Here is a 448,251-nt window from a genome sequence, read left to right as displayed (position 1 = left end):
CTCCTTCGAACGTTCTGGTCGGCTCGGTCAGTATGCGAGGGCGCGGTCGACGGCCTCGAGGACACGGTCCGCGTCCGGCAGGTGGAGGTGTTCGAGCTTCGACACCGGGAAGGGGACGTCGAACCCGGAGACCCGGATCGGCGGCGCCTGCATCGTGTAGAAGCACTGCTCCGCGACGGTCGCGGCGATCTCGCTGCCGACGCTGACGAAGCCGGAGGCCTCCTGCGCGATGACCACCCGGCCGGTCTTGCGGACCGAGGTCAGCAGCGGCTCCCAGTCGATCGGCGAGATGGAGCGGAGGTCGATGACCTCGCAGCTGGTGCCCTCGGCCTCGGCGATGTCCGCAGCCTGCATGAGGGTCGCCACCATCGCGCCGTGGCCGACGAGGGTGACCTCGGTGCCGGTCCGGGCGACGCGCGTGGTGTGCATCGGGACGTGGCCGTCGACGAGGTCGACCTCGCCCTTCGGCCAGTAGCGGGACTTCGGCTCAAGGAACACGACCGGGTCCTTCGACGCAATCGCCTCCTGGATCATCCAGTACGCGTCGTTCGGCGTGCTCGGGCTCACCACGCGCAGGCCCGGGGTGTGCGCGAAGTACGCCTCCGGGGACTCCTGGTGGTGCTCCACGGCGCCGATGTGCCCGCCGTAGGGGATGCGGATGACGACCGGCAGCGACATGTGCTGCGGCAGGCGGTTCTGCATCTTGGCGAGCTGCGAGGTGATCTGGTCGAAGCCCGGCCAGACGAAGCCGTCGAACTGGATCTCGACCACCGGACGGTAGCCGCGCAGTGCCAGGCCGATCGCGGTGCCGATGATGCCGGCCTCGGCGAGCGGGGTGTCACGGACGCGCTCGGCACCGAACCGCTCCTGCAGGCCCTCGGTGATGCGGAAGACGCCGCCCAGCTGGCCGATGTCCTCGCCCATGAGCAGGACCTTGTCGTCCGCGGCCATCGCGGCGGCGAGGCCGGCGTTGAGCGCCTTGGCCATCGGCAGGGTCTGCACGGGCTCGCTGGGGACCTCGCCCGCACCGGGGTGGGCGCGGAGCGTGTAGTCGAAGAGCTGCTCGGTCGTGCTCATCAGTGGGAGCCCCCTTCGTACCCGGCCTCGTACTGCTCGAGCCAGGCCTTCTGCGCGGTGGTGACCGGGTGCGGCTCGCGGTACACGTTGTCGAACATGACGTCCACCGACGGCGGGGTCAGGGCCACGGTCGCCCGTCGGACGTCGGCGGCGATGTCCTCGCCCTCCTCGTCGAAGCGCGCGAGCTGCTCGTCGGTGACGCCGCGGCTGCGCAGGTACGCGGCCGAACGGGCGATCGGGTCGCGCTCCACCCACGAAGTGAGCTCGTCGTCGAGGCGGTAGCGGGTCGGGTCGTCGGAGCTCGTGTGCGCACCGATGCGGTAGGTCTCGGCCTCGACGAACGCCGGCCCCTGCCCGGAGCGGGCGTGGTCGGTCGCGACGAGGGACGCCGTGTACGACGCCAGGACGTCGTTGCCGTCGACGCGGACGCTCGGGATCCCGAAGCCGCGCGGGCGGTCGACGAGCGGGGTCGGCGACTGCACCGACACCGGCACCGAGATCGCCCAGTGGTTGTTCTGCAGGAAGAAGACGACGGGGGCCTTCGTCGACGCGGCGAAGACGTACGCCTCGTTCACGTCGCCCTGGCTGGTCGCGCCGTCACCGAAGTAGACGATGGTGCAGGCGTCGCGGTCGGGGTCACCGGTGCCCACGTCGCCGTCGAGCTGCTGACCGAGCGCGTAGCCCGTCGCGTGCAGCGTCTGCGACCCGATCACCAGCGTCGAGATGTGCGTGTTGCCGCGCTCGTCCGGGTCCCAGCCGCCGTGCGTCTGGCCGCGGTACATCGCGATGATCTCCATCGGCTCGACACCGCGGTGCATCGTGACGGCGTGCTCGCGGTACGACGGGAAGACGTGGTCCTGTGCGCGGAGGGCGAAGACGGAGCCGACCTGCGCGGCCTCCTGTCCGTGGCTCGGGACCCAGAGGCCGAGCTGACCGGTGCGCTGGAGGTTGTGGCCCGCGTGGTCGAACCGACGCGTGAGCACCATGCGGCGGTGCATCGCCAGCAGGGTCTCGTCCGGGATCGTCCGCGCGACGGCGGCGTACTCGGCGTTCTCGTCGGTCTCCACGAACCGGCCCTCGGGGTCGAGGATCCGGACGGTGGCCGTCGCGGGGGCCGCGGCGTGGAATGACATGTCGGTCAGCGTAACGCCAGGGCCTACCGGGCCGCCTGGAGGTCCCCCACAAGCGACCCCGCCGTTTCGAGGAGCGTTTCCACAGCCTCGTGCTCCCCGATCGACACCCGGATGCCCTCGTTCCCGAAGGCCCGCACGATGATGCCGGCGGCCTCGAAGCGCTCGGCCGCGTGGGCCGTCAGCTCCCCGGTCGGCAGCCAGACGAAGTTGCCCTGGGCGTCCGGGACGTCCCAGCCCTGGCCGCGCAGCGCGGCGACGATGCGGTCACGGCTCGCCGCGAGCTCGGCGACGCGGTCGAGCAGCTCGGTCTCGCGCTCCAGGCTCGCGAGCGCCGCCGCCTGGCCCTGTGCCGTCACCGACAACGGGATCGCGCAGGCACGGACGGCGTCGAGCACGTACGCCGGACCGAACGCGTACCCGACGCGCAGGCCCGCGAGCCCGTACGCCTTGGAGAACGTGCGGAGGACGACGAGGTTCGGGTACCGCTCGAGCAGCGGCGTGCCACGGACCGCGGTGGGCTCGGTGACGAACTCGGCGTAGGCCTCGTCGAGCACGACGAGCACGGTCGACGGCACGCGCGCCATGAACGTCTCGAACTCAGCGCCCGTGACGACGGGACCGGTCGGGTTGTTGGGCGAGCAGACGATGACCATGCGGGTGCGGTCGGTCACGGCGTCGGCCATGGCGTCGAGGTCGTGGCCGCCGTCCGGGCGGTTCGGCACCTGCACGCTCGTGGCACCGGCGACCGTCACGACACCCGGGTAGGCCTCGAAGGAGCGCCACGCGTAGACGACCTCGTCGCCGGGGCCGCTCGTCGCCCGGGCCAGCTCGTGCAGGATCGCGACGCTGCCGGGCGCGACGTGGACCTCGTCGACGGTGAGTCCGGCGCGGTTCGCGAGCACGGCGCGGACGGCCAGGGCGGTGGCGTCCGGGTAGCGGTTGTAGGCCGTCTGCGCCTGCACGGCCTCGACGACGCCCGGCAGCGGCGGGAACGGGTTCTCGTTGCTCGACAGCTTGAAGGCGTCGGGCGCTGCCTGACGCCCCTGCTTGTACGCGGGGAGGACGGCCACCTCGGGCCGGATGTGCACGCGCTCGTCAGTCACGCGCTCAGGCTACCGGGGACCGTCCGGGGCGCGACGGGCATCATGAGGGCATGCGATTCCTCGTCCGCCTCGTCGTCAACGCCGTCGCGCTCTGGCTCACCACGCTCATCGTGAGCGGCGTCACCGTCACCCCGTTCGGCGACGGGGACACCACCGCCGTGGTGCTCACGTTCCTGCTCGTGGCGTTCGTGTTCGGGCTCGTGAACGCGGTCATCGGCACGATCATCCGGATCGTCGCGTTCCCGCTCTACGTCCTGACGCTCGGCCTGATCTCACTGATCGTGAACGCCGTGCTGCTGCTCATCGTCGCCGGGATCTCGGACGCGATCGGCTTCGGGCTCGAGGTCGAGTCCTTCGGCTGGGGCATCGTCGGTGCCTTCGTGCTCGCGGTGTTCTCGTGGCTGATCGGGCTGTTCGTGCGGCCGGTGCTGAACCGCCCGCGTCCGTGACCGCGGGCGGTACCGGGCCGGCCACCGGCGCGACGGACGCCGGCGACGACGTGCCGGCCGCACGCGCGACGGATGCGGGCCGCACCGAGCCGGCCGCCCGCGCGACGCGTGCCGACGGCGAGGGCCGCGCCGTGCCTCCCGGTCGGACCGCCGTCGCGGACGTCACGTCCGTGCGCCATGATGTGCACATGAGCCCGGACGCCGACGCCCCGTTCCGCGTCTCGTTCGTCTGCAGCGGCAACATCTGCCGCTCCCCCATGGCCGGCATCGTCTTCGCACAGGTCGCCGCCGACGCCGGCATGGCCGACCGCTTCGTCGTCGAGTCGGCGGGCACCGGTGACTGGCACGTCGGCGAGCCCGCGGACGAGCGCACGATCGCGGCACTCGCAGCGCGCGGATACGATGGCAGCAGGCATCGCGCCCGCCAGTTCGACCCGGACCGGTTCCCGGACCTCGACCTGGTGGTCGCACTCGACCGCTCCCACGAACGCGTCCTGCGCTCGTGGGCACCGACCATGGACGACGCCGCCAAGGTGACGCTCCTGCTGCGGTACGACGACGCCTGGCCCCAGCAGGCCGACGTGCCGGACCCGTACTACGCGGACCGGCACGAGTTCGACCGAGTGCTCTCGACCGTCGAGCGTGCCTGCCGGGCGCTCTTCCGCCAACTCGAACCGGCAGTCCGTCAGGGAGCCCCATGACCCCCCTTCCCCCGCAGCCGATCAGCCCGCTCGACGGGCGGTACTACCCGGTCGTGCACACGGTGGGCGAGCACCTCTCCGAGGCCGGCCTCAACCGCGCACGCATCGTGGTCGAGGTCGAGTGGCTCATCTTCCTGACCGACCACGCGATGTTCACCACCTCGCCGCTGAGCATCGACGACAAGGCAGCGCTGCGCCGGGTCGTCGAGACCTTCGGCCACGACCAGATCGCGGAGCTCGCCGAGATCGAGGCCACGACGCGGCACGACGTCAAGGCCGTCGAGTACTTCGTCCGTCGCCGCCTGTCCGAGCTCGGGCTCGACGCCATCGCCGAGCTGACGCACTTCGCCTGCACCAGCGAGGACGTCAACAACCTGTCGTACGCACTGACGGTGCGGGACACCGTCGACCAGGTGTGGCTGCCCGCCTACCGCTCGGTCCTGGCGACGCTCCGCACCACGGCGGAGCAGCTCCGCGCCGTGCCGATGCTCTCGCACACGCACGGGCAGCCCGCGACGCCGACGACCCTCGGCAAGGAGCTCGCGGTGGTCGTCTACCGCCTCGAGCGCGTCCTGACGCAGATCGAGCACGGCGAGTACCTCGGTAAGTTCTCCGGCGCCACCGGGACCTTCTCGGCGCACCTCGCCGCCGACCCCGAGGCCGACTGGCCCGCGCTGTCGAAGGAGTTCGTCGAGGGCCTCGGCCTGACGTGGAACCCGCTGACGACGCAGATCGAGTCGCACGACTGGCAGGCCGAGCTGTACGACCGGGTGCGCCACGCGAACCGGATCCTGCACAACCTGGCGACCGACGTGTGGACCTACATCTCGATGGGCTACTTCACGCAGATCCCGGTGGCCGGTGCCACGGGGTCGTCGACGATGCCGCACAAGATCAACCCGATCCGGTTCGAGAACGCCGAGGCGAACCTCGAGATCTCGTCGGCGCTGTTCTCGACGCTGTCTGAGACCCTCGTGACGAGCCGCCTGCAGCGCGACCTGACCGACTCGACCACGCAGCGGAACATCGGCGTCGCGTTCGGGCACTCGCTGCTCGCGCTCGACAACCTGCGTCGCGGGCTCGGCGAGATCGCGGTGAACGAGACCCGGCTGGCCGAGGACCTCGACCACAACTGGGAGGTGCTCGGCGAGGCGATCCAGACGGTCATCCGCGCCGAGGTCACCGCCGGGCAGTCGAACATCGAGGACCCCTACGCGATGCTCAAGGAGCTCACGCGGGGCAAGCGCATCGGCCAGGACGAGCTCGTCGCGTTCGTGAACGGCCTCGACATCTCGTCGGGTGCCAAGGCACGACTGACGAACCTCACGCCCGGCACCTACACGGGCCTGGCCGACGAGCTCGTCGACCGCCTGGACGTCTAGTCCGACCCCTTCCGCAACACGCAACGACGGCGGCTCCTCGCAGCGGTACACCCCTGCGAGCGGCCGCCGTCGTTGCGTTCCGCGAGACCGCGAGCGGGCGCAGCGGACGGGAGGCGCGGGGCGGCCCCGCCGCGCACGTCACCACCTCAGGTGGTGACGGCCCGTGCCTCGGCGACCAACGCCTCCAGGACGGTGCGGACCGCGGGACGGACCGCGCGGTCCGGACGGGTGAGCGCCTCGATCCTCCGGCCCGCCCGCACGTCGGCGAGCGTCGCCAACCGGAACCGTCCCGCCGCACGCGTGCCCGACGTGTACCGGGGCACGAGCGCGATGCCGTGCCCCGCGGCCACCAGGTTCTCGATGACGGGCAGGTGGATCGTGCGGAACGCCACCGACGGCGGGGTGTCGGACGCCGCGGCCATCGCGATCAGCACGCGGTCGATCGGGTAGTCCTCGGGCACGCCGATCCAGGTCTCGTCGACGACGTCCTCGATGCCGACGCGCTCCCGGTCGGCGAGCGGGTGGTCGAGCGGCAGGGCGACGTCGAGCGGTTCCCGGAGCAGCGCGACCGTCTCGACGGCGCCGTCGAGGCGGCGGGCACCGTCCGGGCGGTGCCCGATGACGACGTCGTGGTCGGCGGTGAGCGGCGCGAACTCCCCCTCGCTGACGTCGACGTCCGAGAGCTCGAGGACGATGCCCGGGTGCTCGCGCATGCGCGTGAGGAGCCCCGGCAGCAGCAGCTCGGCCGCCGAGGGGAACACCGCGAGGTCGACCGTCCCGCTCACCCCCGCGAGGTGCTCCGACCACGCCGACTCCACCGTGGCGAGCGCGGTCGCGACACCGGTGGCCATGTCGGCGAGTGCCCGGCCGTCCGCGGTGAGGCGCACGCCGCGTCCGACGCGCTCGACCAGGGGTACGCCGGCCTGGCGCTGCAGCGTGCGGAGCTGTTGCGACACCGCGCTCGGGGTGCGGTGCGTGGCTGCTGCGACCGCGGTGACGCTCCCCCGTTCCGCGAGCTCGCGGAGGACCGGCAGCAGGGCGATGTCGAAGCCGACCATGCAGGGACCCTACAACGATGCTGTCACACCGTGCGCTGGTGCTACCGCTTCTCGTGCGGGACGATCGATCCGTGCTCTTCCGCGACCGCATCCTGGCCCTCGTCGTCGCCGTGGCGTGGGGTCTGAACTTCCCGGCGACCGCGATCGCCCTCGACCACTGGCCCCCGTTCCTGCTCGCCGCCGTCCGGTTCAGCCTGCTGGCCGTCCCGACGATCCTGTTCGTCCCGCGGCCGAGGGTCCCGTTCCGGTGGATCGTGCTCGTCGGTGCGACGCTCGGCGTCCTGCAGTTCGCGTTCCTGTACCTCGGCATGGCGGCCGGGATGCCGACCGGGCTCGCGTCGCTGGTGATCCAGGCATCCGCGCCGTTCACGGTCGTGCTCGCCGGGGTCCTGCTGCGTGAGAAGCTCACCGCCCGTCAGGTCGTCGGGGTGTCCGTCGCGGTCGCGGCCCTCGGCGTCATCGCGGTGCACCGGGCGCAGACCGCGGCGCTGCTGCCGGTCGTGCTGGTGCTGTGCGGGGCGCTGGGCTGGGCGCTCGGCAACGTCGCGACGCGGCGGACCGGTCCGGTGAACCCGCTGCACCTGACCCTGTGGTGGGCCGTCGTGCCGCCGGTGCCGATGTTCGCACTGTCGCTGCTCGTCGAGGGGCCGGAGCGGGTCGGTCGGGCGTTCGGCACGGCGTTCACCGCGTCGGCGTTGCCGGCCGGCCTCGGCCTGCTCTACATCGTCGTCGCGGGGAGCCTGGTCGGGTACGGGATCTGGTCGCGCCTGATGGGGAAGTACCCGTCGAGCACCGTCGCACCGTTCTCGATGCTCGTCCCCGTGATCGGGGTGCTCGCCTCGTGGGCGGCGTTCGGCGAGGTGCCGGACGTGGTCGAGGTCCTGGCCGGTGCCGTGGTGGTGGTCGCCGTGCTGTGGTCGTCGCGCACCGCGAGGGTGGTGCCGGCCGCGGCGGTGCCGGCGGTGGCGGTGCCGGTCAGCCCCGGTGCTGCCGGCGCTCGGCGATGATGCCGGCGAGCGCGCCGCGCAGGTGCGGGTACCGGAACTCGTAGCCCGCCTCGAGCAGTCGCGTCGGCACGACCCACCGACTCTTCAGCACGAGCTCGGTCTCCGTGCGGATCGCGAACGATCCGATCTCGAGCATCCACCGCCAGGTCGGCAGCCCGAAGCGCCGTCCGACCGCGTCGCGGATGGTGGCCATCACGGTCCGGTTGTCCGACGGCTCCGGGCTCGAGACGTTGACCGGGCCGTCGATGTCCTCGTGGTCGCGCACGAACCGGATCACCCCGAGGACGTCGTCGATGTGCACCCAGCTGAACCGCTGCCGCCCGTGCGTGTGCCGGTCGTGGTGGTACGTGCCCGCTCGGAGCCGGGCACGCGTCGGGAACCACGCCCCGTCGAACTGCGGCCCGCCGAGACCGGCCCGGGCCAGTCGGAGCAGCGGGACGAGGGCGCTCCCGTCGCCGAACACGATCGCCATCCGGAGCGCGACCCGGCGGGTGTGCGGCAGGTCCGCGCTGAACAGGGCGTCCTCCCACGCCTTCGCGACCGAGACCGAGAAGCCCTCGCCGAGCTCACCCGTGGCCTCGTCCTGGGGTCGGTCGTCCGCGTGCCGGTAGATCGTCGCGGTGGAGGCGTTCACCCACAGCGGCGGCGGGTGCTCGGCGGTCCGGATCGCCTCGGCCAGCTCGAGCGTCGTGTCCACGCGGGAGCGCATGATCTCCGCTCGGTTCCGACGGCCGTAGCGGCAGTTCACGCTCTTGCCCGCCATGTTCACCACGATCGCGGCACCGTCGACGAGCTCACGGATCCGGAGCGTGTTGCCCCACACCGCGTCGCCCGTGCGACCGACCGTGACGACCTCGTACCCCTCGTCGCGGAAGGCACGCTGCAGGTACCGTCCGACGAAGCCGCCCGCTCCCGCGATCACGGCGCGGCCCCTCGGCGCGCGGGTGGTGTCGTCGCTCATGGTGTCCCCTGTCCGGTGTCGGGCTCGATCCGGTAGCGGAAGGCGCCCTCGTACCGGTACAGCGTGCCGATCAGCGGCGCCGAGAGCCGCAGGGACACGCGCTGCACGTCGGCATCGTCATCGAATCGTTCCACGAGCGTGACACGCGGAGCGGCGACGGCCGGGAGGCTCCGGGCACGTCCCAGCACACGGACCGTCACCCGGGTGGAGACCAGGCGCAGGGCGCCCGCGTCCGGCCCGTCCGCGTCGACCTCCGCCCGGAGCAGGGCGCTGACGCGCCCACCGCGACCGAGGTGGTCGACGAGCCCGTGCGGCTCGGCGGTGATCGCGTCCACCATCGTGCGGGGTCCGGTCCGGAAGCGGAAGGTGCGGTGCGCGCGGACGGCGACCCGTGCCTCCCGACCGTCCACGGCGCCGCGGCCGACGTGAGCCGGACGGTTCTCGACCGTGAAGGGGACGTCCCGCTCCCACACGGGGAACACCACGGCGTCCCGGGCCAGGACGGCCAGGAGCGGCCAGATCCAGCGCCGCGGCGTCCCGACGACCGCGAACACGCCCTCGCCGCGGCCGACGTGACCCACCGGGACCGCACCGAAGTACGTGCGCAGTCGTGGGTGCAACCGTGCGAGCACGGCCGACGGTGTCGTCAGCTCGTAGGGCGACCGGGTCACGACGCCGATCCTGGCACGGTGTCGGCCTCGTTCCCTACGATCGAGGCATGGGACACGACCACGCGCACGGGCACGCCGGCGCCTCGGAGCGCGCGCTGCTCGTCGCGTTCTGCATCTCGGCGGGCATCCTGCTCGCCGAGGTCGTCGGGGCGGTCGTCACCGGCTCCCTCGCACTGCTCGTCGACGCCGGGCACATGGTCGTCGACACCGGTGGCCTCGGCATCGGCCTGGTCGCCACCCGGCTCGCGCGCCGCTCGCCCACGGCCCAGCGGACGTGGGGCTACCAGCGTGCTGAGGTGCTGGGCGCCACGGCGCAGGCGGCGATCCTGCTCGCCGTGGGGGTCTTCGTCGTCGTCTCGGCGGTCCAACGACTGTTCGTGCCCGCCGAGATCCACGCCGGCCCGCTGCTCGTGTTCGGTGTGGTCGGGCTCGTCGGCAACCTCGTCGCCTACACGGTGCTCGCGCGGGCCTCGGGCGGCGGCTTCACCTCACGGGCGGCCCGGCTCGAGGTGCTGAACGACACCCTCGGGTCCGTCGCGGTGATCGCCGCCGCCGTCGTCCTCGCGCTCACCGGGTGGGAGCGGGCCGACTCGATCGCCGCGATCCTGATCGGGCTGCTCATCCTGCCGCGGGCCGTCCGGCTGCTCCGCGAGACCGCGAACGTGCTGCTCGAGTCCACACCGCCCGGGCTCGACCTCGACGACGTGCGCGCGCACATCCTCGAGCTCGACCACGTGATCGAGGTGCACGACCTGCACGCGACGCTCGTCGCCACCGGCGTGCCGAACCTGACGGCGCACGTCGTCGTCGACGACCACTGCTTCTCGACCGCGCACGCGCCCCGGATCCTCGACGCGCTGCAGCAGTGCGTCGCGGAGCACTTCGACGTCCCCGTCGAGCACTCGACCTTCCAGCTCGAACCGGTCTCGCACCGGCGGCACGAGCACGAGGTGCACGCGTAGGCACGAGGAGCACGCGTAGGCACGAGGTGCACGCGTCGGGACGGGTCGGCCGGGCCTGCGCACCGGTCCGGTGCGGTCAGCAGCCGCCGTCGTCGGTGGGGAACGCCGTGATCACCCGGTCGGTCGTCTCCGACACGATCACCCGCACGTTCGGCTCCGCCGACGGACGCGAGCCGTCGTCGAAGCGGACCGGCGCGGCGTAGCAGACCTTGCCGTCCCCGGCGTCCTGCGGGTAGCCGGCGGGCGGTGCCTCGAGCACGGACCGGACGGCGGTGAGCATCGCGTCGTCCCAGTCCCGTGAGCCGTGGCCCCGGACGACGTCCTGCCAGTCGGCGGTGTGCCGGACGCGGATGTGCTCGTAGCCCTGGCCGGACGTGCCGCACTGCAGTTCGACCCGTCCGAGCGCGGCGGTCTCGTACCGGGCGACCACGGCCCGGCGGTCGGCGTCGCAGCGGTCGAGCACGTCGCCGCCGGGCAGGTCGGGGCCCGACCGCTCGATGGTGACGGTGCCGTCGCGCGTCGTCCCGTCGGCCGCGGTCGCGCCGGGCGTGACGGTGGACGCTCCGCCGCCGATCACCGGGTCCTCGCCGCTGCGCTGCGCCGTCAGCGCGAAGCCGCCGGCGACCAGGCCGGCCGCGATGACCGCGGCGACGACGGTGACGGCCGGACGTCGGCGCTGCTGGGGCATGCGCTCCAGTATGCCGGGAGACGACCTGCCGAACGGCTGGCCGGGTGGTCGGCTGGTCGCGGCGGACTACGCCGCGCGGGCGGCCAGGCGCAGGCCGGCGACCAGTGCGAGTGCGACGACGAAGGCCACGTACGCGAGCAGCACCGGGAGCGTCGGCACGACGAGGAGCGCGGCGCCGACCGCCACGACGGGCACGGTCAGTCCCGCGTACGCGACGAGGAACGTCGCCGCGAGCACCCCGCCGCGCTGCTCCGGCCCGACGAGCGACCCCGCGCGGGCGATCGCGGCCCGGAAGAGCAGCCCGACACCGGCACCCGCCACGACCCCGCCGCCGATGAAGCCCGCGACCTGCAGGAGCACGGCGGCGACCGCGAGCACGACGAGACCACCGACGAGCAGCACCAGACCGAGCCGGATCTGCCGACGCTGGGACAGCCTGGCGAAGACGATCTGCGACACCGCACTCGCGGCGAAGACCCCGAACGTCGTGGCGCCCGCGGCGAGCCGGTCGGTGACGTGGAACGTGGTGCCGAGGAAGGTCGGGGCCACCGAGGTGAAGAGTCCCTGCACGGCCAGGGCGGCGAAGGCCGCGGCACCGGCAGCCCAGAACACGCCGGCCTGCCCCTCGGGGGCGGCCATCCGCTGCGGTCGGTACGGCACCGGCTGCTCGGGACGGTCGACGGTCTCCGGCGCGGCGAGGACGACGACGAACGCGACCGCCAGGGCGACGACGAAGACGACGTACGGCACGACGAGCGGCTGCCCGACGAACTCCGCGAGCGCGCCCCCGACGAGGGCGCCGAGCGACAGACCGCCGAGGTTCACGGCGCCGGCCGCGACGCTCGCACCCTGGGCGGACGCGGACGAGCCGGTCGCCCGGACCCGCAGTTCACCGAGGTGCGCGGTCGCCGTCGCGGTGAGGAGCCCGACGCCGAGGCCGGTGACGAACCGTGCCACGACGAGGCCTGCGACGTCGGACCACAGCAGGAACAGCACGGCCGCGACGAGCTCGAGGGCGATCGACACCAGGATCAACGGGCGTCGTCCGTGCACGTCGCTGAGGTGTCCCGCCAGGAAGAGCGAGGCGACGACGCCGACACCGTAGGCGGCGAAGACGACCGTGGTCGTGAACGTCGGGAAGCCGTCACGCGCCTGGTAGATCACGTAGAGGGGTGCCGGGACGGTCGCGAACGCCATCACCGCCAGGAACGCGAAGGCCACGGCCCAGAAGCCGAAGCCGTGCCGGCGACGGGAGTGCGTGCGCCGCCCACGCGGAGCGGGGACGGGACGGGAGCCGGTCGTCGGGGCCGGAGCCGCGTCGGTGGTCGAGGTCATGGTCCGATGGTGCCCCGGCGGCGTCATCGAGTCCAACGGGTGGTCTTGATGGACGTCATCGACCTGGTCGATACTCGGACGATGGAGACCCGCCTGCTCGAACAGTTCGTGGCGGTCGCCGCCGAGGGGACCGTGACACGCGCCGCGGAACGCCTGTGGGCCGCCCAGTCGACCGTCTCCGCCGGGATCGCCTCCCTCGAACGCTCGCTCGGGGTGCGGTTGTTCGACCGCACCGGTCGGCGACTCGTGCTGACCGCGGCGGGCGAGGACCTCCTCCCGCACGCCCGCGCGGTGCTCGGTTCCCTCGAGCGGATGCGGGACCTGGCGACCGTCGACGACGCCGACCTCCGCGGCCGGGTACGGCTGGGCATCTTCACGAGCATGGACGTCGTCGACCTGACGGGGGTGCTGCGGCGGTTCCGGCGGCGGCACCCGCTCGTGGCCGTCGAGCTGATGACCTCACCCTCGGGCACCACCGGCCTGGTGCAGGACCTGGTCGCCGGGCGGCTCGACCTGGCGTACACGGGCCTGCCGTCCGTCCCGCCCGGGGTCGTCGTCGAACCGCTGCGTGAGCTGCCCTTCCGCGTCTACACCGCCGCGGACCACCCGCTCGCTGCTCGCCCGTCGGTGTCCCTGGCCGAACTCGCCGGGGAGCCCTTCGTCGACACCGCGCACGGCTTCGGCAACCGCCTGATCCTCGACGCCGCGTTCGAGCGCCTCGGCCTCCGACGCCGGGTCGTGGCGGAGATGAACGACATGCCGGCGGTGATCCGGTTCGCCTCGGCCGGGCTCGGCGTCGGTGTCGTCCCGGACCCGGGCGTCCGGTACGACGGCGCCGTGCTCGAGCTCGAGGACGAGGTCGAGCCGCTCCGCATCGGGCTCGCGATGCGGTCGGACACCGAACCGAACCGCGCCACGCGCACGCTCGCTCGCGACGTCGTGGCCGCACGGGTGGGGTGAGGTCCGGGGGCCGTGTGGGACGTGTCCCACCGGCGGACGGGAGGCGCGGGACGGTCCCGCACCGCGCCTCCCGGCCGTCAGTCCCCCCAGATCTCCCCGACGACGGCGTCCAGCAGGCCGTCGGTCGGGAAGTCGGCCTGGTCGATCTCGACCCAGGTGTCACCGCGCGAGTACCAGGTCCGTGCCTGAGCGGCACCGGTCTCGACGTCCGTCGACGACGCTCGGCAGACGCGGGCGGGGCCCTCGACCGAGCAGACGGTGTCCTGGTCGCCGAAGAAGCTCGACTCCCGGGAAGCGAGCTGCTCGCCGTTCGCGGTCCCGACGGTGAGTGCCAGGCCCGGGCCGGGTCCGTCGCTGCCACCCCAGAGGCAGTACAGCTCGGTGACGACCCCGGATTCGGACACCGACGGAACCACTCCCCCCGGCGACGGGAAGACCTGGATGGCCTCACGCCCGCCGAACAGGCGGTCGTACGCACCCGCCGGAACAGCGCCCCGGCACGACGTGGGGATCGACGCGACAGCCGTCGGGTCCGCTCGGTCGGGCGGCGCGGCACCCGTCGTCGGGACCGGCGTCGGCGTCGCCGTGATCGGCGCGGAGGTCGGGGTGGTGACGGACGGCGCCGGCGCCGGCTCCTGCGTCTGCACCGGGGCCGCCACGGGACGGTCCTGCTGCGACAGCGTGAGCGCCACCGCCCCCGACGCGGTGCCCAGCGCGAGCAGGGCGACCACACCGACGACGATGCCGGTGTGCCCGCGACGCCGCTTCGGACGCGGGGTGGCGCGCTCGAGCACGCCCTGCTTCATCGTGACGAGCATGCGCTGCAGCTCGTCGCCCACGGGAGGTTCAGTGTCCATCGTGCATCACCACCTTCTTGAGTCGTCGACGGTTGCGGGAGACCCGTTGGGTCACGGCGCCCACCGTCAGCCCGAGCGCCTCGGCTGCCTCGGTGTAGGAGCGCCCCTCGAGCAGGCAGAGCTCGCAGATGCGCCGGTCGAGTTCGGGCAGGGCCGCGATCTCGGCACGGACCCAGCGCAGCGTCTCGGCGGCCTCGGTGTGGTCGACCGGTGCCGTGAGCGTCTCCGGCAGCTCGTCGGCACGGTGCCGCGTGCGCTTCCGCCCGGCGTTGCGCGCCAGGTTCCGGCACACGACGAGCAGCCAGGGCAGCAGGCTCTCCGCCGGCAGCTCCAGCGTCTCCGCCCGCTGCCACAGCACCAGGAACGCGTCCTGGACGACCTCCTCGACGTCGTGTCGATCGTCGACGATCGCCCACACGTACCGGGTCATCGTCGCGGCGTAGCGGTCGAAGACCTGCGCCAACGCGGCCTGGTCACCGGCCGCCAGTGCGCGGACGATCGTCTCGTCCGTCGTCGTGGTCGCGTCCATCGCTCACCCCCTTCACCCAGCGGTGTCGGACGGGGTGCCGATCCTGACGACGCGGCCGCGGACCGCTCCGCCCGGGCGTGTCGCCGGGCACGACGGTCGCCGGAGCGGGGTCAGTGGAAGTCGTCGCCCTCGGACCGCTCGCCCGGCGTCCTGTGGCCGCCGAGCATGTCGTTGTCGTCCTGGTCGCTCGACGCCGCGAGCTGGAGCATCGCGAGGACCACCACGACGACGATGAACGCGACACCGAGGAACACCAGGGCGAGTTCGAACTCACGCGTCGAGAAGAGCACGACCGCTCCGGTGAACACCGCGACGACCGCCGAGATCACGAGGAGCTCGGCGGGGCGCAGACGGTCGCGACGGCTGGGGGTGCTCATGCGTGTGGTGCTCCGTCCGGGGCTGCGGCAGGCGCCGTGGTGCCCCACTTGTGCGAGAGTCCGGCGATCACGTGGAAGACCGCCGCGATGGCGAGGTAGGCGCCGAGCAGTCCGACCAGGACGACGGCGGCGTCCAGGGTGCCGGTGACCTGCTCCACGCCCCCGAGCTGCTGGGAGTAGTCCGGCGGTGTCAGCAGGAACGCGACGGCGAGCAGCAGGGTGAGTCCACCGATCGTGGTCCAGTCACGGGCGAACGGCGACCGGCCGCGCGCTCGGAGTCCCTGTGCGAGTTCGAGGGCTCCCGTCAGCACGGCCCACCCGACGACCACCGTGATGAACGCGCCGAGCCCGACGCCGTTGGTCGCCAGGGCGGCGACACCGGCGACGAGGGAGACGACCGCCTGCACGAACGTGGTCGGACGCGAGCGCTCGTCGGAGGGCATGCGGCGCAGGGCGGCCCACCCGAGCACGAGGGCGTCGACGATCACGAACCCGCCGAAGAGCAGCAGGCCGTAGCCGGCGGCGTGGTTGGACGAGAAGGTGATGACGAGGGCCACGACCGCGGCTGGGACGGCCCGGAGGACGGGGATCGGCCAGTACCGCGCGCGCTGGCCGGCGTCGTCCACGGAGTCGGACACGGGACCTCTTTCGGGCATGCGGATCGTGGTCCGAGTCTACCGCCGGCGCCCCGGGCGTCGGACCGGAGCCCGTGCCGACGGGAGCCACCACCGCCGACCGGGGTCCGAGCGCCCCGACCGGCGGTGGCGCGCTCCCCGTCAGTCGGGGTCGTCGGCCGCGCGCCGGCGTCGTGCGACCCACCAGCCGCCGGCCCCGAGCCCGACGGCGGCAGCAGCCAGGGCGGCGAGGAGCCCGAGCCCCTCGGCGCCGGTGTACGCGAGGGCCCCGGCGCCGGCCCCTCCGCCGCCCGTCCGCCCGCCGCGCGCAGCCATCGGAGCGTCCGGCGTCGGCGAAGCGCTCGCGGAGCCGGCCGGCGTCGGGCCGCCCGTGTCGCCGTCGCCCTCGTCACCGCCGTCACCCTCACCGTCGCCGTCGCCGTCGCCGTCGCCGTCGCCGTCGCCGGGCACCGTGACGCCGATCGTGACCTCCGGGGACGGGTCGCCCCCGTCCGGATCGGTGGGCGACGTCGCGGTCGCCACGTTGACGACGTCGGACCCGTCGCCGGTGTAGCCGGGGTCGAGCACCGCCCTGATGCGGAAGGAGCGCGTCCCACCCACCGCCAGGTCCCCCTCGGACCGGCACGTCACGTGCTGTCCCTCGGCCGAACAGTCGTCCTCGGACCCCGTGAAGCGCATCGCCGCCGGCAGGTCGTCGACCACGCCCACGTCGTGCGCGGGGTCCGGACCGCGGTTCTTCGCCGTCACCAGGTACTCGACCTCGTCCCCCGGTGCCACGTCGACGGACGGGGACACCGACTTGTCGGTCTCGAGCTGCGCCTCGAGCGCCGGCGCCGCCTCGATCGGACTCGTCTCGACGGACCGGTTGTCGGACTCGTCGACGTCGGACAGCGACGCCGGAGGCGCGATGGTGGCGGTGCTCTCGAGCGCCCCCGAGGCGTCGTCCGCGACGGTCCCGGACACGGTGACCGTCGCGGCGCCGCCCGGGATCAGGTCGAGCCCGGCGTCCACGTCGCCGGTCCCGCTGGCCGTTCCGCAGGAGGATCCGTCGGTCGCGGTGCAGGTCCACGTCACGTCCCGCAGACCGTCGGGGACGTCGACGTGCAGCGCGCTGGGGTCGGACCGGTTCGGGCCGGCGTCGGACGCGGTCACGGTGTACGAGAACGGCTGCCCGGGCCGACCGGACGCGGGGAGCTCCTGGGTGACGCCGAGGTCGACGGGCTGGGAGACCCGGAGGTCGTCGACCTCGTGGACGTCGGCGAAACTGCCGGTCGCGGCGGAGAAGCCGAGCCGGAGCGTGTCCGGGAGCGGAGCCTGGGCGTCGCCGTGCAGCGGCACGCGGTCGAGGACGGTGCGGAGCAGCCCCCCGTCCTCGAGGCGCACGGTCATGAAGAGTTCCCCCGACGCCCCCGGCACGAGACTGACCCGGACCTTCCGCTTCGTCGGCCCGTCGGTCAGGGTGCCGCCGGGAGCCTGGACCCCGTCGACGTACCGGTAGCCGGTGGTGCCGTCACCCGATCCCCGGACCACGACCGAGTCCGGTCGGCGCCCGAGCCCGGACAGGTTGATCTCCTGCGAGAAGTTGCCGTAGTGGTCGACCGCCACCGCCGCGAAGCCACCCGGCACGCCGGGCAGGTCGCAGGGCCGCCCGCCGCCCTGGGTCTCGCTCGACCGGCAGGCGTACCCGAGCGCTGCGCCGTACGCTCCGACGCCCTGTGGTGCGCTGCCGTCCGCCAGGAAGAGCAGCAGCCCGTCGGCACCCTGGTCGCCCACCGTGTTGTACATGGCGTACGAGAACTCGATGTCGAGTCCGAGGTCCGAGCGGAACGTGTCGTCCGTCGACCACGCTCCGGCCTGGTCCTTCGTCTGGTCCGTGAGCCGCAGCCGCCCGTCGACGACCTGCGCGTCGCCGCTCAGGGTGCCGCCCGCGGCGGAGTCGAAGCCGTTGCGGTAGGGGAACGCGAGGTCGTCCGCCGAGGAGCTGGAGGGCAGGAGCGCCGGCGCCGCCAGGACGGCAAGGGCCACGAGTCCGGCCGTGATCGCACCCCGCGGGCGTCGACACCGTCGGGGGTGTGCGACGCGGTGGGTGGTTGTCGGGATCGAGGTGTCTGTCATGCCCCGATCGTCGCGAGCGGGACCACCCCGTCAGCGGCCGTCGAGCCCTTCTGGGGAGAACAGTCCCGAGACCAGCCGCTGTGCAGGGATGTGCGCAGCCACCCCGGCCGTACCGAACTCACCCGAGCCACACCGTGGTCTCGCCCGGGAGCATCCCCTCGCCCGCGTCGAGCGGCCCGGACGCCAGCACCACCGTGCCCGACGGCATCGGCACCGGGGACGTCCCGAGGTTCGTCACGGACCGCCAGCCCTCGTGCCGGGCGAACGCCACGACGTCGTCACCGGCGTCGAGCCACGTCAGTTCCTCGCCCTGCTGCAGCCGTCGTCGGGCCGCCGTCGCCTGCCGGTAGAGCGACAGCGTCGAAGCTGGGTCGCCGTCCTCGGCCTCGACCGACGAGTCGCCGAAGTCCTCCGGCTGCGGCAGGTGCGGTGCGACGTCGCCGAAGCCGAACGACGGCCCCGTCCGGGTCCAGGGGATCGGGACCCGGCAGCCGTCCCGCCCCTTCACCGTGTGCCCGCTGCGGATCCACTTCGGGTCCTGCAGGCGCTCGTGGGGGATCGCGGGCGCCTCGTGCAGGCCGAGCTCCTCGCCCTGGTACAGGTAGGTGGACCCGGGCAACGCCAGGATCAGCAGCGTCGCCGCACGCGCCCGACGTCCACCGCGCGCACGGTAGAGCTCGGGCTCGGTGCCGTCGGTGAGCAGCCAGGCATCCGTGTCGGTGCCGTCGGGCAGGCCGTAGCGGGTGGCGTGCCGCACGACGTCGTGGTTCGACAGGACCCAGGTCGAGGAAGCGCCGGACTCGGCCGACATGGCGAGGTTCCGCTCGATGATCTCGTGGAAGGCCCGTGCGTCGTACGGCGCCTCGAGCAGGTCGAAGTTGAACGCCTGCCCGAGCTCGGTCGGCCGGGCGTAGAGCACGCGACGCGGTGCCGGCGCCCAGGCCTCGGCGATCGCGGCACGGGGCGGGTCGTACTCGTCGAGCACGGAGCGCCACGTCGCGAAGATCTCGTGCACCTCGTCGCGGTCGTACAGCGGGTCGGAGCCGTCCAGCGGCAGCGCCTTCTCGTTCGAAGGACGGTACGGCGTCGACAGGTCCTTCGCGAGCCCGTGCGCGACGTCGACCCGGAAGCCGTCCACGCCGCGGTCGGACCAGAACCGCAGGGTGTGCTCGAAGTCGGCGCGCACCTCGGGGTTCGACCAGTCGAGGTCGGGCTGTTCGGGCGCGAACAGGTGCAGGTACCACTGGCCGTCCGGCACCCGCGTCCACGCGCTGCCGCCGAAGTTCGACACCCAGTCGCTCGGCGGGAGTTCGCCCGACTCCCCCGCTCCGTCACGGAACACGTAGCGCGCCCGCTCGGGTGACCCCGGCTCTGCGGCGAGCGCCTGGCGGAACCACTCGTGCTGGTCGGAGGTGTGGTTCGGCACGACGTCGACGATGACGCGCACGTCGTGCTCGTGTGCGGCGCGGACGAACGCGTCGAGGTCGTCGAGCGTGCCGAGGCGCGGGTCGACGTCGCGGTAGTCCGCCACGTCGTACCCGCCGTCGGCGAGCGGCGAGGGGGTGAAGGGCGACAACCACACCGCGTCGACGCCGAGCGACGCCAGGTACGGCACACGGCTCGTGATGCCCGCGATGTCCCCCAGGCCGTCCGCGTCGGTGTCGGCGAAGCTCCGCGGGTACACCTGGTAGACGACGGCCTGACGCCACCAGTCCGGGTCGGTGGTGCGCGGGCTGCTGGCGGGCGTCCGGTGGCTGCTCACCCGGCCACCGTACCCAGCGGGACCCGAGTGGTGGTCCGATCGGGAATGGCGCACTCAGCGAGCACATTGGTTGTCCCTGACACCATTCCGTGACCGAACGGTCACGGACAGAAGGGATCCACCATGACGAACGTCCTCGCCCTCGTCGGCAGCCTGCGCGCCGGCTCGATCAACCGGAAGCTCGCCGAGGCTGCCGAGCAGCACGCCCCCGAGGGGATCACCCTCACGACGTTCGACGGCATCGTCGACCTGCCCTTCTACAACGAGGACATCGACGGCGACACCCCGCCGGCCGCCGCCGTCGCCTTCCGCGACGCCGTCGCCGCAGCGGACGCGGTCCTGCTCGTCACCCCCGAGTACAACGGCACGATGCCGGCCGTGCTGAAGAACGCGCTCGACTGGGGCTCGCGGCCCTTCGGCTCGTCGCCGCTGTCCGGCAAGCCGCTCGCGGTGATCGGCTCGGCGTTCGGCCAGTACGGCGGTGTGTGGGCACACGACGACGCCCGCAAGTCGGCGGGGATCGCGGGTGCGAAGGTCCTGGAGGACGTCAAGGTCGCCATCCCGCAGTCGGTGGTCCGGTTCGCGGAGACCCACCCGCGCGAGGACGCCGAGGTCGTCGAGCTCGTGCAGGGCGCGCTCCGCGCCCTGGCCGGTGCGGCGGACGAGCGCGTCGCCGCCTGATCCGCCCGGTCGCCGTCGGGCGACCAGGAGACGGTCTGGAGGCGCGGTGCCGGCTGGCACCGCGCCTCCCCTCCGTCCGGGGCAGCGCCGAGGACTCGTCCACAGCACGCGGATCCGCTAGGCAGGCGAGATACCAGACGGGTTACCCTGAACGGCATGTCGACGCAGGAGATCACGGAGGCGTCGGGGTACTGGTTCCCCGACGACGACGCCACACAGCGCGGCGTCGCCGTGCTGAACGCCCTGCGTCGCTACCGCGCCGCCGAGACCGCGATGCGGCGACGGACCCGCGACTCGATGGGCATGGGCGAGACCGACCTGCTCGCCGTCCGCTACCTGCTGCAGGCACAGCGTGCGGGTCGGATGGTCAAGCCGAAGGACCTGGCCGCCTACCTGAAGATCTCGTCGGCCTCGACGACGATCCTGATCGACCGCCTGGTGAAGTCGGACCACGTCCGCCGCGAGCCGCACCCCACCGACCGTCGCGCACTGGTGATCACCCCCACGACCGAGACCGACGACGAGGTCCGCGCCACCCTCGGGACCATGCACCGGCGGATGATGTCGATCGCCGAGGGGCTGTCCGCCTCCGACGCGCGTGTCGTCGCGACGTTCCTCGAGCGGATGCGCGACGCCGTCGACCAGGTGGACCCCGCGCTCGAGCACTGACCCCGGTGCCGTCCGCGCGTCCGACCACCCCGCGGGGGACGCCAGGGTGCACGCGCACTGGGAACGCCGAGCACGCGACCGCGTAGACCAGAAGGGTCACCGACCGCGAAAGGAGCCGATCATGCACGCATCGGACAAGCTCGCCGCCAACCTCCAGGCCGTCCTGGTGGACCTCGTCGACCTGCACCTGCAGGGCAAGCAGGCCCACTGGAACATCCTCGGACACAACTTCCGCGACCTGCACCTGCAGCTCGACGAGATCGTCGACGCCGCGCGTGAGTTCGCCGACGACACCGCGGAGCGCATGCGCGCCCTCTACGCGATCCCGGACGGCCGCTCGGCCACGGTCGCCGCGGGGACGCACCTCGACGCCTTCCCGGACGGGGAGATCGACACGCACGACGCCATCGACGCGATCACGCTCCGGCTCTACCAGGCCACCGGCACCATGCGCGACGTGCACGACGAGGTCGACGACGAGGACCCGACGACCGCGGACCTGCTCCACGGCTTCATCGAGCGCCTCGAGCAGCTCGCCTGGATGGTCTCGGCCGAGAACCGCGAGCCGCGCACGCCGCTCGCCGCCGCCACGACCCCGGCCGTCGCCGAGGCCTCCGAGCACGAGTAGGGGACGCGACGTGGACCTCGGCATCACCGGCAAGGTCGCGCTCGTCTTCGGTGGCGACTCCGGCATCGGCTGGAACACGGCTCGCATCCTCCTGGCGGAGGGTGCGACCGTGGTCGTCACCGACCTCGACCAGGGACGACTCGACACGAGCGCCGACCAGCTCGAGGCGCCGCACGGCAAGCTCTTCGCCTTCGCCGCGGACGTGACGGAGGCCGAGTCCCTCGCCGCGCTGCACGGCAAGGTGCGCGACGCCGTCGGCGAGATCGACATCCTGGTGCAGTCCTCGGGCATCACCGGTGCGCAGGGCATGTTCCACGAGATCGACGAGCAGGGCTGGCTCGACACCATCGACGTCGACCTGATGGGCCCGGTGCGGATCACGCGGGAGTTCATCGGCGACCTGCGCAAGGGCGGCTGGGGTCGCATCGTCTACCTCGTGTCCGAGGACGCCTCGCAGCCCTACGACGACGAGCTCCCCTACTGTGCCGCGAAGGCCGGCGTCCTGTCGTTCGCGAAGGGCCTGTCGCGGTCCTACGCGTCCGAGGGCCTGCTCGTGAACACCGTGAGCCCGGCCTTCATCCACACCCCGATGACCGACGCCATGATGGACAAGCGCGCGAAGGAGCAGGGGACCTCGTTCGACGAGGCGATCTCCAGCTTCCTCGACGAGCAGCGTCCGTACATGGAGCTCGGCCGCCGCGGGGAGCCCGAGGAGGTCGCGAACGTCGTCGCCTTCCTCTGCTCCGACCTGGCGAGCTTCGTCAACGGGTCGAACTACCGGGTCGACTCCGGCTCGGTCGCCACCATCTAGGAGGACCATGAGCGACTTCCGCTACCTGATCGTCGGAGGCGGGATGGTCGCCGACGCTGCCGCACGCGGGATCCGCGAGATCGACGCCGACGGCTCGATCGGCATCGTCAGCGAGGAGACCGACCGTCCGTACGCCCGTCCGGCCCTGTCGAAGAAGCTCTGGACCGACCCGGACTTCAGCTGGGACGAGAAGGTCGACCTGCACACCGAGGAGACCGGGGCGACGTTCGTGCTCGGGACCGTCGTGACGGCGATCGACCGTGCGGCGGGGACCGTCACGACGGACGACGGCCAGACCCACGGCTACGAGCGCCTGCTGCTCGCGACCGGTGGGAAACCGCGCAGCCTGCCCGGCCTGTCGCCCTCGTCGCGGGTCCTCGACTTCCGCAGCGCGGACGACTACCGCCGACTCCGCGCCCTCGCGGACGCCGGAGCGCACGTCGCCGTCGTCGGCGGCAGCTACATCGGCACCGAGATCGCCGCGGGCATCGTGCAGAACGGCGCCCGGGTGACCCTGGTGACGCCCGACGAGGTCCTCGGCGGGCACATGTTCCCCGACGACCTCGCCCGGGCCTTCCAGCAGCGCTTCGTCGACCACGGCGTCGAGCTCCGCACCGGACGACGGGTCGACCAGGGCACGGAGTCGGAGGGCGGCGTCAGCCTCACGCTCGACGACGGGTCGGTCCTCGAGGCCGACGCGGTCGTGGCCGGACTCGGCATCGAGCCGCAGACGCAGCTCGCCGCCGACGCGGGTCTGACCGTGCGCGACGGCATCGTGGTGTCGTCGACGCTGGTGACGGACGACGAGTCGGTGTTCGCCGCCGGCGACGTCGCCGAGTACCCGGACCGCATCCTGGGCACGCGCCGGGTCGAGCACGTCGACAACGCCAAGCAGCAGGGCCGGCAGGCAGGCCGGAACCTCGCGGACGCGGACGAGACGTACGACCACACGCCGATGTTCTACTCGAACGTCTTCGACACGGGGTACGAGGCCGTCGGCCAGGTGTCCACCGAGCTGCAGATCGTCGAGGACTGGCAGGAGCCGCTCACCACCGGCGTCGTCTACTACCTGGACGACGACGACACGGTCCGCGGGGTCCTGCTCTGGAACGTCTCCGACAAGACGGACGAGGCCCGCGGGGTGCTCGCCGACGCCAACGGGCTCACCCGGGACATGCTGCCGGGCCGCATCACGCCGTGACCCGCGGATCCTGACGCCGACGGCCTGGAGGCGCGGCCCGACCTGACGGGGTCGGGTTGCGCCTCCAGGCCGTCGCCGTGTGCGCGGTGCCCGGGTCAGGACCGGTCGCGCACCTCGGGTGCGACGTCGTCGACCACCTCGCGGCGGTCGTCCGGGTCCACGGGGATGCCGTCGCCGTCGGCCATCGCGACCGCGTGCGCGGACTTCGCCCGCTCCAGCTGCTCGTCGTCGCCCTTCGCCATGCCGAAGAGCTCGATGAAGCGCGACTTCACGACCAGCCAGGCGTCCTTCGGGCCCAGCCGGGCCAGGTCGGACGAGGTCGTGTCGTCGCGCACCCGCTGCAGCGAGCCGACGCCACGGTCGGTGATCCGCCCGTCGACGAGGGCCACCGCGAGGCGGGCCACCGCGTCCGCCTGCGCGTGCATGACGGAGTGGGCGCCGCCGACCACCTCGCGCAGGACCGCGTGCGGGAACACCCGGGCGAGGGACCGCACCCAGTCACGGGGCACCATCGCGTCGTGCTCACCGCGGACGATCAGGGTGCGCGCCCGCACCTCGGCGGCGCGGTCCTCGATCGGGAACGCGATCATCTCCGGCAGCACCTTCCGGAACCAGTGCCAGCCGCAGAGCGCGTAGGCGGTGACCCCGTGCCAGCGGACGGCCGCGGGCTCGTGCAGCGCCGACCGCAGGAAGCGGAGCGCCGAGATCGGGATGCTCCGGGCTCGGCTGTCGACGACCGGACTGATGAGCACGAGGTCGCGGATGTGCGGGTTGCGCGCGGCGACCTCGGTGACGACCTGGGTGCCCATCGAGTGCCCGACGAGCACCGGGTCCTCGAGCCGCAGCTCGCGGATGACCTGCTCGACCGCGTCGGCGTAGCGCTCGATCGACACGGCGCCACGGAAGCGCGGGACCCCGGCGAAGCCGGGCAGGTCGAGGGCGTGCACCGGGCCGTTCTCGTTGAGGTGCGGCGCGAGCCGCTCGTAGTAGGTGGCGGCGATGCCCAGACCGGCGACGAGGACGAACGCACGGTCACCCGGCTGCCCGATCGAGCTCACCCGGACGTAGGTGCCGTCGACGGCGATCCGGTCGACCTCGACCTGCACGTCGGCGTCCTCGGCACGCGCGAGCGCACCGGCCGGGTCGGGTGCGGGCGGCGGCGTCCGGTCGTCCTGGTCGTCCTGTTCGGTCACGGGGCCTCCTGGGATCGGCGACCTCCCACGGTACCCGCCGTTCAGCCGCCGAACGCGGAAGCGGGCGCGCCGTGCACCCGGGTGGGGACCGCGAACACCGCCCCGGAGTGCGGGTACTGCTCGAGCTGTTCCTCGGTGCTGTTCTCGCGCGCCGTGGCGACGAAGAGCATCGACGCGTCCGGTCCGCCGAAGGCCACGGAGGTCACGTTCGGCGCGGGCACCTCGACGGTCTCGAGGTGTCGGCCCTCGGCGTCCCAGCGCTCCACCCGGCCGGCGCCGTAGACCGCCGTCCAGAAGCAGCCCTCGTCGTCGCGGACCAGCCCGTCGTGTGCGGCGCCGCTGACGAAGGGCTCGAGTTCGCCGAGCACGCCGTCGGGGCCGTACGAGCCGCGGTAGATCGTCGAGGTGCTCGTGTCCGTGACGTACATCACGCTGCCGTCCGCCGACCACTCGATGCCGTTGGTCACGCCGAAGCCCCCGCGGAGCACGCGCGTCGTACCGTCGGGCTCGACCGAGTACAGCGCTCCGGCCGGGTCCTGGTCGGAGAGGTCCATGCTGCCGACGAGGAACCGACCGAAGGGGTCGCACTTGCCCTCGTTGAACCGCATCTCGGCGGTCGCGTGCTGCACCCGCACCAGCTCGCGCTCGACGACGCCGCGCTCGTCGGTGAGCACGACCGTGTCGCCCAGGGCCGCGACGAACCCGCCGGCGGCGCGTGGCTGGAAGCTCGCCAGGGGCGGCGGCAGTGCGACGCTCGACTCCACCGTGCCGTCCGCGCGGGCGGTGGTGAGCAGGCCCAGGGTGATGTCGGTCCAGCGGAGCCGCTCGGCGGTCGGGTCCCAGACGATGCTCTCGGCGAGGACCGCCTGCTCGTCGCAGAAGACGGTCACGGGCCCGGTCACGGCGTCGGTGTGCATGCGTCCCGTCTACCGGGGCCGGCGTGCACGACCTGCCAGCGAGATTCGGCGGACTCGGTCGGACCGCGCGGACCGGAGACCGCCCGAGACACCGGCGTCGGACGGAGACGCCTTCATCCCGGCGAGACGCCGTCGGATCCGGCGGCGCCTCGACGACTCGGGTGCGTCCGGTACCGACGCCGGCGTCTCACAGCGGTCCACACGGACCGACGCCGGCGTCTCGCGCGAACCGCACCGACCGACGCGGGCTCGGGTCAGAGGCGCGCGAACCGGGCGCGGAAGAAGCTGTAGACGCCGTACGCCAGGAACCCGATGCCGACCGCGACGAGCACCACCGATCCGGCGGGGAGGTCGCGCAGCGCGTCGAACGCCCCGTCGAGCCCCGTCGCCTGGTCCGGGTCGCTCCGGACGCCGGCGACGACGATCAGCACCCCGACGACCGCGACGGCGATCCCCTTGCCGACGTACCCGACGGTCCCGAGCACGGTCACGGCACGGTCGAGGGGCTGCCGCGGCCGGACGAGCTGCTTCCAGAAGGAGCGACGGCACCCCTGCACGACCAGGGCCGCACCGATCGCGATCGCCACCGCACCGACGGCGATCAGCAGGAACACCCCGCCGGGCGTCGCGAGGGCCTCTGCCGCCGCGCTCCGGGTCGACCCGCTGGAGCTCGTGCCGGCCCCGAGCGCGAACGACCCGGCCGAGTACGAGACGACGCCGTAGACGACCGCCTTGCCGAGGTCCTTCGCCCGTGCCGCCCACCCGCGGGCGCTGTCGGACCGACCGCCGACGACCGCCTCGAGCAGGAGCCGCAGGGCCAGCGCCGCGGTGCCGACGGCGACGACCCAGAGCAGGGCCACGCCTCCGGGGACCTCGGCGAGCTGCCGCAGCGCTCCGGACTGGTCCGTCTCGCTGCCCCCGGACGCGTTCCCGAACCCGAGGAGCACGACGAGGTACCCGATCAGCAGGTGCACCACACCGCTGCCGACGTACCCGGCCCGCGCCGTCAGCTCGAACCACCTGCTGTCGGCGACACGCTTCGCCTGTCGTCCGGTCTCGCGTGCTGCTCGTTCCGCCTGGTCGCTCATCCCTTCGAGCGTGCCCGACGCACGGACCGCTGTCCGCAGCGGGGCGCACCGCGTGTCGGGACGAGCGCCGGACGGGAGGCACGTGGCGGACGGCCACGCGCCTCCCGTCCGGTGTCAGTCGCCCTTGACGTTGACGACCTGCCGCAGCGTGTGCCGGACCGTCACCAGGTCGACGGCATCCGCCATGACCTGGTCGATGGGCTTGTAGGCCGCGGGGATCTCGTCGAGGAACGCGTCCGTGTCGCGGTACTCGATCCCCGCCATCGCCTCGCGCAGCTGCTCGTGGGTGAAGGTCCGCCGGGCAGCGGACCGCGAGAACAGCCGACCGGCGCCGTGCGGCGAGGACTCGAGCGACGGCTTGTCACCGAGCCCCTCGACGACGTAGGAAGCGGTCCCCATCGATCCCGGGATGAGGCCGGGCTGCCCCGCCTTCGCCTGGATGGCACCCTTCCGGGACACCCACACGCTCTTGCCCCAGTGCGTCTCACGCTGGGTGAAGTTGTGGTGGCAGTTGATCCGCTCCTGCTCCTCCACCGGCTGACCGAGCACCTCGGACAGCTGCCGGACGACCCGGTCCATCATCTCCTCGCGGTTGAGGAGCGCGAAGTGCTGCGCCCACCGGAGCTCGGCGATGTAGCGGTCGAACTCCGGGGTGCCCTCGACGAGGTAGGCCAGGTCCGGGTCCGGCAGCTCGATCCACCAGCGCTGCATCATCCGCTTGGCGACGGCGACGTGCCGCTGGGCGATCTTGTTGCCGACGCCGCGCGACCCGGAGTGCAGGAAGAGCCAGACCCGGTCCTGCTCGTCGAGCGAGACCTCGATGAAGTGGTTGCCCGAGCCGAGCGTGCCGAGCTGGTTCCGCCAGCCGCCGTGTGCTCCGGCCGGGTCGAAGCCGGCGGCCTCGGCCATCGCCTCGAGCTCCGCGATCCGCGGCTCGGCGGTGGCGACGACCTTCCGGTTCGACGCCCCGGCGGACAGCGGGACCGCCCGCTCGATCTGCTCGCGGAGGGGCTGCAGGTCGGCGGGCAGGTCCGCGGCAGCGAACTGCGTGCGCACCGCGATCATGCCGCAGCCGATGTCGACGCCGACGGCCGCCGGCATGACGGCGCCGAGGGTCGGGATCACGGAGCCGACGGTGGCACCGAGACCGAGGTGCGCGTCGGGCATCAGCGCGAGGTGCGGGAACACGAACGGCATCCGGGCCGTCGTGCGGGCCTGCTGCTCGGTGTTCTCCTCGAGCATCGAGGCCCAGCTGAGCAATCGGTCGTTGATCTTCTCCACGGTGTTCGTCCTTCGTCGTGACGGTCATCGACGGCCGGGCGGCCGTCGTGGTGACGGCCGGGCGGCCGTCGTGGTGACGGCCGGGCGGCCGTCGTGGTGACGGCCGGGTGGCCGTCGTGGTGACGGTCCGGGGCGGACGGATCCTGCGCCTCCGGCTCGGTGCAGTGCACCTGTGGAGGAACGACGGGAGGGACGCCCCGGGCCGGGTGGGCACGGGACGTCGGGGACGGCGCGTGCCTACGCGGGTTCGCGGAGGGACGGGTTCGCGTACTGCACCGCGGGCAGCACGACGAGCGCATCGAGCTGGCGCTCGAGGCGGCTGCTGTGCTGCTGGGCGTGCATCGCGGTCCCTCCGTGGGTGCCCGGGGCGGGCGGTCCTGCCCGACGGGCAGGAGGACCGACAGTAGTGCGACACGCCCGGGCCGCACAACTCACCCGGGCGTGTCGCGGTTCTCTCGGCCGTTCCTGCACGGTCGGGAGGCACACCACGACCGTCCACAGCGGGGTACGCCCGGCTGATGGTCGCCCCGCCGGGCCGGGCAGGCTGGTGGTATGACCGAACGGACCCGCGACACCCCCGACGCGAACGACAACGAGGAGCGCACCGACGGCTACGTGCCGCTCCGCTCCTACGGAGCCATCGGTGACGGCCGCACGGTCGCGCTCGTCGCACGCGACGGCCGGATCGACTGGCTGCCGATCCCCTCGATGGACTCCCCACCGGTCTTCGCGAGCATCCTCGACGCCGAGCACGGGGGGCACATCGCACTCCGTCCCACCGGCGACGCCAGCGTCGAGCGCGAGTACCTGCCGGGCACGAACGTGCTCGTCACGACGTGGACGACCGACAGCGGGTCCTGCACGGTCACGGACGCGATGGTCACCGGCGTCGCCGGTCGGCTGCCGTGGGCCGAGATCGGCCGCTGCGTACAGGGTGTCTCCGGCACCGTCGAGATGGAGTGGGCGGTCGTCCCCGGCACCCTGCTGAACACGGCGGAGCCGCGACGCATCGACACGGCCAACGGCACGGTGATCGGCATCGACGGCGTGACCATCGGCATCGTGCAGCACGGCTTCGAGCCCGTGCACGACGACGGGCCTCGGTTCTCCGGACGCTTCACCACGAACGAGGGGTCGAAGTCGATCCTGACGATCGTCGGTACCGAGAACGAGCCGATCTTCATGCCCGAGCCGGAGCGCACGCTCGACGCGGTCGACCGGACGATCGAGAACTGGTCGACCTGGTCGGAGACCTTCTCGTACGACGGCCCGTGGGCCGACGCCGTGCAGCGCAGTGCGCTCGCGCTGAAGCTGCTCATCTACTCGCCCACGGGTGCGATCGCGGCGGCGCCGACGACGAGCCTGCCCGAGGACCGCACGGGCGGCAAGAACTGGGACTACCGGTTCGCCTGGGTCCGCGACCTGTCGTACACCGTGCACGCCCTCACCCGCTTCGGGCTCCGCGAGGAGACGCACGCGGCGGTGTCCTGGGTGATGCGGACCATCGCCGAGCACGACGAGACCATGCCGATCTTCTACGACCTGAACGGCGAGAAGACCGACGGCGTCGAGGAGCGCGACGTCCCCGGGTGGAACGGCATCGGTCCGGTGACGATCGGCAACCGTGCGGGCGACCAGCTGCAGCTCGGTGTCTGGGGTGACGTCTTCGAGATCCTCCGTCAGTACGTCAAGGCGGGCAACGTGCTCGACCGCCAGACCGCGAGCGTGCTCGAGCGGCTCGCGGACGACGCCTGCCACCGATGGCCCGAGCAGGACTCCGGTATGTGGGAGCTCCAGGAGGCGCAGCACTACGTGTCGAGCAAGGTCGGGTGCTGGCAGGCGCTCGACGCTGCGGTGGAGCTCCACGACGCCGGCATGATCGACGGACCGCGCGAGAAGTGGATCGAGAACCGCGAGCTCATCGAGCAGTGGGTCGCCGAACACGGGTGGGACGAGGAGCGCGGGTACTACGTGATGTACCCGGGGTCCGACGCGATCGACACCTCGATCCTGCTGCACGCGATGTCGTCGTTCGACCGCGGCCCGCGCATGGCGTCGACCATCCGCGCGATCGAGGAACAGCTGCAGCACGGCCCCCTGGTCTACCGGTACTCCGGCATGGACCAGGAGGAGTCGCCCTTCGTCGCGTGCTCGTTCTGGCTCGCGGCCGCCATGGCGTGCACCGGTCGGGTGGACGATGCCCGTTCCCTGATGGACGACATGGTGGCGCAGGCGAACGACGTCGGCCTGTTCAGCGAGATGCTCAGCGCCGAGGACGGGGCGTTCATGGGCAACATCCCGCAGGGGCTGTCCCACCTCGCGCTCATCCAGGCGGCGCTGACGATCGAGGAGGTCGCCGCCGAGTCGTGAACCGGGCGCGGACCCGGTCGGGCGGGTCGGTGGTGCCCGCCCGACCGCGACGGTCGTACGCTGCTCAGCCCAGGGTGATCGCCACGAGGCCGGCGACCCCGACCAGGTAGAGCACGACCACGACGAACGAGTCGACGCCCATGCCGATGATCCGCCGCCCCGGCCGGAACACCAGGCCGACCGCGTAGACCAGCGTCAGCAGCGCGGCGAGGGCCGTCAGGTACACGTCACTCGCGTTCGCCTGCGGCAGCACCGCCTTGCCGGACAGCACCGTGGCGACCAGGAACAGCACCGGCAGGAACGCGTTGCCGCCGAAGATGTCCGACATCGCGAGGTTGTCGTCGCCTTGCCGGACGGCCTGGATGCCGGTGGAGATCTCCGGCAGGCTCGTGGCGAGGGCCAGCACCGTGGCGCCGAAGAGCACCCCGGACAACCCGATCTGCTCCGACGCCGCATCACCCGCACGTTCGAGGACGACACCGGCGACCAGCGTCGCGAGGGCCGACACCGTGAAGACGACCGCCGCCTTCCGTGTGCTCATCCGCGGTGGGTCCTGCTTCCGTGTCCGGTGTCCCGACGCGTGCGGTGACGCGTCGGGCGCCCGGCCGTCCTGGTGCCACGGCAACCCCTTGCCGGCGCGCTGCACGAGCAGGAGCCCGACGACCCAGATGGCTGCGATGAGCACCACGTCCGGTGTGAGTCGTGCGACCACGAGGTCGGGCGGGAGCTGACTGCCGGCCACGACGACGGCGAGCACCGCGACGACGACGACCGCCTCGAGCACGAGGGTCAGCGACGCAGCACGGTGGGTGAGCGGCCGCACCCCCTTGCCCCGTCGGCCGAAGGCGTCGAGGATCGCGATCACGACGGTCTGCAGGGCGATGCCACCGAGGATGTTGCCGGCAGCGACCTCGATGTTGCCGGACAGGCCCGCGCTGACCGTGATGGCGATCTCGGGCAGGTTCGTCGCGACGGCCAGGACTATGAGCCCGCCGAGCGCGCTCCCGAGGTGCAGTCGGTCGTCGAGGACGTCGGTGGTCTTCGAGAGCTGGATGCCTGCGACCCAGATCACCGCGGCACCGGCCACGAAGATCACGACGAGCATCCAGAGCGGCAGGGATCCCATGCCCTCACCGTGGCCCCCGACGGCCGCGACCGCTCCGAGGTGTGCGCCGAACGGCTCGACGGCGACCGGCCGGACCCGGACGGCCGCTGAGCACACCGTCGGCGGTGCGGCGCATGATGGACGGGCGATGAACGACGTCGATGCACGGATGGACCGGCTGCGGCGAGCCGCCCGGTACCGGTACCAGCAGCTCGTGGACAGCGAGATCGAACGCGGCTCCCTCGACCCGGACGAGGTCCGCGAGGAACGACGCCTGCTCCGGCTGCAGGACGTCGAACGGCACGCTCGTGCCCGCATCGAGGAGGCCGAGCGCCGCGGGGTCTTCGAGGGGAACCCGTACCACGGCAAACCGCTGCCGGGGAACGACGGACGGCACGACCCCGACTGGTGGATCAAGGCGAAGATCGAGCGTGAGGACATCCGCGGCATCGCCCCGCCGGCGCTGGCGCTGCGGACCGAGGACGCCGAGCTCGACGACCACCTCGACGCGCTCACGACCGAGGACGACGTCCGCGCGGTCCTCGTCGACTTCAACGCCCGCGTCAAGGAGGCCCGACGGCAGCTGCTCGGCGGACCGCCGGTCGTCACGCCGATGCGCGACGTCGACGTCGAGGTGGAGCGGTGGCGCGAGCGGCGGGACGCCCGCCGCGCCGCGGACGAGCGGGCGGCCGCCGACCGTGCGGCTGCGGAGCAGGCGGCACGGCCGCGTCGGTGGTGGCGTCGGGCGTGACCTGGGCTGCACGAGGCGCGCACCGTGTCCTCGTCCGCCGTGCCGGACCGCGGCCGGTGTCGCGGCGCTGGGCCGTGCCTCCAGGCCGACCCGATCGACCGCACCCGCCTGCGCTGCCGGCCCGGACGTGCAGAAGGCGCCGCTCCCGTGGTGGGGAGCGGCGCCTTCTCGTGGTGGTGCGGGTGCGGCGGGTGTGCCGCGGGGTGTTACTTGATCTGCGCGGTGATGGTCGCGGTGCCGACGAGCAGCCCGCCCTTGACGGCGTCGGTCTTGAAGGTGCTGTTGAGCAGCTTCGCGGCGTCGTCGGAGACGTGGACGGTGGTGCCGGTCAGGATGGCGTTGTCACCCTCGAGCTGCAGCGGCTTGAGCGTGCCACCGTGCAGCGAGAACAGGTAGGCGTTCGAAGCGGCGACCTCGCCGTTGACGAGGACGTCACCGTAGAGCTTCGACGAGCCCGGGTTCACGACGAAGTTCTCGAGCGTGACCGTGGTGTCGCCGGCCTTGAGGGTCAGACCGGAACCGTTGTGGTCCAGCAGGCCCTGCACGTAGGGGCGGTAGTTGCCGTCCGGGCTCCAGTAGGTGACCGAGCCGGCGGTGATCGGGAACGACACGGAGCCGTCCTCGAGCTTCGCGTCGCCGGAGACGCCCGGGGTCAGCCCGAGGGAGGTGAGGGCGTCGGTGAAGCCCTTGTCGAGTGCGACGGCGGTGTTGCCACCCTTGACCTCGGGGACCGATGCGACCGGGGCCGGGATCTTCGAGGCCTCGGACGAGGACGAGACCGTCTGCACGTTCGGGGTCGCGGCGTTCGCCGTGCTGATGCCGAACGCGGCACCACCGAGGACGAGGGCGCCGGTGGTGGCGAGGGTGATCGAGGTCTTCATGGACTTGCGCATGAGTGGGTTCCTTCCGTTGTCGCGCTCGGCGCGATTCCCTGTGTGCGCGCCGAACACACCCCGAAGAGGGGTGGAGAACCAGCTACTTGCGGCTGGTGAGCGCTCCGGGTGTTTCCCGGCTGATGCAAGGGATTCGGGGCCCTCGCCCGATCGGATTGGACGAAGTTCCTGGGGAACTCCGGCCCCCTGCTCCGTAGCGTGGAGACATGGCCCCCGTACACATCCCGAGCACCGACCGGATCCGGGCGATCGACGCCTGGTGGCGCGCCGCGAACTACCTCACCGTCGGGCAGATCTACCTCCTCGACAACCCGCTGCTCACCCGTCCCATCGACCCGGACGACGTGAAGCCGCGCCTGCTCGGGCACTGGGGCACCTCCCCCGCGCTGAACCTCGTCTACGCGCACTGCAACGCGCTCATCGCCGAGACCGACCGCGACCTCCTCTACGTGTGCGGGCCCGGGCACGGTGGCCCCGCGATGAACGCGAACGCCTGGCTCGAGGGGACCTGGGGCGAGCTGTACCCGGACATCACGCCGGACCCCGAGGGGCTCCGGAAGTTCTTCAAGCAGTTCTCGTTCCCGGGCGGCATCCCGTCCCACGCCGCCCCGGAGACGCCCGGATCCATCCACGAGGGCGGCGAGCTCGGCTACTCGCTCGCGCACGCGTACGGCGCGGCGCTCGACAACCCGGACCTCGTCGTGGCGTGCGTCGTCGGTGACGGCGAGGCCGAGACCGGTCCCCTGTCCGGCTCCTGGCAGGCGCACACCTTCCTCGACCCGGTGTCCGACGGAGCCGTGCTGCCGATCCTCAACCTCAACGGCTGGAAGATCGCGAACCCGACCGTCCTCGCGCGCATCCCCGACGAGGACCTCACCGCGTACTTCCGTGGCCTCGGGTACGAGCCGATCGTCGTCGACTCCGCACGCGTGGACCACGACCCGTTCGCGGTGCACGCGCTGTTCGACGGTGCCCTCCGCCGCGCGCTCGCGAGCATCGACGACATCCAGGCCGCCGCTCGGGCCCAGGCCGAACGGGCCGCAGCCGGACAGCCGGCAGGCGCAGCCGACCTGCGTCCGCGCTGGCCGATGATCGTGCTCCGTACCCCGAAGGGCTGGACCGGCCCGCAGGAGGTCGACGGCGAGCGCGTCGAGGGCACCTTCCGCGCCCACCAGGTCCCGCTGCCGGCCGTGCGCGAGGACGCCGGACACCGCGAGCAGCTCGAGGAGTGGATGCGGAGCTACCGCCCGGACGAGCTGTTCGACGCCGACGGCCAGCCGACCGGGATCCTCACGACCATCCGGCCGCAGGGCGACCTCCGCATGAGCGCCACGCCGCACGCCAACGGCGGGCGCATCCGCACCGCGCTCGACCGTCCGCCGCTCGAGCCGTACGCGGTCCCCGTCGGCGAGGACGCCAGCTCGACCGCGACCCTCGGGCCGTGGCTCGCTGAGCTGACCTCGCGGAACGGGTCGTCCTTCCGCCTGTTCGGTCCCGACGAGACGGTGTCGAACAAGCTCGACGCCGTGTTCGACGTGACCTCCCGGGTGTGGCGTGCCCGTCGCGCGGCCGGTGACGAGCACCTCGGCGCTCGTGGCCGGGTCATCGAGGTCCTGTCGGAGCACCTGCTCGAGGGGATGCTCGAGGGCTACGTGCTCACCGGCCGCCACGGACTGCTCAACACCTACGAGGCGTTCGCGCACATCATCGACTCGATGGTCGGGCAGTACGCGAAGTGGCTCGAGTCGTCGACCGACATCGACTGGCGCGCGCCCGTGTCGAACCTGTCGATCCTGCTGTCGTCGCACGTGTGGCGGCAGGACCACAACGGCTTCTCGCACCAGGACCCGGGCTTCCTCGACGTCGTCGCCTCGAAGCAGCAGGACCTCGTGCGCATCAAGCTCCCGGCGGACGCGAACACCCTGCTCGCCGTGGCAGCGCACGCGTTCGAGACCACGGACCGCATCGAGGTGATCGTCGCCGGGAAGCACCCCGAGCCGGTCTTCCTGTCCCTCGAGGACGCCGTCGCGCACGCGGCTGCCGGGCTCGGCGTCTGGGACTGGGCCGGCACCGAGCAGACGGTCGGACGCGCCGACGTGCTCCTCGCGAGCGCCGGTGACGTGCCGACGGTCGAGGCCGTCGCCGCCGCGGACATCATCCGGAAGCACGCGCCCGAGGTCGGGGTCCGCTTCGTGAACGTCGTGGACCTGTTGTCCCTCGGCGACCCGCGGAAGCACGAGCACCCGGTCAGCGACGAGCGCTACGACGAGGTCTTCTTGCCCGGCACGCCGACGGTGTTCGCCTTCCACGGCTACCCGTCGCTCGTGCACCAGCTGACGTACCGCCGGAACGGCCACGACGACCTGCACGTGCACGGCTTCCTCGAGCAGGGCACCACCACGTCGCCGTTCGACATGCTCATGCTGAACGAGATGGACCGCTTCTCGCTGGCGCACGACGCACTGTCGCGGGTCGACGCCGACGCGCACGCTGACCTGCTCGCGAAGCTCACCGAGGCGCGGGACGCCGCGCGGACCTTCGCCTACTCGAAGGGCGAGGACCACCCGTCGCTGTCGGGCTGGGAGTTCCGAGGGTGGCCGCAGGACGAGCCGACCGACGGCGGGACCGGGGGCGACCCGGGCGCCGGCGAGACGGAGGGCGCGGCACCCGGCAACTGACGTCCCGCGTCTCCTGCACGCTCCTCCTGCACAGCCTGGAGGCGCTGCGAACCGTCCACAGGACCGGTCACGCCCGTCGCGTGGCCGGTCCTGTGCCGTGAGGCTCGGGGCACGGACGTCGGATGGGTGAGCGCGGTGTCACCGACGAACCCGACGACCTGGTCAAGCGACGGCTCGCCAGGGTCGAGCGCGCTGTCGAGATCCTGCTCGCGGACCCGCACTACGGCCCCCTCGTGGAGCCGGAGGGGCGGCTGGAGTTGCTCGAGGACCTCCGGCAGGAGTCGCGGGAGCGCCAGGAGCGGGCACGCGCGCGGGAGCGGCACGATCTCCACGAGGACGCCTCGCTCGCCGGGAGTCGACGTGCCAGGCTGGGCACGTGCAGGACCTCGTCATCTCCGCTCCGGACCAGCCCACGCTGCCGACCACGGCCGGCGGTCGGTTCCCCGTCCGTCGGGTGTACTGCGTCGGTCGCAACTACGCAGCCCACGCCCGGGAGATGGGCCACGACCCTGACCGCGAGCCGCCGTTCTTCTTCACGAAGCCGGCCAGCGCCCTGGTCACAGACGGCGCCGACACCCCCTACCCGCCGGGTACGGACCGTCTCGAGCACGAGGTCGAACTCGTCGTCGCGCTCGGTCGTGGCGGGTCGGACGTCGCCGTGACGGACGCCCTCGACCTGGTGTGGGGCTACGGCGTGGGCATCGACCTGACGCGTCGCGACGTGCAGGCCGAGGCCAAGCGGCTCGGTCGGCCGTGGGACCTGGCGAAGGGCTTCGACGCCTCGGCCCCGGTCGGGACGCTCGTCCCGGCCGCCGGGGTCGACCCGACCACCGGTGCGATCGGCCTCCGCGTGGACGAAGCACTGCGACAGTCGGGCGACCTGGCCGACCAGGTCTGGTCGGTGGCCGAGACGATCGCCGAGCTCTCGCGGTGGGTGACCCTCGCCCCGGGTGACCTGCTGTTCACCGGGACCCCGGACGGCGTCGGGCCGCTGCAGCGCGGCCAGGTCGTCACCGGCTTCGTCGCCGAGGTCGGAACGGTGACGACCCGTATCGTCTGACCTCCGGGCGCGGTCGGACGGTGCGCGACCACGCACCGCTGGGAACGTCCGCAGGCCCGAGGCGTACACCGGTCGGTGACGCCGGGGGATCATCGGCGCCAGACCACGGGACACCGCGAGCGTGCTCGACGCCGAGCGCGCCGGGGACGGGTGCGTGTCCCGACCGAGGAGGTGCGCCGTGCAGGAACACGACCTGCTCGCGACGTCCTGGACCTGGGCGGGCGACGAGCCGATCGCCGACCGGGTCCGAGCCGTCGGGGATGCCGGGTTCTCCGGCCTGTCACTGTCGCTCGACGACCTCCACGAGGTGCGGGCGACGACCGGGTTCACGGCACTGCGACGTGCCCTCGACCGAGCCGGGATCGTCTGGGTGCAGCTCGGCCCCCTCGACCGCTGGTGGAGCCACGGCGGACGCTCGACGGACGACGAGGCCGACCGTGGGGTCGTGCTCGAAGCGGCAGCGACCCTCGGCGCCTGGCAGGTCGTCGTCCGTGCCGACACCGGTGTCCACCCGGTCACGCCAGCGGCGATGACCGCGGACTTCGTCGACCTCGCCGCGCAGGCCGAGAAGGTCGGTGCCCGCCTGGTCCTCGAACCGGAGCCCTGGTCGAACCTGCCCACCGTCGAGCGGGCATCGCGCTTCGTCGCCGCGGCCGGCCACCCGAACGCCGGGCTGCTCCTGGACGCCATGCACACGCTGCGCGGCGGCTCCACACTCGCCTCGATCGCCCAGGGCGTCGCGCCGGAGGTGCTCGCCGCGGTGGAGCTCAGCGACGGCCTGCTGCACACCCCGTCCGGACTCACCCTCGCCGAGGAGTCCCGCAGTGCCCGACACCTGCCGGGATCGGGCGCATGGGACCTGCCCGGGCTCGTCCGCGTGCTCCGGGGGCTCGGACACGAGGAGCCCTGGGGTGTCGAGGTCCGGACGGCCGCGCACCGGGCGATGCCCCTGGCCGACGCGCTCCGGACCGCAGTGGCCGCGACCCGGGCCGTGCTCGACGCCGCGGACGCCGCGGACGAGCCCGCTGCCCCGGCGATGCCGACCACGCCTGCCCCGACCTCCGCCGTCGACTTCGACGCCGCCGCACCTCCGCTCGATCGACCGGCACCCCGGACCGACGCGGGTACAGGCGCACCCGCGTAGCGTCTTGCGCATGACGGATCACGCAGCAGACGACGACCTCCTCCGGCGCTCGCAGGAGTCCATCGACGAGGCCAAGGCGGCAGCCGCCGAGGTCGACCTGCCCGAGCAGGAGGACCTGATCGACGAGGACCTGCCCGCCGCGGACACCGCGAAGCCCGCCGACGGTCCCGCGCCGGCCGCCTGAACGGGCCCGCCGAGGACCACAGGAGACCGTCCGGGAGCCGAGCTCCCGGACGGTCTCCTCGTGTCCGCAGCGGCTCTGCAGGAAGAAATCCGACGAACGGCGTGACGAACCCCGGAGTCGACCCGTCACACCAGTGGGCCCCGGAACCGTGGGGGTTCCGGACGCCCGGGTTCTGGTGATCCCGGGCCGCGGACGCGCCGTGGTCGGCCACCCCTGATCGCCGACCGCGGTGCACCGGCGGCGGTCCGTGCGTCCCCTGATCCGGCGCACGGACCGCCTTCGCCCGCGATCGCCGAGGCCGACCGGTCAGGACTCGCGGACGACGTCCTCGGGCCCCTTGTCCGGCCGCCACCCGCGCCACGACGGCTGTCGGAGCCGACCGTCCGCCGTCCACTCGGCGAACTCGACCTCACCGACCCGACGAGGTGTGACCCAGTGGGCGTCGCGGGCATCCGGGCGAGGGACCTCGACGAACGGCGAGGTCTTCCGCTCCGTCTTCCCGAGGGCCTCCCCGATCTCGTCCAGGTCGCGGTCGCTGAACCCCGTCCCGACCCTGCCGACGTACTCGAGTCCGTCCGGGCCGGGTACGCCCAACAGCAGCGATCCGACGCCACCGGCCCGGCGCCCCCTGCCGGGTCGCCACCCACCGACGACGACCTCCTGCGTGGCGTGGTGCTTGATCTTCACCCAGGCCTCGGAGCGGCGGCCCTCGGCGTACCGCGACGACCGTTTCTTCGCGACGACGCCCTCGAGCCCCCGCTCACGCGACGCCGCCACGGCGTGGTCCAGGTCACCGTCGACCGCCTGGGGCACCTCGATCACACCGCCCGGTTCGACGACGGTCAGGAGCGCCTCGCGCCGGGCGTCGTAGCCGAGCCGGGTCAGGTCGTGTCCGTCGGCCTCGAGCACGTCGAAGAGCAGCAGGCGCACGGGTGTCCGGCGCCGAGCAGCCTCGACGTCACGAGCCCCGGTCAGTCCCATGCGGTCCTGCAGCAGACCGAACGACGGACGCCCGCGCTCGTCCAGCGCCACGACCTCGCCGTCGAAGACCCCGTCGACCCCGGCCCGCTCGCCCAGCTCCTGCAGCTCCGGGTACTGCGCGGTCAGGTCGTTGTCGTTGCGGCTGCGCAGGGTGACCCGTCCGTCGCGCACGGTCGCCAGGGCACGGACGCCGTCCCACTTCATCTCGAAGGCCCAGGCCGCCGGGTCGAGACGCGGCTCCCCCTGCACGGGGCTCGCGAGCATGGCCCGACGCTCGGCGGGCGGCGTCGTCGCGGGCGCGGCACGGCCGATCCGCTGCCGTTCCGCAGTGCTCGGCGTCGGTGTCGGTGTCCGGGAGGCTCGAGCCGCATCCGCCTCGCCACCCCCGTCGGCGAGACGGTCCGGTTGGTCCTTCGTGCGGTGGATGAGCCAGTTCTGCTCGTCGCCGTCCTTCCCGCGGCCCCGCCCTCGGGTGTGCAGGAGCGCCAGCCGACGGACGCCGTTCGTGCGGCCGTGCAGCGTGACGATCACCTCTTCGCCGTCGCGCCACTTCTCGAGCTCGTAGGTGCCGTCGTCCCAGATCGTGACGGTCCCCCCGCCGTACTCGGCCTGCGGGATCGTCCCCTCGAACGAGCCGTACTCGAGCGGGTGGTCCTCGGTCTGCACCGCCAGGTGGTTCTTCCCGGGGTCGGTCGGCTCGCCCTTCGGCAGCGCCCAGCTCACGAGCACACCCTCGTGCTCGAGCCGGAAGTCGTAGTGGTCCCGGGTCGCGTGGTGCTCCTGGATGACGAACGTCGGCGTGCCGTCCTTCCGCACGGTCGGTGCGCCCTCGGGCACCGGCTCCGGCGTCCGCGACGCATCGCGCTTCGCGCGGTAGGCCGCGAGGCGGTCGCGAGCCGGTTGCTCTGCCTCGTTCGCACGCTGGGTCCGGTCGCCGTCCCAGTGGCCGTGGTCGGTCCTGCCCACCGCCAGCGAGGCGGAGGCGACCGGGTGCAGGAGGTCGCCGTGGGCCTCCAGGCGGTCGAGGACCTCCTCGAACTCCAGCTGGGCGAACCCGCGCTCCTCGAGCTCCCGCCAGGTCCGCGGCGCGGCGACGGTCGGCCGGTCACGGCCGCGCAGGGAGTACGGCGCGATCGTCGTCTTGTTGCCGTTGTTCTGCGACCAGTCGACGAAGACCTTGCCCCGTCGCTCGGCGCGGCTCATCGAGGACAGCACCAGGTCGGGCAGGTCCTGCTCCAACGCCCGGGCGAGCTCGTGCGCGACGTCGGACACCTGTGCGGTCGTGGCACGCCCGTCGAGCGCCGCGTACAGATGGATGCCCTTCGAGCCGCTCGTCACCGGGTACGGGTCGAGCCCCATGCCGTGCAGGATCTCGCGTGCGGCGAGCGCCACCTCGACGCACTCCGGCAGCCCGACACCCTCGCCGGGGTCGAGGTCGAGCACGAGCCGGTCCGGACGTTGCTGCGCGCCGCGGGGACCGAACCGCCACTGCGGGACGTGCAGTTCGAGCGCCGCCTGCTGCGCCGTCCAGACGAGCGTCGGCAGGTCGTCGACGATCGGGTACTCGGTGTCGTGCTCCTTGTGCGCGATCGTGTGGCGACGGACCCAGTCGGGCGCCGAGTCGGGCAGGTTCTTCTCGAAGAAGACCCCGCCGTCCACGCCGTTCGCCCAGCGCTTCCGCGTCACGGGGCGGTCCTTGACGTGCGGGATCATCCACGGCGCCACCCGCTCGTAGTAGGCGATGACCTGGCCCTTGGTCGTCCCGGTCGCCGGGTAGAGCACCTTGTCGGTGTTCGTCAGGGCGATCCGACGGTCGCCGACCGTGACGGTGGTCTTCCGGGCGACGGGGCTCACAGCGCGACCCCGGTCGCTCCCGCCACGGTCAGGGTGCTGCCGGACGTGTACGAGGACTCCGGGCCGGCGAGGTGGACGTAGGCGCTGCCGAGCTCGACGGGCTGCGCCGGACGGCCGAAGGGGGTGTCCTGACCGTAGGCGGCGATCTCGTCACCGGGGTAGCTGATCGGCTGCAGCGGCGTCCACACCGGCCCCGGCACGACGCAGTTCGCCCGGATGCCCTTCGCCGCGAGCTGGCGGGCGAGACCGTTCGTGTAGGTGATGATGGCGGACTTCGTGGCGGCGTAGTCGATCATCCGGTCCTGCGGTTGGTACGCCGAGACGGAGCTCGTGGTGACGATCGCGCTGCCGGGCGCCATGTGCGGGACGGCCGCTCGCACCAGCCAGAACATCGAGTAGAGGTTGACCTTGATGGTGCGGTCGAAGTCCTCGGTCGACTGCTCGGTCACGTCCTCGTGCACCTGCTGGTGTCCGGCGACGAGCACGAGCGCGTCGAGGCCGCCGAGCTCGCTGACGGCGTCGCGCACGAGGGTGTCGCAGAACGCCTCGTCGGTCAGGTCGCCCGGCAGCAGCACGGCCCTGCGCCCGAGGTCGCCGACGACGTCGCGCACCTGTTCCAGGTCCTCGCGTTCCTCGGGCAGGGCGTTCAACGCGACGTCGGCCCCTTCCTTCGCCATCGCGATCGCGGCAGCTCGCCCGATGCCGGAGTCCGCCCCGGTCACGAGCACCCGGTACCCGGGCATCCGCCCCGTCCCGAGGTAGGTCGTCTCGCCGTGGTCGGGCGCCGGGTCCATCGCGCTGGCCAGCCCGGACCCCTGCTGGGTCTGCGGCGGGAACGGCGGCCGGGCGTACTGCGAACGCGGGTCCTGCTTGTCGAGCTGGCTCATGGGCCCATGGTGCTCGCCGTGGCGGCACGACGGTTCAGGACCGGGCTGTTCCGTGGACGGGTCGTCCTGACACAGGAGCTGTGCAGGGACCGGCGGCCGTCAGGCCGTCGTCCGCACCGGGGCGGCGAGCAGCTGCTCCGCGCCGACCCGGTCGCCGCGTCCCTGCACGAGGGTGCCGACCCCGAGTACGGCCCAGACGACCGCGACACCCCAGTCGCCTGCGGTCCCCGACGCCGCGAGGATCGCCCACAGCGCGGCCAGCCCGACGAACACGCACCCGCTGGTGCGTCGCTGCCGGGCGTCCGCCAGCCACCGTTGCACCCGCGGACGCCAGACCGCGTCCGGGACCTCGGCGGGGACGCGTCCGTCGTCCACCCACCGTCGCGTCGCGACGACGGCGGCACGACCGCCCCGTCGCGCCCAGGACCAGACCTGCAGCGCGGGGAGCACGACCGCCAGCGCGAGGCCGAGCACGACGACCGCGACCCAGGGGACCGGTCGCGGTTGCAGCGCGAAGAACACCGCCGGTGCGACCGCCCCGCCGACCGTCAGGGCGACGAGCTGCCACCACCCCGACGCGCCGATCCGATCGTCGTCCGTCGTCGCCGTCGCCGCCGCCTCGCTGGCCGTCGTCGTCTCGTGGTCCCCCGTCACGTGCGGCACGATACGCCCTCCGGTGTCATGCGCGGCTGGCGATCCGCCCGGAACTGAGGGCCCGTCGCCGCACTCGCGGGCATCATGTGCCCATGAGGTCGATCTGGAAGGGCTCCATCGCGTTCGGGCTCGTCAACGTGCCCATCAAGGTGTACGCGGCGACCGAGACCCACGACGTCTCCCTGCACCAGGTGCACGACGAGGACAAGGGCCGCATCCGGTACAAGCGCGTGTGCGAGTTCGGCCACGAGGTCGAGTACGCAGACATCCAGCGCGCATACGACGACGGCGACAAGACCGTCGTGCTGACGTCCGACGACTTCAAGCAGCTCCCCGAGGAGCAGTCGCACGAGATCGAGGTGCTCGAGTTCGTGCCCGTCGACCAGGTCGACCCGATGATGTTCGAGAAGTCGTACTACCTCGAGCCGGACTCCCGCTCGCCGAAGGCCTACGTGCTGCTCCGCGAGACGCTGTCGAAGACCGACCGGCTCGCGATCGTGCAGTTCACCCTGCGGCAGAAGACCCGGCTCGGCGTGCTGCGGGTGAACGAGGACGTCATCCTGCTGCAGGGGCTGCTCTGGGGCGACGAGGTCCGGGCTGCTGACTTCGCGGCCCTCGACGCGTCGGTGAAGGTCAGCGCGAACGAGCTGAAGATGTCGTCCTCGCTCGTCGAGAGCATGTCCGCCGACTTCGACCCGGACCGCTACACGGACTCCTACCAGGAGGAACTGCAGCAGCTCATCGACGCGAAGCTCGAGGCCGGCGACGACGTCGACACCGCGGAGACGTTCGGCGAGCGCTCCGAGGACGAGGAGGACGGCGACGGCGGGGACGTCATCGACCTGATGGCGGCCCTGCGGGCCTCGGTGGACAAGAAGCGGTCCGGCCCGTCGGGGTCGTCGCGGTCCTCGTCACGGTCATCATCACGGTCCGGAGGCTCTGGGTCGCGCTCGTCGTCCGGCGCACGGTCGTCGTCCGGTTCCGCTGGTGCGGACCGGGACGCGCAGGCGGAGAAGGCCCCCACGGAGAAGGCACCGGCCGGGAAGGCACCGGCGAAGAAGACCCCCGCGAAGAAGGCCTCCGCAAAGGAGACCTCCACGAAGAAGGCCCCCGCGAAGGAGACCTCCACGAAGAAGGCCCCCGCGAAGAAGGCCCCCGCGAGGAAGCAGGCCAGCTAGCCGTCGCGTCGGGTCCGGCGGAGCGCGAGCGGGATCGAGACCCAGAGCGCAGCCGTGCCGAGGAACACGACCACCCCGCCGATGATCCCGCCGACGTCCCCGATCACGACGTCGAACACGAACAGCACGGTGCCCGAGAAGAGCAGCGCGCTCGCCGCGAGCGCCGCGATGAGCAGCGCGTTGCCGGCACGCACCAGATCGTGCTTCTGGCGCTGCCGGAACACCAGACGGTGCGCGGAGACAGCGGACAGCGCGACGACCGTGATCACCACGGCGAGCGCGACGAGCACGAGGTAGACGACCTCCTCGCTGGTGCTGAGCATCGTGAACCGCTGCTGGAACGGCAACGTCAGCAGGAACCCGGCCAGGATCTGCGTCCCGGTCTGCACGATCCGGAGCTCCTGCTGGATGTCCGACCAGTTCCGGTCCCAGCGCTCGATCGGGGTCTCGTGCCGCCCGCGTTCGGTGTCCTGTGCTGCACCGCTGACGTCGCTCATGCGCCGAACCTACTGCGCCGGACCCACGGTGCCGTCACGAGCCGGAAACACGACTCCGCGAGACTGTCCGCATGACTCCACAAGAGCCAGGGAGCCTGCAGTCGTCATCCGTGACCGCAGGCCCGCCCGTCACCGTGTCCATCACCCGCCTGGTCGAACCCGACCGCATCCCCGACGCCACCGCGTGGGTGCAGTCCGGCGTCAACCTCGCGAACCGCTACCCGGGCTTCCTCGGCTCCGGGTGGGTCCGGTCGCACGCCACCAGTCGGGAGTGGCACATGCTCTACCGGTTCGCCGACCACGAGCAGCTCGCCACGTGGGAGAACTCCGACGACCGGCTCCGCTGGCTCGACCAGGGGCGTGACCTCGTTGTGGAGTCCCGGGTGGAGAAGCGCACCGGCATCGAGGGCTGGTTCGACGCGCCGCAGGACGCCCCCGCGTCGAGCGCCCCGCCCCGGTGGAAGCAGGCCGTGAGCATCTGGCTCGGGTTCTTCCCGGTCAACCTCGCCTTCACCTACCTGGTCGGCTGGCTCGTCCCGGCGTTCGGGCACCTGGCCGTGCTGCCCCGCGTGCTCGTCACGACGCTCGTGCTCACGCCGATCATGACGTTCTGGGTGCTGCCCGTCGTCACGGGACTGATCCGCCCGTGGCTGCTCGCTCCCCCGCGACCCGCCCGGCAGCGCTAGGCCCCGTCCGAGCCCGACCACCTGGCTGGGCCGGGTCTCATCCGAGCACGGAGAGCTGGTCGAGCCGCTCGAGGATCACGCCCTCGCGCAGCGCCCACGGGCAGATCTCGAGCGCCGGCAGGTCGAAGATGTCCAGGCAGGCCTCGGCGACGAGCGCTCCCGGGACGACCTGGTGCGCCCGGCTCGGCGAGACGCCCGGCAGCTCGGCCAGCTGGTCGAGCGACATCGTCAGGAGTGACGGCAGCCGCTCGCGGAGCACCGTACCGTCGAGGGACCGCGGCACGAGCGGTCCCGCGGCCGAGGGCGCGGCGCCGCAGATCCGGGCGATCGACCGGAAGGTCTTCGAGGTCGCCACCGCCCGGTCGGGCCGCCCGGCGCGCAGCAGCAGTCCGGCGTCGCGGGCGATCGCGACGCGGATCTCGTGGCGGATGCGGCGGACGTCGTCCTCCGAGGGCGTGCCCGCGGCGAAGTACCGGCGCGCGAGTCGGGCTGCTCCGATCGGCATCGACCACGCGACGTCGGGGGCCTCGTCGGCACCACCGGCGATCTCCAGGGAGCCACCGCCGATGTCGAACACCGCGAGGCGTCCGGCGGACCACCCGAACCAGCGTCGGACGGCCAGGAAGGTCAGCCGCGCCTCGTCCTCGCCGGACAGCACCGCGAGCTCGACACCGGTCTCCCGCTCGACGTGCGCGAGCACCTCGTCGGAGTTCACGGCGTCGCGGACGGCCGAGGTCGCGAAGCCGAGCATGTCCTCGCAGCCGCGCTCCTCGGCGACGCGGACGGCGTCGGCGACGAAGGTCGTCAGCGCGTCGACCCCGACCGCGGTCACCGCGCCCGACTCGTCGAGGTGCTCGGCGAGCCGGAGGGCCTGCTTGAACGACGACGCCGGCAGGGGCGCGGCTCCGCCGTGGGCGTCCACCACGAGCAGGTGGCCGGTGTTGGACCCGATGTCGAGGACTCCGACGCGCATGCACCAACGCTAGCGGCCGATGTCCCCCGCAGGACGCAACCCCGGCGACACCTCGCAACGGTACAGCGCTGCGAGCAGCCGCCAGGGTTGCGTTTCGCGGAACGGTCGGGACGGGACGGGCGGACGGGAGGCCCGGGCTACGGCCGCAGGAACGACTCCATGTCCGACGTGGTCGGGTAGGAGGCCTGCGCGCCCGGCTTCGTCGCGGCGTACGCGCCGACGCCGACGGCGAAGCGCGCGGCCTCGAGCAGGGTGTCCCCGGCGTCGAGTCGGAGCGCCACCGCCCCCATGAACGCGTCGCCGCAGCCCGTGGTGTCGACGGGCTCGACCCGGACGGCGTCGACGTCGATTGGCGCGGCATCCCCGTCGTGCACCGTGCAGCCCGCGCCGCCCCGGGTCACGATCGAGCGTGCGACGCCGTGGTCCCCGAGCTCGGCGGCCTCGTGCTCGTTGACCAGCAGCACGTCGGTCAGGTCGAGGAGCTCCTGCGGCACGGCGCCGAACGGCGACAGGTTCGTGAGCACCGTCGCTCCGGCGGCACGACCGGCCCGCGCGGCGGCGAGCACGACGTCGATCGAGACCTCGAGGCAGAGACCGAGCACCCCGGCGCCGTCGAGGGCGTCGGCGGGTACGTCGTCCGGGGTCAGCGTGGCGTTCGCGCCGCCCGAGATCACGATGGTGTTCTCCCCCGCGGCGTCGACCGTGATGACGGCCGTCCCGGTGGCGACGCCCTGCCGGACCGCCACGTGCGTGGTGTCCACGCCGGCCGATGCGACGGACTCGCGCAGCAGTGTGCCGTTCCCGTCGTCGCCGACCGCACCGATCATGCGGACGGTGCCCCCGAGCCTCCCGGCTGCCACCGCCTGGTTGGCGGACTTGCCACCGGGCAGGATCGCGAGGTCGGACCCCTGCAGGGTCTCCCCGGGCTTCGGGAAGCGCTCGGTGCGGACCACCAGGTCCGCGTTGAGGCTGCCCACGACGACGATGCCGCTCATGCGGTGGCTCCTGTCTCGGCCGAGGCCGGGCGCGGGATGAGGAAGGACGTGGCGAGTGCCGCGCAGGTGATCGCGGCACCGAGGAGCATGCCACCGGAGTAGCCGGCGGTGCCCGCTGACCCGCCGGTGCCGAGTGCGATCTGCAGCGCCGGGAGGACCGCGAAGCTGATGCCCGCACCGAGGTTGAACGCGCCCGCGTTGAGGCCCGGCAGGAAGCCGGGGTTCGAGTCCGGCGAGAGCACGATGCCGAGCCCGTTCAGCACGATGTTCGCGATGCCCGCGTAGGTGATGCCGATGAGCACGGTGGCGGCGACGAGCACGGGCAGCGAGTGGACGCCGACGAACGCCATGACGAGCGTCGCGACGATGCTGCCGACGAGGCCGACGCGGAGCACGGCGCGGTAGCCGAGCGTCGGTGCGAGGCGGCCGGAGAAGGGTCCGACGACCCAGCCCACCAGCGCGTACGGCACGAGGAACGCGAGCGATGCGACGTCCGCCTCCATGCCGAAGCCGACCTCGTCGTTCTGGGCCAGGCTCGTGACCAGCCCGTTCACGACGGCGAAGACCCCCGTCATGGTGAGCAGCGTCGTCACGAGGAGCGCCCAGGTCCCGCGACGCCGCAGGTACCGGGTCTCGACGAGCGGCTCGCGGACCCGCGACTCGACCGCCCAGAAGACCGCGAACGCGACCAGGGCGACGACGATCCCGCCGACGACGAGCGCCCGGTCGGCCTGGGCGAGCTTGCCGGCCTCGTTGAAGGCCGTGAGCAGTGCGCCGACGCTGACGACGAGCGGGAGCACGCCCCACCAGTCCATCCGGGTGCCGGCGGACGGCTTCGACTCGACGCCCCACACCGCCACCATGAGCGCGGCGAGGACCGTGACGACCGCGATCACCCAGAAGATGCCGCGGAAGCCGAAGGGGGTGGCGATCCAGCCGCCGGCCAGCGCGTCGACACCGGCGATGCCACCGTTCACGGCGGTGAGCAGGCCGAGGGCTGCGCCGTAGCGCTTGGGGTCGGCGATCTCGTTGCGCAGGATGAGCAGGCCGATCGGGACGACCGGCCCGGTGACGCCCTGGATCATGCGGCCGGCGAAGAGCATCGGCACGTTCACGGCGAGGGCGGCGACCACGCTGCCGACGAGCATCACGAGGAGCATGCCGAGCAGGACCCGCTTGCGGCCGACGATGTCGGACAGCCGGGGCAGGAACAGTGAGAACAGGGCGGCGATCGTGAAGAACAGCGTCTGCGAGAGCCCGATGGTCGCGTCGTCGGTGCGGAGTTCGTCCGCCATCGTCGCGAGCGCCGGGCTGAGCATGCTCGCGTTGAGCTGGAACGCGACGCACGCGGCGAGCAGGGCGGCGGTGAGGGCGCCGATCGACTTCGTCGTCGAGGTGGTGGTCACGGTGCTCAGGCCTCCGGGGTGACGGTGGTGTCGGCGGACTCGACGGCCCGGGCTGCGGCGCGCGGGGACCACCCGGTGTCGGGCGTCTCGCCGATCCGCTCGAGGGCGTCGACGACCAGGTCCCAGAAGCGCCCGTGGTCGAGCTCCATCGCCGCGGACGTGCGGCAGTCCTCGGGCGCGGGACCGCGGAGGTCGGCGACGGTCATGCCGAGCGTGTGGGTGCCCGTCGTCTCGATCGCGATCGGCATCCGCACCGCGCGGACGATCGTCGGGTCGATGACGTACGCGACGGCGCAGGGGTCGTGCACGGGCGGGGCGTCGAACCCCTGGGCGTCCTCGTAGGCCTTGCCGAAGAACTCGAGCAGCTCGCCGACGAACGCTGCGGGCCCGGTGCCGACGGCGGCGATGCGCGCGGCCACCTCGGGGGTGGCGAGTGCCTGGTGGGTCAGGTCGAGCCCGACCATGACGACGTCCCACCCGGCGCGGAACACGATGTCCGCTGCCTCGGGGTCGATGACGATGTTGAACTCGGCGACCGGGCTCCAGTTGCCGACGTGCACGCCGCCGCCCATCAGGACGACCTGCTTGACGCGCTCGACGATGCGCGGTTCCTTGCGGACGGCGAGGGCGATGTTCGTCAGGCCGGCGGTCGGGACGATCGTCACGGTGCCGGGCTCGTGCGCCATCACGGTGTCGATGATGAGGTCGACCGCGTGCCGCTCGTCCAGGCCGAACGACGGCTCGGGGAGCATCGGCCCGTCCAGGCCGCTCTCGCCGTGGATCTCCGGGGCGACCTCGATCTCGCGCAGCAGCGGCCGGTCGGCGCCCGCAGCGAACGGCACGCCCGTGATGCCGGCGATGCGCGCCACGGCGAGGGCGTTGCGGGTGACCTTCGGCAGGGTCTGGTTGCCGACGACGGTGGTGACGGCGAGGAGCTCGATCGTCGGGTTGCCGTGTGCCAGCAGGATGGCGACGGCGTCGTCGTGGCCGGGGTCGCAGTCGAGGATGATCTTCTGCGTCGTTGCATCGGGCACCTTGGGCGCTCCACTTCGTCGGGGATCGGCGTCGGCGGGCCGCTCGCAGCCCGTCGTGTCCGGCAGCGCCGGACGGAGGTGTGTGCTCGACGCGGTGGGGTCCGCACTGTGGAGGAACCAACTCCAGCGCGGCGCGTCAAGCGTTTGACATTCGAACACGTCAAACGCTTGACGTCAACTCCGAGCGATCCTCGTCCGACCGCCTGCCCTCGTCGGTCGGTAGGCTCGTCGGGTGCCCTCCCCCGCCGCTCACGGCCGTCGCGTGACCGCGGCGATGGTGGCCGAACGCGCGGGGACGAGCATCGCGACGGTCTCCCTGGTCGTCAACGGCAAGGAGCGCGGGCGGGTGTCCCCGCCGATCGCGGAGCGGGTGCGCGACGCGGTGGATGCCCTCGGGTACGTCGTCGACCACGCGGCGAGCACCCTCGCCCGCGGCACCGGCGACCTGGTCGTGCTCATCGCACCCGACCTGTCGAACCCGTTCTTCGCCGAGGTGATCCGCGGCGTGCGCGACACGCTCGGCGACCGGTACCAGCTCGTGCTCTCGGTCACCGAGCGCGGCGCACAGCCCACCGCCGCCGACCTCCGGCGCTTCGAGCGGCTGCGGCCGGCGGGGATCCTGGTCGACGCCCCGGCAGCCGGCGAGTCGATGGACGCGAGCGTGCCCGTCGTGCTGCTCGACGCCCCCGACGCCGCCGAGGGCACCACCGCCGTCGACTACGACCTCGCTCCGGGCATCGACGCGCTCGTCGCCCACCTGCGGGACCGCGGACACGACCACGTGGCGTACCTCGACGGCACCGCCCGGGTCGCCACGTTCGGCATCCGCCACCGGATGTTCGACGAGGCCTGCGCCGCCGCCGGGATCACGGTCTCGGAGACCGGTGCCCGCGCGGACCTGACGGTGGACGCCGCCGCGCTGGCGACCGAGCACGTGGTCGAGGCGTGGCACGAGGACGGCGTCACCGCGGTCGTGGCGGCGGCGGACACCCTGGCGTACGGCGTGCTCCGGGTGGCGGGCGCGATGGGGCTCCGGGTCCCCGAGGACCTGGCGGTCGCGGGCTTCGACGACCTGCCCTCGTCGTCGGTCACGGCGCCGGCCCTGACGAGCGTCGCCCTGCCGGGAGCCGAGCTCGGCCGCACCGCCGCCCTGCGCCTGCTCGCGACGATCGACGGCACCGCGGTGGAGCCCGTCGACCTGCCGGCCCGCCTGGTCCCCCGCGCCAGCACCGGCGCCTGACGGCGCCTCCGCACGATCCACCGGACGGGAGGCGCGGGGACCGGCCGGCACCGCGCCTCCCGTCCGACACAGCGCACGTCCGGCGACGCGGCCCCGTTCCGGCGACACGGCCCCGTTCCGGCGGCGAGACGCGGTGTCGGACCGCGAGACGCCGGCGTCTGTCCGGGACGCACCGGAACACGCGAGACGCCCCCGGTTCCGGAGGCGTCTCGCACGCGCGGGGGCGTCTCAGACCGACGCCGGCGTCTCGGCGCACGGAACCCCTGTCACGGACGAGGCGTCTCGCACCGACGCCGGCGTCTCAGCGCACGGAGCGCCCGCGTCAGGCGGAGGCGTCCCGCCCCGACACCGGCGCCTCGCCGCGCTCCGACGCCTGGCCGGGCGACGGAGCCGCGGCCGACCCGGCCGTCCCGGCCCGCTGCGCACGCTCGAGCTCGTCCGCCTCGGCGCCGCCGACCGCCTCGCCACGGGCGACCATGCCGGCCGTGTCCGACAGGCGGATCTGCGGCAGGAACAGTGCGAGCAGGAACGCGATCGCGATGAACGGCAGCAGGTACCAGAACACCGGCGCGAGGGAGTCGGCGTACGCGTTCACGATGCCGTCCTGCACCGCCTCGGGCAGCTTCGCGACGGTGGCCGGGTCGATGCTGCCCGCCGAGGACGCCGCGTCGGTGGCGGACCCGCCGGCCGAGGTGAAGACGTCGGTCAGCGCGCTCGTCAGCCGTGCCGTGAACAGCGCGCCGAAGACGGCGGTGCCCAGTGATGCGCCGACTTCGCGGAAGTAGTTGTTCGTCGACGTGGCGGTCCCCACCTGCTCCGCGGGCACGGCGTTCTGGGCGACGAGGACGACCACCTGCATGATGAGCCCGAGCCCCGCGCCGAACACGAACAGGTAGGCGCAGATGAGCCAGATCGGGGTGTCCGCGGCGAGCTGCGTCATGGCGAGCATGGCCAGTGCGACGAGCACCGTGCCGACGATCGGGAACGCCCGGTAGCGGCCGGTCTTGGTGATGAGGTTGCCGGACGCGATCGACGTGCCGATGAGGCCGACCATCATCGGCAGCATGAGCAGGCCGGACACCGCGGCCGAGGTGCCCGACGCCATCTGCAGGAACGTCGGGACGAACCCGATCGCGGCGAACATGCCGATGCCGAGCACGAGGCCGATGCCCGTCGCGAGCAGGAAGGTGCGGTTGCGGAAGAAGGACATCGGCAGCACCGGGTCCTCGACGCGCGACTCGACGAGCACGAGCAGCGCGGCCGAGACGACGAGTCCGGCGAACCAGGCCCACGTCTCGGGAGCGTCCCAGCCGTGGTCCCTGCTGCCGCCGAACTCGGAGAAGAACACGAGGCAGGTGGTCGCGGCGGACATGAGCACGACGCCGAGCACGTCGATCCGCTTCTCGGCCTTCTTCGTCGGCAGGGTCAGCGCGAACCAGGCGACGAAGAACGCCGCGATGCCGACCGGGATGTTGATGTAGAACGCCCAGTTCCAGGTGAGGTGGTCGACGAAGAACCCGCCGAGCAGCGGGCCGCCGATCGCCGACAGGCCGAAGATCGCGCCGAGCGGGCCGAGGTACTTGCCGCGCTCCGAGGCGGGGACGATGTCCGCGATGATCGCCTGCGACAGGATCATCAGGCCACCGCCGCCCAGGCCCTGCATCGCGCGGAAGACGACGAGCTGCGTGAAGTCGCCCGCGAAGGCGCAGCCGGCGGACGCGATCGTGAACAGGGCGATCGCGACGAGGAACAGGTTGCGACGCCCGAGGACGTCGCCGAACTTGCCGTAGATCGGCATCACGATGGTCGATGCGAGCAGGTAGCCGGTGGTGAGCCAGGCCTGGTGCGCGACGCCGCCGAGTTCACCCACGATGGTGGGCATCGCCGTCGACACGATCGTCTGGTCGAGGCTCGACAGGAGCATGCCGGCGATGAGGGCGGAGAAGATGATCCAGATGCGTCGCTGCGTCAGCAGCAGCGGTCCGTCGGATCCGGGTCGGGCACGCTTCGTGCCCTGCGCGGTGGCGCTCATGCGGTGTGGTCCTGTCCGGTGGTGGTGATGGCCGCCCTGAGCTGGCGGAGGTTGTCGGTGAGCAGCGCGTCGAACGACGGCCCGGTCGACTCGTCGAAGGCGTCGTCGAAGTAGGTGCCGGCGGTGACCTTGAGCAGGCCCGCGGCCGCCTCGGCGACCAGCTGGGCCCGTCGATCGTCCGGGTCGGTCCACCCGAAGCGCTCCCGCACGGCCTGTCCGACCGCGGCGAGCTGGACGTCCGCGGCCGCCAGGAACTTCGCGACCATCAGCGGCTCGGCGTCGAACACCCGACGGACCAGGGCCTCGTCGGCGCGGTCGAGCCCGACGACGTGCATCTGCTCGATCGCGAGCGCGACGATCGACCCGAGCGGGTCGAGGTCCGTCGGCACGAGCGAGCCGTCGGCGTACGCCGCGAGCAGTTCCGACATGGCGCCCTGCTCGATGCCGAGCACGGCGTCGTCCTTCGACGCGAAGTGGTTGAAGAACGTGCGCCGGGAGACGCCGACCGTCTCGCAGAGCTGCTCGATGGTGAAGCCGTGCAGACCGTGCTCGATCGTGGCCCGGCGTGCCTCGACGACCATGCGTCGGCGCAGCGTGCGGGTGCGTTCGGTGGGGCTCACCGAGCAAGAATTGCACTCTGATGCTGAGAGTGCAACAGGAGGACGAGTTACAGCGCCTTCGCGAAGCAGAACGACCAGGGCATGGTCGCGGCGTACGGCTCGTAGACGTCGATCTGCTGCCACCCCGTCTTGCGGTACAGCGCGACGGCCTCGGGCTGCTTGTCGCCGGTCTGCAGGATCACGCGGGACACGCCCTGCTCGCGTGCGACCTGCTCGCCCTCGGTGAGCAGCGCGGTGGCGGCGCCCTTGCCGCGGGCGGCGGCGAGGACGATCAGGCGCTTCAGCTCGACCTCGTCGCCGAGGTGCCGGACGGCGATGTGCCCGAGGGCGGAACCGTCCTCGTCGATCGCGAGCAACGAGGTGATCACGGTCGCCGGGTCGACGGCCAGCACACGGTTCCGCTCGGCGGTGACGGCCGGGTCCTCGTCCGCGTGCCCGTCACCGTAGCGCTCGTGCATCTCGTCGTCCATGGTGGCGCGGAGGGCAACTCCACGAGGGTCGTCCCAGGCAACGCGCTCGATCGTGATCACGATCGTCCATCCTCGCACGCACCGGGGCGGGACTCAGGCCAGCGCGGCGATCGGCCCCTCGCCCGCCCGGAACGCGGCGAGCACGGCGGCTGCGTCGTCGTACACGGCCGCGGCACCGGCCCCGCGGAGTTCGTCGCCGCCGATCCCGCCGGTCATCACACCGACGCAGGGCAGCCCGACCTTCCCCGACGACTCGACGTCCCACATGGCGTCACCGACCATCACCGCGCGATCCGCAGCGACGCCGACCTTGTCGAGCGCGACCTGGATGATCCCGGGGTCCGGCTTCGCCTGCTCCACGTCCTCCGAGCTCGTCTCGGCCGTCACCCACGCGGACGCGTCGAGCAGCTCGCGCAGCACCGACAGCTCCGACTCGGGCGCACTCGTCGCCAGCACGACCGCGTGGCCGGCGTCGGCGACCGCCTCGAGCAGTTCACGCGCCCCGGGCAGCAGCCGCAGCTGCGGCATGTGCTCCGAGTAGTAGGCGGTGTGGAACTGCTTGGCGGTGTCGCGGACCTCGTCGGAGGCGTCGGGCAGCAGCTCCTCGAGCAGGCGCCGGGAGTCCATGCCGATCGCCCGGTGGATCCGCCACGCGTCGACGGACTCGCCGGCGGCTCGGAACGCTCGCCACCATGCGTCGACGTGCGCGTAGTTCGAGTCGGCGAGGGTGCCGTCGATGTCGAAGAGGACGGCGGTCGAGGGAGCATCAGGCATCCGCCCAGCCTGCTCCCACGACCACCGGTTCGACCCAGGGTCGCGCGATCAGACCTCGATCGACGAACCGACGGGCAGGATCGACGCCGGGACGCCACCGAGGCCCTCGGTGCCGAACATCCGGACGTTCATCTCCTGACCGCCCTCGCTGAGGAGCAGCTCGTGGATCTGCACCACGCGCTCCGGTGCGACCGCGCGGACGTAGTCGACACCCTCGCCGGTCTTCGCCCACGGCCCGCTCGTCGGGACGAGCAGGGTCCGGACCGGGACGTCCGGCACGAGGTAGGCGTCGCCCGGGTGGAAGACGGCGTCGTTCACCAGGTAGCCCACGTTCGCGATGGTGGGGATGTCGCGGTGGATGACCGCGTGCTCCTCCCCGAAGACCCGGGCACGGAAGGGCCCGACCTCGACCGTGTCGCCCGCGGCGACCGCGCGGACGCGGCCGTCGTGGTCGCCGAGCTGCTCGACGACCGACGCCGGACCGTGGACGACGACGTCGGCGCTGCGCTCCAGACCCGCACGGATCGCGTCGACGGCGAAGTGGTCGGCGTGCTCGTGCGTGACGAGGACGACCGTGGCCCCGGCGACGAGGTCGGCGGACTCGGGCGTGAACGAGCCCGGGTCGATGACGAGCGAGGCGCCGTCCTGCTCGAGGACGACGGTGGCGTGGTTGTACTTCGTCAGCTGCATGTCGCCAACTGTACAACACTGTTGTACAAATGGGACCGGTTGTCGGAGGGACCCTCAGCCAGCCCGGCGCGCCAGACGCTCGAGGATGTCGGGCAACCGGGCGAGGAGCGCGCGCTCGTCGTCGTCGAGCTCCGCACGCACGGCCGTCGCGAGCCAGTCCGCGCGCCCGTCCATGTCCCGCTGCAGCGCGGCGCGGCCGGCATCGGTGATGCGGATCACCGACGCCCGTCGGTCCGTCTCGGACACGGTCCGCTCGACGTACTCCTGGCTCGTCAGCTCCGCAACGGTCCGGGACTGCCCCTGGTGCTTCACGCCGCGTCGCCGGGCGAGCTCCGCGATCGTCATCGGCCCCTCGCGTCCGAGGAACCCCAGCGTCGTCGAGTGCGCCGGCGGCAGGCTGTCGCCCTCGCGCCGGGCCGCCCGCACGACGCGGCTGATCGACTGGCGCAACTCGGCGGCGAGTTCGTCGATCGGGTCCATGGGCCCCGACGCTACCGCGGAACGGACGGGAGGCCCGTGGCGGCGTCGCCACGGGCCTCCCGTCCGTCACGGGGTGACGTCAGCTGCTGCGCACGTCGTCCGCAGCACCCTTCGCGTGCTCCTGGACGTCGGACGCGGCGCCCTGCGCCTCGTCCTTGACGGTCTGCGCGGCATCCTGCGCGGTCCCCTTGAGGTCCTGCGCGTGCTCCTTCGCCACGTCGCCCAGCTGCGAACTGACGTCCTTCGCCTGGGACTTGACGTCCTCGACGAGGGGCGCCGCCTTGTCCTTGAGCTCACCGGCGAGCTGCTCCTCCTTGTCGGACGTCGGGATGAGCGACGAGGCGAGCCACCCGGCGCCGAACGCGATGAGCCCGACCGCGAGCGGGTTGCCCTTGGCCTTCTCGACACCCTTGTGCGCAACGTCCTTCGCCTGGTCGGCCGTCCCGGACGCCGACCCCGAGACGCTCGAGCCGGCGGAGTGCGCCGAGCCCATCACCGAGTCGCGGACGCCCTGGAAACGGTTCTTCACCCGGTCGGTCTGGCGGTGCGCGATCGACGACGGGTTGACCTTGTCGGCCATGGCGTCGACGTCGGACCCGAGGGCACCGCGGGTGCGCTCGATGTCGGCACGGATCTCTTCTGGGGTGCTCATGGCTTCCTCCCGGTGTTCGGCTTCAGTGCTTCGGGGACTTCCTTGACGGTCTCGACCGTCTGCGGGGCGCCCTGGATCTCCTTGATCTCCTTGCGCCCCCGGACGGCGAGGATCGCGGCGACGATCGCGTAGACCACGGCGATCACGACGGCGGACCACGCGTTGCCGATGAGGTACCCGAGACCCCACCACGCGGCGATCGACAGGAACAACAGGGCGAACAGGGCGGTGAGCCCGGCGCCGCCGAACATGCCGCCGGCCTTGCCCGCCTTCTTGGCGGACTCGGTGAGCTCCGCCTTGGCGAGGGCGACCTCCTGGCGGAACAGCGACGACAGGTCCTTCGACACGTCGGTCAGCAGTTCGCCCAGGGGCGTCGTGGCGGCGCGTTCCTCGGGCGTCGGCTCACCGAGCGGGGTCGCGCCCGGGACCGTGTGGCTCATACGCCGCTCCCCGTGCCGGTCGAGGTCTCGCCGGCCTCCTTCTCGTGCTTGACCTCGGTGGCGAGGGCCTTCGTCAGGCGTCCGGCGAGGATGCCGGCGCCCGCGGCGAGCGCGATGAACGTGCCGGGACGCTTCGCGGCGAAGGACTTCGCCTCGTCGAGGAGCGAGCCGGGGTCGCGGTTCTCGAGGTACCCGGCTGCGGAGCCCGCGCGGTTCGACAGGTCGCGGACGACCTTCGCGGCGATGCCCTGCTCGTCGTCCTTGTCGGCCATGCGGCCGAGCTGCTCGCCGAGGCTGCGGAGCCCTCCGGCGGCGCGCTCCTGCTGCCCGGCCGCCTGCTCCTTGAGCGTGTCGGAGGCCTGGGAGTAGAGCTGCTTGGCGTGGTCGGTCGCCTCGGAGGCGACGTTCGACGCCTGCTCCTTCGCGGTGCCGGCCACGTCCGCGGCCTTGTCCTTCGCGTCGCCGGCGACGTCCTGCGCGGCACCCTTGGCCGCGTCGGCCTTGCCGCCGTCACTGCTGCCGCCGCCGGCACCGGCACCGGTGCTCGAAGCGGCGGCCCCGCCGACGGGCGGGACGAAGCCGGTGGAGGTGCCGGTGCCCGCGCCCGTGCTCGTCGTCGTGGAGTCGTGCAGCGGTGCCGACGCGCCGGCGGCGGACGGCGTCGCCGGGAGCTGCTCGTCGGCGGGCAGCGCGTCGAGCGGCTCGACGTCGTCGAAGCCGTCGGGCCGGAGGACGTCGTCGAAGTCGCGGTCGGTGTCGCGCGGCGCGGGGACGCCGGTGCCGAAGGAGGGCACCGTCACGCCCGGGTGCACCTCGTGTCCCTCGGCAGCCGCGGTGCGGTCGTGGATGGGCGTCCCGGAGTCGTTCCCGGGTGGGTTCGTGGTCATGGTCGGCCTTCCGGTTCGGTCGCGGCGGGTACGGCACCCGTCGCGCTGGCCCCGACCGTGCGCGACCGGCGCTGCGTTGCAGCACAGGAACGTCGATCTGCGCGGTCGGTCCGTCCACGGAACGCGGAGGGGCTGCCGTGGTCGACCGCGGCAGCGGGGCCGACGGTCCGCCCAGCGCGCCTCCGGCAGGATCGGCAGGGTGCAGCAGGTCTCCGTCGTCGTCCCCGTGCTCGACGATGCCGAGCACCTCGCACGCTGCCTGGACGCACTTGCCGCGCAGACGCACCCCGTGCACGAGGTCCTCGTCGTCGACAACGGCAGCACCGACGACAGCGTCGAGGTCGCCCGGGCCGCGGGCGCGACCGTGTTGCACGAACCCGTACGAGGCATCGCCTCGGCCTCGGCCCGTGGGTACGACCGCGCCTCGGGGGACGTCATCGCGCGGCTCGACGCCGACTCGGTGCCGCCGCCGGGATGGATTGCCGAGTCGGTGCGCCTGCTCGAACGGCCGGGCGTCGTGGCGGTCACCGGCCCCGGTCGACCGCGCGAGGGCGGCCGGGTCCTGCGCCGCCTGTGGGACGGGCTCTACATGGGTCCGTACTTCGTGCTGATGTGGTCGGCGCTCGGACGTCCTCCGCTGTTCGGCTCGGCGATGGCGATGCATCGTGCCACGTGGCTCGCGGCTCGTTGCCGGGCACACCGTGACGACCCGGAGGTGCACGACGACGTCGACCTCTCGATGCAGCTCGACCCCGCCTGGCGCGTCCTGGTCGATCGTGCGCTGACCGTCGAGGTGTCCGCGAGGCCGTTGTCCGGTGCGGCCTCCGTCGCGCGGCGGACCCGGCGCGCGTTCCACACCTTCCGGGTCAACGGCCGGCGGGCGAACCCGGTGCGGCGGTGGGCGCGACGGGGCCGCGTGGCGCTCCGGGCACGCGTCCCCGCTCGCTGGACCCTCCGGCGCTGACCGGCGCACCGAGCGGCGTCGACGACTACCGTCGGCAGCACGAGGTCGGGTGGACACCTGACGACGCACCCGGGGGCGGAACGATGCGGCACACACGCACCACGACGCTGCTCGCCACGATCGGACTCGGGGTGGGCCTCGCGCTCACCCTGTCGGGGTGCACCGGCGACGGCGGTGACGGCGCCACCCCGACCGCGAGCACGTCCTCGTCGTCGACGACGTCGGGTGCGCCGACCCCGACCGACGGCGCCACCCCGGCACGGACGCCCGGCACCGGGGCGACGCACACGTCGTCACCGCCGTCGAGCACCGCACCGGCCTCCGCGACGGGCACGGTGCCGGAGACGTGCGACGACCTCGTGACACCGGGCGCGTTCGAGTACACCGACGAGGCAGCCCTGAACGACCCCGCCGTCGTCGGTGACCTCGAGGTCCCCCGCACCGCACTGACCCCGGCACGGCAGTCGAGCGGGCAACGGTTGTACTGCGTCTGGCGTGACCCCGAGGCCGACCTCACGAACCTCACCATCCAGGTCGAGAACGTCGTCCCGTCGCGTGCCACGGAGGCGCTCCGCGGACTGTCCGGCTTCGACTGCGCGTCCGTCGACGACGGGCTCCGGTGCCAGAAGGTCACGCAGAACCCGCAGTACCCCGTGACCGACGGCGACACCTACTTCACCCGCGGCGACATCGGCATCCGCATCGCCCAGTCGAACGTGCCGACGGACGGGCTCCTCGAGGACGTCGTCGGGCACGTGTTCGGCTGCGCCTCAGCCCGCCGGCCGTGACCGCACGTGGGCCCGCTCCCCCTGCGGCCCGTACAGGCAGAGCACCTCGGTGACCTCGTCCGTGGTGTTGCCGACCCAGTGCGGGGTGTGCGTGTCGAACTCGACGACCTCGCCCGGCCCGAGGTCGAAGTCGCGGTCGCCGAGCAGCAGGCGCAGGCGTCCCGACAGCACGTAGAGCCACTCGTAGCCCTCGTGCGTCTTCAGGCTCCGGTCGCCGTTCGCCGGCATCGGCGGGATGAGCTGCTTGAACGACCGCACGCCCCCGGTGCGCTTCGTCAGCGGGATCACCACGCGACCGCCGTGCCGCTCGGGCTGCAGGTGGACGCGTGGGTCGCCGGTCTGCGGTGCGCCGACGAGGTCGTCGAGCGGCACCTGGTACGCCCGGGCGAGGGGCAGCAGCAGCTCGAGGGTCGGTCGACGCTGCCCCGACTCGAGCCGCGAGAGCGTCGACACCGAGATGCCGGTCTCCGCGGCGAGCGCCGCGAGCGTGACCTGTCGTCGCTCCCGCAGCGACCGCAGCCGCGGGCCGACCGCGTCGACGACCTGCGCCGTCGTCGGTGGGGTGATCCGTTCCTCCCGGCCGTGCACCATGCGGCCATGTTGCCACACCGGCAAGATTCGTTGCCGTTGTCGCCGACCACTGTCCATGATGCGGTCATGCGTGATCACTACGACGTCATCGTCATCGGCGGCTCGGCCGCCGGCCTGTCCGCCGCACTCATCACGGGGCGGTCGCGCCGTTCCGTCCTCGTCGTCGACGCGGGTGAGCCCCGGAACGCGCCCGCCGAGGGCGCCCACAACTACCTCGGGCGCGAGGGCGTCGCACCCGCGGAGCTGACCCGGATCGGCCGTGAGGAGGTCGCCGCGTACGGCGTCGAGGTCGCGGCCGGGAGGGTCGTGGCCACGTCCGCCACCGAGGGCACCGGTGTCGACCCCGTCGGCTTCTCGGTCACCCTCGACTCCGGAGCGGTCGTCACGTCGCGCCGGCTGGTCGTCGCCTCCGGCGCCGTCGACGTGCTGCCGGACGTCCCCGGCCTCGCCGAGCAGTGGGGACGCGGCGTCGTGCACTGCCCGTTCTGCCACGGGTGGGAGGTCCGCGACGGCCGCATCGGTGTCCTCGTCACCACACCGAACGGTGCGCACCACGCCCAGATGTTCCGCGCGCTGAGCGACCGGGTCACGGCGTTCGTCACGGACCCCGCACTGGTCGACGACACCGCGCTCGCCGGTCTCCGGGCCCGCGGCGTCGAGGTGGTCGAGGCGTCGATCACGCGGGTCCGCTCCTCGGACGGCGTCCTGACCGGTGTCGAGCTCGACTCCGGGGAGGTCGTCGCGCTCGACGCGCTCGCGGCGTCGAGTACGGCGGAGCCACGCGTCGGGTTCCTCGAGGGGCTCGGGCTGCACGCGGATGACGTCGTCGTGAACGGCTTCCGGTTCGGCGGTGGGCTCACCGTCGACGCGGTCGGCCAGACGGGCGTCCGCGGGGTGTACGCCGCGGGCAACGTCACGTCACCGATGGCCACCGTCATCGCGGCGGCGGCTGCGGGGACCCAGGCCGGTGCCGCGGTGCACGGCGACCTCGTCCAGGCCGACATCGCGGCGGCGCTGGCCGCCGACGCGGAGCCCGCCGGTCACTCCACGCGGTAGCCGGCCTGCGCTGCCAGGAGCGGCGCGAGGGCGAACAGCTGGTCGGTGCCGATCGTCGCCCCGCGGAGGCCCTCGAGCCGCTCCACCCGGTCGAGGTCGGCGTCGCGCAGGTCCACGTGCTCGATGCGGGTGCCCGAGCCCTCCACGGAGCGGATCCGGGTGCCGGGGAAGGCCACGCGCAGCAGCCGGGCGTCGGCGACGTCGAGCTCGTCGACCACGCAGTCGCGGAACACGACGTCGGTGAGCGTCGAGCCGCGCAGGTTGACGAACCCGAGCTTCATGCCGACGAACTCGACCCCGTTCAGCGTCGCGTCGTACAGCTCGGCGGAGCCGACCCGGCCACCGGCGACCCGGACCTCGCGCCAGGCGCTGCTCGAGGCGCGGAACACCGGCGCGTCGAGCGTCTCGACCACCGAGTCGCGGATGCGCAGTCCGCGCAGGTCGGTGCCGTCCGCCCGGAGCGTGTCGACCACGCACTCCTCGAGCTCGAGGTCGGGCAGGCGCTCGCCCGCGAGGTCGAGCACGTCGATGCGCCTGCCGTCGATCCGGTCCCCGGTCAGGACGTCACCGGGCGCCGGTGCCCAGTCGTCGAGGTCCCGCGGGTCGATCGGGGTGATCCGTGGGGCGGCGGTACCGGTCGAGGAGCGTGCCATGCGCTCAGTCTGCCGTGGTGGACCGACGCTGCAGGACGCTGTCGAGCCGGTGGTCCTTCGCCGGGCCGCGTGCCCGCCACCGGACGGTCCAGCGCTCGGCGTCCCCGTCGAGCACGCCCGTGTAGTCGTCGGGCGCGCACGCGTGCTCGACCGTGGTGCCCCACACCCAGTCGTGGAAGACCCGGCCGTCGGCGAAGTGCACCGTCCACCGGCCGTCAGGGCCACGGCGCACGACGAGGGTCCGGGACACCGGCACCACGCGGCCGTCGAACGTCATGGTGCCGGACTCGTCCCAGCGCACCTCGTCCGGGGTCGTCAGCGTCAGGGTCGTCGACCCGGTGACGGTGCCGGTCACACCCGCGAGGCGGTCGTCGACCGTCCGGCGGAGCGTCCAGTCGCCCAGCAGGTCCGTCGGCAGCAGCGGGCTCGTCGGCGACACCCGGCCAGGTTACGCGCGGAGCGCCTCGGCCCGGGCGTCCCGGCGCTCGTCGTCGGTGATGAGGCCCCTGCGGTGCAGGTCGTCGAGCTCGGCGAGCCGGTGCTCTCGGGAGACCGCCGGAGCGAACGCTGCGCTCTGCGCCGCGCGGTACGCCAGGTCCTCCTGCAGGGTCAGGGGGTCCTGTCCACGAGCGGCCATCCGTCGGGACCGGTGCACGACGAGGACGATCACCGCGACGACGCCGAGGAGCGTGACGATGCCGCCGACGGCCACGAGGGTCCAGACCAGGTCGTACACGGGCGGGATCAGCGGGTTGTGGGTCTCCCCGCCCGGGACCCCGAAGTCGTCGATCGCCATGTCAGCCCCTCCCCCGCCGGGCACGGTCGCGCCCTGGGCTGGAGCGTAGCGCGCCCGGTGCTCCCCGGAACAGGTGCCATGGCAGGGTTTTCCGGGCGTACCTGGTGGAACCGTCCCACCAGGTACGCCCGATTCCACCAGGGACGCCCGGTCCCACCAGGTACCCCGGGTCCCGCCACGGGCCGGGCCCGCGTCCCTCAGCCGCGCAGGGGCCCGGACGCCTCGACGTTCGCCCCGTCCGCGAACCCGCCGACGAGCTCGCGCAGCGCGTCCTCCGCCGTGTGCTGCGGCACCCACCCGAGCTCGCGCCGAGCCCGGTCGGTCCGCATGATCGGCACGCCGGCGGCGATGTCGAGCCACCCGGCGTCCGTCGGTTGGAGCCGGAGCCGCCAGGTCAGCGTGACGATCCCGCGCAGCAGCCGGAGCGGTACCCGCACCGCCCCGAGCATCCCCGCTGCCCGGGCCATGCGTGGCGGGGTGAGCACCGGCGTCGCCGCGATGTTGAACGCCCCGGCCGCACGTCGGTCGATCGTCCGCCAGAACGCGTCCGCCAGGTCGTCGGCGTGCACGGCCTGGAACACGAACGGCAGCGGCAGCGGCAGCACCGCGAACCGAGCCGCCCGGACGATCGACATCGGCACGAGGTGCCCGAGGAACAGCCCCCGGAGCTCGGCCGCGACCCCGCGCTGGAACACCAGTCCGGGTCGGAGCCGCGTGACGACGGCCCCGCGGTGCTGCGACGCGAACACGTCGAGAGCGGCTTCGTTCTCGGCCTTGTGGATCGAGTAGGTGGCGGTCTGGATGCCGGTGGCGGGGAACGACTCGTCCACCGGGGTCCGCTTGCCCTCGACGTCGACGCCGCGGTAAGCGCCGACCGACGAGGACACGACGACCTGCCCGACGCCGGCCCGGGCGACCGCCGCGAGCACGTTCGCCGTCCCGGTGACGTTCGTCCGGTGCTGCGCCGGGATGTCGTGCGTCGGCTGCAGTGCCCACGCCAGGTGCACCACGGCGTCGGCACCCTGGAACACCGCCGTCAGCTCGTCCACGGCGCGCGGACCACCGACGTCGACCGCGTGCCACACGGCGACGTCGTACGGCGCGACCCGGGCATCCGGCACCCGGCGGGCGACGCCGACGACCTGCAGGCCGTCCTCGTCGCCCGCGCGGCCGTCACCGGTGAGCCGCGCAGCCGCGAGCCGTCGGAGCACCGCGGTCCCGACGTTGCCGGTCGCCCCGACCACGACGACGCGCATCAGCGCACCCGCAGCGGACGGGCGGTCATCAGGCCGCGGCCATCGACGGGTCGAGCACGACCTTGATGCAGCCGTCCTCCTTCTTCTGGAAGACCGAGTACATCTCCGGGGCGTCCTCGAGCGAGACCCGGTGCGTGGTGAGGTCGAGCGTGCCGAGCGGGTCCGAGGGGTCGGACACGAGCGGCATGAGGTCGTCGACCCAGCGGCGGACGTTGCACTGTCCCTCGCGGATCGTGATCTGCTTGTCGAAGAGGGTCATCATCGGCATCGGGTCGGCCATGCCGCCGTAGACACCGGACAGCGACACCGTGCCACCGCGGCGGACGAGGTCGATCGCCGCGTGCACCGCCGCCAGACGATCGACGCCCGCGGTCTCGATGGCCTTCTGCGCGAGCTTGTCGGGCAGCAGCCCGGCCGCGCGCTGGGCGAACCCGGCGACGGGGTTGCCGTGCGCCTCCATGCCGACCGCGTCGACGACGCCGTCCGGGCCGCGCCCGTCGGTGAGGTCGATCAGCTTCGACACCATGTCGTCGTCGAGGTCGAACACCTCGATGCCGTGCTTCGCCCCGAGGTCGCGGCGGACCTGCTCGGGGTCGACGGCGAGGACCCGGTACCCGAGGTGCTTGCCGATGCGTGCGGCGAACTGGCCGACCGGACCGAGACCGAGCACCGCGAGCGTGCCGCCCTCGGGGACCTCGGCGTACTGCACGGCCTGCCACGCGGTCGGGATGATGTCGCTCATGAAGAGCCACTGGTCGTCGGCGCCGGTGTCCGGCACCTTGATGGGCCCGTAGTCGGCGTGCGGCACGCGGAGGTACTCGGCCTGGCCGCCGGGGACCTGGCCGTACATCTTCGTGTACCCGAAGAGCGAGGCGCCGGTGCCGTACTCCTTGACCTGGGTGGTCTCGCACTGCGACTGGAAGCCGTGCTGGCACATCCAGCAGTGGCCGCAGGAGATGTTGAACGGCACGACGACGCGGTCGCCGACCTTGAGGTTCGTGACGGCGGAGCCGACCTCCTCGACGATGCCCATGGGCTCGTGGCCGAGGACGTCGCCCTTGTCGATGTACGGGCCGAGGACCCGGTACAGGTGCAGGTCGGAGCCGCAGATCGCCGTCGAGGTGATCCGCACGATCGCGTCGGTCGGCTCCTGGATCGTCGGGTCGGGGACGGTCTCGACGGACACCTTCTCGGTGCCCTGCCAGGTGAGTGCGCGCACGTCGCGTTCCTCTCGTCGTTGCTTCGGGCCGGCCGGGAGGCACGGCTCACGTGACCTCCTCGGTACGCGCCCGCCCCGTGGTGCCCTCCCAGCCCCGTCCTCCACGCGCGCTGCGGGCGGCGGTGGGCGGGCCTGTCGTCCGCACCGGTGGCCGGTCGGCCACCGCGACTCCTCCGGCGTGCGGATGCGCCGGCGCCCGCCCGGTCGGCAGGCTGGAGCCGATGGACCACAGCACCACCCGCCGGACGATCCTCGCCGGGGCGACCGGCACCCTGGCGGCCGCGGTCCTCGCTGCCTGTTCCGGTGGTGACCGGCCCGCGGCGCCGACGCTCTCCGCCCCCACGCGCTCGACGGCAACGCCGACACCCACGCCGACCCCGATCCCGACCCCGACCCCGACGAGGCCGGCACTGACGCGGGTCCCCCTGCCCGGCGGCACGGTCACGGGCCTGCCGGAGGGCACGCCGGGGATCGCGTGGACCGTGGACGACGGGGCATCACCCGAGGTCGTCGAGGCCTACGCCCGCTTCGCCGCCGAGACCGGGACGCGCCTGACGTTCTTCGTGAACGGGGACCGACCGTCGTGGACCGAGCACGCCGACCTGCTGCGGCCGCTCGTCGACTCCGGGCAGGTGCAGCTCGGCAACCACACGTGGAGCCACCCCGCGCTGACGAAGCTCGGCGACCAGGCGATCCAGGACGAACTGATGCGGAACCACGCGTTCCTCGAGCGGACGTTCGGGGTCGACGCCCGCCCGTACTTCCGACCGCCCTTCGGCTACCACGACGCCCGGGTGGACCGTGCCGCGGCGGCCGTCGGCTACTCGACCCCGCTGCTCTGGTACGGGACGCTCGCGGACTCGGGCGACATCACGGCGGAGCAGATCGTCGGCTTCGCGGAGCAGTGGTTCCAGCCGGCACACATCGTCATCGGACACGCGAACTTCCCCGGCACGATCGGGGCGCTCCCGAGGCTGCACGCCCTGCTCGAGGAGCGCGGTCTGGCGACCTGGACGCTGGACGACGTCTTCTCGCACTGACGCCCGGCGACCCGGCCGTCCGGCCGGGTTCCGCCGGTTCCGCAAGACGCAACGTCGGCGGCTGCTCGCAACGGTACAGCGCTGCGAGCAGTCGCCGTCGTTGCGTCTCGCGAGGGTGCGTCGTCAGCCGCGCAGGCGGTCCCGTTCGGCCGGCGGCAGGTGCTCGGTCGCGGTCGCCCGGGCCGCCGTCGACAGGAAGCGGCCGTTCCGCTCGAGGAAGGCCACGAGCGCCGACTCCGAGGCGCGCTTCCCCGTCTCGCGGAGGACCCACCCGAGCGCGGACTGCACGGTGTCGCTGCGCTCCCGGACCAGCCGACCGGCGATCGCGAGCGGCACCTCGGCGTCCCCCTGCTTGACGAAGGCGAGCGTCGCGACGACGGCGATCCGGCGGACCGTCGCCACGTCGGACTTCGCGAGCGCGAACAGCGGGCCGGTCGAGGTGCCGACGAGCGGGACGCCGACGAGCTCCTCGGCCGCGACGTCCACCAGGACCGTGTCCTCGAACCGCTCGGCCTTCGCCGCGGCGAGGTACTCGTCGGTCAGCTCGGGGTCGGGGCGCGCGCGCATCGCCTGCACCAGCAGCAGCACGGCGACCAGCCGCGCTCCCGCGTCCTCGCTCCACAGCAGCGCCGAGCGCTCCCCGGCGTCGACGTCGGCGAACCGTCGGGCGACGCGCCGGGCACCCGCGACGTCGCCCGGGGTCCTGGCGAGGGCGGCGAGGACCGACTCGGCGTCGTGGCGCTGCATCCGCCCAGCCTAGGTCCGCGCAGAGCGGGGATCAGCGGAACGACAGCAACGACAGCGGGTCCTTCAGCGTGCCGTTCACGCGGGTCTCGACGTGCACGTGCGGACCGGTGGACTGCCCGGTGTTGCCCGACTTGCCGAGCTGCTTGCCGATGCCCACCACCTGGCCCTTGGTCACACCGATCTCGCTCAGGTGCGCGGTCAGGACGGTGGTCAGGCCGTAGGAGACGACGACGTAGTTGCCGTAGCTCGGGTTGTCGCGGACCACCGTCGTCACCGTGCCCCGACCTGACGAGTACACCGGGGTGCCGACCCGCACGGGGGCATCCGTGCCCTGGTGGTACCGGGGGACGTGCCCCGCCCCGCGGTCGTCACCGTACCGGCCGGAGATGGTCGTCCCGTTCACCGGCCAGAGCAGACCGGTCACGGGCTTCGTCGACCAGGTCCGCGTGTCGGAACCGCCGTACAGGACGACGTTCGAGTCGACCTGGACGAGCAACTGCCCGGCACCGCGCCCGTACGTGCGGGACGACCAGAGCGCTCGCCGCCCGCCCGCTGCGTAGACGACGAGGTTGCCGTCCGCCTGCACGGCGGCCCTCGCCCCGGGGTTCCCGAAGGTCTGCGACGACCAGACCGGCTTGCCGCTGACGTACTGCACCAGGTTGCCGTCCGTCTGCATCGTGAACGTCCGCGCGGCGCCCGCGTTCGATCGGAGCACGGTGCCGGGCAGGATCTCGTTGCCGGACCGGACGCTGCTCTGCGCGACCGTGATGCGCCAGAGCATGCCGTTGTCGGTCTTGCGCATCCGCAGCTCGCCGTCCGCGCGGACACCGAAGTCCTTCGACGCCCCGGCGGACCCCCACTGCGCCACGAGTCGACCGCTCCGGACGAGCGACAGGCGGCCGTCCTTCTGCACGACGGCTGCTGCGCCGTACTGCTCCGGGGTGTTCGACGCCCAGAGCACGACGTTGCCGATGCCGTACTCGACGAGGTTGCCGTCGCCCTGCATCACGAGTCGGAACTGCCCGTTGGTCGAGGTGATGGTGTCGCCCGGCTGCAAGGTCGTGCCGGCCTTCACCGAGCCCTTGTAGGTGGTCGCGGCCTGCGCCGGCGACGCGGTGGCGACGAGTCCCGCGGCCGCGATGACGACGGCGGTGACGGCCGCGGCGAACTTCGCCCGTGCCCTGATCATGTGGTGGAACCCCTGCTCGTGGTGCCGCGGGCGTCGGATGCCGGCGCGGTGCGTGTCTCGGAACGGCGGGCCCCTGAAACCCACCGAGGGTCGATGTTCGCAGGAGGCCTCCGGTCGGGACAGCCCCCGGACCGGGGGCATGACACCGGGCGGGAATCGTGCAGACGAGCGCCGACGATCGACGGAACTGTTACACACCGGAAACACACTGTGTACAAACGAGCGCTGTCAGTCGTGATTGTATGCAATCACCGCACTCCTGAGCGTGACTCCACAAGAGTCACCACGCACACCAGCAGCTCCAGGAACACGATGTCCCAGACCCCCGCTCGACGCCGCCGGACACTCCTCACCGTGCCCGCCGTCGCCCTGGCCGCCTCGCTCGCGCTCACCGCGTGCGTGCCGGTCCAACGCTCGAAGGCCGGTGGCGCCACCGCCGGTACCGTCACCACCGTCGCGATCGGCGACCAGCAGGTCCGCGAGGGCGGTGACCTCGTCATGGCACTCTCCGCCGAACCGGACCGGCTCGACCCGACCACCTCGTCGTCGCTGTACACGCGGTACGTCATGGAGACGATGTGCCAGAAGCTCTTCGACATCGACGCCGAGGGTGCGATCGTCCCGATGCTCGCGACCGAGCTGCCGACGGTGTCCGACGGCGGGAAGACCGTCACGTTCCCGGTGCACACCGGCTACCGCTTCGCCGACGGCACCCCGTTCGACGCGGACGCCGTCGTGACGACGCTCCAGCGGAACCTGACGAAGGACGACTCGAGCCGGAAGAGCGAGATGGGTCCGGTCTCCAGCATCGACGCGGTGGACGACCACACCGTCCGCATCCGCTACTCGACCCCGTTCGCCCCGATCACCGCGGCGCTCGCCGACCGTGCGGGCATGGTCATGTCGCCGACGGCACTGGAGCAGGAGGGCGACGGGTTCGGGGACGCCCCGGTCTGCATCGGCCCCTACAAGTTCGTCGAGCGCGTGCCGCAGACCTCGATCACCGTCGAGCGCGACCCGATGTACCACGACCCGGCGAGCGCCCACTTCGACCGGATCACCTACCGCATCATCACCGACGCCAGCATCCGCGCACAGAACCTGAAGTCCGGGGACGTCCAGGTCGCCGACACGATCTCCACGCAGGACGTCGACGACCTGATGGAGCGGAAGGACCTGGAGGTCCTCCGCACCGGCTCCCTCGGCTACCAGGGCATCACGATCAACCTCGCCAACCAGGACGGCGTCGGCACCGACCCGGAGCCGCTCGACACCCCGCTCGCCACCGAGCGGAAGGTCCGGCAGGCCCTGTCCATGTCGATCAACCGCGGCGAACTCGTGCAGAGCGTGTTCCGCGGGTGGGCGGACGTCGCGTGCTCCCCGGTCCCCGACACGAGCGCCTTCGCGACCGACGCGAGCAAGGCGTGCCCCGAGTACGACCCCGACCGCGCGAAGGAGCTCCTCGAGGAAGCGGGAGTCGAGCAGCCGTTCCCGATCGAGATGGAGGTGACGAACACCCCCGACACCGTCCGGTTCGCCCAGGCGCTCCAGGCCCAGGCCCGCGCCGGCGGCTTCGCGATCACGATCACCCCGGTCGAGTACACGACGCTGCTCGACGACCAGACCCGCGGCGACTTCCAGGCGCTGCAGCTGGGCTGGTCGGGCCGTGTCGACCCGCACGGCAACATCGGCTCGTTCCTCGGCACCGGCGGCGGCAACAACTACCCGGGCTACAGCGACCCCGAGGTCGACGACCTCATCGCCCGGGCGGCGCAGGCCACCGACCAGCAGGAACGCGCCGACCTGTACGGCCAGCTGGTCACGAAGGTCCAGCAGGACGACCCGATCATCTACCTCTACCGGACCCGCAGCATCACCGGCGTCAGCTCCGACGTCGCCGGGGTGTCCACCTACGCCGACGGCGTGGTCCGGCTCAGTCAGGCGGCGTTCGTGGAAGGCAGCGACAAGTGACCCGGTACGTCCTGACACGGCTCTGGCAGGCGGCGCTCACGCTCGTCCTCGCCTCGATCGTGGTCTTCTTCGGGGTCCGGCAGCTGCCGGGCGACCCGGCCCTGGCCCTGGCCGGCGAGGAGGCGAGCCCCGAGCGGCTCGCCGCCGTCCGCGCCGACCTCGGCCTCGACGACTCCCTGCTCGTGCAGTACTGGCGCTTCGTCGTCAACGCACTGCAGGGCGACCTCGGACAGTCCACCCGCACCGGCACCCCGGTCACGGACCTGCTCGGCTCGACGCTCCCCGTCACGCTGTGGCTCGCGCTCTACGCGATCGTGGTCGCGGTCGTCGTGGGGTTCGCCCTCGGCACCCTCGCCGAGCGCTACCGCGGCCGGTGGCCCGAGTGGATGGCGAACGCCGCCGCGCTCGTCGGCCTGAGCGTGCCGAACTTCTGGCTCGGCATCCTCGCGATCGTCTGGCTCGCGGCGGGCCTCGGCTGGTTCCCCGCCTCGGGCTACGTCCCGGTGACGCGGGACCCGCTCGGCGCGCTGCACCACCTGACGCTCCCGGCGCTCATCCTCGGCACGTCGCTCGCGGCCGTCATCATGCGCCAGACCCGCGCGTCGATGATCGAGACGATGAAGACCGACTTCGTCCGGACCGCCCGCGCGAAGGGGCTCAGCCGCCCGCGGGTGCTCTTCCGCTACGGCCTGCGCAACTCGATGATCGTCGTCGTCACGATCGTCGGCCTGCAGCTCGGTGGCCTCATCTCGGGCGCGGTCGTCACGGAGCGCATCTTCGCCCTGCCCGGGTTCGGCAAGCTCACGCTCGACGCCGTGTTCACCCGCGACTACCCGGTCATCCAGGCCGTCGTGCTCGTGATCACCCTGGGCTACGTCCTCATCAACTTCGCCGTGGACGTCCTGTACTCCGTCATCAACCCGAAGATCCGCGTCGGAGGCACCGCATGACCACCATCACCGCTCCCTTCGACCTGGGCTCGAGCCGCGGTCGCATCTGGAAGCAGGTCCGGACGAACCGGCTCGGCATGACGGGCGGCATCATGCTCGCCGTCGTCGTGCTCGCCGGGATCACCGCACCGCTCGTCGCACCGCACGACCCGACCGCGACGCACTTCGACCTGCCGTTCCAGGTGCCCTTCACCGTGGGCTTCGGGTTCGGCACCGACGACCTCGGCCGAGACATCCTGTCCCGCACGCTGTACGGGATCCAGGTCTCGCTCGTCGTCGGCGTGCTGTCGGTGCTGCTCGCCGTCGTGGTCGGCACCCCGCTCGGTCTGCTCGCCGGGTACTGGCGCTGGCTCGACGCGATCATCTCCCGCCTGACCGACGTCGCCCTCGCGTTCCCGTTCCTCATCATCGCGGTCGGGCTCGCGGCGATCAGCGGGCCGAGCCTGTCGAACGCCGTGATCGCGATCGGCATCTCGCACGTGCCGGCGATGATCCGCATCGTCCGCGGTGAGACCCTGCGGATCACGAGCGCCGACTTCGTGACGAGCGCGAGGACGCTGGACGCCGGCGGCGCGCGCATCATCGCGCAGCACGTCCTGCCGAACTGCGTCTCGGCGATCATCGTGCAGGCCACCGTGATCATGCCGGTCGCGGTGATCGGCGAGGCACTGCTGTCCTTCCTCGGGCTCGGCATCCAGCCGCCCACGCCGAGCCTCGGCATCATGCTCTCGGACGCGCAGCAGTACCTCGGCCAGGCGCCGTGGGCCGCCGTCGTGCCGGGGGTCGCGATCGCCGTCATCTGCCTCGGCTTCAACCTGTTCGGGGACGCCCTGCGCGACGCCCTCGACCCCACCGCCTCGGACCGGAAGTAGCACCAGCACCATGAGCACCAACCCCGCCTTCACCACCCCGCCGACGGAGACCACCCGTCCGGACCTGCAGGGCACCTTCGGGATGGCCGCGTCGACGCACTGGATCGCGACCGCGACGGCGCAGTCGGTCCTCGAGCGCGGCGGCAACGCCTTCGACGCCGCCGTCGCCGGCGCCTTCGTCCTGCACGTCGTCGAACCGCACCTGAACGGACCCGGTGGCGACGTGACCGCGATCTTCGCGACGGCGTCCGACAGGGCACCGACCGTCCTCGTGGGCCAGGGACCGGCCCCGGCCGGCGCGACGCCGGAGCACTTCCGGTCCGAGGGCCTGGACCTGGTCCCGGGGGCGGGCGCGCTGGCGGCCGCCGTCCCCGGTGCCGTCGACGCGTGGCTGCTGCTCCTCGCCGAGCACGGCACGTGGGAGCTCGCCGACGTCCTCGCCCCCGCGATCGGGTACGCCCGTGACGGCCACCCGGTCGCGCCCCGCGTGGTCGCAACCATCGCGACCGTGCAGGACCTGTTCCGCGACCACTGGCCGTCCTCCGCCGAGCGGTGGCTGCCGGGAGGCTCGGTGCCGGCCGCCGGGTCGATGGTGCGCAACGAGACCTGGGCCTCGGTCCTGGAACGGCTCGTGCAGGCAGGGTCCGGCACCGTGGAGGGCGAGGGCGCGCGCGTCGCGCGCATCGAGGCCGCCCGCACCGAGTGGGCCGAGGGCTTCGTCGCGCAGGCAGTCGACGCCTTCGTCCGCGCCCCGCACCGCCACGCGTCCGGCACCGACCACGCCGGGGTGGTCCGCGCGAGCGACCTCGCGGCGTTCCGCGCGTCGACCGAGCCCGCGACGACCGCGGAGTTCCGGGGCCACACGATCGCGAAGACCGGGCCGTGGGGCCAGGGTCCGGCGCTCCTGCAGACCCTCCGCCTGCTCGACCCACTGGACGACGAGCGGCTCGACCCGTCGACCGTCCTCGGCGCGCACACGATCGCCGAGGCGCAGAAGCTCGCGCTCGCCGACCGCGAGGCGTACTACGGCGACGGCGACGTCCCGATGGCCGAGCTGCTCTCCGACGCGTACTCCGACGCGCGTCGCGCCCTGATCGGTGACCGTGCGTCGCACGAGCTGCGACCGGGGTCGGTCTCGGTGCCCGCGGGTGCGATGCCCCCGCTGCGTGAGACGTACACACCGCGCGGCGAGTCGATCGCCGGTGTCGGCGAGCCCACCGTCCCCGGCGCCCGCGGCAACGCGGTGGCCGCACCGGCCGAGGATGCCCCCGTGCACGAGGACCGCGGTGAGCCGATCGTGATGGAGACGGGCGAGACCCGCGGCGACACGTGCCACATCGACGTCGTCGACCGCTGGGGCAACATCGTCAGCGCGACGCCCTCCGGCGGGTGGCTGCAGTCGTCGCCGACGATCCCGGAGCTCGGGTTCTGCCTCGGCACCCGCATGCAGATGACCTGGCTCGAGGAGGGCACGGCGTCCACGCTCACCCCGGGCGCCCGACCCCGCACGACGCTCACCCCGACGCTCGTGCTCCGGGACGGCGAGCCGGTGGTCGCGATGGGCAGCCCGGGCGGCGACCAGCAGGACCAGTGGCAGCTGCTCTTCCTGCTCCGCACGATCGTCGGCGGGTGGTCCCCGCAGCAGGCGATCGACGCACCCGCACTGCACACGACGTCGTTCCCGGGGTCGTTCTGGCCCCGCACCTGGACCCCGGGCGGCCTCGTCGTCGAGGACCGCCTCGGTGACGACGTCATCGCCGGGCTCGAGGAGCTCGGCCACGTCGTCACCCGCGCCGGCGACTGGTCGCTCGGCCGTCTGTCGTGCGTGACGCGCGACCCCGACACCGGCGTCATGGGCGCCGCCGCCAACCCGCGAGGAGCACAGGGCTATGCCGCAGGACGCTGAGGACCGGACCATGCACGACGGCGACACGACCACCGGGGCCGCACCGCGCCTCCAGACCGACCAGACCGACCGGACCGACACCCTGCTGTCCGTCCGCGACCTGCGGGTCGCCTTCGGTGACCGCGAGGTCCTGCACGGCGTCGACCTCGACGTCCGCCGCGGCGAGCGCGTCGCGATCGTCGGCCAGTCCGGCTCGGGCAAGTCGACGCTCATCGCGGCCCTGCTCCGGCTCCTGCCGGGGGCCGGGCACATCACCGGTGGTGGGATCCGCCTCGGCGACGACGACATCGCCCACGCCGACGAGGCGCTCATGCGACGCGTCCGTGGCGCACGGATCGGGCTCGTGCCGCAGGACCCGTCGACGAACCTCAACCCGTCGATGCGGGTCGGCGCGCAGATCGCCGACGCGCTGCGGGCCGGCGGGCTGCGGGGACGCGCGGCGATCCGGCAGCGGGTGGTGGCGCTGATGACCGAGGCCGGGATCCCCGAGGCGTCGCGGCGGGCGGACCAGTTCCCGCACGAGTTCTCCGGCGGGATGCGGCAGCGCATCCTCATCGCCGTCGCACTCGCCCGCCAGCCCGAGCTGCTCATCGCCGACGAGCCGACCAGCGCGCTCGACGTGACCGTGCAGCGGCAGATCCTCGACCACCTGCAGACCCTCGTCGACCAGCACGGCACGACGCTGCTGTTCGTGACGCACGACCTCGGGGTCGCGGCGGACCGGACCGACCGCGTCGTCGTGATGCTCGACGGCGAGATCGTCGAGCAGGGTGCGCCCGAGGCGATCCTCCGCGACCCGCAGCACGAGTACACGAAGCGGCTCATCGCGGCGGCGCCCGCGCTGTCCGGGGTCGCGCCGGAGCCCGTGGCCGCGGGCGAGCCGATCCTCGTCGTGTCCGACCTGGTGAAGGAGTACCGGCTCCGCGGTCGTGGTGCCGGAACGCTGAAGGCTGCCGACGGGGTGTCGTTCGCGGTGCGTCGCGGCACGACCACCGCGGTCGTCGGTGAGTCCGGCTCGGGCAAGACGACGGTCGCGCGGATCGTGCTCGGACTCGAGACGCCGACGTCGGGCACCGCCCTGGTCGACGGGAAGTCCATCGGGACCGCCCGTGGCGCCGAGCGGCGGGAGATCCGACGCCGCGTGCAACCGGTGTTCCAGGACCCGTACGGGTCGCTCGACCCGACCTCGACGATCGAGCGGATCATCGACGAGCCCCTGCGCGTCTTCGGCATCGGTGACCGGGCGTCGCGCACCGAGCGGGTCGCGACGCTCCTCGACCAGGTGGCGCTCCCCCGCGAGGTCGCGCAGCTCCGGCCGAACGAGCTGTCCGGCGGGCAGCGGCAGCGCGTCGCGATCGCCCGGGCGCTGGCGCTCGAACCCGAGCTGATCATCCTCGACGAGGCGGTCTCGGCGCTCGACGTCCTGGTGCAGGAGCAGATCCTGGCGCTGCTCGAGGAGCTCCAGGACCGGCTCGGGCTGAGCTACCTCTTCATCACGCACGACCTCGGGGTGGTCCGGCGGATCGCCGACGACGTCGTGGTGATGCGCCGGGGTGAGGTCGTCGAGCGGGGCAGCGTCGCAGCGGTGTTCGACGACCCGCAGGAGCAGTACACGAAGGACCTGCTCGACGCCATCCCGGGGAGAGCCCTCGCCGAGGCGGCTGCGTGACGGCGTCCCGGGTGGGCGACCGGCGCGGTGTGGCACGATCGGCACCGTGCTGAACGGGACGAGCGTCATCGACGCCATCCGCCACGACATCGTGACCGGCGCCCTGCAACCGGGCACCCGGGTGACCGAGGCGTTCCTCGCGGAGCGGCACGGGGTCTCCCGGGTGCCGGTCCGCGAGGCACTCCGCGGGCTCGAGGGCGAGGGCTTCGTGGTGTCGCGCCCGAACGTGGGCTCGCGCATCGCCGACATCCCGTTCGACGAGGCCGACGACCTGTTCGCGGTCCGCGAGTCGCTCGAGACCGCCACCGCCCGCCGCGCCGCGACCCGGGCGCGCACGCTCTTCGACGCGGAGGCCCCGCCGGAGGACTGGTGGCGCGTGCGCCGCGAACTCGGGGCCGTCCTCGACGAGGGTGACGCGGCCGTCGAGCGGGGCGAGCTCGACCTGCTCGTCGACCTGAACGAGCGCTTCCACCTGCTGGTCGCCGAGCTCTCCGGCAGCACGACGCTCGCGACCCTGCTCCGGCAGCTCTCGCGGAAGATCGAGTGGCTCTACGCGCTCGACACCTCGTCGCGCGGCAAGCGGCTGTGGCCCGACCACCGGCGCATCCTGGCCGCGATCGACGCGGGGGACGTCGAGCAGGCCGCCGAGCGGATGGCCTGGCACGTCCGCGAGAGCCGCATCGGGTACGCGGCGCGCTCCTCCCCGGAGCAGGCCGACGCCCTGCGGACCGCGGGCCCCGCGGTCTGACCGGTCGGGCCGGCCCGGCCGGCGCGGCCCGCGCGGCCCGCGCGGCCGAGGCTCGCGCATGCGGACACGTTCGCGGCCCAGTGGCCGCGGAACCGTCCGCCCAGCCGAGCCTCGGGCAGCCGCGGCCGCCGCGGCGGCCGCGGCCGCGCCGCGGCCGCCGCTACAGCGTCGGGACGACCACCGCGCGGCCGGACAGCTCGCCGGCCTCGAGCTTGCGGTAGGCCTCGAGCGCGTCGGACAACGCGAACCGCTCGACGTCGGGCTCGATCTGCCCCGCTCGGTACATCGCGACGACCTCGTGCAGGTCCTCGATCGTGCCCCAGTAGGTGTTCGTGATCGTCGACTCGTACGGCGTCGTGAAGAAGTTCCACTCGACGGCCCCGCCGGCGATCCCGACGACGGTCAGCCGTCCGCCGATCGCCATCGAGGCCTTCGCGGTCGCGATCGTCGGCGTCGCACCGACGAAGTCGAACGCCGCATCGACGCCCTTGCCGCCGGTGAGCTCCCGGATCGCGGTGGCCTGGTCCGGCCCGGCGGGAACGGTGACCGCACCGCGGGCCGCGGCACGGTCCATCGCGTCCTGCTTCGTGTCGGTCGCGATGACCGTGGCGCCGGTGAGCGCCGTGAGGATCTGCACGGCGATCTGCCCGAGACCGCCGAGCCCCACCACGAGCGCGTACCTGCCGCCACCGGCCAGGTTCGGCATCGCTGCCTTGATCGCGTGGTACGGCGTGAGCGCGGCGTCGCTGAGCGGTGCCGCCGCGATCGGGTCGGCGTCACCGAGCGAGACGAGGTAGCGCGCCGGGACGGTCACGTACTCCGCCATGCCGCCGTCCCGACCGAGACCGATGGCCGCGTACGGGTTCGTGGCAGCGTTCTCGCAGTAGGTGTCCTGGCCCTTCGAACAGGACGAGCAGTGCCCGCAGCCGACCGGCCCGTAGACGAGGTAGGCGTCGCCCTCGGTGAAGCCGCTCACCCCGTCACCGACGGCCTCGACCCACCCGGAGGTCTCGTGCCCGAGGACGAACCCGGGGGCCTGCGCGCCCGGCTGCCCCTCCTGGAACTCGCGGTAGACGGCGACGTCGGAGTGGCACGCCCCGGCACCGGCGACCTTGAGGAGCACCTCCCCGGGTCCCGGGACGGGCTTCTCGACCTCGGTCAGGACGGGGAACGTCCGGAACTGCTCGAACACGACGGCGTGCACGGGTTCTCCTTCGATCTCCGTCAAAACTACACCTGTCGCGCATCTCGGTCGCCGGGCATCCTGCGTCTTCCCCGAGAGCCGGTTGCGAGAACGGTCGTTCTCCGATTGACTGGCGTCGGCCCTGAACGGGGCCTCCCCCAACGAAAGGAGCGGCTATGCCCACGCGCACCGCACGCACCGCCTGGCAGGGCGGCCTCAACGACGGTTCCGGCCAGGTCGAGCTGTCGAGCTCGAAGGTCGGCACCTACGACGTCTCCTTCCCGAAGCGCGCCGCGGACGAGGCCGGTGGCACCACCAGCCCCGAGGAGCTCATCGCCGCGGCCCACTCGGCCTGCTACGCGATGCAGTTCTCCGCGATCCTCGGCGAGGCCGGCGGCACCGTCGAGGCCCTCGACGTCAAGGCCGACGTCTCGCTCGGCCCGGACAGCGCCGGCGGCTTCAAGCTCACCGGCATCACCCTCACCGTCAACGGTGAGGTCTCCGGCATCGACGAGGCCGCCTTCCTGAAGGCGGCCGACGAGGCCAAGGCGACCTGCCCGGTCTCCAAGGCGCTCACGGGCGTCGAGATCGAGCTCAAGGCGACCTTCGAGCAGTAGTCGTCACCGACGGACGGGCGCATGCGCCGCCTCTTCCGCACCCGCACGCACGTCGTCACGTGGGTGGGCGCACTCGTCGCCCTCGTCGGCGTGGTGTTCCTGGCGGTGCGGCGACTCGACTCGTCCGGCTGGATCGCGGGTGCATCGGGCGGTGACTTCGCGTTCGTCAGCGGGGACCGACCCGGACAGCTCGTCGTGGGGGCGGTCCTCGCCCTGCTCGGTGGGATCGTCGCGGCCGTGTGCGCCGCTCGCCTCGCCCGCACCTGGACGCTCCGGGGGCTGCTGGTCGGGATCATCCTGCTCGTCGCCGGCGTGGTCCTCCTCCTCGCAGCACCGAACCCGTCGTTCGGGTGGTTCGCCCACGCGCCCCTCGCCGGCGAGACGATGCTGCCGATCCGGACCACGCGACTGCAGCTGACCGGGCAGGTCGTCGTGCTGGTCGGCGCGGCCGTCACCGCCTTCGCAGCCGGACGACTCAGCACGCAGGCCCGTCACTGACCCGTCATCGGCAACGTCCAGCGGACGTCCGGACTCGGGCACGAGCGGCTGGCACCATGGTCTGATGGCCGAGCAGTTCCTCCCCGGCGTCCCGCGGCCCGGGCGCCCACCCCGGCCGCGCGTCCGCAACCTCGCACAGCACGACATCCGCGACGCCCGTGCCCGCCTGCGCGGCACGATCTACGAGGACGTCACCCCGGACACCCGCCCGCGCGAGCAGTACTCGCCGGTGCAGATCGTCGACTTCTGCCTCGACCTGGCCGAGGTCATGCTCGCCTCCGGTGCGGACACCCGCAGTGTCGAGACCGCCGTCGTCGCGGTGTCCACGAAGTGGAACCTCGCGCCCCTCGACCTCGACTTCTCCGGCAGCTCGGTCACGCTCCAGTACGCCCCGGCCGACCACCCGCCGCTCGTCAAGGTCCGCACGGTGCAGTCCGACGGCTCCGACCTCGACCGGCTCGCGCGCGCGAACCAGATCGTCGACGACCTGGTGCACGGCGAGCGCGACATGACGAGCGCGGTGAGCGCCCTGGTCGCCGTCCTGCGGCTGCCGACCCGGTGGCCGACCTGGCTCGCCGACGTGGGCCTCTCGGTGCTCGGTACCTCGATCGCGATGCAGGCCGGTGGTGGCTGGCGTGCCGGTGTCGGCGCGTTCGTGCTCATGTTCGGGATCATCCTGTCCGGCCGCTGGCTGACCGGGAGGGGCTTCCCGCAGTTCTTCGTCTCCGGTGCGCAGGCAGCCGTCGCCTCGGCCATCGGCACCCTGGCGATCTGGGCCGACGTCCTGACCGCGACGGGTGCGGCCACGATGGTCGCCGCACTCGTCGTCCTGCTGCTGCCCCACGTGTCGCTCGTCACCTGGGCCCAGGACGCGATCTCCGGCTTCCGGGCCATGGCCGTCGCCCGGGCGTTCTACATCGTGCTCGTGATCGCCGCGATCGTCGTGGGGGTCCCGGCCGGCATCGCGGTCCTGCAGTGGCTCAGCATCGAGGTCGACCCGTCCGGCATCGTGCTGCAACCGCTGCCGCTCTGGGCCTCGTTGTCGCTGACGGTCGTGTCCGCGGCGGCGAACTGCTTCGTGCAGCAGGCCAGTGCCCGGGTCATCCCCGTCGCGGTGGTGTTCTCGGTCACCGCCGGCGCGTTCCTCTGGGAGCTCCGGCACCTCGGCATGCCGCTGCTGGGAGCGACGTTCATCGCGTCGGTGCTGCTCGGCGTGCTGTCGACCATCGCAGCAGCCCGGATGCGCACGGCCGTGGCGGCGATCGCGGTGCCGGCGTTCTGCGGTGCACTGCTGCCCGGTGTCGCGGTGTCCGATGCCCTGCTGCACTTCATGTCGGGGGCGTCCGGCGCCGCGCTCGACTTCGTGGCGGCCGTCTCGGTGGCACTCGGCATCGGCGCGGGGCTCGTGCTCGGTGGTCTCGTGGCGACCCCGGGCGCGCGACGGGCCCTGCGGCGGGCGCGTCGGGTGACGGTGCACTCGGTCCACAACGACACGACGGCGATCCCCGTGCTGCGGGACACCGGGTACGACCCGGGCAACGGCTCCGTGCCGCGGGGCCACCGCCCGCGCTGAGGGACCACCCGACACGAGACCCGGGCTGGGCGACCGCTCTCGTGCCCGGGAGCACGAGGAACGTCGCCCAGCCCGGGTCTCGGGTGGTGCGAGCGCCTCAGCCCTTGTCGGAGACGGCCTTCGTCACCGCGGTGGGGGCGTCGTAGTCGCCGTCCGGGATCCCCTTCAGGGCGTCCAGGACGTCACCGGGGGCGTCCTCCTTCTCGGCGGTCGCGACGATGTCCTCCTTCGAGGCGGGGTAGTCGATGCCGCTGAGGTACTTCTGGACCTGGATCGGGTTCGGTGCTGCCATGTCGGTTCCTTCCGTCGGAGCCTCCACGACTACGCCCGTGCGGCTCCGGGTCGACCCGGGTGACGCGCCTCGCGGCCAGGGATCAGATCTCCCAGCTCCCGCTGTCGCTCCACGTCGAGAAGCGCTGCGCGGCCTGCGGCTCGTACCGCTCCATCCAGCCGCGCTCGAGTCGGGCGACCGCGCGGTCGAACGCCGGCACCAGGTCGAGCTCCGCGCGGAGCATCGCCTGCAGCTGGAGCCCCTCGTACAGCGCGATGAGCTGCTCGGCACCGCGACGGGGGTCCATCGTGTGGGGCGCGCGGCCGACGGCGATGTCGTGCTCCAGGCCGCGCCGGACCTGCGAGAAGAAGAGCTGGTAGCGCGACCGCAGGTACGTGGCCATGGGGTGCGCAGGGTTGCCGGCGACGGAGAGCAGTGCGACGAGCAGCCGCATGAGCGCGGGGTCCTCGGCGTTCGAGGCGACGATCGCACGCAGCAGGTCGACCGTGGGGCCGTCCCCGACCTCGTGTGCCACCGCCTCCAGTCGCGCGCCGTTCCAGCGGTCGACGGCGGCGAGCACGAGGCCGTCCCAGGACGGGAAGTGCTGGCGGAGCTCCTCCGTCGTGATGCCCATCCGCTCGGCGACCATGCCGACGTGGGCCTCGTGGAAGGGTACGTCACGGAGGACGTCGACCGTGGCGCCGACGATCGTGATGCGCAGGTGCAGGGTGGCGGCCGCGGCGGCTGCCGCCTGCGTGTCGGCGCTGGTGTGTTCGAGCATCGTGCCCTCCGTCGTGCGGCGGACGTCCTGTCCGCACCTCCATCCAAGCGCAGTGGCGGGGGACACAGCATCCCCGGTACGGGTGTCAGCATGTCGGGGGACAGGCGACGACCCCGGAGCACGCACGCGGGCTGCCGTGCGACCATGCCGGGATGACCCCCGAAGACCCCGTCGCACAGGGCCTGGCCACCATGGCCTCCGCAGGCTACGAGTTCGGCGGCGACGACGAGCAGGTCGCGCACGACGTGCGGACCATGTGGGAGCAGCTCGGCTCCCCGGAGGGCGCGTTCGGCGCCGCAGCACGCGCGATCGCCCGGCTGCCGCAACGCCCCGAGGTCCCGATCGCCGACCAGGCCCGCCGCCGCGCGTTCGAGCGCGCGATCGGGATCAACCCGGTCGAGGTCGAACTGACCGCGGCGATGTCCGCACGGGAGCTGCTGGAGCGGATGGCGCGCTCCGTCGCCTGCTGAGACGACGGACGGGCGCGCCCCGCTGAACGGCAACGCGAAGCGTTGCGGGGCGCCCTGACCGAGCCTGTGAGGGAGGCGCGGTGCCAGCCGGCATCGAGCCTGTGAGGGAGGCGCGGTGCCAGCCGGCACCGAGCCTGCGAGGGAGGCGCGGTGCCAGCTGGCACCGTGCCTCCCGTCCGTCTGCGGTGTGCGCGCGTCAGGCGACCCGTCTCACGGGGTCGGCATGCCGCCGTCGACGTGGAGCGTCTCGCCGACCACGTAGGACGACTCGCCGCTCGCCAGGAACACGAACGCCGGCGCGAGCTCGGCGGGCTGGCCCCAGCGGCCCAGGTAGGTCTGCTCACCGGCGGACGGGAGCGCCTCCGGCGGCTGGCCACCGGCCGGCTGCAGCGGGGTCCAGATCGGGCCGGGAGCGACGGCGTTGACCCGGATGCCCTTCGGCGCGAGCTGTGCCGCGAGCCCCTTGGCCATGTTGTTCACGGTCGCCTTCGTGGCTGCGTAGTGCACGAGGTGCGGTGACGGCGCGTACGCCTGGATCGACGTCGTGTTGATGATCGTCGAACCGGGCTGCATGTGCGGCACGGCCGCCTTCGTGATGCGGAAGGTCGCGTAGGCGTTCGTCTTGAAGGTCTCGTCGAACTCCTCGTCCGAGATCTTCGTGATGTCGTCGACGTTCTGCTGCTTGCCGGCGTTGTTCACGAGGATGTCGAGCCCACCGAGGCCGTCGACGGTCTTCTGGACGAGCTCCTCGCAGAACGCCAGGTCCTTGATGTCACCGGGGATCGCGACGGCCTTGCGGCCCGCGTCCTCGATGAGGCCGACGATGCGGTCGGCGTCCTCCTGCTCCTCGGGCAGGTACACGATGGCGACGTCGGCACCCTCGCGGGCGTAGGCGATGGCGACGGCGGCGCCGATGCCCGAGTCGCCGCCCGTGACGAGCGCCTTGCGGCCCTGCAGGCGGCCCGAGCCGCGGTAGGTGTCCTCACCGTGGTCGGCGGGCACGTTCTGCGCCATCTCCTCGTCGGTACCGGCACCCTGCAGGTACTGCTCGTCCGGCTTCTTGTCGGCGTACATCTTCGTGGGGTCCTGCATCGCGTACTGGTCGAGACCCGCCTGGTCGTTCTGCTGCTCCGTCATGGCCTGGACGGTACGCACCGGGGTACCGCTGTCCGTCCAGCCGGGTGTCCCCCGCGACGCGTCCGTGACACATCCCCAAGATCACGAACACGTGACGACCGGGCTGCGATTCGGTAACACCTGTCGTCCTGTCCGGCTCCGGGCCGTACGGTCGACTGGTGACTTCCCGCACTCTGCTCGCGCTCGGCGCTGCCGTGCTCGCCTTCGCGGCCGGCACGGTCGGGTCCGATGCCCTCGCGGCGGGGGGCGTGGCACCGGCTGCGGCAGCGGAGGACCGCAGCGACGTCGCGGACCCGGTCCAGCCGCTGATCCGGGTCACCGACCGCGAACTGCGCCGGGTGGACACGGTCGAGCTCGACGCCGAGTCCCTGGTCCTCCGGCACGCGGACGACACCGTCGCGGACGTCCCCATGCGCGACGCGAGGTCGACCGTCTCGCTGCTCAACCGGCTGCTCGGGACCCCGTCGCGCACGCAGACCGCGGTCGGCGACGGCGGCGCGTGCTTCCCGGCGGGGACGACCTACACCTGGGGCGGGGCGGTCCGCGTCGCGGCGCTCCGCACACCGTCCGCCGTCGGCAACGCGGTCGAGATCCGTGTCCTCAAGGACTCGGTACGGGGCCGGACCGGCGACCGGATCGAGCTGACCGGTCCTGACGGGGTCCAGGTCGGCGACGACGTCGCGGACGAGATCGCGACGGCTCCACGCTCCGACAAGGTGTCGTTCGGGTCCGGCGACTCCCGGGCGTGGCAGCTGCTGCTCGAAGCCGGTTGGGCTCCCGACGAGCGTTCGACCGGCGACGACCCGACCGGTGCCGACCCCCGCGCGGAACACGACGACGCGACCGACGGTCCGACCCACGACACGGGCGAGGACGCGCAGGGCACGAACGGCGTCTCGGCGCTGACGAACGACACCGAGGTGACGGTCATCGGCTCCCCGATGCCGGTGCACGCGCGCCGGTCCTGCTGACGCGTCCTGCACTGCACGACGGCCGCACGGTCACGACCCGCGCGGCTCAGGCCACGCGGCTCAGGCCACGCGCAGGGACGCCACCACCGGGAAGTGATCACTCGCGGCCCACGTCTCCGGGCCGTCGTGGTCCATCACGACGCGCTCGGCGGTGACGTCGCCGCGGGTCAGCACCCAGTCGATCCGCTCGCCGGAGTCGACCGGTGCCTGCCACCCGTTGAAGGACGCGGTGCGGTCACCGGGGTCACCGGCGTCGGACCAGGCGTCCCGGTACCCGGCATCGGTGAAGACCCGGGACGCCGGACCCGCGCCCCACGGTTCGTTGCAGTCACCGGCGAAGACGACGGGGCCGTCGACCGGGGCGAGCCGCTCGACGACGAGGGCGGCGCTGCGCCGACGGACCTCGTCCCCGTGGTCGTTCTCCTCGTGGTCGAAGTGCGCGGTGAGGAGCGTGAAGGCGGCCCCCTCGGCGTCGAGGAAGCGCGCGTGGTTGGCGACCCGTGGGTACAGGCTCCCCCAGGTGTTCGACACCGGCTCGTCCGGGGTGTCGGAGAACCAGAAGGTCCCGACGTCGACGGGGCGCAGGCGGTCGCGGCGGAAGAACACCGCGGCGTGCTCCCCCGCGGTGCCCCCCTCGCGGCCCTGCCCGACGGCGTCGTGGTCGGGCAGCCCCTGTCGGAGGGCGTCCATCTGGTGGTCGAACGCCTCCTGCACGCAGAGCACGTCGGGGTCGTGCCGTCGGATGACCTCGAGCACCAGCGGCAGTCGCGCTGGCCAGTCGTGCCGCGGATCCGGGTTCTTCACGTTGTAGGTCATCAGGGTGATCGGACGCGCGACGTGGCTCACCGGTCGACCCTACCGACGCGCTCCCACGGGCGGCCCCAGGGTGGTGAAGGGTGCGTCAGTTGATGCAGACGCCTTCCTCGCCGTAGGTCTTCACGTCGGTGGAGCTCGGCGTCGGCTCGGACTCCGCCGGCTTCGACGCCTCGGCCTCGGGCGCCTCGTCCGCCGGGGTGGAGGAGGCGTCGCCGGGGGCGGCCGGGGCGGTGACGGTGATGCCGTCGGACCCGAGGACGAGCGTGACGCCCGACACCGTCGTCGACCGCACGGCGACCGCACCGGGCACCACCGCGGCGACGGCCTTGGCCTGCGCCTCCTGCCCGGCGGGGTACTGCACCTGGGTCTTCTGCGTCGTGTCCGAGGACCCCGGCGTCCCGACCTGGAAGCCGCGGGCCGTCAGGTTCGCGGTCGCCGTCGCGGCGGCGCCGGTCGTCCCGCTGCCGTTCAGCACGGTGACCGTCGTCGCGGCGGGCTCGGCGGCCGTGGCCTTCGTGTACTCCTCCGGCTCGCCGACGAGTCCCTGCACGAACGCGGGCAACCCGACGGTGTCGACCTCGACGATGGACAGCGGCCGGCCACCCACCGTGATGGTCGGGGTGCCGAGCGTCGGGATCGTGGCGGACTGGATGTTGCCCGGGCGCAGGTTCCGCATCTGGCTCGCCAGCGACACCAGGTCGGTGTCCGTCTGGATGGAGCTCCCGACGGCGCTGAGGATGTTGTTCATCTTGATGGGGTTGAGCAGGGTGCCCGCGGAGAGCACCTTGCGGGCCTCCTGCGACAGGAAGTACTGCTGGCGCACGTTCCGGTCGAGGTCACCGTTCGGCAGCCCGTGCCGCTGGCGGACGAACGACAGCGCCTGCTTGGCGTCGAGCTCCGAGGTGCCGGCCGGCAGGTCGACACCCGAGTACGGGTCGTTCACCGCGTTGTTCAGGCACACCTCGACCGGCCCGAGCTCCTTGACCACCTGGTAGAAGCCGAGCAACGACACCCGGACGTAGTGGTCGATCGTCAGGCCGCTGAGGTCCTGGATCGTCTGGATGAGCAGCTTCGCACCACCGGTGTCGCCGCCGCCGTTGAGCGTGCCGTAGTAGAACGCGCTGTTGAGCTTGCCCTTGCCGACGCCGGGGATCGGGACGTACGAGTCGCGCGGGAACGAGATCATCGTCGCCTGGGACCCGTCGGCGTTGATGTGCAGCACGATCATCGTGTCGGTGTTCGTCGCACCGCCGTCGTCCTCGGTGCTCAGCTCGGCCATCTGCTCGGGCGTCGCGTTGTCCGGACGGTGGTCGTCACCGACGAGCAGGATGTTCTGCGCCTGACCGTCCACGTCGTCGTCGTCGTCCGACCGCGGACTGATCGCGTCGATCTTCGTGACGCCGCTGTTGAGGCTCGTGAAGGCGAACGCGGCGTAGCCGCCGGTCAGCACGAGGCCCATCGCCAGGACGCCGGCGACCGCGGGGAGGACCACGCCGCTCCCACGCTTCTGGCGCCCGTGGCGCGGCGGCACGTGGCCGCGGCGGGCACGGCGCGTCGTCTGCTCGGGTTCGATGCTCACCCGGAAACCATAACGGCACAGCGTGGAACGGACAGGGAGATCCCTGAGGGTCCGTGCCCGACGCTGTACGCCCGGCGCTCGGTCAGTCGCGCGTGGGCAGGAGGTGGATCGCCTCCATCGCGAGTTCCGCGTCGATCGGCTCGCCCGCGGCGACGGCGTCACGGAGCTTCACGATCTCGGGTCGGATGACGTCGGTCGGGACGAGCTCGGTGAGTTCGGGCACGCGGAGCCGGAAGGCCAGACCGTCGGTGGTCGAGCGGCACAGCTGCGCGAGCGAGGCGTTGCCGCAGGCCTCCGCCCACATCGAGTAGATGTCCGCCCCCTCGCGCGCGACCTCGGCCTGCTGGTCGGCGTCGAGCCGCGCCAGGACGTCGTCGAGCACGGCGGTGACCCGCTCCCGCTCGGCGTCCGAGAACCGCGGGACGGCCAGGCGGACGACCCCGCCGTAGATGACGCCGAGCGTGCGGTAGGCGTCGAGCAGCTCGGCCTCGGTCGGTGCGGCGACGCGGGTGTAGCGGTTCGGCGCCATCTCGATGAGTCCGGCCCGTGCGAGTTCCGCCAGTGCTTCACGGATCGGGGTCCTGGAGACGCCGAGCCACGCGATGAGGTCGTCGTCGTTCAGTCGTTCGCCCGGTTCGAGCGTGCCGTCCATGATCGCGTCGCGGATCTTGTCCTGCACGGTGTCACGGAGCAGCTTGCGCTCTGCGGCCGGCTGCGTGGAGGGAACTGGCATGCCACCAGCGTGTCACATGTGACGCGCTGCGCGCGAGAGGCGCGACGGCCACCACGCCCGGCGCCCCAGGTCGATCACGAGCGCGGGGACGAGCAGCGACCGGACCACGACGGTGTCGAGCAGGACGCCGAACGCCACCACGAAGGCGATCTGCGCCAGGAACAGGATCGGGATGACGCCGAGCGCCGCGAAGGTCGCGGCCAGCACGATGCCCGCCGAGGTGATCACTCCCCCGGTGGCCGCGAGCCCGCGCAGGACACCCTCACGCGGGCCGTGCCGCAGGGACTCCTCGCGCACCCGGGTCATGAGGAAGATGTTGTAGTCGACGCCGAGCGCCACGAGGAACACGAACGCGTACAGCGGGACGGACGGGTCGGCCCCGGGGAAGTGGAACACGTGGTCGAACACCAGTGCGCCGACGCCGAGTGCGGCCGCGAAGGACACCACGACACTGCCGACGAGGACCAGCGGGGCGACCACGCTGCGGAGCAGCAGCACGAGGATCAGCAGGATGACCGCGAGCACCACGGGGATGATGACCGAGCGGTCGCGGATGCCGGTGTCGTTCGTGTCGACGGCGGTCGCCGTGACGCCACCCACGACCGCGTCGGGGTCCACCCGCTCGACGGCGACGCGGAGGTCGCGGACGGTCCGTTCGGCGGCGCTCGAGTCGGCGGGGTCGGCGAGCGTGGCCTCGAGCAGGACGTCCCCGCGCGACACCGTCGGCTCCGCCGTGCCCGGGGCGGTCCGGGCGGCGGCGTCCGACCCCACGGGGACGGTCCCCGAGGGCGAGTCGGTGGAGGCGGCCACCACCCCGTCGACCCCGCGGACCGAGCGGACGGCGTCGACGAGGGCGTCCAGGTCACGCTCGGCGCCGATGACCTGGGCCGGGCTGCCGGAACCCCCGGGGAAGTGGTCGGCGAGGACCCGCTGGCCGTCCCGCGCCTGGGACGACCCGATCACCAGGTCGCTCTGCGGGACGCCGTCGGCACGGAGCCCGACGAGGCCGCTGCCCATCGCCAGGAGCGCCACGGTGCAGACGATCCAGACCGTGCGGGACCGACGCGCGACGAGGCGCCCCACCCGCGCCCACAGTCCGGTCGCGTCCGGACCGGTGGTCGGGCGGCCACCGGAGCCGAAGGCCGGGCGCAGGGGCCAGAACGCCGCCCGACGGAACGCCAGCAGCAGGGCGGGCAGCAGGGTGAGGGCGGCGAGCAGGCTGAAGGCGATCCCGATCGCGGCGACCGGCCCGAGCGCCTTGTTCGAGTTGAGGCCCGACAGGAGCAGGCAGAGCACCCCGACGATGACGGTCCCGCCCGAGGCGACGATCGGCTCGAACGCGCCGCGGAGAGCGGCCCGGGTCGCCTCCCAGCCGGTGCGGTGCTCGCGCAGTGCCTCGCGGTAGCGCGCCGTGTAGAGGAGCGCGTAGTCCGTCGCCGCGCCGATCACGAGGATCGACAGGATGCCCTGCACCTGCCCGTTGACCGTCACGACCCCCGCCTTCGCCAGGGCGTACACCACGAGGATCGAGGCGCACAGGGCGAAGGTCGCCGTCCCGAGCACCAGGAACGGCAGCAGCGGCGACCGGTAGACCACGATCAGGATGACGAACACGGCGGCGAGTGCCACCCCGAGCAGCAGGCCGTCGATGCCCGCGAACGCCTCGGTCAGGTCGGCCGTGAAGCCCGCCGGACCGGTGACGTACCCGGAGACGCCGGCGGGCAGCGCCTCGTCCACCGTGGTCCGGATGGCCGAGACGGCGTCTCCGGTCTCCGCGTCCTCGGTCAGTGTCGCGACGATCTCGGCGGCGTCGCCGTCCTCGCTCGTGATCACGGGGCTCGTGCCCTGCACGTCGTCGCGCTCGCCGATGGTGTCGGCGATCCGACGGGCCGCAGCGAGGTCGTCGGGCGTCAGGCCGCCGTCGCGGTCGAGGACGACGATGGCGGGTGCCCCCGAGGCCTGTCGGAAGTCGGCGGCACGCTCCTGCACCTTCGTCGCGTCGGCCGAGGCCGGCAGGAACGACGTCTGGTCGTTCGTGGCGACCTCGGAGATCTTCCCGAAGACGGGACCGCCGACGCCGGCCACGACGAGCCAGACGAGGATGACGAGCGCGGGCAGGACGATGCGGAGGAACCGGGACACGTCGGTGAGCGTACACCGATCGTCAGCATGCTGACTATCTCCGCGCCGACGCCGCCGGGAGGACCCGCCCGTAGACTCCGATCATGCACGAACCCGCGGAGCAGTGGCCGCTCGGACGCCTGCTCTCCGCCGCGGCACGTGCCGTCGAGCGGGAGTGGGACGAGCGACTCCGGGCGATCGGGCTGACCCACGCCGCCCTCGTCGCGATCGACATCCTGCTGCGGACCGGCCCGACGGGCGCGGACACCATCGCCAGGACCGCTCGCGTGCAGCCCCAGACCATGTCGCGGACCCTCGAGCGGGCCGAACGGGACGGCCTGGTCGAGCGGACCGCCCACCCGGAGGACCGCCGGCGTCGCGTGGTGTCCGTCACCGACGAGGGTCGCCGCGCATGGGAGACCGCACAGCACATCGAGCGGGAGGTCCTCCCCGAGGACGCGGAGCTCCGCCGGCGGCTGACCGGCGTGCTGCACCGCTCGTGACACTGAAATACCACATGCTGTAGACTCTCCGGGTCGGCGCAGGGCCGACCCGACCCGAGGAGTCCCGATGTCCGAGCGTCGCGCCGCCCGAGCCGCGGCAGCAGCAACAGCAAGAACGGCCCGGAGGCGGCGCAGGCACCCCGCGCTCGTCGCGCTGGTCGCCACCACCGGCACCCTGGTCGGCATCGCCACCCTGCTCGCGGTCGTCGCAGCGGTCTTCGTCGGCAGTCTGACCCGGAGCTTCGACGACCACACCGAGGCGATCGCGGACCCCTTCCCCGCCGGCGACCGGCCCGCACCTTCCGGCGGCGCCGAGGACATCCTGCTCATCGGCTCCGACTCGCGGGCCGGACTGGCCGACGGCGACCAGACCGCCGGCGGGCGGTCGGACACGCTGATGCTCGCCCACGTGCCCGCCGACCGCCGCCACGTGTACCTCATGTCGATCATGCGCGACTCGTGGGTCGAGGTCCCCGGCCACGGCCGGGCCAAGATCAACGCCGCGTACTCCTGGGGCGGCATCCCGCTCACGGTGCAGACGGTCGAGCAGCTGCTCGACGTCCGGATCGACCACGTCGCCGAGGTCGACCTCGCCGGGTTCGCCGACATGACGGACGCACTGGGCGGCGTGACGGTGCAGTCGCCGCGGGACTTCACGGCGCGGGGCCACCACTTCGGCAGCGGCGCGAACCGGCTCGACGGCGAACAGGCCCTGGCCTTCGTGCGGGAGCGGTACGCGTTCGCCGACGCCGACCACACACGCGTCCGGAACCAGCAGGCGTTCCTGCGCGGGGTGTTCGACCAGGCCCTGTCGCGCGGCACCCTGACGCACCCGGGACGACTGCAGGAGTTCGTCACCGCGACGAGCGAGCACCTGGCGGTGGACCCCGGGCTCGACGCGGCGACGATCGTCCGTCTCGGGTGGTCCCTGCGCGGGGTCCGACCGGACGACCTGGTCACGTTCACGATGCCGACCGCGGGCAGCGGGACGACCCCCGACGGCCAGTCGTTCGTCCGGTTGGACGACCACGACCGCGCCGCGATCTCGAGCGCCCTGCGGTCCGACGACCTGCAGCGGTGGCTCGAGGATCGCCCGAGCTGACGGTCGCGCCGGCGAATCCCGGACAGCACGAGACCCCCGCGGCAGGTGCCACGGGGGTCTCGTGTCGGATCGGGCGGTCGATCAGGCGGGGAGCTGGAGCTCCTGGCCGGCGTAGATCAGGTTCGCGTCGTCGATCGTCGACGTGTTCGCGGCCCACAGCTTCATGTAGCCACCGTCGATGTTCAGCTTCGTCGCGATCTTGTCGAGCGTGTCGCCCGACTCGATCGTGTACGTCTTGCCGCTCGTCGCGACCGCGGCCGGCTTGCTCGACACGGCCGCCTTCGGAGCGGCCTGCGTGGTCGCCTTCGGTGCGGCCGGCGTGGTCGCCTTCGGTGCAGCCTGCTGCGGCGCGGCCTGCTGCGGTGCAGCCTGCTGCGGCGCGGCGGGGGCCGGAGCGGCGGCCTGCGGAGCGGCACCCGTGGTCCCGCTCAGGCCGAGCTTCGCGGAGCAGGCCGGCCATGCACCCCAGCCCTGGGACGCGAGGACGCGCTCGGCGACGGCGATCTGGGCCTCGCGGCTCGCGGAGGCCGGGTTGCCGGCGCCGCCGTTCGCCTGCCAGGTGCCGAGGTTGAACTGCAGGCCACCGTAGTAGCCGTTGCCGGTGTTGATGGCCCAGTTGCCACCGGACTCGCACTGTGCGAGGGCGTCCCAGGTCGAACCGGATGCGGCGTTCGCGGGCGCTGCCGCCAGGCCGACACCGGTCGCGGCGATGCCGGCGAAGGCCAGGCCACCGACGATGGTGCGGGTACGGGAAAGCTTCTTCATGGTTGATCGCTCCACCGGGACCACGGACCTGGCGCCCGCCTGAGCGGACCCGGTCGCCACTGCCCGTCCCGACCGATCGCGGTCATGTTGTGGGGTGCGCCGCCGGGGGCAGTGGTCTCGTGCCGGTGGCGCTGGTCGGCAACCATAGGAAATTCGTGACTGTTATCAAACCGAGACAATGAGTTCTACCCGTGAGTGCTATGTCCCCCACCGGTCTTCCTGAGTGCCCCGATCACCATGGGCATGCAGATCGGTCTGTACCCGGGTACGTGACCTTGGCAGTTTCCTGGCAATGCTGCGGACGGGAGGCCCGTGGCGGCCTGGCAGCGAGCCTCCCGACCGCTGGCTGGTCGCGTCCTGGTCAGCGCCTGGACAGCAGCGTCACGGCCTCGAGGTGGCCGGTCTGCGGGAACATGTCGAGCACGCGCGCCCGTCGCAGGCGGAGCGACGGCATGCGCGCGAGGTCCTTCGCGAGGGTGACCGGGTTGCAGCTCGAGTAGACGACGTGCTCGACCTCGGACTCCTCGAGCCAGGTCGCGAGCGTCTCGCCGATGCCCCGGCGCGGCGGGTTCACCACCACCAGCTCGGGCAGCGCGTCCGGTCGGGCCCGGAGGGCGTGCTCCGTCGCGTCGTCGGCGGCGAAGCGGACGTCGGTCAGCCCCGCCTCGCGCGCGGACTGCTTCGCGGAGCGGATCGCCTCCCGGCTCGTCTCGATCCCCGTGACGGCACGACCCGGGCGCGCTGCGTGCAGGGCGAACCCGCCGACACCGCAGTACAGGTCCCACATCGAGGCCGGCCCGACCTCGTCGATCCACGCCGACGCCTGGTCGTACAGCTGGCTCGCGACGCTCGTGTTCGTCTGGAAGAAGCTCTGCGGTCGCAGGTGCATCGTGATCGAGCCGAACCGCATCGGCAGCGTCTCCTGCTCGGTCAGTACGACCTCGCGCTCCCCCTCGGTGACGGCCTTGTGCTCCGGGAGCAGGTTCGCGGTGACCACGACCGCCTCGGGCAGGACCCGCCGCAGGTCGTCGAGGCGCTCACGCAGTCGTGGCAGCTGCCCTTCGGAGCGCAGCACGAAGCGCACCATGAGCTCGCCGTCCGGGGACTCGGTCACGAGCACGAACTTGAGCTCGCCCCGACGTGCGGCCACGTCGTACGGGATCAGCCCCGTGTCGGCGACGAAGTCCGCCAGGACCGGGAGCGCCCGTCGGATGCCCGGCGTGCAGATGCCGCAGTGCCGCAGGTCCACGCCGCGCTGCCGGTGGTCCAGGATCCCCACCGTGGGGCGCTGGACCGTGCCGCCGACGACCATCTTCGCCTTGTTGCGGTACCCGGACTCCGGGCTCGTGATCGCGGGCAACCACTCGACCGCCCCCGGGCCCCCTGCGGCCTCGACGGCGTCCCGCAGGAGTTCCCGCGTGCGGATCTCCTTGTCGAGCACCTGGTCGCCGTAGGGCTGTCCCATGAGTGTGCACGAGCGGCACACCCCCCGGTCGAAGTAGTCGCACTGCATGGCCGGGTCAGGATACGGCAGCGGCGTCCCGCGTCGTCGTCGCGATGCGGTACAGCGAGGTCGTCGCGGTCACGAAGAGCGTCGTGCCGTCGTCGCCTCCGAAGCACAGGTTCGACACGACCTCGGGCACGGCGACGTCGCCGATGCGGGCGCCGTCGGGTGCGAAGACCGTCACGCCCCGGTGGGTCGAGGACCACACGTTGCCGTGGACGTCGACCCGGATGCCGTCCGGCACGCCCTCGCCCTCGCCGAGCCGGGCGAACACCCGGCCGTTCTTCACGCGGTGGCCGTCGACGTCGTAGGCACGGATGACCGGCTCGTGGGCGGACGAGCTGGCGACGTGGAGCACGCGCTCGTCGGGCGAGAACGCGAGACCGTTCGGTTCGTCGACGTCGAGCACCACGGGGCGCAGGTCCTCGCCGTCCGGTCCGCACCGGAACACCCAGTGGTCGCCGTACTCCCGCTCGCCCAGGTGTCCCTCACGCGGCTGGGTGATGCCGTAGGCCGGGTCGGTGAACCAGACCGAGCCGTCCCGCGTGACGACGACGTCGTTCGGCGAGTTCAACCGACCGTCCGCCCAGCCGTCGACGACCGCGGTGACGACGCCGCCCCGGTCGCGCTCGACGCGTCGCCGCCCGTGCGAGCACTGCACGACGGAGCCATCGCGGTCCAGCGTGCGGCCGTTCGTGAACTCGACGTCCGACGCGTACACGGTCGTACCGCCGGTCTCCTGGTGCCACTCGAGGATCCGGTCGCCCGGGATGTCCGACCAGCGGACCGTCCGGTCGGACGGGATCCAGCACGGTCCCTCGGCCCAGGTGCTGCCGGTCGCGAGGCGCTCGACGGCGTCGGGGTCGGGGACGAGTTCGGTGAGGCTCGACACGGGTCCTCCTTCGGACGGTGCCCTCCACGCTACGGCGTCAGGCGGTCGCAGCGGCCTCGGCGCGGCGCCGCACGGCCTTCTCGACCGCGGAGATCGCGAGGCCGAGCAGGATCGACGCGACCACCGCGAGGGTCGTCACGAGGAACGGCTGCTCCCGGCTCCAGTGCCCGGTGGCCGCCGCGATCCCCACGCAGTAGGCCGCCCACACCACGTCGGCGACGAGGCAGCTGACCAGGAAGCGCCGGAGGTCGAGCCCGCTGTCCGCACCGACCAGGTTCGTCGTGAGGCGCCCCATCGGGATGAAGCGGCCGAGGACGGCGATGCGTCCGGGGGCCTTCCGGTACCTGGCGTCGATCGACTCCCGCGCCTTCCTGACCTTCGGCCGGCTGAACCACGACCGCGAGCCGAGGTCGACCGTCCGCGCCAGGTGCCAGAGCGCGACGTCGCCGAGCACCATCCCGATCGTCGCCGCGACCACCAGGACGAGCACGGGCAGGAACCCACCGTCACCACCGACGAGCAGCGTGCCGATCGCGACGACGAGCGCCTGGCTCGGCAGGAACACCGCAACGCTGCCGGCGGCCAGCACGAGCCCGACCACGAGGAAGGCCCAGGGCGTCCCGACGAGCTGGAGCACCATCTCCTGCGCTGCGTCCACCGTTCACCTCCGTCGACGCCGGGTGCGCCGACCACGATCATCCCAGGTCCGGGCCCGGCCGGTGCTCGGTGCGCCGCACGATCTCGCGCATCACGTCGGCGGCCTCGTCCGACCGACCCCCGACGACCGCCTGCACGAGCGCGACGTGCAGCCCGACGTCGTGGCGGTCCGGCCGGATGCTCCCGCGCTCACGGAGCGCCTCCCCCACGACGCGGTGCAGCCGTCGGTACAGCGCGTTGCCGGACAGCTCCAGCACGAGGGAGTGCAGCCGGACGTCCGCGATCGTGAAGTCGACCCGGCGGTCCTCGGCCGCGGCGGACGCGAGCTCGTCCGCGGTGGCGAGGAGCGCCTCCCGTCCGGCCGCGCAGTCCTCGAGCGGTGCTCGTCGGGCCGCCGCGGCAGCCGCTGCCGGTTCCACGGCGACCCGCAGCTCGCGGAGCTCGACGGAGACCTGCGCCGCGTCGGGCCCCCGGAGCCGCCAGCGGACGACCAGCGGATCGAGGACGTCCCAGTCCGTGGGGTGGGCGACGACCACGCCGACGCGGGGGCGCGCACTGAGCATGCCGAGCGCGACGAGGACGCGGACCGCCTCACGGACGATGCTGCGGCTCGCGCCCGACCAGGCCACCAGGTCGTCGGTGCTCCGACGGCTCCCCGGCGCGAAGGTGCCGGTGACGACGGCGGTCCCGATCCCGTCGAGCACCCGGTCGAAGGCGCTCGTCACCGCTGCGCGACGGGCGACAGGACGAGCTCGTCGATGCGGACGTGGGCCGGCGCCGCGAGCACGAAGGCCACCGTGCGGCCGACGTCGTCGGGCTGCAGCATCCGAGCGCGCGCCGCCGCGTCGGGGACCTCGGGACGCTGGTCCAGGAAGTCCGTCGCGACGTCGCCCGGGCACAGGTGGGTGGCCCGCACGCCGTGCTCGGCCTCCTGCTGGTTGAGCGTCCGGACGATCGAGCCGAGGGCGGTCTTGCTCGCCGAGTACGCGACACCGGCACCGGGTTGGAAGGACCAGCCCGCGTAGGACGACACCACCACGACGACACCGCCCGCGTCCCGGAGCGCCGGCAGTGCAGCGTCGACCACCGCCACCACGGCGGTCGTGTTCGTGTCGATGACGGCGCGGACGTCGGCGAGCGACTGGTCGTCCCACCGTCGCGCCGGCGAGTTCAGCCCGGCTGCCAGCACCAGGCCGTCGATCCGGCCGTGCCGTCCGAGCACGGCGTCGCGTGCTGCGGGCACCGCGTCGCCGTCCGTCACGTCGAGCGGCACGACGTCCGCCGTCCCGCCGACCGCGCGGACCTCGTCCGCGACCTGCTCGAGTCGGTCCCGGCGACGCCCGCTGAGCACCACCGTCCACCCGTCACGGGCTGCGGCCACCGCGCTCGCCGCCCCCATCCCGCTGCCGCCACCCGTGATCCAGAGCACCTTCGCCGTCATGCTCGAATAGTATGACGATTCAAGGCACGGGCGCCCACCGTTGCCGGGACAGACCGACGACGGGAGCGACGATGCACCTCGACCTGACCGACCGCGTGGTGGTCGTCACCGGAGCCGGCCGGGGGATCGGCCGGACACTCGCGGCGCGGTTCCTCACCGAGGGGTGCCGCGTCGTCGCGTTCGACCTCGCCTTCGACGACGCCGGTGACGACGGCGTCGACCGTGTCGTCTGCGACGTCGCCGACCCGGCCTCCGTGCGTGCGGCCGTCGACGAGGTCGTCCGCCGGCACGGCACCGTCGACGTGCTCGTCAACAACGCGGGCATCAACGTCACCGGGACCGTCGCCGAGCTCGGCTGGGACGAGTGGCGACGGTGCATGGACGTGAACCTCGGGGGCACCTTCCTGGTCAGCCAGGCGGTCACGCCGGTGATGCAGGCGGCCGGGCGCGGGCGGATCGTCAACGCCGCGTCGTTCGCGGCGATCGTGCCGAGCGTCGGCAGCGCGGCCTACGCGGCGTCGAAGGCCGCGGTGGTCTCGTTCACCCGCGTGCTGGCGTCGGAGCTCGGCCCGTGGGGCATCACCGTGAACGCCTACGCGCCCGGCATGGTGCCGACCGCGATGAACGGGTTCGCCGAGATGCCGCAGGCCGAGCAGGACCGGCTGCTCGACACCCTGTCGCTCCGGCGGTGGGAGACGCCCGACGACGTCGCCGACCTCCTGGTCTTCCTGGCGAGCGACGCGTCCGCCTACGTCACGGGCACACTGCTGGACGTCTCCGGCGGCAAGCTCGCGACGCAGATCCCGGCACGGGCGCACGGTCGCTGAGGCCGGACGCGGAGCAGAGTGGAGGGAACGCTCGCTCCGGCTGTCCGGTCGCTCAGGAAGTTGCCATCCGCCTCTCCGTAGGCTGTGAGGGCCCAGTGAGCCGGACTGCAGCCCGACCCCGAGGAGGTGCCCGATGGTCTCCGTCCTCGTCGCGTTCGCGATCGTCGCCCTGATCGTCCCCGCCCTGATCCCGCTGATGGGGCGCCGCGTGTTCTACGTCGCCGCCCTCGCCCCCGCCGCCGCCGCGGTGCTGACGATCGCCCAGAGCGACGCCGCACTCCACGGCGGGGTCACGAGCCGGTGGCAGTGGATCCCGGAGCTCGACCTGGCGCTGTCGTTGCGGATGGACGCCCTGTCGTGGGTCCTCGCCCTGGTGGTCTCCGTCGTCGGTGCGCTCGTGCTCGTCTACTGCGCGTCGTACTTCGAGCGGGACGAGCCCGGACTGGGCCGGTTCGCGTCCGTCCTGACCGCCTTCGCCGGGTCGATGTACGGCCTCGTCGTCGCCGACGACGTGATCGTGCTCTTCGTGCTCTGGGAGGCCACGACGGTCTTCTCGTACCTGCTCATCGGGCAGGACGCCGACAAGCGCGCGAGCCGTGCCGCCGCGATGCAGGCCCTCGTCGTCACGACCGCCGGCGGGCTGGCGATGCTCGCCGGACTCGTCGCCCTGTCCGTGACCGCGGGGACCACGAGCCTGTCGGGCATCATCGCGCAGGCACCGGAGCTCGTCGGGCGTCCGGGGCCGCTCGTGCCGGTCGCGGTGGTCCTCGTGCTCCTGGGCGCCCTGACGAAGTCGGCGATCGTCCCCTTCCACTTCTGGCTCCCGGCAGCGATGGCGGCGCCGACCCCGGTCAGCGCGTACCTGCACGCCGCGGCGATGGTGAAGGCCGGCATCTACCTGGTCGCCCGCCTGGCCCCGGCGTTCGCGCTGCTGACCGGCTGGCGCGAGACGATCACCGTGCTCGGTGTGCTCGGCATGCTCATCGGCGGCTACCGCGCGCTGCGCCAGACCGACGTGAAGCTGCTGCTCGCCTACGGGACGGTCGCGCAGCTCGGCTTCCTCGTGCTCGCCGCCGGGTGGGGCGCTCCGGCCGTCGCCCTGGGCGGGATCGCACTGCTCGTCGCGCACGCCACGTTCAAGTCGACGCTGTTCCTGGTCGTCGGAGCCGTCGACCACGCGACCGGCACCCGCGACCTCCGGAAGCTCAGCGGTCTCGGGCGGAAGCTGCCGTGGCTCGTCGTGGTCAGCGTCCTCGCGCTCGCGTCGATGGCGGGCATCCCGCCGACGATCGGCTTCGTCGCGAAGGAGGCCGTCCTGACCGGCTTCGTCGAGGAGCTCCACGGACCGCAGGCGGCCTGGGCGTGGATCGCGCTCGTCGGGGTGACCCTCGGCTCGCTCCTCACCGTCGCGTACTCGCTCCGCTTCCTCTGGGGCACGTTCGCCCGGAAGCCCGGCGTGGCCGACACCGAGCCGCACGGCCTGCACGGACTCGGTGTCGTGCCGTCCGTCCTCGCCGTCGCCGGACTCGCGCTCGGCCTGCTCACGCCCGTCGTCGCGCACGGCGTCGAACCCGCTGCCACCGCCGCGGCCCTGCCCGAGGGCGAGGTCCCGCACCTGGCGCTCTGGCACGGCCTGGAGCCCGCGCTCGGCCTCTCCGCGATCACGCTCGTCGGCGGCGTCCTCCTGTTCCTGGCACGACGCCGGGTCGAGGCCCTGCAGCACCGGCTCTCCGGGTCCCCGAGCGCGGCCGACACCTACCGGAAGACCATGCGTGGGCTCGACCGCCTGGCGACCGGGCTCACGGCCGGCGTCCAGCGCGGTTCGCTCCCCTACTACCTGACCGTGATCCTGTCGGTGTTCGTCGCCGGCGCCCTGGCGAACCTGGTGCTCGGCGGCCCGTGGGCGTTCCGCGTGCGCTTCGCCGACTCGTGGGGCCAGGTACCGGTCGTCGCCGTGATGGCCGTCGCCGCGATCGCGGTGCTGACCGCGAAGACCCGGTTCGCCGCCGCCGTGCTCGTCGGCGTCACCGGCTACGGGATGTCCGTGCTCTTCGTCCTGCACGGTGCGGTCGACCTCGCGCTCACCCAGCTCGTGGTCGAGACCGTCACGCTCATCGCGTTCGTGCTGGTGCTCCGCCGGCTCCCCCCGCGGATCGCCACGGCCAACCCGTCGCGCTTCCGGATCGTGCGGGCCCTGTTCGCCGGCCTCGCGGGAGCCACCCTGGCCGTCGTCGTGGTCGTCGCGGCCTCGGCACGGAACAGCACCCCGATCTGGCCGGACATCCCGGCGCTCACGAAGTCCTTCGGTCACGGCCTGAACGTCGTGAACGTCGCCCTCGTCGACCTGCGCGGCTGGGACACGCTCGGTGAGCTGACCGTCGTCGTCGCCGCGGCCACGGGTGTCGCGAGCCTGATCTTCCTCGATTCGCGCGAGGACACCCTGCCGCGGCTGCGCGACCTGCCGGCGACCGTGACGAGCGACAAGCACCGCCCGGACGGCGAGCCCCGCGCCTGGCTGCCGACGAGCGCGGCGATCCCGACCGGTCGCTCGGCCCTGCTCGACGTGGTCGTCCGCCTGCTCTTCCACGGCCTCGTCGTGCTCTCGCTCTACCTGCTCTTCGCCGGGCACAACACGGCCGGCGGCGGCTTCGCCGGCGGACTCGTCGCCGGCATCGCGCTGGCCGGTCGGTACCTGGCGGGCGGTCCCGCGGAGCTCGGCGCCGCCGCGCCCGTCCGCGCCGGTCGCCTGCTCGGCCTCGGCGTCGCCACCGCGGCCACGACCGCGATCGTCCCGCTGTTCTTCGGGAAGGAGGCCCTGTACTCCGCGTTCTTCGAGGCGACCGTCCCCGTGCTCGGGCACGTCGAGTTCGTCACCGCGACGTTCTTCGACATCGGGGTCTACCTGGTGGTCGTCGGGCTCGTCCTCGACGTGCTCCGGAGCCTCGGTGCCGAGGTCGACCGGCAACGGCTCGAGGACTCCCGGGCGCGCATCACCGACACCACGGAGGGCGACGTCGACGACAACGCCGCCGCAGCGACCCCGGAGGGGAGTGCCGTATGACCATCACCCTGGTCCTCGTCATCGCGATGGCGGTGTTGTTCTCGTGCGGCGTGTACCTGCTGCTCGAGCGGTCGCTGACCCGGATGCTGCTCGGGTTCCTGCTGCTCGGCAACTCCCTGAACCTGCTGTTGCTCATCATGTCCGGCGCGGCGGGCAAGCCCCCGATCGGCGGCTCGTCCGAGGGCATCACCGACCCGCTCCCCCAGGCGTTCGCCCTGACCGCGATCGTCATCACCTTCGCGGTGAGCGCGTTCCTGCTCGCCCTCATCCACCGCTCGTGGAAGCTGTCCCGCGCCGACGAGGTCGAGGTCGACGAGGCCGACGTCGCGATCGGCAAGGACCGCGACGACGATCCCGCGGACGACGACCCCGAGATCGACACCGACCCCGAAGCGGTCCAGAACGAGGAGGCCTCGCGATGACCTGGCTCGTCCCCCTGCTCGTCCTCGTCCCGCTGCTCGGCGCCGCCATCGCGCTCGGCCTCCTGCGGCACCAGAAGCTCCAGCGGGCCATCACGGTCGCGGTGCTCGCGGTGGCCGTGGTCGTTGCCGCCACGCTCATGGTGCTCGTCGACCAGCACGGCACCATCGTCGTGCAGGTCGGCGGGTGGCAGGCACCGTACGGCATCTCGCTCGTCGTGGACCGGCTGAGCGCCCTGCTCCTCACGGTGAGCGCGAGCGTGCTCCTGCTCGTGCTGCTCTTCTCGATCGGCCAGGGACTCGCGGCCGACGACGAGGACGCCCCCGTCACGATCTACTACCCGACCTACCTGGTGCTGGCGGCCGGTGTGCTCGACGCGTTCCTGGCGGGCGACCTGTTCAACCTCTACGTCGCGTTCGAGATGCTCCTGGTGGCGAGCTACGTGCTCATCACCCTGGGCGGCAGCGAGCAGCGTGTCCGCGCCGGCACGACGTACATCATCACGAGCCTCATCGCCTCGGCGCTGTTCCTCGCGTCCATCGGCCTGGTCTACGGCGCGACCGGCACCGTGAACATCGCGCAGATCTCGGAGCGCGTCGCCGGGCTCCCCGAGCACGTGCAGCTCCTGCTCCACACGATGCTGCTCATCGCCTTCGGCATCAAGGCCGCGGTGTTCCCGCTCGCCTTCTGGCTGCCGGACTCGTACCCGACCGCACCGGCCCCGGTCACCGCGGTGTTCGCCGGACTCCTCACGAAGGTCGGCATCTACGCGATCATCCGGCTCGAGACGATCATCTTCCCGAGACCACAGCTCAACACGGTGCTGCTCGTGGTCGCGGTGCTCACGATGATCGTCGGCGTGCTGGGGGCCGTGTCGCAGACCGACGTGAAACGACTGCTGTCCTTCACGCTCATCAGCCACATCGGCTTCATGGTGATGGGCGTCGGGCTCGGTTCCGTCGTCGGCACCGCCGCGGCCGTGTTCTACACGGTGCACCACATCGTCGTGCAGACCACGCTGTTCCTGGTGTCGGGGGTGATGGAACGCGTGGGCGGCACGACCTCGACCCGGTCGCTCGGCGGGCTGCTCAAGGCCGCACCGCTCCTCGCCGCGCTCTACCTGGTCCCGGCGTTCAACCTCGGGGGCATCCCGCCGTTCTCCGGGTTCATCGGCAAGCTCGGCCTGTTCCGCGCCGCGGCCGAGGACGGCTCCCCGATGGCCTGGGTGACGGTCGGCGCCGGCGTGGTGACGAGCCTCCTCACCCTGTACGCGCTGATGCGCGTCTGGGACGCCGCCTTCTGGCGGCCCAAGCCGGCCGCCGAGGCGGCGGCACCGCACGCCAGCACGGCCGAGCCGCACGCGCACCTGCGGTCGCCGGAACCGGCGCCGCTGACCGTCTCCGAGGAGACGGGCGAGGCGTACCACCCGGGAGGCTCGACCACCGTCACCGACGCGGCGCACGCGAGCAGTGCCTCCGGTCCGGCCACCGGCCAGACCCCCGCGGTCGAGCCGTCGGTGCACACGCCGCTGCCCCGGATGCTCGTCGCCGTCACGACGGTGGCGGTCCTCGGGTCGGTCGCGCTCACCGTCGTCGCCGGTCCGCTCTACGGCTACGCGACCCGCGCAGCGGAGTCACTCGAGTCGCCGGACCGCTACGTGCAGGCCGTCCTGGGCAGCACGGACGGAGGCGCTGATGAGTGACACCCGCCGCATCTCGAACGCCCGACGGATCGCCCTCGCCTGGCGCTACGACGTGCCGCTCGTCGCCGGACTGACCGTGCTCTGGGCGCTGCTGTGGGGATCCTGGAGCGTCCTGACGCTGCTGTGCGGCGTGGTCGTCGCGCTCCTCGTCACGCAGCTGCTCCCGCTGCCGCCCGTCCCCCTGTCGAAGCGGTTCTCGCTGCCGCGCGCACTGTGGTTCCTCGTGGTGTGGGCCGGGCACGTCGTCGTCGCCTCGTTCCGGGTGGCCTGGGCGGCCGTCCGACCGCGCGGCGTCCGGCAGAGCTCGATCGTGCTCGTGCAGCTGCACACCACGTCGGAGATGACCTTCACGCTCGCCACCTTGGCGATCTCCCTCGTGCCCGGGTCGTACGTCGCCGACGTCGACCTCCCCCGCCGTCGCCTGCTCATCCACGTGCTCGACACCGAGCGCCGTGAGCAGGTCGACCAGGAGCGGCGGACCGTCGCACGCATCGAGGAGCTCGTCATCCGCGCCATCGGGTCGAAGCAGGACGTCTCCGAACTCGCCGAGCCGCTGCCGGAGGTGACCCGGTGAGCGCCGCGGTCGTCGTCATGGCCGTCGGGATCGCGCTCGTGCTCGTCCTGCTCGGCGCCACGCTCGCGCTGGCCGTCGGGCGGATCGTCCGCGGACCGACGATCCTCGACCGGATGATCGGCTCCGACATGGTGCTCACCACCGCGCTCGTGGTGATCGCCGCGGCGATGGTGGTCCGGCGCGACCTGACCGGCGTCCCGGTGCTGGTCGTCATCGCGGCGACGAGCGTCTTCGCGACCATCGCCGTCGCACGGATCGTCACGCCCTCGTCGGACCCGTCCGACGAGGGGATCGACGTGACCACGCCGGAGCACGCCGCCGAGGAGGAGTCGAAGTGATCGAGATCCTGCAGTCCTTCGTCGACGGGGCCGGCGTCCGTGCGTGGATCGCCCTCGTGCTGATGCTCCTCGCCGCGGGGCTGTCGTTCGGCGCCGCCGTGGGCATCGTCCGGTTCCGGGACCCCCTCGTCCGGCTGCACGCGATGGCGAAGCCGCAGGTGCTCGGGTTGGCGCTCGCCCTGGCCGCGATCGTCGTGGCGGTGTGGACCTGGACGGCGTTCTGGGTCGTGCTGCCGGTGCTCGTGTTCCAGCTCTTCCTCGTGCCGGTGTCGACGCACATGATCGCGCGTGCCGGGCTGCGGTCGAACGACTACCGGCACGAGGACCTGCTGGTCGACGACACCGAGGACTGACTCACCCGGCGGCGCGGACCGCATCCTCGTCGTCGTCCGAGAGGCCGGCGCCGTGCGGGTGGACCGGTTGCAGCTGCTCCCACGCGAGCACGTCCGCCAGCGTCTCGGCGAGTGGCCTCCGTGTCAGGCCGGCCGCACGCGCGCGGTCTGCCGGTCGGTCGTTCATGCCCTGGTGGTCGTCGTCGGGGATCCACAGCGGCAGGGACCGCTCCCCCGCCCAGGGCGCCACCCCGCGCGCGAGGAGCACCTCGTCCGCGAGCGCCACGACCGGGACGTCCACGGCCGCTGCGGCCCGTGCTTCCTTGAGGTGCTGCCCCAGCGTGACGACCTCGCCGGGGACGTCGTGGACACCCGCTCGTCGGCCCTCGGCCGCTCCGACGAGCCATCCCGCCAGGTCGCGGACGTCGATCACCGAGGTGGGTCGATCCGTGCGCGCCGGGACCACCACCGCGCGGCCGCTCTCGGCTGCACGGGCGAACCGCCACGGCCAGTAGCCGGAACGTCCGGTGTGGTCACCTGGTCCACCGACGAGCCCGGCCCGCGCGATCGAGGCGCGCTCGGGGCCGAAGGCGTCGAGGACCGCACGTTCGCACGCCACCTTCGCGGCGCCGTACTCGGCGGGGTCGTCCGACGGCTCGAGCACGGCGGCGTGCTCGTCGGCACCGCGCTCGGCCTGGGACGCGTAGACGCTCACGGTCGACACGAGGACGTACCGGTCGGCGACGGGCTCGAGGTCACGGGCTGCGCGACGGACGTGCTCCGGGGTGCGGGAGACGTCGACGACCGCGTCCCATCGCTCGCTGGCGACCCCGGTCAGGGCGTCGTCGCGGTCCCGGTCGGCCCGCACGAGTCGGGCGCCGGTGGGGACGTCCGAGCCGCGCGCGACGCACGTGACGTCGTGGCCGGTGTCGAGAGCGTGCTGCACGACGGTCCGGCCGAGCCAGGCGGTGCCGCCGAGGACGAGGATGCGCATGCAGTCCAGCCTGCACCGAGCGGCGACCGACGGCGCGCGGCGACCGGTTCAGGCGGTCGCGGCCGCCGGAGCGTCCTCGCGGCGGGCGAGCAGCAGGTCCGCCACGGCGGCGACGACGACCAGCGCGGCAGCGTACGCGGGGAACGCCATCGCGGCACCGGTGCCCGCACCCTCGGCGACCTCGCCGACCACGGCCGACGCGACCGACTGTCCGACGATGACCGCCGAGCCGAGGATCGTCATCGTGGTCGCCGAACGGCCGACGGGCGACCGGTCCGATCCCAGGCTGTACTGCGCGACGAGCGTCGGGCCGATGCCGATGCCCATGATCCCGAGCACGAGGACGACCGCCACGACGGAGTCCGCCCGGCTGAAGGCGATCGCGCCGCCCAGCAGCACGACCCCGAACACGAGCCAGCGCCAGGTGACACCGAACCGCTGCGGGAACGCCGCCGATCCGAGTGCGAGTGCTGCGGACCCGATCCCCATCACGCCGTACAGCAGGCCGGCCTGGGACGCCTCGCCGTGCTGTTCCGTGAAGGCCGTCAGCGAGGTCAGCGTCGACCCGAAGAAGAGTCCGATGCCGAGGATCCCGACGACGACCACGAGGAGTCGCGGACGGAGCAGCTGCCGGGCCGGTGCGCGCGTCTCCTGTGCCGGCCCACCGACGACGAGGGCGCCGGTCGGGTGCAGCGCGAAGGCGGTGACGAAGACGAAGGTCAGTGCCGACGCACCGGCGACGGCCACCCACGGCGCGATCGTGCTCGCGAGCAGGCCGACCAGGAACGGTCCGACGATGAAGACGGTCTCGTCCGCGGCCGACTCGTACGCCATCGTGCCGCTGAAGACCTTGTCGCGGCGTGCCGGGGACATGCGCTGGCGGATGATCGCCACGAGTCGCGTGCGGGACATCGGGGCGACCTGCGGTGCGGTCGCGCCGATCAGGAACGACATCGCCAGGACCGCGAGGTCGGGCGCGGTGCTCGCGACCACGATCGGCAGGACGCCGAGCAGGACGGCGTTCGCGAGTCCGACCGGGACGAGGACGGCCCGCTGGCCGAAGCGGTCGGCGGCCGCACCGACGAGGGGTCCGAAGATCGCCGAGCCGATCCCGACGAAGGCGGAGTTGATGCCACCGAGGGCGACGGAGTCACGGGACGCGACGACGAGGGTGAGGACACCGACGACCATCATCGCGAAGGGCAGACGGGCGATGAACGCGATCGGGAAGTACCACCGACCGGCGAAGGAGACGAGGGACGCGTCGGAGCGTCGGGCTTGGAGCATGAGGGGGTGTGCCTTCTGGGGCCCGGCCTGGTCCGGCGGCGGGCCCATCGGGTGCCGCCGCTGTCCGTCGGTGGGGCCGACGGCCGGTAGATACACACTGCTTGCTGTTGTGTCCCCCCAGGGTACCAAGCCCGTCCGGACGGCACGCGGGACCCGTCGGGACGCAGCTGGTGACGGTCTGGAGGCGCGTGGCGGGCCCGCCACGCGCCTCCAGACCGACGTCAGCCGCGGCGCAGGCCGTCGTCGATGCGCGCCAGCAGGTCGGCGGCGACGTCGATGCCGTCCTCGTCGCCGCCGAGGGCGGCTCGGAGCCGCTCGGCCCAGTGCGCGTGCAACCGCGCGATGCTGTCGTGGGCGAGGGCGGTGGGGTGCAGCTGCACGGTCCGGGCGTCGCCCGGGTCGGTGCGGCGCTCGACCATGCCCTTCGCGACGAGCGAGCGGAGCGCGACGCTGCAGTTGCTGCGCTGCAGCGCCGTGGCGTCGGCCACGGCACTCGGGGACGCACCCGGGTTCCGGTGCACCCAGCGCATCACGAGCGCCTCGGTGCCGGTCAGCGGGACGATGTCGAGCGCGTGCGGGCCGTGCGGGTCGACCTCGCGACCGATGCGCAGGACGACGTCGGCGAACTCGGCGAGGGCGTCGTCGGAGACCGCTGGTGCCATGGCGTCACTGTACCGTCCAGCGACGATGAGTTATGGTTTCATAACCATGACGACGGACACCGGATCCATCCGCGCCACCACGGCGACGCCCTCCACCCGCCCCACGGGCATCACGACTCCCCTGCTGCTCGTGCTCGGCCTGCTCAGCGCGGTCGCGCCCTTCGCGACCGACCTCTACCTGCCGGCGTTCCCGCGGATGACCACGGAGCTGTCCGCCTCGGCGACGACCGTGCAGCTCACCCTGACGGCGTTCCTGGTCGGCGTGACCGCGGGGCAGCTCGTGTTCGGGCCGCTGTCGGACCGTTTCGGCCGCGTGCCCCCGCTCCTCGCCGGCGCCGCGCTCTGCGTCCTCGCGAGCGCCGCAGCGGTGCTCGCGCCGAACGTGGCGGTGCTCGTCGTCGCCCGGCTGCTGCAGGGCCTCGGCGGGGCGGCCGGCATGGTGATCGGCCGCGCCGTGATCTCCGACCTGGCGACCGGCAAGCCCGCCGCCCGCGCCTTCTCGCTCATGATGATCGTCGGCGGGGTCGCGCCCGTGGTGGCACCGCTCCTCGGCGGTCTGCTCACCGGACCGATCGGGTGGCGCGGACTGCTGACGATCGTGCTCGGCCTGTCGGTGCTGATGCTCGTCGCCGTGCTCGCCGTCGTTCGGGAGACGCACCTGCGCTCGCGGCGTGACGCGCTCCGGGCCGAGCGCGTGGCGTCCGGTTCCCCGCTGCGGGCCCTGAGGTCGCGGACCTTCGTCGGCTACACCGCGGTCTTCGGCTTCGCGTTCGCGGTGATGATGGCGTACATCTCGGCGTCACCGTTCCTGTACCAGGGCATGCTCGGGCTCGACACCGTCGGCTACGGGCTCGCCTTCGGTCTGAACGCACTCGCGCTGATGGGCGTGAGCATCCTGTCGGCGAAGCTCACCGCGACCCGCTCGGTCGAGGGCGTCCTGACGCTCGGCATCGCCCTCGTGGTGGCGTCCACCGTGGCGTTCGCGCTGCTCGTCGTGACCGGGGCGCCCGTCCTCTGGCTCGCGGTGCCGCTCTTCACGGCGGTCGGATCGCTCGGCCTCGTGCTCGGGAACGCGACGGCGCTGGCGCTCGGCGCGGTCCCCGGGGTCGCCGGCAGCGCCTCGGCCGTGCTCGGCGCCCTGCAGTTCGGGCTCGCGGCGCTCGTGTCGCCGCTCGTGAGCATCGGGGGCGAGGACACGGCGGCGCCGCTCGCGGTCGTCATGCTCGCGGCCGCCGTGGTCGCCGTCGTCGCGCGCGTGGCGGCGCGGCGCAGCCGGGCGTAGCGGCGCAGCCGGGCGTAGCGGCGTGGGGCCGCGGGGCCGTGCGCCGCTCAGTGGCGGCGCCCGAGCGGTACCGCGGCGCCCTCACGCGGGCGGAGGAACGGGATGCGGGGCATCGCCCAGTCGACCCACACCACCCGGGCCGCCGGCGCGACCGCGAGCGCCCAGAGGATCGAGGCCGCCGCGTCCGTCGGGTAGTGCACGGCGTCGATCGAGACCGACAGGAACACGACCACGATCGCCACGACACCGGCGGCCCGGGCGACCTGGTGCCACCGCGTCTCGCGGACGACCCACACGAGCGCGATCACGAACGCCGTGATGTAGACCGTGTGCCCGCTCGGGTACCCGGGGTCGGGCTGGACGGGGAACGGGTGCGGCAGCAGTGCCACGTCGGGCCGGGCGCGGTGGACGATCTCCTTGACGACGGCGGACGGCAGCCACGTGATCGCGATCGTCATGCCGAAGCCCAGGGCCGGTCGGAGGTCCCGTGCCCGCCACCAGATGACACCAGCGACGACGAACGTGATCGCGATCGCCGGCACCGGGCTGATGACGTGGTAGACCGCCGTCGTGAACGCACCGACTGCGCCGGTGTGCAGCGTGTTGAACGCCTTCGCGAGCCCCGCGTCCACCGATCCGAGGAAGAACCCGATCACCGTCAGCACGACCACGGCCCCGATGCCGATCGTGACGGTCGCCAGCGGGTGGGGGTTCGGCTCGAGGATGCCGACGACGTCGGCCCTCCTCCGGCGGCGCTCGGGCTCGGTGCTCATCCGCCCATCGTCCCAGGGAGAGCCGCCCGTGCCCGGCACACGCGGCCCCCGCAGATCAGAGACCGCTCAGCCTGACGCTCGTGGCCCGGCGGAGGACGTCCCCGGCTCAGTCCTCGACGTCGAACACGACGACGCGGCTGCTGCCGGCGCCGATGTGGTCGGCGACCGGACGGTGCTCCGGGTGCGGCAGGTACCCGGCGAGCGCCTCGCGGTCACGGAAGCGCACGGTGAGCATCCAGTCGAACCCACCCTCGAGGCCCTCGGTGCTGATGCTCGGCCCGGAGCGCACCGACTCCACCCCGTCGATGCGGGGCAGGTGGTCACGGCAGAGCGCATCCGCCTGCACGGCGTGCTCGCCGACCCCGTCCCGCGCTGCGTCCCACTGCACCAGCACCACGTGCGTCACACCAGCCATGCCCTGCTCCCGTCGTCACAGCCCACACTGCCACCCGAGCACTGGGACACCACCCCGCCTGTGTCCGCACGCAACCACGCGACCTACCGTCGGCCGAGTACGAGACGGCATGACGAGAGGAACACCATGGCAAGCGGAGTGGCAGCGGTCTGGGTACCGGTCAGTGACATGCAGCGCGCGGTCGCGTTCTACCGTGACGCGCTCGGCCTGACGGTCGCGAGCGAGGACGACGACTGGAGCGAGATCGACGCGAACGGCCTGCGCATCGGCCTGAACGGCCGGGAGTCGGCGAGCCCGTCGAGCGGGGGCGGCGCGGTCGTGTCGTTCCAGCCGGACGGCAGCATCGAGGACGAGGTCGCCGACCTGCGGTCGAAGGGCGTCGAGTTCGCGGGTGACGTCAGCGAGCACCCGTGGGGCAAGATCGTGCCCTTCAAGGACAGCGAGGGCAACGACCTGCAGCTGTACTCGCCGCCGCAGGGCTGAGGCGAGCGGGTCGCTGAGGCGATCCTCCGGATGACGGGAGGCGCGGTGCCAGCGGGCCCCGCGCCTCCCGTCCTCCTGCAGCACCGTCTAGAACGCGGGCGTCCCGCCGGCGATCGTGATGGTCGAGCCGGACTGGTAGCTCGACTCCGGGCTGACCAGGTGCACGTACGCGGCTCCGAGCTCGGCCGGCTGGCCGGGGCGGCCGAACGGCGACTGCTCGCCGAAGTGCGACACCGTCTCGGCGTCGTCGGACCCGGGCTGCAGCGGCGTCCACACCGGACCCGGCGCGACCGAGTTGACACGGATGCCCTTCGGGGCGAGCTGCTGCGCGACGGCCTCGGTGAAGGTCTTGACGGCGCTCTTCGAGATCGCGTAGTCGATCTTGTCGGGCGACGGGGTCGCTGCCTGGATCGATCCGGTCGTGACGATCGTCGAGCCGGGCTCGAGGTGCGGGACCGCGGCCTGCGTCAGCCAGAACAGCGAGTAGATGTTCGTCTTGAACGTCGAGTCGAAGTGCTCGGTGGTCAGCGACAGGATGTCGTCGTTGCTGTCCATGCGACCGGCGACCATGACGAGGGTGTCGAGCCCGCCGAGTTCGTCGACCGCCTTCTGGACGAGGTCCTTGCAGTACTGCTCGTCGGAGATGTCCCCGGGGACGAGGACGGCCTTGCGCCCCTCGGACTCGAGGAGGTCGCGGACCTGCTCGGCGTCCTCCTGCTCGTCGGGCAGGTAGGAGAGGACGAGGTCGGCACCCTCACGGGACATCGCGATGGCGGCGGCGCGGCCGATGCCGGAGTCGGCACCGGTCACGATGCCGCGGAAGCCGGTCAGCCGTTCCTTGCCGACGTAGCTCTGCTCGCCGTGGTCGGGCTCCGGGTCCATCTTCCACGCGGCACCCGGCAGGGACTGCTCCTGCTTCGGGAACGGCGGCTTCGGGTAGAGGGAGTTCGGGTCGCGCTTCTCGTACTGGCTCATGGGGCCATGGTGCTCGCGAGCTGCTCCGTGCCGGTCCAGTCGGCCACGTGTCACCCGGGCACACAGGTCGCGCCCGGGCGACGGGCGTTGCCTGCTCGCGGTCACCCGATCAGCAACTGGAGGCAGCGAATGGCCAAGACCTGGTTCATCACCGGAGCATCGAAGGGCTTCGGCCGCGAGTGGGCGGAGGCCGCCCTGGAGCGCGGGGACTCCGTCGCGGGCACTGCCCGGGACACCGACGACGTGCAGGTACTCGTCGAGCAGTACCCGGACACCTTCCTGGCGATCCGGCTCGACGTCACCGACAAGGCCGCCGACACCGCTGCGGTGCAGCAGGCCGCGGAGCACTTCGGACGGCTCGACGTCGTCGTGAACAACGCGGGCTTCGGCCACTTCGGCATGGTCGAGGAGCTCACCGAGGACGAGGTCCGCGCGCAGCTCGAGACGAACTTCTTCGGCGCGCTCTGGGTCACGCAGGCGGCGCTGCCGATCATGCGCGAGCAGGGCTCGGGCCACATCGTGCAGGTATCGAGCATCGGCGGCATCAGCGCCTTCCCGACGGTCGGCGCGTACCACGCGTCGAAGTGGGCGCTCGAGGGCCTGTCCCAGTCCCTGTCGCAGGAGGTCTCGGGGTTCGGCATCTCCGTCACCCTCGTCGAGCCGGGCGGCTTCTCGACCGACTGGTCCGGTCCGTCCTCGAAGCACAGCGAGGAGCTCGACGCCTACGCGGACGTCCGCGAGGCCGCCTCGAAGCGTCCGTCCGCATCGGACCCGGGCAAGCCCGAGGCGACCCGCTCGGCGATCCTCAAGGTCGTCGACGCCGAGCAGCCGCCGCTGCGGGTCTTCTTCGGCAAGGCGCCGCTCGGCATCGCCGAGCAGGACTACGAGTCGCGGCTCGCGACGTGGCGCGAGTGGCAGCCGGTCGCCGAGGAGGCGCACGGCGCCTGAGCGCCCACGTCGCCGACGTCGCCGACGTCACCACGTGTCGGACGGGAGGCTCCCCACCAGCTGGTGGGGAGCCTCCCGTCCGTCGGTGGGTCGCGTCGGTCAGACGCCCGCCGTCGACCGGATCCACGAGGACGACTGCGACAGCAGTGCGTAGTTCGACCCGGCCGTCGTGTCCGCACCGGGGTCGGCGCTGTCGCCGGTGGAGCACACCGCGACGACCTTGCCGTTGACCAGGAGCGGGCCGCCGGAGTCGCCGTGGTTCGATGCGCCGGTGACGCCGGTGACGTGCTGCGCCTTGCCGCTGTAGGCGTCGCGCGTCGCACCCGTGAGCGACACGGTCGCCTGGTACAGCGCGTCCGACTGCTGCGCGTTCGCCCGCAGGCCGTAGCCCTGGATCACGCCGGTCCCGCTCGACTTCGCCGCGGCGGTCAGGTCGAGGGGGGCGTAGGTCGACAGCGCGTAGGTGCTGCGCAGGTGCACGAGCGCGATGTCCCCGGCCGGCGCGGCGCTGACGCGGTCGATCGCGACGGCGGTGCCGCGGTTCGTGGTGGAGTTCGAGTGGTAGACGTTCATCGCGCCGATGCCGTCGATGCAGTGGCGGGCGGTGACGATCCACGAGGCGTTGATCTGCTCGCCGGTGCAGTTGCTGACGTACCCGGACGGGATGGTGCCGCCGGACGCCTCGAGCTGGACGGCCCAGGTGGTGGTGGTGGGTGCCTTCTCGCCGCCGACGACCTCGGTGCCCGCGGGCAGCGCGGAGGCGGGGGTGGCGGCGAACACGCCGCCGGCGACGACGGCCACGGCGGCGAACGCCGCTGCGAGGGTGTGCTTCACGGGGACTCCTCTGTTCCTGGCTCCTGCACCGTTGCAGGATGCAACTGCGGTCATCCTGACCCTCGTCCGGGGGCCGCGCCAGTCCGCACTTCCACCGACACCGGGTCTCCGCGGCCGCTGCCTATGCTGATCCCGTGCCCGACCCCGCCGTCACCGCCGCCGCTCCGGACGCACGTCGCCCGGTGATCGCGATCGCGGGACTCGCGATCGAGACCTCGACCTTCACGCCCACCCGGACGCTCGCGCCCGCCTTCCACCCGGACCGCGGTGACGAGGTCGTGGCGCGGTACCCATTCCTGGCGTCGTACGCCGACGCGGCCGAGTTCCGCGGAGCGCTCATCGGTCACGCGCTGCCCGGCGGGGTCGTCGCCCGGCCGGCCTACGAGGAACTCGCCGACGAGATCGTCGCGCGCCTGACGGAGATCGGGCCGGTCGACGGCCTCTGGTACGACATCCACGGCGCGATGGTGGTCGAGGGACTCGACGACGCCGAGACCGACCTGCTCGGCCGCATCCGCGCGGTCGTCGGGCCGGACGTCATCGTGTCGGCATCGATGGACCTGCACGGCAACGTCACACGGGAGCTCGCGCACCAGGTGGACCTCGTCACCTGCTACCGGACGGCCCCGCACGAGGACACCCTCGAGACGAAGGAGCGCGCGGTCCGGAACCTGGTCGACGTGCTCACCACCAGGCCGGTCGGAGGACGGCGCCCGGTGAAGGCGTGGATCCCGATCCCGGTGCTGCTGCCCGGCGAGCAGACGTCGACCCGCATCGAACCCGCGGCGTCGATCTACGCGCAGGTACCGGAGGTCGAGCAGGAGGACGGCGTGCTCGACGCTGCGATCTGGGTCGGGTACGCCTGGGCGGACCAGCCCCGCGACCGAGCGGTCACCGTCGTCACCGGGTGGGACCGCGACGTCGTGGCCGCCGGCGCCGAGCGCCTGGCCCGGGCGTTCTGGGACGCACGCGAGGACTTCGCGTTCGTGGCACCGACCGGCACGTTCGACGAGTGCCTCGCCACCGCGCTCGCGCCCGGTGCCGCGCGCCCGTTCTTCGTCTCGGACTCCGGCGACAACCCGACCGCCGGTGGTTCCGGCGACGTGACGTGGGGGCTCACGCAGGTGCTCGCGCACCCGGCGTTCGCCGCGCCGGACGGCCCCACCGTCATCTACGCGAGCGTCCCCGGTCCGGCGGCGGTCGCCGAGGCCGTGGCCGCCGGGGTCGGGGCGACCGTCACGGTGACGGCGGGCGCCGAGGTCGACGACGTCCACGCGGGGCCGATCACGATGACCGGCCGGGTGCACGCGATCGAGCACGGCGATCGGGACGCCGAGACCGAGGTCGTGCTGCAGGTCGGCAGCGTCTTCGCGATCCTGACGACGCTCCGCAAGCCGTACCACCACGAGCACGACTTCACCGATCTCGACCTCGACCCGCGTCGGGCCGACGTCGTCGTCGTGAAGATCGGCTACCTCGAGCCGGAACTCTTCGACATGGCGGCCGACTGGATGCTGGCGCTCACTCCGGGAGGGGTCGACCAGGACCTGCTCCGCCTCGGGCACCACCGGATCGAGCGGCCGCTGTTCCCCTACGATCGGGAGTTCGCGACGCCGCCGGACCTGTCCGCGCGCATCGTGCCGCCGTCGAACGAACCCCTCGGAGCCGCCTGATGACCGTCGCCCTCGAGATCGCCGTGACGTCGCCCGCCGGGGCCCTGGTCGCCCGTGACGGGGGCGCCGACCGGGTCGAGCTCTGCGTCGGCCTGGAGCTGGGCGGCCTGACGCCCTCGCAGGCCCTGGTCGAGGCCACGCACGAGACCGGGATCCCGGCGCACGCCCTGGTGCGCTGCCGCCCCGGGGGCTTCACGTACGACGACGACGAGCTCGCGCTCATGGAGCGGGAGGTCCGCACGGTCCTGCGCTCGGGAGCGGCCGGGGTGGTGGTCGGTGCCCTGCGCCCGGACCGGACCCTCGACGAGGACGCCCTCCGCCGCTTCGTGGCCGCCACCCGCTCGGTCTCCGCGCACGCCGAGGTCACCCTGCACCGCGCGGTCGACCACGCCGCCGACCCGGTCGCGACGGTCGCGCGGCTCGCCGACCTCGGCGTCACGCGGGTGCTGACCTCCGGCGGCGCCGCGAGCGCCCCGGCGGGAGCGACGACGATCGCGCGCATGGTCGACGCCGCCGGGCCCGTGCAGGTGATGGCGGGGGCCGGGGTCCACGCGCGGGACATCGGAGCACTGGTCGCGACCGGGGTCGCCGCGGTGCACCTCTCCGCCAAGCGGTCGGTCGCGGGCGGTCACGACGGCGTCCCGATGGGCAGCGGCGACGACGGTTCCGGCCACACCGTCACGGACGCGGCGGTGGTGGCAGCAGCGCGGACTGCCCTCGATCAGTCGGCCTGACCCGATCGGACCCGCCGTGCGGCGTCAGCCTCGCTTCCCCGCTCGCGCTGCGAAGGCGTCCAGTGCCTGCAGGACCTCGTCGTTCCGGTAGAGCACGCCGTGGCGGTACTCGTTCTTCGACACCAGGACGCCGGCCTCCACCAGCTTCTGGATGTGCGGGTAGGCGTTCCGCGGCTCGACACCCATCTCCGCGGCCAGCACCGTGGCGTTGAGCACCGGCTGTCGCACGACGATGTCCATCGCGGTCCAGACGCCCGAGTCACGACGCGCCGTGACCCGCTCGGTCCAACCGCGCCTGATCCTCTCGATGTCGCCGACCAGTCGGCGCGCGTTGGCCACAGCGACGAAGACCGCGTCGCAGACCGCACGCACGATCGGCGCGATGTCTCCGCTCCGGTACGCCGTGAGCGCTGCGACGTAGCCGTCCGTGTCGGTGAGCAAGCCCGCGGACACCGGGACGGTCACGTTCTGCGTGAGCTCGTTGGAACGGAGCATCGCCTGCAGCAGCGCCCGCCCGGTCCGGCCGTTCCCGTCCGTGAAGGGGTGGATCGTCTCGAACTGCGCGTGGGCAACGGCGACCTGCGCCAGTCTCGGGACATCGACTCGTCGCGCGAACCCCATCACGTCGTCGACCAGCGCCGGCACACGCTGCCACGCCGGAGCCACGAAGTCCGCGCCCACCGGGCTCCTGCCGCTCGTTCCGACCCAGACAGCCTCCTGCCGGAAGCGGCCCGCCTCGTGGTGCGGATCGTCTGCCATGAGGACACGGTGCATCGCGAGGACGGTGTCCGTGGTCAGCGCGTCCGACAACTCGACCGCGGTGCGCATCGCACGGGTGTTCGAGACGATCTCCTGAGCGTTGCGTTTCCCCGGTGCGCCGAGCTCTGCAGTGAACACCTGGCGCGCACTGGCCGTCAGGTGCTCGATCTGCGACGACGCTGCAGCCTCGGAGCGCAGGAGCAGCGAGGAGAACGGCGCCACGCGAGCACCCAGCTCACCGTCGAACCGGGCGAGCGCTGTGGCTGCTTCATCGACCAGGACTGCAAGTGCATCGTCCAGGACGAGCGGGAGTGCCGCGATCATCGGCGGGACGGCCGCTCGGTACCGTTCAGAGAGCGCAGCACGGCGCGCCGCGCGGACGCCGACCTCGGCGTACCGGCTCGTCCACTCCAGCTCCTCGTGACCGAGTGCAGGCCAGGTCGTCATGCGCAGCCCTCCGTACGGACGTCAGAACACCACGGGCAATTCTTCTGAGATCGCCCATCATCTCAGAAGATCCGGCGGGGATCTTCTGAGATCACGCCAGGGCCACGACCCGGCCCGCAGCGGCGATCGCGACCGGGTCGTGCGCCGCGTGGACGACGACGACACCCGCGGCGGCCTCCGCGGCGAGCGCCGCCGTCACAAGGGCCGCGGACGCCGCGTCGACGCCCGCCGTCGGCTCGTCGACGAGCAGGACCGGCGCGCGCTGCGCGAGACCGAGGGCGACGAGCGTGCGCTGCCGCTGCCCGCCGGACAGCTCGTCGAGCGGCCGGTCGGCGAGGTCGGCGATGCCCATCCGGTCCAGCTGCGCGTCGACCACCGCGTGGTCCGCCCGTCCGGGCGGTCGCCACCAGGGCCGTGCCCGCCACCGCCCCATCGCGACGGTCGACCGCACGGTCAGCGGGAGCGCGGACGGCGGGACCGCCTGGGTCACGTACGCGACACCGCCGGACGGGAGGCCCGACACGCCTCCGCCGACGGGCGTCACCATTCCGGCGAGCGCGTCGAGCAGCGTCGACTTGCCGGATCCGTTGGGTCCGGTGAGCGCCGTGACGGCTCCGGCGGGGAACGTCGCGTCGAGACCGTCGAGCACCGTCCGGTCACCGCGTCGGACGACGAGGTGCGTGACCTCGAGGGCAGGGGGAAGCGCGGTGGTGAGCACCTGAGCACGCTATCAGTATCGATAGTCGTTTTCATGTAGCGTTTCCCAGCGTGACCTGGCTGACCGACCCGTTCTCCGTCGACTTCATGCTGCGCGCCCTCGTCGGCGGCACCCTGGCGGCGGTCCTCTGCGCGGTCGTCGGCACGTGGGTGCTCGTACGGGGCATGGCGTTCCTCGGCGAGGCACTCGCACACGGCATGCTCCCGGGCGTCGCGGTCGCCACCCTCACCGGGATCCCCGCCGTGCTCGGAGCCGCCGTGAGCGCGGGCGTGATGGTGGTCGGCGTCGGCGCACTCCGTCGTCGCGCCCGGCTGTCGTACGACACCTCGATCGGGCTGCTGTTCGTCGGCATGCTCGCCCTCGGGGTCATCATCGTGTCCTCGTCTCGGTCCTTCGCCACCGACGTCACCGCGATCCTGTTCGGGGACGTCCTCGCCGTGACCCGGACCGACCTCGGCGGGCTCGCCGTCGCGGTCGCCGTCGCACTCGTCCTCGCCGCGGCGTTCCACCGGCCCTTCACCGCGGCCGCCTTCGACGTCCGGAAGGCGGCGACGCTCGGCCTCCGCCCCCGACTGGCCGAGGTCGTGCTCGTCGGGCTCGTCACGCTCGCGGTCGTCGCGTCCTACCGCGCGGTCGGGACGCTCCTGGTCGTCGGGCTCCTGCTCGCGCCCGCCGCCGCGGCCCGGGCCTGGACCCGGCAGGTCGGGTCGACCATGCTCCTCGCCGCGGTGATCGGCAGCGCCGCCGTCACCACCGGCCTGCTCGTCTCCTGGCACGCGGGGACCGCCGCCGGCGCGAGCATCGCAGCGGTCGCCGTCGCGGGCGTCGCCGTCTCCCGCGGCCTCGCCGCCCTGCTGCCGCACCGGGGGCGGCGGACGACCACGACCACACCAGCACCAGCACCACGAGAGGGAGCATGACGAACCCCACCACCACCACGACCCGCCGCGTCGCGGCGCGACGCATGACCACCGCAGCGGTGGCCGCCGGACTCGCGCTCGGCCTGACCGCCTGCTCGACCGGAGGCACCGCCGGACCGGCCGCCGACGACGCGACCGGCACGGCGAAGCCCCACGGCTACGTCGAGGGCGCGAGCGAGGCGCAGGAGCCGCAGGTGCGCCTCCTGGCCGTGTCCGCCGCCGGCGAGACGGCGGTGCACGACCTGCTGAGCGGCGAGACCACGGCGCTCGACGACGTCGAGGCGCCTGAGCACTCCGCGACCGACGGACGGTTCCTCGTCAGCAGCACCGAGGACCGCACCACGATCGTCGACGGCGGTTCGTGGACCGTCGACCACGGCGACCACACGCACTACTACGCGGCCGAACCGCGCGTGGTGGGCTCGATCGACGGCGGCGGGCCCGTCGAGGTGCACTCGTCGGAGACGATGACGACCATCACCTGGCCGGAGCGCGGCGAGGGCGTCGTCCTCGACCGGGCCGCACTCGGACAGGGTGACGTCGAGGAGACGGTCCGGATCGACGCGACCGTCCTGCTGCCGTTCGGCGAGCAGCTGGTCGCGGGCACCGACGACGGCGTCCGGGTGCTCGACGCCGACGGCGAGCCGAGCGGCGCCGAGGCCGCGTGCACCGACCCCGCGGGCGGCATCGTCACCCGGGCCGGCGCCGTGGTCGGCTGCTCGGACGGGGCGGTCGTCCTCGGCGAGGACGGCGAGACCACCACCGTCGCGCTGCCCGACGGGGCCGCACGCCCGACGGAGTTCTCCGCCCGCGCGGGTCGACCGACGGTCGCCGGGCTCGCCGGCGACCGGGGCGCGTGGCTGCTCGACAGCCGCGAGGGCACCTGGCGACTCGTCGAGACCGAACGGCCCCTCCGCGCCGTGACGGCCGTCGACGACGAGGACGAGCACGTCGTCGGCGTGGACGACCAGGGTCGAGTCGTGGTGATCGCGGCGACGACGGGCACGGTCGCCACCACCGAACCGCTGCTCGACCCGGGCGAGCAGCCGCTCCTGCAGCTCGACGCCCAGCGCGCCTACGTCGCCGACGCCTCCGGGCAGCAGGTGCACGAGATCGACTTCGCGGACGGTGCACGCCTCGCGCGGTCGATCGACCTGGCCGCGGCGCCCGTCGCGTTCGCCGAGGTCGGACTGTGACCCGCCGGTTCCGCGCCAGCGCCGCGCTGGCCGTGGCCGCCGGACTGGTCGCGGTGACGGCGGGGTGCTCGTCCGCCGGGTCGGACCGCCCGGTCGTCGCGGTGACGACGAACATCCTCGGCGACGTCGTCACCGAGGTGGTCGGGGACGCGGCCGTCGTGATGGTCCTCATGCCGGCGGGTGCCGACCCGCACTCGTTCGAGGTCTCCGCGCAGGAGGCCGCCCGGCTCCGGAGCGCCGACCTCGTCGTCGAGAACGGGCTCGGGCTCGAGGAGGGCGTCGCCCGGCACGTGGAGGCCGCCGCCTCCGACGGTGTCCCGGTGTTCACGGCCGGCGAGCACGTCGACGCGCTCGAGTGGACGACGGAGGACGACAGCGGCCCCGATCCGCACCTCTGGACCGACCCCGCACGCATGGTCGACGTCGTCGAGGCCCTCGACGACGCCCTGCGGGACGCGGGCGTCGAGCCGAGCGGGACCGACGCGTACCTCGACGAGCTGGCCACGCTCGACACGGACATGTCCGACGCGTTCGCGGGCATCCCGGAGGACCGACGGGCACTCGTGACGAACCACCACGTGTTCGGGTACCTGGCGGACCGGTACGACTTCCGGGTCGTCGGCGCCGTCATCCCGAGCGGGACCACCCTGGCGTCGCCGAGCGCGGCGGACCTGCGCGACCTCGCGTCGGCGATCGACGAGGCGGGCGTCCCGACGATCTTCGCCGACCTCTCGCAGCCCGCACGGCTGGCCGAGGTGCTGGCGGACGAGGTGGACGTGCACGTGGAGATCCGTCCGCTCGCCACCGAGTCGCTGACCGAGGACGGTGTCGCCTCGACCTACCTCGGGATGATGCGGTCGAACACGGCGGCGATCGTCGACGGCCTGTCGATTTCTAATTGAGAATGAGAATCAGTACAGTGAACGGCATGACAACTCTGCGCACCACGCTCGCGCCCGCAGCCCTGCTCGGCGCCGCGGCCCTCGTCCTCACCGGCTGCTCGACGGGCCCCGCCGACGCGGAGGCCGAGGGCACCCGCACCACGGAGGCCGCATCCGCCGAGGGCGACCGCATCGTCCTCACGTACGACGGCGGCCTGCTCACCCTCGACCAGGACCTGCGGGTCGTCGCCGACGACAGCATCGACGGCTTCACCCGCGTGAACCCCGCCGGGGACGGCCGCCACGTGCTCGTCACGGTGCCCGAGGGCTTCCGGGTCCTCGACACCGCCGCGGACCCGGCCCTGACCGACGCCGTCTTCCCGGCCGACACCGGCGGTCACGCGGTCGTGCACGGCGAGAAGACCGCGCTCTTCGCGGACGGCAGCGGTGACGTCACGGTGTTCGAGCACGACGACCTCGACGGCGCCACGCTGCCCGAGGTGGAGACCACGGAGTCCGAGGCGGCACACCACGGCGTCGCGATCGTGCTCGAGGACGGCACGCTCCTCAGCACGATCGGCACCGAGGAGGAGCGCACCGGCGTCCGCGCCCTCGACGAGGACGGCACCGAGCTCGCCCGCTCGGAGGAGTGCCCGAACGTGCACGGCGAGGGAGCGGTGCAGGGCGAGGTCGCGGTCTTCGGCTGCACCGACGGCGCCCTCGTCTACCAGGACGGCGCCTTCGCGAAGATCGACGCCCCGACCGAGTACGGCCGCACCGGCAACCTGTTCACCACCGAGGACTCGTCCGTGGCCGTCGGTGACTACAACGACGACCCGGACAGCGAGGGCTACCTGCTCGACCAGGTCGCACTCATCGACGCCGCGTCGGGCGAGTACCGCGTCGCCGACATGCCCGAGGGTGTGGGCTTCACCTTCCGCGACATCGCGCGTGGTCCCGGTGACGAAGCCGTGATCCTCGGCTCCGACGGCGCCCTGCACACCTTCGACGAGCAGACGGGCGAGCCGATCGACACGTTCGACGTCCTCGACGCCTGGGAGGGTCCGACCGAGTGGCAGGACGCCCACCCCGCACTGAAGGTCGCGGGTGACGTCGCGTACGTGACCGACCCGACCGAGCGGAAGATCCACGCGGTGGACCTCACCACCGGGGAGGTCGTCGCGTCGAGCGACGAGCTGCCGGGCGTCCCCAACGAGATCGCGGTCGCCTGACGGCCGACGTCACCACCCGACGGACGGGAGGCGCGGTACCGGCTGGCACCGCGCCTCCCGTCCGTCCGTCGGTCGCGGCTCAACCGACCGCGGGTCGCCACATCGAGACCGGAGCGGCCGCCCGGAAGCCGGTGATCGGCGCACCGTCCCCGAAGCCGTGGCGACGGTAGAGCCGGCGGTTCTGCGGCGTCGAGGACTCGAGGTACGCGTGCTGCGCGAGGGCGTCGACCCGGCGCAGCGCGTGGTCGAGCAGGAGCCCGCCGACCCCCTGACCTCGGGCCGCGGCAGCGACACCGATCTCGGCGAGGTACCAGTGCGGCGCATCGGGGCGGGCGCGGTCCATCCGTCGGAGGTGCCGCAGCGCGCGGAGGGCACCGCCGGTCCCGAGGACCCGGAGGAGTGCCGGGACCTGCCGGACGAACGCCAGCGTGCCGCCGACGTGCGGCCGAGGCGCCTGCCAGAACGCGGCGCCGAGCAGCCGGCCCTCGTCGACCGCGACGTCGAGCGCCCGGGCGCGTTCGGGGACGGCCCGGACGAGCGCGGCGAAGAGGGCGCCGAGCACGACGACCCGGTCCTCGCCCGGACGCGGCGGTCGGACCTCACCGAGGACGGGGTCGGCAGCGAAGGCCTCGGCGAGCACGGCCGCGGCGGCGGGCACCTCGGACGGGGATGCGGGACGGACGGTGATCGACACGGGGACTCCTCCACTTTCGGCCGTTTGGCCAGATCAGCTTGCCGACCACTCCTGCGGACGCCCCGTACGCTTCCTGTGATGACGCAGGACCAGCAGACGCGGTCGTACCGCCCCCGAGGGGAACGGCGTGACGAGCTCCTCGACGCGGCTGCCCTCGTCGTGCGCGACCACGGGGTGACCGGCCTCACCACGCGGGCGGTCGCCGAGCGTGCCGGCGTGGCGCACGGAGTGGTGCACTACGTCTTCGGCGCGCGGTGGAACCTGGTGGTCGCGCTCCTCGAACGCCAGGCACGGGACGTCCTCCCCCGCGTGCTCGCCGCTGCCGATGCGCGGCACGACCTCGCCGACGCGATCGATGCCGGAGTGGCCGCGTACCTGGACCTGGTGCGCCGGGAACCCGAACGCTTCCGCCTCCTCGAGGCCGTCAGCGGCACCGCTCTCGACGGTGACGACGCGCTCGTCGCCGCCGAGCGAGCCCTCTGGCGCGACGGGGTGGCGGCCGGCATCACCCGCTGGACCGCGCGGCACGGAGTCGAGCTCGCCGAGCCGACCGCGGTGGCGGCGGACGCGGTGCTCGCCCTGGTCGACGGCCTCGGGCGCGCGGCGTGGGGCGACCCGGACGGCACGTCGACCGATCGCGCACGCGCGGTGCTCGTCCGCGGCCTGGCGCACGCGCTCATCCGCTGAGCACCGGCGGGCCGGGTGGACGAACTCGCTCGTGATCAGCGCCAGGTCCGCGCGACCACCCAGCCGTCGCCCTCGGGGACGATGTCGACGACGACGGCGTCCCCCTCGGCGCTGACCTGGAAGCGCCACCCCACCGTGCGCTCCGGCGCGTGGGTCATCGCCGACGGCAGGAACTCCGCCGTCGCGGTCAGTCGCGTCGGACTGTCGCTCACCCGCCAGCGTCGATCCCGCCACACCATCCGGTCCGGCACCCCGCGCTCCCACCACACCGTGGCGACCTCGTGCGTCAACATCATCCCGACCTCCCGATTCGAACGTGTGTTCGAATGGTAGGCGATCGCAGGACGACACGCACGTGCGGGGTCGACGGGTGCGCACCGCGTCCACCGACGTCGTCACCGCCGGCCCGTCGTGGCTCAGCCGCGCTCGGCAGTCTGCGTGGCGAGCATCCCGAGGAGCGCGAGGGCATCGGCGTCGGGGGATCCCGGCGCCGCGGTGTAGAGCACGAGGAACTGGTCGCCGTCGACGAGCGCGAGGCTGTCGCAGTCGACCGTGACCGGTCCGACCGACGGGTGGTGGAAGGTCTTCGTGAGCACCGGAGCCGGCTGCACGTCGTGTCGTGACCAGAGCCGCGCGAACTCCGCGTTCCCCGTCCGGAGCTCGTCGACGAGCGCGACCACCTCCACGTCCGTCGGGTGCTGCGCGAGCGTCGTCCGCAGCTGCATCACCACCTGGTGCCGGAACTCGGCGCCGTCGGAGATGCCGTACGGCGGCTCGGACGCCCCGCCCGTCCCGCCGACGGGGAAGGCCTGCCGGGCGAGGTTGCGGCCCCGACGGTCCCGCAGGGCGAAGTCCTCCAGGAGCGCGGCGGCCAGGGGGTTCCACGCGAGGACCTCGAAGTCGGCGGCGAGCACGATCGCAGCGGTCAGCGGCAGACGGTCGACGACCGCCAGGATGCTCGGCCGCACCTGACGCCGGATGCTCGCGGTCCGTGTCCGGGCGGTCCCGGCGAGCAGGTGGAGGTGGTCGGACTCGGCGTCGGTGAGGCGCAGCGTCCCCGCGATGCCGGCCAGCACCTCGGCGGAGGGCCGAGGGGCTCGTGCCTGCTCGAGCCGGACGTAGTACTCGGTGGAGATGTGAGCGAGGACCGCGACCTCCTCGCGGCGCAGCCCGGGTGTGCGCCGGCGGGTCCCCGACGGGAGCCCGACGTCCTCCGGCCGCAACCGCTCGCGCCGTGCGCGGAGGAACGCGGCCAGCTCCTGCTTGTCCATGTCCCGATCCTCCCCCCGCGGGCACGTCGCCGTCCTGGTACCGGGTGTACCTGGCTACGCGGCCACCGCGGGACGGACGCTGACGGCATGAACGATCACACCACCACCCGTCCGAACGGCCTGCTCACCGGCAAGGTCGTGTTCGTCTCCGGCGCCAGCCGCGGCATCGGTGCCGCCGCCGCCCGGCTCTTCGCCGACGAGGGCGCCGCAGTCGTCCTCGCCGCGCGGAGCACCGGGTCCCTCGAGACCGTCGTCTCCGGGATCCGCGACGCCGGCGGCACCGCGGACGCCGTCGCGCTCGACCTCGCCGACCCGGCGAGCATCCGGGCCGCCGTCGACCGGGTCGACGAGCTGCACGGGCGACTCGACGGCGCCTTCAACAACGGGGCCGCGATCCAGCAGCCCGGCCCGCTGGACGCCACGAGCGACGAGGACATCGACACCCAGTTCGCGGTCAACTTCCGGGGCCACTGGGTCGCGATGACCGCCGAGGCCGCCCTGATGCGCCGCTCCGGCGGCGGGGCGATCGTGAACACGTCGAGCATCGGCAGCCGCCGGGCCAACCCCGCACTGCCGGCCTACGGGGCGATGAAGCGCGCCCTGAACAGCATCACCGAGACGGCAGCCGTGACGTGGGCGCCCGAGGGCATCCGGGTCAACGGCATCACCCCGGGTGGCACCGCGACGGACATGATCGCCGCGTGGGAGGCGGCGACCCCGGGGATCACGGAGCAGATCGACGCCTCGGTACCGCTCGGCAGGATGGCCCGCCCCGAGGAGGTCGCCGAGGTGGCGGCCTGGCTGCTCAGCGACCGGGCCTCGATGGTGACCGGAGCGAGCATCCCGGTGGACGGCGGCGCCGGGGCCTGACGCACCCGCGGTGGCGCCCGGCTGGACGTGGGCCGTCCGTGCACCGACGACCGGGGCGCACGATGGACCACGACCCGGGAACACGCGCCCGGGGTCGCCGGTTGCACCCGGTGATGCCGCAGCCAGCGGCAACGACGACGACCAGGAGGCCAGCATGACCACGACCGAGACCGCCATCCTCGCCGGCGGGTGTTTCTGGGGAGCGCAGCAGCTCCTCCGCCGCCGACCCGGCGTCATCAGCACGCGCGTCGGCTACTCCGGCGGCGACACCCCGAACGCCACGTACCGGAACCACGGCGACCACGCCGAGGCCGTCGAGATCGTCTTCGACCCGTCGCAGATCTCGTACCGCGACCTGCTCGAGTTCTTCTTCCAGATCCACGACCCGTCCACGAAGGACCGGCAGGGCAACGACGTCGGTCGCAGCTACCGCTCGGCGATCTACTTCACGAACGACGAGCAGCGCCAGGTCGCACTCGACACCATCGCGGACGTCGACGCCTCCGGCATCTGGCCGGGCAAGGTCGTCACCGAGGTCGAGCCCGCTGGCGACTTCTGGGAGGCCGAGGAGGAGCACCAGGACTACCTCGAGAAGTACCCCGCCGGGTACACCTGCCACTTCGTGCGCCCGGGCTGGAAGCTCCCGCACCGCGACGAGGCGACCGCGACGGTCTGACGTCGCGACGTGACGACGTGACGACGTGACGACGTGACGACGTGACGGTCTGGAGGCGCGGTGCCAGCCGGCACCGCGCCTCCCGTCCGTCGTCGGTCCGGCATGTCCGGGGTACGTCACCGACCCGAGGACACAGTCGCCGACCACTACAAGTGGGAGCATGACCACTTCCTCCCGCACCCCGCTCGGCGTCACGCTCGTCGACGGGGGCGCCAACGTCGCGCTCTTCTCCAGCACCGCCGAGCGGGTCGAGTTCTGCCGCTTCGACGAGGACGGCACCGAGCACCGCACCGAGCTCCGCAACCGCACCGGCTACACGTTCCACGACGTCGTGCCGGACGTGACCGTCGGCACCCGCTACGGCTTCCGCGTGCACGGCGCCTGGGACCCGGCGAACGGCCTGCGCCACAACGCCGCGAAGCTCCTGCTCGACCCCTACGCGACCGCCGTCGACGGCTCGTACGAGTGGGGCCAGGCCCTGTTCGGCCACGACATGGAGGACCCCGAGCAGATCGACGAGACCGACTCGGCGAGCGCCATGCCGAAGTCCGTCGTCGCGGACCGCGAGTTCGACTGGGACGGCGACACGCTGCTCCACACCCCGTACCGCGACACCGTCGTCTACGAGGTGCACGTCAAGGGCTTCACGAAGCAGCACCCGGACGTGCCCGAGGAGATCCGCGGCACGTACGCGGGCCTGGCGCACCCGGCCGCGATCAAGCACCTGACCGACCTGGGCGTCACGGCCGTCGAACTGCTGCCGACGCACCAGTTCGTTCAGGACTCGACCCTGGCCGACAAGGGCCTCCGCAACTACTGGGGCTACAACAGCATCGGCTTCTTCGCCCCGCACGACGAGTACTCGTCCTCGGGCACGGCGGGCCAGCAGGTCACCGAGTTCAAGGAGATGGTCAAGGCCCTGCACGCCGCGGGGCTCGAGGTCATCATGGACGTCGTCTACAACCACACCGCCGAGGGCAACCACATGGGCCCGACGCTGTCCTTCAAGGGCATCGACAACCAGTCGTACTACCGCCTGGTCGAGGGTGACGAGGCGAACTACTTCGACACGACCGGCACGGGGAACTCGCTCAACGTGTCGCACCCGTCCGCGCTCGGGCTCATCACGGACTCGCTCCGCTACTGGGTCGAGGAGATGCACGTCGACGGCTTCCGCTTCGACCTCGCGACGACGCTCACCCGCCAGGACGGCGAGGCCGAGAAGCACTCCGCGTTCCTCGACATCATCCACCAGGACCCGGTGCTCCGCGAGGTGAAGATGATCGCCGAGCCGTGGGACACCGCCGGCTACCAGGTGGGCGGGTTCCCGGCCGACTGGTCGGAGTGGAACGGCAAGTACCGCGACGACCTCCGCGCGTTCTGGCGGGGCGACGAGGGCACGCTCGGCGACGCCGTGCAGCGCACGCTCGGCTCCCCCGACGTGTACGAGGGCTCCCGTCGCTCCCCGCTCTGCTCGGTGAACTTCGTCACCGCGCACGACGGCTTCACGCTGGCCGACCTGACGATGTACGCCGAGAAGCACAACGAGGCCAACGGCGAGGACAACAACGACGGCGAGAGCAACAACACGTCCTTCAACGGCGGCATCGAGGGCCCGACCGACGACGGCGCGGTGAACGACTACCGCGACCGCCAGCGTCGGAACTTCCTCGGCACGCTCATGCTCTCCGCGGGCATCCCGATGATGCTCGGCGGCGACGAGATCGCCCGCTCGCAGGGCGGCAACAACAACGCGTACTGCCAGGACGACGAGATCTCGTGGTTCGACTGGGAGGCCGCCGACCAGGACCTGCTCGCCTTCACGACCGCGGCGATCGCGTTCCGCAAGCAGCACGAGGCGCTCCGCCCGCTCTGGTACCGCACGGCCCCCGGTGACTCGGAGTCGACGGTGCAGGTGCTCCGCGCGGACGCGCAGGGCTTCGAGGACGGCGACTGGGCCGACGCGGGCAACCGCGCGGTGATCCTGGTGCTGCAGCAGGGCGACGACACCGTCGCGGTGCTGCTGAACGCCTCGGGGACGACCGTCGAGTTCACGCTGCCCGAGAAGCCGGGCGGCGGCACGTGGTCGCTCGGCCTGTCGAGCGACCACGACCAGGCCGTCGAGGGCGACGCGACGACGCTGCTCGTGCGCGACGCGTCGTTCACCGCACTGGTCTAGTCCCCGGACGCACGGACACGAGGACGGGAGGCGCGGTGCCAGCTGGCACCGTGCCTCCCGTCCGTCGTGTGATCGCCTCGGTGACTGGACAGGCGTTGTACATGTACACTCCTGTCCATGCCCGTCTCATCGAAGCGACGCCTCGTCGCCGACGCCCTCCGCGACGCGATCGCGACGGGCCGGTACCGCGCCGGTGAGCGCCTGCCCGGCGAGCACGACCTCGCCGCCCGCTTCGCGGTGAGCCGCGGCACCGTCCGCGCCGCCCTCGCCGACCTGGCCGACGACGAGTACATCTCGACCCACGGGGGCGTCGGCTCGGTCGTCACGTTCGACGGCGCCGCCCTCGACCCGCGGGGTGGCTGGGCGCGGTCGATCGCCGCCTCGGGCACCGAGGTGACCACCCGCATCCTGCGACTCGCCCGCGTGGACGACCCGGGCCTCCAGGTCGAGGTCGACGCGGCGGACGCGGCGTTCGTCGCGGTCGACCGGCTGCGCACCGTCGTGGGCGGGCGGCCGGTGTCGCTCGAGCGGAGCATCCTGCCCGCCGTCGGCCGCCTGGCCGCTGCACCGACCGACGGACTGGTCGAGGACTCGCTCACGGCGACCATCGCCGAGGCCGGCCTCGTGCCGGCGAGCGCCGAGCAGTGGGTCGACGTCGTGCCCCTCGACGCCGAGGACGCCCGCCTGCTCGACCGCGCCGAGGGAACCCCGTTCCTCCGGAGCCGACGTGACTCGCGCACCGCCCAGGGCGCGTTCGTCGAGCGCGTCGACAGCCTCCTCGACCCGGACCGCTTCCGCCTGCACATGCGCTTCGGGACCGCACGATGACGACTCGACAGGACACCGTGAACGACCAGACCCACGCCCTCGCCGCCCTGACCGGCCTCGCGATCGGCGACGCCCTCGGCATGCCCACGCAGTCGATGTCCCTCGCGCAGATCCGAGCCGACCACGGCACGATCTCCGGGTTCGTCGACGCCGGACCGCACCAGCGGATCGCCGCCGGCATGCCCGCGGGCACGATCACCGACGACACCGAGCAGGCGGTCATGGTCGCCGAGCTCCTCGTCGAGGGTGACGGGCACATCGACCCCAGCCGCTTCGCCGAGGCGCTCATCGCCTGGGAACGCGCGATGGAGGCCAAGGGCTCGCTCGACCTGCTCGGCCCCAGCACGAAGACGGCCGTGCAGCGCATCCTCGACGGCGTCCCGGCGTCCGAGGCCGGGTCGACGGGGACGACGAACGGCGCCGCGATGCGGATCGCGCCGGTCGGGATCGCCGTGCCCTCCGGTGACCTCGTCCGTCTGGTCGACGCCGTGCAGGACGCGTCGCGCGTCACCCACGACACGGGGATCGGCATCGCCGGGGCGAGCGCCGTCGCCGCCGCCGTGAGCGCGGGCGTCGGCGGCGCCTCCCGGACCGAGGCGCTCGACGCCGCGGTCGCGGCCGCCACGATCGGTGCGGCCCGCGGCCACTGGGTCGCGGGCGCGGACATCGCTGCGAGGACGACCTGGGCGCGCGGCTTCCTGCCGACCGTCCCCGCCGAAGACCGGATCGACACCGTGTCGCAGCTCGTCGGCACGAGCGTCGCCAGCCAGGAGTCGGTCGTCGCAGCGCTCGCCCTCGTGGCGCTCGACCTCGACCCCTGGGAGACGCTCTGCACGGCCGCGTCGATCGGCGGCGACACGGACACCATCGCCGCGATGGCCGGTGCCGTGCTCGGTGCCGTGCACGGTCCGGATGCCTGGCCCGTCGACGCGGTCACCACCGTGACGGCCGTGAACCACCTCGAGCTCGGCCCGCTGGTCGACGGACTGCTCGCACTCCGTCACCGGGCCTGACCCGACGCCGGACGGCGGCGGTCCCCCCTCCGCCGCCGCCCGGTCACCACCCCTCCCCGCAGCACCCCGCTCTCCCGCAGCACCCGCTCCCCGCAGCACCCTCACCTCCCCCGCAGCACCCTTCCGATGACGTAAGAGGACCCCATGGCCCAGGACACCACCACGCGCTCCGGCGGCACGCTCTCCAGCGGCACGCTGACGAGCGTCGAACAGCGCGGCATCGAGCCCGTGCCCCACGACGAGCGGAACGGCGCCCCCGGGGCCCTCTTCTGGGTCTGGTTCGCCGCGAACATCTCGATCCTCGGACTCCCCCTCGGTGCGACCCTCGTGGCGTTCCAGGGGCTGACGATCTGGCAGGCGCTCGTCGTCGCGGTGATCGGCGCCGCCGGGTCCTTCGCGGTCGTCGGGGTGATCTCCATCGCCGGACGCCGCGGCGGGGCTCCCGGTCTGACCCTGAGCCGCGCGGTGTTCGGCGTGCGCGGGAACATCGGACCGACCGCGGTGTCACTGCTCTCCCGCCTCGGCTGGGAAACCGTGAACACGACGACCGCGGCCTTCGTGCTGTTGTCGCTCTTCACGATCCTGTTCGGCACCGACGGCGACGCGAAGGCGAACCCGGTGCTGACGATCGTCGCCATCCTCGTGTTCGTCGTCGCGACCGTGCTCGTCTCCGGGCTCGGCCACGCGTTCATCGTCGCCGTGCAGAAGTGGGCGACGTGGGTGTTCGGCGCCCTCAACGTCTTCGTCGCCGTGTTCCTGGTGCTCCGTGTCGACTGGGACGTCGTCGGGTCGCAGCCCGCGGGTCCGGTCGCCGCGATGGTCATCGGCATCGGCACCATCGCCGCGGGCACCGGCATCGGGTGGGCGACCGCCGGTGCGGACATCGCCCGGTACACGCGCACCTCGGTGAAGGCGGGCGCCCTGATCAGCGCCAGCGCCGCCGGCGCGGGCATCCCCCTCGTGGTCCTGGTCGGTCTCGGCGCCCTCGTCTCCGCCGGCGACCCCACCCTCGCGCAGGCCGGTGACCCGGTCGCGGCGATCCGCGACCTGCTGCCGAGCTGGATGGCGATCCCGTACCTGGTCGCGGCCTTCGGCGGACTGCTGCTGTCGAACCACCTGTCGGTGTACTCGGCGAGCCTCACCACGCTGACCCTCGGCATCAAGGTGCCCCGCGTGTGGGCGGTCGGCGTCGACGTGGTCGTCACGACCCTCGGCGCGATGTACTTCATGCTCGTCGCCGACGGCTTCTACGCGCCCTTCATCACGTTCATCTCGGTGCTCGCGGTGCCGATCACCGCCTGGCTCGGGGTGTTCATCGCCGACATGGCGAAGCGACGCTGGTACGACCCGGCCGCGCTGCTCGACCTCCGCGCCGGAGGCCGCTACTGGTACCGCGGCGGCGTCGCCTGGGGCGCCCTCGCCGCCTGGGTCGTCGCGATCGTCGTCGGCTTCCTCTTCACCTCGGTGCAGGTCGGCGACGCGGACCCCGTGTTCGTCGGAGCACTCTCGGACAGCTGGATCGGCGCGAACGGCCTCGGGTGGATCGTGACGTTCGTCGTCGCCGCCCTCGTGTACCTGCTCACCGGCGGTGCCCGCGGCCAGCTGCACGCTCCCGAGGAGCGCGCGTGAGCCGCCTCGTCTCGGTCGGCAACGTCGTCGTCGACATCGTCCTGCGCGTGGACGCGATCCCCGAGCCCGGCGGTGACGTCATCGCCTCGGCGTCGGAGATCACCGCGGGCGGCGGGCTCAACACGATGGTCGCCGCCGTCCGCGACGGCCTGCCCGTGGTGTTCGCCGGGCAGTACGGCACCGGGCCGTTCGGCGACGTCGTCCGTGCGGCGCTCGTCGACTCGGGCGTCGAGGTCCTGCAGCCCGGGCTCGACGACGTCGACAGCGGGTACTGCGTCGCACTCGTCGACGCCTCCACCGAGCGCACCTTCGTGACGAGCGTCGGTGCCGAGGGCCGGCTCGGTCGCGCGGACCTCGACCGTGTCGCGCTCCGGCCGGACGACACGGTCGTCGTCTCCGGCTACGGCCTCGCGCACGCCGTCAATGGTCCGGCCATCGCCGACTGGCTGACGACGGTGCCGGACTCCGTCCGTGTCGTGCTCGACCCGTCACCGCTGGTCGACACGCTGCCCCCGGCGGTGCTCGGCCCCGTCACGGCGCGAGCGGACGTGGTCAGCGCCAACGGCCGGGAGGCACGGCTCATGGCACCGACCGCCGCGGGACTCCCCGAGGCGGTCGCGGCGATCGCCGCATCCGCCCGCGGCACCGCGCTGGCCCGTGACGGCGCAGCGGGCTGCTGGGTCGCCGAGCCGGGGCGCGCCCCGGTCCTGGTGCCCGGGTTCCCCGTCGACGCGGTGGACTCGAACGGCGCGGGTGACGCCCACGGCGGCGTGCTCGTCGCTGCCCTGGCGCGCGGGCACTCGCTGGTCGACGCGGTCCGGCGTGCCAATGCCGCGGCGGCACTCGCGGTGACACGGCGGGGGCCGGCGACGGCTCCTACGGCCGCGGAGACCGACGCGTTCCTCGCCGCGCACGCCTGACGGCGGGGGGCCCGGCCGGTGCGCGGCCGTGCGCCCGCGCGGGCCGCAGCGGTCGCGCGGTCAGCGGTCGCGCGGTCGGTGGTCGGGCGGTCAGCGGTCGCGCGGTCGGTGGTCGGGCGGTCAGCGGTCACGCGGTCGGTGGTCGATCGGTCAGCGGTCGCGCGGTCGGCCGCCGGTGCGATGTGCTCGCGCACAACCGGGAGCACCTCGCGCCACGTCGATCCGCGGCGCCACGTGCTCCCCGTTGTGCGGGCGACGCGATCCTCACCCGTGGCGAGCACCCGTCGCTGCCCCGTACGTCCGGTCCGGGCGTGCGGCCGGGCGACGAGCGGTCAGGCGCCCAGGACCCCGGCGGCGTCCGTGTCGAGCTCGGCCCGGACGGGCGGGTCCGCGCCCGGGCGGGACACCGTGACGGCGGCACAGGCCAGCGCGAGCGACGCCAGGCGTCCGAGCTCGTCGGTGTCGAGGCCGGTGGGTGCCGAGCCCCGCGCGAGCACGCCGGCGAGCAGCCCCGCCATGAACGAGTCACCCGCGCCGATCGTGTCCGCGACCTCGACGCGCGGCGCCGGCACGGTGGTCCGCGCGCGGGCGGACGCCATCGCGCAGCCCGAGCCGCCGAGCGTCACCGCGGCGAGCGCCGCCCCGTGCGCCAGCAGCCCGTCGAGGACCTGGTCGACGCTGCGGTCCGGCCAGAGCCACGCGGCGTCCTCGTCGCTGAGCTTGATCACGTCGGCCTCGGCGAACAGCGGTTCGAGGGTGGCGAGCACGGCATCCCGGTCGGGCGTGATCGACGGACGGACGTTCGGGTCGAGGGAGACGAGGGCGTCCGTCGGGCGGGTACGGAGCGCCTCGAGCACGGTCCGTGCGCCCGGCTCCAGCACAGCACCGATGGAGCCGACGTGCACGAGCGGCGTACCGACCGGCACCCGCACCGGGTCGAGGCGCCAGTCGAGGTCGAACTCGTAGGACGCACCGCCGTCGTCGCCGATCGTCGCGACGGCGGTGGAGGTGCGCTCGATCGCGGTCGCGTCGACCTCGACGTCGCTCGCGCCGACGTGCGCCCGGATCGAACCGCCGTGGTCGTCGTCGCCGAGCGCGCACACGAGCCGTGCGGCCCGGCCGAGGCGAGCGAGGCCGACGGCGACGTTCATCGGGCTCCCGCCCGGGTGCTCGACGCGCCCATCGGGGCGGTCGACCACGTCGACCAGGGCTTCTCCGATGACGATGACGGGGTCCATGGCACCAGCCTCCCAGAGCCGACGGCCGTGCGACGTCGGCCTGTCCGCTCGTCCCCCGGTGGTCCGCGGACGCACGGGTGCCGCGGAGTTGACTGACGGACCCGGCACGACCGCCACCAAGGAGCCCCGATGCTGTCCCTCATCTACTCGAGTGTCGCCACCCGATCCCTCGACGACGACGACCTCGCCGGCCTGCTCGCGCAGAGTCGGCGGGCGAACGCGGAGAACGACATCACCGGCGTCCTGCTCTTCCGGAACGGCTACTTCCTGCAGCTGCTCGAGGGTCCGGATCAGGCGGTCCGCGCGAAGATGGCGACGATCAAGCACGACGACCGGCACACCAAGGTCACGGTGCTCACCGAGGAGCTCATCGAGGAGCGGCAGTTCCCGGAGTGGACGATGGGCTACCCGGCCGAGGACACCGACGTCGAGCAGGCCCCGGGCTACCGGACGACCTTCGACGACCTCGACGCCGCGGACGGCACGCAGATCAGCTCGCTGCCGGCGCTCCGCGAGCTGATCCGCTGGTTCCGACCCTCGCCCCGCTGACGACCCGGCCCGACCGCCACGGCACGCGGCGTGCGAGGATCGGCTCGGTCGGACAGGGGGTCCGACGGACGGGGGCACAGCGTGGGCGACACGACCGGCGAGCGGACCAGGACGCACCCCTGGGTGCACGTGCTCGGCGCGACGGCGATCGGCGTCGGCGCCGCACACCTCGCGCGCGCGGCCGCCCTCCTCACGTTCTTCGTCGGCGTACCCGGCCTCGTGGCGCTGCTGGTCCACACGGTCGTGGCGTGCGGAGCACTCGGCGGTCTGGCGGTCCTCGCCACCCGGCGTCGCCGGACGGCGTGGCTCGGTGCTGCGGGCCTCGTCCTCGTCCCCGCGGTCCTCGTCGCGGCGCTGCTGCCCGCTGCCCTCGCCGGGCCCGAGCCGACGTTCCCGCTCCTCGCGTCCACGCCCACGCCGTACCTGGTGGGCGCGGTCGTCGCCGCGGTCCCGGCGATGCTCGTGCACCGCGGGGTCCTGCGGAAGCTCGGCGTCGTCCTGGGGACGGGCGCCGCGGTCGCGGTCGTCGCGGTGGTCGTCGCGGTCGGCGTCCGCGTCCACCGGAGCGACGTGCACCGGGACGAGCAGGCCATCGCGCGGGCGCAGGTCGCCATCGGCGCGGACTTCCGGCCCGTCACGATCTCCCCCGACGGGTACGGCTCCGTGTACGAGGCGAACATCGAGCAGCGGCTGCCGGGGTTCCTGCAGGTGTTCTCCTCGCCTGCCGAGGAGGCGCACGCGCCCGGCGACGCGTCGGGATCGGACCTGACGGTCGTCACGCTCGCCGCGACGACCCCGCCGTGCGGCCGACCGATCGAGGGCGTCGCCCCCGGCGGCGGTTCCGAGGCGGAGACGTCGTGCGACGAGGACGGCGGGGTCGTGCGGCGGACGAGCGAACACGGCCACGAGGTCGCCGCGGTCGTGGGCGACACGCTCGTGGCCGTCAGCGCCCTGCCGGAGGTCGACGACAGCCTGCTCGAGGCTGCCGTGCGCTCCGCGGAACCGATCGACGACGAGGCGTACCGGCACGTGCTGCTCGGTGACGGCGACGAGTACACCGACGAGCTCGACGGCAACCGGTGTCCGGTCGTCGGCGCGGCGTGCGGCCCGCCGGCGCGTCGCTGATCCGGACGGGAGGCACGTGGCGGGCCGGCACCGCGCCTCCCGTCCGACGGCGCCGGCTCCGTGACACGGGCCGCCCGGGCGGGCGGCCGCGCTCGGTCAGGCGGCCGGTCCGAGCGGCAGCGGGTGGATCCGCCCGTCGGGTCCGATCACCACGAGGTCGGCGGCGGATCCGACGCTGAGCGGCGGACGCAGACCGAGCACCGACACCGCCCGTGCGGAGGACGCGTGCACCGCCGCCGGCAGCCGGTCCGGGCGACCGTCGACGAAGCGAGCGACGGCGTCCGCCACCGTGATCGTGCTCCCCGCCAGTGACGAGCCGTCCGCGAGCCGAGCGACTCCGTCGGAGACGACGACCTCCGAGCCGGCGATCCGGTAGCTGCCGTCGGCGCAGCCGGTCGCGGCCATGGCGTCCGAGACGAGCACGAGGCGGTCACCCGCGGCTCCGCGCACGAGGTCGACGGTGACCGGGTCGAGGTGGTGGCCGTCCACGATGCACTCCACGGTGAGACGCTCGTCCGACAGCGCGACGCCGACCGGGCCGGGCGCACGGTGGTGCAGCGGCGGCATCCCGTTGAACAGGTGCGTGACGAGGGTCGCACCGGCGTCCACCGCCGCCCGGACCTGGTCACCGTCGGCGTCGGTGTGCCCGATCGCGACGACGGTACCCGACGCCACCAGTCGCCGGACCGCGTCGAGCGCACCCGGGAGCTCGGGCGCGAGGGTGACGATCCGGAGCGCCGCACCGCCGGCGTCCACGAACAGGTCGACCTCGTCGGGGGTCGGCGGGTGCAGCAGTTGCGCGGCGTGCGCACCCCGGCGGGCGGGTGCGAGCCAGGGCCCCTCGAGGTGCAGTCCGGCGAGCGTGCCGTCGTCGACGAGCGGTCGCAGGCGGTGCAGGGCAGCGACCGTGTCCGGCACCGTGCCCGTCGCGATCGACGCCACCAGGCGGGTGGTCCCCCGCGCGGCGTGGTGTTCGGCGGCCGCCCGGGCCTCGGCGACCGAGCACGAGGCGAAGTCGTGCCCGAGGGCTCCGTGCGCGTGCAGGTCGACGAAGGCCGGCAGGACGGTGCCCGGCGCATCGACCACACGGTCGTGCACCGGTGCCGCACCGGTGCCGACCGCGGCGACCCGGCCGTCCTCGACGGCGAGCCACGCCTCCGACAGGTCGACCGCGGCGGTGACGATCCGTGGGGCGCGGACGAGGACGGTCACGCGGTCACCGCCACGTCCGGCACCGACCCGGCACGCACCGACGCGGCACGCGCGGAGCCGGCCTGCGCCGAGCCGGCTCGGGCCTGGCGGGCGAGCAGCACCGCACCGATGGCGCCGGCCGCATCGCCGTGGCGTGCCCCCACGAGTTCGGGCAGTCGGACCCCGGCGAGGCGGTCCGCGACGGCGGCGCGCAGCGGGTCGAACAGCAGCGGCCCGGACTGCGCCAGGCCGCCGCCGACGATCAGGGTGTGGCACCCCGCGACGGCCGTCAGCCAGGCCAGGGTGTCGGCGAGCACGTCGACGCAGTCGTCCCACGCCCGTCGGGCCACCGGGTCCCCGTCGAGGACCCGGAGCATCGCGTCGTGGGCGCTCGGAGCACCGCTGCGGCGTGCGACGGCGCCGGCCGAGGCGACCTCCTCGACCCGGAGGCCCGCGTGCGCGCCGTCCCGGATCCGGACCTGGCCGACCTCCCCGGCCCACCCGCCGCCCGGCACGACCCGGCCGTCGACGACCAGGGCACTCGCCAGGCCGGTCCCCACCGGGACGAAGGCGACGGTGCCACGGCCGAGCGCGGCGATCGTGTCGGTGTCGGTGTCGGTGTCGGTGTCGGTGTCGGTGTCGGTGGCGAGCGGACCGCCCGGGGCCGCTCCCGGACCGGCGGCCCGGACCTCGGCGAGCGCTCCGGCACGGACGTCGTGGCCGAAGGCGAGCGGGACGGCGTCCACGCCTGCCGCGCGCAGGGCGTCGTCGACCCGTGCCCGGACCGGAACGTCCCGCCAGCCGAGGTTCACGGAGAGCACCGATCGGCCGGCGTCCTCGTCGACGACCCCGGGGACGACCAGACCGATCGCCCCGAGTTCCGTCCCCCGTCGCCGGGCGACCGTCCGGGCCCGCTGTCCCAGCGTCGCGACGAGCTCGGCCAGCGCGGTGGCCTGCGGGTCCTCCCGGGGCGTCGGGACACGCTGCTCCTCGAGCACCCGCCCGTCGTCGGCAACCAGGCGCACCTTGATGCTCGTGCCCCCGACGTCGATGCCGAGCGCTGCACCGTTCGCGGTCATCGCGAGCCCTCCGGTCGTGCCGATCGGGACTGATCGGACGCCGACAGCCTGCCGACCGATCGTGATCGGTGCAAACAACGCGCATCATTTCCGCTCACATCGCGCAGCGAACACGCCCGTAGGATGACGCCATGACCCCGCAGCAGAGGCTCAACGCGCTCCTCGAGCTCGTGAGCGACCGCGGGAACGTCTCCATCGCCGAGATCGGCGAGGCGCTCGGCATCTCCGCGGCGACCGCCCGGCGTGACCTCACGACCCTGGCGGACCAGCGGCTCGTCACGCGCACCCACGGTGGGGCCGCAGCGCTGGGCGCGGGGTACGAGCTGCCGCTGCAGTACAAGATCGCCCGGCAGGCCGAGGCGAAGACCGCCATCGCCCGGGCGACCGCCGCGCTCGTCTCCCCGGGGGACACCGTCGGCCTGAACGGCGGGACGACGACGACCGAGGTCGCGCGGGAGCTCGGCAAGTCCGAGCGCTTCATCCGCGCCGACGGCGAGTGCGGCATCACCATCGTCACCAACGCCCTGAACATCGGCTACGAGCTGTCGATCCGCGCCAACGTCAAGATCGTCGTGACGGGCGGTGTGGCACGGCGGCAGTCGTACGAGCTCATCGGCCCGACGGTCCGCGACACCCTCGACGGGTTCGCGCTCGACGTCGTCGTGCTGGGGGTCGACGGGCTGTCCGGCCAGTACGGCGCCACGACCATGCACGAGGGCGAGGCCGAGGTGAGCCGGCACTTCGCGTCGGTCGGACGGCGGATCATCGTGGTCGCCGACTCGACGAAGATCGAGCGCTCCACCTTCGCGCGCATCTGCCCGCTCGACCGCATCGACGTGCTCGTCACGGACCAGGCGGTGCCGGCGTCGTTCGCCGCAGACCTGGCGTCCGCCGGCGTGGAACTCGTCGTCGCGAGCTGACGCCCCGCGGCTGCGGTCACCTCGGATCCGCCCGTCGTCGGCTGCGCAGCCGCAGTCGACCGGCGCCGTCCCGTGCCGTCGTCGTGACGTTGCCGACATGTAACAACCTCGGATGCACGCTTCCGTGATCGAGCCGTGCCTGCTTATTGTGCACTCATGATCGATTTGGCATCATTGCCGTCACAATCACGCAAGGGAGCGAGATGACCACCACGAGCACACGCCTGCTCCGGGTCGGCGTCGTCGGCATCGGCCAGCGGTCGGCCATCGCCGACCACGTGGCCGCTGCGGGGCTGGACGCCGACGGCGTGGACGCCCGGATCACGGCCGCCGCCGACACCACGGAGAGCGGCCGGACACGTGCCGCCGCACACTGGCCGGAGGCCGAGGTGGTCGCCGACCACCGGGCACTGATCGGCTCGGACGGCGTGCCGAACCTCGTGGACGCGGCGATCGTCACCACCCCGGACTGGACCCACGCCGAGATCGCGATCGACCTGCTCCGTGCCGGCATCGCCGTCTACCTCGAGAAGCCCCTGGCGATCACGGTCGAGGACGCCGACGCCGTCCTGAACACCGCCGCCGAGACCGGGACGCCCCTGTACGTCGGCCACAACTTCCGGCACGCCGCCGTCGTCCGACTCATGCGCGAGGTGATCGCCCGCGGTGAGATCGGCGAGGTCAAGGCGGTGTGGGTCCGCCACTTCGTCGGCAACGGCGGCGACTACTACTTCAAGGACTGGCACGCCGACCGCAGCCGCGTGAACTCCCTCCTGCTGCAGAAGGCGAGCCACGACCTCGACGTCGTGCACGCCCTCGCCGGTGCGTACACGAGCCGGGTCGTCGGGATGGGGTCGCTCTCCGTGTACGGCGACGTCACCGACCGGCGGGACCGCAGCGACGAGCTCATGACCGACTGGTTCTCGTTCGACAACTGGCCGCCCGCCGAGCAGACCGGCCTGAACCCCGTCGTCGACGTGGAGGACGTCTCGATGGTGATGATGACGCTCGACAACGGCGTGCAGGCGAGCTACGAGCAGTGCCACTTCACGCCCGACTACTGGCGCAACTACACGGTGATCGGCACCCACGGACGGCTCGAGAACGTCGGCGACACCGGCGGTGGTGTCGTCAAGGTGTGGACCCACCGCCGCAACTGGGACGTCACCGGTGACGTCGAGTACCCGGTCGACGGCGTCGAGGACGGTCACGCCGACGCCGACCTCCTCACGATGACCGAGTTCCTCCGCTCGGTGGCCCTCGGCGAGCCGACGACGCTGTCCCCGATCGCGGCGCGCATGGCGGTCGCCGCCGGCGCACTCGCCACCCGCTCGCTCCGCAACGGCTCCGTCCCGCTCGACGTGCCGCCCCTCCCCGATGCCACGATCCGTCACTTCTCGGCCGCCGGCCGCGACGACCTCTCCGGAAGGAACACCCGATGACCCTCCCCTCCCCCCGTCACGGCCGCGGTCGCCGCCGCGCCCTGCTCGGTCTCGCTGCCGCGGTCAGCGCCGTCGCCCTCCTCGCCGGGTGCAGCAGCGCCTCGTCCGCCGGCTCCGACTCCGGGACGGGCACGGTCGCGAAGGACACGAAGGCCGACCTGACGTACGCCGTGTGGGACCAGAACCAGGTCGACGCGATCAAGGCGAACATCAAGGGCTTCAACGAGGAGTACCCGGACATCACGGTCAACGTCGACGTCACGCCGTACGCCAACTACTTCACGAAGCTGCAGACGCAGGGCTCCAGCAACACGCTGCCCGACCTGTTCTGGATGAACGGCCCGAACTTCCAGCTCTACGCGGGCAACGGCAAGCTCGCACCGATCACCGGCGCGGTGGAGTCGGGCGCGATCGACCCGTCGAAGTACTCGAAGGCGCTCGACGACCTGTACACCTACGACGGCAAGCAGTACGGCGTGCCGAAGGACTTCGACACGATCGGCGTCTGGGTGAACAAGGCCCTGTTCGAGCAGGCCGGCGTCGCGATGCCGTCGAAGGACTGGACGTGGCAGGACTTCCAGGACACCGCCGCCGAACTGTCGCAGAAGCTGCAGGGCGACGGCGCGTACGGCGCCGCCGGCGGCATGGACGGACAGACCACCTACTACGACACGATCTTCCAGGCCGGCGGGTCCGTCATCGACGACGGGAAGTCGGAGTACGACACGAAGGCCGCGCAGGAGGGCATCCGCTTCTGGACCGACCTGATCGACTCGGGCGCTTCGCCGACGATCAAGCAGCTCACCGACACCACGGCGGACCAGTGGTTCACCTCCGGCAAGCTCGCGATGTACCAGGGCGGCAGCTGGTTCCGGTCGGCGCTGATCGGCACCGACATGGAGCAGGACGTCGTCGTCTACCCGCTGCCGAAGGGCAAGGAGCAGGCGACCGTCATCCACGGCGTCTCGAACGTCGTCGCCGAGGGGTCGAAGAACAGGGCCGCAGCCCAGGCACTGCAGGCGTACCTGGCGAGCAAGCCGGCACAGCAGCAGCAGGGCGACATGGGTGCGGTGATCCCGGCCTACGAGGGCACGCAGGACGCCTTCGCGAAGACGATGCCCGACGCGGACCTGCAGGTCTTCCTCGACGCGGTCGACTACGCGAAGCCGCTGCCGGTGTCGAAGAACACCGCCGCGTGGAACACCCTCGAGACGAACCTGCTGCCGAGCGCCTTCGACGGCTCCGAGCCGGTCGACCATGTGACGGAGAAGCTCGCCCAGGAGATGGACGCAGCACTCGCGAAGGAGTGACGACGAGCCGGTCGGTCGGGCCCGCGCCCGGCCGGCCGGCTCCGTCCCGTCCGCCCATCCGCACCGCACGGACCACCTGATCCGACCGCCCTGGCCGAGGAGCGACCTGATGACGATCAACACCCAGCAACCGGACGCCACACAGGTGTCCGCACCGCCCGACACCATTCCCGACGGCCCCTCGCGACCGTCGCGGGCCCCACGCACCGACGGCATCTGGCCGTGGCTGTTCGTGCTGCCGCTGCTCATCGGCGTCGGCACGTTCTTCATCTGGCCGATCCTGCAGACGTTCTGGTACTCGTTCACGAGCTGGGGCGTGTTCGGCGGCGCCACCTTCACGGGCCTGGCGAACTACGGGCGCCTGCTGACCGACCCGCAGCTGTACCAGTCGCTGGTCAACACGATCGTCTACACGGTGATCGTCCTGCTCGGCATCCCGATCGCGGTCTGGCTCGCGAGCCTCCTGAACACGCCGGGCCTGCGCTTCGCACAGTTCTACCGCGTGCTGTTCTTCCTGCCCTACGTCGCGATGCCCGCCGCGATCGCCCTGGTGTGGCGCATCATGTACAACGGCGACTTCGGCATCGTGAACTGGTTCCTCGGGCTGGTCGGCATCGACGGCCCGTACTGGATCTCCACCCCGGGCTTCGCGCTCGTCGCGGTGTCCCTCGTCGGCCTGTGGTCGTCGCTCGGCTTCTCGATGATCATCCTCGGTGCCGGGCTCAAGGACATCCCACCCGAGCTGTACGAGGCCGCAGAGCTCGACGGTGCGAGTCGCTGGCGCCAGTTCCACGCGCTCACCGTGCCGCTGCTGACCCCGAGCATCTTCTTCGTGCTCGTCGTCACCACGATCTCGAGCTTCCAGCTGTTCGACCTGCTCTACGCGATCCTCGGCTCCACCAACCCGGTCATCCCGAAGACGATGTCCCTCGTCTTCTACTTCTACAACGCCGGGTTCATCGACAACGACAAGGGCTTCGCGGCTGCCATCGCGATGGTGATCTTCGTGCTCATCGGCATCATCACCGTCGTGCAGTTCCGGGTCCAGCGGAAGTGGGTCCAGTCATGACCGGCATCATCGAAGCGCGCGGCAGCAAGGTCGCGGCGGTCACGAGGGCGGCGAGCCGCAGCCGGGCGCAGACGACGACGCGTCCGGGGCGCCGCGGGGGCAGCCACTGGTGGATCCACGTGGTGCTCGGCATCGGTGGGTTCGTCATGGCGTTCCCGTTCCTGTGGCAGATCGTCATGGCGCTGTCCACGAACGCGCAGGTGACCTCGCCGACGCCGACCTTCTGGCCCGGTGAGCTGCAGTGGAGCAACTTCGCCCGGGTCTTCGAACGGCTCCCCTTCCTCGACCAACTCGCGACCTCGATCTGGGTGACCCTGATCCGCACCCTGGCACAGATCGTGCTGTGCACCCTGGCCGGGTACGCGTTCGCCCGCATGCGGTTCCGCGGCCGCGCGGTCATCCTCGGGATCGTGCTGTCGATCCTGCTGGTGCCGTCGCAGGTCTACCTGATCTCGCAGTACCAGATCGTCCAGGGCCTCGGGTGGCTGGACAGCCTGGCCGGCATCGTCGCACCGGGCCTGTTCAGCGCCTTCGGCACCTTCCTGATGCGGACCGCGTTCCTCAACATGCCCGCGGAGCTCGAGGAGGCGGCACGCATGGACGGGGCCAACCCGTTCCAGACCTTCTGGCGGATCATGCTGCCGCTCGCGCGCCCGTCGATCAGCGTGCTCGCGATCACGACCGTGCTCTGGTCGTGGAACGAGCTGCTCTGGCCGCTGGTGGTCTCCACCCGCGCCGAGGACATGCCGCTCGCCGCCGGGCTCGCGACCCTGTCCAGCGACCGGACCATCGACTACCCCCTGCTCATGGCGGCGAGCCTGATGGCGATGGCCCCGGTGCTGATCCTGTTCATCGTGCTGCAGCGGCGGGTGATCGACGGACTCGCGTCCTCCGGCCTGAAGTGAGCGGTGGCCGTCACGGCCACCGGACGGAGCGCCCCTCGGGATCCGAGGGGCGCTCCGTCGTGCTCGCTGCGGCCGCGTGGACGGCCGATGCACCCGGACGGGAGGCACGGTGCCGGCCCGCCCCGCGGCCCCGGTCCGTCCGTGCGCACGACGGGAGGCGTGGTACCGAGCCGACCCGTGCCTCCCGGCCGGCAGTCCGCGCCCACCCGGCGGCACGGTTCCGAGCGGACTCGCGCCTCCCGGCCGGCAGCCGTGCCTGCGGACCGCCCGCACGGACGACGGGAGGCACGGTGCCCGTGAGCACCGTGCCTCCCGTCGTCCGTGCTGCTCAGCCCTTCAGACCGGCCGAGGCCATCGTCGCGACGAACTGCTTCTGCGCCACCAGGAAGAGCAGGATCAGCGGCAGCGTGGCGACCACGTTCCCCGCCATCAGCAGCGACCAGTCGGTCCGCCGCGCCCCCTGGAAGTTCGTCAGACCGAGCTGCAGCGTGAACGAGTCGGCGTCGTTGATCGCCACGAGCGGCCAGACCAGGTCGTTCCACGACCCGAGCAGCGTGAAGATCGCGAGCGTCGCCAACGCGGGACGGGCGAGCGGCAGCACGATCCGGAAGAACACCTGCAGGCGGGTGCACCCGTCGATCTGGCCGGCCTCCTCGAGCTCGGCGGGCAGGGACAGGAAGAACTGCCGCATCAGGAAGATGCCGAACGCCGAGGCGAGCCAAGGCACGATCGCGGCACCGAGGCTGTCCACGAGGTGCAACCGGGCGAACATCACGTACGTCGGGATCATGAGCAGCTGCGACGGGATCATGATCGTCGCGAGGATCGCCAGGAACCCGAACGTCCGCCCCGGGAACCGCAGGCGCGCGAACCCGTACCCGGCCAGCGAGCACAGGACGAGGTGCGAGACGATCGCCGACGCCGACACGATGACCGTGTTGAGGAGCCAGTGCAGGATGTCCGACTCGGCGAACAGGCGCGTGTAGCCCGACAGCGTGAACTGCGTCGGGAGGAACGACGGCGGGAACTTGTTGATCTCCGAGGCCGGTTCGAGCGACGTCATGAACATCTCGACGAACGGCAGCAGGAAGAGGAGCGCCACCGGTGCGAGCAGGAGGTGCCACGGGCTGAACGGCAGGCGACGTCGACGACGGGGTGTGGTGCGCTCCGCCGGTGTCGCGACGGCGTCCGGCCGGTTCGGGGTCTCGAGTACTCGGGTCTCGACGGTCATCGTGACGCGTTCCTTCCGGCTCGGCGCTGCACGAGCGTGACGATCACGGTCGCGGTGAGGGTGACGAAGAACATGCCGTAGGCGATGGCGGACCCGTAGCCGAACTGCAGGTTCTGGAAGGCCGTCTTCCACAGGTAGTAGACGATCGTCTGGGTCGCGTCGAGCGGTCCGCCTCGGGTGGTTGCGTAGACGAGGTCGAAGAGCTGCACGGCCTGCAGGGTCTGGTAGATCCCGACGAAGGCGGTGACGGGCGCCAGCTGCGGCCACACCACGCGCCAGAACGTCTGCCAGTTGTTCGCGCCGTCGATCCGGGCCGCCTCGAGCACGTCGCCGGGGACGTCCTGCAGGGCGGCGAGGTAGATGACGGTCGTGAACGCCGCCTGCCCCCACAGGGACATGATCACGATCACGACCATCGCCTCGGCGCGGTCCTCGAGCCAGCCCTGCGGCGGGACGTGCAGCACGCGGAGCACGTTGTTGACGATGCCGAACTGCGGGCTGAACAGGTAGGTGGTCAGGATGCCCGTCGCCGCGGCCGAGGCCACGAACGGCACGAAGATCGCCGTGCGGTACAGCCCGATGAACCGGATGCGCCGGTTCAGCGCGACGGCCAGGGCGAGTCCGAGCAGCAGGGACGCGGGGACGAACAGGACCGTGTACAGCAGGGTGTGCACGGCGGCCGCGAGCGCGCTCGCGTCGGTGGCCAGGTCCTGGTAGTTCTCGATGCCGGCGAAGGACGGCGGGCTGAAGCCGTCCCAGCGCTGGAAGGAGAGGACGAGCGCCCAGACCCCGGGGAAGATCGTGAGGCCGAGGACGACCGCCAGGGCCGGGGCGACGAAGCCCCAGCCGGCGAGGCCCTCGCGGGCGGCGGCCGATCGACGTCGGCGCGGTGGCCGCGGCGGCGCGGTGTCGGTGGTCGGACGGGTGCGGAGTGCGGGAGTGGTCACGGGGGCCTCCTAGCCCTGACGGAGTGCCTTGTCGGCGGCGACGGTCGCCTGCCGGAGTGCCTCGGCCGGTTCGCCCTCGCCCTGCAGCACGCGGGACACCGCGTTGCCGAACGCCTCGGACAGGCCGTTGTAGCCGGGCAGGGTCGGGCGGACCTGCTTCGCGTTGGCGGAGTTCGCCTGGATCACGTCGAGTCCGGGCAGGGCGTCGACCTGCTTGCGGAACGCCTCGCTGTCGGCCTCGCTCGACCGCAGCGGCAGGTTGCCGACGGCGACGTTGAACCGCTCGTCCTGCTCGGGTGAGGTCAGCCACTTCGTGAAGTCCTTCGCCCAGTACGCGCGGTTCACGTCGTGGTTGTCGAAGAGGGTCCAGAGGTCCGGCCCGGACACCGTCTGGTGGTCACCGTCGGTGCCGGGGAGCCGCACCACGCCGTACGAGGTGCCGGCCGTCTGCAGGGCGGAGAGCTCCCACGGACCGGAGGTGATCATGCCGACGCGGTCGCTCTCGAACAGCTGGGCGAACTTCGTGTCCGTCTGGTCGAGGTACACGCTGCGGTCGGTCACGGCCATGGACCGCATGAACTCCAGGGCCTCGACGCCGGCCTCCGAGTCGAACGCGGCGTGCTCGCCGTCCTCGGACAGGATCGAACCGCCGTTCTGCCAGAGGTGCGGCCACATCTGCCAGGTGGTCTCCTCGCTGCCCGAGACCGAGTAGCCGTAGCCGAAGGTCTGGCTGTCCCGGTCCGTCAACGCCTTCGCGGCGCGACGGAAGTCCGACCAGTCCCAGTCCGCCGTCGGGTACGGCTCGCCGGCGGCGTCGAAGACCGTCTTGTTGTAGAAGAGCGAGATGTTGTCGACGACCGCGGGGAAGCCGATCACCTTCCGCCCGGTCGGCTGCGCGGTGCCGCGAGCCGCCGGGGAGAACTCGTCCCAGTGCGTGTCCGGGTCCTCCGCCTCGGCGCGCAGGTCGAGCGTCCGCCCGGATCGCTCGAGCTGGCTCGCCCACGACCCGAAGGTGTACGAGATGTCGGGTGAGTCGTTCCCGGCGAACGACGCCGCGAGCTTCTGGAGCAGTTCGTCGGTCGACGAGGCCCCGGAGGACATGTCGATCGTCACGTTCGGGTGCTCGTCCTCGTACTCGTCGACGAGCACCTGCAGGAGCTTCGCCGCCTCGTCGCTCTGGCCCGACCACATGGTCAGGTGGACCGGTGCCGTGGTGTCGAGCTCGGTGGCACCCTGCGGTGCGCAGCCGGTGAGGACCGTCGCGGCGACCGCGATCGCGACGGCGAGCGCGCCGCGTCCGGTGCGGCGGCGGGCGGTGCGTGTGCTGCTGCTGGTGCGTGTGCTGCTGCTGGTGGTGCGTGTCACTGCGGACTCCTTCGTCGTCAGTGGTGCGTCGGCCGGCGAGCTCAGATCCCGCGTGCGGGGATCGTCGCGCGCAGCGGTTCCGGCAGCAGGTCCCCGTGGGCGACGACGAGGTCGTTGCACAGCTCCCAGATCTGCTCGGGCGTGAGCGTCGAGGACGCGTTCGGGTCCATGAGCACCGCCTGCCGGATCGCGACGGGGTCGCCCGTCCGCGCTGCGTGCACGGTGAGCTCGTTCACGGAGACGTACGGCCGGTTCAGCGCCGCTGCCTGCACGGGGAGCGCCCCCATCGGGATCGGTGCGATGCCGCCGGCTCCGACCGTGGTCGGGACCTCGACGACGCACCCGTCCGGCAGGTTGTCGATCAGGCCCCTGTTCGGCACGTTCGCGTGGATCTCGCGCTCGGTGCCGGTGACCAGCGAGTGGATGACCTGCGGGGCGTACTCCGAGGCGCCCTCCTCGAGCTGCACGGGTCGGCCGGCCGCCAGGTCGCGCTCGGCGGCCTCGAACTCGGCGACGTTGTCCTCGGAGATGCCGACGTACTCGAGCGGACGCAGCCGGAACCGGTCGACCTGCTCCGGCGAGCGGAGGAACCACGACAGGTACTCGGAGGAGTGCTCGCTCGTCTCGGTCGGGTAGGAGCCGATCCGCTTGAACACCTCGACCCGCACCCGGCGCTCGAGCTCCGGGTCCTGCCGGATGCGCTCGCGGAGCCGCGGGTACAGGTCCTCGCCCTCGTGCGTCCACTCGAGCAGCCACGACTGGTGGTTGACGCCTGCTGCGCGGAACCGGGTCTGCTCGACGTCGAGGCCGAGGAGTCCGGCGAGGTCGTGCGCGGTCCAGTAGACGCTGTGGCAGAGCCCGAGCGCCGTGATGTCCGGCGCGACGGTGTCCGCCCACCAGATGTTCATCGCCATCGGGTTCGTGTAGTTGAGCAGGACCGCGTCCGGGGCGACCTCGCGCATGTCCGCGGTCAGCTCGGTGAGGAACGGGAAGGTGCGGAGGGCACGGAAGACGCCGCCGACCCCCGTCGTGTCACCGATGGTCTGGTGCAGGCCGTACCGCTCCGGGATCTCGAGGTCGGTCCGGGTCGCGGCGATCCCGCCGATCTGCACCATGTCGACGACGAAGTCCGCGTCGGCGAGGGCGCGACGTCGGTCGGTCGTCGCCGTGAGGGTGACCGGCCGGCCGAGGCGCTCGCTCACCTGGCGGGCGGTGGCCTCGGCGACGGCGAGGCGACGCTCGTCGACGTCGAACAGCCGGAGGTCCAGCTCGGGGAGGTCGTCGTACCGGAGGAGGTCGGCGAGCAGCTGTCGCGTGAAGACGACGCTCCCGGCGCCGACGAACACGATGCGGGTCATGGGAAGCCCTTCGTTCGGGGTACCGCCGAGGGACGGCGGTCGGGGCCACCCGGCGGGTGGCAGAGGGCACGGAGGGGTGGGAGGTCACGCGTCCCGACGCGGGCTCCTGCGGCGTCCGGGTGCGCGGCCTCGACGGGGTTCGCCGGCCGGGCCCCACGGTAGGGCGCGGTGGGCACGACCACCACGCAGCCTCGCGAAACGCGCAGGACGAGTGCGCGTTCGGGCGTGGAGCGCTCAGGCGATGAGGACCTCGACCCCGGCCGCGGCGATCTGCTCGAGCGCCTCCGCCGGGGCGTGCTCGTCGGTCACCAGGACCGACACGTCGCCGATGTCGGCCATCCGCGCCATCGTCTGCCGCCCGACCTTCGAGCCGTCGCACACCACGACCACGCGGTCGGCGTGCGTCACCATCACGCCGTTCGTCCGCGCCTCGGTGTCGTCGTGCGTGGTGACGCCGCCGGCCGCGCTGATGCCGTCCGTGCCGAGGAACGCCGTCGTCACCTTGAACGCCGCGAACGCGGCCTCGGCCAGGGGACCGACGGCCTCGAGCGAGGTGGCGCGGAGCGTGCCGCCGGTCAGGATCGTCTTCACCCGCGGGCTGCGCGAGACCTCGAGCGCGATGGTCACGGCGTTCGTGATCACCGTCAGACCGTTCCGGTCGCCGAGCGCCCGCACGACCTCCTTCGTGGTGGTCCCCCCGCTGACCGCGACGGCCTGTCGCCCCGGGGGCAGGAGCCGTGCGGCGAGCCGACCGACCGCGCGCTTGGCGGCGTCGGCTTCCGAGGCCCGCATCACGACGGGCAGCTCCGGGAGCGCGCCGACCGACTCGACCCGGCCGTAGCTGCGCACGACGAGACCGCGCGCCTCGAGCTCGCCGAGGTCGCGTCGGACCGTGGCCGCCGAGACGCCGCAGGCCCGGATCAGCTCGTCGGTGCTCGTCGAGCCCTGCTCGCGCACCCGCTCGAGGATGTCCCGCATCCGGTCCCGCCGCTTGCGGCCGACGTCCGGCGAGTCGTTGTCCATGGACCCATCATGCGCCAGAACGATCACTGCGAATGACCGGAGTGATCGTTCTGGCAGCGGAACTGATCGGTCGTTGCCGACACTGGGTCCGGACGCGGCGCCGGACGGTGCCGCGTCGGCAGCGCCGCCGACCGCGGCGCACGCACCAGGAGAACCACGTGAACCCCATCACTGCGCTCGTCGCTCGCCACCGTGCCGGATCCGGTGAGGGCATGTACTCGGTCTGCTCGGCGAACCCCTACGTCCTGCGGGCCTCGATGCGCCAGGCGCTCGAGGACGACGCGCCCCTGCTCGTCGAGGCGACCTCCAACCAGGTCGACCAGTTCGGCGGGTACACCGGCATGACCCCCGCGGACTTCCGGGCCGCGGTGCTCGACCTCGCCGAGGCCGAGGGCTTCCCGGCCGACCGGCTCGTCCTCGGCGGCGACCACCTCGGCCCGAACACGTGGCAGGACCGCCCGGCCGCCGAGGCGATGCCGCTCGCCGTCGACCTCGTCCGTGCCTACGTCACCGCCGGCTACACGAAGATCCACCTCGACTGCAGCATGCCGCTGCAGGGCGAGGTCGCCCCGCTGACCGACGCGGTCGTCGCCGAGCGGGCCGCCGTGCTGCTCGCCGCCGCGGAGTCCGCCGCCACCGACGCCGGGATCGACCGCGACGGCATCGTCTACGTCATCGGCACCGAGGTCCCGACCCCCGGCGGGGCGAAGGAGACGCTGCGCGACCTCGAGCCGACCCCGGCGACGGCCGCGGTCGGGACGCTCGACGTGCACCGTGCGGCGTTCGAGCGCGCCGGCCTCGCCGACGTGTGGCCGCGCGTCGTCGCGCTCGTCGTGCAGCCCGCGGTGGAGTTCGACCACCTGCAGGTCATCGACTACGTGCCCGAGGCCACGACCGCGCTGCAGGAGGTCATCGAGGCGACGCCCGGACTCGTGTACGAGGCCCACTCGACCGACTACCAGACGCCCGAGGCGCTCCGTGCCCTGGTCGACGACCACTGGGCGGTGCTCAAGGTCGGCCCCGGCCTGACCTTCGGGCTCCGCGAGGCGCTGTTCGCCCTCGACGCCGTCGAGGCGGAACTCGTCCCGGACGGCAGCGCGGTCGACCTGCGCAGCGTCGTCGAGCGTCGGATGCTCGCGGAGCCGGACCGCTGGGAGCGCTACTACGAGGGCGACGCGCACGAGCAGCGCATCGCCCGCACCTACAGCTACAGCGACCGCATGCGCTACTACTGGCCGGACCCGGAGATCACCGCCGCGACCGAGGCGCTCGTCCGCAGCCTCGACGCGGTCGGCATCCCGCTCCCGCTGCTGAGCCAGTACCTGCCCGTGCAGTACGAGCGGGTCCGTGAGGGCCTGCTGCCGAACCGTGCCGAGGACATCGTGCTCGACCGCGTCCGCGACGTCCTGCGTCCGTACGCCGCCGCCGTCGCCCCGCGCGCGCAGGCCACCGGTACGGTCACCACCACCACCAGCAAGGAGTCCCTGTGACCACCACCGCCCCCGTCCGCGCCGACGAGACCGCGACCCACCGCGAGATCCTGCAGCAGCCCGACAGCTGGCAGCGCCTCGTCGCGTCGCTCGACGACCGCCGTGCCGCGCTCGACGCCTTCCTGCAGCCGCTGCTCGCCGACGAGGACCTGCGCATCGTGCTCACCGGGGCCGGCACCTCGGCCTTCGTCGGGGACATCGCGAGCGTCGACCTGCGCCGCCACCTCGGCCGTCGCGTCGAGTCGATCGCCACGACCGACATCGTCGCCGACCCGCACGGCTCGCTCGGCGACCCGGGCCGGGTGCTCCTGGTCTCGTTCGCCCGCTCGGGCAACAGTCCGGAGAGCGTCGCAGCGACCCGCGTCGTCGACGACGTCACACCGGGTGCGCACCACCTGGTCGTCACCTGCGACCCCACGGGCGCCCTCGCCCGCGAGCACCGCGGGCAGGACCGGTCCTTCGTCCTCGACATGCCGGCCGAGACGAACGACACCGGCTTCGCGATGACGTCCAGCTTCTCCACGATGCTCCTCGCCGTCCTCCTGGCCTTCCGGCCGGAGCTCGTGGCCGGTACCGGCGCGCTGGTCGCGGCGGCACGGACGATCGCCGGCCTGGAGGCACGGATCGCCTCGCTCGCGGAGGGCACCGAACGCGTCGTGTACCTGGGCAGCGGAGCGCTGCAGGGCCTGGCACGCGAATCGGCGCTGAAGCTGCTCGAGCTCACCGCCGGCGGGGTCGTGTCGTTCTTCGACACCCCGCTCGGCTTCCGGCACGGCCCGAAGGCCGTCGCGGGCGCGCACACCCTGGTGGTCGTCTACGGCTCGTCGGACCCGTACACGGCGCGGTACGACGCGGACATCCTCCGCGAGCTCCGCGCGGACGGAGCCGTCCGGGTCGTCTCGGTCGGCGGGGACGCGGACGACGAGCGTTCCTTCCCGCTCGACGACCTGGCGGGCCTCGACGACGCGTTCCGCAGCGTCGCCCTGGTCGGCTTCGCCCAGCTCCTCGCCCTCGCCACGTCCGTCGCGCACGGATGCACGCCGGACAACCCGTTCCCGGGCGGCACGGTCAACCGCGTCGTCCAGGGCGTGACCATCCACGACCACCGCGCGGGAGCTGCACGGGCATGACCGTCTTCCTCGGCATGGACGGCGGCGGCACCAAGACCGCGTTCCTGCTCACCGACGGCGAGGGCACCACGCTCGCCGAGTCGCGGCAGCCGGCCTCCTCCTGGTTCGACGCGGGGACCGGTCTCGTCGGCGACGTCGTCCGTGCGGGCGTCGACGCGGTGACGTCGGCGGCCGGCATCGCCCCGGCGGACATCACGTTCGCGCACTTCGGCATCCCCGGTCACGGGGAGTCGAGTCGTGACACCCCCGTGCTCGACGCCCTCCCCGCCGACGTGCTCGGACACGACCGGTACTCCTGCGGCAACGACATGGTCGGCGGCTGGGCCGGATCGCTGGCCGGCCGCGACGGCGTCAACGTGATCGCCGGCACCGGGTCGATGGCCTACGGCGAGCGCGGCGGCACCGCGCACCGCGTCGGCGGCTGGAGCGAGGTGTTCGGCGACGAGGGGTCCGCGTACTGGGTCGCCGTCCAGGGGCTCAACGCCTTCTCGCGGATGGCGGACGGCCGACTCCCCCGGGGTCCGCTGCACGCACTCGTGCGCGAGCGGGTCGGGGTGACCGAGGACCTCGACCTGATCGGCGTCGTCATGGACGAGTGGGGCGCGGACCGCGGCACCGTCGCCGACCTGGCGAAGGTGGTCGTCGCAGCCGCCGACGCCGGCGACGACGCTGCTGCCGACGTCCTGCGCCGCGCCGCCGCGGAGCTCACGACCCTGGTCGGCACGACGGTCCGCGCGCTCGGCTTCCCCGCCGACGAGCCGGTCCCCGTGTCGTACTCCGGCGGGCTCTTCCGAGCGCCGCGGTTCCGCGAGGCGTTCGCCACCGCACTGCTCGCCGAGGACACGACCCTCGAGCTCGTCGAACCCCGACACGATCCGACCGTCGGCAGCGTCCTGGTCGCGATGCGCCGGGCCGGGGCACCGATCCCCGAGCGGTTCACCGCGGAGACGGTCCCGGCCACCTCCAGCGCCGCCCGCTGACACCACGCACCGACACCACGAGGAGACCACCCGTGCAGTACACGTTCGAGTTCGACGGCCTCCGGGTGCCCGCGAACGTCTCCGGACCACCCCGCCGGACGGCGGACGGGTGGCTCGTCCCGGCGGGCCCCGTCGCGCTGCTCCACCCCTTCGGGCACCGCGCCGAGTTCTACCGGCACGGCTGGAACTCGTGGAGCCCGAGCGGGTGGACGCGGGTCGACGGCGACACCATCGGGATCAAGGACAGCCCCGAACGCCTGCTGACCGCCGACGACGCCGCGAACGAGACACCGCACGCGCACTCCGGCAGCGCGGTGGGTGCGGTGACCGGTCCGGACGGCGGCACCCTCCTCGTCGGGGCGCTCGGGCTCGGTACCCCGCGGGTCGGCGCCGACGGCAACGTCCTGTGGGCGTCGAGCGAGCAGGACGACGCGGAGTGGTTCGTCGCGTACGGCGCCGAGCAGGACGTCTTCGCCGCGTACGCCGACCGGGTCACCGAGCGGCTCGGTCGCCGGACGGCCCGCGCCGGCACCGTGTGGAGCAGCTGGTACTCGTACTACGAGGACATCACCGAGGACCGGATCGCGCGGGCGGCCGCCGACCTCGAGGGCTACCCGGTCGACGTCTTCCAGATGGACGACGGGTGGGAGCCCATCGTCGGCGACTGGACGGCGGGGCCCGACTTCCCGAGCGGGATGGCGGCGACCGCACGGACCATCGCGCGCCACGGCTTCCGTCCGGGCATCTGGCTCGCGCCGCTGATCGCCCTGCCCGGCTCGACGATCGCCACCGAGCGCCCCGACCTGCTCGTCGCGGGTGACGACGGCCGTCCGCTCGTCACCGGGCACAACTGGGGGTCGCACTACCACTCGCTCGACACGACGAACCCGGAGGTGACCGACCACCTCCGCGGGGTGTTCGACCGGATCACCGCGGACGGCTACAGCTACCTGAAGCTCGACTTCATGTACGCCGGGGCGATCGCCGGGCACCGACACGTCGACCTGCCCCGCGAACAGGCCTACCGGCAGGCGATCGAGCACATCCGAGCCACCGTCGGCGACGACGTCTACCTGCTCGGGTGCGGGGTCCCGATGATCCCCTCGGTCGGGGTGTTCGACGGAGCCCGTGTCGGACCGGACGTCGCGCCGTTCTGGGACAACGCCGAGCGGGTGGGCGACCCCTCCGGCGAGGGCGCCCGCAACGCGCTGGTGTCCTCGGTCAACCGGGTGTGGATGCGGCGGCTGTACGAGGTGGACCCCGACTCGGTCTACTTCCGCAGTGCGCGGAACCTGCTCGGTCCGGACGAGCGTCGAGCGCTGCAGGACACCGCGGCGGTCCTCGGGTTCCGGTCGACGTCCGACCCCGTCGACTGGCTCCGACCGGAGGAGCGTTCCGAGGCCGCGGACTGGCTCGGCGGGAGCGCCGTGGTCGAGCAGGTCGGCCGGTACGTCTTCCGCCTCGACGACCGGGTGGTCGACCTCACCCCGTACGTCACGGGCGAGCACGCGGTCGACGCGGCGTCCTTCATCGGCTGACCGGCCGGCGGTCGTCGTCCCTCAGACGGTGACGACGACCTTGCCGGCGATCCGCCCGGCCGCGCCCTCGGCGTGCAGCGCCGGGAGGTCCTCGAGCCGGATGCGCCGGGTGACCTCGACCGTCAGCTGCCCGGCGTCGACGAGCGCGACGAGCTCGGCCAGGCGCCCGCGGTCCGGCAGGACGAACACCGTCGCGGCGCGGACGCCCCGGGACTCGTCGTCCGGCGTCGCCATGAACGCCGTGGTGCTCACCACGACCCCGCCGTCACGCACGGCGGCGACGAGCGCCCGGAACTGCTCCGGCTCGATCGGCGCGAGGTTCAGCAGCACGTCGACCGGCTCGTCCACCGCCGCCAGGACGTCGGTCGTGGTGTGGTCGATCACCTGCTGGGCCCCCGCGGCGCGGACCGCGTCGGCGCTCCGCGGGCTCGCGGTGGCGACCACGTGCACGCCGGCACGGACGGCGAGCTGGATCGCGTACTTCCCGACCACGCCACCGGCGCCGTTGATCAGCACGCGCTGGCCCGCCTCGAGGCGACCCTCGTCGAACAGTGCCTGCCACGCCGTCAGCGCCACCGACGGGAGTGCCGCGGCGTCCACCAGCGGGACGCTCGTCGGGGCGGCGACCAGTGCCTCCGCGGGTGTGACGACGTACTCGGCGGCACCGCCGTCGCGTTCCATCGGCAGGAACCCGACCACCGCCTCGCCCACGGCGAGGCCGTCGACGCCCTCGCCCAGCGCGGCGACCGTGCCGGACACGTCGTAGCCGGGCACGTGCGGCAGCTGGACCGGGATCGGCAGGAACCCGCCGCGCATGCCGTTGTCGGCGGCGTTGTAGGCGGAGGCGGTGACCTGCACCAGCACCTCGCCCGCACCCGGTGCCGGACGCTCGACGTCCTCGATCCGCAGGACCTCCGGACCGCCGACCTCGTGGAACCGCACTGCCCGCATGGTGTCCTCGTTCATGATGTTCCCCTTCATTGTGTGCTTCGAATTCGAAGCGATGGGTCGACCGTACACCTGCTTCGAGTTCGAAGCAACAGGTAGGATCGGGGCATGGACTCTCCCCCGTCGGCGCTCACCCCGACCCAGCTCGGCGCGTACCTGTCGTTCACCGAGGTCGCGGCCCTGCTGCGCCCGGCCGTCGAGCAGCAGCTCCGCGACGCCGGCGAACTCAGCTACGTGCAGTTCCAGCTGCTCGCCCGGCTGGGCGATGCGCCGGACGGGCGGCTGCGGATGACCGACCTGGCGGACGGGGTCGTCTACAGCCGGAGCGGGCTCACCTACCAGGCACAGGTGCTCGAGCAGCGCGGGCTCGTCACGCGGGGACCGTCACCCGACGACGAGCGGAGCACCGTGGTCTCCCTCACCGACGCCGGGCGCGACGCGCTCGCCACCGTGCTGCCCGGGCACATCGCGACGGTGCACGGACTGCTGTTCGCGCACATCAGCGACGACGACGCCGCGCAGCTGGGGGACGTCCTCGGGCGGATCAGCGGGCACCTGCGGCAGCACCCGCCGCGGTCGGCGGGGCGGGTGCGGCGGAAGACGGCGGGCGACTCGACGTGACGACGGCCGGACGGGAGGCGCGGGGCGGGCTGCCCCCGCGCCTCCCGTCCGCCAGTGGCGAGCCGACAGGCGTCCGGTCCGGCCCGAACAGGGGCCCGCGGTGGTCCGGGCCGCCTCAGCAGCCTCGCCGCGTGGAGCACCTGCCGATGAGGACGTCCGTGCACGTCGTGCGGGCGCAGATGCGGACAGGCGGGTCGCTCGAGGCGGCGCGTCCGCTGGTGGGACCTCGCCGTCGACACGGCACTGGCGATCGGTGCGCAGGACGACCGCTCCTCGGACACCGGGGTGGCGCCCGACCGTCTCCGTCGCCGACGTGCGCAGCGCCAGACGGGGCGCTGTGGCTCGGTGCGAGCCTCTCGATCCTGGCGCTCGTGGCCGGGGTCGGCAGCTGGGTGACCCCGACGCCCGAGCCGGACCGGCCTCAGGCGGTCCTCCTGGACGCGGCCGCCGAACCCCTGCCGACGCCCACACCGACCACGACGTCGACACCGACCGGTGGCGCACCCCGCGGCGCGCGCGGTCTCCCCGTCGCACCGTTCACCGTCGAGGGCGGGGCCGTGCGCATCGCGCAGTTCGACGAGGAGGACGCGTGGGCGGCGATCTGCGAAGCGGCCATGGGCGACTCCGACTGCCTGGCGTGGGGCATCGTCGCCTCGATCGAGTGCGACCTGCTCGTGAGGAAGCTGGGGAGAAGGCGCGCATCGCGGCATACGGTGCAATCTCTTGTGACCGACCAGCTGGCAGCATGGACAGCTGGACGGGGAACAGCATCGCATTCGGTGCCATCCCGCTCGTTCGCTCCTGTTGCTCCTCGAACGACTTCGTCTGCCAGGTCGGGAGTACGGCGAGCTTCGGACCCTCCGACTCCTACAACGAGGACACCAAGATCCGCTCGGATGCGTCGAGCTTCCTCCGGAACGTCATCACGGATCCCCAGCGGCGATTCGCTGACGAGTCGGAGCTCGGTCAGGATCGAGCAAGCGAAGGGATGAAATGACCACCTCACTCGGGCGGGACGTGACCTTCATTCTCCTGAACGTCGTAGCGGTGGTCACGGCGACGTTCGTCTGGTTCATCTACCAGTTCGCCCTCATGGTCTACACGCCCTGCGGGGGAACGGAAACGTGCTCAGAGGGCGCGCAGCAAGGAATCTACATCGGCTTCCTCATCGCAGAGCTCCTGAGCATCGTGCTCCCGCTCTGGGGAGGTCTTTCTCGTCGCAGGAAGGGCGTGAGCTTCTGGTGGCTCCCGCTCATCTCGATCGTCTGCGTCATTGCGGCGCTGGTGCTGTCCTGGCCACTCAACCTGTGGGCGGCGTCCTGAACCGAGGTTCGACGCCTGCGGCGTCCCGCGGCCCGCGTCGACGCTCGCGTCGAGCCCCGCCATCCGCCGGCGGTCCTGGTGTCTGCGTCGTCGCCCCTCCTCGTGCACGATCATCGCGCCACACCAGTGTCGGCGCATGGGCTTCTGGGGCAGACGCAGCGCGCTCCACTGAACGTCCGAGCGCTCGTCGCCATCGCGCTGATCGTCGTGACGGGAGGCGTGGTCTGGCCCCCGCGGCGTTCGATCTTGCCGCCCGCACACCGCCCTCCCAGTTCGACCACGACGCAGAGGACACGCCGCCCACCTCGGAGGATCGCGCCATCGCTACTGTGCAGGCTGTCGCGCTGATCGGGACCCCGCCCGCGGCCGTGGTCGCCCTGGTCATCGCGACGAGTTCACTCCGGCTCTGGAAGGAACAGGCGTCCGCGATCATCGCGACCAGTCTCGTGAGCCTTGCAGCGCTGACCGGCGTCGCCTTCGTCTGGATCGGCATCGGCACACTGGTGTTCTTGACCTAGCACGCGCGGCGGTCGGGCCTGCACCCCGAAGCGGTCCGTCATGAGCTCAGGATCTCCAGGACGGCGAGCACTGCGAGAACGACACCCGCGACGGAAGTGGTGACCCCAGCTACTGTGACCGTCTGCGCGAAGGTGTGGACCGCACCCTGGGCGCAGAAGCGGTCGATGGCCGATACGGCCAGCATCGTCGCGGCCATCGCCACGGGGACAGTCGCCATCCAGATCAGGGCGAGAGCCCGCCGCGCCGCCCAGACACCCGCCGGATGAGCGTGCAGGACGCCGCGGAGACGCTCAGGGTCGGCCTCCCATGCCGCGTCGATCGGAGCCACGTACCGGTAGGCGGTAGGCGAGGACGCAGGCCATGATCTGCGCGATGAGGACGACGAGGGCTGCACTCGGCAGGATCCATGTCAGCCTCGAGGCACCGCGCACGCTCGGGCTCCGCGAGGCGCTCACTTGTCGAGGAAGTGGCCGAGGTAGACGTACGAGCCGCCCGAGCAGGCCCCTCCGAGCTGGAGCCACTGGTCGGCTCCGAGTGCCGCCGCTCGATGCACCTCGAGGTCCGTGGGCTGCTTGTCGGACCAGTCGCGGCGTTCGGGGTGGTCGGAGGGTGTGCGCGGGACGAAGCCGTCGGCCTCGGCCGCGTCGAACACCCGCTGCGCCTCCGGTACGCACGCCACCGCCCACGATTCGTCCGCCTTGAACATGTCCCGGCTCCCGGAGGAGACGAGTCGTGTTCCTGCCGGGAGGCTGATCCCGACCATCTGCTCGACGGCAGAACGCGAGAGCTGGCTGCACTCACCGCCGAGCGGGCTGCAGGTGCTGCCGTCCGCGGTGTGCGAGGGCCCGAGCGTGCGCTGAGCTGCGGTGCCGACGGCGGCGAGCACGCCGATGACGAGCGCTCCGGCCAGGACCAGCAGGCCCGCGAGCGTGACGAGCAGTCGCGTCAGGCTCGGACCGCGTACGTCTTCCACGCGGCCACCCTAAGCGGCAGGGTCACCGCCGACCACGAGGGTCCTCGTGGATGTGTCCCAGGGGCCACGACCGGGACCATCAGCTCAGGCCGGCCTGATCGCGACCCCCTCGGTACCCGTCGACGTCGCCGGTCTGGATCGCGCCGGTCACGCCAGCGTCGAGCTCGTCCTGGAGCACGCCCGACCGCGGCGCCAACGAGCTGGCGCGTTGCCGGGAAGCCCGACGAGCTCGAACTCGCCCTCACCGGTCTGGATCGTGAGCGTGCCGGTGGCCGGATCAGCGTCTGCGTGCAGGAGCCCGCCGGGGCGCCCACCCAGATGTGCGCCGGCAGCGCCGGTGGCAACGGGAACGGCACCGCACGGGCGGGCTCCTCAGCTGCGCGGTCGGGGATCTCGCTCGACGTCCCACTGCGCCGGGTCACGAGCACGAACGCGGCCGTCCGCGCCGCGGGCCCGTTCTGCACCGCGGAGACGATCGCCGGCACAGGGTGCGGCAGGTCCTCGAAGCCGACCTCCACCTCGAGGCGGTCGATGATCAGCAGGTCGTCGCGATCGAGGACCTCGGCGGCTCGACCGATTCCACGTGAGAAACAAGAAGACCCCCGCGTGAACGGGGGTCTTCTGTGGCGGTACCGGTGGGATTTGAACCCACGGTGGAGTTGCCCCCACACATGTTTTCGAGACATGATCCTTCGGCCGCTCGGACACGGTACCGGGGAAGAGTTTACACGACTCCGGCGGTGCTCACGACCACCACGGGGCACTCCCCTGCACAGCCGGCGCTGTCCCGCCGTCCATCCACGGGCCAGCCTCGGCAGAGCCCAGGGTGAGCGAGCCCGCGTACGGTCTCCGGCATGAAGACCCGCACCCTCGTCGCCCTGCTCACCTCCGTCATCGGCGGGCTCGCCGTCGTGGGTGGTGGCGCGTTCGGCGCCCGAGCGGGGATCCGCGGGCAGCGAGCCGCATCCCAGCGCGTGGTCGACATGCTGCCCGTGCACGCCGACTGGTGGCGGGAGCGCCTGCAGCACGAGGGCCAGCTGACGTACCTCGCGATCGGCGACTCCGCCGCACAGGGCGTCGGCGCGACCGCTCCGGGGCGCGGGTACGTCGGCCTCCTGGCACGCCGCATCCGGCACCGATCGCGCATGTCGGTGCGGGTGGTGAACCTCAGCGTCTCGGGCGCGACGACGTGGGGTGCGAAGCACGACCAGCTCCCGAAACTGCGTCAGTACTCGCCGGACATCTGCACGGTGTCGATCGGGGCGAACGACATCGCCGACTTCCACCCGGACAAGTTCGAGCGGAACATCCGCGCGATCTACAGCGCCGTGCCGTCGCACGCGATCGTCGCCGAGCTCCCGTGCATGTTCGTGCCCGACCGCGAGCGCAAGGTCGCCGTGGCGAACGAGATCGTGCACCGTGTCGCCGCCGAACTCGGGTTGACCGTGGCGCCGCTCCACGTCATCACGAAGCGCGTCGGGCTCCGTCGGACGTTCTTCAACAGCTACGGCGACCTGTTCCACCCGAACGACCGCGGGTACGAGATCTGGGCGAGCGCCTTCGAGCCCGCGGTCGATGCCCGCGTGGACACCGTCGCCGCGATCCGGCACTACCTGTCCGCACGTGAGGCCGAGGACCTCGGGCGCGAGGCCGGCGCCGTCGCGAGCGCCCGGGCCGAGCAGGACGTCGAGCGCGCGGCGGAACTCGACCGCGGCGACCGACCCGGTCGTGTGGAGCGGCTGCGGCAGCGGATGACGGGCGGTATCCCCCTGCCCGAGCAGGCAGGCGGCCACGACCGGACGCCCGCGCACGACGAGGACGACGAGCGCGGCGCCGTCGACGAGCACGACGAGGACACCGATCACGGCCGGCACGCTCCGCGGCACCGCGGTGTCGGCGGGGCGCTCTAGCCTCGAGCCATGGCGCGCACCCAGTCCCTCTACCGCTGCACCGAGTGCGGGTGGACCAGCATCAAGTGGGTCGGCCGCTGCGGTGAGTGCCAGGCGTGGGGCACGGTCGAGGACACGACGGCGGCCGCGGCGAGCTCGCGCGGGCCCGCTGCCGTCTCCGTCGCTGGAGCGCGCGTGGCCCGACCGATCACCGAGGCCCGCGGAACGGGGGTCCAGCGGTGGACGTCCGGGATCGGCGAGTTCGACCGCGTGCTCGGCGGCGGCATCGTGCCCGGGGCCGCCGTACTGCTGTCCGGCGAGCCGGGCGTGGGCAAGTCGACACTGCTGCTCGAGGTCGCCTCCCGTGCGGCAGCGACCGGCAAGCGGGTCCTCTACGTCAGCGCCGAGGAGTCAGTGGACCAGGTCCGACTCCGCGCCGAGCGCACGAACGCCATGCACGACCAGCTCTACCTGGCGAGCGAGGTCGACCTCGGCGTCATCCTCGGCCAGATCGACCAGGTGCAACCGGACCTGGTCATCGCCGACTCCGTGCAGACGATCTCGTCGAGCACCGTGGACGGCATCGCCGGCGGCACCTCCCAGGTGCGCGAGGTCGCCTCGACCCTGATCCGGGTGGCGAAGGAGCGGTCGCTGCCCGTCCTCATCGTCGGCCACGTCACGAAGGACGGCACGATCGCGGGTCCGCGACTGCTCGAGCACCTGGTCGACGTCGTCTGCCACTTCGAGGGCGACCGGCAGACCGCGCTCCGGTTCGTCCGGGCGCTCAAGAACCGCTTCGGCCCGACGGACGAGGTCGGCTGCTTCGACATGGCCGGCGACGGCATCCACGAGGTCCCGGACCCGAGCGGACTCTTCATGTCGCGGAACGGCACCCCGGTGTCGGGCACGTGCGTGACCGTGGCACTCGAAGGACGCCGTGCGCTCCCGGTCGAGGTGCAGGCGCTCGTCGTGCCGAGCTCGGCACCGCAGCCGCGCCGGGTCGTGAACGGCGTCGACGCGTCACGCGTGGCGATGCTCCTCGCGGTACTCGAACGACGCGCCGGCCTCAAGCTGTCCGATGCGGACGTCTACGTCTCGACGGTCGGCGGGATGAAGCTCACCGAGCCGGGCGCCGACCTGGCGATCGCGCTGGCCCTGGCGAGCGCGGCGCGGGACCGTCCGTACCCGCACACGCTCGCGGCGGTGGGCGAGATCAGCCTGGCGGGCGAGATCCGTCCCGCGACGGGCGCGAAGCAGCGCGCGAACGAGGCCTCGCGGCTCGGGTTCACCACCGTGCTCGGCGCGGACGCCGAGCACCTGCGCGAGGCGCTGCGCGTCGCGTTCTCGCTGACGCAGTCGGTCCGCGAACGCGAGCTCGACCGCGCGTTCTGACCGGAACCGGACCGATCGCCCGTGGCGAGCCGCAGGACGGGCGCGCGTCGCGCCTCCAGAGCGAACCGACGCCGCCCAGGCCCGCGCCTACGCGCGGAGCGCCGCCAGCAGGTCCGCCGGTGCCGCCTGCATCGTGTGTGGCCCGGCGATGTCGAAGAACACGCCCTCGAGCGAGTCGAGGTGCGCCGCCAGGAACTCGTCGAGCCGCGGCCCGTCGTAGACCATGACCTGGCGGACCTTCTCGTCCGGCACCATCGCGGTGTACGCATCGGCGGACGAGAAGAGCAGCAGGATGCGCTTGTCCGAGCCCTCGCGGCCGAAGACGCGGACCTGCATGTCCTTCTTGCCGGTGACGAGCCGGGGGACGATCACGATGTCGTTCCGCAGGGCGAACGCGACCGCGGCGACGTCCTGCTTCGCGAGGGCCTCCTCGAGCTGCTCGCTCCGGAAGCGCTGTTCCTTGTCTGCCATCACCCCTAGTCCACCAGATCTGCACGCCGACGGCGAACAGGAACGGCTGCGAGGCGGAGATCCTGCACAGAAGTGGGCGCTGCCTCTTCCATTGCGGCCACAGCACGGTAGGTTGGTCTCAACCGCTTCGGCGGGAGTCCATCGTTCTTTCGGTGCTCTGCACCTTCGAGCGCCATCGGTCACTGATCTTCCCAGGTCGCCTGGCCCCGAACCCGTCCCACCGGCCCATGCCCGCGGGACGCACTGATCTGACGACAACCGTCGGTGGATCGGCGGCAGCAAGAGCCGTCTCGCAAGACAGGCAACGAACGTGGCCTGGCAAGAAAGTTAAGGAAACGCCATCATGGCAACTGGCACCGTCAAGTGGTTCAACAACGAAAAGGGCTTCGGCTTCATCGCTCCGGACGACGGCAGCGCCGACGTCTTCGCGCACTTCTCCGCGATCGCTGGCAACGGCTACAAGTCGCTCGAGGAGAACCAGAAGGTCGAATTCGAGATCACCGAGGGCCGCAAGGGCCCGCAGGCCGAGAACATCTCGGTCATCGGCTGACCTCAGCTGCTCGGAACGGGCTCGTCGTCTTCGGACGGCGGGCCCGTTCGCATGTCCAGGCGGCGTCGCTTCCGGGCAGCGCCGCCTCGGGTCAGCGCCACCTCCGGACAGCCTCGCCCCCAACAGGCGCTGCTTCCGCGCAGCGCCGCTTCCGGACAAATCGCTAGGCGCCCTAGCAATGTGACGTAGCGTGGTGGCATGACTTCCACGCACCACGGACCGGAAGACAGCGCGCAGCCGTTCGACATGCAGACGTTCCTCGACGACTTCATGACCGGACTCGAGCCGGGTTCAGTCGAGGAGCAGCTCTAGGAGGAGGTGCGGGAGCAGCCCCTCGGCAGCAGCGCCGCTACTCGCTCCGGACGCCGTCCGACCAGATCGTGTCGTCCGCGGGCTCGAACAGACCGCGCTTCGCGCGCTTCCGGAGCCCCTTGAGTGTCGCGATCTTCACCGGCTCGACGCCGTGATCGCGCTCGTAGGCCGAGGCTGACTCCCGCACGATTCCTTGATCCGACACTCTGTCAGCATGACGCATGCGTGGACAGCTCCCGGCACGGAGTGCGTCACTCGGATGACGTGCCGGGCGCGCCGCAGCCCCTTGAGACGCAGACCATCGGCGCACGAGCGCAAGGGACGCCTGCTGATATGCTGCCGTTTCATGGGGAGCGGCTTCGTGGTCTACGTCGACGAGAGCGGGGATCACAGTCTCACCAGCATCAACCCGGACTACCCGATGTTCGTGCTCGCCTTCTCGATCTTCCCCATCGACCTCTACGTCGACCGGATCGTACCGCTGGTGCAACGCCTGAAGTTCGACTTCTTCAACCACGACATGGTCGTGTTGCACGAACGCGAGATTCGCCAGTCAAAGCCGCCTTTCGACATCCTGCTCAACGCCGAGACGAGGGCGGCCTTCATGAGCCGCATCGATCAACTCTTCGAAGAACGGTTCGGCGTCGTGGCCACGGCGATCAGGAAGACCGAGTTCCGGGATCGCGTCGGGTTGGACACGAGCCCGTACCACGTCGCACTCGAGTACGGTCTCGAGCGGGTCTTCCTCCAGCTGCAGGCTCGGGGCGTCTCCCGCCGCGAGACAACGGTCGTGTTCGAGAGCCGCGGACGGTTGGAGGATCGAGAGCTCGAGGACGAGTTCGACCGCATCATGCGACGAACCAAGATGCGCGGCATGCCCGAGACCTTCCGCTTCTGCATCGCCCACAAACAAGCGAACAGCACCGGTCTGCAGCTGGCTGATCTCGTAGCCAGGCCGATCGGCACCCACCTTCTGCACCCGGACAGGACGAACCGGGCTTGGGAACGAATCCTGCAACGGATGCCGAAGTCTCCGAGCGGCTCCGTCGCTGGGTGGGGACTGAAGGTCTACCCCTGAGCAGCGGGACCCCGCTCCGGACAAGCGAAAACCCCCGGCAGAGCCGGGGGTCGGACGCCGATCGGGCATTCCCAATCCACTTGCGTTCAGGCTAGCACGCGCGGCGTATCAGCTCAGTTCAGCACGAACTGCGCCGACTCCTTCGACTCCAGGTCCCCCACCGACACCTGCAGGTGGTAGCTCGCCCCGCCACCGGGCACCGACGGCCGAGCACCGTCGCACGTGGTCGTCGACGAGCGCGTGCGGTCCCAGGCGATCGCCGGCGTGGTGAGTTCCTGCCCCGCCTTGATCGTGACGTCCTGGTTCGTCCCGCCCGTCTGGCAGTCCTTCGACGACCAGTACTGCTCCTGCCCGGAGCTGATCGTCAGGACCTGCTGCGCCGAGCCGAGGTCCATGTGGCACGAGTCCGAGCCGGTGTTCGTGATCGACATTGCGATCTGCGGGTCCTCGGTCGGCCCGTAGGTGCCCTTGTCGACGACCGGCGTGAGCTCGATCTGGTCCTCGGAGCACGTCGTGGCGTCACCGGAGGCCGAAGCGGGTGCCGTGGCGGACGCCGACGGGGCGGGTGACGCCCCGGCGCCGGCCGGAGCAGTCGGATCCCCGGACGCGGACGGGGCGAGCGAGGCCCCACCGCCAGCCGACGGCGAGGCCCCCGGCGCCGACGCGGACGAGGCCCCACTCCCCCGCCCGACCACGATCAGCACGACCACCACGACGACGAGCAGCAGCACGCCGGCGACGAGCGCGCGACGACGCCAGTAGACACCGGACGACTCGGGTCCGACAGGGTGACGGAACGACGACATGCGCACAGGGTAGGGCGAACGGGTCTCTCCGCAGCGACGCGACGCCGATGCGTCACCGAACGCGTCAGCAATCCACAGGCAGCGGATCGCCGGTCAGTGGCCCCCGACCGAAGGATCCCGGTCAGCGGATCCCGGTCAGAGGATCTTCAACATGCGGGTGTTGCCGAGCGTGTTCGGCTTCACCCGGGCGAGGTCGAGGAACTCCGCGACCCCCTCGTCCGACGAGCGCACGAGCTCGGCGTACACGTCCGGTGACACGACCTGCTCGCCGATCTCCAGGTACCCGTGCTTCGCGAAGAACTCGACCTCGAAGGTCAGGCAGAAGATGCGGGCGACGCCGAGCTCCCGGGCGTCGTGCTCGAGCGCCTCGAGCATCCGGTGGCCGACCCGCTTGTGGATCCAGTCGGCGTCGAGCGCGAGCGTGCGGACCTCGGCGATGTCGTCCCAGAACACCGCGAGGGCACCGCAGCCGATCGGCGTGCCGTCCGGCCCCTCGGCGATCCGGAACTGCTGGATCGAGCCGTAGAGCGCGACGTTCTCCTTGCCGAGCAGGATGCGCCGGTCGACGTACGGAGCGATGAGCCGCTGGATGTGCGGCACGTCCGAGGCCAGGGCCGGGCGCACCCGGATGCCGTGCTCGTCCCGTTCGTCGAACGCGTGCTTCCCGTTGCCACTCATCCCGTCGAGCATACGGCGCAGCAGGGGGACACTGCCCTGGGGACCCTCCAGCCGGACCGGCATAGCGTCGGTCACGAACCCGAAGAGCACGACGAAACGAAGGAGCGACCATGCCCCAGATCATCGAGACCGTCGACGTCAACGTCCCCGTTCGCCAGGCCTACGACCAGTGGACCCGGTTCGAGGAGTTCCCCCACTTCCTCGACGAGGTCGAGAAGATCGTCCAGGTCGACGACAAGACCACCGACTGGACCGTCAAGGTCGCCGGTCAGGAGCGCGAGTTCCGCGCCGTCATCACCGAGCAGCACCCGGACGAGCGCGTCGCGTGGACCGTCAAGGACGGCGACACCGACCACGCGGGCGTCGTCACGTTCCACAAGCTGTCCGACAACGAGACCCGCGTCACCGCGCAGATCGACTGGGAGCCGTCGGGCTTCCTCGAGAAGCTCGGCTCCGCCGTCGGTGTCGGCGGCCACGCGGTCAAGAAGGACCTGCAGAACTACAAGGAGCGCGTCGAGAACGCCCCGACCGAGCCGGGCTGGCGCGGCGACGTGCAGGCCTAGGACCCGCAGCACGACGGACGGGAGGCGCGGTGCCGGCTGGCACCGCGCCTCCCGTTCCGCTGTGGGCGGGACCGCACGCACACGTCACCCTGGCAGGGTGGACACCATGCAGCTCGTCCGCACCGCCGTCACCGGCACCGTGATCGCCACCGCCGGCAGCGTCGCCCTCGGGGCCGCCGCCGCTCGCCGGCTCCTCCGCCCCGCACCGTTCGTGCCGCCGGAGTCCGAGCTGGTGTACGCCGACGAGCGGTCCGTCCCGGGCGCCGAACCGGACGGCGTCGTCGGGCGGACCCACGTCGTCCACGTGCACGGGCAGTCGCTCGGCCCGCAGCAGGTCCTGCGTGGCCTGCGCGTCTGGCGGGAGCTCGGCGCCTCGAACCAGGTGGTCGACACGTCCGACCTGCCGCTGCGCTCCCTCGATCCCGCCGCGGTCGACCGCGTCGCCGCAGCCGCGCACGCCGCGCGTGCCCGCGGAGCCGAACGGGTGGTGCTGCAGGGTTGGTCCGCCGGCGCCCTCGCTGCCTCCGCCGCGGCGGCACGCACGCCGGTCGACGGCATCGTCGGGGTCGCACCGCTCCTCGACGTCCGGTCGGCCCTGCGCGGCGCCGTGACGACCGCGCGCTTCCCGGCGGCCGTCGGTGTGGTCGCGGGACGGATCGCGACGACACCGGGTCTCAGCCGCCTCGCCGGGGTGCCCTACCCCCTGACCGTCACCCGCTGGCAGGACGACCGCACGCCGACCCTCCTGCTGCACTCGACGGCCGACGCCCTGGTGGCAGCGGCCGACGTCGAGACGCACCGAGCCCGTGGCGCCCGGGTCGAGACCTTCGCGCACGCCCGGCACACGCTCGAGTGGAACGAGGACCCGGAGCGCTGGGAGCGCGCCGTCACGGAGTTCGCCGCGACGCTCGGCTGACGGACACTCACCGGAACGAGAAGTGGCCCCGGTCGGGGGGAGACCGGGGCCACTGACGTCCGACCTGTTGGGGGAACCAGCCGGACGTCGGTCGCGAGGTGTTGGGGGGAACCCTCGCACGAACAACGGTACCCCCCGCCCGGGGGTCGCGTCCGCAGCGCACGCCGGAACCCGCACACGCATCCGCGACCGCGAACGGACGGGCGCACCCCGCTTGGTGCAACGCGAAGCGTTGCGCGGGGTGCGCCGACCGAGCTTGCGAGGGAGGACGGTGCCAGCCGGCACCGCGCCTCCCGTCCGAGTGGAACCGGTCCTAGGACTCGATCTCGCCCTGCGGGGTCTCCGCGGACTCGACCGCGGGAGCCCCGGCGAGGACCTCCTCGCGACCCGGCTGACGCCCGGTCTCGAAGTCGAACTTCCCGTCCACGAAGTCGACCTTCACGTGGTCGCCCGCGTTCAGCTCACCCTGCAGGATGTGCTCGGACAGCTGGTCCTCGACCTCGTGCTGCATCGCGCGACGCAGCGGACGAGCACCGAGTGCCGGGTCGAAGCCGACCTTGATGAGCTGCTCCTTGGCGGCGAGCGTCAGCTCCACCGTCATGTCGCGGTCCAGCAGGCGGTCCGCCAGGCGCTTCACGAAGAGGTCCACGATCTGCAGCAGCTCGGACTGCGAGAGCTGCGGGAACACGATCGTGTCGTCGACACGGTTCAGGAACTCGGGCTTGAAGTGCTTCTTGAGCTCCTCGTTCACCTTCGAGCGCATGCGGTCGTAGCCGACGGCCGAGTCACCCTCGACCTGGAAGCCCACCGGGCCACCAGCGATGCCCTGCGAACCGAGGTTCGTGGTCATGATGATGACGGTGTTCTTGAAGTCGACCACGCGGCCCTGACCATCGGTCAGACGACCCTCTTCGAGGACCTGCAGCAGCGAGTTGAAGATGTCCGGGTGGGCCTTCTCGATCTCGTCGAACAGGACCACGGAGAACGGCTTGCGGCGCACCTTCTCGGTGAGCTGGCCGCCCTCCTCGAAGCCGACGAACCCGGGAGGGGCACCGAACAGTCGCGAGACCGTGTGCTTCTCACCGAACTCCGACATGTCGAGGGAGATCAGCGCGCCCTCGTCGTCGAACAGGAACTCGGCGAGCGCCTTGGCGAGCTCGGTCTTCCCGACGCCCGTGGGGCCGGCGAAGATGAACGAGCCCGAGGGGCGGTTCGGGTCCTTCAGACCGGCACGGGTGCGGCGGATCGTCTTCGAGAGGGCCGAGATGGCTTCCTCTTGACCGATGACGCGCTCGTGCAGGGCCTTCTCCATGAAGACGAGACGCGAGGTCTCCTCCTCCGTGAGCTTGAACACCGGGATGCCCGTGGCCTGCGCCAGGACCTCGGCGATGATGCCCTCGTCGACGGTGCCGGACGCGGCGACGTCACCCGCACGCCACTGCTTCTCGAGGCGGAGACGCTCGCCGAGGAGCTTCTTCTCCTCGTCGCGCAGGCTCGCGGCCTTCTCGAAGTCCTGCTCCTCGATCGCGGCTTCCTTCTGTCCGCGGACCGTCGAGATCTTCTCGTCGAACTCGCGGAGCTCCGGCGGCGCCGACAGGATCGACAGGCGGAGGCGTGCGCCGGCCTCGTCGATCAGGTCGATGGCCTTGTCCGGCAGGAAGCGGTCCTGCACGTAGCGGTCCGCCAGGTTCGCCGCGGCGACGATCGCGCCGTCGGTGATGGACACCTTGTGGAACGCCTCGTACTTGTCGCGGAGGCCCTTGAGGATGTTGATCGCGTGCGGCAGCGACGGCTCGTTGACCTGCACCGGCTGGAAGCGACGCTCGAGTGCGGCGTCTTTCTCGAAGTGCTTGCGGTACTCGTCGAGCGTGGTCGCACCGACCGTCTGCAGCTCACCGCGGGCGAGGAGCGGCTTGAGGATCGACGCGGCGTCGATCGCGCCCTCGGCAGCACCGGCACCGACGAGCGTGTGGATCTCGTCGATGAAGACGATGATGTCGCCGCGGGTACGGATCTCCTTCGTGACCTTCTTGAGGCGCTCCTCGAAGTCACCGCGGTAGCGGGACCCGGCGATGAGCGACCCGAGGTCGAGCGAGTAGAGCTGCTTGTCCTTCAGCGTCTCCGGGACGTCACCCTTGACGATCGCCTGGGCGAGGCCCTCGACGACCGCGGTCTTGCCGACGCCCGGCTCACCGATCAGGACGGGGTTGTTCTTGGAGCGGCGGGAGAGGATCTGCATGACCCGCTCCATCTCCTTCTCGCGCCCGATGACGGGGTCGAGCTTGCCGTCGCGCGCCGCCTGGGTGAGGTTCCGACCGAACTGGTCGAGGACCTGCGAACCCTGCTGGGCGTTCTGCTGCTGCTCGCCGCCGACGGCGACCGCTTCCTTGCCCTGGTACCCGGACAGGAGCTGGATGACCTGCTGACGGACGCGGTTCAGGTCCGCACCGAGCTTGACGAGGACCTGGGCGGCGACGCCCTCGCCCTCGCGGATGAGGCCGAGCAGGATGTGCTCGGTCCCGATGTAGTTGTGGCCGAGCTGCAGCGCCTCGCGCAGGGACAGCTCGAGCACCTTCTTGGCGCGCGGCGTGAACGGGATGTGCCCGGTCGGCTGCTGCTGGCCCTGCCCGATGATGTCCTGGACCTGCTCGCGGACGGCATCGAGCGAGATGCCGAGCGACTCCAGCGCCTTGGCGGCGACGCCCTCGCCCTCGTGGATGAGGCCGAGGAGGATGTGCTCGGTGCCGATGTAGTTGTGGTTGAGCATCTTCGCTTCTTCTTGAGCGAGGACGACAACACGACGGGCTCGGTCGGTGAATCTCTCGAACATGTGCTCTCCCTTGCCGGGCTCGTGGGAGCTCGGTGACGTACATCGAGACTAACCAGCGGACCCCCGCAGGGCTGCCCCTGTTCGCCGTGGGCGTGACCTCTCTTCACCCGGTGGCCCGCGACCTCCGCACCTGCCGTCGACCAGGCCCGGACGGTTACGATCTGGGCATGGAGCAGCCCGTCGTCGGACTCGTCGTCCACCCCACCAAGAACGTGCAGGAGTCGATCGCGACCCTGCAGGGGTGGAACGCCTCCGGACTGGGTCGGCTCGTCGCCCGGCGGGCGGACGCCCAGCGCATCGGCGGCGACGTCGAGGTGATCGGCGACGACGACTTCACCGACCAGGTCGACCTCGTCGTCGCGCTCGGTGGGGACGGCACGATGCTCGGTGCGATGCGGCTCGTGGCGAAGCGTCCGGTGCCCGTGCTCGGCGTGAACTACGGCAACGTCGGCTTCCTGGTCGAGATCGAGCCGCCCGAGCTCGAGGCCGCCCTCGACCGGTTGTCCGCCGGCGAGTACCAGCTCGAACCGCACCACGCACTCGAGGCCCGGCTGTCGTGGGGTGGCGCGCGGACGGACTACCTGGCGTTCAACGACCTGACGATCGTGCGACGGCCGGGAGCCGGGCAGGTGTCCGCCGACCTCAGCGTGAACGGGCTCGGCTACGGGTACTACCGTGCGGACGCCATCGTCGCCGCGACCCCCGCTGGGTCCACCGCGTACAACTACGCGGCCGGCGGCCCCGTGCTCTCCCCGGCGCTCTCCGGCTCCGTGGTGACGCCGGTCGCCCCGATGGCGGGCATCGACCGCGCCGTCGTCCTGGCGGCACGGGAGCGCTACCGCTTCGACATCGCCGAGGGGACCCGGAGCGCGGCCCTCGAGGTCGACGGCCTCGTCGTGGGCGAGGTCGCCACCGGCGCGCAGATCGACATCCGGCTGCGGAAGGACGCCGGCAGCGTGGTGCGCCTGGACGCCGAGCGGCACGGACGCACCGGCCGGGTGAAGCTCAGCCTGCTCGACCTGCCGGTCCGCCCGGACCAGCTCATCGAGCTCATCCCGCAGGACCTGCGCCAGAAGCTCGGCCGCGAGATCGAGGACTAGCGGCCCAGACAACGACAGGGCGGGACCGCAGCGCCCCGGACAGTGGGGCCCCGAACAGCGGGACCGCGAGGCCCTGGACAGCGGTACCCCGGACAGCGAAGTGGCCCGCCCAGGCAGTGCCTGGACGGGCCGTCCCATCACCCCACCGGCCCGCCTTCCCACAGGACGACCCGGTTCCCCGTGCCGACGCTCACGCGCCGGCCGAAGCCTGCTGACCTCAGTCGGTCAGGTACAGCTGCATGTCCTGGCTCACGGCCTTCGCGAACAGGCGCAGCTTGGCACGCGACTCGACGCGGCTGACCGCCTGGCGCGTGGTGTGCACGATCTTCGAGATCTCGTCGAGCGTCATCGGCTTGTCGTCGTCCAGGCCGTAGCGCATGCGGATGACGTTGGCCTCGTCGGTCGGCAGCTCGGAGACGATCGACCGGATGTCGCGGTGCAGGAGCGTCGTCTCGGTCAGCTCGTTCGGGCTCGCGGCGTCCTCGTCCTCGATGAAGTCGCCGAGCTCGCTGTCGTCGGAGTCACCGACGACGGTGTGGATCGACACCGGCTCGTGCGAGCGGCCCTTGAGGTCGAGGAGCTCCTCGGTGGTCATGCTGAGCTCGGCGGCGACCTCGTCGGGCATCGGCGCACGGCCGAGGTCGACGGTCAGGTCACGCTCGGTGCGCGAGATCTTGTTGATGAGCTCGACGGTGTGCACCGGGATGCGGATGGTGCGCGCCTTGTCGGCGAGACCACGCGAGATCGCCTGGCGGATCCACCAGGTGGCGTAGGTCGAGAACTTGTAGCCCTGCGTGAAGTCGAACTTCTCGACCGCGCGGACCAGACCGAGGTTGCCCTCCTGGATGACGTCCATGAACGGCAGACCGCGCTGCGAGTACCGCTTCGCGATGCTCACGACGAGTCGGAGGTTCGAGGTGATCATGCGCTCCTTGGCGCGCTCACCGTCGCGGACGAGCCAGCGCAGCTCGCGCTGCAGCGTCTTGTCGATGCCGGCCTCGGTGGCGAGCTTCTCCTCGGCGAACAGACCGACCTCGATGCGGCGGGCGATGTCCGCCTCTTCCTCGGCGGTCAGGAGCGAGAGGCGCCCGATGTGGCGCAGGTAGTCGCCGACCTGGTCGACCGAGGCACCGCGGACACCCGCGAGCTGCTCGTCGGCCTCGACCTCGACGGCGTCGAGCGTGGTGGTCTCCACCGCGGTGACGGCGGTCTTCGCGGCTGCTGCCTTCTTGCTGCGGCGCGCGGTGGTGCCAGTGGTCGTCGTCTTCGGTGCTGCGGTCGCGATCGTCATGGTGACTCTCCCTGCGGTTCGACGGTGATGGCCTCGGTGGGGGGTGTTGACGAGTAAAGCGGTCCCGAGGTGTACCCCACAAACCGATCGGATCGATTCCCAGGGAACGTCGTGCTTCACCCGCAGAACTGTCCCCCGCGGGGTACAGGCCTGATGTCAGCATGGCCCCGCCGGATGCCCGTGCACAAGGGGATGCCGCCGTGTTTCCGGTGTTGCAGGGATGTTTCATCGACGATCGCAAGCGTGTACCCCGGACCGCTGCGCCGAGCGGACACGGAAAAGGGGTACGGCGTTCCGGATCATCGTGATCCGGCTGCCGTACCCCGAAGAGCGCAGGGGCTCGGTGTCACCAGGAGGGTTCGAGCCACCCGTCCCGTCGCTCGGCGACCTCGAGGTCGGCGTCGAGGTCGAACTCGTCGTACTCGCTCTCGATGTCGCCGACGAGGCTGCGGCCGGTGAAGACGTGCGTGATGGACATGCGGACGATGCTCACCCGCGCGGACGACCGCCCGGCGACGACCGGGTGAACGGTCGGTGACCGACGCCGGGCGCTCAGACGTCGATGTCGTCGTCGTCATCGTCCTGCCAGACCGCGTCACGTGCGGCGTCGGGCAGGACGGAGTGCCCGAAGGCGTCCTCGGGGTCGAGGTCAGCCGGGTCCGAGGGGGTCGACGACGGCGAGGGACGTGCGGTCACCACGTCACTGCAGCACCCGTCGGTGAACGGGTGGTGACGGACTGCCGGGGAGGGCTACTCCGCCGAGCTCGGCGCGGGGGCCGGACGGCCGTGCTCGCGCTCGAAGCGCGCTCGCTCCTCGGCCTCGACCTTGGCGTACGCGGACCGCTCGGTGCGGTCGGCCCGCATGATCGCGCGCATCACGAACCAGAAGATCAGGCCGACGACGACGGTCGGCGTCACGGCGAAGATGATCCCGGTCACGACTCCATCTGGCACCGGAGCATCGTACCTCGCCACGGTGACCGCCACCTGCCCGCGACGAGGGCCGCACGGACGGGAGGCGCGGTGCCAGCCGGCACCGCGCCTCCCGTCCGTCTCCGGTCGCGTCCCTACTTCACCAGCGGGAACAGGATCGTCTCGCGGATGCCGAGGCCGGTGATCGCCATGAGCAGGCGGTCGATCCCCATGCCCATGCCACCCGACGGCGGCATGGCGTGCTCGAGTGCGCGCAGGAAGTCCTCGTCGACGCGCATCGCCTCGGGGTCACCACCGGCGGCGAGCTTCGCCTGCTCGACGAAGCGCTCGCGCTGCACGACGGGGTCGACGAGCTCGGAGTACGCCGTCGCGAGCTCGAAGCCGCGGACGTAGAGGTCCCACTTCTCGACCACGCCGGGACGGGTGCGGTGCTCGCGGGTGAGCGGCGAGGTGTCGACCGGGAAGTTCATCACGAAGGTCGGCGCGTGCAGGTCGTCCCCGTGGAAGTGCTCCCACAGCTCCTCGACGTACTTGCCGTGCGTGGCGTGCGCGACCTCGACGCCCTCGGCCTCGGCGAGCGCCACCAGCTCGGACAGCGGGGTCTCCGGGGTGATCTCCCGCCCGGCGGCCTCGGACAGCGAGCCGTACATGTCCATGCGGGCCCACTCGCCGCCGAGGTCGTACTCGGAGCCGTCGGCGAGCGTGACGACGAGGGAGCCGCCGGTGACGGCCTTCGCCGCGTTCTGCACGAGCTCCTGGGTCAGGTCGGCCATCTGCTCGTAGTTGCCGTACGCCTGGTACGCCTCGACCATCGCGAACTCGGGCGAGTGCGACGAGTCGGCGCCCTCGTTCCGGAAGTTCCGGTTGATCTCGAAGACCCGGTCGATCCCGCCGACGACGGCGCGCTTCAGGAAGAGCTCCGGTGCAATGCGCAGGAACAGCTCGGTGTCGAAGGCGTTCGAGTGCGTGACGAAGGGTCGGGCCGAGGCGCCGCCGTGCTGGGTCTGCAGCATCGGGGTCTCGACCTCGAGGTAGTCGTGTCCAGTGAACGTGTGTCGCAGCGAGGACATCACGGCAGCACGGGCGCGGACGGTCTCGCGGGCCTGGTCGCGGACGATCAGGTCGAGGTACCGCTGGCGGACCCGGGTCTCCTCGTTCAGTTCGTTGTGCAGGTTCGGCAGCGGCAGGATCGCCTTCGCCGCGATCGCCCACTCGTCGACCATGATGCTCAGCTCGCCACGACGCGAGGAGATCACACGGCCGTGCACGAAGACGTGGTCGCCGAGGTCGACGAACTCCTTCCAGCGGGCCAGGGCCTCGTCGCCGACCTCGGCCAGCGAGACCATCGCCTGCACGCGGGCGCCGTCACCGGACTGCAGCGTCGCGAAGCAGAGCTTGCCGGTGTTGCGGGAGAACACGATGCGCCCGGCGAGCCCGACGACGTCCTGCGTCTCCTCGCCCGTCTCGAGGTGCTCGTACTGCTCGCGGACGGCGGGGATCGTCGTGGTGATCGGCAGCTCGGCCGGGTACGCCTCGATGCCGGCGTCCAGCAGCTTCGCCCGCTTGTCGAGCCGCACCTGTCGCTGTTCGCTGGTCTCGGCGGCGGCGAGCTCCTCAGCGGAGGGGCCGTCGCCCGAGGGCTCGGTGGCGGATGCGGTCTCGTCGGTCATGCTGTGCGGCTCCGATGGGGTCGTGGGGATGCACCGATGGTACCGGCCGCTCCGCTCCCGCCGGTCCCCGCGCTGACCCGCGGCGTGCAGGGCCCGCCCGGTGTCGGCGGGGAGCGGGCGCTAGTGGTCCGCCCGACCGTCGGCCGCGGCCAGCGCGTTGTCGACGGCCGAGCGCACGAGGGCGCCGAGCACGCGTCCGGGGCGCTCGACGCCGATGCCGGACAGCGTCCCGGCGGACTGGTCCACGATGGCGGTCGAGAACGACACCGCGGCGCGCACGGCATCCGCGTACGCCGGCCGGTCCTGCTCGGACACGACGAACGGCTCCGCACCCATCTCGACCACGAGCGCCTGGGCGATCGGCAGCACGGGCGCCGGGGCGGTCACCGCGCAGTGGGCGTCCCGGAGCCGGGCGAGGTCGACACTCGTGCCGGTGAACGCCATCGCCGGGTGGATCGCGAGCGGGATCGCGCCGGCCGACAGGGCGGGCCGCAGGACGTCGACACCGTGGTCCGGACTGGTGTGCACGACGAGCTGGCCCGGCTGCCAGATCCCGGCGTCCGCCAGGCCCTGCACGAGTCCGGCGAGCTGGTCGTCCGGGACGGCGAGCAGCACGAGCTCGCTGCGCTCGACCAGGTCGGGGGTCGCGAGGACGGGGGCACCGGGGAGCATCGCCTCGGCGCGGTCGCGACCCGCGTCGGAGACGGCCGTCACACCGACGACGGCGTGCTCGGCGTTCGCCAGGGCCGCCCCGAGCACCGGTCCGACCCGCCCCGCGCCGACGATGCCGACGCCGAGTCGTCCGGCCCTCACCGGAGCGCTCCGGGCGGCGGCACGTCGGACCAGCGGCCGGGAGGCACGGCCTGCGTCCCCCCGTCGGCCCGCCACGTTCCCGTGGGAGCTGCGTCGGCGGCGGTCGCCACCACCTGTCCGTCCGGGGCGTGCGTGGCAGGGGTGCGGCGGGCCTCCCGGGCGCGCCAGCGGTGCGTGGTGTCGACCGCCGCGGCCTCGACGGCGCGGTGCGCGCTCTCCGACCAGAGGCGCTGGGCGTCGAGCGCGTCCAGCGCGCCGATCCGCGCCGAGACGGGACCGGACACGGTGTGGACGTGTGCGGTCGCGAGCCGGAGCACCCGCTCGAGCGGCCCCTGCTCGACCTTGACGCTCTGCACGCGCGGCAGCGGCACGATCACGAGCGAGCGCCAGACGGCTCCGAGACGGAGCAGCACCGCGCCCTGCACGAAGCGGTAGCCGTTGCGGCGGAACGAGAACGGGCGGAGCCAGGCGCCGCGACGCGGGGAGTGCACGAACCCGCCGCGGTCCCCCGTCGTCGTGAGGCTGTCGTCGACGACGTTGACCGCCTCGGACGAGCCCTCGCGGAGCTCCTCGCGCGACGCCGTCGGACCGACGACCGCGGTGCCGACGAGCCCCGGCAGGATGATGTCGAGGACCTCGCGGACGTCCTCGGCGCGACCGACCGGCAGCACGATCGAGGACACCTGCTGGTTGTTCGACGCCCCGTTGCCGGCGTTCGTCGCACGGTTGATGCGGACGTCCCACCAGCCGAACGGACGCCAGAGCAGCGGCTGCGCGACGCTCACCGCGTGGATGCGCCCGGGCGGCAGCGTCTCGTTCGACGTCGAGACGAGACCGAAGCCGATCCGGATGCCGTCGCGGGTCTCGGCGATCGTGTACTGCAGCGAGCGCGAGAACTTCCGGACGGTGTAGCCGCCGGCACCGATCACCACCGGGAACAGACCGATCAGGATGCCGTACTCACCCGTGATCGCGATGCTGACGATCATCGCGACGATCACCACGACGAAGAACACCGTCGTCCCGGAGAGCAGCATCGACGCGATCAGGCGTCCGGGGTGCACCTTGACGATGCGCGTCGCGTGCACGGCGGCGGGGTCGAGCTCCGGCGAGAAGAGCTCGCCGACACGGTCCTGCAGCACGCCGTTCGAGTCGCGACGGGCCGTCTCCTCGTCGTCCTGCGCGCCGGAGGCGAGCACGAGGATGCGCTGCCGGAGGTCGTCGGCTGCCCGCGCACCCAGGTACGCGAGCTGCACGTTGGCGTCGTTGCCGGCCTGGGCGATCTCGAGCTTCGCCGTCCCGAAGATCCGCGGGACCACCGGCCGCGAGATGTTGATGCCCTGGATCCGGTCGAGCCGCGCCTTGCGGTGGCTGCGGAACAGCACGCCCGAGCGGACCTCGACCACGTCGCCGGTCACGCGGAACTCGTGCATCCGCCAGGACACGGTGAAGAGCCCCAAGAGCACCAGCAGGAGCACGACCACCCCGAGCAGCACCCAGCCGACGGCGCCGTGCTCCCAGACGTAGCGGACCGGGTCGCCGTCGTCCTGCGGTGCGCCGCCCGGGACGAAGAACTCGAGGAGCTGGTCCCGCAGGTTGTTGAGCACGTACCCGAGGATCACGATGAGGAAGATGCCGCCCTTGAGCAGCGGCGTCAGCGGGTGCAGGCGGTGCCACTCGCCGTCGGTCAGCGGAGCGGCAGCGGCAGCATCGCCACGCCGCGGGGGCGCGGGCGGCGGCGGTCCGGGTCGGAACGTCACGACGACTCCCTAGAGCCCGGCGCGGCGGGACTCGGCGAGCTCGACGAGCCGGTCGCGCAGCTCGTCGGCGTCGGCGGCGGGGATGCCCGGGATCCGCACGTTGGTCGCGGCGGCCGCGGTGACGAACTTCAGCTCGCTGAGCCCGAGGATCCGGTCGAGCGGTCCGCGGTTCACGTCGACGAGCTGCATGCGGCCGTACGGCACCGCGGTGAAGCGCTGCCACATGAGCCCGCGGCGCAGCACGAGGTCGTCGTCGCGCAGGGCGTAGCCGATCGCTCGGACCCGACGGGGCGTCAGGACGGCGGTGACCAGCGCGACGAGGGCGACCACGATCGCGACGCAGCTCCACACCGTGCCGGCGGCGCCCCCGAACCCGCCGAAGAGCACCGCGAAGAGCACGCACCCGGCGGTCACGACGACCCCGACCACGATCGTGCTGACGAGCTCCGTCCAGACGAGCTTCGGCGACACCCGCGTCCACGTGGTCCCGGTCAGGCCGAGGCCCGGCTCGTCGAGTCGTTCCAGCGGCATCACGGCCTCCTGCGGTCGTCGGTCAGTTCGCCGTCGTCCCGCCCCGCGGCAGGTCGTCGTCGTCGTCGTCGCCCGGTGGCGGCGCCATGCACATCCGCTCGGCGACGAGCGCACACACCACGAGCACGAGACCGCCCCCGACCGCGACGGCGTTCGGCAGGACCGAGCCTAGCGGCGGCAGGGCCGACCTGGTCAGGAGGTACAGCAACAGTCCGGCCGCGAACGCCCCGAAGAGCGCACCGGCCAGGCTCGAGGCCTTCGCCAGGACGACCACGCGCGTGGCGTAGAGCGGGTCGACGGGGTGCTGCCGGGTCGCGCCGTCGCGGGCGTGGCGGCGCACGGGTCGGGCCATCGCGACGACCGCGACGCCGATCAGCGCGAGCGTCACCCCGAGGGGCGTCGAGAGCAGCAGGGTGGGCGCCTGGCGCGAGGCCAGGACGGCGTCGAGCGCGAACCCGGCGACGACGGCGACGACCGCGACGCTGATCAGGGTGGAGGCGCGGGTGGGGTTCACGCGGCGGACCCCGACCCGGGAACGGCGTCGAAGAGCCGGGGCTCGTCGACGCGCTCGGTGTCGTCGCCGAGTCCGTCGAGCAGATCCGCGACGCGTCCGGCGCCGGGCAGGACCGCGTCCGGGTCGGCGTCGAGCCACGGTGCGAGCACGAACGCCCGCTCCCCCGCTCGCGGGTGCGGGACGGTCAGCGTCCCGGTGTCGATCAGCAGGTCGTCGACGGCGATCACGTCGAGGTCGAGGGTGCGGTCGCCCCAGCGGACCTCGCGGGTGCGTCCGTGGTCGTCCTCGATGCGGTGCAGGGCGTCGAGCAGGTCGTGCGGCGCCAGGTCGGTGTCGACCACGACGACGGCGTTGCGGTACCGGGGCTTGCTGTCGTCGAGCCCGTCGAGCGTCAGGGCGACGGACTCGACCTCGTGGCTCGACGCCACCGGCCGGATGCCCGGCACGGCCGCGATCGCCTGCGCCGCGGCCCGCAGGGTGCTCCCGCGGTCCCCGAGGTTCGCACCGAGGGCGATGACCGCCCGGCTCACTCTTCTTCCTCGTGGGACACCGATCCCCCGCGGGTGCGGCGGATCGTGATCGAGACGTCGGAGAACGGCACCGTGATCGGCGCCTGGGGCTTGTGCACGGTGACCTCGACCGCGAGCGCCGCCCGGTGGGTGAGGACCGCGGACGCGATGCGCTCGGCGAGGGTCTCGATGAGGTCGACGGGCCCGCCCTCGATCTCGGCCACGACCTGCTCGGCGACGACCCCGTAGTGCACGGTGTCGGCCAGGTCGTCGGACCCCGACGACACCCGGGCGTCGACCTCGACCGCGACGTCGACGACGAAGTCCTGGCCGTCGGCGCGCTCGTGGTCGAACACGCCGTGGTTCCCCCGGGCACGGACCCCGGTCAGTCGGATGGTGTCCCTCACGATCGTGCTGCCCTCCAGGCATCCCAGACGTCGAGCACCGCACGGGTCGGTGCGGGGTCGTGCACGCGCACACCCCACGCGCCGCGTTCGGCGGCGAGCAGGCTGATGGCGGCGGTGGCGAGGTCGCGGTCGCGCGGCGGTGCGCCGGCAGCGCTGCCGACACCGTCGAGGAACCGCTTGCGGGAGGCGGCGACGAGCACCGGCAGACCGCTCGAGGCGAAGCGCTCGTACCCGGCCAGGATCTCCCAGTTCTGGGCGCCGTACTTGGCGAAGCCGAGGCCGGGGTCGATGACCACCTGCTCCTCGCGGACCCCGAGGACGATCAGTTCGGCGACGCGGAGCTCGACCTCGCGCCGGACCTCCTCGACCGCGTGCGCGTACTCGGCGTTCCGGTGCATCCGGTCGTTGTGCCCACGCCAGTGCATCACGACGAAGCCGGCACCGGTGTCGCGCACGACCCTCGCCATGTCGTCATCGGCGAGGCCGCCCGAGACGTCGTTGACGATCGCGGCGCCGGCCTCGACCGCGCGCTCGGCGGTCGACGCGTTCATGGTGTCGACGCTCACCGCGATGCCCTCGGACACGAGCTGCCGGACGACCGGCAGGACGCGCTGCTGCTCGACCGCCACGGGCACCCGGTCGGCACCGGGTCGGGTCGACTCGCCGCCGACGTCGACCAGGTCCGCTCCGGCGCCCACGAGGTCGCGGGCGTGCGCGATCGCGGCGTCGACCGCCAGGTGAAGACCGCCGTCGCTGAACGAGTCCGGCGTGACGTTGAGGATGCCCATCACCCGCGTGCGGTCGTCCGGTCCGCCGGCGCTGCCGTTCGACGCGCGGTCACGCCGACGGCCGGTCACGATCTCGGGCACCGGTGCCGGTGCACGGAGGTCGATCGCGACCGTCGGCGGTTCCGCCGCGGCGGTCCGCGCCTCGTGCTCGGCGGCACGGGCGCGGTCCGCCTCGGCGAGGCGACGGGAGCGTCTCGTCGGCAGGTCGGTCATGCCGGCCTACGCGGGGGCGATACCGGGGTTGCCGAACGGGCGACGACGGGGCTTCGACGACGACTCGGTGTCGCCCTGCTCCGCCGCGGTCGACGCAGCCTTGCCCGGGAACTCGATCGCAGGCAGGTTCGAGACCGGACGACGGTCGCTCGAGAGCCACTGCGGGCGCTCCGGGAGCTTGCGGACGTCCTTGAAGATCTCGACGAGCTCCGGCGCGTCCAGCGTCTCCTTGTCGAGGAGCTCGCCGGCCAGGCGGTCGAGGATGTCGCGGTTGTCGTTGAGCACCTGGTAGGCCTCGTCGTGCGCCGCCTCGAGCAGGGCACGGGTCTCGGCGTCGACCGTCTCGGCGATGTTCTCCGAGTAGTCGCGTCCGCTGCTGCCGCCCATCTCGCGGCCGACGAACGGCTCGCTCGAGCCCGACCCGAGCTTGACGGAACCGACGGCACGGCTCATGCCGTACTCGGTGACCATCTTGCGTGCGGTCGACGTGGCCTTCTCGATGTCGTTCGACGCACCCGTGGTCGGGTCGTGGAACACGATCTCCTCGGCGACGCGGCCACCCATGGCGTAGGTGAGCTGGTCGAGGAGCTCGTTGCGGGTCACGGAGTACTTGTCCTCGAGCGGGAGCACCATCGTGTAGCCGAGGGCGCGACCACGCGGCAGGATCGTGATCTTCGTCACCGGGTCGGTGTGGCGCATCGCGGCGGCGGCCAGGGCGTGACCACCCTCGTGGTACGCCGTGATCAGCTTCTCCTGGTCGGACATGATGCGCGTGCGGCGCTGCGGACCCGCCATGACGCGGTCGACGGCCTCGTCCAGGGCGCGGTTGTCGATGAGCTGCGCGTTCGACCGGGCGGTGAGCAGGGCGGCCTCGTTGAGGACGTTCGCCAGGTCGGCACCGGTGAAGCCCGGCGTCTTGCGGGCGAGGAGCTCGAGGTCGACGCTCGCAGCGAGCGGCTTGCCCTTCGCGTGCACCTCGAGGATCTGCTTGCGGCCCTGCAGGCTCGGGGCGTCGACGCCGATCTGGCGGTCGAAGCGGCCCGGACGCAGGAGCGCGGGGTCGAGGACGTCGGGGCGGTTCGTCGCCGCGATGAGGATGACGTTCGTCTTGCCGTCGAAGCCGTCCATCTCGACGAGGAGCTGGTTCAGCGTCTGCTCGCGCTCGTCGTTGCCACCGCCGATGCCGGCGCCACGGTGGCGGCCCACGGCGTCGATCTCGTCGATGAAGACGATCGCGGGGGCGTTCTGCTTGGCCTGCTCGAACAGGTCACGGACGCGGCTCGCACCGACACCGACGAACATCTCGACGAAGTCCGAACCGGAGATCGAGTAGAACGGCACGCCGGCCTCGCCCGCGACGGCGCGTGCGAGCAGGGTCTTGCCGGTGCCGGGAGGGCCGTACAGCAGCACGCCCTTCGGGATCTTCGCGCCGACCGCCTGGAACTTCGCGGGCTCCTGCAGGAACTCCTTGATCTCGTGGAGCTCCTCGATCGCCTCGTCCGAACCGGCGACGTCGGCGAAGGTGACCTGCGGGTTCTCCTTGTTGTTCATCTTCGCGCGCGACTTGCCGAACTGCATGACCTTCGAGCCGCCGCCCTGGGCACTCGAGAGCAGGAACCAGAACAGGGCGCCGATGATGAGGAACGGCAGGATGATCCCGAGGAGCGACAGGAACCAGTTGCCCTGGTTCACCACGTCGTTGTACCCGTCGGGCAGGTTCGCGTCGTTGACGGCCGAGACGACCTCTTCGCCACGCGGCGTGGAGTAGTAGAACTGCTCCTTCGCGTTGCCGTCCTTGAGGGTCAGGTCGACGCGCTGCTCGGTCGAGTTGACGACCACGGACGAGACCTTGCCGTCGGCGAGCTGCTCGAGACCCTTCTGGGTGTCGATCTGCTGCGTGCCGGACTGTGCGATCACGCTCCAGCCGATGAAGATGCCGACCAGCGCGATGAGCACGTAGAGGTACGGGCCGCGGAAGATGCGCTTGAAGTTCATGTGATCCGGGCGCGGTGGCCCGACACCTTTCTCTGCCGGAGTTGCGTGGAGGTCAGCATACGGCGGTGACTCTGTGGCGAGAATGGGTGTCCTCTGCGGGCGAACTCCACCCGTGCCCGGAGGGAGCCGTACGGGCCGCCCGTGGTCCGGACGGCCCGGCGGGCCTCAGGAGTAGACGTGCGGCGCGAGGACGCCGATGCCGCGCAGGTTGCGGTAGCGCTCGTCGAAGTCCAGGCCGTAGCCGACCACGAACGCGTCGGGGATCTCGAAGCCGGCGTACTTCACGTCGACCTCGACCTTGGCGGCCTCGGGCTTGCGGAGCAGCGCGACGATCTCGACGCTCGCGGCCCCGCGGGACTCGAGGTTCTGCTTCAGCCAGGACAGCGTCAGGCCGGAGTCGATGATGTCCTCGACGATGATGACGTCGCGGCCGTGCAGGTCGGTGTCGAGGTCCTTGAGGATCCGCACGACGCCGGACGACTTCGTGCCGGAGCCGTACGACGAGACCGCCATCCAGTCCATGCGCGCCTGCATCTTGAGGTGCCGCGAGAAGTCCGCCATGACCATGACGGCGCCCTTCAGCACGCCGACGAGCAGCGGGTCCTTCCCCGCGTAGTCACGGTCGACCACCGCGGCGAGTTCGGCGAGCTTCTCGTCGATCTGCTCGGGGGTGAAGAGCACTTCGGACAGGTCTGCCTGGACGTCGGAGAGTTCCACCAGAGCACTCTAACGGGCGGCGAACGCGATGCGCTCGCCCTCGCGCGACGCCCGGACCCCCGGCAGGTCGACCGGGCCCTGCCCGCGCCAGTCGGTCACGAGCCGGCAGACCTCGAGCGTCTGCGTGCGGGACAGCGTCACACCGAACTCTCCCTCGACGGCCAGGCGGACGAGTCGCTGCCGGAGCGCCGGCGGGTTCGCCAGCAGCTCCGGCACGGAGAGCGAGATGCCTGCCTCGGAGTGCTCGGCGAGGTCCTCCGCCATCTCCTCGGCGAAGTGGTCGAGTGCCGCGGCGTCCTCGCGGAGCTGCTCGGCGGTGCGGGCGAGCGCCTCGGGCACCCCCGCACCGAGCTCCCGCTCGAGCGCCGGCATCAGCGTGTTCCGGACGCGCACCCGTGCGTACGCGGGGTCGTCGTTCTGCGGGTCGTCCCACGGCACGAGGCCCGCGGCGACCGCCGCCTGCCGGGTCGTGTGCCGGCGGACACCGAGGAGCGGCCGGCCGTACGCCGGCCCGGTCGCGCGTCGCGCGAGCGGCGGCATGCCGGACAGCGCGTCCGGGCCGCTGCCCCGCAGCAGGCCGAGCAGCACGGTCTCGGCCTGGTCGTCGAGCGTGTGGCCGAACAGCACCAGGGGTGACCCGGTGTCGGCGGCGACCTCCGCGACGGCGGCGTGCCGTGCCTCCCGGGCGGCGCCCTCCGGACCACCGTCCGTGCCGACCGCGACCCTGCGGACCGTCACCGGGTCGAGACCCACCGACGCGGCCGTCCGGGAGGCACGGCTCGCCACCGCCTCGCTGCCCGCCTGGAGCGCGTGGTCGACCACGACCGCGCCGGCCCGCAGGTCCTGCTTCGGTGCCTCGAACGCGGTGGCCGCGGCGAGCGCGAGCGAGTCCGCTCCCCCGCTCAGCGCGACCGTGACCAGGTCGCCGCGGTGCAGCAGCCCCTCGTCACGAGCCTGGGCGAGGAGCGTCCGGACCGCCAGCCGGGTCGCGGCGACGGCCGGGTCCAACCGGGGACGCGGAGTGTTCACCCGGTAACGTTAGCCGCGCTTTCTTCCCGCACATGAGACCAGGAGCGCACCATGACCGCGTACGACGTCGTCGTCGAGATCCCCAAGGGCAGCCGCAACAAGTACGAGGTCGACCACGAGACCGGTCGTGTGTACCTCGACCGCGTGCTGTTCACGTCCTTCGTCTACCCGACCGACTACGGGTTCTTCGAGAACACGCTGGCCGACGACGGCGACCCCGTGGACGCGCTCCTGCTGCTCGAGTACCCGGTGTTCCCGGGCGTCGGCGTGAAGGTCCGCCCCGTCGGTGTCTTCAAGATGAGCGACGAGGCCGGCAACGACGCGAAGGTCCTCGTGGTCCCCGCGAAGGACCCGCGCTGGCAGCACATCCAGGACATCTCGGACGTCGACGAGCAGACCAAGGCCGAGATCGCGCACTTCTTCGAGCGCTACAAGGACCTCGAGCCGAACAAGTGGGTCAAGGCCGACGGCTGGGGCGACGCCGCCGAGGCCGAGGCGATCGTGCAGGCCGGCCAGGCCGCGTACGTGCCCGCCGGTCACTGACGCTCGCACGCACGACGGCGCCCGCGCTCCCCTCGGGGAGCGCGGGCGCTGTCGTTCGTGCTGGTCGCCGGTCGCTCGGACTCCGATCGCCGGTGCCGGTCGCCGGCCGGTCGCTCGGGCTAGAGCGAGCCGCTCGGGCGGGCGACGTACGGCAGGAGCTGGTTCGGCAACCAGATGCCGCGCTCGACCACGCCGACACCGGGGCGGGCGGCCTCGACCATCGTGCCGTAGCTCGTGACGATGCTGTCGTGGTAGGCGCCGGAGACGCTGCCGTTCGACGAGTAGAAGAGGATGTCGCCCGGCTGGCGCTGCGACAGCGGGACGAGCCGGCCGATCGACGCGAAGTGGTTGTACTGCCAGACGACGTTGTGCCCGCCGGTCGCGATGCCCTGCGAGTTGTACGCCATCATCACCAGGCCGGAGCAGTCCCAGGTGCTCGGGCCCGCCCCGCCCATCAGGTACGGCTTGCCGAGCTGGGCGCGGGCGTACGCGATGGCACCGGCGGCCTTCGACGGGCTCGAGACCGGTGCCGGTGCGGGGGCCGGAGCGGGGGCCGGCGCCGGCGCGGGGGCCGGAGCAGGCGCGGGCGCGGGCGCCGGACGTGACGGGGTCGTGTTCGGCTGCGTCGTGCTCGGGCGCGACGGGCTCGTGCTCGGGCGCGAGGGGCTCGTGTTCGGGCGCGAGGGGCTCGTGTTCGGCTGCGTCGTGCTCGGCTGGTTCGAGCTCGGGCGCGACGGCACGGACGGCGACGCGGGGTCGCTGCTGCCACCGGAGTCGCCGGCGCTGGGTGCCGTGTCACGGGAGGCGGCGGCGGTCCTCGCAGCGAGCTGCTGCTCGGCCCGCTTCGCCTGCTGCTCGTTCCAGTACGCCGTCTCGGTCGCCTTGCTCGTCCCCTTGAGGAACGCCAGCTGGTCGAGCACCTCGGACTGCTCGTCCTGCTGCTGCTGCACCCGGGCACGAGCCGAGGCGGACGCGTCGTTGGCGTCGTCGAGGGCACGCTCGGACTTCGTGGTGGCTGCGGCGAGGGCCTTCGTCGCCGCCGACTGCTGCGCGGCGATCGACTCGACGGTGTTCTGGTCGGTCTGTGCCTGCGCGAGCACACGGGCCGAACGCTCGGACAGGTGCGAGACCGTTCCCACGCGGTAGAGCAGGTCCTTCGCGTCCGAGGCGTCGACGAGCATCGAGGTCGACAGGTCACCGCCGCCCGTGCGGGAGAGCTCGACCACGAGCCCGGCGACCTGGGCCGCCGACTCGTCCGCCCGCCGCTCGGCACGCTTCGCCTGCGCCGTCAGGTCGTCGAGGGACGCCTGCGCCTCCTGCTGCTGCGACACCGCCATCGCGTAGTCCTGCGCCGCCTGGAGCTCGGAGACCTCGGCGCTGTCCGCGGCGTCCTGCAGCGTCTGCAGCCGGGCACTCAGCTCGTCCGCCGTCGTCTGGGCCTGCGCCGTGTCGGCCTTCGCCTGGCGCACGTCGTCCCAGCTCGGGGCCGAGGGAGCTGCCTGGGCGGGACCGGCGAGGACGACCGACAGACCGATGCCGAGGACGGCGACGACCGCGGTGCAGCCGGACAGGGTGGAGGGCTTCATGTCTCGCTCAGGGCCTCTCGACGGCGCTGTTGCTCATACCGAGATCCCCCGCGCTGCCATGAAGGGGACCGGGTCGACGGCGGAGCCGTTCACCCGGGTCTCGAAGTGGAGGTGGCATCCGGTCGACCAACCGGTCGAGCCGATCTTCGCGATCTGCTGTCCGGCCTCGACGTGCTGCCCGACGGAGACGAGGATGCCGCCGTCGACGATGTGCCCGTAGGCGGTGGAGATGCCGCCGCCGTTGTCGAGGACGACCTCGTTGCCGTAGCCGCCGCCGTTGGCCGCGAACGTCACCGTGCCGGCGTGGGCGGCGTAGATCGGGGCGTAGCAGGCGGGCGCGAGGTCGACGCCGGCGTGCAGTGCCCGGTAGTGGGTGTACGGGTCGACGCGGTAGCCGTACGGGCTCGTCTGGTACCCGCCGGCGGGACGGACCCACCCGGAGGAGTTCGGGGCCCCGCCGCCGGAGCCGCCCTGGCCCGTCGCGGCCGCCTGCTCGGCAGCCTTCGCGGCCGCCGCAGCCCGGGCCGCCTCACGGGCCTTCTCGGCAGCGACGCCCTTGTCGTACTCGGCCTCGACGTCCTTCGCGTTCGTGGTCAGCAGGGTGAGCTGCGCCTCGAGGCGGGCCTTGTTGTCCGCCTGCGCGTCGACCGCGGTCTGTGCCCGGTCGGCGGCGTCCTGGGCCGCCTGCATCTTCGCCTGGGCCGCGTCGGCGAGGGTGCCGAGGGCCTCCTTCGCCTGCTCGGCGCGGTCGGCGAGGCCCTGGGCGACACCGCGGTCCTGCGAGGCCTGCGAGTAGATGCCGTCGGCCTGCTCCGTGAGCTTCGACATCGCGCCGAGCTCGTAGAGCAGGTCACCCGAGTCGGACGGGTGCGTGAGGATGTCGGTCGTCACGTCGTTCGCACTCGCGCGACCGAGCTGCGCGGCGAGCTGGCCGGCCTGCTCCTCGGAACGCTTCGCGGTGCGGTCGGCGTCGTCCGCCTGGTGCTGCAGCGTCTGCTGCTCGAGCGTCGCCGCGTCGTACTTCGTCTGCGCCGTCTGGTAGGCCGTGCCGGCTGCCTCGGACTCCTGCTGCGCGGCCGATGCCTTCGCGGTCAGGTCCTGCAGGAGCGCCTTGATCTCGGTGACCTTGGCCTGCTGGGCGTCCTTCGATGCCTTGGCCTGCTCGACGTCCGACCAGCTGGGGTACCCGGCAGCCGATGCCGCGGAGACCGGGCCGACCGCGGCGAGTGCCCCGGCGGAGAGCACGACGGCGACCGCGGCGGCGATCACGCGGCGGCGGGAGCGGGGGCGGGGGATGCGGTGGGGTGCAGGCGACATGGTCTCGGTTTCGTAACGGTGCGGCGAGGCTCGGGCACGCCACACTGTCAACAGACGCAACAGTAACAACACGGGTCACGGCAGGGACACCCCCGAGCGAGGGCCTCGGCCGCCCATGATGGTCGCACCGAGCGCCCGACCGATGCCCACGGGGACGGCGCGACACGCCGGGGATGCAGGCTCGGGGGCACTCGATTTGTGCATCACGCAGAGCGTCCGTATGCTTGACTCCCGGTAGCGCACGGCGCAGCTTGCGGCCCTATCGTTTAGTGGCCTAGGACACCGCCCTTTCACGGCGGCAGCACGGGTTCGAATCCCGTTGGGGTCACTCCACGTGAGTGAGCAAGCAGCAGTACGACACCGAACACAACACAATATGGCCCTGTAGCGCAGTTGGTTAGCGTGCCGCCCTGTCACGGCGGAGGTCGCGGGTTCAAGTCCCGTCAGGGTCGCCACGGCTGGATAGCTCAGTTGGTAGAGCGTTCGACTGAAAATCGAAAGGTCCACGGATCGATGCCGTGTCCAGCCACGGTGAAGAGCCCCTCACGAGAGTGAGGGGCTCTTCTGCGTTCCCGGCCGTCGCTCGTCGCACTTCGGGGGCTCGACCTGCTCGCGCACAACGAGAAGCACGTCGCGCCACGGACTTCCCTGGCGCGACGTGCTTCCGGTTGTGCAGCCGGACCGCTGCGGCTTCGCAGCCTCAGGCCTCGCGGGTCTTCGGGCTGCTGTCGTTCGTCTTCGCCGGGTCGCGCTCGACGACCGACCCGAGGGCGTCGTCGATGCGGGACATCAGCTCCGCGGGGATCTGCACCCCGGCAGCGCCGGCGTTGTCGTGCACCTGCTCCGGACGCGAGGCACCGATGATCGCCGACGCCACGTTCTCGTTCTGCAGCACCCAGGCCACCGCGAGCTGCGCCATCGACAGGCTCAGCTCGTCCGCGATCGGCTTGAGCTCCTGCACCGCCGAGAGCGTCTCGTCGTTCATGAAGCGCTCGATCATCTTCGCGCCGCCCTTGTCGTCGGTGGCGCGCGAGCCCCCGGGCAGCGGCTGACCGGGCTGGTACTTGCCCGTCAGGACGCCCTGCGCGATCGGGGACCAGACGATCTGCGAGATCCCGAGCTCCTTCGACGCGGGGACGACCTCGCCCTCGATGACCCGCCAGAGCGCCGAGTACTGCGGCTGGTTCGAGATGAGCTGGAACCCGAGGTCCTTCGCGAGCTCGGCCCCGGCCCGGAGCTGGTCCGCGGTCCACTCCGAGACGCCGACGTACAGGACCTTTCCCTGCCGCACGACGTCGGCGAAGGCCTGCATCGTCTCCTCGAGCGGCGTCTCGTGGTCGAAGCGGTGCGCCTGGTACAGGTCGACGTAGTCGGTCTGCAGCCGCTCGAGCGAGCCGTCGATCGACTCGAGGATGTGCTTCCGGCTCAGCCCGGTGTCGTTGTGCCCCTTCGGGCCGGTCGGACCGAAGACCTTCGTGGCGATCTCGAGGGACTGGCGCCGCTCCCCCTTGAGCGCCTCGCCGAGGACGGTCTCGGCCCCGGTGTTGGCGTAGACGTCGGCGGTGTCGAACGTCGAGATGCCGACGTCGAGCGCGGCCCGGACGCAGGCGATCGCCGCGTCGTTCTCGACCTGGGATGCGTGGGTGAGCCAGTTGCCGTAGGTGATCTCGGAGACCTTGAGGCCCGAGTTGCCGAGGTAGCGGTACTCCATGTGCGTGTCACTCCTGTCGTGGAGCGCGTCGGTGCGCCCCGACCCGTGACGGTAGTCCGTGGATGTCGTGCTGCGTCCCACTCGCCGTACGCCGACCGGTACGGTGATGTATCAGGAGCAGGCCGCACAAGACGAAACCCCGGCGATGTGGCACGGGCCAGGGATCGTTCCGGGGTCTTCACGAACGAGTGTACAGGGAGGTGGAGGTCTGGTGGGAGCAGCGACCGAGCGCGACGATGCCGTGATCGCACTGCTGACCGACGCGAGGCTGACCTCGTACGTGCGCTCGACCCGCACGCGGTCGGGAGCGATGCGGTTGTACGAGTGGAACCTCCGCGCCGCGTCCGCGGTGATGGAGTTGACGGGTGCCGTCGAGGTCATCGCCCGGAACGCGTTGGACCGCGAGCTCACCTCGTGGGCCGATCGGAGGAACGTCGGCGACCGGCTCGACGAGGCTCCGCTCGACCCACGAGGCAGGCAGGACGTCGTCAAGGCTGCCGAGCGGGCGGCACGCGGCGGGTCCCGTGATCGGCACGACCGCCTCGTGGCCGAGTTGAGCTTCGGGTTCTGGCGGTACCTGCTCAGCTCCAGGTACCACGCATCGCTCTGGGTCCCCGACCTCCATCGAGCGTTCCCGCGCGGCCCGGTCGAGCTCCGATTCCGGCGGCGCGAGGTCGAAGGACGGATGCATCGATTGCACCTGGCTCGGAACCGCGCCGTGCACCACGAACCGATCCACCAGCGGGACCTCCACCGTGACCTCGACGATGCGCTCGAGCTGCTCGGCTGGATCCACCCCGCCGCCGCCGAGTGGGCGGCGGACGTGACGTCGCTCAGCGCGGTCCTCGACGCCCGACCCAGCGGATGAGGGGCAGGATCGCAGGGGCGCGGTGCACAGCGGCACCGCCGGGAGCAAGGGAGCATCCATGTCGGGACCGAGCGTGCTGTTCATCGGCGGCAGCGGCATCATCAGCGCCGCGTGCGTCCGCGAAGCCGTCGAGCAGGGGTACGACGTCACCGTGCTCAACCGGGGCACGACCGACAAGCGGCCGATCCCGGATGCCGTGGCGCGCCTCCAGGCCGACGTATCGGACCGCACCGCGCTGGAAGCCGCGATCGGTGACCAGCACTGGGACGTCGTCATCGACTTCGTGGCGTTCACGCCCGACCAGGTGCAGCGGGACATCGAGGTGTTCACGGGTCGCACGAACCAGTACGTCTTCATCTCGTCGGCCTCGGCGTACCAGACGCCCGCGACGCACCTGCCGATCACCGAGTCGACGCCGCTGAAGAACCCGTTCTGGCAGTACTCCCGCGACAAGATCGCGTGCGAGGACCTGCTCACGAAGGCGTACCGCGAGGACGACTTCCCGATGACGATCATCCGGCCGTCGCACACCTACGACGAGACCCTCGTGCCGTTCTCCGGCGGGTGGACGGTGCTCGGACGGATGCGTGCAGGCAAGCCGATCGTCGTGACCGGCGACGGCAGCTCGCTGTGGACGATCACGCACGCGCGGGACTTCGCGGTCGGGTTCGTCGGGCTGCTCGACCGTGCCGAGGCGATCGGCGAGGCGTTCCACATCACCGGCGACGAGGCCCCGACCTGGGACCGCATCGCCCACGAGCTGGCGGCGGCCGCGGGGGTCGAGGACCTCCAGCTCGTGCACGTCCCGGCCGACGCGATCGACGCGCTCGACGCCGACTGGGGCGCGAGCCTGCTCGGGGACAAGGCGAACACCTCGGTGTTCGACAACACGAAGGTGCAGACGCTCGTGCCCGAGTTCGCGCAGACGACGTCGATCCGGCAGGGCGCGCGGGAGATCGTCGCGTGGTTCGACGCCGACCCGTCGCGCCAGGTGACGGACGAGCGGCTCGACGGACTGATGGACCAGCTCGTCGAGCGGTGGCAGGTGCGCTGACGCGGGGCGGTGCGGCGCGCGCGGCCCGCACGGCGCGACGTGCGCGGCGCACGGCGCGAGGCGCCGGTGCACAACCGGCGGCACGTCGCGCCACGGAATCGCGTGGCGCGACGTGCCTCCGGTTGTGCCGACGGGTGCAGACGCGCGCGGTGAGCGGCGCGGGCGCGGTGGGCGACGCGGGCGCGGCCGAGCGCGACGGACGGGAGGCGCGGCACCCGCTGGCACCGCGCCTCCCGTCCGTCGGGTGGTCGCGTCTATCGCGCGGCCAGCACCTCGCCGAGGGTCCCGATCGCCAGACGCACCTCGTCGTCGGTGACGACGAGCGGCGGCGCGAAGCGGATCGTCGCCCCGTGCGTGTCCTTCACGAGCACGCCGCGGTCGGCCAGGTCGTGCGCGATCTCCTTGCCGGTGCCGAGCGCGGGGTCGATGTCGATCCCCGCCCAGAGTCCGGCGACCCGGTGCGAGACGACCCCGTGCCCGACGAGCTCGTCGAGCAGCCCACGGAGCAGCGGTTCGCCGTCGAGCGCGCGATGCTGGAACGTGCCCTCGCCGAGCATCGCGACGACCTCGGACCCGACGGCGGCCGCGAGCGGGTTGCCGCCGAACGTCGATCCGTGTTCGCCGGGACGCAGGACGCCGAGCACCTCGCGGGAGCCGACGACGGCCGACACCGGGACGATGCCGCCGCCCAGGGCCTTGCCGAGCGTGATCAGGTCGGGTCGGACACCGACACGCGAGACGGCCAGGGTGTGCCCGGTGCGCCCGAGCCCGGACTGGATCTCGTCGGCGACGAACAGCGCACCGAACTCGTCGCAGACCGCGCGGACCTCGGGCAGGTAGGACTCGGGCGGGATGACCACGCCGCCCTCGCCCTGGATCGGCTCGAGCAGGACGGCGACGACGGTCTCGTCCATCGCCTCCCGCAGGGCCGCTGCATCGCCGTACGGCACCGTGCGGAAGCCCGGCGTGTACGGGCCGAAGTCCTCGCGGGCCGAGGGGTCGTCCGAGAACGACACGATCGTGGTGGTGCGCCCGTGGAAGTTCCCGGACGCGACGATGATCGTGGCCTGCCCGGCCGGCACGCCCTTGACGCGGTAGCCCCAGGCGCGCGACACCTTGATCGCGGACTCGACGGCCTCGGCCCCGGTGTTCATCGGGAGCACGAGTTCGGTGTCGGTCAGCGATGCCAGAGCGGCGGCGAAGGGTCCGAGCCGGTCGTTCACGAACGCGCGGCTCGTCAGGGTCACCCGGTCGAGCTGGGCCCGGGCGGCGTCGAGCAGCCGGGGGTTGCCGTGGCCGAAGTTCACCGCGGAGTACGCGGCGAGTCCGTCCAGGTAGCGCTTGCCGTCGACGTCGGTCACCCACGCACCCTGGCCGGACGCGATGACGACCGGCAGCGGGCTGTAGTTGTGGGCGAGGGAGCGGTCCTCGACGGCGAGCGCGGCGGCGGTGGCACCACCGGCTGCGGTGGCGTCGCCGGACGCGCCGGCACCCGCGTGGGTGCCGGCTCCGGTCGCGGTGCTCACGGTTACCGCGCGACCGAGGTGCCGGTGCCGACGGGGTGCAGGTCGAGCGTGCAGCACTTCACGCCGCCGCCGCCGAGCAGCAGCTCGGACAGGTCGACGCCGATCGGGTTGTAGCCCTTCTCACGCAGCTGCTCGGCGAAGGTCGTCGCACGCGATGCGATCACGACGTTGTAGCCGTCGGAGTACGAGTTGAGGCCGAGGATCGCGGCGTCCTCCTCGGTCGCGATGACCGCGTCGGGGAAGCGCTCGCGCAGGATCGCCAGCGAGGGCTCGTCGAAGGCGCTCTCCAGGTAGGCGATGTTCGAACGGCCGGTCGCGTCGGGCTCCGGGTCGAGCACGGCGATGGCGGTGTCGAGGTGGTAGAAGCTCGGGTTGATGAGCTTGAGGGTGACGACCTCGCGGCCGTAGATGCGGGCGAGCTCCTCGTGCGAGGTGCTGTCGGAGCGGAACCCCGTGCCGGCGAAGATCGTGTCGCCGATGAGCAGGAAGTCGCCCTCGCCCTCGTTGGTCTCCTCGGGCTCCGCGACGGTGAGGCCGGCGCTGCGGAACCAGTCCATGTACGCGGGTCCCTCGGGCTGGCGCTCGGGGTACTGGAACTTCGCGCCGTACGCGACGCCGTCGAGCACGAAGCCGCCGTTGGCCGCGTAGACCATGTCCGGCAGGCCCTCGATCGGCTCGATGTACGAGATGTCGAAGCCGAGCTGCTCGTAGACGTCGACGAGCGACTGCCACTGCTCGACGGCCTTCGACGTGTCGGTCGGCTCCTCGGGGTGCATCCACGGGTTGATCCGGTAGCTCACCGTGTAGTGCGTCGGCTTGCACATCAGGATCGTGCGCTTCGTGGCGACACGGGCCGGTGCGGCCTGCGGTTCGGTTGCGGTGTTCGACATCAGTCCTCCTGGGACCGGGGCCCGAGCCTGCCAGGAACCACCACGGGTGAAGCACTCCGATGAGATGCAGGCTCACTCACCGCAGCGGACCAGGTCGACGCCAGCAGCAGTCTGACACGAACGGTCCGATCGGTGCAGTACCCCCTCCACGAGCGCATGGCACCCGTTCGGGTGACGCACGATTCCTGCGTCGGACGCACCTGGCTCGCAAGAACCCCGCGTACGATCGACGAACATGGACACGCTCGACCACCGCATCCTGGACCAGCTCCGGGAGAACGCCCGAGCCGGCTACGGCGACATCGGGTCGGTGGTCGGCCTCTCCGCGTCGGCGGTCAAGCGTCGGGTCGATCGCCTGGTCGCCGACGGGGTCATCCAGGGCTTCACGATCAAGGTCGACCCCGCGGTCGAGGACCGCGGGACCGAGGCCTGGGTCGAGCTGTACTGCCGCGGCACCGTCTCCCCCGACGAGCTCCGCACGCTGCTCGACACCGTGCCCGAGGTCGTGGACGCCGGGACCGTCACCGGCAGCGCCGACGCCGTCGTGCACATGCGCTCCCGTGACCTGCCGGCGCTCGAGCTCGCACTCGACCGGGTGCGCCTGGCCCCGCAGGTCGACCACACCCGCAGCGCCATCGTCCTGTCGAAGCTCGTCTCCCGCGAGTCCGCGTAGCCCCCGTCTCCTCCGCGGAACGCAACGTCGGCGACGGTGCGCAGCGGCACAGCGGTCCGAGGGAGCGCCCTCGTTGCGTCTTGCGAGCGTCCCGCGCGTAGGGTCGCGGTCGTGGGGATCGGGAGGACGGCCGGGAGGCGCGGCGCCACGCCCACGCGTCCGCCGGCGGCCCGCCGCCTGGTCGCCGCAGCCGCCGCCGCGTACGTCGCGAACTGCCTCTGGGGCACCGCGGTCGCGGTCCGGGTCATCCGCACGGAGAAGCTCCGCGTCGTGCACCACGGCCTCTTCGTCGTGACCGCGACGCTGACCGGGGTCGCCGCGACCACCCCGGCCTGGACACGGGACCGCTCCGCACTGTTCCTGCTGCCGGCGCTCGTCCCCCTCGCCCTCGCTCCACGCACGAACCCCCGCTCCGGAGCACACTGGAGAGTCGCGGTCGCCGCCGCACCGTCCTACCTGGGGGCGTTGCTCGCACGGCGCTGACCGCGACGACGAGACACGAGGGATGCAGTGGAGCTCTTCGAGGCCATCCGACGCCGGCGCACGACCAACGGGGCGTTCCTGCCCGACCCGGTGTCCGAGGAGCACCAGCGGCTGCTGATGGAGCTCGCAGGACGTGCACCCTCGCAGTTGAACAGCCAACCGTGGCGCTTCGTCATCGTCGAGGAGCGCGACACCATCGACCGCATCGCCGACATCAGCGGTCGGTCGATGACGCAGACGATGGCCGAGGGGTCCTTCTTCACGCGCTACCGTCCGTACTTCCGGTTCTCGCAGGCCGAGATGGACGAACGTCGGGACGGGATGCTGTTCGACAAGCTGCCGGGACCGCTCAAGCCCTTCACGAAGCAGGTGTTCACCAAGCGCGGGCAGCTCCTCATGAACACGCTCCGGGTACCGCAGACCCTCGGCGAGGAGAACCGGAAGCTCGTCGCCGGGTCGCCGCTCCTGCTCGGGGTGATGCTCGACCGCGACGAGTACCGGAAGGAGGCGCGCAACGCCTTCTACTCCGTGTTCAGCATGGGCGCGGCGATGGAGAACGTCTGGCTCGCGACGACCGAGCTCGGCCTCGGGATCCAGTTCGTGTCCTTCCCGATGGAGGTCGAGGAGGCCTGGGCCGAGGTCGAGCGGCTCCTCGCGGTGCCGCCGGAACTCGAGCTGATGGCCGTCTACCGGATCGGCTACCTGCCGCCGGAGCGTCGACGTCCCGCCATCGACTGGGTGTCGAACGAGCGGAAGCGCCCGTCGCAGTACGTGTTCCGCGGGACCTGCGCCACCCCGCAGCAGGGGTGGGACGACGCGCCGGACGCTGCCCGCGCGACCGACGGGACCGTCTCGTGACCGCCGGACAGCGGGGCGGGGGCGAGCCGGGCCTCCCGGCCGTCTCGCCGGAGGCACCGCCCCTGCGCGGGACGCCGTGGATCTCGCAGGACTGGCTCGACGTGGTCTTCGTGCACTGGCGCGTCGACGTGTCGGCGGTGGCACCGCTGCTGCCCGCCGGAGCGCACCCGGACACGATGGCGCCGGACGGGACGGACGACGGCGCGACCACCTGGGTGGGCCTCATCGGGTTCCGCTTCACGGACACGCGCTTCCCGCCGCTCGGCGGGCTCGGACGGGCCGGCAGTGTCGGCGACTTCGTCGAGGTCAACGTGCGCGTCTACACGTGCGACGACCAGGGCCGTCGGGGCGTCGCGTTCCTGTCGCTGGACGCCGGGAAGCTCCTGCCGACGATCGGCGCACGGGTCGCGACGGGCCTGCCGTACTGGTGGGCGCACGCGGCGATCCGGAAGACCGACGGCCGGGTGGGCTACGCGATGCGTCGGCACGGGACGCACCTGCGGTCGACCTTCGACGTCCGGGTGGGCGACGCGGTCGACGAGCCGACGCCCCTCGAGACGTTCCTGACGGCACGGTGGGGCATGCACGTGCGCCGGGTCGGCGCGACGCGCTACTGGCCGAACGAGCACGAGTCGTGGCCGCTGTACCGGGCGTCCCTCGTGTCGCTGCGGGACGACCTGGTGGCGGCTGCGGGGCTGCCCTTCGGACTGTCCGGACTGGAGCCGGACTCGGTGCTGTACTCGCCGGGGGTGACCACGCGGTTCGGGCGAGGACGCTGAGCATCACACTCGGCATGATGACAGCATCCCGTATTCCACATACATAGCCTTTCGGAGTCCGTTGAGTCTCCGAAAGGGAACAGCATGAACCTCCGCCCACTCACCGTCGGATCCGCCGTGGTCCTCGCGAGCTGCATCGCCGTCGGCGCTGCGAGCTCCGGCGCGTTCGCCGCGCCCGAGCAGCACGCTCGGTCGGCGGCATCGTCCGCGACGACGGCCCGATCCGCCATCACCGACGTCCAGCAGACCCCGCAGCGGGTCGGCGACCAGCAGTGGGTCGAGGTGCGCGTCACCGTCGACGCACCGACGGTCGTGCGCCTCCTCGACCCGTCGGGTGAGCCCGTCGCCGCGAAGAGCGGCGATCCTCGGAAGCAGGTCGTGTTCCAGGTGAAGCCCACCGGTCAGGACACTGCGCGCTACGCGGTGGACACCGGGCAGTCCTCGGCCGTCCGCGTCGTCGACCTCGACTTCCGCGGCCTCCCCCTGTCCGCGCCGCTCGACCTCAGCTCGGAGCGCCGCCTGGAGGAGATCGCCCGTGCGGTCGCACACGGCCAGTTCGTCCACGAGATGCGGTACGACGCGCTCCCGGGCGCCGAGGTGACGGTCGTGGCCAACGGCCGCTCGGAGGTCGTCACGGCCTCGGGTGACGGTGTCGCGACGGTCCGCGTCGAGTTCCGCGCGGGTGACAACCAGGTGCGGGCGAAGCAGGCGCTCGGGGAGAAGGAGTCGCTCGAGTCCGACGACCACTACACGTTCGGCGGCGGGTCGAGCGGCGGCGGCGAGACGCCCGGTGACGGCAACGGCGGCGGCTCCGGCGGTGGTGAGCAGCCCGGCGACGGCAACGGCGGCGGCAACGGCGGCGAACAGCCCGGCGACGGCAACGGCGGCGGCGAGCAGGTCGACCCCCGGTCGCTGCGTCTCGACCAGCAGCAGGGCGCCGAGCTCACCCCGAAGGACGGCAAGATCACCCTCTCCGGCCGCGCCTCCGCCGGCTGGATCACCGTCTACGGCAGCGGCGAACAGGTCCTCGCCACCACCCAGGTCAAGGACGGCCGCTGGTCCGCCGACATCCCCGCGACCACCGGCCCCCAGATCGCGATCGTCGCGCTCTCCGCCACCGAACACGGCGCACCCGTCACCAACGAACGACTGAGCTACCTCGTCCGCGAGACCGGCGAACAGCCCGGCGACGGCAACGGCGGCGGCGAGACGCCCGGTGACGGCAACGGCGGCGGCGAGCAGTCGCCCGCCGAGCTCGCGGTCGACCAGTCGGGGGCGGTGCAGCTCGACTCGGAGGGCTTCGTCACCTACACGGGCACAGCTCCGGGCAAGACGGTCCTGGTCCTCGCCAACGGGAAGCCGGTCGGTGAGTACACCGTCCGCGACGGCCGCTTCGCGGCGAAGGTCTACCAGGCGCCCGGCCGGTACAAGCTGACCTTCCTCGCCAAGACGAACCCGGAAGCCAGCATGTGGGACCGGCTCACGACCACCGAGGTCACCGTCGAACGCTGACCAGGTCGCGGCCTGACGGACCCCGCCGATCCACGGATCGGCGGGGTCCGTCGTCCTCGGAACTGCGACCGCTCCCTCCGCGCGTGAGTACCGTCGGGGTCGTGACCGGTGGAGCGCAGCAGCAGGACGTCCGACGCCGCGCGGGATGGCTCCCGCAGGACCAGAGCGGGCTCGAGGCCTGGCTCCGCGGGCGTCGCGAACGCCACCAGGAGCGCGACCCCGACCGGGCCCTGCACCCGGCGGTCTCGGCCCTCCGCGACCTCGTCGAGGGCGACCCCGTGCTGCGGATGCACGCGCACCAGATGATCGAGCAGGTCCCCGCTGGTCGCGAGTACCAGGACCGGCACCTCGAGTCGTTCGGGGAGCTGCTCGAGCTCGTCGACGAGGTCATCACGACCGCGCCCGAGTACAGCGACGAGCAGATGGTGATGACGCCGCTCGACGGGGTGCTCGACTGGACGAAGGCGACCCCGGCGGGCTTCGCCTTCTACCGGGACCCGCGCGTGAACGACGCGCTCCGGACGATCCTGCAGGGGTGGTGCGACTTCCTGTCGAGCGACAAGTCCCTCGAGGTGCTCGTGGACGCACCCTCGGGGTGGTGCAGCGATGCCGCTCGACGGGCGGTCGGCATGGACCGGTTCGAGCACGATGCCGACGCCGAGCACTGGGGCTTCGGGTCGTGGAACGACTTCTTCACGCGGCGCTTCCGGGACGGCGAGCGCCCGGTCGCCGCGCCCGACGACGACGCGGTCGTGGTGAGCCCCTGCGAAGCCACCCCGTACCGGATCGCCAGCCGCGTCCACCGGCTCGACGCGTTCTGGGCGAAGGCGGAGCCGTACTCGGTCGAGGAGCTGCTCGCCGGCGACGAGACCGCCGACCTGTTCGTCGACGGCACCGTGTGGCAGGCGTTCCTCAGCGCGCTCGAGTACCACCGCTGGCACAGCCCGGTCGCCGGGACGGTCCTGCGCGCCTGGGTCGAACCGGGAACCTACTACTCCGAGGCCTCGTCGCAGGGCACCGACGCCGCCGAGCCGCAGCTGTCACAGGGCTACCTGGCACACGTCGCCACCCGCGCGATCGTGCTCATCGACGCCGACGACCCCGCGATCGGGACGATCGCGGTCGTGTTCATCGGGATGTCCGACGTATCCTCGTGCGTGATCGGCGAGGGGATCTCGGACGGTGCGCACGTCGGCAAGGGCGACGAGCTCGGGTACTTCCAGTTCGGCGGGTCGTCGGTGTGCGTGCTGTTCGGGCCGGACGTCGTCGAGTCGTTCTCGCTGGGAGCGCTGCCGCAGGCGCCGGAGGAGGAATCGGCGGTCCTGCCGGTGCGGTCGCACCTGGCGACGGCGCTGCGGCGGTCGTCCGACCGACGGAAGCGGTCGACGTCGGCTCCGCGAACGGTCGGCTACCGCCTCCCGTCACCGCGACGGGGCTCGGCCTGCCCGCTGTGCGTGCACGAGGGCGAGCACCGCGGCGAACACGGCTGCCGCGATGCCGCCACCGACCCAGACCGCCGCGCGCCAGGCGGGGAGCACCGGGCCCTCGGGGAGCACGAGTCCCAGGACGACGAGGACCGCGCAGCTCAGGACCACGCCGAGGAACGCCCAGGCCACGGCCGAGAGGTCGAAGCGTGGCACGGATCGGGCGTACCGACTGAGCTGCGAGAAGCCACCGACGACCCCGATCGTCGCCGCGATCGGGAACCCGACGACGAGACTCGCGACCATCACCGCCGCTCCGGCGGTGACACCGACCACGACGCGCACGCGGTGCAGGTCCCACGACGCGCCACGCGTCTGCTCCCGGTACGCCCGCAGCGCCGCGACGAGGAGCACCACCGCGCACGCGATCCCGAGCACACCGGCGACGGCCCCGGTGACGAGGGCGAGCGCATCGCCGAACGTCCTCCCGACCAGGACGGCGACGACCGCCAGCACGAGCGCGAGGACCGGTGACCCGAGGACCTCCCGGTACCGGGTCGGGGTCCGCAACACCCAGCCGGGAGGTGCCTCCTCGGCCTGCTCCTGGTCGTCCGTCTCCACCGCGCCATCCTGCCCCACGCCGTCCGGCGGCCGGGGGACAGCGGCTGGACCGGTGCGGACACGAGCCCGCGTACAACGGACAGCATGACGCGCGTGGCAGTGGTGACCGGTGGTTCGGCAGGGCTCGGACGGGCGACCGTCCGCGAACTCGCGGCCCGGGGGTGGGACGTCGCCGTCCTGGCCCGTGGACGCGACGGTGTCGACGCCGCGGTCGCCGAGGTCGAGGCCGCGGGACGCCGTGGCCTCGCGCTGATCGCCGACGTGGCCGACCGACAGGCCGTCGAGGCCGCCGCCGAGCGCACCGAGCAGGAGCTCGGACCGATCGACCTCTGGGTGAACTGCGTGATGGTCGGGGTCTTCGGGCGCTTCACGGACACCGGCCCCGACGACTTCGAGCGCGCTGTCGACGTCAACTTCCTCGGCTTCGTCAACGGCACCCGCGCGGCGCTGGCCCGGATGGTCCCCCGTGACCGTGGGCACGTCATCCAGGTCGGTTCCGCACTGGGCTTCCGGGGCATCCCCCTGCAGGCCGCCTACTGCAGCGCCAAGCACGCCATCGTCGGCTTCACCGAGTCGGTGGTGTCCGAGCTCACGGAACAGGGCAGCAGGGTGGCCGTGAGCCGCGTCGACATGCCCGCGCTCAACACGGTGCAGTTCAACTGGGTGAAGTCGCTCCTGCCGCACCACCCGCAGCCCGTCGCACCGATCTACCAGCCCGAGGTCGGCGCCCGCGCGATCGCCGTCACCGCGGAGCGGCCGCGCCGCCGCACGTGGGTGGGCGAGTCGACCGTCTACACGATCCTGGGCAACCGGATCAGTGGACGCTTCGCCGACTGGTACGCCGCGAAGACCCTGGTCAGCGGACAGCAGGCCGAGCAGAAGGACGGACAGTCGCTGCCGACGAACCTGCACGAGCCCGTCCCGGGCGACCACGGTGCACACGGGGTCTTCGACGACTCCGCGCACGCCTGGTCACCGCAGACGTGGTGGGTGGAGCACCGCAGGCTCGGCAACGGGATCATCGGAGCCGCCGTCGGCGTCGCGGGCGCGATCGCCCTGGCCGCGGGGAAGCGCCGATGAGCCGCCGCTCCCGCAGGGACCGCCGGCAGCGTGCTCGGTGGGTCGAGGGGCTCCGCGCCGGCATCGGCGTCGCACACCTGCTCGCCTCGCGTGGGTCGACGGGCCGGGTGGCCGTGTTCGGTCGGGTGCTCGGCGCCCGGCAACTCGTGCAGGCCGCACTGCTCACCCGCGCAGCGTCACCGGAAGCGCACGTCCTCGGCGCCGCGGTCGACGCCACGCACGGCGTCTCGATGCTGCCGCTCATCATCCTCGACCGGCAGACACGGGGGTTCGCGGCACGGCAGCTCGTCGTCGCCGTGGTCCTCACCGTGCTCGAGGTCGGCCTCGTCGGCACGGGACACGGTCGCCCCGGCCGACGCTGACCGCCGCTGCCTACTCGACCTCGTCGTTCGGCTGCTCCTCCTCGACACCCGTCTCGTCCATCCGGTCGCGCAGGTGGTCGGCCATGGCGCCGGCACCCTCGTGTCCGTGGTCGTGATCGACCTGCTCGACCAGCCCGGCGAGCTTCTCCTCGTTGGTCGCCTCGGTGGCACCGTCCATCACGGGGGCGGTCTGGACCTCGTCGTCGTTCGCTCGTGCGTTCATGCACGGGACGCTACGCCGCTCGGCCCGCGCGTCGGCGGCGGACGGTCAGGCATCGCCGCACAGCGGAGCGCGCAGACCCCGCTGCTAGCCTGGCGGGATGTCCGACCTCGGGATCGAGTCGCGGACCGGATCCGTTCCCGCGCCGGTCACGCGCCGTCGCGCCAGGGGGCCCCGTCGCTCCCTGCTTGCCGCTGTCCTGGTGGGTCTGATCGCTGCAGCCGTGTCCTTCGCCGGCGCCTGGAGCACCCCGTCCGCGCTGGACGAGGCGGCCACGATGAGTGCCGCGAACCGGTCCCTGGGACAGCTGTGGCAGATGGCACAGCACGTGGACGGCGTGCACAGCCTGTACTACGCCCTGGTGCACGTGTGGCTCGACGTCGTGCCGTTCGAGTTCTGGACACTGCGACTGCCGGGTGCCGTGGGCATCGGGGTCGCCGCCGGGCTGCTGGTGGAGCTCGCGCGCCGTCTGGTCGACCTGCGGACCGGGATCGTCGCCGGGCTGGTGTTCGCGGTCCTCCCCCGGGTGACGTCGGCCGGCATCCAAGGGCGCTCGTACGCGTTGACGACCACCACGGCGGCCGCCCTCACGCTCGTCCTCGTCATCGCCGCGGACCGCTCTCTCGCCCGGCGGCGCAGCGCCTGGGCCTGGTGGTCCGCGTACGTCGTCGTCGGCGGACTGAGCACCTACCTCTTCCTCTACTCGGCGCTGCTCGTCGTCGCGCACGCCGTCGCGGTGGTCGTGTGGTTGCTCGTGCGGCGTCGGCGCTCCGACTGGATCGAGGTGGCCCTGCCCTTCGCGGCCGCGACGGCCCTGGTCGCTGCATCCACCGTGCCGCTCGCCCTCCTCACCTCCGGGCAGGCATCCGAACAGCTCTACTGGATGAGTTCGCGCCTCGCCCTCGACGGACGGCTCGCGGACTCGGTCTTCGTCCAGCAGTACTTCGCCCGGTCGCTGCCGCTCGCGCTGGTCGGATGGGCCCTCGCGGTCCTCGGGGTCGTCGCCGCGTTCGTCGACCGCCGGTCGCGCTCGCGACGGCCCGCAGTGTGGCTCGCCCTCTGTACCGTCGTCGTCCCGACCGCAGCCGTCATCGTCGTGTCGGTGGTCGTGCAGCCGTACTACAACTCCCGGTACCTGACCTTCGCCGCACCCTTCGTCGCCCTGCTCGTCGCCCTCGGCGCGACGTCCTTCCGCGCGCGGCTCGTGGCGCCCTTGGCGGTCCTCGCCGTCGTGGCACTCGCCACGCCCGCGATCGTCGGGCAACGGGCCGGCGAGGGATCGCCGGGGGGCGAGTGGGAACGGGTCGCGGCGTACGTCGCCGCGGACCGGGCCGCCCACGACGACGGGGACGGCCTCGACGCCGTCTACTACGGACCGTTGCCCGGGCACCCGAAGCGGACGACGGAGTACGTGTCGTCCTCCTACCCGGCCGCCTTCGCCGGCATGCGCGACCTGACGGTGGTCCGCAGCGCTGCGAGCATCGGCCAGCTGTGGGCCGACCGACTCGCTCCGCTGGACGACCTGCCGCTCGAGGGTGTCGAGCGTGTCTGGTACGTCGGCGGACGGACGAGCGTCCAGCCCGCTGCTGCACGCGAGGCGCTCGCACGGGCCGGCTGGTCGGAGGACGACCGGGAGCGCATCGGCGACTTCTACGTCATCGCCTACACCCGGTGAGGCCCGGACGAGACGGTGGGTCGTCGACCGGACGGTAGGCTCGGCTCCGTGCGCCGATCCCTGACGACCAGGGACGCGGGATCGGACGACGTGTCCGACGTGCCCGCGTCCGACACCACCCGACCGGCCTGGCGTCACCCCGCGGTGCCGGCCTCGCTCGTCGGCATCGTGGCGTTCCTGGTCTCCTTCGCGGGGACGTGGGCTGCGCCGGCAGGGATCGACGAGGCCGCGACCATGTCGTCCGCGCGCCGCTCCCTGCCGGAGCTGTGGCACATGGCGCACAACGTCGACGGGGTGCACAGCACCTACTACGCGCTGATGCACCTTTGGTTCTCGGTCGTGCCCTACGACATGCTCACCCTGCGGCTGCCGAGCGTGATCGCCTCCGCCGTCGCGGCAGCGCTCCTCGTCGAGCTCGGCCGACGGGTCGCCGACGCTCCGACGGGGGTCGTGGCGGGACTCGTGTTCGCCGTCCTGCCGCGCGTCACCTCCGCGAGCGGCCAGGGGCGCTCGTACGCGTTCAGCTTCACGTTCGCGGTCCTGCTCACCCTCGTTCTGGTCGTCGCCGTGCAACGCACCCGCGACCGTGTGCCGCGCGCCTGGGTGTGGTGGCTGGGCTACGCGCTCGTCGCCGCAGTCGGCTCGTACTTCTTCCTGTACTCGGCGCTGCTGGTCGTGGCGCACGGTGTGACGGTCCTGGTCTGGCAGCTGACCCGCCGTCAGCCCGCCGGGATCCTGCGTGCCGGGCTCTGGTGGCTCGGCGCTGCGGCGGTCGCGGGGCTCCTGGTGCTGCCCCTCGTCCGGATGACCTCGGGGCAGGCGGACAAGCAGCTCTACTGGATCGGCACCACGTTCGACTTCAACCGCAAGGTGGTGCAGTCGATCCTGGTCGAGCAGTACTTCGGCGACTCGGAACGTCTCGCGCTGGTGGGGATCGTGCTCGCCGTCGTGGGCGTCCTCGTGACGGTCGCGGTCCCGCGTCTCCGCCGACGGGTCCGCGCCGTGGAGCTCGCGGTCCCCGCCGTCGTCGTGCCGCTCGTCGCGGTCCTCGCCGTGTCGATCCTGGTGAAGCCGCTGTACAACGCGCGGTACCTGACCTTCACGACCCCCTTCGTCGCCCTCGCGATCGCGCTCGCCCTCACCGCGTTCGGTGCACTCCTGCGCTGGCGTCTGACCCTCGCCCTCGCGACCGCGGGAGTGGTGGTCATCGCCCTGCTCGCGTACCCCGTCATCGCCGCACAGCGCGCACCGATCGGCAAGACGGGCACGCACTGGAAGATGGCGACGGACCACCTGGCCGCCGAGCGCGCGCAGGAGCCCGCCGGCAGCCGCGACGGCGTCTACTACGGTCCGCTGCCGCGGCACGAGATCCGGACGACCGAGTACGTCTCCTCGGCCTACCCCGACGCGTTCGCGGGCATGCGCGACCTGACGCTCGTGCGCCCGGCCTCGGAGATCGGCGAGCTGTGGGCAGAACGCGAGCCACGCGACCGCGAGCCCGACGTGTCGGGGCTCGACCGAGTCTGGTACCTCGGTGCCGAGACGAGCAGCCAGCCCGCGACGCTGACCGCGCAGCTCGAGGCCGACGGGTGGCGTGTCGAGTCGCGGAAGTCCGTGCAGACGCTGGAGATCATCAGCTACGTCCGCTGACGGCCGACGGAGGACCGCAGCCGTCCGCCTCAGAGCCGCAGTCGGCTGAACGACCGGGAGACGTCACCGTGACGGTGCGCGGTGACGGACACCGTCTGCTCCCGCAGGAAGTGCAGCATCTCGACGATGCCGGACTCCACCACGGGGTCGTCGTGGATGGTCGTCTCGGTGCCGGCGCCCAGGGCCTCCTCGAGGGCACGGGCGTCACCGCCGAGCAGCCGGACGCGTGACCCGGGGCCGCCGAAGGCCGCGTGCCGTCGGGGCTCCGCTCCCTGCGCGAGCACCAGGTCGATCGGGTCGACCTCCGGCTCAGCGCCGTCCGACCACCCGTCCTTCAGCAGGGTGCCCGCCGCAGCCCGTCCCAGGAACGTGGCGTCGTCCTCGACGACCTGGTCGACCACGTCGAGGGGCGAGCGCGCCGTCGAGAACAGCGGCAGGAGCTCGGCGGGCAGCGGACGGGCGGTGCTGAGGAGCACGTGCGCGCGCGCTGCGGTCGCGGCGACGAGCACGCGGACGAGGTCGCCGGCGCCGACCCCCGAGGACTGCCGGACCACGACCGACTGCGGGCGGAACCGGATGACGTTCCGCTCGACGACCAGGTCGGCCGTGTCCCGCGATCGTCCGTACAACGATGCCCGGGCAGCGGCATCGCTCTCGGCCCCGGCACGGACGCGGTCGAACTCCTCGAAGGACAGTCCGGCCCGGGCCGCCTCGATGACGGCGGTGACGCGGTTGCCCAGTCCCTGCAGCTGGATGTTCCGGTGCGGCTGACGTCGGGTCGGGTCCCACCGGTCCGCCCCGATCACGGCCAGCGGCCCGCCGCGGTGCACGGTCGGACCGACCGCGGTCCCGCGCCACCCGCCGACGGGCTGGCGTCCCGGCCGGGCCCCGGTGGTCGGGCGGTCGACCACGAGCACGCCGGCCCGTGTCCGGTCGGACCAGGTCGCGACCTCGTCGGGGTCGAGGGTGTGGAGCGCCGCGACGGAGCCGCCGTCGACGGAGTGCTGCAGGGCGATCGCCTCGTCGAGGGTCTCCACGCGGACGACGTCGAGGACGGGTGCCGGCACGGCCGTCCGCGCGAGGTCGCCCGTGGCGCGGACGCCCTCGCGCACACCCGGCGACCAGAGCCGGCCGGTGTCGTCCAGCGCGACCGGTTCGACGAGCCAGGTCTCCCCCGGGCGCAGCTCGGTGAGTGCGGTCCGGACGGCGCCGGTCGGCTCGGCGACGAGCGGCCCGACCTGGGCGGTCGCGTCCGTCGGCCACGCGGTGCGAAGGCCACGGACGGCATCGGCGAGCTGCTCGCGGAAGCGCGGGCTCTCCCCCACGGACCCGACGAGCACGAGCAGCGACACCGCCGACGACGCCTGTCCGGAGCGGGCGAAGGCGGAGGCGACGACGTCGCGCACCGCCTGGTCGAGGTCGGCCGAGGGGGTGACGACCGCGGTGACGACCCCGGTGAGCTCCGCCACGAGGGGCAGGTCCGCGCGCCACCAGCGGTAGGACCGAGCGGTCTCCGGGGTGCCGGTCAGGACGACGCGGTCGACGGCGGGGTGCGCCACGAGGTCGCGTGCGAGGTCGCTGCCGTCGAGGTCGACGAGCTGGAGCAGGGAGTGCGGGACCCCGGCGTCCCAGAGCACGTCGGCGAAGACGGCACCGGTGCGTCGGGCGGCGGTGGCGGGCTGGAGCACGACCCCGCTGCCCGCGGCGAGCGCGGTGAGCACACCGTCGGCGGCATCGAGGAGCGGGGCGTTCCACGAGGGCACGACGACCGTCAGGCGTGGCGGGACCGGGACCGCCCCGTTGATGTCCTCGAGGTGTCGCGTGCGGTCCGCGGCGTGCGTGGCGGCGTCGACGGCCCGGCTGACCTCGCCGTCGGCGTCGGTCAGGGTGAGCCCGAGCTCGGCGATCATCGTCTCGACGAGTGCCCCGCGGTGGGTCTCGAGCGCGTGGCCGATCAGGTCGAACAGCTCGGCACGGTCCTCCGGGTCCTGGCGGCCCCAGTTCACACCGGCCTGGGCGGTGCGGGCGACGAGACGCTCGAGGCGTCCGCGGTCGGTGATGCGGGCGGCACGGATCGTCCTGGTGCCGCGCTGCGACTCCGGTACCCGGGCGAGCACCTCGGCGGCCCACGCGCGGTTGCCCGGCGTGGAGGGGTCGGTGTCCTGCGTGTTCTCGGCAGCCGAGCGCAGCACCGGGTCACCCGGCGGCCGTCGGCGGTCCTGGGTGCGGCGCGTGGGCGGCGCGGGACGGAGGAGCGCGGCCACGGCGTCGACGTGCTCGGCGGTGGCACGCTCGACGGCAGCGGTGTCGTCGGTCGAGCCGGTCGTGTCCGCCGCCGTCGACCCGGCCGTGGTCGAGCCGCCCACCGGGCGGTGGCCGGCGACCTCGCGCAGTCGACGAGCGAGGTACGGGACGGCAGCGTCGAACTCGTCGGGCCGCACCAGTGGCACACCGAGGACCACGTGGCCGAACGCCGTGCGCAGCACCTCGGCGTACCGCGTCGTGCCGAGGAGCAGCTCGGGTCCGACGACGTCGAGCACGCCGCGGCGCTCGGCGAGCACGTGCGCGGTCGCGAGGGCGAACGGGTCGTCGGTGGCGACACCGACGTGCACGGCGTCGGTCCGCTCGGGGTCGATCGCCGTGTCGAGCAGGCGCAGGAACGCGGTGTCCGTCGTGCGGGTGTCCGCGGTCACGGCGAGCGGCCGGCTCTCGAGCACGGCGTCGACCCCTTCGGTGGCGAGGAGCGTGCCCTTGGTGAAGCGGACGCGCACGGGTGCCCCGCCGGATGCCCGACGCTCCCGTGCTGCGGTCGTCACCCGGTCGAGCAGGTCGAGCGACTCGGGGAGTTCGGCGGGCAGGGTCACCCCGAGGGTGAGCTCCCGCGTGCCGTCGTGCTCGAGCAGCGCGCTCAGGACCGCGACGGCCCGTTCGACACCTCGGGCGCGGCCGGACTGCAGGGTGACCACGGGCGGTGTCGGCCGGCTCGCCGCGGTGTGCAGGAGCGGTGTGAGGTGCCGGACCGCGTCGGCGATGGCGGCGTCGAGGTCCCACGGGGACACCGGCGGCAGCACGGCGTCGAGGTCGACGGTGACGGCGGCGACGTCCTGGTGCAGCAGGTCGTCGAGTGCCGCGAGCCGTCGGTCGCGGCCGGCCGGTCCGAGCACGGCTGGACCGAGCAGGTCGACGTCGAGTCGGGTGTCCGGTCCGCCGACCTTCGCGAGTGCCGCGGGGGTCCGGGCGGGCGTGGCGTCGACGACGAGGTGTCCTGCGAGTCGCCGGAGCACCTTCCGCGCGGAGGGGACGACCGCCCACGGCGCCATGGTCGCGAAGCCACCGCCCACCGTCACCGCGCCGCGGAGGTACCAGGCGAGGTCGTCCGGTACCGCCCGGCTCGCACGCTCGAGGTTCCGGGCGACGACCTTCGGGTCCTCCGGCCGGACCACGACGTCGACGAACGCGCGGGCGAACTCGGCGCCACGGGGGTCGGCGAGCAGCTCGGCCAGACGTGCGGCCGCGGGCTCCGGCTTCACCCCGCGGGCGGCCTCGATCCACCCCTGTGCCCGCGTGACCGCGTCGTCGGTGCAGTCTCGGAGGTGCGGGGTCGGCATGGAGTGATCGTATTCCGGGCGTCCGACGTGACCTCTGAGCGCGCCGAGTGCTGCCCCGGAGTCAGCCGAACGGATGATCCTCGGTCCCGCGGCACGCCCGCTGGTTACGCTGGCGGTCATGGCGGAGCAGGGCGGCGAGGGGCACGACTGGGCGACCTGGGACGCGTTCCACGACGTCTGGCGTCGGCTCGACCGGGCGCTCGACCAGGCCGTCCAGCAGGGTGCCGGCATCTCGATCCCCGAGTTCGAGATCCTGATCGGCCTGCACCGCGCTCCCGACCACCGGTTGCGGGTCCGTGACGTCGCCGCGGGTATCGGGTGGGAGAAGTCGCGCGTGAGCCACCAGGTCACGCGGATGGTCGGGCGCGGGCTCGTCGCCCGCGCGGACTGCCCGGCGGACGGGCGTGGCAGCTGGGTGACGATGACGACCGAGGGTCGGCGCGCGGTGCTCGCCGGCATCCGCGCGCACACCGCGGCACTCGAGGAGCTGTTCTGGAGGCCCGTGGCTGCGGATGCGGACACCCTGCGGTCCGTCTCCCACCGCGTCCTCGACGCACTCGGTCCGGTCGAGCCGGAGGCCTGAGGAGAGCCCGCTCGGCGGGACCGGCTCAGCTGGAGCCTGCGAGCACCTCCGCGACGGCCGCGGCCGTCACGTCGGCACGCTCGTGGTCGTCCGCGGTGAGGGTGACGACGGCGTCGGCGACCGGGTCCAGGAGCACGAGCTGCCCGTACGCCCCGTGCAGTCGCCAGGTCCGTCCCAGGCCGCCCCAGCCCGCGAGGGCGTAGCGGTCGTACGACGGTGACGACCCCGCCGCGACCCAGTCGGTGTGCATCGCGTCGACGACCGCCGCGGGCACGAGCTGACGCCCGTCCGCCGCGCCGCGGTCCCGCAGCAACCGGCCGATGCGCGCGACCTCGGCGGTGCGGAGCCACAGGCCGCCGCCCGCGACGACGTGACCGAGCGGGCAGCGGTCCCAGCGGACGTCGTCGATGCCGAGCGGGGTGAAGATGCGGTCCTGCGCGTACGCGCCGACGTCGCCGACCCGTGCGGCCAGGGCCCTCGCGGCCGTGTAGGTGCTGGCGTTCGCGTACCGGAACGACCGTCCGGCGGTCGGGCGTCCGAGGAACTCCCGTGCCAGGTCCGGCCAGTCGGTGGTCTGCGTCGGCGACCACGGCATGTCGATGCCGCTCGTCATGGTCAGCAGGTGTCGGAGCGTGACGTCCTGCACACCCGGTCCGAGCACGACGTCGGGCAGCAGCGTGCCGACGGACTCGTCGAGCGCGAGCAGCCCGTCGTCCGCGGCGGTCCCGACGGCCAGGACGACCACGCCCTTCGCGACGGAGTGCACGTCACGGCGGACGTCGGCGGACCAGTGGTGCTCGGCGGTGTCGTCGCCGACCAGCACGTGCAGGCCGTGGGCGCGGAAGCCCGTCCGCGCGACCGCGCGGACGACGTCGTCGAGCACTGGTGCGGCGCGGTCCACCCCGCCATCATCCCGTGTGTCGAGCGAGGTCGGTGCTCACCAGGGACCCGCGTTCGCCGCGCAGTCGGACCTGCACCTCGGCGATGTCGTCGCGCGGGACGTCCGTCGACGCCGACAGCCCGCGGGCCTCGGCCCCGGCTGCCGACCACGAGGCCACGGTCTGCACGGAGCCGTCCTTCCGGACCACCACGAGGTCGTACATCACCGAGCCGTCCGCCGACCACTCCCTGCCGCCGTACGAGCACCCCCAGTCGAAGCGCGTGCCCCACTGCTCGCCGCTCACGGCCAGGTCGACGTCGAGACCCTGCGACCCGGTCATCGTGTAGCGGTCGCCCGCGGTCGTCGGTGCGGACGTCGTGGGCGCGCCACCGGCCTGCACCGTCGCACCTCGTCCACCGGCCGTGCCGACGGCGAGCCCGCCGAGCACGGCGGCGACGACCGCCAGCCCCGCGGTCACGGCCACCCATGCCCGACGGCGGCGACGACGGTGTCGGACGCGGTGCGCGACGGCGGCGAGGGTGCTCTCGGGACGCGTGTCGGGCCTCCCGTCCGGTGCCGCGATCTCGACCGCCTGGTCGGCCGGGAGCTTCGCGAGCAGACCGGGCAGGCCGACGAGCTCGGCGACGGCCGCCGTGCAGCGGTCGCACGTCTCGAGGTGCCGCTCGTACTCGAGCCGCTCGTCGGGCGTGAGCGAGCCGAGGACGTACGCCGCGTCCCACTCCGCGTACCGGTCCTCGCTCATCGGGTCACTCCTCGTTCCTGCAGTGCGAGCCGGAGGGCCCGGAGCCCGTAGTGCAACCGCGACTTCGCGGTGCCCTCGGGGATGTCGTGTCGTCGTGCGATCTCCGGCACGGTGTGGCCGAGCCAGTAGGCGTCGACCACCACGCGGCGGTGGTCCGGGCTGAGCGACGCGAGTGCGTCCGCCACGACGATGCGGTCGAGCACCGCGTCCGTCCGGTCGGCCTCGGCACGGTCGACCGGGTGCTCGGAGCCCTGCTCACGCCGGTTGCGTGCGGAGCGGGCGTCGTCGACGACCAGGTTCCGGGCGACCGTGAACAGCCAGGCCCGTGCGCTGTCGGGCGCCCGCTCGAGCACCGCCGGACGCTGCCAGGCGCGGACCATGGTCTCCTGCACGACGTCCTCGACGGTCGAGCCGTCCCGCGTCAGGTGCCGGACGTACCGGGTGAGCGCGTCGCCGTGCTCGCGGTACAGCGTCGCCAGCAGCTCGTCGGCGGAACGGCTCGTCACGGTCACTTCGCCAGGTCGAGGGAGAACTCGACCGAGCCCTTCCCGTCCACGGTGACGAAGCCGAGCGACGGGGCCTCGACCCCGTAGTCGGCGAAGGTGATCGGGACCGAGCCGACGACCTGGACGGCCCCGTTCTTCGTCACGGCGACCTGCGCATCGGCCGTGACCGGCTTCTCGACGCCGTGCAGGTCCATCGTGCCGGTGAGCGTGACGTCCTGGGTGCTGCCGTCGAGCGCCTTCGAGACGTCGACGGGCTCGGTGAGCGCGAACGTCGCCGTCGGGTACCGGTCGGTCTGCAGGGCCTTGCTCCGGAAGTACTCGTCGCGCGCGGCCTCGGGTGTGGAGATCGTCGCGACCTGCACCGTGACGGTCGCCTTCGTGAGCGAGCCGCCGTCGACCGTCGCGGTGCCCTCCACGTCCTTCGTCCGACCGACCACGTCCACATCATTCCCCTGCAGGACCTCGTGCACGCGGTACCCGGCGTACGAACTGCTCGTGCTCGTCCAGGTGCCGTCGGCCTGCTGGGCATCGAGCGTCGCACCGGAGCCGGACGGAGCGGCGCTCAGCGAGGGGGCGGCGGCGGCCTGGCCGTTGACGGTGTTCGCGTAGATGACCGGGCCGGCGATGACGGCTGCGGCGCCGATGACGACGACACCGGTGGCGATGCCGATGACGACCTTCGTACGTGTGCGGAGTCCCATGCCCTGACGACGAGACAGGGGACCGGATCGTTCACCCGGACGTGCGGAAGGCGCCGCTCCCGTGGTCGGGAGCGGCGCCTTCTCGTGGTGGTGCGGATGCGGCGGTTGTGCCGCGGGGTGTTACTTGATCTGTGCGGTGATCGTGGCGGTGCCGACGAGCATGCCGCGCTTGACGGCGTCGGTGCTGAAGGTCTTGTTCAGCAGGCCAGCAGCGTCCTCGGAGATGTGGACGGTGGTGCCGGTCAGGACCGCGTTGTCACCCTCGAGCTGCAGCGGCTTGAGCGAACCACCCCAGAGCTCGAACAGGTAGGCGTTCGACGCGGCGACCTCGCCGTTGACGAGGACGTCACCGTAGAGCTTGGACGAGCCCGGGTTCACGACGAAGTTCTCGAGCGTGACCGTGGTGTCGCCGGCCTTCAGGGTCAGACCCGAACCGTTGTGGTTCAGCAGGCCCTGCACGTAGGGGCGGTAGTTGCCGTCCGGGCTCCAGTAGGTGACCGAGCCGGCGGTGATCGGGAACGACACGGCGCCGTTCTCGAGCTTCGCGTCGCCCGAGACGCCCGGGGTCAGACCCAGCGAGGTCAGCGCGTCGGTGAAGCTGCTGTCGAGCGCGACGGAGGTGTCGCCGCCGAGGACGTCCGGCACGGATGCGACCGGGGCGGGGATCTTCGACGCCTCGGACGAGGAGGAGACCGTCTGCACGTTCGGGGTCGCGGCGTTCGCCGAGCTGATGCCGAACGCGGCACCACCGAGGACGAGGGCGCCGGTGGTGGCGAGGGTGATCGAGGTCTTGAGGGACTTGCGCATGAGATGCGTTCCTTTCGTCGTCGCGCTCGGCGCGGACACTGTGTGTGCGCCGAACACACCCCGGAAAGGGGTGGAGAACCAGCTACCTGCGGCTGGTGAGCGCTCCGGGTGTTTCCCGGTTGATGCAGGTGATTCGGGACCCTCCGCCGAAGGGTTTGGACGAGTTCTGAGTCGTTATCTCTCCGTTACAAACCCGGGGGACGCAGCGCCCGTACGGGTCGCACGAGCACCGCGCCCGAGTCGCCTCCCGGGGGACACTCCTGCCCGGACAGCGGTGGAGGCGCTCCCGCGTAGCGTGCGCCGCATGAGCGACCAGCAGCACGAGAACACCCCGACCGACGGCTCCACGGACGCCCCCGAGAGCGAGTTCCAGCGCACCGAGGACCTGCCCGACGGTTCATCCACCGGCAACGCGACCGAGGACCCGCAGCAGGACAGCGACGTCGACTCGGGCGGCGAGCCCGAGTCGCCGGACAACGAGCAGGTCTGACGACCGATGGCCCGGGCCCTCGCGCTCGGGCCGCTCCGACGCGCACCTGACAAGCTCAGGGCATGCAGCACCGCTCCCCCGTCGTCATCGCCGGCTGCGGTGACCTCGGTACCGAGGCCGCCCTGCGCTTCGCGGCGCTCGGCCACCCGGTCACCGGGCTCCGCCGTCGCGCCGAGCGCATCCCCGCGCCGATCGCCGGCCGCAGCGTCGACCTCCGACACGAGGTCCCGACGATCGCCCCGGAGACGGGCGTGGTCGTCGTCGCCTTCGCCGCCGGCTCCCGTGCCGTGGACGAGTACCGCGCGACCTATGTCGACGGCCTGCGCAACGTGCTCGACGGCATCGACGCGTCCGGCGCCTCGCCCCGGCTGCTCGTCGTGTCCTCGACCGCGGTGTACGACGCCGACGACGGCAGCGAGGTGACCGAGGAGACCCCGGCGCGGGCGAGCACCCCGACCGCCGGCGTCCTGCTCGAGGCCGAGGCGCTGCTGCGGGAGCGGGCACCCGAGGCCGTGCTCGTCCGGCTGTCGGGCATCTACGGGCCCGGCCGCGAGCGACTGATCGACCAGGTGCGGTCCGGGCAGGCCCGGCTGTCGCTCGGCACGTCGCCCCACACGAACCGCATCCACCGGGACGACGCCGCCGCGGCACTCGTCCACCTGGCGGGGGTGGACGACCCCGCACCGACGTACCTCGGTACCGACGACGAACCGGTCCGACTCGACGACGTCCTGACGTTCCTGGCGCACGAGCTCGGCGTCGAGCAGCTGCCGAGCGCCGAGCCCGAGGGGCGGCAGGCAGGCGGCGACAAGCGGCTCGCGAACGCCCTGCTGCGCTCGACCGGCTGGGAGCCGCGGTACCCGACGTTCCGCGAGGGCTACCGGGCCGTGCTCGCCGGCGAGGGCACCCGGCACCCGTAGGCCCGCCGACGCCGACACCGCTCCTACGGACGTGGGTCTCCGAGGGGCGCGCTCATCTGCACCCGTCGCCCGTACCGATCGAGACCGTGCTGCGCCTCGACCTCGAGCAGCGACCCGTGGAAGGACGTGGTGGGCTCCTCCTCGAGGAAGCCGACCGTCGCGTAGAAGGGAGCGTTCCACGGCACGTCCGCGTAGGTGCGGAGGGAGATGCGTGCGTACCCACGCTCGCGGGCTCCGTCCTTCGCGGCCTCCACGAGCGCTCGGCCGAGGCCCCGCCGCGACAGCAGCGGGTGGACCGACAGCTGTTCGAGATGGCAGACACCGTCCACCTCGAGGACGTGCGCGAAGCCGGCGACCTCGCCGTCGACCTCGGCGACGAGCAGGAAGCCGGGCTCTGCGAGCCGCGCTTCGCCGTGTGGAGCCGGAGCCCAGACGTCGGCGCGGAGGCGGTCGACCAACAGCAGGTCGGCGTCGTTCTCGATCCGCTCGACGGCGTCCGCGTCACTCGGCCGAGCGGAGCGGATGGAGGTCGTCATCGGGCCAGCGTAGGAGGCCCGAGGCCGCACCGACGACGGCCGGGAGGCACGTGGCGGCTCCGCCATGCCCCTCCCGGCCGCCGCCGGTCACGTCAGTGCCGCTCAGTGCTCGTCGTAGTGGTCCTCGTGACGGGCGTGCCGGTGGCCGTCGTGCACGAAGTCGACGTGGTCGCCGTGCTCGACGGTCTCGTGCTCGCCGCCGTCCTGCTCGTGGTCGTGGTCGGCGACGTCGTGCTCGGCGACGCGGTGCTCCTCGGCCTCGGCGGCGGGGGTGGTGTTCGGGTCCGACATGGTTCCTCCTTCGTGAGATCGGTTCTCACAAGGAGCCTACGTCGCAGCTCCGGTCCTGTCCGGGCTCAGTGCCAGCGGTGGTCCTGGATCGTCATCCGCGGGCCGAACGTCGGCTTCCGGAAGCCCGAGCCCCCGATCAGTCGCACGATGCGCTCGCGGTGCCCGCGCCAGGGCTCGAGGAGCTCGAGCATCCCGTCGTCGTCGACGGGGCCGCCCGTCAGTGCCCACCCGACGAGGGCCGGCACGTGGTAGTCGCCCACGCTCGGCGAGTCCGGGTCCCCGTGCGCCCGCTGCGCCGTCTCGGCAGCGGTCCACTGCCCGATGCCCGGGACCGACTGCAGCCGCTGCGACACGACCGCGCCACCACGACCGAGCCCCAGCGTCCGCTCGAGCGCGGGCGCGACCTTGACCGCCCGCATCACCGTCGCCGAGCGACCGGGCTCGATGCCCGCCCTGTGCCACTCCCAGCTCGGGATCCGCGCCCACTGCTCGGGGGCCGGCGGGACGAACATCTCCGCGGGCGCCGGACCGGGTGCCGGCTCGCCGAAGCGCCGGAGCAGGTACCGCCACGCGCGCCAGGCCTGTCGCGAGGTCACCTTCTGCTCCATGATCGCCGGCACCAGCATCGCCACGACTGTGTTCGTCCGGAGCAGCCGTAACCCCGGCTGACGGTGTCGCGCCTCGGCCAGGAAGGCGTGCGCGCTGACGTCGAGGTCGGACCAGTCGTCCCCGCGCCCGAGCAGGTCAGGTGCGTGCTCGACCGCCCAGGCGGCACCGGCACCCCACGCGGAGACCGCGACGGCATCGCTGCCCGCACGGCGCACGAGCACCGAGGCAGCCCCCGCCGGCGTGCGCAGCGCGAGCCACGTGTCGGACCCGACCACCTGGAAGGCGGGGTCACCGGAACCGCGCTGCAGGGGCCGGAGGGTCGCGCGGACGTCCACCGCGCCTCCAGGCCGGTACACGGTGTCGACCCGGACGGCCGCAGCGGAGGTCTGGCCGGACCCGACGCCCCGGCCGGACCCACCCGGCCGCCGACCGGGCGCTCCGGACGGACCGGAGGCGACGGAGGACGGCAGGGACACACGGGGATGGTAATGCCACACCACCGTCAGACATGATGGGGAGGTCCCCGCAACCCGACGACGTTGGAGTCTCCGTGCGCATCGGCATCCTCACCTCCGGAGGCGACTGCCCCGGCCTCAACGCGGTCATCCGCGCCATCGTGCTCAAGGGCATCGCGATCCACGGCCACGAGTTCGTCGGGTTCCGCGACGGCTGGCGGGGCGTCGTCGACGGGGACATCGTGCCCCTCGGCCGCAAGGACATCCAGGGCATCGCCAAGCAGGGCGGCACGATCCTCGGAACCAGCCGCACGAACCCCTTCGAGGGGCCGAACGGCGGCGTCGAGAACATCACGAAGACCCTCGAACGGCACGGCATCGACGCCATCGTGGCGATCGGCGGCGAGGGCACCCTGGCCGCGGCGAAGCGCCTCACCGACGCCGGCCTGCGGATCGTCGGCGTCCCGAAGACCGTCGACAACGACCTCGGTGCCACCGACTACACGTTCGGCTTCGACACCGCCGTCGCGATCGCGACCGAGGCCATGGACCGCCTCCGCACCACGGGTGAGTCCCACTCGCGCTGCATGGTCGCCGAGGTCATGGGCCGGCACGTGGGCTGGATCGCGCTGCACTCCGGCATGGCCGCGGGCGCGCACGCGATCCTCATCCCGGAGCAGAAGACGAGCATGGAGCAGATCGCGGCGTGGGTGCGTGCCGCCTACGACCGGGGACGGGCGCCGCTCGTGGTCGTCGCCGAGGGCTTCGTGCCGGACCACGAGGACAACGCGCACACGGAGCGCGGCCTCGACGCGTTCGGGCGGCCGCGGCTGGGCGGGATCGGCGAGCGTCTCGCGCCGATGATCGAGGAGATGACGGGCATCGAGACCCGCGCCACGACGCTCGGGCACATCCAGCGCGGTGGGACCCCGACCGCGTACGACCGGGTGCTGTCGACACGGCTCGGGCTCGCGGCGATCGACTCCGTGGTCGAGGGGCGGTGGGGCCGGATGGTCGCGCTCCAGGGCACGGAGATCGTGCACGTGTCGTTCGAGGACGCCCTGGGTGAGCTCAAGACGGTCCCGCAGGCGCGGTACGACGAGGCCGCCATCATGTTCGGCTGAGCGGCGCGGCGCCGTTCCGCGCGGAGGAGGCCGTTCCGCGCGGAGGAGACCGTTCCTTCCTGCTCACCATGCGCGGATCGTCCTTCCATCCTCCGTGCGATGGGTCGGAACGACGGCCGGGAGGCACGGGGTAGCGTCCGGTCCATGACGCGCGCAGTCCTCGTCTCCCGTTCCACCCCACCCGCGATCACGCAGGTCGACCGCCCCGACCCCACCGAGGGCGAGGCGTGCGTCGACGTCACGTACTCGAGCGTGAACTACAAGGACGGGCTCGCCCTGGCGGGCAACCCCGGCGTCGCCCGGATCGACCCGCTGGTCCCGGGCATCGACGTCGTCGGCACCGTGTCGGCGCTCGGCCCCGGGGTCCACGACGTCGCGATCGGTGACCGCGTGGTGTGCAACGGCGCCGGCCTGGGCGAGACGCGGTACGGCGGGTGGGCGGAGCACGCCATCGTGCCCAGCGGGTCCCTCGTCGTGCTGCCGGACACGGTCGAGGACTCGTTCGCGGCGGCGATCGGCACCGCCGGCTTCACCGCGATGCTCTCCGTCCTCGCCCTCGAGCGGACAGTCTCCCCCGAGGACGGGCCGGTCCTCGTGACGGGGGCGTCCGGCGGCGTCGGCACGGTGGCGATCGCCCTGCTCGCCGCCCGCGGGTACCGCGTGACCGCCTCGACCGGGCGGCGGGCGAACGAGGCCTCGCTCCGTGCCCTCGGCGCGTCGGACGTGGTCGACCGCGCGGCGATCGCTGAGCTCGGCAAGCCGCTGCAGCGCGCGACCTGGGCCGGCGCCGTGGACAGCGTCGGCGGCGCCACGCTCGCGAACGTGCTCGCCGCGACGAAGTGGGGTGGCGCGGTGACGGCGTGCGGCCTGGCGCAGGACGCCGCGCTGCCGACGTCGGTGATGCCGTTCATCCTGCGCGCGGTGTCGTTGCTCGGCATCAACTCGGTCGAGGCGCCCCTGCCCCTGCGACAGCGGGCGTGGGAGCGGCTCGCGACCGACCTCGACCCGGCACTGCTCGCCGACGTCACCCGCACGGTCGACCTCGAGCACGCCGTGGCGATCGGCGCCGAGGTGGTCGCCGGACGGGTGCACGGCCGGACGGTGGTCGACCTGCGACGCTGATGCTTTTCCCTCTCAGGTGATTTCCCGAACGCTTGCCAACTGACACGCTAGGTTTGGCACACGGAACACCCGAACCTGTGAGGAGCAGCCATGCCGGTACCCAAGTCGTCGGTGGAGTCGTCCCCCCGGAAGCTCCTGCGGGACGTCGTGCTCGAGAAGATGCTCGCCGCGATCCAGGACGGCACGCTGCAGGCCGGTGAACGCCTCAACGACGACGAGCTCGTCGCGTGGCTCGGCGTCAGTCGGACCCCGATCCGCGAGGCCATCGCGAAGCTCGTCGACTTCGGGCTCGTCGAGATGGAGGCGAACCGGTACACGCGCGTCGCGTCCCCGACCCGCGAGCAGTACGACGACGCGTTCCAGCTGCTCTTCGGGTTCGCCGAGCTCGCCGCCCGCTGGGCCGTGCCGAAGCTCGACGACGCCGCCGTGAAGCAGCTCGGCAAGCTCCTCGACCAGGCCCGCAAGCACGCCGACGCCGAGGACCGCGCCCTGAACGACGACGTCGATGCACTCATCGCGTTCCTCGTCGCGCACTCGGGCAACGAGCTGCTCGTCAAGATCGCCGAGGGCATCGTCAACCGCGCGAAGTTCGTGCGCATCGGGCAGCCGGAGTTCGTGTTCTGGGACGTCAAGCACGGGCTCGACTCGTTCCGTGCAGCGGCGAAGGCCCGCGACGGCGAGGCCGCCGGTGCCGTCATCCGCAGCATGTCCCGCGCGATGGCCGAGCACATGGCGGAGATCCGCGCCGCGAACGCGAACGCCGACGCGACCGCCTGAGACGGGCGGGGCGGGGCACCCGACCGGGCAGACTGGCCGGGTGACCGACGTCCTGCTCAGAACCGAAGCCCTCCGTGTCACCCGCTCCGGGCGGGACCTGCTGCACGACGTGGCGCTGACCGTCCGCAGCGGCGAGCACTGGGCGCTGCTCGGTCCGAACGGCGCGGGCAAGTCGACCCTGCTCGCCGTCCTCGGCGCGAACGGGCACCCGACCGCGGGCACCGTCGAGCTGCTCGGGCGTCGGCTCGGCCGCGTCGACGTGCGGGAGCTCCGCGAGCACATCGGGCACGTCGACCCGCGACACCGCATGCTGTCGCCGCTGACGGTCACCGAGACCGTCCTGACCGGGCTGACCGGCACGACGGACCTCATGATGCGGTGGGAGCCGACGCCGGACCAGCTCGAGACCGCCCGACGGCACGTCGCGGACGTCGGCCTCGCGGCACGGGCCGACGCCCGGTGGCCGGTGCTGTCGCAGGGCGAACGCGGGCGGACCCTCATCGCCCGGGCGTTGATGAGCGAACCGCGCCTGCTGCTGCTCGACGAGCCGGCCACCGGACTCGACGTCGCCGCGCGCGAGCACCTGCTCGAGACGGTCGACGCCCTGCGCCAGCGCCAGCCGGACCTCGGCAGCGTGATGGTGACCCACCACCTCGAGGACCTGCCCGCGTCGACCTCGCACGCGATGCTGCTGCGCGACGGCGCCGTGGTGGCCCAGGGCCCGGCCGACGAGGTCGTCACGTCCGAGGCGGTGTCGCACGCCTTCGCATTCCCGCTGGCCATCGAGCGGACCGCTGGCCGCTGGCACGCGCGCCGCGCGGAGTAGCCGCACCGCGCCTCCCGTCCGCCCCGTGACCCGGAGCCCGCGAAAACGCAACGTCGGCGGTCCCGCGCAGCGGGATGTCGCTGCGCGGAACCGCCGACGTGGCGTCTTGCGAGGGGACTCCTACGCGGTCGCGGCAGCAGCCGCGCGAGCGGCCGCGGGGAGCGCGTCGAGCACGCGACCGACGGCCGCGTCGTCGTGCGCAGCCGTGACGAACCACGCCTCGAACACGCTCGGCGGCAGGGTCACGCCCTGGTCGAGCATGCTGTGGAAGAACGGTGCGTAGCGGAAGGCCTCCTGCGCGCGGACGTCGTCGTAGTTCCGCGGCGCGGTCTCGGTGAAGGCGAACGAGAACAGGTTCCCGGCGTGCTGCACGGTGTGCGCGACCCCCTCGGCCGAGAGCGCGGCGCTCGTGGCGTCGGCGATCGTCGCCGCGGTGCGGTCCAGGTGCGCGTACACGTCGGGCGTCGCGGCCCGGAGCGTGGCGGTGCCGGCGGCCACGGCGAGCGGGTTCCCGGAGAGCGTGCCGGCCTGGTACACGGGTCCGAGCGGTGCGAGGAAGTCCATGACCTCCCGACGGCCGCCCAGCGCGGCGAGGGGCATGCCGCCGCCGATGACCTTGCCGAACGTGATGATGTCGGGCTTCCAGCCGGTGCCCTCGGGGACGGTGCCGTCGGCCTCCAGGCCCCACCACCCGGCGGGGCCGACGCGGAAGCCGGTCAGGACCTCGTCGACGATGAGCAGCGCACCCTGCGCGTGCGTGATCTCCGCGAGCGCCCGGTTGAAGCCGGGCTCCGGCGCGAGCACGCCCATGTTCGCGGCGGCGGACTCGACGATCACGGCGGCGATGCGCTCGGAGTGCTCGTCGAAGGCGGCCCGCACGGCGTCCAGGTCGTTGTACGGCAGCACCAGGGTCTGCGCGGCGGTCTCGGCGGTGATGCCCGCACTGCCCGGGAGCGCGAGCGTCGCGACACCCGAGCCGGCCTCGGCCAGCAGCGAGTCGGAGTGGCCGTGGTAGTGCCCGGCGAACTTCACGAGGAGGTCACGGCCGGTGTAGCCGCGGGCGAGCCGGATCGCGGTCATCGTCGCCTCGGTACCGGTCGACACCATGCGGAGCTTCTCGATCGGACCGTCGCCGTCGACCTGCACGCGCTGCTTCACGAGCTCGGCGAGCTCGGTCTCGCCCGGGGTCGACGCCCCGAAGGACAGGCCGCGGGATGCCGCCTGCTGCACGGCCTCGACCGTGCCGGGGTGCGCGTGCCCGAGGATCGCGGGGCCCCAGGACGCGACGAGGTCGACGTACTGCCGCCCCTCGGCGTCGGTGACGTAGGGGCCGTTCGCCGCGGTCAGGAACCGGGGCGTGCCGCCGACCGAGCCGTACGCGCGGACGGGCGAGTTCACCCCGCCGGGGATGCTGTCCTTCGCGCGGCCGAACAGCTCGTCGTTCGACACCGGAGCGGTGCCGGTGGAAGCGGTGGTGGTGGTCATTCGGGGGCCTTCCCGGTCGAGGCGACGCCGGACACCGCCGCGGTGCTGCCGGACGTGCGCAGGCCGGCCTCCTGGTTGAGCTTCCGTGCGATGTCCACGGCGAAGTACGTCAGGATCGCGTCCGCACCGGCGCGCTTGATGCCGACGAGGGCCTCCATCGCGGCGGCGTCACGGTCGATCCACCCGTTCTGGGCGGCGGCCGTGATCATCGCGTACTCGCCGGAGATCTGGTACGCCCAGACGGGGACCTCGGAGACGTCGGCGGTGCGGGCGAGGACGTCGAGGTAGCTCATCGCGGGCTTCACCATGACGATGTCGGCGCCCTCCTCGATGTCGAGCAGGACCTCGCGCAGGCCCTGGCGGCCGTCGGCGGCGTCGATCTGGTACGTCCGGCGGTCCCCGACGAGCGTCGAGGCGACGGCCTCGCGGAAGGGCCCGTAGAACGCCGAGGCGTACTTCGCCGAGTACGCCAGGAGCGCGGTGCCGCTGTGGCCGGCGGTGTCGAGGGCGTCGCGGGCGGCGGCGATCTGTCCGTCCATCATGCCGCTCATGCAGACGAGCTCGGCGCCGGCCTCGGCCTGGGCGACCGCCATGTCGCGGTAGCGCAGGAGCGTCGCGTCGTTGTCGACCGAGCCGTCCGCCGCCAGCACGCCGCAGTGGCCGTGGTCGGTGAACTCGTCGAGGCACAGGTCGGACTGCACGACGAGTGCGTCACCGACCTCCTCCTTCGCCACGCGGACCGCGACGTTCAGGATGCCGTCGGGGTCGGTCGCACCGGAGCCCTCGGCGTCCTTCGACGTCGGCACGCCGAACAGGTTCACACCGCCGACGCCCTGCGCCGCGGCCTCGTTCAGCGCCCGGCGGAACGAGTCGAGCGAGTGCTGCTGCACGCCCGGCATGCTCGAGATGTCGATCGCATCGGTGGCGCCCTCGCGGATGAACATCGGCAGCACGAGCTCGGCGGGGTGGATCCGCGTCTCGGCGACGAGTCGTCGCATGGCGGGGGTGGCCCGCAGTCGACGGGGGCGGACCTGGGGGAAGCGTCCGGTCACGATGACCTTCCTGTTCTGGGGTTCGGGTGGAGGGTCTCGACGACGGCGTCGAGCAGGGCTTCGGCGGACCGAGCGGCGGCGACCACGTGCACGGGGAGTCCCGCGGCACGGGCGGCGTCGGCGGTGGACGGTCCGATGCACGCGACGTGCGTGCTCGGGTCGAGCGGGGTCATCCGCGCTGCGACCTGTCGGGCGACGCTCCCGCTCGTCACGAGCACGGCGTCCGGTGGGGGGTCGAGGACGATCGGATCGTGGCCCGTCCCCACGGTACGGTACGCCACCACCTCCGACACGGCGATGCCGCGGGCGCGCAGTGCGTCGACCAGGGTGGTCGCGGCGATCTCGGATCGGGGGAACAGCACGGGTCCGGCGTCCGTCGGCAGGGCCGCGGCGAGCCCGGCGGCGGACTCCTCGTCCGGCACCAGGTCGACCGGCCACCCCGCCTGCCGGGCAGCACGCGCGGTCGCGTCGCCGACGCAGGCCACGCGGACGCCGGCCGGGAGGCGCGGCACGCGCCCGGCGACCACGCGCACGGCCGTCGCACTGGTCACGACGAGCCAGGGGGCTCCGGAGCCGGCTCCCCCGGGACGCGTGCCGACCGCGGGTGGTGTGTCGTGCCTCCCGGCCGGGGCGTCGACGACGGACGGTCCCGACGCGCGGTCGACGGACGGGGCGAGCGCGGCGTCTGCGAACCGGACGAGCGCCGCGTCGAGGTCCGCCGGGTCGGCGGGCGGAGCGTCCGTGATGAGCGGGACGACGACGGGCACGAGCCCGCGCTCCCGGGCCGCGGCGGCGACCGCGTCCCCCCACGCACCGCCGCGCGGGACGAGGACGACCGGGGGCCGTGCCTCGTCCGCGACGCGAGCGGTGTCGTCCGTGGTGACCGCCTAGGCCGTCGACGTGGAGCTGTCGTCCGCCGGCTGCTCGGCGGCGGGGGTGGCGAGACCGGGCCCGGCGGAGTGGTCGCCCTCGGCAGGGGCACCGGACACCGTCGACGCCAGGTCCGCCAGCTCGGCGGCACCGTTCTCGAGGAGCTCGGCGGCCACGCGACCGGCGACCTCGAGCGCCTCGTCGAGACGGTCCTGCGCGGACCCGTCGAGGTGTGCCGCGTGCGACGCCATGCGGTACTCGGAACCGTCCGGGCGGTAGACCGTCGCGGACACGAGCAGCAGCTCGGCATCGACGACCGCCGTGGCACCGATCGGGGCGGAGCATCCGGCCTCGAGCTTCGCGAGGACCTCGCGCTCGGCCGTCACCGTGAGGCGCGTCGGGGCGTGGTCGAGCTTGCGGAGCGCAGCGAGCAGGCCCTTGTCGGTCTCGTCCGCCCGGACCTCGACCGCGAGTGCTCCCTGGCCGGGAGCGCTCGGCCAGAAGCCGAGGTCGAGGAGCTCGGTCGCCGCGTCCAGTCGGTCGATCCGGCCGAGGCCGGCGGCGGCCAGCACCACGGCGTCGAGGTCGTCGTCCACGCGGCCGAGCCGGGTGTCGATGTTCCCGCGGATGTCGACGACGTCGAGGTCGGGACGCTTCGCCCTGAGCTGCGCGACGCGGCGGGGTGAGCCCGTGCCGACCTTCGCGCCCTCGGGCAGGGTCTCCACCGTTGCGCCGTTCCGGGCGACCAGGACGTCACGGGCGTCCGCGCGTTTCGGGACCGACGCGATCGTGAGCCCCTCGTACGGAGCGGTCGGCAGGTCCTTCAGTGAGTGCACGAGCACGTCGACCTCGCCCGCGACCAGGGCCTCGCGCAGGGCGCTGGCGAAGACGCCCGTGCCGCCGAGGCTCGCCAGCGAGGCGCGGTTCGTGTCGCCCTCGCTCGTCACCGTGACGAGCTCGACCGGACGCCCCGCCGCCGTGGCGAGACGGTCGGCGACGTCCTGCGACTGCGCGACCGCGAGTCGGCTGGCACGGGTGCCGAGCCGGATCGGGGCCGGGCCGTCGGAAGGCGTCGCGCTGTCGGCGTCCGTCACGGGGCGACCCCGGCCGCGGCCGGCTTGAACCCGGCGCGCACGTTCTCGCAGCAGCCCGGACGGCACACGTCGTACCAGGGGCCGATGTCGGTCAGGTGCGGACGCTCGGTCGTCGGCGTGCCGTTGACGCGCTCGAGCACCAGGTCGACGAGGCCGGCGACGTACGCCGGGTCCACGCCGGGCGTCTGCGTGCGGAGCGACCAGAAGCCGAGCTCACCCGCGGTCTCGGTGGCCTCTTCGTCGAGGTCCCACATGACCTCCATGTGGTCGCTCACGAAGCCGAGCGGGACGATGAGCACCGCGCGGGTCTGGCCGCCCTTCAGCTCCTCGTTCATGTAGTCGTTGATGTCGGGCTCGAGCCACGGCTGCGTCGGGGGGCCCGACCGCGACTGGTAGACGAGCTTCCACGCGGGCTTCGACGTGCCCTGCAGGTGCGCGAACTCCGGCTGCTCGAGCAGCTCGTTCCAGGCCTGCTCGAGGACGACCTCGCCGACGGCGAGGTGCTGGGCCTCGTACGCGCCGTGCTCGTCGAAGCCCCGGTAATCGGGGCCGGACTTCGCCGCGTCGGTGGACGGGATCGAGTGCGTCGAGAAGAGGATGTGCAGCTCGGTCGCGACGTCGAGGCCCTCGTTCTCGCGGATCGCGCGGGCCATGCCGTCGCGCACGCCGTCGACGAACGGGCGCACGAAGCCCGGGTGGTCGAAGAACTGGCGGACCTTGTCGACCTGGATCGTGTCGATCAGGCCGGTCTCGGTGAGCACGCGGGCGTAGTCCTCGCGGTACTGGCGGCAGCTCGAGAACGACGAGTAGGCGCTCGTCGCGATGGCGATGAGCTTGGTGTAGCCCTTGTCGGCGGCCTCGGTGAAGGCCTCCTCGAGGTAGGGCGCCCAGTTCCGGTTGCCCCAGAGCACGGGCATGTCGATGCCGCGCTTCGCGAGTTCGCCCTCGAGCGCCGCCTTGAGCGCGCGGTTCTGCGCGTTGATCGGACTCACGCCGCCGAAGTGGCGGTAGTGGTGCGCCACCTCCTCCAGACGCTCGTCCGGGATCCCGCGGCCGCGAGTGACGTTGCGGAGGAAGGGGATGACGTCGTCCTGGCCCTCGGGGCCGCCGAAGCCGGCGAGCAGGATCGCGTCGTACGCGGTCGGGACCTCGACGTGCTCGGGGCCGTCCGCCGCGGCGGGGGTCGCGGCGAGGACCTTCCCGTTGGTGATCTGGCTGGTGTCGGTCACGACAGCACCTCCGGCAGTTCGGCGGTCGTCACCCGACGACCGGTGAAGAAGGGGACCTCCTCGCGCACGTGCAGGCGCGCCTCGGTGTAGCGCAGGTCGCGCATGAGGTCGACGAGGTCGACCAGCTCGGGGCTCTCGAGCGGCAGGATCCACTCGTAGTCGCTGAGGGCGAAGGTCGCGATCGTGTTGGTGAGCACGCGGCGGTACTTCGCGCCGGCGATGCCGTGGTCGCGGAGCATCTTCGAGCGCTCCTCCTCCGGCAGCAGGTACCACTCGAAGGACCGGACGAACGGGTACACCGTGATCCAGGCCTCGGGGTCCTTGCCGCGCAGGAACGCCGGGGTGTGGCGCTTGTTGAACTCGGCCTCGCGGTGCATGGCCATCGCGTGCCAGACCGGCTCGGCGTCCTGGAACAACGCCGTGCGACGGAGGTCGCGGAGCGCGGCCTGGATCGCCTGTGCGTCGTCGCCGTGCAGCCAGATCATGACGTCGGCGTCGGCCCGGAAGCCGGAGACGTCGTAGAAACCGCGGATCGTCACGCCCTGGTCGGCGGCGCGGGCGACCGCGGCGTCGAGCTCGGCGACGGCGTCGTCACCGACGCGGTGGATCGGCCCGAGCGGACGCCGGAACACGGCCCACAGCGCGTACGCCGTGAGGAGGTTCGGGTCGATCCCGCTCGCCGGGTCGGTCTCGTGCGCCGGGCTGCCGCCGTGCGCGGCGGCGTTGTCGGGGACGTTCTCGTGCGTGGCTGCGTGCACGTCGGAGCTCATGGTTCCTCGTCTTGTCGGTTGCCTGGGTCGTGGCTGCGCGCCGCGTCCGGGAGACCACCGATCAGAGGCGGTCTACCGCCGTCGGAGCACCGCTACGACGATACTCCCGACCACCGCCACACCGGCTGCGAGGCCGGCCAGGTACGGCACCGGCTTCTCGTCGATCCCCTGCTTGACCCTGGACGCCGCGATGCCGAGCTGCTTCGGGACGTTGAGCTTGTCCTCGATGGCGTCGAGGGTCTCGAACAGCTGCGTGCGGGTCGCCGCGACGCGGTTCGCCAGGTCGTCGTGCTGATCGGTCACAGGGGTCCTCCGGTGGGGGTGTCGGTCGTCCCGCTCAGGAGCGGGTGATCCGGTCGTGCTGGCCGGGCTTGTTGCCCATGCCCTTCACGGCGTTGATGTCGTCCTTGACGCTGTCGATCGTGCGCTTCGGGGTGAGGGGCAGGCCCTTCTTGAAGCGCTTCCAGCCGACGAAGCCGAGGATGCCGGCCACGATGAGCATGACGACGGCGAGCAGCAGGGCTGCGAGCCACGCCGGCATCACGGTCGCGAGGCCCATCACGGCAGCGGTCAGCAGCACGCCGATCGCGTACAGCACGATGACGAGCGCGCCGATGAGGAGCCCGGCGGCGAGGCCGAACACCTTCGCCTTGGCGATCATCTCGGCCTTCAGCAGGTCGATCTCGCCCTTGACGAGGTTCTTGACCAGCTTCGGGATGTCCCCGACCAGACCGAACAACGATCGCGACTTGCGGTCGCGGGTGTCGGTCATGAGGTGGTCGAGTCCTTCTTCTGGCTGACCTTGCGGACGACCTTCTTGGTCTGCTCACCGACGAACTCGGCGACGTCCGGGCCCTTGTCCTGGATGAACTCCTCGGCCTGGTGCACGCCCTTCTGGACGTTGCCGTTGTTCCAGATCTTGCCGCTGACGGTCTTGATCTGCTCGTACCGCGCCCGTCCGGCTCGCGATCCCAGGACGTACCCGAGTGCGGCGCCGGCGACGAACAGGAGCTTGCCTCGCATGTGCGATCCTCCGTTGTTGAGGGTGTGCGGTGGTCATGCGCCGAACGGAATACGTCCGGCGTTGGTCCACAGTAGCCCTCGGGTGCTCCTCGGTCCGCTCAGGATCCCAGGATGCGTGCAGCGGACGCCCGGGCCGCGGCGACGATGCCCGCCAGACCGCGGCCGGAGGAGGTCTCGCCGATGCCGACGACCCCCTCGGCCAAGCCGGCTGCGGTCAGGTCCGGCCCGTACCAGCGGACGCGGGCGGCGCCCTGCACACGGTCCGCGGTCACGGGGACGCCCAGGAGCGCGGTCGCGTCCCGGACGGCGCGGGCGCCGACGGTGTCCTCCGGGTCGACCGGGAGGCTCGTCCCCACCCCGTCGTCACCGGTCACCGGATCGTGGGGTGCGGTCGCGTAGCTGAGCCGCAGGACGTGGCGGCCCGCGGCCGCCTCGGCCAGCCAGGGCCACTTCACCGTCGCGTGCGTCAGGGCCTTCGCCCCGACCCCGGCGGCCTCCGGGTGCACGAGCATCCCGGTCCCGCGCGGCCCGGCGTCGAGCTCGGGCTGGTCGACGACCAGGGTGACGAGCTCGATGCCGGTGCGGTCGGCCGCCGCGGTCCGGCCCGGGTCGGCCGTCGACGCGAGGACGTGCTGTGCGGGCAGGCGCTCGCGGGTGCCGTCCGCTGCCACGGTCTCGACGGCGAAGCGCTCGACCGCGGTGGCGCGGGTGCCGGTCCGGACGTCGACGCGGTAGGTCTCGAGGTCGGCCACGAGCTCGTCCACGAGCCGGGCGATGCCACCGCGGATGCCCTGCACCGCCGAGCCCGCGGCGGATCGGGAGCGCAGGGCGAGCACGGCGCGGGCGAGGGAGCCCTCACGCTGCAGGGCCGCACGGAGCCCCGGGGCCACGCGGTCGGGGTCGAGCTGGTCGGGGTGCGTGGAGTACACGCCGCCCGCGACCGGGACGACCAGGTCGTCGAGCACGCGCTCCCCCATGCGCTTCCGCACGAGGGCACCGAGCGACTGTGCCCGGGCACCGACGGGCGAGGGCAGCAGCGAGTCCATCTGTGCGCGGAGGCCACCGCCCTGGCCGACCACCGCGAGGACGTCGGCGGCCATCGGGCTGCCCGGGATCCCGAGGAAGCCGGTCTGCGGGATCGGGGCCGTCCGGCCGTCGCGGGTCATCAGCCACGCACCGCGGGGGTCGGGCGACACGACGTCGTTCCCGAGGCCGAGCTCGGTCGCGAGCCGCTCGACGGCGTCGGTGCGGGTCGCGAAGGACTCCGCGCCCATGTCGAGGTCGAGCCCGGCGACGGTGTGCCGGCGGATCATCCCGCCCAGGCGCTCCCCGGCCTCGACGAGCACGACGTGCGCGCCGCCCTCGGCCAGGTCACGGGCGGCGACCAGGCCGGCGACCCCGCCGCCGACCACGACGACGTCGGTCACGCCGCGGCTCCGGTCCCGTCGCCCCGGCCGTCGCCCAGCCCGTGGACCAGTTCGACCACGCGGGTGAGCACGGTCGGGTCCGTCTCCGGCGGGACACCGTGGCCCAGGTTGACCACGTGCGCCCGGGCCGCGCCACCGCGGCGGACGACGTCGCGCACGTGGGCCTCGAGCACCTCCCACGGGGCGGCGAGCATCGCGGGGTCGATGTTGCCCTGCACGGTGACGCCGGTGCCGACGCGGCGGACGGCATCGTCGAGCGGGACACGCCAGTCGACGCCCACGGCGTCGACGGCGACGCCGTCCGACGGGTCGCCGAGCGTCGTCATCTCGTGCAGGACCTCGCCGCTGCCGACACCGAAGTGGATGCGCGGGACACCGAGGTTCGCCACGTGCGACAGCGCCGTCGCCGAGTGCGGCGCCACCGAGGCGACGTAGTCCCGGCGGGAGAGCGAGCCGACCCACGAGTCGAAGAGCTGCGCGGCCGAGGCACCGGCCGTCACCTGCGCACGGAGGAAGGCCCCCGAGACGCCGGCGGCCCAGTCGAGCAGCCGTGCCCAGGTCTCCGGGTCGCTGTGCATGAGGGTGCGCGCACGGATGTGGTCCTTCGAGGGGCCGCCCTCGACCAGGTATGCGGCGAGCGTGAACGGTGCGCCCGCGAAGCCGATGAGCGGGGTGTCCCCGAGTTCGGCGACGGTGCGCTGCACGGCCTCGGTGATCGGCGCGAGGGCACCCGGGTCGAGCGGGGCGAGCGCGTCCACGTCGGCCGCCGTGCGGATCGGGGACCCGAGCACCGGGCCACGACCGGGGACGATCTCGACGTCCACGCCCGCGAGCTTGATCGGCACGACGATGTCGCTGAAGAAGATGCCGGCGTCGACCCGGTGCCGACGGACCGGCTGCAGGGTGATCTCGGACGCCAGCGCCGGGTCGAGGCAGGCGTCGAGCATCGCGGTGCCGACCCGCAGCTCCCGGTACTCCGGCAGCGATCGGCCGGCCTGCCGCATGAACCACACCGGCAGCGTCTCCGGACGGTCCCCGCGGAGCGCCCGGACGAGCGGCGACCCCGAGGTCCTGCCGGTCACGAGCGGGTGGCTGTCGGGCAGGGCGGCGGGTGCGGCGGAGGTCACCCACCGATTGTCCCATCCGCGGCCGAGCACGACCCGCCCCGGACACGGGCGCCACCGCACAGTCTGCTGTGCACGCGGAGGGCGAACAGCCGGTGGCCCGAGCGCGAGTTACGATGGAAGACGTGCTCATCTGTCTCACGGCGTCGCACCGCAACGCCAGCTTCGACCTCCTGGAGCGACTGAGCATCGGCGCACCGACCGCCGCGAGCCGTCTGGTGACGGACTCCGACGTGCTCGACGGAGCCGTCGTCCTCGCCACCTGCAACCGCTTCGAGGCCTACCTCGACATCGCGGGCGACGATCGTGACTCCGCCGTGTCGGCCACCGTCGACGCCGTCGCCACCGCCAGCGACCTCGTGCCCGCCGAGGTCCTCGACTCCGTCAGCGTGCTCGGCGGCGGGGACGTCGTGCAGCACCTGTTCGCCGTGTCCAGCGGGCTCGAGTCCGTCGTCGTCGGCGAGACCGAGATCTCCGGCCAGGTCCGCCGGGCACTCGAGGACGCCCGCGCCAACGGCACCACGACGTCCGACCTCGAGCGCCTGTTCCAGGAGGCAGCGCACACCTCCCGCGGCGTCAAGACCCGCACCCGCATCGGTGCCGCCGGCCGGTCGCTGGTCCGTCTCGGGCTCGAGCTCGCCTCGTCGCGCATCACCGACTGGGCCCGGACCCGCGTGCTGCTCGTCGGCACCGGCAGCTACGCGGCCACCACCATCGCCGCGCTGCGCGACCGCGGCGCCGCCAACATCCAGGTCTTCTCGCCGTCCGGCCGGGCGCCCTGGTTCGCCGCGAAGCACGACCTGGTCGCCGCGACCGACCTGCGCCAGGCGATCGGCACGAGCGACGTCGTCATCACCTGCACCTCGAGCGAGGTCCCGGTCGTCGAACCGGCCGACCTCGCCGACGGCCAGCGCCGCATCGTCATCGACCTCGGGCTGCCCCGCAACGTCGACCCCGACGCGGCCCACGTCGAGGGCGTCGAGCTGCTCGACCTCGAGACGATCAGCATCCACGCGCCGATCGCCGAACTGAACGCCGAGTCCGAGGCGCGTCAGATGGTCGACGACGCCGTGTCGCGCTTCCGTGCGCAGGCGCTCGAGCAGTCGACCACGCCGGCGCTCGTGGCCTTCCGCAAGCACGTCTTCGACATCCTCGACGACGAGATCGACCGCGCGAAGCGTCGCGACGGCGACCCGGAGTCCGTCGAGCAGACCGAACGGGCCCTCCGGCACCTGGTCGGGGTCCTGCTGCACCGCCCCTCGGTGCGTGCGCGCGAGCTCGGTCGCGCCGGTCGCGGCGAGGAGTTCGTCGGGGCGCTCGACGCCCTGTTCGGCGTGCACCCGGAGCCCGAGGCGGAGCTGCCGTCGCCGATCGTGCCGCTCGCGGAGCGCACCGCGCCCGAGTGCCCCGTCTCGACGGACCGCACCGGCGAGGCGGACGCGAGCTGAGCCTCCCGGCAGTCCCCCGCACGTTGCGCGTCAGCGCGCTGCTGCTGGTCCGTGACCGGCAGGTCCTGATGGTGCGCGCCCGCGGACGCGACGTGCTCTACCTGCCCGGCGGCAAGGCGGAGCCGCACGAGACCGACGTCGAAGCCGCGATCCGCGAGGCGCGCGAGGAGACCGGGCTGCACCTGACCGAGGCGGACCTCGAGCCGTTCGGCACGGTGACCGAGGCCGCGCACGGCCAGGGCGAGGGGACGATGGTCGCCATGGCCCTGTTCCGGGTCCGGCCGGGAGGCACCGCCGATGGCGCCTCGCCCGTCGCCTCCGCAGAGGTGGACGAGGTGGAGTGGGTCACCTCGTCGGACGCGGACCGGTGCCCGCCGGCGGGCGTCGAGACGCTCCGCCGGCTGGTCGCCGCCGATCTGGTCGACTGAGGTCCTGACGCCTGAGGATCCGGTCAGCTCCGACCGGTGCCCCTCGGCGCCTCACTCGTCCTTGTCGACGTAGTGCCCGGCCTCGCCGTCCGGCGTGGGCTCGGCCTCGCCGGGGATGTCCGACTCGACGTACTCACCCTCGTCCGCGCCGCCCGCGCCCTGGGGCCGCGTCTCGCCGGGGATGTCGCTGGAGACGAACTCTCCCGCGGGCTCGTGCGACTCGACGTGCTGCTCGCCCGGGATCTCGCTGTCGGTGAAGGCGCCGGCGCGGGTGTCGACGCCGTCCGCCCGACCGTCCTCGCCGCGTGCCTGCTCGTGCTTGCCTGCCATGTTCCGACCTCCGTCGCTCGTGTTCCTGGCTGTGACGCGAGTGTGCCCGTGACGACTGGACGCTCACCGAGTCCCGAGGACCGCGGCGGGTGTTGCGTCGAGGCATGCACCGCAGCACACGTTCCGCCATCGTCCTCGCGAGCACCGGGGCCGTGCTCGCGCTCGCGCTCTCCGGCTGTTCGTCGGGCGGCCCGGACCCGGCGCCGACGGCCACCGAGACCGTGACCGCGTCGGCCGGGGGCTCGTCGCCCTCCGCTGCGACCTCGGCTCCGTCCTCGTCACCGGCTCCGTCGTCGTCGGCGTCGTCGGCGGCGTCGTCGTCGGGCGGCTCGGCGGGTGGCGGGTCCGGCGGCGACGGTGGCCGGTGCACCACCGGATCGCTGTCGGGCAGCGTCGAGTCCGGCAGCGGTGGGGCCGCCGGCAGCACGTACGTGCACCTCGCGCTCCGCAACACCGGCTCCACGACCTGCACGCTGCAGGGGTGGCCCGGGGTCTCCTTCGTCGGCGGCGGCTCGGGTGAGCAGATCGGCGCCCCGGCCACCCGTGACGAGGCATCGGCGCACCCGACCGTGACGCTGGCGCCCGGCGCGGTGGCCGTCGCACCGCTGAAGATCACCCAGGCGGAGAACTACCCGACGGCGACGTGCGACCCGGTGTCCGCGGACGGGTTCCGCGTGTACCCGCCCGGGTCGACCGAGTCACTGTTCGTGCGGGACTCCGGCATCACGGCGTGCCGGTCGACCGACGCGGGGCTGCTCAGCGTGCAGGGCCTGGTGCCGGAGGGGCAGGCGGCCGACTGAGCCGTCGCGCCCGCCGGCGCCCGTCGCGCCCGCCGGCGCCCGTCTGCGCCCGCCCGTCCGTGCTCGTCCGTGCTGGTCAGCGGCGGGCGGGGGTGTGCACGGCCTCGAGCACCTCGGTGCCCATCGTGCGCAGGGCCTCGACGACCGCGAGCCGCCGCTGCAGTGTCGCGTCGTCGAAGGTCACCGTGACCGCGTAGCTCACCGACGAGCCGGGTCCCCGGAGGATGCCGGCCTCGGCGCGGACGCCGGTCGACGAGCCGGTCACGACGACGGCCTGCAGCCCGTGGTCCAGCGCACGGTGCGCCAGGGGGTCGAGGCCGAACGAGCCCGCCACGAGCGTGGTGTCGCTCGCCAGGCTCAGCCAGCCGAGCACCCGGTTCGACACCGCCTCGTCGACGACCTCGCCGAGGGCCAGGCCGCGCATCAGCCAGGCGAGCTCGCCTGCCGGCGCCACGGAGGCGTCGGGGGCGTCGTCGGGACCGCGCCGGTCCCGCACGCGGTCGATGAGTGCCGTGCGGTCGATGCCGAGCGCCTCGGCCCGCTGCCGCACCGCGTCGATGCCGACGGTCGACAGCAGTGCGTTCATCGCCCACGCGTCCGCCGTCGCCCCGACCAGGGTCGCCAGGTCCGGCACCTGCATCGTCGGTTCCTGCAGGAACTGCCACAGCCCGGCGCCGGTGGCGGTGTCCCGTGCCATCCGCTGGAGCCGGTCGCCGTGCAGCCGGCCGTCCTCGAGCTGCGCCGCGACCTCGATGAGCAGGAGCACGCGACCGAGGCTCGCGACCGGCTGCACCAGGGTGTCGTCGACGGCGAGCAGGGCCTTGCCGGTCGACGTGTCGATGATCGACGCGCTGACGGCGGCACCGTCACGGGCGATCGAACCGAGGGCGTCGACCGTCGCGCCGAACCGCTCGTCGGCCCCGCCACGGTGGCGTCCGCGCGCACGAGCGCCGTTCCCGCCGCCGACCTGGTGTCGGCGGCGGGGACGGCGGGAGGCACCGGTGTCGGCGCCCGGCGTCTCGCCCGGCGCAGCGCTGGGTGTCCCGCTGTGGTCAGCGCTCGGCTCGGACGACGGAGCCGCGTCCGGCTCGGTCATCACCAGATCGCGACGCGCTCGGCCGGGTCGAGGTACATCGTGTCCGACTCGGTGACGCCGAAGGCCTCGTAGAAGCCGTCGATGTTCCGCACGATCTGGTTGCAGCGGAACTCGTTCGGCGAGTGCGGGTCGATGCTCAGCAGACGCGCTGCCTCCTCCGGACGGATCGCCATCCGCCAGGCCTGGGCCCAGCTGAGGAAGAAGCGCTCGGCGCCGGACAGCCCGTCCACGACCGGGGGCTCCTGGCCGTCGAGGGACAGCAGGTACGCCTTCCACGCGATCGACAGCCCGCCGAGGTCACCGATGTTCTCGCCGATGGTCAGCGCGCCGTTGACGTGGCCGTCCGGCACCTCGGTCGGTACGAGCGCGTCGTACTGGGCGATGAGGGCCTTCGTGCGCTCCTCGAACGCCGTGCGGTCGGCCTCGGTCCACCAGTTCTGCAGTCGGCCGTCCCCGTCGTACTGCGAGCCCTGGTCGTCGAAGCCGTGTCCGATCTCGTGCCCGATGACGGCACCGATCGCGCCGTAGTTCGCGGCGGCGTCGCGCGACGCCTCGAAGAACGGGAACTGCAGGATCGCCGCCGGGAAGACGATCTCGTTGAACCCCGGGTTGTAGTACGCGTTGATCGTCTGCGGGGTCATGAACCACTCGTCGCGGTCGATCGGCTTCCCGATCTTGCCCAGCTCGCGGTCGACCGCGAAGCTCGCGACGGCCCGGACGTTGCCGATCAGGTCGTCGGGGCTGACCGACAGGGCCGAGTAGTCGCGCCACGTCACCGGGTAGCCGATCTTCGGCGTGAACTTGTCGAGCTTGTCGAGGGCACGGGCGCGGGTCTCGTCGGTCATCCAGTCGAGCGCGGTGATGCTCTGCCGGTACGCCTCGACCAGGTTGGCGACGAGGTCGTCCATCTCGGCCTTGGACGTCTCGTCGAAGTGCTCCTGCACGTAGATGCGACCGACGGCCTCGCCCATCGCGCCCTCGACCAGCGAGACGCCGCGCTTCCAGCGCTCGCGCTGCTTCGGCGCACCGGTGAGCGCCGTGCCGTAGAACGAGAAGTTCGTGGCGGACATCGCGCTCGTCAGGTACGCCGCGGAGCCGCGGATGACCTGCCAGCGCAGCCAGTCCTTCCACGCGTCGAGCGGCTGGGAGCGCAGGAGCTCGGCCAGGCCGGTGATGAACGACGGCTCGCGCACGACCACGGTCTCGAAGGCGCCGGCAGGGGCACCGATCGCCTGCCACCACAGGTGCAGGTCGGTGCCGTTCGCGAGCGCGGCGACCTCGTCCCAGGTCATCTTGTTGTAGGTCTTCTGGCTGTCGCGGGTCGTCACGTTGTCCCAGTGCGCCGCGGCGAGCGCCGTCTCCAGCGCGATGACGGCCTCGGTGCTCCGTCCGGCGTCGGCGAAGCCCGCGAGCGGGAACATCGACGCGACGAACTCGCGGTACTTCGACCGGATGTCGGCGAAGCGCTCCTCGCGGTAGTACGACTCGTCGGGCAGGCCCAGGCCGGACTGCTCGAGGAAGACGACGTACGACTCCGGGTCACCCGGGTCGTTGTCGACGAAGAGCTGGACGAAGCCGGGCAGGCCCAGGCGCTCGAAGCGTCCGACCATCGCGATGACGTCGTCGGTGGTCTCGACGGCGTCGATCTCGCCGAGCAGCGGGTCGATCGGTCCGGTGCCGAGGGCCTCGAGCCGCTCCTCGTCGGTGAAGGACGTGTACAGGTCACCGACCTTGCGCTCCTCGGTGCCGGGTGCGGCCTGCTGGGAGCGCTCGACGATCTCGCGCACGGCGACCTCGGCGTCCTCGGCGAGCACGGTGAACGAGCCGTACCGCGCCTTGTCGTCGGGGATCGGCGTCTGCGCGATCCACGTCCCGTTCACGTGCCGGTAGAGGTCGTCCTGCGGGCGGACGGCCGGGTCGAGCTCGTCGGTGTGGATCCCTGAGGTGCGTGCGACGTCGGTCATGCGCTCCACGATAGCCACCGGGTCCGCGTCGGGACGGAGCCAGCAGTGTCACGTCAGGACGCGCGTGCCGGCTCCTGCGAGCCCCAGGACCCACGCGTACGTTCTGCTCGGTGGGATCCCCGACACCGAACGCACCGTCGCGCGACGACGAGCAGCAGCCGCACGACCCGTACGCGAAGCGCCCGGGCTACGTCACCGGGGTCGACGGCCGCACCGACACCTGGACGACCGCGTCGGTCGCCGGCATCGTCACGGGCATCGTGGTGCTGTTCGTGTCGGGGTTGCTCCAGGCTCCGAGCCCGATCGCGTACGGAGCTGCGGTCGTGATCGGTGCCGTCGTCTGGTTCGGTGTGCGTGCACGTCGCCGAGCCGCTGATCGTCGCGACGGCCGGTCTCCCGACGCGGTGGCGCAGGCCCGCTCCCGGGCGGTCGCCGACGCGAACGGCGGACGACGCTTCCTCGTCGCGCAGAACCCCGTCGTCGTCATCGTGATGGGTGGCGTCTTCCTCACGGTCGCGGTCGTGCAGCTCGTCGCGAGGGGGCTGTCCGCCGGCGCGGTCGCCGTGGCGGTCCTCCTCGCCGCCTCCGCCGTGTTCTTCGTGGTGCAGGGCATCGGGACCCTCGTCGTCCGGCGTCGCGAGGGGTCGCGGGGCGGGGACACCGGCGGGCACTAGCACCAGCGGGACCCGCGAGCCCGCACCGTGAGCCGCGCAGCCGCTACGGTGCTGCCATGGGACTCGGCTGGAAGCTGCACGGTGACGGCGCGACCGTCTCCTCCTCGACCATCGTGGCGCCGGACGAGCGCCTCTCCTGGGGTCGCACCATCGGGCTCGGCGTCCAGCACGTCGTCGCGATGTTCGGTGCCACCTTCCTCGTGCCGCTCATCACGGGCTTCCCGCCCTCGACGACCCTGCTCTTCAGCGGCGTCGGCACGATCCTCTTCCTGCTGATCACCGGCAACCGGCTGCCGAGCTACCTCGGCTCGTCGTTCGCCTTCCTCGCCCCGATCGGCGCCGCGACGAAGATCGGCGGCATCCCGCTCGCGCTGTCCGGGATCATCGTGGTCGGCGTGCTGCTCGCACTGGTCGGCGCGATCGTGCACCTCGCCGGGGCCGGGTGGATCGACCGCCTCATGCCCCCGGTGGTGTCGGGAGCGATCGTCGCCCTGATCGGCTTCAACCTCGCGCCGGCCGCCCGCGACAACTTCGCGAAGGCCCCGGTCGTCGCGCTGATCACCCTCGCGGCGATCATCCTGGTCACGGTGCTGTTCAAGGGACTGCTCGGTCGCCTGTCCATCGTCATCGGCGTCCTCGTCGGCTACGTCGCCGCCCTGCTCTCCGGCCAGGTCGACCTGTCGACGGTCAGCGCGGCCCCGTGGATCGGCCTGCCGACCTTCACCGCCCCGGCCTTCGACCCGGGCCAGCTCGCGATCTACCTCGGCTTCGTGCCGGTCGTGCTCGCCCTGGTCGCCGAGAACGTCGGTCACGTCAAGGGCGTCGGACAGCTGACCGGCCGTGACCTCACCCCGCTGACGGGTCGCGCGCTCTTCGCCGACGGCGTCTCGACCGTGCTCGCCGGTGCCGGCGGCGGTTCCGCCACCACGACCTACGGCGAGAACATCGGCGTGATGGCCGCGACCCGCGTCTTCTCGACGGCCGCGTACTGGGTCGCCGCGATCGTCGCGATCCTGCTGGGGCTGTCGCCGAAGGTCGGCATGGTCATCTCCTCGGTGCCGGCCGGGGTGCTCGGCGGTGCGACCACCGCCCTGTACGGACTGATCGGCGTCATCGGCATCCGCATCTGGGTCGAGAACCGCGTCGACTTCGCCAAGCCGAAGAACCAGCTGACCGCCGGCATCGCGCTGATCATGGGCATCGCCGACTTCACGTTCTCGTTCGGCGGCGCGACCTTCGGCGGCATCATCGTCGGCACGGTCGCCGCGATCGTCGTCTACCACCTGATGGACCTGGTCGGACGGGCCCGCGGGACGGACCCGGCGACGCCCCGCGCGTCGGACGAGGCGCGCGCCGCCACCGGGGCGACCCCGGCAGAGCCGCGCGCCGACTGACGCCGGGACCAACGGACGGGAGGCCCGTGGCGACCCCGCCACGGGCCTCCCGTCCGTTCCGTCCGCGGTCCGGTCGTGCGCGCACCCGCCCTGTCGGCCAGCGTCAGCGGAGACCGACCACGCCGACGGTGAGCTGGACCACCGCCAGGACGGCGAGCACCGCGACCAGTCCGACAGAGCCCCACCGGGCGATGCCCGCGCGCATCGCAGCGAGGGGACGGCGAGCGCGACGACCGGCCGCGAGCACGAGGACCACGGGCAGCACCGTCGTCGACGCGGCGACCACGACGAAGGCCGCGCCGGCGAGCAGTGCCTCGCCGAGGTCGGGCTCGGCGTCCCCGAACGCGAGCCCCGCGGTCAGGGCGAGCACGACCGCCTTCGGGTTGCAGAACAGCAGCATCCCGAGCCCGAAGCCGTGCACCGGACCGACCCGCTCGACCACGTCCGCCCAGCGGGTGCTCGACGGGGAGCCGTCCGGCAGCCGGCGGACCGTCCACTGCCAGACCGCGAGCGCGGCGAGCACCACCCCGGCGACCACGGCGACGATCGCCTGGACGGACGAGCCACCGGCCGTCTGCACGGGGAGCCGCTCCCCCACCGCGACCGCCAGGACGAGCGCCGCGGCGACGGCCACGGTCCACCCGGCGGTGCAGGCGACGGCGGGGGCGGAGCCGCGACGGTGCCCGAGCAGGACGACCACGGACGCGACGGGCAGCGGGCTCAGGGCGATGCCGACGGCGCCGGGCGCGAGCGCGAGGAGGTCCACGCGCGCAGCGTACCGACGGCGGGACGGACCGGTGCTGCTCCGACTCCGGCAGGATGGTCCGGTGCCACGACCGACCTCGCCCGCCGCGACGACCGAGCGTCGGTCGGTCGACCGGGACATCGTCCGGCTCGCGCTGCCGGCCCTCGGCGCGCTCGTCGTCGAGCCGCTCTTCCTGCTGACCGACACGGCGCTCGTCGGACACCTCGGGGCGACGGCGCTGGCTGCCGTGGGCCTCGCGAGCGTCGTGCTGCAGACGGTGACCGGACTGCTCGTCTTCCTGGCGTACTCGACGACCCCCGCGGTGGCCCGGGCGCTGGGCGGCGGCGACCGTCGCGGAGCGGTGCACGCCGGCATCGACGGCATGTGGCTCGCGCTCGGGCTCGGTGTCGTGCTCGCACTCGTCGGCTGGCCGCTCGCCGGACCGCTCGTCGAGCTGTTCGGCGCCTCGGCGGCGGTCTCGACCGCGGCGACCGCGTACCTGACGGTGTCGCTGATCGGGCTCCCCGGGATCCTGGTCGTGACGGCGTCGACCGGACTGCTGCGGGGCCTGCAGGACACGCGGACACCCCTCGTCGTGGCGACGATCGGCTTCGTGGCGAACGGGCTGCTCAACGCCGTGCTCATCTACGGCGCCGGCTGGGGCGTCGAGGGGTCCGCCGCCGGCACCGTGATCGTGCAGTGGGCGATGGCCGCCGTGTACGTCGTGATCGCCGTGCGTGCGGCCCGGGCATCGGGTGCACCGCTGCGACCGGGGGCGTCCGGCGTCGTGCGGGCGCTCCGGTCCGGGGCGTGGCTGTTCCTGCGCACGGCGTCGTTGCGCGTGGCGATGCTCGCGACCGTGGCGACCGCCTCGGGCCTGGGCACGACCGGCCTGGCGACGACCCAGGTCGGTCTCACGGTGTTCTCGACCCTGGCCTTCGCACTCGATGCCCTGGCGATCGCCGGGCAGGCGCTCGTCGGTCACGGGCTCGGCGCGCGCGATCCCGACCGGGTGCGGCTGGTCACGCGCCGGCTCGTGCTGCTCGGCATCGTCGGCGGGGCACTGCTCGGGGTGCTGACCCTCGCGGTGAGCGGACTGCTCGGACCGGTCTTCTCCGACTCCGCAGCGGTGCGCTCGGCCCTGCCGCTCGTGCTCGTCCTCATCGCCGTCGGGATGCCCGTCGCCGGCTACGTGTTCGTGCTCGACGGCGTGCTCATCGGTGCCGGGGACGCGCGCTACCTCGCCGTCGCCGGGCTCGTGAACCTGGTCGTGTACCTGCCGCTGCTCTGGTGGGTCGGCGGGACGCTCGCCGGGCTCTGGGCGGCCTTCGCGCTCGGCTACATCGGCGTCCGGGCGGTGACCCTCGGGGTGCGGGCGCACCGTCGGGGCTGGGTCGAACAGGCGCTGGCGCGGTGAGCGGGCACACGGGCGGGCGCGCGGACGGGCACGGGCGCGTCGCGTCGTCGGCGCTGCTCGCCACCGTCGGCATCGGCGTGCAGGGGCTCGCGAAGCTGCTCGTCACCGTCGTCGTCGGCCGGGTGTTCGGCACCGAGACCCTCGGGCAGACCACCGCCCTGCTCTCCCTGTCGGTCTTCACCGCGTTGCTCTGGCCGAACGCCGCGGGGAACACCGCGTCGAGAGTGCTGGCGATCGCACTGCGCGGACGTCGCTCGGACGCCGCGGTGAACCGGCTGCTCGGGGCCTCGATGGCGGTGTCGAGCGCCGTGCTCGCCGCCGTGACCGTGCCGGTCGCGCTCGCCTGGGGAACGAGCCCGGGCATGGTCGTCGGCGGGGTCGGGGTCGTCGTCGGGTACGGCCTGTACTGCTACGCCCGCGGAGCGCAACTCGGGTACGACCGGGCGCCACGCGTCGCACTGTGGGACACGGTCACGAGCCTGCTCGCCCTCGGATTGCTCGTCGCAGCGTGCGTCGCCCGGCTCGAGCCCCTCGTACTGCTGCCGCTGGCGGTCGGGTACACCGTGTTCGCCGTCGCCTGCTGGCCGCGAGGGAACCGTGCTCTCGGCGCACCGGAACCGACCGCAGGGGTGCTCGCCTTCGCGGCCTGGAACGTGCTCGCGGTCGTGACCTCGAACGGGCTGCTGCAGCTGACGATGATCTCGGCGCAGGTCTCCGTCTCGGCGCACGAGGCCGGTGTCTACGCGGCGGCGTTCACCCTGGCGACCCCGGCGTCGATGGTCGGCCAGGCGCTGGGCCAGGTCCTCGTGCCGGCGTTCGCCCACCGCTCGGACGGCGGGTCGCTGCGCTCACGCGGGGTGCTCCTGCTCGTCGGCGGCTTCACCGGCGGGACCGCCGTGGTGTTCGGGCTCGTGGCGTGGCTCGCCGGGTGGTTCCTGCCGCTCGTCTACCCCGCCGAGGGGGCCGAGGCCGTGTCGGACCTGCGGTACCTGATGGTCGGCGTGTGGGTGTTCACGGTCGGGCTCGTGCCCGCGGCGCTGCTGCTCGCGTCCGGGCGGTCGCGGCAGGTGGCGCTGGCGTCGGTCGCCGGGTTCGTCGTCGGGGTGGTGCTCATGGCGGTGCTCGCTCCGACGTGGGGCGTGGCCGGGGGCAGCACGGGGTTCCTGGTCGGGAGCGCGGTGAACCTCGTCGCCGTGGTGGTGCTCGGGCTGCGCGGGCCGCGGGCGGGAGGAGTGCGATAGATTGTTATGAAAGACGTCTTTCATAACAGATCATCGGAGGCCCATGCAGCCGAGCCCCTACACACCGGGTGAGATCGCCCGCGCCGTTCCCGGGCGCGCCCTCCAACTCGCCGATCTGGACGAGCGCCTGTCAGTCCTGGTCGACCTCCACCGTCTGGTGGGTCGGATCCGGGTGGACCACGCCGCGCGAGGCTTCGGGAAGACGTCACTGCTCCGCGAGTACCAACGCCGGGCTTCTGCGCGCGGCGCGGCCACCGTGTGGGTGACGGCAGGTGAACCGCAAGGGCTCGTCGAGCAGATCCTCGACGAGTTGCGGCGGACCGTCGGGGCTGCCGGCGCCCCGCACGGCAGGGCTCTCCGCGAGAAGGTCGAGTCACTCCGGCTCTCGCTCGGGGTGCCGGGCATCGCCACCGCGACGGGGACCTTCCGCTCGACGGCTCCGGACGACGAGCGCGCTCGTGCGGGCGCCCGCGGCCTCGAGGACGTCATCCGCGCCGCCACGACGGAGCGGCCGCTCGTCATCTTCGTCGACGAGATCCAGTCAGCGGACGCGGCAGGCCTCCGCACGCTGGTCTACGCCTGGCAACACCTCCAGGCGGAGGGTACGGACGTCCCCGCCGCGGTCTTCGCCGCTGGACTGCCGAACGCGCCGGAGACCATCGCCGAGATCGTCACCTTCAGCGAACGCCTCGCGTACCGACCGCTCGGCCCCCTGCATCGCGATGCCGAGGAGATCGCACTGGTCGGACCGGCTCGCCTCCTCGGAGTGCAGTGGACGCCGGAAGCCGTCGACCGCGCGTTGTCGATCGCGCAGGGCTACCCGTACTCCGTCCAGCTCATCGCCGACTCCGCGTGGGCGGCTGCAGGGCGGCCCGATCCGGGAGCGGTGATCGACGTCGGTTCGGTCGAGACCGGACACCGTTCCATGCAGGCCGACCTGGAGGCGCTCTTCCGGGCGAGGTGGTCGGCGTGCTCGACCTCGGAACGGCGTCTGCTGACGGCGATGGCACGGCTCGGCGACGGTCCGACTTCGCGGGCGTCGATCGCGGAGGCGCTGGGGACCGGGACGAACCAGCTCTCCACGCCGCGGGCGCGGCTCATCGACAAGGGACTCGTGCAACCAGCCGACCGGGGGATGCTCCAGTTCACGATCCCCGGGTTCGCCGCCTTCATCCGTTCCGAGTACTCCTGAGGGACCGGCGGCCGGAGCCCTCGAGTGGCGAGCGAGCCGTCAGGACGCCGCGAGTCCCACGTGCGGCTCCAGCCACGCCATCCCGGCAGCGATGGCCGCGCGTGCCATCGCCCAGTCGTGCCCGCCTCCCGGCACGACCCACCGCGTCACGTGCATGCCCGCCGCAGCAGCGTGCGCGGCGACCACGGGCATCGCCGGACCGTAGTGCCGGTCCAGCTGCGCAGCGGTGAAGAACGCGGACGTACCGGTGTAGGGGCCGTGCTGGGCCATCACCGCGATCGGTTGCGCCGCACGCCAGGCCGCGACGCTGCCGCCGAACCCGTGCAGGGTCTCGGCGCGGGTCAGCTCGGTCGGGCCGAGCTCACCGGAGACGTCGATCACGTTGCCGAAGCGCTGTGGATCGCCCGCCCCGAGCTGGATCGCGCAGGTGCCGCCCTGCGAGAACCCGCCGACGGTCCACGCCGTGGCACCGGTCTGCACGCGCAGGTGACTCGTGATCCACGCGGGGACGTCCTGCTCGAGGTACGTCCGGCTGTTGCCGAGCGGCCCGTCGACGCACATCGGGTTGCCCGATCGTGGGCCGAGCTGATCGGGCACGACGACGATCGGCGCGAGGCCGCGGTGCAGGCCGGCGATCGCATCCATGGTGTGTGCGATGTGCCCGCCGGTCTCGACGTCGTCGGGGCCCGCGCCCCGTGACTGCCCCGACATGAGGACGGTGACGGGGAGTGGTGGCGGATCGGCGACCAGTGCCGCCGGTGGGAGCCAGAGCAGGGCGTCCCGCGCGACGAAGTGCGACCGGGTGCCCGGGATGGCGACGTGCAGCAGGCGCCCCTGCTGCGGGAGGTCGGCGGGCGGGGTCCACGTCGTCGCGAGGTCGACGCTCGACGGTTCGCGCGACGTCGGGCGCTCGGTGGCGGGGATGCCGCGGGAACTCGTCGGCACACTGCGGGTGCGCTGCGGCGCGATCAGCGTCGCGCTCGGTGCCGGAGCAGCAGTCGCCTGATCGGACGACCCCACCGATCGCACGACGACGACGGTGAGCGCGACCGAGACGAACGCGACCACCAGGACCACGACGAGCCACACCAGGTCCCGGGAACGATCGATCGGCTGCACGTGACGGAGCGTAGGGAGCGCTCCTCGTGAGCAGTCGGTGGCGGAGGCCTGCGGCGCTGAGGAAACCCCCAACCGACACCCAGCCGGGGCCGCGCCCTGCCATCCGCTACCGTTGGGGCACGCGACAGCGGACTCGACGAGGGGGAACCGATGAGTGACGACCAGTACCCGGGCCAGGGGAACCAGGGCCAGCACCAGCCGCAGTACGCGCAGCAGCAGCCGCAGTACGCGCCGGCGCCGCAGTACGGGCAGCCGACGCACGTGACGGTCGGCTACCAGCCCGCTCCGCCGCGTGGTCTGAGCATCGCGAGCATGGTGCTCGGCCTGGTGTCGGTCGTCCTGGGGTTCACCTTCCTCGTGCCGCTGGTCGGGTTCGTCCTCGGCATCGTCGGCCTCCGGAAGGAACCCGCCGGTCGCGGGATGGCGGTCACCGGTCTGATCCTGAACGGGCTCTTCGTCGTGGGGTGGGCGCTGCTCGTCATCTTCGTGATCGGCATCGGCGCAGCGGGCATCGCCACCAGCGGCACCTCGGGCGCCTAGCCCCCAGCGCTCCGACAGGAGGCGCGCGGGTCGCGGACCCGGGCGCTCAGTCGCCGACCGCCCGGCGCACCGGCCCCGTCGTGTCGCCCACGCGCAGCTCCGACCGGAAGGCCGCCGGCTGCGGCTCGTCGCCCTCGAGCATCGCGAGCGCGGCGCGTGCGGCGGCCCGACCCTTCTGCTCGAACGGCTGCACCAGCGTCGTGAGCTGCCGGATCGGCGAGCGGTGGAGCAGGCTGTCGTCGACCGTGATGCCGTCGAAGCCGACGACGCTGACGTCCTCGGGCACCCGGAGTCCCGCGTCGAGCGCTGCCGAGACCACCCCGACGGCGAGCAGGTCGCTCTGCGCGATCACCGCGCTCGGGACCGGTCCGTCGCCGGTGAACAGTGACTGTCCGGCGATCCGGCCCTCCTCGACGGAGCTGGCGGCGGCCTCGACCGCGACGGCGTCGGGGTAGACGCTGCGCACACCACGGAGACGCTCCAGGGTGGTGTGGGCGACCCCCTCCGCCTCGCGCGCTGCGTCGACGGGGCCGCGGCGGCGCTCGGCATCGAGCGGGAGGGTGACGACGGTGACCGCGGTGTGGCCGAGCTCGCGCAGGTAGTCGGCGGCACGACCGGAGGCCTCGCGGTTGTCGAGCTGGACGGGGACCGCGCCCTCGATGTCGTCGGCCTCGATCGCGACGACGGGGATCTGTCGCCGGCGGAGCACGGCGACCGCCGGGTCGATCCGCACGTTGCACCCGACCAGGACGACGGCGTCCATCGGGGCGTCGACGATCGGCCCGGCGCCGTGCTCGTCGTCGAGGGGGCTGCGCACGAGGAGCAGGGAGGCGCCCGCCTCGCCCGCGACCTCGGCGATGCCGTCGAGCGTCAGGACGTTGACCGGGTCGCGGAACGCATCGCTCAGCCGCTCGTCCATCACGACGCCGATCACCCCGGACCGCCCCCGGCGGAGCGAGCGCGCCCGCGGGTCCGGGCCCCCGTAGCCGAGCTCGGCAGCGGCGGCGAGCACCCGGGCCCTCGCGTCCTCGGACACCGGGCCGGCACCGCTGAAGGCGAGGGAGGCGGTCGACGGTGCGACCCCTGCTGCACGGGCGACCGCGGCGAGCGTCGGTCTGGGCCCACGGCGCACGGGACCGTCGGCGTGGTCGCGGGGGTTCGTCGCCCCGGACGCGCCGGGTGCTGTTGCCGGGTGGTCCATCGCCCGTTAGCGTAGTCACACGAACCGGTCGAATCGATTCGACCGGACAGCCGCAGGCAGGAACCCGACCAGGGACGGCCTCGCTGGCGGCCCACGACACGACCAGCACGAGACCGGAAGCTCCGCATGACGACGACGTCCACCCGAACCGCCCCGACGACCCGCACCTGGATCATCGCGGTCTTCGTGGCCTTCACGCTGTCCGGCCTGGCCATCGCCACCTGGCTCGGACGCATCCCCAGCGTGCGCGACTCCCTCGGTGCCACCACCTTCGAGATGGGCCTGCTCGTGCTCGGCATGGCGGTCGGCTCGATCGGCGGCCTCACCTTCGCCGGCCACATCGTCGCGAAGGTCGGCGCCCGCCGGGGCGTGCAGGTGGCGTCGGTCTGCCTGGCGGTCGGCCTCGTCTTCGCGGGCGTCGCCGTCACCGCCGGCTGGGGCTTCGCCGCGATCTGGATCGGTCTCATCGCGTTCGGCTTCGGCAACGGCCTGGTCGACGTGTCGATGAACGTCTCCGGCGCCGCCGCCGAGAAGGCCGGTGGGCGCACGATCATGCCGCTCTTCCACGCCGCGTTCAGCGTCGGCACGCTCGCCGGTGCCGGGCTCGGCGCCCTGACCGAGGCGCTCGACGTCCCCGTCGTGCTGCACTTCGCGGGGCTCGGCGTCGTGGTCTGCCTGGTCATGCTCGCGGCGGCGTCGCGCTTCGGGGACGAGCACCGGTACGAGGAGCACGAGTCCACCGCGACCAGCCCGACCCCGGTGCAGCTCACACGCTGGCAGGTCTGGGCACAGCCGTCGACGCTCCTCATCGGTGTGATCGTGCTCGGCATGGCGCTGGCCGAGGGCTCCGCCAACGACTGGCTGCCCCTCGCCATGATCGACGGGCACGGACTCGACAACGCCGCCGGCTCCGCCGTGCTCACGGTGTTCCTCGCCGCGATGACCGCCGGACGCATCGCGGGCAGCCCGCTCATCGACCGGTTCGGCCGGGTACCCGTGCTCCGCGTGAGCGCCGCCGTCGCCGTCGTCGGCCTCGGGCTGCTCATCTTCGTGGACGTGATCCCGATCGCGATCGTCGGTGTCGTCCTCTGGGGCCTCGGTGCGAGCCTCGGCTTCCCGATGGGCATGTCCGCCGCCGCCGACGACCCCCGCTCGGCAGCGCTCAAGGTCAGCGCCGTGGCGACGATCGGCTACGTGGCGTTCCTCGCCGGTCCGCCGCTGATCGGCTTCCTCGGCGAGCACATCGGCCTGCTCGGCGCGCTGCTCGTGGTGTTCGTGTTCATCATCGCCGCCGGCCTGGCATCGGGTGCGGCGCGCGAGACCGGCGCGGCGGCCGAGACGCTGCGGAAGCGGCGCGGACGCGACGACGGTGACCACGGGGCGGCACGCGACCAGCAGCCGGACGCGGCGCAGCCCGGCGGGGGCGAGCCGCGCCTCCAGACCGACCGCCCGCACCACGGGACGGACGACACGATGGCGGACCCCGCCGCGTCCGGTGGGACGCGCGCCGACCGTTAGGATCGCCGGGTGCGTCTCGTCATCGCCCGCTGCTCCGTCGACTACGCCGGACGCCTGTCGGCCCACCTGCCGCTCGCGACCCGTCTGCTCATGCTCAAGGCGGACGGCTCGCTGCTCGTCCACTCGGACGGCGGCAGCTACAAGCCGCTGAACTGGATGAGCCCGCCGTGCTCGATCGAGATGACCGAGCCCGACGAGGAGCAGGCGAGCGCCGGCATCACCCAGGTCTGGACCGTCACGCAGAAGAAGACGCAGGACAAGCTCATCGTCAGCCTGTACGAGGTCGTCGCGGACGAGAGCCACGACCTCGGCGTCGACCCCGGTCTGGTGAAGGACGGCGTCGAGGCGCACCTGCAGCAGCTGCTCGCCGAGCAGATCGAGCTCCTCGGCGACGGGCACACGCTCGTCCGACGTGAGTACATGACGGCGATCGGTCCGGTCGACATCCTGGCGCGCGACGACGCGGGGGCGAGCGTCGCGGTCGAGATGAAGCGCAACGCCAACATCGACGCCGTCGAGCAGCTCACGCGGTACCTCGAGCTCATGAACCGCGACCCGCACCTGCGGCCGGTGCAGGGCGTCCTGGCCGCGCAGACGGTCGCACCGCAGGCCCGCACGCTCGCCGAGGACCGCGGCATCCGCGTCCTCGTGCTCGACTACGACGCGATGCGCGGCATCGAGGGCGGGCACACCCGCCTGTTCTGACGGTCGCGTGGCGCGTTCGGCACGCGTTCTGCGACACCGCACCCGTCGATCGACGCGAGCGATGTCGCAGGACCGGCACCGAGCCGGGAGGCTCGCCCCACCGCCCTGCGCGCCCACCGGCCCGCCCCGTGGTCGGCCCCACCGCCGCGACTAGGCTGGTCAGGACATGACGCGCCCCTACTCCGCCATCCTGTTCGACCTCGACGGGACCATCAGCGACTCCGCCCCGGGGATCCTCGAGAGCATGACGCACACCTTCCGCACGGTCGGCGTGCCCGTGCCGGACCACGCGACGCTGATGTCGTTCGTCGGCCCGCCGATCATGGACACCTTCCGGACGGCGATGGGCATGGACGACGCCGGTGCGGAGCGGACACTCGCCGTGTACCGCGAGCACTACCTGTCGCACGGGGCTCTCGACTCGGCGATGTTCACGGGCATGGACGTCGTGCTCCGCACCCTGCACGAGGCCGGACTGCCGCTGTCCACCGCGACGAGCAAGCCCGAGACACCGGCCACGGTGATCCTCGACCACTACGGCCTGACCGGGTACTTCGACTTCGTCACCGGCGCGAGCGACGACGAGGTCCGGAGCGCCAAGGCCGACGTCGTCGCCGAGGCCCTGCGACGACTCGAGGCGGCCGGCCACGACGTCAGCCGCCCGGTGCTCGTCGGCGACCGGCTGCACGACGTCGAGGGCGCCCACGTGCACGGCGTGCCGGTCGTCTTCGCCGAGTGGGGCTACGGCTCCCCCGCCGAGGCCGAGGGCACCGTCGCCCGTGCCGCCACCCCGCTCGACCTGCTGCCGATCCTGCTGCCGGACGCGGCGGCGTGAGCAGGGACCGGTGAACACCGTCGCCCGTCGCGGACTCCGCGGCGCGGCCTGGCTGCTGCCGGCGGCGATCGTCCTCATCGCCCTCAACCTGCGCGGGCCGATCGTGGCTCCGGCGCCGGTCATCGGCGACCTGCGCGTGGACCTCGGGCTGACCGCGACGGTCGCCGGGCTCCTGACGACGATCCCGGTCCTGTGCTTCTCGCTGGCGACGCCGTTCGCCAGCTGGGTGATCGCGAAGGCCGACCCGGAGCGTGCGGTGTCGCTGGCGCTCGTGATCGTGCTCGCGGGCACGGTCGTCCGGTCGACCCCGTCGGCGGCGGCGCTCCTGGTCGGCACCGCGATCATCGGCATCGGCATCACGATCGGCAACGTCGTGATCCCGGTGGTCATCCGACGGGACACCTCGCCCGAGCGCGTCGGGCTGGTGACCGGCGTGTACACGTCGGCGCTCAACGTCGGGTCGATGATCACCTCGCTCGGCACCGCCCCGATCGCTGCCGCGTGCGGGTGGCCGGTCGCCATCGCCGTGTGGGCGGTGTTCGCCGTCGTCGCCGGGGCCGCGTGGACGTACGCGGTCGGGGCGCGCGCGGCGTGGCTCCGGCCGGCCCGGGTCGAGCCCGTGGTCGCGACGGGTCCGGTCGAGCTCCTGACCGAGACCGGGTCGATCCGCACGGTGTCGGCAGCGTCGGAGCCCGTCCGACCCGCGCGCCGGCTCATCACGTGGGGGCTGACGCTGGCCTTCGGCGGGCAGGCGTTCTCGTACTACGCCCTGACCGCGTGGATCCCGACGCTGCTGCACGACGAGATCGGCTTCTCGGCGGAGTCCTCGGGCGCGAGTTCGTCCGTGTTCCAGATCCTGGCGGTGGTCGGCGCGCTCGGCGTCCCGGTGCTCGCGACCCGCTGGGCGCCCCGCGCGATCATCGCCCTCGTCGCCTTCCTCTGGCTCGCGATGCCCCTCGGGCTGCTGTTCGCGCCGCAGCTCTGGCTGCTCTGGTCGGTGCTCGGCGGAGCGGCGCAGGGCGGCGGGATCACGGTCGTCTTCATCATCGTCGTGCGGATCGTCACGAGCGACGACGACGCCCGGCGGATGTCCGCGTTCGTGCAGGGCGGCGGGTACCTGATCGGCTCGGCGGGACCCCTCGTCGCCGGGGCCCTGCACGGCGCGACCGGGAGCTGGACGGCCCCGCTGCTCGTCGTGCTCGTCGCGGTGCTGACGCTCGGCGTCGCGGGGACGCTCGCGGCCCGACGCGTGCGCTGACGCGGCGCAGCGGCGCAGCGCGGCGCAGCGGCGCGGCGCGCCGCGGCGGCGAAGCGCGGCGATCGGCTCGTACTCGAGGACGTGGTTCGACGCGCTCTCGAACAACCGACGGCACGTCGCACCACGGAAGGACGTGGTGCGACGTGCCTCCCGTCGTGCAGCAGCACCCGCAGCACCGCTACCCGCAGCAGCACCCGCAGCAGCGGCACCGGCACCCGCAGCAGCACTGCAGCACTGCAGCACTGCAGCAGTACCCGCGGCCGACACGGCGGACGCGCCCCGTGCCTCCCGGCCGGGTCAGCCCGCCTGCAGCACCTCGCGCAGCGACAGCGGTCGACGGCCGGTCACCCGCTCGACGTCCGTCGAGACGTGCGCCAGCGCACCCTCGGCGATCGCCGTGTAGGTGCTCACCCACGCGTCCGCCTGCCACGGTTCCGGGTTCCAACGCGCACGCGAGGCGTACGCCTCCGCCACCGTCTCCGGCTGGTACGTCACGGCGCGGCCGCGCACCTCGGACACGGTGGCGGCCGCCTGGGCGAGGGTGATCGCCTCCGGTCCGGTGAGCTCGTACGTCCGGTCGGCGTGGTCCGACGGGTGCAGCAGCACCTCGGTCGCGACGCGCGCGACGTCCGCCCGCGCGACCGCGGCCATCGCGCCGACACCGGCCGGTCCGCGGATCACGCCGTCCTCGCCGACCAGGTCCTCGACGAAGTCCAGGTAGAACGAGTCCCGCAGGAACGTGTGCCGCATCGAGGTCTCCTCGATCGCCTGCTCGGTCGCCCAGTGGTCGCGGCCGAGGGTGAAGGTGGCGTCCGGTGCCGCACCCACGAACGACGTGTAGACCACGTGGGCGACGCCCGCGTCCGCGGCCGCGGCCACGAAGGCGCGGTGCTGGTCGAGGCGGTCCTGCGCCTCGGCGCCGGAGACCATGAGCAGCAGGTCGACGCCCTCGAGCGCGGCGCGGGACGCGGTCGCGTCGGCGTACGAGGCGACCGCGACCTCCGCTCCCGGCAGCTCGGGTGCCCGGGCCGCGTCGCGGACGAGCATGCGGATCGGCGTGCCGGCCCGGGCGAGCGCGCGGGCGACGGACCCGCCGATGTTGCCGGTGGCTCCGGTGATGGCGATGGTCATGGTCGCTCCTGTCCTTCGGTGCTGCTGGTCGGGTGGCTCGGGTCGGGCCGCCCTGGTCGTCCGGCTCCGGTCAGGTCCGGACCGTCCGGGAGGCACGGGTCACCGTGGCAGCGACCCTCGCCGCGTTCACGCCGTCGACCTCGAGCGCCCAGGTCCGGGCCGCCTCGTGGTCGCGTCCGTGCCGCACGTGCCGGCCCACCAGACGGTCGACGCGGACACGATCGTCCACGACGCACGCCCACGTCTCGGTGAAGAGGCCGGGCAGCGCGGACCACGGCGCGTCGGTGTCGAGCAGGTAGTTGCCCTCGGAGACGACGAGCCGGGTGCTCCGCGGCACGGCGATGCTGCCGGCGACGGGCTCGTCGACGCGGCGGTCGAAGTCCGGCGCCCAGACGACGTCGTCGTCCGCGACGACCAGACGACGGACGAGGGCGACGTAGCCGGCCGCGTCGAAGGTGTCGATCGAGCCCTTGCGGTCGTGCCGGCCGAGGGCGTCGAGTGCCGCGTTCGCCAGGTGGAAGCCGTCCATCGGGACCTGCACCGCGGTACCGGGCCCGTGCGCGGCGTCGACGGCGACGACGATCCGGCGTGCCAGCGTCGACTTGCCCGCCCCGGGCGCCCCCGCGATGCCGAGCACCGCGCGGCCGGGACCCGCGGCGAGCGCCACCGCCCGCTCGACGGCGGCGTCGACGGACAGCTCGGTCGGGGTCACCGTCCCATCCTGACAGGAGCGGTGGTTCACTGGCCGCATGGTCGATGCGACGACGGCGTTCAGCGGGTTCTCGGTGCGTGACCTCCCCGGGGCGCGGGCGTTCTACGAGGGCGTCCTCGGGCTGCCGGTGAGCGAGGACCACGGCATGCTCGTGCTGCACGTCGGCTCCGGCACCGGGGTGCTCGTCTACCCGAAGGGGCCCGCGCACGAGCCGGCGTCGTTCACGGTGCTGAACTTCCCGGTGCCGGACGTCGACGCAGCCGTGGACGAGCTGTCGGCGAAGGGCGTCACGTTCCTGCGCTACGAGGGCGTGACCGACGAGCGCGGGGTGAACCGGCACGGCGGTCCGCTCATCGCGTGGTTCACCGACCCGTCGGGCAACGTGCTCAGCGTGCTCGAGGGCTGATCCGGTCCCACGCGTCGCGCACGGGGCCGGGTGGCAGCACCGCGGCGACCTCGGCGGTCAGGCTCGCCAGGGCTGTCAGGTGCTCGGGCAGGAGCAGGTCCCACGGCGGGGGTGCGACACGCTCGAGCGACCGGAGCGTGGCGGTGTCGGGACCGGTGCCCCACTGCTCGGCGAGGGCGTGCACGAGGACGTCCTGCTCCAGGCGCAGCTCGCGCAACCGGTCGAGGAGCCGGCGGACGCGGTCGGGGTCGGCCGCAGCGGTGACCAGGTCGCCGAGCAGCGCCCGCTCGTCCCAGAGCCGGGCGGACAGGTCGGTGGCCTCGCCGCTCACGGTCGTCGAGCCCAGCCGAGGGCGATCGGCACGAGCAGCCCGTGCCGTCGGTGGGGCAGCTCGGCGACCGGGACCCACGCGGCCTCGTCGGTCGAGCCGTCCGTCTCGCTGCGCAGCTCGCCGCCGGTGACGGTCACGCGGAACACGACCTGCACCGCCTTCATCGGCCGCCCGTTGTCGTGCATCCGGCGCTCCTTCGGCACGATGTGGTGCCGGACGCCGAGGAGCGGACCGCACGTCGCCTCGTACCCGGTCTCCTCGAGGACCTCGCGCACGACGGCCTGCTCGACGGTCTCGTCGAACTCGACCCCGCCGCCCGGCAGCGTCCACGTGCCGGCCTCGGGGACCCGCAGTCGGGCCAGGAGCACACGGTCGCCCTCGGTGATCACGCCGTAGGCGGCGAGCCGGGTGTCGTAGTCCGTGTACTCCATCCGCCGACCTTGCCAGGATCCCCTGGAGGGCACACCCAGACGCGCCGCCCGCCACCGTCCGGTGCGGGGACGGTGCGGTCCTCCGCACGGTCGACGGACCACCCGGGCCTGGCCGCTCGGACAGCTCCGGACCGTCGGCCGGCCACCCCCCGTGCAGGATCGCTCAGGATCAGCCGGGAGACCGCCGGGGACGGGCTCCCCGCTGCCGGTCCGGACACCTCGGCTCGCTACCGTCGCTGGACCACGCCGCTCCTGTCCCGTCACCCGCCGGGTGTCCGAGAGCGTCCCGACCGTCGGACCCGCCCGTGACCACCCTGCCGCTCCTGTCCGCCCACGTGCTGCTGCCCCTCTACGCCCTGACCCTGGTCGCCGCCGTCCTCGTCCTCACCACCGTCCGCCGCTCCTGGCGCTGGGCAGCCGTCGCGATCGTCGCGGGAGCGCTGGTCGGGACCATGCTCTCCTGGTTCCTCGGCGACGTCCTCGACGTGCTCGGCGTCCCGCCCACCTGGGTCGACCGGGTCTGGACGGGTGTGGTGTGCGCACTGCTCGGGGTCGCGGTCGTCGGACTCGTCCGCGGTGGCCGGGCACGGCGGGGCCGGGTGCTGACCCGGGTGGTCGCCGCGCTGCTGGTCCCCCTCGCCCTGGTGTCCGGCGGACTGGCGGTGAACCGGGACGCCGGGCTCTTCCCCACGATCGCCGACGCCCTGGGGCAGTCGCACGTGCCGCCCCTCCGCCTGCCGGACGACCCGGCCCCGGGATCGGCCCCGGTCGACGCCGCGAGCTGGCGACCCCCGCGCGACATGCCGGCCCACGGCCGCTACGGTTCGGTGCGGATCCCGGGCACCGTGTCGCACTTCCACGCCCGACCCGCGATCGTCTGGCTCCCCCCGGCCGCCCTCGTCGAGCACGCCCCGGAGCTGCCCGTCGTCGTGATGCTCTCCGGGCAGGGACCCGGCGCCGCTCCGGCGAACATCGTCGAGGCCGGCCGCATGGCGACCCGGCTCGACGCGATCGCCCACCGGCACCGCGGACTCGCACCGATCGTCGTGATGCCGGACCAGCTCGCCCGGGCATCGAACAACCCGATGTGCGTCGACGGTCCGCTCGGGAACAGCGCCACCTACCTGACGCGCGACGTCCCGACCTGGGTCCACGAGCACCTGCACGCTGCCGCCGGCGGGGCGGACTGGGCCATCGCGGGCTTCTCGCAGGGAGGCACCTGCGCCCTGCAGCTCGGGGCCGGCCGGCCCGACCGGTTCGGTTCGTGGATCGACGTCTCGGGACAGATCGTGCCGGTCCTGCAGGGTCGCGACGACACCGTCTCGAGGGGTTTCCGCGGTGACCGGGCGGCGTACGAGGCCGCGCAGCCGCTCCGAGTGCTCGCCGAGCGGGCGCCGTACCGCGACTCCGCCGCGTTCGTCGCGGCCGGTGCGGACGACAGCCGGTACGGACCGGTCGTCCCGCGGGTCGTGGCGGCCGCACGTGCAGCCGGCGTCACGGTGACGGAGCGCATCATCGAGGACGGTGGCCACGACTGGCACACCGCCGGTGTCGCCCTGGCCGAGGGCGTCGAGTGGTTCGTGCACCGCACGCACCTGGCCCGATGACGAGGACGTGACCGTGCCCTTCACCGTCAGCCACGCGGTCGTCGCCCTGGCAACACGTCGCCTTCCCGTGCCGGTCGCCGCCGTCGCGATCGGTTCGATGGCGCCGGACACGGTGCTGTTCGCGCCGTTCCTGCCGCCCTACGAGGACGCGCACTCGTGGTGGGGCGTCCCGACCATCGACCTCGCCGTCTCCCTCGTGGTGCTCGCCACGTGGTGGTTCCTCGTGCGGCCGGCATGGTCACCGGTCGTCCCGGGGCTGCGTCGGCGTCTGCCGCGGGGCTGGGGTCGCCGGCCGCCGCTCGGTGCACGCGACGTGCTGCCGGTGGTCGTGGGCTGCCTGCTCGGCAGCGTCACGCACGTCGTGTGGGACGGCTTCACCCACGAGCACGGCTTCGTGGTCCGGGCCTGGCCCGCACTGCGGGACGGCGCCGTCGGCGGGTACCCGCTGCCCTTCCTGCTGCAGGACCTGTCGAGCGTGCTCGGGCTGCTCGCCCTGCTCGTCGTCGCCGCGGTGTGGTGGCGACGCGCCGACGTCCGGCCGGTCGGGCCCCTGCGCCCCGTCGAGCGGGTCGTCCCGGTCGCAGCCCTGGCCGTGGTCGTCGTCCTGGCGCTGGCCGTCGGGGTGCGGTCGTTCCTCGCCGGCGGCGGGATCGGTGGCGTGGTCACCGCGCTGGCGTTCCGGGTGCCGGCACTCGTCGCGGTCGCCCTGGTCGTGGGTGCCGTCGTGCTGCTCGTCGGCCGTGGACTCCGCGGGCACGGGACACGCGGGTCCTAGGACCCGGCACCGGCAGGGCGTCGCGAGAACGTCCGGGTGCCCGCGGGTACCGGCAGGGCGCTGCGCGAACGTCCGGTGCCCGCGCTGCCGGCTCCCCTCAGGCCGCGACGGCGGCGGCGGCCCAGCCGGCCCGCATGCGTGCGACCGCCCGGTCCCACCCGGCGAGCAGGTCGGCGTCGTCGCGGAGCATCGCCTGCAGCTGCAGCCCCTCGAAGAGCGCGACGAGCTGCTCGGCGGCGTGCCGCGGTGAGGCCCCGCGGGACTCACGACCGGCGACGACGTCCCGCACGAGGGCGAGGGTCACGTCCTCGAAGAGCATCGTGTACTGCTGCCGGAACCACCCCGACGCCGGGTGGCCCGGGGTCGAGGTCGCGCTGAGCAGCGCGACGCGGACCCGCACGACCGCGGGGTGCCGGTGCCCGCGGTCGAGCCGGGCTCGGAGGTACGCGACGGCCCCCTCCCGCTCGGCGACCCCGCGGAGCGCATCGCGCCCGTCCTTGGTCCACCGGTCGACGACGGCCACGACGAGCAGCTCCCACGACGGGAACACGCGGTGCACCTCGGCCACCGTGACGTCGGCGGCACGGGCGACGTCGTCCGGGCCGACCGTGTGGAAGTCGCCGTCACGGAAGGCATCGGCGGCACCGGAGACGATGCGGGCGCGGAGGTCGGCGTCGGGCATGTGGTCGATCCTGCCCACGGAGCGGTGTGCGCGCGACCTCCCGTCCGGGGGCGAGCGACGTCGGGAGCAGCAGTGAGCGCTCGACGTCACGGATCGTCACCGTCGGACACAGTGCGACACAACCCTTCCGCGGCGGTCCCCTCGCTGCCACGGTCGTCGCCATGGCGTACATCTGCTTGGTGCTCTCCGGAGCGGCACTGCTCATCAACGGTCTCACCCTGCTCGGTCGGGTCCCCGGCCGTGACAGCGGTGTGTTCAACGTCCTGATCGGCGGGCTGCAGCTCGTGCTGTGCACGGCCGTCTCCGTCACGGCCGACGGGTCACTGCCCGTCCTGCTCTCGATCGCGGGGACGTTCCTCTTCGGCCTCACCTACCTGTACGTGGGGATCGACGCGCTCGCGGGGCTCGGCTCGACGGGGCTCGGCTGGTTCTGCGGCCTCGTCGCCGCGATCGCCGTCGTCTTCGCGGTCACGAACGTCACCGTCGACCCGGTCCTCGCCGTGCTGTGGGCGACCTGGGCCGGGCTCTGGACGCTCTTCTTCCTCCTGCTCGCCCTGGGTCGTGACCTCGGCCGGTACACCGCCTGGGCCCTCGTCCTCGCCAGCCAGACCACCACGACCGCGCCGGCGCTCCTCGGGCTCTCCGGTCGGTGGCCGGCCGGGGCCGCGTGGACCGTCGGCGCCGCCCTGGTCGCGCTCGTCGTCTTCGTCGGCGCGGCCGTGCTCTCCCGACGCGGGGCTCGCAGAGCACCGTCGACCCCCGCCCAGCCCCAGGTCGTCACACCGACGGCCACCGCCTGAACAGCACCCGCACACGCAACCCGGAAGGCACGACACCATGACCGACACCACGGCCGACCAGCTCGGCACCGCCCAGACCACCGCACCGGTCGACTACGAGACCCTTGCCGGTCGCTTCCGGCCGATCTTCGACCGCATCGCCGCCGGCGCCTCCGAGCGGGAGCAGGACCATCGGCTCCCCTTCGACGAGATCCGCGAACTCGCAGCCGCCGGGTTCGGCGCGGTCCGCGTCCCCGTCGCGTTCGGTGGCGCGGGCGCGACCCTCCCGCAGCTCTTCCGCCTGCTCACCGAGCTCGCCGCCGCGGACAGCAACATCCCGCAGGCCCTGCGCGGGCACTTCGCCCTCGTGGAGGACCGTCTCGTCGGGCGCTCCGGAGAACGCGATGCCTGGCTCGGACGCTTCGGTCGGGGCGAGATCGCCGGCAACTCCTGGACCGAGGTCGGGGCCGTGCAGGTCGGCGACGTCGTCACGAAGGTCACGCCGCAGGACGACGGCACCTTCCGCGTCAGCGGGCAGAAGTACTACTCGACGGGCAGCATCTTCGCGGACTGGATCGACACGTACGCGGAGCGCACCGACACCGGCGAGCGGGTCATCGCGATCGTCGACGCACACCAGCCGGGGGTCGCCCACTCGGACGACTGGGACGGCTTCGGCCAGCGGACCACGGGCTCGGGGACGAGCACGTTCACCGACGCCGTCGTGCAGGCCGACGCGGTCGTGCTGTTCGACGACCGGTTCAAGTACCAGACCGCGTTCTACCAGGCGGTGCTCCTCACCGTGCTCGCCGGCTCCGTCCTGGCCGCCGAGCGGGAGATCGCGCTGCAGGTCAGGAACCGCAACCGGGTGTTCTCGCACGGCAACGCCGACACCTTCGCCGCGGACCCGCAGATCCTGCAGGTCGTCGGCGAGGTGTCCGCGGCCGGATTCGCGGCGACCGCGATCGTCGACCGGGCAGCCGAGGCGCTGCAGGCCGCGTACGAGGGTGCTGCCCTCGACGAGGCAGAGGACGAGCGACGCAACGACCGCGCCGAGCTCGCGACCGCACAGGCGCAGGTCTCGCTCACGTCCCTCGCGACCACGGCGACGTCACACCTGTTCGACGCCCTCGCGGCCTCGGGTGTGAGCACGACGAAGAACCTCGACCGGCACTGGCGGAACGCCCGCACCGCGGGGAGCCACAACCCGTGGGTGTTCAAGGCCCGGATCGTCGGCGACCACGCCGTCAACGGGGTCGAACCGCCCCGGGTCTGGGCGATCGGGGCGACGCGTCGCGGCTGAGCACCGCGACACCGCAGCACACCGTCGCAGGGGTCGGGGCCGAGTGCCCCGGCCCCTCGCGGTGCAGCCGGTACGGGCCCGGTGGAGGTCACCCCCGGTCGAACACCAGCGTCTCGTCGTCCGCCGCCGTCACCCGTCCGGTCCGCGCGAACTCCGCCCAGATCGCCCGGAACGCCCGCCCGCGCCGTTCGACCTCCGGCCAGTCCCGCTCCGGCACGAAGCGACTGCCCACCCACGCCGACCGACCGCCGAGCAGCAACGGCAGGTCGCTCATGTGCACCGCACCGACCGGCGCCACGGACGGGTGCCGCAGCAACCGGTAGACCGTCGCCCGTCCACCGGCGGCCCGGTGACGATCGGCGAAGCGCCGCGCATCGCGGCCGTAGATCACCTCGGACAGGGGCCGCACGAGCAGCCAGCGCAGCAGGGGTCGGACCAGGCGGGACCGCGCGGCCGTCCGGAGCCCCGGGACGAGCGGCACGTACATGCCCGCCTCGTCCGAGCCGGACCCGATGAGCACGTCGACCTCCGGTGCCACCGACCGCCAGGCCCGGTCGGTGTCGCGCTCGGCGGGCAACGGTGCGAACCCGTACTGCGTGCCGAACGGCATGCCGCCGGCCAGGCCGTACCGGCCACCGGCCTTCGTCGCGAGGGCCTGCCGCTCGAGGACCTCGTCGAGCGACGTGTCCGCCGCGACCGACCCGACGGCCCGGACCATCGCCCGGTTCATCCGCGCCCGCCCGCGCGAGAGCCCGAGCGGCGCGCTCTGCACGATCGCGCGGCGGAACAGGCCGCGGGCGCCCTCGCTGATCATGAGGTGCGCGATCGCGTCGGCTCCGGCGGACTGCCCGGACGCGGTGACGGAGTCGGGGTCCCCGCCGAACGCCGCGATGTTCCGCTGCACCCACCGGAACGCCTCGACCAGGTCGAGCAGTCCGAGGTTGGCCGGCACCGTCTCGCCGTCACCGAGGAACCCGAGCACCCCGAGCCGGTAGGTCACCGTGACGACGACCACGCGCTGCTCGGTCACCAGGTCGTGGGCGTCGTGGATCGGCAGGTCACCGCCGCCGAGCACGTAGGACCCGCCGTGCACCCAGACCACCACGGGCAGGAGCTCGTCGGGTCGGACGTCCGAGGGCACCGTGATGCTGAGTCGCTGGCAGTGCTCGTCGACCTGCAGGTGGTCCATCGACGGCAGGAGCTGGTCGACGAACTGCGCGCTCGGCTGCGGTGGGACGGGCGCCGGGGTGTCCGCGCGGAACGGCCCGCTGAACGGCGGTTGCGGCGACGGCGGCGCGAAGCGCTCGGCCTGCGCGTAGGGGATCCCGAGGGCGCGGGTCACGTCGCCGTCGACGACCGCCTCGATCGTGCCGGCCGGGGAGTCGAAGGAACGGGTGTCGGTGGAGCGCACCGACCCACGGTAACGACGCGACCTGCGGACCGACGGCGGACGCCAGACGAACGGACCGGAGGCGCGGTGCCAGCTGGCACCGTCCTCCCTCGCAGGCTCGGTCGGCGCGCCCCGCACAACGCTTCGCGTTGCCGCTGAGCGGGGCGCGCCAGTCCGTCAGTGCGACGGGCGTCAGCGGACCCGCTTGATCGGGATGACCACCAGGGCGCCCAGCAGGGCGACGATCCCGGCGGCCCAGCACATGAGCTCGTAGTTGTCGGGGTGGCTGCTGCCGATCTTCAGGAAGAAGAGCGAGATGGCGGGTGCGAGCGACTGCGGCAGTGCGTTCGCGATGTTGATCACACCGAGGTCCTTGCCCGGACGGTCGGCGTTCGGCAGCACGTCCACGACGAGCGCGGTGTCGATTGCCGAGTAGATGCCGTAGGCGAAGCCCATGACGACCTCGGCGACGTAGAAGCCCGTCACGGTGTCGGCGTGGGCGAGGATCACCAGGCCGACCGCGAACAGCGCCGTCGATCCGCCGACGAAGACCTTGCGGCGGCCGATCCGGTCCGACGCCCAGCCGGAGAGTGCCGCGCTGACGAGCAGGGCGAGCGTGTAGAGGAGCACGCCGAACGCGACGGCCTCGGTGGCCTCCTTCAGGTCCGCGATCCCGAGGTGCTCCTGCATGTAGAGCAGGCGGTAGGTCGTGAACATGAACGTCGCCAGGATGATCAGGAAGCGCGACCACCACGCGAACGCGAAGTCGGGGTTCTTGATCGGGTTCGTCCAGAACGACGAGATGAGGTTGATCCAGGTGAACGGCTTGAGCTTGTAGGTGGGCAGGTCGTCACGGGCGACCAGGGCGTACACGACGACCAGGACGATCGCCAGGATGCCGGGAGCGATGAACAGCACCGGCAGGTTCGCGACGAAGAACACCGACAGGTAGGTGCCGGCGAGCACTGCGGTGTTCTGCGCCAGGGCGATGATGCTCGACGCCCGGCCGCGTTGGAGCTGCGGCACGTTGTCGGCGAAGCTCGCGAGCAGGGTGGCGAGCGTGGCGTTCGCGGCGAGCTGCGCGAGCAGCCAGCCGAGCGTCAGGTTGAGGACGTCGGGCGCGTAGGCGATCCAGGCGAGCGCGATCGCGAAGACGACGACACCGCCGAGCAGCCACGGGCGTCGGCGGCCCCAGCGCGTGCGGGTCCGGTCGGACAGCGCGCCGGCCAGCGGGTTCATGATGAGCGCACCGAACGCGCCGATCGGCAGCACGGAGCCGATGACGTTCGCCGCGTCGTCGCCGACCAGGGCCTGTGCCTTGATCTGCATGCTGACGTAGACCGGGGCCATGAGCGCCACGAACAGGCCGAACTGTCCGAGGAACAGGGCGACCTGGTAGCCGATCCCCACCTTGACGGTGCTGACGGGCTGGGTGATGCCCGCTTCCGGGTCCAGCAGTGCGGGGCTGCCGGGTTCGGGTGTGCTCATGACGCCTCCTTGAGTCGATCGGAAACCTTGTACTGCAAGGTTTTCCGTCGGCGAGCATACATCTCCCGAGGGGTGATCGACACGTGTCGTCCAGACGGCGCGCGAGTGCGGCACCGGCGACGCGCGACAAAAACTACACAGCGGGTGGTTTTTGGGGTAGCGTCGGTCTCGATCTCGCCGGGGAGCATCGATCCTCGACGGGCCCCGACAACCTGACAGGACCGAAGGAGCCCTCTGCCATGCCCACCACCTCTGTGCAGCTGTACTCGCTGCGCGACGCCATCGCCGAAGACCTCGACAAGGCCATCGCCCGGGTGCGCGAGATCGGCTACGAGAACGTCGAGCCGTACGCGTTCGTCGAGCGCGCCGCCGACCTCGAGAAGGCCTTCGCCGCCACGGGCCTGAAGGCCCCGTCCGGCCACGTCGCCGTGATCGACGCCGAGGACACCGCGCCTATCTGGGACGCCGCCCAGCGCCTCGGCATCCAGACCGTCATCGACCCGTTCATCCCGACCGACCGCTGGCAGACCGCTGACGACGTCGCGAAGATCGCCGAGCGCGTCAACGAGCTCACCGCCGAGGCCACCGCGCGCGGCCTGAAGTTCGGGTACCACAACCACCAGTGGGAGTTCACGAACAAGGTCGACGGCAAGACCGTCTACGAGCTCTTCGTGTCGCAGCTCTCGCCGGAGACCGTCCTCGAGGTCGACACCTTCTGGGCGACCGTCGGCGGCGCCGACGCCCCGGCCGTCCTGCAGTCGCTCGGCGACCGCGTCGTCGCCATCCACGTCAAGGACGGCAAGGTCGACGGTGACATCCTCACCGCGCTGCCCTCGTCCGAGAGCGCCCTCGTCGTGCCGGAGGCACTGCAGCGCGCCTTCGAGAACCAGACCCCGGCCGGCCAGGGCGACGTCGACGTGCGGGGCATCCTCGCCGCCGCACCGCAGGCCATCCGCGTCGTCGAGTTCGACGCGTACTCGGGCGACGTCTTCCAGGGCATCACCGAGTCGCTCGAGTGGCTGAAGGGCAACGACAAGTGAGCCGCGTCGGAGTCGGCATCATCGGTGCCGGCAACATCTCGGACCAGTACCTGACCAACCTGACGCAGTTCGCCGACGTCGAGGTCCTGATGGTCGCCGACCTCATCCTCGAGCGCGCGGCATCGCAGGCCGAGAAGTACGGCGTGCCGTCGTCGGGCACGGTCGAGGAGCTCCTCGCCCGCGACGACATCTCGATCGTCGTCAACATCACGATCCCGGCCGAGCACGCGAAGGTCGGCCAGCAGATCATCGCCGCCGGCAAGCACACCTGGAGCGAGAAGCCGGTCGCCACCACCGCCGAGGACGCCCAGGCGCTCCTGGCCGCCGCGTCGGCCGCCGGCCTGCGGTACGCGACCGCCCCCGACACCGTGCTCGGTGCCGGCATCCAGACCGCGATCCGCGCCATCGCCCGCGGTGACATCGGCACGCCGCTCACCGCGACGACGATGTTCCACGTGCCCGGCCCGGACCAGTGGCACCCGGACCCCGAGTTCCTCTACGCCGAGGGCGCCGGTCCGCTGTTCGACATCGGCCCGTACTACGTGACGACCCTGCTCCACGCGTTCGGCTCGGCCTCGCGCGTGCAGGCCGTGTCGTCGAAGTCCCGCGAGACCCGCGTGATCGGCTCCGGCCCCCGTGCCGGCACCGAGTTCGCGGTCGAGGTGCCCACGCACCACGCCGCGCTCATCTCGTTCGCCGACGGGCAGTCCGCGCAGACGACCCTGTCGTTCCAGCACGCCCTGCCCCGCAACGGCTTCGTCGAGATCAACGGTTCCGAGGGCACGATCGTGCTGCCGGACCCGAACGTCTTCGACGGCGACAGCACGCTGTGGACGCTCGGCAAGGACGAACCGACGACCCTCGAGCACAAGGGCTCGACCTGGGGTCGCGGCACGGGCGTCGTCGAGATGGCACGTGCGATCGCCGAGGGCCGCCCGGAGCGCGCCTCCGGTGCCGTCGCGTCCCACGCGCTCGACGTCATGCTCGGCATCCGGGACGCCGCCGACTCCGGCCAGCCCGTCGAGATCACCTCGCGCATCACGAAGCCGGAGCCGCTGCCGGAGGACTTCGACCCGGCTGCTGCGGTGCTGGCGGAGGGCGCGAACGCCTAGCCAGCCACGTGACGGACGGGAGGCGCGGTGCCAGCTGGCACCGCGCCTCCCGTCCGTCAGCGTCGTGGGTGCGTCCGGCCCGGCGAGCGGGCCAGATCCGTCACGTCCGGAGCCGCACACCGACGTCCTCCGCCCTCCGGGCGGACGACGAGCGGCGTGTCCTGCCCGCTCGTGGGTGACAGGACGAGCCGACCGGCCGACCGGCCGGTCGGCTTCGTCCCGCAGGGGGATGCCGACGGGAGCGCTGCAGTGTCAGGGTCGAGCAAGGGGGATCCGACCGCTGTCGAAGGAGGCGCCACGGACACGACGCACGACCGAGCACCACGACGACGGGTCCTGCCGGTCCTCGTGGCGGCTGCCGCGCTGGCCGTCGTCGCCACCGGGGTCGGCATCGGCGTGCACCTCGAGCACGCTGCCGAGACCGCGCGACGCCTCCCTCCGGCGAGCGCCTCGTCGGAGCAGGTCCTCCGCGTCTACCTCCGCGCAGCCGAGGCCCACGACTGCGCGGTGACCGAAGCCCTCACGGCTGCGCACGCGCCGTCGTCACCCGACCAGGCGTGGTGCGGGCAGCGGCAGCCGACGTCCTGGCTCGACGAGCACCCGGACCTGCTCGCCCACCGGAACGTCGGCGCCGTCGAGCGGATCCCGGCCGACGAGCGCGGCGGGGTCGCCGAGGAGTGCATCCCCGTCGACGTCACCGAGACGAACACGAGCGGCGCCGACCCCGGGACCGTCGAGGGGTGGCAGTTCTGCTTCCGCCACACCGAGGACGGGTGGCGACTGTACGACGAGGGCTACGGGTGAGCGACTCGTTGCACTGAGCGGCCGACCTCAGCGATCACTCTCCGCCGGTGACGAGCGCCGACATCCGTGCCATCAGTCCGCGCGGGACGAACCGGTGGGCGTTCGCCGTCACGGCGTTGCCGAGGCCGGACACCACCGTCGGGCCGCCCTGCCGCGCGAATGCCCGGAGCCCCACGGCCGCGACCTGCTCAGCCGACTGCCGCCCGCGTTCCATGACGCCCGCCGACCCCGCTCCCCGGGCGGCCTCGTCGAAGAAGCCCGTCGCGGTGGGGCCGGGGCAGAGGGCGAGGAACCGCACCCCGCTCCCCCGGTTCTCCTGCCAGACCGCTTCGGTGAACGACAGCACGAACGCCTTCGTCGCGCCGTAGACGGCCATCTGCGGCGTCGGCTGGAACGCGGCGGTCGACGCGACGGTCATCACACCACCGAGCCGGCGCTCGAGCATCCCGGGCAGGAACGCGTGCACGAGCCGCACGACCGCGGCGCAGTTGAGGTCGACCTGGGTCCGGAGCCGCTCGTCCGTCGAGCCGGCCCTCGGACCGGGCGACCAGCACGACGTCGGCGCCGGCTGCGGCGAGCCCGAGGGCGACCGCCTCGCCGATCCCCCCACTGGCGCCGGTGACGAGGGCGCGGAGGCCACGGAAGGGGCTGCGGGGACGGCTCATGGGTCCTGCGTACACCCGGTGGTGGCGCGGTCGACCGCGATCGCGGTACAGTCACGCCCAGAGGGAAAAATCCTGCTCCGCCGGGCGGACGGGAGCGTGCACGCGTCTCACGGGAGTCGCCACTTCTTCATCGAAGGAGTGCACCCGTGTCTGCACACACCCCACCCGCCCGTCTCCGTGACACGTGGATCGCCCTGTCCGGGCTGTCCGCCGTGTTCCTGTTCGAGATGCTCGACAACTCGGTCCTCACCGTCGCCCTGCCGACGATCGGTCGGGACCTCGCCGCGTCCACTGCCTCGCTCCAGTGGGTCTCGAGCGCGTACTCGGTCGCGTTCGGCGGGCTCATGCTCCTGTTCGGGGCGGTCGCCGACCGGTTCGGCCGCCGCCGCACGATGCTCGTCGGGCTGGTGCTGCTCGCCGCGGCGAGCGCCGCGACCGTCCTGGTGACCAGCGTGGAGCAGCTCGTCGTCGTCCGGGTCCTCACGGGCCTCGCCGCCGCGATGACCACGCCCGGCTCGATGGCCCTGACCTTCCGGCTCTTCTCCGCCGACGACCTGCGCGTCCGGGCGCTGACCGTGGTGTCGACCGCCGGGCTCGTCGGGCTGGCGGTCGGCCCGACGATCGGCGGGTTCGTGCTCGCGGTGGCGCCGTGGCAGGTGCTCCTGGTGGCGAACGTGCCGATCGCCCTCGTCGCGCTCGTCGGCATCCGCTCCGGGATCGTGGCCGATCGGCCGGCGGACCTGCACCGGCACCCGCTCGACCTCGTCGGCGCCGTGCTCGGCACGGCCGCCGTCGTCGGCGTCCTGGTGACCCCGACGCTCGCCGTGTCCACCACCGGCTGGCCGACCTGGGCCGCGGCGACCGCCACCGTCGCCGCCGTCGCGGGCTTCGTCGTGCGGGAGCGGACGGCCCCGCACCCGCTGCTCGACCTCACCCTGGTGGCACGGCCCCTCGTCGCGAGCGGTCTGGCGTACAAGGCCGCCGCCGGGCTCGCCACCGCCGGGCTGTCCTACGCGGTGACCCTGCAGCTGCAGGCTGCGTGGGGGTGGCCGCCGGCCCTCGCCGCGCTCGGCACCCTGCCCCAGGTCGTGGTGCTCCTCGCGAGCGGCCGCTTCGTCGGGCCCGTCGTCCGGCGGGTCGGGCTCGATCGGGCCGCGTGGACGAGCGCGACGGCCGTCGTCGCCGGGCTCGCCGTGTTCACCCTGTCCGGGCGCACCGGGTACCCGGCGGTCGCGGTCGCCCTCGTGCTCGTCGCGGCCGGGATGCGTGTGGTCGGAGCGGTCGCCGGGGCCAGCGTCCTGTCCGGGCTCCCGACGGACCGCACGTCGATCGGGGCGGCACTCGTCGACACCGCGAGCGAACTCGCCACGGCGGTGGGGATCGCTGCGATCGGGACGGTGCTCGCCGCGCTCGTCCCCGGCAGCGTGACCGTCGCCCGGACCACGGCAGCGCACGCTGCCGCCGTCGTCGGTGCGCTGCAGGTCGCCGGGGCCGTGATCACCGTGGTCGCGGCGCTGCTCGTCGCCGTCGGGGTGCTCCGCGCGCGACGCGGCGTCGGCACGCCGGAACCGACCCCGACCCTGACCCCGCCGATGCCGTCGACGTCCTCTTCCTCTTCCTCGTCCGCCGACCACCACCAGGAGTCCTCCCGTGCCTGACACCACCTCGCCCCGACCGCCCTTCGACCCCGAGCTCGGCGTCTTCCTCACCGCACTCGAGGCCCGCGGTCCCTTCACGATCGACGCCGCAGCCCTCCCCCGCATGCGTGCGCTCGAGATCACCGAGCAGGAGCTCGACGACCGCCTGCGCGCCCGCGGGCTCGAGCGGCGGCGCATCACCGTCCCCGGACACGGCGGTGACCCGATCGACCTCGCGGTCATCCAGCGCGCCGGCCGGACCGGTCCGACCACGGGCGTCTACACGATCCACGGCGGGGGCATGGTGATGGGCCACCACCTCGGCAACCTCGACTCGTACGACGACTGGCTGCTCGACCACGACGTCGTGCTGGTCAGCGTGGACTACCGTCTCGCCCCGGAACATCCCGACCCGACCCCGGTCGAGGACTGCTACGCCGGACTCGTCTGGGTCGCGGAGCACGCCGACGAGCTCGGCATCGACCCGGCGCGCATCGTCGTCGCCGGCCAGAGCGCTGGCGGGGGCCTCGCCGCGGGGACCGTCCTGCTTGCCCGGGACCGCAGCGGCCCCGAGGTCCTCGCGCAGGTCCTGGTCTCCCCGATGCTCGACGACCGCGATGCCTCCGTGTCGACCCGGCAGATCGACGGCGTCGGCGTGGCCGACCGCCAGGCGATGCACTTCAGCTGGGGCGCGTACCTCGGCGAGCGCCGGGGCACCGACGACGTCTCCCCGTACGCGGCACCGGCGCGCGCCGAGGACCTGTCCGGACTCCCCCGCACCTACGTCGACTGCGGCAGCGCCGAGGTCTTCCGCGACGAGACCGTGGCGTTCGCGAGCGCGCTGTGGGCCGCCGGGGTCGACGCCGAGCTGCACGTGTGGCCGGGTGCGTTCCACGGCTTCACGAGCATGGTGCCGGGAGCGGCGGTCTCGCGGTCGGCGGTCGCGGCCCTCGCCGACTGGACGACCCGGCTGCTCGGGGAACCCGACCCGGCGCCGCGCACCTGACGCGCACGGACGGGAGGCACGGTGCGGGCCCGCACCGTGCCTCCCGTCCGTCGAGTCAGCCCTTCACCGCTCCCGCCGACATCCCCGAGACCAGGTTGCGCTGGATGATCATGAAGAACACCACGACCGGCAGCGAGAACAGCACGGACGCGGCCATCTGACCGGTGAAGTCGGTGCCGGTCGTCTGGGTGGTGAACGACGCGAGCCACACGGGCAGCGTGTAGTGCGCCTGGTCCTGCATGAACGTGTACGCGACGATGTAGTCGTTCCACGCGGCGATGAACGCGAAGACGCTCGTCGCGATCATGCCCGGCATCACCAGGGGGAAGAGCACCTTCGTCAGGACCTGCCACGTACTGGCACCGTCGATGCGCGCTGCCTCCTCGACCTCCATCGGGATCGCGAGGAAGAAGCCGCGCATGACCCAGATCGAGAACGGCAGCACCGCAGCCACGTAGGCCAGGATCAGCCCCGCGTAGGTACCGGTGAGGCCGACCTGGTTGAAGATGAGGAACTGCGGGATGAGCAGTGCGGTCCCCGGCAGCATCTGGACGAGCAGGATCGTGACGAGGATCGTGCGACGGCCACGGAACCGGAACCGCGAGAGTGCCGCCGACGCCAGGATGCCCAGGGCCAGCGAGAGCACGACGGCCCCTGCCACGACGATGGTCGAGTTGCCCAGGTAGACCAGGAAGTCCGCTCGGGTGAAGGCCGTCACGAAGTTGTCGAGCGTGGGGTGAGCCGGAGCGAAGAGCGGGGTGCTGGTCAGGGCCTCGGAGCGGGGCTTGAAGGCCGTGTTGATCATCCAGTAGACCGGGAAGATCCAGACGACGCAGAACACGATCGCGATGGAGCTGCTGATCCAGCGCACGGGGCGCCGGCGACGGCGGATGCGTCTCGTCGCCGCGACGCCCTCGGGGGTGGGGACGGCTTCGGGGACGTCGGCTCGGACGGGGACGCCCGTCGGCATCGCGGTGGTCACAGCTCTTCTCCCGATCGGACGAGGTTCCGGATGTAGAGGGCACTGAGCGCCATGAGGATCAGCGCCGCGATCACGGCGACCGCCGAGCCGGTCCCGATGTCGTGCCCGACGAACGCGGTGACGTAGGTGAAGACACCGAGGGTGGACGTCGCACCGTCCGGACCGCCCTGCGAGACGAGCCAGATCTGGTTGAAGACGTTGAAGTCCCAGATGATCGAGAGCATCGTGACGAGGAGCAGGGTCGGTCGGAGGTACTCGATCGTGACGACGCGGTACACCGTCCACTCGGAGCCGCCGTCGAGCCGGACGGCCTCCTTCACCTCGATCGGGATCTGCGTCTCGGCGGCGTACAGGGTGAGCGCGATGAAGGGCACCGCCTGCCAGACGACGAGCATCCAGATGGACGTGTACGCCAGGCCGGCGCTGTTGCCCCAGTCGGTGTCGGTCATGTCGCCGAAGACCCGGAGCTGCGTGAGCGCCCAGTTCACGACCCCGTAGCCCGGCTGGAAGAGCCAGTTCCACACGAGCGAGGACGCCACGTTCGGCATGCCCCACGCACAGATCAGGACGATCGTGACGGCGTAGCGGAGCACCACGCCCAGCCGGGTCATCAGGTGCGAGACGCCCGCGCCGATCAGGATGCTCCCGAGGACCATCGCCGCCGTGAACAGCACGGTGCGGACGAGCGATGCCCAGAAGGCCGGGTCGGAGAGGATCTGCCCGTACTGCGCCAGCCCGACGGCGTCGTACGCACCGGTGAAGAGCGAGCGCTGGTCGTAGTCGGTGAACGACGTGAAGACCAGGAAGACGATGGGGGCGACCGTCACGAAGACGAGCACGAGCCCTGCTGGGGTCAGGAGCCAGAGGGGGGCGAACGAGCGGGTTGCCCGGCGCTGCGGAGCGCCGCCGGGACGATCCCCGGGCGAGCGGTCGGGGCGCCTGCGGCGCTCCGTGCTCGAGCGGGTGGCTGAGACGGTCACGTCTGGCCTTTCCGGTCGGGGCGGGCGGTGCGGGAGCCGTCGCGTGACGACGGCGCCCGCACTGTCCTGGTGGGTCGTCCTACTGCTTGTTCAGGACGTCGTCGGCGGCCTTGTCGAAGGTCGCCGCGGCTTCCTCCGGCGTCTTCGAACCGGAGACGATGCTCGAGAACAGGGTGTTGATGCTCTGGTCACCCTCGAGGTCGGCCCACCGGGCGTTGGCCGGGGTCGCCTTCGAGTTCAACGCGGCGGTGAAGAAGGCCTTGTTGATCTCGCTCAGGCTGGAGTCGGCGGCCTTGATGCCCTCGGTGCTGTTCGGGATCCAGCCGTTGTCGCCGTAGACGTACTTGCTCTGGACGTCCGGGCTCGACGCGATCTCGACCCACTTGAGCGCCAGGTCGGTGTTGCCGGACTTCGCTGCGATGCCCCAGTCCGATCCACCGAGCATGACCGGCTGTGTCTTCCCGGACTTCCCCGGGAACGGGAAGGTGCCCATCGTGTCCGCCGTCATCTCCGGGTTCGCCTGCTCGATGAGGCCGAGCGTGCCGCTGGTGCTGAGGATGGCCGATGTCTTGCCGTCCGCGAAGACCTGGTTCATGTCCGGGCTGTCGGTGTTGAGGGTGGCCGAGGCCTTCGTCGAGTACGCGTTCGCGAACGCCCGGAAGTCCTCGAGGCCCTGCTGCGCCTTCGCGTCGCCGAACCCGGCCTTCCACGTCCCGCCGTCCTCGGTCGCGATGTCACCGCCCGCGTCCCAGACGAACTGCATCCCGGCGTACCAGTACTGACCGGGCATGTAGAAGGCGGAGAAGTCCTTCGCGGTGTTCGCTGCCTTGACCTTGTCGAGGTCGGCCGTCAGTTCCTCGTAGGTGGTCGGGACCTCCGTGATGCCGGCGTCCTTCCACATCTGCTTGTTGTAGATGACCGATCGGGCGCCGGCGAAACCGGGGACGCCGTAGAGCGAGCCCTCCACCGTGGCCGGGTCGGACAGGCCGTCGAGCCAGGTCTGCCCCTGTGCCAGGTCCGACTCGTACGGGGTGAGGTCCAGCAACGCGCCGTTCGCGGCGTAGCTCGCGACCTGCGTGTTGCCGAGGTCGAGGACGTCCGGCGGCGTGTTCGTGGCCAGCGCGGTCGAGACCTTGGTCGTGATGCCGTCCCACTGCTGGATCTGCACCTTGACCTTCGCGCCGGTCTCCTTCTCGAACTGGTCGTTGATCGCGGCGATGGTCTTGTCGGAGTAGTCCCCGGTCATCGCCCACACGGTCAGCGTCTTGCCGTCCCCCTTGACGTCCCCGATCTCCTTGGTGCCACCGCTGCCACCAGCACCGGTGTTGCCGGCGCTGGAGCACGCGGTCACCCCGAGGGCGACGGTCAGGGCCACGGCAGCTGCTGCCGCGAACTTCTTCGTACGCATTGCTTCTCCTTGGTGGTCGTTCTGCTGTGTCGGATCAGCTGACCCCGAGCTCCGCGGCGAGCAGGAACGCTGCCCCGCCCCGGAGGATCAGGTCGCTGTTGGTGGACGTGGCCGTCACGGCGAGGTCGTCACCCACGCTCGCGAGCGTGCGGGCCGAGACGGTGTCGTGCACGGCTTGCACGAGGGGGCCCTCGACGAGGTCGGCGGGCCCGGTGACGACGATCTCGGTGATGTTCACGGCACTGACGATCGGAGCGAGCACCCGGCCGAGGGTGTCCCCCGCAGACCGGAGGAGGCCGGCACGGTCGGCGACGGGGGCAGCGTCGAGCCGCCGAGCCAGGTGGTCGGCCCCGATGATCACCTCGAGGCACCCACGGCGCCCGCAGGGGCACGGCTCGCCGTCCTCGTCGATCGTCAGGTGGCCGATCTCACCTGCCGCGTAGCGCTCGCCGAGCACGAGTCGTCCGCCGAGCACCATCCCCGTCCCCACGCCGTGCTCGAGCGCGACGACGAGCACGTCCCGGGTCGGGTCGACCTCGAAGGCGTGGACGCCGAGCGCCGCGACGTTCGCGTCGTTGAGGACGTGCACCGGGAGCCGGAAGTGCTCGGCGAGCTGCCGCTGCAGGGGCAAGCCGCCCCCGAGTGCGACCGAGTCGAGGACCGTGCCCGTCTCGTCGATGACGCCGGGGCACCCGACGGCGATCCCGAGCAGGCGACGCGACGTCGTCGCCGCCAGGCGCTCGACGAGTCGGATGATGCGGTTGAGGGCCTGGTCTCCGACGGCACCGTCGACCTCGATCTTCGCGCTGTCGACGACGTCGCCACGCAGGTTCGTGACCGCCCCGACGAAGTGGTCGGGGACGGAGAGGTCCACGACGACGATGTGGAAGGCGTCGACGTTCAGGTTGATCAGGGTCGCGGGCTTCCCGACGCGCAGGTCCTCGCGGGGCCCGAGTTCGGTGACGAGGGCATCGGCCTCGAGTTCGGCGACCAGACCGGAGACGGTCGGCCGGGTGAGCCCCGAGTGCCGGGAGAGGTCCGCTCGGCTCATCGCGCCGTCGGTGAAGAGCGTCTGCAGGATCAGGGAGCGGTTGAGCGCCCGGCTGTGCTGCGGCAGGGCCTTGCTCCGTTGACGCCGTACCTGCGCCGCGAAGGGTGCCGGAGCATCCGTGTCGTTCGCCAATGGGGTTCCTCCCTCCGAGTGGTTGCCTTAGTAAAGGACCGTTCCTAATCCGATGTCAAGCACCGATCTGGAGCCGTAACAGCCCCGTGATCTCGCGGAAACACTGCTCGACACGCTCTTGCCAGCGTCGAGTTAGGCGTGTTTACTAACCCGCATGCGCAGCCTTGACGCCGCGTCCTCGCTGACGAGGCCGCGCACCCCCAGGACGGGAGCACCATGAGGATCGGCCTCGACATCGGCGGGACGAAGATCGACGCCGTCGCCGTCTCACCGGCGGGCGACGTGGTCGATCGGGTCCGGGTCCCGACCGGCTTCGGGCCCGACGCGGTGGTGGCCGAAACGCTCGCCGTCGTCCGATCGCTCGAGGTCCGGACGCGCTCGACCGCGGACACGATCGGCATCGGTGTCCCCGGTCTGGTCGACCACGAGACCGGCTGGGTGCGACACGCTGTCAACCTCGGGCTCTCGGAGGTCGCACTCGGTCCGCTGGTGGCCGCTGCGACGGGCGCGGCGGTCCAGGTCGAGAACGACGTGAACGTCGCCGCGCTCGGTGCCGCGCAGGCGATGCAGCTCGACGGGCCGCACGCGTACCTGAACATCGGGACGGGACTCGCCGCCGGACTCGTCGTCGACCGGCGCCTGTGGCGCGGAGCACGGGGCAACGCCGGCGAGGTCGGGCACATCCCGGTCGTGCCGGACGGGCAGCCCTGCGTGTGCGGTCAGCGCGGCTGCCTCGAGACCCTCGCATCGGGGTCCGCCCTGGCAGTCGCGTGGCCGGGCCACGGCAGCTCCGCAGCGACGGCCCTGTTCGACTCGGCCGACGCGGGTGATCCCGCTGCCGTCGCCGTCCGCGACCGCTTCGTCTCGGGCCTCGCATCGGCCGTGCGCATCCTCGTCGTCACGGCCGACGTCGAGTCGGTCGTCGTCGGCGGTGGGCTCGCCACCCTCGGCGAACGCCTGCTCGCCCGCGTGCGCGCCAGCTTCGACGGCGCCGCGCGCACGTCCCCCTTCGCCGCCTCGCTCGACCTGTCGTCCAGGGTCCACATCGCCCCCGTCGACCGTCCGCTCGCCGCACTCGGGGCCGCGTTCCTCGCGCCCGCGCCGGCCGTCTCGACCGCCTGACCGCGGTCGAGCCAGCCGTCTCGACCGCCTGACCGCGGTCGACCGGCCGCCCGCACCACCGAAGCCTCGAACCCACCGATCGCGTCCCGACGCAGCGGAAGTGAGCACGCCATGACCGGAACATCCCGTCCCTCCGACCACGACAGCCCCCGAGCGAGCGGCACGCTGACGCGCCGAGGGATCGTGCTCGGCGCCGCGGCGACCGTCGCGTCCGCCGCGGTCACGCTCGGCGCCCCGGGCATCGCCGCCGCGACGCCGCCGGCCGTACCGCGCGGGGGTGCTCGACCCCCGACCGGTCCGGTGTCGCGCGCCCGTTCCCGCGACCTCGCCTACGAGTACCTCGACCTCCGCATGGACGAGTACGGCTCCGGTACGGAGCTCCGCCTCCCCCGCAGCTACTTCGGCGGGTACTTCGCGTCGCTGCCCACCGAGTTCGTGTCGTCGTTCGCCTACGACGATGCCCTCATGTTGCTGGCCTGGCTCGGCCGGGGCCGGCACCGCGACGTCCAGCGGGCCACGGTGCTCGGGGACACCCTGCTGGCGCTGCAGGCTGCGGACCCGATCGGCGACGGTCGGACCCGGGCCTCGTACCAACCCGACACCTTCCCCGTCGCGACGCCCCCGCGTCCGATCGACATCGGTTCCCCCGCCGCCTACACGGGGAACCAGTCGTGGGTCGGCATGGCGTTCTGCCGCCTGTTCGTGGTCACCCGGGAACGTCGGTTCCTCGACGGCGCGCTCCGGCTCGGCACCTGGATCGAGACGAACGCCCGCGACGACGTACGACAGCCCGCCGGGTACACGGGCGGACGGAACGCCGACGACCAGCCGATCACCTACAAGTCGACCGAGCACAACATCGACGTGACGGCGTTCTTCACCCAGCTCGCCCGGCTCACCGGCGACCGCACCTGGTCCCGACGAGCGACCCTGGCGGAGTCCTTCGTCCGCGCGATGCAGGACCGGACCGACGGGCACCTGTGGACCGGCACCGACCCGGACGGCACGACGATCAACCGCACGCCGATCCCCGAGGACGTGCAGGTCTGGGCGTACCTCGCCACGCTCGATCGCCGGTACTCCGCATCGGTCACCTGGGTGCTCGACCACCTCATCGCCCACGACGGTCCGTACACCGGCCCGTCCTTCTCGGACACGGACGTCAGCAAGGTCTGGTTCGAGGGGTCCGGTCAGCTGGCGCTCGCCCTGGAGGCGCGGGGCACGCGAACGGACCGCACCCGGTCCGCCTCGGTCCTCGACAGCGTCCAGCTCGCGCAGCGCACGCAGGCGAACGGCGACGGGAAGGGCATCGTCTCGGCGTCGTCCGACGGACTCGACACCGGGTTCGGCGACCTCTACCACTCGAGCCTGCACACCGGTGCGACGGCCTGGTACCTGCTCGCCGTCACCCGCACGAACCCGTTCCGCCTCTGACCATCCCGATCCGTCCCCGACCACCCCGGAAGGACAGCACCGCATGCTCATCCCCCGCCCCCGCTCCCGCGTCGACGGCGCCGGCTCGTTCACCCTCGACGAGCGGACCCGCGTCACCGCCGACCCCGCGGCCGAGCCGGTCGCGCAGTACCTGCAGCAGGTCCTGCGCGCCTCCACCCGTCTCCCCCTGTTCGGCGCCGCCGGCGCGACCGACGTCCCCCTGGTCGCCCTCCGGGTCGCCGCCGACCCGAGCGACCTGCCGGAGGGCCCCGGCGGTGACCGCTCGGAGGCCTTCCGGCTGGAGGTCACCGCCGAGGGCGTCGTCGTCACCGGCGGTGGCCCCGCCGGCGTCTTCTACGGCGTCCAGGCACTGCTCCAGCTGCTCCCCGCCGACGTGTACCGCCGCGGCCAGGTGCGCACCGAGGGGTGGACGCTCCCGGTGACGGTCGTCGAGGACGCCCCTGCCTTCGCCTGGCGCGGCGTGATGCTCGACGTCGCCCGGCACTTCCGCACGAAGGCCGAGGTCCTGCGCCTCGTCGACCAGCTCGCCGTGCACCGGCTCAACCGCCTGCACTTCCACCTGACCGAGGACCAGGGCTGGCGCATCGAGATCACGAAGTACCCGCGGCTCACCGAGGTCGGGTCGTGGCGCACCGAGTCGCAGGTCGGCGCACACGTGCCGGACGCGGACGGCACGCTCCGGGTCGCGGGGAAGGACGGACGCCCGCACGGCGGCTCCTACACCCAGGACGACATCCGCGAGATCGTGGCCTACGCGGCCGACCGGTTCGTCACGGTCGTGCCGGAGATCGAGACCCCCGGACACGTCCGCGCCGCGCTGGCCGCGTACCCGGAGCTCGGCGTGCACCCGGAGCGGCAGCTCGACGTGTGGACCGAGTGGGGCATCGCGCACGACGTGATGAACGCCGAGGACAGCACGGTGCGGTTCTTCACGGACGTGCTCGACGAGGTCGTCGCGCTCTTCCCCTCCGAGTACATCGGCCTCGGCGGCGACGAGTGCCCGAAGGACCAGTGGGAGGACGATCCCCGCACCCAGGAGCGCATCCGGGAGCTCGGCCTCGCGGACGAGGAGCAGCTGCAGGCCTGGATCGTCGGACAGCTCGCGGCGCACCTCGAGTCGCACGGACGCCGGGCGTTCGGGTGGGACGAGATCCTCGAGGGCGGCACGCTGTCCCCGTCGGCGACCGTCGTCTCGTGGCGCGGGTTGCAGGGTGCGATCACCGCCGCACGGCGTGGGCACGACGTCATCTCGACACCGGACGACCAGGTCTACCTCGACTACCGGCAGAGCGACCTGCCGAACGAGCCGATCCCGGTGTCGATCGTGCTCACCGTCGACGACGTGTACGCCTTCGACCCGGTGCCCGCGGAGCTCACCGAGGCGGAGCGGGCACACGTCATCGGCGGGCAGGCGAACATGTGGACCGAGCACGTCGACACCGTCGGCCGACTCGACTACCAGCTGTTCCCGCGCGTGGTCGCCCTGTCCGAGGCGCTCTGGTCGGCGGACGTCGCCCGCCCGCGCGACGTCGAGGAGTTCCGGCAGCGGTTGACGCACCACCTCGCCCGGCTCGACGCGCTCGGCGTCGCGTACCGGCACGAGTCCGGCCCGCGCCCGTGGGAGGAACGGCCCGGTGTGCCGGGTCGCCCCCACAGCCGCGAGGAACGCGCGGCGTACGTCGACGCGATCACGGCGAACATCGCGGACGGTGCGCCGGCGTCCTGAACGGGGCGACCGACGGACGGGAGGCGCGTGGCGGCACCGCCACGCGCCTCCCGTCCGTCACTGGTGGCGCACCGGCGACGGGTCCGGTCGCGCGGAGCCGCCTCAGTCGTCCGCGGCGGGGATGATCGACTCGAGCAGGCGGAGCACCCGCTCGCCGTCGACCGCCTCCGGGTCGAGCAGCCACTGCACCTGCAGGCCGTCGGACGCGGCGATGCCGAGGCTGGCCAGGTCGACCGGGTCGAGGTCGGCCCGGATCCGTCCGGCGGCCTGGTCCGCGGCGATCAGCTCGGCGAGGTCGGCGCGGAGCCGGGTGAAGCGCTCGCGCATGAAGTCGCGCGTGGCGGGGTGCCCCTCCTGCACGGCGTCGGCCGCGAGCGTCGTGTAGAGCTGCACGAGCCCGGGGACCGCGCGGTTCCGCGACGCGCTCTCGCGCATGTCGCCGATCGCGGACCGCAGGCGGTCCGGGGCGTCCTGCTCACGCACCTCGTGCTCGCGGTAGACGGCGAGCAGCAGTTCGTCGCGGCTCGGGAAGTAGTGCCGGAGCGCCGCGTGGGTGATCCCGAGCGCGTCGGCGACCGAGCGGAGCGACGACGCGTCGACGCCCTGCGCCGCGACCATGCGGATCATCTCGTCGAGGATCTGCGCACGGCGTTCGGCGCCCTTGCGGTACCCGCCGCGTCGGGGCGGGGTCGCGCCGTCGTCGTCGACCTCGTGCGTCATCCCCCCAACTTACCGCTGGAAGGTTTTCGCGCCACCCTGCGGTCGCCGCTAGGAGTCGTTCGGCTCCGCAGCGCCGTCGGGGTCGACCGTGTACTCGTCGACGGGTGTCGGGGTCCCGACGGCGAGGGCGTCGGTGATCTGCGACAGGCAGCGCGCGAGCACCTCGTTGTCCTCGCTCGACAGGTGGTCCATCACGCCGACCACGGCCTCGTGGAACCGGGCGTACGACGAGTCGATCTTCTCGGCGGCCTGCACCGTCGGCTCGAGCACCTGCGCCCGACGGTCGGTGGGGTGCGGCACGCGGACGATGTCGCCCTTCGCCGCGAGCCCGTCGACGATCTTCGTGACCGACGCGTTCGAGACGTTGAGCATGACGGCGAGGTCCTTCGGGCCCATCGCCCGACCGTCCCGGTGCGCCTGCAGCATGTACCGCACCGTCAGGAACTCGTTCTTCGTCAGGCCGCTCTCGGTGCGGGCCTGCTCCAGCTGCTGCTCCTCGACGTGCTGCAGACGCAGGAGCGCGTCGACGGCGACCTTCGCGGCCTTCGACCGCGGCTCCCTGGCGTAGAGGTGGACGTGCTCACGGCGGACGACGGTCAGGGGCATCGGCTGGTGGGGTCTCTCTGTCGGGCGGATCCGGTCGGAGCGGGTGGCTACGCGGTGGGCGCCGTGAAGAAGTCAGCGTACGACGGTTCGCTGCGCGTCGACAGGAGCGACGGGTCCTGGATGCGCCGGGACACCCAGGCGTCGATCACGGCGGGGTCGGTCAGGCCGACCCGCGTGTGGGTCGCGGACATCCGTGTGGTGCGCGGCATCCCGGAGTACGTGCTGTGCATGACTGATCCCGCCTTCCTGCGTCGTTGCCGTCCTGGTCGGACGAGTGAACTGTTTCACGACGCGAACGATCAGTGCAACGAACCTTTCGCGTTCTGTACGGTTCGCGCGGCACTCGACCGGGCGGGGCCAGGATGGGTCCCATGTCCTACATCGCCGCGGACGACCGCTACGACTCCATGCCCTACCGCCGGACCGGCCGCTCCGGCCTCGACCTGCCACTGCTCTCGCTGGGCTACTGGCACAACTTCGGCGACGACAAGCCCTTCGAGACGCAGCGGGCGATCAGCCGTCGGGCGTTCGACCTCGGCATCACGCACCACGACCTCGCGAACAACTACGGCCCGCCCTACGGCGCCGCCGAGGTGAACTTCGGCCGGCTCATGCGCGAGGACTTCCGTCCCTACCGCGACGAGATGGTGATCTCGACGAAGGCGGGCTGGGACATGTGGCCCGGGCCGTACGGGCAGGGCGGCGGCTCGCGGAAGTACGTGCTCGCCTCGCTCGACCAGTCGCTCGAGCGGATGGGCCTGGACTACGTCGACGTCTTCTACTCGCACCGCCTCGACGCCTCGACCCCGCTCGAGGAGACCATGGGCGCACTCCACACCGCGGTCCAGCAGGGCAAGGCGCTCTACGTCGGGATCTCGTCCTACGACGCCGAGCGCTCCCGACAGGCCGCCGAGATCCTCCGCGACCTGGGCACGCCGCTCCTCATCCACCAGCCCTCGTACTCGATGCTCAACCGCTGGATCGAGGACGAGGGCCTGCTCGACGCCGCGGGCGACCTGGGCTTCGGCGTCATCGGCTTCACCGCGCTCGCGCAGGGCCTGCTCACCGGGCGGTACCTCGACGGCGTGCCGGAGGACTCGCGCGCCGCCGCCGGGAAGTCCCTCGACGCCGGGTCCCTGACGGACGAGGTCGTCGGACACCTGCGGGCGTTGAACGACATCGCGTCCGACCGCGGGCAGAGCCTCGCGCAGCTCGCACTCGCGTGGGCACTGCGCGACGAGCGGGTGACCTCGCTCGTCATCGGGGCGTCGCGCGTCGAGCAGCTCGAGCAGAACGTCGCGGCGCTCGGCAACCTGTCCTTCACGGACGACGAGCTGCGCCGCATCGACGAGCACTCGGTCGGCGTGCTCGACGTCGACCTGTGGTCGGGAGCCCGTTCCGGTCAGGTGAGCTGACCCCCGCGAGGTTCGACCCGGTTCCGTCCGGCCTGGCCCGGCGCGGATCGCGGAACGCAACGTCGGCGGTCGCTCGCAGCGCTGTACCGCTGCGAGTTGCCGCCGACGTTGCGTCGTGCGGGACGGTGGCGTCAGCGCAGGCCGAGCCGCTCGTCCAGCAGCGCCAGGAGCCGCTCGCGGAAGGACACCGAGGACCAGCCGTGGTCCGCACCGTCGACGACCGTGAGTCGCGCACCCGGCAGGAGGTCGGCGTACCGGCGACCGTACGACACCGGCACGATCGCGTCCTCGCTGCCGTGCACCACGTCGGCCGGTCCGCCGTAGCCCGACACCGGCCCGTACACGTCGAGGTCGTCCTGCACGTCGGCGATGAACGCCCGGCCGAGGGGCATCCCGCCGAAGTCGAACCAGCCGTGCTCGCGCACCGGGGCGAGCGGCTGCCCCTGGATCACGTCGTGCTCCGTGATGTCGTCCACGACGACGCCGGCAGGTGACCACAGCGTGAGCGTCCGGACGAGCGAGGGCTCCTGCGCCGCGGCGAGCGCCGATTCCACCGCCCCCAGGCTGTGCGCGACGACGTGCACGCCCTGCCCACGGTCGGCGGCGCGGATCATCGTGACGACCTGTTCCACCTCGTCACGGATGGTGATGTCCGCGAACTCCCCGTCACTGGCGCCCTGTCCGAGTCGGTCGTGACTGCGGACGACCGCGCCTCGGGCGACCAGGTGCCGTGCGGTCTGCACGAAGAGCTGGTGCCCGCCGAGCGCACTGTCGCTGAAGCCGTGCACGAGCAGCACGACGGGCGCATCCGCGGCCGCACCGTCCTGCGGCTCCCACTGCCAGCCCCGGACCGTCCGACCGTGGTGGTCGAGCGTGGTCGGGGTGGTGCGGGGGTCGGCGCCCCGCAGCGGCACGGCGGCCATCAGTTCGTCCGGTCCGCCCAGCCGGCCGGCAGGTCGCCGGGAGCGGTGTCGATCACGGTCTCGTCGTCCGCACCGACGTGCTCGAACAGCGTGATGTGCGCGAACTCCGGCACGACGTAGATCGGGTAGGTCGGACCCTCGTCGCGGAAGCGCTGCATCTCGTCCAGGTGGTCGTTCTGGAACAGCACGGTCTTCTGCCCGTCGAGCTCGATCCAGCGCGGGAAGAAGATCGTGCCGTGCAGGACGCGCTGCTCCGGGACGACGTTGACGACGACGCTGGTGCCGGTCGGCTCGTTCCAGGACACCTTGTAGACGCCGGGGGCGAGGGCGACGAGGTCGACGGTCTGGTCCTTCACCCAGCGACCGCCGACGTGGCCGGTGTGGATGCGGTAGTCGATGGTCGTCGCGTTCTTGACGTACATCTCGTACTGCCAGCCGTTGGCGTACGTGTAGACGAACCGGTGGCCGACGATGCCGGTGAGGTCCTGGGGCGGTTCGGGGTGCTCGACGGAGGTCTGCGTGGTCATGCGTCGAGTTTGCTCCCGAACTGGTTTTGTTGCAAACAAACTTCGCTGCTAGGTTGCCGTGTGTGCAGGGTACGGACGGACCGGGCGGCACGACGCAGGTCGCGCGCAGGCTGAGCGACCGCATCGGCCCGTTCCGACGCGCCCTCCTCCGCACGTCGCGTGAGGTCGCCGACCTGCCGGACCTGCCCGACGCCCAGGTCGAGGTGATGCGGGCCCTGACGGGGACCACGACCACGCCCTCGGCCCTGGCCGGCCGGCTCGGACTGGCTCGCTCGACGGTGAGCAACCTCGTGTCGGCGATGGAGACCGCCGGGCTCCTCGAGCGACGACTGGCAGCGGGTGACGGACGCCGGACCGAACTCCGCCTGACCCCCCTGGCCGAGGAGCGGCTCGCCGCCTACGACGACGCCTCGACCACCGTGCTCGTCGAGGCGCTCGATCGACTGTCCCCCGAGGACCGAGCCGCGCTGGCCGCAGCGCTCCCCGCACTCGAGCACCTCCACCGCGAGATCGCGCACCGCGGCGACCACTGATCGTCGGCGACCCGGTGCTCCCAGCGCCCTCCGAGCGTTCTCTTGGCACTCCTGAGGGGAGAGTGCTAGAACATGACGCAGTTGAGTCGAAGGGACTCAACAAGGACGAAGGAGTTGATCTCGATGACGATGCAGTTCGACCCGTTCCGCGAGCTCGACCGACTCGCCGGCTCCCTGCTCGGTGCCGGCGCCGGTGCTCCCCGCTCGATGCCGATGGACCTGTACCGGACCGGCGACCACTACGTCCTCGACGTCGACCTGCCGGGCATCGACCCCGGATCGGTGGACGTGGACGTCGACGGCTCGGTGCTCACCATCCGCGCCGAGCGCACGCTCGGTGCCCCCGAGGGTTCGCAGTGGCTGACCCGCGAGCGCCAGCCGGGCACGTTCGTCCGGCAGCTGACGCTCGGCGACCACCTCGACACCGCGCGCATCAGTGCCGCCTACGACAACGGCGTGCTGAGCGTCACGATCCCGGTCAAGGAGTCCGCGAAGCCCCGGAAGATCGACGTCACCACCGGTGGTGGGGCGCAGCAGCTCGCGGTCGGCAGCGGTTCCACCGAGTAGTCCGGGGGCGTGCGGTGACGACGATCATCAACGCCTTCCTCGCCGTCGCGGTCGTGACGGGAGCGCTGGTCGCGACGAGCCTGGACCGTCGGGTGGCCGTGCTCCTCGGCGCGGCCGGCAGCACGGCGGGGAACTTCCTCACCTGGCTGGTCGCGCCCGGCGCGTGGGCACAGGTCCCGCTCGTCCCCTGGCTCGCCGCGGTTGCCGGCACGGTCGCGCTCATCGCACTCTGGAGCGCGACGCGCCTCTGGTCCGGCATCTTCGAGCCACCGCGCGCACCGCGCGACGACGACACCGCCGCGCTGGCGACGGTGGGCGTGGAGTCGTGACGGCGTGACCACGTGACGGACGGGAGGCGCGGTACCGGCTGGCACCGCGCCTCCCGTCCGTCTCCCGGTCGCGTCGGGTGGTGAGGCCGCGCGACCGGCGGACCGTCACTCCTTGTTGAGCTTGTCCTGCACGAGCCCGGCGGTCTTCTCGACCACGTTCGGCAGCTCCGTCGTGCCGTAGAACCGCACGTCCGGGTGCGTGGGCGGCGGCATCGGCACCGACGACGTGGGGCCGTCGTGGTACGAGTACTCGCCCTTGCCGTCGAACGACGGGCCGCTCGCCCAGGGGCCGTCGCCGGCCTCCTTGCCGTCCGAGAAGTTGAGGTACTGGTAGCTGAACTCGGTGTGCTCCTTCGACTGCGGGAAGTTGCTCGGCACCGGGAAGCCCTCGACGCCCTGCTCGCGGAGCTCGGCTGCGGCGGTCGCCCACATGTTCTGGTGCATGGTGTCGCGGGCGATGAGGAACGAGAGCAGGTCCCGCACGCCGTGGTCGTCGGTCATGTGGTAGAGCCGTGCTGCCTGGACACGGCCCTGCATCTCGGCGTTCTCGTTGGCCGTGAAGTCCGCGAGCAGGTTGCCCGACGCGGTGATGTAGGAACCCTGCCAGGGGTTGCCGTTGCTGTCGACCGGACGGGCGCCTGCACCCGCGACGATGGCGTGCTGCACGTCGGTGCCGCCGACGATCGCGGCCACGGTCGGGTCGTCCTGCAGCGCGTCCTCGGTGATGCCGAGCGGGCTCTTCTCGAGCAGCTGCGCGATCATCGTCGCGAGCATCTCGACGTGGCCCATCTCCTCGGCCCCGATGCCGAACACCATGTCGCGGTACTTGCCCGGGATGTGCATGTTCCACGCCTGGAACTGGTACTGCAGGGCGACGGAGATCTCGCCGTACTGACCCCCGAGCACCTCCTGCAGCTTGCGCGCGTACACCGCGTCGGGCTTGTCGGGGGTGGCCTTGAACTGGAGCTCCTGCTTGTGGAAGTACAACTCGTTCTCCTGTCTCGATGGTCGTCACGTCGTCGTGGTGCACGGCGGCGCGGCGGGTCCGTCGTCGTGGCCGACGCTCCGCTCGGATGACTGGGCGGGCGTTCGGGGTGGACGGATCGCGCGGGTCCGTTGGCCGGATCGCGCGGACGACGTCCTGCTGCCCCCGGTCCGAGCGCGGGTGATCGGCCTAGCGTGTGGCGCATGGACCTCGAACTCACCGGCCGTGTCGCCCTCGTCGTCGGCGGACGGGGGTACATCGGCTCCGTCGTCGCCGAGACCCTGCGTCGCGAGGGCGCCCGGGTCGTCGTCGCGTCGCGGAACGCCGACGGGGACGACGCCGTGGCGATGGACACCGCGTCGCAGGAGTCGGTGGACGCCGGGGTCGCCCGTGTCCTCGACCAGCACGGACGCATCGACGTCCTCGTCGTCACCGCCGCGCCGGCGGCCGGGACCCTCGACCCGGAGCGTGCGTCGGACCCCGAGCAGGTCGCCGCGGCGATCGACGGCAAGGCACTGGGCTTCCTCCGGGTCGCGAACGCCGTGCTGCCCGTGCAGCGCGAGGCGGGCTTCGGCCGCGTCGTGGTGGTGAGCGGGCAGAACGCCTACCTGTCCGGCAACGTCACGACCTCGCTCCGGAACGCGGCGACGAGCATCATCGCGGGGAACCTGGCCGACCAGTCCGTCGGCACGGGGGTCACCGTGAACGTGGTGAACCCCGGTGCGGTGACGGACGAGCCCGCCAGGACGGTGCAGCCCGGGGCCGGTGGCGAGTCCAGCCCGCAGCAGATCGCCGACCTCGTTGCGTTCCTGTCGTCCCCGCGCTCGGTCGTCAGCGGGGAGTCGGTGTCGATCGGGCACCGCGTGCTGGGACAACTGACGATCTGACGGGTTCGTCCTGCAGGACGACCCCGTTCGTCCCTCCGCACGATGCCCGACGACCTGGTCGACCGACAGGCTCGGTGGCATGGAGAGCTCGACCAAGCACGTGATCGCCACCCTCGCCACCTGCGCGGCGATCATCGTCGTCACCGCGGTGGCCCTCGTCGCGATGTCCCCCGTGCCGTGAGCCCGCGTCGTGCGATGATCGAGCCGTGACGGACCGGCGCACGTTCCTCCGGCCGATGCGGACCCGGTCGGTCGTCGTCGACCTCCTCTGGGCGGGCCTCGCCGCGCTGGTGTCCGCCGCCCCGATCGACGTCGAGCTCGAGCACGCCAGCCCCCTCGCCGTCGCGATCGCCACCGTCGCCATCGCCGTCCGCCGCCTCTCGCCGAGCGCGGCGATGACCGCGACCGTCGCCCTGGGCGCGGTGCAGGTGGCCGGCGGCGAGCGACCGTCGTTGGTCGACCTCGCCATCGCCGTCGTCATCGGCACCGTCGCCGTCGTCGGGACGCGGTTCGAGGCCGTGCTGGCCGGTCTGCTCGCCGTGGTCGCCGGGGCTTCGGCGTCGATGTACCTCTCCACGACCGGTTACCGCTACGCACTGCTGCTGAACGGGCCGCGTGACCAGGTCGTCCTCGTCCTGGCCGCCCCGGCACTCGTCCTGCTCTCCTTCTGGGCGGCTGGTCTCGCCGGTCGGGCGATCCGGTCACAGAACGCCGAGGCCGTCCGGCGTGCCGACGCCGAGGCGGCCGCCAGCCGGGCGGAGGCCGTGGCCAACCGTGCCGAGGCCGTGGCCACGCGCGCGGTCGACGAGGCCGAGGCGGAACGCATCCGTGCGGACATCGCCCGCGACGTGCACGACGTCGTCGGCCACTCGCTCGCGGTCATCATCGCGCAGGCGGACTCGGTGCCCTTCCTCGACGACGAGGCGCGGATCCGCGAGGTCAGCGCCACCATCGCCAGCACCGCCCGGAGCTCCCTGGTCGAGGTGCGACAGGTCCTCGGGCACATCGACGGGTCGGACACCGCGAGCGACCCGACGTCCTTCGAGGAGATCGTCCGCGGCATCCGCGACGCCGGGGTGGACGTCGAGCACGCCGTGCGCGGTGTCGCCCGACCGCTCGGCGCGGTGCACGGCACGGCTGCCCGCCGGGTCCTGCAGGAGATGCTCACGAACGCCCTCCGGCACGGGGCACCGGGCGGTGCCGTCGAGGTCCGGGAGACCTGGCGGTCCGCCGACCTCGTGCTCGAGGTGGAGAACGCCGTCCCGTCGGACGCGCTGCCGGTCGGGCCCGGGCTCGGGCTCGAGGAACTCGCCGCGGCGGCCACCGGCGGCGTCCCCGTCCGCGCGACCGCGACCGCGACCGCAGGACAGCCGACCGCGACCGCCGAGCAGCCGACGGTCACGTCGACCCGTGGCTCCGGCCGGGGCCTGACCGGCATGCAGACCCGACTGACCACGATCGGCGGGTCGTTCGACGCCGCCGTGCTGGACGCCGTGTTCGTCGCGCGCGCCCGCATCCCGTTCGACGTCCGAGGGGGGACGACCCGATGACCGACCCGATCCGCATCCTGCTCACCGACGACCAGGCGCTCTTCCGGGCGGGCCTGCGCGTGGTGCTCGACGCGCAGCCCGACATGCAGGTGGTGGGCGAGGCCTCGGACGGCGCCGAGGCCCTCGACCGCGTCCGGGAGCTGCGGCCCGACGTCGTCCTGCTCGACATGCGCATGGCCGGGATGGACGGCGTCGAGACGGTGCGCCAGCTGTTCTCCGGCGCTGTCCCGGGGCCGCTCCCCCGCGTGGTGGTGCTCACGACGTTCGGCCTCGACCCCGCTGCCGCCACCGCGATCCGGCTCGGTGCGAGCGGGTTCCTGCTCAAGGACACGACACCGCCGTTCCTGTTCGCCGCGGTGCGGGCCGTGCACGAGGGCAGCTCGGTGATCGCCCCGAACGACCTGTCGCAGCTGTTCGGCGCCGATGTCGACCGAGCCCCTGCTCCCCAGCCCGAGGCGTTCCAGACCCTGACGGACCGGGAGCGCATCGTCTTCGGGTGGGCGTCCCGAGGGCTCTCGAACGCCGAGATCGCGGCGAAGGAGTTCGTCACCGAGTCGACCGTCAAGTCGCAGATCTCGAGCATCCTCGGCAAGCTCGAGCTCCGCGACCGGGTGCAGCTCGTGGTCTACGCGCACGACCACGGCCTGGCGGGCGCCCGGGAGGGGTGACCGGCGGCCCGGTCAGGAGGCCAGGGCCGCCGCCTCGTCGAGCACCGCACCGACCGCCGCGGGTTCGTGCGCGAAGCGCCCGAGGAACACTCCGCCGATCCGTCCGCGTCCCCGGGTGAGCAGCCCCGGTCCGGCGCTGCCGCCGTAGACCACCCGCGACCCGGCGAACGCCGGCCGGGCCGCCAGGGACTGCTCGATCCCCTCGAGGACCCCGACGACGTGCTCGTGCGGCGCCGGCTCGGCGGCGCCGATCGCCCACACGGGCTCGTACGCCACGGTGACCCGTCCGGTCGTCCCGGCCTCCGCGGCCACCGCCAGCGCCCGGTCGAGCTGCCCGGTGACCTCCGCCACGGCGTCCGCACGGGAGGCGCGGACAGCCTCACCGACGCACACCAGCGGTTCGAGGTGGTGCCGGAAGGCCGCGTGCACCTTGCGCGCGACGACGTCGTCCGTCTCGTGGAACCGGGAGCGCCGCTCGGCGTGCCCGATCTCGACGAGGTCGACGCCGATCTCGCGGAGCTCGGCGCCGGACACCTCGCCGGTGGACGCGCCCTCGTCCGACGCCGACAGGTCCTGCGCGGCGAGCCGGATGCCCGACCCGGCGAGCAGCTCGCGCACCGGGACGAGCGCGGGGAAGGTCGGCGCGACGAAGAGCTCCACCGCGCCGGAGGCGACCGCGGGGTGCCGCCGGGCGATGTCCGCCACCGCGCTCGCCCACGAGAGCGTCTGCGCGTGCGAGAAGTACATCTTCAGCGACACCCCGACGATCGTCATGCGCCCGGGTCCGTCCCGTCCCCAGGGGCGTCGGTACCGACCGGCGCGGAGCCGTCGTACTCGCAGATCGCGGCGACCTTCTCGGCGCTCGCGCTCGACGGGTCGAACGTGTACCCGAGCCACTCCTTCGCCATGCGCCGGGCGACCTCGACGCCGATCACGCGCTGGCCCATGCAGAGCACCTGGGCGTCGTTCGACAGCACCGACCGCTCGACGCTGAACGAGTCGTGCGCCGTGACGGCCCGGATGCCGGGCACCTTGTTCGCGCTGATCGCGACGCCGAGCCCGGTGCCGCAGACCAGGATCGCCCGGTCGGCCTCGCCGTCCGCGATCATCCGGGCGGCGTCGACGGCGACGTGCGGGTACGCCGTGTGGCCGTCCGCGTCCACGCCCACGTCGACCACGCTGGCCACGCGGTCGTCGGCCTCGAGGTCCCGCTTGATGACCTCCTTGTAGTCGAAGCCCGCGTCGTCCGAGCCCACCACCAGTCGTAGCGTCATGCTCCCGTTCCTTCCTCGTCGATCGTCGCCGTCAGGGTCTCGACGACGAGCGCGAAGGACACCGCGCCCGGGTCGGGGGTCCCGACGGCCTGTTCCGCGTGCGTCCGCGCGCGGCCCTTCCGCGGCAGCAGGTCCGCGCTCGCGTCCGCTGCCCGGCGGGCGGCGTCCACCGCCGTCCGCCACGCGGTGTCCAGGGCGTCGCCGGTGTCGAGCCGGCGCCGCAGCTCCTCGTCGAAGGGGACGAGGGCGTCCACCATCGTCTTGTCGCCGGGCACGGCCCCGAAGGCCAGCACCGCCTCGGTGGCGGCCCGCACCGCGTCCGCGACCGTCGCCGACGTCGGACGCGAGTCGTCCCCGACGACGCGACCCAGCGCCTCCAGGGCGGCGCCCCAGATCGCACCGGACGTCCCGCCTGCCCGGTCGGACCAGGCGTCCCCCGCGACCCGCAGGAGCGTCCCCGCTCCCGCACCCCGGGCGAGCGCGTCCGCGGCGGCGGTGTCCGCCGCGTGCGAGCCGCGCTGCATCCCGATGCCGTGGTCACCGTCCCCCGCGACCTGGTCGATGCGGCCCAGTTCGTCCGCGTGGTCGTCGAGCACCGCGCGCACGGCGCTGATGCCCGCTGCGATCCGACCGGCCGCGGCACGCGAGTCGTCGCTCGCCGGACCGATCACGATGCCCTCCTCGTCGGCGGCGACCACGTCCTCGGCCACCCGCTCCTGCTGGACCGCCCCGCCCTTGCGGAAGGCGGGCGTGTCCGCGGGTGCCGACCACAGCTCCTCGAGCTCGTCGTCGAGCCAGAACAGCGTCAGCGAGACCCCGGCCATGTCGAAGCTCGTGACGAGCTCGCCCACCTCCGGCTCCACGATCACGACACCGGCGTCCCGGAGCCGCCGCTGCACCGAGGCGTAGACGACGAAGAGCTCCTCGTACTTCACGCTGCCGAGCCCGTTGAGCACCGGGACCACCCGGGCGCCCTCGACCGTGACGCCCGCGGGCACCTCGTCGAGCAGCCGGTCGACGAGCAGTGCCGCCAGACCGTCGGCGCTCGGCACGTCGGTCTCGTCGATGCCGCGTTCGCCGTGGATGCCCATGCCGATCGCCATCCGTCCCTCGGGCACCTCGAACAGGGGCTCCTCGGCACCGGGGAGCGAGCAGCCCGAGAACGCGACGCCGAAGCTCCGGGTCCGGTCGTTCGCGCGGGCCGCCACGGCGGTGACGTCGTCGAGCGGGCGCCCCTGCTCGGCCGCGGCCCCGGCGACCTTGAACACGCAGAGGTCACCCGCGATCCCGCGCCGGTCGGCCTCGGCACCGGCCGGGGCGGACACGACGTCGTCGGTCACCCGGACCGTGCGGACGGGGATGCCCTCGTCCTCGAGCGTGCGGGCCGCGGCGTCGAAGTTCAGCACGTCGCCGGCGTAGTTGCCGTAGCTGAGCAGCACGCCGCCACCGTGCTCGGCGGCACGGCAGACCGCGGCGACCTGCTGCGCGGACGGGCTGGCGAACAGGTTCCCCATCGCCGCGCCTGCGGCCAGCCCGTGCCCGACGAGACCGCCGAACGCCGGGTAGTGGCCCGAACCACCGCCGATCACGACGGCGACCGTGCCGTCCGGACTGGTGGTCGCGCGGGCGACACCGCCGTGCACCCTGCGGACCCACCGCTCGTTCGCCGCGACGAAGCCGTCGGTGGCCTCGTCGGCGAAGGCCGCCGGGTCGTTGTACAACCGGGTCATCGCGTCGTCCCCTTCGTCGAGGTGGTGGCCACGTGCGAGGTGTCGAGCAGCTCGTCGGCCTTCGCGCCGCGGAAGAACCTGGTGCAGGAGATCATCACGGCGGCGACGAACGCCAGGACGCCGAGCGACACGATGCCGAAGGCCCCGCTGTCGGTCGGCACGGCCTCGTTGATCGCGGTGCGCATGATCGGGGCGACGAAGCCACCGAGGTTGCCGAGCGAGTTGATCAGGCCGATGCCCGCGGCCGCCGCCGCACCGGTGAGGAACGCCGTCGGGTAGGCCCAGGTGATCGGGCCGACCGCCAGGAAGCTCGCGACGGCGAGGGTGATGAACAGGATGCCGAGGACCGGCTGGCCGTTCGCACCCGCCCACGCCGACCCGAGGATCGACAGCCCGGTCGTGATGTAGAACATCGTCCCCCAGCGGCGGCGACGACCCACGGTGTCGGCCTTCGACCCGACGAGGTAGCAGGCGACCAGGCCGACGAGCCACGGGATCGCCGCGACGAGGCCGACCTGCCAGCCGACGTCCTGCCCGAGCAGTGACGACACCTGCTGCGGCAGGTAGAACGTCGTGCCGTACACGGCGACCTGCAGGCAGAAGTAGATGATCGTGAAGTACCAGACGCGGCCGCTCGCCATCGCCTTCCAGATGCCCTTCGGGCCGTCCTCGTTGCGGGCGGTGTCCTCACGGTCCATCGCCGCGGTGAGCGACTGCTTCTCCCCCGGTTCCAGCCACTTCGCCTGCTGCGGGCTGTTCGTCAGGAAGAACAGCGCCGCGACGCCGGCCAGCACCGCGAGGATGCCCTCGCCGAAGAACATGACCTGCCAGCCGTGGAACGGGGTGACCTGGTCACCGACGCTGATGAGCCCGCCGGACAGCGGTGCGCCGATCATCTGCGAGAACGGCTGCGCGAGGTAGAAGATCGCGAACATCCGCACGCGGACCTTGTTCGGGAACCACTCGGACAGGTACATGATCACGCCCGGGAACAGTCCCGCCTCGGTCACACCGAGCAGGAAGCGCAGGACGATGAACATCGTGTCGTTCGTCGTGAACGAGAACAGTGCGGCGACGATGCCCCACGTGACGGCGATCCGGGCGAGCCAGAAGCGCGCCCCGAAGCGCTTGAGCAGCAGGTTGGACGGGATCTCGAAGATCGCGTAGCCGATGAAGAAGATGCCGGCGCCGAGGGCGAAGGCCGCGTCGGAGATGTTCCGGTCGACGCTCAGGGCCTCCTCGGCGAAGCCGACGTTGGTGCGGTCGAGGAAGGCGACGAAGTACAGGATGACCAGCATCGGCATGAGGTGCTTGGTCGCCTTGGCGATCGCGGACCTCAGTGCCGGGTCGTGGGTGGACCCCAGGGCGGGGCTGCTTGCGGACACGAATCGCTCCTTCGCGATCATGAGTGGCCGTTCTGGTGGTCGGAGCCGTCGGCTCCGGTGCGTGCCGTCGGGTTCAGTGCATGTAGAGGCCGCCGTCGACGTTCAGGGTCTGACCCGTCACGAACCCGGCGTCGGCGCTGACGAGGTAGGCGACCGCGGCAGCGACGTCCCGCGGCGTGCCGATGCGCGGCAGGACACCGTCGGCAGCCATCTCGGCCTTGCGCTCCTCGGAGAGGGTGCCGCCCATGATGTCGGTGTCGATCGGGCCGGGCGCGATGGCGTTCACCGTCACGCCGTGCTGCCCGAGCTCCCGGGCCATCCCGCGGGTGAGGCCGATCACGCCCGCCTTCGCGACCGAGTACGGCGTCTTGCTGAACGTCCCGCCGCCGCGCTGCGCGGAGACCGACGACAGGTTGACGATGCGGCCGTACCCGTTCCGCACCATCGACTCGGCTGCCCGGAGACCGGCGAAGTGCACCCCGTCGAGGTTGATGCTCAGCACCCGGTGCCACTCCCCCTCGGGCAGGTCGAGGTAGGGGTGCGCCGAGGAGACACCCGCGAGGTTCACGAGTGCCGCGATCGGCGGGAGCCCGGCCTCGATGGTGTCGAAGGCGGCCCGGACGGCGGCCTCGTCGGCGACGTCCGCGCCCACGCCGACCGCCTGCACGCCGTGCTGCTCGCGGAGCTCGGCGGCGACGGCCTCGCTCGCCGCCTGGTCGAGGTCGACGATCCCCACGTTCCAGCCCTGCTCGGCCAGGTGGTGGGCGGTCGCACGGCCGATGCCGCGCGGCGACGCCGCGCCGGTGAGGACGACGGTCTGCTGCTCGTTGCGCATCGCGTGCTCCTTCAGTGGATCGGGGCCGGGCCGAGCTCGTCGAGGAGCTCCTGCATGGCGACGTAGGCCCTGTTCCGGTAGGCGACGAGCTCCGGCGTGCGGTCGGCGGGCACGTCGAGGTAGCCCGATCCGGTCTTCGTGCCGAGCTCGCCGGCGTCGACGTGCTGCTGCAGCGTCGGCGGGGTGGCGAAGCGCTCGGGCCAGCGGGTCTGCAGCGACTCGAAGCAGAACGCGTAGACGTCGAGTCCCGCCATGTCCGCGATCGCGAACGGGCCGAAGAAGGGCAGGCGGAACCCGAAGGTCGTCCGGACGATCGTGTCGATGTCGTCGGGGCTGGCGATGCCCTCGTCCGCGATCTTCGATGCTTCCTCGAACAGGGCGTACTGCAGGCGGTTCAGCACGAACCCGGTCGAGTCCTGCACCCGCGCGGACTGCTTGCCGGTCGCCGCGACGACTGCTTCGCCGACGGTGACGGCGTGCTCGCCGGTGGTGGGGTGCGGGATGAGCTCGACACCGGGGATGAACGGCGCCGGGTTCGAGAAGTGCACGCCGAGGAAGCGCTCCGGACCGGTGACGGCCTCGGCGAGGCTCTCGATGAGGATCGTCGACGTGTTCGAGCCGATGACGGCGTCGGGTCGGGCGGCGGCGCTGATCCGACGCAGGGTCTCGTGCTTGATCGCGAGCTTCTCGGGGACCGCCTCCTCGATGAAGTCGGCGTCCGCGACGGCGGCCTCGATCGACTCGGCGGCACTGAGGTGCGCGGTGACCCGCTCGACGGCGTCCTCCGGGAACAGGCCGTCGGCGACGAACTGGCCCGTCTCGCGGATCAGCCGCTCGAGGTTCTGCTGCGCGATCTCGGCCGAGACGTCGGCGATGCGGACGGTGTGACCGGCGAGGGCGAGGACCTGGGCGATCCCGCCGCCCATGTACCCGGACCCGACGACGGCGATGTCGAGGGTGCTCATCGGACTGCTCCTCCGTGCTTCGTGCCGATGCTCGTCGTGGCGAGCACCGACCGGATGTACTGCTGGTTGGTGGCGCAGACGCCGAGGCTGTCCCCGCCGTACTGCTCGGTCATGACGATCCCGCGGAAGCCGTCGGCGACCGCGTCCCGGAGGACCTGGCGGTAGTTGATGAGCCCGGTCTCCATCGTGCTCGGCGCACTCGTCGCCCAGCTGCCGTCGCCCGCCTCGTCGCGCGTGTAGTTCTTCACGTGCAGGTAGTTCGTGTGGGGCATCGTCTTCGCGAAGAGCTCCCGCCAGTCCTCGACCGGACGGTGCAGGCGGACGAGGTTCGCCACGTCGGCGTTGAGACCCACGGTGTCGAGCCCGATCTCCTCGACGAGGCGGACCGCGCTGTCGGCGGTGCCGAGGTAGGTGTCCTCGTACAGTTCGAGGGCCATCGGCAGGCCGACGCTCGCCGCGTGCTCCCCGAGTTCGCGGAGGCGACGGACGGCCGCGTCCCACACGTCGGGGTCCTCGGGGTCCTTCGGCCCGGGAGCCGTCCAGAACCAGAGCGCGCGCTGCTGGGCGTCCGAGAACGGCTGGTGCAGTCCGGTCGAGAACACCTGCATGCCCCACTCGGCCGCCGCGTCGATCGTGCGGTGGGCGTAGGCGAGGTTCTCCTCCTCGTGCCCGGGCTGGATCACGCTCCGACGCTGCAGGTGCACCGACGGGATCCCCACGCCGTGGGCCGCCGCGACCGCGAAGAGCTCGTCGCGCCGGGACCGTTCGAGGTCCGCGGGGCGGATGTGGCTGTCGGCCAGCTCGGCGAGCGAGAAGCCCGCTGCGGCGATCTGGGCGAACACGTCGTCCCACACCTCGACGGGGGCGTCGTGGAAGGTGGTGCCGTCCCGGCTGACCCGGTCGAAGCCGTGCAGGCAGACGGCGATCGGCCACGTCCGGTCGGTCCAGCTGTCCGGGTCCCAGTCCTGCTCGACCCAGTCCTGCGGTGTGCTCACGGAGTGCTCCCTTGCATCACACGGTTCATCCTTGAACCTCTTTCCTATAGGAAAGATACTCGCGCTGAGCCAGAGCGCAACCCCGTTCCGTCAGGCGGAGTGTGACGCGTCGGCCCGGGAGCGCACCCGCACCGCGTCGATGTGGTGCCGCATCGCCGCCACGGCCGTGGGCGCGTCCACGGCGAGGGCATCGAGGACCGCACGGTGCTCGGCGACCGCCCGCTCGGTGTCGTCGTCCCCGCCCTCGACGATCTGCCGCATGCGGTGCACCCGCGTCGTGATGATCGCGGACATCTCCTCGAGGAAGGGGTTCCTCGTCGCGTCGAACACGAGCTGGTGGAAACGCCAGTCGGAGCGGAAGAACCGGGCCATCAGCTCCTCGGACGCACGGCGGGCGCCGACCCGGGCGACCTCGGCGGCCACGGCCTCCTGCTCGGCGAGCGCCGCAGCGAGCCGCTCCCGCAGCACGGCCACGTCCCCGCGTGCCGCGAGCTCGACCGCCCCGCTCTCGACGATGAGCCGCGCGTCGAACAGCGCCTCGAGCTGGTCGCCGGCGAGCGGCGGCGCGACGCGGTACCCCTTGTTGGCCTCGCGCGTGACCAGGCCGGTCCGCTCGAGCTGCACGAGGGCCTCGCGCACCGGGGTCGGGGAGACGCCGAGCGTCCGGGCGAGACCGTCGATCGACAGGCGCATCCCGGGCTCGACGTCGTGCCCCATGAGCACCTCGAGCACCCGGTCGTACACGCGGTCGCGCAACCCGATCTGGGTGATCCGCGCGGAGCCGAAGCCCGGCATCGTGCTCGTCATGCGGTCGATCCTAGAGAGTGCAGGGTCCCGCGACCTGCGCGTCGGGCGGCGGCGGTGGCCGGTGCGCGCCGGCGCCGGGCACCGGTGGCGATCGTCAGTACCGGGCGTCGATGCCCAGGGCGTCCCCGAGCCCGAGACTGCGCTGGGCGACGTCGCACGGCGCGGCCGCGGGCTTCATGACGAGGGCCGACGAGGCTGCGGTGTGCCCGAGGCCGTACGCGTGCCCCCACTCGTGCGTCGCGACGCCGCGCAGGTCGTACCGGTTCCCGGAGCACGTCGCCGTCGACGACCACGCGTACCGGGTCGAGTAGCGCTGGTCCGCCTCGACCGCGATGCCGTCCTGCGACCACACGCACGTGGTCGCGAGCGTGCCCGCGGGCAGGGAGCCCCAGCCGGTGACGCTCCGACGGTCGGGGTCGCCGCAGCCCCCGGTGCTCGAGACCGCGGGGGTCCTCGCCGTCGTGCTGACCCAGGTGTTCGCGGCACTCGACGTGATCGAGCGCCCGCAGGTCCCGAGCCGTCCGCTCCACGCCGTCGCACCCGCACGGATCGCCACGCGGTCCGCCGCCTTCGCTCCCGTCGGGTTCGACCACCACCGGACGTCCCTCGTCCAGCGGTACGCCAGGAGCGTGTACGACCGGTCCGTGCAGCTCGAGGCGGCCGATCCGGTGCCGGTCGTGGCCGCACCCGCACCGGCGTCGTGCCCGGCGGCGACGCGGCCCTCACGCAGTGCGAGCACCCGCCGGACGGCAGCAGGGGCGCCGGACCAGCGCCCGTCGACCGCCACGGCGATGCCTGCCGCGCCGGTGTTCGTCACCGAGGCATCCCCGGGATCACCACCGGTCGTCGTCGCCACGGGCAGCGCGGTCACCGTCGTGCCGGCGTCGGGCACCGCGAAGACGCGACCGTCGGGGAGCACGACCGAGCCCGACGCGACGACGCAGCCACCGGACAGCTCGGCGACCGTGATCCGGTCACCGCGGCACGACGGCGCGGCGTGCGCGGGGGCGACCCCGACGCTGGTGGTGACGACCGCGACGAGCGCGGTCCCGAGTGCGACCACGGCAGCGGTCACGGACGACGTCCGCATGGGTCCTCCAGGAGCAGGCGCACCGGCACGACCCGGTACGACGCCGATCAGTGTGCGGAGAGCGGCAGCGACGGGGCAACCCCCAGAACGGGCAGGCCGGCGGTCGCCACGGGGTCGGTGGGCCGAACCGGTCGGCGCGCCGAGGCGGACCCGATCCGTGCGCGGCCGCGGCCGACGGACGGAGGTGGGACGAGCCTCCAGGCCGGTCGTGGGGAGCATCGGCGCCGGAACGCGGAACGGCCCCCGGATTCCTCCGGGGGCCGTTCCTCACCTGGTGCGCGAGGGGGGACTTGAACCCCCACGCCGTTTCCAGCACACGGACCTGAACCGTGCGCGTCTACCAATTCCGCCACTCGCGCCAGCCCGGCAACACTAGCACGCGACGGAGGGTGCCCGTGACCACGCACAGACGGGCACGAGCGCCACCCACTACCATGCAGTGGTCCCTGACCGACGAACACGGAGACACATGGGCCTCTTGGACAGCTTCGAGCGAGGGTTGGAGCGCGCCGTCAACGGCACCTTCGCGAAGACCTTCCGCTCCGGCGTGCAGCCCGTCGAGATCTCCAGCGCGCTGCGGCGGGAGCTCGACACGAAGGCCGCCGTGGTCTCCCGCGAGCGGATCCTCGTCCCGAACGAGTTCACGGTGCGCCTCGCGCCGCCGGACCACACGCGGATGAACGACATCGGGCGCCCGCTCATCGACGAGCTGTCGCAGATGGTGCAGCAGCACGCGGTGGCCCAGAACTACTCCTTCTCCGGACCGGTCTCGATCACGCTGCAGCAGGACGGCACGCTGTCCACCGGCATCCTGCAGGTCGACTCGTCGACGGTGCAGCGTGACGTGGCGTGGGTCGCCGTGCTCGACATCGGGTCGCAGCGCCACCGGCTGCACCGCGGCCGCACCGTGATCGGGCGCGGCACCGACGCGGACATCACCGTCGCCGACACCGGGACGAGTCGGAAGCACGTCGAGATCATCTGGGACGGCAAGCACGCGCAGGCCAACGACCTCGGGTCCACGAACGGGTCGAAGCTGAACGGCGAACGCTTCCAGCAGGCCATCGTCGAGCCGGACTCCACCATCGAGATCGGTCGTACCCGTATGGTGTTCCGGGTGATCCCGGAGAACGACGGAGGTGCGCGATGACCACGGGCCTGACCCTGCTCGTCCTGCGCTTCGCCTTCCTCGCGGTGCTGTGGCTGTTCGTGTTCGTCATCGTCTTCGCCCTGCGGAGCGACCTGTTCGGCCAACGTGTCCGCACCATCCCGACCGACCCGAAGGCCGGAGCGTCCGCACCGACGACGCCGACCGTGCCCGCCGCCGCAGCTCCTGCAGCCGCAGCGCCCGGCGCGTTCACGGAGCTGATCGGCCAACCCGCGGGCCCGACACAGCAGCAGTCCGGCTCCGCACCGCCGACCGGCGTCGCGACGCGCCTCGTCATCACCGAGGGCTCCCGCGAGGGCATGGAGATGCCCCTCGGCGGCGGTCCGATCACCATCGGACGCTCCAGCGAGTCGAACGTCGTCATCCGCGACGACTACACGTCGACCAACCACGCCCGCCTCGACCTCCGCGGCGAGGGCTGGGTCCTGTCCGACCTCGAGTCCACGAACGGCACGTTCGTCAACGGTCAGAAGGTGACCGGCCCCGTGACCATCGCGGAACGGACGCCGATCACGATCGGGACGACGACGTTCGAGCTGCGGCGGTAACCGGGACATGACGGCTCGCACGCTGAGCGCCGCTGTGTCCCACGTGGGGCGCATCCGCGCCAACAACCAGGACTCCGGCTACGCCGGCACGCACCTCTTCGCCGTCGCGGACGGCATGGGCGGCCACGCCGGCGGCGACGTCGCGTCCGCGATCGCCATCCGCCGCATCCGCGAGGTCGACCGCGAGTTCCCGTCCGCGCACGATGCCGAGTTCGCCCTGCAGTCCGCGCTCATCGCCGCGAACCAGCTCATCACCGAGACGGTGTTCGAGCACCAGGAACTCACCGGCATGGGCACCACCGTGTCCGCACTCATCCGGGTCGGCGAGCAGATCGCCATCGCGCACATCGGCGACTCCCGCATCTACCGCCTGCGCGACGGCGAGCTGCAGCAGATCACCTCCGACCACACCTTCGTGCAGCGCCTCGTCGACAGCGGTCGCATCACGCCGGAGGAAGCCGCCGTCCACCCCCGGCGCTCGGTGCTCATGCGCGTGCTCGGCGACGTCGACGCCGCCCCCGAGGTCGACACCGCCGTCATGGACATCCAGACCGGCGACCGCTGGCTGCTCTGCTCGGACGGTCTGTCGTCGTACCTGGCCGAGGAGCGGATCCGGCACGCGCTCGCGTCGACCATGGACGCGAACCAGGTGACGCAGCGCCTGGTCAAGGAGACGCTCGACCACGGTGCCCCGGACAACGTGACCGTCGTCGTGATGGACGTCACCGACACGGAACCCGAGGACGACGACGCCGCCGCCACCACGGTCGGTTCCGCCGCGGCACCCCTGACCTTCGAGGCGTCGACCGGTCGCAAGCCGATCCGCCTCCCCACGATCCTGCTCCACCCGCTCAAGGTGAGCGCCGTGCCGGAGGACTCCCACTTCGAGCCCGAGTCCGACCAGTACTTCGCCGAACTCATCGCCGAGGACCGCCGTCGCCGCATCCGGCGCCGCGTGGCCTGGTCGATCGCGCTCGTCGTCGCCGTCGCGGCCCTCGTGGGGGCGGTGTTCCTGGGCTGGCGGATCACGCAGGCGCACTACTACGTCGGCACCGACCGCGGCACGGTCGCCATCTACCAGGGCGTGCAGCAGTCGATCGGGCCGATCGCGCTGTCGGACGTCTACGAGGACACCGACATCTCGGTCACGTCGCTCCCGGACTACACGCGCGAGAACGTGCGGTCGACGATCAACGCGACCTCGCTCTCCGACGCGCGCGACATCGTGGACCGGCTGCGGAAGGCCGCCGAGACCGGCCAGGACCAGGCCGGCACGGGCGGCGATGCGGACTCGTCGCCGTCGCCCAGCCCGACCCGGACGGGGTCACCGTCGGACAGCGCCTCGCCGTCCGGCAGCGCCTCGCCGTCCGAGAGCCCGGGGGACGGCCGATGAGCGCCGCGACCGCGCAGTCCTTCACGCAGGCGATCACCATCAAGCTGCGCGAGCCGGCCCGCGCCCGGAACCTCGAGCTCGTGCTGCTCGTCATCGCGTGCGGCATCTGCGCCGGCGCGATGGTGCTCGTCCAGCTCGGCACCAAGGGCCGGATCTTCGACACCGGTGTGCTCTGGGTCGGCGGCGGGATCCTCGGCCTCGCGCTCGTCATGCACGTGGTGCTCCGCGTCGTCGCGAAGCACGCGGACCCGTTCGTGCTGCCCATCGCCCTGGTGCTCAACGGCATCGGCATCGCCGAGATCTACCGCATCGACGTCCACAACGGCCTGACCGGCTGGGACGCGATCGGCGTGAAGCAGATCGTCTGGACGATGCTCGCGATGGTCCTGGCGACGATCACCGTCGTCGCGGTCCGCAACCACCGCTTCCTGCAGCGCTACCGCTACATCTTCATGTTCGCGACGATCGCGCTGCTGCTCCTCCCGATGCTCCCCGGCATCGGGGAGAACGTCGGGGGCGCCCGTGTGTGGATCCGCGTCGGCCCGTTCTCGTTCCAGCCCGGCGAGCTCGCGAAGATCACGATGGCGCTGTTCTTCGCCGGGTACCTCGTCACCGCCCGGGACTCGCTGTCGATCGTCGGCAAGAAGTTCGCCGGCATGACGTTCCCGCGCGCTCGTGACCTCGGCCCGATCCTGGTGATGTGGGCGTCGGCCATGGCCGTCCTGGTGTTCCAGCGCGACCTCGGCACGGCGCTGCTCTACTTCGGCCTGTTCCTCGTGATGATCTACGTCGCGACCGCCCGGCTCGGCTGGGTCGTCATCGGGCTCGGGCTGTTCGTCGGCGGTGCCCTCGTCGCGCAGTCGGTCCTGGTCTACGTCCGTGGACGCTTCGAGCAGTGGCTCGACCCGTTCGACCAGGCGATCTTCGACCGACAGACCCAGGGCAGCTACCAGCTCGTCCAGGGCCTGTTCGGCTTCGCGAACGGCGGGATCACCGGCACCGGCCTCGGTCAGGGCCGTCCGTACATCACGCCCGTCGCCAACGCGGACTACATCGTCGCGTCGCTCGGCGAGGAACTCGGGCTGATCGGTGTCTTCGCGATCCTCGCCCTGTTCATCGTGCTGGCGTCGCGGGGCCTCCGCGTGGCCTTCATGGCGCAGGACGACTTCGGCAAGCTGCTCGGTGTCGGCTTCGGCTTCATCATCGCCCTGCAGGTCTTCGTCGTCGTCGGCGGCATAACCCGGATCATCCCGGTGACCGGTCTGACCACACCCTTCATGGCCGCGGGTGGCTCGTCGCTCATCGCGAACTGGATCATCGCGGCGATGCTGCTGCGACTGACCGACTCGATCCCCGCAGAACAGCGCGTCCAGCAGGGCGCGGTCCCCGCCGCCCGTGGCCGTTCCGGACGCGGTGCGACGACCAGGAAGGAGCGCACCCGGTGAACCGACAGCTCCGCGGCGTCTCGACCGTCATCGTGCTCATGTTCGTCGCGCTCTTCGTGTCGACGACCTCGATCCAGTTCTTCGCCGCCGACACCCTGCGTGCCGACTCGCGGAACTCCCGCACGATCCTGGACAGCTACTCGACCAAGCGCGGCGCGATCCTGGTCGACGGCAGCCCGATCGCCGAGTCGACCCCCTCGGACGACCAGTACCAGTACCAGCGCAAGTACACGAACGGTGCGCTGTACTCCGCCGTGACCGGCTACTTCACGATCGGCCAGGGCAACACGGGCATCGAGAGCGCCGAGAACGCCGTGCTCTCCGGCAACTCCGACGCGTCGTTCTTCCAGAACCTCAACGCGATCCTCACCGGTCAGGACGTCCAGGGCGACAACGTCAACCTCACCATCGACCCGGACGTGCAGCAGGCCGCGTACGACGCACTCGGCGAGAACAGCGGTGCGGTCGTCGCGATCCAGCCCAGCACGGGCAAGATCCTGGCGATGGTGTCGAAGCCGGCGTACGACCCGAACGCCCTGACCTCGCACGACACCGCGCAGGTCAAGCAGCAGTACGACGCCCTGCTGCAGCAGACCCCGACCCCGCTGCAGAACCGGGCGATCGGCGGCGACCTGTACACGCCGGGCTCCGTCTTCAAGCTCGTCGTGGCCTCCGCCGCGCTCAAGGACGGCAAGTACTCGCTCGACTCCGAGTTCCCGAACCCGTCGCGCCTGCAGCTGCCGGGCACCAGCTCGTACATCAACAACGCCGAGGGCGGCTCCTGCGGCGGCGGCGACACGGTGAAGCTCCGGACGGCGATCCAGTTCTCGTGCAACATCCCGTTCGCCGAGCTCGGCCAGAAGCTCGGGTACGACACGATCAAGTCCGTCGCGGACGAGTACGGCTTCGGTGACGCGATCGAGGTCCCGATGCGCGCCACCGCGAGCCAGTACCCCGACGTCGACTCGACCGCCCAGCTCATGCTGAGCGCGTTCGGGCAGGCCAGCGTGCGCGTCTCGCCGCTGCAGATGGCGATGGTGTCGGCGGGCATCGCGAACGGCGGCAAGGTCATGCAGCCCTCGCTCGTCGACTCGATCACCACGAGCGACCTGAAGACCGTCGAGTCGTTCTCGCCGAAGCAGTACAGCGACCCCCTGTCCGGCTCCGAGGCCGCCGACCTGACCGAGGCGATGCAGAGCGTCGTGAGCGGCGGGACCGGCACCAATGCCAAGATCGACGGAGTCGACGTCGCCGGCAAGACGGGTACGGCGGAAGGCGGTACGGGTGATCCGTACACGCTGTGGTTCACGGGGTTCGCCCCGGCGAAGAACCCGGAGGTGGCCGTCGCGGTCGTCGTCGGGAACGGCGGCGGACTCGGGCAGTCCGGCGTCGGCAACACGGTCGCGGCCCCGGTCGCGAAGAAGGTCATGGAGGCGGTGCTGAACAAATGAGACCCACCAGCGGACTCACCTTCGGTGGGCGGTACCAGCTCTCCTCGCGGGTCGCGATCGGCGGCATGGGTGAGGTGTGGCAGGCGACCGACCTCGTCATCGGCCGGACCGTCGCACTCAAGATCCTCAAGGACGAGTACCTCGGCGACCCGGGCTTCCTCGAGCGCTTCCGCGCGGAGGCGCGCCACGCTGCCCTCGTCAACCACGAGGGGATCGCCAACGTCTTCGACTACGGCGAGGAGGACGGCAGCGCGTACCTGGTGATGGAGCTCGTCCCGGGCGAGGCCCTGTCCACCATGATCGAGCGGGAGCACACGCTGCCGGTCGACAAGGTGCTCGACATCGTCGCCCAGACGGCGAACGCCCTGCAGGCCGCCCACGCCGTCGGCCTGGTGCACCGCGACATCAAGCCCGGGAACCTGCTCATCACGCCCGACGGCCGTGTGAAGATCACCGACTTCGGCATCGCGCGCATCGCCGACCAGGTCCCGCTCACCGCGACGGGCCAGGTGATGGGCACCGTCCAGTACCTGTCCCCGGAACAGGCGAGCGGCCACCCGGCATCGCCGTCGACCGACATCTACTCGCTCGGCATCGTCGCGTACGAGTGCCTGGCCGGGCGTCGTCCGTTCACCGGCGAGTCCCAGGTCGCGATCGCGATGGCGCACATCAACGAGCAGCCGCCCGCGCTGCCCGGCGACGTGCCCGAGCCGGTCTCGGCACTCGTGCTGTCCTGCATCGCCAAGAAGCCGGCGGACCGTCCGGCGACCGCGGCGAACCTGGCCCGCGCGTCCCAGGCGCTGCGGCGCGGGGACGTCGCCGCAGCGACCGTCGCCGTCCCTGCAGTCGGCGGCGCGGGCACCGTCGCGTTCAACCCGCCGCAGCGTCCGGGCAACGACGCGGCGACCGCGCTCATCGGCACGCAGGCCGGAGCCGTCGCCGGCCCTCCCGGCACGCCGCGGTCACCGGCAGCGCCGGAGGACGAGGAACCGACCAAGAAGCGCGCCTGGATCTGGTGGCTCGTCGGGGTCCTCGCGGTGCTCGTCATCGGTGGGGTCATCGCGGCCTTCGCGCTCGGCGGCTCCGACGACCCGGACCCCGCACCGACGTCGGCCTCGGCCGCGCCGACCAGGTCGACGCCGACACCGACACCGACCACGGCACGGGTGTTCCTGAACAAGAGCGACTACGTCGGCCGCAGCGCCGACGAGGTCCGGAACGAGCTCCAGGGCCGCGGCTTCGAGGTCACCGTGCAGGACGGCAGCCCCGCGCCGACGGCAGAGCAGGCCGGCACCGTCGCAGACCTCACCCCGACGGGCAGCGTCGTCGAGGGCACCCTCGTCACGCTCACCCAGTACACGACCCCGCCGACGGCCAACAAGCCGAACACCCCGACCGCGGGGACGGTGTCCGAGTCCGGCCAGGTCACCTTCAGCTGGTCGGGCGCGACGTGCCCCGACGGCTACGACGTGTCGAAGTACACGTGGACGGTCACGGGCGGCAAGGACGCCTCGGGAGCCACCTCCGGGGACACCAGCTCGACGGCCGTCACCATCCAGGCGGACGCCGTGAACGACGAGGTGTCCTTCACCTACACGGTCACGTGCGGCTCGCTCGCTGCCTCCGAGTCCTCGGACGCCGCGACGGCGACGTGGGAACAGGCCGAGGACCCGACGCCCTCGGGCACCCCGACCCCGACCCCGACGGGCCCGCAGGACGCCAACTGATCGTCACCCGAACGGGGGCTGTCGACACCGTTGTGTAACGGTTCGTCGGCAGCCCCCGTCGTCAGCGTTCGGGCAGGAACCCCTGCCGTACACTTGCCCGGACGAACATTCGGAGGAGTACGTGCCAGAAGGTGTGACCGCGGGGATCACGCTCCTCGCCGACCGCTACGAGATCGGTGACGTCATCGGTCGTGGGGGCATGGCGACGGTGCACGTGGGCACCGACACGCGACTCGGTCGCAAGGTGGCGGTGAAGCTCCTCAAGCCGAGCCTCGCCACGGACCCGACCTTCCGGATCCGCTTCCGGCAGGAGGCCCAGGCGGCGGCCCGCATGGCGCACCCGACGATCGTGCGCGTCTACGACGCGGGCGAGGAGACGGTCACCGAGCCCTCCGGCGCCCAGGTCCAGGTGCCCTACATCGTCATGGAGCACGTCGACGGTCGCGCACTCTCCGACGTGCTCGACGACGGCCCGCTCGACCCGGTCGAGGCGGTCCGCATCACCGAGGGGATCCTCACCGCCCTCGAGTACTCGCACCGCGCCGGCGTGGTGCACCGCGACATCAAGCCCGCGAACGTCATGGTGACGCACAGCGGCCAGGTCAAGGTGATGGACTTCGGCATCGCCCGTGCCATCACCGACACGTCCGCGACGGTCGCGCAGACGACCTCGATCCTCGGGACGGCCTCGTACTTCTCGCCGGAGCAGGCCCGCGGTGAGACCGTCGACGCCCGGACCGACCTGTACTCGACCGGCGTGCTGCTCTTCGAGCTGCTCACCGGCCGCCCGCCCTTCGTCGGCGACTCCCCGGTCGCCGTGGCCTACCAGCACGTGAGCGAGCAGCCGGTCGCGCCCTCCACGCTCGTGCCCGAGGTGTCCCCGGCGCTCGACGCGGTGACGCTGCACGCCCTGGTGAAGGACCGCACCCGTCGGTTCCAGACCGCCGCGGACTTCCGGACCGACCTGCAGCAGGCCGCCGCCGGCAAGGTCCCGGTGTCCACGCGCACGCTCCAGCAGAACGCGGCACACGACGCGTCCACGATGCTCTTCGGCGTGAACCCCCGCACGACCTCGAACCCTGCGGTGGCGTTCCGCGAGCTCGACGACGACGCCGCTGACCACCGACCCCAGCGCACGCAGAACCGCCCTCCGGTCGCCTGGATCTGGCTCGGCATCATCCTCACCGCCGCCGTCATCGCGGGCGTGGTGTTCTTCGTCGCGAACCTGCAGCCCGGCAAGGCACCGGTGTCGTCGTCGGTGTCCGTACCGAACGTCGTCGGCGCCACGTGGGACTCGGCGCGGACCGAACTCGAGAAGCGGGACCTCAGTGCCGTCGAGGTCGGCGAGAACTCCGACGACGTCGCCAAGGACACGGTCATCCGCACCGAGCCCGGGGAGGGCACGAACGTCGCCCGCAAGCAGAGCATCCGCGTCGTCGTCTCCCTGGGACCGGAGCAGGTCGCCGTCCCGGACGTCGCCAACCAGACGCAGGACGCGGCGGAACAGGCCCTGAAGGACGCCGGGTTCGCGGTCGGAGCGATCAACAGCGACTACTCGAGCGACGTGCCCGAGGGCACCGTGATGAGCAGCGACCCGGGCAGCAGCACGCAGCTGACGAAGGGTTCCGTCGTCAACCTGACGGTCTCCAACGGCAAGGTGCAGATGCCGGACGTCACGCAGCAGCCGATCAGCGCCGCCAACGAGGCACTCGCGAACCTCGGGCTGAAGGTCGTGGCGTCCCCGACGTACACGTGCACGGGCAGCACCGTGGTGCAGCAGAGCGTGCCGCAGGGCGACGTCGCGCAGGGCAGCACCATCACGCTGACGTACTGCGCAGCCTCGGCACAGCGGCCGTCGCAGGCGCCGTCCGTCCCCGACCGGGGTGGCGACGACAGCAGCGGTAGTGACGGTGGCGGCGGCAGCGGGACCGTCCAGGGCGGCGGCGCCGGACAGTAGTCCGTCCGTCACGTCGGCTGCGGCGGGCGTCCGTCCGTCGGCCTGGAGGCACGCGGCAGCATCCCCGCGGACGTCGCCTGCGCCGGTGGTCACCGGACGCGTCGGCGGTCGTACCGCTCCGGCGTCAGGACCGGTGTTCGGCGATCAGCGGGTTGAGCGCTGCGGCCCGCTCGGCAGCACCGGTCAGACCGGTGGTCTCGAGCCAGTTGCCGACCATCCGGTACCCGCCCTCGGTGAGGACGGACTCCGGGTGGAACTGCACGCCGTACACCGGGTGGTCACGGTGCTGCACGCCCATGATCACCCCACCTGCGGTCCGCGCCGTGACGGTGAGCTCGTCGGGCACCGTCCCGTCGACGATCGCGAGCGAGTGGTACCGCGTGGCGGTGAACGGGTGCGGGACACCGGCGAAGAGCACGCTGTCGTCGTGGTCGACCTGCGAGGTCTTCCCGTGCATGAGCTCCTCGGCATGGGTCACCGTGGCGCCCATGGCCTCGGCGATCGCCTGGTGCCCGAGGCACACGCCGAGCAGCGGGGTCTCGGCGTCGACGGCCGCACGCACGGTGGGGATCGAGACACCGGCGTCCGCGGGGGTACCCGGCCCGGGCGAGAGCAGCACACCGTCGTAGTCGGCGATGCGCTCGGCGATCTCGTCCTCGGGGAACGCGTCGTTCCGGACGACGTCAGTGTCCGCGCCGAGCTGCTGCAGGTAGCCGTTGAGCGTGTAGACGAAGCTGTCGTAGTTGTCGACGACGAGGATCTTGGTCATGGTCGGATCACCGTACTCGTGGGGGATGTGCGCGGGCTGCTGAGGGTCTTCCCACAGACGTGGTCACGGTAGGATACCGGCCATGGCCAAGGACAAGGACCGCACCAAGCCCGCCCGGAGGACCCGAGCCGACTCGGTCGACACGGCGGGCGACCAGCCCAACCCCGTGTGGTTCAAGCCGGTCATGTTCGGCTTCATGCTCATCGGGCTGGCCTGGGTCATCGTCTTCTACATCTCGAACACGACCCTGCCCGTACCGTCGCTCGGGTCGTGGAACATCCTGATCGGCTTCGGGATCATGTTCATCGGGTTCCTCATGACCACGCGGTGGCGCTGACCGCCGCCCAGCATCTCCCGACGCCCGTCGTACCGCCCGGTACGGCGGGCGTCGTCGTTCGCCCCGGCCTGCCCCGGCCCGTCCCCTCACGGCCCGTCCTGTCCCGGCTCGCTGTCCACAAGCCCGACAGCACCCGGTCGCATCCGTCCACACCCGGGACCGCGTTCTCCACAGTTGTCCACACTTTCCACACGACCGTCCACACCATGGCCCCCGAGTTGTCCACAGGCTCGTCCACAGTGGGGATAATCACACCCGTGTAACTCACCGAGTTGTCCCCAACTGTGGAGAACTCATCGGACGGCTGTGGAGAGCGGCCTCCGGAGACGCAGAACGCCCCGCCCCACACTGTGGTGGGACGGGGCGTCCTGAGCGGCGGCGGACTCGTCAGCCGATCGCGTAGCCACCGATGCTGATGTACGCGGCGCCGATCCCGGCCACGAGCAGGACCGCTTCGGCGACGAGGAGCCCGATCTGCAGGCCACGCTGCCGGACGTTCCGGGTCTTGGAGAAGACGAAGCCGGTGACGAACCCGAGCACGATGCCACCGACGTGGGCCTGCCACGAGATGTTGGTCCCGGGCAGGAAGCCGACGACGAGGTTGAGCCCCATGATGGCGAGCAGCTGGACGGCGTTGTAGCCGAGGCTGCGCTGGATCACGAAGAACGCCGCGAACAGCCCGAAGATCGCACCCGAGGCGCCGACCACCGGCGTACCGGGGGTCAGCAGGGACACCGCGAGGTCACCGCCGAGGCCCGCCAGGAAGTACAGCGCGACGAAGCGCCACGTGCCGAGGAGGTTCTCGAGGATCCGCCCGAAGATGAACACCGCGAGCATGTTGAACCCGATGTGGAAGATCGACGAGTGGACGAACAGCCCCGTGACGAGGCGCCACGGCTGTGTCCCGACCAACGGCGTCCAGTAGCTGAGCCACTGGTTGACGACGTTGCCGGACAGCAGGTTCAGCAGCCAGATCACGACCGACACGGCGATGATCACCGTGGTCGCCTTCTGGTCCATCATCGCGAACCGACGACGGGCGACGGTCAGGCCGCCCGGGGCCCCGGAGGCACGACGGTTCGCCTGGAACTGCGCGCGCTGTTCACGCACGCACTCCGGGCAGTGCACGCCGACGGCCGCCGGCGTCTGGCACTCGGTGCAGATCGTCCGCCCGCACCGCTGGCACAGGATGAAGCTCTGCCGGTCCGGGTGCCGGTAGCAGTAGTTGTCCCGCCCCGGGGCCTGGTCGGTCACCGGGTTCAGACGTCCTCGACGTCGATGCTCTCGATGACGACGTCCTCGACGGGCTTGTCGCGACCGTCGGTCGGCACGCCCTCGATCGCGTCGACGACCGCGCGCGACTCGTCGTCGGCGACCTCACCGAAGATGGTGTGCTTGCCCTGCAGCCAGGGGGTCGCCACGGTCGTGATGAAGAACTGCGAGCCGTTCGTGCCGCGCCCGCCCTGGATGCCGGCGTTCGCCATCGCGAAGATGTACGGCTCCTGGAAGGTGAGCTCCGGGTGGATCTCGTCGTCGAAGCGGTAGCCCGGACCACCGATGCCCTGACCGAGCGGGTCGCCGCCCTGGATCATGAAGTCCTTGATGATGCGGTGGAAGACGACACCGTCGTAGAGCTTGTCGGTCGAGACCTTGCCCGTGCCGGGGTGCGTCCACTCCTGCTTGCCGGTCGCGAGGTCGACGAAGTTCTTGACGGTCTTCGGGGCGTGGTTGCCGAACAGGTTGACGCGGATGTCGCCCTTGTTCGTGTGGATCGTTGCGACAGCGGTGTGCAGAGACATGTGTCGATTCTCGCATGCACTCCTGACGGTGACACGGATCACACAGCCGACGATCCGTGACCTGTCAGGGTGCTCGGTGGCAGGATGGGGTCACGCCGATCCGATGGAGGTACCAGATGACGACGATCGAGATCCCGCGCAAGCGTCGGAAGCAGATCAAGAAGCTCAAGGGCAAGACGGCCTCGCTCCTCGGCGAGCAGCGCAAGGTCCTCGAGCACGCGAACGCGATCCTCGCCGAGGCCCGCTCGCACGCTGCTGACGCAGCCCGCAAGGACATCGCCCCCCGCGTGCAGAACGCGATCGACAACGGGATCCGTCCCGCCGTCGCGACGGGCGTGCACGCAGCGACCTCGGCCGCGCACAGCGCGTCGCACCGCTTCCAGACCGAGGTCGTCCCCGGCCTCGTGGCGACCGCTGGTTCGGTGATGAGCGTGAAGGACCTCGCGAAGGACCCGCGCGTCAAGAAGATCGTGAAGGACGCCCAGAAGAAGGGCAAGAAGGCGAAGAAGGCCGCGGCGAAGTACACGCCGGGGCAGCAGAAGAAGGGCCTCGGGTTCGGTGGGGTCGCCCTCATCGTCGTCGGTGTGGTCGCCGTTGCCGGTGCCGCGTACGCCGCCTACCAGACGCTCCGCGCCGACGACGACCTGTGGGTCGCCGACGACGCCGACACGGCGGAGAAGCCCGCCGCCTGACCTCCCGGTTCGTACGAAGGGCCCCGGCACCGCGCCGGGGCCCTTCGTCGTCCCCGGCCGTCCCGCACGCCGCAGAACCTGCCCCGGCCCCGGCCCCGTGCCACCTGCCCCGAGCCCCGAGCCCCGAGCCCCGAACCCCGAGCCCCGAACGGGCGACATACGGCCCGCTCACCGCTGAGACTCGACGAGAAGAACCCTGTCGACGCCCCGCACGCGGCACGTCCTGCCCGCTCGGCAGCCCCAGCCTCAGGCACAGCACCGGCCCCAGCCTCAGGCACAGGCCCGGCCTCAGCCCCAGCCACAGCCACAGCCACAGCCACAGACTGGAGGCACGCCCTCATCCCGTCAGCCGCTGATGCGCCGTCGCGCAACATGCCGCCGTCGCTTGCCCAGGTGCCACGACATGCCGCGTCGAAGCACCACAGACGGCATGTCGTGCGCCAGCGCCGGGCCGAACGCCCGCAGCGGCAGCACCCCTCGCCCGAAGACGACCGAGACGACCATCCCGCAGCGGCAACGCCCGGAAGAAGGCGACCATCGCGGAGCGGCGCGCCGGAGGCGCCGACGAACACGACGACCGAAACCGGCGGAGCGAGGAACGAGCGGAGCAGTATCCGCCCTGAGGGAGTGGAGCCTGGGAGAATCGAACTCCCGACATCCTGCTTGCAAAGCAGGCGCTCTACCAACTGAGCTAAGGCCCCGTGAGGACCAGCGTACTGGTCCCGGTGGGAAGTGGTGGGGCTACAAGGACTTGAACCTTGGACCTCTTCGTTATCAGCGAAGCGCTCTAACCGCCTGAGCTATAGCCCCTCAGACCAGAAGAAAGCCTACCGTACCGATCTCGGAGAACGAAATCGAGGGGCGACTGCCGTCCGGCCCGGGTGTGTCAGTTGTTCGTGAAGCCCACGAGCAGGCCGCCCGTGATCCGCACACTGAGGTTGTAGAGGACACTCACGATCGCGCCGAGCACGGTGCCGACGACCACGTTGAGGATGCCCACCACGACCGAGAACCCGAGGACCTGCCCGAGCGAGAACTGGTCCATGATCGAGTAGCTGTTCTGCCCGGTGACGTCCTTGAGCAGGGCGTCGATCTGGGTGAACACACCGGTCTGGTTGAGGATGACCCAGACCAGCGCGGTCGCGACGATGATCACGATCGAACCGGCGAGCGCGATGAGGAAGCTCAGCTTCACCATCGACCAGAAGTCGAGGTACACCAGACGCAGGCGGACCTGCCGGGTACCGCTGGGACGTTTCGCCTTCTTCTGGAGCTTCTCGGCGACACTACTCATTGTTCGACTGGTCCTCTCCGGCCTCGTCCTCGACAGGCTCGGTGTCGGCGGGGTCGGCGGGTTCGGGGGCCGCTTCGTCAGGGCTCACCGTCTCCACCGGGCCCGCAGGCTCGATCTCGGGGTCGGCGTCGTCCTGGTCATCCAGGTTCCGCTCGCTGTTCCGGGCCACCGCGATGATCCGGTCGTTCTCCGCGAACCTCGCGAAGACCACACCCATCGTGTCGCGACCCTTGGCGGGCACCTCGGACACGGCAGACCTTACCACCTTGCCCGATTGCAGCACGACGAGCACCTCGTCGTCCTCGCCGACGATGAGCGCCCCCACGAGGTCGCCCCGATCGGCGGCCAGCTTGGCCACCTTGATGCCGAGACCACCGCGGCCCTGCACCCGGTACTGGTCGACCGAGGTGCGCTTGGCGTAGCCGCCCTCGGTCATCACCCACACGTAGCCGTCGTCCGACACCACACGTGCGGCGAGCAGTGCGTCGTCGCCGCGGAAGGACATGCCCTTCACGCCGGAGGTCGAGCGGCCCATCGGACGGAGGGTGTCGTTGGTCGCGGTGAAGCGGAGCGACATGCCGTGCTTCGACACGAGCAGCAGGTCGTCGGTCTCGTCGACGAGCAGTGCCTGGCGGAGCTTGTCGCCCTCGCGGAGGTTGATCGCGATGATGCCGCCGGTGCGGTTGGTGTCGTACTCGGTCAGCGCGGTCTTCTTGACCAGACCCTGCTCGGTCGCGAGCACGAGGTACTGCGCCGCCTCGTAGTCGCGGATGTCGAGCACCTGCTGGATCTGCTCGTCGGGCTGCATGGCGAGCAGGTTGGCGACGTGCTGCCCCTTGGCGTCACGGCTCGCCTCCTGCAGCTCGTACGCCTTGGCGCGGTACACGCGGCCCTGGTCGGTGAGGAAGAGCAGCCAGTGGTGGGTCGTCGTGACGAAGAAGTGCTCGACGATGTCGTCCGCGCGGAGCTGCGCACCCTTGACGCCGCGACCGCCGCGGTGCTGTGACCGGTAGTTGTCGCTCCGCGTGCGCTTGACGTACCCGCCGCGGGTGATGGTGACGACCATCTCCTCTTCCGGGATGAGGTCCTCGATGGACATGTCACCGTCGTAGCCGAGCATGATCTCGCTGCGACGGTCGTCCCCGAAGCGGTCGACGATCTCGGCGAGCTCGTCGCCGATGATCGTGCGCTGCCGGGTCTCCGACGCCAGGATGTCCTGGAAGTCGGCGATCTTGCGCTCGAGTTCCTCGGCCTCGTCGTGGATCTTCTGGCGCTCGAGGGCGGCCAGGCGGCGGAGCTGCAGCTCGAGGATCGCGCGTGCCTGGATCTCGTCGACGGACAGCAGGTCCATCAGGCCGGTCCGCGCCTCCTCGACGTCGGGCGACCGACGGATGAGCGCGATGACCTCGTCGAGGGCGTCGAGCGCCGCGAGGTAGCCGCGCAGGATGTGCGCGCGCTTCTCGGCTTCGCGGAGCCGGTACTGGGTACGGCGGACGATGACGTCGATCTGGTGGTCGACCCATGCCGAGATGAAGCCGTCGAGCGACAGCGTGCGCGGCACCCCGTCGACGATGGCGAGCATGTTCGCGCCGAAGTTCTCCTGCAGCTGCGTGTGCTTGTACAGGTTGTTGAGCACGACCTTCGCCACCGCGTCGCGCTTCAGCACGATGACCAGGCGCTGACCGGTGCGGCCGGAGGTCTCGTCGCGGATGTCCGCGATGCCGGCGAGCTTGCCGTCCTTCACGCCCTCGGCGATGCGGATCGCCAGGTTGTCCGGGTTCACCTGGTACGGCAGCTCGGTGACGACCAGGCACGTGCGGCCCTGGATCTCCTCGACGTTGACGACCGCGCGCATCGTGATCGAGCCACGACCGGTGCGGTAGGCGTCCTGGATGCCCTTCGTGCCGAGGATCTGCGCGCCGGTCGGGAAGTCCGGGCCCTTGATCCGCTGCATGAGCGCGCCGAGGAGCTCCTCGCGCGTCGCGTCCGGGTGCGCGAGCGCCCACTGGGCGCCCTCGGCGACCTCGCGCAGGTTGTGCGGGGGGATGTTCGTGGCCATGCCGACCGCGATGCCGACCGACCCGTTGACGAGCAGGTTCGGGAAGCGCGCCGGCAGGATCGACGGCTCCTGCGTGCGGCCGTCGTAGTTGTCCTGGAAGTCGACGGTGTCCTCGTCGATGTCCCGGACCATCTCCATGGCGAGCGGTGCCATCTTGGTCTCGGTGTACCGCGGGGCCGCGGCGCCGTCGTTGCCCGGGGACCCGAAGTTGCCCTGGCCGAGCGCGAGCGGGTACCGGAGCGACCACGGCTGCACGAGGCGGACGAGCGCGTCGTAGATCGCGCTGTCGCCGTGCGGGTGGAACTGGCCCATGACGTCACCGACGACGCGGGAGCACTTCGAGAACGCCCGGTCCGGCCGGTAGCCGCCGTCGAACATCGCGTAGATGACGCGGCGGTGGACCGGCTTCAGGCCGTCACGGACCTCCGGCAGCGCACGTCCGACGATGACGGACATCGCGTAGTCGAGGTACGACCGCTGCATCTCGAGCTGCAGGTCGACCTGCGAGATGCGGTCGCCGGAGACCACGATGTCGCCTACCTCGCCGTGCACGATCTCGGGCTGCTCGTCGGCGCCGTTCTCGTTGTCGTCAGCCATGTGGCTTGGTCACCTTTCTGGTGGCCCTCCGGTCGTCGGCCGGGAGGCACTGGTTCCGTCGGTCGCGCCGGGCGCGACCACAGGGGGTCGGGACTGGTCGACGCGGCTGGCACCGCGCCTCCAGGCCGGTACTAGATGTCGAGGAAGCGGACGTCCTTGGCGTTCTGCTGGATGAACTGGCGTCGCGACTCGACGTCCTCACCCATCAGCGTCGCGAAGACGCTGTCGACCGCGGCGGCGTCCTCGAGCGTGACCTGCAGGAGCGTGCGGGTGTCCGGGTTCATCGTGGTGTCCCAGAGCTCCTTGTAGTCCATCTCGCCCAGACCCTTGTAGCGCTGGATCCCGTTGTCCTTCGGGATGCGCTTGCCGGCGGCGATGCCCGCCTGCATCAGGGCGTCGCGCTCCCGGTCGCTGAACACGTACTCGTGCGCCGCGTTCGACCACTTCAGGCGGTACAGCGGCGGCTGTGCGAGGTACACGTACCCGCGCTCGATGAGCGGACGCATGTAGCGGAAGAGCAGCGTGAGCAGCAGCGTCGTGATGTGCTGGCCGTCGACGTCGGCATCGGCCATCAGCACGATCTTGTGGTACCGGGCCTTGTCCGGGTCGAAGTCCTCGCCGATGCCGGCGCCGAACGCCGTGATCATCGACTGGATCTCCTGGTTGGCCAGGGCGCGGTCGAGGCGGGCCTTCTCGACGTTGAGGATCTTGCCGCGCAGCGGCAGGATCGCCTGGGTCATGGGGTTGCGGCCCTGCACGGCGGAACCACCGGCGGAGTCGCCCTCGACCATGAAGATCTCCGACAGCGTCGGGTCCTTCGACTGGCAGTCCTTGAGCTTGCCGGGCATGCCGCCCGACTCGAGCAGCCCCTTGCGCCGGGTGGTCTCGCGGGCCTTGCGGGCGGCGAGCCGGGCCTGCGACGCCTGGATCGCCTTCCGCACGACGTCGCGCGCCTGGGCCGGGTTGCTCTCGAACCAGTGGGTGAGCTCGGTGCCGACGACGCGCTGCACGAACGACTTCGCCTCGGTGTTGCCGAGCTTGGTCTTCGTCTGGCCCTCGAACTGCGGCTCGCCGAGCTTCACGGAGATGACGGCGGTCAGCCCTTCGCGGATGTCGTCACCCGTGAGGTTGTCGTCCTTCTCCTTGATGATCTTGGTCTCGCGGGCGTACCGGTTGACCAGGCTCGTCAGGGCCGCACGGAAGCCCTCTTCGTGGGTGCCGCCCTCGTGCGTGTTGATCGTGTTCGCGAAGGTGTGGACGCTCTCCTGGTAGGAGGTGTTCCACTGCATGGCGATCTCGAGCGCGATCTTGCGCTCGGTGTCCTCGGCCTCGATCGCGATGACGTCGGGGTGGACGAGGTCGGCCTTCTTCTGCGCGTTGAGGTACTCGACGTAGTCGGGCAGCCCGCGCTCGTAGCGGAAGGAGTCACGGCGCGACTCCTCGCCCTCGTCCGGGGTGCGCTCGTCGGTGAGGTTGATGCGGAGGCCCTTGTTGAGGAAGGCCATCTGCTGGAAGCGCGTGCGCAGCGTCTCGTAGTCGAACTCGACGGTCTCGAAGATGTCGGCGTTCGGCCAGAACGTGATCGTGGTGCCGGTCACGTCGGTCTCCTCGTCCTTCGAGACGGGGGCGACCGGGACGCCGTCGGTGTAGCTCTGGCGCCAGACGTGGCCCTGGCGGCGGACCTCGACGTCGAGCTCGGAGCTCAGGGCGTTCACGACGGAGGAGCCCACGCCGTGCAGACCACCGGACACCGCGTACCCGCCGCCACCGAACTTGCCGCCGGCGTGCAGGACGGTGAGGACGACCTGGAGCGTCGAGACACCCTCGGCCGCGTGGGTGTCGACCGGGATGCCACGGCCGTTGTCGACCACGCGGACGCCGCCGTCCTCGCGGATGGTGACGTCGATCGTGTCGCAGTAGCCGGCCAGTGCTTCGTCGACGGAGTTGTCGACGATCTCCTGCACCAGGTGGTGGAGACCGCGCGGACCCGTCGAACCGATGTACATGCCCGGGCGCTTGCGGACCGCCTCGAGCCCCTCCAGCACCTGAATCTGGTCTGCGCCGTACGATGGTTCCGTCGGTGGAGCCTGCTCGGTCTCGTCCTGCGGGATCGTCCGGTCGTCGTCAGATTCTGATGCCATGTCGGGATTGCTCCTGCCTGCGCGCGGAACGCCCGCACACTGCACTCGCCAGTCTACCGCAGGAGCCCCTCTCCACGGGGCTCATCCGCCCGCTGGACGGGTGTTCTTCATCCCCGAGGACGATTTCGTCGCCTCAACCGTAGGTGTCGCGAGGACCACGCCCCTGGACGGTCCTGGGACCGCGTTTCCAGGTGGGGACGTCCGGGCCGGAAACCCGGATCGACTGCACGCCCGCTCCCGGGTGCCGCTCGGCGATCGTCGTCGTCACGGTCGCGCGCATCAGACGGAGCTGCGTCGCCCACGCCGTCGAGTCGCAGCGGATGACGAGCGTGCCGTCGTCGATCGTCATCGGGCGCGAGTGCTTCGCGAGTTCGTCGCCCACCACGGCGGGCCAGTCGACGAAGAGCTCCGAGCGCGCCAACGGCTCCGACCACCCGAGTTCCTGGGCCAGCGCGCCGACCACGTCGCCGAGCCCCCGGGGTTCGCGACCCTTGCCGTACGGAACCGTGTCGGCGTCGAGCTCGCGGGACCGGCGACGTCGGGCGTCGACGGTGCGGAGGGACGGGTCGCCGAACACGGCGCGCAGGTGCCGGTACACCCGCGAGGGCTCGGAGGGCTTCCACGGCTTGGGCATCAGGCGCGAGCCTCGTCCGTCACGATCGTGCCCGCCTCGATCCGGACGGTGTGGGCGGCGAGCTGGTCGGGCACGTCCCCGAACACCGCGGCGGTGATGAGCACCTGCTCGTAGTCGGCGACCGCCCCCGCCAACCGTTCACGCCGTGACTCGTCGAGCTCGGCGAACACGTCGTCGAGGATGATGATCGGATCGCCGAGCGTCGACTCCGCCCGGAGCACCGCGGCTCCGGCGAGCTTGATCGCGAGGGCGAACGACCACGACTCGCCGTGGCTGGCGTACCCGCGCGCAGGTAACCCGTTCAGCTGGAAGAGCACGTCGTCGCGGTGCGGTCCGACGAGGGTCAGTCCGCGGTCGAGTTCGTCCCGACGCCGACGCTCGAGCGCACCACGGAAGGCCTCGGCCGCAGCGGCGACGGACACCGGTTCGTCCGGCGTCCCGAGCACCGGGTCGGTCGCGGCAGCGTCCTCGGGGTCACCGCCGCGCACGCTGAGCACACCCGAGATGGTCGCCTCGTGCCGTTCGCCGGCGACGGTGGCGTAGGCCTCGGTCACGAACGGCGCGAGGCGACGGGTGAGGTGGTCGCGGGCCGCGATGATCTCGGAACCGAACGCGACGAGCCGGTCGTCCCAGACGTCCAGCGTCGCGAGGGACCCGGACCGCGCACCGGTCGCCCGTGCCGACTTCAGCAGGGTGTTCCGCTGCTTGAGCGTCCGGTCGTAGTCGGCGAGCACGCCCTGCATCCGGGGTGCGATCTGACCGAGCAGCTCGTCCAGCATGCGCCGACGGCCCGAGGGCTCACCGCGGACGAGGGCCAGGTCCTCGGGGGCGAAGAGCACGCTGGTGCAGTACCGCGGCAGTTCGCGGGGCTTGATCGCGGCCCGGTTGACCTGGGCTCGGTTCGACCCGGTGCGGTTGATCTGCACCTCGGCCAGGATGCTGCGGTCCTCGTGCGCCAGTCGAGCGCGCACGATCGCGGCGTCGCAGCCCTGACGGACGAGGGCGGCGTCGGTCGGCACCCGGTGCGACCCGAGGGTCGAGAGGTAGCCGATCGCCTCGACCAGGTTGGTCTTGCCCTGTCCGTTCCGCCCGACGAACAGGTTCGGCCCGCGTGCGAGGTCGACGTCCGCCTCCCGGTAGTTCCGGAAGTCGGTGAGTTGCAGGTGGTCGACGTGCACGCGGGCCGGGACGAGCTCAGGTGGTGACCTGAACTACGCCTTCTTCACGGCGTGACCGCCGAACTGGTTGCGCAGGGCCGCGACGGCCTTCATCGTCGGGGACGCACTGCCCTGACGCGAGACGAAGCGCGCGAAGATCGACGCGGAGATGGTCGGCATCGGCACGGCGTGCTCGATGGCCTCCTCCACCGTCCAACGGCCCTCGCCGGAGTCGTCGACGTAGCCCTCGATGGCGTCGAGCTTCGGGTCCTCGTTCAGCGCGAGGACCATCAGGTCGAGCAGCCAGGAGCGCACGACGGTGCCGCGCTGCCACCCGGCGAAGACCGCGGGGACGTCCTTGATGATGTCCTTGGCCTCGAGGAGCTCGTAGCCCTCGCCGTACGCCTGCATGATCGCGTACTCGATGCCGTTGTGGACCATCTTGGCGTAGTGACCGGCGCCGACGGGGCCGGCGTGCGAGAAGCCCTCCTCGCGGGGGCCCTCGGGGCGGAGCGCGTCGAAGACCGGCATGGCGAACTCGACGTCCTCGGGGGCGCCACCGACCATCAGGCCGTAGCCGTTGTCCTTGCCCCAGACACCACCGGAGACACCGGCGTCCATGTACCGGATGCCCTTGGCGTCGAGCTGCTCGGCGTGGATCGTGTCGTCCAGCCACTTCGAGTTGCCACCGTCGATGACGAGGTCGCCCTCACCCAGGACGCCGGCGAGGTCCGTGATCACGTCGTCGGTGATCTTGCCGTGCGGGACCATGACCCACACGAGCTTCTTGCCCTCGGGCAGTGCGGCTGCCAGGGCGCCGAGGTCCGCGACGTCGGAGACGGCGGGGTTCGCGTCGTACCCGGTGACCTCGATGCCTGCGTTGCGGAGACGGGCACGCATGTTGTTGCCCATGCGACCGAGGCCGACAAGACCGATGTGCATGATTTCCTCTTCTGTTCGTCGTCGCGCTGGTGGCCAGAGGCGCGTCAGCGCAGTGGTACGGCTGTTGCGCTATCGCAGCAGGAGATTGGGCTGCAGCAGGTACCGGTATCCGTCCGTCGCCGCGGCCTCTTGCGAGGTCTGCCCGGTGATGAGCACCGGACCCGGCTTGTTGGGGTTCTCCGTCTTGGTGAAGGAGATGCGGACGAACTCGGAGTGCACCGCGTTCAACCCGTCCAGGAGGAAGGCGGGCTTCAGCGAGACCACCGTTTCCTCCCCGGTCAGCAACGCACTGATCGACTCTGACGCCTGCGCTTGTTCGGATCCGATCGCCTCGAGCGTGAGCCCGTCGACCGAGAAGGAGAACCGGAGCGCCGCTTCGCGCTCCAGGACGAGGGAGACCCGTCGGACGGCCTCGACGAGTTCAGCGGTGTTGATCACCGCGTGGTCGTTCACCGTCTCGGGGAAGAGCCGGCGGACCGGCGGGTAGTTGCCCTTGATGAGCAGCGAGGTCACGGTCTTGTCGTCGGCGTGGAACGCGATCAGCTCGCGGTCCGACGACCCGCTGATCGAGACCGACACCGTGGACGCCGACCCGAACGTGCGGCCGACCTCCTGCAGGGTGCGGGCGGGGACGAGCGCGTGCAGCGGGTCGGATCCGACACGACCGGAGTCCCACGCGATCGTGCGGACCGCGACGCGGTAGCGGTCGGTCGCGATGAGCGACAGGTCGTTGTCGCCGACCTCGAGCTGCACACCGGTGATGACCGGGGTGACGTCGTCGCGGCTCGCGGCGACGGCCACCTGGGACACGGCCTCGGAGAAGGCGTCGCCGGGGACGACCCCGGTCTGCTCACCGATCTCCGGCAGCGTCGGGTACTCCTCGACCGGCATGGACAGCAGCGTGAAGTGCGCCGATCCGCAGGTGACGGAGATCTTCGTGTCCTCGGTGGTGAAGGTCACCGGGGCGTTCGGGAGTCGGCTCGAGATGTCGTTGAGCAGACGGCCGGAGACGAGCACGGTGCCCGGTTCGTCGATCTGCGCCGTGATCGAGGTCTGCGCCGAGACCTCGTAGTCGAACGACGACAGCGTGAGCCGATCGCCCTCGGCGTGGATGAGGACTCCGGACAGGATCGGGAGGGTCGTGCGCTGTGGGAGGAGCTTCACCGCGAAGGAGACGGCTTCGGAGAAGACGTCCCGGTTGACCTCGAACTTCACAGCTGGGACCCCTGTCGATCGGTGCGGACTGTCCGGCCGCCCCATTGTGGCACAGCGGAGCAGGGCCCGGATTTCTTGTCATCCCGCCGTCCACAAGGTTGGCCCGCGGAACTTCATCGTTAACCAGGATCAATGGTGTTAACGCCTGTGCACAGTGTGGATAACTCTGTGCATCCCGCTTCCCCACAGGGAACTACACACGTGTGAGTTGTGAGTCTCGTGTTGGCAGCGTCTGGATGAACAAATCTCATCTATCCGCTTCCATCCCCAGTCTCCACAGGTGGGTACAGAACTGTGAACAACCGGACCGCGTGTCCTCCACAGTTATCCACAGGCTTTCCACACTGGGGGAAACTCGGCGCATGGAACCGTCTCAGATGGTGGATGCGCGCCGAGGCGGGCCGATCCGGGGCCGTGGGGCGGGCCTCCCGGTCGGACACCGGTGCGACGGATGTCGGGTCGAGGGGAGACGACGGACGGGAGGCACGGTGCCGTGTCGCACCGTGCCTCCCGTCCGTCAGCTGGTCGCGTCCGCGTCCTGCTCGCGTCCGCGTCAGCGGTAGCGGCGGTCCTGCTTGATGCGGCTCGTCAGCTCGGTGACCTGGTTGTAGATCGACCGTCGTTCCTTCATCAGCTCGGTGATCTTCTTGTTCGCGTACATGACCGTGGTGTGGTCGCGGTTGCCGAACAGCTGCCCGATCTTCGGCAGCGACAGGCTCGTCATCTCACGGCACAGGTACATGGCGATCTGCCGCGCGGTCGCGATCGCCTGCGACCGGGACGAGCCGTACAGGTCGTCGACCGAGAGCTTGAAGTACTCCGCGGTGTGGTTGATGATGTCCGTCGGCGCGATCACGTTGTCGTCGTCGAGGGTGATCAGGTCCTTGAGGACCGTCTGCACCAGGGCCATGTCGACGGCCGTCCGGTTCAGGCTCGCGAACGCCGTGACGCGGATGAGCGTCCCCTCGAGCTCACGGATGTTGCTCGAGACCTTCGACGCCATGAACTCGAGGATGTCGTCGGGGACCTGCAGGTGGTCGGACTGCGCCTTCTTGCGCAGGATCGCGATGCGCGTCTCGAGGTCCGGCGCCTGCACGTCCGTGATGAGGCCCCACTCGAACCGTGAGCGCATCCGGTCCTCGAAGCCGGTCAGGTGCTTCGGCGCGACGTCCGACGTGATCACGACCTGCTTGTTGTGGTCGTGCAGCGTGTTGAACGTGTGGAAGAAGGCCTCCTGCGTGGAGTCCTTCCCCTGCAGGAACTGGATGTCGTCGATCAGCAGGATGTCGATGTCGCGGTAGCGCTGCTGGAACTGGTTCGACCGGTTGTTCGCGATCGAGTTGATGAAGTCGTTGGTGAACTCCTCGCTCGACACGTACCGGACGCGGATGCCCGGGTAGAGGCTCTCGGCGTAGTGGCCGATCGCGTGGAGGAGGTGCGTCTTGCCGAGACCGGAGTCGCCGTAGATGAAGAGCGGGTTGTACGCCTTGGCCGGAGCTTCGGCGACCGCGACCGCGGCGGCGTGGGCGAAGCGGTTCGACGAGCCGATGACGAAGTTGTCGAAGTTGTACTTCGGGTTGAGTCGCGACTCGGGGCGACCACCGGTGCCCGGGGAGTCGATCTGGCTCGGGACGAACGGTGCCTCGATGTACTGGCGGGGTGCCGCGCTCTGCTCCACCGGCGCCTGCACCGGCTCCGCGTACTCGGGGACGTGGCTCGGGACGACCGCCTCGACCCGCGGTTCCGACGCCATGTCCGGGTTCACCGTGATGGCGAAGTTCGCGACCGAGTCGTCACCGACCCGCGACACGGCCTCGGTGATCGGGACGCGGATCCGCTGCTCGAGCATGCCCCGTGTCAGGTCGTTGGGGACCTCGAGGTAGAGGGTGCCGGCGAGCACGCCCTTCGGTTCGACCAGGTTGAGGAAGCCGTGCAGCTGCGGGGTGATGCGGTTGTCCTCGGAGAGGAGGCCCAGGACGGAGGACCAGAGGTCCTCGACGGGGTCGGCCGGCATCGTCATTCGCGCTGGTCTCCTGGTCTGGTGTCGGTGTGCTGGTGTCGTGGCGCCGGTCCCGTGCCGTGGTGCTCGGTGCTCGGTGCCCGGAACGGCGGGACTCCGGCGCGCCGGGTCGGTGCCGCTCCGCGAGTGGTGTCCGGCGCGGCCGATCCACGGGCCGGACCGCTGTCACGCCGTGGCGGTGATCCACAGGGTTGTCCACAGTCCTGTCCACGGTGGCCCGGCTGCGGACGGTGAGGTGACTCCCCCGTCGCTCCGCGGAACGGGCCGATCGATCACACCACTGTAAAGGGTCCGACCGAGTCGTACCGAACGCACGTTTTCCCCAATGTGGATGATGATCGTGCGCTCACCTCGGACGAGGGCGGCCGTCGTCGCCGTTTGACCTCACCGCCGCTGTCACGTACCGTTAACCAGTTGACTGCGGCCACCTGGTCGCGCCCATCGTGTCGTTCGGCCTCGTCGAGCGGCTGTCCAGACATACGTGTCGGCTCGCGCTGAGCCCGTCCTCGAGCGCAGCCGTGTGGAGATCATCATGAGCAAGCGCACCTTCCAGCCGAACAACCGTCGTCGCGCCAAGAAGCACGGCTTCCGCGCCCGCATGCGCACCCGTGCCGGCCGCGCCATCCTGGCCGCGCGCCGCGGCAAGGGCCGCACCGAGCTCAGCGCCTGATCGGGCTGCGCCCCTCGGGGCAGCGCCTGATCCGGTCCCGAATCGGAACCCGGTAGCGATCGTGTTGGCTCGCGCCAACCGCATCGTCCGCGGTGAGGACTACCGGTCCGTCGTGCGTCGTGGTCGCAGGAGCGCCACGGCGCACGTCGTCGTATCCGTGGTCCGCCGACCCGTCGGGGCCGAGCCCGGTCCGGACGACCCGACCCGCTTCGGGTTCATCGTCGCGAAGACGGTCGGCAACGCCGTCACCCGCAACACGGTGCGACGTCGGTTCAAGGCGATCGCCCACGATCTGCTGATCGAGGTGCCGACCGGCCACGACGTGGTCATCAGGGCCTTGCCAGCCGCGGCGCAGGCCGGATGGCCTAGCCTGCTCGGAGACGTCTCGCGCTCCTTCGCGCGCGGGGTGGAGAAGGCAGCATGAACCGCATCCAGTGGACCCGGCTGGCGTTGAACCGACTGGCCTGGGTCGTCGCGTTGCTCCCGCGCAACGTGTGCGTCGTCGTGCTGCGCGCCTACCGCGCGGTCATCTCTCCCCTGTACGGGAACGTCTGCCGCTACCACCCGTCGTGCTCACGGTACGCGCTCGAGGCCATCCAGCAGTACGGCGTCGTGCGCGGGTCAGCGATGGGGGCCTGGCGGATCGCGCGGTGCAACCCGTGGGCCGCAGGCGGGATCGACGACGTGCGTGACCGCCGCCGCCCCTACCGCCTGACCCGGTTCGGGTTCGTGCTCCCCCCGTCCCAGCTGCACCCCCAGCCGTCCGGCGATGCCCGTCGTCCGGTCCTGCTCCCCCAGCGCACTCGAAAGGCGTGACCGTCCTCATGGACTTCATCGGAACGATCCTCTGGCCACTGAAGTGGGTGGTCTCGGCGATCCTCGTGGCCTTCCACTGGATCTTCGAGTCGATCGGCATGGACCCGTCGGCCGGCATCACCTGGGTGCTGTCGATCATCTTCCTCACCTTCGTGGTGCGGGCCGCGCTCATCCCGATCTTCGTCCGGCAGATCAAGTCGCAGCGACGCATGCTCGAGGTGGCGCCGCAGCTGAAGAAGATCCAGGACAAGTACAAGGGCAAGAAGGACCAGTTCTCGCGTGAGGCCATGAGCCGCGAGACCATGGCCCTCTACAAGGAGACCGGGACGAACCCGCTGAGCTCCTGCCTGCCGCTGCTCATCCAGATGCCGATCTTCTTCTCGCTGTACTCGGTGCTGCACGAGGCGCAGATCAACAAGACCGGCATCGGTCTGCTCACGAACACCCTGGCGCAGGACTTCGGCAACGCGGCCCTGTTCGGCGCTCCCCTGCACGAGACCTTCACGAACGCCTCCGGGTGGGAGGTCCGGGTCATCGCGGGCTTCATGATCGTCGTGATGACGGCGTCGCAGTTCGTCACCCAGCTGCAGCTCGTGGCGAAGAACATGTCGCCGGAGACCAAGGCGTCGCCGATGTACCGCCAGCAGAAGATGATGCTGTACATCCTCCCGCTGGTCTTCGTGATCTCGGGTCTGAGCTTCCCCCTCGGCGTGATGTTCTACTGGCTGGCCTCCAACATCTGGACGATGGCGCAGCAGTACTTCGTCATCCGCAGCATGCCGACCCCGGGTTCCGAGGCCGCACTCGCCCGTGAGGCTCGCCTGGCCAAGAAGGCCCAGCGTCGCGGCACCCCGGTGCTCGCCGAGGCCGGCGCTGGCTCCACCGCGGTCGAGGTCGAGCCCGTCCGCGTGACCACGCAGCGTCAGCAGCCCGTCGGCAAGAACCGCTCCAAGAAGAACGGGAAGAAGTAAGTGACCGAGCAGGACACCGCATCCACCGTCGACGCCGCGGCGGAGACCGAGACCGACGAGGTCCGCGACGAAGCGGACATCGCGGCGGACTACATCGAGGAACTCCTCGACATCTGCGACCTCGACGGGGACATCGAGATCGAGGAGCGTGGCGGACGGGTGTACCTGTCCGTGAGCGACGAGGGCGGCGCACTGCGGGTGCTCTCGAAGCCGGACACGGTGTCGGCCCTGCAGGAGCTGACCCGCATCGCCGTGCAGGCCGAGACCGGCGAGTTCAGCCGCCTCATCCTGGACGTCGGTGGCTCGCGTGACGCCCGAGCGACGGAGCTGCAGCGTCTGGTCGACACGGCTGTCGAGCGCATCGAGAGCGGTTCGTCGTCGGCGGCGCTCCCCCCGATGTCGTCCTACGAGCGCAAGCTCGTGCACGACCTGGTTGCCGAGAAGGGCTTCCACTCGGAGTCCGAGGGCGAGGGACGAGACCGCCACACGGTCGTCAGGCGATGACCGACGAGGTCACGCCGGTCCTCGAGCGGGAGCCGGCTGCCGCTGCGCAGCTGTTCGGCGACCGGATCGAGGTCGCGCGGTCCTTCACGGCCGAGCTCGCTCGTCGCGGCGAGGAACTGGGCCTCATCGGACCCCTCGAACTCCCCCGCCTGTGGACGCGACACATCCTCAACTCTGTCTTGCTCGCGCCGCTCCTGGAGGCCGATGGTCGCGTCGCGGACGTCGGTTCCGGAGCAGGGCTGCCTGGCCTGGTGCTCGCGATCGCCCGTCCCGACGTCTCCTTCACGCTCATCGAACCGATGGAGCGTCGCTGCGACTGGCTGAACGCCGAATCCGAGCGACTCGGGCTGGGGAACGTCACCGTCCTCCGCGGGCGGGCCGAGGACGTCGCAGACTCGGTCGTCGTCGACCAGGTCACGGCTCGTGCGGTGAGTGCGCTGTCGAAGCTCATCCCGCTCACGGTCCCGCTGGTGCGGTCGGGCGGTCAGCTCATCCTGATGAAGGGTGCGCGGGTCGACGAAGAGATCGAGAAGGCTCGGAAGGTGATCCTCCGGAAGCGCCTGGCCGATGTCGAGGTGCTCGAGCTCGGAGACGGTGTGGTCGAGGAGACCACGCGAGTCTTCCGGGCTACAGTTGACTGACGCCGCGGCTGGGTCCGGCTGTGCTGGACCAGAAAGCCCGACGTTCCACGTGGAACACTGACCCGGGGAAGAGGTCTTCGTTGAGTTCATCGACCGACTACGACTCGTCGACGCCCCTGGCTCGCGAGATCGCTGACCTCAACCGGCGGCGGCGAGCGATCGCCACGCAGCAGTTCCCGCTCCCCGCGAAGACTCGCGTGTTCACCGTGTCGAACCAGAAGGGTGGCGTCGGGAAGACGACCACCACGGTGAACCTCGCGGCTGCCCTCGCGCACGGTGGTGCCCGTGTCCTGGTGATCGACCTCGATCCGCAGGGCAATGCTTCGACCGCGCTCGGGGTCGAGCACCAGGCCGAAGTGACCAGCGTCTACGACGTGATCGTGGACGAGGCGCCGATCGCCGATGCTGTTCAACGATCGCCAGAGTCCGAGACGCTCTGGTGTGTCCCGGCGACCATCCACCTGGCGGGCGCGGAGATCGAACTCGTCTCCCTCGTGGCGCGCGAGCAGCGGTTGCGCACGGCGCTCGACCAGTACCTGTCGTCGCTCGAGGAGCCGTACCACTACGTCTTCATCGACTGCCCGCCTTCGCTCGGCCTCCTGACGATCAACGCATTCGTCGCCGCGCAGGAGGTGCTGATCCCGATCCAGACCGAGTACTACGCGCTCGAGGGCCTCAGCCAACTCCTGCGGAACATCGAGCTGATCGAACGGCACCTCAACCCGAACCTCCGGGTGTCGACGATCCTGCTCACGATGTTCGACGGACGCACGAACCTGTCCAACCAGGTTGCAGCGGATGTCCGTGAGCACTTCGGCGAGCAGGTGCTGAAGGCCGTGATCCCCCGGTCGGTGCGCGTCAGCGAAGCACCGAGTTACGGACAGAGCGTCGTGTCGTACGACGTCAACTCGTCGGGCTCGCTCTCGTACCTCGAGGCAGCCGCCGAGATCGCAGCACGAGGAGCGCAGGACTGATGGCACCCAAGCGAACTGGACTCGGACGAGGCATCGGCGCCCTGATCCCGACGGCGTCGGACCAGCAGGACCGGCCCGTCGACGTGTTCTTCCCGACGGGCGGCTCCCCGGCCTCGGCACCCTCCGCCGGTGCGACCGCTGAGGACCTCGTCGCCGTTCCCGGCGCACGTCTGGCGAACCTCAATCCGCTCGACGTCGTGCCGAACGGACAGCAGCCGCGCAAGGAGTTCCGCGAGGAGGAGCTCCAGGAGCTCGTCCACTCGATCCGCGAGATCGGTGTGCTCCAGCCCATCGTCGTCCGTCCGATCGCCGGCGCATCAGGCACCGAGGCGCAGTACGAGCTCATCATGGGTGAGCGTCGTCTGCGTGCCACGAAGGAGCTCGGGCTCGCGACCATCCCCGCGATCGTCAAGGACACCCCTGATGACGCGATGCTTCGGGACGCGCTGCTCGAGAACCTGCATCGTGCACAGCTCAATCCGTTGGAAGAGGCGTCGGCGTACCAGCAGCTGCTCGCGGACTTCGGGATCACGCAGGAGCAGCTCGCGCAGCGCATCGGCCGGTCGCGTCCGCAGATCACGAACACGATCCGTCTGCTCCGGTTGCCCTCCCCCGTCCAGCGCCGCGTCGCTGCCGGTGTGCTGTCCGCGGGACACGCACGTGCCGTCCTCGCGGCACCGGACGCCGAGGCGATGGAGTACCTCGCCGAGAAGATCGTCAACGAGGACCTCTCCGTCCGGGCCGCAGAGGCGATCGCGCAGCAGTTGTCGGCCAAGACGCCGGTGAAGCCGAAGGCGGAGCCGACGAAGCGACAGGCGCACTTCAACGACCTCGCCGAGCGCATCGGTGATCGGTTGAACACACGCGTGAAGATCGCGGTTGGTGCTCGCAAGAGCTCGGTGACGATCGACTTCGCGGACGGCGATGATCTCAACCGCATCCTCGGCGAGCTGGGCATCAGCGACATCGCTGGCTAGACGCGCTCGGAGGCCGTCGTTGGTGCAGGGACGGCGCCCTGTGGCCGTGTGCGGAGCGTACTGTGCGTCCCCGTCATCCAGTCCCCGGTCGGACCTGTTCGGCCGCCTGCGGGGCGTACGGCGGCGTTGACGAGGCGCCGAGGGCGACAGCTGCGCTCGCGCGTACGCCAAGGCCGTTGAGGCAGTGTTCCACGTGAAACGTCTGAATCCGGTTGTTCGGGTCAGCCGTCTCGTCTCGCGAGGCTGCTCGGGCGCTCGCGGCCCGCACATCTCGACGATGTGACGATGTGCGTGCCTGCCGGTGGTCCCTGCGAGCTGGAGAAGGCTGCGTACGCCACCGAGTTCTTCCGGTGCTACCGATCGGAGCCTGTGCCGGCGTACGGCTCGCGGAGTGCAGCTGGGGTGAGCCTGCGGCAGTACGCGGATCGCATGGCCGCTACGCGATGACGGGCCACCGGACGTGCTGGCACCATCACTGCTCCATGGTCTCTCTCCCTCTTGTCCTCCGAGTGCGTCGGTCGTCGACCTCGACCTCGACCACGATCCTCGTGTTCGCGGTACCGGCAGTGCGCCCGTCAAACGAGCGGTCGTGCGCGACAGAAACGGCTTGGTGCTCGGCCTCCCTGGCAACGGCGACGGCGACGGCGCAACGATGCTTGTGACGGCGTTCGATCAGAACAACCCGGGACGGGTGCGGCGCCGGACCTCGGGCGGACGACGGCCGCGTGGCTTGGTGCTGAGACCCGACCTCACACCGTAAGCGGGCAGCGCATCGTTCGTCCTCACGCTGGCGGCACGAGCGAGCGGGCGCTGTGGACTTCGAACTGAGTAGGTCGGCCCAACCCGGATGTGCGCAAGGTGCGACAACGAGCGGTCCGTCTGCGGCTACGGGCGGCACGGCTCCCTGGCCGTCGGCAGTACCGTCGGGCGCCGCGGACGGTCGACAGCGGTGCGACGACCTCGACGGAGCCACGTGATGTGATCCCTACCTCGCCCCCTGGTGACGGTAGCGTGACGTCCGGGGTGAGGATGCAGATGCCCGCACCATCCACGGGAGGCGACCTGCGGAGGGTGTCGCGCGGCTGGCCCGCATCCCGTGGCTGCAGTGCGCCACGGTGGGAAGGGGCCTGCTTTGCTCGAACTCGTCCGCACTGATCGTTCTGCAGCGCCGCCCTCCCCCGCTCGGCCCGCGACGCGCGCGAAGCGACGCGCGCCGTGGGATACGGTCTCTGGGCTGGCGGGGGTTCATCGAGGAGGACGAGGATCGCTGCGACCGACGGCATCGGCTCAGGTGAGGCTCGAGCCGAGCCGTTCGGAGGTGCGAGCGCGAACCCGATGCATCCTGCGACGCCCGTAGGCCACCGTCAGGGTCGACCAGGACCGGAGCGATGTGCGGCACCTGTGCGCCGGATGCACCAATTCACGACCGGCTTGCCCCTGGTGCACGAGGCGCCGTGAGTCCGCTCCTGCACCAGTGCGAGGGTCGGGGCTGCACGAAGGGTCGAGGTTGGAGAATCGGCGGCGCGGTGCACCTCGACGACGACCGTCGTGCGAGAGCTGTCCGCACCCGGTCAGCAGCCGAGGGACTGATCGGCGCAATCTCCGCTTGGGAACCGGCGATGCAGTACTTCTACCGCGCTGGCGAGCATGATCGGCCTCCGCGCCCCTCTCCCGATGGAGATGACGAACGCACGCCGGCTCTGTTCACCGCGTCCGGATCACGTGGTTCGGCGCCCTCCCCGGAGACGTCCTCGTCAACCGTCCCACGACGGGCGACAGTGCATCCGGGGACCACTCGTCGGAGTGTTTCACGTGGAACGGCGCGTCCGGAGGAGCTTCCAGATACCGACGGCGGCGAAGACCGGCTTCGCCCAGAGCATCTCTCCGACGCGATAGTCCAGCGCTGGGGCCAGTTTCGACGCCAGGTGCGGGTCCTGGCGGCGGAGGTACGCTCGCCCCTTCGCGGCGTGGAGTCCGTTCGAGCAGATGACGACGCGGTCTGCGGCGGCGATCATCGGCCTCGCGTTCGCGATGTTCTCCCATGTGGAGACGCTGTCGCGATCCTTCCTGACCGCACCGGTCCATCTGAGCCTGCGCACCGCATCCTCGAGTAGATCAGCCTCAGGGAACGCACCGCGCACCGCTCCGCCGCAGCACACGACGGTGGCAGTGTCACCCGCCGCTTCGTACCGCCGCGCCGTGCGCACCGCGATACGGGCGCGCCACCGGTTCACCGCGTTCGGTTCGGGGCCTGCATTCGCGAAACCGAGGACGACGATGGCCGTCACCGCTCCGGTACCCGCGGTCCTCCCTGCGCTGCGAGTCGGAATCGTGCCGAGCGCGCGCCGCGCGGTCACCGATGCCACAGCATGAGCAACCTCGCCGACGATCGCGGCAGCGCCCAACGGGACGGCCACAACGAGAAGGGGCAGTGTTCCACGTGGAACACTGCCCCTGCGTCGTACTGACATGGTCAGCTGCGGTGGTCCCGGATGGCCTGTTCCGCGAGCTCCGCGTAGGTCCAACCGAGGTCGAAGCCGGAGGCACTCAGCGCCTGCGGAACGAGGGAGGTCTCGGTCAGACCCGGGAGGACGTTGGCTTCGAGGAACCACGGCGTCCCTGCCGCATCGATGATCAGGTCGACGCGCGAGATGTGGCGGAGACCGAGCGCCGTGTGCGCTGACACGGCTGCGTCTGCGGCGGCGGAGGCGAAGTCGCCCGACAGTCGGGCGGGCGTGAAGAAGGTCGTCTCCCCCGCGTTGTAGCGCGCCTCGAACCCGTACGTCCCGCTCTTCGGGACGATCTCGACCGCCGAGAGCGCCACCGGGCCGTCACCCGTGTCGATGATCCCGACGGCGACCTCGGTGCCGCGGATGAGCTGTTCGACCACGACGTCGTCGCAGTAGGTGTACGCGCTGACCATCGCACGCGGGAGATCGTGTGCGTCCTCGACGAGCGTGACCCCCTGTGCGCTCCCGCCTCGTGCCGGCTTCACGGCGAGCGGCACCGGGTGTTCCGCGGCGATGGCGTCGAGGACGCCCACGGCACCGAGCTCGCGGAAGACGTCGTGCGACAACGTGACCGACCGAGGGGTCCGCACACCGGCCCGCGCGACGAGCGCGGACGAGGTGGGCTTGTCCCATGCGAGCCGGGCTGACGTGGAACGGGAGCCGACGAACGGGATGTCCAGCGCCTCCAGGATGCCCCGCAGCGCGCCGTCCTCGCCGGACGCGCCGTGCAGGGCCGGCCAGACGACATCCGGGCGTGACTCGCGCAGCGCGGGCAGGAGCGACGCGTCGGCATCGCGAAGGTCGACCGTCCAGCCGTAACCGGTCAGTGAGTCGGCGACGCGTCGCCCTGACCGCAGGGAGACGTCTCGTTCGTGCGAGATCCCTCCCGCGACGACGACGACGTGACGACGGGTGAGCTCGGCCATGCGAGGGTCCTCCGGGAAGAGCGAACGATGAAAGTGCTGATCAGAACACGTTCGGCGGCGGCGCGACGACGGTGGAGCGCGACTCGGACACCGCGCTCGGACGGGTTGTGTGTCCGAAGGTCTCGAGGAGCTCGAGCTCGTCGTTGATGACGGTGGCCAGGCGCTTGACGCCGACCCGGATCTGATCGGGGGTCGGGTAGCAGAAGGACAGGCGGATGTTGCCGCCGCCACGGCCGTCGGCGTAGAAGGCGGTCCCCGGTGTGTACGCGACGAGTTCCTTCACGGCACGGGGCAGCATGCCCTTCGAGTCGAGGGCGTCGGGCAGCGTCAGCCAGACGAAGAACCCACCGTTCGGCTTCGTCCAGGTGAGGTCCGGCAGGAACTCCCCCAGGGCGGCCATCATCGCGTCCCTGCGCTCCGCGTAGAGGCCCCGGAAGGTGTCGACCTGCCCCTTCCAGTCTGCGGCGTCCAGGTAGGCGTTGACGACGTACTGACCGAAGGAGTTCGGAGCGAGGACGGCCGACTCGTTGGCGAGCACGAGCTTCTCGCGGATGGCGTGCGGGGCGAGGGCCCAACCGACACGGAAGCCGGGAGCCAGGGTCTTCGAGAAGGACCCGAGGTACACGACGCCCTCGTCGTCGATCGACCGGATCGCCTGCGGAGCGGGCTCGTCGAACCAGAGCAGTCCGTACGGGTTGTCCTCGAGCACGAGGATGCCGTTCGAGCGGCAGATGTCGAGGACCTCGATGCGGCGCTCACGGCTCATCGTGACACCCGCCGGGTTGTGGAAGTTCGGGATCGTGTAGAGGAACTTGATCCGCTTGCCCTGCGTGCGCAGGTTCGCGATCGCCTCGCGCAGCGCTTCGGGGACCAGGCCGTGCTCGTCGGTGGTCACGTGGACGGTCTCCGCCTGGTACGAGCGGAAGACCCCGATGGCGCCGACGTACGACGGCGACTCGGCGAGCACGACGTCGCCCGGATCGATGAAGAGCCGCGTGACGAGGTCGAGCGCGTGCTGCGAGCCGGTGGTGACCACGACGTCCTCGGCGCTGGCACGGATGCCCTCGAGGCTCATCACGTCGACGATGTGCTCACGGAGGGAGCGCAGGCCCTGCCCACCGCCGTACTGCAGCGCCATCGCGGCGTCCTCGGTCATCACGCGGTCGATGGACCCCGTGACGAGCTCCCGCGGGAGCGCCGAGACGTACGGCATGCCGCCGGCGAGCGAGACCACCTCGGGCCGCGATGCCACGGCGAACAGGGCTCGGACCTCGGAGGCGCTCAGCCCGGCGGTGCGCTGGGCGTAGGAGTCGTACCAGGGGTCGAGGCTGTTGCCGTTCGTCATCGTGTGCTCCGTTCAGTGGGACATTCCCGCCACACTACGACATGCGTTGCCGGATCCGCGGTGGGAGGCGGGGGCCGATCCTGAAGCTGTGGCCCTGGCGCGCGCAGCCGGCATCCGGGAACGGCGACGGCCCCGCCCTCCGAGGAGAGCGGGGCCGTTCGCGGTCTGTCGGTCGGACTACGCCAGGAACTCGGCGAGGTCGGCCTCGAGCGCCGGCTTCGGCTTGGCGCCGATGACGGTCTTGACGACCTCGCCGCCCTTGAACACCTTCATCGCCGGGATCGACGTGATCTGGTAGTTCATGGCCGACTGCGGGTTGTCGTCGACGTTGAGCTTGACGATCTCGATCTTGTCGGCGTGCTCCGCGGCGATCTGGTCGAGGATCGGGGAGACGGCGCGACACGGGCCGCACCACTCGGCCCAGAAGTCGACGAGGATGGTCTTGTCGGACTTGAGGACCTCGTCCGAGAAGGTGGCGTCGGTGACGGCCTTTGCGTTGGACATGTGTGCTCCTTCGAGAAGTTCAGTTGGTGCAACGGCTGGGCCGCTGCGGTATTCCGGTCTGGGTCAGGCCCGTGCGGCCTCGACGTCGATGATCGCCGGCCCTGCGGGCGTGACGCCCTCGGCCTGGTCGACCAGCGCGTCGTCGAGTTCGGCGAGGTACTTCTCCGCGTCGAGGGCGGCGACGGTACCGGAACCGGCTGCCGTGATCGCCTGGCGGTAGGTCGGGTCGATGACGTCGCCCGCGGCGAAGACCCCGGGGAGGTTGGTCTTCGACGAACGACCCTGGACCGCGATCGTGCCCTCGGGAGCGAGGTCGATCTGCCCGTGGATGAGGTGCGTCCGCGGGTCGTTGCCGATCGCGATGAACAGGCCGTCGAGCTGGAGCGAGGACTCCTCCCCGGTGACGGTGTCGCGGAGGGTGACGCCCTCGACCGAGGAGTCACCCGTGATCCCGGTGACCTCCTTGTTCCACGCGAACTCGATCTTCGGGTCGTTCATCGCACGGTCCTGCATGATCTTCGACGCGCGCAGGCTGTCCTTGCGGTGGATGACCGTCACCTTGTCGGCGAACCGGGTGAGGAACGTGGCTTCTTCCATCGCGGAGTCGCCGCCGCCGACGACGGCGATGTTCTTCTGCCGGAAGAAGAACCCGTCGCACGTGGCGCACCAGCTGACGCCGTGGCCGGACAGACGCTCTTCGTCGGCGAGACCGAGGTGGCGGTACGCCGATCCGGTCGCGTAGATGACCGCGAGGGCCTCGTACGTCTCGCCGGACCCGACGGTGACCTTCTTGACCTCACCGGTCAGGTCGACCGAGACCGCGTCGTCGTACAGGACCTCGGCGCCGAACTTCTCGGCCTGTTCCTGCATCTTGATCATGAGGTCCGGGCCCTGGATCCCCTCGGGGAAGCCCGGGAAGTTCTCGACCTCGGTGGTCTTGGTGAGCTCGCCGCCGGTCTCGACGCTGGACGCGACGATCAGGGGCTCGAGCTCCGCGCGCGCGGCGTAGATGCCGGCGGTGAACCCGGCGGGACCGGAACCGATGATGATGAGCTGGCGCATGCCTCGCTGCCCTTCCGTTGAGTGCTGACCGGGTCAACACATGGTAGCGGCGGGACATTCCGGCCCACCGGTGAGCGGCCCACCGGTGAGCGGACAGCCGGTGTGCGGACAGCCGGTGTGCGGACGATCGGCGGTCAGCGTCCGAGCCGCTTGCGGAGCAGCGCGACCGCGTTCGCGATCTCGCCGTTCTTCGACACGACCAGGGCGCCGAAGTACACGAGCGCCATGACGGCTCCGGTCAGCGCGATGGTGACGAGCGCGCCCGTCCGGTCGGACATGGCGAAGCCGTCGGGCGAGAAGGTCCCGAGGGCGGTGACGACGGCCGCCCCGGCGACGCCCGCGATGAGTGCCGCGATGACGAACTGCACGTGGGAGCGGGTGACCACGGGGCCCTCGATGCCGTTCAGGCGACGACGGACGAGCACGAGCGCGATGATCGTCTGCGCCGTGCCGGCGAGCGTCGTGCACGCCGCGATGGAGACGCCGACGATGCTCTGCGGGAACGTCGCGACGGCCAGGGCTCCGATGACGAACAGCACCGACTGTACGCACTGCATGAGGAACGGCGTGCGGTGGTCGTGCATCGCCCAGAAGACGCGCTGGATGATGAACAGCATGCTGAACAGCACCAGGCCGGGCATGTAGGCGAGGAGCACCGCGCCGATGGAGAGCGCCTGCTCGAAGGTGCCGGCGAACATGCGACCGAACGGCACGGAGACGACGATCAGCGCCACCGACGCGAACACCGTGAACAGTCCGACGATCCGCAGGGACAGCGACAGGTTGCGCCGGACGGCGTCGAGGTCGCCGCGGCCGGCGTCGTGGCTCATCCGCGTGAAGTACGCCGTCGCGATCGACACCGCGAAGATCGAGTGCGGCAGCATGAACAGCAGCCACGCGTTCTGCAGCACCGCGTTGCCTGCGGCGCCCGTACCGAGCGACGCGACGCGCGACTGCACGATGCCCGCCAGCTGCGTCACGAGGATCATCGCGAACAGCCAGCCGGCCGCCGTACCCGTCGCCTTGAGGCCCACGCCGCGCCAACGGAAGTCCGGGCGGAACGACAGGCCGGCGCGCCGCCAGAAGAACGGCAGGAACGCGGCCTGCGCGAAGACGCCGAGCGAGGCACTCCCCGCGAGCACCGCGATCTTCAGCGGTGTCCAGCCGTCGACCGAGGAGTTGACGTCCTGACCGCCGAACATCGCGATGAAGACGACGAGACCGGCGATGGCGATGACGTTGTTGATGAGCGGTGCCCACGTGAAGGGGCCGAAGACCTGCTTGGCGTTGAGGACCTCACCGAGGAGCGAGTACAGCGCGTAGAAGAGGATCTGCGGAAGGCACCAGAAGGCGAACGCCACGGCCAGGTCGGTCTGTGCCGGCGTGAAGCCCTTGCCGTCCCCGGTCGCCTGCTGGCTGTAGACGAACACGAGGAACGGCGCGAGGACCGTCGCGACGATGGTGATCACCACGAACACCGTCGCGCCGAGCGTGACGATCTTGTTGACGTAGGCCGTACCGCCGTCGCTGCTCTCCCGCATCGACCGGACGATCTGCGGGATGAGCACCGCGGAGAGCAGACCACCGGCGATGAGCGCGTAGATGTTGTTCGGCAGCTGGTTCGCGAGCGCGAACGCGTCGGCGCCGGGCGACTTCGCCTGACCGATCGCGTAGGCGAGCACGAACGTCTTGCCGAAGCCGAGGACCCGCGAGAGCATCGTGCCCGCCGCGAGCATCGCGCTCGCCCGACCGAGGTTCCGTTCGGCCGCGGGCTCCGCGTCGACGGCGGGTTGCTGCTGCGTGCTGATGGTCGGCTCCTCGGGGTCTGGCGGGGTGTCGTCCTGGTCCGGACGGCCGGCCTGGAGGCGCGGCTCGCCGCCGTCGCGCACCGTCGCGTCCGCAGGGCGCGCACCGGCCTGCTGCGGTGCGACGCGCGCGGGACCGGACGCGGCAGTGGTGCCGACCACGGCGGCGGCGGGCGCCGCCTGTGCGACGTGGGACGGGCCTCCCGACCGGGCAGGGGCGCCGGGGGCATCGGGCTGGACCGCGAGCGGACGGTTCGGGTCGTCGTCGTCCTCGTCGTCGAGCTCGCCGTTGCGGCGGCGGATGCGCTTCCGGATGCTGCGGAAGATCCCGAAGCCGAAGATCGCGACGAGGCCGATCGCGGCCACCGCGGTGATCACGGTCTCCCACTGCGCCTGCACGTTGAGCTCGACCGTGGTGGGCTGCGACACGGTGACCCCGGTCGGCGTGGTCAGGGACATCGTCAGGTTGACCGTGCCGTTCGCGACCGACCGGACCGGGATGGTCGTGCGGGCGGAGGACTGCGGCTGGAGCTTCACCTCGATGTCGTTCCGCACGACCTGCAGCGCCGAGCTGGACGGCTGGACGTTGAGGCGCACGGTGACCGGGTAGTCCGTCCGGTTGCGGACCGACACGGGCAGCGACGATCGGTCCCCGAGCAGCGTCAGCGAGCTGGAGTCGGGGATGCTCACCTGGTCGGTGGTCTGCGTCCAGGACCGGGCCTGCCGGTCGACGGCGGTGGTGAGGGCGTCGGGTTCGTCCCGCCAGGCGTTCGACGCCAGGGCGAGCAGCTGGAGCCGCGCAGGGGCGGTGACGGTCGCGGGGTCGTCGACGGCCGATGCGAAGGCGACGAGCTCGCGCTCGCTGTCCACCAGGGTCCGCAGGCGGTCGAGGCGGGCGTCGCCGTCGTCGGCCGGCGCCAGGGTGAGCGAGCCGGCGGTCGCCTTCGCCGCGGTCGACAGGTCCGAGGGCGACACCCACGGGGTGTCCTCGAGCGCGTCGAGCACGGCGCTCAGCCGACCGGTCTCGGTCGGCCAGCTGCGGCCGAGGGTCAGGAGCACGGGGCTCTGCGCGGTACCGGCACGCGCCGCCGTCGCCAGGGTCGCGGTGAGCTCCGCCACGGCCGCGTCGTAGGCGCGCTGGTCGGTGGCGTCGGCGGCGTCCCGCAGCAGGGCAGACATGCCCTGGTCGGCGACGAGGACCTTCTGGTCGCCGATGCGCTCGGCGGCGGAGACGGTGGTGTCCGGGCCGGCGGAGGTGTTGCCGCTCGCGATGATCGTCGTCTCGGTACCGGCCTTCGCGAGTGCGGGCAGGTCGTCGGTGGCCACGGTGTTCTCGACCGGCCACGCGACGTCGTCGAGTGCGTACGGGAAGTCCAGCAGGCTGGCGGTGGTCGGCAGCGTCGTGGTCGTGCCGTCGGTGTCGTCCTGCCCCGAGCCGTCCTGACCTGTGCCGTCCTGGGTGCCGGCGGTCACGTCGTCCGAGGGGGTCGGTGTCGCGCCCGGGGTCTCGTCGACGGGGGCACCCGCGCTGGCCGAGGCCGTCGGCGTCCCGGTGGCCGTCGGGGTCGGGGTCGGCGTGCTGGCACCGGGGAAGTTCTGCTCCTTGACCGCCTGGTCGAGCGAGATCACGCCCGGGATCCCGTCCGCGCCGGCCTGGCGCAACCCGGTGACGTCGGCGTCGGCGTACGACAGCGCGAAGGTCTCGTTCCGGAGCCCCTCGAGCCGGTCGAGCCAGTTGCGCGCACTCGACGGGGCGTTCTCGCCGAGCCGCCGGATCGAGGCGATGATCCTCGGGTCGACGCCGACGGCCACGTTGTGGTCCACGGCGGCGTCGAGCTGCTGGGTGAGGGTGCCGTCCACCGCGGTCGCCGCCGCGAGGTCGTTGGCACCGATCACGCCGTCAGCCGTGCTCGGCAGGGTGATCGGCATCGCGACCGAGACACCGACCGGGGTCTGCTGGAAGTCCGGGTACCAGGTGATCGCGGACCGGGCGACGGCGAAGGTGTCGCCCGCGGTGTACTCGGCCGCGATGCGTCGGGCGCCGAAGGACGAGTAGCCGCCGAGTGCGACGTTGCCCGGCACGATGGTCACCGTCTGGGTCACCGAGCGGTGCGCCGGGACGACCGGGACGTCCGCCGAGTCCATCGGGGCGCCGAGGTAACCGGTCGTGGTGGTGTCGGAGAGCCAGTTAGAGAGGACGTCGCGCGTGCTCTCGGAGCGGAAGATGTCGAGCTCGACCGACCCGGCGGGGACGTCCGTGTCCGTGTCGTTGGTCACCGTGACCGTGACCTGGAGGTCCTCGTCCCGTCGGACGATCCCGCGGTCGGCCGGGGCGATCGACACGGTGGTCTTCCCCTGGTCGGCGGCGGCCGGAGCCGCGGTGCGCGTCGTGGTGCGGTCGACGGAGGCGGCGTGCGCCGGGTCCGGACCTGCGGGCGTGGCGACGAGGCCGACGGCGACGAGGGCCGTGGCAGCGGCGGCGAGCGTGGAGCGGAGGATGTGCATACAGGAGGGCCCGAGGGTCGGTTCCGGCCGAGCACGAGTGTACGAGGGGCGGACGGGGACGATCCCGTGCGCGCGGGCCGTGTGGAGAACTCGGCGCACCGATCTGGGAGGATGAGGTCCGTCATGCAGTCCGTTGCCCAGGCCGTCGAACGACTCGACGCACTCGCAGCCACCGAGCCCGTCGCCGTCCTCGCTCGGGCGTTCGCCGACGCCGGACACGAGCTGGCGCTGGTCGGCGGCCCCGTCCGCGACGCCTTCCTCGGCCGTGCCGTCACCGACCTCGACTTCACGACCGACGCCCGCCCCGACGACGTCCTGCGCATCGTCGAGCCGATCGCGAGCGCGACGTGGGACGTCGGTCGGCAGTTCGGCACCATCGCCGCCCGGGTCGCCGGCGAGCAGGTCGAGATCACGACCTACCGCAGCGACGTGTACGACGGCGAGACCCGCAAGCCCGAGGTGGCGTTCGGCGACACCATCGAGGACGACCTGCTCCGCCGTGACTTCACGGTGAACGCCATGGCGCTCCGCCTCCCCCAGCGTGAGCTCGTCGACGTGCACGGCGGGGTCGAGGACCTGCTCGCCGGGCGCCTGCACACCCCGCAGGCGGCGCCCGTCTCGTTCCGCGACGACCCCCTGCGCATGATGCGCGCCGCACGATTCACCGCGCAGCTGGGCTTCACGGTGTCCGACGAGGTGCGTGCCGCGATGACGGACCTCGCCGACTCGATCGACATCGTGTCGGCCGAGCGGGTGCGTGACGAGCTCGTGAAGCTGCTGAACACGTCCGAGCCGGTCCCCGGCATCCGTCTGCTCGTGGACACGGGGCTCGCCGAGCGCTTCCTGCCCGAGCTCCCCGCGATGCGGCTGGAGATCGACGAGCACCACCACCACAAGGACGTGTACGAGCACTCGCTGACGGTGCTGTCCCAGGCCATCGGGTACGAGGCCGAGCGGCACCCGGGCGAGGCCCCCGACACCGTGCTCCGGCTCGCGGCCCTGCTGCACGACATCGGCAAGCCGGCCACCCGCAAGCTCGAGCCCGGCGGTGCCGTCAGCTTCCACCACCACGACCTGGTCGGCGCGAAGCTCGCGAAGAAGCGACTGCGGGCGCTGCGGTTCGACAACGACACCATCGCCGCCGTCTCCCGACTGATCGAGCTGCACCTGCGGTTCTTCGGCTACACCGAGGGTGCCTGGACCGACTCCGCCGTCCGCCGCTACGTCCGGGACGCCGGCCCGCTGCTCGAGCGCCTGCACGAGCTCACCCGCTCGGACGTCACGACGCGGAACCGCCGCAAGGCCGACCGGCTCGGCTTCGCGTACGACGACCTCGAGGACCGCATCACGGCGCTGGCCGACCAGGAGGAACTCGACTCGATCCGTCCGGACCTGACGGGCGACGACATCATGCGGATCCTCGACATCCCGCCGGGGCGTGCCGTGGGCGAGGCGTACCGCCACCTGCTCGAGGTCCGCATGGACGAGGGTCCCCTCGGCACCGACGAGGCCGAGCAGCGCCTGCGCGCCTGGTGGGCCGAGCGCGACGCGACCACCTGACGGCGCGACCGCCTGACGACGCCGGCCGCTCTGCACGACCGGTGGCGCGCCTCCAGGCCGTGGGCTAAGCTACTCGAGTTGTCCACGCGCTCCTGCGCGTCCGGACACATGCATCAACCCTCCTGCTCCGGGAACCGCCCGGAGCCGCCGAGACCAAAGGAGGTGGGTTCCGCATGCACCAGTACGAACTGATGGCGATCCTCGACCCCGAGATCGACGAGCGCACCGTCGCTCCCAGCCTGGACAAGTTCCTCGCGGTCATCCGCAACGACGGTGGCACCGTCGACAACGTGGACGTCTGGGGCCGTCGTCGCCTGGCCTACGAGATCGCGAAGAAGTCCGAGGGCATCTACGCCGTCGTCGACTTCACCTCGACGCCCGAGGCCGCCAAGGAGCTCGACCGTCAGCTCGGTCTCTCCGAGGCCGTGCTCCGCACGAAGGTCCTCCGCGCCGAAGAGGCGATCGCCCAGGTCGCCGCGCAGAAGCAGCGCGACGAGGCCCGCGCGGCCCGCAAGGCCGCGAACGCGACCGCGAGCGCCGAGTAGCTCATGGCCGGCGAAACCGTCATCACGGTGGTGGGCAACCTCACCGCAGACCCGGAGCTGCGGTACACGCAGAACGGGCTCGCGGTGGCGAACTTCACCATCGCCTCCACCCCTCGCACGTTCGACCGTCAGGCGAACGAGTGGAAGGACGGCGACGCGCTGTTCCTCCGTGCGAGCGTGTGGCGCGAGTTCGCCGAGCACGTGGCGGGCTCGCTGACGAAGGGCTCGCGCGTCATCGCGCAGGGTCGTCTCCGTCAGCGCTCCTACCAGGACCGTGAGGGCCAGCAGCGCACGAGCATCGAGCTCGAGGTCGACGAGATCGGCCCGTCGCTCCGCTACGCGACCGCCCAGATCACCCGCGCTGCGGGTGGCTCCGGTGGCGGTCGTGGCCAGGTCGGCGGCGGCAACGCCTCCGGCGGTGGCCAGGGCGGGAACGGCGGCGGCTGGAACAACAACAGCGGCGGCGGTCAGTCGGACGCACCGTGGTCGCCCCAGGGCGGCCAGCAGGGCGGCAACGCACAGTCGAACGACGTGTGGAGCCAGCCCGGCGGCTCGTACGACGACGAGACCCCGTTCTGATCCTCAGCGGTCTGACGGACACACAACTTCTTCTTCTCTAAGGACAAACAATGGCTGGAAAGAGCACCGGCGACCGCCGGAAGCCTCGCGGCAAGGGCGGCAAGAACGCCGCTCCCGCGAAGTCGATCAAGGTCGGCGTCATCGACTACAAGGACGTCGCGACCCTGCGCAAGTTCATCTCGGAGCGTGGCAAGATCCGCGCCCGTCGCATCACCGGCGTCTCCGTCCAGGAGCAGCGCCTCATCGCCCGTGCCGTGAAGAACGCCCGTGAGATGGCGCTCCTCCCCTACGCCGGCTCCGGCCGCTGATCAGGAGGATCACCATGTCGAAGCTCATCCTCACCCACGAGGTCTCCGGCCTCGGTTCCGCCGGTGACGTCGTCGACGTCAAGAACGGCTACGCCCGCAACTACCTCATCCCCCAGGGCTTCGCCGTCGCGTGGTCCAAGGGCGGCGAGAAGCAGGTCGAGTCGATCCGTGCGGCCCGTGCCGCTCGCGAGCTCGCCACCATCGAAGAGGCCCAGGACCTCAAGATGAAGCTCGAGAACGCGACCATCAAGCTGACCGTCAAGGCCGGCAAGGACGGCCGCCTGTTCGGCTCGGTCCGCCCGGCGGACGTCGCCGACGCGGTCCAGGCGCAGGGCGTCGGTTCGCTGGACAAGCGCAAGGTCGAGGTCCCCGCGACCATCAAGACCGTCGGTGACCACGAGGCCACCGTGCGTCTGCGCGAGGACATCACCGCGGTGATCTCCCTGCAGGTCGTCGCCGCCAAGTAAGCAGCGTCACCACCGTCGAAGGGCGGGTCTCCTCCGGGAGGCCCGCCCTTCGTCGTGCGCGCGGCTCGCCGCGCGCGGGTGTTGCTGTGGGACAGGTGTTGCTGCGTTGGCCGGTTACCCCTCGCCCCCGTCCGGGCTTGCTGGGAACGAACCGAGAACGCTCCCCACAGGAGGGCCTGTTGTCAAGTCGTTTTACACAGTCGAAACGCCCCGAATCGGAACCTTCAAGGTGTACTTGAACCGCGGTTCTCCACACACGGTGTGGAACGGGAAAGCCCAGGTCCGGGGCAAGAACACGTGTTCGAACGCCGACTTGTCCACACGTCCTTCCACAGTTGTGCACATGCGTGTCCGGCGTGTTCCGCATCCTCTCCACAGAGTTATCCACAGGGCCGTTTGCTGGGGATAACTCTGTCCCCGTAGCTTGGCCCAGCGACTCGGCGGAGGGCAGGGGATGTCGGTCGTCCGGGGTAGGAAAGCCGGTGTGGGCCGAGGCCCGCACCGTCACGACAAGAGGGAGTCCGTGTGTCGATCGCGCATCTCGATCCGTCCCCGCAGGACCTGTCCGAACGGGGTTCGGAGCGGACGCCGCCGCACGACCTGCTCGCGGAGCAGTCCACCATCGGCGGCATGCTGCTGTCGAAGGACGCCGTCGCCGACGTCATCGAGACCGCGCGCGGGGTGGACTTCTACATCCCGAAGCACGAGGTCATCTTCGACGCGATCCTGTCGCTGTACTCGCACGGTGAGCCCACCGACGTGATCGCCGTCACCGACGAGCTGACCAAGACCGGACTGCTCTCCCGGGCCGGCGGCGCCGAGTACCTGCACAGCGTCACGAGCATGGTGCCGACCGCGGCGAACGCCGGGTACTACGCAGCGATCGTCGCCGAGAAGGCCGTGCTCCGCCGTCTGGTCGACGCGGGCACCCGCATCGTGCAGATGGGCTACGCGTCCGAGGGTGAGGTCACCGACCTCGTGAACAGCGCGCAGGCCGAGGTCTACAACGTCGCCGGCGGCGTGCAGACCGAGGACTACGTGCCCCTGACCGATGCCATCGGCGCCGCGATCGACGAGATCGAGGCCGCCAAGGGGCGCGACGGGCAGATGACCGGCGTCCCGACCGGGTTCAGTGGCCTCGACGCCCTGACGAACGGCTTCCACCCCGGGCAGCTCATCATCGTCGCCGCCCGACCCGCGCTCGGCAAGTCGACCCTGGCGCTCGACCTGTGCCGCGCCGCAGCGCTCAAGCACGACCAGACCGCCGCGTTCTTCTCGCTCGAGATGGGTCGCGCCGAGATCGCGATGCGCCTGCTCTCCGCCGAGTCGAGCGTGCCGCTGCAGAACATGCGCAAGGGCACCGTCGACTCCCGTGACTGGACGACCATCGCGCAGACCCGCGGGCGCATCAACGACGCCCCGTTCTTCATCGACGACTCCCCCAACATGACCCTGGTGGAGATCCGGGCGAAGTGCCGCCGGCTCAAGCAGCAGCACAACCTCAAGCTCGTGGTCATCGACTACCTGCAGCTGATGACCTCGGGCAAGAAGGTCGAGAGCCGTCAGCAGGAGGTCTCGGAGTTCTCGCGTGCGCTGAAGCTCATGGCGAAGGAGCTCGGCGTGCCGGTCATCGCGCTGTCGCAGCTGAACCGTGGTCCCGAGCAGCGCGCCGACAAGAAGCCGATGATCTCGGACCTGCGTGAGTCGGGCTCCATCGAGCAGGACGCCGACATGGTCATCCTGCTGCACCGTGAGTCGGCGTACGAGAAGGACAACCCGCGTCAGGGTGAGGCGGACCTCATCGTGGCGAAGCACCGCAACGGCCCGACGGACACCATCACGGTGGCGTTCCACGGGATGTTCTCGCGGTTCGTCGACATGCCGCAGTAGGGCGTCGTTGTTGTTGTGGGTTCCAAGCGAAAGTGTCCGATTCCAGACTTTCGTGTCCGTTGGTCAGCCCCAGGTCCTAGGGCAACAGATCGTCCCGGTCCTCACGGACGATGTCCGGTGCCAACGGCCGCGATCTTGACCTCAGGCCGCCGCGAGGGCGTTCTCGGTGGCGCAAGAATTCGCGACAGGCGGTCGTCACCGAATTGGCAGGGACCATTGCGGTGGCATCTTGGGTCATGTTCTCGTGAACCGCGGAGGTTTGTCCCCAACCCGGTTGTCGTCCGCCAACCAACGTGTCCAACTGCCACACAACGTGTCCTGAAATACGGAGGTGGACACGTTATTTGGCAGTCCCGCCGGTCTTCCTCAGACCTGAGTGACCACGCGGTGGCGTCGTGACCGCTCGCTACCTCGGCGCCCGCGAGGAGTGGTGTGTCCCTACTCGGCGTTACGCCAGCCCGGCGCTCAGATCGTCGTGCCGAACTGCCCGTCGTCGATGCTCGATGCTGACTCCGCCAGGGAACAGGTTGATGAGGACCAGTAGGTACGCCTCGTACCACTCATCTGCGATCTCTTCAGCGCGGCGGATGCGCTGGAGATCCTGCTCGGCGAAGCTGATTAGCTCCGGGTACTCGTCTTTGTTGACCGGTTTGTACGTGCCAGCATCCAGCCATCGATGTTCATCTGCCTGCCAAATCAGGCCAACGTAGTCGCGTTCATCGCCGGACAAGGGCTCGAAACCGAACTCCCAGTTGTCGGCCCACGCCTTTCCGAGCTCACTTGCGACGTAGCCGTCGGGTTCCGGCGTCTCGTCCGGGATTGGTTCATGGGGGTACCGCATGATGGTGTTTCCGTCCGCTGCGTAAAACACAACCTCACCGGTCAGTAGGGCGTAGACCACTGAGTGACGTTTACCTCTGCTGGCGAGATCGCCGCGGAACATCCACAGCGCCATGTCCGCCTGCTTCTGCCAGTCGTCCCATGCCTCCGCAGGCTCCGGCAGCGTCTCGCCGGGTGGCTCAATCGTCCACATGGTTCGGTCCCCGAGGACCCACGTCAGAGTGGCCCGTTGAGTCGCATCGGGTTGGAACCGCAACGTCTCTGGCCCGTTCTCCTCGCCGGCGACGGTCAGGCGGGGAGCGTTGAAGTGACGGCGGACCGCAGAGTGGTCGACCTGATGCGCCGGCCATTGATAGCGGATCTCGAGCACTACCGTCGCCACGCGAACCTCCCGCGACGTCGTACTGGTCGCTGACTCAGCGTGCCGTCTCCGTCGTCAGGCTCGTTGGGAGTGGTCGCCGCCACGGTCCCATGCTCTACCGCTTTGCTGGACGCGGGTTTCGATCGTTCGATCAGAATTGGATGTAGCCGTTCCAAGCTGCCTCTGCTTTTGCTCCGTCATCACCGAAGATGTCAGGGTCGACTGGGAAGTGCTCGTTCCGGAAGTGGTCCAGCTCCAGCTGCGCACGATCTCGGAGTGTCGCTCGGTCCTCGTCAGGATGTCCCAAAGCAAGCATGGCGGTGCGCCGCTCGATGACGGCATCCCACAGTTGTCGTCGGCTGACTTCCGCGATCAGTTGCGAAGCAACGAGCATCGAGTTGAACTCAAGCGATCCAGCGAATCGGTCCATCAAGGTGACAAGGTCTCTGTCCTTCACCTCGGTGAACACCTTCGGCTGCTTGCGTTGCTCCTCCATCATCCAACGGATCTGTGCACGGGCGTCCGCAATTGGGTTGGATTCTTGCTCGTCGGTCATGTCTTCATCCTCACCGTGCGGAGGCTTCATCGCGAGGTGAGTTTGGTGATCTCAGCGGGTGGGTGAGGTGAGCAGTGCCGCGACTGATTCGAGGGCGCCGGGGACGAGGGAGAAGTAGGCCCACGTGCCGCGCTTCTCCCGGTGCAGGATGCCGGCGTCGACGAGCACCTTGAGATGGTGCGACACGGTCGGCTGAGACAGGCCGAGCGGTTCCTGCAGGTCACAGACGCACGCTTCTGCACCCTCGTGCGCGGCAACCATCGAGATCAGCCGGAGCCGCGCAGGGTCAGCGATCGCCTTCAACGACTTCGCGAGGACTTCGGCGGACTCCTGCGTCATCGCTTCCGTCGTGACAGGCGAGCAGCATGCGGTGACGTCCTGGATGGGAAGCAGCTCGATCGTCGTCATCGCACCATCATCCCACGCCCTTCGATGCAGGTCTATATTTGCGTTCATCGATATCGACGTGCTTCGATGTTCCTGCTCGACTTCCGATCGATCTAAAGGACCGACCCGATGACTCACCTTGTTGCCGTTGGGGGCAGCGACGCCGGCATCGCCGCAGCGCTCCGCGCCCGTGAGCTGGACCCGTCGACCGACGTGACGGTGGTCCTCGCCGACGAGTTCCCGAACTTCTCCATCTGCGGCATCCCCTACTGGGTCTCCGGCGACGTCGCTACGGAAGCGTCTCTCGCGCACCGCATCCGCGGAGACCTCGAAGCCGCCGGGATGACCGTCCGCTCCTCCACCTGGGCTTCCGCCGTCGACGTCGACCGCCAGTTGCTCTCCGTCACCGGCCCGGCCGGTGAGGAGCAGATCGCCTACGACGAGCTGCTGATCGGGACCGGCGCGGAGCCGGTCCGCCCGGCCGGGATCCCGTTCGGTAAGCCCGGCATCCACCTGCTGCACTCGATGACCGACGCCGAGCAGGTTGTCGCCGCCCTGGAGCTCCTGCCTGCCGGCAGCCGCGTCGCGGTCGTCGGCGCCGGCTACATCGGTCTCGAGATGACCGAGGGGCTCGTCGCCCGCGGGTTCGACACGACGCTGATCCAGCGCGGCCCGGAAGTGCTCTCCACCCTCGACCCGGGACTCGGGTCCCTGGTCACCGAGGAGGTCCGTCGGCACGGTGCGACGGTGCTGACCGGTGCGACCGTCACCGGAATCACGCCCGCTGGCGGCGGGCAGTGGAGCGTCGGGACTACCTCCACGTTTGGGGACGCCGCCGGAACGTTCGCGCTCGTGGTGGTCTGTGTCGGGGTGCGGCCGGTGACGGATCTCGCGGTCGCGGCAGGTGCGCAGCTCGGGCAGGCCGGCGCGATCGTCGTCGACGAGCAGATGCGCACCGGGGTGCCGCACGTGTGGGCAGCGGGTGACTGCGTCGTGACACACCACCGCCTGCTCGGGACGACCTGGCTGCCGCTCGGGACAACCGCGCACAAGCAGGGACGCGTCGCCGGGGAGAACATGCTCGGCGGGTCCCGGACCTTCGCGGGCTCGGTGGGGACGCAGGTGGTGAAGGTGTTCGACCTCGTCGCCGCCCGCACCGGCCTCCGCCACCACGAAACCGCCCCGCTGGACGTGTCGCCGCTGACCCGTGTCACGGTCGCGGACGACCACAAGCGGTACTACCCGGGTGCAGTGCCGTTGACGATCAGCGTCACCGGCGACCACACGTCCGGACGGCTCCTCGGGGCGCAGATCGTCGGGGAACGCACCGCGGAGATCAGCAAGCGGATCGACACGTTCGCCACCGCCCTGCACTTCGGCCTGTCGGTCGACGACGTCATCGACTTGGACCTCAGCTACACGCCGCCGCTCGGGTCCCCGTGGGATGCCGTGCAGGTCGCCGCGCAGGGCTGGGAGCGCGCCGCCGCGGCAGCGAACCCAGCCGGGGTGAGCGTCTGATGGTGCTGGCTGTCGTCGCTGCGGCGATCTTCGTCGCGACGCTCGTGGTGGTGATCTGGCAGCCCAAGGGCTTCCCGATCGGCTACACCGCGCTCATCGGTGCCGTCATCGCTCTCGCGACCACGGTCGTCGGGCTCGGGGACGTGCCGACGGTAGTCGGGATCGTCTGGAACGCGACGCTGACGTTCGTCGCGGTGGTGCTGATCTCGTTGATCCTCGACGAGGCCGGGTTCTTCGAGTGGGCCGCTCTCCACGTGGCCCGGTGGGGTCGCGGGAACGGTCGGCTGCTGTTCGTGCTGATCGTCGGCCTCGGCGCGGTCATCGCGGCCGTGTTCGCCAACGACGGGGCCGCGCTGATCCTCACCCCGATCGTCGTCGGGATGCTCCGCGCGCTGAACATGCCGGCGAAGGCGGCGCTAGGGTTCATCCTCGCCACCGGGTTCATCGCCGACACCGGCAGCCTCCCGCTGGTGGTGTCGAACCTGGTCAACATCGTCTCCGCCGACTACTTCAGCCTCGGGTTCGCCGAGTACGCCGCCGTCATGGTGCCCGTCGGCATCGTGTCCGTGCTGGCGTCCCTCGGGATGCTGCTGGCCTATTTCGGCAGGAGCATCCCGAAGCAGTACGACGTCCTCGCCCTCACCCGGCCCACCGCCGCGGTGAAGGACCGGGCGACGTTCCGCGCCGGATGGGTGGTCCTCGCCGTGCTGCTGGTCGGTTACTTCGCCGCGGACCCGCTCGGGGTTCCCCTCGCCGCGGTCGCTGGTGTCGGCGCGGTCGTGATCGTGCTCGTCGCCGCCCGGCAGCCCGCGTTCCTCTTCGCCCGCCAGGCGGCGTCCCCAGTCCTCGTCACCACCGGCGGCACCGCCACCGTCACCGCCGGCAGTGGTGGCCCCGGTGGTGGGTCGGGGCGGGTGATTCCGGTGTGGAAGACGATTCGAGAGGCGCCGTGGCAGATCGTGCTGTTCTCGATCGGCATGTACCTCGTCGTCTACGGGCTGCAGAACCAGGGCCTCACCGACTACCTCGCCCGCCTGTTCGACGTGTTCGGGGACCACGGGGTCCTCGTCACCGCGCTCGGGGTCGGATTCGTGATCGCGATCCTCGCGTCGCTGATGAACAACATGCCGACCGTCCTCATCGCCGCCCTCGCGATCGGCGGAGCCGGCGCGACCGGGCTCACCCACGAGGCGATGATCTACGCCAACGTCATCGGCTCCGACCTCGGCCCAAAGATCACCCCGATCGGGTCGCTGGCGACCCTGCTGTGGTTGCACGTGCTCGACCGGAAGGGCATCCACATCGGCTGGGGACAGTACTTCCGCACCGGCATCGTCCTGACCGTCCCCGTCCTCGCCGTCACCCTGACAGCCCTCGCCGGCTGGCTCACCCTCATCCGATGACCACGCCCACGCCTACCGAAAGCACCGCCATGACCGCGACCCCCACGATCCTGTTCGTCTGCGTCCACAACGCCGGCCGCTCCCAGATGGCCGCCGGCTACGCCCAGACCCTCGGTGGCGACCGCGTGCAGGTCCTCTCTGCAGGCTCCGCGCCGAAGGACCAGATCAACCCCGTCGCGATCGAAGCGATGGCGGAGGACGGCATCGACATCGCCTCAAACCAGCCGAAGATCCTCACCACCGACGCCGTCCGCGAGTCCGACGCGGTCATCACGATGGGCTGCGGCGACGCGTGCCCGATCTTCCCCGGCAAGCGGTACGAGGACTGGGACCTCACCGACCCCGCCGGGAAGGGCATCGACGACGTCCGCCCCATCCGCGACGAGATCAAGACCCGCGTGCAAGCGCTCCTGGCCGAGCTACTGCCCGCCGAAGCATCCGCCTGACCACCGGAAGGACCATGACCATGACGCTCACCCTCACCGTCCCACCCCATGCCGACGCGGACCGCCTCACCCGGCTGCCCGTCGCCGTCATCGGCGCCGGCCCCGTCGGGCTCGCCGCGGCCGCGCACCTGCTCGAGCAGGGTCTGCCCGTCGTCGTCTACGAAGCCGGCGACCAGGTCGGCACGTCCGTCCGTGCGTGGGGGCACACCAGGCTGTTCTCCCCGTGGCGGTACGTCATCGATGACGCCGCCCGCCGGCTCCTCGAACCCACCGGTTGGGCTGAGCCGCGCCGGTCGTCGCTGCCGACCGGCCACGACCTCGTCGCCCAGTACCTCGAACCCCTCGCCCAGGCGCCCGAGCTGGCACCGGTGATCCGGTACGGGGTCCGCGTCGAAGCGGTGTCCCGGCAGGGCATGGACCGCACCCGCTCCGCCGGCCGCGCCGACACCCCATTCCTCCTCCGCCTCCACACCGCGGACGGCGTCGAGGACGTCACCGCCCGCGCCGTCGTCGACACCTCCGGCACGTACACGTCCCCGAACCCGCTCACCGCCGCCGGCCTCGACCCCACAGCCGACCTCGGCGACCGCATCGCGCACGCTCTGCCCGACGTGCTCGGTGTCGACCGGGCACGATTCGCCGGGAAGCGGGTCCTCGTCGTCGGTGCCGGCCACTCGGCCGCGAACACGCTCATCAAGCTCGCCGCCCTCGCGAAGGACGAACCGGGCACGACGCTGCTGTGGGCGATCCGGAACGCCGGCACTGCGCGCCTCGGCGCGGACGCCGCTGACGGGCTCGCCGCGCGCGGGCAGCTCGGCTCGAATGTGCACGGGCTCGTCGAGTCCGGGCAGGTCGACCAGCTTGCCTCGTTCGAGATCGACGACGTCCGTCCTGACGGCGACCAAGTCACCGTCACCGGCCGCCGCTCCGGGGAGCCGTTCACCGTCATCGTGGACGTTGTGGTGAACGCGACGGGGTTCCGGCCTGACCTCGACATGCTCCGCGAGATCCGCTTGGGCCTGGACGACATTGTCGAAGCACCGCGGGCGCTCGCGCCGCTGATCGACCCGAACCTGCACTCTTGCGGCTCCGTTCCGCCGCACGGTGTCGCGGAGCTGGCGCACCCGGAGCCGAACTTCTTCATCGCCGGCATGAAGTCCTACGGCCGCGCCCCCACGTTCCTGCTCCTCACCGGGTACGAGCAGGTCCGCTCCATTGCCGCGGAACTCGCCGGCGACCACCAGGCCGCCCGCGACGTGCAGCTCGTGCTCCCCGAGACCGGCGTCTGCACCACCGATGTCGGCGGCTCATCCTCCTGCGGTGTTACCGCGACGACCGAAGCGGCTGAGGGGTCGTCGTGCTGCGCCGCGCCCGCGCCGGCCGCGCCGCCCGCCAGCAGCTCCTGCTGCACGAACTGAACCGGACCCCACATGACCGACAAGCCCACCGTGCTGTTCATCTGCAAGCACAACGCCGGCCGCTCCCAACTCGGCGCAGCCCTTCTCGAACTCGCCGCCGACGACCGCTACACCGCCACCTCCGCAGGGGTCGCCCCCGCCAACGAGGTGAACCCGTCGATCGCCGTGACCGTCGCGGAACTCGGCCTCGACATCAGCAACCGCACCCCACGGCAGGTCACGCCCGAGCTGCTGGATCAGGCCGACGTCGTCGTGCTGATGAAGCCCGGCCTGAACCTTCCCGCGACGCCCCGCGGGACGGTGTTGCAGTGGTCGTTCCCGGACCCGGACTCCTGGTCCCCCGACGACGTACGCCCCATGCGCGACGCCGTCGCCGCTCGCATCCAGGACGAGCTCCTGCACCCATGACCGACGACACCCCGGTCTCCATTCGGCCGATGACCGCCGCCGACTGGCCAACTGTCGAGGCGATCTACCGGGAGGGCATTGCCACCGGGAACGCGACGTTCGAGGCGGAACCGCCGACCTGGGAGGCATTCGACGACGGGAAGCTGCCCGAGTATCGGTTCGTCGCCGTCGATGGCGACGAGGTCCTCGGCTGGGTGGCGGTCTCTCCGACCTCCGCCCGGCCGGTGTACCGGGGCGTCGTCGAGCACTCCGTCTACGTCGCCGCCGCAGCGCGCGGCCGCGGCGTCGGACACCTGCTCCTCGACGCACTGATCGCGTCGACCGAGGCAGCCGGCATCTGGACCATCCAGTCCGGGATCTTCCCCGAGAACACCGCCTCCCGAGCCCTCCACGCCCGCCACGGGTTCCGCGAACTCGGCACCCGCGAACGCATCGGCCTCATGACGTTCGGGCCGTGGGCCGGACAGTGGCGCGACAACGTCCTCGTCGAACGCCGAAGCCCCCACGCCGGCTCCTGAGCAGGAGCGGCACGCCCCGATCCGCATGCTTGCAGGTATGTTCCCAAACCCGCTATGCTGTGGCACGCGTCATTAGTGCGCGCAAAAAGCCAGTCCATCGGACTGGCTTTCGTCATGTCCGGCCTGAATCGTAGGCTGGAACCGCTCGGAACGACTCTGCCCTCAGCGCAGCACCCGAGCACCACGAACAGGCCGGTCCCGTCAGGGCCGGCCTTTTCCATGCCCGCAACGCGCGAGCACACAGCAAGCCGACCGCTCCCGCATAGGGGTACCACTCGCCCACCGGGCGCTCGCGTCGGCTTCCGACGCTCTAGACCCCCGCCCACAACGGGCGGGCTGGCCACACGGCCAAACCCGAAGGAGGCAACATGCCCATCACCGACACCACGGTGGACATGCTGACGGCCTTCGGCGGCACCATCCTGACCGGCGTCATCACGGTCGTCCTCGCCGTGCTCGGCTTCCTCCTGCGCAAGCAGGTCGTGGAGCTGGTCAAGCACATCGTGGACGTCGTCGACGATCGCACGCTGGCCAGAGACCCCGAGCGGGCACGCATCGTCGCAGAACTGCGACGAGCCCGCCTTGGGAAGAAGTAGCCGCCGAAAAAACGCCAACCCTCATTCGGGAAGGAGAGCTCTACCTTGACTTGTATCGATAGGGGTGCCTCATGTGAGATTGCAAGCACCAATGGCCCGTCTTCCTAGCCAGATGGGCCGCGGGACGGTCTGCCGAGACCCCTACAGACCGAGCAGGCGACATGCACCCACCCGCCGCTCGACGTCATCGAGACTGTCGTATCGGAACCGGAGCCCCGAGCGGAGCATGCACACCTGGCACTGTTCCGGCAGCGCCTCGACGTCCGCGACGGGCTCTCGATCGTCCGCAGACCAGAGCCGGTACCCGTCCGCGATGGCCTCGAACTCGAACCAGTCGAGCAGGAACCGCTCCCCGCGCTGCACAAGGAGCCCAGCCCGTCAGCAGCAGTCGCAGGTGTCGACGTCGCGCTCACCGGTCAGCGCCGACACCGGCTGCTTACACGCGTCGCCGCGCCAGGCCTCCAACCCCTCCCGGACCGCGAAGACCACCACGACCAGCCCCGCCACCGGGTCAGCCCAAGTCCACCCGAACAGCGTGTTCAGCAGTAGGCCAACCAGGACCGCGGCGGACAGGTAGCTGCACACGAGGGTCTGCTTCGAGTCAGCGATAGCGGACGCGGAGCCGAGTTCCTTCCCGGTGCGCCGTTCCAGCAAGCTGAGGAACGGCATCACCGCGAGGCTCACCGCGGCGAGGACGATGCCAACGGTGCTGTGCTCTGGCTCGCGAAGCCCGGCGAAGGTGAGGCCGGCGTCGACGGTGACGTACAGCGCGAGGCCGAAGAACGACACCGCGATGACCTTCAACGCGGTGCGCTCGCGCGCTTCCGGGTCGCGGCCGGCGAACTGCCACGCGACCGCTGCAGCGGAGAGCACTTCCACGATGGAGTCGAGACCGAACCCGATCAGCGCTGTGGAGGACGCCACCGTGCCGGCGGCGATCGCGATCACGGCTTCGATCACGTTGTAGGTGATCGTCGCGGCGACGATCCACCGCACCCGTCGCTGCAACAGCGTCCGACGCGCGGCGGTCAGGGGCGCACCAAGCTGCATCGCGGCGCTCATGCGCCGGCTCCGCAGCACAGCGGGACGTCGCAGTCCTCGTCCGTACACTCGGCGCCGTCATCGACGGCGAGAACGACGTCGACCAGTGCGCCCAGCGCTCGCGTGAGGTGCGGGTCCGCGATCTCGTACCGGGTGCTGCGCCCCTCCGGGACGGCGACGACGATGCCGCAGCCGCGGAGACACGCAAGGTGGTTCGACACGTTCGTGCGGGTCAACTGCAGCTCGTCCGCCAGGCGTGCCGGGTAGCCGGGTTCGTCCAGCAGCCGAAGCAGGATCCGGGCTCGGGACGGATCGGCCAGGGCACGTCCGAGACGGGTCATCACGTCAAGCCGCGAAGCAATGGTCAGCATGCGGTGACTATACAGTCTCCAATGACGTGTAGCTGGTAGTTGTCGACTACAGAAACCGACGGACACGGCGTTGCCGTCTGCCTGCTCGCCATGCAAGGATATTCGCATGAGCGAATATTCGAACGTGGGACTGTCGGAGTTTGACGATGCTCACGTCGAGATTGCGGCCGAGATCTTCTCGATGCTCGCTGATCCCACCCGGATTCGCCTGATCCTGGCGTTGCGGGAGGACGAGTTGTCGGTGAACCATCTCGCGGCGACGGTCGACCGGTCGCAGGCGGCGGTGTCTCAACACCTGGCGAAGCTGCGGATGGCGCGGATGGTGACCACCCGGCAGGAGGGCAATCGCGTGTTCTACCGGCTGGCGAACGACCACGCGAACAAGCTCGTGCACGACGCCATCTTCCAAGCCGAGCACACGGTCGGCGACGTGGTGCGACACCACCACAGTGCGGAGCACGACGCATGAGCACCGGACATGACCACGCCGCGGACGCGCACGCGCACGCAGTGAATCGCAAGCGCCTCGCAATCGCGTTTTCGATCACGGCGACGATCCTTGTCGCGGAAGTGGTCGGCGCGATCCTGACCAACAGCCTCGCCTTGTTGGTCGATGCGGCACACATGCTCACCGACGCCGGCGGCCTCGCGACCGCGTTGATCGCAGCGAACCTCGCACGCCGACCGGCCACAGCGAAGCGCACGTGGGGGTTCGCTCGCGCGGAAGTGCTGTCTGCGACCGCGCAGGCTGCGGTGCTGCTGGCGGTGGGTCTGTTCGTGCTGATCGAGGGTGTTCAGCGGTTGTTCGCGCCGCCGGAGATCGCTTCGGCGGGGCTGCTGACGTTTGGTGTGATCGGCCTGGTCGGCAACATCGCGTCGATCCTGGTCCTGGTCGGCGGACGAAACGCGAACTTCAATCTTCGGGCGGCGTTCCTCGAGGTCGTCAATGACGCGCTCGGGTCCGTCGCGGTCATCGTCGCCGCGCTCGTCATCACGGTCACCGGATGGGGTGGCGCGGATGCGATTGCGGGGTTGCTGATTGGCGTTCTGATCCTTCCGCGGGCCTTCAAGCTGCTTCGTGAGACAGTGAGCGTGCTGCTTGAGACCACCCCGTCGGGTCTGGACCTCGACGCGGTGCGGCAGCACCTCCTGGAACGGGACCGCGTCGTGGATGTGCACGACTTGCACGCCAGCCAGATCGCGACCGGACTGCCCGTGCTGACGGCGCACGTCATCGTCGACCGCGACTCCTTCACAGACGGTTCACTGCCGGCGCTTCTGGATGAGCTGCAGACCTGTGTCGCCGAGCATTTCGAGGTCAGCGTCGAGCACTCGACATTCCAGCTCGAACCTGCCGGTCACACGCAGCACGAGCACACCCCACACACCTGATCGGACTCCATGCCCCGCACCGACCACCGCACCCAAACCCGCGCAGGCAGGTGGCTTCGGTGACCGCTCCCACAGCCCCTCAGCAGCTCAGCCGACAGGGTGCCAATACGGTGACGGTGCTGACCGTCGCCGTGCCCGTTGCCCTTGGCTGCGCGCTGCTCGGCCTGACGATGACCGGCGCGCTGAACGAGGAAACGCAGCTCGTCGACGCCGGCAGCCTCGTCCGTTGGGGCATGCCCGTCGCACGAGTCCTACATGACGCGATGGCGGCCGTCACTGTTGGGCTGTTGATCGTGGCCGCGTTCGCGTTGCCGGCCCGCCGCACCGACCACGGCGCTGTCTCCAGCGTCCAACACCGTGCTGCCCGGTGGGCGGCAACATCGGGAGCAGTCTGGTTCCTCGCCGCTGTCGCGGGCATCGTGTTCACCGGCGCGAACACAATTGGCGCTCCCATCGGCAGCGCCGTGTTCAACCGGATCTTCCCGGAGTTCTTGTTCCGCCTGGAGGCAGGCCAGGTGTACCTGGTGTCCGCCATCGCGGCGCTGATTGCAACAGTCCTCGCCGCCTTCGCGACTCGCGTAACGACCCTCGCTGTCGCGACCGTTGCTGCGCTCTTCGCGCTGCTGCCACTATCTCTCTCCGGTCACGCCGCGGGTTCCCTGGAACACGCCAACGCCGTGAACTCCCTGGCGATTCACCTCGTCGGGGTGTGCGTATGGGTCGGGGGGCTCGTCGCGGTGCTGCTGCTGCGGACCCGCACCAAGGGTGCCACCGGCCGGGTCATCGCCCGCTACTCGGCCCTTGCCGGGTGGGCGTTCGGCGCGGTCGCGTTCTCCGGCGTTGTGAACGCTTCGCTCCGTCTCACCGGCCCGCTGGACCTGGTCACCACCTCCTACGGGTGGCTGATTACCGTGAAAGCTGGAGCTCTGGTGCTCCTCGGCGTTGCTGGTGCGGTCCAACGACGAAAAATCGTCCCGGGGCTGCTGCGCGAGCCCACGAACCGACGGCTGTTCGTCCGGTTCGCGTTAGCGGAAATCGTGTTCATGGCGATCGCCATCGGCGCATCCGTGGCCGTATCTCGCAGCCAGCCGCCGATCCCACAGGCCCCTACAGTTGGCGCGGACACGCGCGACGGGCTGATCGGGTACACGTACCCGGATCCGCAGACGCTTCAACGGTTTCTCACCGCATGGCACTGGGACTGGGTGTGGACCGCCCTCGCCGTGACCGGGATCGTCTGGTATCTCCTGGCCGTCCGGAAACTACGGCAGCGCGGCGATCGGTGGCCGATCGGTCGCACGATCAGCTGGGTGCTCGGCTGCGCGGTGTTCATCTGGACGATGAACGGCGGCCCCGCCGTGTACGGCATGATCCACTTCTCCAGCCACATGATCCAGCACATGCTGCTGATGATGTTCGTCCCGTTGCCGCTGGTCCTTGGCGGTCCAGTTCTCCTTGCCCTCCGGACCCTGCCGATCCGCAACGACGGCTCCCGTGGCGCCCGCGAGTGGCTGCTGCTGTTCGTGCACTCGAAGTGGATGCAGTTCCTCGCCCAACCCGCCGTCGCCGGTGTCATCTTCGCCGGCTCGCTGGTCGCGTTCTACTTCACAGGTGCGTTCCAAGCGTCGATGCAGTCCCATGAATGGCACGTCGCGATGGTGCTGCACTTCGTGCTCAGCGGGTACCTGTTCTTCTGGGTCTTCGTCGGAATCGACCCCGGCCCCCGCCGGCCGCCGTACCCGATCCTGATCATCGCGTTGCTGGCGACGCTGGCGTTCCACGCGTTCTTCGGCGTCGCGGTGATGAGCAGCGCAACCGTGTACGCGCTCGACTGGTTCCGTGCTCTCGGACAGACCGACACCGCAGCGCTCCTGGCGGACCAACGCACCGGCGGCGGGATCGCCTGGGGAGCGGGTGAGTTGCCGATGGTGTTCGTCGCGCTCCTCGTCGTCCGGAACTGGCGACGCTCGGAAGAGCGCACCGCGAAACGCCTCGACCGGCAAGCTGACCGGGACGGCGACGCAGACCTGACCGCCTACAACGACCGGCTCGCCGCCCTCAACGACCGTGACTAGCCCAACAGCAGCACGACCCGCCACTGGCGCCGGTTTGCAGTGCTCTCCCATCCGGATCCCCGACAATCAGCGCGGCGGCAACACGCCACCATCCAGTCTGTGCGGCGCGAACGCGTCCTGCACACTGGATGAAGCCGCGCACGGCCCCCACATGATCATGACGACACTTCGCCACGACCTCCCGCTCCGGCTGCTTCGAGCAGTCACCGCGGTCGTTGCTGCCGTCTTGCTGCTGCTGGGTGCGCTAACACTGCAGAACCTCGCCAGCCACACCGACGAAGCAATCCCGACGCTCACCGGCGCCGTCGCATCTGCCCTCGACACAGCCGAAGTCGACCCGGCGGCGACGCATGTGGATGCGGAGCATGGTGCCGCGAGCATCTTCTGCGCCCTGCTCGGGTTGGCGGCGATGGTCGTTGGCGCGGTCGCCGCGCTGGCAGCGATCACCTCGCCGCGGCGGTCGCTGTTCACCCTGTCGCAGATGCTCGCCCGTGTGGCCATGGTGCCGCGGCGTATGGCAGCACCATCAGCGGTATCGCTGACGGTGCTCTCGATCGCGCGCGTCTGATCACTCTTCCAGACGACCCTGCGCTGCGGGGCCGTCAGTTGCGTCCTGCCCGCACCTCACCGGAAGACCTTTCGACGCGTGAATACTCCCGCACCCACCCCTGCCAACTCCGAACGTCCCTTGGCTCCACTGACCCGCCGTGAAGCCCTTGCCGCTGAGCGCCTCGAAACCCGTTCGCGCCCCGTCACCCGCAGACGGGTGACTGCAGGAACCGGTGGTCGCAGCACCCCTCGCCGGACTGTGACGCCGCCGGCTCCAGTCGCAACGTCCGCTGGTCGGGCGCGTCCCGTCCCGTCAGCTGCAGCCGCGACGGCGGCAGCGGCAGCGGTGGTGCTATTCGCGTCCGCAGCCCTCCCGGGCCCGACTGCGGTCGCGGCCACACCCGGGATGCCACTAGCAACTGCGGCGCCCGCGCAGACACTGACCGTCGCAGCCGCAGCACTCGACCCGAACCTCACCCGCGACAGCTTCACGGTCTCCGCCCCTGCACCGGCCCCCGCGACGTCGGCAGGCTCGTCAGGAATACCGGCAGTGGGGGCGTCGACCGGCGGTGGGGACGTGCAGTGGCCGTTCCCCGGCCCGGTGCCGATGAGCTCCGGGTTCGGGTACCGGATCGCCCCATGCGCAACCTGCTCAAGCGCCCACCAGGGGCTGGATTTGACGCCTGGTATGGGGACGCCGATCGGTGCCGTCGCTGCCGGCACCGTGCGCGTCGCCGGCCGACATTCGGAATTCGGCCAGTACGCGATCATCGACCACCGCATCAACGGTCGACTGGTTTCCACCCTCTACGCACACATGATCGTCGGCTCCTCGCCGCTGCGGGTCGGGCAGACCGTGGCCGCAGGCGACCGGGTCGGTCTCGTCGGTTCCTCCGGCCGGAGCACCGGCGCGCACCTGCACCTCGAAGTGCACCAGGACGGCACCACGCCCATCAATCCGGACACGTGGCTTCGCGCCAACGCTGGCCGTGTCTTCTAGGAAAGGTTCCCCGTGCGTCTTCGCGCTCTGATCGCCACCGCAGTTCCCGTTGCGGTCCTCGCCGCTGTCCTCGTCACCGCAACCCCAGCCGCAGCCCACGACGCCCTCGCGTCCGCCAACCCAGCCGCCGACAGTACTGTCGCCGGGGACCTCGACCAGATCACCCTGACGTACTCAGAGCCGCCGCTCGCAGCGCTGGAGAGCGGCATCATCATCAGCGTCGTCGACCCGGACGATGAAGAAGTCACCACCGGCCAGATCACCGTGGACGGCAGCACCCTCACCAAGCCGATCACCATCACCACGCCCGGTTCCTACACCGTCACCTGGCGGAGCGTGTCTGTCGACGGTCACCCCATCTCCGGCAGCTACCAGTTCACCTCCACCGGCAGCACACCCTCCCCCACCCCATCCGCGTCAACCCCGCAGGAGACCCCCACTCCGACAGCTGCAGCGTCATCCGCGGCGACTCCTGCCGCCTCCGGCGCGGAATCGGCCCCGAGTAACAGCGCCGGAATCTGGGTCCTTGCCGGCCTGACCGCCCTCTTCATCGTGGCAATCGTCGGGATTCTTCTCCTCACTCGCCGCCGCCCGAAGGCACCCGAGTGATGCGCCGGCATGTCCTCGCCGCCGTGACTGCCCTCACTGTCGCCGTCGCCAGCTTTGTCATAGCCGTCCCCGCCGCCGCGGCGACCGCGCCGACATGGGCTGATGTGCTCGAGGCGCGGAAGAGTGAAGCGGCCGCGGAATCGAAAGCCGCGGAGATCACTGCCCTGGTGCAGCAGCTCGAAACCGCGACCGCCGCAGCGAAGCAGACTGCAGCAGCCCGCGGCAAGGAGCTGCAAACTGCGCAAGATGCAGCGGACACCGCAACCGGCAAGTACGACACCCTCACCAAGCAAGCCAGCACCGCCCGTTCAGAAGCAGCAGGCGCTGAGGAGCAGATCGCGGCGTGGTCGGCGTACCTGTCCCGGTCGGCCGGGCGTGACCTGACCGCATCGATCACCGCGGATAGTGACACCCTCCTCGAGCGGCTCGGCACCGCGTCAAAGGTGACCGACACCATGAACGCTGCGCTCGAGGACGCGGCAACCCGCGCCGGAACCGCGGAGGCGTTAACCAAGCAAGCAGCCGCCGCCCGCCGCGAACGGGACCGGTTGCAGCAGAAGGCAGCTGACACCTTCGCTGCCGCTACGGCAGCCGCCACAGAGGCTGCCGAGGCCGAGACGGCGCAACGATCCCGGAAGCAGGAACTCACCGACCAGCTTGCAGTCCTGCGGGACCACACGCTCAACACCGAGTCGGCGTACGCAGAAGCGGAACGGCGCCGCGTCGCAGCAGCCCGAGCGGAAGCTGCCCGGATCGCCGCAGCAGCAGCTGCGGCCCGCGCAGCACAGACCCCACCAAGCACTGCAGACTCAGCGGCTGCACCAGGCGGGAACCCAGGGGCCGCGTCGTCGTCCGGATGGACGAAACCGATCCGGTCGTACTCGTCGTACCAGGCCTACGGCAACCGCCTCCACCCAATTCTCAACTACTACCGGCTGCACGCCGGCGACGATTTCGGAGCCGCGTGCGGCACCGGCCTCTACGCCGTCGCTGCCGGCACCGTCACCTACGCGGGCCCCTATGGCGACTACGGCAACCTCATCACCATCGACCACGGCGGCGGCGTCACCAGCAACTACGCGCACATGTTCTCCTCGGGGGTGCTCGTGCGAGCTGGCCAGAAAGTCAGCGCCGGCCAGACCGTCGCCGCAGTCGGTAACGCCGGCCTGTCCACCGGCTGTCACCTCCACTTCGAGATCCGTCAGAACGGCACCCCCGTCCCCCCGACACCGTTCCTCAACGCGCGCGGCGCGTGATTGAAAGGCCAGCACATGACCAAAAGCGCCCGCATCGGCATCATCTCCGGCGTCATCGCCGGAGCGCTCGTCATCATCCTCATCGCCGTGTTCGTCATCCGGGCGAACATCGAAAACACCCGTGCTGGTACTCCAGCCAGCACGGCAGCGGCCACAGCTGAAGCGCTCACGCCGACGCACGTACTCGGCGAGGAAGGCGACGGAGCGATCACCGTCGTTGAGTTCCTCGACTTCGAATGCGAAGCGTGCGGTGCGTTCTACCCCTACGTCGAACAGCTCCGGAAGGACTACGCCGGCAAGATCACGTTCGGGTTCCGCTACTTCCCGCTCCCCGGACACGGCAACTCCCGCACCTCCGCAAGCGCAGTCGAAGCAGCAGCTCGCCAGAACCAGCTCGAGCCGATGTACCAGCGGATGTACGAGACGCAAGCCGAGTGGGGTGAGCGGGGCACCGACTCCCAGGCCGACCGGTTCCGCGGCTACGCCGAAGACCTCGGCCTCGACATGCGACAGTACGACCGCGACGTCGACAGCTCCAGCGTGCAGAAGCTCATCCAGGACGACGTCAACCTCGGCACCCAGCTCGGTGTGAGCAGCACCCCGACGTTCTTCATCAACGGCAAACCGGTCACGCTGCAGTCGTACACCGACCTGCAGGACGCCGTCGACGCAGCACTCGAGGAAGCCCAATGAGGCCCCGGCAAACCCGGATCATCGTGGCAACCGTTGTGCTCGCCGTCAGCAGCGCGCTCGTGCTCACCGGCTGCTCCTCCAACAGCGACACCAACACCGGTCTGAGCGCGCAATACCGTGACGGCGGCACGAAAAACTACGTCTCCGGGGACGGCACTGTCACCCAAGTGCCCACTGCGAACCGGAAAACCGTCATCGACTTCGACGAGGTCTCCTCGGACGGAGAACCGATGCGCTCCGCCGACCTTCAGGGCAAGGTCGTCGTGCTCAACTTCTGGTACGCCGCATGCCCGCCGTGCCGCGCGGAAGCGAAGCACCTCAATACCGTCTGGGATCGCTACCAGGACCAGAACGTGCAAATGATCGGCGTGAACGTCCGCGACGCGAAGGGCACAGCGGACGCCTTCGAACGGCGCTTCAACATCCCCTACCCCAGCGTGCTCGACAATGATCAGGCCCGGATGCAGTTGGCGCTCTCCGGTGAAGTAGCCCCGAACGCTGTCCCCACCACCATCGTGCTCGACACCAAGGGTCGCGTCGCCGCTCGCATCGTCGGCGCGATCGATGGACCCGGCACCTTGTCCACACTCATCGACGACGAGCTGCGCCGATGACGCAGCCCGCACCCGTCGGCGCTGACCGACAACGATCACGCTGGCGATCCCGGCGCACACTCATCGCGGTCATCGTCACCGGTACCGCCATCGCGGTCCTCGACCAGATCAGTAAGCAGTGGGCCCTCTGGCACCTCGACCCGCACCAGACGATCCCCCTCGTCGGAGAGCTGCTCGGCCTGCGGCTGGCCTTCAACACCGGGGCAGCGTTCTCCCTCGGTAGCGACACGACCTGGATCCTGTCGCTGGCCTCGACCGTTGTCGTCATCGGACTCCTCACCCGAACCGTCCTCGGCATCCCGCCGAAATACACCGCAGGAGTCGGCGTGCTGCTCGGCGGCGCCGTCGGCAACCTGTTAGACCGGCTCGCCCGCGGCGACCAATTCGGCAGCGGCGTCGTCGTCGACATGATCAACTACGCCAATCTGGCCATCGGCAACATCGCCGATATCGCCATCGCGGTCGGCGTCGGCCTCCTCGCCCTCACCTACGCACGCACCTCGCCGTCCAAACGCCGCCACCGCGGAGCTACCACCGCCACCACCAACGCGGCGACCTCGACGTCAGAGAAGCTGCGATGACCTCGCTCGACGCAGCCTGCCCACGTGAGGAGCTGGAACGATGAACTGGCAGGAAGCCGTCTTCAGCGGGCAGATGATTGCAGCGATCCCGATCGCGCTCTTCGCCGGCCTGATCTCCTTCGCATCCCCGTGCGTGCTGCCACTCGTGCCGGGCTACCTCGGCTACGTCACCGGATCCGTCGCCGCATCCACGACCAGACGCACCATCATCGGCGCGCTGCTGTTCGTCACCGGATTCGGCATAGTGTTCATCGCCTACGGTGCACTGTTCGGCGCCCTCGGTACTTGGCTCGTGCAATGGCAGGACCTCATCATCAGGCTCCTCGGCGTCATCGTCATCGTGATGGGAGCAGCCTTCATCGGGTTACTGCGCCCACTGCAGCGCACCGTCCGGACGTCCTGGCGGCCACCCACGGGACTCACCAGCGCACCGCTCCTCGGCGCGACCTTCGGTCTCGGCTGGACCCCGTGCTTCGGCCCCACCCTCGCCACCATCACCGCACTCAGCCTCGACGCGGGCACCGCGGGCCGGGGCGCACTCCTCGGCCTGGCCTACTGCCTCGGCCTCGGGATCCCGTTCGTCCTCATCGCAGCCGGACTGGGCTGGGCGAAGAACACCGTCCGGTTCCTACGCACCCACATCCGCGCGGTCAACATCATCGGCGGCGCGATCCTCATCCTCACCGGCGCGGCCATGGTCACCGGCGTATGGACACGCATCATGTACGCCATGCAAGCCCTCATCTCCGGAACCACGATGCCGATCTGAGACCAAGCCACGACGACCCAGTTCCCCCCGCTGAGTCGCCGACTCAACGCGATCAGCCGTCACCACCGCAGACGAGGAAACGATGCAACCGCCACTCACCGACAGCGTTCACCGAGAACGAGCTCGACGGAGCTGCCCGGTTGAACAGCAGGAGCGACTGTAACGATGCCCCGTCTCGATTCGAACGTCCTCTGGTCCTGGGCGACGGGACCGCTGTCGCCCGTAGCGGTCGTCGCTGTTCTCCTAGCGACGACCTACCTCGTCCTGTACGTCAACGCCCGGCGCGGACCGCGTGCCCCAGCTCTCGGTCGGGCCGTGGTGTTCATCCTCGGGTGCGCGGTCATGTTCACAGCGACGACAACCGGCCTCCAGACCTACAGCCGCGAGCTGCTCTCAGCGTTCATGTTCCAGCAGCTGACTCTGCTGCTGATCGTCCCGCCGCTGCTGATTCTCGGTTCCCCGGGAACGGTGCTCCTGCGAGGCATGCCGCGTCGCGGATTCGGCCGCCGTGTGCTCAGGCTGGCGGTCGGCGTTCTCCGATCCCCGTTCGCCCGGCTGATCCTGCATCCGCTGGCAGTCGTGCCGCTGCTCGTCGTGCCCCTCTTCGGGCTCTACCTCACCGGGGCAGCGGATGCGCTTCTCTCCACGGAAGCAGGTCGAATCGCGCTCCAACTGACGTTCGTGGCTCTTGGCACAGTGATCATGCTGCCGCTCGCAACCGTTGACCCACTTCCCCGGCGCACGTCGTACGTCATCCGCATCGTCGATGCGTTCGTCGAGATGCAGATCCATGCCGCATTCGGGCTCACCCTGATGTTCAGCAGCGCACCCCTTGTGGCGACATTCGCCTCGCCGAGCGCCGAGTTCGAGACCACCGCACTTCGCGATCAGCAACTCGCCGGAGGTCTGGTCTGGACGTACGGCGAGCTACCGGTCGCCATCATCCTGCTCGCCAGCATCATCCGTTGGCAGCGACAGGACTCCCGAAAAGCCGCTCGCGCCACTCGCGAAGCCGACCGGCATGGAGACACTGAGCTCGACAACTACAACGCCTACCTCCAAGGCCTCCGACAAGGCAGTGGGCGCTGACTCGCATTGTTATACGAGGGCGCCCCCTCCACCCGTCTTAATAGCCGATGGCTGGTTGGACACCGCTGGGGCTAGGTGCTACAGCGTGCGTCCGGCGTTGGCGGTGAGCCACGGGATCGGGTCGATGGGTGTGGTGCCGCCAGGCATGACCTGCAGGTGCAGGTGCGCACCGGTGCTCGCGCCGGTGTTGCCGACGAGGCCAACGAGTTGCCCGACGGCGACGGTGTCGCCTGGGCGAAGCGGCGAGGAGCCGAAGATCATGTGCGCGTACAGGGTGGACACGAGGCGACCGTCGATCTGGTGGTCGATGATGACGTACTGCCCGTACTCGGGGTGCGTTGTCGACACTCGGACAGTGCCGGCAGCGACAGCTCCGATGGGGGTGCCGGCGCCGGGGGTGAGGTCCGCGCCCTGGTGAATCGACGAGCAGGTCGCGCATGGGGCGCTTCGCGGACCGAACGGTGAGCTGACGGTGATAGTTCCGGCGACAGGCCATCGGATGTCGCCGATTCCGGTGTTCACGATCGTGCCGCCCGTGGTCGTGGGAACGCTCTGTTTCGTCGAGGCCGGTGTGGCCCCCGTTGGCGCGGCCTGCGAGGCGGGTGCGGTCTTGGTGATCACGGGCTTCGGGGCCGGCTTGGTGATCGTGTACCCGTCGCGGTCGACCGTGAGGGCCAGCCCGGACGCGGTGAAGCTCTGCTCGGCGGCGGCAGGAGCGACACTGGACACGACTGCGGCGGAGCCGGTCGTCGCCTGCGCGGGCAGCGCCGCGGCAGCGGTGAACAGCGCCATCGCGGCCGCGGCACCAGTGATCGGGACCGCGGCGAGAACGCGTGACCGCAGTGAGCGGACCGGTGTTGCGGGTGCAGCCGCGACGGTCGGTAGCGGCCGCAGCGCCGGCTGAGTAGCGGCAGTGATCGTCGCGGTTCGGGTGCGGCTGGCGGTCGGGGCTGAGGCGGAGCGTTCGGCGGCGAGGGCTTCGCGGCGCGTCCGGGGTGCGGGAATGGCGGGGGTCTGGGGATGCTGCTGAGGCACGGGCAGGCTCCAAGAGTGGTGGTGGCCGGCAGGCCGAAACGTGGGGTGGCCCGAACGCGGGTCGAGCGGGAAGGGGAGGGTGGGGCCGGTCGTGGGCCGCGGCAGGAAGGGGGGAGCCTGCCGCGACCCACGCCGGGGCTTTAGAGGGACGCGAGCATGTCCTGCATCTGGGTGATCTGCTCGGTCTGGCTGGACACGATCGACTTCGCCATCGCGATGGCGTCGGTGTTCTTGCCCTTGTCGACTTCGGTCTTGGCCATGTCGACGGCGCCCTTGTGGTGCTGGATCATCTGCTCGAGGTAGAGCTTCCCGGCGTCCTTCGCGGACGCCTGGTCGAGGTCGGTCATGTCGGAGTCGGACATCATCCCGGACATGGAGTGCCCCATCCCGGAGTGCTCCGACTCGACCGGCTCGCCCCAACCCTTGAGCCAACCGGTGAGCTGGTTGATCTCCGGGGACTGCTCGGCCTTGATCTGCTTCGCGAGTCCAGCGACGTCGGTATCGACGCCGGAGCCCTTGGCGAGGAGCATGTCGCTCATCTCGACGGCCTGCTTGTGGTGCGGCAGCATCATCTGCGCGAACATCACGTCCTGGTCGTTGTGCGCCGACGCCGCCGACGTCGACGAGGACGACGAGCCCGCGTCGGAGCCGCTATTGCTGGTGGAGCAGCCGGCGAGGGTGAGGCCGAGGGTCAGTGCGGCAGCGATCGCGAGCGTGCGCGTGGTGGTGGTGTGCATGATCTTCCGTTCCCGTGAATGCGTCAGGCGTTCCGGGCAGGCGGACGCCTCCCGGTTCTGGGCATGCGGAGGCCACCCATCGGGGGTGGGATCCCGCTGGGGGCGGATCAGATGCGGATGATCTGCAACGCCGTCAGTGATGGCGGTTTCGGTGCCGCGATGCGGCGCGGCAGCCGGTCAGCCAGCGCGAGCAGCCGCGCGATCAGGTAGAGGATGCCGCCGGTCCGTGCGCGCAGCAGCGCCCACGTGAACAGCGCGATCGTCAGCGCGCACGCCATCCCCATCAGCGAGCACATCAGCGCACACAGGCCGCTGTCGCAACCCGCATCGGTGAGGACGGTCATCACCGCAGTCGCAGGAGCCGCGTGCTCGGAGTGGCCGGCGGCCGCGACATGGCCGTGCTCGGCCGCGGCAGCGGGAGCCGCCATCGGATGCTCGTGGTCGGCGGTGTGCCCGGCCATCGTGTGCATCAGGACCGTGAACCCGACCAGCAGCAGCAATGCCAGCGTCGCCGTGGCCTGCAATAGCAGTCGGCGACGCGGGGTGGCGGTGGTGGTGAGCATCAGTCTTTCGAGCAGACGGGTGGAGTGAGCGTTTCTATGGTGCGGTACCCCGCGGGCGGCGGCAACCTGGTGTCCGGATTCACACCGAACCCGCCGCGACCGGACGAATCGGGAACACGGCGGAAGGTTCAGCGTTACAGCGCATGGTACCCCCCAGGGGTATACGTGAACTGTTGGCGTCAGCGGCGTCGGATCGGAGCAGCATGGACACGCACGAGCACCACCAGATGAGCGGGAACGAGCACGCCGGCCACGGCGGTGGTCACGGGGCGACGACGTGGTCGATGGCGGCGCAAGCGACGCTGCACTGCTTGACCGGCTGCGCAATCGGCGAGGTCCTCGGCATGGTGATCGGTACCGCTGCCGGCTTCCACAACGCCGGCACGATCGTCCTGTCGATCGTCCTCGCGTTCATCTTCGGCTACGCCCTCACCATGCGCGGCGTCATCAAGTCGGGCCTGACCCTGGGAGCCGCGTTCAAGGTCGCTCTCGCCGCGGACACCGTATCGATCGCCGTCATGGAGCTGATCGACAACACCGTCATCGTTGCGATCCCCGGTGCGATGGACGCGCAACTCAGCGACTGGCTGTTCTGGACGGCGCTGCTGTTCTCCCTCGCGATCGCGTTCGTGATCACCACGCCCGTGAACCGGTGGATGATCAGCCGCGGTCTCGGCCACGCCGTCGTCCACGGCCACCACTGACCGGTCCGCGGGTTAGCTCGATCGCGGCATGCTGTCAGGCGTGTGAGTGCTCGTGTGCGGCGTGGTCGTGGCCACCGTCGTCGGGTGCGCCCTTCATCATTCGCAGCATCGACCAGGAGCCGCTGCGGATGAACACGACGAGCAAGAACGCGGCGATCAGCAGGAACACGATGTTGAGCCAGGTCGTGTAGTTCCAGCTGATCGAGGTCGTCACGATGCTCAGATGCCGATTCGTCGGGATCAGGCTTAGCGGGGTGAACAGCAGCTCGACGGCGTAGCCGGCGAGGACCATCGCCCCGTAGAAGATCCCGGTGATGCGGAGGGCTGCCTTCCAGCCGTAGTACTTCCGGTAGATGACGATGATCGGGATGATGATCAGGTCCGCGAAGATGAAGCTGATCACCCCACCGAAGCTGATCCCGCCGTTCCACAGCACCGCGGCGAGGGGCACGTTCCCGACGGAGCAGACGAAGCTCACCATCGCCAGCACCGGGCCGATGATCGGGTCGATGATGAACGCCAACGTCGGATGCCCCTCGAAGAACACCGCCTGCAGCCACGCGTTCGGCACCCACGCGTCGAACGCGCCGGCGATGAGCAGACCGATGATGATGTCGCGGAGCACGGACGCCCAGTCCATGACGAAGTACTGCGACACGCTCGTCAGCCCAGGCTTCGAGAACAGCCGTCGCCAGAACCACTGATCGCCCTGCACGGACATGTCCATCGCCGCGTGCCCCTCCATCGATCCGGCGAGGCCCTTGTCGGCCTGCTCACGGGCGGCGTCGAGGATCTTGCTGCGCATCCAGAGCCGGAACCCGAGGGCGATGAGGATGATCATGATCGGCCCGCCGACGAACTCTGCGATGGTGAACTGCCACCCCATCACGAACGCCAGGATCAGCCCGAGCTCGACGACGAGGTTCGTCGACGCCACCTCGAACGCCATCGCGGATGACAGGCTCGCGCCCTTCCGGAACAGGGCACGCGCGAGCGCGACCGCGGCGTAGGAGCACGACGATGACAGCGCGCCGAGCCCGGTCGCGACGCTGATCGCGCGTGGCGAGTCGTCGCGCATCAGCTTGGTGATCTGGTCAGTCCGGACGACGGCCTGGATGATGCCGGACAGGGTGAAGCCGAGTACGAGGGGCCAGAGGATCTCCCACCCCATCGAGCCAGCCGCAGCCAACGCGTCACCAATCGCCTGCAGCACGAACACCGCTACCTCCTCCATCGGTGTTCGAGCTTGCTCCGCCGTAAGGAATTGGGTGTCACAGCAAGCATGTGAGGTCACACACGATAAGCCCGGGCCACTGTCTCAATAGACGATCCTCCATCGCACGCACAACAGAGCCCCTGAGATCCGTTTCGGGTCACGGATCTCAGGGGCTCAGTACGGAAGCGGTCACGCTGTGGCGTTCTGCTCGTTCCACTCGGTGACCGTCTGCTCGAGGTTTGTGGTCGGGTGGCCGATGATACTCGAGAGCACGTCGGACGGTCCGTCGAGCAGACCCTGGGCGATGTCGCCGTCGAGGGTGACCAGGAAGCCGACCAACTGCTCGTCGAGGCCGGCGCCGAGGAGGATCTCCCGGTGCTGCTCCGTCGACACCGCTTCGTAGCGCACGTCACGGCCCGTGACCCGGGACACAACGGCAGCGAACTCGTCGCCGTCCCACGAGGTGTTCCCGGCGAGCTCGATCGTCTTCCCGCGGTGCAGGCCCGTGGACGCCACGACGGCGGCGGCCTCGGCGTAGTCGGAGCGGGCTGCGGAGGCGACCTTGCCGGTGCCGGTGCTGGCGAGGTACGTGCCGGTCGACACCGCCTGGCCGAAGGCCTGCTCGTAGTTCTCGTTGTACCAGTTGTTCCGCAGCACGGTGGTCTCGATCGACGACGCGGCGAGCAGCTCCTCGGTGGCTTTGTGCTCGGATGCGAGGACCAGGGTCGACGTGTCCGCGTGCGGGGCGCTGGTGTAGACGATGTGCTGCACGCCGGCGCGCTCGGCGGCGCGGAGCGCGTTGGTGTGCTGGCTGAGACGCTGGCCGACGGCGCTGCTGGAGACGAGCACGAGGGTTTCGGTGCCGGCGAACGCGGCATCGAGACTCGCAGCGTCGTCGTAGTCGGACGCCACGGTCCGGACGCCGCGCTCGGCCAGCGGGGCGAGCTTGGACTCGTCGCGGCCGGTCGCGGTGATGTCGGACGCGGCGACGCCGCGGGCGAGCAGGTGCTCGACGACCAGGCGGCCGAGGTGGCCGGTGGCGCCGGTGACGGTGATCTTCATGGTTCCTCCTCTGACCGCTCGTGCGGTCGCGTGCTGGTGGACTGCTGCTGAACTGGGACGGCCGTGGGTCGTCCGGGCCGACTACGGCTGGGCCGCGGTGACCTCGATCTTGTTGGACCACGGGTCGTCGAACCGCAGGGTGTGACCGTCGTCGGCGGTCGCGACCCGGAAGTGGTCCAGGCGTTCACCGAGGGCTCCGAGGTCGTCCGCGCCCGGCAGGATGATGCGCACGAGTCCGAGGCCGAGCCCCGGGGTGCGAGGGCCGGCGCCGGCGCTGTTCCAGGTGTTCATCGCCATGTGGTGGTGGTACTTGCCGGCGCTGACGAACAGGGCGCTGTTGCCGAGCTCGGCGGTTGTCTCGAAGCCGAGCTCGTTGACGTAGAACTCGCGGGCCGCGTCGACGCGTCCGACGCTGAGGTGGACGTGGCCGATGCTCGCGGGGCGATCCGCAGCGGTCGCGACTGCGGTCTCGTCGAGGGAGCTGCGCAGGAACTCGTTCGGGTCGAGGTTGAGCGTGCTCATCTCGACGCGCCCGTGGGTCCAGCTCCACTGGGTGCGGTCGCGGTCCCAGTACAGCTCGACGCCGTTGCCCTCGGGGTCGTCGAAGTAGAAGGCCTTGCTGACGAGGTGGTCCGAGCTACCCGTGAAGGTGTTCGGGTATCGGGTCGCGATCGAGTACACGGCGGTGGCGAGGTCGGCTTCGGTCTCGAACAGGACGGCGGTGTGGAACAGGCCCGCCGACTTCGGAGCGGCGTGCTTGAGGCCTGGGACGTGCTCCAGGATGACGATCGGGGTGGTGCCGCGTCCCAGAACGCTCCGACCCGACGCCTGTTCGAGGACGGTCAGCGTTACAGCGTCACGGTAGTACGAGGTCATCCGATCGAGGTCCGCCACGAGGAGCGTGACCGCGCCCATGCGGGTCGCGGCGGCCAGAACGTCGTCGCCGGTCAGAGCGTTCTGGGTCATGGGCATCTCAGGCCACGATCCCGAAGCCGCCGGTCCAGCTGATCTTCTCGCCGGCAGCGAGGGTCAGCTGGAGGAAACCGATCGCCTCGAGCTCACGGGCGCGACGCAGCGAACCGGCGTCGGTCGCCTGCACCCCACCGGCCGTGACGGCCGCGACGAACGCCTGCTTCGCAGCGGCGTCATCGCCGGCGACGAGCACGGTGGTCGCGTTCGGGCCGACCTGCTTGCTCGCCAGGGTGGCGGCGAAGTTCGTGTTGAACGCCTTGAGGACGGCCGACTGCGGCAGCGCAGCCGCAAGCTCGGCGGCCGCGGAGGAGTCCGCGTCGACGACCAGGGAGTCGAAGGTCTCGAAGTCCAGCGGGTTGGTGATGTCGACCACGGTCTTGCCGGCGAGCTGGTCGCCGTACGCGCCGACGATCTCGCGCAGCGCCGGGTACGGCACGGCGAGGACGACGATGTCGCCCTGGATCGTGGTGGTGGGGGTCTCGTTGTCGATTTGCTGCACGGATGCGCCGCCAGCGGCGAAGATGCCGCCGATCGCGGAGCCCATGTTGCCCTTGCCGAAGATGGTGACGTTCGTCATGGTCGTCTCACTCTCTCGCTGATTGGTTGTGCCTACAAGTGGTGACGGTAGCACCGGTTGGTTGCATCTACAAGTGATTTTGCCGAACGATTCGCCCCGGCACGGTCCGGCCGGCGCTGCGGCAGCCGCGATCGACCCAGGAGACCCCTGTCCGAAACGGTTGTGTGTACAACCGACGGGTATGCTCCGGGTATGGCGGAAGACGTCCGGTGGCTCTCTGACGACGAGCGCGAGTCGTGGTTGCAGTTCGCGGCCGTGCTGCAGCTCCTACCGGCCGCGCTCGACCTGCAGCTCACGACTGACGAGCGCCTGACCCACTTCGACTACTTCACGCTCGCGATGCTCTCCGAAGCCCAGGGTCGGAAGCTGCGGACCAGCCGACTCGCAGCGCACACGTTCGCGACCCTCCCTCGGTTGTCGAGGGTGCTCGACAGGCTCGAGAAGGCTGGCTTCGTCGAGCGGACCCCGTGCCCCGAGGACCGCCGCGCCACCGACGTCAACCTGACCGAAGTCGGCTGGCAGAAGGTCGTCGACGCAGCCCCAGGTCACGTCAACGCCGTTCGCCACTTCGCACTTGACGCCCTCACGCAAGAGGAAGTGGCGCAGCTCGGCAAGATCGCGGCCGCGATGCTCACCCGCCTTGACCCCGAGCGCCGCATCATCCTCGGCTTCCCCGAGTCCTCGCGGCGACTGCGGTAGAACCCACGCATCGCGGTCGCCCTCATGGGTACCGCGGTACCCGGTGACCGATCGGGGTGCGTTTCATCCTGGTGACTGCTCGGTGCAGTGGTGGCTACAGCCACTCCGAGCCGTCCCGGTCCACGGCGACACGGACGCCGAAAAAGGTTGTTGACACAGCAGCACTGCTGGAAGCGCTGGGTGATCGGCTCACCGCAGGACGACACGACGTCTTCACCCGCGCAGGACTCGGCCCCACAGCTCGCAGGAGATACGAGAGCCTGACCACCACGGAGAACGCCGTCCACACAGTGGCTGAGCGTGCAGGACTCTCCCGGGGCCGAACGCGCCGCGCTCACAAGTCTCCGCCGGCACGCCCTCGTGGTCGTTTCAGCCGCAAGCTGGCGGAGACCACGGCCTGACTACCGCACACGAGCGGCGAAGAAGCTCGGCGAGAAAGTCCAAGGTGCTCTCCAGCGGCGAGAACGTCAGTACCGAGACGAGCGCGACCTCCGGGCGTGGTGGCAAGACCACCTGATTCGTAAGAGTGGCCGACGCGGCCGCGATCGGGTGTCGACGACTCAGGCGGTGTTGTTCCGTAGCGAGGACGATCGTGGCGGGCCCGAGGCGCACCCGGCATATCCATGATCCTCTCAACGAGAACGCAGCGACATCACAGCCGCCCAACCCCGACCGCCCGGGAAGCCGCGACACGTCGCATGCCTGTGCTGCGGGCGTGTCGAGTGGGTCGTGCAGGGGCGACGCAGGAGCGTCGACGCGACGTACTGAGAGGTGGTTCTAAGGCATGGCGATAGGTCAGGAACGGCGTCGCTCCCTGCGCAGGAGGGAGCGCAGAGTCTCGGCGTTCGCGTAGCCGACCCGTAGCGCGATCTCGGCGGAGGTGAGGTCCGTGGTTGCTGAGAGGTGCCGAGCTCGTTCCGTGCGAAGCCGTTGGGCGAAGCCGAGCGGAGTGAGGTTGAGCGCCGCACGGACTCGTCGTTCGAGGGTGCGCCGGCTGGTACCGAGCGACTGCGCGACGAAGGCGACGTTGAACGGTTCATCCAGGCGGGCGCGCACGAAGCGTTCAAACTCGACGACGATCGGGTCCTCGTGCCGGAGATGTTCGTAGGCGACGAAGGCCGCCTGCGACGGGCGCTCGTCGATGATGAGGAGCTTGGCGACATGTTGGGCCAGGTCGGGGCTGATCGATCGCACGAGTGAGAGCGCGAGGTCGATGTGGGCGAAGGCGGCGCCGGCGGTGACGAGGTTCCCATCGACCACGACCATGGTGTCGAGATCGAGGGCGACGGTCGGATAGCGCTTCAGGAACTCCGGCCCCAGGAACCAGCTGGTCGTCGCCTGCCGACGATGCATCCGTCCGGTCTCGGCGACGGCGAACACGCCGGTGCACGCCGCGGCGATCCGGGTGGTCGCCTCGTCGAGGCGCCCGAGCGAGGCGATGACCGAACGAGCATCTCGGCTCTGGAGGGCGTCGTTGGTAGCGGCGGCCGTAAGGGTTCCAAGCGCAGGGACGACGACCACGTCGAACTCTCCGGACTCCGACAGCGGGTGGTCCACCGACAGGGTCATCGATGCCGTCGTGGTCACTCGCCGTTTCGGTCCGAGGATGGCGAGTTCGATCGGGTCGATCCGCGGGTCGACATCGCCGCGGGCTCCGTCGGCCATCCGCACGATGTCGATGATCGACGCAATGGCCGAACCGAAGCAGCCGTCGATCGCGATCAGTCCGATACGCATGACGTAAACAATAGCAATGCTGCCGTATACGCCACTCCCCACCGGCCCTCACTCGTCATACGCTGAGGTCCCTTCACCAAGAAACCTCGACACCTAGGAGAGGCCCTCATGTCCACACCCGCATCACTTCCGTATGCCTTCGTCGCCAAGATCGTCGCGGCCGATGGACAGCACGACGCGCTCGCCGATCTGCTCGCCGGCGCTGTCGCACTCGCCAACGAAGAAGTAGGAACGATTGTCTGGTTCGCGGTCAGGACCCACGCCGACACCTTCTGGATCTTCGATGCATTCCCCGACGAGGCCGCTCGCGACGCCCACGCCAACGGCGCCATCGTCGCAGCCCTGATGGCCAACCAGCACCTCCTCAGCGCAGCACCCGAGATCCTGGCGGCCGACGTCCTCGCGTCCAAGCTCCCGTAGTCCGCCAACGCACGAGACGATCGCGCCCCGCCGAGCCGTCGCCAGGTGGCGACGCAACGCCATGCTGCGTTGCCGAGCGGCGCCTGCCGGGTCCGTTCCGGCAATAGTTCTTCTCGAAACGTCTCAGCGGGGGTGGAAGCGAGCATGGCATCTGTCGAGCCGTCGAACCGGGTTGGGGGTTCGTTGGTGGACATCGCACAGTAGAGGCCCGGCGTTGACGCCCGAAGTGTCGACCACGGAAAGTGTGCTTTCTCCCGGCTTCGGATGTCTCGTCCCACCCGTGTTGGGATCTACTCGCAGTCGGATGCTCATCGGCGTGGTTGACGCCCTCCACATTCCTTGCAACCTGCTCGGCGTACCGTCCGCAGTGATGCGGCATAGATGACGGTGCCGCCGACCCGAACGGAGCAAGCATGCGAGCAGTTGTGTACAACGGACCCCGCGACGTCAGCGTCCAGGACGTCCCGGATGCCCGGATCGAACAGCCGACCGACGTCCTAGTGCAGATCACCGCGACGAACATCTGCGGATCGGACCTGCACATGTACGAGGGCCGGACGGACATCGAGCCCGGCAGCGTGTTCGGGCACGAGAACCTGGGCACCGTGGTCGAGGTCGGTGACGGCGTGCAGAAGGTGCAGGTCGGTGACCGCGTGGTCCTCCCCTTCAACGTGGCGTGCGGGTTCTGCAAGAACTGCGAGCGGGGCTGGTCGAGCTTCTGTCTTACTATGCAGCCGAACAAGGCCGCTGCCGGTGCTGCGTACGGCTACGCGGACATGGGCCCCTACCGAGGCGGCCAGGCGGAGCTGCTGCGCGTCCCATTCGGGGACTACAACGCGCTCCGACTGGGCGAGGACTCCATCGAGAAGGAGAACGACTACGCCATGCTGTCGGACATCTTCCCGACAGGCTGGCACGGCGCCGAGCTCGCCGGGGTGCAGCCGGGCGACACGGTGGTCGTTTACGGGGCCGGGCCCGTCGGACTGATGGCCGCCCTGTCGGCATCGATCAAGGGTGCGTCGCGGATCTTCGTCGTGGACCGTCAGGCCGACCGGCTCCGGCTCGCCGAGTCGATCGGTGCGATCGCCGTCGACGACTCGAAGGTCGATCCCGTGCAGACAGTCCTCGACGCGACCCTCGGCCTCGGAGCCGACCGCGGCATCGAAGCCGTCGGGTACCAGGCGCACGACGGCCAGGGCAACGAGCAGCCCAACCTCGTGCTGAACCGGCTCATCGCCTCGGTCCGCTTCACGGGCGGCATCGGCGTGGTCGGTGTGTACCTGCCGGAGGACCCGGGTGCGTCTGACGAGCTGGCGAAGAAGGGACAGATCGCGCTGGACTACGGCACGTTCTTCTTCAAGGGCCAGCACATGGGCACCGGTCAGGCGCCGGTGAAGCGGTACAACCGCCAGCTCCGCGACCTGATCGCCGCCGGTAAGGCGTCGCCGTCATTCATCGTCAGCCACAACCTGTCGCTCGAGGACGCCCCGGACGCCTACCGGCACTTCGACGCCCGCGACGACGGCTGGACCAAGGTCGTCCTCAAGCCCTGAACGACACGATGCGGTGGTGGGCCGGATCCATCACACAGCCCTGGCCTACCACCGCTCCCACGGCGACACGCCACCCTGAAGTGGGGACACCTCCCTCAGTCGCGCTGCCCCGGGCCTCGATAGCCGATGGTCCACCGGACGCCTCGCTTGTGAAGCAGGGTCACTGCGTTGATCGTGAAGGCGCCCGTGACGCGGTCGAGTCATCCATGTGAAGGATCTGACTGATCGGAGGTGAGCTGGGACACTCGTGCGCGTCGCCTGGCTGGCCCGGACCGGGCGCTCGACAGGTGGTGAGTCTGGAAAGCGCCCGGCCTTGAGCGGACGCCCTGATCCGATCGCCCGCTATAATGAGCGTGACTCGAAACTGAACAGAGGTCAAGCACAATCGGCCTGGCCGAGTCTCCTCGGCCCGCGTCTGAGGGACACCGTTGGGTGTGCCTCCGGGAGCGGCGCGTACGCTTCAGGAGCGTCGTTGGACTGGATGCGTCGGGGATGATCTTCGTAATCGCCGTCTTCTCAACCCGCCTTGTCCCGCGGCGAGAGCGGTTGATCGTGCAGTACCTCCATTACGGGCATACCCGCATCCTCGTCAGCGACATGGTCGGCAAAGTGGTGCTGGCCTACAGCGCGTCATTGGCGCAAGCCGCGGTCGCTGACACCGTCGCAGTGCCGACCGTTGATGATGCTGGACTACCGGTGACGGTGCAGGTCATGCTCGCTCCGGCGATCCCGGTCCTGTTGGAGCCAGCGCCGGAGGACGCCCTCGAGGACGCAGGCGACCTCGCCGCGCAAGACTTCCTCACGGATGCGCGCTGGAGAATCAGCGCCCTTCCCCCAACCGGTCCCGATGCTCGGCACCGCAGATGAGCATCCACACCAGAGGTGCCATGAAGAGCTGTAGCGGCTCCCGGGGGAGCAGCAAAGGACCTGTGTACCGTCAACCGTCGCTCCATCTCGACCTACGGCGTCATGGTGAAGACGAGCCGCCGTCTGCGCTTCGGCATGCAGGCGACCTGACTGCAGAGCAGGCGCGGGCTGAGATTGCTGCGAAGTACCGTCAGCGGTTGGCGGCATACTGACTCGCGGATGCCGTCGGACAAGCTGCCCCCAGTCGCCGTCGACCGCCGAGGCACGAATGTCGACGAAGCGGTCGCGTTCTACGAAGACGTCTACGCGAGCCAGGACATTCACATCGGCAAGCCCACCGCCGACGGATTCACATGGCGGTACCGCGCCGTCGGCGACGACGACGAGCTCACGCTGGGCACATCCGCTGTCGACGCGAATCGATGGGGCACCATCGGCCAACACGGCACCTACATCCTCGCCTGGACCACCACCCCGGGCATCGTCCTCGACGTCGATACGCGAGACGCGATCGCGATGCCACCGAACGTGCCCGTGATGTACCCATCGGGTCGACCGTTCGAGTTCAACGCTGCGCCAGGTACCCAGCACATGATCCGCTTCGACGGCACCTTCCTCGAGAACGTCGCCGCGGCCCAGCTCGGCGCAATCCCCGGTTCGCTGCAGTTCCGGAACCTCCCCGACCCGGAACAGATAGAGCGTCTCAGACAGGTGATTCGTGCGGCAGCACCCGAGCTGCTGCACTCCGGAACGGACCGGTGGCGATGAGCGGCTGTGAACATGCTTGTCGCGGAAGCAGCAGTCGACGCTTTCCACGCCACCCCCGACGTCGAGATCGCGTTCCACGACGGCCCAGCGACGATGCGCCTTGCGCAGGAGTGGATGGTCGCCAACGCTCATCGACGCATCACCAGCACTGACGTCGCTCAGGCGGCCGGCATCAACGCCCGCGCCCTGCAAGCAGCCTTCCAACGCCACGCAGACACCACCCCCATGGCCTTCCTCCGCCAGATCCGACTCCACCGAGTCCGTGCACAGCTCGTCGCCGGCGAAGCCCCAACGACCGTCATCGCAGACGTCGCACGAGGCTGGGGCTTCGGACACCTCGGACGATTCGCCAGCTACTACGCCGAAACCTTCGGAGAACGACCATCCGACACGCTCCGCAGACCGTCACGGTGACTCAGCAGCAACACAGAACTGGGTCCCGATAGCCGATCGTTAACTGGGCGCCGTACCACTACCCCGCTAGGGCGTGTTGATCAAGAAGGTGCGGGGTGACCAGCCGCCGCGAGTTGCGCGGGAGAATGGGCGTGTGAAGATCCAGGTGCTGCATATCGAGGATTGCCCGAATTGGCAGGAGGCGGGCGATCGAGTACGGCTGGTGCTCGACTCGATCGGACGGGGCGATGTTCCGGTGGAGTTCGTGTTGATCCGCACCGAGGCTGAGGCGGTGAGCTCTGGTTTCGCGGGCTCGCCCACGATTCTTCTGGACGGTCAGGACTTGTTCCCGTCCCAGGGGAACACTTCCGACTTGGCGTGCAGGGTCTATCTGACCGAGCGCGGCTTTGCGGGTGCGCCGACGGTGGGACAGCTTGAGCGCACGCTGCAGGAGCGCGAAGCGCTCAGCGGAGATCGGTCTTGATCCAGATCAGCGCCGCGGCGAGGCTGACGGCGGCTCGGTAGTTGCGGGCGAGTTTGTCCGAGCGCATCGCGATGCCGCGCCACTGCTTGAGACGGTTGAAGCAGCGTTCTACGACGTTGCGTCCCTTGTAGCGTTCCTTCTGCTTGTCGCCGAAAGCGATCGGCCGGCCCGGCTTCTTGCGGCGGTGCGCGATCTGGTCGTCCCGCTCGGGGATGGTCGCCGCGATCCTCCGGTCGCGGAGCCAGGCGCGGTTCGCCCTTGAGGGGTACCCCTTGTCGGCGAGCACCCGGTCGGGGCGGGTGCGGGGGCGGCCCTTCCCGTCGCGGGGAACGCGGATGTTCTCCAGCACCGCGCTCATCATCGTGGTGTCGTTGATGTTCCCGGCGGTGATCATCATGCTCAGCGGCCGGCCGCGGCCGTCGCAGACCAGGTGCAGTTTGGTCGTCAGCCCGCCGCGGGAGCGTCCGATCCCGTGATCAGGCGGCTCGGACCACGGATTCTTGTGATTCGGCACAGCCCCCTGTGTCCCGGGCGAGGGTCGCGCCGTGCTGATGCACGCGCGCGATCGTGGAGTCGATCGAGACGACCCAGTCGAATTCCCCAGCGGCGTCGGCCTGCTTCTGCACCTCGGTGAGCAGCTTCTGCCAGGTGCCGTCCCCGGCCCACCGGTTGAACCGCTTGTAGATCGAGTTCCACTTCCCGAACCGTTCCGGAACGTCACGCCACGGCGCACCGGTCCGGTACTTCCACGCCATCCCCTCGATAGCGAGCCGGTGATCCGTCCACGGCCGCGACCGACCGGTCACCGTCGGCATCAACGGCTCCATCACGGCTCACACCTCGTCAGAGATCTCCTGTCGCGTCACCGTTCAAGACTCACCCACCGAGGAGCGGAACCTCTTGATCAACACGCCCTAGGGTCGACACATGCTCGGCAGTGGCAGGAAGTTCCTGATCACCCTGGCGCTCGGCATCGGCGTCTCAGCTCTCGCAGGTTGCTCAATCACTCCGGATTCGACCTGCCCTGACTACGACCAGCCGAATCCCGTCTCGATCCACGTCCCGGAGTCGTCGGGCGAGGTGCACGCCGTCGCACTGTGCGCGGGCTCTGGATGCACTCCGACAATCGACGAATCGACGAGGACGCGGAACGGCGAAGCGTGGGTGGTGACATTCGACAGAACACCTGATGGTCCCGGACGGATCGCGCTGTTCGACGCAGGCGGGCTCCGCCTGCACGAAGAACCCATCGACCTGCAATGGACTGATGTCCGTTTCGGAGCAGATCTGCAGTGCCGGTCTGGTGGTCGTGCAGACGTGTGGGTGGAGGGTTGACCCCTTCTGTATCTGTGTCACATCCCTCACCCCGTCCCGATAGGCGGTCGTCAACCGGACACTCGGGCACTTCGACGCGGTCCGCAGCTGTGAGCAGCTCCGCTCAGTGTCGCCCTTCAAGCTTCTTTCCCTGTCGTCCCGCGTCACGAAGCGGACCGGTTCTCGAGGTGCGGAAGATCGTCGGTGCGGGCATGGGGTGGTGGGTGCATACTGGTGGTGTCTTCGGACCCGGCAGTGGGGCTTGCCGGACCCAACCTCGACACTCGTCGACAACAGTCCCTATCTCAGCTGGTCGCGCTTCTGCACGCCTGAGGTAGGGAGATGTCATGGTCGAATCGAACACTGCCGGTGTTGTCGTCGTCGGTGTGCAGTCCGGGCAGGCGCACGACGTCGTCGGTGTCGCGGCTGCCGTCGCTGAACGCTTCAGCGCCCCGATGGTGTGTGTGGTCGTCGATCCGGCGCTGCTGTCAGCGGGGATGCGTGCGGACGGGTCGGAGATCATCGAACCGATCGACCCGGACACGGCGGACAGCGACCCGCAGCAGCTTCCCGACGATGACGTGCGGGTCATTCACGGTCTTGCTGCGGCGCGGTCAGTGGGCGTCGAGATTCTCTCCCGGGTCGGAGATCCGAGTCACGCACTCGCTGCGGTGGCTGAGGAACGTGACGCGGTGATGATCGTCGTCGGATCCCAGGCTGGCCGACGCCGGATGGCGGAACTGCTCACCGGGTCCGTCGCCGCGCATCTGACGCATCAGCAGCACCGGCCGGTGCTGGTCGTCCCGCACGACCCGGTCGGCGCCACCGTCCTCCTCCCGTCGGAAGCCCCGTGACTGGCACGCTGACGCTCCTGCGGCATGGGGAGAGCACCGCGAACGAAGCCGGCACCTTCACCGGGCTCCTCGACGTCCCGCTCACGCCCCACGGACGACGGCAAGCGTCCGCAGCCGGATGGCTCCTCCGGTCGAACCACATCACGCCGGACGTCGTGGTCACCTCCACATTGCGCCGTGCCGTCCGCACCGCCGAACTGGTCTGCGACGCCCTCGGGACGCAGCTGCCCACGGAAGCGGTGTGGCAGCTCAACGAACGCAACTACGGCGCCCTGACCGGGATGACGAAGACCGACGCCCGTCACACGCTCGGTGACGACGAGTACATGCGGCTCCGCAGGTCCCGTACCGGCACACCGCCACCGATGTCGCTGCAGCTGTGGGAGGAACTGCGGTCGAGCTCCGCGCTGCACGGCCTGCCCGACGGTGCCCTCCGACGCACCGAGGCGCTCTCGGACGTCATCGAGCGGGTCCGTCCCGTGCTGCACGACCGGCTCCTGCCGATGGTGCGGTCAGGGCGGAGCGTCCTCGTCGTCGCGCACGGGAACTCGCTCCGCGCACTCTGCGCATGCATCGACGACCTCACCGACCCGGAGCTCGAGCAGCTCAACCTGCCGACCGGGCAACCCGTGCAGTACCACCTCGCCCCGACGGGTGCTCTCGTCCCTCGGGGTGGGGCGTTCCTCGATCCGGTAGCAGCACAGCACGCCGCGGCGCTGGTCGCGGCAGAAGGCGGAACATGACCACCCGAACGGACACCCCGATGCCCGACGACCAGCTCCCTTCCGACCCCGACGTCGACGTCTCCGACCCCGCAACGACCATGCGGCCGGTGCATCTGCGGTGGCGGTACGTCGGCCTCGTCGCAGTCGGCGGCACCGCTGGCACTGCCCTCCGCGACGTCATCAGCGGCCTGCTTCCCGCCGATGGCGGGGTGAGTTGGTCGATCTTCTGGATCAACATCACCGGAGCGCTGGCCCTCGGTGTGCTGTTGGAAGCGCTCGCGCACCGCGGGCCCGACGCCGGCCGCCGACGCGTGCTGCGGCTGCTCCTCGGCACCGGGGTCCTCGGCGGGTTCACCACCTACAGCACCCTCGCCGAGTCCACCGCCGCCCTGTTCCTCGACGGGCACGGCCTCGCCGGCACCGGCTACGCACTCCTAACCGTCCTGTCCGGCGCGATCGCGACCGCGGTCGGTCTCGTCGTCGCCGGCTGGTTCCGACCCCGCACGGAGGAAGCATGAGCCCGCTCCTGGTCCTCGCCGTCGCCCTCGGCGGCGGTGCCGGCGCTGCCGGCCGGTTCCTCCTCGACGGGCTCATCAACACCGGCCGAGAGTTCCGGCTCCCTGTCGGCACGTTGACGATCAACATCACCGGGTCGCTGCTGCTGGGGATCACCGTCGGCGCCGCCACCCACCTCGGCGCGGTGCCGGTCGCCGTCCTCGGCACCGGGGTGATGGGCGGCTACACCACGTTCAGCACCGCCAGCTTCGAAACCGTCCGCCTCGCCCGCAGCGGCCGCATCACCGCCGCCGCGATCAACGGTCTCGGAATGCTCGTCGTCTCCGTCACCGCCGCGACCGCCGGCATCCTCCTCGGCGGCACCCTGTGACCACCCCGCCCACGGACCACACACCCGCTCCAGAACCGGAGGCATCCATGCTGTTCGACGTCACGATCGAGATTCCCCGCGGTAGCGGCAACAAGTACGAAGTCGACCACGCCACCGGCCGGATCCGGCTCGACCGGGCGGTGTTCACCAGCATGGTGTTCCCCCAGGACTACGGCTCCATCGACAACACCCTCGGCGATGACGGCGACCCCCTCGACGCCCTCGTGCTCCTACCCCGTCCCACGTTCCCCGGCGTCGTCATCACGGTCCGGCCGGTCGGGATGCTGCGCATGGTCGACGAAAACGGCGGCGACGACAAGATCCTCACCGTCCCCGCCAACGACGACCGCTTCGCGCAGCTGCAGGACATCACCGACGTGCCGGAGCACACGCTGGCGGAGATCGAGCACTTCTTCTCCCACTACAAGGAGATCGAGCACGGCAAGCACGTCAGCACCAACGGGTGGGCCGACCGTGCTGCTGCCGAAGCCGTCATTCGCACCGCGCAGGAAGCCCACACCCGACACCCGTGACCCACGGGTCCACAGACTGCCACGGGGAGGCACTGGCGCCGAGTGATCGCCAGCAGGTCGTCCCTCCGCCTCCCCGCGGCTTCCCCTTCCAACCACACCCCCGCTCGACGCATGACCCGAACCGAACCGAAGGAGCGTCACCATGAACGACTACATCAGCGGCATCCACCACCACGGAGCCCATCAGGGTGAGTACGTCACCCACCACGACCACCCCGTCACCATCGACGCCGTCCACGGCGCCCGCATCCTCGACTCCCGCGGCTACCCGACCGTCCGCGTGTCCCTCGAGCTCGACGACGGCCGCACCGTCACGGGGGACGCCCCCGCGGGCGCATCCACCGGCGCCCACGAAGCCGTCGAGCTCCGTGACGGCGGTTCCGCGTTCGGGGGCCGGGACGTCGCCCAGGCGCTCCACCTGATCGACACCGACATCTCAGGGCTCCTCACCGGCCGGTCGTGGTCGGCGATCGGGCAGATCGACGCCGCCCTCGCCGAACTCGACGGCACCACCGGGTACCGCCGGCTCGGCGCGAACAGCGTCGTCGCGACCTCGATCGCCGCATCCCGAGCTCTCGCCCACGCCGCGGACCGGTCGCTCTGGCAGTGGATCGCCGAGATCACCGGCTCGACGCCGCGGATGCCGGTGCCGCACTTCAACGTCCTCAACGGCGGCGCGCACGCAGCGAACAAGTTGGACTTCCAGGAGTTCATGATCGCCCCCGTCGCGGCGACGTCGATGGCCGACGCCGTCCGCGTCGGCGCGGACGTCTACCACGCCCTCGCGGCCCTAGTGCGGGACCGGTTCGGCAGCCTCGGCCTCGGCGACGAGGGCGGCTTCGCACCGTCGATTGCCGCCCCCGAGGAAGCGCTCGACCTGCTCGTCGCTGCGATCCGTAGCGCCGGCTACGAGCCGGGCGTCGATCAGGTGGCGATCGCGCTCGATCCGGCCGCGAACGAGTTCTCCCAGGGCGACGGCTCCTACCGGGTGCTCAACGACAGCCTCGACCGGGACGGGCTAGTCGACTACTACCGGCATCTGGTCGACGCATATCCGATCCGGAGCATCGAAGACGGGTTCGCGGAAGACGACCATGAGGGGTTCCGCCGCATGCAAGCGGCACTCGGCGACCGGATCCAGATCGTCGGCGACGACCTCTACGTCACCGACCCACAGCGGATCCGCGAGGGCGGCGAGCAGCAGCTGACGAACGCGGCACTGATCAAGCCGAACCAGATCGGCACCGTCTCGCAAACCCTCGGCGCGATCGCCACCGCCACCAGCGTCGGGATGGCCAGCATGGTGTCGCACCGTTCCGGCGAGACCACGGATACATTCATCGCGGACCTCGTCGTCGGGACCGGCACCGGGCAGCTCAAGTCCGGCGCACCCGCCCGCGGGGAACGCGTCGCGAAGTACAACCGGCTCACCGAGATCGCCGAGCAGCACCCGGAGCTGCCCTACGGACTGATCTGACCACCGGTACTCGAGCTGCGGGCGGTGTCCAAGAACGCCGTGGCGGCAGGCCCCGGGTGGCCTGACCAGATCGCACGCAGCGGCCGGATCAGTGGCGGGCCGAGCAGCGGCACCCTGACGAGGGCACCGTCGGCGAGGTCAGTGTCGACGGTGCGGAGACTCATCACCGCGGGCGCGATGCCCGCCCGAACGTTGGCGCGGATGATGCCCGTCGTCTCCAGTACCGCCGCCGGCGCGACCAGGCGGAGCCCAGCACGGTCGAGCCACGCTTCGACCGTGGCGCGTGTGCCGGACCCTTCCTCACGGAGCAGCAGCGGCGTCTCCGCGAGGTCATCCGCGGTGATGCCCGAAGCGCTTGCCCACGGATGGTGCGGAGCGACGACGACCACAAGTTCATCCTCGTCGACCACGAGCGATGAGAGGTCAGCTGGCGCAGCAGGAGTCTCCGTGAACCCGACGTCGGCAGCGCCGGAACGAACGAGGTCGGTCACGGCGGCAGAGTTCCCCGCGATCAGGCGCACCGACGCAGGCGGCGCGGCCGCACGGTGCGCGAGCAACCATCCGGGCAGCAGGAGTTCGGCGATCGTCTGCGACGCTGCGACCACGAGGGATCCCGCTGGTTCTCGAAGCGCGGCGACGCCTGCTTCAAGCCGCCGGGAGGCCTCCAACACCGGGACGGCCAGACCGAGCACCACCCGGCCGGCGTCGGTCAGCGCGGTCCCGGATGCCGTCCGGTGCGCCAGCGGCTGACCGGTCGCCTGCTCCGCGGCACGCAAGCGCGCAGACACCGCCTGCTGCGTCACCCCCAACGCCTCGGCCGCGCGGGTCAACGAACCGGTCTCCGCGACGCGGACGAGAACCTCGAGGGTGTCGAGGTCCAGAGTCCGGTCCGTCAACCGCCGCATTGTCACAAGCAACCATTGTGCCCTGCCAACGAGTCCGCCGTTCCCGAACCACGGGGCACACGCGCACGATGGGTGCATGTCCGCTCACCTCGCCCACGCACCGGTGACGTCCGAGCAGGGTGTGCGAGACCGGCGGTTGTTCCGGGAGCTGGAGCGGCCCGGTCTGATCGTGTCGAACCTGACCCCGAACTGGTTCGCGTCGATCATGGGCACTGGGATCGTCGCCGTCGCAGCCGCGTCGCTGCCACTGCAGTTCCCGGGGCTCCGGACTGCGGCGACGGTGATCTGGGCGATCGCGGCGGTCCTGCTCGTCGCCCTCACCATCGCGACGGTCCTGCACTGGATCCGCTACCGGAGCACCGCGGCCAGGCACCACCTGCACCCGGTCATCTCCCACTTCTACGGCGCACCGCCCATGGCGTTCCTCACCGTCGGCGCCGGCACCATCCTCCTCGGTAAGGACTGGATCGGCCTCCCCGCCGCCGTCACCATCGACTGGGTCCTCTGGACCATCGGCACCATCGGCGGCCTCCTCACCGCGGTCCTCGTGCCGTACCTGGCGTTCACCCGCCACGAGAACAAACCCGACTCCGCGTTCGGCGGCTGGCTGATGCCCATCGTCCCGCCGATGGTGTCCGCCTCCACCGGTGCACTCCTGCTGCCCTACGCCCCCGCCGGTCAGGCGCGCGAAACCCTGCTGTGGTCCTGCTACGGCTTCTTCGGCCTCAGCCTCATCACGTCCCTGGTCGTGATCACGCTGATCTGGAGCCGACTCGCGCAACACAAGGTCGGCGCCGCCGGCATGGTCCCGACCCTGTGGATCGTCCTCGGACCCGTCGGCCAGTCCATCACCGCAGTGAACCTCCTCGCATCGAACGCCCCCACCGCCGTCGACGCCTCCACCGCCCACGCCCTGCTGGTCGTGGCGTTGGTGTACGGGTTCGCGATGCTCGGCTTCGCGCTGCTGTGGACCGTCATCGCCCTCGCCATCACCATCCGCACCGCCCGCGAACACCTGCCGTTCAGCCTGACCTGGTGGTCATTCACGTTCCCCGTCGGCACCTGCGTCACCGGCCTGAACGGCCTGGCCCTGCACTCCGGACTCACCGTCGTCGCCGTCCTCGCAGTCGTCTACTACGCCGGCCTCGTCGCCGCATGGATCACCGTCGCCGTCCGCACCTTCCACGGCTCCGTCATCCGCGGCGCCCTCCTCGCACCACCACAGCCGGCATGAACACCCCCGACGAACTCGCGGACGAGGTCGCGGACGTTCGATCCCTGAACGCCCTCGCCGAGGCATGGCGCACCGCACCCGACGGCTCACGGCGGTTCGTCCCGAACTTCGACCCGAGATCCGGCGGCACATCCAGCCGCGTCCTGGTCCTCATGCAGTCACCCGGCCCCCAGACCATCGCCGCAGCGCACACGGCGATCTGCAGCGAGGACAACCCGGGCCCGACCGCGGCCGCGTTCCGCGCAGCCCGCATCGAGTCCGGACTCGCACGCAACGACTACCTCCGCTGGAACCTCATCCCGTGGGAGATTCTCGGCCGCGTCCGACCTGTGGACATCGACGAGGGGCGACACGCCCTCGAAACTCTGCTCGAGGTGCTCCCCGTGCTCGATGCCATCGTCACGTACGGGACCGCCGCCCTCGACGGAGTCATGCGGCACCTCACCCTGGACGAGCACCCCCGACTCGTACCCGTCATCGCGGCACCACACCCCTCTCCGGCCAACGGCCGCCATCGCGCGGAACAACAACGACGTTCCGTCCAAGCGCTCCGGCTTGCGGCGCTGACTCACCGGCTGTAGCAAATACGAACGATTCCGCTACAACTGCCCGTGCCGACGGTTCGGCAGCGTGTGAGGCGGCGTGTCTTGTAACGGAACCCAATCCCGGAATCTACGTGCCGCCACTACCCCTCCTGGTCGAGTTTCGCTACGTTCTCTCCATGGGTCACCTCCTCGGGTACGCGCGCGTGTCCACCACCGACCAGGACGCGTCGCTACAGATCGACGCGCTAGGCGCCGCCGGCTGCTACCGCGTGTTCGTCGACACCATGTCCGGGTCGCTGCAACACCGGCCCGAGCTCGACAAGCTCCTCGACCAGCTCCGCCCCGGCGACACTCTCGTCGTCTGGCGACTCGACCGGCTCGGTCGATCCATCCGGCACCTCATCGACCAGCTGCACGCACTCGCCGAACGCGGCATCGGGTTCCGGTCGCTGCAGGAGACCATCGACACCACCTCACCCGGTGGCCGGCTTGTGTTCCACGTCTTCGCTGCGCTGGCAGAGTTCGAACGGGACCTCATCAAGGAACGCACCAACGCCGGCCTCGCCGCCGCCCGAGCCCGCGGCCGCACCGGAGGCCGACCATCTCGGCTCTCCGCGGACCAGGTGCGCACCGCACGCCGGCTCTACGAACAGCAGGACATGACCGTCGCGCAGATCGGCGATGTCCTCGGCGTCAGCCGCACCACCATCTACCGGACGCTCGCGAAGCACGCCGAACCCGTCGCCCGCCGACGCGCAAAGCCCTCACCGACGATGTAGCCGGTCATGGACGCGAGCGAGCGGTGGCGAATCCTTCGACTGCACGTCGAGGACGCAATCCCGCTTGCCACCCTGGCCCGCAGCACGGGCGTCACCGAGCGCACCCTGCAACGCTGGCTCGCCCGCTACCGGACAGGCGGATATGCCGCCCTCGCCGACGACGCTCGCGCCGACCATGGCGTCCGACGCACAGCACCGGAACTCGTCCGCCTGGTCGAAGGGCTTGCGCTCACCAAGCCGCGGCCGTCGATCGCCACCATTCACCGTCAGGTTGGCGTCCACTGCGCTGAACGGGGACTGCCGTCGCCGTCGTACTCCGCCGTGCGGTCGATCGTGAACGGGCTCGATCCCGGAATGGTGACGCTCGCACTCGAGGGGCCAGCGTCATACCGTGACAAACACGAGCTACTGCTCCGACGTCGCGCGGACCGCCCGAACGCGATCTGGCAGGCGGACCACACGATGCTTGACCTGCTCACCGTCGGGCCCGACGGCAAGCCCGCACGACCGTGGTTGACGGTGATCCTCGACGACTACTCCCGCGCGATCTGCGGGTACATGGTGTTCCTCGGTGCCCCGTCAGCGGCGAACACCGCGCTCGCGCTGCGCCAAGCGATCTGGCACAAGCCGGAACCGGACTGGCCCGTCTGCGGGATCCCGGACGTGCTCTACACGGACCACGGGTCCGACTTCACCAGCCATCGTCTCGGCGACACCGCGGCTGTGCTGCACCTCCGCATCATCCACTCGCAGGTCGCCCGGCCCCAGGGGCGCGGGAAGATCGAGCGGTTCTTCGGCACGATCAACACCGAACTGCTCCCAACGCTCCCCGGCCACCTCGCAGCCGGATCCTCGGCGCCGACGCCGGCGCTGGATCTCGGCGGCGTCGACAGTGCCATCAGCACGTTCATCCGCAGCTACAACGCCCGCTCCCACCGTGAGCTCCGGACGAGCCCACTGCACGCGTGGATTGCAGACGGGTGGCTGCCACGGCTCCCGGAGTCCCTTGAACAGCTCGACGGGTTCCTGCTCACCGTCCCCACGACGCGGGTCGTGCAGCGCGATGGCATCCACTTCGAGGGCCTCCGCTACACCGCGGCCACTCTCGCGCCGTTCGTCGGTAGCACCGTGAGTGTCCGGTACGACCCACGCGACGTCACCGAGATCCGCGTATTCCACCGCGACGTGTTCCTCTGCACCGCGATCAGCACCGAGCACCAGACCGAGACGATCAGCCTCAAGCAGATCCAAGCCGCCAGGAACGCTCAGCGCCGGGCTTTACGCGGGCAGATCCACGAACGCATCGCGATCGTCAATCCCAAACTCGACGACACCACCACACCGCCAGCCGTCGAGACGGATCGGCCGCGACTGAAGACCTACGAGGAGGACCGGTCATGACGAGCCAGTTCATCGTCACCAAGGAGCACCGCCGGTTCGCGGAGTTTGCCGACGCGGTCCGGAAGCAGAACACCATCGGCGTCTGCTTCGGGCCCGCCGGCGTCGGCAAGACCCTCTCAGCGCGCCGCTACGCGCACTGGGACAGTATCGGCCCGTTTATCGCCAGGTGGGCCGCACGCAGTGAAGACGACACCAAGATCTACGCCGCGGCCCACCGCGCACGGACCGTCTTCTACACGCCCGAGGTCTCCGCGACGATGCGCGCCCTGCAAGAGGACCTCCGGCACGACATGGTCCGCACCGAACGCTGCATCGAGGAACACCTCGTCCTCCACGGCGGCCACGTCGACCACGCGCACGGCCCCAACCCGTCACTGCTCGAGCTGATCATCATCGATGAGTCCGAACGCCTCACCGGCAACGCGATCGAGTGGCTGCGTGACCAGTACGACCGCACCGGGATCGCGATGATCCTGATCGGCATGCCCGGCATCGAGAAGCAGTTCACCCACTACCCGCAGCTCTACAGCCGCCTCGGTTTCGCCCACCAGTACCGTCCGCTCGGCCACGACGAGCTGCTCTTCGTCCTCGAACGTCAATGGCGCAAGCTAGGCAAGACAATCGACCCCGACGACTTCACCGACGCGCAAGCCATCGCCGCCGTCGAACGCATCACCCGCGGCAACTTCCGGCTCCTCGAGCGCCTCCTCCCGCAGATCCAACGCGTTCTGAAGATCAACGAGCTCGACGTCATCACCAACGACGTCGTCGAAGCCGCCCGCAGCACCCTCGTCATCGGCACCACCTGACCCGACACCGATCGCAGCGAGAAGGACGACACAGAGCGCGGCTGCTCACAGTTCATCGGCGCAGATTGCTGCGGACCGCGTCGAAGTGCCCGAGCGTCCGGTTGACGACCGCCAATCGGACGCCTCTTGCCGCGGTGTGCCGTCGTATCCACTTAGCTTCGCGAGGAGACGCGGAGTCGTTCTGTCAGACTCGGTCGGATGATCGCGCTTGTTTCGGCCCCGACGAACCTCGGCCTGCGGCCACCAGAGCCGGGTGCGGTTCCCGGAGCGGCGAAAGCACCCGAGGCGCTTCGCGAAGCAGGTCTCTACCGCCGGCTCGTGGAGCAGGGAGCCACCGACGCCGGCGTGGTCCTTCCTGGCCGGTACGTCGACGACGACGCGACCCGCATCCCGGGCGTCGTGCGAAACGAGGGCGCGATGATTGATCACGCGCGGCGGCTCGCGGACCGCATCGACGCGGTACTGGCAACCGGTGCAGCGCCGTTGGTCATCGGCGGAGATTGCAGCGTGCTCCTCGGCGCGGGTCTTGCAATGAAGCGACGGGGCGGTGTCGGGCTGGTGCACGTGGACGGGCACACCGACTTCCGGCACCCGGGCAACAGTGACGAGTGCGCGAGTGTCGCGGGGGAGGACCTGGCCGCTGCAGTTGGGTCCCACTGGCCATCTGTGTCTGACATCGACGGTGCCGCCCCGTACTTCGACCCCGCACGGACCGCCCACGTCGGCTGCCGCGATGACGACGCCGAACTGGCGGAGGTTCGCCGCGTGGTCGGTGCGGTCGTCCCGACCTCGGAGTGGAGCGGTCGCGGTACTGCTGCCGTCGTCGACGTCCTGCGAACGACTGCGGGTGCTGCTGGCTACTGGTTGCAGGTCGACGTCGACGTGCTCGACGCAACCGTGATGCCTGCCGTGGACAGTCCTGACCCGGGCGGCTGCACGCCCGAGGAACTAATCGAGCTGCTTCGCGGGCTCGCACCTCGCGCTATCGGTGCGTCGATCACGGTCTATGACCCGGACCTCGACCCCGATGGCACGTACGCGCTCCTCTTGACGGACATTCTCACGGTCAGCCTTGGTGACCTCGGCAGCGAGTTGCGGTAGCGACGTCCGGTAGCGGATGGCCTGGCGGACTCCCACTCAGTAATCGGGGTCCTGACGGTCCTGGTCCTGCCAAGGGAGCATCCGGCCAGCGACGAGCGACAGGACCCCGCCGAACATGAACACGAGGGCGACAGCCCACCACGGGTTGCGTCGCTCTCGCTGTCCTTCATTGCTCATACGCTCACGGTAGCGAACCGCCATCGCCGTCCGATAACCGATCGGCTAACGAGACTGCGTTTTCCTACCTCGCCGTCTGCTCGTCGAGTACGTCGATTGCGGCTTGACCCCACCCCATCGGGTCGTCGCCGGGAGGCACGAGTGCGAGCGAGTACCAGAGCACGAGGACCGGCCACCACTGACGTTCCGCATCGGTGAGAGCTTGGACCGTTTGGTAGCCGTCCAGGAACTGCTGCCGAACGGAAGCTGAGACGGGCCCCCAGTCGCGGAAGAGCGTGCCGAGCATGACCGCCGAACGAGCGAGCTCGACGATTCGGTGATCGAGCCGGAGCTCCTCGAAGTCGAGAACGCCGACGACAGCGCTGCCGACGCACAGGATGTTTGCTGCGCGGTAGTCGCCCTGCACGATCTGTACAGACGGGAGGTTTGCCGACGCTTGTTTGAGCATCCGCCCGAGGACGTCCCGTGCGTCCGGGGACAGCGTCGACGGGTTGGAGGAGACCCAGCCTGCGATCTGCTCGGTGAGTGGTGCCGGTACGGACAGGAACTCGGATGGCGAGTTGCGCAAGGGGTGCTCGTGCAGCGCATCGTGCAGCCGTGCGAGCATCGCTCCCGCTGCACGAACCTGATCAGGGTCCTCGACATTGGGGTGGCTGCCCTCAATGACGCGTTGCAGTCCCATCGAGACACGATCGCTCGTCACCTGAACCTCATCCGCGAGGGTCGGTACCGGTGTCGACACGGGTAGTCCGAGTGCTCCGAGCGAAGCGGTGACCGTGGCGGCGAACGCGAGCCGATCGAACCGGTCAGGTGCGACCGACCACTTCAACAGGAGCCGTTCGTCGCCGGATCGCAACCATGCAAGTGCGTTGCTGTCGCTGATCACGACCCGCTCCGGGGACCCGACACGGAGACCCCAATGGCGCTCGACGGTCGAGGTGGCCCAATCGCCCACCGCCTCCGCATTGGCGAAGCCGAAACGGTCTCGGAGCACTTCAGTCGGGTCGTCCTGCGCCCACAACATCTCGATCGTCATTGATCCCCCTGCATCAAGAGCCAGGCATCGAGCCCGACACCCCACTCAATCTTGCCTTGTCTGACCCGCCTGCTTCCGAGTTCATGTCAGAGCCTCAGAACCCGAACGGCTATGGACGGCGCAAGGTTCGTATGAGCTGCGCTTCCAAATACTCTGATCGAATGAGTATTATGACGGCATGAGTAGCGGTGAGATGCGAGAGCCGACACTGCTGGTGCTGACGGCGCTGGCGGGGGGTCGGGCGCACGGGTACGCCCTGATCGCGGAAGCGGAGTCAATCTCGGACGGCCGGGTTCGGTTGAAGGTCGGCACGTTGTACGCGGTGCTCGGCCGTCTTCTCGATCAGGGGTTGGTGCAAGAAGCCGGAGAGGAAGTTGTCGATGGTCGCCTGCGGAAGTACTTCGAGATGACACCCGCGGGTGGAGACGCTCTCGAGAGCGAGGTGCGCCGACTCGAAGCGAACGCGAGCGCGGCGCGCCGGCGCATGCAGGGCTTCAAGACCGGGCACGTCACCGGTTCAGCGTTCATTGCTCGTGGAGGCATCGCATGACCAGCACGAACCTGGAAGAGCAGTACCGGGCAGCGGTGCGCTGGTACCCGCCGAAGTGGCGACGCCGATTCGGCGAGGCGATGGTCGGGGTCCTCCTCGACGTCGCGGACAATGAAGGCCGAACCGCCCCGGCCACCGGCGAGCTCGCCGACCTTCGTGGACGAGGGCTGGCGGAGTGGATCAACGTCGTGTGCCCGCAGGACGTGCGGGCACTCGTGGCGTCTATCTCGGTCGGAGCTGCCGCCGCGTTCACGCTGACGTACTTCTTCTTCGTCTCATGGCCGCAAGGCTTCGACAGGGGCACCATCCCCGACAACGTTCCACTCTTCGGGCCGTTCCTGAACGCCGCGCCACTGTTCATCGCGCCTGTGCTGCTCATGTTCGTCGCGGCCGTCGCCGGGTCGCGGGTACTTACCCATGCGATCGGGGTTGTGGCGTTGCTCGGAGTAGTCAGCGCAGCCCTGCTTCGCTCGGCAACTGGAAACTGGAACGGACCTGGCTCAACCACCGTCGTGTTCGTCGCGTTGCTGGTCATCTTCGCCTCCATCGGCGATCCACGCCGCAGACTCCCAAGCCTTGCCGCGTTCGGCTTCGTCGGGATTGCGTCGGCGCTCTTCGGTTTCCTGCGACTCCCCACTGCGCGTCCGTGGGAGACACAATTCGTCGGAGATGCCGGCTGGTGGAGCATCGCGCTCGCTCCCTGGGTGCTGGCATCAGCTGGAGGAATCGTCCTCGTCAGCGTCCTCGTCCTCCTTGCTCAGCGGCGGACGGTCCTGGCTGCGGCGATCGCCGTCGCCTGGCTCCCGTGGGCGGCCGCAGCGACTGTGACACTGAAAGTGTTCGCCGGCGAGGAAGCCGACTCGTTCGTGATGGCGATCGGCTCGGTCGCACTCTGCCTCTTCGCGTTGCAGCAAGTGCGCACGAGAATGATCCGGCGAGGCACAAGGGACGCGCCCACACGAGCTTGAAGCCACCGACCTCAGTAGACCGTCCGATGATCGATCGGCTATCGGGACGGTGTTCTCGTAGTGTGCGGGGATGCAGTGGCAGCAGGCGCTTCTCGATCAGCTCGGTGTCGCGAGCCCGGCCGTAGATGCGGTGCGGCCGTACGGTTCCGTGCCCACACCCTCGGAACTCGATCGGTGGAGCGACCTTGACGCTGAGGTCGATCTCTCCGCAGACGTCGAGGGCCGACTGCTCCTCGGAGCTGAACTATGGGCGTGGCAAAGCAGTCTCGATGACGATGTGCAGCGGGTTCGCGCGGTGCAGCGGGTTCGCGCGGTGCTGCGGGACGGTCGCCGCTGCGACTTGGCGGTGCGTGGCGCAATGCTCACGCTTCCGCCGCCGCCCGTCGACAACGCTGTGCGGTTCGACCTTGCCCTCGCGGCGGCACGCTTCGGTCGGGGTGCGAACGTCATCGGGCTGCACCTCACCCTCGGGGTGGTCCGTGAAGCCCTCGTTCACAGCATGGTCCTGGCGGATCGGCAGAGCGGCAGCGGGCATCACCGGTCGGGAACACCCACCGACGTCGTTGCCACGGAGGCGCTGGCGCTGTTGCCCACTGCCCCAACGCCAGATCTGACAGTGCGAGTGGCGAAGTTCTACAGCGAGCGTCGTGCACTGATCGAGTCGGACTACGAGCCCGATTGGAGCGGGCTGACAGCGATCGTCACACCATCGAGCTAGGTGCCCGCCGTCCAACAGTTCATCGGTCGGTGAGGCAGGTCGACTACGAACCGAATAGGCCGAGAGCCCCCGCAACGGCCACAGAGCAACCCGCAACCACCGCCACCACGCCCCCGATGATCGCGGCCAGTCGCTGATCCTTGTTCATCCCCATGCCCCGAGCTTAGAAGTGTCCGATAGCCGATGGGTGGCCGGGCCCCTCGGACCCGGCCACCGAAGTCACCGACTCAGCAGGGCCGTACGCGCGGACTCTACGAAAGCGTGCGGATCATCGACCCACGGGAAGTGTCCTGCCCCGTCCTGAACTCGGAGGGTCGCGTGCGGGAACAAGTCGACGAGCTGCTGCATGACCGGCAGCGGCAGGCCCACGTCGACGCCGCCGGCGATGACTGTCACTGGCGCGCGCAGCTCAGCAAGAGCTTCCCGCGTGGTCGGTGGATCGAATGCGCCGTCAGCCCCGAAGGCGGCGGCGGCACGCGGGTTCCTAGCGGTGTTCATTGCGGCCTCATACTGAGCCACACCGTCGTTCCACCGCCCGTATGTGAACGGGGCAATCGCGTTCCAGTCAGTGTCCGTGGCTTCGTCGGCTTGGATGCGGGCGAGCGCTGCGGCGGCCTCGGCATACCAGGACTCTCCGGCTCGTAGGCGCGCGACCGCGGAGCGGTCGGCGTCAGAGATGTTGAGTCCGACGGCACGTGTGCTCGGGGCGACGAGAACGAGGCGCTTCACGTGCTCGCCGTACCGCTCGGCGTACCGAGCGACGATGTTCGCGCCCGCCGAATGACCAAGGAGTGTGACGCGATCGAGCGCGAGATACTGTCGGAGGGCTTCGAGGTCTTGGACGATGAGGTCGCATCGGAGAGCAGCAGCATCGGTTACGACGCCAGGCAGAGCCCCGGGCAAGTTGAACAGGATGAGTTCGGCGTGCTGGCTCAACCCGCCGAGGTCCTCTAGGTAGTCGGCTGGTAGGAGCGGACCGCCGGGGATACAGATCACGGGTTCCCCGTGCCCGATGCGGGTGTAGGTGAGAGTGCCGACGCGCGGCGAAGTGAATGACTGCATGTGTGCGCTTTCGTGGCTCAGGCGCGCAGCAGTTGACTGAGGTCGCTGTCAGATGAGCGACGACGGAGCCTGATGCTGGCGCGTCCATTGGACTGTCGTAGTAACTGGACTCACCCCCTCAGGTCTTGTGATGCTCACCGTAGCAAGGGTGCATCCGCGTCCGATAGACGATCGGCCGCCGAGCCTGCCCACCACCCTTGCCTAGCGAAGGTGACCGGTGTCGTTGAAGGCCACCAGGGAAGGGCCTCGATCTGCGTCCCACCGGATCGCAGTTACTGCGCAGTTGTCATGATGCAGAGCCATCCAGCGCCAGGACGGTGCGTCGAGAACTTCCCGGACGAACCACCCGATCACGAAATTGTGAGTCACCACGAGGTCCGTAGAGCCCGCGTCGGACTCGATCGACAGCGACTCGAAGGCTTGCCGAAGCGCACGCGCGTCCTCATCTCGCTCGTCAGCAGGAACAGCGTCCAACCAAGCCAACCAGCGATGCGGGTATTCACGGCGACGATCCACTGACGGAACAGGGGTGCGGTCGCGCACGAGGTCAGAGAGGCGACGCTCGGCCGCGGGTAGATGTCGCGACACGATGCTTGCCGTCTCCGCTGCGCGAGTGAGGGGGCTCTCGTAGATACGACCGATATCAGCACCTGACAATCGCTGGCCGAGCAGTTCGGCCTGCTCGCGACCTCGCTGAGACAGTCCGCCGTCTGGCCGGGCGGGGTCCTGCTCACCATGCCGGGTGAGGTAGAGCAGCCGTTGACTCATGTCCGCACCGTAGCGTCACTCCATCGACAGAGCGATGGACTGGCCGTCTCGATAGCCGATCGGTCACTGAAACTGACTCTTGGGAGGATGACAGGGTGCGCACTTCTCCGTGGCCCGCTCAGAGCGGGGCCCTCCTCCTCCGCGATCCTCGGCCCGAGGATGCAGACCAGCTCGTCGCGCTGCGGAACGACCCAGTCGTCAACCGGTTCATGCTTCGCACCCACGTCGATCCTGACGCCTACGCGAGGGAGTGGGCCAGCATCCCCGACAGCGACACCGACTTCTCCTGCATCGCAGAGCTAGACGGCCAGCTCGCTGGCCTGGGCTTCCTCGACGTCATCGACGGCCTAGGACAACCCGATATGCCGCTGGCGACGCAAGGCGTCATCGGTTATATGCTGCAACCCGACCTCGCCGGACAGGGACTGGGAACAGTCCTGGCACGCGGCCTACTGACCGCAGCGTTCGACGTGCTCCGGCTCCGGCGCGTCACCGCGAGCTGTAACGCCGACAACATCGCCTCCGCCCGCGTCCTCGAAAAGAACGGCATGCGACGCGAGCAGCACGGCATCGAGGACTCCTGGCACGCCGACCTGGGCTGGGTCGACGGCTACCAGTACGCGATGCTCGACCGCGAGTGGGCCGCCGCTCGGACCGTCCGATAGCCGATCGGCTACTGAGACGGTCCTGACGTCGATCTTCCGTCTGTGAGCAGCTTCGCTCGGTGTCGTCGTTTTCGCGGCGATCGGTGGTCGGTCAGGTGGTACCGATGACGAGGGTGCTGCGCGCGGCTTCGACGACATCGTTGGTGATGACGTCGAGCATGCCGATGAGAATCATCGCGATGCCGGTGCGATCGTACTGGTCACGCAGCCACTCGATGGCGTTCCCGGTGAGGCGTTCGGACTCGTCGATAATGATCAGCTCGAGCAGGGACGGGTTAGGGGCGTGTGCGTGGTCGAAGTGCCGGAGTTCCGGCGCCGTCCGTCGGACGCCACGATCGGTCCGGGTGCCGTCGGCCAGGGCGACGTACCCGCCGGTGCGGTAGCGGGTGAGCCAGCGTTGCAGGGTGCGCTCGCTGACACCCGTACTGCGGGCGAGGGCAGCGAGCGGGATGGCGTCGTCGACGTGTAGTCGAAGGATCTGCCACCGCTCGCTCGCGTCCATGACTGGTTACATCGTCGGTGAGGGCTTCGGCCGCCTGGCGATGATCGGTTCGCTGTGGCGGGCGATGGCCCGGTAGATGGTGGTGCGGCTGACGCCGAGGACATTGCCGATCTGCGCGACGGTCATGTCCTGCTGTTCGTAGAGCCGGCGTGCGGTGCGCACCTGGTCCGCGGAGAGGCGAGATGGTCGGCCGCCGGTGCGGCCGCGGGCTCGGGCGGCGGCGAGGCCGGCATTGGTGCGTTCCCTGATGAGGTCCCGTTCGAACTCCGCCAGCGCGGCGAAGACGTGGAACACGAGCCGACCGCCGGGTGAGGTGGTGTCGATGGTCTCCTGGAGTGACCGGAACCCGATCCCGCGCTCGGCGAGTGCGTGCAGCTGGTCGATGAGGTGCCGGATGGATCGACCGAGGCGGTCGAGTCGCCAGACGACGAGGGTGTCGCCGGGGCGGAGCTGGTCGAGGAGCTTGTCGAGTTCAGGTCGGTGTTGGAGCGACCCGGACATGGTGTCGACGAACACTCGGTAGCAGCCGGCGGCGCCTAGCGCGTCGATCTGCAGCGATGCGTCCTGGTCGATGGTGGACACGCGCGCGTACCCGAGGAGGTGACCCATGCGAAAAAGGTAGCGAAACTCGACCAGCAGGGGTAGTAGCGGAACATAGATTCCGGGACTGGGTTCCGCTACAAGACACGCCGCTTCGTCGAGGTCGTCAATGTGTTAGCCGTTGGATGTGGCGGAATCGGAGGTTTGAGGGACGCCCTGGATAGAGACCGCGAGTACGTGTTGACCAGGCACTGGGGGTAGGCGACCAGGTCGTCCCGGCCGGAGCGGTCGCCTGCGGGCCGCAGCATCAGGTGGTGAGGGCGATCTGGGTCGCGCGCGCGATCACGTCGGGCGGGTCAGTGGCACCGGTGACGAATACCGTGATGACTGTTGACCAGTGGACACCGCTGAGTACCGCAACGGCCCCCGCGGTTGAGCTGTCTACGAGAACGGTCCCCGTGGCGGTCCACCCATCCGGCACCGATGTGCGAAAGGACCTGGCAGTCTCACTGTTCGCTGCTGTGAGGAGCGCTTCTCGGTACGCGCTGTTCAACTGCTCGTCGAGGAAATCGCCGAGGAGTGCAGTGTTGATGTCGCTGCAGGCCTGCCGGGCAGTTGTCGTACGCGTCGTTGTCACGCGGTCGCCCAGAGCAGCGAGACCAGCGGCAACGCTGCTGTCGCCACCGAGCCGTAGGATCTGTGCGTCAACGTCAGAGGGATCTTCCGCGACCGGTAGCGTCGTCCCGCTCGGGTCGTTCCTGGCAGCGATTGCGGGAAGAACCGAAGCGAGAAGAGCGTCTGCGGGTACTTCGATTTCGCCCTTGTAGGTCGAGACCGCACCAGTTGCGCCACTCATCACACAGGTACTGACGGTTGCGTGTTCGGCTTGCTCTAGTGCGAGCAACGCGCTCTCCGTGGTCGTTGTCGGACGGGCGCTCGATGATGGCGCGGTGAGGACCGGTGCTTCGTCAGCCGATGCAGCAGCACTCGGGTCCGCCGTCTTGCTCGGCTCAGCCGCGACGGTGGTCGATGCTCTGGCGCAACCGCTCAAGATCAGGGCCGACACGGCGATGGTCAGCACTTGGCTAATCATGCGGTGCAGTGGCCCGTGTGCGCAGACAGACATTTGAGTCACCGTATCGTTATTCCGTGCTTCGCCCTCTCCGACGATCCATCATCCGTCTGACCCCTCCTGCGGTGGTGGTGGCAATCGCCTTGGGCATGGCCCTCGCAGGCTGTTCCGCGTCTCCGGAACCCGCCGCCTCCCACACCACCCCGGTGGCCTCTCGGACGCCGCAGGCGATCACCGCGGCACAGTTCTCTCAGCGTTTGGCCGCCTACGAGCGGAAGCACGACATTCGTATCTGGGTCGATGCCATTGATACTGGTAACGACCACCACTTGGGCTTCCGCGCCACCGAAACGGTACCGATCGACATGCTCAGCTTTACCGCGAGCGTGCTCGTGCTTGCGAACGCCTCCGATGACCAACTCGCAGCGTCTCCGGCCGCGTCTGAAACCGGGGTCGAAACGGGGACCCCTGCGACGCTCCTGGATGCTGTCAGCGCCGCCCTACAGACCAATGCGCCGCAAGCGGAGCAGACGCTCGTCACCTGGCTCGGCGGAGATGATGCGTTCCGTCGCCGCGCGGGCGAGCTCCTCGAGCAGCAGGGTGCCGGGCCGTCAGCGCGGAGCTTCGCAGCCCTGCTCGACAACGCTGTATACGGCGAAACGCTTGCCCCGGACCGTCGCGGCACGTTACGGAACATCCTGCTCAACAGCCCGGAGTCCCCTGCGACCGCTGCGGGCACCGACGCGCCGTGGGAAGTAGCCGGGGTCAGCGACACAAGCCAAGCCGGCAGCCTCGCCGAGGTCAGCACCCTCGAAGTGCCCTACCGTGCCTCGGGAGACGCGGCCCCCGTCGTGCTCGCACTCGTCGTCACCGGCGCTCCCGACGTTGAGACTGCGAACCGAGCCGCCCAGGAAGTGTCTCGGCTCGTCACCCACGTCCTGCCGCCAACGCGTTGACTAACAGAGCGGGGGCTTCCCACGCTCCGAAGCTGGGCGTGAGCTAGCCCGGCCCCAACCGACATCCGGTCATCCGGTCATCCGGTCATCCGGTCATCCGGTCATCCGGTCATCCGGTCATCCGGTCATCCGGACTCGATCACGACACCGAATACGGCGAGAACGACGACGCGGAACAAAGCTGCTCACAGGCGGATCGCGCCGAACTTCCGCCCTCCGTCCGATGAACGATCGGTAAGTGAGACGTTGTGATGCCGCGGTGAGCGTCCTCCACACTGGTCTGGTGGTGAGCATCCGGCGGGCACGTGTTGATGACGCCGAAAGGGTCGGACTGTTTCAGACGCTGATGTGGGAGCAGACCTACCGTGGCATCGTCCCGGACTCTTTCTTAGACGCCCGGTCCCTCCGTCCGACGACGGATCGCTGGGCAGAGCGCATCGGCAGCGGCAGTCGACTCGTGTTCGTTGCAGAGTCGCCCGAGGAACAAGTCATTGGTGTCGCGAGCACGAGCCGCAGTTCCGGCGACTCGAGCAGATTGCCGACCCTGGAGCTCTCGACGATGTACGTAGATCAAGAGGCCCAGGGCACGGGGGTTGCCTCAAGCCTCCTGAATGCTGCGCTCAACGAAGAGGATGCTCACCTCCTCGTGTTCTCGTTCAACGAGCGCGCTCAACGCTTCTACGCCAAACACGGCTTCCAGCGCCGAGGAGATCGACAGATCGATTCAGGGACTGGGCTCTACGAAGAACGCTGGGTGCGAGAGACCAGGAGACTGTCTCGGTAAACGGTCGTGCGCTCGAAAGGGTGGCGCCCTGCCGCCGGCCCGGATGGGGATGGTCGTCCGGATACGCACGACTGCGGAGCCGCCCCTGGGGGCAGCTCCGCAGTCACGTTCAGACGGACTTGCTGACGGCGGTCTCCTTCATCCATGCGGTGATGTCGATCGGCTGCGTCGGGGGCAGGGTCAACGCATCAGGCCTGATCGGGAACCCCTGCACCGCGGCCACTACTCGCGCCCGACGACGATAGCGACGCTCACGCCGTTCTGACCAGCGACGCTCGCACGGCATGCGCCGATGTCATTCGTCGCCTTCTCGTTCGCGGCGGTGTTGGCCGGGAAGTAGATGCGGACCCAGTTCTCACCCTCGGGCGAGGAGGATGCGACATCGGTCCAACCTGCCTCTGCCATACACTCGATGAACGCGTGCTGGTACGGCACCGCGGTCTGCATGTCGTAGGGGATGTCCGACGGGCCGTTGACAACGAAGGCCGCACCGGTGAGCGCTCCGACGACGAGCGCCCCAGCGCCGACTCCGATCGAGAGACGACCGATCCGCCGCTTGCGCAGCGAGGAGAAGCTCCGTCGGCCGGCGATGCGGTCATCCAGGGCCCGTCGCCCGCGGTCGAGGGTCGCGGCGTCGGGCTCAGACATGACGGTTCCCGATCGAAGGAGTTGCAGTTCGTCCATTGGTTCGTTCCTGTTCCGGGGCTGCGCCCCTGCCTGTTGCGGTCCGGAGCTGCGCTCGCGCACGGTTGATGCGTGATCGGACCGTGCCCACGGGGATGTGCAGCGCCGCGGCGACGTCCTCGTAGCTCAGGTCCGCCGACGTGTGCAGCAGCAACGCGTCGCGGTCTCGTGGTGACAGTCGCGTGACCGCTCGCATCACCTCGGTGAGGGCCGCGGCGTGCGGCGCGACATCATCGACGCCGACCAATGCGAGCGCGTCGTCGTCGACGGACTCGCTCAGGTGCCGGTGCTCTTGTCGGCGGTGCTGCCGGATCGCCACGGTGGCGAACCCGAGCAGCCACGGCAGCGCGGACACGACGGACATGTCGAAGCGCTTCCGGCGCTCGAAGGCCGCGAGGAACGTGTTCGACAACACGTCCTCCGCACCCTCAGCCCCAACGCGGCTTGCCGCGTAGCGGTACACGGCGCGCGCGTGCCGGGCGTACAACTCCCCGAACGCGGGCGGTTGATCCAGCGACAGGCGGATCAGCTCACTATCTGTGCTCACACCCTGTATCCGCACCTAGCAGGAGAAAAGTTCACACCGTGATCCTCTCCCGACGGTCTTGGCCCCTCGAGGATCCGGCACCGTAGAGCGTCCGATAGGCGATCCATCACCGGACGTCGCTCAGCTCAAGGCCTCGATCGCGGCGCTCGGCGCGGGTTAAGTAGATCGCCATCCCAGCTCAGGTCGTCATCCTCGTGGACTTCGAAGGCCTCGTAACGGTCGTCCGCGAGGACGCTGTCGACGAGTGCGCGTGAGCCGGCGACGATCGTCGAGTCCCAGTCCTCCTCTGACGCGACCACCCAGGCGTGATCCTCGGGCCAGATTAGCGACGTGTATGGCCCCTCCTGGCCGTAGCGGCTGCATTCCCATCCCGGAACGGTGCGTTGCGCCCACGTCGGGTCCGCGAGCTCACGCAAACTCGAGCTGAACAACCACATGTCCCGACCGGGCCAGTGCATCTGCATGCGAGCTCGAGCGCGCCCGTTCCCGCTTCGCTCTGCCCAGGGCGGGTTGCCGGTGCCCTCCCACGCTCCAATGACCAAGTCATTCGGTGTTTGTGTCGCGACCAGTAGGTGCGAGGTCAGGGCTGCCAGGTCCTCCGGATCAAACCAGCCGTCGTTTGACTGATCGACCCGCCACCCATCAGGCCAATCCCTGGTCTGCTCTTCGTCAGTGATCCGCCACCACTGCACCAGGGGATGCATCACTCGGCTGTTGCGGCGCGCGACCTCGGCCCACCTCCAACGCGTGTTCTCAGCGTCGATGGCATTGCCCCACTCGTCGACCGTGGTCGGGTCAGTGCGGTGTGCGTCTACCGTGTGCAGCAGCCGCGCGTACGCCTCGAAGCCCTTGCCAGCGACACCACCGACGGTCGCCCATCGGCCGGCGCGCTCCACCAGCCACACACCGCGCGCGGCTTCGGTCAGGAGGATCACCCGGCCAGCATGACAGGGTAAACGCCGTCGCCTGCCCGGGACGCAGTCCCAGTTGACCATCGGCTACCGGACGCTCGGCGATGGAACCGATGCTTCGCTCTCGTCTCCGCCCTGAGCGCGTGATCCAGATCGCGACTCCCGCGTGAGTCGACACCTCGACGAGCGACGATCGCCCCAGCATCGAAGGCTGCTGGGGCGGTCGTCGCCTCACCGCGGTCCTGACCTCTGCCGCTTCCGTCGGGCGATCACGGCATCTCCAGCGATGAGGGTGAGTGCTGAGGCGGCTCCGATGATGGCGAGCAACCACCAGCTGATGTCGGTGAGGAAGCCGATCAAGCCGAGGACGACGATGGGAATCGGAATGAATTTCAGCAAGTTCATTGCACCTCAACTGCAGTTGCTTCGAGCAGTCTTCACGAAGGGTCGAGACTCGCCGCCGATCTTCGTCTGATAGCAGGAGTTGCCCGCGTACTTCTTGTTCGAGTAGATCTTCGCGATGCTGGATCTGAGGCTTCCAGCTGACCGTGATGGCGGGTCGGCTGGTCGGGGGTGTGGGGGCGAGTAGCACTGGAGTGCGGGGACATGCCCTCCCCCTCCGCAGAGTCCCGATAGCCGATCGTTCGCTGAGACAGCATCAGGACCGTCACTCGCGACCGGCCGCCGATCGCGCGACCCGCTCACAGCCGATGCGATGCCGTTGAGCGGTTGCCGAGCAGGGTCACTCCCAGTTCAGGGCGGTGATGACGCGCCGGGCGACGCAGTCCAATGATTCGGCGGACACGTCGATCGTGATGCTCGCCGCGTTCTCCTCGTCGAGAATCCCATCCAACTGCCCGCTCCGGGACAGGTGCCAATCTCGCTCTTCGCCGGGCTCGTGCCGTTCCAGGAGGCGCTCTCGAACGCGATGCAGGTCAACTCGGAGACGAACAAGAACGACCGGACAGCCGAGCGCCTCGCTGTACTGCTGAAGCGCTCCCGCACCCTCGACCACCCCGGCCACGACAAAGCGAGTCACGCCAGCGCGACGGTAGTTGTCCGCCACCGACCGAAGGTTGGCAGCTTCAAGAGCGGTGTTGAACGGGTCATCGGGCGGGGCTGGCCAGCATCGCCGGAGCTCGTCAAGGTCAATGACGGCGTGCGGCACCTGCGAAGCGCGCAGGCGCTGACCGACCGCGTAGGCCGTGGAGGTCTTCCCGGACCCGACGGTGCCAGTGATGAGCACGCACGTCGCCAGCTTCGACATGATCGCCACCCTAAAGTACGGACCGGGCAACGAGGCGGCTGCTGGCAGGGGGCCACTACGAACGTGGGTGACCAGAATGTTCCGGTAGCCGATGGGCTACCGGACGTCGTCGTCGGAGGCGCCACTACCGCGCGGACTCCTGGGCGATCAGCCGTCCCAGCGCTTCTGGACGACTCCACATCGGCCAGTGCCCGGTCGGGAGATCGACGACGTCGACTCGCTCGAGCTTCGCGATCGGCGCGAACATCGGATGCCCGGCGCGGGCAAGCTCGAGGACCTGCGCGCTCGGGAAGGAACAACACACCAGCGTGGTCGGCACACGCGTACTTCCCTGATCGTGCAACACGACCGGATCGCGCAGGACGGAGGCGGGCTGCGACACGGCCTGCATGCGGAACTGCTCGAGGTCCGTGTCGCTCAGACCGTCGATGCTGGCCTGGGCGGAGAGTTGGCCGAAGGGCGGCAGCGGCAGCTCGACGACGTCCTCCGGGAGATCGGGCGCGGACGCGACCCCGGATGCCATCGGGCCCGAGTCGACCCAGATGACGCGGCGGACGAGGTCCGGGTGTCGGTCGAGGAAGACGCTCACCGGAGCGTTCGCGCCGCTGTGCGCGACGATCACTGCTTGCTCGTCCCTGGAGATCCCGAGACGCTCGCTGAGGCGTTCGACGGCCGCGACCTGATCGGCGAGGGTCCTCGTCAAGCGGTCGTGGTCCCCGCGATCCAGTCCCGGCAGGGTCAGCGGCACGGCCTGCCACTGCGCAGCGTCCAAGGCCTCGATGACCGCATCCCACGCCCGAGCGCCGAGCCAGTGCCCGGCGATGAGGATGATCGGTGTCCTGTGAGGGGAGTTCGTCGTCATGGGACCACTGTGGGGGTGTGTATGGACAGCTGTGTGTCACCATCTCCGTCATGATCTTGCGACTGCTCCGGTGAAGCGCGTCGAGCGTCTGCACGCGTTGTCGGAGATGCTGCAGCGTGGCGGTACCCGTGGGTACAGCGCGGATCGACTGGCCCGCGAGTTCGCCGTGTCGACCCGGACGATCAAACGCGACCTCGCCGCGCTGTCGAGCAGCGGCGCAGCGGTCTGGTCCCGACCCGGACCCGGCGGGGGGTACGGGCTGGCCGCAGGATCGACCCTGCCGCCGGTGACGTTGTCGTCGACGCAGGCATCAGCCCTGCTGGCAGCCGTTGCCGCTGCACCGGATGCTCCGTACGCGGATCAAGCAGCAGCTGGCGTGCAGAAGATCCTCGACGTCCTCGACCCGGTCACCCGTGGCCGAGCGGTCGAACTGGCAGGCCGCGTCTGGGTCAACACCGTCCAGGCCCCCTCTCGTGCCGTGCGATCGGCACTCGAGGAGGCCATGACGGCGCAGCGGGTGGTCCGACTCCGGTACAGGTCCGCAGCCGACGAGATCACCGACCGGGACGTCGAACCCATGCTGTTCGCCTCCACCAACGGACAGTGGTACCTCATCGCCTGGTGCCGGCTCAGGGGCGCGATCCGCTGGTTCGCGATCACGCGCGTGGACCGCGCGAGCGTCACAGGTCAGCCGTGCACTGCCCATTCACTGGAGGAGATCGGTGTGCCTCCACAGCAGGCTCGACCCGCGCACGGACGCGAGTGGGGGGTGGGCAGCAGGAACTGACCCGCTCGGCGCTGTCCGCCGCCCCCACGCGTCGAGGCGGCGGTCGTCGAGCCGGTCCGCCCTGCCGGATGATGGGTCCGTGAACCGCACCGACCGCCTCTACGGCATCGTGGAGGAGCTCCGGGCCGCCGCACCCCGGCCGCGGAGCGCACGGCGTCTCGCGGAGCGGTTCGAGGTGTCCGTGCGGACCGTCGAGCGGGACCTGGCGGCGCTGCAGCAGTCGGGTCTGCCGATCTGGGCCGAGCCCGGCCGCACCGGCGGGTACGTCATCGACGCCTCGGCGACGCTCGGCCCCGCCGGCTTCACGCCGGACGAGGCCCTCGCGGTGCTGATCGGCCTCGGCGCCCTCGGCAACAGCCCGTTCCGGCAGGCCGCCCGGACCGCGGCACGCAAGGTGCTCGCGGTCATGCCGGACCGCGACGCGGCTCGCGCCGGTGCCGCTGCGTCCCGGGTGCACTTCCTGGAGGCCGACGAGGACCCCGTCACGCCGGTCGCCTTCGCGGAGGCGCTGGGTGCGGACCGGGTGGTGCGCCTGCGGTACCGGGCTGCGGACGGCGCGGAGTCGATCCGGGACGTCGAACCGCTGGGATCGATCGAGAAGGACGGGCAGTGGTACCTGGTCGCGTGGTGCCGACTGCGTGACGGCGTCCGTGCGTTCCGCGCCGACCGGATGGTGGCGATCGAGGTCACCGACGAACGACCACCGAGGCGCGTGCTCCGGACCGAGGACCTGGGCGTCGAGTACGGGCGACTGCGCCCGGTCGTCGACTGACCGCGTCCGCGCTCTCACGACGGGATCCCGCGGACACGGACGGGATCCCGCGAACACCGACAGGACGGTGTCGCGACCCCCGGTGAGGCTGGGCGCCGACCACGTCAGCACCAGCACCACCGGAGGACCCCTTGTCGTTCGCATCCATCCGCATCGTCACCGACGACCTCGACGGTCTCGTCGCCTTCTACGAGCGGGTCACCGGCCGGCGCGCCGAACGCCCCGCACCCGTCTTCGCGCAGTTCACCGGCCCCGGCGCGGCCCTCGCGATCGCCGGTACCGCCACCGTCGCGATGCTCGGCGGGGCCCTGACGCCCGCCACGAACCGGTCGGTGTTCATCGAGTTCGCGGTGGCCGACGTCGACGGCGCCTTCGCGGAGCTCCGGCTCGGACCGGAGGACGTCGTCCTCGAGCCGACCACGATGCCCTGGGGCAACCGCTCGGCGTTGGTCCGTGATCCCGACGGCAACGTCGTCAACCTGTTCAGCAGGCCGGCGCCCGACCGCGCCCGGTGACCACGAGGTCGGGCCGCGCCCCTCCCGGTGGACCGGCTACTGCGCCGGTCCGAGCAGTGCCCGTGCGGCTGCCGCTGCCGCCCGGGCCCACGGTCGGGACGGGTCGGCCTGCGCACTGGCCATGGCGCCGTCGTAGAGCAGGCAGAGCTGGAGCGCGGTGCCGTCGACGTCCGCGGAACCGGCTTCTGCCAGGAGGCCGCTGAACAGTCCGCGCACCCAGTCGCGGTGCTCGAGCGTCACCTCGTGCGTGGGGTGTCCGGCGCCGTACTCGGCCTCGACGTTGATGAACGGGCACCCGCGGTAACCGGGCTCGTCGAACCACTCGCCGAGCAGCGCGAACACGGCGACGATCCGCTCCTGCGGTGTCGCGCCGCGCTGCGGGAGCTCGGTCGCGACGTGGTCCTGCCAGGCGGTGCTCCGGCCGCGCAGGTAGCCGAGCACGAGGTCGTCCTTCGTGCGGAAGTGCGTGTAGAGGCTCGCCTTCGAGATGTCCGCTGCTGCCGCGACCTGGTCGACCCCGACGGCGTGGATGCCCTGCTCGTAGAACAGCCGGTCGGCGGTCACGACGGCGCGTTCGTACGCGGGACGGCGGCGTGTCTTGGTGGGCTCGGCCATGGTTTGACTTTACTGCACCGATCTGTACAGTTACCAGCACCACAAACCAAACAGATCTGTTCAGTTAGGACTGTCCCATGAGCACCACCGCCCTCATCACCGGTTCCACCAGCGGCATCGGCCGCGCGACCGCCGAGCTCCTCGCCTCGCGCGGCGTGCACGTCGTCGTGTCCGGCCGCAGCGCCGAGCGCGGCGAGGAGGTCGTCCGCGGCATCCGCGCGGCCGGCGGTACCGCAGACTTCGTGCGCGCCGAGCTCGGCGACGCGGAGAGCGCCAGGGCCCTCGCCGCTGCGGCGCTGCGCATCGGTGACGGTCGGGTCGACGTGCTCGTGAACAGCGCGGGCATCTTCCCGTTCGGCCCGACCGCCGACACCACGCCCGAGGGGTTCGACGAGGTCTACGACCTCAACGTCAAGGCGCCGTACTTCCTCGTCGCAGCGCTCGCGCCGGGCATGGCGGAGCGTGGCACGGGCGCGATCGTCAACGTGACCACGATGGTCGCCGAGTTCGGCGCCGCCGGCATGGGCCTGTACGGCTCGACCAAGGCGGCGCTGGTCCTGTTGACGAAGTCGTGGGCGGCCGAGTTCGGTCCCTCCGGCGTCCGCGTGAACGCGGTCAGCCCCGGACCGACCCGTACCGAGGGCACCGCGGCCATGGGTGAGGCACTCGACCAGTTGGCCGCGGCCGGTCCGGCGGGTCGCCCGGGCTCCGCGCAGGAGGTCGCCGAGGCGATCGCGTTCCTCGCGGCCGACGCGGCGTCCTTCGTGCACGGCGCGGTCCTGCCCGTCGACGGCGGCCGCATCGCCGTCTGACCCACCCATCCACGGACGCGCGACGGCCCCGCTGCGTCCGGGAGGGACGTGGCGGGGCCGCGGGAGGAACCTCCCGTCCGTCAGGTGGGCACCTGACGGACGGGAGGGACCGGGTCAGGAACGGGCGCGTCGACGACGCAGCGTGCGTGCGCCGATCAGGCCGGCACCGGCGACGAGCAGACCGAGTGCCCACGCGATCGGCGAGGTCTCGTCGGCGCCGGTGTAGGCGAGCCGGCCGTGGCCCTTCGGCGCCGACGCGGTGCCGTGCTGCACCGCAGCGGGTGTCGTGGTGCCGCCCGGGACGGCCGCGACCGGCGTCGGCGTCACCTGCACGTCGAACGCGGTGCTGAAGTCGGACGCGCTGACCGTCAGGCGGTGCACCGAGGCGTGCGGGAAGGTGACCCCGACGAAGCCCGAGTCACCGAGCAGGGAGTCCTGTTCCACGACGTCGGACGCGACGTTCGAGCGGACGTCGATGGTGGTCACGCCGAGGTCGTCCTCCTCGTCCTCGACCGCGTTGCCGAACTCGTCGACCAGGGTGCCGGACAGCAGCAGCGTGCCGCCCTGCGGGACGGTCGGGGTGCCGCCGGGGACCTCGTCGATGAACTCCGACCCGCCGAAGGGCGTCTGCTCCCAGTCGGTGTGCTCGGTGACGACCGACCCGTCGGCCTTGATGATCCAGGACCGGAGCGAGCCGGACTTCTTCGTCGCCTCGTCGTCGAACCAGCCGACCGGGAAGCCGGCCTTCGCGTAGTCGATGAAGTCGGCGCGGTCGACCGCGGTCGCCTCGAGCCCGACCGGTGCGGCGGCCTGCACGTCGAGCTCGACGGTCTGCGTCACGGTCTCGGTCCCGCTCGTCGCGGTGACGGCGAAGTCCCAGTACGAGGCATCGACGGTCGTCCCGCTGAGCACGCCGGTCGCCGGGTCGAACGAGATCCCCTCGGGCAGCTGGTCGGCCGGGGTCCAGCCGTCCGCGTCCTCGCCGTCCTCGGAGTTGTAGTAGTCGAGGGCCAGCACGGGCTTCGGTGAGCCGATCGCGCGGAAGGTGTACGAGAACGCCTCGCCCGCGGTCGCGGTGAGGGTCAGGTCGCCCTCGGTCGTGATGCCGTCGGTGACCGGCTCGCCGTCCTCGTCGACGAAGACCGGGGCCTGCGTGATCGGGTCGGTCTGGGCCGACTCGGACTCGACGGCGATCCCGCCCTGCGTGTTCGTGACGGCGACCATGACGACCTTGCCGGCGTCGGTGGGCTTCACCACGTAGCTCTGGCCCTGGCTGACGGACGTGCCGTCGACGGTCCACGAGTAGCTGAGGTTCGTCGGGGCGGTGAAGCCCGAGGGCTCGGCAGTGAGCTTCGACCCGACCGCGGCGACGCCGTCGATCGTCACGGTGCCGGCGGCCGCGGGGCGGTCGGCGGTCGTCGAGGAGCCGGTCGGCTCGTCGCCCTCGGACGGGGTCGGCGCGTCGGTGGCGGGGGTCTCGGTGGCGGGGGCGTCGGTCGTCGGAGCAGCCGTCGACGGTGCGTCGGTGGCGGGGGCGTCCGAGGTCGGGGTCCCCGTCGCGGGTGCCTCCGTGCTCGGCGTGTCGGTACTCGGGCTGTCGGTGCTCGGGGCGATCGTCGACGTGGTCCCGCCGTCCGCGACGGCGGTGCTCGTCGTCGGCTCGACGGCGGAGGCCGACGTCGCGGTCATGATGCCGAGGCCGGTCGTGAGGCCGACGAGGGCGATGGTCGTGCCGACGGCGCAGGCGCGTCGGGCGGTGGAGGTGCTACGGCGCACGGGTTCCCCCAGGGGTCAGGTGACAGAACGGGAATCTGTCGGTTCGCGCAGAGTAGGAGGATCCTGGGCGCGCGGCTGGTCCCCCGCCCGAGGGGCAGACGGGAAAGTCCCGGTCAGCACCGGTCGTTCCACCGTGGGCTGAACGGGGGCTCAGGCAAGATCCGCCGCGCGGATGACCCGGGTGGCCGGGTGGCGACGCGGGAACCGGCGCATCCGCACACCTCGGGACGACCTACCCTGGACGGATGCTCTCCCGCCGTGACGCCGCGATCCGGCTCGACATCCCCCTCGAGATGGCCGCTCGCCACGGCATCCCGTCGCACATCAGCGAGGCCGAGCTCGAGCGCATCGAGCAGGACCCGCCCGCCTGGCTGGTGCAGTCCCGGGGCAACCGCACGGGGACGAAGAAGGTCTGGACGCACCTGGAGTGCGCCGTCTGCGGGTTCTCCGAGCAGGAGCGGCCGAAGAAGTGGTGGCCGGACTGGACGCTGCTCGTGTGCGACGACCACGACGAGGTGCCGCCGCCCGCGGCCGGGACGACACGACACCTCGTGTACGGCGTCGGCAGTCGGTTCACCGCCCTGGTCGACGAGCCGTCCTGATCGTGACGAGTCGGGCTGATCGCGACGAGTCGGGCTGATCGCGACGACTCCTCGGTCAGTCGTCGAGCGTGACGGCGTCCCACGCGAACGTCGTCACCCGACCCGTCTCCCAGTCCCGCCGGAGGACGCCGTACGCCACCGACGCCAGCGGTGCTCCGCCCTCGACCGGCCACGACTCCCGGTAGTGCGCCTCCTGCACCCACCCGGCGCGCAGGAACACGCGTCGCATCGCGGTGTTGTCCTCGCGCGTCTGCCCCTCGAAGCGCGTCACGTCGGGCATGGTGCGGAACACGTGGTCGGTCACCGCTCGGAGCGCCGGCACCCCGAGTCCCTGCCCACGGATCGCCGGGGCGAGCCGCAGGTCGAGCAGTGGTGCCGGGTCCTGCAGGTCCTCGAGGACGACCAGCCCGACGCGTCCGAGCCGCTCGTCGTCGAGCCACCACGAGTCGTGCTCGTCGTCGCGGAACGCACCGCGGTCGATCGCGCGCTCCAGGTCGACGCGGGTGGGCTGCGGACGGACGTGGAAGGGGAAGCGGGCAGACGTGTGGAAGGTGACCAGGGCCTCCCGGTCGGCGCCCTGCGGGTCGGTCCTGGTCAGCGTGATCGTCACGCCCCCACGGTACGACCCGGGGATCACCGTTCGGGTGGGGTCGCGAGCAGGAGCTGTGCGTCCAGCACCGGGTCCGCGACCGCGGTGCGCGCCAGCGCGTCCGCCGCCGTGCGCACGGCGGACCGCTCCTCGGGGGTCATCCGGCGCAGCGCCGCCCGGAACTCGACGGCCCGACGCGCGAGCACGCGCTCGACGAGCGCGAGGGCGTCCTCACCGGCGGTGACCAGGACCTCGCGACCGGAGGTCCTCCGGGTCACCCACCCGTCGCGGACAAGACGGTCGACCATCCGGGTGATGCCGGAGGGGAGCAGCCCGAGCTCGACGGCCAGGTCCCCGGCCCGCAGCGGGCCACGGGTCGCCAGGAGGACGAGGATCCGGTACTGCTGCAGCGTGACCTGCTCGAGCGCGGGCGCGAGGGAGCGGAGCACGATGCCGAGCCCGACGACCGACGCGTCCACGACGGACGACTCCGTTCGTGACTGCTGCTCATCGTCGTCGCCCACCGGGCCAGCCTACGGCGACGTGGCCCGGTCGACGCTGCGGTGGTCGGGCCGGAACCCGTGGTCGGTCCCCCACAGCACCGCGTCGACCCTGGTCCGGGCGCCGATCTTGCTGTAGAGCGTGCGGATGTGGGTCTTCACCGTGTTCGGGCTGAGGTGCGTCAGTTCGGCGATCTCGTCGTTGCGTTTCCCCTGGGTGATCAGGGCGAGGATCTCGGACTGCCGGTCCGAGATCCCGAGCTCGCGGCCGGGCCAGTCGACACCCGGCCCGCTCGCCACCCGACGTCGCGGCTCGTCCAGCACCCGCTCGCCCGCCGCGACGCGGAGGAGCCCGTCGGCGAGCTGCTCGGCGGTCGAGCTCTTCGCGAAGTAGCCCGTCGCGCCACGGGACACGGCGGCGTCGATGAGGTCCTGGTCCATCTTCCACGTGAAGACGGCGACGGTCCGGATGCGGGGGTTCGAGGCCAGCCGGGTCACGTCCTCGTCGTCGGGCTGCGGTTGGGCGAACGTGTCGTAGAGCGCCACGTCGACGTCCACGGTCACCCGGTGACGGGCGTCGAGCTGCACGACCTCGAGTCGGTCCGAGAACGGGGCGAGCAGGTCGGCGAGGCCGCGGAGGACGAGTTCGTAGTCGTTGACGAGTGCGACGCGGATGCGCTCGGACATCTGGATCCTCTCAGGACCACCCCTGGGGGTGAGACGGGCGCGATGGTGCCCTGGTTCGTTCGGGATCACCACGCTACGGACGGTGCTGTACCCCGTCCGCAGCCGGGCCTGGGAACCGCAACGGTTGCCCAGGAGCAAGTTCTCCTGGTCGGCGGTGTCCCGTCGGCCCTCGATCCCCTGGAAGGACCCCCATGTCGGATGCACTCGCTCCGTGGAACGCGACGCTGACGCTCGCGGAGCACACGCTCATCGTCTACGCACTCTCGGTCGCGGGACTCGCGCTCTTCGCGTTCTTCGTGAAGTCGTGGGTCTCGGTCAGCGAGGTCACCGGCCGGTACCGCAGCGGCGTGTACGCGGGGTTGTGCATCACCGGCATCGCGTTCCTGTCGTACGTCCTGCTCGTGCTCGAGTTCGCGATCGGCTACGACCGCAAGGGTGCGTCCTGGGTGCCGAACGCGAACGCGATCCTGTCCTGGGCGCCGCGCTACTTCGACTGGACCGTCACCGTGCCGCTGCTGGTGATCGAGCTCATCGCCGTCGCCACCCTCGCCGGTGCCGCGGCCCGTCGACTGCGTGCGGTGGGCATCGCCGCCGCGTTCCTGATGATCAGCACCGGCTTCGTCGGCGGTGTCGTCATCGACTCCGGCACGAACACGGGCGCGCTCTGGACCTGGGGCGTCATCTCCGGCGTCTTCATGGTGGTCCTGTACGTCCTCGTCGTCTACGTCGTCGTCAAGGGCGGCCGTGACCTCAAGGGGACCGAGGCCGCCGGGACGCTCCGCAACGCCGGGATCCTGCTCATCGTCACGTGGATGGCGTACCCGGTCGTCTTCGGCCTGCAGGGCTGGGGGCACGGGGGCGCGGTCATCACGTGGATGCAGATCGTCCTGTCGGCAGCCGACATCGTCGCGAAGGTCGGCTTCGGGTCGATGATCCACAAGATCGCCAAGCTCCGCTCCGCCGAGGACGTCCGCACCGGCGTCGACACCCTCCCCGAGGCGCTCTGGATCTCGTCCGAGAAGCTCTCCGACGGCACGCTCCCGAACACCGCCACGGCGCACCACTCGCAGCACGCCACCGCCGCCCCCGGTGCGCAGCGTGCTCGTCGCTGACCCGACGGTCGCGACCAGCCAGGGGGTCGGAGCGCACGGCGTTCCGGCCCCCGGCCCCGTCCGTCCGGCCCTGCCCGGCACCGTCGACGTCGCGATCGTCGGGGCCGGCTGTTCCGGGCTGGCCACCGCGATCCGGCTCGCCGAGGCCGAGACGGAGACCGAGACCGGTGCCGGTGTCGGTGCTGGTGCCGAGGCCGGTTCCGCGGGCGCACCGACCGTCCTCGTGCTCGAGGGGCGCTCGACGCCCGACCCGCGGTCGTGGTGCTCGTGGGACGACGGCAGTGATCCCCTGCCGGAGGCACGGTCGGCGAGCTGGGACCGGTGGGAGGTCCGCACGGACCACGGGACGAGCACCGGGACCGACCCCGCACACCCCTACGTGCTCGTCCGGGCCGCCGATCGTCGGGAGGCAGCCGAGCGACGGATCGCCGCGGGTGGCCACGACACCGCCGGGACCGTCCGCGTCGTCGGCGGTGCCCCCGTCTCGACGGTCGTGCACACCGATGACGGGTGCGTCGTGACCTCCCGGCTCGGGACGGTGCGCGCACGGCAGGTGCTCGACGCCCGAGGACCCCGGTGCCCGGACCACGTCGGCGCAGGCCGCGTGCTCCTGCACCAGCGGTTCGTCGGACACTGGGTCACCGCCGACCGACCCGTGTTCGACACGTCGACCGCGACGCTCATGGACTTCACCGGGCAGGACGCCGCCGGACCCGTCCGGTTCGTCTACGTCCTGCCGGTCTCCCCCACCGAGGCGCTCGTCGAGAGCACGGTCTTCACCCCGGACGCCGCCGACCCGTTCGACCACGAGGGCCACGTCGCCGGCTACGTCGGGCGACGGTGGGGGCTCCGTCCGGACGAGTGGCGCGTGGTCGACGAGGAACGCGGGTGCATCCCGATGACCGACGCACCCGCACGGCCCGACGCCCGGTGGTCGGCAGCGACCGCCGTCGTGGGGACGACCCGACAGAGCAGCGGCTACGGGTTCGCCCGCAGCAACCGGCACAGCGCGGTCGTCGCGCAGCACCTCGCCGCCGGGACCGCGGTGCCGCCGTTCGTCGACGGGTGGCGGACGCGCTTCCTCGACGCGGTGTTCCTGCGGTTCCTGCGGGCCCGGCCGGAGCAGGCAGCGGAGGCGTTCCGGCGGCTCTTCGCGCTGCCCGGCCCCCTCGTCGTCCGGTTCCTGTCGGAGCGGTCGACCCCGATCGACGAGCTGCGCATCATCTTGGCGCTGCAGAAGCGCCCATTCCTGGCGGCACTGGCGCGGACCGCCCGTGACGCGGTCGTCCGGACCCGGACGGACCGGGACACGATCGCCCAGACCCGGACCCAGACCCGGACCCGGACCCGGACCCGGACGGACCGGGACACGGCCGTCCGGTCCGGGGGCCGATCGTGACCGCGGTGCCGGCGGGCGTCCTGCCCGACCGCGGGCTCGCGGCGCCGCCCGCGCTCCGCACCTGGGTCGCCGACCGCGTGCTCGCGCCGGTGACCGCGGTGCTCGCGCTCGTCGCACTCGCCTGCGCCGTCACGACGCTCAGCGGCGCTGTCGTCCCCGTGGCGGTGCAGCTCGTGCCCTTCGCGGTGAGCGTGCTGGTCTTCGGGCTCCCCCACGGCGCCCTCGACCACCTGGTCCCCGCGCGCCTGCGCCCGGGGACGAGCACCGCGCGGTCGGTCGTCACGGTCGTGGCGCTCTACCTCGTCGTCGGCGCGGCGACGGTCGCGCTCTGGACCACCGCACCGCTGCTCGGCTTCGCGGTGTTCGTCGGGATCACCTGGTTCCACTGGGGGCAGGGCGACCTGTTCGTCGACCGGCTGCTCGGCGACGGCGTGCCGGGTGCGCTCGGGTCCACCCTGACCGTGGCGGTGCGCGGAGCCCTGCCGATGACCGTGCCGTTCATCGCGCAGCCGGGTGCCGCCGCGCACGTGGTCGTCGAGTCGGCGGCGGTGGTCGACGGCGGGCTCGACGGCGCCGTGCTCGTGGTGCCCGGCGCGGTCCGGCTCGCCGGCGCCGTCCTGGTCGCCGCGCTCGTCGTGCTGCACGTCGTGGTCGTCGCCCGTGCCAGCGGACCGCGCTGGCGGCAGGTCTCCGAGGACCTCGTGCTCGTCGCGTTCTTCGCCGTCGTGCCGCCGGTGCTCGCGGTCGGCCTCTACTTCACGCTGTGGCACGCGGTCCGGCACATCCTGCGCCTCGAGCTGACCGAGCCGACGAGCGCGGGACAGCTGCACCGCGGGCGGCTGCTCGCGCCGTTCCTCCGCTTCGCCCGTCAGGCGTGGCCGATCACCGCGATCGCGGTGGCGATGCTCGTGGCACTCGCCGTCGTGGTCCGCCGAGCCGACCTCGGCGTCTACCTGGTGCTCATCGCGGCACTCACCACCCCGCACACCGTCGTCGTCACGTGGATGGACCACGTGCAGCGCACCTGGTCCCGACGCACACCGGACCACGTGACGCACCCCCGTGCCGAGCGCTCGACCGCTCCCGCGGCACCAGCACCCCGAACGAAGGACACCCCGTGACCACCACACCCGCTCCCCGCCCGTCCGGCCTGCGCACGGGCGCGGTGTTCGCCGGTCGCATCCTCGTCATCGCGGCGGCCGTCGGTCTGGTCGGGTGGATCGCCTTCACCCTGTCGAACGTCGTGGTGCCCCTGCTCATCGGGCTGGTCGTCGCCGCGCTGCTCGTGCCCTTCAGTGCCCTGCTGCAGCGTCACGGTGTCCCGGGGTGGCTCGCGATCGTCCTCGCGCTGCTGTCGCTCGTCGTCGGGATCGCCCTGCTCGTCTTCCTGGTCGTCTGGCGCGTCAGCGAGCAGCTCCCGAGCCTCGAGGACCGCACGGTGGCGCTCATCGGCACCGTGCAGGACCTGCTGCGGCACCCGCCGTTCGGCCTGCCGTCGGTCGACCTCGACACGCTCTCGACGGACGCCAGGACCTTCGTCGAGCAGCACGCCGCCGAACTGCAGCAGGGCGTCGTCGTCGCGGGCGCCACCCTCGTGCACCTCGGCGAAGGGCTCTTCATCGTGACCTTCGTGACGATCTTCGCGCTCACCGGCGGGCGGCGGATGTGGGAGTGGGTCGTCTCGCTCTTCCCCCGGGCCGCGCAGCACCGGATCGGCGTCGCCGGCAGGGCGGGGTGGACGACCCTGACGCACTTCATCCGCGTGCAGGTCGTCATCGCGGCGACGGACGCGATCGGCATCGCACTCGGCGCGTTCCTGCTCGGGGTGCCGCTCGCCGGGCCGATCGGTGTCGTGGTGTTCGTCGGGGCGTTCATCCCGGTCGTCGGGGCCTTCGCCGCCGGGGCCGTCGCGGTGCTCCTGGCGCTGCTGTTCAAGGGCTGGGTGGTCGCCCTGGTCATGCTCGGGGTCGTCGTGCTCGTGCAGCAGCTCGAGGGCCAGGTGCTGCACCCGTTCCTGACCGGGTCCGTCGTCGCCGTGCACCCGCTCGCGGTGCTGCTCGCGGTGATCGCCGGCACGACGATCGGCGGGATCGCCGGCGGGTTCTTCGCCGTACCGCTCGCCGCGACCGCGAACTCGATGATCCGGGCGGCCCGGCAGGACGACCCCGACGTCGAGATCGCCCTGCCGATCCCGCAGAGCGCCGAGCCCACCGCCTGACGCAGCCGCAGGGTCAGCGCCGGCCGACCACCGCGGCCCGGGTGGTCAGCGCCCGCTGACCACCGCGTCCCGTCGCATCCGGACGAGGCTCGCCCCCGTCGCGCCCGCCATCGCGACGAGGATCACCACGAGGGACACCCACGTCGGGATCTCCGGCGCCCACGAGAACCCCTCGCCCCCGTTGAGGAACGGCAGCTCGTTCTCGTGCAGGGCGTGCAGCACGAGCTTCACGCCGATGAACGCCAGGATGAGCGCGATCCCGTACTTCAGGTAGACCAGGCGCTCGAGCAGCCCGCCGAGCAGGAAGTACAGCTGCCGCAGACCCATCAGGGCGAACACGTTCGCGGTGAAGACGATGAACGCGCTCTCGGTGATGCCGAAGATCGCGGGGATCGAGTCGAGCGCGAACAGCAGGTCCGTCGTACCGATCGCGATGAGCACGATGAGCAGCGGTGTGAAGTGCTTCGCGCCGTCCTGGGAGACGCGGAACTTCATGCCGTCGAACTCGTCCGTGATGCGCACCCGACGGCGCAGCAGGCGGACGAGGGCGCTGTCCTGCTGCTCCTCGTCGTCGTCCTCACGGAGCTGCTGGATCGCGGTCCAGATGAGCCACGCGCCGAACAGGTAGAAGATCCAGGTGAAGTCCTCGATGAGCTGCGCGCCGACCAGGATGAACACCCCGCGCAGGACCAGGGCGATGATGATGCCGAGCATCAGCACCTCCTGCTGGATCGCCTTCGGCACGCTGAACCGCGCCATGATGATGACGAAGACGAACAGGTTGTCGATGCTCAGGCTGTACTCGGTCAGCCAGCCGGCGACGAACTGCCCCGCGGCGTCCCCGCCGGCGAAGACGAGCATGAGCACCGCGAAGACGAGCGCGAGCCCCACGTAGACACCGACCCACGTGCCCGATTCGCGCAGGCTCGGGACGTGCGGTCGGCGGGCGACGATGAGCAGGTCGACGAGCAGGATCGCGACGAGCGCGATGATGGAGCCGACCTCGAAGACGACGGGGAGCTGGGGCATCGTTCCAGTCTGGGGCATGCGGACGGGAGGCGCGCGGCGGGCCCTCGCCGTGCCTCCCGTCCGTCGCGTCCCGGTTCAGTCCCCGCGGACGCCGATCGCGTCGGCCGCCTGCTCGTACAGGCTGGTCGCCAGGGAGTTCAGCACCTCGTGGAGCTCGCCGCCGTGCGCGCCGTCGACGGCGCGCAGCATCGCGCCGTAGCGCGCGCGGTAGTCGTCGACGACGGCGTCGCCAGCCGGGAGCAGGCGCAGCAGGGACCCCCGTCGGTCCGCGGGGTTGGGTGCGCGCTCGATCAGCCCGGCGGCCGTCATGCGGTCGATCATGTTCGTCACCGCACCCGAGGTCAGCCCGAGGTAGCCGGCGACCTCGGTGGGGGTCGAGTACCCGGTGTCGCTGACGAGCACGAGCGCGCGCAGGGCGTTCTCGTGGATGCCGGCTCGCGTGCTGAGCTGGCCGACCAGGCTCGTGTTCGCGCGGACGACCGCGGCGAACGCCGCCATCAGGTCGGCGTCGTCGGTGGAGGGGGCCACGGGACCTGCTTCCGTCGAAGGGGGGACACGGGGCGTCCCCCGCTCTGGGGTAAGTATACGAGTGGTCAAATTGGTGAACAACTGACTATCTTGATCATTGAAGCAAGTGAGCCCGAACCACTTGCTCCGACTGCCCGCACCACCACCGAACGATGAGGTACACCGTGTCCACCAAGCTCCGCACCTCCGCGATGAAGCGGATCCGTTTCGCCCCCGTGGCACTCCTCGCCGGCATCTTCGCCGCCGTCCTGCTGTCGCTCTCGCTCACCGGCACCCTCTCCGGGTTCGCCGCGAGCATCACCAACTCGAGCAACACCGCCGCGACCGGCACGCTGGTCATGCAGGAGCAGAACGCCGGCGCGACCGTCACCTGCCTCAGCACCGACGGTGGTTCGGTCTCCACGAACGCGGCGACCTGCTCCACCATCAACAAGTTCGGTGGCAGCACGACGATGACGCCCGGCAACACCGTCAACACCGCGATCTCGATCAAGAACACCGGTACCGCGAACGCCGCGACCTTCACGCTGACCCCGGGTGCGACCTGCACGCAGTCGGCCAACGGCACGCAGAACGGCACCGCGACCGACCTCTGCGCGAAGATGAACCTCGTCATCACCTCGGGCTCGACCACCGTCTTCAGCGGCACCCTCGCCAGCTTCAAGGGTGCGCCGGCCTCGTCCTTCACGATGCCCCAGGCCCCCGCCGCCGGCGCCACCGTGCCGTTCAACTTCGCGGTCACCCTCGACCCGTCGGCCGGCAACACGTACCAGGGCCTCGCAGCGTCCGTCCCGATGACCTGGACCTTCACCGCCTGACCCGCAGGGAGCGAGCCGGCGTGACGCCCTGATCCCGTCCCGCCGGCACGGTACCCCCCGCTCCCAGACCGAACTCCACAGACCGACGCCCCCCGACCGGCCTCCCCCCTTCCGGCCGGGTGACGTCACCCCCGGCGCAGTCCGACCGTCATCCCCCCGTCCGGTCGGACGCGTCCACCCCGGCGGCGCTCGGACGTCCCCCCACGCCCGAGCGCCGCCCCCCTTCCCCACGCACTCCCCGCACCCGCACCACCCGCCGTCCCTCCGGGGCGGCCGACCCCACCGGAGCAGCAGATGAGCCAGACCGCAGCGATCCCGCTCAGCGGCACGCTCGACCGTCCGGTCCTGCGCGGCCGTGCCGTCAGCCGCTCCGAGACCGTCCTCGCCTGGACGGTCGCCGCGGTCGCCGCCGTGCTGCTGACCGCCGCGGTGCTGTTCCTGTCCGCCGGTGGTCGCTGGTTCGTCGTCGAGACGCCCTCGATGGGCGTGGCCGCCCCGGTCGGCACCCTCGTGCTCGACATGCCGGTCGACGTGGACACGCTCGCGGTCGGCGACGTCGTCTCGTTCGCGACCGATGCGAACCCCGGCGTCGTCTACACGCACCGCATCATCGGCATCGACGCGCAGGGCCTGCACACCCGCGGGGACATCAACGGTGCCACCGACCCGTGGACGCTCACGCAGCACGACGTCATCGGCGCACCGGTGCTCCTCGTGCCCCACCTCGGCTGGCTGTTCCGCGCCGCACCGATCCTGCTCGTCGGCACCCTGCTGATCTGGACGCTCACCAGCGCCTTCACCGACCGCGTGACCCGCACCTGCCTGCGCATCGCCGGTGGTGCCCTCACGACCTCGTACGCAGCCTTCGTCCTCAAGCCGTTCGTGAACGTGACCACGATCACGAACACCTCGAGCCCCGAGGGTGTCGAGGCGACCATCGTCTCCTCCGGGATGTTCCCCGTCCGCGTCGAGGCCCACGGCGGCACCACCGTGCACCTGGTCGACGGCCAGGTCGGACGCGTCGTCATCCACGAGCTCACGGCGAACGGGCACTACCAGCTGACCTCGAACATCCACCTCGACCCGGTCGGCTGGGCTGCGCTCGTCCTGGTGTGCCTCGTGCCGCTCGTGCTCTGCCTGGCCGTCGGCCGTGTCGAACCGGTGCGTGCCTCGTGAGGGCCGGTCGCCTCCGCGACGGCCGGGTCGTCGCCGCACTGCTCGTCGTCGCCCTCGCCGTGGTCGTGCTGCTCAACCAGTTCGCTCCGACGCGGTCCGCGTACAGCGCGACCGTCGCGAACACCGGCAACACCGCGGCGACCGCGCCGTACTTCACCTGCGGTGCCGCAGCGCTGGCCGACGCCTCCGGCGCGCTGTTCGCCTACGACCTCGACGAGGCTGCCGGCGCGAAGACCGCGGCGGACTCGTCGGGCAAGGGCAACGCCGGCACCTACCAGGGGTCGATGACCACGACCGCGAACCCGGCAGCGTGCTCCCGCGACGGTGGTCCGGCGTACACGCTGAACGGGTCGACGAGCTTCGTCTCGACGCCGCGGGCCTACGCGAACCCGACGACCTTCAGCGAGGAGGTCTGGTTCCGCACCACGGTGGCCGGTGGACTGCTCATCGGCTTCGGCAGCAACCAGGTCGCCACCTCGGGGCAGCACGACCGGCAGATCTACGTCAACACCTCGGGGCAGCTCGTGTTCGGCTCGTACAACGGCACCACGCAGGTGATCACGTCCCCGAAGGCCGTCACCGACGGTGCGTGGCACCACGTCGTGTCGACGATGTCGCCGACGAACGGGATGCGCCTGTACCTGGACGGCACCCTCGTCGCGTCGAACACCGCGTTCAAGGCCCCGGAGAACTACACCGGGTACTTCCGCATCGGGTACGACACCATCAGCGGGTGGCCGGGGGCGCCGTCCAGGGAGTACTTCACCGGGTCGATGCGGTACGCCGCCGTCTACTCGACCGAACTGTCCGCGACGCAGGTCGCGAACCACTACGCCGCCGGTCGCTGACCCACCGACACGGCGGACGGGAGGCGCGTGGCGGGGTCGCCGCGCGCCTCCCGTCCGCCTCCTCGACCGACCGGCTGCGTTCGCCGATCGGACAGCGTGTCCCTCGGACACCCGGGTCGTTCCGGGGTCTCCGGCGTAGCCAGGACCCTCACCGTCCGACCACGGGAGGAACCCACATGACCAAGGACGCGAACGCCGCCACGCAGGAGAAGCTCGGCGGGATCCTCGAGGCCCGCGACTGGGATCGCATGCACGAGGCCTGGCACGAGGACGTCGTCGACCACGACCCCGCACCCGGGCAGGCGCCCGGACTCGCCGGCATCGTCGACTTCTGGACGGAGTTCACGACGGCGTTCCCCGACGTCACGCTCGAGGCCGACCCGCTGATCGTCACCGACGACTTCGTCACCGCGGTGTTCACGATCCACGGCACGCACACGGGTCCGTTCCAGGGGCACGAGCCGACCGGACGCTCGTTCACCGTCCGTGGCATCCAGGTGTCGAAGTTCGTCGACGGCAGGATCGCGGAGCGCTGGGGCTCGACGGACCAGCAGGGCATCGAGGAGCAGCTGCAGCTCGGCTCGTCCGACGTGCAGTTCGTCAACAAGGGCTGACCGGGCCGCTCTGCCGGACGCCCCGGGTACGCTCGGGGCGTCCGGTACAAGCCGGGTCCGCCCTCGTCGAAAGGCACCCGTGCGTCTCCGAGCCCTCCTCGCCACCGTCGTCGTCGCAGCGCTCGCGCCCGTCCTGTTCGTCGCCGGACCGGCATCGGCCCACGACGTGCTGGTCGCGTCCGACCCGGTGGCCGACGCGACGGTCGCGGGTGACCTGGACCGCATCACCCTGACCCTCTCCGAACCGCCGCTCAGCGGCCTGCAGACCGGCATCGTGATCAGCGTCACCGACGCAGAGGACGCCGAGCACACGTCCGGCGAGGTCACGGTCGAGGGCAACACCATCGGCAAGGACCTCGACATCTCCGAAGCGGGGTCGTACTCGGTGCGGTGGCGGAGCGTCTCCGTCGACGGGCACCCGATCTCCGGCGAGTACCGGTTCGCGTCGAGCGGCCCGGCAGCGCTCGACTCCTCGACGACCTCGGGCATCGCGGAGACGCCGACCCCGACCGCTGCTGCGTCCTCCGCAGCGCCGACCGCGACCGCGACGGCGGACGCCGCGTCCGGCACCTCCGACGAGGTGTCGGCCACCCAGGCGGCCGCCGCCCCGGTCGACCACCGACACCACACGATCCTGCTGCTGATCGTCGCGCTGGTCGTCGTCGTGTTCGCGGGCGTCGTCGGCGTCCGCGCCCTGCTGGCCCGTCGGAACGGTGTCCCCGCCGCGGGACCGGACGTCGAGGACGGCACCGCCGGGCCCGACTCCGGCGAGCACGGCACGGTCGGACACGGCACGGACGAGGACGGCGCACGGCGGTGACCCGGCCGGCGCAGGTCCCGTCGGCCGACGCTGCCCGCGCGGCGCTCGCCGCCGCCGCCGGTCCCGACGCCGTCCCGCTCGTGCCCGCGATGCCGAGCACGCCGGACCCCCGGGCGGCGGCCGTGCTCATGCTCTTCGGAGTGCTCGACCGCACCCCGAGCACGCGCCCCGCCGTCGCCGATGCCGTGCACCGTGACCTCGACGTCCTGCTGCTCGCCCGCGCCTCGACCCTCCGCTCGCACCCGGGCGAGATCGCGTTCCCCGGCGGGCGCATCGACCCGGACGACGTCGACGCGCCCGCTGCGGCTCTGCGGGAGGCCCGCGAGGAGACCGGGCTCGACCCGTCCGGTGTCGAGGTCCTCGGCGCACTGCCCGCCGTACCGCTCGCGCACTCGAACCACCTGGTGCGGCCCGTGCTCGGGTGGTGGCGCGAACCGACGCCCGTGCGGGTCGTCGACGAACGGGAGTCCGCCGCCGTCTTCCGGACGCCCGTGGCCGACCTGCTCGATCCGGCGAACCGCGGGGTGACCGTCCTCCGCCGCGGCGGCCGGGAGTGGCGGGGGCCGGCCTTCACGGTACGGTCGGACCAGGGCGTGCACACGCTCTGGGGGTTCACGGCGATGCTGCTCGACGCGCTCTTCGACCGGCTCGGCTGGACGGAGCCCTGGGACGCGGGGCACGAGCTCCCGCTCCCTGCGCACCGAAGGACCTGACCCCTGCTCTCCACCCTGCTCGTCGAGGTGCCCTGGCTCGCCTCCGGCGTCCTCGTCCCGGTGGTGTTCCTGGCCGGGCTGCGCACCGGCCGGCCGCTGCTGACGGCGGCTGCCGGCATCGGCCTGTCCGCCGGCATCGAGGCGGTGCAGGCGTTCGTGCTCGGCATCGGCCGGGCCTGCGACACGAGCGACCTGGTCACGAACGGCATCGGCGCGGTGATCGGCGGCCTGCTCGCGGCAGCGGCGCTCGGGCTCGTGCGACGCCGGGCCACGCGACGTCGCTGACCGGACGTCGTAGGGTCTGGGCATGACCGTCGTCGCCCTGGTGCTCGCCGCCCTCGCCGCGCTCCTGCACGTCTGGATCTTCGTGCTCGAGTCCGTCCTCTGGACCACCCCGCGTGCGCGGAACACCTTCGGCACCTCGGAGCAGGAGGCCGCCGCCACGCGCTCGCTCGCGTTCAACCAGGGCTTCTACAACCTGTTCCTCGCCGTGCTCGTCCTGGTCGGCATCGTCGTCGTCGCGTCGGGCGGCACCGCCGTCGGCCTGACGCTCGTCGTCGCCGGCACCGGGAGCATGCTGGCCGCCGCGCTGGTGCTGTTCACGAGCGACGCGACGAAGCGCCGTGCCGCCACCACGCAGGGCGCGCTGCCGCTCCTCGCGCTGCTCCTGCTCGGGATCGCCGCGCTGGTCTGAGCGAGCGGTCGCGGCGCTGGTCTAGAGCAGCTCGGCGAGCAGGGCCTCGACCCGGCGGCGGACCTCGTCGCGCACCGGGCGCACCTGGTCGATCGGCAGGCCGGCCGGGTCGGTGAGCGCCCAGTCCTCGTAGCGCTGGCCCGGGAAGACCGGGCACGCGTCCCCACAGCCCATCGTCACGACGACGTCCGCCTGGCGCACCGCGTCGGTGGTCAGGACGGCGGGCTGCTCCCCCGCGATGTCGATGCCCTCCTCGGCCATCGCCTGCACCGCGACGGCGTTGATCCGGTCGGCGGGCTCCGACCCGGCGGAGAAGACGTCGACGCGGTCGCCGCCGAGGTGCCGGAGCCACCCGGCTGCCATCTGCGAGCGACCGGCGTTGTGGACGCAGACGAACAGGACGGCGGGCTTCTGGTCGGGCACGGTGACTCCGGGGGTCGTCGGGACGGGGTGGGGTCATCCTGCCGCACCGAGGTGGACGAACGGGCCCGGCGGCGGACGGGAGGCCCGTGGCGGGCCGGCACCGTGCCTCCCGTCCGTCCCGTGGCGCGTCCAGATCGTGACCCACCCGAGCGGGTCGGTGCGGTAGCGTCCGCGGGGTGATCGTGTGGATCAACGGCACCCACGGAGCCGGCACGACGACGACGGCCCGCCTGCTGCAGCCGATGCTGCCCGACGCCCACGTGCTCGACCCGGAGAAGATCGGCGAGGTCCTGATGGACGTCCGACCGGCGCTGCCCGACCACGGGGACTTCCAGCACTGGGCCCCGTGGCGCCCCCTCGTCGTCGAGACCGCGCGGCGGGTGCTCGACCAGGTCGGCGGCACCCTCGTCATGCCGCAGACCGTGCTGGTCGAGGCCTACTGGCGGGAGATCGCCGACGGGTTCGCGCAGCACGGGATCCCGGTGCGGCACGTCGTCCTGCACGCCGACCAGGACACCCTGCGCCGACGGATCGAGGACGACGCCGTCGTCGGCTACTCGACCTTCCGGATGAGCCGCCTCGCCCCGTACGCCGAGGCGGCGGACGGCTGGCTGCACGACGCCGCCGAGGTCGTGTCGACCGTCGGACGCACGCCCGAGCAGGTCGCCCGGGGCATCGCTGACGGTCAGCCCGCGGCGGTCCCGGCGAGCCCGATCGCCGCGGGCTGACAGCGGGGACACCACCAGACGCGTCGGGGCGCGGAGCCGACCACCTCGACGTCGTCGCGGGCGCGCACCCGCGTGCCGCAGCGCAGGCACGGCCGACCGGCCCGCCCGACGACCCAGTGGCGCTCCCCACGACGGAGCACCCCCGTCGTCACCTGGTGGGCGTCCGGTGTCGTCGCCGAGTGGCGGAGCATCCGCTGCGCGGTGTCGAGCAGGGTCCCGACGTCGACCGTGCCGATCGGCCGGTCCGGGTGCAGCCCGCGGACGAAGCCGAGCTCGTTCGCCCAGAGGTTGCCGAGCCCGGCCACGCGCCGCTGGTCGAGCAGGACCGTGCGCACGGGCAGGTCCGGGTCCGCCGTGCAGCGTCGGACGGCCTCGTCGCGGTCGAAGTCGTCGTGGAGCAGGTCCGGGCCGAGGTACCCGACCGCCAGGTGCTCGTCGCGGGTGGGGAGCAGCTCGACCACGGGCAGCGCGATCCCCCACACCGTCCGTCCGTCGTCGAGGGCCATGCGCACCCGGGCGTCCTGCGCGGCGCGGACCGGCAGCCGCTTCCCCGCACCCGTCGTGGTCCACGAACCGGTCATCCGCATGTGGGTGTGGAGCGTCGTGCCGTCGTCGAACCGGGTGAGCAGGTGCTTGCCGTGCGTGGCGTGGGCGACGATGCGCCGGCCGCCGAGCGGGGTGCCGGCGTCGGCGCCGCCGCGGAGCTCGCCGCGGGCGACCAGGGCCCCGTCGACGGCACGGAGTCGAGCTGCCAGGCGGTGGACGGAGTCACCCTCGGGCATGCCCTCACGCTAGGCGGGGCCACCGACAGCGTCGGCGTCCCTCAGGCCGCGGCGGCGTGCTCCCGTAGTGCCGGGCAGTGCTCGGGCGTCGGGTGCTCGGTGATCGCGATGACCTCGTCGAGCCGGTCGCGGGCGGCCTCGAGCTCCGTGAGCTGTGCGGTGATCCGGTCGCGCTCGGCGACCAGCAGCGCGAAGGACTCCGGCGTCGCCACCCCCGCGTCGACGCACGGCAGCAGCTGCACGATGGTCCGGCTCGGGAGTCCGGCGGCGAAGAGCTGCTGCACGAGCTGCACCCGTTCGACCGACGACGCCGCGTAGGACCGCTGGCCACCCGCGGTCCGCTCCGCGCTGAGCAACCCCTGCTCCTCGTAGTACCGCAGCGAGCGCACGCTCGCACCCGTCGCCGCAGCGAGGTCACCGATCCGCACGTCGTCTCCGATCCACACTTGCACCTGACACCGATGTGAGGTCCTACCGTAGCCGAGCCGCAGCGGGAAGGACCCGCCAGGCAGGAGGACACCATGGACATCGCCGGATCCGTCGCACTCGTCACCGGGTCGAACCGGGGCATCGGCCGCCGCTTCGTCACCCAGCTGCTCGAGCGCGGCGCGTCGAAGGTCTACGCGACCGCTCGCCGTCCCGAGCTCGTGGACATCGACGGCGTCGAGGTGCTGCCGCTCGACATCACCGACGAGACGTCGGTCGCCGCTGCGGCTGCCGCCGCGCAGGACGTCACGCTGCTCGTCAACAACGCCGGGATCGCCGGGACCGGCTCGCTCCTGCGCGACGACCTCGCCGACGCGCACCGGCTGCTCGATACCCACCTCTGGGGCACCCTGTCGATGCTGCGGGCCTTCGCACCGGTCATCGAGCGCAACGGTGGTGGCGCGGTGGTCAACGTGCTCTCCGCGCTCTCCTGGTTCGCGTACCCGGGGTCAGGTGCCTACGGGGTGGCGAAGGCCGCGGAGTGGAACATGACGAACGCGGTCCGGCTCGAGCTGCGCGACGCCGGGATCACGGTCCAGGGGCTGCACCTCGGCGCGGCCGACACCGACATGATGGCCGGGTACGACGGCCACATGACCGACCCGGCCGACGTCGCACGCGCGTCGCTCGACGGGGTCGAGCAGGGGCTCGCGGAGGTCGTCGTCGACGAGTGGAGCGCGATGGTCAAGGCGTCGCTCCAGCAGACGCCGGACGTGCTCGCGGCGCAGCTCGGCTGACGGCAGGACGGACGGGAGGCGCGGTGCCAGCCGGCACCGCGCCTCCCGTCCGTCACCGGGTCGCGTCAGGAGCCTGGGCGCTCCTCCGGGCGGTCGGCGGACGTGTCCGCCGGCGCCGGGTCGAGGGTCGCGTCGATGCCGGGGTCCGGCGAGACGGTCTGCGTGTGCACCGGGAAGGCGTCCGGCGAGGTGCTGACCTCGCCGACGGCCGACGCGGAACGCCCACGGCCGCCGCGGATCCGGCGCACCAGGTCCCAGGGGCGACCGGACTGCCGCTGCTCCGGTGCGTCGACCTCGAGACCGTAGTACGCGCCGACGTGCTCGAGCAGGACCTCGCGCTCCGCCTTGTCGTACGCCCGGCGTTCCCGGTTGAAGGCGATCACGGTGGACCAGCAGACCATGAGCAGCACGACGCTGAACGGGAGTGCCGTGGTGATCGCCGCGGTCTTCAACGCGTTCAGCCCGCCGGTCAGCAGCAGCGCGACGGCGAGCAGGGCGGCGACGACCGCGAAGAAGACGCGGAGCCAGTTCTTCGGCTCGATGTCACCGCCCGAGGCGATCATCGCCATGACGAGCGACCCCGAGTCCGAGGACGTCACGAAGAACACACCGATGAGCAGGATCGCGCCGAACGTCAGCACGACGCCCGCGGGCAGGTCGGCGAGCAGCGTGAAGAGCGACCCCTCGACGTCGACGGAGCCGTCCGCGCCGACGAGGCCGCCGGCGCCGTCGGTCTCCTGGTGGATCGCGGCACCGCCGAGGACGGCGAACCAGAGGAAGGTGAGGGCGGTCGGCACGAGCAGCACGCCGAAGACGAACTCACGGACGGTGCGACCGCGCGAGATCCGGGCGATGAAGATGCCCACGAAGGGGGCCCACGACATCCACCAGCCCCAGTAGAACGTGGTCCAGGCGCCCTGCCACTCCTCGCCCGCGGCGCCCTGCTGCGCGGTGACGTTGAAGGACAGGCCCACCACGTTCTGCAGGTAGGCGCCGATCGACTGGACGAAGTCGCGGAGCAGGAACTGCGTGGGGCCGACGATCAGGATGAAGAGCAGCAGTGCCGCCGCGAGGATGAGGTTGAAGTTCGAGAGGATCTTCATGCCCTTGGTCACACCGGTGACCAGGGAGACGATCGTCACGGCGGTGATGACCGCGATGATCGCGATCTGGCTGACGGTGCTGCTCTCCGCGAGACCCGCACTCTCGAGGCCGGCACCGATCTGGATGACACCGAGGCCGAGCGAGGTCGCGACACCGAACAGCGTGCCGATCAGGGCGATCACGTCGATGAGGTTGCCCCACCCGCCGCGGACGCGGTTGCCGAGCAGCGGTTCGAGTGCCCAGCGGATCGAGACCGGGCGGCCCCTGCGGTGGATCGCGTACGCCAGGGCGAGGCCGAGGACGACGTAGATGGCCCAGGCGTGCAGGCCCCAGTGCAGGAAGGTCTGGGTCATCGCCTGCTGGGCGAGCTGGTTCTCGGTGCCCGTGACACCGGGCCGGGGCGAGGCGAAGTGACTGAGCGGCTCGGAGACACCGTAGAAGACGAGGCCGATGCCCATGCCCGCAGCGAAGAGCAGGGCGAACCACGAGCCGGTGGAGAACTCCGGTTCGTCCTGGTCCTTGCCGAGCTTGATGTCGCCGTACCTCGAGAAGCCGACGAACAGCGAGAACCCGACGAAGAACGCCGCGATGAGCACGTAGTACCAGCTGAAGTTGCGGACGATCCCGCTCTGCAGTGCGGTGAACACGGCCTCGGCGGACGACGGCGCGATGAGGGTCCAGGCGACGAAGCCGAGCACGATCACGGCGGCCGGCCAGAAGACCCAACGAGCGAGCTGAGGGGTGGTGCGGACCGGCTCACCGGGCCGGAGTTGATCGGATGCGGTTGCGGGTGGTCTGGTGGTGGCCATCCGTCCATGGTGCCTGATGTGCTGTGGAACCGTTCAGGCGGGGCTGTCCTCGCCGGGGTCGACGGTCCGCGCACGCATCGTCGCGACGAGTCCGCGCCGCGGCTGCGACGCCTGCTGCTCGAGCCGATCGGCCAGCCGGTCGGCGGCACGCTCGACGAGCGGCTGCCCGGCGCCGTAGTGGCCGACGGTCGCGAAGAGGCCCGCCACCAGGTCCTCCGGTGCCGGCCAGTGCTGCAGGACGCGCGGCGCTCCCTCCGGGCCGAGCAGCGCCGTGACGGCCGCCCGGTCCCGCCAGAGCGGCACCAGGACCGGCGTCGCCATGTCCAGGGCGCTGACCGCGGTGTACGGGTCGTTCGATCCGGAAGCGAGCCCGCGGACGGCGATCTCGACCAGCTGCTGCAGGGCGAACTCGACGTCCTGCACGGGCGTCCTGGCGGTGCCGAGGACCACCGCGGCGCGCAGCGTTCGAGCGGTGGCGGCGTCGACCGTCGGCCTGCTGCCCCCGTCCGCGCGGACCCGGACGACGACGTCGCCCTGGATCACGTACCGGCCCGGGGTCGCGACGACGTCGACCAGACGGTCGTTGCGGCCCGCCCAGGCCGTCAGGGCCCGCCACTCCACCGACTGCACGTAGCCGTCGGCCGCAGCCCGGACCGCGGACCACCCGTCCTCGGGCACGACGACGGGGGCGATCGTCCGTCGATCGTCGTCGCCGTCCCGGTAGGCCTCGTCGACCGCTGCACGCAGGTCGGTCTGCACCTGCCGCTGCAGCGACGTGATCTGCGTGCTCGACGCGATGTGGTGGATGAAGAAGACGAGCACGCCCACGTCGAGCACGGCGAGCAGGACCGCGACGTGGATCGCGACGACGGGGACGAACGGGTCGCCGTCGTCGACGTCGGTGTGCACCGTCCGCAGCACGACCATCGCGTAGAGGAACGTCGACGTGAACGCCGCGAGCACGAGCTGGTTCGCCCGGTCGGCCGTGAAGTTCCGCACGAGCCGCGGGCCGTACGTCGAGGACGTGGTGGCGAGGACCGAGATCGTGATCGAGAACGACGTCCCGGCGACCGTGAGCATCGCCGTGCCGATCGTCGTCAGGATCGACCGACCGCCCCCGGCGCTCAGCGCGTCGAGGAACGGCACCGCGGGGACCCGCCCGTCGAGGACCTCGCGGTCGAGGGTGACGAGCAGCTGCGCGGCGACGATCGCCACCACACCGAGCACGGCCGGCAGGAACCAGAAGGACTCCCGGATGCGGACGAGGAGAGCGTGCATGGACTGGTCCGTTCGTCCCGGTGGTCAGAAGTCTCGCGACGATTCGGTGACGGGGCCCCGATCCGTCGGAGGTGGACGCGCCGCACGAGCCGGATCACCGGCTCGTGGTCCCCGATCTCCAGCGTGAGCGACCGGGGGGCGTCCGCCACGCGGTCAGCCCCGGAGGAAGTCGGCGATCGCCGTGTCGCCGCCGTTGAAGCGGATGGTCCGACCGGCCGTCGACGGGTCCTCGAGCACGTCCGCGACCACGTGGGCCACGTCACCGCGCGGGACCTGCGACGCCGAGCCGTCCCAGTCGACCGAGCCGGTCGGCTCGTCGTCGGTCAGGGTGCTCGGCGCGACGACCGTCCACTGCAGCCCGGAGTCCCGGAGCACGGCGTCGGCGATCATCTTGGACTGCGCGTACGCGAAGAAGTCCTGGTCCTGGGGGATCCCGTGGTCGAGCTTCGACCCGGACCACGAGACCATCACGTAGCGGTCGACCCCGGCCTGCGCGGTGCCCTGCACGGACAGGACGGCGGCGTCGCGGTCGATCGCCCAGGTGCGGTCGGCGGAACCGCCGCCGGCACCGGCCGACCAGACGACGGCGTCGTGCCCGCGGACCAGGTCGGCGAAGTCGGTGAGCGACTGCTCCTGCACGTCGGCGACCCGGGGCTCGCCGCCGTGGGCGCGCACCTCGTCCTGCTGGTCGGGGTCGCGGATCACGGAGGTCACGCGGTGTCCGCGCTCGGTGAGGATCCGGGTGGCGAGGAGTGCGACCTTGCCGTGGCCGCCGAACAGGATGACGTTGCTCATGGCCCGGACGGTACGCGGTGCGGCTCGGAAGCGGCGGGAGCGGGTCCGTCCCCCAGCGCCCGGCGAGTACCGTCCGGTGCGACACGACGGGAGAACCGATGAGCAAGCACGACGAGCAGCACACCCTGGTCCGCACCCTGGCACTCGGGTTCCTCAGCGGTGGACGGAGCAGCACCCCGCTGGCCGTCCTCGCGCTGAACCACGACAACAAGGCCGTCAAGGGCGACTGGCAGCAGTGGAAGGCCTTCAGCTCGCCGCTCGGCCGCGGCCTGCTCGTCGCGTCCGCCATCGGCGAGCTCGTCGGCGACAAGTCCCCGAAGGCCCCCGCCCGCATCTCGCCGCTCGGCCTGGTCGGCCGCATCGGTGCCGGTGCGTTCGCGGGTGCGGCGCTCGGGACGACCGGTCGGCGCGACCTCCGACTCGAGGGCGCGATCCTCGGTGGCGTCGGCGCGATCGTCGGCAGCTTCGCCGGGTGGGCCGCCCGCAAGCTCCTCAGTAGCTCCGGCCTGCCCGACCCGGTCGGCGCGCTCGCCGAGGACGCGGCGGTCATCGCCGGCTCCGTCAAGGTGGTCAGCGGGTCCTGACCGGACCGACACCGGACGGGAGGCACCTGGCGGACCCGCCACGTGCCTCCCGTCCGTCCGGCGTCCGGTCCGTCGCCGTCCCGCCCGCCGGGGAGCACCGGCAGGGCCTGCCGCACACGGGGACGCGCGCCTAGCGTGGCCCGCATGGACATCGTCGTCATCGGAGCCACCGGCCACATCGGCACCTTCCTGGTCCCCCGCCTCGTGCGCGCCGGGCACCACGTCAGGGTCGTGACGCGCGGCACCAGCAGCCCGTACGCGGAGGCTCCCGAGTGGGAGCAGGTCGAGCGGATCACCGCCGACCGCGAGCAGGAGGACCGGGACGGCACGTTCGGCGACCGGATCGCCGCTCTCGGCGCCGACGCCGTGGTCGACCTCGTCTGCTTCACGCTCGGGTCGGCCGAGCAGCTCGTCCGGGCGCTCCGCGGCAGCCGGACCCACCTGGTCCACTGCGGGTCGATCTGGCGCGCCGGCGTCTCGCACGTCCTGCCGATCACCGAGGAGACCGCCACGCCGCCCTTCGGCGAGTACGGCACGCAGAAGGACGCCATCGCCCGGATGCTCCTGCAGGAGACCGCCGACGGTGGTGTCGTCACGACGTCGATCCACCCCGGGCACATCAGCGGTCCGGGCTGGATGCCGATCGGTCCGCTCGGCAACCTCGACCCCACGGTGGTCGAACGGCTCGCCGCGGGCGAGGTCGTCGAGGTCCCGGGCCTCGGCGCGGAGTCGATGGCCCACGTGCACGCCGACGACGTCGCGCAGCTGTTCCAGCTCGCGGTCGAGCAGCGGGACGCCGCCACCGGGCAGGACTTCTTCGCGACCGCCCCGACGGCGCTCACGGTGCGCGGGTACGCCCACCTGGTCGCGTCGTGGGCCGGCCGGGAGGCACGGCTCGAGTCCGTCGACTGGGACCGGTTCCGGCAGACCACGGCTCCGGAGCACGCCGACGCGAGCTGGGAGCACCTGTCCCGGAGCCAGGTGTTCAGCACCGAGAAGCCGCGGCGGGTCCTCGGGTACGCACCGGCGTACACGGCGTCGGCGACGGTGCGCGATGCGCTGCGGTGGCAGGCGGAGCACGGCGACCTCGACGTGCCGGAGTCGTTCCGCCCCTGATCCCGCGGCGCGCCGACGTCAGCCCGGGCACTCGGCCCTCAGTCCGCCTCGGTGAGCGGCACGGACAGGATCCGGTCGTCGCCGTCGCGTGGGTCGCCGCGGCCGTCGGTGTTGTTCGTCACGAACCAGAGGGTGTCGCCGGGGCCGGGCAGCACCGTGCGGATGCGCCCGTGCTCGCCCTGGAAGTACACCGACGAGCTCGACGGGTCGGAGACCGGGACGGCGCGGACGGACTCCCCCTTGAGGTTCGCGACGAACACGGTGTCGCCGATCCCGGTCAGCCCGCTCGGCGAGGCCTCGTCCGTCGACCACTGCTGCACCGGGTCGACGAACCCGCGGTCCTCGCCGCCGGCGCCCTCGACCTCGGGCCACCCGTGGTTCCCCCCTGGCTCGATGACGTTGAGCTCGTCCCAGCGGTCCTCCCCGAACTCCGCGGCGAACATCGTGCCGTCCTCGGCCCAACCCATGCCCTGCACGTTCCGGTGCCCGAGCGACCACACCGGCGAACCGTCGAACGGGTTGTCGTCGGGTACCTGGCCGTCCGGGGTCAGCCGCAGGATCTTGCCCGCCAGGGAATCGCGGTCCTGCGCCTCGGACCGCTGCCCCGCGTCGCCGACGCTCGCGTAGAGCATGTCGTCGGGGCCGAACGCGATGCGCCCGCCGTCGTGGAAGGTGTTCGCGGGCAGCCCGTCGATGACCGTCGTCGCCGCACCGAGCCGGTACGAGCCGCTGTCCCCGGTCAGGTCGTACCGCTGGATCCGGTTGCCGTCGTCGGCGGTCGAGTAGACGAACAGGTCTCCGTCGTGCAGGGCGAGGCCGAGGAGTCCGCCCTCGCCGCCGTGCCGGACCCCGTCGACGGTCCCGACCTCCCGCGTCGACCCGTCCGCCCGGAGTTCGAGCACGCGCGCCGAGTCCCGCTCGCTGACGAACGCGTCGCCGTCGTCGCCGACGGGGACCACCGACCACGGCGCCTCGAGGCCCGAGACGACGTCCGTGGTCCGGCCGTCCGGCGCCAGCTGGCCGGCAGCGAGGTCGGCAGGCGGGCTGGCGGTGCTGCCCTGCCCGGCGGGGTCGCCCGGACCGGTCGTCGCGCGGTCGTCGGAACAGGCGGTCAGGCCGAGGGCTGCCACGGCGGCCAGCCCGAGGGCGGACCAGGTGCGGCGGCTGCGGCGTGTGCGGGTGGTGTCCACGGTGATCCTCCCGGGTCGTGCCCCGAGTCCACACGGCCCCGTCGGGAAACGGCTGGGGGTTCCCGCCGGAACCCCTCACCGCTGCGCGGGGCGGCCTACCGTCGGCGCCACACCCACGGAAGGACCACCGCATGACCACCATCGCCATCGTCGGCGCCGGCAAGGGCCTCGGGCTCGCCGTCGCGGACCGCTTCGGCCGCGAGGGCTTCGACGTCGCACTGATCTCCCGCAACCAGGACCGGCTCGACGCACTCGCCGCCGAGCTCCGGTCGTCGGGGTACCGCGCGCAGGGCTTCGCCGCGAACGTCCGCGACGGGGACTCGCTCCGCGCCGCGCTCGGGGCCGCCACCGAACAGCTCGGCCCGATCGAGGTGCTGCAGTACAGCCCGCTGCCCGCGAAGGAGTACATGCGCCCGGTGCTCGAGACCACCGCCGAGGACCTGGTCGGCCCGGTCGAGTTCTCGGTCTACGGCTCGGTGAACGCCGTGCGCCAGGTGCTCCCGGGCATGCGGGCGATCGGGACGGGCACGATCCTCTTCGTCAACGGCGGCAGCGCGGTCCGACCCGGCGCCCGGGTGACGGGCACGTCGGTCGCGTTCGCGGGCGAGAGCGCCTACGCGCAGCTCCTCCACGACGCGGTGGCCGACGAGCACGTGCACGTCGGTCAGCTGATCATCCCGTTCGGCATCGACGACGGACAGGACGACCACTCGTCGGCTGCGGTCGCCGAGCGGCTCTGGAGCATTTACACCGAGCGCGGGGACTTCCGGACCTACGCCGAGCCGCTGCCGGAGTGAGCGACGACGGACGGGCGCGGCCCGCTGAGCGGTGACGCGCCAGCGTCACGCGGGCCGCGCCGACCGAGCCTGCGAGGGAGGCCCGTGGCGGGATCGCCACGGGCCTCCCGTCCGCCGCACGGTGCGTCGCTGCGCCCGAGCCGGCAGCGTCAGCGCGCGGTGCGCTCGATCGCGTCGGCCATCGCCGCGGCGACCGAACGGTTCGCCTCGGCCGTCGGGTGGATGCCGTCCGGCGTCGTCCCCGCCACGTAGGCCCCGTCGGCCGCCCGGAGCGAGCGGAACGGGTCGACGAACGCCCAGCCGTGCGCGTCGGCATCCGCGTGCAGCGCATCGGTCAGGACGATCTGACCCGAGCGACGGTCGGCACCCCACCGGCTCCACGTCCAGTCGGACGGCGGACCGGCGACGACGAGGACCCGCGCCGCACCGACCTTGCGGACGATCGCGTCCACACCGGCGATCGTCCGGTCGAGCGGGACGGCCTGGTTGACGTCGTTCGTGCCGACCTCGACCACGAGCACGCGCGCCTGCGGGACCGGGCCGATCTCCGCGAGGACCTGGTCGGCACGGTACCCGCTGTGCGCGTAGCCACCGACGGCGCGCAGCCGGTCGTCGGACTCCAGCTGGTGCAGCCACGAGTCGGGTCGGGCGGTGATCGAGTCGCCGGCGTACGCGAACGGCACGGCGTCCGGCAGCGCGGGGGTGCTGAGCGCTCCGGAGACCACCTGGTCCGGCGTGCTCGGACGAGCGAGGTCCGTGGTGCCGCGTTCGACGCGGGTGTCGGCTGCTGCGGCGACGGGGCGGTCCTCGGCGCTCGCCGTGTGGGGTGCGGCGACGACGAAGACGCCGGCCCCGACGAGGCAGGCTGCGGAGACGATGCTCGCGACGACGGCGAGACGGGTGGTGCGGGTCACGGGTACAGGTATCCTCCGGATCGCCCGCCGGGACCAGGCCCCAGACCTGGGGAACGCGCAGCGTCGCTGAGGGTCCTCGCGGCCGTTCTCAGGTTCGGGCTCACGGGGCACGGCGCACCACCGGGCGGGAGCTGCGTCCGGCGGTCGCCCAGGTGCCCGCCGTCACGACGAGCGGGAGGCCGAGGGCGAGCAGCGCCAGCACCGGCCAGTCCGCCACGAACGGCAGGTGCGTGGTCCCCGTCGGGCCGCCGTCGAACCGCAGGGTGAGCGCCCGGATCGGCAGCAACCCGAGCAGCGTGCCGACGACCGCGCCGACCGTGGTGAGGATCGCCGCCTGCCACGCCGACACGCGGCGCCGCAGGACCGGTTCCGCCCCGATCGCGTCGAGCACCTCGTCGTCCCGGCGTCCGTCGGAGCGGGCGAGCCCGACCGCGACGGCGGTGGCACCGATCGTGACGGCGGCGGCCAGTGCGAGGACGAGGGCCTGCACGGCGGCCTGGTCGTCGACCGGACCGCGCTCGTAGGCGAAGCCCGGACCACCCCACCGTTCCCGGTCAGCGCCGCCACCGCTCTGCCACGCGGACGACAGCGCGTCGGACTGCGCCGGGGTCAGGTCCTGCGGCAGGTGCATCGCGAGCAGGCCGTCGACCAGCGGGACCCCGTGGGCCGCTGCCGTGTCCCGGGTCATGAAGACCCCGACCTTGATCCGTGGCGTCTGCACGTCGACGACGGCCGGGATCGTCGTCGAGGCATCGGGGCGGGTGTCCTCGAGCTGCGCGGTGTCGTCGATCGTGCGGTTCCGGAAGGTGTCGATGCGGACCGCTCCGTCGCGGACGTACTCGGGCCAGAGCGACACGGCCTCGCCGTCCTCGAGCGCCCGTCGGACCTCGGCGGACGGACGGTGCCCGGTGAGCAGGGCGTAGTCGTCGACCGTCCCCGCCGCGATGTGCGGCTCGCCGCTCCCGACGCTCTGCAGGAAGCCCGCGCAACCGGTCGTGTCGTACGTCTGGCAGTCCCGCTGCACGAAGTCGTGCGGCGTGGTGATCGTGGTCGGCTCCTTGCCGGCGTCCTCGCGGTTCACGGCGAGCACGTGCAGCCGGACGCCGTCCAACGCTCCGGAGAGCACGTGCGCGGCCCGGTCGGTGACCGCGGCGTCGTACCCGTCGCTGTACCCGTCGCGGTCGGTCAGCGAGACGTTCGCGGTCGCGACCCCGACGGCGGTCGTGTACTCGTACCCCCGGACGAAGCGGGCGTGCTCCGAGGCGCTCCACGTGATCACGACCGAGGCGACGAACACGACGCTCATCACGCTCGCGAGCACCGGGACCGTGCGGACCGGGTTGCGTCGAGCGTCCCGCGCGGCGATCCGGGCGGACAGACCGAGGCGCGCCGAGAGCCGTGCGACGCCGGCCAGGACCCACGGCGACGCGAGGGCCACACCGAGCTGCACCAGGCACGGCCCGAGCGCGACCCCGACGCCGGCGAGCACGGCCCACCGGTCCTGCTGCACGGGTCGGTCGTTGAGCAGGAGCACGCCGACGCCGCACGCCAGTGTCATCGCCGTCCCGCTGACGACCAGCACGGGGACCCAGGTCCGCCGCCGCCGTTCCGCCCGGGGACGGGGTGCAGCGGGGCGCAGGGACCCGCGGAGGGCCGCGAGGACGTCGATCCTGGTCGCTGCACGTGCCGCGACCAGCGCCGCCACGAGCCCGGCGACGACGGCGACCGCCGCGATCGTGACGAGGGCGAGTGCCGGCACGTGCAGCCCCGGCCAGGTCCCGACGTTGCCGTCGTCGAGCAGGTGGAACGCCAGCACACCGATCCCGGTGCCCAGGGCCGTCCCGAGCACGGCGCCGACGAGACCGAGCACCAGCCCGGAGCCGGCGACGACCGCCCGCACGAAGCCGCGCTCACCGCCGAGGCTCGTGACGATCGCGTACGTGCGGGTGTCCGCACGGGTGCCGACCAGGAACGCGGCACCGGCGAGCAGTGCGACCTCGAAGGCGGCGAACACCCCGACCAGCGCCAGGGCACCGAGGTACGCGTTCACGGTCGTCTCGGTCGGGACGCCCTCGAGTCGGTCCGCCGGCGGGTCGAGCACGACCGGACGGGACTCGACGACGATCCCGTGCGCGTTGAGCGCGCGGATCTCCGACCACGTCGGGGCGACCTCGGGCAGGTACACGGTCGTGTCCGACCCACCCCGCTGCACGGAGTACGGGAGCTCGGCCGGCAGGGACCCGGGCGGCAGGAACACCCCCTGGGCACCCGGGCCTGAGGCGGCGTCGCGCATGGTGCCCGTGACGGTGAACCGCTCGCGGACCGGATCGGTCACCGTCAGGGTGTCGCCGACGGACAGGTGGAGGCGCTCCAGCGTCGCGGGGGTCAGCATCGCCTGGTCGGGGGAGGTCGGTGCACGGCCGGACAGCACGTGCCAGTGCCCGTCGAGGGCGGGCGACCACGTCGCTCCCTCGTCCGCGGAGACGGCGACGGGGACCGCCGGGCCGGCGACGACGACCTGCGTGGTCCGGACCGGGATCGCCTCGGCTCCCGCCGGCACGTGGTCGAGCAGGTCGGCCCAGGGGGAGTCCTCGTCCGCCCTCGTCACCGGGCTGTCCCGCGCCGAGTCGGTCAGCTGCCACTGCAGGGGGTCCTGCCGCATCCCGGGCAGGTCCGGGCCGGACAGGCGCATCTGGGCGGCTGCGTGGCCGAGGTCGTACCGGAGTTGCTCCTGCACGGTGGGCAGTGTGGACTGGATGACCACGGCCGCCGCCGCGAACCCCGCGGTGGGGATGCCGATGAGCGACACGATCAGCACCGCGCGGCCGGTCTTCGCGAAGGCCAGGCGGCGACCGAGTCGGAGCGCCGGCCAGAGCCTCACGAGGCTGCTCGGCCGACGAGCGACTCGACGCCGGCGTAGACCGTCTCGTCGACGACCCGACCGTCGCGCAGGAAGACGACCCGGTCCGCCCAGGCGGCGTGCCGTGCGTCGTGCGTCACGAGCAGGGCACCCGCTCCGTTGTCGACGTGCCGGCGGAGCATCCGGAGCACCACCTCGCCGGTCTGCGAGTCGAGCGCACCGGTCGGCTCGTCCGCCAGCACCAGTCGCCGGTCACCGACGACGCCACGGGCGATGGCGACGCGTTGCTGCTGCCCGCCGGACAGGTCGTCGGGGAAGGCGTCGGCGCGGTCACCGAGCTCGACGTTCTCGAGCGCGAGTTCGGCCGCGCGGCGGGCCTTGCTCGCCTTCCACCCGTCGAGCTCGAGCGGGAGGGCGACGTTCTCGACCGCCGTGAGGGACGGGATGAGGTTGAAGTCCTGGAACACGAACCCCACGAGGCGTCGACGCAGCGCCGCGAGCTCCCGCGCCGGGCGGTCGGAGACCCACTCGCCGCCGATGCGCACCTCGCCGCTGGTGGGCGGCAGCAGCGTTCCGGCACACGCGAGGAGGGTCGACTTGCCGGACCCGGAGGTCCCCATCACGGCGACCATCTCTCCTCGTCGGATCGTCAGGTCGACACCCGCCAGTGCGGTTACGGACCTTTCACCGGAGCCGTACTGGACGCTGACCGCATCCAGGGCGAGGAGCGCCTCGGTGTCGGCGGCGCTCATCGGACGCCCTCGTGTGCCGTGTCGGCGATGGGCTCGACCGGTGCCTTCGGTACATGTGCCGCCGACGGCATGTACCGCGCGACGGAGCTCTCCACGTGGTCGAGCCACCGGACCTCGGCCTCGGCCTGGAAGACCATCGACTCGAGGACGAGGGACCACGCCAGGTCCTCCGACGGGTCGGCGGAGCGCTTCAGCCGCGTCAGGTCCTGCAGTGCGCGCATCGCCGAGGCGCGCTGCACCTGCACCAGTCGAGGGACGTCGATGCCGGGGACCGTGACGGCGAGCGCGAACTTGATCGCGAGCTCGTCGCGACCGCGCTTCGCGGGTACCGGCTCGCTGAACCAGCGTGCGACCTCGTCGCGGCCCGCGTCGGTCGCCGTGTAGACGACGTGTCCGTCGTCGTCGGCGTCGCCGCGGGCCACGAGTCCGTCCCGTTCGAGACGGTCGAGCGTCGTGTAGACCTGGCCGATGTTGAGCGGCCAGCTCCCCCCGGTGCGGTGCTCGAACTCCCCCCGGAGCTGGTACCCGTACCCGGGTCCTCCCACCAGCAGCGCGAGTACGCCCATCTTGACGCTCATCGTGACTCCCCCCGTCTCGGTCCGTCTCGGACATACCGAGTATGCACATACCGGGTAGCCCCCGACAAGCCCGGACGGGTCACGAAGTGGTCACGAGACGTGACGGGAGGCCCGTGGCGGTGTCGCCACGGGCCTCCCGTCCGGTGCCTGGTGGGGTCACTCCCCCAGCTTCGACAGCTCCGCGAACTCCTCGTCCGTGAGCTCGATCGTCGCGCCCTGCATGTTGTCCTCGAGGTGGTCGACGCTCGAGGTGCCCGGGATCGGCAGCATCACGGGCGAGCGCTTCAGCAGCCACGCGAGCGCGAGCTGTGCCGGCGTGGCGCCCTTGCGCTGCGCGATCTCGGTGAGCGGCGAGTCCTCGCCGGTCAGTCCACCGGTCGCGAGCGGGAACCACGGGATGAAGCCGATGCCCTGCTCCTCGGACCAGTCGAGGAGCTCCTCGGCGTCGCGCTTCTGCAGGTTGTAGAGGTTCTGGACGGTGACGATCTCGGCGTGCTCCTGCGCGGCCTTCACGTCGTCGACGGAGACCTCGGACAGGCCGATGTGGCGGATCTTGCCCTCGTCCTGCAGCTTCTTCAGCTCGCCGATCTGGTCCTCGAGCGGGACCTTCGGGTCGATGCGGTGCAGCTGGAACAGGTCGATGCGCTCGAGGCCGAGGCGGCGGAGGCTCATCTCGGCCTCCTGGCGGAGGTACTCCGGGCGGCCGACCGGCGGCCACTCGTTCGGGCCGGTGCGGGTCAGGCCGGCCTTGGTCGCGATGACGATGTCGTCGCCGTAGGGGTGCAGGGCTTCACGGAGCAGCTCCTCGGCGACGTACGGGCCGTAGGAGTCGGCCGTGTCGAAGAAGTCGACGCCGAGGTCGACCGCGCGCTTGAGGACACGGACGGCCTCGTCGTGGTCCTTCGGCGGCCCCCAGACGCCCGGGCCGGTGAGCTGCATGGTGCCGTAGCCCAGGCGGTGGACCTCGAGGTCACCGCCGATGCGGAACGTGCCCGAGGCGGCGGCAGGACGGTTCGTGGTGTCGGTACCAGTGGTCATGACCCCGGTCTACGCCCGTGGAGTGACCCGTTGCTGGGTCGGTGTCCCCCTGGCGCGTGCGACGGGCAGCGCGGGCGCCCTGGTCAGCGACCCGGGCGTGGGTACGGCGTCTCGCCGGTCGCGAGCCCGGCGACGAGCTTCGCGATCCGGTTCGCCCGTGCGGAGACGCTCGGTGCCGTGACGACCCGGTGCAGCACGGCGTACCGGTTCGTCGCGTCGAGCTCGGCGAACAGCGCGGCCGCAGCGGGTGCGGCGTCGAGCGCGGCCCGCAGGTCGTCGGGCACGGTGGCGGTCGCCGCTCCGGCGTAGGCGCGGTCCCACCGTCCGTCGCCCTTCGCGCGGTCGACCTCGGCGCGACCGCGTGGGCGCATGCGGCCGGCGTCCTCGAGTGCCGCGACGAGCCCGATGTTGCGCTGGGACCAGAGCGACGCCCGGCGGCGCGGGGTGAAGCGCTGCCGGAAGGTCGCCGTGTCCCGGCCGCGCTTCTGCCCGTCGATCCACCCCGAGCACAGGGCCTCGTCGAGCGCCTGGTCGTACGTCAGCGACGTCGGCTCCGTCGTGCCCTTCTTGGCGAGCACCAGCCAGACGCCGTCGGGATCGTCCTCGTGCTCGTCGAGCCAGGCACGCCAGGCGGCTGCGTCGGGGAGCACCAGGTCGTCGTCGTCCACGCCGTCATCGTAGGACGGGCACCGCGGCCGCGGGCGGACCGGTCAGCGAACGCCGCCGCCGCTGCTGATCCGCACGGCGTCGGCCCACTCGTGCACCCAGCCGGGCAGCGTGAGGTCCCGCGCCGCGCCGCCCGCCGCGGCCACCACGTCCTCGGGCGTCACCTGGCCGCCCTCGCGCCGCAGGAACCGTGCCTGGACGACCGCCCGAGCGACGACCGCGCCCTGCCGGACGAAGGTCTGCTCCATGTACACGGCGCGCTCGTCGACGCCGAGCACCCGGGTGTGCAGGGTGAAACGTTCCCCGAGCGTCAGGGAGCGCTTGTACGTGATCGTCTGCGCAGCGACGACGGCGTACCAGCCGCGGCGGGCGGACTCCTGCCAGAAGCCGGACCCGTACAGCAGGTCGTAGCGGCCGAGGTCCATCAGCGTCAGGTACCGGCCGTTGTTCACGTGCCGCAGCGTGTCCAGGTCCGTCGGCAGCACGCGGAAGGGCGTGCGGGCCTCGTCCCACAGCGAGGGGCGCCGCCCCGGTCGCAGGGCGGTCAGCCGGAGGCGCAGACCGAGGAGGAAGAGCCGGAGGTACAGGTTCACGGGTCGATCACACCAGTGCCGGGCTGAGCGTCCGATCCCGTTGGAGGAACCGCACGAGCGCGTCCGGTGTCGAGTGCAACACCGTGCAGCGGAACCTGCAACCGCCTGGTCGGGGCGGTTCAGCCGAGCGGGCCGCCCCCGGCGCCGCTGATCCCCGGGTGTGCCGACTTCGCCACGCCTTCGATGATCGCGTGCTCCCCGGATGCCTCGGACATCGCGCGCTCCCCGACGCGCGGGTCGACGGGCTCCAGGTGCGCCAGGGCCTTCCGACGCCGGGCGTTCTGCACCTCGAGCACGACGAGCAGGGCGGCGACGACCACCACGAGGCCGATGACGATCCAGACCACGGTCATGACGTTCCCCTTCCGTCGCGGACACTGTCCGTGCCCTCAGCGTAGCCGTGCCGGTACCTCCCTGACGAGGTGCCGGCAGGAGTAGACCTGCACCCATGCAGACACGCAAGCTCGCAGACCTCGAGGTCGGCTCCGTCGGCCTCGGCACCATGGGCATGAGCGCCTTCTACACGGGCGCCGGCACCGACGACGACGAGTCGATCCGCACGATCCACCGCGCGATCGACCTCGGCGTCACGCTCTTCGACACCGCCGAGGCCTACGGCCCGTACACGAACGAGGAGCTCCTCCGTCGTGCCCTCGGCGACCGCCGCGACCAGGTCGTGATCGCCACCAAGTTCGGCCTCTACCGGCACGAGGCCGGCGAGCAGACCCCCACGCAGCAGCGCGGCATCTCCAGCGCACCCGAGTCCGTCCGCGAGGCGCTCGAGGGCTCGCTCCGCCGCCTCGGCACCGACCACATCGACCTCTACTACCAGCACCGCGTCGACCCGGCCGTCCCGATCGAGGACGTGGTCGGACAGCTCGCCGGCTTCGTGCAGGAGGGCAAGATCCGCCACATCGGGCTCTCCGAGGCGAGCGCCGCCACGATCCGCAGGGCGCACGCCGTGCACCCGATCACCGCGCTCCAGAGCGAGTACTCGCTGTGGACGCGCGACCCGGAGGGCGACGTGCTCGACACCCTCCGCGAGCTCGGCATCGGCCTGGTGCCGTACTCGCCCCTCGGCCGCGGCTTCCTGACCGGCGCGATCACGAAGCCGTCCGACCTGGACGAGGACGACTTCCGCCGCCAGAACCCCCGCTTCGCAGAGCAGGCGTTCACCGAGAACATGCGGATCGTCGACGCCGTCACGGCGATCGCCGACGAGGTCGGCGCGAAGCCCGGTCAGGTGGCGCTCGCCTGGCTGCTCGCGCAGGGCGACGACGTCGTGCCGATCCCCGGCACCAAGCGGGTCTCACGGCTCGAGGAGAACGTGGGCGCCGCCGACGTGACGCTCTCCGCCGACCAGCTCGCGCGCCTGTCGGCGCTGCCCGTACCGACCGGGGACCGGTACCCCGACATGTCGTCCATCGGTCGCTGACGCGACCAGGAGACGGACGGGAGGCGCGGTGTCGGCCGACACCGCGCCTCCCGTCCGTCTCGGTGTCGGCGGTCACTCCGGAACGCGCGTTCCGGGGCCGCGGTGCGTGACGCGCGCGACCCGAGCTCGTCACGGGGCGGAAACAGGGGCTCCCTAGCGTCGAGGTGACACGTGACCGGCACCGCGACGGGGGCACCATGACCAGCACGACACCACCACGCACGACCACCGGACCGGACGGGGTGGACACGGTCCCGCCGCTCGGTCGGCTCCTGCCGCTGGGCCTGCAGCACGTCCTGGCGATGTACGCCGGGGCGGTCGCCGTCCCGCTCATCGTCGGTGGGGCGCTCGGGTTCGACCGGGCCGACCTGGCCTTCCTGATCAGCGCCGACCTGTTCGTCGCCGGGCTGGCGACGATCGTGCAGTCCGTCGGCTTCTGGCGCTTCGGGGTCCGCCTGCCGCTCGTGCAGGGCGTGACCTTCGCCGCAGTCGGTCCGATGATCGCGATCGGCAGTGCGCACGGCATCACCGCGGTCTACGGGGCGACGATCGCCTGCGGGGTGTTCATGGTGCTCGTGGCGCCGTGGTTCTCGCAGCTCGTGCGGCTGTTCCCGCCGATCGTCACCGGCACCGTGATCCTGATCATCGGCGTCTCGCTCACGAGCGTCGCCGCCGGGTGGATCACCGACGGTGGGGAGGACGGCGCTGCCGATCCGCTCGACGTGGCCTTCGCGGCAGGCGTGCTGCTGGCCGTCGTGCTCGTCGAGCGCTTCGCGCCGCGCGGGCTCGCGCGGGTCTCGGTGCTGTTCGGGCTCGTCCTCGGCACCGTCGCGGCGCTGTTCGTCCCCGGCATGGTCGACGGGTCGGGGATCGGCGACGCCGCCTGGTTCGCCGTCGTCACGCCGTTCCACTTCGGGCTGCCGACGTTCGACCTCGCGTCGATCGTGTCGATGCTCGTCGTCGGGCTCGTCATCATGACCGAGACCACGGGCGACATGGTGGCCGTCGGCGAGGTCGTCGACCGTCCGGTGTCGCGCCGCACGCTGGCCGACGGACTGCGGGCCGACGGCCTCGGTACCGTGCTCGGCGGGGTCTTCGACACGTTCCCGTACACGGCGTTCGCGCAGAACGTCGGGCTGGTGGCCCTGACCGGGGTGCGCTCGCGGTACGTGGCGACGGCCGCCGGCGGCATGCTCGTCGTGCTCGGACTCGTGCCGAAGGTCGCAGCGGTCGTCGAGGCGGTGCCGCACGCGGTGCTCGGCGGTGCCGGGGTCGCCCTGTTCGGCATGGTCGCGGCGAGCGGCATCCGGACGCTCTCCGAGGTGCGGTTCGACAACCGGAACGTGCTCGTCGTGGCGCTGCCGCTCGCGATCGCGCTGCTGCCGACCGTCGCGCCGGAGATCTACGGGGCGTTCCCGACGTGGTTCACGCTCGTGTTCGACTCGGGCATCTCGGCCGGGGCGATCGCCGCGATCCTGCTCAACCTGCTGCTCGGGTCGAGCAGGCTGCGGGAGCGCTACGGCGCCGACCCCGCCGTGGGGTCGTACGACGCGGTGCGCTCGACGGCGCCGGTCGCGACGGTCGGCGACGGCCGGTCCTGACGCGCGGCGCGCGCTGCGCGGGGCCGCGCCGGGCCGCGCCGCCGCCGCGCCGCCGCGCCGCCGCGCCGCCGCGGCTCCCGCGAGACTCGGCTCCGCGGACACGTTCGCGGTCGTGGGACCACGAACGTGTCCGCTCGGGCGAGACTCGGCGCCGGGCGCCGGGCGCCGGGCGCCGGGCGCCGGGCGCCGGGCGCCGGGCGCCGGGCGACCGCCTGGTCAGCTGCCGCGGTAGGTGCTGTGGGCGAAGGGGCTGAGCAGCAGCGGCACGTGCAGGTGGTCGGTCCCGGTCACCGTGAACGCGACGACGACGTACGGGTGGAACGTCGGGACCCCGGCGGCGCGGTGGTGGGCGCCGGTGTCGAACCGCAGCTCCAGGTCCCCACGGGGCAGCACGTCCGGCCCGAGCCCCGCGCGCCCGTCCGCGTCCGTCTCCCCCGTGGCCAGGACCTCGCCCTCGGGGGTGCGCAGTGTCAGCGCGACACCGACGGCCGGGGTGCCGGTGCGGGCGTCGAGCACGTGCGTGGTCAGGTGCGGGACGCCGAAGGTCGCTCGGATCCGGTGCACGGCGATGTCGGCCAGGGCAGCGGTGGCCTCGGTCACCTCGGCGTCCGGCTCCCCCGCGAGGCGCCGCTCGAGCTCGGCGAGGAGTTCCTCCGGCGTCCGCCCGGCGGCACGCACGAGGAACACCCGGCCGAACCGGTCCTCGTACGCGGCGTTCCCGCGGGCGATGGCCGTTGCGACGTCGTCCGCCGCCGTCGCCATCGCGCCCTGCTCGCGGGCCGACGACGCCTCGGTGGTGCGCTCGCCGATGCGGGGGTGCTCGGCGAGGGCGGTGTCGAGGTCCGCCGCGGTCCACTGCGCCGCCGCCTCGGTGGCCGCTGCGACCAGGGCCGGCACGGTGCGGAACGGTCGAGCGGCCACCAGGGCGTCGGCCCACGCCGGCACCGCTGCCCAGTGCAGGGCGGTCCGTCGGGCGTCGTCGGCGGGGGCGGAGTCGAAGTCGCGGAGGTCCACCCGCCACACCCTAGGGACCGCGCGTTACGCCGGCGTTTCCCGGGGCTCCTCCGCGGCACGCAACGTCGGCGGAGGCTCGCAGCGGTACAGCGCTGCGAGCATCCGCCAAGATTGCGTCCCGCGGCTTCGGCGGGCTCAGAGGTCGGCGGCGAAGGACGCGATCCGGAGCTGCAGGTCCTCGATCCGGCGGACCCGGGCGGCCTCGACGTCGTAGCCCTCGTACGCCGGGGGCACCGGGCGTCGGACGTTGCGGGAGCACTGGAAGTCCTGGCAGACGAGGGTACCGACGGTGTTGCCGTTCCGACCGGCCTTCCCCGAGCGCTTGGCGGCGTAGAAGACGACGTCGTTGGGCAGCTTGACGTCCTGGCACCACGAGCACTGCGCCCGTGCACGCGGCGACGCCTCGGCCTGCCGGAACAGGATGCCGACGAGGTCGCCCTCGAGCGTCGGGACGACGGCGTAGGCGCGGCGCGCGGTCTTCGGGTCGCGCCAGCCGAGGAAGTCGAGCGACTCCCAGTCCAGCGTCTCGAGGTCGGTCGGCAGGGTCAGGTCGGTGACCTCCTTGCGGGAGGCGTTGACGAAGGACGAACGGATGGTCTTCTCGCTGATGGGCAGCACGGTGTGGTCGCTCTCGACGGGCCCGGGCGCGGGTGCGCGCCGCACGGGCGGAGGTGTGGTCAGGGTTCGACGGACCCGGCCGTGCCGGACGGCACAGCCGGGGGCGTCACGCCCTGATGCCGGCGCTCTGCGCGCCGACCACCTCCTGCTGACTCACGGTCCCAGCCTACGACGGCGTGTCAAGCCGGGCGTGTCGCGTCGTCGACCCGGTCGGGGAGTCGTCGTCGCTCCGGTCGGGGAGTCGTCGTCGACCCGGTCAGGGAGTCACGGAGCGGGCCGCAGCAGGACGACCGACCCGTCGAGCGCGGGCCGCCGGCGGAGTGCCCCGTACCGGCTGTCCCACTCGCCCGACGCGAGCGCGCTCCGCAGGGCGGCGACCGATCGGCGAGCGGTGAGGTCGTCGACCAGGCTCCACGCCGGGTCGGCGGCGCGGACCTCGGCGTCGAGGAGCCGTTCGGGTCGCGCGTAGTAGCCCTCGCCGAAGCCGTCCACGCAGGTGAACGGCACCGGGAGGCGCACGACCTCGACGGACGGTCCGACGAGCGTCGCCAGCCGGTCGACCGTCGGCAGCGTGTCCGCCTCGGCGGCGACCACCGCGGACGCGTACTCGGCGAGCCAACCGGTGCGGAGCCGGTCCGGGTCGCGCGCGAGGACGACGACCCGGCCGTCCTCGGGCCGTGCGAGCCCGGCGACGGTGTCCACGCTCGGGAAGGTGAGCAGCACCGCGTCGGCGTCCCCGTCGGAGACGACCCGCCGGTCCGCGGGCACGTACGAGACCGGACCAGGCCGTTCCTCGCGCACGGTGCGGGCATCGGCCAGGGACCCCGCGACCGCACGGACGAACGTCGGCTCCGGGCGGCGGTGTCGTCGCAGGAGCGCCGCTGTGTCCTCGTCCACCGGCATCCTCGTCACGGCCCCACCCTACGAACGCTCCCTGCTAGCGTCGTCGCATGGTCTCCGGGGGATTCGCCGTCGTCAGCATCGTCTACCTGGCGGTCGTGCTGCTGTTGCTCGTGCTCGTCGTCGCACTCATCGTGCTCGTGTTCGCCGCGATCCGCGTGCTGCGGTTGACCGCGACCGAGAAGGAACTGCGCATCGACCGGCTCCGCGTGGACTCGCTCGTCGACACGCTCGGGAGCGACGACGGCACCGACGGCACCGACGGCGCCCCTCGCCCCGAGGGACCCGCAGGACCGTCCGCTCCGTGACGACCGACCGCTGACCACGGCGGTCGTCCGGTCGGCCCGTCAGTCGTCCAGCTCGGCCTCGCCCGCACGCACGGCGGCGAGCCGCTCGGACCGCTCCGTCGCGGCCCAGGTCCCGAGCAGCGCGAGCGACCGCTCGGACTCGCTGCCCGGCTCCGCCGAGTAGGTGAACATCGTCAGACCCGGGTCGGCGACGAGCTCGAGCGCCTCGAAGTCCAGCTGCAGCTCCCCGACGACGGGGTGCGCGATGCGCTTGCCGCCCCGTCGGTGCACCCGGACGTCGTGGGCAGCCCACCAGCCGCGGAACTCCTCGCTCCGTGTGGAGAGCTCGCCGACGAGCGTCACGAGACCGGGCTCGCAGGGGTTCGCGACGGCCGCGGCGCGGAGGACGGCGACGGCCTCGCGCGCGGTGGCCGCCCAGTCGGGGAAGAACTCGCGAGCGGCCGGGTCGAGGAACGTGAACCGTGCGGTGTTCACGGGGCGCCCGGGGCCCGCGAACATCGGCGCGTACAGGGCCCGGCCGAGCTCGTTCGTCGCGACGACGTCGCCGCGCTCGTTCCGCACCCACGCGGGCGCGCCGGTGATCGCGTCGAGCAGGCGCTGCACGCCCGGCCGGACACGCGTCGGTACGTTCCGGTGCATCACCCTGACGCCGGCGTTGGCCAGACGGGCGAGGTCGAACAGGTGCGTCCGTTCGTCCTCGTCGAGCTGCAGCGCGCCCGCGAGTCCCTCGAGCACGCTGTCCGAGACGCCCTTGAGCGAGCCGCGCTCGAGCCGCGTGTAGTAGTCGACGCTCACCCCGGCGAGCATCGCGACCTCGTGCCGACGCAGACCGGGCACCCGGCGGACGCCGCCCCCGAACGACGGCATGCCGACCTCGTCGGGGGTGAGCCGCGCCCGCCGCGAGGACAGGAAGTCACGGATCTCGTTGCGCACGTCGATACCCATGGCACGAGCGTACGTGGCGGTACCGTCGCGACGACAGGCACCGGCGGTACCCGTGACGGACGGGAGGCGCGGTGCGGGTCGGCACCGCGCCTCCCGTCCGGCGGTGGCCCGGCTAGGAGACGGGCGGGACCGCGTGCACCGGCTCGGTGGCCGCCGGCGCCGCCGTGGCGGCGTCCGCCGCTCGGGGAGTGACCCGCACACGCGCCACCCGGTGCCCGTCCATCTCGGTGACCTCGAGGCGGTGCTCGCCGGTCTCGACCACGTCACCGACCTCGGGTACGCGGTCGAGGTGCACCTGCACGAGCCCGCCGACGGTCTCGTAGTCGCCGTCCGGCAGCAGCGGACCGCCGTCGGCCGCGAGGTCCTCGAGCACGGTCGCACCGTCGATCCCGTCGGACTCGGCGGCCGGCGGGTCGTACTCGTCCCTGATGCGGCCGACGAGGTCCTCGAGCAGCGCCTCGAGCGTGACCATGCCCGCACTGCCGCCGTACTCGTCCACCACGAGCGCGATCTGGTGTCCCTCGGTGCGCATGTCCGCGATGGCACTCGACAGCGACTTCGTCTCCGGCAGCGCGAGCACGGGGCGCACGAGCGTCGAGACGGGTGCCGTCGGGTCGGTCGGGCGGAGCAGGTCGCGGAGGTGCACGAAGCCCGCGACGTCGTCCCGCGAGCCCTCGGTGACCAGGTACCGGGTGTGGCCGACCTCGATGGCGTGGTCGGTCGCGTCGGCGATGCTGAGCGAGGCGTCGATGGTCGAGACGTCGTACCAGGGGCGCATCGACTCGCGGAGGATCCGGTCGCCGGCGTCGAGGGCGCTGCGGGCGATGCGGCGGCCCTGCGCGTCGATGGCGTCGTGGTCCTCGACCAGACCGCGGAGCTCCTCCGTGCTCATCGACTCGCTGCGGGCGTCCGGGTCGCCACCGAGCAGCCGGACCACGCCGTTCGTGGTCTTCGACAGCACCCAGATCACCGGGCGCATCGCGGTCGCGAACCGGTCGAGCGTCGGCGCGACGGCCATCGAGAAGCCCTCGGCGCGCTGCAGGGCGAGGCGCTTCGGCACGAGCTCGCCGAACACGAGCGACAGGTAGGCGATGACCAGGGTCATCAGGACGAGGGCGACGGCCTCGGCCGCCCCCTGGTCGAGTCCGAGGCCGGACAGCAGCGGCGCGACGTCCGGCGCGATCGACGACGCACCGTACGCGGCCGAGAAGAACCCGGCGACGGTCACGCCGATCTGCACGGCGGACAGGAAGCGGTTCGGGTCACGCCCGAGCGCGGCGACCCGGGCTCCGCGGGAGCCACGTCGCTCGAGCTGCTGCAGCTGTGACTCGCGGAGCGAGACGAGGGCGATCTCCGCCGCGGCGAAGACACCGCCGACGAGCACGAAGAGGATGACGAGCCCGAAGGCGATCCAGGTGTCGGCGTCCATCAGCGGGACACCACCGTGGGTCGGCGACGGGCGGGCGGTCTGTGGTGATCGTCCATGCTGAGATCCTGTACAGCCATGCTGGGACGCCGCCGCGCCGGTGCTGCACGAGTGCTGTGGGTCCGGGGTGCACGGACCGGGACGTCAGCGGTCCCGACGATCCGCTGGGTCGCCCAGGTCGGATCGAGCCCGGGTCGGATCGAGCCGGGGTCGGATCGTGCCCGGGCCGGGTCGTGCTCGGGTCAGATCGTGAGCGAGCGGCCGATGCGGGCCTCGAGCCAGGCCTCGGGGTCGATCGGCGTGACACCGTCCATCAGGACCTCGAGGTGGAGGTGTGCGCCCGTCGAGACGCCGGAGGAGCCGACGCTGCCGATGAACTGGCCGGCCTCGACGGTGTCGCCGGCCCGCAGCGGCGACGACCCGGGGATCATGTGCCCGTACAGG

462 protein-coding genes, 7 tRNA genes and 3 pseudogenes (1 of these 472 only partly in view) are annotated in these 448,251 nt (G+C 71.5%); 232 read left to right on the top strand and 240 right to left on the bottom strand.

The features are described 5' to 3' along the window. Nucleotides 1–27 precede the first annotated feature (27 nt). The 3 genes from Q9R28_RS07625 to Q9R28_RS07615 form a co-directional block, all read right to left on the bottom strand. The gene (locus tag Q9R28_RS07625) at nt 28–987 is read right to left on the bottom strand and encodes an alpha-ketoacid dehydrogenase subunit beta (RefSeq protein WP_066657646.1); all 960 of its coding nucleotides are present in this window, start codon (nt 985–987) and stop codon (nt 28–30) included. Between the two features lie 89 nt (nt 988–1,076). Further along, nucleotides 1,077–2,210 carry a thiamine pyrophosphate-dependent enzyme gene (locus Q9R28_RS07620; protein ID WP_066651770.1) on the bottom strand — a complete coding sequence of 378 codons (1,134 nt, stop codon included), beginning with the start codon at nt 2,208–2,210 and terminating at the stop codon, nt 1,077–1,079. 23 nt (nt 2,211–2,233) lie between these two features. Continuing rightward, nucleotides 2,234–3,313, bottom strand: a complete 1,080-nt coding sequence (locus Q9R28_RS07615; RefSeq protein WP_066657644.1) for a histidinol-phosphate transaminase — start codon at nt 3,311–3,313, stop codon at nt 2,234–2,236. 50 nt (nt 3,314–3,363) lie between these two features. On the opposite strand from Q9R28_RS07615, the gene Q9R28_RS07610 reads away from it, so the two are divergent. The 3 genes from Q9R28_RS07610 to purB all read left to right on the top strand — a co-directional run bounded on the left by Q9R28_RS07610 (nt 3,364) and on the right by purB (nt 5,845). Further along, on the top strand, nt 3,364–3,762 hold the full coding sequence (locus Q9R28_RS07610; protein ID WP_066651768.1) for a phage holin family protein: 399 nt from the start codon (nt 3,364–3,366) through the stop codon (nt 3,760–3,762). Nucleotides 3,763–3,950: 188 nt separating this feature from the next. Further along, complete coding sequence (locus tag Q9R28_RS07605; RefSeq protein ID WP_066657642.1) at nt 3,951–4,463, top strand: low molecular weight protein-tyrosine-phosphatase; 513 nt, start codon at nt 3,951–3,953, stop codon at nt 4,461–4,463. Continuing rightward, nucleotides 4,460–5,845 carry an adenylosuccinate lyase gene (gene purB, locus Q9R28_RS07600; protein ID WP_209684247.1) on the top strand — a complete coding sequence of 462 codons (1,386 nt, stop codon included), beginning with the start codon at nt 4,460–4,462 and terminating at the stop codon, nt 5,843–5,845. The genes Q9R28_RS07605 and purB overlap by 4 nt, the downstream gene beginning before the upstream one ends. Before the next feature lie 146 nt (nt 5,846–5,991). Here purB and Q9R28_RS07595 read toward each other — a convergent pair whose 3' ends face one another. Beyond that, complete coding sequence (locus Q9R28_RS07595) at nt 5,992–6,903, bottom strand: LysR family transcriptional regulator (protein ID WP_311205804.1); 912 nt, start codon at nt 6,901–6,903, stop codon at nt 5,992–5,994. Nucleotides 6,904–6,974: 71 nt separating this feature from the next. Here Q9R28_RS07595 and Q9R28_RS07590 point away from each other — a divergent pair, with 71 nt between their 5' ends. Further along, a complete protein-coding gene (locus Q9R28_RS07590; protein WP_311205803.1) occupies nt 6,975–7,910 on the top strand; it encodes an EamA family transporter in 936 nt (311 codons plus the stop codon). Here the strand turns inward: Q9R28_RS07590 and Q9R28_RS07585 are convergent. Together Q9R28_RS07585 and Q9R28_RS07580 are read right to left on the bottom strand one after the other, a co-directional pair. Further along, entirely contained in the window at nt 7,879–8,871 is a 993-nt protein-coding gene (locus Q9R28_RS07585) for a DUF1731 domain-containing protein (RefSeq protein WP_311205802.1), read from the bottom strand. The two genes, Q9R28_RS07590 and Q9R28_RS07585, sit on opposite strands and share 32 nt — an antisense overlap. Next, nucleotides 8,868–9,542: a DUF4166 domain-containing protein gene (locus tag Q9R28_RS07580; protein WP_271826753.1), complete on the bottom strand. Its 675-nt coding sequence runs from the start codon at nt 9,540–9,542 to the stop codon at nt 8,868–8,870. The genes Q9R28_RS07585 and Q9R28_RS07580 overlap by 4 nt, the downstream gene beginning before the upstream one ends. 47 nt (nt 9,543–9,589) lie before the next feature. On the opposite strand from Q9R28_RS07580, the gene Q9R28_RS07575 reads away from it, so the two are divergent. After that, nucleotides 9,590–10,504, top strand: a complete 915-nt coding sequence (locus Q9R28_RS07575; protein ID WP_066651753.1) for a cation diffusion facilitator family transporter — start codon at nt 9,590–9,592, stop codon at nt 10,502–10,504. 76 nt (nt 10,505–10,580) lie between these two features. On the opposite strand, the gene Q9R28_RS07570 is transcribed toward Q9R28_RS07575, so the two are convergent. Beyond that, a complete protein-coding gene (locus Q9R28_RS07570; RefSeq protein WP_311205801.1) occupies nt 10,581–11,192 on the bottom strand; it encodes a hypothetical protein in 612 nt (203 codons plus the stop codon). A gap of 66 nt (nt 11,193–11,258) precedes the next feature. After that, a complete protein-coding gene (locus Q9R28_RS07565) occupies nt 11,259–12,527 on the bottom strand; it encodes an MFS transporter (RefSeq protein ID WP_311205800.1) in 1,269 nt (422 codons plus the stop codon). A 48-nt stretch (nt 12,528–12,575) separates the two neighbouring features. Here Q9R28_RS07565 and Q9R28_RS07560 point away from each other — a divergent pair, with 48 nt between their 5' ends. Next, a complete protein-coding gene (locus Q9R28_RS07560) occupies nt 12,576–13,487 on the top strand; it encodes a LysR family transcriptional regulator (RefSeq protein WP_311205799.1) in 912 nt (303 codons plus the stop codon). Nucleotides 13,488–13,564: 77 nt separating this feature from the next. On the opposite strand, the gene Q9R28_RS07555 is transcribed toward Q9R28_RS07560, so the two are convergent. From Q9R28_RS07555 to Q9R28_RS07530, 6 genes are all read right to left on the bottom strand, one after another. Beyond that, nucleotides 13,565–14,344: a hypothetical protein gene (locus Q9R28_RS07555; RefSeq protein ID WP_271826756.1), complete on the bottom strand. Its 780-nt coding sequence runs from the start codon at nt 14,342–14,344 to the stop codon at nt 13,565–13,567. Further along, nucleotides 14,334–14,873, bottom strand: a complete 540-nt coding sequence (locus tag Q9R28_RS07550) for an RNA polymerase sigma factor (protein WP_066651737.1) — start codon at nt 14,871–14,873, stop codon at nt 14,334–14,336. Before Q9R28_RS07550 ends, Q9R28_RS07555 begins: the two co-directional genes overlap by 11 nt. A 110-nt stretch (nt 14,874–14,983) precedes the next feature. Then, entirely contained in the window at nt 14,984–15,250 is a 267-nt protein-coding gene (locus Q9R28_RS07545; protein ID WP_066651735.1) for a hypothetical protein, read from the bottom strand. After that, nucleotides 15,247–15,888 (bottom strand): DUF308 domain-containing protein, encoded by a 642-nt coding sequence (locus Q9R28_RS07540; protein ID WP_235426437.1) that lies wholly within the window; start codon nt 15,886–15,888, stop codon nt 15,247–15,249. Before Q9R28_RS07540 ends, Q9R28_RS07545 begins: the two co-directional genes overlap by 4 nt. 138 nt (nt 15,889–16,026) lie before the next feature. Continuing rightward, entirely contained in the window at nt 16,027–18,000 is a 1,974-nt protein-coding gene (locus Q9R28_RS07535; RefSeq protein ID WP_311205798.1) for a lectin-like domain-containing protein, read from the bottom strand. Nucleotides 18,001–18,118: 118 nt separating this feature from the next. Further along, nucleotides 18,119–19,762: a glycoside hydrolase family 13 protein gene (locus tag Q9R28_RS07530; RefSeq protein ID WP_311205797.1), complete on the bottom strand. Its 1,644-nt coding sequence runs from the start codon at nt 19,760–19,762 to the stop codon at nt 18,119–18,121. A 123-nt stretch (nt 19,763–19,885) separates the two neighbouring features. Between Q9R28_RS07530 and Q9R28_RS07525 the strand changes: the two genes are divergently transcribed. The 5 genes from Q9R28_RS07525 (at nt 19,886) to Q9R28_RS07505 (ending at nt 23,752) form a co-directional block, all read left to right on the top strand. After that, nucleotides 19,886–20,443: an NADPH-dependent FMN reductase gene (locus Q9R28_RS07525; protein ID WP_209684271.1), complete on the top strand. Its 558-nt coding sequence runs from the start codon at nt 19,886–19,888 to the stop codon at nt 20,441–20,443. Between the two features lie 156 nt (nt 20,444–20,599). Next, entirely contained in the window at nt 20,600–21,112 is a 513-nt protein-coding gene (locus Q9R28_RS07520; RefSeq protein ID WP_066651725.1) for a MarR family winged helix-turn-helix transcriptional regulator, read from the top strand. 121 nt (nt 21,113–21,233) lie between these two features. Continuing rightward, nucleotides 21,234–21,740, top strand: coding sequence for a Dps family protein (locus Q9R28_RS07515; RefSeq protein ID WP_126891959.1), 507 nt, complete (start codon nt 21,234–21,236; stop codon nt 21,738–21,740). A gap of 10 nt (nt 21,741–21,750) precedes the next feature. Continuing rightward, the gene (locus tag Q9R28_RS07510) at nt 21,751–22,551 is read left to right on the top strand and encodes an SDR family NAD(P)-dependent oxidoreductase (protein ID WP_066651718.1); all 801 of its coding nucleotides are present in this window, start codon (nt 21,751–21,753) and stop codon (nt 22,549–22,551) included. Between the two features lie 7 nt (nt 22,552–22,558). Next, nucleotides 22,559–23,752 (top strand): NAD(P)/FAD-dependent oxidoreductase, encoded by a 1,194-nt coding sequence (locus tag Q9R28_RS07505; protein WP_311205796.1) that lies wholly within the window; start codon nt 22,559–22,561, stop codon nt 23,750–23,752. Between the two features lie 95 nt (nt 23,753–23,847). Here the strand turns inward: Q9R28_RS07505 and Q9R28_RS07500 are convergent, their stop codons facing one another. From Q9R28_RS07500 to Q9R28_RS07485, 4 genes are all read right to left on the bottom strand, one after another. After that, complete coding sequence (locus tag Q9R28_RS07500; RefSeq protein ID WP_311205795.1) at nt 23,848–24,945, bottom strand: alpha/beta fold hydrolase; 1,098 nt, start codon at nt 24,943–24,945, stop codon at nt 23,848–23,850. 41 nt (nt 24,946–24,986) lie between these two features. Beyond that, on the bottom strand, nt 24,987–25,862 hold the full coding sequence (locus Q9R28_RS07495; protein ID WP_311205794.1) for an SMP-30/gluconolactonase/LRE family protein: 876 nt from the start codon (nt 25,860–25,862) through the stop codon (nt 24,987–24,989). Nucleotides 25,863–26,116: 254 nt separating this feature from the next. Beyond that, a complete protein-coding gene (locus Q9R28_RS07490) occupies nt 26,117–26,950 on the bottom strand; it encodes a DUF1206 domain-containing protein (protein ID WP_311205793.1) in 834 nt (277 codons plus the stop codon). 114 nt (nt 26,951–27,064) lie between these two features. Beyond that, nucleotides 27,065–28,231 (bottom strand): RtcB family protein, encoded by a 1,167-nt coding sequence (locus tag Q9R28_RS07485; protein WP_311205792.1) that lies wholly within the window; start codon nt 28,229–28,231, stop codon nt 27,065–27,067. A gap of 552 nt (nt 28,232–28,783) precedes the next feature. Between Q9R28_RS07485 and Q9R28_RS07480 the strand changes: the two genes are divergently transcribed. Then, nucleotides 28,784–30,601 carry a glycoside hydrolase family 15 protein gene (locus Q9R28_RS07480; RefSeq protein ID WP_066651704.1) on the top strand — a complete coding sequence of 606 codons (1,818 nt, stop codon included), beginning with the start codon at nt 28,784–28,786 and terminating at the stop codon, nt 30,599–30,601. Nucleotides 30,602–30,665: 64 nt separating this feature from the next. Here Q9R28_RS07480 and Q9R28_RS07475 read toward each other — a convergent pair whose 3' ends face one another. Further along, nucleotides 30,666–31,727: a sodium:calcium antiporter gene (locus Q9R28_RS07475; RefSeq protein WP_209684493.1), complete on the bottom strand. Its 1,062-nt coding sequence runs from the start codon at nt 31,725–31,727 to the stop codon at nt 30,666–30,668. Between the two features lie 127 nt (nt 31,728–31,854). Between Q9R28_RS07475 and Q9R28_RS07470 the strand changes: the two genes are divergently transcribed. Then, a complete protein-coding gene (locus Q9R28_RS07470) occupies nt 31,855–32,457 on the top strand; it encodes a DUF1992 domain-containing protein (protein WP_209684288.1) in 603 nt (200 codons plus the stop codon). A gap of 206 nt (nt 32,458–32,663) precedes the next feature. Here Q9R28_RS07470 and Q9R28_RS07465 read toward each other — a convergent pair whose 3' ends face one another. Next, entirely contained in the window at nt 32,664–33,350 is a 687-nt protein-coding gene (locus tag Q9R28_RS07465) for a hypothetical protein (RefSeq protein ID WP_066651700.1), read from the bottom strand. A 206-nt stretch (nt 33,351–33,556) separates the two neighbouring features. Between Q9R28_RS07465 and Q9R28_RS07460 the strand changes: the two genes are divergently transcribed. The 4 genes from Q9R28_RS07460 (at nt 33,557) to Q9R28_RS07445 (ending at nt 38,416) form a co-directional block, all read left to right on the top strand. Continuing rightward, nucleotides 33,557–36,028 carry a phosphoketolase gene (locus Q9R28_RS07460; protein ID WP_209684292.1) on the top strand — a complete coding sequence of 824 codons (2,472 nt, stop codon included), beginning with the start codon at nt 33,557–33,559 and terminating at the stop codon, nt 36,026–36,028. Between the two features lie 376 nt (nt 36,029–36,404). After that, nucleotides 36,405–37,088, top strand: coding sequence for a fumarylacetoacetate hydrolase family protein (locus Q9R28_RS07455; RefSeq protein WP_311205791.1), 684 nt, complete (start codon nt 36,405–36,407; stop codon nt 37,086–37,088). A gap of 178 nt (nt 37,089–37,266) precedes the next feature. Beyond that, nucleotides 37,267–38,232: a sugar phosphate isomerase/epimerase family protein gene (locus Q9R28_RS07450; protein WP_311205790.1), complete on the top strand. Its 966-nt coding sequence runs from the start codon at nt 37,267–37,269 to the stop codon at nt 38,230–38,232. 10 nt (nt 38,233–38,242) lie between these two features. Continuing rightward, nucleotides 38,243–38,416, top strand: a complete 174-nt coding sequence (locus Q9R28_RS07445) for a hypothetical protein (protein WP_158407720.1) — start codon at nt 38,243–38,245, stop codon at nt 38,414–38,416. Nucleotides 38,417–38,722: 306 nt separating this feature from the next. Here Q9R28_RS07445 and Q9R28_RS07440 read toward each other — a convergent pair whose 3' ends face one another. From Q9R28_RS07440 to Q9R28_RS07430, 3 genes are all read right to left on the bottom strand, one after another. Next, the gene (locus tag Q9R28_RS07440; protein WP_311205789.1) at nt 38,723–41,251 is read right to left on the bottom strand and encodes an ATP-dependent DNA ligase; all 2,529 of its coding nucleotides are present in this window, start codon (nt 41,249–41,251) and stop codon (nt 38,723–38,725) included. Then, on the bottom strand, nt 41,248–42,138 hold the full coding sequence (locus tag Q9R28_RS07435) for an SDR family oxidoreductase (protein ID WP_066651689.1): 891 nt from the start codon (nt 42,136–42,138) through the stop codon (nt 41,248–41,250). The genes Q9R28_RS07440 and Q9R28_RS07435 overlap by 4 nt, the downstream gene beginning before the upstream one ends. Before the next feature lie 99 nt (nt 42,139–42,237). Next, nucleotides 42,238–42,792, bottom strand: a complete 555-nt coding sequence (locus Q9R28_RS07430) for a hypothetical protein (RefSeq protein ID WP_311205788.1) — start codon at nt 42,790–42,792, stop codon at nt 42,238–42,240. Nucleotides 42,793–42,884: 92 nt separating this feature from the next. On the opposite strand from Q9R28_RS07430, the gene Q9R28_RS07425 reads away from it, so the two are divergent. Beyond that, on the top strand, nt 42,885–43,970 hold the full coding sequence (locus Q9R28_RS07425) for a Ku protein (protein ID WP_311205787.1): 1,086 nt from the start codon (nt 42,885–42,887) through the stop codon (nt 43,968–43,970). Here Q9R28_RS07425 and Q9R28_RS07420 read toward each other — a convergent pair. Beyond that, the gene (locus Q9R28_RS07420) at nt 43,967–44,467 is read right to left on the bottom strand and encodes a DUF6328 family protein (RefSeq protein WP_311205786.1); all 501 of its coding nucleotides are present in this window, start codon (nt 44,465–44,467) and stop codon (nt 43,967–43,969) included. The genes Q9R28_RS07425 and Q9R28_RS07420 overlap by 4 nt on opposite strands. Nucleotides 44,468–44,538: 71 nt before the next feature. Between Q9R28_RS07420 and Q9R28_RS07415 the strand changes: the two genes are divergently transcribed. Then, nucleotides 44,539–45,153 carry an antibiotic biosynthesis monooxygenase gene (locus Q9R28_RS07415; RefSeq protein ID WP_066651677.1) on the top strand — a complete coding sequence of 205 codons (615 nt, stop codon included), beginning with the start codon at nt 44,539–44,541 and terminating at the stop codon, nt 45,151–45,153. A gap of 37 nt (nt 45,154–45,190) precedes the next feature. Here Q9R28_RS07415 and Q9R28_RS07410 read toward each other — a convergent pair whose 3' ends face one another. From Q9R28_RS07410 to Q9R28_RS07395, 4 genes are all read right to left on the bottom strand, one after another. Beyond that, nucleotides 45,191–46,126, bottom strand: a complete 936-nt coding sequence (locus Q9R28_RS07410) for a Ppx/GppA phosphatase family protein (RefSeq protein ID WP_066651676.1) — start codon at nt 46,124–46,126, stop codon at nt 45,191–45,193. A gap of 137 nt (nt 46,127–46,263) precedes the next feature. Next, the gene (locus Q9R28_RS07405; protein WP_311205785.1) at nt 46,264–47,121 is read right to left on the bottom strand and encodes a ribokinase; all 858 of its coding nucleotides are present in this window, start codon (nt 47,119–47,121) and stop codon (nt 46,264–46,266) included. Then, the gene (locus Q9R28_RS07400) at nt 47,118–48,536 is read right to left on the bottom strand and encodes an MFS transporter (RefSeq protein ID WP_311205845.1); all 1,419 of its coding nucleotides are present in this window, start codon (nt 48,534–48,536) and stop codon (nt 47,118–47,120) included. The genes Q9R28_RS07405 and Q9R28_RS07400 overlap by 4 nt, the downstream gene beginning before the upstream one ends. Beyond that, entirely contained in the window at nt 48,533–49,561 is a 1,029-nt protein-coding gene (locus Q9R28_RS07395) for a nucleoside hydrolase (protein WP_066651673.1), read from the bottom strand. Before Q9R28_RS07395 ends, Q9R28_RS07400 begins: the two co-directional genes overlap by 4 nt. A 232-nt stretch (nt 49,562–49,793) precedes the next feature. Between Q9R28_RS07395 and Q9R28_RS07390 the strand changes: the two genes are divergently transcribed. Next, nucleotides 49,794–50,801: a LacI family DNA-binding transcriptional regulator gene (locus Q9R28_RS07390; RefSeq protein WP_307810405.1), complete on the top strand. Its 1,008-nt coding sequence runs from the start codon at nt 49,794–49,796 to the stop codon at nt 50,799–50,801. 322 nt (nt 50,802–51,123) lie between these two features. On the opposite strand, the gene Q9R28_RS07385 is transcribed toward Q9R28_RS07390, so the two are convergent. From Q9R28_RS07385 to Q9R28_RS07345, 9 genes are all read right to left on the bottom strand, one after another. Further along, nucleotides 51,124–52,833 carry an MDR family MFS transporter gene (locus tag Q9R28_RS07385; RefSeq protein WP_311205784.1) on the bottom strand — a complete coding sequence of 570 codons (1,710 nt, stop codon included), beginning with the start codon at nt 52,831–52,833 and terminating at the stop codon, nt 51,124–51,126. Then, a complete protein-coding gene (locus tag Q9R28_RS07380) occupies nt 52,830–53,453 on the bottom strand; it encodes a TetR/AcrR family transcriptional regulator (protein ID WP_235426427.1) in 624 nt (207 codons plus the stop codon). Before Q9R28_RS07380 ends, Q9R28_RS07385 begins: the two co-directional genes overlap by 4 nt. 47 nt (nt 53,454–53,500) lie before the next feature. Beyond that, on the bottom strand, nt 53,501–53,983 hold the full coding sequence (locus Q9R28_RS07375) for a GNAT family N-acetyltransferase (RefSeq protein WP_235426426.1): 483 nt from the start codon (nt 53,981–53,983) through the stop codon (nt 53,501–53,503). Between the two features lie 33 nt (nt 53,984–54,016). After that, on the bottom strand, nt 54,017–54,697 hold the full coding sequence (locus tag Q9R28_RS07370) for an HAD family hydrolase (protein WP_251159970.1): 681 nt from the start codon (nt 54,695–54,697) through the stop codon (nt 54,017–54,019). 48 nt (nt 54,698–54,745) lie between these two features. Continuing rightward, the gene (locus Q9R28_RS07365; RefSeq protein WP_251159971.1) at nt 54,746–55,387 is read right to left on the bottom strand and encodes an MBL fold metallo-hydrolase; all 642 of its coding nucleotides are present in this window, start codon (nt 55,385–55,387) and stop codon (nt 54,746–54,748) included. A gap of 54 nt (nt 55,388–55,441) precedes the next feature. After that, the gene (locus Q9R28_RS07360; protein WP_311205783.1) at nt 55,442–55,867 is read right to left on the bottom strand and encodes a MarR family transcriptional regulator; all 426 of its coding nucleotides are present in this window, start codon (nt 55,865–55,867) and stop codon (nt 55,442–55,444) included. Nucleotides 55,868–55,946: 79 nt separating this feature from the next. After that, nucleotides 55,947–56,519: a DUF3618 domain-containing protein gene (locus tag Q9R28_RS07355; protein WP_311205782.1), complete on the bottom strand. Its 573-nt coding sequence runs from the start codon at nt 56,517–56,519 to the stop codon at nt 55,947–55,949. Further along, nucleotides 56,516–56,959: a phage holin family protein gene (locus Q9R28_RS07350; protein WP_066651661.1), complete on the bottom strand. Its 444-nt coding sequence runs from the start codon at nt 56,957–56,959 to the stop codon at nt 56,516–56,518. The genes Q9R28_RS07355 and Q9R28_RS07350 overlap by 4 nt, the downstream gene beginning before the upstream one ends. Next, a complete protein-coding gene (locus tag Q9R28_RS07345; protein ID WP_311205781.1) occupies nt 56,956–57,846 on the bottom strand; it encodes a hypothetical protein in 891 nt (296 codons plus the stop codon). Before Q9R28_RS07345 ends, Q9R28_RS07350 begins: the two co-directional genes overlap by 4 nt. Nucleotides 57,847–58,045: 199 nt before the next feature. Between Q9R28_RS07345 and Q9R28_RS07340 the strand changes: the two genes are divergently transcribed. Then, a complete protein-coding gene (locus Q9R28_RS07340) occupies nt 58,046–58,810 on the top strand; it encodes a glycosyltransferase family 2 protein (RefSeq protein ID WP_311205780.1) in 765 nt (254 codons plus the stop codon). Nucleotides 58,811–58,893: 83 nt separating this feature from the next. Further along, nucleotides 58,894–59,598 carry a hypothetical protein gene (locus Q9R28_RS07335; RefSeq protein ID WP_311205779.1) on the top strand — a complete coding sequence of 235 codons (705 nt, stop codon included), beginning with the start codon at nt 58,894–58,896 and terminating at the stop codon, nt 59,596–59,598. Here Q9R28_RS07335 and Q9R28_RS07330 read toward each other — a convergent pair. Further along, entirely contained in the window at nt 59,581–60,189 is a 609-nt protein-coding gene (locus Q9R28_RS07330; RefSeq protein WP_066651653.1) for a helix-turn-helix domain-containing protein, read from the bottom strand. The two genes, Q9R28_RS07335 and Q9R28_RS07330, sit on opposite strands and share 18 nt — an antisense overlap. Before the next feature lie 66 nt (nt 60,190–60,255). Here Q9R28_RS07330 and Q9R28_RS07325 point away from each other — a divergent pair, with 66 nt between their 5' ends. Continuing rightward, nucleotides 60,256–61,245, top strand: coding sequence for an NAD(P)/FAD-dependent oxidoreductase (locus Q9R28_RS07325; protein ID WP_209684326.1), 990 nt, complete (start codon nt 60,256–60,258; stop codon nt 61,243–61,245). Here Q9R28_RS07325 and Q9R28_RS07320 read toward each other — a convergent pair. The 5 genes from Q9R28_RS07320 to Q9R28_RS07300 form a co-directional block, all read right to left on the bottom strand. Beyond that, the gene (locus Q9R28_RS07320) at nt 61,230–61,898 is read right to left on the bottom strand and encodes a pentapeptide repeat-containing protein (RefSeq protein ID WP_066651649.1); all 669 of its coding nucleotides are present in this window, start codon (nt 61,896–61,898) and stop codon (nt 61,230–61,232) included. The two genes, Q9R28_RS07325 and Q9R28_RS07320, sit on opposite strands and share 16 nt — an antisense overlap. Before the next feature lie 4 nt (nt 61,899–61,902). Further along, nucleotides 61,903–62,337 carry a DUF6314 family protein gene (locus Q9R28_RS07315; protein ID WP_066651647.1) on the bottom strand — a complete coding sequence of 145 codons (435 nt, stop codon included), beginning with the start codon at nt 62,335–62,337 and terminating at the stop codon, nt 61,903–61,905. Between the two features lie 9 nt (nt 62,338–62,346). After that, nucleotides 62,347–62,694, bottom strand: a complete 348-nt coding sequence (locus tag Q9R28_RS07310; RefSeq protein WP_209684327.1) for a hypothetical protein — start codon at nt 62,692–62,694, stop codon at nt 62,347–62,349. A 197-nt stretch (nt 62,695–62,891) separates the two neighbouring features. Then, nucleotides 62,892–63,950, bottom strand: a complete 1,059-nt coding sequence (locus Q9R28_RS07305; RefSeq protein ID WP_311205778.1) for an NAD-dependent epimerase/dehydratase family protein — start codon at nt 63,948–63,950, stop codon at nt 62,892–62,894. A 28-nt stretch (nt 63,951–63,978) separates the two neighbouring features. Beyond that, a complete protein-coding gene (locus Q9R28_RS07300; protein ID WP_066651641.1) occupies nt 63,979–65,169 on the bottom strand; it encodes a zinc-dependent alcohol dehydrogenase in 1,191 nt (396 codons plus the stop codon). 221 nt (nt 65,170–65,390) lie between these two features. Here Q9R28_RS07300 and Q9R28_RS07295 point away from each other — a divergent pair, with 221 nt between their 5' ends. Next, a complete protein-coding gene (locus Q9R28_RS07295) occupies nt 65,391–66,209 on the top strand; it encodes a polysaccharide deacetylase family protein (protein ID WP_251159979.1) in 819 nt (272 codons plus the stop codon). A 123-nt stretch (nt 66,210–66,332) separates the two neighbouring features. On the opposite strand, the gene Q9R28_RS07290 is transcribed toward Q9R28_RS07295, so the two are convergent. Continuing rightward, nucleotides 66,333–66,956 carry a DNA alkylation repair protein gene (locus Q9R28_RS07290; protein ID WP_251159980.1) on the bottom strand — a complete coding sequence of 208 codons (624 nt, stop codon included), beginning with the start codon at nt 66,954–66,956 and terminating at the stop codon, nt 66,333–66,335. A gap of 31 nt (nt 66,957–66,987) precedes the next feature. Further along, nucleotides 66,988–68,145, bottom strand: a complete 1,158-nt coding sequence (locus tag Q9R28_RS07285) for a peptidoglycan DD-metalloendopeptidase family protein (protein ID WP_311205777.1) — start codon at nt 68,143–68,145, stop codon at nt 66,988–66,990. Nucleotides 68,146–68,457: 312 nt separating this feature from the next. Between Q9R28_RS07285 and Q9R28_RS07280 the strand changes: the two genes are divergently transcribed. From Q9R28_RS07280 to Q9R28_RS07255, 6 genes are read left to right on the top strand one after another with little or no spacing between them, the layout of a single operon-like run. Further along, a complete protein-coding gene (locus tag Q9R28_RS07280; protein ID WP_311205776.1) occupies nt 68,458–70,116 on the top strand; it encodes an ABC transporter substrate-binding protein in 1,659 nt (552 codons plus the stop codon). Continuing rightward, the gene (locus tag Q9R28_RS07275) at nt 70,113–71,066 is read left to right on the top strand and encodes an ABC transporter permease (protein ID WP_311205775.1); all 954 of its coding nucleotides are present in this window, start codon (nt 70,113–70,115) and stop codon (nt 71,064–71,066) included. The genes Q9R28_RS07280 and Q9R28_RS07275 overlap by 4 nt, the downstream gene beginning before the upstream one ends. After that, complete coding sequence (locus Q9R28_RS07270; protein ID WP_066651633.1) at nt 71,063–71,938, top strand: ABC transporter permease; 876 nt, start codon at nt 71,063–71,065, stop codon at nt 71,936–71,938. The genes Q9R28_RS07275 and Q9R28_RS07270 overlap by 4 nt, the downstream gene beginning before the upstream one ends. Before the next feature lie 10 nt (nt 71,939–71,948). Beyond that, nucleotides 71,949–73,844 carry a gamma-glutamyltransferase family protein gene (locus Q9R28_RS07265; protein WP_245171631.1) on the top strand — a complete coding sequence of 632 codons (1,896 nt, stop codon included), beginning with the start codon at nt 71,949–71,951 and terminating at the stop codon, nt 73,842–73,844. After that, nucleotides 73,828–75,513: an ABC transporter ATP-binding protein gene (locus Q9R28_RS07260; protein ID WP_311205774.1), complete on the top strand. Its 1,686-nt coding sequence runs from the start codon at nt 73,828–73,830 to the stop codon at nt 75,511–75,513. Before Q9R28_RS07265 ends, Q9R28_RS07260 begins: the two co-directional genes overlap by 17 nt. 46 nt (nt 75,514–75,559) lie before the next feature. Beyond that, nucleotides 75,560–76,261: a GntR family transcriptional regulator gene (locus tag Q9R28_RS07255; protein ID WP_251154236.1), complete on the top strand. Its 702-nt coding sequence runs from the start codon at nt 75,560–75,562 to the stop codon at nt 76,259–76,261. A 160-nt stretch (nt 76,262–76,421) separates the two neighbouring features. Here Q9R28_RS07255 and Q9R28_RS07250 read toward each other — a convergent pair whose 3' ends face one another. Further along, nucleotides 76,422–77,465: an NAD(P)-dependent alcohol dehydrogenase gene (locus tag Q9R28_RS07250; protein WP_311205773.1), complete on the bottom strand. Its 1,044-nt coding sequence runs from the start codon at nt 77,463–77,465 to the stop codon at nt 76,422–76,424. A 155-nt stretch (nt 77,466–77,620) separates the two neighbouring features. Here Q9R28_RS07250 and Q9R28_RS07245 point away from each other — a divergent pair, with 155 nt between their 5' ends. The 3 genes from Q9R28_RS07245 (at nt 77,621) to Q9R28_RS07235 (ending at nt 80,132) form a co-directional block, all read left to right on the top strand. Further along, nucleotides 77,621–78,061, top strand: coding sequence for an OsmC family peroxiredoxin (locus tag Q9R28_RS07245; RefSeq protein WP_209684341.1), 441 nt, complete (start codon nt 77,621–77,623; stop codon nt 78,059–78,061). Between the two features lie 21 nt (nt 78,062–78,082). Then, complete coding sequence (locus Q9R28_RS07240) at nt 78,083–78,559, top strand: hypothetical protein (protein WP_311205772.1); 477 nt, start codon at nt 78,083–78,085, stop codon at nt 78,557–78,559. A 64-nt stretch (nt 78,560–78,623) separates the two neighbouring features. Beyond that, nucleotides 78,624–80,132: a threonine/serine exporter ThrE family protein gene (locus Q9R28_RS07235; RefSeq protein WP_066651626.1), complete on the top strand. Its 1,509-nt coding sequence runs from the start codon at nt 78,624–78,626 to the stop codon at nt 80,130–80,132. A gap of 97 nt (nt 80,133–80,229) precedes the next feature. Here the strand turns inward: Q9R28_RS07235 and Q9R28_RS07230 are convergent, their stop codons facing one another. Beyond that, entirely contained in the window at nt 80,230–80,424 is a 195-nt protein-coding gene (locus Q9R28_RS07230) for a DUF2795 domain-containing protein (protein WP_066651621.1), read from the bottom strand. Between the two features lie 82 nt (nt 80,425–80,506). Then, nucleotides 80,507–81,184 (bottom strand): TetR/AcrR family transcriptional regulator, encoded by a 678-nt coding sequence (locus Q9R28_RS07225; protein ID WP_066651619.1) that lies wholly within the window; start codon nt 81,182–81,184, stop codon nt 80,507–80,509. A 152-nt stretch (nt 81,185–81,336) separates the two neighbouring features. Here Q9R28_RS07225 and Q9R28_RS07220 point away from each other — a divergent pair, with 152 nt between their 5' ends. Further along, complete coding sequence (locus tag Q9R28_RS07220) at nt 81,337–81,654, top strand: hypothetical protein (protein WP_251159985.1); 318 nt, start codon at nt 81,337–81,339, stop codon at nt 81,652–81,654. Nucleotides 81,655–81,864: 210 nt separating this feature from the next. Here the strand turns inward: Q9R28_RS07220 and Q9R28_RS07215 are convergent, their stop codons facing one another. Next, nucleotides 81,865–82,791 carry an SDR family oxidoreductase gene (locus tag Q9R28_RS07215; protein WP_251159986.1) on the bottom strand — a complete coding sequence of 309 codons (927 nt, stop codon included), beginning with the start codon at nt 82,789–82,791 and terminating at the stop codon, nt 81,865–81,867. A 158-nt stretch (nt 82,792–82,949) separates the two neighbouring features. Between Q9R28_RS07215 and Q9R28_RS07210 the strand changes: the two genes are divergently transcribed. Further along, nucleotides 82,950–83,762, top strand: coding sequence for a hypothetical protein (locus Q9R28_RS07210; RefSeq protein ID WP_311205771.1), 813 nt, complete (start codon nt 82,950–82,952; stop codon nt 83,760–83,762). Between the two features lie 60 nt (nt 83,763–83,822). Here Q9R28_RS07210 and Q9R28_RS07205 read toward each other — a convergent pair whose 3' ends face one another. From Q9R28_RS07205 to Q9R28_RS07190, 4 genes are all read right to left on the bottom strand, one after another. Further along, on the bottom strand, nt 83,823–84,608 hold the full coding sequence (locus tag Q9R28_RS07205; protein WP_311205770.1) for an endonuclease/exonuclease/phosphatase family protein: 786 nt from the start codon (nt 84,606–84,608) through the stop codon (nt 83,823–83,825). Between the two features lie 55 nt (nt 84,609–84,663). Further along, nucleotides 84,664–86,157, bottom strand: coding sequence for an LCP family protein (locus tag Q9R28_RS07200; protein ID WP_066651609.1), 1,494 nt, complete (start codon nt 86,155–86,157; stop codon nt 84,664–84,666). A gap of 82 nt (nt 86,158–86,239) precedes the next feature. Beyond that, nucleotides 86,240–86,890, bottom strand: a complete 651-nt coding sequence (locus Q9R28_RS07195) for a GntR family transcriptional regulator (RefSeq protein ID WP_209684356.1) — start codon at nt 86,888–86,890, stop codon at nt 86,240–86,242. Nucleotides 86,891–86,902: 12 nt separating this feature from the next. Beyond that, a complete protein-coding gene (locus Q9R28_RS07190; RefSeq protein WP_311205769.1) occupies nt 86,903–89,032 on the bottom strand; it encodes an efflux RND transporter permease subunit in 2,130 nt (709 codons plus the stop codon). A gap of 83 nt (nt 89,033–89,115) precedes the next feature. On the opposite strand from Q9R28_RS07190, the gene Q9R28_RS07185 reads away from it, so the two are divergent. Together Q9R28_RS07185 and Q9R28_RS07180 are read left to right on the top strand one after the other, a co-directional pair. After that, entirely contained in the window at nt 89,116–89,514 is a 399-nt protein-coding gene (locus tag Q9R28_RS07185) for a MarR family winged helix-turn-helix transcriptional regulator (protein ID WP_271826904.1), read from the top strand. Nucleotides 89,515–89,581: 67 nt separating this feature from the next. Next, nucleotides 89,582–90,616, top strand: a complete 1,035-nt coding sequence (locus Q9R28_RS07180) for an LCP family protein (RefSeq protein ID WP_311205768.1) — start codon at nt 89,582–89,584, stop codon at nt 90,614–90,616. Nucleotides 90,617–90,697: 81 nt separating this feature from the next. Here Q9R28_RS07180 and Q9R28_RS07175 read toward each other — a convergent pair whose 3' ends face one another. The 6 genes from Q9R28_RS07175 to Q9R28_RS07150 all read right to left on the bottom strand — a co-directional run bounded on the left by Q9R28_RS07175 (nt 90,698) and on the right by Q9R28_RS07150 (nt 95,875). Then, complete coding sequence (locus Q9R28_RS07175) at nt 90,698–91,381, bottom strand: transglycosylase family protein (protein ID WP_066651599.1); 684 nt, start codon at nt 91,379–91,381, stop codon at nt 90,698–90,700. A 361-nt stretch (nt 91,382–91,742) separates the two neighbouring features. Next, on the bottom strand, nt 91,743–92,894 hold the full coding sequence (gene rlmC / locus Q9R28_RS07170) for a 23S rRNA (uracil(747)-C(5))-methyltransferase RlmC (protein ID WP_209684364.1): 1,152 nt from the start codon (nt 92,892–92,894) through the stop codon (nt 91,743–91,745). Nucleotides 92,895–92,901: 7 nt separating this feature from the next. Further along, nucleotides 92,902–93,777 carry an SMP-30/gluconolactonase/LRE family protein gene (locus tag Q9R28_RS07165; protein ID WP_311205767.1) on the bottom strand — a complete coding sequence of 292 codons (876 nt, stop codon included), beginning with the start codon at nt 93,775–93,777 and terminating at the stop codon, nt 92,902–92,904. 37 nt (nt 93,778–93,814) lie between these two features. Further along, nucleotides 93,815–94,435, bottom strand: coding sequence for a DedA family protein (locus Q9R28_RS07160; protein WP_209684368.1), 621 nt, complete (start codon nt 94,433–94,435; stop codon nt 93,815–93,817). A gap of 37 nt (nt 94,436–94,472) precedes the next feature. Further along, nucleotides 94,473–95,159, bottom strand: a complete 687-nt coding sequence (locus Q9R28_RS07155) for a FadR/GntR family transcriptional regulator (RefSeq protein ID WP_066651590.1) — start codon at nt 95,157–95,159, stop codon at nt 94,473–94,475. Beyond that, the gene (locus tag Q9R28_RS07150) at nt 95,156–95,875 is read right to left on the bottom strand and encodes an SDR family oxidoreductase (protein ID WP_066651588.1); all 720 of its coding nucleotides are present in this window, start codon (nt 95,873–95,875) and stop codon (nt 95,156–95,158) included. Before Q9R28_RS07150 ends, Q9R28_RS07155 begins: the two co-directional genes overlap by 4 nt. A gap of 71 nt (nt 95,876–95,946) precedes the next feature. Between Q9R28_RS07150 and Q9R28_RS07145 the strand changes: the two genes are divergently transcribed. The 7 genes from Q9R28_RS07145 (at nt 95,947) to Q9R28_RS07115 (ending at nt 103,150) form a co-directional block, all read left to right on the top strand. Beyond that, the gene (locus Q9R28_RS07145) at nt 95,947–96,702 is read left to right on the top strand and encodes an SDR family NAD(P)-dependent oxidoreductase (protein WP_311205766.1); all 756 of its coding nucleotides are present in this window, start codon (nt 95,947–95,949) and stop codon (nt 96,700–96,702) included. 133 nt (nt 96,703–96,835) lie between these two features. Next, entirely contained in the window at nt 96,836–99,763 is a 2,928-nt protein-coding gene (locus Q9R28_RS07140) for a Na+/H+ antiporter subunit A (RefSeq protein ID WP_311205765.1), read from the top strand. Then, the gene (locus Q9R28_RS07135) at nt 99,760–100,185 is read left to right on the top strand and encodes a Na(+)/H(+) antiporter subunit C (RefSeq protein ID WP_209684376.1); all 426 of its coding nucleotides are present in this window, start codon (nt 99,760–99,762) and stop codon (nt 100,183–100,185) included. The genes Q9R28_RS07140 and Q9R28_RS07135 overlap by 4 nt, the downstream gene beginning before the upstream one ends. Continuing rightward, a complete protein-coding gene (locus tag Q9R28_RS07130; RefSeq protein ID WP_066651581.1) occupies nt 100,182–101,885 on the top strand; it encodes a Na+/H+ antiporter subunit D in 1,704 nt (567 codons plus the stop codon). Before Q9R28_RS07135 ends, Q9R28_RS07130 begins: the two co-directional genes overlap by 4 nt. After that, on the top strand, nt 101,878–102,459 hold the full coding sequence (locus Q9R28_RS07125) for a Na+/H+ antiporter subunit E (RefSeq protein WP_066651579.1): 582 nt from the start codon (nt 101,878–101,880) through the stop codon (nt 102,457–102,459). Before Q9R28_RS07130 ends, Q9R28_RS07125 begins: the two co-directional genes overlap by 8 nt. Continuing rightward, nucleotides 102,456–102,797 (top strand): sodium:proton antiporter, encoded by a 342-nt coding sequence (locus tag Q9R28_RS07120; RefSeq protein ID WP_209684378.1) that lies wholly within the window; start codon nt 102,456–102,458, stop codon nt 102,795–102,797. The genes Q9R28_RS07125 and Q9R28_RS07120 overlap by 4 nt, the downstream gene beginning before the upstream one ends. Then, nucleotides 102,794–103,150 carry a monovalent cation/H(+) antiporter subunit G gene (locus tag Q9R28_RS07115; RefSeq protein ID WP_081984549.1) on the top strand — a complete coding sequence of 119 codons (357 nt, stop codon included), beginning with the start codon at nt 102,794–102,796 and terminating at the stop codon, nt 103,148–103,150. Before Q9R28_RS07120 ends, Q9R28_RS07115 begins: the two co-directional genes overlap by 4 nt. A gap of 1 nt (nt 103,151) precedes the next feature. On the opposite strand, the gene Q9R28_RS07110 is transcribed toward Q9R28_RS07115, so the two are convergent. From Q9R28_RS07110 to Q9R28_RS07100, 3 genes are all read right to left on the bottom strand, one after another. Beyond that, on the bottom strand, nt 103,152–104,123 hold the full coding sequence (locus Q9R28_RS07110) for an NAD-dependent epimerase/dehydratase family protein (RefSeq protein ID WP_311205764.1): 972 nt from the start codon (nt 104,121–104,123) through the stop codon (nt 103,152–103,154). A gap of 48 nt (nt 104,124–104,171) precedes the next feature. Beyond that, on the bottom strand, nt 104,172–105,410 hold the full coding sequence (locus tag Q9R28_RS07105; protein ID WP_311205763.1) for an MFS transporter: 1,239 nt from the start codon (nt 105,408–105,410) through the stop codon (nt 104,172–104,174). Between the two features lie 221 nt (nt 105,411–105,631). Further along, nucleotides 105,632–106,072 (bottom strand): MarR family winged helix-turn-helix transcriptional regulator, encoded by a 441-nt coding sequence (locus tag Q9R28_RS07100; protein ID WP_311205762.1) that lies wholly within the window; start codon nt 106,070–106,072, stop codon nt 105,632–105,634. 46 nt (nt 106,073–106,118) lie between these two features. Between Q9R28_RS07100 and Q9R28_RS07095 the strand changes: the two genes are divergently transcribed. Beyond that, nucleotides 106,119–107,354, top strand: coding sequence for a multidrug effflux MFS transporter (locus Q9R28_RS07095; RefSeq protein WP_311205761.1), 1,236 nt, complete (start codon nt 106,119–106,121; stop codon nt 107,352–107,354). Nucleotides 107,355–107,401: 47 nt separating this feature from the next. On the opposite strand, the gene Q9R28_RS07090 is transcribed toward Q9R28_RS07095, so the two are convergent. Both Q9R28_RS07090 and Q9R28_RS07085 read right to left on the bottom strand, forming a co-directional pair. Next, entirely contained in the window at nt 107,402–108,127 is a 726-nt protein-coding gene (locus tag Q9R28_RS07090; RefSeq protein WP_311205760.1) for a phosphatase PAP2 family protein, read from the bottom strand. Nucleotides 108,128–108,233: 106 nt separating this feature from the next. Further along, nucleotides 108,234–108,542 (bottom strand): Dabb family protein, encoded by a 309-nt coding sequence (locus tag Q9R28_RS07085; protein ID WP_311205759.1) that lies wholly within the window; start codon nt 108,540–108,542, stop codon nt 108,234–108,236. 126 nt (nt 108,543–108,668) lie between these two features. Between Q9R28_RS07085 and Q9R28_RS07080 the strand changes: the two genes are divergently transcribed. Next, a complete protein-coding gene (locus Q9R28_RS07080) occupies nt 108,669–109,025 on the top strand; it encodes a VOC family protein (RefSeq protein WP_250367744.1) in 357 nt (118 codons plus the stop codon). Nucleotides 109,026–109,112: 87 nt separating this feature from the next. On the opposite strand, the gene Q9R28_RS07075 is transcribed toward Q9R28_RS07080, so the two are convergent. Continuing rightward, on the bottom strand, nt 109,113–110,000 hold the full coding sequence (locus Q9R28_RS07075; protein ID WP_066651561.1) for an SDR family oxidoreductase: 888 nt from the start codon (nt 109,998–110,000) through the stop codon (nt 109,113–109,115). Nucleotides 110,001–110,129: 129 nt separating this feature from the next. On the opposite strand from Q9R28_RS07075, the gene Q9R28_RS07070 reads away from it, so the two are divergent. Then, nucleotides 110,130–110,948: an SDR family oxidoreductase gene (locus tag Q9R28_RS07070; protein ID WP_311205758.1), complete on the top strand. Its 819-nt coding sequence runs from the start codon at nt 110,130–110,132 to the stop codon at nt 110,946–110,948. A 99-nt stretch (nt 110,949–111,047) separates the two neighbouring features. Here Q9R28_RS07070 and Q9R28_RS07065 read toward each other — a convergent pair whose 3' ends face one another. Beyond that, complete coding sequence (locus Q9R28_RS07065) at nt 111,048–111,782, bottom strand: S1 family peptidase (protein ID WP_311205757.1); 735 nt, start codon at nt 111,780–111,782, stop codon at nt 111,048–111,050. Between the two features lie 134 nt (nt 111,783–111,916). Here Q9R28_RS07065 and Q9R28_RS07060 point away from each other — a divergent pair, with 134 nt between their 5' ends. Then, nucleotides 111,917–113,455: a M81 family metallopeptidase gene (locus Q9R28_RS07060; protein WP_311205756.1), complete on the top strand. Its 1,539-nt coding sequence runs from the start codon at nt 111,917–111,919 to the stop codon at nt 113,453–113,455. Then, nucleotides 113,455–114,189, top strand: coding sequence for a copper homeostasis protein CutC (locus tag Q9R28_RS07055; RefSeq protein WP_271827078.1), 735 nt, complete (start codon nt 113,455–113,457; stop codon nt 114,187–114,189). Before Q9R28_RS07060 ends, Q9R28_RS07055 begins: the two co-directional genes overlap by 1 nt. Nucleotides 114,190–114,213: 24 nt before the next feature. Here Q9R28_RS07055 and Q9R28_RS07050 read toward each other — a convergent pair whose 3' ends face one another. Both Q9R28_RS07050 and Q9R28_RS07045 read right to left on the bottom strand, forming a co-directional pair. After that, nucleotides 114,214–115,395, bottom strand: coding sequence for a Fic family protein (locus tag Q9R28_RS07050; RefSeq protein ID WP_311205755.1), 1,182 nt, complete (start codon nt 115,393–115,395; stop codon nt 114,214–114,216). A gap of 91 nt (nt 115,396–115,486) precedes the next feature. Then, nucleotides 115,487–116,113, bottom strand: coding sequence for an ATP-binding cassette domain-containing protein (locus tag Q9R28_RS07045; protein ID WP_311205754.1), 627 nt, complete (start codon nt 116,111–116,113; stop codon nt 115,487–115,489). Nucleotides 116,114–116,163: 50 nt separating this feature from the next. On the opposite strand from Q9R28_RS07045, the gene aztB reads away from it, so the two are divergent. From aztB to Q9R28_RS07025, 4 genes are read left to right on the top strand one after another with little or no spacing between them, the layout of a single operon-like run. Continuing rightward, nucleotides 116,164–117,033: a zinc ABC transporter permease AztB gene (gene aztB, locus Q9R28_RS07040; RefSeq protein WP_311205753.1), complete on the top strand. Its 870-nt coding sequence runs from the start codon at nt 116,164–116,166 to the stop codon at nt 117,031–117,033. Next, nucleotides 117,030–118,229, top strand: a complete 1,200-nt coding sequence (locus Q9R28_RS07035; protein WP_251154258.1) for an ABC transporter — start codon at nt 117,030–117,032, stop codon at nt 118,227–118,229. The genes aztB and Q9R28_RS07035 overlap by 4 nt, the downstream gene beginning before the upstream one ends. Next, a complete protein-coding gene (locus Q9R28_RS07030; protein ID WP_374191728.1) occupies nt 118,226–119,131 on the top strand; it encodes a metal ABC transporter solute-binding protein, Zn/Mn family in 906 nt (301 codons plus the stop codon). Before Q9R28_RS07035 ends, Q9R28_RS07030 begins: the two co-directional genes overlap by 4 nt. A 26-nt stretch (nt 119,132–119,157) precedes the next feature. Further along, entirely contained in the window at nt 119,158–120,342 is a 1,185-nt protein-coding gene (locus tag Q9R28_RS07025; RefSeq protein WP_245172018.1) for a hypothetical protein, read from the top strand. A 79-nt stretch (nt 120,343–120,421) separates the two neighbouring features. Here Q9R28_RS07025 and Q9R28_RS07020 read toward each other — a convergent pair whose 3' ends face one another. Continuing rightward, nucleotides 120,422–121,036: a GNAT family N-acetyltransferase gene (locus Q9R28_RS07020; protein WP_251154260.1), complete on the bottom strand. Its 615-nt coding sequence runs from the start codon at nt 121,034–121,036 to the stop codon at nt 120,422–120,424. Nucleotides 121,037–121,114: 78 nt separating this feature from the next. Here Q9R28_RS07020 and Q9R28_RS07015 point away from each other — a divergent pair, with 78 nt between their 5' ends. Then, the gene (locus Q9R28_RS07015) at nt 121,115–121,723 is read left to right on the top strand and encodes a TetR/AcrR family transcriptional regulator (RefSeq protein WP_209684516.1); all 609 of its coding nucleotides are present in this window, start codon (nt 121,115–121,117) and stop codon (nt 121,721–121,723) included. Nucleotides 121,724–121,758: 35 nt separating this feature from the next. On the opposite strand, the gene Q9R28_RS07010 is transcribed toward Q9R28_RS07015, so the two are convergent. Together Q9R28_RS07010 and Q9R28_RS07005 are read right to left on the bottom strand one after the other, a co-directional pair. Continuing rightward, nucleotides 121,759–122,019 (bottom strand): hypothetical protein, encoded by a 261-nt coding sequence (locus tag Q9R28_RS07010; protein WP_066651540.1) that lies wholly within the window; start codon nt 122,017–122,019, stop codon nt 121,759–121,761. A gap of 120 nt (nt 122,020–122,139) precedes the next feature. After that, the gene (locus Q9R28_RS07005; protein WP_066651538.1) at nt 122,140–122,994 is read right to left on the bottom strand and encodes a helix-turn-helix transcriptional regulator; all 855 of its coding nucleotides are present in this window, start codon (nt 122,992–122,994) and stop codon (nt 122,140–122,142) included. A gap of 87 nt (nt 122,995–123,081) precedes the next feature. On the opposite strand from Q9R28_RS07005, the gene Q9R28_RS07000 reads away from it, so the two are divergent. From Q9R28_RS07000 to Q9R28_RS06970, 7 genes are all read left to right on the top strand, one after another. Next, nucleotides 123,082–123,864, top strand: a complete 783-nt coding sequence (locus tag Q9R28_RS07000) for an SDR family NAD(P)-dependent oxidoreductase (RefSeq protein WP_209684528.1) — start codon at nt 123,082–123,084, stop codon at nt 123,862–123,864. A 154-nt stretch (nt 123,865–124,018) separates the two neighbouring features. Then, nucleotides 124,019–124,540: a peptide-methionine (S)-S-oxide reductase MsrA gene (gene msrA, locus Q9R28_RS06995; protein WP_066651533.1), complete on the top strand. Its 522-nt coding sequence runs from the start codon at nt 124,019–124,021 to the stop codon at nt 124,538–124,540. A 160-nt stretch (nt 124,541–124,700) separates the two neighbouring features. Beyond that, a complete protein-coding gene (glgX, locus tag Q9R28_RS06990; protein ID WP_209684531.1) occupies nt 124,701–126,719 on the top strand; it encodes a glycogen debranching protein GlgX in 2,019 nt (672 codons plus the stop codon). 117 nt (nt 126,720–126,836) lie between these two features. Next, nucleotides 126,837–127,547, top strand: coding sequence for a GntR family transcriptional regulator (locus Q9R28_RS06985; protein ID WP_209684533.1), 711 nt, complete (start codon nt 126,837–126,839; stop codon nt 127,545–127,547). Beyond that, entirely contained in the window at nt 127,544–128,560 is a 1,017-nt protein-coding gene (locus Q9R28_RS06980; protein WP_311205752.1) for an ADP-ribosylglycohydrolase family protein, read from the top strand. Before Q9R28_RS06985 ends, Q9R28_RS06980 begins: the two co-directional genes overlap by 4 nt. 144 nt (nt 128,561–128,704) lie before the next feature. After that, a complete protein-coding gene (locus Q9R28_RS06975; RefSeq protein ID WP_251160009.1) occupies nt 128,705–130,189 on the top strand; it encodes a cytosine permease in 1,485 nt (494 codons plus the stop codon). Continuing rightward, nucleotides 130,186–131,109, top strand: coding sequence for a PfkB family carbohydrate kinase (locus Q9R28_RS06970; protein WP_311205751.1), 924 nt, complete (start codon nt 130,186–130,188; stop codon nt 131,107–131,109). Before Q9R28_RS06975 ends, Q9R28_RS06970 begins: the two co-directional genes overlap by 4 nt. A 332-nt stretch (nt 131,110–131,441) precedes the next feature. Here the strand turns inward: Q9R28_RS06970 and Q9R28_RS06965 are convergent, their stop codons facing one another. Further along, nucleotides 131,442–132,347, bottom strand: a complete 906-nt coding sequence (locus Q9R28_RS06965) for a carbohydrate kinase (protein WP_271826657.1) — start codon at nt 132,345–132,347, stop codon at nt 131,442–131,444. Nucleotides 132,348–132,476: 129 nt separating this feature from the next. On the opposite strand from Q9R28_RS06965, the gene Q9R28_RS06960 reads away from it, so the two are divergent. Then, nucleotides 132,477–132,896, top strand: a complete 420-nt coding sequence (locus Q9R28_RS06960; RefSeq protein ID WP_066651524.1) for a BLUF domain-containing protein — start codon at nt 132,477–132,479, stop codon at nt 132,894–132,896. 81 nt (nt 132,897–132,977) lie between these two features. Further along, entirely contained in the window at nt 132,978–134,021 is a 1,044-nt protein-coding gene (locus Q9R28_RS06955) for a hypothetical protein (protein ID WP_311205750.1), read from the top strand. Nucleotides 134,022–134,117: 96 nt separating this feature from the next. Here the strand turns inward: Q9R28_RS06955 and Q9R28_RS06950 are convergent, their stop codons facing one another. Together Q9R28_RS06950 and Q9R28_RS06945 are read right to left on the bottom strand one after the other, a co-directional pair. Further along, nucleotides 134,118–135,233 carry an amidohydrolase family protein gene (locus tag Q9R28_RS06950; RefSeq protein WP_311205749.1) on the bottom strand — a complete coding sequence of 372 codons (1,116 nt, stop codon included), beginning with the start codon at nt 135,231–135,233 and terminating at the stop codon, nt 134,118–134,120. Further along, nucleotides 135,230–136,369 (bottom strand): ROK family protein, encoded by a 1,140-nt coding sequence (locus tag Q9R28_RS06945; protein WP_311205748.1) that lies wholly within the window; start codon nt 136,367–136,369, stop codon nt 135,230–135,232. Before Q9R28_RS06945 ends, Q9R28_RS06950 begins: the two co-directional genes overlap by 4 nt. Before the next feature lie 53 nt (nt 136,370–136,422). Between Q9R28_RS06945 and Q9R28_RS06940 the strand changes: the two genes are divergently transcribed. The 5 genes from Q9R28_RS06940 (at nt 136,423) to Q9R28_RS06920 (ending at nt 141,937) form a co-directional block, all read left to right on the top strand. Then, nucleotides 136,423–137,211, top strand: coding sequence for a DeoR/GlpR family DNA-binding transcription regulator (locus Q9R28_RS06940; protein ID WP_066651516.1), 789 nt, complete (start codon nt 136,423–136,425; stop codon nt 137,209–137,211). A gap of 203 nt (nt 137,212–137,414) precedes the next feature. Then, nucleotides 137,415–138,653 carry a Gfo/Idh/MocA family oxidoreductase gene (locus Q9R28_RS06935; protein WP_311205747.1) on the top strand — a complete coding sequence of 413 codons (1,239 nt, stop codon included), beginning with the start codon at nt 137,415–137,417 and terminating at the stop codon, nt 138,651–138,653. Then, the gene (locus Q9R28_RS06930) at nt 138,650–139,963 is read left to right on the top strand and encodes a sugar ABC transporter substrate-binding protein (protein ID WP_311205746.1); all 1,314 of its coding nucleotides are present in this window, start codon (nt 138,650–138,652) and stop codon (nt 139,961–139,963) included. Before Q9R28_RS06935 ends, Q9R28_RS06930 begins: the two co-directional genes overlap by 4 nt. Nucleotides 139,964–140,072: 109 nt before the next feature. Next, nucleotides 140,073–141,032 carry a sugar ABC transporter permease gene (locus Q9R28_RS06925; RefSeq protein ID WP_311205745.1) on the top strand — a complete coding sequence of 320 codons (960 nt, stop codon included), beginning with the start codon at nt 140,073–140,075 and terminating at the stop codon, nt 141,030–141,032. Continuing rightward, entirely contained in the window at nt 141,029–141,937 is a 909-nt protein-coding gene (locus Q9R28_RS06920; protein ID WP_251160018.1) for a carbohydrate ABC transporter permease, read from the top strand. The genes Q9R28_RS06925 and Q9R28_RS06920 overlap by 4 nt, the downstream gene beginning before the upstream one ends. A 328-nt stretch (nt 141,938–142,265) precedes the next feature. Here the strand turns inward: Q9R28_RS06920 and Q9R28_RS06915 are convergent, their stop codons facing one another. The 5 genes from Q9R28_RS06915 to Q9R28_RS06895 form a co-directional block, all read right to left on the bottom strand. Continuing rightward, nucleotides 142,266–143,168, bottom strand: coding sequence for a carbohydrate ABC transporter permease (locus Q9R28_RS06915; RefSeq protein WP_081984540.1), 903 nt, complete (start codon nt 143,166–143,168; stop codon nt 142,266–142,268). Then, nucleotides 143,165–144,115, bottom strand: coding sequence for a carbohydrate ABC transporter permease (locus tag Q9R28_RS06910; protein ID WP_066651510.1), 951 nt, complete (start codon nt 144,113–144,115; stop codon nt 143,165–143,167). Before Q9R28_RS06910 ends, Q9R28_RS06915 begins: the two co-directional genes overlap by 4 nt. 9 nt (nt 144,116–144,124) lie before the next feature. Then, nucleotides 144,125–145,480, bottom strand: coding sequence for an ABC transporter substrate-binding protein (locus Q9R28_RS06905; RefSeq protein ID WP_311205744.1), 1,356 nt, complete (start codon nt 145,478–145,480; stop codon nt 144,125–144,127). Nucleotides 145,481–145,521: 41 nt separating this feature from the next. Further along, entirely contained in the window at nt 145,522–146,838 is a 1,317-nt protein-coding gene (gene melA, locus Q9R28_RS06900; protein WP_311205743.1) for an alpha-galactosidase, read from the bottom strand. Between the two features lie 234 nt (nt 146,839–147,072). Then, complete coding sequence (locus Q9R28_RS06895) at nt 147,073–147,861, bottom strand: DeoR/GlpR family DNA-binding transcription regulator (protein WP_066651508.1); 789 nt, start codon at nt 147,859–147,861, stop codon at nt 147,073–147,075. Between the two features lie 158 nt (nt 147,862–148,019). Between Q9R28_RS06895 and Q9R28_RS06890 the strand changes: the two genes are divergently transcribed. From Q9R28_RS06890 to Q9R28_RS06875, 4 genes are read left to right on the top strand one after another with little or no spacing between them, the layout of a single operon-like run. Then, nucleotides 148,020–149,351 (top strand): D-tagatose-bisphosphate aldolase, class II, non-catalytic subunit, encoded by a 1,332-nt coding sequence (locus Q9R28_RS06890; RefSeq protein WP_311205742.1) that lies wholly within the window; start codon nt 148,020–148,022, stop codon nt 149,349–149,351. Next, complete coding sequence (locus tag Q9R28_RS06885; RefSeq protein WP_311205741.1) at nt 149,348–150,481, top strand: SIS domain-containing protein; 1,134 nt, start codon at nt 149,348–149,350, stop codon at nt 150,479–150,481. Before Q9R28_RS06890 ends, Q9R28_RS06885 begins: the two co-directional genes overlap by 4 nt. Next, nucleotides 150,478–151,461 (top strand): BadF/BadG/BcrA/BcrD ATPase family protein, encoded by a 984-nt coding sequence (locus tag Q9R28_RS06880; protein WP_311205740.1) that lies wholly within the window; start codon nt 150,478–150,480, stop codon nt 151,459–151,461. Before Q9R28_RS06885 ends, Q9R28_RS06880 begins: the two co-directional genes overlap by 4 nt. 32 nt (nt 151,462–151,493) lie before the next feature. Then, a complete protein-coding gene (locus tag Q9R28_RS06875; protein ID WP_311205739.1) occupies nt 151,494–152,999 on the top strand; it encodes an alpha-galactosidase in 1,506 nt (501 codons plus the stop codon). A 21-nt stretch (nt 153,000–153,020) separates the two neighbouring features. Here Q9R28_RS06875 and Q9R28_RS06870 read toward each other — a convergent pair whose 3' ends face one another. Then, nucleotides 153,021–153,950, bottom strand: coding sequence for an NADP-dependent oxidoreductase (locus Q9R28_RS06870; RefSeq protein ID WP_311205844.1), 930 nt, complete (start codon nt 153,948–153,950; stop codon nt 153,021–153,023). A 105-nt stretch (nt 153,951–154,055) separates the two neighbouring features. On the opposite strand from Q9R28_RS06870, the gene Q9R28_RS06865 reads away from it, so the two are divergent. The 3 genes from Q9R28_RS06865 to Q9R28_RS06855 all read left to right on the top strand — a co-directional run bounded on the left by Q9R28_RS06865 (nt 154,056) and on the right by Q9R28_RS06855 (nt 156,409). Further along, the gene (locus Q9R28_RS06865) at nt 154,056–154,568 is read left to right on the top strand and encodes a MarR family winged helix-turn-helix transcriptional regulator (RefSeq protein ID WP_066651500.1); all 513 of its coding nucleotides are present in this window, start codon (nt 154,056–154,058) and stop codon (nt 154,566–154,568) included. A 993-nt stretch (nt 154,569–155,561) separates the two neighbouring features. Beyond that, the gene (locus Q9R28_RS06860) at nt 155,562–155,891 is read left to right on the top strand and encodes a hypothetical protein (RefSeq protein ID WP_066651492.1); all 330 of its coding nucleotides are present in this window, start codon (nt 155,562–155,564) and stop codon (nt 155,889–155,891) included. A gap of 329 nt (nt 155,892–156,220) precedes the next feature. Continuing rightward, nucleotides 156,221–156,409 (top strand): hypothetical protein, encoded by a 189-nt coding sequence (locus Q9R28_RS06855; RefSeq protein ID WP_066651491.1) that lies wholly within the window; start codon nt 156,221–156,223, stop codon nt 156,407–156,409. A 38-nt stretch (nt 156,410–156,447) separates the two neighbouring features. Here the strand turns inward: Q9R28_RS06855 and Q9R28_RS06850 are convergent, their stop codons facing one another. The 3 genes from Q9R28_RS06850 to Q9R28_RS06840 form a co-directional block, all read right to left on the bottom strand. Continuing rightward, on the bottom strand, nt 156,448–156,738 hold the full coding sequence (locus Q9R28_RS06850) for a hypothetical protein (protein WP_311205738.1): 291 nt from the start codon (nt 156,736–156,738) through the stop codon (nt 156,448–156,450). A gap of 123 nt (nt 156,739–156,861) precedes the next feature. Beyond that, nucleotides 156,862–157,383 (bottom strand): hypothetical protein, encoded by a 522-nt coding sequence (locus Q9R28_RS06845; RefSeq protein ID WP_066651486.1) that lies wholly within the window; start codon nt 157,381–157,383, stop codon nt 156,862–156,864. A gap of 624 nt (nt 157,384–158,007) precedes the next feature. Then, nucleotides 158,008–158,097, bottom strand: a tRNA-Ser gene (locus tag Q9R28_RS06840). Between the two features lie 140 nt (nt 158,098–158,237). On the opposite strand from Q9R28_RS06840, the gene Q9R28_RS06835 reads away from it, so the two are divergent. Together Q9R28_RS06835 and radA are read left to right on the top strand one after the other, a co-directional pair. Beyond that, entirely contained in the window at nt 158,238–159,293 is a 1,056-nt protein-coding gene (locus tag Q9R28_RS06835) for an SGNH/GDSL hydrolase family protein (RefSeq protein ID WP_311205737.1), read from the top strand. A gap of 9 nt (nt 159,294–159,302) precedes the next feature. After that, complete coding sequence (radA, locus tag Q9R28_RS06830; protein ID WP_066651439.1) at nt 159,303–160,664, top strand: DNA repair protein RadA; 1,362 nt, start codon at nt 159,303–159,305, stop codon at nt 160,662–160,664. Nucleotides 160,665–160,751: 87 nt separating this feature from the next. Here the strand turns inward: radA and Q9R28_RS06825 are convergent, their stop codons facing one another. After that, the gene (locus Q9R28_RS06825) at nt 160,752–161,135 is read right to left on the bottom strand and encodes an SseB family protein (RefSeq protein WP_066651438.1); all 384 of its coding nucleotides are present in this window, start codon (nt 161,133–161,135) and stop codon (nt 160,752–160,754) included. Nucleotides 161,136–161,478: 343 nt separating this feature from the next. Between Q9R28_RS06825 and Q9R28_RS06820 the strand changes: the two genes are divergently transcribed. Next, nucleotides 161,479–161,685: a cold-shock protein gene (locus Q9R28_RS06820; RefSeq protein WP_022904520.1), complete on the top strand. Its 207-nt coding sequence runs from the start codon at nt 161,479–161,481 to the stop codon at nt 161,683–161,685. A 349-nt stretch (nt 161,686–162,034) separates the two neighbouring features. Here the strand turns inward: Q9R28_RS06820 and Q9R28_RS06815 are convergent, their stop codons facing one another. Further along, complete coding sequence (locus Q9R28_RS06815; RefSeq protein ID WP_158407719.1) at nt 162,035–162,184, bottom strand: hypothetical protein; 150 nt, start codon at nt 162,182–162,184, stop codon at nt 162,035–162,037. Between the two features lie 159 nt (nt 162,185–162,343). On the opposite strand from Q9R28_RS06815, the gene Q9R28_RS06810 reads away from it, so the two are divergent. Further along, nucleotides 162,344–163,075 (top strand): DUF3800 domain-containing protein, encoded by a 732-nt coding sequence (locus Q9R28_RS06810; protein ID WP_311205736.1) that lies wholly within the window; start codon nt 162,344–162,346, stop codon nt 163,073–163,075. 113 nt (nt 163,076–163,188) lie between these two features. Here Q9R28_RS06810 and Q9R28_RS06805 read toward each other — a convergent pair whose 3' ends face one another. Both Q9R28_RS06805 and Q9R28_RS06800 read right to left on the bottom strand, forming a co-directional pair. Beyond that, nucleotides 163,189–163,881 carry a hypothetical protein gene (locus tag Q9R28_RS06805; protein WP_311205735.1) on the bottom strand — a complete coding sequence of 231 codons (693 nt, stop codon included), beginning with the start codon at nt 163,879–163,881 and terminating at the stop codon, nt 163,189–163,191. Nucleotides 163,882–164,016: 135 nt separating this feature from the next. Beyond that, nucleotides 164,017–164,559, bottom strand: a complete 543-nt coding sequence (locus Q9R28_RS06800) for an amino-acid N-acetyltransferase (protein WP_209684599.1) — start codon at nt 164,557–164,559, stop codon at nt 164,017–164,019. A 110-nt stretch (nt 164,560–164,669) separates the two neighbouring features. Here Q9R28_RS06800 and Q9R28_RS06795 point away from each other — a divergent pair, with 110 nt between their 5' ends. Both Q9R28_RS06795 and Q9R28_RS06790 read left to right on the top strand, forming a co-directional pair. Then, nucleotides 164,670–165,122: an SRPBCC family protein gene (locus Q9R28_RS06795; protein ID WP_066651432.1), complete on the top strand. Its 453-nt coding sequence runs from the start codon at nt 164,670–164,672 to the stop codon at nt 165,120–165,122. Nucleotides 165,123–165,219: 97 nt separating this feature from the next. After that, complete coding sequence (locus tag Q9R28_RS06790) at nt 165,220–166,038, top strand: hypothetical protein (RefSeq protein ID WP_311205734.1); 819 nt, start codon at nt 165,220–165,222, stop codon at nt 166,036–166,038. Nucleotides 166,039–166,351: 313 nt separating this feature from the next. On the opposite strand, the gene Q9R28_RS06785 is transcribed toward Q9R28_RS06790, so the two are convergent. After that, nucleotides 166,352–168,868 (bottom strand): ATP-dependent Clp protease ATP-binding subunit, encoded by a 2,517-nt coding sequence (locus tag Q9R28_RS06785; protein WP_066651428.1) that lies wholly within the window; start codon nt 168,866–168,868, stop codon nt 166,352–166,354. A 167-nt stretch (nt 168,869–169,035) separates the two neighbouring features. On the opposite strand from Q9R28_RS06785, the gene Q9R28_RS06780 reads away from it, so the two are divergent. Further along, nucleotides 169,036–169,968: an NAD(+)/NADH kinase gene (locus Q9R28_RS06780; RefSeq protein WP_066651419.1), complete on the top strand. Its 933-nt coding sequence runs from the start codon at nt 169,036–169,038 to the stop codon at nt 169,966–169,968. A 217-nt stretch (nt 169,969–170,185) separates the two neighbouring features. On the opposite strand, the gene Q9R28_RS06775 is transcribed toward Q9R28_RS06780, so the two are convergent. From Q9R28_RS06775 to tilS, 15 genes are all read right to left on the bottom strand, one after another. Then, nucleotides 170,186–171,259 carry a sigma-70 family RNA polymerase sigma factor gene (locus Q9R28_RS06775; RefSeq protein ID WP_209684601.1) on the bottom strand — a complete coding sequence of 358 codons (1,074 nt, stop codon included), beginning with the start codon at nt 171,257–171,259 and terminating at the stop codon, nt 170,186–170,188. Nucleotides 171,260–171,605: 346 nt separating this feature from the next. Continuing rightward, nucleotides 171,606–171,737, bottom strand: a complete 132-nt coding sequence (locus Q9R28_RS06770; protein WP_268746767.1) for a hypothetical protein — start codon at nt 171,735–171,737, stop codon at nt 171,606–171,608. A 74-nt stretch (nt 171,738–171,811) separates the two neighbouring features. Beyond that, the gene (locus Q9R28_RS06765; RefSeq protein WP_209684602.1) at nt 171,812–171,955 is read right to left on the bottom strand and encodes a hypothetical protein; all 144 of its coding nucleotides are present in this window, start codon (nt 171,953–171,955) and stop codon (nt 171,812–171,814) included. A gap of 54 nt (nt 171,956–172,009) precedes the next feature. After that, nucleotides 172,010–172,213 carry a hypothetical protein gene (locus Q9R28_RS06760; RefSeq protein WP_066651415.1) on the bottom strand — a complete coding sequence of 68 codons (204 nt, stop codon included), beginning with the start codon at nt 172,211–172,213 and terminating at the stop codon, nt 172,010–172,012. 113 nt (nt 172,214–172,326) lie between these two features. Beyond that, the gene (gene lysS / locus Q9R28_RS06755) at nt 172,327–173,862 is read right to left on the bottom strand and encodes a lysine--tRNA ligase (protein WP_311205733.1); all 1,536 of its coding nucleotides are present in this window, start codon (nt 173,860–173,862) and stop codon (nt 172,327–172,329) included. A 120-nt stretch (nt 173,863–173,982) separates the two neighbouring features. After that, nucleotides 173,983–174,675, bottom strand: a complete 693-nt coding sequence (locus Q9R28_RS06750; RefSeq protein WP_251160032.1) for a Rossmann-like and DUF2520 domain-containing protein — start codon at nt 174,673–174,675, stop codon at nt 173,983–173,985. After that, nucleotides 174,672–176,435, bottom strand: a complete 1,764-nt coding sequence (locus Q9R28_RS06745) for a PH domain-containing protein (protein ID WP_311205732.1) — start codon at nt 176,433–176,435, stop codon at nt 174,672–174,674. Before Q9R28_RS06745 ends, Q9R28_RS06750 begins: the two co-directional genes overlap by 4 nt. A 9-nt stretch (nt 176,436–176,444) precedes the next feature. After that, the gene (locus Q9R28_RS06740; protein WP_066651411.1) at nt 176,445–176,966 is read right to left on the bottom strand and encodes a PH domain-containing protein; all 522 of its coding nucleotides are present in this window, start codon (nt 176,964–176,966) and stop codon (nt 176,445–176,447) included. Between the two features lie 22 nt (nt 176,967–176,988). Then, the gene (locus Q9R28_RS06735) at nt 176,989–177,480 is read right to left on the bottom strand and encodes a DUF3180 domain-containing protein (protein ID WP_311205731.1); all 492 of its coding nucleotides are present in this window, start codon (nt 177,478–177,480) and stop codon (nt 176,989–176,991) included. Continuing rightward, nucleotides 177,477–178,010, bottom strand: a complete 534-nt coding sequence (gene folK / locus Q9R28_RS06730; protein WP_311205730.1) for a 2-amino-4-hydroxy-6-hydroxymethyldihydropteridine diphosphokinase — start codon at nt 178,008–178,010, stop codon at nt 177,477–177,479. The genes Q9R28_RS06735 and folK overlap by 4 nt, the downstream gene beginning before the upstream one ends. Beyond that, nucleotides 178,007–178,396 (bottom strand): dihydroneopterin aldolase, encoded by a 390-nt coding sequence (gene folB, locus Q9R28_RS06725; protein WP_066651406.1) that lies wholly within the window; start codon nt 178,394–178,396, stop codon nt 178,007–178,009. The genes folK and folB overlap by 4 nt, the downstream gene beginning before the upstream one ends. Next, on the bottom strand, nt 178,393–179,397 hold the full coding sequence (folP, locus tag Q9R28_RS06720; RefSeq protein WP_311205729.1) for a dihydropteroate synthase: 1,005 nt from the start codon (nt 179,395–179,397) through the stop codon (nt 178,393–178,395). Before folP ends, folB begins: the two co-directional genes overlap by 4 nt. 6 nt (nt 179,398–179,403) lie before the next feature. Continuing rightward, nucleotides 179,404–181,392 carry an ATP-dependent zinc metalloprotease FtsH gene (ftsH, locus tag Q9R28_RS06715; RefSeq protein ID WP_066651404.1) on the bottom strand — a complete coding sequence of 663 codons (1,989 nt, stop codon included), beginning with the start codon at nt 181,390–181,392 and terminating at the stop codon, nt 179,404–179,406. A 165-nt stretch (nt 181,393–181,557) separates the two neighbouring features. Beyond that, nucleotides 181,558–182,109, bottom strand: a complete 552-nt coding sequence (hpt, locus tag Q9R28_RS06710; RefSeq protein ID WP_031272831.1) for a hypoxanthine phosphoribosyltransferase — start codon at nt 182,107–182,109, stop codon at nt 181,558–181,560. A gap of 9 nt (nt 182,110–182,118) precedes the next feature. Further along, nucleotides 182,119–183,138 carry a tRNA lysidine(34) synthetase TilS gene (gene tilS / locus Q9R28_RS06705; RefSeq protein ID WP_311205728.1) on the bottom strand — a complete coding sequence of 340 codons (1,020 nt, stop codon included), beginning with the start codon at nt 183,136–183,138 and terminating at the stop codon, nt 182,119–182,121. A gap of 51 nt (nt 183,139–183,189) precedes the next feature. Here tilS and Q9R28_RS06700 point away from each other — a divergent pair, with 51 nt between their 5' ends. After that, on the top strand, nt 183,190–183,681 hold the full coding sequence (locus Q9R28_RS06700; RefSeq protein ID WP_066651400.1) for an inorganic diphosphatase: 492 nt from the start codon (nt 183,190–183,192) through the stop codon (nt 183,679–183,681). Between the two features lie 119 nt (nt 183,682–183,800). Here Q9R28_RS06700 and Q9R28_RS06695 read toward each other — a convergent pair whose 3' ends face one another. Together Q9R28_RS06695 and Q9R28_RS06690 are read right to left on the bottom strand one after the other, a co-directional pair. Next, nucleotides 183,801–185,267: an NlpC/P60 family protein gene (locus Q9R28_RS06695; RefSeq protein WP_251160036.1), complete on the bottom strand. Its 1,467-nt coding sequence runs from the start codon at nt 185,265–185,267 to the stop codon at nt 183,801–183,803. A gap of 33 nt (nt 185,268–185,300) precedes the next feature. Next, a complete protein-coding gene (locus Q9R28_RS06690; RefSeq protein WP_066651398.1) occupies nt 185,301–186,584 on the bottom strand; it encodes a M23 family metallopeptidase in 1,284 nt (427 codons plus the stop codon). Nucleotides 186,585–186,839: 255 nt separating this feature from the next. Here Q9R28_RS06690 and Q9R28_RS06685 point away from each other — a divergent pair. The 3 genes from Q9R28_RS06685 (at nt 186,840) to Q9R28_RS06675 (ending at nt 187,113) form a co-directional block, all read left to right on the top strand. Continuing rightward, nucleotides 186,840–186,912, top strand: a tRNA-Glu gene (locus tag Q9R28_RS06685). A gap of 50 nt (nt 186,913–186,962) precedes the next feature. Next, nucleotides 186,963–187,039, top strand: a tRNA-Asp gene (locus Q9R28_RS06680). 1 nt (nt 187,040) lies between these two features. Continuing rightward, nucleotides 187,041–187,113 (top strand) — tRNA-Phe (locus tag Q9R28_RS06675). Nucleotides 187,114–187,284: 171 nt separating this feature from the next. On the opposite strand, the gene Q9R28_RS06670 is transcribed toward Q9R28_RS06675, so the two are convergent. Then, on the bottom strand, nt 187,285–188,295 hold the full coding sequence (locus Q9R28_RS06670) for an aldo/keto reductase family protein (RefSeq protein ID WP_311205727.1): 1,011 nt from the start codon (nt 188,293–188,295) through the stop codon (nt 187,285–187,287). 211 nt (nt 188,296–188,506) lie between these two features. Between Q9R28_RS06670 and Q9R28_RS06665 the strand changes: the two genes are divergently transcribed. Further along, the gene (locus Q9R28_RS06665) at nt 188,507–189,163 is read left to right on the top strand and encodes a hypothetical protein (protein ID WP_311205726.1); all 657 of its coding nucleotides are present in this window, start codon (nt 188,507–188,509) and stop codon (nt 189,161–189,163) included. A gap of 58 nt (nt 189,164–189,221) precedes the next feature. Next, nucleotides 189,222–190,217 carry an SDR family oxidoreductase gene (locus Q9R28_RS06660; protein WP_271826624.1) on the top strand — a complete coding sequence of 332 codons (996 nt, stop codon included), beginning with the start codon at nt 189,222–189,224 and terminating at the stop codon, nt 190,215–190,217. Between the two features lie 254 nt (nt 190,218–190,471). Here Q9R28_RS06660 and rocD read toward each other — a convergent pair whose 3' ends face one another. Further along, nucleotides 190,472–191,743 (bottom strand): ornithine--oxo-acid transaminase, encoded by a 1,272-nt coding sequence (rocD, locus tag Q9R28_RS06655; protein WP_311205725.1) that lies wholly within the window; start codon nt 191,741–191,743, stop codon nt 190,472–190,474. Between the two features lie 2 nt (nt 191,744–191,745). Beyond that, entirely contained in the window at nt 191,746–192,633 is an 888-nt protein-coding gene (ddaH, locus tag Q9R28_RS06650; RefSeq protein WP_209684620.1) for a dimethylargininase, read from the bottom strand. A 235-nt stretch (nt 192,634–192,868) separates the two neighbouring features. Here ddaH and Q9R28_RS06645 point away from each other — a divergent pair, with 235 nt between their 5' ends. The 8 genes from Q9R28_RS06645 (at nt 192,869) to Q9R28_RS06610 (ending at nt 200,425) form a co-directional block, all read left to right on the top strand. Beyond that, complete coding sequence (locus Q9R28_RS06645) at nt 192,869–193,306, top strand: Lrp/AsnC family transcriptional regulator (RefSeq protein ID WP_058729711.1); 438 nt, start codon at nt 192,869–192,871, stop codon at nt 193,304–193,306. 111 nt (nt 193,307–193,417) lie between these two features. Then, nucleotides 193,418–193,789 (top strand): hypothetical protein, encoded by a 372-nt coding sequence (locus Q9R28_RS06640; protein ID WP_066651391.1) that lies wholly within the window; start codon nt 193,418–193,420, stop codon nt 193,787–193,789. Nucleotides 193,790–193,816: 27 nt separating this feature from the next. Next, complete coding sequence (locus Q9R28_RS06635; RefSeq protein WP_066651387.1) at nt 193,817–194,647, top strand: nitroreductase family protein; 831 nt, start codon at nt 193,817–193,819, stop codon at nt 194,645–194,647. Beyond that, nucleotides 194,644–195,426 (top strand): DUF2071 domain-containing protein, encoded by a 783-nt coding sequence (locus Q9R28_RS06630; protein ID WP_251154326.1) that lies wholly within the window; start codon nt 194,644–194,646, stop codon nt 195,424–195,426. Before Q9R28_RS06635 ends, Q9R28_RS06630 begins: the two co-directional genes overlap by 4 nt. Nucleotides 195,427–195,510: 84 nt before the next feature. Continuing rightward, complete coding sequence (locus tag Q9R28_RS06625; protein ID WP_311205724.1) at nt 195,511–196,938, top strand: hypothetical protein; 1,428 nt, start codon at nt 195,511–195,513, stop codon at nt 196,936–196,938. A gap of 101 nt (nt 196,939–197,039) precedes the next feature. After that, nucleotides 197,040–198,896 (top strand): phophatidylserine decarboxylase associated domain-containing protein, encoded by a 1,857-nt coding sequence (locus tag Q9R28_RS06620; RefSeq protein WP_311205723.1) that lies wholly within the window; start codon nt 197,040–197,042, stop codon nt 198,894–198,896. A 171-nt stretch (nt 198,897–199,067) separates the two neighbouring features. Then, entirely contained in the window at nt 199,068–200,063 is a 996-nt protein-coding gene (locus Q9R28_RS06615; protein ID WP_209684630.1) for an SDR family oxidoreductase, read from the top strand. Then, nucleotides 200,060–200,425, top strand: a complete 366-nt coding sequence (locus Q9R28_RS06610; protein WP_311205722.1) for a hypothetical protein — start codon at nt 200,060–200,062, stop codon at nt 200,423–200,425. The genes Q9R28_RS06615 and Q9R28_RS06610 overlap by 4 nt, the downstream gene beginning before the upstream one ends. 10 nt (nt 200,426–200,435) lie before the next feature. On the opposite strand, the gene Q9R28_RS06605 is transcribed toward Q9R28_RS06610, so the two are convergent. Next, nucleotides 200,436–200,648, bottom strand: a complete 213-nt coding sequence (locus Q9R28_RS06605; protein ID WP_066651373.1) for a hypothetical protein — start codon at nt 200,646–200,648, stop codon at nt 200,436–200,438. Between the two features lie 199 nt (nt 200,649–200,847). Here Q9R28_RS06605 and Q9R28_RS06600 point away from each other — a divergent pair, with 199 nt between their 5' ends. Beyond that, on the top strand, nt 200,848–202,320 hold the full coding sequence (locus Q9R28_RS06600; protein ID WP_311205721.1) for a glycosyltransferase family 39 protein: 1,473 nt from the start codon (nt 200,848–200,850) through the stop codon (nt 202,318–202,320). Nucleotides 202,321–202,368: 48 nt separating this feature from the next. After that, nucleotides 202,369–203,970: a glycosyltransferase family 39 protein gene (locus Q9R28_RS06595; protein WP_311205720.1), complete on the top strand. Its 1,602-nt coding sequence runs from the start codon at nt 202,369–202,371 to the stop codon at nt 203,968–203,970. Nucleotides 203,971–203,999: 29 nt separating this feature from the next. On the opposite strand, the gene Q9R28_RS06590 is transcribed toward Q9R28_RS06595, so the two are convergent. Then, nucleotides 204,000–207,578: a proline dehydrogenase family protein gene (locus Q9R28_RS06590; protein ID WP_311205719.1), complete on the bottom strand. Its 3,579-nt coding sequence runs from the start codon at nt 207,576–207,578 to the stop codon at nt 204,000–204,002. A gap of 118 nt (nt 207,579–207,696) precedes the next feature. Between Q9R28_RS06590 and Q9R28_RS06585 the strand changes: the two genes are divergently transcribed. Beyond that, nucleotides 207,697–208,161 carry a MarR family winged helix-turn-helix transcriptional regulator gene (locus tag Q9R28_RS06585; protein ID WP_158407717.1) on the top strand — a complete coding sequence of 155 codons (465 nt, stop codon included), beginning with the start codon at nt 207,697–207,699 and terminating at the stop codon, nt 208,159–208,161. A gap of 25 nt (nt 208,162–208,186) precedes the next feature. Here Q9R28_RS06585 and Q9R28_RS06580 read toward each other — a convergent pair whose 3' ends face one another. The 5 genes from Q9R28_RS06580 to Q9R28_RS06560 form a co-directional block, all read right to left on the bottom strand. After that, nucleotides 208,187–209,062, bottom strand: a complete 876-nt coding sequence (locus Q9R28_RS06580; protein WP_311205718.1) for a serine hydrolase — start codon at nt 209,060–209,062, stop codon at nt 208,187–208,189. A 7-nt stretch (nt 209,063–209,069) separates the two neighbouring features. After that, nucleotides 209,070–209,804 (bottom strand): anti-sigma factor, encoded by a 735-nt coding sequence (locus tag Q9R28_RS06575; protein ID WP_066651362.1) that lies wholly within the window; start codon nt 209,802–209,804, stop codon nt 209,070–209,072. Continuing rightward, nucleotides 209,801–210,316: a sigma-70 family RNA polymerase sigma factor gene (locus tag Q9R28_RS06570; protein ID WP_066651360.1), complete on the bottom strand. Its 516-nt coding sequence runs from the start codon at nt 210,314–210,316 to the stop codon at nt 209,801–209,803. The genes Q9R28_RS06575 and Q9R28_RS06570 overlap by 4 nt, the downstream gene beginning before the upstream one ends. Then, on the bottom strand, nt 210,313–211,011 hold the full coding sequence (locus Q9R28_RS06565) for a YceI family protein (protein ID WP_311205717.1): 699 nt from the start codon (nt 211,009–211,011) through the stop codon (nt 210,313–210,315). The genes Q9R28_RS06570 and Q9R28_RS06565 overlap by 4 nt, the downstream gene beginning before the upstream one ends. A 120-nt stretch (nt 211,012–211,131) precedes the next feature. Next, a complete protein-coding gene (locus tag Q9R28_RS06560; RefSeq protein ID WP_209684638.1) occupies nt 211,132–211,818 on the bottom strand; it encodes a hypothetical protein in 687 nt (228 codons plus the stop codon). 304 nt (nt 211,819–212,122) lie between these two features. On the opposite strand from Q9R28_RS06560, the gene Q9R28_RS06555 reads away from it, so the two are divergent. Continuing rightward, on the top strand, nt 212,123–212,308 hold the full coding sequence (locus tag Q9R28_RS06555) for a hypothetical protein (RefSeq protein ID WP_058729353.1): 186 nt from the start codon (nt 212,123–212,125) through the stop codon (nt 212,306–212,308). A gap of 62 nt (nt 212,309–212,370) precedes the next feature. Continuing rightward, nucleotides 212,371–213,228: an NAD-dependent epimerase/dehydratase family protein gene (locus Q9R28_RS06550; protein WP_251160049.1), complete on the top strand. Its 858-nt coding sequence runs from the start codon at nt 212,371–212,373 to the stop codon at nt 213,226–213,228. Nucleotides 213,229–213,251: 23 nt separating this feature from the next. Here the strand turns inward: Q9R28_RS06550 and Q9R28_RS06545 are convergent, their stop codons facing one another. From Q9R28_RS06545 to Q9R28_RS06535, 3 genes are all read right to left on the bottom strand, one after another. Beyond that, entirely contained in the window at nt 213,252–213,764 is a 513-nt protein-coding gene (locus Q9R28_RS06545) for a GNAT family N-acetyltransferase (RefSeq protein ID WP_311205716.1), read from the bottom strand. A gap of 102 nt (nt 213,765–213,866) precedes the next feature. After that, a complete protein-coding gene (locus Q9R28_RS06540) occupies nt 213,867–214,055 on the bottom strand; it encodes a hypothetical protein (protein WP_058750533.1) in 189 nt (62 codons plus the stop codon). Nucleotides 214,056–214,120: 65 nt separating this feature from the next. After that, on the bottom strand, nt 214,121–215,020 hold the full coding sequence (locus Q9R28_RS06535) for a DNA-3-methyladenine glycosylase 2 family protein (protein WP_209684925.1): 900 nt from the start codon (nt 215,018–215,020) through the stop codon (nt 214,121–214,123). Nucleotides 215,021–215,214: 194 nt separating this feature from the next. Between Q9R28_RS06535 and Q9R28_RS06530 the strand changes: the two genes are divergently transcribed. The 4 genes from Q9R28_RS06530 (at nt 215,215) to Q9R28_RS06515 (ending at nt 218,968) form a co-directional block, all read left to right on the top strand. Further along, nucleotides 215,215–216,243: a 6-phosphofructokinase gene (locus tag Q9R28_RS06530; RefSeq protein WP_251154335.1), complete on the top strand. Its 1,029-nt coding sequence runs from the start codon at nt 215,215–215,217 to the stop codon at nt 216,241–216,243. A 144-nt stretch (nt 216,244–216,387) separates the two neighbouring features. Beyond that, on the top strand, nt 216,388–217,365 hold the full coding sequence (locus Q9R28_RS06525) for an MDR family oxidoreductase (RefSeq protein ID WP_311205715.1): 978 nt from the start codon (nt 216,388–216,390) through the stop codon (nt 217,363–217,365). Between the two features lie 90 nt (nt 217,366–217,455). Beyond that, a complete protein-coding gene (locus Q9R28_RS06520; RefSeq protein ID WP_311205714.1) occupies nt 217,456–218,142 on the top strand; it encodes a GntR family transcriptional regulator in 687 nt (228 codons plus the stop codon). Between the two features lie 40 nt (nt 218,143–218,182). After that, a complete protein-coding gene (locus tag Q9R28_RS06515) occupies nt 218,183–218,968 on the top strand; it encodes an ABC transporter ATP-binding protein (RefSeq protein ID WP_066651344.1) in 786 nt (261 codons plus the stop codon). A 120-nt stretch (nt 218,969–219,088) separates the two neighbouring features. On the opposite strand, the gene hemL is transcribed toward Q9R28_RS06515, so the two are convergent. From hemL to hemE, 11 genes are all read right to left on the bottom strand, one after another. Beyond that, on the bottom strand, nt 219,089–220,453 hold the full coding sequence (gene hemL / locus Q9R28_RS06510; protein WP_311205713.1) for a glutamate-1-semialdehyde 2,1-aminomutase: 1,365 nt from the start codon (nt 220,451–220,453) through the stop codon (nt 219,089–219,091). Next, a complete protein-coding gene (gene hemB, locus Q9R28_RS06505; RefSeq protein ID WP_268746766.1) occupies nt 220,450–221,505 on the bottom strand; it encodes a porphobilinogen synthase in 1,056 nt (351 codons plus the stop codon). Before hemB ends, hemL begins: the two co-directional genes overlap by 4 nt. After that, nucleotides 221,502–222,272: a uroporphyrinogen-III synthase gene (locus Q9R28_RS06500; protein ID WP_066651333.1), complete on the bottom strand. Its 771-nt coding sequence runs from the start codon at nt 222,270–222,272 to the stop codon at nt 221,502–221,504. The genes hemB and Q9R28_RS06500 overlap by 4 nt, the downstream gene beginning before the upstream one ends. Nucleotides 222,273–222,392: 120 nt before the next feature. Continuing rightward, nucleotides 222,393–223,469 (bottom strand): hydroxymethylbilane synthase, encoded by a 1,077-nt coding sequence (gene hemC / locus Q9R28_RS06495; RefSeq protein ID WP_311205712.1) that lies wholly within the window; start codon nt 223,467–223,469, stop codon nt 222,393–222,395. Further along, nucleotides 223,466–224,698 (bottom strand): ferrochelatase, encoded by a 1,233-nt coding sequence (locus tag Q9R28_RS06490; RefSeq protein WP_066651329.1) that lies wholly within the window; start codon nt 224,696–224,698, stop codon nt 223,466–223,468. The genes hemC and Q9R28_RS06490 overlap by 4 nt, the downstream gene beginning before the upstream one ends. Further along, a complete protein-coding gene (hemQ, locus tag Q9R28_RS06485; RefSeq protein WP_066651327.1) occupies nt 224,695–225,468 on the bottom strand; it encodes a hydrogen peroxide-dependent heme synthase in 774 nt (257 codons plus the stop codon). Before hemQ ends, Q9R28_RS06490 begins: the two co-directional genes overlap by 4 nt. 72 nt (nt 225,469–225,540) lie before the next feature. Beyond that, nucleotides 225,541–225,771, bottom strand: coding sequence for a DUF3618 domain-containing protein (locus Q9R28_RS06480; protein ID WP_066651325.1), 231 nt, complete (start codon nt 225,769–225,771; stop codon nt 225,541–225,543). A gap of 34 nt (nt 225,772–225,805) precedes the next feature. After that, entirely contained in the window at nt 225,806–226,240 is a 435-nt protein-coding gene (locus Q9R28_RS06475; RefSeq protein WP_066651323.1) for a phage holin family protein, read from the bottom strand. After that, nucleotides 226,237–226,491: a hypothetical protein gene (locus tag Q9R28_RS06470; protein WP_066651317.1), complete on the bottom strand. Its 255-nt coding sequence runs from the start codon at nt 226,489–226,491 to the stop codon at nt 226,237–226,239. The genes Q9R28_RS06475 and Q9R28_RS06470 overlap by 4 nt, the downstream gene beginning before the upstream one ends. Before the next feature lie 98 nt (nt 226,492–226,589). Next, nucleotides 226,590–227,918, bottom strand: coding sequence for an FAD-dependent oxidoreductase (locus tag Q9R28_RS06465; protein WP_311205711.1), 1,329 nt, complete (start codon nt 227,916–227,918; stop codon nt 226,590–226,592). Beyond that, nucleotides 227,915–229,045, bottom strand: coding sequence for a uroporphyrinogen decarboxylase (gene hemE / locus Q9R28_RS06460; protein WP_311205710.1), 1,131 nt, complete (start codon nt 229,043–229,045; stop codon nt 227,915–227,917). The genes Q9R28_RS06465 and hemE overlap by 4 nt, the downstream gene beginning before the upstream one ends. A gap of 122 nt (nt 229,046–229,167) precedes the next feature. Between hemE and Q9R28_RS06455 the strand changes: the two genes are divergently transcribed. Both Q9R28_RS06455 and Q9R28_RS06450 read left to right on the top strand, forming a co-directional pair. Then, the gene (locus Q9R28_RS06455; protein ID WP_066657578.1) at nt 229,168–230,490 is read left to right on the top strand and encodes a glutamyl-tRNA reductase; all 1,323 of its coding nucleotides are present in this window, start codon (nt 229,168–229,170) and stop codon (nt 230,488–230,490) included. A 23-nt stretch (nt 230,491–230,513) separates the two neighbouring features. Beyond that, nucleotides 230,514–230,918 carry an NUDIX domain-containing protein gene (locus tag Q9R28_RS06450; protein WP_251154346.1) on the top strand — a complete coding sequence of 135 codons (405 nt, stop codon included), beginning with the start codon at nt 230,514–230,516 and terminating at the stop codon, nt 230,916–230,918. Between the two features lie 51 nt (nt 230,919–230,969). Here the strand turns inward: Q9R28_RS06450 and Q9R28_RS06445 are convergent, their stop codons facing one another. After that, nucleotides 230,970–231,248, bottom strand: coding sequence for a hypothetical protein (locus Q9R28_RS06445; RefSeq protein WP_209684668.1), 279 nt, complete (start codon nt 231,246–231,248; stop codon nt 230,970–230,972). A gap of 104 nt (nt 231,249–231,352) precedes the next feature. Between Q9R28_RS06445 and Q9R28_RS06440 the strand changes: the two genes are divergently transcribed. Continuing rightward, a complete protein-coding gene (locus Q9R28_RS06440) occupies nt 231,353–232,048 on the top strand; it encodes a DUF4232 domain-containing protein (protein ID WP_311205709.1) in 696 nt (231 codons plus the stop codon). 76 nt (nt 232,049–232,124) lie between these two features. On the opposite strand, the gene Q9R28_RS06435 is transcribed toward Q9R28_RS06440, so the two are convergent. After that, on the bottom strand, nt 232,125–233,144 hold the full coding sequence (locus Q9R28_RS06435) for a serine hydrolase (protein WP_081984526.1): 1,020 nt from the start codon (nt 233,142–233,144) through the stop codon (nt 232,125–232,127). Next, a complete protein-coding gene (locus Q9R28_RS06430; RefSeq protein ID WP_251154349.1) occupies nt 233,144–235,108 on the bottom strand; it encodes a M13 family metallopeptidase in 1,965 nt (654 codons plus the stop codon). Before Q9R28_RS06430 ends, Q9R28_RS06435 begins: the two co-directional genes overlap by 1 nt. A 110-nt stretch (nt 235,109–235,218) precedes the next feature. Between Q9R28_RS06430 and Q9R28_RS06425 the strand changes: the two genes are divergently transcribed. Further along, on the top strand, nt 235,219–235,782 hold the full coding sequence (locus Q9R28_RS06425) for a hypothetical protein (protein ID WP_251160061.1): 564 nt from the start codon (nt 235,219–235,221) through the stop codon (nt 235,780–235,782). A 56-nt stretch (nt 235,783–235,838) separates the two neighbouring features. Then, nucleotides 235,839–237,176, top strand: a complete 1,338-nt coding sequence (locus Q9R28_RS06420) for a solute carrier family 23 protein (protein WP_311205708.1) — start codon at nt 235,839–235,841, stop codon at nt 237,174–237,176. A 103-nt stretch (nt 237,177–237,279) separates the two neighbouring features. Here Q9R28_RS06420 and Q9R28_RS06415 read toward each other — a convergent pair whose 3' ends face one another. Then, on the bottom strand, nt 237,280–237,942 hold the full coding sequence (locus tag Q9R28_RS06415; RefSeq protein ID WP_311205707.1) for a GAP family protein: 663 nt from the start codon (nt 237,940–237,942) through the stop codon (nt 237,280–237,282). 61 nt (nt 237,943–238,003) lie between these two features. Here Q9R28_RS06415 and Q9R28_RS06410 point away from each other — a divergent pair, with 61 nt between their 5' ends. From Q9R28_RS06410 to Q9R28_RS06400, 3 genes are read left to right on the top strand one after another with little or no spacing between them, the layout of a single operon-like run. Further along, nucleotides 238,004–239,338: an MATE family efflux transporter gene (locus Q9R28_RS06410; RefSeq protein WP_251160062.1), complete on the top strand. Its 1,335-nt coding sequence runs from the start codon at nt 238,004–238,006 to the stop codon at nt 239,336–239,338. Next, on the top strand, nt 239,335–240,579 hold the full coding sequence (locus Q9R28_RS06405) for a hypothetical protein (protein ID WP_311205706.1): 1,245 nt from the start codon (nt 239,335–239,337) through the stop codon (nt 240,577–240,579). The genes Q9R28_RS06410 and Q9R28_RS06405 overlap by 4 nt, the downstream gene beginning before the upstream one ends. A gap of 43 nt (nt 240,580–240,622) precedes the next feature. After that, nucleotides 240,623–241,771 (top strand): ATP-binding protein, encoded by a 1,149-nt coding sequence (locus Q9R28_RS06400; protein ID WP_081984522.1) that lies wholly within the window; start codon nt 240,623–240,625, stop codon nt 241,769–241,771. Nucleotides 241,772–241,810: 39 nt separating this feature from the next. Here Q9R28_RS06400 and Q9R28_RS06395 read toward each other — a convergent pair whose 3' ends face one another. After that, entirely contained in the window at nt 241,811–242,890 is a 1,080-nt protein-coding gene (locus Q9R28_RS06395) for an esterase family protein (RefSeq protein ID WP_209684684.1), read from the bottom strand. A gap of 150 nt (nt 242,891–243,040) precedes the next feature. On the opposite strand from Q9R28_RS06395, the gene Q9R28_RS06390 reads away from it, so the two are divergent. After that, on the top strand, nt 243,041–243,430 hold the full coding sequence (locus Q9R28_RS06390; RefSeq protein WP_311205705.1) for a DUF4190 domain-containing protein: 390 nt from the start codon (nt 243,041–243,043) through the stop codon (nt 243,428–243,430). 46 nt (nt 243,431–243,476) lie between these two features. Here the strand turns inward: Q9R28_RS06390 and Q9R28_RS06385 are convergent, their stop codons facing one another. Continuing rightward, nucleotides 243,477–244,631 (bottom strand): substrate-binding domain-containing protein, encoded by a 1,155-nt coding sequence (locus tag Q9R28_RS06385; RefSeq protein ID WP_311205704.1) that lies wholly within the window; start codon nt 244,629–244,631, stop codon nt 243,477–243,479. A 126-nt stretch (nt 244,632–244,757) separates the two neighbouring features. Between Q9R28_RS06385 and Q9R28_RS06380 the strand changes: the two genes are divergently transcribed. The 4 genes from Q9R28_RS06380 (at nt 244,758) to Q9R28_RS06365 (ending at nt 248,947) form a co-directional block, all read left to right on the top strand. Beyond that, nucleotides 244,758–246,149: an MFS transporter gene (locus Q9R28_RS06380; protein ID WP_311205703.1), complete on the top strand. Its 1,392-nt coding sequence runs from the start codon at nt 244,758–244,760 to the stop codon at nt 246,147–246,149. A 9-nt stretch (nt 246,150–246,158) separates the two neighbouring features. After that, on the top strand, nt 246,159–246,854 hold the full coding sequence (gene nucS / locus Q9R28_RS06375; protein ID WP_066651293.1) for an endonuclease NucS: 696 nt from the start codon (nt 246,159–246,161) through the stop codon (nt 246,852–246,854). 166 nt (nt 246,855–247,020) lie between these two features. Continuing rightward, nucleotides 247,021–247,689: an HAD hydrolase-like protein gene (locus Q9R28_RS06370; protein WP_311205702.1), complete on the top strand. Its 669-nt coding sequence runs from the start codon at nt 247,021–247,023 to the stop codon at nt 247,687–247,689. 10 nt (nt 247,690–247,699) lie between these two features. Continuing rightward, on the top strand, nt 247,700–248,947 hold the full coding sequence (locus Q9R28_RS06365; RefSeq protein ID WP_311205701.1) for an MFS transporter: 1,248 nt from the start codon (nt 247,700–247,702) through the stop codon (nt 248,945–248,947). Nucleotides 248,948–249,244: 297 nt separating this feature from the next. Here the strand turns inward: Q9R28_RS06365 and Q9R28_RS06360 are convergent, their stop codons facing one another. Next, nucleotides 249,245–250,078 (bottom strand): NmrA family NAD(P)-binding protein, encoded by an 834-nt coding sequence (locus Q9R28_RS06360; RefSeq protein WP_311205700.1) that lies wholly within the window; start codon nt 250,076–250,078, stop codon nt 249,245–249,247. A 70-nt stretch (nt 250,079–250,148) separates the two neighbouring features. Next, nucleotides 250,149–250,790, bottom strand: coding sequence for a nucleoside/nucleotide kinase family protein (locus tag Q9R28_RS06355; protein ID WP_271825923.1), 642 nt, complete (start codon nt 250,788–250,790; stop codon nt 250,149–250,151). A 37-nt stretch (nt 250,791–250,827) separates the two neighbouring features. Here Q9R28_RS06355 and Q9R28_RS06350 point away from each other — a divergent pair, with 37 nt between their 5' ends. After that, nucleotides 250,828–251,196 carry a VOC family protein gene (locus Q9R28_RS06350; RefSeq protein ID WP_209684698.1) on the top strand — a complete coding sequence of 123 codons (369 nt, stop codon included), beginning with the start codon at nt 250,828–250,830 and terminating at the stop codon, nt 251,194–251,196. Here the strand turns inward: Q9R28_RS06350 and Q9R28_RS06345 are convergent. Together Q9R28_RS06345 and Q9R28_RS06340 are read right to left on the bottom strand one after the other, a co-directional pair. Continuing rightward, nucleotides 251,177–251,527: a hypothetical protein gene (locus tag Q9R28_RS06345; RefSeq protein ID WP_066651271.1), complete on the bottom strand. Its 351-nt coding sequence runs from the start codon at nt 251,525–251,527 to the stop codon at nt 251,177–251,179. The two genes, Q9R28_RS06350 and Q9R28_RS06345, sit on opposite strands and share 20 nt — an antisense overlap. Continuing rightward, on the bottom strand, nt 251,524–251,958 hold the full coding sequence (locus Q9R28_RS06340; protein ID WP_066651264.1) for an NUDIX hydrolase: 435 nt from the start codon (nt 251,956–251,958) through the stop codon (nt 251,524–251,526). Before Q9R28_RS06340 ends, Q9R28_RS06345 begins: the two co-directional genes overlap by 4 nt. 305 nt (nt 251,959–252,263) lie before the next feature. Here Q9R28_RS06340 and Q9R28_RS06335 point away from each other — a divergent pair, with 305 nt between their 5' ends. Together Q9R28_RS06335 and Q9R28_RS06330 are read left to right on the top strand one after the other, a co-directional pair. Then, nucleotides 252,264–253,565: an alpha/beta hydrolase-fold protein gene (locus Q9R28_RS06335; RefSeq protein WP_311205699.1), complete on the top strand. Its 1,302-nt coding sequence runs from the start codon at nt 252,264–252,266 to the stop codon at nt 253,563–253,565. 13 nt (nt 253,566–253,578) lie between these two features. Then, nucleotides 253,579–254,340 (top strand): DUF4184 family protein, encoded by a 762-nt coding sequence (locus tag Q9R28_RS06330; protein WP_311205698.1) that lies wholly within the window; start codon nt 253,579–253,581, stop codon nt 254,338–254,340. Nucleotides 254,341–254,437: 97 nt separating this feature from the next. Here the strand turns inward: Q9R28_RS06330 and Q9R28_RS06325 are convergent, their stop codons facing one another. Further along, on the bottom strand, nt 254,438–255,022 hold the full coding sequence (locus Q9R28_RS06325; protein ID WP_311205697.1) for a hypothetical protein: 585 nt from the start codon (nt 255,020–255,022) through the stop codon (nt 254,438–254,440). 161 nt (nt 255,023–255,183) lie between these two features. On the opposite strand from Q9R28_RS06325, the gene Q9R28_RS06320 reads away from it, so the two are divergent. Then, nucleotides 255,184–255,822 carry an AmiS/UreI family transporter gene (locus tag Q9R28_RS06320; RefSeq protein ID WP_311205696.1) on the top strand — a complete coding sequence of 213 codons (639 nt, stop codon included), beginning with the start codon at nt 255,184–255,186 and terminating at the stop codon, nt 255,820–255,822. A gap of 37 nt (nt 255,823–255,859) precedes the next feature. Beyond that, nucleotides 255,860–257,104 (top strand): acyl-CoA dehydrogenase family protein, encoded by a 1,245-nt coding sequence (locus tag Q9R28_RS06315; RefSeq protein ID WP_066651251.1) that lies wholly within the window; start codon nt 255,860–255,862, stop codon nt 257,102–257,104. 88 nt (nt 257,105–257,192) lie between these two features. Here Q9R28_RS06315 and Q9R28_RS06310 read toward each other — a convergent pair whose 3' ends face one another. Both Q9R28_RS06310 and Q9R28_RS06305 read right to left on the bottom strand, forming a co-directional pair. Then, nucleotides 257,193–258,515: a carboxylesterase family protein gene (locus Q9R28_RS06310; protein WP_311205695.1), complete on the bottom strand. Its 1,323-nt coding sequence runs from the start codon at nt 258,513–258,515 to the stop codon at nt 257,193–257,195. A gap of 171 nt (nt 258,516–258,686) precedes the next feature. Continuing rightward, on the bottom strand, nt 258,687–259,982 hold the full coding sequence (locus Q9R28_RS06305) for an MFS transporter (protein ID WP_209684702.1): 1,296 nt from the start codon (nt 259,980–259,982) through the stop codon (nt 258,687–258,689). Between the two features lie 239 nt (nt 259,983–260,221). Between Q9R28_RS06305 and Q9R28_RS06300 the strand changes: the two genes are divergently transcribed. The 3 genes from Q9R28_RS06300 (at nt 260,222) to Q9R28_RS06290 (ending at nt 262,938) form a co-directional block, all read left to right on the top strand. Next, nucleotides 260,222–261,022: a sugar phosphate isomerase/epimerase gene (locus Q9R28_RS06300; protein ID WP_200884124.1), complete on the top strand. Its 801-nt coding sequence runs from the start codon at nt 260,222–260,224 to the stop codon at nt 261,020–261,022. After that, nucleotides 261,019–262,134, top strand: coding sequence for a Gfo/Idh/MocA family oxidoreductase (locus tag Q9R28_RS06295; RefSeq protein WP_311205694.1), 1,116 nt, complete (start codon nt 261,019–261,021; stop codon nt 262,132–262,134). Before Q9R28_RS06300 ends, Q9R28_RS06295 begins: the two co-directional genes overlap by 4 nt. A 249-nt stretch (nt 262,135–262,383) precedes the next feature. Continuing rightward, on the top strand, nt 262,384–262,938 hold the full coding sequence (locus tag Q9R28_RS06290; protein ID WP_311205693.1) for a hypothetical protein: 555 nt from the start codon (nt 262,384–262,386) through the stop codon (nt 262,936–262,938). A gap of 34 nt (nt 262,939–262,972) precedes the next feature. Here Q9R28_RS06290 and Q9R28_RS06285 read toward each other — a convergent pair. After that, nucleotides 262,973–263,455, bottom strand: a pseudogene (locus tag Q9R28_RS06285) (SDR family NAD(P)-dependent oxidoreductase); the annotation flags it as partial. Between the two features lie 21 nt (nt 263,456–263,476). Continuing rightward, a pseudogene (locus tag Q9R28_RS06280) lies at nt 263,477–263,603 on the bottom strand (SDR family NAD(P)-dependent oxidoreductase); the annotation flags it as partial. A 146-nt stretch (nt 263,604–263,749) separates the two neighbouring features. Here Q9R28_RS06280 and Q9R28_RS06275 point away from each other — a divergent pair. Beyond that, nucleotides 263,750–265,261 carry an MFS transporter gene (locus Q9R28_RS06275; RefSeq protein WP_311205691.1) on the top strand — a complete coding sequence of 504 codons (1,512 nt, stop codon included), beginning with the start codon at nt 263,750–263,752 and terminating at the stop codon, nt 265,259–265,261. After that, nucleotides 265,254–266,246, top strand: coding sequence for an alpha/beta hydrolase (locus Q9R28_RS06270; RefSeq protein ID WP_311205690.1), 993 nt, complete (start codon nt 265,254–265,256; stop codon nt 266,244–266,246). The genes Q9R28_RS06275 and Q9R28_RS06270 overlap by 8 nt, the downstream gene beginning before the upstream one ends. A 55-nt stretch (nt 266,247–266,301) precedes the next feature. On the opposite strand, the gene Q9R28_RS06265 is transcribed toward Q9R28_RS06270, so the two are convergent. From Q9R28_RS06265 to Q9R28_RS06250, 4 genes are all read right to left on the bottom strand, one after another. After that, complete coding sequence (locus tag Q9R28_RS06265) at nt 266,302–267,228, bottom strand: carbohydrate ABC transporter permease (RefSeq protein WP_311205689.1); 927 nt, start codon at nt 267,226–267,228, stop codon at nt 266,302–266,304. Further along, the gene (locus Q9R28_RS06260; RefSeq protein WP_311205688.1) at nt 267,225–268,067 is read right to left on the bottom strand and encodes a sugar ABC transporter permease; all 843 of its coding nucleotides are present in this window, start codon (nt 268,065–268,067) and stop codon (nt 267,225–267,227) included. Before Q9R28_RS06260 ends, Q9R28_RS06265 begins: the two co-directional genes overlap by 4 nt. A gap of 220 nt (nt 268,068–268,287) precedes the next feature. Further along, nucleotides 268,288–269,616 carry a sugar ABC transporter substrate-binding protein gene (locus tag Q9R28_RS06255; RefSeq protein WP_066651228.1) on the bottom strand — a complete coding sequence of 443 codons (1,329 nt, stop codon included), beginning with the start codon at nt 269,614–269,616 and terminating at the stop codon, nt 268,288–268,290. Nucleotides 269,617–269,650: 34 nt separating this feature from the next. Next, nucleotides 269,651–270,799 carry an ROK family transcriptional regulator gene (locus Q9R28_RS06250; RefSeq protein WP_251154378.1) on the bottom strand — a complete coding sequence of 383 codons (1,149 nt, stop codon included), beginning with the start codon at nt 270,797–270,799 and terminating at the stop codon, nt 269,651–269,653. Between the two features lie 216 nt (nt 270,800–271,015). On the opposite strand from Q9R28_RS06250, the gene Q9R28_RS06245 reads away from it, so the two are divergent. The 3 genes from Q9R28_RS06245 to Q9R28_RS06235 all read left to right on the top strand — a co-directional run bounded on the left by Q9R28_RS06245 (nt 271,016) and on the right by Q9R28_RS06235 (nt 275,102). Then, a complete protein-coding gene (locus tag Q9R28_RS06245) occupies nt 271,016–271,921 on the top strand; it encodes an ROK family protein (RefSeq protein ID WP_311205687.1) in 906 nt (301 codons plus the stop codon). 111 nt (nt 271,922–272,032) lie between these two features. Beyond that, a complete protein-coding gene (locus tag Q9R28_RS06240) occupies nt 272,033–273,355 on the top strand; it encodes a hypothetical protein (protein ID WP_311205686.1) in 1,323 nt (440 codons plus the stop codon). 43 nt (nt 273,356–273,398) lie between these two features. Next, nucleotides 273,399–275,102, top strand: a complete 1,704-nt coding sequence (locus Q9R28_RS06235; protein WP_251154381.1) for a beta-N-acetylhexosaminidase — start codon at nt 273,399–273,401, stop codon at nt 275,100–275,102. 102 nt (nt 275,103–275,204) lie between these two features. Here Q9R28_RS06235 and Q9R28_RS06230 read toward each other — a convergent pair whose 3' ends face one another. The 3 genes from Q9R28_RS06230 to Q9R28_RS06220 are packed head-to-tail and all read right to left on the bottom strand — an operon-like array spanning nt 275,205 to nt 276,658. Further along, the gene (locus Q9R28_RS06230) at nt 275,205–275,822 is read right to left on the bottom strand and encodes a TetR/AcrR family transcriptional regulator (RefSeq protein ID WP_066651220.1); all 618 of its coding nucleotides are present in this window, start codon (nt 275,820–275,822) and stop codon (nt 275,205–275,207) included. 48 nt (nt 275,823–275,870) lie between these two features. Then, nucleotides 275,871–276,428: a MarR family winged helix-turn-helix transcriptional regulator gene (locus tag Q9R28_RS06225; protein ID WP_066651217.1), complete on the bottom strand. Its 558-nt coding sequence runs from the start codon at nt 276,426–276,428 to the stop codon at nt 275,871–275,873. Nucleotides 276,429–276,475: 47 nt separating this feature from the next. Beyond that, nucleotides 276,476–276,658 carry a hypothetical protein gene (locus Q9R28_RS06220; protein WP_066651213.1) on the bottom strand — a complete coding sequence of 61 codons (183 nt, stop codon included), beginning with the start codon at nt 276,656–276,658 and terminating at the stop codon, nt 276,476–276,478. 141 nt (nt 276,659–276,799) lie between these two features. Between Q9R28_RS06220 and mgrA the strand changes: the two genes are divergently transcribed. Beyond that, entirely contained in the window at nt 276,800–277,843 is a 1,044-nt protein-coding gene (gene mgrA / locus Q9R28_RS06215; RefSeq protein WP_066651210.1) for an L-glyceraldehyde 3-phosphate reductase, read from the top strand. A 131-nt stretch (nt 277,844–277,974) separates the two neighbouring features. Here mgrA and Q9R28_RS06210 read toward each other — a convergent pair whose 3' ends face one another. Continuing rightward, on the bottom strand, nt 277,975–278,766 hold the full coding sequence (locus tag Q9R28_RS06210; RefSeq protein WP_311205685.1) for an alpha/beta fold hydrolase: 792 nt from the start codon (nt 278,764–278,766) through the stop codon (nt 277,975–277,977). Beyond that, nucleotides 278,766–279,293 (bottom strand): phenolic acid decarboxylase, encoded by a 528-nt coding sequence (locus tag Q9R28_RS06205; protein ID WP_311205684.1) that lies wholly within the window; start codon nt 279,291–279,293, stop codon nt 278,766–278,768. The genes Q9R28_RS06210 and Q9R28_RS06205 overlap by 1 nt, the downstream gene beginning before the upstream one ends. A gap of 62 nt (nt 279,294–279,355) precedes the next feature. Between Q9R28_RS06205 and Q9R28_RS06200 the strand changes: the two genes are divergently transcribed. The 3 genes from Q9R28_RS06200 (at nt 279,356) to Q9R28_RS06190 (ending at nt 280,722) form a co-directional block, all read left to right on the top strand. Beyond that, nucleotides 279,356–279,826 carry a MarR family transcriptional regulator gene (locus Q9R28_RS06200; RefSeq protein WP_311205683.1) on the top strand — a complete coding sequence of 157 codons (471 nt, stop codon included), beginning with the start codon at nt 279,356–279,358 and terminating at the stop codon, nt 279,824–279,826. 123 nt (nt 279,827–279,949) lie between these two features. Then, nucleotides 279,950–280,393 carry an Hsp20/alpha crystallin family protein gene (locus Q9R28_RS06195; RefSeq protein ID WP_066651206.1) on the top strand — a complete coding sequence of 148 codons (444 nt, stop codon included), beginning with the start codon at nt 279,950–279,952 and terminating at the stop codon, nt 280,391–280,393. Nucleotides 280,394–280,407: 14 nt separating this feature from the next. Then, nucleotides 280,408–280,722 carry a hypothetical protein gene (locus Q9R28_RS06190; protein WP_066651202.1) on the top strand — a complete coding sequence of 105 codons (315 nt, stop codon included), beginning with the start codon at nt 280,408–280,410 and terminating at the stop codon, nt 280,720–280,722. A gap of 105 nt (nt 280,723–280,827) precedes the next feature. Here the strand turns inward: Q9R28_RS06190 and Q9R28_RS06185 are convergent, their stop codons facing one another. Next, entirely contained in the window at nt 280,828–281,709 is an 882-nt protein-coding gene (locus tag Q9R28_RS06185; protein ID WP_209684732.1) for a manganese catalase family protein, read from the bottom strand. Nucleotides 281,710–281,910: 201 nt separating this feature from the next. Here Q9R28_RS06185 and Q9R28_RS06180 point away from each other — a divergent pair, with 201 nt between their 5' ends. The 3 genes from Q9R28_RS06180 (at nt 281,911) to Q9R28_RS06170 (ending at nt 284,812) form a co-directional block, all read left to right on the top strand. Continuing rightward, on the top strand, nt 281,911–282,594 hold the full coding sequence (locus tag Q9R28_RS06180) for an SDR family oxidoreductase (RefSeq protein WP_066651198.1): 684 nt from the start codon (nt 281,911–281,913) through the stop codon (nt 282,592–282,594). A gap of 206 nt (nt 282,595–282,800) precedes the next feature. Next, the gene (locus Q9R28_RS06175; RefSeq protein ID WP_251161086.1) at nt 282,801–284,144 is read left to right on the top strand and encodes a sensor histidine kinase; all 1,344 of its coding nucleotides are present in this window, start codon (nt 282,801–282,803) and stop codon (nt 284,142–284,144) included. Then, nucleotides 284,141–284,812, top strand: coding sequence for a response regulator transcription factor (locus Q9R28_RS06170; protein WP_066651190.1), 672 nt, complete (start codon nt 284,141–284,143; stop codon nt 284,810–284,812). The genes Q9R28_RS06175 and Q9R28_RS06170 overlap by 4 nt, the downstream gene beginning before the upstream one ends. Nucleotides 284,813–284,824: 12 nt before the next feature. Here Q9R28_RS06170 and Q9R28_RS06165 read toward each other — a convergent pair whose 3' ends face one another. The 10 genes from Q9R28_RS06165 to Q9R28_RS06120 form a co-directional block, all read right to left on the bottom strand. After that, on the bottom strand, nt 284,825–285,586 hold the full coding sequence (locus tag Q9R28_RS06165) for a triose-phosphate isomerase family protein (protein WP_311205682.1): 762 nt from the start codon (nt 285,584–285,586) through the stop codon (nt 284,825–284,827). After that, nucleotides 285,583–286,086, bottom strand: coding sequence for a ribose-5-phosphate isomerase (locus tag Q9R28_RS06160; protein ID WP_311205681.1), 504 nt, complete (start codon nt 286,084–286,086; stop codon nt 285,583–285,585). The genes Q9R28_RS06165 and Q9R28_RS06160 overlap by 4 nt, the downstream gene beginning before the upstream one ends. After that, nucleotides 286,083–287,816, bottom strand: coding sequence for a dihydroxyacetone kinase family protein (locus Q9R28_RS06155; protein WP_311205680.1), 1,734 nt, complete (start codon nt 287,814–287,816; stop codon nt 286,083–286,085). Before Q9R28_RS06155 ends, Q9R28_RS06160 begins: the two co-directional genes overlap by 4 nt. Continuing rightward, nucleotides 287,813–289,201 (bottom strand): MFS transporter, encoded by a 1,389-nt coding sequence (locus tag Q9R28_RS06150; protein WP_311205679.1) that lies wholly within the window; start codon nt 289,199–289,201, stop codon nt 287,813–287,815. The genes Q9R28_RS06155 and Q9R28_RS06150 overlap by 4 nt, the downstream gene beginning before the upstream one ends. Before the next feature lie 73 nt (nt 289,202–289,274). Beyond that, entirely contained in the window at nt 289,275–290,036 is a 762-nt protein-coding gene (locus Q9R28_RS06145) for an SDR family NAD(P)-dependent oxidoreductase (protein WP_311205678.1), read from the bottom strand. An 11-nt stretch (nt 290,037–290,047) separates the two neighbouring features. Then, nucleotides 290,048–291,001 carry a 3-hydroxyacyl-CoA dehydrogenase family protein gene (locus Q9R28_RS06140; protein WP_209684749.1) on the bottom strand — a complete coding sequence of 318 codons (954 nt, stop codon included), beginning with the start codon at nt 290,999–291,001 and terminating at the stop codon, nt 290,048–290,050. Beyond that, nucleotides 290,998–291,996, bottom strand: a complete 999-nt coding sequence (locus Q9R28_RS06135; protein ID WP_311205677.1) for a sugar phosphate isomerase/epimerase — start codon at nt 291,994–291,996, stop codon at nt 290,998–291,000. Before Q9R28_RS06135 ends, Q9R28_RS06140 begins: the two co-directional genes overlap by 4 nt. Nucleotides 291,997–292,086: 90 nt before the next feature. Continuing rightward, nucleotides 292,087–292,803, bottom strand: a complete 717-nt coding sequence (locus Q9R28_RS06130; protein ID WP_209684753.1) for a GntR family transcriptional regulator — start codon at nt 292,801–292,803, stop codon at nt 292,087–292,089. A gap of 94 nt (nt 292,804–292,897) precedes the next feature. Then, nucleotides 292,898–293,893: a matrixin family metalloprotease gene (locus Q9R28_RS06125; protein WP_251154390.1), complete on the bottom strand. Its 996-nt coding sequence runs from the start codon at nt 293,891–293,893 to the stop codon at nt 292,898–292,900. Between the two features lie 272 nt (nt 293,894–294,165). Further along, a tRNA-Leu gene (locus tag Q9R28_RS06120) sits at nt 294,166–294,252 on the bottom strand. A gap of 110 nt (nt 294,253–294,362) precedes the next feature. Between Q9R28_RS06120 and Q9R28_RS06115 the strand changes: the two genes are divergently transcribed. From Q9R28_RS06115 to pknB, 7 genes are all read left to right on the top strand, one after another. Beyond that, nucleotides 294,363–295,043: a DUF3662 and FHA domain-containing protein gene (locus Q9R28_RS06115; RefSeq protein WP_066651163.1), complete on the top strand. Its 681-nt coding sequence runs from the start codon at nt 294,363–294,365 to the stop codon at nt 295,041–295,043. After that, the gene (locus Q9R28_RS06110) at nt 295,040–295,609 is read left to right on the top strand and encodes an FHA domain-containing protein (RefSeq protein ID WP_251154391.1); all 570 of its coding nucleotides are present in this window, start codon (nt 295,040–295,042) and stop codon (nt 295,607–295,609) included. Before Q9R28_RS06115 ends, Q9R28_RS06110 begins: the two co-directional genes overlap by 4 nt. Before the next feature lie 7 nt (nt 295,610–295,616). Then, nucleotides 295,617–297,002 carry a Stp1/IreP family PP2C-type Ser/Thr phosphatase gene (locus Q9R28_RS06105; RefSeq protein ID WP_311205676.1) on the top strand — a complete coding sequence of 462 codons (1,386 nt, stop codon included), beginning with the start codon at nt 295,617–295,619 and terminating at the stop codon, nt 297,000–297,002. Next, entirely contained in the window at nt 296,999–298,447 is a 1,449-nt protein-coding gene (locus Q9R28_RS06100) for an FtsW/RodA/SpoVE family cell cycle protein (RefSeq protein WP_311205675.1), read from the top strand. Before Q9R28_RS06105 ends, Q9R28_RS06100 begins: the two co-directional genes overlap by 4 nt. Beyond that, nucleotides 298,444–299,898: a penicillin-binding protein 2 gene (locus tag Q9R28_RS06095; RefSeq protein WP_066651145.1), complete on the top strand. Its 1,455-nt coding sequence runs from the start codon at nt 298,444–298,446 to the stop codon at nt 299,896–299,898. The genes Q9R28_RS06100 and Q9R28_RS06095 overlap by 4 nt, the downstream gene beginning before the upstream one ends. Beyond that, complete coding sequence (locus tag Q9R28_RS06090) at nt 299,895–301,625, top strand: protein kinase domain-containing protein (RefSeq protein WP_066651142.1); 1,731 nt, start codon at nt 299,895–299,897, stop codon at nt 301,623–301,625. Before Q9R28_RS06095 ends, Q9R28_RS06090 begins: the two co-directional genes overlap by 4 nt. Before the next feature lie 121 nt (nt 301,626–301,746). Continuing rightward, nucleotides 301,747–303,582 (top strand): Stk1 family PASTA domain-containing Ser/Thr kinase, encoded by a 1,836-nt coding sequence (gene pknB / locus Q9R28_RS06085; protein WP_311205674.1) that lies wholly within the window; start codon nt 301,747–301,749, stop codon nt 303,580–303,582. Between the two features lie 124 nt (nt 303,583–303,706). Here the strand turns inward: pknB and Q9R28_RS06080 are convergent, their stop codons facing one another. Next, nucleotides 303,707–304,351 carry an aminodeoxychorismate/anthranilate synthase component II gene (locus Q9R28_RS06080; protein WP_066651138.1) on the bottom strand — a complete coding sequence of 215 codons (645 nt, stop codon included), beginning with the start codon at nt 304,349–304,351 and terminating at the stop codon, nt 303,707–303,709. A gap of 82 nt (nt 304,352–304,433) precedes the next feature. On the opposite strand from Q9R28_RS06080, the gene Q9R28_RS06075 reads away from it, so the two are divergent. Next, nucleotides 304,434–304,688 carry a cell division protein CrgA gene (locus Q9R28_RS06075; protein ID WP_022907010.1) on the top strand — a complete coding sequence of 85 codons (255 nt, stop codon included), beginning with the start codon at nt 304,434–304,436 and terminating at the stop codon, nt 304,686–304,688. Between the two features lie 387 nt (nt 304,689–305,075). Here Q9R28_RS06075 and Q9R28_RS06070 read toward each other — a convergent pair whose 3' ends face one another. Then, complete coding sequence (locus Q9R28_RS06070) at nt 305,076–305,942, bottom strand: rhomboid family intramembrane serine protease (RefSeq protein ID WP_311205673.1); 867 nt, start codon at nt 305,940–305,942, stop codon at nt 305,076–305,078. Between the two features lie 5 nt (nt 305,943–305,947). After that, a complete protein-coding gene (locus tag Q9R28_RS06065; RefSeq protein WP_066651135.1) occupies nt 305,948–306,487 on the bottom strand; it encodes a peptidylprolyl isomerase in 540 nt (179 codons plus the stop codon). A gap of 116 nt (nt 306,488–306,603) precedes the next feature. Between Q9R28_RS06065 and Q9R28_RS06060 the strand changes: the two genes are divergently transcribed. Then, nucleotides 306,604–307,179 (top strand): hypothetical protein, encoded by a 576-nt coding sequence (locus Q9R28_RS06060; RefSeq protein ID WP_066651134.1) that lies wholly within the window; start codon nt 306,604–306,606, stop codon nt 307,177–307,179. Nucleotides 307,180–307,807: 628 nt separating this feature from the next. Here Q9R28_RS06060 and Q9R28_RS06055 read toward each other — a convergent pair. The 10 genes from Q9R28_RS06055 to dnaA form a co-directional block, all read right to left on the bottom strand. Further along, nucleotides 307,808–307,880, bottom strand: a tRNA-Ala gene (locus Q9R28_RS06055). Between the two features lie 32 nt (nt 307,881–307,912). After that, nucleotides 307,913–307,989 (bottom strand) — tRNA-Ile (locus tag Q9R28_RS06050). Between the two features lie 76 nt (nt 307,990–308,065). Then, entirely contained in the window at nt 308,066–308,473 is a 408-nt protein-coding gene (locus Q9R28_RS06045) for a DUF3566 domain-containing protein (RefSeq protein ID WP_066651132.1), read from the bottom strand. After that, a complete protein-coding gene (gyrA, locus tag Q9R28_RS06040; RefSeq protein ID WP_066651131.1) occupies nt 308,466–311,129 on the bottom strand; it encodes a DNA gyrase subunit A in 2,664 nt (887 codons plus the stop codon). Before gyrA ends, Q9R28_RS06045 begins: the two co-directional genes overlap by 8 nt. Before the next feature lie 131 nt (nt 311,130–311,260). Continuing rightward, nucleotides 311,261–313,270 carry a DNA topoisomerase (ATP-hydrolyzing) subunit B gene (gene gyrB, locus Q9R28_RS06035; protein WP_066651129.1) on the bottom strand — a complete coding sequence of 670 codons (2,010 nt, stop codon included), beginning with the start codon at nt 313,268–313,270 and terminating at the stop codon, nt 311,261–311,263. Between the two features lie 133 nt (nt 313,271–313,403). Further along, nucleotides 313,404–313,904 (bottom strand): DUF721 domain-containing protein, encoded by a 501-nt coding sequence (locus tag Q9R28_RS06030; protein ID WP_066651128.1) that lies wholly within the window; start codon nt 313,902–313,904, stop codon nt 313,404–313,406. Further along, nucleotides 313,904–315,082 carry a DNA replication/repair protein RecF gene (gene recF / locus Q9R28_RS06025; protein WP_066651126.1) on the bottom strand — a complete coding sequence of 393 codons (1,179 nt, stop codon included), beginning with the start codon at nt 315,080–315,082 and terminating at the stop codon, nt 313,904–313,906. The genes Q9R28_RS06030 and recF overlap by 1 nt, the downstream gene beginning before the upstream one ends. 33 nt (nt 315,083–315,115) lie before the next feature. After that, nucleotides 315,116–316,003 carry a phosphogluconate dehydrogenase (NAD(+)-dependent, decarboxylating) gene (gene gnd, locus Q9R28_RS06020; RefSeq protein ID WP_066651124.1) on the bottom strand — a complete coding sequence of 296 codons (888 nt, stop codon included), beginning with the start codon at nt 316,001–316,003 and terminating at the stop codon, nt 315,116–315,118. Nucleotides 316,004–316,072: 69 nt separating this feature from the next. Further along, complete coding sequence (gene dnaN / locus Q9R28_RS06015; RefSeq protein WP_066651122.1) at nt 316,073–317,218, bottom strand: DNA polymerase III subunit beta; 1,146 nt, start codon at nt 317,216–317,218, stop codon at nt 316,073–316,075. A gap of 553 nt (nt 317,219–317,771) precedes the next feature. Then, nucleotides 317,772–319,238, bottom strand: coding sequence for a chromosomal replication initiator protein DnaA (dnaA, locus tag Q9R28_RS06010; protein WP_311205672.1), 1,467 nt, complete (start codon nt 319,236–319,238; stop codon nt 317,772–317,774). Nucleotides 319,239–319,770: 532 nt separating this feature from the next. On the opposite strand from dnaA, the gene rpmH reads away from it, so the two are divergent. From rpmH to Q9R28_RS05970, 8 genes are all read left to right on the top strand, one after another. Then, nucleotides 319,771–319,908, top strand: a complete 138-nt coding sequence (gene rpmH / locus Q9R28_RS06005) for a 50S ribosomal protein L34 (RefSeq protein ID WP_043595303.1) — start codon at nt 319,771–319,773, stop codon at nt 319,906–319,908. A 61-nt stretch (nt 319,909–319,969) separates the two neighbouring features. Then, the gene (gene rnpA / locus Q9R28_RS06000) at nt 319,970–320,332 is read left to right on the top strand and encodes a ribonuclease P protein component (RefSeq protein WP_311205671.1); all 363 of its coding nucleotides are present in this window, start codon (nt 319,970–319,972) and stop codon (nt 320,330–320,332) included. Then, on the top strand, nt 320,329–320,724 hold the full coding sequence (gene yidD, locus Q9R28_RS05995) for a membrane protein insertion efficiency factor YidD (protein WP_081985178.1): 396 nt from the start codon (nt 320,329–320,331) through the stop codon (nt 320,722–320,724). Before rnpA ends, yidD begins: the two co-directional genes overlap by 4 nt. Nucleotides 320,725–320,732: 8 nt before the next feature. Then, nucleotides 320,733–321,695 carry a membrane protein insertase YidC gene (yidC, locus tag Q9R28_RS05990; RefSeq protein ID WP_066658860.1) on the top strand — a complete coding sequence of 321 codons (963 nt, stop codon included), beginning with the start codon at nt 320,733–320,735 and terminating at the stop codon, nt 321,693–321,695. Beyond that, entirely contained in the window at nt 321,696–322,199 is a 504-nt protein-coding gene (locus tag Q9R28_RS05985) for a R3H domain-containing nucleic acid-binding protein (protein ID WP_311205670.1), read from the top strand. After that, complete coding sequence (rsmG, locus tag Q9R28_RS05980; RefSeq protein ID WP_066657540.1) at nt 322,196–322,840, top strand: 16S rRNA (guanine(527)-N(7))-methyltransferase RsmG; 645 nt, start codon at nt 322,196–322,198, stop codon at nt 322,838–322,840. Before Q9R28_RS05985 ends, rsmG begins: the two co-directional genes overlap by 4 nt. An 80-nt stretch (nt 322,841–322,920) precedes the next feature. Then, the gene (locus Q9R28_RS05975) at nt 322,921–323,814 is read left to right on the top strand and encodes a ParA family protein (protein WP_066657539.1); all 894 of its coding nucleotides are present in this window, start codon (nt 322,921–322,923) and stop codon (nt 323,812–323,814) included. Then, nucleotides 323,814–324,791 (top strand): ParB/RepB/Spo0J family partition protein, encoded by a 978-nt coding sequence (locus Q9R28_RS05970; RefSeq protein WP_311205669.1) that lies wholly within the window; start codon nt 323,814–323,816, stop codon nt 324,789–324,791. The genes Q9R28_RS05975 and Q9R28_RS05970 overlap by 1 nt, the downstream gene beginning before the upstream one ends. A 1,808-nt stretch (nt 324,792–326,599) precedes the next feature. Here Q9R28_RS05970 and Q9R28_RS05965 read toward each other — a convergent pair. From Q9R28_RS05965 to Q9R28_RS05940, 6 genes are all read right to left on the bottom strand, one after another. After that, nucleotides 326,600–327,157 (bottom strand): YdcF family protein, encoded by a 558-nt coding sequence (locus Q9R28_RS05965; protein ID WP_209684771.1) that lies wholly within the window; start codon nt 327,155–327,157, stop codon nt 326,600–326,602. 107 nt (nt 327,158–327,264) lie between these two features. Beyond that, nucleotides 327,265–328,227, bottom strand: a complete 963-nt coding sequence (locus Q9R28_RS05960) for a D-alanine--D-alanine ligase (RefSeq protein ID WP_066657533.1) — start codon at nt 328,225–328,227, stop codon at nt 327,265–327,267. Between the two features lie 40 nt (nt 328,228–328,267). After that, entirely contained in the window at nt 328,268–329,572 is a 1,305-nt protein-coding gene (locus Q9R28_RS05955; RefSeq protein ID WP_311205668.1) for a PLP-dependent aminotransferase family protein, read from the bottom strand. A gap of 177 nt (nt 329,573–329,749) precedes the next feature. After that, on the bottom strand, nt 329,750–330,076 hold the full coding sequence (trxA, locus tag Q9R28_RS05950; RefSeq protein WP_022832611.1) for a thioredoxin: 327 nt from the start codon (nt 330,074–330,076) through the stop codon (nt 329,750–329,752). A gap of 63 nt (nt 330,077–330,139) precedes the next feature. Further along, nucleotides 330,140–331,138 carry a thioredoxin-disulfide reductase gene (trxB, locus tag Q9R28_RS05945; protein WP_311205667.1) on the bottom strand — a complete coding sequence of 333 codons (999 nt, stop codon included), beginning with the start codon at nt 331,136–331,138 and terminating at the stop codon, nt 330,140–330,142. A 134-nt stretch (nt 331,139–331,272) separates the two neighbouring features. Beyond that, nucleotides 331,273–335,448, bottom strand: coding sequence for a DUF6049 family protein (locus Q9R28_RS05940; protein WP_311205666.1), 4,176 nt, complete (start codon nt 335,446–335,448; stop codon nt 331,273–331,275). A 123-nt stretch (nt 335,449–335,571) separates the two neighbouring features. On the opposite strand from Q9R28_RS05940, the gene Q9R28_RS05935 reads away from it, so the two are divergent. From Q9R28_RS05935 to dnaB, 6 genes are all read left to right on the top strand, one after another. After that, nucleotides 335,572–337,008, top strand: a complete 1,437-nt coding sequence (locus Q9R28_RS05935) for a CCA tRNA nucleotidyltransferase (RefSeq protein ID WP_066658858.1) — start codon at nt 335,572–335,574, stop codon at nt 337,006–337,008. 173 nt (nt 337,009–337,181) lie between these two features. Next, nucleotides 337,182–337,553 (top strand): 30S ribosomal protein S6, encoded by a 372-nt coding sequence (gene rpsF / locus Q9R28_RS05930; RefSeq protein WP_058728349.1) that lies wholly within the window; start codon nt 337,182–337,184, stop codon nt 337,551–337,553. 3 nt (nt 337,554–337,556) lie between these two features. Further along, nucleotides 337,557–338,132, top strand: a complete 576-nt coding sequence (locus Q9R28_RS05925; RefSeq protein ID WP_209684775.1) for a single-stranded DNA-binding protein — start codon at nt 337,557–337,559, stop codon at nt 338,130–338,132. Nucleotides 338,133–338,182: 50 nt separating this feature from the next. Continuing rightward, nucleotides 338,183–338,440: a 30S ribosomal protein S18 gene (gene rpsR / locus Q9R28_RS05920; RefSeq protein WP_017887834.1), complete on the top strand. Its 258-nt coding sequence runs from the start codon at nt 338,183–338,185 to the stop codon at nt 338,438–338,440. 14 nt (nt 338,441–338,454) lie between these two features. Beyond that, on the top strand, nt 338,455–338,907 hold the full coding sequence (gene rplI / locus Q9R28_RS05915) for a 50S ribosomal protein L9 (protein WP_058728351.1): 453 nt from the start codon (nt 338,455–338,457) through the stop codon (nt 338,905–338,907). Between the two features lie 525 nt (nt 338,908–339,432). Next, nucleotides 339,433–340,797: a replicative DNA helicase gene (gene dnaB, locus Q9R28_RS05910; protein ID WP_066657525.1), complete on the top strand. Its 1,365-nt coding sequence runs from the start codon at nt 339,433–339,435 to the stop codon at nt 340,795–340,797. Nucleotides 340,798–341,245: 448 nt separating this feature from the next. Here the strand turns inward: dnaB and Q9R28_RS05905 are convergent, their stop codons facing one another. From Q9R28_RS05905 to Q9R28_RS05895, 3 genes are all read right to left on the bottom strand, one after another. Next, the gene (locus Q9R28_RS05905; protein WP_311205665.1) at nt 341,246–342,019 is read right to left on the bottom strand and encodes a hypothetical protein; all 774 of its coding nucleotides are present in this window, start codon (nt 342,017–342,019) and stop codon (nt 341,246–341,248) included. 130 nt (nt 342,020–342,149) lie between these two features. Next, a complete protein-coding gene (locus Q9R28_RS05900; RefSeq protein WP_175325521.1) occupies nt 342,150–342,554 on the bottom strand; it encodes a hypothetical protein in 405 nt (134 codons plus the stop codon). A 51-nt stretch (nt 342,555–342,605) separates the two neighbouring features. Then, nucleotides 342,606–342,962 (bottom strand): helix-turn-helix transcriptional regulator, encoded by a 357-nt coding sequence (locus tag Q9R28_RS05895; protein ID WP_058724395.1) that lies wholly within the window; start codon nt 342,960–342,962, stop codon nt 342,606–342,608. A 108-nt stretch (nt 342,963–343,070) separates the two neighbouring features. Between Q9R28_RS05895 and Q9R28_RS05890 the strand changes: the two genes are divergently transcribed. The 7 genes from Q9R28_RS05890 (at nt 343,071) to Q9R28_RS05860 (ending at nt 349,248) form a co-directional block, all read left to right on the top strand. Beyond that, nucleotides 343,071–344,459, top strand: a complete 1,389-nt coding sequence (locus Q9R28_RS05890) for an FAD-dependent oxidoreductase (RefSeq protein ID WP_311205664.1) — start codon at nt 343,071–343,073, stop codon at nt 344,457–344,459. Continuing rightward, a complete protein-coding gene (locus tag Q9R28_RS05885) occupies nt 344,459–345,862 on the top strand; it encodes an arsenic transporter (protein WP_175325519.1) in 1,404 nt (467 codons plus the stop codon). Before Q9R28_RS05890 ends, Q9R28_RS05885 begins: the two co-directional genes overlap by 1 nt. 29 nt (nt 345,863–345,891) lie before the next feature. Then, nucleotides 345,892–346,308, top strand: coding sequence for an arsenate reductase ArsC (locus Q9R28_RS05880; protein ID WP_175325518.1), 417 nt, complete (start codon nt 345,892–345,894; stop codon nt 346,306–346,308). 20 nt (nt 346,309–346,328) lie between these two features. Further along, nucleotides 346,329–347,726 (top strand): FAD-dependent oxidoreductase, encoded by a 1,398-nt coding sequence (locus Q9R28_RS05875; protein ID WP_311205663.1) that lies wholly within the window; start codon nt 346,329–346,331, stop codon nt 347,724–347,726. A gap of 12 nt (nt 347,727–347,738) precedes the next feature. Beyond that, nucleotides 347,739–348,134, top strand: a complete 396-nt coding sequence (locus Q9R28_RS05870) for a low molecular weight phosphatase family protein (protein ID WP_175325516.1) — start codon at nt 347,739–347,741, stop codon at nt 348,132–348,134. Beyond that, complete coding sequence (locus Q9R28_RS05865; RefSeq protein WP_175325515.1) at nt 348,131–348,652, top strand: GNAT family N-acetyltransferase; 522 nt, start codon at nt 348,131–348,133, stop codon at nt 348,650–348,652. The genes Q9R28_RS05870 and Q9R28_RS05865 overlap by 4 nt, the downstream gene beginning before the upstream one ends. Nucleotides 348,653–349,020: 368 nt before the next feature. Beyond that, the gene (locus Q9R28_RS05860) at nt 349,021–349,248 is read left to right on the top strand and encodes a hypothetical protein (protein WP_175325514.1); all 228 of its coding nucleotides are present in this window, start codon (nt 349,021–349,023) and stop codon (nt 349,246–349,248) included. A 378-nt stretch (nt 349,249–349,626) separates the two neighbouring features. On the opposite strand, the gene Q9R28_RS05855 is transcribed toward Q9R28_RS05860, so the two are convergent. Beyond that, the gene (locus Q9R28_RS05855) at nt 349,627–350,310 is read right to left on the bottom strand and encodes a cation diffusion facilitator family transporter (RefSeq protein WP_175325101.1); all 684 of its coding nucleotides are present in this window, start codon (nt 350,308–350,310) and stop codon (nt 349,627–349,629) included. Continuing rightward, nucleotides 350,307–350,660, bottom strand: a complete 354-nt coding sequence (locus tag Q9R28_RS05850) for a helix-turn-helix transcriptional regulator (protein ID WP_251155657.1) — start codon at nt 350,658–350,660, stop codon at nt 350,307–350,309. Before Q9R28_RS05850 ends, Q9R28_RS05855 begins: the two co-directional genes overlap by 4 nt. Nucleotides 350,661–350,766: 106 nt before the next feature. On the opposite strand from Q9R28_RS05850, the gene Q9R28_RS05845 reads away from it, so the two are divergent. From Q9R28_RS05845 to Q9R28_RS05790, 12 genes are all read left to right on the top strand, one after another. Next, on the top strand, nt 350,767–351,129 hold the full coding sequence (locus tag Q9R28_RS05845; RefSeq protein ID WP_251155656.1) for a metalloregulator ArsR/SmtB family transcription factor: 363 nt from the start codon (nt 350,767–350,769) through the stop codon (nt 351,127–351,129). Continuing rightward, nucleotides 351,126–352,052, top strand: a complete 927-nt coding sequence (locus tag Q9R28_RS05840; RefSeq protein WP_311205662.1) for a cation diffusion facilitator family transporter — start codon at nt 351,126–351,128, stop codon at nt 352,050–352,052. Before Q9R28_RS05845 ends, Q9R28_RS05840 begins: the two co-directional genes overlap by 4 nt. 110 nt (nt 352,053–352,162) lie before the next feature. Continuing rightward, nucleotides 352,163–354,127, top strand: a complete 1,965-nt coding sequence (locus Q9R28_RS05835; RefSeq protein ID WP_251155655.1) for a cytochrome c oxidase assembly protein — start codon at nt 352,163–352,165, stop codon at nt 354,125–354,127. A 151-nt stretch (nt 354,128–354,278) separates the two neighbouring features. Beyond that, complete coding sequence (locus Q9R28_RS05830) at nt 354,279–354,695, top strand: hypothetical protein (RefSeq protein ID WP_175325097.1); 417 nt, start codon at nt 354,279–354,281, stop codon at nt 354,693–354,695. A 531-nt stretch (nt 354,696–355,226) separates the two neighbouring features. Next, nucleotides 355,227–355,676 (top strand): M23 family metallopeptidase, encoded by a 450-nt coding sequence (locus Q9R28_RS05825; protein ID WP_175325096.1) that lies wholly within the window; start codon nt 355,227–355,229, stop codon nt 355,674–355,676. 12 nt (nt 355,677–355,688) lie between these two features. Then, nucleotides 355,689–356,285, top strand: a complete 597-nt coding sequence (locus Q9R28_RS05820) for a copper resistance CopC family protein (protein ID WP_175325095.1) — start codon at nt 355,689–355,691, stop codon at nt 356,283–356,285. 23 nt (nt 356,286–356,308) lie between these two features. After that, entirely contained in the window at nt 356,309–357,541 is a 1,233-nt protein-coding gene (locus Q9R28_RS05815) for a M23 family metallopeptidase (protein WP_251155654.1), read from the top strand. 15 nt (nt 357,542–357,556) lie between these two features. After that, complete coding sequence (locus Q9R28_RS05810) at nt 357,557–358,234, top strand: thioredoxin domain-containing protein (protein ID WP_175325093.1); 678 nt, start codon at nt 357,557–357,559, stop codon at nt 358,232–358,234. Between the two features lie 23 nt (nt 358,235–358,257). Continuing rightward, a complete protein-coding gene (locus Q9R28_RS05805) occupies nt 358,258–358,848 on the top strand; it encodes a TlpA disulfide reductase family protein (RefSeq protein WP_251155653.1) in 591 nt (196 codons plus the stop codon). Further along, complete coding sequence (locus Q9R28_RS05800) at nt 358,845–359,429, top strand: signal peptidase II (protein WP_311205661.1); 585 nt, start codon at nt 358,845–358,847, stop codon at nt 359,427–359,429. The genes Q9R28_RS05805 and Q9R28_RS05800 overlap by 4 nt, the downstream gene beginning before the upstream one ends. A 40-nt stretch (nt 359,430–359,469) precedes the next feature. Continuing rightward, complete coding sequence (locus Q9R28_RS05795) at nt 359,470–360,198, top strand: cytochrome c biogenesis CcdA family protein (protein ID WP_175325090.1); 729 nt, start codon at nt 359,470–359,472, stop codon at nt 360,196–360,198. A 165-nt stretch (nt 360,199–360,363) separates the two neighbouring features. Continuing rightward, nucleotides 360,364–361,287, top strand: a complete 924-nt coding sequence (locus Q9R28_RS05790; RefSeq protein WP_175325089.1) for a cytochrome c oxidase assembly protein — start codon at nt 360,364–360,366, stop codon at nt 361,285–361,287. Nucleotides 361,288–361,365: 78 nt separating this feature from the next. Here Q9R28_RS05790 and Q9R28_RS05785 read toward each other — a convergent pair whose 3' ends face one another. The 3 genes from Q9R28_RS05785 to Q9R28_RS05775 form a co-directional block, all read right to left on the bottom strand. Further along, entirely contained in the window at nt 361,366–362,079 is a 714-nt protein-coding gene (locus Q9R28_RS05785) for a M23 family metallopeptidase (protein ID WP_311205660.1), read from the bottom strand. 383 nt (nt 362,080–362,462) lie between these two features. Beyond that, nucleotides 362,463–363,059 carry a DUF305 domain-containing protein gene (locus Q9R28_RS05780; RefSeq protein ID WP_311205659.1) on the bottom strand — a complete coding sequence of 199 codons (597 nt, stop codon included), beginning with the start codon at nt 363,057–363,059 and terminating at the stop codon, nt 362,463–362,465. 107 nt (nt 363,060–363,166) lie between these two features. Beyond that, nucleotides 363,167–363,622, bottom strand: coding sequence for a hypothetical protein (locus tag Q9R28_RS05775; RefSeq protein ID WP_311205658.1), 456 nt, complete (start codon nt 363,620–363,622; stop codon nt 363,167–363,169). Between the two features lie 203 nt (nt 363,623–363,825). Between Q9R28_RS05775 and Q9R28_RS05770 the strand changes: the two genes are divergently transcribed. Next, the gene (locus tag Q9R28_RS05770) at nt 363,826–364,326 is read left to right on the top strand and encodes a DUF4396 domain-containing protein (protein ID WP_066651481.1); all 501 of its coding nucleotides are present in this window, start codon (nt 363,826–363,828) and stop codon (nt 364,324–364,326) included. 34 nt (nt 364,327–364,360) lie between these two features. On the opposite strand, the gene Q9R28_RS05765 is transcribed toward Q9R28_RS05770, so the two are convergent. The 4 genes from Q9R28_RS05765 to Q9R28_RS05750 all read right to left on the bottom strand — a co-directional run bounded on the left by Q9R28_RS05765 (nt 364,361) and on the right by Q9R28_RS05750 (nt 368,153). Continuing rightward, complete coding sequence (locus Q9R28_RS05765) at nt 364,361–365,560, bottom strand: permease (protein ID WP_311205657.1); 1,200 nt, start codon at nt 365,558–365,560, stop codon at nt 364,361–364,363. A gap of 171 nt (nt 365,561–365,731) precedes the next feature. Beyond that, nucleotides 365,732–366,604 carry an SDR family oxidoreductase gene (locus Q9R28_RS05760; RefSeq protein WP_311205656.1) on the bottom strand — a complete coding sequence of 291 codons (873 nt, stop codon included), beginning with the start codon at nt 366,602–366,604 and terminating at the stop codon, nt 365,732–365,734. Between the two features lie 81 nt (nt 366,605–366,685). Beyond that, nucleotides 366,686–367,570, bottom strand: coding sequence for a VOC family protein (locus Q9R28_RS05755; protein ID WP_311205655.1), 885 nt, complete (start codon nt 367,568–367,570; stop codon nt 366,686–366,688). Between the two features lie 7 nt (nt 367,571–367,577). Beyond that, a complete protein-coding gene (locus tag Q9R28_RS05750; RefSeq protein ID WP_311205654.1) occupies nt 367,578–368,153 on the bottom strand; it encodes an NAD(P)-binding domain-containing protein in 576 nt (191 codons plus the stop codon). A gap of 192 nt (nt 368,154–368,345) precedes the next feature. On the opposite strand from Q9R28_RS05750, the gene Q9R28_RS05745 reads away from it, so the two are divergent. Beyond that, nucleotides 368,346–368,852: a MarR family transcriptional regulator gene (locus Q9R28_RS05745; protein ID WP_311205653.1), complete on the top strand. Its 507-nt coding sequence runs from the start codon at nt 368,346–368,348 to the stop codon at nt 368,850–368,852. Between the two features lie 795 nt (nt 368,853–369,647). Here Q9R28_RS05745 and Q9R28_RS05740 read toward each other — a convergent pair. Beyond that, nucleotides 369,648–370,589: a helix-turn-helix domain-containing protein gene (locus tag Q9R28_RS05740; RefSeq protein WP_311205652.1), complete on the bottom strand. Its 942-nt coding sequence runs from the start codon at nt 370,587–370,589 to the stop codon at nt 369,648–369,650. 108 nt (nt 370,590–370,697) lie between these two features. On the opposite strand from Q9R28_RS05740, the gene Q9R28_RS05735 reads away from it, so the two are divergent. The 6 genes from Q9R28_RS05735 to Q9R28_RS05710 all read left to right on the top strand — a co-directional run bounded on the left by Q9R28_RS05735 (nt 370,698) and on the right by Q9R28_RS05710 (nt 375,074). Beyond that, nucleotides 370,698–371,009: a putative quinol monooxygenase gene (locus Q9R28_RS05735; protein ID WP_027020518.1), complete on the top strand. Its 312-nt coding sequence runs from the start codon at nt 370,698–370,700 to the stop codon at nt 371,007–371,009. 413 nt (nt 371,010–371,422) lie between these two features. Further along, nucleotides 371,423–372,562, top strand: a complete 1,140-nt coding sequence (locus Q9R28_RS05730; protein WP_311205651.1) for a glutathione-independent formaldehyde dehydrogenase — start codon at nt 371,423–371,425, stop codon at nt 372,560–372,562. Nucleotides 372,563–373,054: 492 nt separating this feature from the next. After that, nucleotides 373,055–373,429, top strand: a complete 375-nt coding sequence (locus Q9R28_RS05725; protein ID WP_311205650.1) for a hypothetical protein — start codon at nt 373,055–373,057, stop codon at nt 373,427–373,429. Between the two features lie 219 nt (nt 373,430–373,648). Next, nucleotides 373,649–374,197 (top strand): hypothetical protein, encoded by a 549-nt coding sequence (locus Q9R28_RS05720; RefSeq protein WP_311205649.1) that lies wholly within the window; start codon nt 373,649–373,651, stop codon nt 374,195–374,197. Nucleotides 374,198–374,209: 12 nt separating this feature from the next. Further along, a complete protein-coding gene (locus Q9R28_RS05715) occupies nt 374,210–374,611 on the top strand; it encodes a helix-turn-helix transcriptional regulator (RefSeq protein ID WP_311205843.1) in 402 nt (133 codons plus the stop codon). Between the two features lie 133 nt (nt 374,612–374,744). Next, nucleotides 374,745–375,074 (top strand): hypothetical protein, encoded by a 330-nt coding sequence (locus Q9R28_RS05710; protein ID WP_311205648.1) that lies wholly within the window; start codon nt 374,745–374,747, stop codon nt 375,072–375,074. Here the strand turns inward: Q9R28_RS05710 and Q9R28_RS05705 are convergent. Continuing rightward, a protein-coding gene (locus Q9R28_RS05705; RefSeq protein WP_311205842.1) for an IS5 family transposase occupies nt 375,055–375,901 on the bottom strand; the annotation gives its coding sequence in 2 pieces (ribosomal slippage) (nt 375,055–375,594 and nt 375,596–375,901; 846 coding nt in all). The genes Q9R28_RS05710 and Q9R28_RS05705 overlap by 20 nt on opposite strands. A 100-nt stretch (nt 375,902–376,001) precedes the next feature. Here Q9R28_RS05705 and Q9R28_RS05700 point away from each other — a divergent pair. From Q9R28_RS05700 to eno, 7 genes are all read left to right on the top strand, one after another. Continuing rightward, nucleotides 376,002–376,409: a hypothetical protein gene (locus Q9R28_RS05700; protein ID WP_311205647.1), complete on the top strand. Its 408-nt coding sequence runs from the start codon at nt 376,002–376,004 to the stop codon at nt 376,407–376,409. 326 nt (nt 376,410–376,735) lie between these two features. Then, nucleotides 376,736–377,242, top strand: a complete 507-nt coding sequence (locus Q9R28_RS05695) for a universal stress protein (RefSeq protein WP_175324845.1) — start codon at nt 376,736–376,738, stop codon at nt 377,240–377,242. Further along, a complete protein-coding gene (locus Q9R28_RS05690) occupies nt 377,239–377,985 on the top strand; it encodes a 2,3-diphosphoglycerate-dependent phosphoglycerate mutase (RefSeq protein ID WP_251155647.1) in 747 nt (248 codons plus the stop codon). Before Q9R28_RS05695 ends, Q9R28_RS05690 begins: the two co-directional genes overlap by 4 nt. Further along, nucleotides 377,982–378,485, top strand: coding sequence for a CrcB family protein (locus tag Q9R28_RS05685; RefSeq protein ID WP_311205646.1), 504 nt, complete (start codon nt 377,982–377,984; stop codon nt 378,483–378,485). The genes Q9R28_RS05690 and Q9R28_RS05685 overlap by 4 nt, the downstream gene beginning before the upstream one ends. After that, nucleotides 378,482–378,853, top strand: a complete 372-nt coding sequence (locus Q9R28_RS05680; protein WP_251160802.1) for a CrcB family protein — start codon at nt 378,482–378,484, stop codon at nt 378,851–378,853. The genes Q9R28_RS05685 and Q9R28_RS05680 overlap by 4 nt, the downstream gene beginning before the upstream one ends. Nucleotides 378,854–378,900: 47 nt before the next feature. Beyond that, complete coding sequence (locus tag Q9R28_RS05675) at nt 378,901–379,386, top strand: inorganic diphosphatase (RefSeq protein ID WP_251160801.1); 486 nt, start codon at nt 378,901–378,903, stop codon at nt 379,384–379,386. 142 nt (nt 379,387–379,528) lie between these two features. Further along, the gene (gene eno, locus Q9R28_RS05670; protein WP_311205645.1) at nt 379,529–380,863 is read left to right on the top strand and encodes a phosphopyruvate hydratase; all 1,335 of its coding nucleotides are present in this window, start codon (nt 379,529–379,531) and stop codon (nt 380,861–380,863) included. Here eno and Q9R28_RS05665 read toward each other — a convergent pair. Further along, nucleotides 380,848–381,768: a LysR family transcriptional regulator gene (locus Q9R28_RS05665; RefSeq protein WP_311205644.1), complete on the bottom strand. Its 921-nt coding sequence runs from the start codon at nt 381,766–381,768 to the stop codon at nt 380,848–380,850. The genes eno and Q9R28_RS05665 overlap by 16 nt on opposite strands. A 76-nt stretch (nt 381,769–381,844) precedes the next feature. Here Q9R28_RS05665 and Q9R28_RS05660 point away from each other — a divergent pair, with 76 nt between their 5' ends. The 6 genes from Q9R28_RS05660 (at nt 381,845) to Q9R28_RS05635 (ending at nt 387,637) form a co-directional block, all read left to right on the top strand. Next, nucleotides 381,845–383,002 carry a TDT family transporter gene (locus tag Q9R28_RS05660; RefSeq protein WP_311205643.1) on the top strand — a complete coding sequence of 386 codons (1,158 nt, stop codon included), beginning with the start codon at nt 381,845–381,847 and terminating at the stop codon, nt 383,000–383,002. Next, complete coding sequence (locus Q9R28_RS05655; protein ID WP_251160797.1) at nt 382,999–383,583, top strand: uracil-DNA glycosylase family protein; 585 nt, start codon at nt 382,999–383,001, stop codon at nt 383,581–383,583. Before Q9R28_RS05660 ends, Q9R28_RS05655 begins: the two co-directional genes overlap by 4 nt. 140 nt (nt 383,584–383,723) lie before the next feature. After that, nucleotides 383,724–384,326 (top strand): recombinase family protein, encoded by a 603-nt coding sequence (locus Q9R28_RS05650; protein ID WP_002857200.1) that lies wholly within the window; start codon nt 383,724–383,726, stop codon nt 384,324–384,326. 6 nt (nt 384,327–384,332) lie between these two features. Further along, the gene (locus Q9R28_RS05645) at nt 384,333–385,727 is read left to right on the top strand and encodes a Mu transposase C-terminal domain-containing protein (protein ID WP_251160796.1); all 1,395 of its coding nucleotides are present in this window, start codon (nt 384,333–384,335) and stop codon (nt 385,725–385,727) included. After that, nucleotides 385,724–386,536, top strand: coding sequence for an AAA family ATPase (locus Q9R28_RS05640; protein ID WP_251160795.1), 813 nt, complete (start codon nt 385,724–385,726; stop codon nt 386,534–386,536). Before Q9R28_RS05645 ends, Q9R28_RS05640 begins: the two co-directional genes overlap by 4 nt. A gap of 198 nt (nt 386,537–386,734) precedes the next feature. Further along, a complete protein-coding gene (locus tag Q9R28_RS05635) occupies nt 386,735–387,637 on the top strand; it encodes an arginase family protein (RefSeq protein WP_251160794.1) in 903 nt (300 codons plus the stop codon). Between the two features lie 36 nt (nt 387,638–387,673). Here the strand turns inward: Q9R28_RS05635 and Q9R28_RS05630 are convergent, their stop codons facing one another. Together Q9R28_RS05630 and Q9R28_RS05625 are read right to left on the bottom strand one after the other, a co-directional pair. Next, nucleotides 387,674–387,814, bottom strand: coding sequence for a hypothetical protein (locus Q9R28_RS05630; protein ID WP_251160793.1), 141 nt, complete (start codon nt 387,812–387,814; stop codon nt 387,674–387,676). A gap of 64 nt (nt 387,815–387,878) precedes the next feature. Continuing rightward, on the bottom strand, nt 387,879–388,850 hold the full coding sequence (locus Q9R28_RS05625) for a phosphotransferase (protein ID WP_311205642.1): 972 nt from the start codon (nt 388,848–388,850) through the stop codon (nt 387,879–387,881). A 178-nt stretch (nt 388,851–389,028) separates the two neighbouring features. Here Q9R28_RS05625 and Q9R28_RS05620 point away from each other — a divergent pair, with 178 nt between their 5' ends. From Q9R28_RS05620 to Q9R28_RS05610, 3 genes are all read left to right on the top strand, one after another. Further along, nucleotides 389,029–389,400 carry a PadR family transcriptional regulator gene (locus Q9R28_RS05620; RefSeq protein WP_251160791.1) on the top strand — a complete coding sequence of 124 codons (372 nt, stop codon included), beginning with the start codon at nt 389,029–389,031 and terminating at the stop codon, nt 389,398–389,400. Next, the gene (locus Q9R28_RS05615; protein WP_251160790.1) at nt 389,397–390,368 is read left to right on the top strand and encodes a hypothetical protein; all 972 of its coding nucleotides are present in this window, start codon (nt 389,397–389,399) and stop codon (nt 390,366–390,368) included. The genes Q9R28_RS05620 and Q9R28_RS05615 overlap by 4 nt, the downstream gene beginning before the upstream one ends. Nucleotides 390,369–390,438: 70 nt before the next feature. Next, entirely contained in the window at nt 390,439–391,086 is a 648-nt protein-coding gene (locus Q9R28_RS05610) for a hypothetical protein (RefSeq protein WP_251160789.1), read from the top strand. Between the two features lie 219 nt (nt 391,087–391,305). Here Q9R28_RS05610 and Q9R28_RS05605 read toward each other — a convergent pair whose 3' ends face one another. Together Q9R28_RS05605 and Q9R28_RS05600 are read right to left on the bottom strand one after the other, a co-directional pair. Continuing rightward, the gene (locus Q9R28_RS05605) at nt 391,306–392,148 is read right to left on the bottom strand and encodes an alpha/beta fold hydrolase (protein WP_251160788.1); all 843 of its coding nucleotides are present in this window, start codon (nt 392,146–392,148) and stop codon (nt 391,306–391,308) included. Nucleotides 392,149–392,349: 201 nt separating this feature from the next. Further along, nucleotides 392,350–392,916 carry a histidine phosphatase family protein gene (locus Q9R28_RS05600; protein WP_251160787.1) on the bottom strand — a complete coding sequence of 189 codons (567 nt, stop codon included), beginning with the start codon at nt 392,914–392,916 and terminating at the stop codon, nt 392,350–392,352. A gap of 95 nt (nt 392,917–393,011) precedes the next feature. Here Q9R28_RS05600 and Q9R28_RS05595 point away from each other — a divergent pair, with 95 nt between their 5' ends. Beyond that, the gene (locus tag Q9R28_RS05595; protein ID WP_251160786.1) at nt 393,012–393,581 is read left to right on the top strand and encodes a GNAT family N-acetyltransferase; all 570 of its coding nucleotides are present in this window, start codon (nt 393,012–393,014) and stop codon (nt 393,579–393,581) included. Between the two features lie 91 nt (nt 393,582–393,672). On the opposite strand, the gene Q9R28_RS16820 is transcribed toward Q9R28_RS05595, so the two are convergent. The 3 genes from Q9R28_RS16820 to Q9R28_RS05575 all read right to left on the bottom strand — a co-directional run bounded on the left by Q9R28_RS16820 (nt 393,673) and on the right by Q9R28_RS05575 (nt 395,704). Next, the gene (locus Q9R28_RS16820) at nt 393,673–394,083 is read right to left on the bottom strand and encodes a helix-turn-helix domain-containing protein (RefSeq protein ID WP_396137153.1); all 411 of its coding nucleotides are present in this window, start codon (nt 394,081–394,083) and stop codon (nt 393,673–393,675) included. Between the two features lie 6 nt (nt 394,084–394,089). Further along, nucleotides 394,090–394,692, bottom strand: coding sequence for a recombinase family protein (locus Q9R28_RS05580; protein ID WP_251160785.1), 603 nt, complete (start codon nt 394,690–394,692; stop codon nt 394,090–394,092). 238 nt (nt 394,693–394,930) lie between these two features. Beyond that, nucleotides 394,931–395,704: a hypothetical protein gene (locus Q9R28_RS05575; RefSeq protein ID WP_251160784.1), complete on the bottom strand. Its 774-nt coding sequence runs from the start codon at nt 395,702–395,704 to the stop codon at nt 394,931–394,933. Between the two features lie 68 nt (nt 395,705–395,772). Between Q9R28_RS05575 and Q9R28_RS05570 the strand changes: the two genes are divergently transcribed. Both Q9R28_RS05570 and Q9R28_RS05565 read left to right on the top strand, forming a co-directional pair. Continuing rightward, entirely contained in the window at nt 395,773–396,651 is an 879-nt protein-coding gene (locus Q9R28_RS05570) for a hypothetical protein (protein ID WP_251160783.1), read from the top strand. A 259-nt stretch (nt 396,652–396,910) separates the two neighbouring features. Continuing rightward, complete coding sequence (locus Q9R28_RS05565; protein WP_251160782.1) at nt 396,911–397,435, top strand: GNAT family N-acetyltransferase; 525 nt, start codon at nt 396,911–396,913, stop codon at nt 397,433–397,435. Nucleotides 397,436–397,657: 222 nt separating this feature from the next. On the opposite strand, the gene Q9R28_RS05560 is transcribed toward Q9R28_RS05565, so the two are convergent. The 6 genes from Q9R28_RS05560 to Q9R28_RS05535 form a co-directional block, all read right to left on the bottom strand. After that, complete coding sequence (locus Q9R28_RS05560) at nt 397,658–398,119, bottom strand: hypothetical protein (protein WP_311205641.1); 462 nt, start codon at nt 398,117–398,119, stop codon at nt 397,658–397,660. Then, entirely contained in the window at nt 398,076–398,666 is a 591-nt protein-coding gene (locus tag Q9R28_RS05555; RefSeq protein ID WP_251160780.1) for an RNA polymerase sigma factor, read from the bottom strand. Before Q9R28_RS05555 ends, Q9R28_RS05560 begins: the two co-directional genes overlap by 44 nt. A gap of 125 nt (nt 398,667–398,791) precedes the next feature. Further along, entirely contained in the window at nt 398,792–399,601 is an 810-nt protein-coding gene (locus Q9R28_RS05550; RefSeq protein ID WP_251160779.1) for a hypothetical protein, read from the bottom strand. A gap of 207 nt (nt 399,602–399,808) precedes the next feature. Then, nucleotides 399,809–399,982 (bottom strand): hypothetical protein, encoded by a 174-nt coding sequence (locus tag Q9R28_RS05545; RefSeq protein WP_251160778.1) that lies wholly within the window; start codon nt 399,980–399,982, stop codon nt 399,809–399,811. 337 nt (nt 399,983–400,319) lie between these two features. Next, nucleotides 400,320–400,844: an AAA family ATPase gene (locus Q9R28_RS05540; protein WP_251160777.1), complete on the bottom strand. Its 525-nt coding sequence runs from the start codon at nt 400,842–400,844 to the stop codon at nt 400,320–400,322. A 124-nt stretch (nt 400,845–400,968) separates the two neighbouring features. Next, on the bottom strand, nt 400,969–401,706 hold the full coding sequence (locus Q9R28_RS05535; protein WP_251160776.1) for an alpha/beta fold hydrolase: 738 nt from the start codon (nt 401,704–401,706) through the stop codon (nt 400,969–400,971). Nucleotides 401,707–401,776: 70 nt separating this feature from the next. On the opposite strand from Q9R28_RS05535, the gene Q9R28_RS05530 reads away from it, so the two are divergent. From Q9R28_RS05530 to Q9R28_RS05520, 3 genes are all read left to right on the top strand, one after another. Then, the gene (locus Q9R28_RS05530) at nt 401,777–402,493 is read left to right on the top strand and encodes a YafY family protein (RefSeq protein ID WP_251160775.1); all 717 of its coding nucleotides are present in this window, start codon (nt 401,777–401,779) and stop codon (nt 402,491–402,493) included. A gap of 79 nt (nt 402,494–402,572) precedes the next feature. Then, on the top strand, nt 402,573–403,265 hold the full coding sequence (locus Q9R28_RS05525; RefSeq protein ID WP_251160774.1) for a YafY family protein: 693 nt from the start codon (nt 402,573–402,575) through the stop codon (nt 403,263–403,265). A 131-nt stretch (nt 403,266–403,396) separates the two neighbouring features. Continuing rightward, nucleotides 403,397–403,780 (top strand): VOC family protein, encoded by a 384-nt coding sequence (locus tag Q9R28_RS05520; RefSeq protein WP_311205640.1) that lies wholly within the window; start codon nt 403,397–403,399, stop codon nt 403,778–403,780. Between the two features lie 36 nt (nt 403,781–403,816). Here Q9R28_RS05520 and Q9R28_RS05515 read toward each other — a convergent pair whose 3' ends face one another. After that, on the bottom strand, nt 403,817–404,395 hold the full coding sequence (locus Q9R28_RS05515) for a TetR/AcrR family transcriptional regulator (RefSeq protein ID WP_251160772.1): 579 nt from the start codon (nt 404,393–404,395) through the stop codon (nt 403,817–403,819). A 77-nt stretch (nt 404,396–404,472) separates the two neighbouring features. On the opposite strand from Q9R28_RS05515, the gene Q9R28_RS05510 reads away from it, so the two are divergent. Beyond that, the gene (locus Q9R28_RS05510; RefSeq protein ID WP_144411401.1) at nt 404,473–405,207 is read left to right on the top strand and encodes an SDR family NAD(P)-dependent oxidoreductase; all 735 of its coding nucleotides are present in this window, start codon (nt 404,473–404,475) and stop codon (nt 405,205–405,207) included. Between the two features lie 114 nt (nt 405,208–405,321). Here the strand turns inward: Q9R28_RS05510 and Q9R28_RS05505 are convergent, their stop codons facing one another. Continuing rightward, nucleotides 405,322–406,983, bottom strand: coding sequence for a putative Ig domain-containing protein (locus Q9R28_RS05505; protein WP_251160771.1), 1,662 nt, complete (start codon nt 406,981–406,983; stop codon nt 405,322–405,324). Nucleotides 406,984–407,228: 245 nt separating this feature from the next. Here Q9R28_RS05505 and Q9R28_RS05500 point away from each other — a divergent pair, with 245 nt between their 5' ends. Continuing rightward, nucleotides 407,229–407,585 carry a hypothetical protein gene (locus Q9R28_RS05500; protein WP_251155629.1) on the top strand — a complete coding sequence of 119 codons (357 nt, stop codon included), beginning with the start codon at nt 407,229–407,231 and terminating at the stop codon, nt 407,583–407,585. A 55-nt stretch (nt 407,586–407,640) separates the two neighbouring features. Here the strand turns inward: Q9R28_RS05500 and Q9R28_RS05495 are convergent, their stop codons facing one another. Genes Q9R28_RS05495 through Q9R28_RS05485 form a run of 3 tightly spaced genes read right to left on the bottom strand, consistent with a single transcriptional unit; the run spans nt 407,641 to nt 409,361 of the window. After that, nucleotides 407,641–408,195, bottom strand: a complete 555-nt coding sequence (locus tag Q9R28_RS05495) for a GNAT family protein (RefSeq protein ID WP_311205639.1) — start codon at nt 408,193–408,195, stop codon at nt 407,641–407,643. A 23-nt stretch (nt 408,196–408,218) separates the two neighbouring features. Further along, the gene (locus Q9R28_RS05490; RefSeq protein WP_209684790.1) at nt 408,219–408,698 is read right to left on the bottom strand and encodes a MarR family transcriptional regulator; all 480 of its coding nucleotides are present in this window, start codon (nt 408,696–408,698) and stop codon (nt 408,219–408,221) included. A 9-nt stretch (nt 408,699–408,707) separates the two neighbouring features. After that, nucleotides 408,708–409,361, bottom strand: a complete 654-nt coding sequence (locus Q9R28_RS05485; protein WP_311205638.1) for a response regulator transcription factor — start codon at nt 409,359–409,361, stop codon at nt 408,708–408,710. Nucleotides 409,362–409,552: 191 nt separating this feature from the next. Between Q9R28_RS05485 and Q9R28_RS05480 the strand changes: the two genes are divergently transcribed. From Q9R28_RS05480 to Q9R28_RS05465, 4 genes are read left to right on the top strand one after another with little or no spacing between them, the layout of a single operon-like run. Beyond that, entirely contained in the window at nt 409,553–410,473 is a 921-nt protein-coding gene (locus tag Q9R28_RS05480; protein ID WP_066657486.1) for a bacteriorhodopsin, read from the top strand. Next, nucleotides 410,460–411,872 (top strand): lycopene cyclase family protein, encoded by a 1,413-nt coding sequence (locus Q9R28_RS05475; protein ID WP_311205637.1) that lies wholly within the window; start codon nt 410,460–410,462, stop codon nt 411,870–411,872. Before Q9R28_RS05480 ends, Q9R28_RS05475 begins: the two co-directional genes overlap by 14 nt. Further along, nucleotides 411,869–412,993 (top strand): Brp/Blh family beta-carotene 15,15'-dioxygenase, encoded by a 1,125-nt coding sequence (locus tag Q9R28_RS05470; RefSeq protein WP_311205636.1) that lies wholly within the window; start codon nt 411,869–411,871, stop codon nt 412,991–412,993. Before Q9R28_RS05475 ends, Q9R28_RS05470 begins: the two co-directional genes overlap by 4 nt. After that, nucleotides 412,990–414,090 carry an AI-2E family transporter gene (locus tag Q9R28_RS05465; RefSeq protein ID WP_311205635.1) on the top strand — a complete coding sequence of 367 codons (1,101 nt, stop codon included), beginning with the start codon at nt 412,990–412,992 and terminating at the stop codon, nt 414,088–414,090. Before Q9R28_RS05470 ends, Q9R28_RS05465 begins: the two co-directional genes overlap by 4 nt. A gap of 45 nt (nt 414,091–414,135) precedes the next feature. Here Q9R28_RS05465 and Q9R28_RS05460 read toward each other — a convergent pair whose 3' ends face one another. Continuing rightward, a complete protein-coding gene (locus tag Q9R28_RS05460) occupies nt 414,136–415,119 on the bottom strand; it encodes a TerC family protein (protein ID WP_209684796.1) in 984 nt (327 codons plus the stop codon). A 75-nt stretch (nt 415,120–415,194) separates the two neighbouring features. Continuing rightward, a complete protein-coding gene (locus tag Q9R28_RS05455) occupies nt 415,195–415,647 on the bottom strand; it encodes a MarR family winged helix-turn-helix transcriptional regulator (RefSeq protein ID WP_271825857.1) in 453 nt (150 codons plus the stop codon). A gap of 164 nt (nt 415,648–415,811) precedes the next feature. Here Q9R28_RS05455 and Q9R28_RS05450 point away from each other — a divergent pair, with 164 nt between their 5' ends. The 8 genes from Q9R28_RS05450 (at nt 415,812) to Q9R28_RS05415 (ending at nt 421,330) form a co-directional block, all read left to right on the top strand. Beyond that, a complete protein-coding gene (locus Q9R28_RS05450; protein WP_209684798.1) occupies nt 415,812–416,465 on the top strand; it encodes a hypothetical protein in 654 nt (217 codons plus the stop codon). Nucleotides 416,466–416,759: 294 nt separating this feature from the next. Beyond that, a complete protein-coding gene (locus Q9R28_RS05445; RefSeq protein WP_209684801.1) occupies nt 416,760–417,641 on the top strand; it encodes a S26 family signal peptidase in 882 nt (293 codons plus the stop codon). Beyond that, nucleotides 417,638–418,489, top strand: a complete 852-nt coding sequence (locus Q9R28_RS05440) for a LamG domain-containing protein (RefSeq protein WP_311205634.1) — start codon at nt 417,638–417,640, stop codon at nt 418,487–418,489. The genes Q9R28_RS05445 and Q9R28_RS05440 overlap by 4 nt, the downstream gene beginning before the upstream one ends. A 176-nt stretch (nt 418,490–418,665) precedes the next feature. Continuing rightward, nucleotides 418,666–419,103, top strand: a complete 438-nt coding sequence (locus tag Q9R28_RS05435; protein WP_311205633.1) for an ester cyclase — start codon at nt 418,666–418,668, stop codon at nt 419,101–419,103. 79 nt (nt 419,104–419,182) lie between these two features. Further along, nucleotides 419,183–419,923, top strand: coding sequence for a copper resistance protein CopC (locus Q9R28_RS05430; RefSeq protein WP_311205632.1), 741 nt, complete (start codon nt 419,183–419,185; stop codon nt 419,921–419,923). After that, nucleotides 419,920–420,636 carry an NUDIX hydrolase gene (locus Q9R28_RS05425; protein ID WP_396137152.1) on the top strand — a complete coding sequence of 239 codons (717 nt, stop codon included), beginning with the start codon at nt 419,920–419,922 and terminating at the stop codon, nt 420,634–420,636. Before Q9R28_RS05430 ends, Q9R28_RS05425 begins: the two co-directional genes overlap by 4 nt. Nucleotides 420,637–420,663: 27 nt before the next feature. Continuing rightward, the gene (locus tag Q9R28_RS05420) at nt 420,664–420,921 is read left to right on the top strand and encodes a VanZ family protein (protein ID WP_311205631.1); all 258 of its coding nucleotides are present in this window, start codon (nt 420,664–420,666) and stop codon (nt 420,919–420,921) included. 22 nt (nt 420,922–420,943) lie between these two features. Next, nucleotides 420,944–421,330 carry a DUF1304 domain-containing protein gene (locus Q9R28_RS05415; protein ID WP_209684815.1) on the top strand — a complete coding sequence of 129 codons (387 nt, stop codon included), beginning with the start codon at nt 420,944–420,946 and terminating at the stop codon, nt 421,328–421,330. Nucleotides 421,331–421,351: 21 nt separating this feature from the next. Here Q9R28_RS05415 and Q9R28_RS05410 read toward each other — a convergent pair whose 3' ends face one another. Further along, nucleotides 421,352–421,753 carry an arsenate reductase ArsC gene (locus tag Q9R28_RS05410; RefSeq protein WP_311205630.1) on the bottom strand — a complete coding sequence of 134 codons (402 nt, stop codon included), beginning with the start codon at nt 421,751–421,753 and terminating at the stop codon, nt 421,352–421,354. A gap of 176 nt (nt 421,754–421,929) precedes the next feature. On the opposite strand from Q9R28_RS05410, the gene Q9R28_RS05405 reads away from it, so the two are divergent. Next, nucleotides 421,930–422,481 (top strand): AAA family ATPase, encoded by a 552-nt coding sequence (locus Q9R28_RS05405; protein WP_311205629.1) that lies wholly within the window; start codon nt 421,930–421,932, stop codon nt 422,479–422,481. Here the strand turns inward: Q9R28_RS05405 and Q9R28_RS05400 are convergent. After that, the gene (locus Q9R28_RS05400; protein ID WP_209684818.1) at nt 422,439–423,263 is read right to left on the bottom strand and encodes a DNA-formamidopyrimidine glycosylase family protein; all 825 of its coding nucleotides are present in this window, start codon (nt 423,261–423,263) and stop codon (nt 422,439–422,441) included. The genes Q9R28_RS05405 and Q9R28_RS05400 overlap by 43 nt on opposite strands. 41 nt (nt 423,264–423,304) lie before the next feature. Beyond that, nucleotides 423,305–423,691, bottom strand: coding sequence for a MerR family transcriptional regulator (locus tag Q9R28_RS05395; protein WP_066658849.1), 387 nt, complete (start codon nt 423,689–423,691; stop codon nt 423,305–423,307). Nucleotides 423,692–423,784: 93 nt separating this feature from the next. Between Q9R28_RS05395 and Q9R28_RS05390 the strand changes: the two genes are divergently transcribed. Next, nucleotides 423,785–424,486, top strand: a complete 702-nt coding sequence (locus tag Q9R28_RS05390; RefSeq protein WP_209684819.1) for an SDR family oxidoreductase — start codon at nt 423,785–423,787, stop codon at nt 424,484–424,486. A 65-nt stretch (nt 424,487–424,551) separates the two neighbouring features. Here the strand turns inward: Q9R28_RS05390 and Q9R28_RS05385 are convergent, their stop codons facing one another. From Q9R28_RS05385 to Q9R28_RS05375, 3 genes are all read right to left on the bottom strand, one after another. Beyond that, nucleotides 424,552–426,399 carry a BCCT family transporter gene (locus Q9R28_RS05385; protein WP_251155614.1) on the bottom strand — a complete coding sequence of 616 codons (1,848 nt, stop codon included), beginning with the start codon at nt 426,397–426,399 and terminating at the stop codon, nt 424,552–424,554. 33 nt (nt 426,400–426,432) lie between these two features. After that, a complete protein-coding gene (locus Q9R28_RS05380) occupies nt 426,433–427,677 on the bottom strand; it encodes a DUF2254 domain-containing protein (protein ID WP_311205628.1) in 1,245 nt (414 codons plus the stop codon). A 153-nt stretch (nt 427,678–427,830) separates the two neighbouring features. Further along, nucleotides 427,831–428,472 (bottom strand): SDR family oxidoreductase, encoded by a 642-nt coding sequence (locus Q9R28_RS05375; RefSeq protein ID WP_311205627.1) that lies wholly within the window; start codon nt 428,470–428,472, stop codon nt 427,831–427,833. Nucleotides 428,473–428,570: 98 nt separating this feature from the next. Between Q9R28_RS05375 and Q9R28_RS05370 the strand changes: the two genes are divergently transcribed. Further along, nucleotides 428,571–429,056, top strand: a complete 486-nt coding sequence (locus Q9R28_RS05370) for a DUF4126 family protein (protein ID WP_066657411.1) — start codon at nt 428,571–428,573, stop codon at nt 429,054–429,056. A 144-nt stretch (nt 429,057–429,200) separates the two neighbouring features. Further along, complete coding sequence (locus tag Q9R28_RS05365; RefSeq protein WP_311205626.1) at nt 429,201–430,172, top strand: NAD(P)-dependent oxidoreductase; 972 nt, start codon at nt 429,201–429,203, stop codon at nt 430,170–430,172. Nucleotides 430,173–430,210: 38 nt separating this feature from the next. Here Q9R28_RS05365 and Q9R28_RS05360 read toward each other — a convergent pair whose 3' ends face one another. Beyond that, on the bottom strand, nt 430,211–431,362 hold the full coding sequence (locus tag Q9R28_RS05360) for a PQQ-dependent sugar dehydrogenase (RefSeq protein WP_311205625.1): 1,152 nt from the start codon (nt 431,360–431,362) through the stop codon (nt 430,211–430,213). Nucleotides 431,363–431,493: 131 nt separating this feature from the next. Here Q9R28_RS05360 and Q9R28_RS05355 point away from each other — a divergent pair, with 131 nt between their 5' ends. Continuing rightward, nucleotides 431,494–432,159: an SDR family NAD(P)-dependent oxidoreductase gene (locus tag Q9R28_RS05355; RefSeq protein WP_311205624.1), complete on the top strand. Its 666-nt coding sequence runs from the start codon at nt 431,494–431,496 to the stop codon at nt 432,157–432,159. Nucleotides 432,160–432,308: 149 nt separating this feature from the next. On the opposite strand, the gene Q9R28_RS05350 is transcribed toward Q9R28_RS05355, so the two are convergent. From Q9R28_RS05350 to Q9R28_RS05315, 8 genes are all read right to left on the bottom strand, one after another. Next, a complete protein-coding gene (locus Q9R28_RS05350) occupies nt 432,309–433,073 on the bottom strand; it encodes an SGNH/GDSL hydrolase family protein (protein WP_066657389.1) in 765 nt (254 codons plus the stop codon). 100 nt (nt 433,074–433,173) lie between these two features. Beyond that, nucleotides 433,174–435,954: an FtsX-like permease family protein gene (locus Q9R28_RS05345; protein ID WP_311205623.1), complete on the bottom strand. Its 2,781-nt coding sequence runs from the start codon at nt 435,952–435,954 to the stop codon at nt 433,174–433,176. Then, the gene (locus Q9R28_RS05340; protein ID WP_251155608.1) at nt 435,951–436,685 is read right to left on the bottom strand and encodes an ABC transporter ATP-binding protein; all 735 of its coding nucleotides are present in this window, start codon (nt 436,683–436,685) and stop codon (nt 435,951–435,953) included. The genes Q9R28_RS05345 and Q9R28_RS05340 overlap by 4 nt, the downstream gene beginning before the upstream one ends. Next, complete coding sequence (locus tag Q9R28_RS05335) at nt 436,682–437,263, bottom strand: PadR family transcriptional regulator (RefSeq protein ID WP_311205622.1); 582 nt, start codon at nt 437,261–437,263, stop codon at nt 436,682–436,684. Before Q9R28_RS05335 ends, Q9R28_RS05340 begins: the two co-directional genes overlap by 4 nt. Before the next feature lie 156 nt (nt 437,264–437,419). Next, nucleotides 437,420–438,301, bottom strand: coding sequence for an aldo/keto reductase (locus Q9R28_RS05330; protein ID WP_251155606.1), 882 nt, complete (start codon nt 438,299–438,301; stop codon nt 437,420–437,422). A gap of 83 nt (nt 438,302–438,384) precedes the next feature. Next, nucleotides 438,385–438,969 (bottom strand): YdeI family protein, encoded by a 585-nt coding sequence (locus tag Q9R28_RS05325; protein WP_066657359.1) that lies wholly within the window; start codon nt 438,967–438,969, stop codon nt 438,385–438,387. Between the two features lie 42 nt (nt 438,970–439,011). Continuing rightward, entirely contained in the window at nt 439,012–439,560 is a 549-nt protein-coding gene (locus tag Q9R28_RS05320) for an acyl-CoA thioesterase (RefSeq protein WP_311205621.1), read from the bottom strand. 119 nt (nt 439,561–439,679) lie between these two features. Beyond that, on the bottom strand, nt 439,680–439,913 hold the full coding sequence (locus Q9R28_RS05315; protein WP_066657355.1) for a hypothetical protein: 234 nt from the start codon (nt 439,911–439,913) through the stop codon (nt 439,680–439,682). A 95-nt stretch (nt 439,914–440,008) separates the two neighbouring features. Here Q9R28_RS05315 and Q9R28_RS05310 point away from each other — a divergent pair, with 95 nt between their 5' ends. Both Q9R28_RS05310 and Q9R28_RS05305 read left to right on the top strand, forming a co-directional pair. Continuing rightward, nucleotides 440,009–440,995 carry an aldo/keto reductase gene (locus Q9R28_RS05310; RefSeq protein ID WP_251155604.1) on the top strand — a complete coding sequence of 329 codons (987 nt, stop codon included), beginning with the start codon at nt 440,009–440,011 and terminating at the stop codon, nt 440,993–440,995. Nucleotides 440,996–441,192: 197 nt separating this feature from the next. Further along, the gene (locus Q9R28_RS05305) at nt 441,193–442,596 is read left to right on the top strand and encodes a nucleobase:cation symporter-2 family protein (protein WP_311205620.1); all 1,404 of its coding nucleotides are present in this window, start codon (nt 441,193–441,195) and stop codon (nt 442,594–442,596) included. Nucleotides 442,597–442,812: 216 nt separating this feature from the next. Here the strand turns inward: Q9R28_RS05305 and uraH are convergent, their stop codons facing one another. The 4 genes and pseudogenes from uraH to Q9R28_RS05285 all read right to left on the bottom strand — a co-directional run bounded on the left by uraH (nt 442,813) and on the right by Q9R28_RS05285 (nt 445,131). Further along, nucleotides 442,813–443,151: a hydroxyisourate hydrolase gene (gene uraH / locus Q9R28_RS05300; RefSeq protein ID WP_251160700.1), complete on the bottom strand. Its 339-nt coding sequence runs from the start codon at nt 443,149–443,151 to the stop codon at nt 442,813–442,815. Next, nucleotides 443,152–443,610: pseudogene (gene uraD / locus Q9R28_RS05295) on the bottom strand (2-oxo-4-hydroxy-4-carboxy-5-ureidoimidazoline decarboxylase); the annotation flags it as partial. It lies immediately after the preceding gene. Between the two features lie 135 nt (nt 443,611–443,745). Beyond that, entirely contained in the window at nt 443,746–444,228 is a 483-nt protein-coding gene (locus Q9R28_RS05290) for an FBP domain-containing protein (protein ID WP_209684830.1), read from the bottom strand. Between the two features lie 264 nt (nt 444,229–444,492). Next, entirely contained in the window at nt 444,493–445,131 is a 639-nt protein-coding gene (locus Q9R28_RS05285) for an SAM-dependent methyltransferase (protein ID WP_209684936.1), read from the bottom strand. A gap of 47 nt (nt 445,132–445,178) precedes the next feature. Between Q9R28_RS05285 and Q9R28_RS05280 the strand changes: the two genes are divergently transcribed. Next, nucleotides 445,179–445,436 carry a hypothetical protein gene (locus tag Q9R28_RS05280; RefSeq protein ID WP_311205619.1) on the top strand — a complete coding sequence of 86 codons (258 nt, stop codon included), beginning with the start codon at nt 445,179–445,181 and terminating at the stop codon, nt 445,434–445,436. A 39-nt stretch (nt 445,437–445,475) separates the two neighbouring features. Here the strand turns inward: Q9R28_RS05280 and Q9R28_RS05275 are convergent, their stop codons facing one another. The 3 genes from Q9R28_RS05275 to Q9R28_RS05265 all read right to left on the bottom strand — a co-directional run. Then, nucleotides 445,476–446,381, bottom strand: coding sequence for a helix-turn-helix transcriptional regulator (locus Q9R28_RS05275; protein WP_311205618.1), 906 nt, complete (start codon nt 446,379–446,381; stop codon nt 445,476–445,478). Between the two features lie 112 nt (nt 446,382–446,493). After that, on the bottom strand, nt 446,494–447,810 hold the full coding sequence (locus tag Q9R28_RS05270; RefSeq protein ID WP_209684833.1) for a hemolysin family protein: 1,317 nt from the start codon (nt 447,808–447,810) through the stop codon (nt 446,494–446,496). A 239-nt stretch (nt 447,811–448,049) separates the two neighbouring features. Continuing rightward, nucleotides 448,050–448,251, bottom strand: the 3' end of a protein-coding gene (locus Q9R28_RS05265) for a M23 family metallopeptidase (protein ID WP_209684834.1). It continues 893 nt past the right edge of the window; 202 of the gene's 1,095 nt are visible here — the last part of the coding sequence; its start codon lies off the right edge, out of view — the gene reads right to left on this strand; its stop codon occupies nt 448,050–448,052.

Source organism: Curtobacterium sp. BRD11 (assembly GCF_031844345.1).
Lineage (GTDB): Bacteria > Actinomycetota > Actinomycetes > Actinomycetales > Microbacteriaceae > Curtobacterium.
The sequence above is the reverse complement of the archived record's forward strand: the minus strand, read 5'-3'. Positions and strand labels throughout refer to the sequence as shown.

Coding starts and splice junctions, on each gene's coding strand:
- Q9R28_RS07625 (WP_066657646.1), bottom strand. CDS start 987: ATGGCCAAGGCGCTCAACGCCGGCCTCGCCGCCGCGATGGCCGCGGAC.
- Q9R28_RS07620 (WP_066651770.1), bottom strand. CDS start 2,210: ATGTCATTCCACGCCGCGGCCCCCGCGACGGCCACCGTCCGGATCCTC.
- Q9R28_RS07610 (WP_066651768.1), top strand. CDS start 3,364: ATGCGATTCCTCGTCCGCCTCGTCGTCAACGCCGTCGCGCTCTGGCTC.
- Q9R28_RS07605 (WP_066657642.1), top strand. CDS start 3,951: ATGAGCCCGGACGCCGACGCCCCGTTCCGCGTCTCGTTCGTCTGCAGC.
- purB (WP_209684247.1), top strand. CDS start 4,460: ATGACCCCCCTTCCCCCGCAGCCGATCAGCCCGCTCGACGGGCGGTAC.
- Q9R28_RS07595 (WP_311205804.1), bottom strand. CDS start 6,903: ATGGTCGGCTTCGACATCGCCCTGCTGCCGGTCCTCCGCGAGCTCGCG.
- Q9R28_RS07585 (WP_311205802.1), bottom strand. CDS start 8,871: ATGAGCGACGACACCACCCGCGCGCCGAGGGGCCGCGCCGTGATCGCG.
- Q9R28_RS07575 (WP_066651753.1), top strand. CDS start 9,590: ATGGGACACGACCACGCGCACGGGCACGCCGGCGCCTCGGAGCGCGCG.
- Q9R28_RS07570 (WP_311205801.1), bottom strand. CDS start 11,192: ATGCCCCAGCAGCGCCGACGTCCGGCCGTCACCGTCGTCGCCGCGGTC.
- Q9R28_RS07565 (WP_311205800.1), bottom strand. CDS start 12,527: ATGACCTCGACCACCGACGCGGCTCCGGCCCCGACGACCGGCTCCCGT.
- Q9R28_RS07560 (WP_311205799.1), top strand. CDS start 12,576: ATGGACGTCATCGACCTGGTCGATACTCGGACGATGGAGACCCGCCTG.
- Q9R28_RS07555 (WP_271826756.1), bottom strand. CDS start 14,344: ATGGACACTGAACCTCCCGTGGGCGACGAGCTGCAGCGCATGCTCGTC.
- Q9R28_RS07550 (WP_066651737.1), bottom strand. CDS start 14,873: ATGGACGCGACCACGACGACGGACGAGACGATCGTCCGCGCACTGGCG.
- Q9R28_RS07545 (WP_066651735.1), bottom strand. CDS start 15,250: ATGAGCACCCCCAGCCGTCGCGACCGTCTGCGCCCCGCCGAGCTCCTC.
- Q9R28_RS07535 (WP_311205798.1), bottom strand. CDS start 18,000: ATGACAGACACCTCGATCCCGACAACCACCCACCGCGTCGCACACCCC.
- Q9R28_RS07525 (WP_209684271.1), top strand. CDS start 19,886: ATGACGAACGTCCTCGCCCTCGTCGGCAGCCTGCGCGCCGGCTCGATC.
- Q9R28_RS07520 (WP_066651725.1), top strand. CDS start 20,600: ATGTCGACGCAGGAGATCACGGAGGCGTCGGGGTACTGGTTCCCCGAC.
- Q9R28_RS07515 (WP_126891959.1), top strand. CDS start 21,234: ATGCACGCATCGGACAAGCTCGCCGCCAACCTCCAGGCCGTCCTGGTG.
- Q9R28_RS07505 (WP_311205796.1), top strand. CDS start 22,559: ATGAGCGACTTCCGCTACCTGATCGTCGGAGGCGGGATGGTCGCCGAC.
- Q9R28_RS07495 (WP_311205794.1), bottom strand. CDS start 25,862: ATGCACACCGACGCCGTGACCGGGCCCGTGACCGTCTTCTGCGACGAG.
- Q9R28_RS07490 (WP_311205793.1), bottom strand. CDS start 26,950: ATGAGCGACCAGGCGGAACGAGCAGCACGCGAGACCGGACGACAGGCG.
- Q9R28_RS07480 (WP_066651704.1), top strand. CDS start 28,784: ATGACCGAACGGACCCGCGACACCCCCGACGCGAACGACAACGAGGAG.
- Q9R28_RS07475 (WP_209684493.1), bottom strand. CDS start 31,727: ATGGGATCCCTGCCGCTCTGGATGCTCGTCGTGATCTTCGTGGCCGGT.
- Q9R28_RS07470 (WP_209684288.1), top strand. CDS start 31,855: ATGAACGACGTCGATGCACGGATGGACCGGCTGCGGCGAGCCGCCCGG.
- Q9R28_RS07465 (WP_066651700.1), bottom strand. CDS start 33,350: ATGCGCAAGTCCATGAAGACCTCGATCACCCTCGCCACCACCGGCGCC.
- Q9R28_RS07460 (WP_209684292.1), top strand. CDS start 33,557: ATGGCCCCCGTACACATCCCGAGCACCGACCGGATCCGGGCGATCGAC.
- Q9R28_RS07445 (WP_158407720.1), top strand. CDS start 38,243: ATGACGGATCACGCAGCAGACGACGACCTCCTCCGGCGCTCGCAGGAG.
- Q9R28_RS07435 (WP_066651689.1), bottom strand. CDS start 42,138: ATGAGCCAGCTCGACAAGCAGGACCCGCGTTCGCAGTACGCCCGGCCG.
- Q9R28_RS07425 (WP_311205787.1), top strand. CDS start 42,885: ATGAGGTCGATCTGGAAGGGCTCCATCGCGTTCGGGCTCGTCAACGTG.
- Q9R28_RS07420 (WP_311205786.1), bottom strand. CDS start 44,467: ATGAGCGACGTCAGCGGTGCAGCACAGGACACCGAACGCGGGCGGCAC.
- Q9R28_RS07415 (WP_066651677.1), top strand. CDS start 44,539: ATGACTCCACAAGAGCCAGGGAGCCTGCAGTCGTCATCCGTGACCGCA.
- Q9R28_RS07410 (WP_066651676.1), bottom strand. CDS start 46,126: ATGCGCGTCGGAGTCCTCGACATCGGGTCCAACACCGGCCACCTGCTC.
- Q9R28_RS07405 (WP_311205785.1), bottom strand. CDS start 47,121: ATGAGCGGCATCGTCGTCGTGGGCAGCCTCAACGCGGACCTGGTGGTC.
- Q9R28_RS07385 (WP_311205784.1), bottom strand. CDS start 52,833: ATGAGCGCCACCGCGCAGGGCACGAAGCGTGCCCGACCCGGATCCGAC.
- Q9R28_RS07370 (WP_251159970.1), bottom strand. CDS start 54,697: ATGCCTGATGCTCCCTCGACCGCCGTCCTCTTCGACATCGACGGCACC.
- Q9R28_RS07365 (WP_251159971.1), bottom strand. CDS start 55,387: ATGCAGCTGACGAAGTACAACCACGCCACCGTCGTCCTCGAGCAGGAC.
- Q9R28_RS07360 (WP_311205783.1), bottom strand. CDS start 55,867: ATGGACCCGATCGACGAACTCGCCGCCGAGTTGCGCCAGTCGATCAGC.
- Q9R28_RS07355 (WP_311205782.1), bottom strand. CDS start 56,519: ATGAGCACCCCAGAAGAGATCCGTGCCGACATCGAGCGCACCCGCGGT.
- Q9R28_RS07350 (WP_066651661.1), bottom strand. CDS start 56,959: ATGAGCCACACGGTCCCGGGCGCGACCCCGCTCGGTGAGCCGACGCCC.
- Q9R28_RS07345 (WP_311205781.1), bottom strand. CDS start 57,846: ATGACCACGAACCCACCCGGGAACGACTCCGGGACGCCCATCCACGAC.
- Q9R28_RS07335 (WP_311205779.1), top strand. CDS start 58,894: ATGCGGCACACACGCACCACGACGCTGCTCGCCACGATCGGACTCGGG.
- Q9R28_RS07330 (WP_066651653.1), bottom strand. CDS start 60,189: ATGGTGCACGGCCGGGAGGAACGGATCACCCCACCGACGACGGCGCAG.
- Q9R28_RS07325 (WP_209684326.1), top strand. CDS start 60,256: ATGCGTGATCACTACGACGTCATCGTCATCGGCGGCTCGGCCGCCGGC.
- Q9R28_RS07320 (WP_066651649.1), bottom strand. CDS start 61,898: ATGGCACGCTCCTCGACCGGTACCGCCGCCCCACGGATCACCCCGATC.
- Q9R28_RS07310 (WP_209684327.1), bottom strand. CDS start 62,694: ATGGCGATCGACGACTTCGGGGTCCCGGGCGGGGAGACCCACAACCCG.
- Q9R28_RS07305 (WP_311205778.1), bottom strand. CDS start 63,950: ATGCGCGTCGTCGTGGTCGGGGCGACCGGCAACGTCGGGACCGCGGTG.
- Q9R28_RS07295 (WP_251159979.1), top strand. CDS start 65,391: ATGGACCACAGCACCACCCGCCGGACGATCCTCGCCGGGGCGACCGGC.
- Q9R28_RS07290 (WP_251159980.1), bottom strand. CDS start 66,956: ATGCAGCGCCACGACGCCGAGTCGGTCCTCGCCGCCCTCGCCAGGACC.
- Q9R28_RS07285 (WP_311205777.1), bottom strand. CDS start 68,145: ATGATCAGGGCACGGGCGAAGTTCGCCGCGGCCGTCACCGCCGTCGTC.
- Q9R28_RS07280 (WP_311205776.1), top strand. CDS start 68,458: ATGTCCCAGACCCCCGCTCGACGCCGCCGGACACTCCTCACCGTGCCC.
- Q9R28_RS07270 (WP_066651633.1), top strand. CDS start 71,063: ATGACCACCATCACCGCTCCCTTCGACCTGGGCTCGAGCCGCGGTCGC.
- Q9R28_RS07265 (WP_245171631.1), top strand. CDS start 71,949: ATGAGCACCAACCCCGCCTTCACCACCCCGCCGACGGAGACCACCCGT.
- Q9R28_RS07260 (WP_311205774.1), top strand. CDS start 73,828: ATGCCGCAGGACGCTGAGGACCGGACCATGCACGACGGCGACACGACC.
- Q9R28_RS07245 (WP_209684341.1), top strand. CDS start 77,621: ATGCCCACGCGCACCGCACGCACCGCCTGGCAGGGCGGCCTCAACGAC.
- Q9R28_RS07240 (WP_311205772.1), top strand. CDS start 78,083: ATGCGCCGCCTCTTCCGCACCCGCACGCACGTCGTCACGTGGGTGGGC.
- Q9R28_RS07235 (WP_066651626.1), top strand. CDS start 78,624: ATGGCCGAGCAGTTCCTCCCCGGCGTCCCGCGGCCCGGGCGCCCACCC.
- Q9R28_RS07230 (WP_066651621.1), bottom strand. CDS start 80,424: ATGGCAGCACCGAACCCGATCCAGGTCCAGAAGTACCTCAGCGGCATC.
- Q9R28_RS07225 (WP_066651619.1), bottom strand. CDS start 81,184: ATGCTCGAACACACCAGCGCCGACACGCAGGCGGCAGCCGCCGCGGCC.
- Q9R28_RS07220 (WP_251159985.1), top strand. CDS start 81,337: ATGACCCCCGAAGACCCCGTCGCACAGGGCCTGGCCACCATGGCCTCC.
- Q9R28_RS07215 (WP_251159986.1), bottom strand. CDS start 82,791: ATGACGGAGCAGCAGAACGACCAGGCGGGTCTCGACCAGTACGCGATG.
- Q9R28_RS07195 (WP_209684356.1), bottom strand. CDS start 86,890: ATGCCAGTTCCCTCCACGCAGCCGGCCGCAGAGCGCAAGCTGCTCCGT.
- Q9R28_RS07185 (WP_271826904.1), top strand. CDS start 89,116: ATGCACGAACCCGCGGAGCAGTGGCCGCTCGGACGCCTGCTCTCCGCC.
- Q9R28_RS07180 (WP_311205768.1), top strand. CDS start 89,582: ATGTCCGAGCGTCGCGCCGCCCGAGCCGCGGCAGCAGCAACAGCAAGA.
- Q9R28_RS07175 (WP_066651599.1), bottom strand. CDS start 91,381: ATGAAGAAGCTTTCCCGTACCCGCACCATCGTCGGTGGCCTGGCCTTC.
- rlmC (WP_209684364.1), bottom strand. CDS start 92,894: ATGCAGTGCGACTACTTCGACCGGGGGGTGTGCCGCTCGTGCACACTC.
- Q9R28_RS07150 (WP_066651588.1), bottom strand. CDS start 95,875: ATGACGGCGAAGGTGCTCTGGATCACGGGTGGCGGCAGCGGGATGGGG.
- Q9R28_RS07145 (WP_311205766.1), top strand. CDS start 95,947: ATGCACCTCGACCTGACCGACCGCGTGGTGGTCGTCACCGGAGCCGGC.
- Q9R28_RS07140 (WP_311205765.1), top strand. CDS start 96,836: ATGGTCTCCGTCCTCGTCGCGTTCGCGATCGTCGCCCTGATCGTCCCC.
- Q9R28_RS07135 (WP_209684376.1), top strand. CDS start 99,760: ATGACCATCACCCTGGTCCTCGTCATCGCGATGGCGGTGTTGTTCTCG.
- Q9R28_RS07130 (WP_066651581.1), top strand. CDS start 100,182: ATGACCTGGCTCGTCCCCCTGCTCGTCCTCGTCCCGCTGCTCGGCGCC.
- Q9R28_RS07125 (WP_066651579.1), top strand. CDS start 101,878: ATGAGTGACACCCGCCGCATCTCGAACGCCCGACGGATCGCCCTCGCC.
- Q9R28_RS07110 (WP_311205764.1), bottom strand. CDS start 104,123: ATGCGCATCCTCGTCCTCGGCGGCACCGCCTGGCTCGGCCGGACCGTC.
- Q9R28_RS07105 (WP_311205763.1), bottom strand. CDS start 105,410: ATGCTCCAAGCCCGACGCTCCGACGCGTCCCTCGTCTCCTTCGCCGGT.
- Q9R28_RS07100 (WP_311205762.1), bottom strand. CDS start 106,072: ATGGCACCAGCGGTCTCCGACGACGCCCTCGCCGAGTTCGCCGACGTC.
- Q9R28_RS07095 (WP_311205761.1), top strand. CDS start 106,119: ATGACGACGGACACCGGATCCATCCGCGCCACCACGGCGACGCCCTCC.
- Q9R28_RS07090 (WP_311205760.1), bottom strand. CDS start 108,127: ATGAGCACCGAGCCCGAGCGCCGCCGGAGGAGGGCCGACGTCGTCGGC.
- Q9R28_RS07085 (WP_311205759.1), bottom strand. CDS start 108,542: ATGGCTGGTGTGACGCACGTGGTGCTGGTGCAGTGGGACGCAGCGCGG.
- Q9R28_RS07080 (WP_250367744.1), top strand. CDS start 108,669: ATGGCAAGCGGAGTGGCAGCGGTCTGGGTACCGGTCAGTGACATGCAG.
- Q9R28_RS07075 (WP_066651561.1), bottom strand. CDS start 110,000: ATGAGCCAGTACGAGAAGCGCGACCCGAACTCCCTCTACCCGAAGCCG.
- Q9R28_RS07070 (WP_311205758.1), top strand. CDS start 110,130: ATGGCCAAGACCTGGTTCATCACCGGAGCATCGAAGGGCTTCGGCCGC.
- Q9R28_RS07055 (WP_271827078.1), top strand. CDS start 113,455: ATGACCGTCGCCCTCGAGATCGCCGTGACGTCGCCCGCCGGGGCCCTG.
- Q9R28_RS07050 (WP_311205755.1), bottom strand. CDS start 115,395: ATGACGACCTGGCCTGCACTCGGTCACGAGGAGCTGGAGTGGACGAGC.
- Q9R28_RS07035 (WP_251154258.1), top strand. CDS start 117,030: ATGACGAACCCCACCACCACCACGACCCGCCGCGTCGCGGCGCGACGC.
- Q9R28_RS07025 (WP_245172018.1), top strand. CDS start 119,158: ATGACAACTCTGCGCACCACGCTCGCGCCCGCAGCCCTGCTCGGCGCC.
- Q9R28_RS07015 (WP_209684516.1), top strand. CDS start 121,115: ATGACGCAGGACCAGCAGACGCGGTCGTACCGCCCCCGAGGGGAACGG.
- Q9R28_RS07010 (WP_066651540.1), bottom strand. CDS start 122,019: ATGATGTTGACGCACGAGGTCGCCACGGTGTGGTGGGAGCGCGGGGTG.
- Q9R28_RS07005 (WP_066651538.1), bottom strand. CDS start 122,994: ATGGACAAGCAGGAGCTGGCCGCGTTCCTCCGCGCACGGCGCGAGCGG.
- Q9R28_RS07000 (WP_209684528.1), top strand. CDS start 123,082: ATGAACGATCACACCACCACCCGTCCGAACGGCCTGCTCACCGGCAAG.
- msrA (WP_066651533.1), top strand. CDS start 124,019: ATGACCACGACCGAGACCGCCATCCTCGCCGGCGGGTGTTTCTGGGGA.
- glgX (WP_209684531.1), top strand. CDS start 124,701: ATGACCACTTCCTCCCGCACCCCGCTCGGCGTCACGCTCGTCGACGGG.
- Q9R28_RS06985 (WP_209684533.1), top strand. CDS start 126,837: ATGCCCGTCTCATCGAAGCGACGCCTCGTCGCCGACGCCCTCCGCGAC.
- Q9R28_RS06980 (WP_311205752.1), top strand. CDS start 127,544: ATGACGACTCGACAGGACACCGTGAACGACCAGACCCACGCCCTCGCC.
- Q9R28_RS06975 (WP_251160009.1), top strand. CDS start 128,705: ATGGCCCAGGACACCACCACGCGCTCCGGCGGCACGCTCTCCAGCGGC.
- Q9R28_RS06965 (WP_271826657.1), bottom strand. CDS start 132,347: ATGGACCCCGTCATCGTCATCGGAGAAGCCCTGGTCGACGTGGTCGAC.
- Q9R28_RS06960 (WP_066651524.1), top strand. CDS start 132,477: ATGCTGTCCCTCATCTACTCGAGTGTCGCCACCCGATCCCTCGACGAC.
- Q9R28_RS06940 (WP_066651516.1), top strand. CDS start 136,423: ATGACCCCGCAGCAGAGGCTCAACGCGCTCCTCGAGCTCGTGAGCGAC.
- Q9R28_RS06935 (WP_311205747.1), top strand. CDS start 137,415: ATGACCACCACGAGCACACGCCTGCTCCGGGTCGGCGTCGTCGGCATC.
- Q9R28_RS06930 (WP_311205746.1), top strand. CDS start 138,650: ATGACCCTCCCCTCCCCCCGTCACGGCCGCGGTCGCCGCCGCGCCCTG.
- Q9R28_RS06925 (WP_311205745.1), top strand. CDS start 140,073: ATGACGATCAACACCCAGCAACCGGACGCCACACAGGTGTCCGCACCG.
- Q9R28_RS06920 (WP_251160018.1), top strand. CDS start 141,029: ATGACCGGCATCATCGAAGCGCGCGGCAGCAAGGTCGCGGCGGTCACG.
- Q9R28_RS06915 (WP_081984540.1), bottom strand. CDS start 143,168: ATGACCGTCGAGACCCGAGTACTCGAGACCCCGAACCGGCCGGACGCC.
- melA (WP_311205743.1), bottom strand. CDS start 146,838: ATGACCCGCATCGTGTTCGTCGGCGCCGGGAGCGTCGTCTTCACGCGA.
- Q9R28_RS06895 (WP_066651508.1), bottom strand. CDS start 147,861: ATGGACAACGACTCGCCGGACGTCGGCCGCAAGCGGCGGGACCGGATG.
- Q9R28_RS06880 (WP_311205740.1), top strand. CDS start 150,478: ATGACCGTCTTCCTCGGCATGGACGGCGGCGGCACCAAGACCGCGTTC.
- Q9R28_RS06870 (WP_311205844.1), bottom strand. CDS start 153,950: ATGCGGGCAGTGCGGTTCCACGAGGTCGGCGGTCCGGAGGTCCTGCGG.
- Q9R28_RS06865 (WP_066651500.1), top strand. CDS start 154,056: ATGGACTCTCCCCCGTCGGCGCTCACCCCGACCCAGCTCGGCGCGTAC.
- Q9R28_RS06860 (WP_066651492.1), top strand. CDS start 155,562: ATGACCACCTCACTCGGGCGGGACGTGACCTTCATTCTCCTGAACGTC.
- Q9R28_RS06835 (WP_311205737.1), top strand. CDS start 158,238: ATGAAGACCCGCACCCTCGTCGCCCTGCTCACCTCCGTCATCGGCGGG.
- radA (WP_066651439.1), top strand. CDS start 159,303: ATGGCGCGCACCCAGTCCCTCTACCGCTGCACCGAGTGCGGGTGGACC.
- Q9R28_RS06825 (WP_066651438.1), bottom strand. CDS start 161,135: ATGGCAGACAAGGAACAGCGCTTCCGGAGCGAGCAGCTCGAGGAGGCC.
- Q9R28_RS06820 (WP_022904520.1), top strand. CDS start 161,479: ATGGCAACTGGCACCGTCAAGTGGTTCAACAACGAAAAGGGCTTCGGC.
- Q9R28_RS06810 (WP_311205736.1), top strand. CDS start 162,344: ATGGGGAGCGGCTTCGTGGTCTACGTCGACGAGAGCGGGGATCACAGT.
- Q9R28_RS06805 (WP_311205735.1), bottom strand. CDS start 163,881: ATGTCGTCGTTCCGTCACCCTGTCGGACCCGAGTCGTCCGGTGTCTAC.
- Q9R28_RS06800 (WP_209684599.1), bottom strand. CDS start 164,559: ATGAGTGGCAACGGGAAGCACGCGTTCGACGAACGGGACGAGCACGGC.
- Q9R28_RS06795 (WP_066651432.1), top strand. CDS start 164,670: ATGCCCCAGATCATCGAGACCGTCGACGTCAACGTCCCCGTTCGCCAG.
- Q9R28_RS06785 (WP_066651428.1), bottom strand. CDS start 168,868: ATGTTCGAGAGATTCACCGACCGAGCCCGTCGTGTTGTCGTCCTCGCT.
- Q9R28_RS06780 (WP_066651419.1), top strand. CDS start 169,036: ATGGAGCAGCCCGTCGTCGGACTCGTCGTCCACCCCACCAAGAACGTG.
- Q9R28_RS06775 (WP_209684601.1), bottom strand. CDS start 171,259: ATGACGATCGCGACCGCAGCACCGAAGACGACGACCACTGGCACCACC.
- Q9R28_RS06770 (WP_268746767.1), bottom strand. CDS start 171,737: ATGTCCATCACGCACGTCTTCACCGGCCGCAGCCTCGTCGGCGACATC.
- lysS (WP_311205733.1), bottom strand. CDS start 173,862: ATGACCGACGAGACCGCATCCGCCACCGAGCCCTCGGGCGACGGCCCC.
- Q9R28_RS06740 (WP_066651411.1), bottom strand. CDS start 176,966: ATGCCGCTGGAACGACTCGACGAGCCGGGCCTCGGCCTGACCGGGACC.
- folP (WP_311205729.1), bottom strand. CDS start 179,397: ATGACCGACCTGCCGACGAGACGCTCCCGTCGCCTCGCCGAGGCGGAC.
- ftsH (WP_066651404.1), bottom strand. CDS start 181,392: ATGAACTTCAAGCGCATCTTCCGCGGCCCGTACCTCTACGTGCTCATC.
- Q9R28_RS06700 (WP_066651400.1), top strand. CDS start 183,190: ATGACCGCGTACGACGTCGTCGTCGAGATCCCCAAGGGCAGCCGCAAC.
- Q9R28_RS06695 (WP_251160036.1), bottom strand. CDS start 185,267: ATGAAGCCCTCCACCCTGTCCGGCTGCACCGCGGTCGTCGCCGTCCTC.
- Q9R28_RS06690 (WP_066651398.1), bottom strand. CDS start 186,584: ATGTCGCCTGCACCCCACCGCATCCCCCGCCCCCGCTCCCGCCGCCGC.
- Q9R28_RS06670 (WP_311205727.1), bottom strand. CDS start 188,295: ATGGAGTACCGCTACCTCGGCAACTCGGGCCTCAAGGTCTCCGAGATC.
- Q9R28_RS06660 (WP_271826624.1), top strand. CDS start 189,222: ATGTCGGGACCGAGCGTGCTGTTCATCGGCGGCAGCGGCATCATCAGC.
- ddaH (WP_209684620.1), bottom strand. CDS start 192,633: ATGTCGAACACCGCAACCGAACCGCAGGCCGCACCGGCCCGTGTCGCC.
- Q9R28_RS06645 (WP_058729711.1), top strand. CDS start 192,869: ATGGACACGCTCGACCACCGCATCCTGGACCAGCTCCGGGAGAACGCC.
- Q9R28_RS06625 (WP_311205724.1), top strand. CDS start 195,511: ATGAACCTCCGCCCACTCACCGTCGGATCCGCCGTGGTCCTCGCGAGC.
- Q9R28_RS06615 (WP_209684630.1), top strand. CDS start 199,068: ATGACGCGCGTGGCAGTGGTGACCGGTGGTTCGGCAGGGCTCGGACGG.
- Q9R28_RS06610 (WP_311205722.1), top strand. CDS start 200,060: ATGAGCCGCCGCTCCCGCAGGGACCGCCGGCAGCGTGCTCGGTGGGTC.
- Q9R28_RS06605 (WP_066651373.1), bottom strand. CDS start 200,648: ATGAACGCACGAGCGAACGACGACGAGGTCCAGACCGCCCCCGTGATG.
- Q9R28_RS06590 (WP_311205719.1), bottom strand. CDS start 207,578: ATGCCGACCCCGCACCTCCGAGACTGCACCGACGACGCGGTCACGCGG.
- Q9R28_RS06585 (WP_158407717.1), top strand. CDS start 207,697: ATGGCGGAGCAGGGCGGCGAGGGGCACGACTGGGCGACCTGGGACGCG.
- Q9R28_RS06575 (WP_066651362.1), bottom strand. CDS start 209,804: ATGAGCGAGGACCGGTACGCGGAGTGGGACGCGGCGTACGTCCTCGGC.
- Q9R28_RS06565 (WP_311205717.1), bottom strand. CDS start 211,011: ATGGGACTCCGCACACGTACGAAGGTCGTCATCGGCATCGCCACCGGT.
- Q9R28_RS06560 (WP_209684638.1), bottom strand. CDS start 211,818: ATGCGCAAGTCCCTCAAGACCTCGATCACCCTCGCCACCACCGGCGCC.
- Q9R28_RS06555 (WP_058729353.1), top strand. CDS start 212,123: ATGAGCGACCAGCAGCACGAGAACACCCCGACCGACGGCTCCACGGAC.
- Q9R28_RS06550 (WP_251160049.1), top strand. CDS start 212,371: ATGCAGCACCGCTCCCCCGTCGTCATCGCCGGCTGCGGTGACCTCGGT.
- Q9R28_RS06545 (WP_311205716.1), bottom strand. CDS start 213,764: ATGACGACCTCCATCCGCTCCGCTCGGCCGAGTGACGCGGACGCCGTC.
- Q9R28_RS06540 (WP_058750533.1), bottom strand. CDS start 214,055: ATGTCGGACCCGAACACCACCCCCGCCGCCGAGGCCGAGGAGCACCGC.
- Q9R28_RS06525 (WP_311205715.1), top strand. CDS start 216,388: ATGACGCGCGCAGTCCTCGTCTCCCGTTCCACCCCACCCGCGATCACG.
- Q9R28_RS06520 (WP_311205714.1), top strand. CDS start 217,456: ATGCCGGTACCCAAGTCGTCGGTGGAGTCGTCCCCCCGGAAGCTCCTG.
- hemL (WP_311205713.1), bottom strand. CDS start 220,453: ATGACCACCACCACCGCTTCCACCGGCACCGCTCCGGTGTCGAACGAC.
- hemQ (WP_066651327.1), bottom strand. CDS start 225,468: ATGAGCTCCGACGTGCACGCAGCCACGCACGAGAACGTCCCCGACAAC.
- Q9R28_RS06475 (WP_066651323.1), bottom strand. CDS start 226,240: ATGACCGACACCCGCGACCGCAAGTCGCGATCGTTGTTCGGTCTGGTC.
- Q9R28_RS06470 (WP_066651317.1), bottom strand. CDS start 226,491: ATGCGAGGCAAGCTCCTGTTCGTCGCCGGCGCCGCACTCGGGTACGTC.
- Q9R28_RS06445 (WP_209684668.1), bottom strand. CDS start 231,248: ATGGCAGGCAAGCACGAGCAGGCACGCGGCGAGGACGGTCGGGCGGAC.
- Q9R28_RS06440 (WP_311205709.1), top strand. CDS start 231,353: ATGCACCGCAGCACACGTTCCGCCATCGTCCTCGCGAGCACCGGGGCC.
- Q9R28_RS06435 (WP_081984526.1), bottom strand. CDS start 233,144: ATGACCGAGCCGGACGCGGCTCCGTCGTCCGAGCCGAGCGCTGACCAC.
- Q9R28_RS06430 (WP_251154349.1), bottom strand. CDS start 235,108: ATGACCGACGTCGCACGCACCTCAGGGATCCACACCGACGAGCTCGAC.
- Q9R28_RS06420 (WP_311205708.1), top strand. CDS start 235,839: ATGGGACTCGGCTGGAAGCTGCACGGTGACGGCGCGACCGTCTCCTCC.
- Q9R28_RS06400 (WP_081984522.1), top strand. CDS start 240,623: ATGCAGCCGAGCCCCTACACACCGGGTGAGATCGCCCGCGCCGTTCCC.
- Q9R28_RS06390 (WP_311205705.1), top strand. CDS start 243,041: ATGAGTGACGACCAGTACCCGGGCCAGGGGAACCAGGGCCAGCACCAG.
- Q9R28_RS06385 (WP_311205704.1), bottom strand. CDS start 244,631: ATGGACCACCCGGCAACAGCACCCGGCGCGTCCGGGGCGACGAACCCC.
- Q9R28_RS06380 (WP_311205703.1), top strand. CDS start 244,758: ATGACGACGACGTCCACCCGAACCGCCCCGACGACCCGCACCTGGATC.
- Q9R28_RS06370 (WP_311205702.1), top strand. CDS start 247,021: ATGACGCGCCCCTACTCCGCCATCCTGTTCGACCTCGACGGGACCATC.
- Q9R28_RS06360 (WP_311205700.1), bottom strand. CDS start 250,078: ATGACCATCGCCATCACCGGAGCCACCGGCAACATCGGCGGGTCCGTC.
- Q9R28_RS06350 (WP_209684698.1), top strand. CDS start 250,828: ATGGTCGATGCGACGACGGCGTTCAGCGGGTTCTCGGTGCGTGACCTC.
- Q9R28_RS06340 (WP_066651264.1), bottom strand. CDS start 251,958: ATGGAGTACACGGACTACGACACCCGGCTCGCCGCCTACGGCGTGATC.
- Q9R28_RS06325 (WP_311205697.1), bottom strand. CDS start 255,022: ATGCCCGACGCCGACCTCCGCGCCCGCATCGTCTCCGGTGCCGCCGAT.
- Q9R28_RS06320 (WP_311205696.1), top strand. CDS start 255,184: ATGGCGTACATCTGCTTGGTGCTCTCCGGAGCGGCACTGCTCATCAAC.
- Q9R28_RS06315 (WP_066651251.1), top strand. CDS start 255,860: ATGACCGACACCACGGCCGACCAGCTCGGCACCGCCCAGACCACCGCA.
- Q9R28_RS06305 (WP_209684702.1), bottom strand. CDS start 259,982: ATGAGCACACCCGAACCCGGCAGCCCCGCACTGCTGGACCCGGAAGCG.
- Q9R28_RS06300 (WP_200884124.1), top strand. CDS start 260,222: ATGCCCACCACCTCTGTGCAGCTGTACTCGCTGCGCGACGCCATCGCC.
- Q9R28_RS06255 (WP_066651228.1), bottom strand. CDS start 269,616: ATGCGTACGAAGAAGTTCGCGGCAGCAGCTGCCGTGGCCCTGACCGTC.
- Q9R28_RS06245 (WP_311205687.1), top strand. CDS start 271,016: ATGAGGATCGGCCTCGACATCGGCGGGACGAAGATCGACGCCGTCGCC.
- Q9R28_RS06240 (WP_311205686.1), top strand. CDS start 272,033: ATGACCGGAACATCCCGTCCCTCCGACCACGACAGCCCCCGAGCGAGC.
- Q9R28_RS06235 (WP_251154381.1), top strand. CDS start 273,399: ATGCTCATCCCCCGCCCCCGCTCCCGCGTCGACGGCGCCGGCTCGTTC.
- Q9R28_RS06230 (WP_066651220.1), bottom strand. CDS start 275,822: ATGACGCACGAGGTCGACGACGACGGCGCGACCCCGCCCCGACGCGGC.
- Q9R28_RS06225 (WP_066651217.1), bottom strand. CDS start 276,428: ATGCCCCTGACCGTCGTCCGCCGTGAGCACGTCCACCTCTACGCCAGG.
- Q9R28_RS06220 (WP_066651213.1), bottom strand. CDS start 276,658: ATGCACAGCACGTACTCCGGGATGCCGCGCACCACACGGATGTCCGCG.
- mgrA (WP_066651210.1), top strand. CDS start 276,800: ATGTCCTACATCGCCGCGGACGACCGCTACGACTCCATGCCCTACCGC.
- Q9R28_RS06210 (WP_311205685.1), bottom strand. CDS start 278,766: ATGGCCGCCGTGCCGCTGCGGGGCGCCGACCCCCGCACCACCCCGACC.
- Q9R28_RS06205 (WP_311205684.1), bottom strand. CDS start 279,293: ATGACCACGCAGACCTCCGTCGAGCACCCCGAACCGCCCCAGGACCTC.
- Q9R28_RS06195 (WP_066651206.1), top strand. CDS start 279,950: ATGACGATGCAGTTCGACCCGTTCCGCGAGCTCGACCGACTCGCCGGC.
- Q9R28_RS06180 (WP_066651198.1), top strand. CDS start 281,911: ATGGACCTCGAACTCACCGGCCGTGTCGCCCTCGTCGTCGGCGGACGG.
- Q9R28_RS06170 (WP_066651190.1), top strand. CDS start 284,141: ATGACCGACCCGATCCGCATCCTGCTCACCGACGACCAGGCGCTCTTC.
- Q9R28_RS06165 (WP_311205682.1), bottom strand. CDS start 285,586: ATGACGATCGTCGGGGTGTCGCTGAAGATGTACTTCTCGCACGCGCAG.
- Q9R28_RS06160 (WP_311205681.1), bottom strand. CDS start 286,086: ATGACGCTACGACTGGTGGTGGGCTCGGACGACGCGGGCTTCGACTAC.
- Q9R28_RS06155 (WP_311205680.1), bottom strand. CDS start 287,816: ATGACCCGGTTGTACAACGACCCGGCGGCCTTCGCCGACGAGGCCACC.
- Q9R28_RS06145 (WP_311205678.1), bottom strand. CDS start 290,036: ATGCGCAACGAGCAGCAGACCGTCGTCCTCACCGGCGCGGCGTCGCCG.
- Q9R28_RS06140 (WP_209684749.1), bottom strand. CDS start 291,001: ATGAGCACCCTCGACATCGCCGTCGTCGGGTCCGGGTACATGGGCGGC.
- Q9R28_RS06130 (WP_209684753.1), bottom strand. CDS start 292,803: ATGACGAGCACGATGCCGGGCTTCGGCTCCGCGCGGATCACCCAGATC.
- Q9R28_RS06125 (WP_251154390.1), bottom strand. CDS start 293,893: ATGCGGACGTCGTCCGTGACCGCTGCCGTGGTCGCACTCGGGACCGCG.
- Q9R28_RS06115 (WP_066651163.1), top strand. CDS start 294,363: ATGGGCCTCTTGGACAGCTTCGAGCGAGGGTTGGAGCGCGCCGTCAAC.
- Q9R28_RS06110 (WP_251154391.1), top strand. CDS start 295,040: ATGACCACGGGCCTGACCCTGCTCGTCCTGCGCTTCGCCTTCCTCGCG.
- Q9R28_RS06105 (WP_311205676.1), top strand. CDS start 295,617: ATGACGGCTCGCACGCTGAGCGCCGCTGTGTCCCACGTGGGGCGCATC.
- Q9R28_RS06100 (WP_311205675.1), top strand. CDS start 296,999: ATGAGCGCCGCGACCGCGCAGTCCTTCACGCAGGCGATCACCATCAAG.
- Q9R28_RS06090 (WP_066651142.1), top strand. CDS start 299,895: ATGAGACCCACCAGCGGACTCACCTTCGGTGGGCGGTACCAGCTCTCC.
- Q9R28_RS06080 (WP_066651138.1), bottom strand. CDS start 304,351: ATGACCAAGATCCTCGTCGTCGACAACTACGACAGCTTCGTCTACACG.
- Q9R28_RS06075 (WP_022907010.1), top strand. CDS start 304,434: ATGGCCAAGGACAAGGACCGCACCAAGCCCGCCCGGAGGACCCGAGCC.
- Q9R28_RS06065 (WP_066651135.1), bottom strand. CDS start 306,487: ATGTCTCTGCACACCGCTGTCGCAACGATCCACACGAACAAGGGCGAC.
- Q9R28_RS06060 (WP_066651134.1), top strand. CDS start 306,604: ATGACGACGATCGAGATCCCGCGCAAGCGTCGGAAGCAGATCAAGAAG.
- Q9R28_RS06045 (WP_066651132.1), bottom strand. CDS start 308,473: ATGAGTAGTGTCGCCGAGAAGCTCCAGAAGAAGGCGAAACGTCCCAGC.
- gyrA (WP_066651131.1), bottom strand. CDS start 311,129: ATGGCTGACGACAACGAGAACGGCGCCGACGAGCAGCCCGAGATCGTG.
- gyrB (WP_066651129.1), bottom strand. CDS start 313,270: ATGGCATCAGAATCTGACGACGACCGGACGATCCCGCAGGACGAGACC.
- Q9R28_RS06030 (WP_066651128.1), bottom strand. CDS start 313,904: ATGCCCAAGCCGTGGAAGCCCTCCGAGCCCTCGCGGGTGTACCGGCAC.
- gnd (WP_066651124.1), bottom strand. CDS start 316,003: ATGCACATCGGTCTTGTCGGCCTCGGTCGCATGGGCAACAACATGCGT.
- dnaA (WP_311205672.1), bottom strand. CDS start 319,238: ATGACGATGCCGGCCGACCCCGTCGAGGACCTCTGGTCCTCCGTCCTG.
- rpmH (WP_043595303.1), top strand. CDS start 319,771: ATGAGCAAGCGCACCTTCCAGCCGAACAACCGTCGTCGCGCCAAGAAG.
- yidD (WP_081985178.1), top strand. CDS start 320,329: ATGAACCGCATCCAGTGGACCCGGCTGGCGTTGAACCGACTGGCCTGG.
- yidC (WP_066658860.1), top strand. CDS start 320,733: ATGGACTTCATCGGAACGATCCTCTGGCCACTGAAGTGGGTGGTCTCG.
- rsmG (WP_066657540.1), top strand. CDS start 322,196: ATGACCGACGAGGTCACGCCGGTCCTCGAGCGGGAGCCGGCTGCCGCT.
- Q9R28_RS05970 (WP_311205669.1), top strand. CDS start 323,814: ATGGCACCCAAGCGAACTGGACTCGGACGAGGCATCGGCGCCCTGATC.
- Q9R28_RS05960 (WP_066657533.1), bottom strand. CDS start 328,227: ATGGCCGAGCTCACCCGTCGTCACGTCGTCGTCGTCGCGGGAGGGATC.
- Q9R28_RS05955 (WP_311205668.1), bottom strand. CDS start 329,572: ATGACGAACGGCAACAGCCTCGACCCCTGGTACGACTCCTACGCCCAG.
- trxA (WP_022832611.1), bottom strand. CDS start 330,076: ATGTCCAACGCAAAGGCCGTCACCGACGCCACCTTCTCGGACGAGGTC.
- trxB (WP_311205667.1), bottom strand. CDS start 331,138: ATGCGCCAGCTCATCATCATCGGTTCCGGTCCCGCCGGGTTCACCGCC.
- Q9R28_RS05940 (WP_311205666.1), bottom strand. CDS start 335,448: ATGCACATCCTCCGCTCCACGCTCGCCGCCGCTGCCACGGCCCTCGTC.
- Q9R28_RS05935 (WP_066658858.1), top strand. CDS start 335,572: ATGCAGTCCGTTGCCCAGGCCGTCGAACGACTCGACGCACTCGCAGCC.
- rpsF (WP_058728349.1), top strand. CDS start 337,182: ATGCACCAGTACGAACTGATGGCGATCCTCGACCCCGAGATCGACGAG.
- Q9R28_RS05925 (WP_209684775.1), top strand. CDS start 337,557: ATGGCCGGCGAAACCGTCATCACGGTGGTGGGCAACCTCACCGCAGAC.
- rpsR (WP_017887834.1), top strand. CDS start 338,183: ATGGCTGGAAAGAGCACCGGCGACCGCCGGAAGCCTCGCGGCAAGGGC.
- rplI (WP_058728351.1), top strand. CDS start 338,455: ATGTCGAAGCTCATCCTCACCCACGAGGTCTCCGGCCTCGGTTCCGCC.
- Q9R28_RS05900 (WP_175325521.1), bottom strand. CDS start 342,554: ATGACCGACGAGCAAGAATCCAACCCAATTGCGGACGCCCGTGCACAG.
- Q9R28_RS05895 (WP_058724395.1), bottom strand. CDS start 342,962: ATGACGACGATCGAGCTGCTTCCCATCCAGGACGTCACCGCATGCTGC.
- Q9R28_RS05890 (WP_311205664.1), top strand. CDS start 343,071: ATGACTCACCTTGTTGCCGTTGGGGGCAGCGACGCCGGCATCGCCGCA.
- Q9R28_RS05885 (WP_175325519.1), top strand. CDS start 344,459: ATGGTGCTGGCTGTCGTCGCTGCGGCGATCTTCGTCGCGACGCTCGTG.
- Q9R28_RS05880 (WP_175325518.1), top strand. CDS start 345,892: ATGACCGCGACCCCCACGATCCTGTTCGTCTGCGTCCACAACGCCGGC.
- Q9R28_RS05875 (WP_311205663.1), top strand. CDS start 346,329: ATGACGCTCACCCTCACCGTCCCACCCCATGCCGACGCGGACCGCCTC.
- Q9R28_RS05870 (WP_175325516.1), top strand. CDS start 347,739: ATGACCGACAAGCCCACCGTGCTGTTCATCTGCAAGCACAACGCCGGC.
- Q9R28_RS05865 (WP_175325515.1), top strand. CDS start 348,131: ATGACCGACGACACCCCGGTCTCCATTCGGCCGATGACCGCCGCCGAC.
- Q9R28_RS05860 (WP_175325514.1), top strand. CDS start 349,021: ATGCCCATCACCGACACCACGGTGGACATGCTGACGGCCTTCGGCGGC.
- Q9R28_RS05855 (WP_175325101.1), bottom strand. CDS start 350,310: ATGAGCGCCGCGATGCAGCTTGGTGCGCCCCTGACCGCCGCGCGTCGG.
- Q9R28_RS05850 (WP_251155657.1), bottom strand. CDS start 350,660: ATGCTGACCATTGCTTCGCGGCTTGACGTGATGACCCGTCTCGGACGT.
- Q9R28_RS05845 (WP_251155656.1), top strand. CDS start 350,767: ATGAGCGAATATTCGAACGTGGGACTGTCGGAGTTTGACGATGCTCAC.
- Q9R28_RS05840 (WP_311205662.1), top strand. CDS start 351,126: ATGAGCACCGGACATGACCACGCCGCGGACGCGCACGCGCACGCAGTG.
- Q9R28_RS05830 (WP_175325097.1), top strand. CDS start 354,279: ATGATCATGACGACACTTCGCCACGACCTCCCGCTCCGGCTGCTTCGA.
- Q9R28_RS05810 (WP_175325093.1), top strand. CDS start 357,557: ATGACCAAAAGCGCCCGCATCGGCATCATCTCCGGCGTCATCGCCGGA.
- Q9R28_RS05800 (WP_311205661.1), top strand. CDS start 358,845: ATGACGCAGCCCGCACCCGTCGGCGCTGACCGACAACGATCACGCTGG.
- Q9R28_RS05795 (WP_175325090.1), top strand. CDS start 359,470: ATGAACTGGCAGGAAGCCGTCTTCAGCGGGCAGATGATTGCAGCGATC.
- Q9R28_RS05790 (WP_175325089.1), top strand. CDS start 360,364: ATGCCCCGTCTCGATTCGAACGTCCTCTGGTCCTGGGCGACGGGACCG.
- Q9R28_RS05785 (WP_311205660.1), bottom strand. CDS start 362,079: ATGGCGCTGTTCACCGCTGCCGCGGCGCTGCCCGCGCAGGCGACGACC.
- Q9R28_RS05780 (WP_311205659.1), bottom strand. CDS start 363,059: ATGCACACCACCACCACGCGCACGCTCGCGATCGCTGCCGCACTGACC.
- Q9R28_RS05775 (WP_311205658.1), bottom strand. CDS start 363,622: ATGCTCACCACCACCGCCACCCCGCGTCGCCGACTGCTATTGCAGGCC.
- Q9R28_RS05770 (WP_066651481.1), top strand. CDS start 363,826: ATGGACACGCACGAGCACCACCAGATGAGCGGGAACGAGCACGCCGGC.
- Q9R28_RS05765 (WP_311205657.1), bottom strand. CDS start 365,560: ATGGAGGAGGTAGCGGTGTTCGTGCTGCAGGCGATTGGTGACGCGTTG.
- Q9R28_RS05760 (WP_311205656.1), bottom strand. CDS start 366,604: ATGAAGATCACCGTCACCGGCGCCACCGGCCACCTCGGCCGCCTGGTC.
- Q9R28_RS05755 (WP_311205655.1), bottom strand. CDS start 367,570: ATGACCCAGAACGCTCTGACCGGCGACGACGTTCTGGCCGCCGCGACC.
- Q9R28_RS05750 (WP_311205654.1), bottom strand. CDS start 368,153: ATGACGAACGTCACCATCTTCGGCAAGGGCAACATGGGCTCCGCGATC.
- Q9R28_RS05745 (WP_311205653.1), top strand. CDS start 368,346: ATGGCGGAAGACGTCCGGTGGCTCTCTGACGACGAGCGCGAGTCGTGG.
- Q9R28_RS05740 (WP_311205652.1), bottom strand. CDS start 370,589: ATGCGTATCGGACTGATCGCGATCGACGGCTGCTTCGGTTCGGCCATT.
- Q9R28_RS05735 (WP_027020518.1), top strand. CDS start 370,698: ATGTCCACACCCGCATCACTTCCGTATGCCTTCGTCGCCAAGATCGTC.
- Q9R28_RS05730 (WP_311205651.1), top strand. CDS start 371,423: ATGCGAGCAGTTGTGTACAACGGACCCCGCGACGTCAGCGTCCAGGAC.
- Q9R28_RS05725 (WP_311205650.1), top strand. CDS start 373,055: ATGATCTTCGTAATCGCCGTCTTCTCAACCCGCCTTGTCCCGCGGCGA.
- Q9R28_RS05720 (WP_311205649.1), top strand. CDS start 373,649: ATGCCGTCGGACAAGCTGCCCCCAGTCGCCGTCGACCGCCGAGGCACG.
- Q9R28_RS05715 (WP_311205843.1), top strand. CDS start 374,210: ATGCTTGTCGCGGAAGCAGCAGTCGACGCTTTCCACGCCACCCCCGAC.
- Q9R28_RS05700 (WP_311205647.1), top strand. CDS start 376,002: ATGCTCGGCAGTGGCAGGAAGTTCCTGATCACCCTGGCGCTCGGCATC.
- Q9R28_RS05695 (WP_175324845.1), top strand. CDS start 376,736: ATGGTCGAATCGAACACTGCCGGTGTTGTCGTCGTCGGTGTGCAGTCC.
- Q9R28_RS05685 (WP_311205646.1), top strand. CDS start 377,982: ATGACCACCCGAACGGACACCCCGATGCCCGACGACCAGCTCCCTTCC.
- Q9R28_RS05680 (WP_251160802.1), top strand. CDS start 378,482: ATGAGCCCGCTCCTGGTCCTCGCCGTCGCCCTCGGCGGCGGTGCCGGC.
- Q9R28_RS05675 (WP_251160801.1), top strand. CDS start 378,901: ATGCTGTTCGACGTCACGATCGAGATTCCCCGCGGTAGCGGCAACAAG.
- eno (WP_311205645.1), top strand. CDS start 379,529: ATGAACGACTACATCAGCGGCATCCACCACCACGGAGCCCATCAGGGT.
- Q9R28_RS05665 (WP_311205644.1), bottom strand. CDS start 381,768: ATGCGGCGGTTGACGGACCGGACTCTGGACCTCGACACCCTCGAGGTT.
- Q9R28_RS05660 (WP_311205643.1), top strand. CDS start 381,845: ATGTCCGCTCACCTCGCCCACGCACCGGTGACGTCCGAGCAGGGTGTG.
- Q9R28_RS05655 (WP_251160797.1), top strand. CDS start 382,999: ATGAACACCCCCGACGAACTCGCGGACGAGGTCGCGGACGTTCGATCC.
- Q9R28_RS05650 (WP_002857200.1), top strand. CDS start 383,724: ATGGGTCACCTCCTCGGGTACGCGCGCGTGTCCACCACCGACCAGGAC.
- Q9R28_RS05645 (WP_251160796.1), top strand. CDS start 384,333: ATGGACGCGAGCGAGCGGTGGCGAATCCTTCGACTGCACGTCGAGGAC.
- Q9R28_RS05640 (WP_251160795.1), top strand. CDS start 385,724: ATGACGAGCCAGTTCATCGTCACCAAGGAGCACCGCCGGTTCGCGGAG.
- Q9R28_RS05635 (WP_251160794.1), top strand. CDS start 386,735: ATGATCGCGCTTGTTTCGGCCCCGACGAACCTCGGCCTGCGGCCACCA.
- Q9R28_RS05630 (WP_251160793.1), bottom strand. CDS start 387,814: ATGAGCAATGAAGGACAGCGAGAGCGACGCAACCCGTGGTGGGCTGTC.
- Q9R28_RS05625 (WP_311205642.1), bottom strand. CDS start 388,850: ATGACGATCGAGATGTTGTGGGCGCAGGACGACCCGACTGAAGTGCTC.
- Q9R28_RS05620 (WP_251160791.1), top strand. CDS start 389,029: ATGAGTAGCGGTGAGATGCGAGAGCCGACACTGCTGGTGCTGACGGCG.
- Q9R28_RS05615 (WP_251160790.1), top strand. CDS start 389,397: ATGACCAGCACGAACCTGGAAGAGCAGTACCGGGCAGCGGTGCGCTGG.
- Q9R28_RS05610 (WP_251160789.1), top strand. CDS start 390,439: ATGCAGTGGCAGCAGGCGCTTCTCGATCAGCTCGGTGTCGCGAGCCCG.
- Q9R28_RS05605 (WP_251160788.1), bottom strand. CDS start 392,148: ATGCAGTCATTCACTTCGCCGCGCGTCGGCACTCTCACCTACACCCGC.
- Q9R28_RS05600 (WP_251160787.1), bottom strand. CDS start 392,916: ATGAGTCAACGGCTGCTCTACCTCACCCGGCATGGTGAGCAGGACCCC.
- Q9R28_RS16820 (WP_396137153.1), bottom strand. CDS start 394,083: ATGGACGCGAGCGAGCGGTGGCAGATCCTTCGACTACACGTCGACGAC.
- Q9R28_RS05580 (WP_251160785.1), bottom strand. CDS start 394,692: ATGGGTCACCTCCTCGGGTACGCGCGCGTGTCCACCATCGACCAGGAC.
- Q9R28_RS05560 (WP_311205641.1), bottom strand. CDS start 398,119: ATGGACGAACTGCAACTCCTTCGATCGGGAACCGTCATGTCTGAGCCC.
- Q9R28_RS05545 (WP_251160778.1), bottom strand. CDS start 399,982: ATGAACTTGCTGAAATTCATTCCGATTCCCATCGTCGTCCTCGGCTTG.
- Q9R28_RS05540 (WP_251160777.1), bottom strand. CDS start 400,844: ATGTCGAAGCTGGCGACGTGCGTGCTCATCACTGGCACCGTCGGGTCC.
- Q9R28_RS05535 (WP_251160776.1), bottom strand. CDS start 401,706: ATGACGACGAACTCCCCTCACAGGACACCGATCATCCTCATCGCCGGG.
- Q9R28_RS05515 (WP_251160772.1), bottom strand. CDS start 404,395: ATGGCCGAGCCCACCAAGACACGCCGCCGTCCCGCGTACGAACGCGCC.
- Q9R28_RS05510 (WP_144411401.1), top strand. CDS start 404,473: ATGAGCACCACCGCCCTCATCACCGGTTCCACCAGCGGCATCGGCCGC.
- Q9R28_RS05500 (WP_251155629.1), top strand. CDS start 407,229: ATGCTCTCCCGCCGTGACGCCGCGATCCGGCTCGACATCCCCCTCGAG.
- Q9R28_RS05485 (WP_311205638.1), bottom strand. CDS start 409,361: ATGTCCGAGCGCATCCGCGTCGCACTCGTCAACGACTACGAACTCGTC.
- Q9R28_RS05480 (WP_066657486.1), top strand. CDS start 409,553: ATGTCGGATGCACTCGCTCCGTGGAACGCGACGCTGACGCTCGCGGAG.
- Q9R28_RS05460 (WP_209684796.1), bottom strand. CDS start 415,119: ATGCCCCAGCTCCCCGTCGTCTTCGAGGTCGGCTCCATCATCGCGCTC.
- Q9R28_RS05445 (WP_209684801.1), top strand. CDS start 416,760: ATGAGCCAGACCGCAGCGATCCCGCTCAGCGGCACGCTCGACCGTCCG.
- Q9R28_RS05435 (WP_311205633.1), top strand. CDS start 418,666: ATGACCAAGGACGCGAACGCCGCCACGCAGGAGAAGCTCGGCGGGATC.
- Q9R28_RS05415 (WP_209684815.1), top strand. CDS start 420,944: ATGACCGTCGTCGCCCTGGTGCTCGCCGCCCTCGCCGCGCTCCTGCAC.
- Q9R28_RS05400 (WP_209684818.1), bottom strand. CDS start 423,263: ATGCCCGAGGGTGACTCCGTCCACCGCCTGGCAGCTCGACTCCGTGCC.
- Q9R28_RS05390 (WP_209684819.1), top strand. CDS start 423,785: ATGGACATCGCCGGATCCGTCGCACTCGTCACCGGGTCGAACCGGGGC.
- Q9R28_RS05385 (WP_251155614.1), bottom strand. CDS start 426,399: ATGGCCACCACCAGACCACCCGCAACCGCATCCGATCAACTCCGGCCC.
- Q9R28_RS05380 (WP_311205628.1), bottom strand. CDS start 427,677: ATGCACGCTCTCCTCGTCCGCATCCGGGAGTCCTTCTGGTTCCTGCCG.
- Q9R28_RS05375 (WP_311205627.1), bottom strand. CDS start 428,472: ATGAGCAACGTCATCCTGTTCGGCGGCCACGGCAAGGTCGCACTCCTC.
- Q9R28_RS05370 (WP_066657411.1), top strand. CDS start 428,571: ATGAGCAAGCACGACGAGCAGCACACCCTGGTCCGCACCCTGGCACTC.
- Q9R28_RS05365 (WP_311205626.1), top strand. CDS start 429,201: ATGGACATCGTCGTCATCGGAGCCACCGGCCACATCGGCACCTTCCTG.
- Q9R28_RS05355 (WP_311205624.1), top strand. CDS start 431,494: ATGACCACCATCGCCATCGTCGGCGCCGGCAAGGGCCTCGGGCTCGCC.
- Q9R28_RS05340 (WP_251155608.1), bottom strand. CDS start 436,685: ATGAGCGCCGCCGACACCGAGGCGCTCCTCGCCCTGGATGCGGTCAGC.
- Q9R28_RS05335 (WP_311205622.1), bottom strand. CDS start 437,263: ATGAGCGTCAAGATGGGCGTACTCGCGCTGCTGGTGGGAGGACCCGGG.
- Q9R28_RS05330 (WP_251155606.1), bottom strand. CDS start 438,301: ATGACCACTGGTACCGACACCACGAACCGTCCTGCCGCCGCCTCGGGC.
- Q9R28_RS05315 (WP_066657355.1), bottom strand. CDS start 439,913: ATGACCGTGGTCTGGATCGTCATCGGCCTCGTGGTGGTCGTCGCCGCC.
- Q9R28_RS05310 (WP_251155604.1), top strand. CDS start 440,009: ATGCAGACACGCAAGCTCGCAGACCTCGAGGTCGGCTCCGTCGGCCTC.
- Q9R28_RS05305 (WP_311205620.1), top strand. CDS start 441,193: ATGACCAGCACGACACCACCACGCACGACCACCGGACCGGACGGGGTG.
- Q9R28_RS05285 (WP_209684936.1), bottom strand. CDS start 445,131: ATGCCGGTGGACGAGGACACAGCGGCGCTCCTGCGACGACACCGCCGC.
- Q9R28_RS05280 (WP_311205619.1), top strand. CDS start 445,179: ATGGTCTCCGGGGGATTCGCCGTCGTCAGCATCGTCTACCTGGCGGTC.
- Q9R28_RS05275 (WP_311205618.1), bottom strand. CDS start 446,381: ATGGGTATCGACGTGCGCAACGAGATCCGTGACTTCCTGTCCTCGCGG.
- Q9R28_RS05270 (WP_209684833.1), bottom strand. CDS start 447,810: ATGGACGCCGACACCTGGATCGCCTTCGGGCTCGTCATCCTCTTCGTG.